Annotated in this window: 385 protein-coding genes, 2 tRNA genes, 2 rRNA genes and 1 riboswitch (2 of these 390 only partly in view); of the genes, 154 read left to right on the forward strand and 235 right to left on the reverse strand. The window is 62.0% G+C overall.

The window, feature by feature from the left end; genetic code table 11:
• Window positions 1-1,126, forward strand: partial view of a right-handed parallel beta-helix repeat-containing protein gene (locus H7688_RS08450; protein WP_183360637.1) — the 3' portion only. The gene continues 461 nt to the left of window position 1, outside the view; the window shows 1,126 of its 1,587 coding nt (coding positions 462-1,587); its start codon lies off the left edge, out of view; its stop codon occupies window positions 1,124-1,126.
• 79 nt (window positions 1,127-1,205) lie between these two features.
• Here H7688_RS08450 and H7688_RS08455 read toward each other — a convergent pair whose 3' ends face one another.
• The 6 genes from H7688_RS08455 to H7688_RS08480 form a co-directional block, all read right to left on the reverse strand.
• The gene (locus tag H7688_RS08455; protein ID WP_183360638.1) at window positions 1,206-2,405 is read right to left on the reverse strand and encodes a glycosyltransferase; all 1,200 of its coding nucleotides are present in this window, start codon (window positions 2,403-2,405) and stop codon (window positions 1,206-1,208) included.
• A gap of 54 nt (window positions 2,406-2,459) precedes the next feature.
• Complete coding sequence (locus H7688_RS08460) at window positions 2,460-3,380, reverse strand: glycosyltransferase family 2 protein (protein ID WP_183360639.1); 921 nt, start codon at window positions 3,378-3,380, stop codon at window positions 2,460-2,462.
• Window positions 3,381-3,396: 16 nt separating this feature from the next.
• Window positions 3,397-4,890: an O-antigen ligase family protein gene (locus H7688_RS08465; RefSeq protein WP_183360640.1), complete on the reverse strand. Its 1,494-nt coding sequence runs from the start codon at window positions 4,888-4,890 to the stop codon at window positions 3,397-3,399.
• 445 nt (window positions 4,891-5,335) lie between these two features.
• Window positions 5,336-5,752: a YidB family protein gene (locus H7688_RS08470; protein ID WP_246329751.1), complete on the reverse strand. Its 417-nt coding sequence runs from the start codon at window positions 5,750-5,752 to the stop codon at window positions 5,336-5,338.
• 282 nt (window positions 5,753-6,034) lie between these two features.
• Window positions 6,035-6,111: transfer RNA gene (locus tag H7688_RS08475), tRNA-Met, on the reverse strand.
• A gap of 302 nt (window positions 6,112-6,413) precedes the next feature.
• Window positions 6,414-7,211: a hypothetical protein gene (locus H7688_RS08480; RefSeq protein ID WP_183360641.1), complete on the reverse strand. Its 798-nt coding sequence runs from the start codon at window positions 7,209-7,211 to the stop codon at window positions 6,414-6,416.
• A gap of 603 nt (window positions 7,212-7,814) precedes the next feature.
• Here H7688_RS08480 and H7688_RS08485 point away from each other — a divergent pair.
• Together H7688_RS08485 and H7688_RS08490 are read left to right on the forward strand one after the other, a co-directional pair.
• A complete protein-coding gene (locus tag H7688_RS08485) occupies window positions 7,815-8,651 on the forward strand; it encodes a sulfite exporter TauE/SafE family protein (protein WP_183360642.1) in 837 nt (278 codons plus the stop codon).
• A complete protein-coding gene (locus H7688_RS08490; RefSeq protein WP_183360643.1) occupies window positions 8,642-8,956 on the forward strand; it encodes a DUF1634 domain-containing protein in 315 nt (104 codons plus the stop codon). Before H7688_RS08485 ends, H7688_RS08490 begins: the two co-directional genes overlap by 10 nt.
• Window positions 8,957-9,044: 88 nt before the next feature.
• Here the strand turns inward: H7688_RS08490 and H7688_RS22800 are convergent, their stop codons facing one another.
• The 4 genes from H7688_RS22800 to H7688_RS08510 form a co-directional block, all read right to left on the reverse strand.
• Entirely contained in the window at window positions 9,045-9,170 is a 126-nt protein-coding gene (locus H7688_RS22800; RefSeq protein WP_281379428.1) for a hypothetical protein, read from the reverse strand.
• Window positions 9,171-9,252: 82 nt separating this feature from the next.
• The gene (locus H7688_RS08500; RefSeq protein WP_183360645.1) at window positions 9,253-10,119 is read right to left on the reverse strand and encodes an HhH-GPD family protein; all 867 of its coding nucleotides are present in this window, start codon (window positions 10,117-10,119) and stop codon (window positions 9,253-9,255) included.
• A gap of 2 nt (window positions 10,120-10,121) precedes the next feature.
• Window positions 10,122-10,871 carry a sulfite exporter TauE/SafE family protein gene (locus H7688_RS08505; protein WP_183360646.1) on the reverse strand — a complete coding sequence of 250 codons (750 nt, stop codon included), beginning with the start codon at window positions 10,869-10,871 and terminating at the stop codon, window positions 10,122-10,124.
• A gap of 63 nt (window positions 10,872-10,934) precedes the next feature.
• On the reverse strand, window positions 10,935-11,372 hold the full coding sequence (locus tag H7688_RS08510) for a DMT family transporter (protein WP_183360647.1): 438 nt from the start codon (window positions 11,370-11,372) through the stop codon (window positions 10,935-10,937).
• Between the two features lie 352 nt (window positions 11,373-11,724).
• On the opposite strand from H7688_RS08510, the gene H7688_RS08515 reads away from it, so the two are divergent.
• Window positions 11,725-12,414 (forward strand): carbonic anhydrase, encoded by a 690-nt coding sequence (locus H7688_RS08515; RefSeq protein ID WP_183361023.1) that lies wholly within the window; start codon window positions 11,725-11,727, stop codon window positions 12,412-12,414.
• A 157-nt stretch (window positions 12,415-12,571) separates the two neighbouring features.
• Here H7688_RS08515 and H7688_RS08520 read toward each other — a convergent pair whose 3' ends face one another.
• The 4 genes from H7688_RS08520 to H7688_RS08535 form a co-directional block, all read right to left on the reverse strand.
• Window positions 12,572-13,114 carry a nitroreductase family protein gene (locus tag H7688_RS08520; protein ID WP_183360648.1) on the reverse strand — a complete coding sequence of 181 codons (543 nt, stop codon included), beginning with the start codon at window positions 13,112-13,114 and terminating at the stop codon, window positions 12,572-12,574.
• Window positions 13,115-13,155: 41 nt separating this feature from the next.
• Window positions 13,156-13,542: a DUF309 domain-containing protein gene (locus H7688_RS08525; protein ID WP_183360649.1), complete on the reverse strand. Its 387-nt coding sequence runs from the start codon at window positions 13,540-13,542 to the stop codon at window positions 13,156-13,158.
• Window positions 13,543-14,111: 569 nt separating this feature from the next.
• Complete coding sequence (locus H7688_RS08530) at window positions 14,112-15,257, reverse strand: pilus assembly protein TadG-related protein (protein WP_183360650.1); 1,146 nt, start codon at window positions 15,255-15,257, stop codon at window positions 14,112-14,114.
• 224 nt (window positions 15,258-15,481) lie between these two features.
• Entirely contained in the window at window positions 15,482-16,780 is a 1,299-nt protein-coding gene (locus tag H7688_RS08535) for an L-lactate MFS transporter (protein ID WP_183360651.1), read from the reverse strand.
• A gap of 479 nt (window positions 16,781-17,259) precedes the next feature.
• Here H7688_RS08535 and H7688_RS08540 point away from each other — a divergent pair, with 479 nt between their 5' ends.
• Window positions 17,260-19,812, forward strand: coding sequence for a PAS domain S-box protein (locus H7688_RS08540; RefSeq protein ID WP_183360652.1), 2,553 nt, complete (start codon window positions 17,260-17,262; stop codon window positions 19,810-19,812).
• A 20-nt stretch (window positions 19,813-19,832) separates the two neighbouring features.
• Here H7688_RS08540 and H7688_RS08545 read toward each other — a convergent pair whose 3' ends face one another.
• Window positions 19,833-20,036, reverse strand: a complete 204-nt coding sequence (locus H7688_RS08545; protein ID WP_183360653.1) for a GSU3473 family protein — start codon at window positions 20,034-20,036, stop codon at window positions 19,833-19,835.
• Between the two features lie 468 nt (window positions 20,037-20,504).
• Here H7688_RS08545 and H7688_RS08550 point away from each other — a divergent pair, with 468 nt between their 5' ends.
• The 5 genes from H7688_RS08550 (at window position 20,505) to H7688_RS08570 (ending at window position 25,864) form a co-directional block, all read left to right on the forward strand.
• Entirely contained in the window at window positions 20,505-20,888 is a 384-nt protein-coding gene (locus H7688_RS08550) for a hypothetical protein (protein ID WP_183360654.1), read from the forward strand.
• Between the two features lie 4 nt (window positions 20,889-20,892).
• Window positions 20,893-21,435: a YMGG-like glycine zipper-containing protein gene (locus tag H7688_RS08555; protein WP_183360655.1), complete on the forward strand. Its 543-nt coding sequence runs from the start codon at window positions 20,893-20,895 to the stop codon at window positions 21,433-21,435.
• A 123-nt stretch (window positions 21,436-21,558) separates the two neighbouring features.
• Window positions 21,559-22,035 (forward strand): hypothetical protein, encoded by a 477-nt coding sequence (locus tag H7688_RS08560; protein ID WP_246329752.1) that lies wholly within the window; start codon window positions 21,559-21,561, stop codon window positions 22,033-22,035.
• Window positions 22,036-22,544: 509 nt separating this feature from the next.
• Window positions 22,545-24,173 (forward strand): HD domain-containing phosphohydrolase, encoded by a 1,629-nt coding sequence (locus H7688_RS08565; RefSeq protein ID WP_183360656.1) that lies wholly within the window; start codon window positions 22,545-22,547, stop codon window positions 24,171-24,173.
• A gap of 137 nt (window positions 24,174-24,310) precedes the next feature.
• Window positions 24,311-25,864 carry a sensor histidine kinase gene (locus H7688_RS08570; RefSeq protein WP_183360657.1) on the forward strand — a complete coding sequence of 518 codons (1,554 nt, stop codon included), beginning with the start codon at window positions 24,311-24,313 and terminating at the stop codon, window positions 25,862-25,864.
• 114 nt (window positions 25,865-25,978) lie between these two features.
• Here H7688_RS08570 and H7688_RS08575 read toward each other — a convergent pair whose 3' ends face one another.
• The gene (locus H7688_RS08575; protein WP_246329753.1) at window positions 25,979-26,401 is read right to left on the reverse strand and encodes a hypothetical protein; all 423 of its coding nucleotides are present in this window, start codon (window positions 26,399-26,401) and stop codon (window positions 25,979-25,981) included.
• Between the two features lie 328 nt (window positions 26,402-26,729).
• On the opposite strand from H7688_RS08575, the gene H7688_RS08580 reads away from it, so the two are divergent.
• The 3 genes from H7688_RS08580 (at window position 26,730) to H7688_RS08590 (ending at window position 31,681) form a co-directional block, all read left to right on the forward strand.
• Window positions 26,730-27,512: a hypothetical protein gene (locus H7688_RS08580; protein WP_183360658.1), complete on the forward strand. Its 783-nt coding sequence runs from the start codon at window positions 26,730-26,732 to the stop codon at window positions 27,510-27,512.
• 24 nt (window positions 27,513-27,536) lie between these two features.
• Window positions 27,537-28,988 carry an SLC13 family permease gene (locus H7688_RS08585; protein WP_183360659.1) on the forward strand — a complete coding sequence of 484 codons (1,452 nt, stop codon included), beginning with the start codon at window positions 27,537-27,539 and terminating at the stop codon, window positions 28,986-28,988.
• A 383-nt stretch (window positions 28,989-29,371) separates the two neighbouring features.
• Window positions 29,372-31,681, forward strand: coding sequence for a HAMP domain-containing methyl-accepting chemotaxis protein (locus tag H7688_RS08590; protein WP_183360660.1), 2,310 nt, complete (start codon window positions 29,372-29,374; stop codon window positions 31,679-31,681).
• A 149-nt stretch (window positions 31,682-31,830) separates the two neighbouring features.
• Here the strand turns inward: H7688_RS08590 and H7688_RS08595 are convergent, their stop codons facing one another.
• The 13 genes from H7688_RS08595 to H7688_RS08655 form a co-directional block, all read right to left on the reverse strand.
• The gene (locus H7688_RS08595; protein WP_281379429.1) at window positions 31,831-32,433 is read right to left on the reverse strand and encodes an OmpW/AlkL family protein; all 603 of its coding nucleotides are present in this window, start codon (window positions 32,431-32,433) and stop codon (window positions 31,831-31,833) included.
• Between the two features lie 408 nt (window positions 32,434-32,841).
• Window positions 32,842-33,804 carry a carbohydrate kinase family protein gene (locus tag H7688_RS08600; RefSeq protein ID WP_183360662.1) on the reverse strand — a complete coding sequence of 321 codons (963 nt, stop codon included), beginning with the start codon at window positions 33,802-33,804 and terminating at the stop codon, window positions 32,842-32,844.
• Entirely contained in the window at window positions 33,801-34,430 is a 630-nt protein-coding gene (locus H7688_RS08605) for a LysE family translocator (protein ID WP_198424473.1), read from the reverse strand. The genes H7688_RS08600 and H7688_RS08605 overlap by 4 nt, the downstream gene beginning before the upstream one ends.
• Before the next feature lie 313 nt (window positions 34,431-34,743).
• Window positions 34,744-35,523: an NADH-quinone oxidoreductase subunit B family protein gene (locus tag H7688_RS08610; protein ID WP_183360663.1), complete on the reverse strand. Its 780-nt coding sequence runs from the start codon at window positions 35,521-35,523 to the stop codon at window positions 34,744-34,746.
• A 147-nt stretch (window positions 35,524-35,670) separates the two neighbouring features.
• Window positions 35,671-37,179, reverse strand: a complete 1,509-nt coding sequence (locus H7688_RS08615; protein WP_183360664.1) for a hydrogenase large subunit — start codon at window positions 37,177-37,179, stop codon at window positions 35,671-35,673.
• Window positions 37,176-38,609 carry a proton-conducting transporter transmembrane domain-containing protein gene (locus tag H7688_RS08620; protein WP_183361027.1) on the reverse strand — a complete coding sequence of 478 codons (1,434 nt, stop codon included), beginning with the start codon at window positions 38,607-38,609 and terminating at the stop codon, window positions 37,176-37,178. Before H7688_RS08620 ends, H7688_RS08615 begins: the two co-directional genes overlap by 4 nt.
• A 7-nt stretch (window positions 38,610-38,616) precedes the next feature.
• Window positions 38,617-39,258: a hydrogenase gene (locus H7688_RS08625; protein WP_183360665.1), complete on the reverse strand. Its 642-nt coding sequence runs from the start codon at window positions 39,256-39,258 to the stop codon at window positions 38,617-38,619.
• A gap of 4 nt (window positions 39,259-39,262) precedes the next feature.
• Entirely contained in the window at window positions 39,263-40,171 is a 909-nt protein-coding gene (locus tag H7688_RS08630) for a respiratory chain complex I subunit 1 family protein (RefSeq protein ID WP_183360667.1), read from the reverse strand.
• Window positions 40,172-40,268: 97 nt separating this feature from the next.
• Complete coding sequence (locus H7688_RS08635) at window positions 40,269-42,248, reverse strand: proton-conducting transporter transmembrane domain-containing protein (RefSeq protein ID WP_246329754.1); 1,980 nt, start codon at window positions 42,246-42,248, stop codon at window positions 40,269-40,271.
• A 128-nt stretch (window positions 42,249-42,376) separates the two neighbouring features.
• Entirely contained in the window at window positions 42,377-44,377 is a 2,001-nt protein-coding gene (locus H7688_RS08640) for a proton-conducting transporter transmembrane domain-containing protein (protein ID WP_183360669.1), read from the reverse strand.
• 1 nt (window position 44,378) lies between these two features.
• On the reverse strand, window positions 44,379-45,056 hold the full coding sequence (locus H7688_RS08645; RefSeq protein WP_183360671.1) for a PTS sugar transporter subunit IIA: 678 nt from the start codon (window positions 45,054-45,056) through the stop codon (window positions 44,379-44,381).
• A 220-nt stretch (window positions 45,057-45,276) separates the two neighbouring features.
• The gene (locus H7688_RS08650) at window positions 45,277-45,645 is read right to left on the reverse strand and encodes a PilZ domain-containing protein (RefSeq protein ID WP_281379430.1); all 369 of its coding nucleotides are present in this window, start codon (window positions 45,643-45,645) and stop codon (window positions 45,277-45,279) included.
• 240 nt (window positions 45,646-45,885) lie between these two features.
• A complete protein-coding gene (locus H7688_RS08655) occupies window positions 45,886-47,412 on the reverse strand; it encodes a NapC/NirT family cytochrome c (RefSeq protein ID WP_183360674.1) in 1,527 nt (508 codons plus the stop codon).
• 258 nt (window positions 47,413-47,670) lie between these two features.
• Between H7688_RS08655 and H7688_RS08660 the strand changes: the two genes are divergently transcribed.
• From H7688_RS08660 to H7688_RS08675, 4 genes are all read left to right on the forward strand, one after another.
• Window positions 47,671-48,231: a cytochrome c3 family protein gene (locus H7688_RS08660; RefSeq protein ID WP_183360675.1), complete on the forward strand. Its 561-nt coding sequence runs from the start codon at window positions 47,671-47,673 to the stop codon at window positions 48,229-48,231.
• Window positions 48,218-49,003, forward strand: coding sequence for a 4Fe-4S dicluster domain-containing protein (locus tag H7688_RS08665; protein ID WP_183360676.1), 786 nt, complete (start codon window positions 48,218-48,220; stop codon window positions 49,001-49,003). Before H7688_RS08660 ends, H7688_RS08665 begins: the two co-directional genes overlap by 14 nt.
• 2 nt (window positions 49,004-49,005) lie before the next feature.
• Window positions 49,006-50,253 (forward strand): NrfD/PsrC family molybdoenzyme membrane anchor subunit, encoded by a 1,248-nt coding sequence (gene nrfD, locus H7688_RS08670; protein ID WP_183360677.1) that lies wholly within the window; start codon window positions 49,006-49,008, stop codon window positions 50,251-50,253.
• A 115-nt stretch (window positions 50,254-50,368) separates the two neighbouring features.
• Entirely contained in the window at window positions 50,369-52,204 is a 1,836-nt protein-coding gene (locus H7688_RS08675; RefSeq protein ID WP_183360678.1) for a hypothetical protein, read from the forward strand.
• A gap of 267 nt (window positions 52,205-52,471) precedes the next feature.
• Here H7688_RS08675 and era read toward each other — a convergent pair whose 3' ends face one another.
• The 3 genes from era to rnc form a co-directional block, all read right to left on the reverse strand.
• Entirely contained in the window at window positions 52,472-53,368 is an 897-nt protein-coding gene (gene era / locus H7688_RS08680; RefSeq protein ID WP_183360679.1) for a GTPase Era, read from the reverse strand.
• A 76-nt stretch (window positions 53,369-53,444) separates the two neighbouring features.
• Window positions 53,445-54,560: an elongator complex protein 3 gene (locus H7688_RS08685; protein WP_183360680.1), complete on the reverse strand. Its 1,116-nt coding sequence runs from the start codon at window positions 54,558-54,560 to the stop codon at window positions 53,445-53,447.
• On the reverse strand, window positions 54,557-55,255 hold the full coding sequence (gene rnc / locus H7688_RS08690; protein WP_183360681.1) for a ribonuclease III: 699 nt from the start codon (window positions 55,253-55,255) through the stop codon (window positions 54,557-54,559). Before rnc ends, H7688_RS08685 begins: the two co-directional genes overlap by 4 nt.
• Before the next feature lie 356 nt (window positions 55,256-55,611).
• On the opposite strand from rnc, the gene H7688_RS08695 reads away from it, so the two are divergent.
• From H7688_RS08695 to H7688_RS08705, 3 genes are all read left to right on the forward strand, one after another.
• Window positions 55,612-55,830 carry a hypothetical protein gene (locus tag H7688_RS08695; RefSeq protein ID WP_183360682.1) on the forward strand — a complete coding sequence of 73 codons (219 nt, stop codon included), beginning with the start codon at window positions 55,612-55,614 and terminating at the stop codon, window positions 55,828-55,830.
• 462 nt (window positions 55,831-56,292) lie between these two features.
• On the forward strand, window positions 56,293-57,453 hold the full coding sequence (locus H7688_RS08700; protein ID WP_183360683.1) for an FIST signal transduction protein: 1,161 nt from the start codon (window positions 56,293-56,295) through the stop codon (window positions 57,451-57,453).
• Window positions 57,454-57,455: 2 nt separating this feature from the next.
• On the forward strand, window positions 57,456-59,423 hold the full coding sequence (locus tag H7688_RS08705) for a hybrid sensor histidine kinase/response regulator (RefSeq protein ID WP_183360684.1): 1,968 nt from the start codon (window positions 57,456-57,458) through the stop codon (window positions 59,421-59,423).
• A gap of 164 nt (window positions 59,424-59,587) precedes the next feature.
• On the opposite strand, the gene H7688_RS08710 is transcribed toward H7688_RS08705, so the two are convergent.
• Together H7688_RS08710 and H7688_RS08715 are read right to left on the reverse strand one after the other, a co-directional pair.
• A complete protein-coding gene (locus tag H7688_RS08710; protein WP_183360685.1) occupies window positions 59,588-60,283 on the reverse strand; it encodes a DNA-binding transcriptional response regulator in 696 nt (231 codons plus the stop codon).
• A 40-nt stretch (window positions 60,284-60,323) separates the two neighbouring features.
• The gene (locus H7688_RS08715) at window positions 60,324-60,590 is read right to left on the reverse strand and encodes a hypothetical protein (protein ID WP_183360686.1); all 267 of its coding nucleotides are present in this window, start codon (window positions 60,588-60,590) and stop codon (window positions 60,324-60,326) included.
• A gap of 654 nt (window positions 60,591-61,244) precedes the next feature.
• Here H7688_RS08715 and H7688_RS08720 point away from each other — a divergent pair.
• The 5 genes from H7688_RS08720 (at window position 61,245) to metG (ending at window position 67,041) form a co-directional block, all read left to right on the forward strand.
• Complete coding sequence (locus H7688_RS08720) at window positions 61,245-62,402, forward strand: OmpA family protein (RefSeq protein ID WP_183360687.1); 1,158 nt, start codon at window positions 61,245-61,247, stop codon at window positions 62,400-62,402.
• Between the two features lie 331 nt (window positions 62,403-62,733).
• Window positions 62,734-63,411, forward strand: coding sequence for a dTMP kinase (tmk, locus tag H7688_RS08725; RefSeq protein WP_183361029.1), 678 nt, complete (start codon window positions 62,734-62,736; stop codon window positions 63,409-63,411).
• Window positions 63,411-64,382 carry a DNA polymerase III subunit delta' gene (gene holB / locus H7688_RS08730; protein WP_183360688.1) on the forward strand — a complete coding sequence of 324 codons (972 nt, stop codon included), beginning with the start codon at window positions 63,411-63,413 and terminating at the stop codon, window positions 64,380-64,382. The genes tmk and holB overlap by 1 nt, the downstream gene beginning before the upstream one ends.
• Window positions 64,383-64,573: 191 nt before the next feature.
• Window positions 64,574-65,518 carry a PSP1 domain-containing protein gene (locus H7688_RS08735; RefSeq protein ID WP_183360689.1) on the forward strand — a complete coding sequence of 315 codons (945 nt, stop codon included), beginning with the start codon at window positions 64,574-64,576 and terminating at the stop codon, window positions 65,516-65,518.
• Complete coding sequence (metG, locus tag H7688_RS08740) at window positions 65,515-67,041, forward strand: methionine--tRNA ligase (protein ID WP_183360690.1); 1,527 nt, start codon at window positions 65,515-65,517, stop codon at window positions 67,039-67,041. Before H7688_RS08735 ends, metG begins: the two co-directional genes overlap by 4 nt.
• A 215-nt stretch (window positions 67,042-67,256) precedes the next feature.
• Here metG and H7688_RS08745 read toward each other — a convergent pair whose 3' ends face one another.
• Window positions 67,257-67,847, reverse strand: coding sequence for a YdcF family protein (locus H7688_RS08745; protein WP_183360691.1), 591 nt, complete (start codon window positions 67,845-67,847; stop codon window positions 67,257-67,259).
• A gap of 103 nt (window positions 67,848-67,950) precedes the next feature.
• Here H7688_RS08745 and rpmB point away from each other — a divergent pair, with 103 nt between their 5' ends.
• Window positions 67,951-68,142, forward strand: a complete 192-nt coding sequence (rpmB, locus tag H7688_RS08750; RefSeq protein ID WP_183354991.1) for a 50S ribosomal protein L28 — start codon at window positions 67,951-67,953, stop codon at window positions 68,140-68,142.
• 87 nt (window positions 68,143-68,229) lie between these two features.
• Here rpmB and H7688_RS08755 read toward each other — a convergent pair whose 3' ends face one another.
• The 8 genes from H7688_RS08755 to H7688_RS08790 form a co-directional block, all read right to left on the reverse strand.
• Complete coding sequence (locus tag H7688_RS08755) at window positions 68,230-68,613, reverse strand: RidA family protein (protein WP_183360692.1); 384 nt, start codon at window positions 68,611-68,613, stop codon at window positions 68,230-68,232.
• Between the two features lie 105 nt (window positions 68,614-68,718).
• Entirely contained in the window at window positions 68,719-70,869 is a 2,151-nt protein-coding gene (locus H7688_RS08760; RefSeq protein ID WP_183360693.1) for a RelA/SpoT family protein, read from the reverse strand.
• 116 nt (window positions 70,870-70,985) lie between these two features.
• Window positions 70,986-71,192: a DNA-directed RNA polymerase subunit omega gene (gene rpoZ, locus H7688_RS08765; protein WP_012531643.1), complete on the reverse strand. Its 207-nt coding sequence runs from the start codon at window positions 71,190-71,192 to the stop codon at window positions 70,986-70,988.
• Between the two features lie 37 nt (window positions 71,193-71,229).
• A complete protein-coding gene (gmk, locus tag H7688_RS08770; protein ID WP_183360694.1) occupies window positions 71,230-71,838 on the reverse strand; it encodes a guanylate kinase in 609 nt (202 codons plus the stop codon).
• Window positions 71,839-71,856: 18 nt separating this feature from the next.
• Complete coding sequence (locus H7688_RS08775) at window positions 71,857-72,735, reverse strand: YicC/YloC family endoribonuclease (protein WP_183360695.1); 879 nt, start codon at window positions 72,733-72,735, stop codon at window positions 71,857-71,859.
• 24 nt (window positions 72,736-72,759) lie between these two features.
• Window positions 72,760-73,749: a UDP-glucose 4-epimerase GalE gene (gene galE / locus H7688_RS08780; RefSeq protein ID WP_183360696.1), complete on the reverse strand. Its 990-nt coding sequence runs from the start codon at window positions 73,747-73,749 to the stop codon at window positions 72,760-72,762.
• Between the two features lie 316 nt (window positions 73,750-74,065).
• The gene (locus tag H7688_RS08785) at window positions 74,066-74,434 is read right to left on the reverse strand and encodes a hypothetical protein (RefSeq protein WP_183360697.1); all 369 of its coding nucleotides are present in this window, start codon (window positions 74,432-74,434) and stop codon (window positions 74,066-74,068) included.
• A gap of 648 nt (window positions 74,435-75,082) precedes the next feature.
• Window positions 75,083-78,193, reverse strand: a complete 3,111-nt coding sequence (locus H7688_RS08790; protein ID WP_246329755.1) for a hybrid sensor histidine kinase/response regulator — start codon at window positions 78,191-78,193, stop codon at window positions 75,083-75,085.
• A 416-nt stretch (window positions 78,194-78,609) separates the two neighbouring features.
• On the opposite strand from H7688_RS08790, the gene H7688_RS08795 reads away from it, so the two are divergent.
• A complete protein-coding gene (locus H7688_RS08795) occupies window positions 78,610-79,737 on the forward strand; it encodes a glycosyltransferase (RefSeq protein WP_183360698.1) in 1,128 nt (375 codons plus the stop codon).
• 87 nt (window positions 79,738-79,824) lie between these two features.
• On the opposite strand, the gene H7688_RS08800 is transcribed toward H7688_RS08795, so the two are convergent.
• The 6 genes from H7688_RS08800 to H7688_RS08825 form a co-directional block, all read right to left on the reverse strand.
• Window positions 79,825-82,017 carry a sugar nucleotide-binding protein gene (locus H7688_RS08800; protein WP_183360699.1) on the reverse strand — a complete coding sequence of 731 codons (2,193 nt, stop codon included), beginning with the start codon at window positions 82,015-82,017 and terminating at the stop codon, window positions 79,825-79,827.
• Between the two features lie 16 nt (window positions 82,018-82,033).
• Window positions 82,034-83,104 carry a galactokinase gene (galK, locus tag H7688_RS08805; protein ID WP_183360700.1) on the reverse strand — a complete coding sequence of 357 codons (1,071 nt, stop codon included), beginning with the start codon at window positions 83,102-83,104 and terminating at the stop codon, window positions 82,034-82,036.
• A gap of 18 nt (window positions 83,105-83,122) precedes the next feature.
• Window positions 83,123-84,214 carry a M24 family metallopeptidase gene (locus tag H7688_RS08810; RefSeq protein WP_183360701.1) on the reverse strand — a complete coding sequence of 364 codons (1,092 nt, stop codon included), beginning with the start codon at window positions 84,212-84,214 and terminating at the stop codon, window positions 83,123-83,125.
• Window positions 84,211-85,296, reverse strand: coding sequence for a galactose-1-phosphate uridylyltransferase (gene galT / locus H7688_RS08815; protein WP_183360702.1), 1,086 nt, complete (start codon window positions 85,294-85,296; stop codon window positions 84,211-84,213). The genes H7688_RS08810 and galT overlap by 4 nt, the downstream gene beginning before the upstream one ends.
• A gap of 79 nt (window positions 85,297-85,375) precedes the next feature.
• The gene (locus H7688_RS08820) at window positions 85,376-87,163 is read right to left on the reverse strand and encodes a glycoside hydrolase family 2 protein (RefSeq protein WP_183360703.1); all 1,788 of its coding nucleotides are present in this window, start codon (window positions 87,161-87,163) and stop codon (window positions 85,376-85,378) included.
• Window positions 87,164-87,423: 260 nt separating this feature from the next.
• Window positions 87,424-88,632 carry a hypothetical protein gene (locus tag H7688_RS08825; protein WP_183360704.1) on the reverse strand — a complete coding sequence of 403 codons (1,209 nt, stop codon included), beginning with the start codon at window positions 88,630-88,632 and terminating at the stop codon, window positions 87,424-87,426.
• Between the two features lie 244 nt (window positions 88,633-88,876).
• Between H7688_RS08825 and nifJ the strand changes: the two genes are divergently transcribed.
• Both nifJ and glf read left to right on the forward strand, forming a co-directional pair.
• Window positions 88,877-92,581, forward strand: coding sequence for a pyruvate:ferredoxin (flavodoxin) oxidoreductase (nifJ, locus tag H7688_RS08830; RefSeq protein WP_246329756.1), 3,705 nt, complete (start codon window positions 88,877-88,879; stop codon window positions 92,579-92,581).
• A 218-nt stretch (window positions 92,582-92,799) separates the two neighbouring features.
• Window positions 92,800-93,939, forward strand: coding sequence for a UDP-galactopyranose mutase (gene glf / locus H7688_RS08835; RefSeq protein WP_183360706.1), 1,140 nt, complete (start codon window positions 92,800-92,802; stop codon window positions 93,937-93,939).
• Between the two features lie 403 nt (window positions 93,940-94,342).
• Here the strand turns inward: glf and H7688_RS08840 are convergent, their stop codons facing one another.
• Window positions 94,343-94,537 (reverse strand): hypothetical protein, encoded by a 195-nt coding sequence (locus H7688_RS08840; RefSeq protein WP_183360707.1) that lies wholly within the window; start codon window positions 94,535-94,537, stop codon window positions 94,343-94,345.
• A gap of 217 nt (window positions 94,538-94,754) precedes the next feature.
• On the opposite strand from H7688_RS08840, the gene H7688_RS08845 reads away from it, so the two are divergent.
• Together H7688_RS08845 and H7688_RS08850 are read left to right on the forward strand one after the other, a co-directional pair.
• A complete protein-coding gene (locus H7688_RS08845) occupies window positions 94,755-95,204 on the forward strand; it encodes a putative molybdenum carrier protein (RefSeq protein ID WP_183360708.1) in 450 nt (149 codons plus the stop codon).
• Window positions 95,205-95,427: 223 nt separating this feature from the next.
• Window positions 95,428-97,140 carry a methyl-accepting chemotaxis protein gene (locus H7688_RS08850; protein WP_183360709.1) on the forward strand — a complete coding sequence of 571 codons (1,713 nt, stop codon included), beginning with the start codon at window positions 95,428-95,430 and terminating at the stop codon, window positions 97,138-97,140.
• A 139-nt stretch (window positions 97,141-97,279) separates the two neighbouring features.
• Here H7688_RS08850 and H7688_RS08855 read toward each other — a convergent pair whose 3' ends face one another.
• The 3 genes from H7688_RS08855 to H7688_RS08865 all read right to left on the reverse strand — a co-directional run bounded on the left by H7688_RS08855 (window position 97,280) and on the right by H7688_RS08865 (window position 100,658).
• A complete protein-coding gene (locus tag H7688_RS08855) occupies window positions 97,280-97,906 on the reverse strand; it encodes an HD domain-containing protein (protein ID WP_183360710.1) in 627 nt (208 codons plus the stop codon).
• Between the two features lie 85 nt (window positions 97,907-97,991).
• Window positions 97,992-99,998: a right-handed parallel beta-helix repeat-containing protein gene (locus H7688_RS08860; RefSeq protein WP_183360711.1), complete on the reverse strand. Its 2,007-nt coding sequence runs from the start codon at window positions 99,996-99,998 to the stop codon at window positions 97,992-97,994.
• Between the two features lie 156 nt (window positions 99,999-100,154).
• Window positions 100,155-100,658, reverse strand: coding sequence for a chemotaxis protein CheX (locus H7688_RS08865; RefSeq protein ID WP_183360712.1), 504 nt, complete (start codon window positions 100,656-100,658; stop codon window positions 100,155-100,157).
• Window positions 100,659-100,940: 282 nt separating this feature from the next.
• On the opposite strand from H7688_RS08865, the gene H7688_RS08870 reads away from it, so the two are divergent.
• On the forward strand, window positions 100,941-101,846 hold the full coding sequence (locus tag H7688_RS08870; protein ID WP_183360713.1) for a ketopantoate reductase family protein: 906 nt from the start codon (window positions 100,941-100,943) through the stop codon (window positions 101,844-101,846).
• An 18-nt stretch (window positions 101,847-101,864) separates the two neighbouring features.
• Here the strand turns inward: H7688_RS08870 and H7688_RS08875 are convergent, their stop codons facing one another.
• Window positions 101,865-102,329, reverse strand: coding sequence for a DUF2147 domain-containing protein (locus tag H7688_RS08875; protein WP_183360714.1), 465 nt, complete (start codon window positions 102,327-102,329; stop codon window positions 101,865-101,867).
• Window positions 102,330-102,380: 51 nt separating this feature from the next.
• A complete protein-coding gene (locus tag H7688_RS08880) occupies window positions 102,381-103,001 on the reverse strand; it encodes a YajG family lipoprotein (RefSeq protein ID WP_183360715.1) in 621 nt (206 codons plus the stop codon).
• Window positions 103,002-103,304: 303 nt separating this feature from the next.
• Here H7688_RS08880 and H7688_RS08885 point away from each other — a divergent pair, with 303 nt between their 5' ends.
• Together H7688_RS08885 and H7688_RS08890 are read left to right on the forward strand one after the other, a co-directional pair.
• On the forward strand, window positions 103,305-103,814 hold the full coding sequence (locus H7688_RS08885; RefSeq protein WP_183360716.1) for a hypothetical protein: 510 nt from the start codon (window positions 103,305-103,307) through the stop codon (window positions 103,812-103,814).
• A 22-nt stretch (window positions 103,815-103,836) separates the two neighbouring features.
• On the forward strand, window positions 103,837-104,922 hold the full coding sequence (locus H7688_RS08890; protein WP_183360717.1) for an L-dopachrome tautomerase-related protein: 1,086 nt from the start codon (window positions 103,837-103,839) through the stop codon (window positions 104,920-104,922).
• A gap of 261 nt (window positions 104,923-105,183) precedes the next feature.
• Here the strand turns inward: H7688_RS08890 and H7688_RS08895 are convergent, their stop codons facing one another.
• Complete coding sequence (locus H7688_RS08895; protein ID WP_183360718.1) at window positions 105,184-105,468, reverse strand: hypothetical protein; 285 nt, start codon at window positions 105,466-105,468, stop codon at window positions 105,184-105,186.
• A 242-nt stretch (window positions 105,469-105,710) separates the two neighbouring features.
• A riboswitch (cyclic di-GMP riboswitch) is annotated at window positions 105,711-105,787 on the reverse strand.
• A gap of 371 nt (window positions 105,788-106,158) precedes the next feature.
• Between H7688_RS08895 and H7688_RS08900 the strand changes: the two genes are divergently transcribed.
• The 3 genes from H7688_RS08900 (at window position 106,159) to H7688_RS08910 (ending at window position 110,615) form a co-directional block, all read left to right on the forward strand.
• Entirely contained in the window at window positions 106,159-109,164 is a 3,006-nt protein-coding gene (locus tag H7688_RS08900) for a hybrid sensor histidine kinase/response regulator (protein ID WP_183360719.1), read from the forward strand.
• Window positions 109,165-109,257: 93 nt separating this feature from the next.
• The gene (locus tag H7688_RS08905) at window positions 109,258-110,199 is read left to right on the forward strand and encodes a 3'-5' exonuclease (RefSeq protein ID WP_246329757.1); all 942 of its coding nucleotides are present in this window, start codon (window positions 109,258-109,260) and stop codon (window positions 110,197-110,199) included.
• A gap of 227 nt (window positions 110,200-110,426) precedes the next feature.
• Window positions 110,427-110,615, forward strand: coding sequence for a hypothetical protein (locus tag H7688_RS08910; RefSeq protein ID WP_183360720.1), 189 nt, complete (start codon window positions 110,427-110,429; stop codon window positions 110,613-110,615).
• A gap of 18 nt (window positions 110,616-110,633) precedes the next feature.
• Here H7688_RS08910 and H7688_RS08915 read toward each other — a convergent pair whose 3' ends face one another.
• Window positions 110,634-111,617, reverse strand: coding sequence for a class II fructose-bisphosphate aldolase (locus tag H7688_RS08915; protein ID WP_198424474.1), 984 nt, complete (start codon window positions 111,615-111,617; stop codon window positions 110,634-110,636).
• A gap of 382 nt (window positions 111,618-111,999) precedes the next feature.
• Here H7688_RS08915 and H7688_RS08920 point away from each other — a divergent pair, with 382 nt between their 5' ends.
• Both H7688_RS08920 and H7688_RS08925 read left to right on the forward strand, forming a co-directional pair.
• Window positions 112,000-112,431 carry an SRPBCC family protein gene (locus H7688_RS08920; RefSeq protein WP_183360721.1) on the forward strand — a complete coding sequence of 144 codons (432 nt, stop codon included), beginning with the start codon at window positions 112,000-112,002 and terminating at the stop codon, window positions 112,429-112,431.
• Between the two features lie 760 nt (window positions 112,432-113,191).
• Window positions 113,192-113,488: a DUF3658 domain-containing protein gene (locus tag H7688_RS08925; protein ID WP_183360722.1), complete on the forward strand. Its 297-nt coding sequence runs from the start codon at window positions 113,192-113,194 to the stop codon at window positions 113,486-113,488.
• Window positions 113,489-113,570: 82 nt separating this feature from the next.
• On the opposite strand, the gene H7688_RS08930 is transcribed toward H7688_RS08925, so the two are convergent.
• Complete coding sequence (locus tag H7688_RS08930) at window positions 113,571-114,035, reverse strand: CreA family protein (protein WP_198424475.1); 465 nt, start codon at window positions 114,033-114,035, stop codon at window positions 113,571-113,573.
• 283 nt (window positions 114,036-114,318) lie between these two features.
• Between H7688_RS08930 and H7688_RS08935 the strand changes: the two genes are divergently transcribed.
• The gene (locus tag H7688_RS08935) at window positions 114,319-115,236 is read left to right on the forward strand and encodes a LysR family transcriptional regulator (RefSeq protein ID WP_246329758.1); all 918 of its coding nucleotides are present in this window, start codon (window positions 114,319-114,321) and stop codon (window positions 115,234-115,236) included.
• Between the two features lie 95 nt (window positions 115,237-115,331).
• Window positions 115,332-116,249: an AEC family transporter gene (locus H7688_RS08940; protein ID WP_183360723.1), complete on the forward strand. Its 918-nt coding sequence runs from the start codon at window positions 115,332-115,334 to the stop codon at window positions 116,247-116,249.
• Between the two features lie 692 nt (window positions 116,250-116,941).
• Here the strand turns inward: H7688_RS08940 and H7688_RS08945 are convergent.
• Window positions 116,942-117,274, reverse strand: coding sequence for an ArsR/SmtB family transcription factor (locus H7688_RS08945; protein ID WP_183360724.1), 333 nt, complete (start codon window positions 117,272-117,274; stop codon window positions 116,942-116,944).
• Window positions 117,275-117,582: 308 nt separating this feature from the next.
• Here H7688_RS08945 and H7688_RS08950 point away from each other — a divergent pair, with 308 nt between their 5' ends.
• From H7688_RS08950 to H7688_RS08965, 4 genes are all read left to right on the forward strand, one after another.
• Window positions 117,583-118,233, forward strand: a complete 651-nt coding sequence (locus tag H7688_RS08950) for a flavodoxin family protein (RefSeq protein ID WP_183360725.1) — start codon at window positions 117,583-117,585, stop codon at window positions 118,231-118,233.
• 214 nt (window positions 118,234-118,447) lie between these two features.
• A complete protein-coding gene (locus tag H7688_RS08955; protein WP_183360726.1) occupies window positions 118,448-118,666 on the forward strand; it encodes a type II toxin-antitoxin system HicB family antitoxin in 219 nt (72 codons plus the stop codon).
• Window positions 118,667-118,680: 14 nt separating this feature from the next.
• Window positions 118,681-118,893, forward strand: a complete 213-nt coding sequence (locus tag H7688_RS22915) for a type II toxin-antitoxin system HicA family toxin (protein ID WP_371873171.1) — start codon at window positions 118,681-118,683, stop codon at window positions 118,891-118,893.
• 168 nt (window positions 118,894-119,061) lie between these two features.
• Window positions 119,062-119,649: a TMEM175 family protein gene (locus H7688_RS08965; RefSeq protein ID WP_183360728.1), complete on the forward strand. Its 588-nt coding sequence runs from the start codon at window positions 119,062-119,064 to the stop codon at window positions 119,647-119,649.
• Between the two features lie 226 nt (window positions 119,650-119,875).
• Here the strand turns inward: H7688_RS08965 and H7688_RS08970 are convergent, their stop codons facing one another.
• On the reverse strand, window positions 119,876-121,057 hold the full coding sequence (locus H7688_RS08970; RefSeq protein ID WP_183360729.1) for a hypothetical protein: 1,182 nt from the start codon (window positions 121,055-121,057) through the stop codon (window positions 119,876-119,878).
• A 213-nt stretch (window positions 121,058-121,270) separates the two neighbouring features.
• On the opposite strand from H7688_RS08970, the gene pdxR reads away from it, so the two are divergent.
• On the forward strand, window positions 121,271-122,662 hold the full coding sequence (gene pdxR, locus H7688_RS08975; protein ID WP_183360730.1) for a MocR-like pyridoxine biosynthesis transcription factor PdxR: 1,392 nt from the start codon (window positions 121,271-121,273) through the stop codon (window positions 122,660-122,662).
• Window positions 122,663-122,765: 103 nt separating this feature from the next.
• Here pdxR and dcd read toward each other — a convergent pair whose 3' ends face one another.
• From dcd to H7688_RS08995, 4 genes are all read right to left on the reverse strand, one after another.
• Window positions 122,766-123,284: a dCTP deaminase gene (gene dcd, locus H7688_RS08980; RefSeq protein WP_183360731.1), complete on the reverse strand. Its 519-nt coding sequence runs from the start codon at window positions 123,282-123,284 to the stop codon at window positions 122,766-122,768.
• Between the two features lie 287 nt (window positions 123,285-123,571).
• Window positions 123,572-125,185 carry a methyl-accepting chemotaxis protein gene (locus tag H7688_RS08985; protein ID WP_183360732.1) on the reverse strand — a complete coding sequence of 538 codons (1,614 nt, stop codon included), beginning with the start codon at window positions 125,183-125,185 and terminating at the stop codon, window positions 123,572-123,574.
• A gap of 605 nt (window positions 125,186-125,790) precedes the next feature.
• Complete coding sequence (locus H7688_RS08990) at window positions 125,791-126,867, reverse strand: C45 family peptidase (RefSeq protein WP_183360733.1); 1,077 nt, start codon at window positions 126,865-126,867, stop codon at window positions 125,791-125,793.
• 11 nt (window positions 126,868-126,878) lie between these two features.
• Window positions 126,879-127,799: an FtsZ/tubulin family protein gene (locus H7688_RS08995; protein ID WP_183360734.1), complete on the reverse strand. Its 921-nt coding sequence runs from the start codon at window positions 127,797-127,799 to the stop codon at window positions 126,879-126,881.
• A gap of 338 nt (window positions 127,800-128,137) precedes the next feature.
• Here H7688_RS08995 and H7688_RS09000 point away from each other — a divergent pair, with 338 nt between their 5' ends.
• The 4 genes from H7688_RS09000 (at window position 128,138) to H7688_RS09015 (ending at window position 132,826) form a co-directional block, all read left to right on the forward strand.
• Window positions 128,138-129,109: an HNH endonuclease gene (locus tag H7688_RS09000; protein ID WP_246329759.1), complete on the forward strand. Its 972-nt coding sequence runs from the start codon at window positions 128,138-128,140 to the stop codon at window positions 129,107-129,109.
• 199 nt (window positions 129,110-129,308) lie between these two features.
• Window positions 129,309-130,409: a nuclease-related domain-containing protein gene (locus H7688_RS09005; RefSeq protein ID WP_183360735.1), complete on the forward strand. Its 1,101-nt coding sequence runs from the start codon at window positions 129,309-129,311 to the stop codon at window positions 130,407-130,409.
• Window positions 130,410-131,099: 690 nt separating this feature from the next.
• The gene (locus H7688_RS09010) at window positions 131,100-132,449 is read left to right on the forward strand and encodes an HNH endonuclease (RefSeq protein ID WP_183360736.1); all 1,350 of its coding nucleotides are present in this window, start codon (window positions 131,100-131,102) and stop codon (window positions 132,447-132,449) included.
• A gap of 95 nt (window positions 132,450-132,544) precedes the next feature.
• Window positions 132,545-132,826, forward strand: coding sequence for a hypothetical protein (locus H7688_RS09015; RefSeq protein WP_183360737.1), 282 nt, complete (start codon window positions 132,545-132,547; stop codon window positions 132,824-132,826).
• Window positions 132,827-132,832: 6 nt separating this feature from the next.
• On the opposite strand, the gene H7688_RS09020 is transcribed toward H7688_RS09015, so the two are convergent.
• The 4 genes from H7688_RS09020 to H7688_RS09035 are packed head-to-tail and all read right to left on the reverse strand — an operon-like array spanning window position 132,833 to window position 139,808.
• On the reverse strand, window positions 132,833-135,946 hold the full coding sequence (locus tag H7688_RS09020) for a type I restriction endonuclease subunit R (RefSeq protein WP_183360738.1): 3,114 nt from the start codon (window positions 135,944-135,946) through the stop codon (window positions 132,833-132,835).
• 22 nt (window positions 135,947-135,968) lie between these two features.
• The gene (locus H7688_RS09025; RefSeq protein WP_183360739.1) at window positions 135,969-137,111 is read right to left on the reverse strand and encodes an AAA family ATPase; all 1,143 of its coding nucleotides are present in this window, start codon (window positions 137,109-137,111) and stop codon (window positions 135,969-135,971) included.
• Between the two features lies 1 nt (window position 137,112).
• On the reverse strand, window positions 137,113-138,255 hold the full coding sequence (locus H7688_RS09030) for a restriction endonuclease subunit S (protein WP_183360740.1): 1,143 nt from the start codon (window positions 138,253-138,255) through the stop codon (window positions 137,113-137,115).
• Window positions 138,252-139,808 (reverse strand): type I restriction-modification system subunit M, encoded by a 1,557-nt coding sequence (locus tag H7688_RS09035; RefSeq protein WP_183360741.1) that lies wholly within the window; start codon window positions 139,806-139,808, stop codon window positions 138,252-138,254. The genes H7688_RS09030 and H7688_RS09035 overlap by 4 nt, the downstream gene beginning before the upstream one ends.
• A 661-nt stretch (window positions 139,809-140,469) precedes the next feature.
• Between H7688_RS09035 and H7688_RS09040 the strand changes: the two genes are divergently transcribed.
• On the forward strand, window positions 140,470-141,414 hold the full coding sequence (locus H7688_RS09040; RefSeq protein WP_246329760.1) for a GlxA family transcriptional regulator: 945 nt from the start codon (window positions 140,470-140,472) through the stop codon (window positions 141,412-141,414).
• 128 nt (window positions 141,415-141,542) lie between these two features.
• Window positions 141,543-142,343, forward strand: a complete 801-nt coding sequence (locus tag H7688_RS09045; RefSeq protein ID WP_198424476.1) for a DJ-1/PfpI family protein — start codon at window positions 141,543-141,545, stop codon at window positions 142,341-142,343.
• A 1,196-nt stretch (window positions 142,344-143,539) separates the two neighbouring features.
• Here H7688_RS09045 and H7688_RS09050 read toward each other — a convergent pair.
• The 16 genes from H7688_RS09050 to H7688_RS09125 form a co-directional block, all read right to left on the reverse strand.
• Window positions 143,540-144,211, reverse strand: a complete 672-nt coding sequence (locus tag H7688_RS09050) for a fibronectin type III domain-containing protein (protein WP_183360743.1) — start codon at window positions 144,209-144,211, stop codon at window positions 143,540-143,542.
• Window positions 144,212-144,387: 176 nt separating this feature from the next.
• Complete coding sequence (locus H7688_RS09055) at window positions 144,388-144,540, reverse strand: hypothetical protein (protein WP_183360744.1); 153 nt, start codon at window positions 144,538-144,540, stop codon at window positions 144,388-144,390.
• Window positions 144,541-144,788: 248 nt separating this feature from the next.
• Window positions 144,789-144,875: transfer RNA gene (locus tag H7688_RS09060), tRNA-Leu, on the reverse strand.
• Between the two features lie 18 nt (window positions 144,876-144,893).
• Window positions 144,894-145,175: an integration host factor subunit beta gene (locus H7688_RS09065; RefSeq protein WP_183360745.1), complete on the reverse strand. Its 282-nt coding sequence runs from the start codon at window positions 145,173-145,175 to the stop codon at window positions 144,894-144,896.
• Window positions 145,176-145,229: 54 nt separating this feature from the next.
• Window positions 145,230-146,984 carry a 30S ribosomal protein S1 gene (locus H7688_RS09070; RefSeq protein ID WP_183360746.1) on the reverse strand — a complete coding sequence of 585 codons (1,755 nt, stop codon included), beginning with the start codon at window positions 146,982-146,984 and terminating at the stop codon, window positions 145,230-145,232.
• Between the two features lie 67 nt (window positions 146,985-147,051).
• Window positions 147,052-147,900: a 4-hydroxy-3-methylbut-2-enyl diphosphate reductase gene (locus tag H7688_RS09075; protein WP_183360747.1), complete on the reverse strand. Its 849-nt coding sequence runs from the start codon at window positions 147,898-147,900 to the stop codon at window positions 147,052-147,054.
• 242 nt (window positions 147,901-148,142) lie between these two features.
• Window positions 148,143-148,832: a (d)CMP kinase gene (gene cmk, locus H7688_RS09080; RefSeq protein WP_183360748.1), complete on the reverse strand. Its 690-nt coding sequence runs from the start codon at window positions 148,830-148,832 to the stop codon at window positions 148,143-148,145.
• Window positions 148,829-150,118 carry a 3-phosphoshikimate 1-carboxyvinyltransferase gene (gene aroA / locus H7688_RS09085; protein WP_183360749.1) on the reverse strand — a complete coding sequence of 430 codons (1,290 nt, stop codon included), beginning with the start codon at window positions 150,116-150,118 and terminating at the stop codon, window positions 148,829-148,831. The genes cmk and aroA overlap by 4 nt, the downstream gene beginning before the upstream one ends.
• Window positions 150,119-150,809: 691 nt before the next feature.
• Window positions 150,810-151,682, reverse strand: coding sequence for a prephenate dehydrogenase (locus tag H7688_RS09090; protein WP_183360750.1), 873 nt, complete (start codon window positions 151,680-151,682; stop codon window positions 150,810-150,812).
• Window positions 151,682-152,761, reverse strand: a complete 1,080-nt coding sequence (gene pheA, locus H7688_RS09095) for a prephenate dehydratase (protein WP_183360751.1) — start codon at window positions 152,759-152,761, stop codon at window positions 151,682-151,684. Before pheA ends, H7688_RS09090 begins: the two co-directional genes overlap by 1 nt.
• A gap of 541 nt (window positions 152,762-153,302) precedes the next feature.
• Entirely contained in the window at window positions 153,303-154,043 is a 741-nt protein-coding gene (locus tag H7688_RS09100) for an MJ1433 family protein (RefSeq protein ID WP_183360752.1), read from the reverse strand.
• Window positions 154,044-154,308: 265 nt separating this feature from the next.
• Window positions 154,309-155,466, reverse strand: a complete 1,158-nt coding sequence (locus H7688_RS09105) for an ABC transporter permease (protein WP_183360753.1) — start codon at window positions 155,464-155,466, stop codon at window positions 154,309-154,311.
• 19 nt (window positions 155,467-155,485) lie between these two features.
• Entirely contained in the window at window positions 155,486-156,652 is a 1,167-nt protein-coding gene (locus tag H7688_RS09110; RefSeq protein WP_183360754.1) for an ABC transporter permease, read from the reverse strand.
• A gap of 3 nt (window positions 156,653-156,655) precedes the next feature.
• Complete coding sequence (locus H7688_RS09115) at window positions 156,656-157,345, reverse strand: ABC transporter ATP-binding protein (RefSeq protein WP_183360755.1); 690 nt, start codon at window positions 157,343-157,345, stop codon at window positions 156,656-156,658.
• Entirely contained in the window at window positions 157,345-158,562 is a 1,218-nt protein-coding gene (locus H7688_RS09120) for an efflux RND transporter periplasmic adaptor subunit (RefSeq protein WP_183360756.1), read from the reverse strand. Before H7688_RS09120 ends, H7688_RS09115 begins: the two co-directional genes overlap by 1 nt.
• Before the next feature lie 429 nt (window positions 158,563-158,991).
• Window positions 158,992-159,273, reverse strand: coding sequence for a DUF503 domain-containing protein (locus H7688_RS09125; protein ID WP_183360757.1), 282 nt, complete (start codon window positions 159,271-159,273; stop codon window positions 158,992-158,994).
• A gap of 438 nt (window positions 159,274-159,711) precedes the next feature.
• On the opposite strand from H7688_RS09125, the gene H7688_RS09130 reads away from it, so the two are divergent.
• Both H7688_RS09130 and rdgC read left to right on the forward strand, forming a co-directional pair.
• A complete protein-coding gene (locus tag H7688_RS09130) occupies window positions 159,712-160,848 on the forward strand; it encodes a hypothetical protein (protein WP_183360758.1) in 1,137 nt (378 codons plus the stop codon).
• A 170-nt stretch (window positions 160,849-161,018) separates the two neighbouring features.
• Window positions 161,019-162,215 (forward strand): recombination-associated protein RdgC, encoded by a 1,197-nt coding sequence (gene rdgC / locus H7688_RS09135; protein WP_183360759.1) that lies wholly within the window; start codon window positions 161,019-161,021, stop codon window positions 162,213-162,215.
• A 387-nt stretch (window positions 162,216-162,602) separates the two neighbouring features.
• Here rdgC and mnmA read toward each other — a convergent pair whose 3' ends face one another.
• Entirely contained in the window at window positions 162,603-163,667 is a 1,065-nt protein-coding gene (gene mnmA / locus H7688_RS09140; protein WP_183360760.1) for a tRNA 2-thiouridine(34) synthase MnmA, read from the reverse strand.
• Window positions 163,668-164,025: 358 nt separating this feature from the next.
• Between mnmA and H7688_RS09145 the strand changes: the two genes are divergently transcribed.
• A complete protein-coding gene (locus tag H7688_RS09145; protein WP_183360761.1) occupies window positions 164,026-164,856 on the forward strand; it encodes an HDOD domain-containing protein in 831 nt (276 codons plus the stop codon).
• Window positions 164,857-164,860: 4 nt separating this feature from the next.
• On the opposite strand, the gene H7688_RS09150 is transcribed toward H7688_RS09145, so the two are convergent.
• From H7688_RS09150 to H7688_RS09185, 8 genes are all read right to left on the reverse strand, one after another.
• Window positions 164,861-165,292, reverse strand: a complete 432-nt coding sequence (locus H7688_RS09150; RefSeq protein WP_183360762.1) for a (deoxy)nucleoside triphosphate pyrophosphohydrolase — start codon at window positions 165,290-165,292, stop codon at window positions 164,861-164,863.
• Window positions 165,293-165,516: 224 nt separating this feature from the next.
• The gene (locus H7688_RS09155; RefSeq protein WP_183360763.1) at window positions 165,517-166,647 is read right to left on the reverse strand and encodes an ABC transporter permease; all 1,131 of its coding nucleotides are present in this window, start codon (window positions 166,645-166,647) and stop codon (window positions 165,517-165,519) included.
• A 78-nt stretch (window positions 166,648-166,725) separates the two neighbouring features.
• Window positions 166,726-167,859 carry an ABC transporter permease gene (locus H7688_RS09160; protein WP_183360764.1) on the reverse strand — a complete coding sequence of 378 codons (1,134 nt, stop codon included), beginning with the start codon at window positions 167,857-167,859 and terminating at the stop codon, window positions 166,726-166,728.
• The gene (locus H7688_RS09165) at window positions 167,856-168,980 is read right to left on the reverse strand and encodes a hybrid sensor histidine kinase/response regulator (RefSeq protein ID WP_183360765.1); all 1,125 of its coding nucleotides are present in this window, start codon (window positions 168,978-168,980) and stop codon (window positions 167,856-167,858) included. The genes H7688_RS09160 and H7688_RS09165 overlap by 4 nt, the downstream gene beginning before the upstream one ends.
• Window positions 168,977-172,135, reverse strand: coding sequence for a PAS domain S-box protein (locus H7688_RS09170; RefSeq protein WP_183360766.1), 3,159 nt, complete (start codon window positions 172,133-172,135; stop codon window positions 168,977-168,979). The genes H7688_RS09165 and H7688_RS09170 overlap by 4 nt, the downstream gene beginning before the upstream one ends.
• A gap of 102 nt (window positions 172,136-172,237) precedes the next feature.
• A complete protein-coding gene (locus H7688_RS09175; RefSeq protein ID WP_183360767.1) occupies window positions 172,238-173,197 on the reverse strand; it encodes an ABC transporter ATP-binding protein in 960 nt (319 codons plus the stop codon).
• 95 nt (window positions 173,198-173,292) lie between these two features.
• Entirely contained in the window at window positions 173,293-174,219 is a 927-nt protein-coding gene (locus tag H7688_RS09180) for an ABC transporter ATP-binding protein (protein ID WP_183360768.1), read from the reverse strand.
• A 39-nt stretch (window positions 174,220-174,258) separates the two neighbouring features.
• The gene (locus tag H7688_RS09185; protein WP_246329761.1) at window positions 174,259-175,251 is read right to left on the reverse strand and encodes an HlyD family secretion protein; all 993 of its coding nucleotides are present in this window, start codon (window positions 175,249-175,251) and stop codon (window positions 174,259-174,261) included.
• Window positions 175,252-175,372: 121 nt separating this feature from the next.
• On the opposite strand from H7688_RS09185, the gene H7688_RS09190 reads away from it, so the two are divergent.
• The 3 genes from H7688_RS09190 to H7688_RS09200 all read left to right on the forward strand — a co-directional run bounded on the left by H7688_RS09190 (window position 175,373) and on the right by H7688_RS09200 (window position 177,980).
• The gene (locus H7688_RS09190) at window positions 175,373-175,948 is read left to right on the forward strand and encodes an ANTAR domain-containing response regulator (protein WP_183360769.1); all 576 of its coding nucleotides are present in this window, start codon (window positions 175,373-175,375) and stop codon (window positions 175,946-175,948) included.
• A gap of 250 nt (window positions 175,949-176,198) precedes the next feature.
• Entirely contained in the window at window positions 176,199-177,044 is an 846-nt protein-coding gene (htpX, locus tag H7688_RS09195) for a zinc metalloprotease HtpX (RefSeq protein ID WP_183360770.1), read from the forward strand.
• Between the two features lie 24 nt (window positions 177,045-177,068).
• A complete protein-coding gene (locus tag H7688_RS09200; RefSeq protein ID WP_183360771.1) occupies window positions 177,069-177,980 on the forward strand; it encodes a TerC family protein in 912 nt (303 codons plus the stop codon).
• Window positions 177,981-178,241: 261 nt separating this feature from the next.
• Here the strand turns inward: H7688_RS09200 and H7688_RS09205 are convergent, their stop codons facing one another.
• From H7688_RS09205 to H7688_RS09240, 8 genes are all read right to left on the reverse strand, one after another.
• Entirely contained in the window at window positions 178,242-179,558 is a 1,317-nt protein-coding gene (locus tag H7688_RS09205; protein ID WP_183360772.1) for a hemolysin family protein, read from the reverse strand.
• Between the two features lie 169 nt (window positions 179,559-179,727).
• Window positions 179,728-180,228 carry a chemotaxis protein CheX gene (locus tag H7688_RS09210; protein WP_183360773.1) on the reverse strand — a complete coding sequence of 167 codons (501 nt, stop codon included), beginning with the start codon at window positions 180,226-180,228 and terminating at the stop codon, window positions 179,728-179,730.
• A gap of 170 nt (window positions 180,229-180,398) precedes the next feature.
• Window positions 180,399-181,601: a methionine adenosyltransferase gene (locus tag H7688_RS09215; RefSeq protein WP_183360774.1), complete on the reverse strand. Its 1,203-nt coding sequence runs from the start codon at window positions 181,599-181,601 to the stop codon at window positions 180,399-180,401.
• Window positions 181,602-181,778: 177 nt separating this feature from the next.
• Window positions 181,779-182,168 (reverse strand): FxsA family protein, encoded by a 390-nt coding sequence (locus H7688_RS09220; protein WP_183360775.1) that lies wholly within the window; start codon window positions 182,166-182,168, stop codon window positions 181,779-181,781.
• Window positions 182,169-182,174: 6 nt separating this feature from the next.
• Window positions 182,175-183,551: a sigma-54-dependent transcriptional regulator gene (locus tag H7688_RS09225; RefSeq protein ID WP_183360776.1), complete on the reverse strand. Its 1,377-nt coding sequence runs from the start codon at window positions 183,549-183,551 to the stop codon at window positions 182,175-182,177.
• A 26-nt stretch (window positions 183,552-183,577) separates the two neighbouring features.
• Window positions 183,578-184,771: a pyridoxal phosphate-dependent aminotransferase gene (locus H7688_RS09230; RefSeq protein ID WP_183360777.1), complete on the reverse strand. Its 1,194-nt coding sequence runs from the start codon at window positions 184,769-184,771 to the stop codon at window positions 183,578-183,580.
• Window positions 184,772-185,157: 386 nt separating this feature from the next.
• Window positions 185,158-185,643 carry a YchJ family protein gene (locus tag H7688_RS09235; RefSeq protein WP_183360778.1) on the reverse strand — a complete coding sequence of 162 codons (486 nt, stop codon included), beginning with the start codon at window positions 185,641-185,643 and terminating at the stop codon, window positions 185,158-185,160.
• A 51-nt stretch (window positions 185,644-185,694) separates the two neighbouring features.
• Entirely contained in the window at window positions 185,695-185,985 is a 291-nt protein-coding gene (locus H7688_RS09240) for a Dabb family protein (protein WP_183360779.1), read from the reverse strand.
• A gap of 437 nt (window positions 185,986-186,422) precedes the next feature.
• On the opposite strand from H7688_RS09240, the gene H7688_RS09245 reads away from it, so the two are divergent.
• The gene (locus H7688_RS09245) at window positions 186,423-187,130 is read left to right on the forward strand and encodes a DUF4350 domain-containing protein (RefSeq protein ID WP_246329762.1); all 708 of its coding nucleotides are present in this window, start codon (window positions 186,423-186,425) and stop codon (window positions 187,128-187,130) included.
• 37 nt (window positions 187,131-187,167) lie between these two features.
• Window positions 187,168-187,548 carry a desulfoferrodoxin gene (locus H7688_RS09250; RefSeq protein ID WP_183360781.1) on the forward strand — a complete coding sequence of 127 codons (381 nt, stop codon included), beginning with the start codon at window positions 187,168-187,170 and terminating at the stop codon, window positions 187,546-187,548.
• Window positions 187,549-187,789: 241 nt separating this feature from the next.
• Here the strand turns inward: H7688_RS09250 and H7688_RS09255 are convergent, their stop codons facing one another.
• Window positions 187,790-189,241: a DEAD/DEAH box helicase gene (locus H7688_RS09255; RefSeq protein WP_183360782.1), complete on the reverse strand. Its 1,452-nt coding sequence runs from the start codon at window positions 189,239-189,241 to the stop codon at window positions 187,790-187,792.
• 279 nt (window positions 189,242-189,520) lie between these two features.
• Here H7688_RS09255 and H7688_RS09260 point away from each other — a divergent pair, with 279 nt between their 5' ends.
• The 8 genes from H7688_RS09260 to H7688_RS09295 all read left to right on the forward strand — a co-directional run bounded on the left by H7688_RS09260 (window position 189,521) and on the right by H7688_RS09295 (window position 197,603).
• Window positions 189,521-189,919 carry a hypothetical protein gene (locus H7688_RS09260; RefSeq protein WP_183360783.1) on the forward strand — a complete coding sequence of 133 codons (399 nt, stop codon included), beginning with the start codon at window positions 189,521-189,523 and terminating at the stop codon, window positions 189,917-189,919.
• 166 nt (window positions 189,920-190,085) lie between these two features.
• On the forward strand, window positions 190,086-191,462 hold the full coding sequence (gene resB / locus H7688_RS09265) for a cytochrome c biogenesis protein ResB (protein WP_246329763.1): 1,377 nt from the start codon (window positions 190,086-190,088) through the stop codon (window positions 191,460-191,462).
• Window positions 191,459-192,295 (forward strand): c-type cytochrome biogenesis protein CcsB, encoded by an 837-nt coding sequence (ccsB, locus tag H7688_RS09270; protein ID WP_183360784.1) that lies wholly within the window; start codon window positions 191,459-191,461, stop codon window positions 192,293-192,295. Before resB ends, ccsB begins: the two co-directional genes overlap by 4 nt.
• A 247-nt stretch (window positions 192,296-192,542) precedes the next feature.
• On the forward strand, window positions 192,543-194,015 hold the full coding sequence (locus H7688_RS09275) for an ATP-binding protein (protein WP_183360785.1): 1,473 nt from the start codon (window positions 192,543-192,545) through the stop codon (window positions 194,013-194,015).
• On the forward strand, window positions 194,012-194,683 hold the full coding sequence (locus tag H7688_RS09280) for a response regulator (RefSeq protein ID WP_183360786.1): 672 nt from the start codon (window positions 194,012-194,014) through the stop codon (window positions 194,681-194,683). The genes H7688_RS09275 and H7688_RS09280 overlap by 4 nt, the downstream gene beginning before the upstream one ends.
• Window positions 194,684-195,008: 325 nt before the next feature.
• Complete coding sequence (locus tag H7688_RS09285; RefSeq protein WP_183360787.1) at window positions 195,009-195,188, forward strand: hypothetical protein; 180 nt, start codon at window positions 195,009-195,011, stop codon at window positions 195,186-195,188.
• Window positions 195,189-195,220: 32 nt separating this feature from the next.
• A complete protein-coding gene (locus H7688_RS09290; protein ID WP_183360788.1) occupies window positions 195,221-195,715 on the forward strand; it encodes a chemotaxis protein CheW in 495 nt (164 codons plus the stop codon).
• Between the two features lie 208 nt (window positions 195,716-195,923).
• On the forward strand, window positions 195,924-197,603 hold the full coding sequence (locus tag H7688_RS09295; protein WP_183360789.1) for a methyl-accepting chemotaxis protein: 1,680 nt from the start codon (window positions 195,924-195,926) through the stop codon (window positions 197,601-197,603).
• A gap of 269 nt (window positions 197,604-197,872) precedes the next feature.
• On the opposite strand, the gene H7688_RS09300 is transcribed toward H7688_RS09295, so the two are convergent.
• The 5 genes from H7688_RS09300 to metH all read right to left on the reverse strand — a co-directional run bounded on the left by H7688_RS09300 (window position 197,873) and on the right by metH (window position 204,185).
• A complete protein-coding gene (locus H7688_RS09300) occupies window positions 197,873-198,181 on the reverse strand; it encodes a hypothetical protein (RefSeq protein ID WP_183360790.1) in 309 nt (102 codons plus the stop codon).
• Between the two features lie 93 nt (window positions 198,182-198,274).
• Window positions 198,275-198,928, reverse strand: coding sequence for a CBS domain-containing protein (locus H7688_RS09305; RefSeq protein WP_183360791.1), 654 nt, complete (start codon window positions 198,926-198,928; stop codon window positions 198,275-198,277).
• A gap of 224 nt (window positions 198,929-199,152) precedes the next feature.
• On the reverse strand, window positions 199,153-199,566 hold the full coding sequence (locus H7688_RS09310) for a bacteriohemerythrin (protein ID WP_183360792.1): 414 nt from the start codon (window positions 199,564-199,566) through the stop codon (window positions 199,153-199,155).
• 52 nt (window positions 199,567-199,618) lie between these two features.
• The gene (locus tag H7688_RS09315) at window positions 199,619-200,566 is read right to left on the reverse strand and encodes a YbgA family protein (protein ID WP_183360793.1); all 948 of its coding nucleotides are present in this window, start codon (window positions 200,564-200,566) and stop codon (window positions 199,619-199,621) included.
• Between the two features lie 157 nt (window positions 200,567-200,723).
• A complete protein-coding gene (gene metH / locus H7688_RS09320; RefSeq protein ID WP_183360794.1) occupies window positions 200,724-204,185 on the reverse strand; it encodes a methionine synthase in 3,462 nt (1,153 codons plus the stop codon).
• A 377-nt stretch (window positions 204,186-204,562) separates the two neighbouring features.
• On the opposite strand from metH, the gene H7688_RS09325 reads away from it, so the two are divergent.
• Together H7688_RS09325 and H7688_RS09330 are read left to right on the forward strand one after the other, a co-directional pair.
• Entirely contained in the window at window positions 204,563-204,748 is a 186-nt protein-coding gene (locus H7688_RS09325; protein WP_183360795.1) for a MerR family transcriptional regulator, read from the forward strand.
• A gap of 60 nt (window positions 204,749-204,808) precedes the next feature.
• Entirely contained in the window at window positions 204,809-205,342 is a 534-nt protein-coding gene (locus tag H7688_RS09330) for a MerR family transcriptional regulator (protein WP_183360796.1), read from the forward strand.
• 195 nt (window positions 205,343-205,537) lie between these two features.
• On the opposite strand, the gene H7688_RS09335 is transcribed toward H7688_RS09330, so the two are convergent.
• The 3 genes from H7688_RS09335 to H7688_RS09345 are packed head-to-tail and all read right to left on the reverse strand — an operon-like array spanning window position 205,538 to window position 208,250.
• A complete protein-coding gene (locus H7688_RS09335; protein ID WP_183360797.1) occupies window positions 205,538-206,845 on the reverse strand; it encodes a Na+/H+ antiporter NhaC family protein in 1,308 nt (435 codons plus the stop codon).
• A gap of 29 nt (window positions 206,846-206,874) precedes the next feature.
• Complete coding sequence (locus H7688_RS09340; RefSeq protein WP_183360798.1) at window positions 206,875-207,342, reverse strand: hypothetical protein; 468 nt, start codon at window positions 207,340-207,342, stop codon at window positions 206,875-206,877.
• Between the two features lie 32 nt (window positions 207,343-207,374).
• Complete coding sequence (locus H7688_RS09345; protein ID WP_183360799.1) at window positions 207,375-208,250, reverse strand: methylenetetrahydrofolate reductase; 876 nt, start codon at window positions 208,248-208,250, stop codon at window positions 207,375-207,377.
• 477 nt (window positions 208,251-208,727) lie between these two features.
• On the opposite strand from H7688_RS09345, the gene H7688_RS09350 reads away from it, so the two are divergent.
• Window positions 208,728-210,365 carry an ABC-F family ATP-binding cassette domain-containing protein gene (locus H7688_RS09350; RefSeq protein ID WP_183360800.1) on the forward strand — a complete coding sequence of 546 codons (1,638 nt, stop codon included), beginning with the start codon at window positions 208,728-208,730 and terminating at the stop codon, window positions 210,363-210,365.
• A gap of 182 nt (window positions 210,366-210,547) precedes the next feature.
• On the opposite strand, the gene H7688_RS09355 is transcribed toward H7688_RS09350, so the two are convergent.
• The 4 genes from H7688_RS09355 to H7688_RS09370 all read right to left on the reverse strand — a co-directional run bounded on the left by H7688_RS09355 (window position 210,548) and on the right by H7688_RS09370 (window position 214,522).
• Window positions 210,548-211,984 (reverse strand): phytoene desaturase family protein, encoded by a 1,437-nt coding sequence (locus H7688_RS09355; protein ID WP_183360801.1) that lies wholly within the window; start codon window positions 211,982-211,984, stop codon window positions 210,548-210,550.
• A 76-nt stretch (window positions 211,985-212,060) separates the two neighbouring features.
• Window positions 212,061-212,669, reverse strand: coding sequence for a MarC family protein (locus H7688_RS09360; protein WP_183360802.1), 609 nt, complete (start codon window positions 212,667-212,669; stop codon window positions 212,061-212,063).
• Between the two features lie 412 nt (window positions 212,670-213,081).
• Window positions 213,082-214,068: an NAD(P)H-quinone oxidoreductase gene (locus H7688_RS09365; RefSeq protein ID WP_183360803.1), complete on the reverse strand. Its 987-nt coding sequence runs from the start codon at window positions 214,066-214,068 to the stop codon at window positions 213,082-213,084.
• Window positions 214,069-214,192: 124 nt separating this feature from the next.
• Window positions 214,193-214,522, reverse strand: a complete 330-nt coding sequence (locus H7688_RS09370) for a hypothetical protein (protein ID WP_246329764.1) — start codon at window positions 214,520-214,522, stop codon at window positions 214,193-214,195.
• Window positions 214,523-214,703: 181 nt separating this feature from the next.
• Here H7688_RS09370 and H7688_RS09375 point away from each other — a divergent pair, with 181 nt between their 5' ends.
• The 5 genes from H7688_RS09375 to H7688_RS09395 all read left to right on the forward strand — a co-directional run bounded on the left by H7688_RS09375 (window position 214,704) and on the right by H7688_RS09395 (window position 219,007).
• A complete protein-coding gene (locus H7688_RS09375; protein ID WP_183360805.1) occupies window positions 214,704-215,447 on the forward strand; it encodes a YebC/PmpR family DNA-binding transcriptional regulator in 744 nt (247 codons plus the stop codon).
• 386 nt (window positions 215,448-215,833) lie between these two features.
• Window positions 215,834-216,328 (forward strand): crossover junction endodeoxyribonuclease RuvC, encoded by a 495-nt coding sequence (gene ruvC, locus H7688_RS09380; protein WP_183360806.1) that lies wholly within the window; start codon window positions 215,834-215,836, stop codon window positions 216,326-216,328.
• A 62-nt stretch (window positions 216,329-216,390) separates the two neighbouring features.
• Window positions 216,391-216,993 carry a Holliday junction branch migration protein RuvA gene (gene ruvA, locus H7688_RS09385; protein ID WP_183360807.1) on the forward strand — a complete coding sequence of 201 codons (603 nt, stop codon included), beginning with the start codon at window positions 216,391-216,393 and terminating at the stop codon, window positions 216,991-216,993.
• A gap of 85 nt (window positions 216,994-217,078) precedes the next feature.
• On the forward strand, window positions 217,079-218,092 hold the full coding sequence (gene ruvB, locus H7688_RS09390) for a Holliday junction branch migration DNA helicase RuvB (protein WP_183360808.1): 1,014 nt from the start codon (window positions 217,079-217,081) through the stop codon (window positions 218,090-218,092).
• Between the two features lie 201 nt (window positions 218,093-218,293).
• Window positions 218,294-219,007: a DnaA/Hda family protein gene (locus H7688_RS09395; RefSeq protein ID WP_183360809.1), complete on the forward strand. Its 714-nt coding sequence runs from the start codon at window positions 218,294-218,296 to the stop codon at window positions 219,005-219,007.
• A gap of 548 nt (window positions 219,008-219,555) precedes the next feature.
• On the opposite strand, the gene ettA is transcribed toward H7688_RS09395, so the two are convergent.
• From ettA to trpB, 4 genes are all read right to left on the reverse strand, one after another.
• Window positions 219,556-221,457, reverse strand: a complete 1,902-nt coding sequence (gene ettA, locus H7688_RS09400) for an energy-dependent translational throttle protein EttA (RefSeq protein ID WP_183360810.1) — start codon at window positions 221,455-221,457, stop codon at window positions 219,556-219,558.
• 87 nt (window positions 221,458-221,544) lie between these two features.
• Window positions 221,545-222,045: an LEA/WHy family protein gene (locus tag H7688_RS09405; protein WP_183360811.1), complete on the reverse strand. Its 501-nt coding sequence runs from the start codon at window positions 222,043-222,045 to the stop codon at window positions 221,545-221,547.
• An 86-nt stretch (window positions 222,046-222,131) separates the two neighbouring features.
• On the reverse strand, window positions 222,132-222,833 hold the full coding sequence (locus H7688_RS09410) for a transglycosylase SLT domain-containing protein (RefSeq protein ID WP_183360812.1): 702 nt from the start codon (window positions 222,831-222,833) through the stop codon (window positions 222,132-222,134).
• Window positions 222,834-223,074: 241 nt separating this feature from the next.
• On the reverse strand, window positions 223,075-224,265 hold the full coding sequence (trpB, locus tag H7688_RS09415; protein ID WP_183360813.1) for a tryptophan synthase subunit beta: 1,191 nt from the start codon (window positions 224,263-224,265) through the stop codon (window positions 223,075-223,077).
• A 230-nt stretch (window positions 224,266-224,495) separates the two neighbouring features.
• On the opposite strand from trpB, the gene H7688_RS09420 reads away from it, so the two are divergent.
• On the forward strand, window positions 224,496-224,972 hold the full coding sequence (locus H7688_RS09420) for a tRNA (cytidine(34)-2'-O)-methyltransferase (RefSeq protein ID WP_183360814.1): 477 nt from the start codon (window positions 224,496-224,498) through the stop codon (window positions 224,970-224,972).
• Between the two features lie 317 nt (window positions 224,973-225,289).
• Here the strand turns inward: H7688_RS09420 and H7688_RS09425 are convergent, their stop codons facing one another.
• From H7688_RS09425 to H7688_RS09435, 3 genes are read right to left on the reverse strand one after another with little or no spacing between them, the layout of a single operon-like run.
• Window positions 225,290-226,054 carry a succinate dehydrogenase/fumarate reductase iron-sulfur subunit gene (locus H7688_RS09425; RefSeq protein WP_183360815.1) on the reverse strand — a complete coding sequence of 255 codons (765 nt, stop codon included), beginning with the start codon at window positions 226,052-226,054 and terminating at the stop codon, window positions 225,290-225,292.
• A complete protein-coding gene (locus H7688_RS09430) occupies window positions 226,054-227,967 on the reverse strand; it encodes a fumarate reductase/succinate dehydrogenase flavoprotein subunit (RefSeq protein ID WP_183360816.1) in 1,914 nt (637 codons plus the stop codon). Before H7688_RS09430 ends, H7688_RS09425 begins: the two co-directional genes overlap by 1 nt.
• Window positions 227,968-227,976: 9 nt before the next feature.
• On the reverse strand, window positions 227,977-228,633 hold the full coding sequence (locus H7688_RS09435; RefSeq protein ID WP_183360817.1) for a succinate dehydrogenase cytochrome b subunit: 657 nt from the start codon (window positions 228,631-228,633) through the stop codon (window positions 227,977-227,979).
• Window positions 228,634-229,056: 423 nt separating this feature from the next.
• Here H7688_RS09435 and tgt point away from each other — a divergent pair, with 423 nt between their 5' ends.
• The 3 genes from tgt to mazG all read left to right on the forward strand — a co-directional run bounded on the left by tgt (window position 229,057) and on the right by mazG (window position 231,441).
• Window positions 229,057-230,160: a tRNA guanosine(34) transglycosylase Tgt gene (gene tgt, locus H7688_RS09440; RefSeq protein WP_183360818.1), complete on the forward strand. Its 1,104-nt coding sequence runs from the start codon at window positions 229,057-229,059 to the stop codon at window positions 230,158-230,160.
• A 110-nt stretch (window positions 230,161-230,270) separates the two neighbouring features.
• On the forward strand, window positions 230,271-230,627 hold the full coding sequence (locus H7688_RS09445) for a c-type cytochrome (RefSeq protein WP_183360819.1): 357 nt from the start codon (window positions 230,271-230,273) through the stop codon (window positions 230,625-230,627).
• A 22-nt stretch (window positions 230,628-230,649) separates the two neighbouring features.
• On the forward strand, window positions 230,650-231,441 hold the full coding sequence (gene mazG, locus H7688_RS09450) for a nucleoside triphosphate pyrophosphohydrolase (protein WP_183360820.1): 792 nt from the start codon (window positions 230,650-230,652) through the stop codon (window positions 231,439-231,441).
• 352 nt (window positions 231,442-231,793) lie between these two features.
• Here mazG and murJ read toward each other — a convergent pair whose 3' ends face one another.
• The 17 genes from murJ to H7688_RS09535 all read right to left on the reverse strand — a co-directional run bounded on the left by murJ (window position 231,794) and on the right by H7688_RS09535 (window position 251,976).
• Window positions 231,794-233,368 carry a murein biosynthesis integral membrane protein MurJ gene (murJ, locus tag H7688_RS09455; protein ID WP_183360821.1) on the reverse strand — a complete coding sequence of 525 codons (1,575 nt, stop codon included), beginning with the start codon at window positions 233,366-233,368 and terminating at the stop codon, window positions 231,794-231,796.
• A 318-nt stretch (window positions 233,369-233,686) separates the two neighbouring features.
• On the reverse strand, window positions 233,687-234,862 hold the full coding sequence (locus tag H7688_RS09460; protein ID WP_183360822.1) for a class II aldolase/adducin family protein: 1,176 nt from the start codon (window positions 234,860-234,862) through the stop codon (window positions 233,687-233,689).
• 16 nt (window positions 234,863-234,878) lie between these two features.
• A complete protein-coding gene (locus H7688_RS09465) occupies window positions 234,879-235,103 on the reverse strand; it encodes a hypothetical protein (RefSeq protein ID WP_183360823.1) in 225 nt (74 codons plus the stop codon).
• Window positions 235,090-235,644 (reverse strand): nucleotidyltransferase family protein, encoded by a 555-nt coding sequence (locus tag H7688_RS09470; protein ID WP_183360824.1) that lies wholly within the window; start codon window positions 235,642-235,644, stop codon window positions 235,090-235,092. Before H7688_RS09470 ends, H7688_RS09465 begins: the two co-directional genes overlap by 14 nt.
• A gap of 48 nt (window positions 235,645-235,692) precedes the next feature.
• The gene (locus H7688_RS09475) at window positions 235,693-237,432 is read right to left on the reverse strand and encodes an aldehyde ferredoxin oxidoreductase family protein (protein WP_183360825.1); all 1,740 of its coding nucleotides are present in this window, start codon (window positions 237,430-237,432) and stop codon (window positions 235,693-235,695) included.
• 283 nt (window positions 237,433-237,715) lie between these two features.
• Window positions 237,716-238,789 (reverse strand): mannose-1-phosphate guanylyltransferase, encoded by a 1,074-nt coding sequence (locus H7688_RS09480; RefSeq protein WP_183360826.1) that lies wholly within the window; start codon window positions 238,787-238,789, stop codon window positions 237,716-237,718.
• A 158-nt stretch (window positions 238,790-238,947) separates the two neighbouring features.
• The gene (locus H7688_RS09485) at window positions 238,948-239,313 is read right to left on the reverse strand and encodes a cupin domain-containing protein (protein ID WP_183360827.1); all 366 of its coding nucleotides are present in this window, start codon (window positions 239,311-239,313) and stop codon (window positions 238,948-238,950) included.
• 20 nt (window positions 239,314-239,333) lie between these two features.
• A complete protein-coding gene (gene rfbD / locus H7688_RS09490) occupies window positions 239,334-240,167 on the reverse strand; it encodes a dTDP-4-dehydrorhamnose reductase (protein WP_183360828.1) in 834 nt (277 codons plus the stop codon).
• A 356-nt stretch (window positions 240,168-240,523) separates the two neighbouring features.
• A complete protein-coding gene (gene rfbB / locus H7688_RS09495) occupies window positions 240,524-241,591 on the reverse strand; it encodes a dTDP-glucose 4,6-dehydratase (protein WP_183360829.1) in 1,068 nt (355 codons plus the stop codon).
• Window positions 241,592-241,674: 83 nt separating this feature from the next.
• On the reverse strand, window positions 241,675-243,717 hold the full coding sequence (locus H7688_RS09500; protein ID WP_183360830.1) for an LPS-assembly protein LptD: 2,043 nt from the start codon (window positions 243,715-243,717) through the stop codon (window positions 241,675-241,677).
• Window positions 243,718-243,835: 118 nt separating this feature from the next.
• Window positions 243,836-245,110 (reverse strand): bifunctional folylpolyglutamate synthase/dihydrofolate synthase, encoded by a 1,275-nt coding sequence (locus tag H7688_RS09505; RefSeq protein ID WP_183360831.1) that lies wholly within the window; start codon window positions 245,108-245,110, stop codon window positions 243,836-243,838.
• A 208-nt stretch (window positions 245,111-245,318) separates the two neighbouring features.
• Window positions 245,319-245,948, reverse strand: coding sequence for a LysE family translocator (locus H7688_RS09510; protein WP_183360832.1), 630 nt, complete (start codon window positions 245,946-245,948; stop codon window positions 245,319-245,321).
• Between the two features lie 94 nt (window positions 245,949-246,042).
• Window positions 246,043-246,891, reverse strand: coding sequence for an acetyl-CoA carboxylase, carboxyltransferase subunit beta (gene accD / locus H7688_RS09515; protein ID WP_183360833.1), 849 nt, complete (start codon window positions 246,889-246,891; stop codon window positions 246,043-246,045).
• A gap of 142 nt (window positions 246,892-247,033) precedes the next feature.
• Window positions 247,034-247,831 (reverse strand): tryptophan synthase subunit alpha, encoded by a 798-nt coding sequence (gene trpA / locus H7688_RS09520; protein WP_183360834.1) that lies wholly within the window; start codon window positions 247,829-247,831, stop codon window positions 247,034-247,036.
• Window positions 247,832-247,961: 130 nt separating this feature from the next.
• Complete coding sequence (locus H7688_RS09525; RefSeq protein ID WP_183360835.1) at window positions 247,962-250,166, reverse strand: methyl-accepting chemotaxis protein; 2,205 nt, start codon at window positions 250,164-250,166, stop codon at window positions 247,962-247,964.
• Between the two features lie 5 nt (window positions 250,167-250,171).
• The gene (locus H7688_RS09530) at window positions 250,172-250,531 is read right to left on the reverse strand and encodes a cytochrome C (RefSeq protein ID WP_183360836.1); all 360 of its coding nucleotides are present in this window, start codon (window positions 250,529-250,531) and stop codon (window positions 250,172-250,174) included.
• Window positions 250,532-250,644: 113 nt separating this feature from the next.
• Window positions 250,645-251,976: a porin gene (locus tag H7688_RS09535; RefSeq protein ID WP_183360837.1), complete on the reverse strand. Its 1,332-nt coding sequence runs from the start codon at window positions 251,974-251,976 to the stop codon at window positions 250,645-250,647.
• A 274-nt stretch (window positions 251,977-252,250) separates the two neighbouring features.
• Here H7688_RS09535 and H7688_RS09540 point away from each other — a divergent pair, with 274 nt between their 5' ends.
• From H7688_RS09540 to H7688_RS09550, 3 genes are all read left to right on the forward strand, one after another.
• The gene (locus H7688_RS09540) at window positions 252,251-254,146 is read left to right on the forward strand and encodes a multiheme c-type cytochrome (RefSeq protein WP_183360838.1); all 1,896 of its coding nucleotides are present in this window, start codon (window positions 252,251-252,253) and stop codon (window positions 254,144-254,146) included.
• A gap of 114 nt (window positions 254,147-254,260) precedes the next feature.
• The gene (locus H7688_RS09545; protein WP_183360839.1) at window positions 254,261-254,803 is read left to right on the forward strand and encodes an epoxyqueuosine reductase QueH; all 543 of its coding nucleotides are present in this window, start codon (window positions 254,261-254,263) and stop codon (window positions 254,801-254,803) included.
• Between the two features lie 223 nt (window positions 254,804-255,026).
• Complete coding sequence (locus H7688_RS09550) at window positions 255,027-255,239, forward strand: DUF2905 domain-containing protein (protein WP_183360840.1); 213 nt, start codon at window positions 255,027-255,029, stop codon at window positions 255,237-255,239.
• A 198-nt stretch (window positions 255,240-255,437) separates the two neighbouring features.
• Here the strand turns inward: H7688_RS09550 and hpnI are convergent, their stop codons facing one another.
• Genes hpnI through H7688_RS09565 form a run of 3 tightly spaced genes read right to left on the reverse strand, consistent with a single transcriptional unit; the run spans window position 255,438 to window position 259,826 of the window.
• Window positions 255,438-256,580, reverse strand: a complete 1,143-nt coding sequence (hpnI, locus tag H7688_RS09555; RefSeq protein WP_183360841.1) for a bacteriohopanetetrol glucosamine biosynthesis glycosyltransferase HpnI — start codon at window positions 256,578-256,580, stop codon at window positions 255,438-255,440.
• Between the two features lie 23 nt (window positions 256,581-256,603).
• Window positions 256,604-257,179, reverse strand: a complete 576-nt coding sequence (gene mnmM / locus H7688_RS09560; protein ID WP_183360842.1) for a tRNA 5-(aminomethyl)-2-thiouridylate-methyltransferase MnmM — start codon at window positions 257,177-257,179, stop codon at window positions 256,604-256,606.
• Between the two features lies 1 nt (window position 257,180).
• On the reverse strand, window positions 257,181-259,826 hold the full coding sequence (locus H7688_RS09565) for an MMPL family transporter (RefSeq protein WP_183360843.1): 2,646 nt from the start codon (window positions 259,824-259,826) through the stop codon (window positions 257,181-257,183).
• Between the two features lie 222 nt (window positions 259,827-260,048).
• Here H7688_RS09565 and shc point away from each other — a divergent pair, with 222 nt between their 5' ends.
• The 6 genes from shc to H7688_RS09595 all read left to right on the forward strand — a co-directional run bounded on the left by shc (window position 260,049) and on the right by H7688_RS09595 (window position 269,003).
• Window positions 260,049-262,091, forward strand: coding sequence for a squalene--hopene cyclase (shc, locus tag H7688_RS09570; RefSeq protein ID WP_183360844.1), 2,043 nt, complete (start codon window positions 260,049-260,051; stop codon window positions 262,089-262,091).
• A gap of 13 nt (window positions 262,092-262,104) precedes the next feature.
• The gene (gene hpnA / locus H7688_RS09575) at window positions 262,105-263,091 is read left to right on the forward strand and encodes a hopanoid-associated sugar epimerase (protein WP_183360845.1); all 987 of its coding nucleotides are present in this window, start codon (window positions 262,105-262,107) and stop codon (window positions 263,089-263,091) included.
• 450 nt (window positions 263,092-263,541) lie between these two features.
• On the forward strand, window positions 263,542-265,446 hold the full coding sequence (dxs, locus tag H7688_RS09580) for a 1-deoxy-D-xylulose-5-phosphate synthase (protein WP_183360846.1): 1,905 nt from the start codon (window positions 263,542-263,544) through the stop codon (window positions 265,444-265,446).
• 128 nt (window positions 265,447-265,574) lie between these two features.
• A complete protein-coding gene (hpnH, locus tag H7688_RS09585) occupies window positions 265,575-266,573 on the forward strand; it encodes an adenosyl-hopene transferase HpnH (protein WP_183361039.1) in 999 nt (332 codons plus the stop codon).
• A gap of 623 nt (window positions 266,574-267,196) precedes the next feature.
• On the forward strand, window positions 267,197-268,333 hold the full coding sequence (locus H7688_RS09590) for a hypothetical protein (protein ID WP_183360847.1): 1,137 nt from the start codon (window positions 267,197-267,199) through the stop codon (window positions 268,331-268,333).
• Window positions 268,334-268,586: 253 nt separating this feature from the next.
• Window positions 268,587-269,003: a bacteriohemerythrin gene (locus tag H7688_RS09595; protein WP_183360848.1), complete on the forward strand. Its 417-nt coding sequence runs from the start codon at window positions 268,587-268,589 to the stop codon at window positions 269,001-269,003.
• 48 nt (window positions 269,004-269,051) lie between these two features.
• On the opposite strand, the gene tsaA is transcribed toward H7688_RS09595, so the two are convergent.
• The 3 genes from tsaA to H7688_RS09610 all read right to left on the reverse strand — a co-directional run bounded on the left by tsaA (window position 269,052) and on the right by H7688_RS09610 (window position 271,846).
• Window positions 269,052-269,570, reverse strand: coding sequence for a tRNA (N6-threonylcarbamoyladenosine(37)-N6)-methyltransferase TrmO (tsaA, locus tag H7688_RS09600; RefSeq protein WP_183360849.1), 519 nt, complete (start codon window positions 269,568-269,570; stop codon window positions 269,052-269,054).
• Window positions 269,571-269,696: 126 nt separating this feature from the next.
• On the reverse strand, window positions 269,697-270,767 hold the full coding sequence (locus tag H7688_RS09605) for a sensor histidine kinase (protein WP_183360850.1): 1,071 nt from the start codon (window positions 270,765-270,767) through the stop codon (window positions 269,697-269,699).
• Window positions 270,768-271,141: 374 nt separating this feature from the next.
• On the reverse strand, window positions 271,142-271,846 hold the full coding sequence (locus H7688_RS09610) for a zinc ribbon domain-containing protein (RefSeq protein WP_183360852.1): 705 nt from the start codon (window positions 271,844-271,846) through the stop codon (window positions 271,142-271,144).
• 270 nt (window positions 271,847-272,116) lie between these two features.
• Between H7688_RS09610 and H7688_RS09615 the strand changes: the two genes are divergently transcribed.
• Complete coding sequence (locus H7688_RS09615) at window positions 272,117-273,169, forward strand: hypothetical protein (protein ID WP_183360854.1); 1,053 nt, start codon at window positions 272,117-272,119, stop codon at window positions 273,167-273,169.
• A 643-nt stretch (window positions 273,170-273,812) separates the two neighbouring features.
• Window positions 273,813-274,655 (forward strand): choice-of-anchor L family PEP-CTERM protein, encoded by an 843-nt coding sequence (locus H7688_RS22635; protein ID WP_246329766.1) that lies wholly within the window; start codon window positions 273,813-273,815, stop codon window positions 274,653-274,655.
• A 519-nt stretch (window positions 274,656-275,174) separates the two neighbouring features.
• Here the strand turns inward: H7688_RS22635 and H7688_RS09625 are convergent.
• From H7688_RS09625 to H7688_RS09680, 12 genes are all read right to left on the reverse strand, one after another.
• Window positions 275,175-278,072 carry a PAS domain S-box protein gene (locus tag H7688_RS09625; protein WP_183360856.1) on the reverse strand — a complete coding sequence of 966 codons (2,898 nt, stop codon included), beginning with the start codon at window positions 278,070-278,072 and terminating at the stop codon, window positions 275,175-275,177.
• Window positions 278,073-278,366: 294 nt separating this feature from the next.
• Window positions 278,367-279,521: a YARHG domain-containing protein gene (locus tag H7688_RS09630; protein WP_183360858.1), complete on the reverse strand. Its 1,155-nt coding sequence runs from the start codon at window positions 279,519-279,521 to the stop codon at window positions 278,367-278,369.
• 235 nt (window positions 279,522-279,756) lie between these two features.
• Window positions 279,757-280,407, reverse strand: a complete 651-nt coding sequence (locus H7688_RS09635; protein ID WP_183360860.1) for an FMN-binding negative transcriptional regulator — start codon at window positions 280,405-280,407, stop codon at window positions 279,757-279,759.
• Window positions 280,408-280,526: 119 nt separating this feature from the next.
• The gene (locus H7688_RS09640; RefSeq protein WP_183360862.1) at window positions 280,527-280,865 is read right to left on the reverse strand and encodes a cupin domain-containing protein; all 339 of its coding nucleotides are present in this window, start codon (window positions 280,863-280,865) and stop codon (window positions 280,527-280,529) included.
• Between the two features lie 111 nt (window positions 280,866-280,976).
• Window positions 280,977-281,201, reverse strand: coding sequence for a hypothetical protein (locus tag H7688_RS09645; protein WP_183360864.1), 225 nt, complete (start codon window positions 281,199-281,201; stop codon window positions 280,977-280,979).
• 65 nt (window positions 281,202-281,266) lie between these two features.
• Window positions 281,267-281,752: an FKBP-type peptidyl-prolyl cis-trans isomerase gene (locus H7688_RS09650; protein WP_183360866.1), complete on the reverse strand. Its 486-nt coding sequence runs from the start codon at window positions 281,750-281,752 to the stop codon at window positions 281,267-281,269.
• Between the two features lie 129 nt (window positions 281,753-281,881).
• Window positions 281,882-282,295: a thiol-disulfide oxidoreductase DCC family protein gene (locus tag H7688_RS09655; protein ID WP_183360868.1), complete on the reverse strand. Its 414-nt coding sequence runs from the start codon at window positions 282,293-282,295 to the stop codon at window positions 281,882-281,884.
• Window positions 282,296-282,612: 317 nt separating this feature from the next.
• A complete protein-coding gene (locus H7688_RS09660; RefSeq protein WP_183360870.1) occupies window positions 282,613-283,104 on the reverse strand; it encodes a hypothetical protein in 492 nt (163 codons plus the stop codon).
• Between the two features lie 182 nt (window positions 283,105-283,286).
• Window positions 283,287-283,796, reverse strand: a complete 510-nt coding sequence (locus H7688_RS09665; RefSeq protein ID WP_183360872.1) for a hypothetical protein — start codon at window positions 283,794-283,796, stop codon at window positions 283,287-283,289.
• A 96-nt stretch (window positions 283,797-283,892) separates the two neighbouring features.
• The gene (locus tag H7688_RS09670) at window positions 283,893-284,927 is read right to left on the reverse strand and encodes a transposase (protein ID WP_183360874.1); all 1,035 of its coding nucleotides are present in this window, start codon (window positions 284,925-284,927) and stop codon (window positions 283,893-283,895) included.
• A 413-nt stretch (window positions 284,928-285,340) separates the two neighbouring features.
• Entirely contained in the window at window positions 285,341-286,153 is an 813-nt protein-coding gene (locus tag H7688_RS09675; protein WP_183360876.1) for a hypothetical protein, read from the reverse strand.
• Window positions 286,154-287,015: 862 nt separating this feature from the next.
• Window positions 287,016-288,293 carry an ankyrin repeat domain-containing protein gene (locus H7688_RS09680; protein WP_183360878.1) on the reverse strand — a complete coding sequence of 426 codons (1,278 nt, stop codon included), beginning with the start codon at window positions 288,291-288,293 and terminating at the stop codon, window positions 287,016-287,018.
• 565 nt (window positions 288,294-288,858) lie between these two features.
• Between H7688_RS09680 and H7688_RS09685 the strand changes: the two genes are divergently transcribed.
• The 5 genes from H7688_RS09685 to H7688_RS09705 all read left to right on the forward strand — a co-directional run bounded on the left by H7688_RS09685 (window position 288,859) and on the right by H7688_RS09705 (window position 294,563).
• Window positions 288,859-289,515, forward strand: coding sequence for a hypothetical protein (locus H7688_RS09685; protein WP_183360880.1), 657 nt, complete (start codon window positions 288,859-288,861; stop codon window positions 289,513-289,515).
• A gap of 656 nt (window positions 289,516-290,171) precedes the next feature.
• Complete coding sequence (locus H7688_RS09690; RefSeq protein ID WP_183360882.1) at window positions 290,172-290,840, forward strand: cobalamin B12-binding domain-containing protein; 669 nt, start codon at window positions 290,172-290,174, stop codon at window positions 290,838-290,840.
• Window positions 290,841-290,857: 17 nt separating this feature from the next.
• Complete coding sequence (locus tag H7688_RS09695) at window positions 290,858-291,862, forward strand: uroporphyrinogen decarboxylase family protein (protein WP_183360884.1); 1,005 nt, start codon at window positions 290,858-290,860, stop codon at window positions 291,860-291,862.
• Complete coding sequence (locus H7688_RS09700; RefSeq protein WP_183360886.1) at window positions 291,859-292,467, forward strand: DUF1638 domain-containing protein; 609 nt, start codon at window positions 291,859-291,861, stop codon at window positions 292,465-292,467. The genes H7688_RS09695 and H7688_RS09700 overlap by 4 nt, the downstream gene beginning before the upstream one ends.
• The gene (locus H7688_RS09705; protein WP_183360888.1) at window positions 292,464-294,563 is read left to right on the forward strand and encodes an ATP-binding protein; all 2,100 of its coding nucleotides are present in this window, start codon (window positions 292,464-292,466) and stop codon (window positions 294,561-294,563) included. Before H7688_RS09700 ends, H7688_RS09705 begins: the two co-directional genes overlap by 4 nt.
• A gap of 793 nt (window positions 294,564-295,356) precedes the next feature.
• Here H7688_RS09705 and H7688_RS09710 read toward each other — a convergent pair.
• Window positions 295,357-295,617, reverse strand: coding sequence for a hypothetical protein (locus tag H7688_RS09710; RefSeq protein ID WP_183360889.1), 261 nt, complete (start codon window positions 295,615-295,617; stop codon window positions 295,357-295,359).
• Window positions 295,618-295,884: 267 nt separating this feature from the next.
• A complete protein-coding gene (locus H7688_RS09715; protein ID WP_183360890.1) occupies window positions 295,885-298,677 on the reverse strand; it encodes a phosphoenolpyruvate carboxylase in 2,793 nt (930 codons plus the stop codon).
• Window positions 298,678-299,211: 534 nt separating this feature from the next.
• Here H7688_RS09715 and H7688_RS09720 point away from each other — a divergent pair.
• A complete protein-coding gene (locus H7688_RS09720) occupies window positions 299,212-301,839 on the forward strand; it encodes a hybrid sensor histidine kinase/response regulator (RefSeq protein ID WP_183360891.1) in 2,628 nt (875 codons plus the stop codon).
• Window positions 301,840-301,938: 99 nt separating this feature from the next.
• Here the strand turns inward: H7688_RS09720 and H7688_RS09725 are convergent, their stop codons facing one another.
• The 3 genes from H7688_RS09725 to H7688_RS09735 all read right to left on the reverse strand — a co-directional run bounded on the left by H7688_RS09725 (window position 301,939) and on the right by H7688_RS09735 (window position 305,720).
• Complete coding sequence (locus H7688_RS09725; RefSeq protein WP_183360892.1) at window positions 301,939-302,439, reverse strand: hypothetical protein; 501 nt, start codon at window positions 302,437-302,439, stop codon at window positions 301,939-301,941.
• A 23-nt stretch (window positions 302,440-302,462) separates the two neighbouring features.
• A complete protein-coding gene (locus tag H7688_RS09730; RefSeq protein ID WP_183360893.1) occupies window positions 302,463-304,880 on the reverse strand; it encodes a glycoside hydrolase family 78 protein in 2,418 nt (805 codons plus the stop codon).
• 474 nt (window positions 304,881-305,354) lie between these two features.
• Complete coding sequence (locus H7688_RS09735; RefSeq protein WP_183360894.1) at window positions 305,355-305,720, reverse strand: hypothetical protein; 366 nt, start codon at window positions 305,718-305,720, stop codon at window positions 305,355-305,357.
• Between the two features lie 316 nt (window positions 305,721-306,036).
• On the opposite strand from H7688_RS09735, the gene H7688_RS09740 reads away from it, so the two are divergent.
• Window positions 306,037-307,722: a B12-binding domain-containing radical SAM protein gene (locus H7688_RS09740; RefSeq protein WP_183360895.1), complete on the forward strand. Its 1,686-nt coding sequence runs from the start codon at window positions 306,037-306,039 to the stop codon at window positions 307,720-307,722.
• 229 nt (window positions 307,723-307,951) lie between these two features.
• Window positions 307,952-308,188 carry a hypothetical protein gene (locus H7688_RS09745; protein WP_183360896.1) on the forward strand — a complete coding sequence of 79 codons (237 nt, stop codon included), beginning with the start codon at window positions 307,952-307,954 and terminating at the stop codon, window positions 308,186-308,188.
• A gap of 4 nt (window positions 308,189-308,192) precedes the next feature.
• On the opposite strand, the gene H7688_RS09750 is transcribed toward H7688_RS09745, so the two are convergent.
• Entirely contained in the window at window positions 308,193-309,647 is a 1,455-nt protein-coding gene (locus H7688_RS09750; RefSeq protein ID WP_183360897.1) for an aminoacyl-histidine dipeptidase, read from the reverse strand.
• Window positions 309,648-309,870: 223 nt separating this feature from the next.
• Between H7688_RS09750 and H7688_RS09755 the strand changes: the two genes are divergently transcribed.
• On the forward strand, window positions 309,871-312,366 hold the full coding sequence (locus H7688_RS09755; protein ID WP_183360898.1) for a response regulator: 2,496 nt from the start codon (window positions 309,871-309,873) through the stop codon (window positions 312,364-312,366).
• A gap of 196 nt (window positions 312,367-312,562) precedes the next feature.
• Here the strand turns inward: H7688_RS09755 and H7688_RS09760 are convergent, their stop codons facing one another.
• The 3 genes from H7688_RS09760 to H7688_RS09770 all read right to left on the reverse strand — a co-directional run bounded on the left by H7688_RS09760 (window position 312,563) and on the right by H7688_RS09770 (window position 315,023).
• Window positions 312,563-313,036, reverse strand: coding sequence for a GreA/GreB family elongation factor (locus tag H7688_RS09760; protein WP_183360899.1), 474 nt, complete (start codon window positions 313,034-313,036; stop codon window positions 312,563-312,565).
• 213 nt (window positions 313,037-313,249) lie between these two features.
• Window positions 313,250-313,873 (reverse strand): surface-adhesin E family protein, encoded by a 624-nt coding sequence (locus H7688_RS09765; protein ID WP_183360900.1) that lies wholly within the window; start codon window positions 313,871-313,873, stop codon window positions 313,250-313,252.
• Window positions 313,874-314,012: 139 nt separating this feature from the next.
• Window positions 314,013-315,023, reverse strand: coding sequence for a PilZ-like domain-containing protein (locus tag H7688_RS09770; RefSeq protein ID WP_183360901.1), 1,011 nt, complete (start codon window positions 315,021-315,023; stop codon window positions 314,013-314,015).
• 188 nt (window positions 315,024-315,211) lie between these two features.
• Here H7688_RS09770 and H7688_RS09775 point away from each other — a divergent pair, with 188 nt between their 5' ends.
• Complete coding sequence (locus tag H7688_RS09775) at window positions 315,212-315,517, forward strand: c(7)-type cytochrome triheme domain-containing protein (protein ID WP_183360902.1); 306 nt, start codon at window positions 315,212-315,214, stop codon at window positions 315,515-315,517.
• Between the two features lies 1 nt (window position 315,518).
• Here H7688_RS09775 and H7688_RS09780 read toward each other — a convergent pair whose 3' ends face one another.
• Both H7688_RS09780 and H7688_RS09785 read right to left on the reverse strand, forming a co-directional pair.
• Window positions 315,519-316,040 carry a chromate transporter gene (locus H7688_RS09780; protein WP_183360903.1) on the reverse strand — a complete coding sequence of 174 codons (522 nt, stop codon included), beginning with the start codon at window positions 316,038-316,040 and terminating at the stop codon, window positions 315,519-315,521.
• The gene (locus tag H7688_RS09785; protein ID WP_183360904.1) at window positions 316,037-316,603 is read right to left on the reverse strand and encodes a chromate transporter; all 567 of its coding nucleotides are present in this window, start codon (window positions 316,601-316,603) and stop codon (window positions 316,037-316,039) included. Before H7688_RS09785 ends, H7688_RS09780 begins: the two co-directional genes overlap by 4 nt.
• Window positions 316,604-316,973: 370 nt before the next feature.
• Between H7688_RS09785 and H7688_RS09790 the strand changes: the two genes are divergently transcribed.
• The 3 genes from H7688_RS09790 (at window position 316,974) to H7688_RS09800 (ending at window position 321,061) form a co-directional block, all read left to right on the forward strand.
• A complete protein-coding gene (locus H7688_RS09790) occupies window positions 316,974-318,977 on the forward strand; it encodes a molybdopterin oxidoreductase family protein (protein WP_183360905.1) in 2,004 nt (667 codons plus the stop codon).
• 85 nt (window positions 318,978-319,062) lie between these two features.
• The gene (locus H7688_RS09795; RefSeq protein ID WP_183360906.1) at window positions 319,063-320,004 is read left to right on the forward strand and encodes a chemotaxis protein CheV; all 942 of its coding nucleotides are present in this window, start codon (window positions 319,063-319,065) and stop codon (window positions 320,002-320,004) included.
• Window positions 319,994-321,061 (forward strand): TIGR04283 family arsenosugar biosynthesis glycosyltransferase, encoded by a 1,068-nt coding sequence (locus tag H7688_RS09800; RefSeq protein WP_246329768.1) that lies wholly within the window; start codon window positions 319,994-319,996, stop codon window positions 321,059-321,061. The genes H7688_RS09795 and H7688_RS09800 overlap by 11 nt, the downstream gene beginning before the upstream one ends.
• 121 nt (window positions 321,062-321,182) lie before the next feature.
• Here H7688_RS09800 and H7688_RS09805 read toward each other — a convergent pair whose 3' ends face one another.
• The 11 genes from H7688_RS09805 to H7688_RS09855 all read right to left on the reverse strand — a co-directional run bounded on the left by H7688_RS09805 (window position 321,183) and on the right by H7688_RS09855 (window position 336,776).
• Window positions 321,183-321,905, reverse strand: a complete 723-nt coding sequence (locus H7688_RS09805; protein WP_183360907.1) for a response regulator — start codon at window positions 321,903-321,905, stop codon at window positions 321,183-321,185.
• Between the two features lie 135 nt (window positions 321,906-322,040).
• A complete protein-coding gene (locus tag H7688_RS09810; RefSeq protein ID WP_183360908.1) occupies window positions 322,041-322,910 on the reverse strand; it encodes a diacylglycerol/lipid kinase family protein in 870 nt (289 codons plus the stop codon).
• Window positions 322,911-323,087: 177 nt separating this feature from the next.
• Entirely contained in the window at window positions 323,088-325,520 is a 2,433-nt protein-coding gene (locus tag H7688_RS09815; protein WP_183360909.1) for a Lon protease family protein, read from the reverse strand.
• Between the two features lie 42 nt (window positions 325,521-325,562).
• Window positions 325,563-326,180, reverse strand: coding sequence for a lipoyl(octanoyl) transferase LipB (gene lipB, locus H7688_RS09820; RefSeq protein WP_183360910.1), 618 nt, complete (start codon window positions 326,178-326,180; stop codon window positions 325,563-325,565).
• Window positions 326,181-326,448: 268 nt separating this feature from the next.
• Window positions 326,449-327,858 (reverse strand): dihydrolipoyl dehydrogenase, encoded by a 1,410-nt coding sequence (gene lpdA / locus H7688_RS09825; protein ID WP_183360911.1) that lies wholly within the window; start codon window positions 327,856-327,858, stop codon window positions 326,449-326,451.
• Between the two features lie 129 nt (window positions 327,859-327,987).
• A complete protein-coding gene (odhB, locus tag H7688_RS09830; RefSeq protein ID WP_183360912.1) occupies window positions 327,988-329,235 on the reverse strand; it encodes a 2-oxoglutarate dehydrogenase complex dihydrolipoyllysine-residue succinyltransferase in 1,248 nt (415 codons plus the stop codon).
• A gap of 413 nt (window positions 329,236-329,648) precedes the next feature.
• Window positions 329,649-332,339 carry a 2-oxoglutarate dehydrogenase E1 component gene (locus tag H7688_RS09835; RefSeq protein WP_183360913.1) on the reverse strand — a complete coding sequence of 897 codons (2,691 nt, stop codon included), beginning with the start codon at window positions 332,337-332,339 and terminating at the stop codon, window positions 329,649-329,651.
• A gap of 54 nt (window positions 332,340-332,393) precedes the next feature.
• Window positions 332,394-332,744: a DUF190 domain-containing protein gene (locus tag H7688_RS09840; RefSeq protein WP_183360914.1), complete on the reverse strand. Its 351-nt coding sequence runs from the start codon at window positions 332,742-332,744 to the stop codon at window positions 332,394-332,396.
• A gap of 89 nt (window positions 332,745-332,833) precedes the next feature.
• A complete protein-coding gene (gene crcB / locus H7688_RS09845; protein WP_183360915.1) occupies window positions 332,834-333,208 on the reverse strand; it encodes a fluoride efflux transporter CrcB in 375 nt (124 codons plus the stop codon).
• Window positions 333,209-333,231: 23 nt separating this feature from the next.
• Window positions 333,232-334,014 (reverse strand): hypothetical protein, encoded by a 783-nt coding sequence (locus H7688_RS09850; RefSeq protein ID WP_183360916.1) that lies wholly within the window; start codon window positions 334,012-334,014, stop codon window positions 333,232-333,234.
• Window positions 334,015-334,031: 17 nt separating this feature from the next.
• Complete coding sequence (locus H7688_RS09855; protein WP_183360917.1) at window positions 334,032-336,776, reverse strand: Rne/Rng family ribonuclease; 2,745 nt, start codon at window positions 336,774-336,776, stop codon at window positions 334,032-334,034.
• 778 nt (window positions 336,777-337,554) lie between these two features.
• Here H7688_RS09855 and H7688_RS09860 point away from each other — a divergent pair.
• Genes H7688_RS09860 through H7688_RS09870 form a run of 3 tightly spaced genes read left to right on the forward strand, consistent with a single transcriptional unit; the run spans window position 337,555 to window position 339,430 of the window.
• A complete protein-coding gene (locus H7688_RS09860) occupies window positions 337,555-338,043 on the forward strand; it encodes a hypothetical protein (RefSeq protein ID WP_183360918.1) in 489 nt (162 codons plus the stop codon).
• A 45-nt stretch (window positions 338,044-338,088) separates the two neighbouring features.
• Window positions 338,089-338,619: a DUF2721 domain-containing protein gene (locus tag H7688_RS09865; RefSeq protein WP_183360919.1), complete on the forward strand. Its 531-nt coding sequence runs from the start codon at window positions 338,089-338,091 to the stop codon at window positions 338,617-338,619.
• A 28-nt stretch (window positions 338,620-338,647) separates the two neighbouring features.
• A complete protein-coding gene (locus H7688_RS09870) occupies window positions 338,648-339,430 on the forward strand; it encodes an amidohydrolase family protein (RefSeq protein WP_183360920.1) in 783 nt (260 codons plus the stop codon).
• A 112-nt stretch (window positions 339,431-339,542) separates the two neighbouring features.
• Here H7688_RS09870 and H7688_RS09875 read toward each other — a convergent pair whose 3' ends face one another.
• The gene (locus tag H7688_RS09875) at window positions 339,543-340,259 is read right to left on the reverse strand and encodes a DUF72 domain-containing protein (RefSeq protein ID WP_183360921.1); all 717 of its coding nucleotides are present in this window, start codon (window positions 340,257-340,259) and stop codon (window positions 339,543-339,545) included.
• Between the two features lie 280 nt (window positions 340,260-340,539).
• Here H7688_RS09875 and H7688_RS09880 point away from each other — a divergent pair, with 280 nt between their 5' ends.
• The gene (locus H7688_RS09880; protein ID WP_183360922.1) at window positions 340,540-344,061 is read left to right on the forward strand and encodes a hybrid sensor histidine kinase/response regulator; all 3,522 of its coding nucleotides are present in this window, start codon (window positions 340,540-340,542) and stop codon (window positions 344,059-344,061) included.
• Between the two features lie 73 nt (window positions 344,062-344,134).
• On the opposite strand, the gene H7688_RS09885 is transcribed toward H7688_RS09880, so the two are convergent.
• Together H7688_RS09885 and H7688_RS09890 are read right to left on the reverse strand one after the other, a co-directional pair.
• Window positions 344,135-344,494, reverse strand: coding sequence for a nuclear transport factor 2 family protein (locus tag H7688_RS09885; RefSeq protein ID WP_183360923.1), 360 nt, complete (start codon window positions 344,492-344,494; stop codon window positions 344,135-344,137).
• A gap of 42 nt (window positions 344,495-344,536) precedes the next feature.
• Complete coding sequence (locus H7688_RS09890; RefSeq protein ID WP_183360924.1) at window positions 344,537-345,721, reverse strand: acetylornithine transaminase; 1,185 nt, start codon at window positions 345,719-345,721, stop codon at window positions 344,537-344,539.
• A gap of 516 nt (window positions 345,722-346,237) precedes the next feature.
• Here H7688_RS09890 and H7688_RS09895 point away from each other — a divergent pair.
• The 3 genes from H7688_RS09895 (at window position 346,238) to H7688_RS09905 (ending at window position 350,094) form a co-directional block, all read left to right on the forward strand.
• Window positions 346,238-347,950 (forward strand): YncE family protein, encoded by a 1,713-nt coding sequence (locus tag H7688_RS09895; RefSeq protein ID WP_183360925.1) that lies wholly within the window; start codon window positions 346,238-346,240, stop codon window positions 347,948-347,950.
• Between the two features lie 86 nt (window positions 347,951-348,036).
• Window positions 348,037-348,618 (forward strand): c-type cytochrome, encoded by a 582-nt coding sequence (locus H7688_RS09900; protein WP_183360926.1) that lies wholly within the window; start codon window positions 348,037-348,039, stop codon window positions 348,616-348,618.
• 168 nt (window positions 348,619-348,786) lie between these two features.
• Window positions 348,787-350,094: an MptA/MptB family glycosyltransferase gene (locus tag H7688_RS09905; RefSeq protein WP_183360927.1), complete on the forward strand. Its 1,308-nt coding sequence runs from the start codon at window positions 348,787-348,789 to the stop codon at window positions 350,092-350,094.
• On the opposite strand, the gene H7688_RS09910 is transcribed toward H7688_RS09905, so the two are convergent.
• The 15 genes from H7688_RS09910 to H7688_RS09980 form a co-directional block, all read right to left on the reverse strand.
• On the reverse strand, window positions 350,065-351,564 hold the full coding sequence (locus tag H7688_RS09910) for a glycosyltransferase (protein WP_183360928.1): 1,500 nt from the start codon (window positions 351,562-351,564) through the stop codon (window positions 350,065-350,067). The genes H7688_RS09905 and H7688_RS09910 overlap by 30 nt on opposite strands.
• 69 nt (window positions 351,565-351,633) lie before the next feature.
• Complete coding sequence (locus tag H7688_RS09915; protein ID WP_183360929.1) at window positions 351,634-352,158, reverse strand: hypothetical protein; 525 nt, start codon at window positions 352,156-352,158, stop codon at window positions 351,634-351,636.
• Between the two features lie 14 nt (window positions 352,159-352,172).
• The gene (locus H7688_RS09920; protein WP_183360930.1) at window positions 352,173-353,048 is read right to left on the reverse strand and encodes a sulfurtransferase; all 876 of its coding nucleotides are present in this window, start codon (window positions 353,046-353,048) and stop codon (window positions 352,173-352,175) included.
• Window positions 353,049-353,256: 208 nt separating this feature from the next.
• The gene (locus tag H7688_RS09925; protein WP_246329769.1) at window positions 353,257-353,991 is read right to left on the reverse strand and encodes a glycosyltransferase family 2 protein; all 735 of its coding nucleotides are present in this window, start codon (window positions 353,989-353,991) and stop codon (window positions 353,257-353,259) included.
• The gene (locus H7688_RS09930) at window positions 353,991-355,814 is read right to left on the reverse strand and encodes a VTT domain-containing protein (protein WP_183360931.1); all 1,824 of its coding nucleotides are present in this window, start codon (window positions 355,812-355,814) and stop codon (window positions 353,991-353,993) included. The genes H7688_RS09925 and H7688_RS09930 overlap by 1 nt, the downstream gene beginning before the upstream one ends.
• 27 nt (window positions 355,815-355,841) lie before the next feature.
• Window positions 355,842-356,678, reverse strand: a complete 837-nt coding sequence (locus H7688_RS09935) for a hypothetical protein (protein WP_183360932.1) — start codon at window positions 356,676-356,678, stop codon at window positions 355,842-355,844.
• 91 nt (window positions 356,679-356,769) lie between these two features.
• Window positions 356,770-358,674 carry a sulfurtransferase gene (locus H7688_RS09940; RefSeq protein ID WP_183360933.1) on the reverse strand — a complete coding sequence of 635 codons (1,905 nt, stop codon included), beginning with the start codon at window positions 358,672-358,674 and terminating at the stop codon, window positions 356,770-356,772.
• A gap of 417 nt (window positions 358,675-359,091) precedes the next feature.
• On the reverse strand, window positions 359,092-359,883 hold the full coding sequence (locus H7688_RS09945) for an alpha/beta hydrolase family protein (protein WP_183360934.1): 792 nt from the start codon (window positions 359,881-359,883) through the stop codon (window positions 359,092-359,094).
• 19 nt (window positions 359,884-359,902) lie between these two features.
• The gene (locus H7688_RS09950) at window positions 359,903-360,745 is read right to left on the reverse strand and encodes a nucleotide-binding protein (RefSeq protein ID WP_183360935.1); all 843 of its coding nucleotides are present in this window, start codon (window positions 360,743-360,745) and stop codon (window positions 359,903-359,905) included.
• Window positions 360,746-360,849: 104 nt separating this feature from the next.
• A complete protein-coding gene (locus H7688_RS09955; RefSeq protein ID WP_183360936.1) occupies window positions 360,850-361,161 on the reverse strand; it encodes a DUF2325 domain-containing protein in 312 nt (103 codons plus the stop codon).
• 58 nt (window positions 361,162-361,219) lie between these two features.
• Window positions 361,220-361,408: a YezD family protein gene (locus tag H7688_RS09960; RefSeq protein ID WP_183360937.1), complete on the reverse strand. Its 189-nt coding sequence runs from the start codon at window positions 361,406-361,408 to the stop codon at window positions 361,220-361,222.
• A gap of 32 nt (window positions 361,409-361,440) precedes the next feature.
• Window positions 361,441-362,448 carry a sulfate ABC transporter substrate-binding protein gene (locus H7688_RS09965; RefSeq protein WP_183360938.1) on the reverse strand — a complete coding sequence of 336 codons (1,008 nt, stop codon included), beginning with the start codon at window positions 362,446-362,448 and terminating at the stop codon, window positions 361,441-361,443.
• Between the two features lie 72 nt (window positions 362,449-362,520).
• Entirely contained in the window at window positions 362,521-362,982 is a 462-nt protein-coding gene (locus H7688_RS09970) for an RrF2 family transcriptional regulator (RefSeq protein WP_183360939.1), read from the reverse strand.
• A gap of 315 nt (window positions 362,983-363,297) precedes the next feature.
• On the reverse strand, window positions 363,298-364,101 hold the full coding sequence (locus tag H7688_RS09975; RefSeq protein WP_183360940.1) for a LysM peptidoglycan-binding domain-containing protein: 804 nt from the start codon (window positions 364,099-364,101) through the stop codon (window positions 363,298-363,300).
• Between the two features lies 1 nt (window position 364,102).
• Window positions 364,103-366,877 carry a histone H1-like repetitive region-containing protein gene (locus H7688_RS09980; RefSeq protein WP_246329770.1) on the reverse strand — a complete coding sequence of 925 codons (2,775 nt, stop codon included), beginning with the start codon at window positions 366,875-366,877 and terminating at the stop codon, window positions 364,103-364,105.
• Window positions 366,878-367,473: 596 nt separating this feature from the next.
• On the opposite strand from H7688_RS09980, the gene H7688_RS09985 reads away from it, so the two are divergent.
• From H7688_RS09985 to H7688_RS10025, 9 genes are all read left to right on the forward strand, one after another.
• The gene (locus H7688_RS09985) at window positions 367,474-367,803 is read left to right on the forward strand and encodes a hypothetical protein (RefSeq protein WP_183360941.1); all 330 of its coding nucleotides are present in this window, start codon (window positions 367,474-367,476) and stop codon (window positions 367,801-367,803) included.
• A gap of 4 nt (window positions 367,804-367,807) precedes the next feature.
• Window positions 367,808-368,752 carry a DMT family transporter gene (locus H7688_RS09990; protein ID WP_183360942.1) on the forward strand — a complete coding sequence of 315 codons (945 nt, stop codon included), beginning with the start codon at window positions 367,808-367,810 and terminating at the stop codon, window positions 368,750-368,752.
• 95 nt (window positions 368,753-368,847) lie between these two features.
• Entirely contained in the window at window positions 368,848-369,378 is a 531-nt protein-coding gene (locus tag H7688_RS09995) for a MaoC family dehydratase (RefSeq protein ID WP_183360943.1), read from the forward strand.
• 119 nt (window positions 369,379-369,497) lie between these two features.
• Window positions 369,498-370,073, forward strand: coding sequence for an HDIG domain-containing metalloprotein (locus H7688_RS10000; protein WP_183360944.1), 576 nt, complete (start codon window positions 369,498-369,500; stop codon window positions 370,071-370,073).
• A gap of 112 nt (window positions 370,074-370,185) precedes the next feature.
• Window positions 370,186-370,518, forward strand: coding sequence for a YajD family HNH nuclease (locus H7688_RS10005; protein ID WP_183356152.1), 333 nt, complete (start codon window positions 370,186-370,188; stop codon window positions 370,516-370,518).
• 27 nt (window positions 370,519-370,545) lie between these two features.
• Window positions 370,546-371,655: a SpoIIE family protein phosphatase gene (locus H7688_RS10010; RefSeq protein WP_183360945.1), complete on the forward strand. Its 1,110-nt coding sequence runs from the start codon at window positions 370,546-370,548 to the stop codon at window positions 371,653-371,655.
• Window positions 371,656-371,794: 139 nt separating this feature from the next.
• A complete protein-coding gene (locus H7688_RS10015; protein ID WP_183360946.1) occupies window positions 371,795-373,744 on the forward strand; it encodes an ABC-F family ATP-binding cassette domain-containing protein in 1,950 nt (649 codons plus the stop codon).
• 327 nt (window positions 373,745-374,071) lie between these two features.
• A complete protein-coding gene (gene lon / locus H7688_RS10020; RefSeq protein ID WP_183360947.1) occupies window positions 374,072-376,390 on the forward strand; it encodes an endopeptidase La in 2,319 nt (772 codons plus the stop codon).
• Window positions 376,391-376,625: 235 nt separating this feature from the next.
• Entirely contained in the window at window positions 376,626-377,747 is a 1,122-nt protein-coding gene (locus H7688_RS10025) for a YbfB/YjiJ family MFS transporter (RefSeq protein WP_183360948.1), read from the forward strand.
• A 348-nt stretch (window positions 377,748-378,095) separates the two neighbouring features.
• Here H7688_RS10025 and H7688_RS10030 read toward each other — a convergent pair whose 3' ends face one another.
• Window positions 378,096-378,566, reverse strand: coding sequence for a hypothetical protein (locus tag H7688_RS10030; RefSeq protein WP_183360949.1), 471 nt, complete (start codon window positions 378,564-378,566; stop codon window positions 378,096-378,098).
• A 353-nt stretch (window positions 378,567-378,919) separates the two neighbouring features.
• Between H7688_RS10030 and H7688_RS10035 the strand changes: the two genes are divergently transcribed.
• From H7688_RS10035 to H7688_RS10045, 3 genes are all read left to right on the forward strand, one after another.
• A complete protein-coding gene (locus tag H7688_RS10035; protein WP_183360950.1) occupies window positions 378,920-380,434 on the forward strand; it encodes a M16 family metallopeptidase in 1,515 nt (504 codons plus the stop codon).
• Window positions 380,435-380,514: 80 nt separating this feature from the next.
• The gene (locus H7688_RS10040; protein WP_443093453.1) at window positions 380,515-381,939 is read left to right on the forward strand and encodes a M16 family metallopeptidase; all 1,425 of its coding nucleotides are present in this window, start codon (window positions 380,515-380,517) and stop codon (window positions 381,937-381,939) included.
• 13 nt (window positions 381,940-381,952) lie between these two features.
• Complete coding sequence (locus H7688_RS10045; RefSeq protein WP_183356159.1) at window positions 381,953-382,060, forward strand: RCKP-type rubredoxin-like domain-containing protein; 108 nt, start codon at window positions 381,953-381,955, stop codon at window positions 382,058-382,060.
• A gap of 192 nt (window positions 382,061-382,252) precedes the next feature.
• Here H7688_RS10045 and scpB read toward each other — a convergent pair whose 3' ends face one another.
• The 3 genes from scpB to H7688_RS10060 form a co-directional block, all read right to left on the reverse strand.
• Window positions 382,253-383,032, reverse strand: coding sequence for a methylmalonyl-CoA decarboxylase (gene scpB / locus H7688_RS10050; protein ID WP_183360952.1), 780 nt, complete (start codon window positions 383,030-383,032; stop codon window positions 382,253-382,255).
• Between the two features lie 229 nt (window positions 383,033-383,261).
• Window positions 383,262-384,899 (reverse strand): aspartate:alanine exchanger family transporter, encoded by a 1,638-nt coding sequence (locus H7688_RS10055; RefSeq protein ID WP_183360953.1) that lies wholly within the window; start codon window positions 384,897-384,899, stop codon window positions 383,262-383,264.
• A 361-nt stretch (window positions 384,900-385,260) separates the two neighbouring features.
• Window positions 385,261-388,662, reverse strand: coding sequence for an alpha-amylase family glycosyl hydrolase (locus H7688_RS10060; protein WP_183360954.1), 3,402 nt, complete (start codon window positions 388,660-388,662; stop codon window positions 385,261-385,263).
• Between the two features lie 309 nt (window positions 388,663-388,971).
• On the opposite strand from H7688_RS10060, the gene mltG reads away from it, so the two are divergent.
• The 9 genes from mltG (at window position 388,972) to H7688_RS10105 (ending at window position 400,426) form a co-directional block, all read left to right on the forward strand.
• Complete coding sequence (gene mltG, locus H7688_RS10065; protein WP_281379440.1) at window positions 388,972-389,952, forward strand: endolytic transglycosylase MltG; 981 nt, start codon at window positions 388,972-388,974, stop codon at window positions 389,950-389,952.
• Window positions 389,952-391,874: a response regulator gene (locus H7688_RS10070; protein WP_183360956.1), complete on the forward strand. Its 1,923-nt coding sequence runs from the start codon at window positions 389,952-389,954 to the stop codon at window positions 391,872-391,874. Before mltG ends, H7688_RS10070 begins: the two co-directional genes overlap by 1 nt.
• A 535-nt stretch (window positions 391,875-392,409) precedes the next feature.
• Complete coding sequence (locus H7688_RS10075) at window positions 392,410-393,555, forward strand: ABC transporter substrate-binding protein (protein WP_183360957.1); 1,146 nt, start codon at window positions 392,410-392,412, stop codon at window positions 393,553-393,555.
• Between the two features lie 15 nt (window positions 393,556-393,570).
• On the forward strand, window positions 393,571-396,051 hold the full coding sequence (locus H7688_RS10080; protein WP_183360958.1) for a methyl-accepting chemotaxis protein: 2,481 nt from the start codon (window positions 393,571-393,573) through the stop codon (window positions 396,049-396,051).
• A gap of 458 nt (window positions 396,052-396,509) precedes the next feature.
• The gene (locus tag H7688_RS10085; RefSeq protein WP_183360959.1) at window positions 396,510-397,502 is read left to right on the forward strand and encodes a cytochrome c3 family protein; all 993 of its coding nucleotides are present in this window, start codon (window positions 396,510-396,512) and stop codon (window positions 397,500-397,502) included.
• Between the two features lie 56 nt (window positions 397,503-397,558).
• Window positions 397,559-397,825: a hypothetical protein gene (locus tag H7688_RS10090; RefSeq protein WP_183360960.1), complete on the forward strand. Its 267-nt coding sequence runs from the start codon at window positions 397,559-397,561 to the stop codon at window positions 397,823-397,825.
• 39 nt (window positions 397,826-397,864) lie between these two features.
• Entirely contained in the window at window positions 397,865-398,545 is a 681-nt protein-coding gene (locus H7688_RS10095; RefSeq protein ID WP_183360961.1) for a response regulator, read from the forward strand.
• Between the two features lie 49 nt (window positions 398,546-398,594).
• On the forward strand, window positions 398,595-399,689 hold the full coding sequence (locus H7688_RS10100) for a cytochrome c3 family protein (RefSeq protein ID WP_246329771.1): 1,095 nt from the start codon (window positions 398,595-398,597) through the stop codon (window positions 399,687-399,689).
• Between the two features lie 2 nt (window positions 399,690-399,691).
• Entirely contained in the window at window positions 399,692-400,426 is a 735-nt protein-coding gene (locus H7688_RS10105; RefSeq protein WP_183360962.1) for a cytochrome b/b6 domain-containing protein, read from the forward strand.
• A gap of 666 nt (window positions 400,427-401,092) precedes the next feature.
• On the opposite strand, the gene H7688_RS10110 is transcribed toward H7688_RS10105, so the two are convergent.
• Window positions 401,093-402,502: a sigma-54-dependent transcriptional regulator gene (locus H7688_RS10110; RefSeq protein WP_183360963.1), complete on the reverse strand. Its 1,410-nt coding sequence runs from the start codon at window positions 402,500-402,502 to the stop codon at window positions 401,093-401,095.
• Window positions 402,503-403,045: 543 nt separating this feature from the next.
• On the opposite strand from H7688_RS10110, the gene H7688_RS10115 reads away from it, so the two are divergent.
• Window positions 403,046-403,885, forward strand: a complete 840-nt coding sequence (locus H7688_RS10115) for a cache domain-containing protein (RefSeq protein WP_183360964.1) — start codon at window positions 403,046-403,048, stop codon at window positions 403,883-403,885.
• Window positions 403,885-404,475 (forward strand): bacterioferritin-associated ferredoxin, encoded by a 591-nt coding sequence (locus tag H7688_RS10120; RefSeq protein WP_246329772.1) that lies wholly within the window; start codon window positions 403,885-403,887, stop codon window positions 404,473-404,475. The genes H7688_RS10115 and H7688_RS10120 overlap by 1 nt, the downstream gene beginning before the upstream one ends.
• 107 nt (window positions 404,476-404,582) lie before the next feature.
• On the opposite strand, the gene holA is transcribed toward H7688_RS10120, so the two are convergent.
• The 17 genes from holA to der all read right to left on the reverse strand — a co-directional run bounded on the left by holA (window position 404,583) and on the right by der (window position 423,785).
• Window positions 404,583-405,578 (reverse strand): DNA polymerase III subunit delta, encoded by a 996-nt coding sequence (gene holA / locus H7688_RS10125; protein ID WP_183360965.1) that lies wholly within the window; start codon window positions 405,576-405,578, stop codon window positions 404,583-404,585.
• Window positions 405,579-405,705: 127 nt separating this feature from the next.
• A complete protein-coding gene (gene lptE / locus H7688_RS10130) occupies window positions 405,706-406,239 on the reverse strand; it encodes an LPS assembly lipoprotein LptE (RefSeq protein WP_183360966.1) in 534 nt (177 codons plus the stop codon).
• 3 nt (window positions 406,240-406,242) lie between these two features.
• Window positions 406,243-408,720: a leucine--tRNA ligase gene (leuS, locus tag H7688_RS10135; RefSeq protein ID WP_183360967.1), complete on the reverse strand. Its 2,478-nt coding sequence runs from the start codon at window positions 408,718-408,720 to the stop codon at window positions 406,243-406,245.
• A gap of 181 nt (window positions 408,721-408,901) precedes the next feature.
• Window positions 408,902-409,279, reverse strand: a complete 378-nt coding sequence (locus tag H7688_RS10140; RefSeq protein ID WP_183360968.1) for a response regulator — start codon at window positions 409,277-409,279, stop codon at window positions 408,902-408,904.
• Between the two features lie 45 nt (window positions 409,280-409,324).
• Complete coding sequence (locus H7688_RS10145; RefSeq protein ID WP_183360969.1) at window positions 409,325-410,143, reverse strand: GAF domain-containing protein; 819 nt, start codon at window positions 410,141-410,143, stop codon at window positions 409,325-409,327.
• Window positions 410,144-410,202: 59 nt separating this feature from the next.
• A complete protein-coding gene (locus tag H7688_RS10150; RefSeq protein ID WP_183360970.1) occupies window positions 410,203-411,270 on the reverse strand; it encodes a protein-glutamate methylesterase/protein-glutamine glutaminase in 1,068 nt (355 codons plus the stop codon).
• The gene (locus H7688_RS10155; protein WP_183360971.1) at window positions 411,270-412,136 is read right to left on the reverse strand and encodes a CheR family methyltransferase; all 867 of its coding nucleotides are present in this window, start codon (window positions 412,134-412,136) and stop codon (window positions 411,270-411,272) included. The genes H7688_RS10150 and H7688_RS10155 overlap by 1 nt, the downstream gene beginning before the upstream one ends.
• Window positions 412,137-414,161 carry a HEAT repeat domain-containing protein gene (locus tag H7688_RS10160; protein WP_308470306.1) on the reverse strand — a complete coding sequence of 675 codons (2,025 nt, stop codon included), beginning with the start codon at window positions 414,159-414,161 and terminating at the stop codon, window positions 412,137-412,139. It lies immediately after the preceding gene.
• Complete coding sequence (locus H7688_RS10165) at window positions 414,161-415,198, reverse strand: response regulator (protein ID WP_198424478.1); 1,038 nt, start codon at window positions 415,196-415,198, stop codon at window positions 414,161-414,163. Before H7688_RS10165 ends, H7688_RS10160 begins: the two co-directional genes overlap by 1 nt.
• Window positions 415,192-415,743 carry a chemotaxis protein CheW gene (locus H7688_RS10175; RefSeq protein WP_281379438.1) on the reverse strand — a complete coding sequence of 184 codons (552 nt, stop codon included), beginning with the start codon at window positions 415,741-415,743 and terminating at the stop codon, window positions 415,192-415,194. The genes H7688_RS10165 and H7688_RS10175 overlap by 7 nt, the downstream gene beginning before the upstream one ends.
• Window positions 415,744-415,842: 99 nt before the next feature.
• Window positions 415,843-416,211 carry a response regulator transcription factor gene (locus H7688_RS10180; protein WP_183360972.1) on the reverse strand — a complete coding sequence of 123 codons (369 nt, stop codon included), beginning with the start codon at window positions 416,209-416,211 and terminating at the stop codon, window positions 415,843-415,845.
• 44 nt (window positions 416,212-416,255) lie between these two features.
• The gene (locus tag H7688_RS10185) at window positions 416,256-417,227 is read right to left on the reverse strand and encodes a chemotaxis protein CheW (protein ID WP_183360973.1); all 972 of its coding nucleotides are present in this window, start codon (window positions 417,225-417,227) and stop codon (window positions 416,256-416,258) included.
• A gap of 29 nt (window positions 417,228-417,256) precedes the next feature.
• A complete protein-coding gene (locus H7688_RS10190; protein ID WP_183360974.1) occupies window positions 417,257-418,057 on the reverse strand; it encodes an ExeA family protein in 801 nt (266 codons plus the stop codon).
• Entirely contained in the window at window positions 418,057-420,144 is a 2,088-nt protein-coding gene (locus H7688_RS10195; protein WP_183360975.1) for a chemotaxis protein CheA, read from the reverse strand. The genes H7688_RS10190 and H7688_RS10195 overlap by 1 nt, the downstream gene beginning before the upstream one ends.
• A 149-nt stretch (window positions 420,145-420,293) precedes the next feature.
• Window positions 420,294-420,659 carry a response regulator gene (locus H7688_RS10200; RefSeq protein ID WP_183356543.1) on the reverse strand — a complete coding sequence of 122 codons (366 nt, stop codon included), beginning with the start codon at window positions 420,657-420,659 and terminating at the stop codon, window positions 420,294-420,296.
• A 1-nt stretch (window position 420,660) separates the two neighbouring features.
• Window positions 420,661-422,382: a response regulator gene (locus H7688_RS10205; protein WP_183360976.1), complete on the reverse strand. Its 1,722-nt coding sequence runs from the start codon at window positions 422,380-422,382 to the stop codon at window positions 420,661-420,663.
• Between the two features lie 80 nt (window positions 422,383-422,462).
• The gene (gene der / locus H7688_RS10210; RefSeq protein WP_183360977.1) at window positions 422,463-423,785 is read right to left on the reverse strand and encodes a ribosome biogenesis GTPase Der; all 1,323 of its coding nucleotides are present in this window, start codon (window positions 423,783-423,785) and stop codon (window positions 422,463-422,465) included.
• A gap of 387 nt (window positions 423,786-424,172) precedes the next feature.
• Between der and H7688_RS10215 the strand changes: the two genes are divergently transcribed.
• Window positions 424,173-425,237 (forward strand): pyridoxal-phosphate-dependent aminotransferase family protein, encoded by a 1,065-nt coding sequence (locus tag H7688_RS10215; protein ID WP_183360978.1) that lies wholly within the window; start codon window positions 424,173-424,175, stop codon window positions 425,235-425,237.
• Between the two features lie 152 nt (window positions 425,238-425,389).
• Here H7688_RS10215 and rd read toward each other — a convergent pair whose 3' ends face one another.
• Window positions 425,390-425,548, reverse strand: a complete 159-nt coding sequence (gene rd, locus H7688_RS10220) for a rubredoxin (RefSeq protein ID WP_183356539.1) — start codon at window positions 425,546-425,548, stop codon at window positions 425,390-425,392.
• Window positions 425,549-426,365: 817 nt separating this feature from the next.
• Here rd and H7688_RS10225 point away from each other — a divergent pair.
• The 9 genes from H7688_RS10225 to H7688_RS10265 all read left to right on the forward strand — a co-directional run bounded on the left by H7688_RS10225 (window position 426,366) and on the right by H7688_RS10265 (window position 435,087).
• Window positions 426,366-428,231 carry a phosphoenolpyruvate carboxykinase (GTP) gene (locus H7688_RS10225; protein WP_308470303.1) on the forward strand — a complete coding sequence of 622 codons (1,866 nt, stop codon included), beginning with the start codon at window positions 426,366-426,368 and terminating at the stop codon, window positions 428,229-428,231.
• A 317-nt stretch (window positions 428,232-428,548) separates the two neighbouring features.
• Window positions 428,549-428,743, forward strand: a complete 195-nt coding sequence (locus H7688_RS10230; protein WP_183360980.1) for a hypothetical protein — start codon at window positions 428,549-428,551, stop codon at window positions 428,741-428,743.
• 324 nt (window positions 428,744-429,067) lie between these two features.
• Window positions 429,068-430,111, forward strand: coding sequence for a hydrogenase small subunit (locus tag H7688_RS10235; RefSeq protein WP_443093452.1), 1,044 nt, complete (start codon window positions 429,068-429,070; stop codon window positions 430,109-430,111).
• Window positions 430,112-431,812 carry a nickel-dependent hydrogenase large subunit gene (locus H7688_RS10240; protein ID WP_183360982.1) on the forward strand — a complete coding sequence of 567 codons (1,701 nt, stop codon included), beginning with the start codon at window positions 430,112-430,114 and terminating at the stop codon, window positions 431,810-431,812.
• Window positions 431,813-431,822: 10 nt separating this feature from the next.
• Complete coding sequence (gene cybH / locus H7688_RS10245) at window positions 431,823-432,479, forward strand: Ni/Fe-hydrogenase, b-type cytochrome subunit (protein ID WP_183360983.1); 657 nt, start codon at window positions 431,823-431,825, stop codon at window positions 432,477-432,479.
• Window positions 432,480-432,971 (forward strand): HyaD/HybD family hydrogenase maturation endopeptidase, encoded by a 492-nt coding sequence (locus H7688_RS10250; protein ID WP_183360984.1) that lies wholly within the window; start codon window positions 432,480-432,482, stop codon window positions 432,969-432,971.
• A 303-nt stretch (window positions 432,972-433,274) separates the two neighbouring features.
• Window positions 433,275-433,586 carry a hypothetical protein gene (locus H7688_RS10255; RefSeq protein ID WP_183360985.1) on the forward strand — a complete coding sequence of 104 codons (312 nt, stop codon included), beginning with the start codon at window positions 433,275-433,277 and terminating at the stop codon, window positions 433,584-433,586.
• Window positions 433,587-433,805: 219 nt separating this feature from the next.
• Window positions 433,806-434,204 carry a Fur family transcriptional regulator gene (locus tag H7688_RS10260; protein WP_183360986.1) on the forward strand — a complete coding sequence of 133 codons (399 nt, stop codon included), beginning with the start codon at window positions 433,806-433,808 and terminating at the stop codon, window positions 434,202-434,204.
• Window positions 434,205-434,586: 382 nt separating this feature from the next.
• The gene (locus tag H7688_RS10265; RefSeq protein ID WP_183360987.1) at window positions 434,587-435,087 is read left to right on the forward strand and encodes a rubrerythrin family protein; all 501 of its coding nucleotides are present in this window, start codon (window positions 434,587-434,589) and stop codon (window positions 435,085-435,087) included.
• Window positions 435,088-435,195: 108 nt separating this feature from the next.
• Here the strand turns inward: H7688_RS10265 and H7688_RS10270 are convergent, their stop codons facing one another.
• Window positions 435,196-435,684 (reverse strand): hypothetical protein, encoded by a 489-nt coding sequence (locus H7688_RS10270; RefSeq protein WP_183360988.1) that lies wholly within the window; start codon window positions 435,682-435,684, stop codon window positions 435,196-435,198.
• A gap of 488 nt (window positions 435,685-436,172) precedes the next feature.
• Between H7688_RS10270 and H7688_RS10275 the strand changes: the two genes are divergently transcribed.
• The gene (locus tag H7688_RS10275) at window positions 436,173-437,459 is read left to right on the forward strand and encodes a tyrosine-type recombinase/integrase (RefSeq protein WP_183360989.1); all 1,287 of its coding nucleotides are present in this window, start codon (window positions 436,173-436,175) and stop codon (window positions 437,457-437,459) included.
• A gap of 153 nt (window positions 437,460-437,612) precedes the next feature.
• Here the strand turns inward: H7688_RS10275 and H7688_RS10280 are convergent, their stop codons facing one another.
• The 4 genes from H7688_RS10280 to H7688_RS10295 form a co-directional block, all read right to left on the reverse strand.
• Window positions 437,613-437,855, reverse strand: coding sequence for a hypothetical protein (locus tag H7688_RS10280; protein ID WP_183360990.1), 243 nt, complete (start codon window positions 437,853-437,855; stop codon window positions 437,613-437,615).
• Between the two features lie 71 nt (window positions 437,856-437,926).
• A complete protein-coding gene (locus H7688_RS10285) occupies window positions 437,927-438,784 on the reverse strand; it encodes a DUF2806 domain-containing protein (RefSeq protein WP_183360991.1) in 858 nt (285 codons plus the stop codon).
• A gap of 173 nt (window positions 438,785-438,957) precedes the next feature.
• Window positions 438,958-439,533 carry a DUF6037 family protein gene (locus tag H7688_RS10290; protein WP_183360992.1) on the reverse strand — a complete coding sequence of 192 codons (576 nt, stop codon included), beginning with the start codon at window positions 439,531-439,533 and terminating at the stop codon, window positions 438,958-438,960.
• Window positions 439,534-439,582: 49 nt separating this feature from the next.
• Window positions 439,583-440,107, reverse strand: coding sequence for a hypothetical protein (locus H7688_RS10295; RefSeq protein ID WP_183360993.1), 525 nt, complete (start codon window positions 440,105-440,107; stop codon window positions 439,583-439,585).
• A gap of 671 nt (window positions 440,108-440,778) precedes the next feature.
• On the opposite strand from H7688_RS10295, the gene H7688_RS22980 reads away from it, so the two are divergent.
• Together H7688_RS22980 and H7688_RS22985 are read left to right on the forward strand one after the other, a co-directional pair.
• Entirely contained in the window at window positions 440,779-440,976 is a 198-nt protein-coding gene (locus H7688_RS22980) for a hypothetical protein (protein WP_198424480.1), read from the forward strand.
• On the forward strand, window positions 440,942-441,166 hold the full coding sequence (locus H7688_RS22985; protein WP_198424481.1) for an NADH-quinone oxidoreductase subunit B family protein: 225 nt from the start codon (window positions 440,942-440,944) through the stop codon (window positions 441,164-441,166). The genes H7688_RS22980 and H7688_RS22985 overlap by 35 nt, the downstream gene beginning before the upstream one ends.
• 1,043 nt (window positions 441,167-442,209) lie before the next feature.
• Here the strand turns inward: H7688_RS22985 and H7688_RS10305 are convergent.
• Together H7688_RS10305 and H7688_RS10310 are read right to left on the reverse strand one after the other, a co-directional pair.
• Window positions 442,210-443,454: a type II toxin-antitoxin system HipA family toxin gene (locus H7688_RS10305; protein WP_183360994.1), complete on the reverse strand. Its 1,245-nt coding sequence runs from the start codon at window positions 443,452-443,454 to the stop codon at window positions 442,210-442,212.
• Complete coding sequence (locus H7688_RS10310; RefSeq protein WP_246329776.1) at window positions 443,455-443,730, reverse strand: helix-turn-helix domain-containing protein; 276 nt, start codon at window positions 443,728-443,730, stop codon at window positions 443,455-443,457.
• A 310-nt stretch (window positions 443,731-444,040) separates the two neighbouring features.
• Between H7688_RS10310 and H7688_RS10315 the strand changes: the two genes are divergently transcribed.
• Entirely contained in the window at window positions 444,041-444,283 is a 243-nt protein-coding gene (locus H7688_RS10315) for a helix-turn-helix transcriptional regulator (RefSeq protein WP_183360996.1), read from the forward strand.
• A 169-nt stretch (window positions 444,284-444,452) separates the two neighbouring features.
• Here the strand turns inward: H7688_RS10315 and hisG are convergent, their stop codons facing one another.
• The 5 genes from hisG to H7688_RS10340 all read right to left on the reverse strand — a co-directional run bounded on the left by hisG (window position 444,453) and on the right by H7688_RS10340 (window position 448,950).
• Window positions 444,453-445,328 (reverse strand): ATP phosphoribosyltransferase, encoded by an 876-nt coding sequence (gene hisG, locus H7688_RS10320; RefSeq protein WP_183360997.1) that lies wholly within the window; start codon window positions 445,326-445,328, stop codon window positions 444,453-444,455.
• Window positions 445,329-445,470: 142 nt separating this feature from the next.
• Window positions 445,471-445,848: a phosphoribosyl-AMP cyclohydrolase gene (gene hisI, locus H7688_RS10325; RefSeq protein ID WP_183360998.1), complete on the reverse strand. Its 378-nt coding sequence runs from the start codon at window positions 445,846-445,848 to the stop codon at window positions 445,471-445,473.
• Between the two features lie 256 nt (window positions 445,849-446,104).
• Window positions 446,105-446,902 carry an ABC transporter ATP-binding protein gene (locus tag H7688_RS10330; protein ID WP_183360999.1) on the reverse strand — a complete coding sequence of 266 codons (798 nt, stop codon included), beginning with the start codon at window positions 446,900-446,902 and terminating at the stop codon, window positions 446,105-446,107.
• Window positions 446,899-447,807, reverse strand: a complete 909-nt coding sequence (locus H7688_RS10335; protein ID WP_183361000.1) for an ABC transporter permease — start codon at window positions 447,805-447,807, stop codon at window positions 446,899-446,901. Before H7688_RS10335 ends, H7688_RS10330 begins: the two co-directional genes overlap by 4 nt.
• Before the next feature lie 138 nt (window positions 447,808-447,945).
• The gene (locus H7688_RS10340; protein ID WP_246329777.1) at window positions 447,946-448,950 is read right to left on the reverse strand and encodes an ABC transporter substrate-binding protein; all 1,005 of its coding nucleotides are present in this window, start codon (window positions 448,948-448,950) and stop codon (window positions 447,946-447,948) included.
• Window positions 448,951-449,522: 572 nt separating this feature from the next.
• Between H7688_RS10340 and H7688_RS10345 the strand changes: the two genes are divergently transcribed.
• Window positions 449,523-450,764, forward strand: a complete 1,242-nt coding sequence (locus H7688_RS10345) for a hypothetical protein (protein ID WP_183361001.1) — start codon at window positions 449,523-449,525, stop codon at window positions 450,762-450,764.
• A 90-nt stretch (window positions 450,765-450,854) separates the two neighbouring features.
• Here H7688_RS10345 and H7688_RS10350 read toward each other — a convergent pair whose 3' ends face one another.
• Together H7688_RS10350 and H7688_RS10355 are read right to left on the reverse strand one after the other, a co-directional pair.
• The gene (locus tag H7688_RS10350) at window positions 450,855-451,613 is read right to left on the reverse strand and encodes an NRDE family protein (RefSeq protein WP_183361002.1); all 759 of its coding nucleotides are present in this window, start codon (window positions 451,611-451,613) and stop codon (window positions 450,855-450,857) included.
• A 101-nt stretch (window positions 451,614-451,714) separates the two neighbouring features.
• The gene (locus H7688_RS10355; RefSeq protein WP_183361003.1) at window positions 451,715-452,401 is read right to left on the reverse strand and encodes a PilZ domain-containing protein; all 687 of its coding nucleotides are present in this window, start codon (window positions 452,399-452,401) and stop codon (window positions 451,715-451,717) included.
• Between the two features lie 463 nt (window positions 452,402-452,864).
• On the opposite strand from H7688_RS10355, the gene H7688_RS10360 reads away from it, so the two are divergent.
• Genes H7688_RS10360 through H7688_RS10380 form a run of 5 tightly spaced genes read left to right on the forward strand, consistent with a single transcriptional unit; the run spans window position 452,865 to window position 457,600 of the window.
• Window positions 452,865-453,122: an acyl carrier protein gene (locus tag H7688_RS10360; RefSeq protein WP_183361004.1), complete on the forward strand. Its 258-nt coding sequence runs from the start codon at window positions 452,865-452,867 to the stop codon at window positions 453,120-453,122.
• 2 nt (window positions 453,123-453,124) lie between these two features.
• Window positions 453,125-454,270: an acyl-CoA dehydrogenase family protein gene (locus H7688_RS10365; protein WP_183361005.1), complete on the forward strand. Its 1,146-nt coding sequence runs from the start codon at window positions 453,125-453,127 to the stop codon at window positions 454,268-454,270.
• Window positions 454,271-455,881 carry an amino acid adenylation domain-containing protein gene (locus H7688_RS10370; protein WP_183361006.1) on the forward strand — a complete coding sequence of 537 codons (1,611 nt, stop codon included), beginning with the start codon at window positions 454,271-454,273 and terminating at the stop codon, window positions 455,879-455,881.
• A complete protein-coding gene (locus H7688_RS10375; RefSeq protein ID WP_183361007.1) occupies window positions 455,878-456,987 on the forward strand; it encodes an amidohydrolase family protein in 1,110 nt (369 codons plus the stop codon). The genes H7688_RS10370 and H7688_RS10375 overlap by 4 nt, the downstream gene beginning before the upstream one ends.
• On the forward strand, window positions 456,947-457,600 hold the full coding sequence (locus H7688_RS10380) for a GNAT family N-acetyltransferase (RefSeq protein WP_183361008.1): 654 nt from the start codon (window positions 456,947-456,949) through the stop codon (window positions 457,598-457,600). Before H7688_RS10375 ends, H7688_RS10380 begins: the two co-directional genes overlap by 41 nt.
• A gap of 87 nt (window positions 457,601-457,687) precedes the next feature.
• Here H7688_RS10380 and rrf read toward each other — a convergent pair.
• Window positions 457,688-457,804, reverse strand: a 5S ribosomal RNA gene (rrf, locus tag H7688_RS10385).
• A 143-nt stretch (window positions 457,805-457,947) separates the two neighbouring features.
• Window positions 457,948-459,567: ribosomal RNA gene (locus H7688_RS10390) — 23S ribosomal RNA — on the reverse strand (it continues 1,335 nt past the right edge of the window).

A 459,567-nucleotide genomic window follows, 5' to 3' on the forward strand; every position in this document is an offset into this window, starting at 1 on the left:
GATCAACAACAACGCCATCTGGCTCGAGGGGTACTACGACTGGTCCAACAACACCATGGTCGAGCCGCCGGCCTACGGCCTCAACGACATCATCCACGACGTGGAGACCAACGACACGACCACCTCGGCGAACAACGGTCCGGGTGAGCGCATGGGCGCCATCAACATCGGCGGCATGGGCAACGCCCAGCTCTACAACCTGACCATCAACGAGAACATCCCCGGCAGGGGTACCGGGGTGAAGTCGGTTCCCGGCTGGTTGAAGAACTTCAAGGCCTACAACTGGACCGTGAAGACCGACGTCACCGACACCAACGCCTTCGTCTTCGAGATGTACAACTTCCTGGGCGATTCCGAGATCTACGCCTCGACCTACTACCACACCCTGTCGCTTAACGGCGGACCGCAGAGCCTCTCCGCGGGGAGCACCTGGAACCTGAAGATCCACGACACGGTCACCGACCTGACCAACGTGAACCTGCCGGGGGTGGTGGGGCACGAGCTGTCGCACAACTACTTAGATTTCTACAACAACTACATGGCGGGGATTCAGGGGAGGGCCGCCGGTCTTTGGAGCACCAACTACACGACCGGTTCCGGCGTGACGCACTGGAGGTTCCGCAACAACGTGGTCTACAACTGTGGCGACGGCCTGCACATCGTCCGCGGCAGCAACTCGTACGTGGAGATCTACAACAACACCTTCGATACCATTACGGCCAAACCCTGGGGTGGCAGCGGCATTGATGCAGCGGCCTTCTCGGGTTCGCTGTCGGGTACCAAGATCCAGAACAACCTGATCATGAACACTGCGGCTGCCCCGATCAGCATCGGCGGGTCGATGAGCAACACCCTCGTGGACCACAACTGGTTCTACAACACCGGTAACGGCAACACGGTCGCCAACTCGAGCTCCAGCACCACCCAGACCAACAACACCAAGGGTGTGGCTCCCCAGCTCGCCGGTTCCGGCGTCAGGCCGGACCCCTACTACCGCAGCGCAAGCGGCACCGGCAACCTGGTCGACGCCGGCATCAACGTGGGGCTCCCCTACTCCGGCAATGCGCCGGACATCGGCAGCTTCGAAGGGAAGCGCCTGTCCGCACCGGTTCTTAGTCTCAACTAGTCCGCACGCTACTTACAAAAAAACTCCCCCAGGCGTTGTCCTGGGGGAGTTTTTTTTGTGCGCTAAAGCCGGGCACACCTCAGCGGAGCACCGCCTGATACACCTTGTGCAGGGTTCCGGTTATCTGCTCCCAGTCGTAGTTCTTTTCCACCAGTTTGCGTGCCTGCCCCGACTGCCTGAGCCAGGCCTCTTCGTTTTCCAAAAGGTGCACCACCTTCTCGGCGAACTCTTCCGGAGCGTCGGCGATCAGGATATTTTCCCCATCGGTCACCTCGAGTCCTTCGCAGCCTACGGAGGTGGAGACCACGGGCGTTCCGGTGGACATTGCCTCGATGATCTTGAGCCTGGTCCCTCCGCCGGAACGCAGGGGAATCACCGCCACCTGCGCCTGTTGGTAGTAGGTCCTCAGGTCCTCCACCCGCCCCGTCACCAGCACCTCCCCGCGACCGGAAAGTTCCCTGACCTCAGGGGGAGGATCGCAGCCGACCACCAGGAACCCCAGCTCCGGAAACCTCTTCTTGATGAGCGGGTAGATCTCGCGGTGGAAGTAGAGCACCGCGTCGGCATTGGGGCCGTAATCCATGAGCCCCACGAAGATGAGGTTAAGCTGCCGCCCGGTCCGGGGAAGGGGGGAAAACATCCGGGCGTCGACCCCGTTGGGGATCACCGAGACGTCGAGCCCCGGGCACATCAGGCGCAAAAGCACCCGGTCCAACTCGGACACCACCAACGACTTGTCGAAGCTGCGGGCGATCTTGGACTCCCACCTGAGCATCGGAACCCACTCGAAAAGGCATTCCAGCTTCTTGATCAGCCGCTGCTCCAGCTGGTAGATCCGGTAGTACTGCACGCAGGCGATGTTGTGAAAGGAGAGGACCGTCTTGCAGCTGAGTTCCTTCGACAGGTATTTCACGTTGTACGCCATGTAGGAGTGTTCGAACTGGATGATGTCGAACCTGTCGCGTTCGGAGATCTGCTTCAGTGCCTCCCGCAGTTCGGGAGCCTCGGCGTACTTGAGCATGAACGGGAGCCCCCTGAAGAAGTTGCAGAGGACGCCGGGGAGTTGGTAGAGGATGGGGCGCCTTTCGGTATGGATCAGGTTAATGGCGCTGCAGTAGCGTGCCATGGCGGGATTTGCCACGTCGTCGCTGCAGTCGGCGAGGCTGATCAGGTGGACCTCGTTATCCAGGGAGAGGTACTTGATGAGGTTGAAGATCCGTATCTTCGCGCCGCTGTCGGGCGGGTAGGGAAACGATGGGGTGACGATGAGTATCTTCATGTCGACTCCTTTGCAGAACGTGATCCGGCTCCACGCGTGGGGACAGCAGGCGCCTCATCCTTTCACCAGGTGCTCGCGGCGGCCCCGGTATCCGGTGAGCCAGTGCCAGTACCCCGCGGACATGCAGTTGACCAGGCGGAATTCCCCCTTGGCCAGCAACCGGAGTACTTCAGACAGATCGGCGGCGAACCGGCTGAACCAACGGGCCTTGCTGCCGTTTCTGCTCATGAAATACAGTCTGTTGCGGGTCATGTAGTAGATCCAGGCGCCGGCAAGTTTTCTGGTCGACACCGATTCCTTGTGCCAGACCACGGAGCCCGGCGTGTAGAGCAGCCGGTACCCTTGCCGCTTGGCCCTCAGGCACCACTCGCTCTCCTCGAAATAGAGAAAGTACCCCTCATCCATGGTTCCGATCTTCTCGATGACCTCCCGCTTGACCAAAAGGCTGCATCCGGTGACGTACCCGGTGTCGGTCACCGCGTCGAACTGCCCCAGGTCCGGTACTCCCAGGCCCACGTGACCGGTTTCCCCCCGGTCTGCCTGCACCCACCCGCCGGCGAACCAGATCAGCTTGGGATCGGCGTAGCTCAAGATCTTCGATCCGAGGATGCCGGCCTCTCGCTCCGTTTCCGCGACCCTGACCAGTTCGGACAGCGCTTCGGGGTGGACGGTGGTGTCGTTGTTCAGAAGCCAGACGTAGTCGGCACCGCGCTCCAGGGCGTAGCGGATTCCCACGTTGTTTCCCCCGGCGTACCCCAGGTTGCTGCCGGTCTGGAGCACCGGGAGGTCGGGATAGCGTTGCCGCAGGAGATCTTCGGAACCGTCACTCGAGGCGTTGTCCACCACGACGATTTGTGCGGAGCGGTAGGTGAGGGCCCGGCAGGATTCGAGGCATTCCAGGGTATCCTGGATACCGTTCCAGTTGAGCAGGATGATATAGACCGTTTTTGCTTCCGGGTTTGCCACGGCGCCCATGAGTCCCCCACCCTATTCAGGTGACCTGCTCCCCGGCCGGAGCCGGCAACGCGGCCTCCGGCGCTGCCTGCACGCCACGATGCATGAGTATCGTTTCCGACAGCCCGATCAGGATGGCAAGGACCACGATGGAGTGCCATTCCAGGAATAGCGGGATCACCAGGGCCATCGGCAGGGCCGCCACTCCCATCAGCAGGGCCCCCACTGCAATCGACCTGAGGTAGGGGTCCGGCTCGTTCCTGGCGCTTTTAAAAGCCCTGACAAGGAAGGTCAGGTAAAAAAGGAAGAACACCAGGCACCCCGGCAGCCCGAAGTCCAGCACCAGCCAGAGATAGACGTTGTGGACGTAGTAGGTGATCTCGTCATCCGGGCCGTAGAGCTTGGGGCGGTAGTCCTGGCCCAGGCCGATCCCCAGCAACGGGTGTTCCCTGATCTCCTTGAGCGCGTAACTGTTCTCTATCTGGCGGTCGTTGAGCGAGTTGGTCTGCACCAGCTCCTTTCCGGCGAAGAGGGTGAGGAAGCGTCCCGACATCGCGGTGAGGGTGCTCTGGAACTTGCCGCCGGCTCCCCAGCCCCCTGCGGCCAAAAGCGCGAAGAGGAGCATTCCCAGCATGACGAACTTCGCCAGGCGGAGACGCTGCTCGGGACGCGCCACCACGAAATAGAGCGTGATGACCAGCGCTAAGGCAAGGAGGTAGGTCCGCACGTAGGTAAGCAGCACCCCCGCCCCCAAAAGTGCCAGCAGGTACAGGTAGCGGGAGCGCAGCGACAGGGCGGAGCGCAGGTTGGTAAGTAAGGCGATGACCGTGAGGAGGCAGGCAAACAGCAGGGTCTGTCCCGGTGGCTGGAGACGCATGGCGTCCACTTCCGCCTCCATGACGTCGACCCGGTACTGCTTTCCCGGGATGAGCTGGACGGAATCCCCCATCACCAGCTGAACCAGCATGGCAACAACGACCAGGGCGGCGACCAGGAAAAGGGCGTTTACCAGGAACCTGATCTGCTGCTTGGTACACACCAGGTTGGTAATCATGAAATAGATAAGGTAGTAGCTCACCACCCGGAACAGCCGCAGCACCGTGTTCAGGTCCATCCCCAAGAGGACGATCGACAGCAGCGCCGTGCAGACGGCATAGCCTATGAAAAGGAGGAGCAGCCAGCTGACCGGGCTGGAAGCGGTGGGTTGGGAGTCCCGGGTGGAGAGGTGCCTCCAAAACGACAGCGCCAGAAGCACGAAAACCAGGATGTCCGTGACGTTGAGGCTGCCGGGCCCCAGCGGGACGAGGGGAAGCTTATAGACGTCGACGACGCTTGCGATGATGACAACAATGGCGATGATGCTCAACTCTGGTTTTTTGAGGGTCAGCCACACCGTGAACAGTGCGCCGAGGAGGGCGACGATGTAGAGCAGGGACATCTTGAGGATGACAAAACCGAAGGCAAGCCCGCCTGCCAGGCAGAGAAGGACCGCGGCGAGGGTTGTTGGACTCCTGCGCGCACCGAGGATCATCACGCACTCCCGGTTTTGTCACCGGCACCGTGACCTCGAGATACCACCATGTGCAACCCCGCGTCGCTCATTTCTCACACCCTCGAAACCTAGGACATCTGGCGTGGCAATTTCAGCACTGGTTAAGATTATATTGGTTTTTTTTAACGTCAACTAGGCCAACCTGACCATCGCCTTGCTTGTGGCTCGTTCTGGGCGGTCTTTTTTCGGGGTAATCATCCGGGGAGTGGTGTCGCTGGAACAGCAAGGTGATTGGAACCGGGTGAAGGAGACGGCGAAGAGTGCCATCTTCGCCGGGAAGAGAAACTCGTGGTGACTTCGTGATCCCGGGAACCTGACGGTAGCGCGGGAAGGCCAGGAAAGCGGTGGCAGTGCCGCCACCCCGCAAAAAAGCCCTGTGGCTAGCAGGGCTTTAGCACGACGTTCAGGGAGGCGGCGGGAGCTGCTACTGAAACCTCTCCTTGAGAAACTCCATCCCTTTTTGCAGCCAACCACCCCCTTCGGGCACCTTTCCATCGGGGGTCATCTGGTCGACGAAATCGGGAAGGTGTTGCGAGAGGTGGGTTGCCGCCTCGTCTTCGGAGATACCCGACCGGCCGGCAAGGTCTCTGACCCGGTCCTCACCCAATCCCTGTTTCACCTCTTCCGGCGAAATGGGCTGGTTCTCCCCCGGGCTCACCCACGAGGAAACCTTGTCGCCGAGTCCTCTTTGCTGAAAGAGACTGACCAATCCCTGGAGGCCGCCGGCACTCTGACCGGAAAACATCTCTATGACCCCGCTCAGCAACGACCCGCCTTTCGATTGCGTCCCCTGCCCCTGCAGCGTTCCCAGTTTTTCCTTGAACTCATCCATGATTCCCATAGCTGACTCCTTACCGGGAACCCGACCGGATTCCGAACGGATCCCGCGGTTTCCAGGTGGCGGCCTGCCGTCTCAGGTACCATACCAGAAACGGCAATCCTGCCACGTTTCCAGTATAGTAGGGCCCACGATGGAGAGTCAAATGAAGGGGGAGGAATCAGGGGCTGGGGGCTGGGGCAATCAAGGCTGGAGTACTCTGATTAAGTGGCGCTGCGTTTCGGGAAGTACGCTTGGTAAAAATGAAAAAGGCACCGCGGTCGAAACCGGGTGCCTTCTTGCTATTGGTTGCGGGGATAGGATTTGAACCTATGACCTTCGGGTTATGAGCCCGACGAGCTACCAGACTGCTCCACCCCGCGTCATTGACTCAACACTTGTAGCACAGCCTCGCCAATGAAGTCAACCTCTTGTTCCGCCTGGCGCGGTATACGCGTGGAACCCGGCTCACCGGGGGACGGATTCGGGGGAGATATCATGGAGATAGCTGATGGCGACAGAAACTATCCGAGGTCCGGTATTTTTGGCCCACGCGAAGCGATCAACTTCCCTCCCCCGCCACCTTCCGCCAAGGGGGGGCTCCTGCGCCACGAAAAAAGGCGACCGCACCCCAAACCGGTGCGGCCGCCAAACCATTTCCCGGAGATGAGAAAGGATACGCTCGTTACGGGAAGTTGATGTCGACCTGGGTGGTGAAGGTGTTGTTACCGGCCAGGGCCTTCTTGGTGTAGACGTCGTAGCCGAAGATCACGGAAACGTTCTTGGCAAAGTTCCAGGAGGCACCGAAGTTAACCGCACCATTGGCGTTGTTGCCGCCCATGTAGTCAACGGCCAACCAGAGCTTGTCGGAGATCTCGCTCATGGTGCGGTCCCAGGAGAGCAGCGCACCGTCGTTCTCCGGCTTCAAGGTGCTGAAATCGCTAACCAACGCGCGCTTGCTGCCGCGGTAGTACCCGGCGGAGAGCCTGCCGACCACCGGAAGTGTCTTGGCTACCAGGCCGTACACGATGTTCTGGCCGGAGACGACCCCGGGAGCCGTGCTGCTGTTCAGGGTGGGTCCGATGTTGTACATGCCGACCGCGAAGGCCGGGGAGAACTTGAAGAGGGACTCCTCGGGAGTGCCGATTTTGAAGTTACCACTGAGCGGATGGTTGTCGTTGGGCTCGTTGGCGGTGACCAGGTAGTCGAAACCGATCTCGGCCTGGATCTTCTCGTAGGGGAGAATGCCCACGGTCGGGCCGATATCCATAGTGTGCGCGTCCCGGGTGGCGCTGGCGGTCGGTGCCGACTTCGGCACGCCGGAGGCACGGAAATAGTTGTCGATGTTGAGGTGGAAGACTCCGAAAGGCTGGACGTCGGTGGACGGGATCCAGATCTGCGTCGAAGGGGTCGCAGAAGCGATACCGGAGGTTGCTGCAGTCAGCGCCATTGCCAGCATGAGAATCTTGGAAATTCGTTTCATCGTTTACTCCTTTGTAAGTTTGGTGAAAAACAGGGACTAGGGACTGGGGACCAGCGGCTGGGGAAATGCTCAAAGGCCCGCACTGGCCCGGTTTCCTTCGGGTGACCGCACTGTCATGACAACGACTAAAAATCCTCCCTTCGCAGGTAGTGAAAAGCAGTGGCTTGGTGGACAGGGACGTAACTCCCTCCGGGTTCCCTAACCGACCAGGCTGTCGCTCTGATAAAAAACAAAAAGGCGCCTCTCACCAGGTGGTGAAAGGCGCCTTTGCCTTGTCTCAATGCAACCAGGCACTACATTGTGCCCGGTAACCTCCATCATTAAAGCAGAAGCTGTGCCATAACTCATATTTCCCCTAACCAGTTGAAACTCTTTCACGTCAGGAATAGGCCCCGAGGTTAGGCGTTTCTGCCACGACGAAATTACAGGCAGCCAAGCTTAATTAATGTGCAGTACGGGGAGGAGATTCTGCCGGCCAGGTTCTGCACCGACGAACATTAGTTACCGCTTACCATGGTTCTTTTTGTTTGTCTCCGGGGCGCGGACAGGCTACCTTGGGCCGCACCAGTCAAGAACTGGCATCACCGGCTTGGGAGAGCTTTTGTGGTCACAACCTTCATCGAGATCTTTCTGCTCGGGATCGGCGCCGGCATCATGGGGTCGATGCTCGGGCTGGGCGGCGGCATCATCATCGTCCCGGCCCTTACCCTTTTATTCGGCATGTCGATGCGTACCGCGGTGGCGGCCTCGACAGTCTCCATCATCGCCACCTCGACGGGCGCCGCGGTTGCCTACCTGCGCGACCGGCTCACCAATACGCGCGTGGCGATCTGGCTCGAGATGGGGACCGCGATGGGTGCACTGGGCGGGGCACTCATCGCAGGGGTGATCAACCAGCGGGTGCTCTACATCCTGTTCGGGGTGCTCCTGGGCTACTCGACCTACAACATGTTCAAGGCACGCAAGCAGGAGCTGCCGACGGGAATCGTCCCGGATGCCCTGTCGCAAAAACTCCGCCTGGCGGGCTCCTACTACGACAAGGCGCTGGGCCACCGGGTGGACTACCAGGTGACCCGCACCGTGCCGGGCCTCATCATCATGATCTTCTCCGGAGCGGCGGCGGGGCTTTTGGGAATCGGGGCGGGGATCTTCAAGGTACCGGCCATGGACCAGGTGATGGGGATGCCGTTCAAGGCTTCGACGGCAACCTCGAACTTCATGATCGGCGTGACGGCGGCCTCGGGGGCGGTGGTCTATTTCGCGCGCGGCGACGTGCAACCGCTGGTGGCGGGTCCCATCGTCCTGGGCGTGCTTCTCGGGGCCATTATCGGGGCAAAGCTCATGGTACGCTTGCGGGCGAACCTGATCCGCCTCTGCTTCATCCCGCTCATAGCCTACACGGCAGTTACCATGATCTACCGGGGGGTGAAATGGTGGTGAACGAGAACTCGGTGGAAACCAGGCACGATGCGATCGAGCTGGTGCTGGCGCGGCTTTTACGGCTGGGATCCCTGGTCGCGGCGGCGCTTTTGGCGGTGGGGTTGGCAGCGATGGTCGCAGGGCTGAGCGTAATCGCGCCGAAACTGATCACCGCGGGTCTCCTGGTACTCCTGGGGACACCCATTTTAAGGGTGGTCACCGCGGCAGTCATCTTCATCAGGGAGCGCGACTGGTACTTCGCCTTTTTCTGCGCGGTGGTCTTGGTAGCCTTGGCCACGGGAATTGTGCTCGGGCGGGTGGGTTGATAACCGACTTATAAATCATACGCGGAGGGCGCGCGGATTGTGCGGGTCGGCGCGGATACCTCCGCATCCCTTGGTATAAGGCGAGAAGCTATGAGGGATGTTCCTGGTCCGCGGGGGTTTTCTTTTTGGCCTGCTCCATCCGCTCGCGGGCCTGGCGCTCGAGCTTCTTGCGCTGCGGTCCGCTCACGAAGTTGTGCTCCAACACGATGATCAAAAATAGTCCGGCGGCTAAAATTGCACCGACTCCCAAAATCTGTAACCAGAACATTCCCTTCTCCCTTCCTCTTTGAAGTACCTCAGCTGATAACGAAACCGCCCTGTTCCCGACGGATGAACCCTTCGCGCTCGAGACGCTCGAGATTGCCGGCCAGCGACTCGGCTTGATCGGGGAGCGCGTGCGCCAGTTCGTTGTGCGTGATCCCCGGCGAGGCCAGGATATTGCGCAGGATGAGGCTGCGCCGCTCCCGGTTGGAACCCCGAAACGGCGACTGGCGCACGTGGTGGGCGCTCTGCCGGCCCGGATTCACCCGGGTCCGCTTCAACATGGCGCCGTAATCCATGAGTGCGTAGTACCACTCCCGCGCCCTGTCCCTCAGCAGGGTCGCCTCGACCAGGGGGAGCAGATCGCGGTCGTGCACCGACTCGGCACCGGGGAAAAAGTGCAGGATGAACACCGAGCGGATGTTGGTCTCGATGAAGGGACTGGGGATCCCAAAGGCAAAGGCGGCCACGGCCCGGGCGGTGTAGGGGCCGATACCGGGGAGCGACTCGAGTTGGGCGATGTCGGCCGGGAGCTTCCCGTCCAGGCGCTCGACGACGGCCTGCGCGCAGTTTTTCAAGGCCAGGGCGCGACGGTTGTAGCCGAGTCCCTGCCAGACCGACAGCACCAGGGAGAGCTCAGCCGCGGCCAGGGCCTCAAGCGTGGGGAACTGGGCGAGGAACTCCCGGTACTTCTCCTTGACCCGGTCCACCTGGGTCTGTTGCAGCATGATCTCGGACACCAGGATCGCGTAGGGGTCGCGGGTCTCACGCCAGGGGAGCGTACGCCCCTGCGTGGCGAAGAAGTCGAGCACCACCTCGCGAAAGGCGGCGATTTCCGCGGCATCGGGAGCCAGGGGGGCCGCGGGATTACCGGCGCGTATCTCGCTCTTTCGGCGGCTCATCTTCAGTGGTAGGTCCGGTAGAAAACGGCGGCGGTCATCAGGAAGGTGAGTACGGTGATCCCCCGGCGCACCTTGTCCTGGGGAAGTTTCCTGGTGTAGTGGGCACCGAAGTAGCCCCCCACTACCGCTGAGGCCATCATGACGAGCGCCTGGGGCCACCAGACCTTGCCCGCGATGACGAAGCAGACCACGGCGGTGGCGTTCATCGAGCCGACCAAAAGCGTCTTCGCCGCGTTCATGGCGTTGATGTTGGCGGTGAAGAAGAGACTCCAGACGGCAAGGGTCATGATGCCGACCGCGCCGCCGAAATAGCCGCCGTAGATGGCGAGCACGAACTGCCCGAGCAACAGCGCCGCCGGCCCGATATGCACTACGCGCCGCAGGGCCGCCCCTGCCTGGCGCCCGAAGGTGAAGGCCAGGGTTCCGAAAAGTAGCAGCCAGGGGAAGATACGGTCGAAGGTGGTGACCGGTGTGAAGAGGAGCAACAGCGCCCCGGCCAGTCCGCCCAGTACGCTCGCGATCCAGAGCGCCCGGATCGAGACCCCTTCGAAGGGGACGAAATCGTGCCGGTAGGCCCAGGCACCCGCGAAACTCCCGGGGAACAGGGCGACCGTCGAGGAGGCGTTGGCGATGACCGAAGGGACCCCGGCGAACACCAGGACCGGGAGTGTGACGAAGGAGCCGCCGCCGGCAGCGGAGTTCATTACCCCGGCGAGCAGGCCCGCGAAAAAGATCAGCAAGGGATGTTCCATGCGGCCTACTGTGCCCCAAGCCGCCCCCCTTGTCAATAATGAGAAGCGCCCGGGGGCCGTTCGTTAGCGGCGGGCGATCAGGGTGGCGCCGGCAAAGAGGAGCAGGCACCCGAGGAAGCGCTTGAGGTCGAAGGGGACGTGGCGCAGGCCGAAGGCACCGTAGTGGTCGAGGAGCACCCCGGTGGTGAGTTGGGCGGCGATCACCACCGACATGGCGGCGGCGGTACCGACGCGCGGCACCACGAAGATGGTCATGGTGACGAAGAAGGCACCGAAGGCCCCGCCGGTCCACTCCCACCAGGTGGCGCCGGCGGCGGCTTTCAGGTTCCCCTTGCCGGCGCCAAGGACTACCGCCATCAAGACGAGGGTCCCCACCGCGAACGAGATGCAGGAACTCTCGAGAGCCCCGACCTTCTGTGCCAGCCGGGCGTTTATCGAGGGCTGCACGGCAATGGCAATGCCACCGCAAAACATCACTGCCAAAAGAACAAGGTTGGTCATGTAGTTACTCCTTGGGGCGCACAGGACTAAAGGGTGAACGGAAAACGTGGTACTCGACCTGGACGACAAAGATAGCAGGGACACCTAATGCTCGCAAGAGTGTGACCGGTCTGCCAAAGAGAGGTTCCCCCTTCAGATCCAGTGAACGCACTTTCCGTGCGGGTGGGAAAGGAAGTCGAGACTGTCGCACCTGCACCCGAATCCTCCCTTTGACAGTGGCAGGATCGGCAATATCCAGGTACACTAGCGAACTGCCACAATCTGACGGCGGTTTCGCGCACGGGGACACTGAGTGCCCCGGGCAGGGACGCTATTTTCGGGCCCGCCCATAAACTACAGGAGGAACCAGATGATGAAGAGCAGGAACCTGACAGGCACGTTGGCAATCGTCGTGGCACTTTTGGCAGCATCAGTTGGATTGGTCTTCGCATCCGGCAGTGCCGGCGTCGGCGCAGATGAGGCGCTGCAACAGCTCATGGACGGCAACAAGCGGTTTGTGGAGGCCAAGATGAACTCCACGTCCATGTGCGACGCCACAGCCCGCGGCAAGCTGGCCAAATCGCAACACCCCTATGCCATCATCCTTTCCTGCTCCGACTCCCGGGTTCCGCCCGAACTGATCTTCGATCAGACCCTTGGGGAAATCTTCGTGATCAGGGTCGCGGGTAACGTGGCCGATCCCGTTGTGCTGGGGAGCATCGAGTACGCCGCTGAGCACCTGGGTTCTCGCCTCATCATGGTGCTGGGCCACGAGCGCTGCGGCGCAGTCACCGCGACGGTCAACGCCAAGGGAAAACCGGAAGGGAACATCGGTGCCATCGTTAAAGCGATCGAGCCCGCGGCCAAGGAGGCCAAGAAGATCGCCAAGGGCAAACCCGCCGAAGAAGTCGTGGAGTGCGCGGTAGACGTCAACGCGAAGCTCGTGGCAGCAAGCCTGACCAAACGCTCGAAAGTGCTCGCCGAAGAGCTGAAGGCCGGCAAGGTCAAAGTGGTAGCGGCCAAGTATGACCTGGACGACGGGACCGTGGCGTTACTGAAGTAGCCGGCTAAAGGGTACCGAGGGGACACCTTGAGTCCCGCACACCGTGACCATCATGAAAAAGACCAAGAGGGCAAGGCTGTCACCCGCTTGGTCTTTTTTTGCCATTATTTAAGCTGCGCTCAGCTGAGAGCCAAAGCCCTGCCACAACAGCCAATTGTCAATTGTCCATCGTCAATTGTTCATCGAAGTTATTGTGCCGCAGCTTGCCGTAATCGAGCTGGGAGGCCGCGACCGGACTGCGCTTCTCGGCCGGGTGCCCCACCGCGATGATGCAGGCCACCTTGAGCCCCTCGGGAACGCCCAGCACCTGGCGCACCTGCTCCTCGGCGCTGGAAGCGGCGTCGTGACGACGCTCGCGGATCTGGATCCAGCAGCTCCCCAGCCCCAGGGACTGGGCCACCATCTGGACCAGGATCGCGGCGATGGAGCAGTCCTCGACCCAGACGTCGCAGCGTGCCGGGTCGGCAAGAACCACGATCCCCAGCGGTGCCCCCCTCAGGAAGGCCGAACCGTGCTCCTTGGCGCGCGAGAGCCTCTCCAACTGGTCCGGGTCGTCCACCACCACGAAGGACCAGGGCTTCAGGTTGCGGGAGGTGGGGGCCCGCAGCAGCGTCTCGGCCAAAAGGGCCACCTGCTCGGGGCTTACCGGTTCCTTGGTGAATGACCTGATACTGCGACGTGCACGCACGATTTCGATCATCGCGAATCTCCTTTGGCTAAAAATGGCACCGTGCCGCTTCCCTAAAGGTTGCGCCGCTGTGCCTTGAAAATGAGCTGTTCCGGAACCTCGTCCATGTGCTCTTCGCCCAGGGCGAGCAGTTCGCTTTCCAGACGGCCGGCGGCTACCCTGAGCCCGGTCACGTCCACACCCTCGAAGACCGAAGCGACCCGGCTCAACAGGCCGCACCCGCCACGCAACAGGATGAGCGCACCCTTGAAGTTGCCGTTACGCCAATGATACAGGGCGACGGCCAGTTGAAGAAACCCCTGGTAAAAATCACGCAGCTCTCCGCTCGCCCCCACCCAGAGTTCCTCGAGTGTTTCGTGACACAGAAACCAGTCCCGTCGGTTGAATTCCTCGATGGCACGATCCAGTTCCCGATCCGCATTTTCCGGGTTTTCTGCCATGTTCCCCCTTCCCGCTTCCCGCTCTGACCGTCTAATGACAACGCTTTATCGCGGCAACTCGCCATTTGACCAAATCAAAAAAAGGTTCACAAGTCAACTGGAATTGACAAAGAACCGCTCCTGTCAGGGTTTTGCACTGTATACGGAAAGTTGGCGAAGATTGTGCAAACTCATTGGCAACAACGGATACTGGCAAAGAGAGGCCGAAAGTTGCGCTATGAGGAGAAGAAGGAGTTCCTGCTTCTGTCTCCTGCGGATTTATGTCGTGTCACGGGTGATTACCCAGAGTTCTTTGTTTCTATGAATGCAATGCTATCTTATGCCGTACCTGTCATGCCATGTAATGTTATTTTTTAATGGAGTGTATGCAGCTGTTATGTGATCTATGATGTCATGCGATGTAATGAGGAGGGACTGTACCACAACTGAAGAGGAGTACCCGGGGAGGCTGCCTGGCACCCTTCCCCCGCATTCCCGGATCGCGAGACGGTCCTGGTTGGTGGTAAAAAAGGCTGAACGCAGCGTTGCGTGTCAGCCTTTTGTTTTGCCCGGGCCGGAACCTTCCGGGGTTACTTGACCAGCACCGGGTGCAGGGCGGGCAACAGCTGCAGGTTCTTGCTGCCACACCCCACGCAGGAGATGCGGTCGAGATAGAGGCCGCTCTCGCCCGCGGCACAGGCAACTGCCGAGGTCTCGCGCGGCGTGTCCTGCTGCTGGCACCCCACCGGTCCGCTGGTACAGATCCGGGTGATGCGCACCAGGGAGTACTGGGTCACCGGGTGGGTTTCGAAGGTGGCGCCGGAACTCGCCGTGGTGCAGTCCACCACCGGGGCGAGCACCCACCAGCCGACCAGCCGGCCGTTTTTGTCGTACTCCTTGTTGGAGCGGTCGAACTTCGCGTTGTACATCATCGCCTGGAGATCGCGCAGGATGCTGTCCGAGCCGAGGGCGGTGTAGATGGAACGCCCGCAGACCTCCTGGCCGGGCCCCTCGCCGCAGATCAAGTCGCTCATGGTGTTGGTGACCGTGACCGGGTGCAAGAGCGAGGTGAACAGGTAGCGGTTGTTCACCTGGGGTTGCCCCGGGCTCCAGGAGGCGCGCTCCATGTGGCGCTCCTTGACCGCGCAGACCTCGGGATAGACGCAGCCGGGATCGCAGTCCACGCTGCACAGGGCCAGGTTGGCGCGGGTACGCGGCGCGATCGAGGCGATGGCGACCGGGGTGGAGCCGAAGTTTTCGGTGCCGGTAATCTTGGCGAGGAAGTCGCCCAGGGAGCCCAGGCCGACCGAGCTGCTCTCGGCGGTCCGCCGGGTGCGCACCTGCATGGCGTTAACCGGTGTGCCGCCGGGGGTGTAACTCTGGCTGCTGACGTTCCAGAAACCGACCGTCACGTCGTTGTCGGCACTCAAGGCGTTGCCGTTGTTGTTGGCAAGGCCCACCAGGGCCACCGAGGTGTGCTTGCCGGAGACGGCCTCGACCGCCACGCTGCGCGCCTGCGCCTGCACCGGGTCCGCGAGCGCTGCGCCGATCTGCCGGGGATTCTGCTGCACCTGGGTCAGTATCCGGTTCTTGAGGGACTGGGTCCCGGCAAGCGCTGCAGTTTCGGCGGCACTTTGCAGATCCTCCTCGCTCACATAGAGGTAGCCGATGTCGATGGCAAGCCCCGTGAGAACCAGAAAGACGATCAGCATGATGGTGACGTAAGTAGTATCCATGGCTACTCCTGTGTGGCCGTGACTGGTGGAACATTCTTACACTAATACTAAAAAAAGGGCCATGCACAATTTGCATGACCCTTTTATTGCGTAACCACGAAGACCAGAGACAGTTGAGCGGTTCAAAAGGATCCGGAGGTTCTTTCGGAGGTGGAAAAGAATCCCTCCGACTCCTGAAGTGCCCGGCCGGCACCGCCTCCGTGGTCGAGGCTGTCAGCCAAGGCTTAGGCGGAGACCTTCTCCACTGCCAGTTCGCCGGCAGGCACGGTAGCTTCCGCAGTAACCGCCTTCTTCTCGCGGAGGAAGAAGGTGAGGATGACGCCGGAGGCCAGCAGGGTGCCCGAGAGGATGAAGGACTTGTTGAGGCCGCCCGGCTGTGCGTTCAGCATCTCGGAGACGCGACCCATCACGAAGCCGCCCACGCCCCAGGCGCTGAAGAGCACGCCGTAGTTGAGGCCGTAGTTCTTGAAGCCCCAGTAGTCCTTGGCAAACGAGGGGAACAGGGTCAGGTTGGAGCCGTAGTTGAAGCCGATCAGCGAGGCGAGCAGGACCAGGAGGGAAGCGCTCTCGGAGCCGACCACCGGGATGGCGGCGAACATCAGGATGGCCTGGAAGGCGAGCATGATGGTCAGGGTGGCGCGACGGCCGATCTTGTCGGAGAGCACGCCGGCGACGACACGTCCCGAGGCGTTGCCGACCGCCATGATGGCGACCGCGACGAAGGCCATATTGCCCATGGAGTGCTTGGCGAGGCCGGCTACCGAACCGATCACCATGAGGCCCGCACCGGCGCCGATGAAGAAGGTTACCCACAGCAGGTAGAACTTGGGCGAACGGAGCATCTCGCCTACGTTGGCGTCGTACACCGACTTCTTGGCCGGAACGGGCTTGCCGTCGTCTTTAACGGCCGGCTCGGCGGGTACGAAGCCCTTGGGCGGGTTGGCCAGCGCGAAGGAGAGGCCGCAGACGATGACCGCGAAGCCGACGGCGAGGATCAGCATGGATTTCTGGATGCCGTAGATGCCGAGCAGGTAGCTGGAGAGCGGTGCGATGTAGACCGGGGCCAGACCGAAGCCGGCTACCACGATGCCGGCGATGAGGCCGGTTTTCTTGGAGGAGAACCACTTGAGTGCCGGCGGGGTGGCAGCCGAGTAGCCGAAACCGAAACCGGAACCTGCCAAGAGGCCGAATCCGAGGACCCAGGCGGCGTAGCTGTTGGAGAAGGACATCAGGGTGAAGCCTGCCCCGACCAGGACCCCGCCGATGAGGGCGGTGCGCGCCGGGCCGATCTTGTCCTGGCACTTGCCCGCGACGATCATCGAGAAGGCGAAGGCGAGGCAGCAGAGTGCGTACGGATCGTTCACCGAGGACATGCTCCACTGGAAGGCGTCGGGACCGCCTGCCTTGATAGAGGCCTGGATAGCGCCTTTGAAAATGCTCCAGGCATACAACACCCCGAGCGCCAGGTTGATGCCGGTACCAGCGATGACTACCTGCCAGCCCTTGTTAGATGACGTAGACATGTTGTTTATACCTCCGGTGTGTGATTGTGACACGATGCCCAAGAGGTTAGCAACATGCATACCAATGTTTTAAATTTTTGTTTTCAGGATTTATTCGCGGAGTTTCGCCCAGTTAGCAGGGTGGCATTTTTTGCCTGGCGGGGAGCGGCAACCCTGGTTTTTTGCAGTTGGGCAAAAAGGTTTGAGGCGGCGGGGGGCGCAGCGTCCGAGGGATAGCGCGTAATTTCAGCGCGTTGCGCAAGATTAAACCGCCATAAGGGTCATTTTGCAAAAATGCGAAAGCTCCGAAGGCCTTTTGCAAATCTGAAAAAGCTGCCACCACCATCCATGGGGAGGATCGGCTCTAGCGATATTAGCAATTGATATATCGCGTGCCGTTTAGTATCTTACGCGGCGAAACAAGCCCCTGAGCGCCCCATTTCCCAGGGCTGGCGGGTGCTGCTGCAGCCCGCCCGGACGCTCACCCCGAGGTCGCCGCCATGCCACACTACGCCATTACCCGACACGTTGACCGCTCGACGGGGCTTTTCATCCTCATGCTGCTGGCGATCTTCGCCACCGAGCTGGCCGTCAACGAGCTGTTGAACACCCTATTGGGCGAACTGGACACCCTGCAGACCGGTTTCGTCGACGCCGGGCTCCTGGTCGTCTTCTTCGCCCCCCCCTTGTGGGTGCTCTGCCGGAAGTACTTCGCCGAGGAGTTCACCACCCAGGGCCGCAACTTCACCATCCACCTCACCCTGGTGCTCGTCGGGATCTTCCTCATCGAGATCCTGGTCACCGTGCTGCTCCCCCGGATGATGCCCACCTCGGACCACCAGGCGCTCGACCTGGCCGACGCCTGCCTCTCCACGCTCCTGAGCGCTCCGCCGCTTTGGTGGCTTTTGTTCCGCAAGTCGCAGCCGCGCCGCATGCCGCTCACCGACCTCCTGGTGATCCCGTTGCGCCTGTACGTCTTATTGCTGGTGCTGATCTTCCTGGTCGACCTGGTACAGGCCCTGGTCTTCTCGCGCAGCTTCGGTCTGTCCGACTCCTGCGCGCGCATCGTGGACTCCTTCCTGAACACCGTGGTGATCGCCCCCCTGCTCTGGCTCTTCGTGATCCGCCCGCTGCAGAAGGTGGCCCAGTCGGACCGGGTCCGGGCGAGCGCCATCCACGACCAGGTGAACGACGCGATCGTCATGCTCGACGCCAAAGGCGGCATCCTCTCCTTCAACCCTGCCGCCGAGCGGATCTTCGGCTGCGGCGCTGCGGCCCTGACCGGGACCCCGGCGGCGGCGCTCTTCACCGACGGCGCGGCGGGACTCGCCTCGCTCCTCGAGGCGGCCGACACCCAGCAAAGGGCCCCGGAATACCGGGAGATCTCCGGCAGGCGCTGCAACGGCACGCCGATCACCCTGGAGGTCTCCATCAGCAGCAGCAAGCTCTCCGGCGGCGGCTATCTCCTCATCATGCGCGACATAAGCGACCGCAAGAAGGCGCAGCAGATACTGCTCGAATCGCTCTCGCTGCAGCGCGCCACCCTGGAGTCGACCGCGGACGGCATCCTGGCGGTGGACCTCTCCTACCGGGTGCGCACCTTCAACGACAACTTCCTGAAGCTCTGGCAGCTGCCGCGCGCACTGGTGGCCGACGGCGACCGCGAGGCCCTTTTGGCCCGGCTCTTCGCCCAGCTCAAGGAACCCGTGGACTTCCAAGCGCAGTTGGAGGAGCTCTACAGCCGTCCCGAGCAGTCCGCCAACCGCGACCTCTGGCTCAAGGACGGCCGGGTCTTGGAGTGTTCCTCGCACCCGCAGATCCTGGACCAGCGCGTGGTGGGGCGGGTCTGGAGTTTCAGGGACGTGAGCGAGAAGAAAATGGCCGAGGAGGAACTCAGGAAAAGCGAGGAGCTCTTCAGGCAGGTCTTCGACCAGACCGAGGACGCCATCATCTTCTTCGCCTGCGGCAGCTGCCGGGTCCTCGATCTGAACCACAAGGCGGAGCGGGTCTTCGGCTTCAGCAAGGAGGAACTGATCACCCAGGGGCTGGAGGCGATCTGCCGCCCCGACGATTTCCCGATGTTCTGCGGCACCATCATCGGTACCAACACCGAACGGTCCTCGCTCCTTGACAACGTGGTCTGCCGGCGCAAGGGGGGCTCGGAGATCATCGTCACCATGCGCGGCAAGATCCTCACGCTCAGGGGGTCGCAGGTGGTCTACTGCACCTTCAGGGACGTGACCGAGCGCATCCGCATGGAGCGCGAGGCGCGCAACATCCAGTCCAAGCTGATCCAGGCGAACAAGATGACTTCGCTCGGGCTTTTGGTCTCCGGGGTGGCCCACGAGATCAACAACCCGAACAACTACATCATGGCCAACGCACGGGTCTTGTCGCGCGCCTGGCAGGACGCCCTCAAATTTCTACGGGAATACCATCGGGAAAACGGCGAGTTTCTCCTGGGAGGGATCCCCTTCTCGGAACTGGACGCCCATTCAGGCGAACTCTTCGAGGGGATCATCGACGGCACCTTGCGGATCGATGCCATCATCAACAACCTGAAGGGGTTCGCGCGCCAGGAGCGCAACGTCCAGGAGGTGGAGGTGGACCTGAACAAGGTGGCCACCTCGGCGGTGACCCTTTTGCACCACGAGCTGGTGAAGTTCACCAGCAACTTCCACGTGGACCTGGCGGGCCAACTCCCCAAGGTGAAGGGGAACGTGCAGCAGTTGGGACAGGTCATCATCAACCTGTTGACCAACGCCTGCCACGCCCTGCCGGAGAAGAGCCGGGGGATCTGGCTTTCTACCGGTTACGACGAGGCGCGCGGCGAGGTGACCATCACGGTACGCGACGAGGGGTGCGGCATCACCCGTGACGACGGGAGCCGGATCATGGAACCGTTCTTCACCACCAAGCTGGACACCGGCGGCACCGGGCTGGGGCTGTCGATCTGCTGCTCGATCGTGAAGGACCACCTGGGGAGGCTCGAGTACCTGTCGGAGCCGGGGAGCGGCACGACCTTCACGGTGCGGCTGCCGGCCCAGGGGTAAGGTCCCCGGCCGGCCCCGCTTCAGCAGAATAGGACGTTGCCGCGGCGTTCGGGACCGCGGTAGGTTCTCCCTCCCATGCCGCGCACCCGACCGGCGCCCAGCTGCACGATTTCCCCGTCGCTGCGCCAAAACGAGACGATCGCCGCCTTCTGAATGAGTTCCTGCAGCTCCTCCGCCCGCACAAATCCCCTGCGCTGATCGGCAAACACCACGGCAATCTTCATAGCCTCCTCCTTGGACATCGGCTTAAAAAATAATTAGAGGATTCTAGCATTCTCTCAAGAATTGGCAACGCCTCCACGAGATTTCGCGCTACAGGCACAGTGACTGTCGCTCCCACTGTCGGCGCTGCGCTACAGACAGTAAAAATCCTCGGGTTTGCCCGAGCTCTGGCACAGCTTACCCGGAGTCCGGCGCGACCCCCTAAAAGCTTCAGGGAGCGCGGTTTAGTGACAGAGAAGGTCTGGCTCGAACGCCAACGCGTAGTGGCCGCCACACTGTGAGGAAACCGGATCTTTCCTCACTTCATGCACAATTTTTTCACAATGCCGTGCTAGGATCTGGATAACGCTGGGGTGATGAGCATTTGGGCTTGACGCCGCCTCGAATTGAGCCAAAAATAGATCCGGAATGATCCTGAAAGGTTGGGGCAGGTCCTGGACCTGGCTCCCCGCACGAACGGGAGGTAGTTTATGAAGAAAACAGCCGCATTACTGTTGACCGTGGCGGTCCTTGTGCTCGGGTTCAGCGTACCGGGGGAAGCCCATGTCCGGGGCAGCATCTGGATCGGCCCGGCCTGGGGACCGGGGTGGTACGGGTCTCCCTACTACGGTTACCCCTATCCCTACTACCCGCCGTCTCCGCCCGTGGTGATCCAGCAGCAGCCGCAGGAGTACATCTACCAGCAGACCCCGGCTCCGCAGTCGGACCAGAAGTACTGGTACTACTGCAGCGAATCCAAGGCCTACTATCCCTATGTGAAGAGCTGCCCGGGCGGCTGGAAGAAGGTGGTGCCGCAGACCACTCCCCCGAAGCCTGAGGGAGCTCCCGAGGACGACAGCGACACGGAGGAATAACGTCATGAGGAAAACAACCCGAAAAGCGCTGGTTGCGGTAAGCCTGGGGGCCCTCTTCATCTCGGGGTGCGCCACCATGCCGAGCGGACCGAGTGTCATGGTGCTGCCGACTCCCGGCAAGCCGTTCGAGGTGTTCATGCAGGAAGACGCCGAGTGCCGCATGTGGGCCGAGCAGCGCCTGGGGATCAGCCCCCAGGAGCAGCACGACCAGAGCGTGGCGCAGGGTGCCGTCGTGGGGACCGTGCTGGGTGCCGGGGTCGGGGCCATGCTCGGCGCGGCCTCGGGTAACGCGGGTGCCGGTGCCGCCATCGGGGCCGGCAGCGGTCTTTTGCTGGGGAGCGTAAGCGGTGCCGACTCCGGGCAGGCCTACGGCTACCAGGCCCAGCGCCGCTACGACAACAGCTACCTGCAGTGCATGTACGCCAAGGGGAACCAGGTCCCCGGCACCGTGCGCAGGGAGTACCGGCAGCGCCGGGTGGCGACCCCGCCTCCCCCGCCGCCCGCCTACGACAGCGTGCCGCCGGACTACGTCGAGCCCGGCTACTGAAAGGTACCGGCCACACTAAACCCCTCCGTCACCTGGCGGAGGGGTTTGTCGTTGTAGGGACCGCGTTGTCCTTTGCTGCGCGGTTTACTACAATGAGGAGTGGCAACAACGAGGAGAACAACCATGCGAAGAGGCATCCTGCGACTGGGCGTCGCAATGATCATGGCAGTACTTGTGGGGGCCTGCGCCACGGCGAACTACCCGGATGTGAGCCGTCAGCGCATGGCGAGCCTTCCCGAACACTATACCCAGTTCGACCTACAGCTCGCCTGGTCCACCCGTAGCGTCGCTGACCACACCGTCGTCGAGGGGATCGTCCGCAACGTCCGCTGGGCCCACCTGTACGACCTGGAGATCTGGGTGGCGATCCTGGGTCCGGACGGCAAGGAGGCGGCGCGCTCGGTGAGCTACGTGATCCCCCGCCAACTGGACCAGGACCGGGCGGCCCCCTTCAGCGTGCAGCTCTCCAGACCCGCCCCTGCCGGGAGCAAGCTGCGCTTCACCTACCGGTACCGCGGCAGCGACGGTGGCGACGAGTTCCGCGAAAGCGGCGCCGGCGGCATGCTCTGGGTGCAGTCTTTCGAAGCAACCGTCCCCTGACGCCCTCCCCCCGGGCTGGCAGCGGCCCTTTTCCCAGGACCGCTGCCGGTTCCCCTCGCCCGCCGCACCGGGACAAGGTGCCGGGCCCGATTTGGCCTTGCCGCAACCGCCACGACGGCAACCGCACAAAACCCGACCTGCTCAACGCCAATCTTCGCTCGCAACATCCCCCTCCCCTTCAAGGGGAGGGTCGGGGTGGGGATGGGCTAACACCGGCACCTCCTGTCCCCCCCCTGGAAGGGGGTGCGACGCACGGGCGAAAGGTCAGCGCTCGATCAGGAAACCCGAAAGCCCACGACACAACGTCAAACAGCCTCAAGGCGACTCAGCGCGGGGACGAAGCTCTCAAAGCCTGCACCGGTGTGGTCGTCGGCAGTCTCTTGATGTCGGACTCAGTCTTAAAAATATCATCCTGTGACACCGGGTTCGTGGTGCCAGCTGACAGAGAGCGCCTCAATTGATGTGCTCAAAAAACTTCTTCAAGCTGGAGTTGTGATAAACTAGACGCTATGACAGGAGAATTCGGAGCATATCAGCAAGGGGTCGAGAGCCTCACCAGCATGACGGTGGAGGACGAAGTTCTCCAGGGGCTTGCCGTACTGCTGAAGAAGTCGCTGCACGCGCGCTGGGCGGCGGCGTACTTCCGGGACCAGGAGCGCACCGGCTTCGATCCCGTGCGCAGCTGCGGCCTCTCCGCGCGCCAGCTGGAACTGGTACACCAGCTCCCGGTCCCGGCCCAGAAGATCCCGGTCCTCAAGAACCTGCTCATCAAGAGAAAGCACCTGATGATCTCGGAGCACAGCGTGCTGCCGCTTTTGCCGGCCGAACTGCGCCAACTTTTGCACGGCTACGCCCTGGTGGCGGTGCCGATGCTGGTGCGCAACCAGGTGGAAGGGGTGGCCTTCGTGGCCAGGCGTGCCGCCGATCCCCCGTTTTCCGGCAACGACATCGAGCTCATCAAGCTCATGGTTTCCCACGCCGCCTTGATGGCAAGCCACATCAGCCTGTTCAACGACTCACTCGAGATGTCGGTGACCATGGCACGGCGCTCGGACGTGATCTTCGCCCTGGACGAGATCAACAAGTCGATCTCCTCGTCACTGAGTCACGACCAGATTCTGGAAACCGCGGTGGAGCGGATCGGCTGGATCATCCGCTCCAACTTCATAAGCGTCCTGGTCCAGGTGAAGGGGTCCCTGATCGTGCAGGTGAGCCGGGGGAGCGGCATGCGGATACCCGAGAGTTTCCAGCCGGGAAATCGCCTCTTGGGGCGCAGCGTGGCGGAGGCCGCCTTCCAAAGCGGAGAGAACCAGGAGGCAAGCGCGCTTGCGGACGTTTCGGGGCTGGGTCCCGCCGACCTCGCCCTAAGCCAGGCGGGCCTCAGGTCGCTCGTGGCCATCCCCCTGCTCAGCAAGGCGACCACCAAGGGGGTGCTGCTTTTGGGGCGCAGCGAGGCAGACAGGTTCAGCGCCGAGGACATCTTCGCCATCGAGAAGATCGCCGCCCAGGTGGCGGTGGCACTGGAAAACGCGAAGCTCTACGAGGAACTGCGCGAGCTCTTCATCAGCACGGTGGCGAGCCTCACCAACGCCATCGACGCCAAGAGCCCCTGGACCTGGGGGCACTCGGAGCGGGTCATGCACCTGTCGGTCGCCCTGGCCCACGAGCTGAAACTGGACGAAGCACTCACCGAGCGGGTGCGCCTGGGGGCGCTGTTGCACGACATCGGCAAGATCGGGGTGATCGACTCCCTGCTGGATATCAAGGCGCCGCTTTCCGACATGGAGTTCGTGCCGATGCGGCTGCACCCCGAGGTCGGGGTGGCGATCCTGGAGCCGATCGAGCGGCTGCGCGAGGTACTCCCCGGCATCCTGCACCACCACGAGTGGTTCGACGGCACCGGCTATCCCCGGGGGCTCAAGGGGGAAGAGATCCCGCTGGAATCCCGGGTGATCGCGGTGGCCGACGCCTTCGACGCGATGATTTCCAACCGCCCCTACCGCGGCGCCACCCAAAGCTCGGAGGCGCTCGCCGAGCTGCGCGCCCACGCCGGGACCCAGTTCGATCCGCGGGTGGTCGAGGCGCTGGAGCGCTACAACCGCAAGCTGGAGCAGGAACGCCTGACGGGCCACGAGTGAGCCTTTCCCTGTCTCCCTCCCCCAAGTCCCCCCCGCCCCTTTGTCTTGACGCTTGAGAATCTATATAATGAGAGCAGGATTTCCGACAGCTCTCCGGAGATTCCGGGACTGCCGGTTTCGAGGAAACGGTGGGCACTATGGCAAAATCGGACGACTACAAGAAGAGAGGGGTGGAGAGTGCGGCAACCCGGCTCCCAGTGACCGCCGACCAGTTCCTGCAGATGGTGGAGCAGGTCAAGGACTACGCCATCTTCATCATGGACCCCAAGGGGTACATCCTCTCCTGGAACGCAGGTGCGGAGCGGATCAAGGGGTACCACCCCTCGGAAATCATCGGCCGGCACTTCTCCATCTTCTACACCAAGGACGACGTCAAGAGCGGCCTCCCCCAGCGCGAACTGGAGATCGCGCGCTCCGTGGGGAGCATGTCCCAGGAGGGGTGGCGGCTGCGCAAGGACGGCAGTCGTTTCTGGGCGGCCGTCACCATCACCGCGCTGCACGACAAGGACGGGGTGCTGGTGGGCTTTGGCAAGCTGACCCGGGACGCTACCGAGCGGCGCAGCGCCGACGAGGCCCTGGTGAAAAGCCGCAACATGTTCGAGCGGCTCTTTGAAAGCGCACCCGACGCGGTGGTGGTGATCGACAGCCATGGCATGATCCGCAAGGTGAACCAGCAGACCGAGGCGCTTTTTGGCTACATACGCGAGGAGATGATCGGCAAGCGGGTCGAGATGCTCATGCCGGAGCGCTACCATAAGCGGCACCGGCAGCACCGGAAGAACTACTTCGCCGACCCGCGAGCCCGCAAGATGGGGATCGGGCTCGAGCTCTACGGCAAAAGCAGCGACGGGCGGGAGATCCCGGTCGACATCATGCTGAACCCGATCGACACCCCCGAGGGGATCTGGGCCTTCGCCGTGATCCGCGACATCACGGCCCAAAAACAAAGCGACGCGAAAATCGCCGAGCTGAACGAGGCGCTACGCCGGCAGGTGGATGCGCTGGCCGCCACCAACCGGGAGCTGGAGGCCTTCAGCTACTCGGTCTCCCACGACCTGCGCGCGCCCTTGCGGCACATCATCGGCTTCGTGGACCTCTTGAACTCGCGGGACATCAGCGGCCTGGACGACAAGAGCAAGCACTACCTGCAGGTGATCACCCAGGCGGCCCAGCGCATGGGGAACCTGATCGACGACCTGCTCTCCTTCTCGCGCATGGGGCGCGCCGACCTGATGAAGATACAGGTGGACTTCGACAAGCTGGTGCGCGACATTGTGAGGGAACTTACCGAGGACGCCCGGGACCGCTCGATCCAGTGGGAGATCGCCCAACTTCCCACCGTGGTCGGCGACGCCGCGATGCTGCGCCAGGTGATGGTGAACCTGCTCGCCAACGCCATGAAGTTCACCCGACCGCGGGAGCGGGCCCGCATCGAGGTGGGGTGGGAGGAGCGCCTCACGGAGGTTTTGTTCTTCGTGAAAGACAACGGGGTGGGCTTCGACATCAGGTACGTGAACAAGCTGTTCAGCCTGTTCCAGCGCCTGCACTCCAACGAGGAGTTCGAGGGGACCGGGGTGGGGCTGGCCAACGTGCAGCGCATCATCCTGCGCCACGGCGGCCGGGTCTGGGCCGAGGGGTCGCTGGAGGGGGGAGCCACCTTCTGGTTCTCGCTCCCCAAAGAGGGTCATTAACGTGGAAAAGCCGGCAGTCCCCAAGGGGCGCCGGCTTTTTACTGCCGGGGAAGTGACGGGGAGGCAGGGTCCCGATGAGCGCTGCCCCGCCCCCGGACACCCCGAAGACGACGATCAGCATCCCCCCTCCCCTTCCCGTCCTTGTGGCTCCCAGCGCAGCGTGAGGATGCTCGCCGCCTCCAGGCAGCACCAGCGATGCTGGATTCCGGCACCCCAGACGACGAAGTCTCCCTGCCGGGCAAGGAGCACGCGGCGCACCTGGTCGGGCGGGAATGCGGGCGAGCCGCAGAACTCCACCTCGAAGATCCCGTGGGAAACCAGGATCGACAGGGTGCGCCCGACGCTCTCCGGCTTGGGTCCGCTCAGCTCCCCCGAGGGGTGGTCGTACCACTTGAGGCAGAGCCCGGTCAGGCTCTGCCCGCGCGGCACGAAGAGGAGTTCGGAATTCTCGCGGCACCAGTCGCTGAACCCGAGGAACCAGCCGGTGCCGCGGGTCTCCGTGTCGTGGGTATTGCCGATGGCGATTTCCAGATCCATGGCCATGCCTCCTTCAGTGATACCCCGGCAGAACCGATACGATTGGAGCTGCGAGGCAGTTTCAAGAGCCACCCCGGCAAGTTGTACAACAAGCCGACCAACATGCAAACCCCAGGCTAAAACCGAACATTTCCAGGTCGGGGAGGCCCACCTTGGTGCCCTCGCCAACCCGTCCGGCCAAAACCCCACTATAGCGATAGACAAAAGAGAATTTTTTCTTGACTGATTTTGTGCGAATCTATATCTTATAAAAACTCAAACCGGGATAAGGTACACACGTGGCACCGGAGCGGTGCCACACGCCGAAGGACCAGGGAGCAGGAGCCAGATGAAGATCGACCAGCACAAAGTGAAGGAACTCCTCTCCCGGGAGCAACGCGGCGCGGCGGCGGACGAATTGCGACGCGAGGCGAACGTCTTCTTCGTCGGCGGCAACCTCCCCGAGCGCGAGACCCTGGAGACCCTCTTCGAGAGCCACTACCAGGAGAACGCCTCGCTGTTCCACCTCTCTTTCGGGGAACCGGACGATTTCGGCAGCGGTGCTAACCTGGCCCGCCTGATCAAGAAGAACTTCAACGCCCACCTCCTGGGACGCCTGGATTACCCGGCTACCGCAGCGGTTCTCGAGCGGGCGTACGTGGCCGGGGTGGACATCCTGGACCTCCCCCTGGGCCCCGGAGCGCTAGAACAGGTGGACGCGCGACTGAGCGCCCTGGAGCAGGCCCGCGCCATTTTCCCGCGCTGGGCAGTTGCCTCGACCCTGGTGGCCGGCGCCGAGCCCACCACGCTGACCCGCAAAAAGATCGACCTCCTGCTGGAGCGGGAGGTGATCCCGCTGCTGACCCTCGATCGGAGCGCCGCAATCACCCCCGAGGAGAGCAGCGAGCTCTTCCACTACCTCACTGTGGCCTGGCGTCGCAGCAAGGCGCTCTTGAAGCCGCTCTTGCCACTGATCTACCTCACCTCGCCGCTCGCGCCCGCCTCTGCGCGCACCGGCCTGCGTGGCTTCATCGACCTCATCGAAGGACGGCGCCTGCTGGCCACCTCGGACCTGCGCCGGGTACTGCGGGTGAAGGAAGTCGAGGAATCCTTCGCCTCCTCCGGCCTCTAACCTCCTCAACCGCAAAGGCCCCGCATGGACAAGAACCAGCTCCTCGAAAAACCGCTCAAGATCGACAACCGCCCGATGTGGCTCATCCTCCTGGACAAGACCGCCCGCTACCAGGTAATGGCCGCCGTGGTGCTGGTGACCGCGTTCTTGCTGCGCCTGGAGCCGCCGGCCGATCTCTCGGTCAGCGGGTACCGCTCGCTGGTCCTCTTCGGTGCCACCATCTTCTTCTGGATTTCCGGGATGCTCCCGATCGCGGTCACCGCGCTGCTTTCCATGGTGTTCCTGCCGCTTCTGGGGATCATGGACGCCAAGAAGACCTACTCGATGTTCGGCAACGAGGCGGTCTTCTTCATCCTGGGGGCCTTCATCCTGGCGGCGGCCTTGACCGGCACCGGGATCTCGGCGCGCCTGGCCCGTGCCATGCTGGCCAAATTCGGCAGGACCCCGACCCGGCTCGCCCTCACCGTCTTCCTGTTATCCGCGTTTCTCTCCTTCATCATGAGCGAGCACGCCGTGGCAGCCATGCTCTTTCCGGTAGTCGCCGAGATCAGCACCGCGCTCGGCCTGGAAAAGGGGAAGAGCAACTTCGGCAAGCTCCTCTTCATGTCGCTTGCCTGGGGCTGCATCATCGGCGGCATCGCCACCTTCCTGGGGGGAGCGCGTGCACCTTTGGCCGCCGGGCTCCTGAAAGAGTCGACCGGGCAGCACTTTTCCTTCATCGAGTGGACCACCGCCTCGTGCATGATCGTCCTGCCGCTGCTGGTGATCGCGTTTTTGCTGCTGGTCAGGTTTTTCCCGGCGGACCTGGAGAGCGTCGAGGTGGGGCTCAAGTTCCTGAACCGCAAGCGCCTGGAAACCGGCAAGATGAGCTACGACGAGATGCTGACCGCCCTGGTCATGGTGGCGACCATCGTCAGCTGGATCGCCTTCGGCGAGAAGGCGGGACTTGCCGCCATCGCCATCCTGGGCGCCGGGGCACTCTTCACCTTCAAGGTGGTCTCCTGGCAGAAGATCGAGGAGTACGTCAACTGGGGGGTGATCCTCATGTACGGCGGGACCATCGCGCTCGCCTCGGCACTGGAGAAGACCGGCGCGGCGGTATGGGTGGTCAAGAAAGGGCTGGGGACGCTGCACCACTCCCCGCTGGCGATCATCGCGGTCATCTCGTTAGTGGCCATCGTGCTCACCGAGTGCATCAGCCACGCCGCCGTGGTGGCGATCCTCATGCCGGTCGGCATGGGGCTTTGCCAGACCACCGGGCTCGATCCCAAGGTGATGACCCTCTCCATCGCCCTCCCCGCGGGCCTTGCCTACTGCCTCCCGATGGGGACGCCGGCGACCGCCATCGCCTATGCCTCGGGCTATTTGAAGAGCCGGGACATCATCGTCTCGGGTGTCACGGTCATGGCGGTATCCTGGCTTTTGTTCATGGCCTCGGTGCTCTTCGTCTGGCCGCTCCTCGGACTGAGCATCTAGCTGCGTGGGGGTCCGGGCCTACCAGGGACGGCCCGGGACCCTACCGTTTCAGGGGACCACTCTTTGGCTCTTGGCCCCCTGCCCTTTCCTGCCCTTTCCTGCCCTTACCCGAACAATCCGGTATCTCCCGGAAATTCCTCTCCGCCAGCACGAACGGCGCCCGCAAAAACCGCCCCCTTTTTTGCCAGCACCCTGCTAAGGCAAAAATAATGGTAGCTCGGCAACTTACCCCTCAAGTGTTCCCCTTCAGCACCGATATACTCCTACAACCAAATTCCCCATTCACCGATTCCGTATTCCGTGGCAGGAGGCACGTTCCTTCCTCGAGGTGCGGTGCGCGGGGGGGCGGGGAAGCTATTCGATTCAATGAAAAGGAGTAGGTCATGACGTGGTTCAACAACCTGAAAATCGGCGGTAAAATCGTCCTGGTCGTCGCGGGCGTCTTGGTGCTTTCCATCGTCCAGGGGGTGATCTCCCTGAACCAGCTCTCCAAGGTGAACGGCTCGACCCTGGAAATGGCCCAGCAGCGCCTCCCCAGCGTGCGCTCCATCGGCCGGATCCAGACCCTGGTAGGCGACTTCCGACGCGCCGAGTTCCAGCACCTGCTCTCCGACACCGATCAGGACATGGAAAAGTATGAAAAGCGCATGGTGAAGACCATCGAGGACATCAAGAAGCTCACCGCGGAGCACGAGAAGCGGATCGGCAATGGGGAGGAGAAGGCGCTCTTCAACGAGTTCAACGCCAACTTCGCCTCGTTTCTGACCGAGCATGAGAAGCTGGTACAGCTCTCGCGCGCCGACAAGAAAAAGGCGCTCACCGCGTTGCGCGGCGACTCCTACAAGTTCTACCTGGCAGCCTCGGCCGCCCTGGAGAAGGAGGTGGCGCTGAACGACAAGCTCGCCGACGGCTCCTTCCGGAGCTCACAGGCCACCTTCACGGCCTCGCGCAGCACCATCGTGGCAGTAATCGTAGCGGCAGTGCTGATGGGCGCACTCCTGTCGCTTTTGGTGGCGCGGGTCATCAACCGGTCGCTCAGGAAAGGGGTCGAAGTGGCGGACCGTCTGGCCCAGGGCGACCTGGAGGTGCAGATAGGGGAGACCTACCGGGACGAGACCGGGCAGTTACTCGCGTCCATGGCAAGCATGGTGCAGAGCATTCAGGCCCTGGCAGCCGACGCTACCAGCCTATCCCACGCCGCCATGGAAGGGGAACTCGCGACCCGTGCCGACGCCAGCCGCCACAAGGGGGCCTACCGCAGCATCGTGGAAGGGGTGAACGGCACCCTCGACGCGGTGATCGGCCCCTTGAACGTGGCGGCCGAATACGTCGACCGCATCGCCAAGGGAGACGTCCCGCAGAAGATCACCGACGAGTACCGCGGCGACTTCAACGAGATCAAACAGAACCTGAACAACTGCATCGACAACGTGAACGCACTGATCGCCGACGCGAACCACCTGGCCGGCGCCGCGGCACGAGGCGAGCTGGCTACCCGGGCCGACGCGACCCGGCACCAGGGCGATTTCCGCAAGATCATCGAAGGGGTGAACGGCACCCTCGATGCGGTGATCGGGCCCTTGAACGTCGCAGCCGACTACGTGGAGCGTATCTCCAAGGGGGACATGCCGGAAGAGATCAAGGACGAGTACCGGGGCGACTTCAACGCCATCAAGAACAACCTGAACACGCTGATCCAGGCCACCCGGAACATCACCAGTGCCGCCCAGGAAGTGGCGCGCGGCAACCTGACCGTGCAGCTAACCGAGCGCTCGCAGCATGACGAGTTGATGCGCTCGCTCTCCAGCATGGTCGCCAAACTCTGCGAAGTGGTGAACGACGTGAAGAGTTCGTCCGACAACGTCGCCAACGGGTCCTCCCAGATGTCGGCGAGCTCCGAAGAGCTCTCCCAGGGGGCCAGCGAGCAGGCGGCCGCCGCCGAGGAGGCCAGTGCCGCCATGGAGGAGATGTCGGCAAACATCAGGCAGAACGCTGACAATGCGCTGCAGACCGAGAAGATCGCCGTGAAGTCGGCGCAGGACGCCCAGGAGAGCGGCAAGGCAGTGCTGCAGACGGTGAACGCGATGAAAGAGATCGCGGGCAAGATCTCGATCATCGAGGAGATCGCCCGGCAGACCAACCTCCTGGCGCTCAACGCGGCCATCGAGGCGGCGCGCGCCGGCGAACACGGCAAGGGGTTCGCGGTGGTGGCAAGCGAGGTGCGCAAGCTCGCCGAGCGCTCCCAGCGGGCCGCGGCCGAGATCTCGCAGCTCTCCTGCTCGAGCGTGGAAGTCGCCGAGATGGCGGGCGCCATGCTGACCCGGATGCTTCCGGACATCCAGCGCACCGCCGAACTGGTCCAGGAGATCTCCGCAGCATCCCGCGAGCAGGACACCGGCGCAGAGCAGATCAACAAGGCGATCCAGCAGCTCGACATGGTAATCCAGCAAAACGCGGCGGCGGCCGAGGAGATGTCCTCAACCGCCGAGGAACTCGCTTCGCAGTCCGAGCAGTTGCAGGATGTGATCTCTTTCTTTGACCTGGGGGTGGAGCGCGGCGCGAACAAGCCGGCACGGCAGCCCGCCAAGCCCGAGCGGCAGGTCCAGAAAAAGGCGCCCCGGCTGACCCGCGCTGCCCACAAGGGGGCTGAGCTGCACCTGAACCAGAACGATGAGGCGTTCGAAAGCTTCTAAACGGCGTTCAGGGGAGGCTGCGAAGGTCGCCTGCCGTTCTCACCAGCACTGTTGTCAGGGTGATAAAAAGGCCCACTGCCATAATCGACAGTGGGCCTTTTTGTTTGATCAGCTCGGAGTGCCGGGCCTTGGAGTGGGACTTGACTGGCCTAGAAGCGGTAGCCAACGCCCACGGACACCAGGTTCGGGTTCACATCGAGCTTGTACTTCGTGCCGGCCACCCTGATCTTGGTGTCGATGTTGACGTACTTGTAGTCGACGTTGAAGTAGAGGTTGTCCTTGATCTTGATGTCGGCGCCTGCCTGGGCGACCCACCCTATCGTGTTGTCGATGCTGAAGTCGCCGACACCGTTGAAATTGGACTTGAACGGGAAGGTGGCATTGACACCAACGCCGGCGTAGGGGCTGACCAGTTTGCCCGCCAGCGGGTGGTACTTCACGGTGAGGGTCGGCGGGAGCAGCCAGGTGGAGCCGACGAACTGACCGGAGGCCTTGATGTCGTGCCGGGTCACCGCGGCCATCAACTCGGTCGAGATGTTCTTGGTGAAGAAGTATTCGAAGTCGATCGCCGGAACTATGTCCTCGCTCACCTTCAGGTCGAGGGCGTTGAGCCTGCTGTCAAAGGACTCAGCGGGGAGTACAAACGTGCCTCTGACGCGCACACCGAACTTGTAATCCTCGGCACTCGCCAAAGATGCTACCGCCATGATAAGAACCGCCACTAACGCAAATACTTTACCGATTTTCTGCATCTCTATTTCCTCCTGTCAAAGAATATGGGGTATTCCCCGGATAACACAACATTGTGTAAACACAGGCGGAGATGCTAGTTAGCTTATGAATACATAAAAGTCAACAACTAATGCTTTATAATCGTTAACAGCAAAGTCCGTCGCCACATACAGTTCACGTATACACTATATCAGTATTTTGTATACACTATTAGAACATTCTTTCATAATTAGTACATTACAAAGCAAATCGTCATCTCCTGAGACATTCATCGTGGTTACCGGTTGCCTGGCACGGAAAGATTATTTTTGATTTATGAGCTGGTCACCCCACTCTCACCAGCGGGGAGGGTGCAGGTCGGCTGGAAAACGTGGAGGGGGTAAGGAACGGTGAGTCCTGGCGATGTGAAGCGGGTTTGGCGGAGAAAATCAGGAATTGAGGAGGAAGTCGCGAAGTTCAGGGTACCGGGGCAGCGCCGTGCGACCGCCCAGCGCGCGCGTGTTCAGCGCGGCAACGGTGCTGGCGCACTCAAGAGATCTTTTGAAGTCAAAGCCGCGAAGTATGCCGAACAGGAAGCCGCCGTGGAAGGCGTCGCCGGCCCCGGTGCTGTCGATGGCATGCACCGAAGTAAAGGCAGGTTGGTGAAGGGAGGTTCCGGCGGCGTCCCAGCCCCAGCTCCCTTCCTTGCCGGCGGTGATAACCACGGTTTGCGCGCCCTGCTCCCGAAGCCGTGCGGCAGCTTCCGTCTGGTCCCCGGTTCCGGCAAAGGAGCAGGCAAACTCGCGGGCCACCACGCAGAGATCGCTCAGTCCCACCAGTTCCCTGAGTTCCTCGCGATAGCGGTGCGCTCCGCCGTCGAAGGAGACCAGGACGCCCTGCTCCCGGGCGAAGCGCGCAGCAGCCAGGCTCGCCTCGAGGTGCCTGCCGTTCAGGTGGAGGATCTTGGCCGCGGCGATGACCGGGAAATCGATCTCGTTGGGAGAGAGTTCGCCGGCGTCGCCGGGGGAGTAGACGATGGTGCGGGCCCCGTCGCGGCGGCGCGCCAGGATGGAAGCGATGGAGGAGGTACTTCCCGGCACCACGCGCAGCTGGTCCGTCGCCACCCCTTCCCTTGCTAACTCCTCGAGGATCAGCCTGCCGCGCCAGTCGTCCCCCAGCTTGTCGAGCAGTGCCGCACGGCAGCCCAGCCTTACCAGGGTGACCAGCGCCGTCGCCACCGGGCCGCCTCCCTGCAAGAGCGAGGTTTCTGCGCGCTGCACCATTTCGTCACCGGGGAGTTCGTCGACCAGCATGAGGAGGTCGAGGGTACTCACCCCGATGCCGACCACGTCAAGGCTCTGGCCGGTTGGGGGCGCCTCGGCGTCTGGCGTGTTGGCGACGGGGGAAGTCATGTGCGGGCGGAGAGGATCAGTTTCACGCCGAGCAGGGACATGACGGCACCGGCCGAGCGGTCGATCCAGGCCTTGAAACGCAGGTAGGCGGCGCGCGGCTGGCTGGAGGAAAGCACCAGTGCGACCAGGGTGTACCAGCCCGCCTCGATAAGAAAGATGACGAGGACCGTGCTGATCGCAAGCGATACCGTGAAGTTCGGCGGCAGGAAGGCGGCAAAGACGCTGGCGTAGATGATGGCGGCCTTGGGGTTGCTGAGCTGGGTTCCGGCGGCGAGCAGGAAGGAGCGGCGGGCATCGCTCTCGGTGGTCCCTGCAGGATCCGTCACCGAGAGGGGTACCTGAGCGCCTCGCCAGATGCGGTAGCCGAGGTAGATGAGGTAGAGGCCGCCCAGGATCTTGAGGGCGAGAAAGAGGCTCGGGACCGCGGCGAAGACCGCCTGCAGTCCGGCCAGCGCGGCGATGGCGAAGGAGACGCCGCCCAGCCCCATGCCGAGCGCAGCGGCAAGCCCCGCCGAGCGCGAGGAAGCGACCGCGGTACGGGCAACCATGAGAAAGCTCGGTCCGGGGCTCATGGCGCCCACGGCGATGGAACCGGCTATGCCTACCAAGGGAAGTAATTCGTGCACAAATGCTCCTTATGCAGTTCTGCCGGGGTAAGGCGCCGCAACACTGGCACGCTCAGCATGCTGATCAGGATCGAACTGGGAGGTTGGTCCAGCTTCGGGAAGCCAGGAGGTCCACCGAAGAGCCCTCGCCCCCCGGGAGAGGGCGGCCGAAGGCCAGGTGAGGGGGTTGCCACGGAGTTAAGACGTTGCGAATGGCGGAGGTCTCCGGAGCTGCCGGCCCCCTCCCCCCCCTCTCCCAAAGGGAGAGGGGAGCACTGGGCTCCCAGTCCCAGTCCCAGTCCCAGTCCCAGTCCCAGTCCCCAGTCCCCAGCCTCTAGCCTCTCCCCCCTGCCTCCCCCGGCAGCCTGTCCATAAGCCTCAGCAGGCCGTCCAGGATCGTGGCGGGGTGCGGGGGGCAGCCGGGGATGTAGAGATCCACCGGAAGCATCCCCTGCACGCCGTCGTGGGCGTCGGGGGAGCCGATGAAGGGGCCGCCGTTGATGGCGCAGGCGCCGCAGGCGACCACGATCTTGGGTGCGGGGATCGCCTCGTAGGTGAGCAGGAGCGCCTCGCGCATGTTTTCGGTAACCGGGCCGGTGACCCAGAGGCCGTCGGCATGGCGCGGGCTGGCCACGAACTGGATCCCGAAGCGCCCGATGTCCCAGCCGATGGTGGAAAGCACGTTGGTGTCGGCCTCGCAGCCGTTGCACCCCCCGGCGACCACCGAGCGGAACTTGAGCGAGCGCCCGAACAGCTTCAGCATCTTCGCTTCGAGGGCTTGGGCCAGGCGATACTCCTCCCCTTCCCTCGCCACCAGATCCTCGCGCCGATTGGCAGCCAGCCGGTAGTCGGTGCCGTAGGAGATACCGCCGCTCGGGCAGGCCTTCTGGCACTCGGTGCAAAAGAGGCACTTGCCGAGGTCCACCGATAGTTGCGGCGTGCAGCTGATGGCCCCGGTGGGGCAGACCTCCCGACAGAGCTGGCAATCGGCGGCGCAAGCGGAGTGTTCCAGTTGGGGAAAGCCGCGGAAGCGCTCGGGAATCGCCATCGGTTCCTGCGGATAACGCATGGTGCGATGCCCCTGCTTCATGCGGGCGAGAATGGCCTTGATCATGACTACTCCTTACACAACACCGTTCACCACAAAGGACATCGAGGGGCACAGAGGAAAAGGCAAAAAAACCGATCTTGTTTTTTCCTTGTGTTCCTCTGTGTGCCTCTGTGGTTGATGCTTTGCTTTCACCAATGGCGAAAGCACATTTTACAGATCGAACCCGCAGTACGACAGGTTGAAGCTCTTGTTGTTGAGCGGGAAGTCGGAGATCTGCCCGCCGCGCAGCGCCATGGCAAGCCCCGGCCAGTTGTGGAACGACGGGTCGCAGATCTTGTAGCGCTCGAAACGCCCGCGCCCGTCGGTCAAAGCCACGTGGCAGATCTCGCCGCGCCACCCCTCGGTAAGTGCCACCGCCAACCGGTCTGCCCCGAGATTCCCCACCGGGTTGGCAAGACCACCGCCCGGCAGCTGGCGCAGCTGCTCCTCGACGAAATCGATGGACCTCTGGATCTCCAGCCAGCGCACCAGGGTGCGCGCATAGACGTCGCCCGCGCGTGCCGTGACCACCGGGATCTGGGTCATGCTGTAGATCCCGTAGGGGTGATCGCGGCGGATGTCCCGGTTCAGTCCGCTCGCCCTTGCCGCAGGCCCCACCAGTCCCAGTTCCCGCGCGGTCTCCTTGGAGACCACCCCGGTCCCCTCCAGGCGCGCCAGCACCGACGGGGTTTCCCAAAGGAGATCCACGGCGTTACTGAGCTCGTCACGCGCCACCATAAGCCGGCGGCGCAGCTTCTCGACGAGAACCGCGTCGAGGTCGAAGTTGACGCCCCCCGGCGTCACCAGCCCACGCCCGAAGCGGCTGCCGCAGATCTCTGCGGTGAGGTTGAGGAAATCGCCGCGGATGCGCCCGCAGTAGGAGGCGGTGGGGAGATAGCCAACGTCGCCGGCGATGGCTCCCAGGTCTCCGGTGTGGTTCGCCAGGCGCTCCAGCTCGGCGCCGATGCCGCGCAGGTCGTGGGCGCGCGCCGGGACGCGGGTGCCGGCGAGCGCCTCCAGGCACATCGCGTAGGCGAGCCCGTGCCCGACCGTCGTGTCCCCCGCCACGGTCTCCATCTGGCGTAAGGTGACCGGGTAGGGGCCGCCCAGCACCAGTTTCTCGACGCCACGGTGCTGGTAGCCCAGGGAGATCTCCAGGTGCATGACCTCCTCGCCCAGGCACTGGAAGCGGAAGTGCCCCGGTTCGATGATGCCGGCATGCACGGGTCCTACCGCCACCTCGTGTACCTCGCTCCCCTCGACCCGATAGAAGTCCATGATCCCGATCTTCCCCGGCCCCGTGGGACAGAAACCCGGGAGTGTCGCCAGGGGCGGCGCGAAACGGACCGGTTTCATCCAGGGATGCCCCTCGAAGAGGACGCCGTACTGCTCGGCCATCTCGCGCTCGTAAAGGTGCAACTGCGGCGCGTAGGGGACGAGCGAGGTGAAGGCGCCGTCGCTCAGCCTGGTGTGCAGGACGCCGAGCGTGGCCTCGGCCTTCAGGGAGAGCACGCAGTAAAGGGCAAGCCCGTCTCTCTCGGGGAGCGCGAAGTAGGAGACGACGCGCCAGCCGTGATCCAGGGAGGAGAGGATCTCCTCCAGGAAGTGGTCATCGTGCAGTACCGGGATCTCGCTTCTTTCCAGCGCAGCGCCGTTTTGCAAACGTGTCAGCCTGTTCATCTGCCACCCTCCAGAAGGCCCGCCGCCTGGTGCAAGAGCTCCTGCAGCGATTCCGGCAGCCACAACCCCAGCATGAGGACCAGCGCCATGAGAACCAGCGGCGGCCAGACCGTCGGGGCGGTGTCGCGGTAGGGGGTCCGCTCCAGGTCATCGGGGACCTTGCCCAACACCACCGGGATCACCGTCGAGGCCATGCCGATGAAGATCATCGCCAGAAAGAGCAGGAAGAGCGCTCCGGTCCAGTAGTTCTGCTGCACGAAGGCGGAGCTTACGATGGTGAACTCGCTCACGAAGGGGCCAAAGGGTGGCGATCCGGTAATCGCCAGGAAGGCCGCCAGGAAGAGCGCGCCGGACCAGGGGGTGCGCCTCAGGGCGCCGCGCACGAACTGGGTGCTCTTCGAGTTGTAGGCCCGGTGGATGTTGCCGCAGGAAAGAAAGAGCACCCCCTTGGTGAAGGCGTTGTTCAGCATGTGCAAAAGCGCCCCGAAGAGCGCCCCCTTCCCAAGCCCCAACGCCACGGCGATGATCCCCACGTGCTCGACGCTCGAGTAGGCGAGCATCCTCTTGAAGTCGCTCTGCCGTGCCATGAAGACTGCCGCGAAGGCCATGGAAACCAGCCCCATGCCGAGCAGCACCTCCTGGAAGAGCACCGCCTCGGTGGAGGCGACGGCGACCTGGTAGACCCGCAAGAGCGCCAGCAGGGCGCAGTTCACCAGCCCGCCGGCCAGGAGCGCCCCGACCAGCCCCGGGGCCTCGCCATAGGCATCCGGCTTCCAGGTATGGAGCGGCGCGAGCCCCATCTTGGAGCCGAAGCCAACCAACAGGAAGATGAAGGCGGCGTGGCGCCAGCCGGCATGGAGGTCCGCCGCGGTGTCGATGAGCGTTCCTAAAAGGAGCGTCACCTCCTGCTTGGCCACGATGGTGGAGTAGGCGAGGAAGAAGAGGCCCAGGAGCGCGATGGCGATCCCCACCGAGCAGATGAGGAGGTACTTCCAGGTCGCCTCGATGGAGCGGGCGTTGCGGTTGAAGTAGATGAGCGGCGCCATGGTGATGGTGGTCATCTCCAGGGCGATCCACAAAAGGCCCAGGTGCTGGGAGACCGCCACCAGGGTCATCGCGGAGAGACAGACCAAAAGCGAGACGCAGAGCACCCGGTTGGGGCGCTTGCGCCTGAGCTTCAGGTAGCCCACCGCGTAGTTCGCGCAGATGAAGAAGAGGACGCTGTTGCAGATGAGGCTCAACTTTCCCAGCGGATCGAGGAAGATCCAGCGGTCCGGCGACGGGGGGGGCGTCTGGAGCAGGAGCGTCACGGTGAGGGCCAGGTGCAGGACGGCGATCACCGGAAGCACCAGGGGACGCCGGCGGTTGTCCGGGATGAGCCAGGCGACCAGGGCGCCCGCAAGCGGCAGGAGCACGAAGATCCAGATCAGGTACATCTCATTCCTCCCGCAGCGTACTCAGGCGCGAGGTGTCCAGTGAGGAGAACTCGCGGCTTATGTGGTTGATGACGATCCCCATGACGAAGACCCCAACCAGCAGGTCCAGGAGCGCCCCCGCCTCGACCATGACCGGCATCGCCTCCGCAAGCAAGAGCCCGAAGATGAAGATGCCGTTTTCCATGACCAGGTAGCCGATCACCTGGCTGATCGCCTTGCGCCGCCCCATGAGCACCAAAAAGCCGCACATGAGCGTTGCCAGCGAGGCGGGGACGAAGAGGAGCCCTTCGTGCTCGGGGGCCAGGGGGAGCCGCGCCGCGAAGATGAAGGCGAGCGCGGTGAAGAGTGCCCCCAATACCAGCGACGGGATGTAGCCGATGAAAGGCTCGAACTCGCGCTGGATGTCGGCCTTGTGGATGGCGCGCACGATGAGGATCGGGATCGCCGCCCCCTTCACCAGGATGATGCCGGCGACGATGGCCACCAGGTGCCAGGAGAAGGGGTGCACCAGCGCGGGGAGTACGCCGAGCACCACCCCCTGCAGCGCCACGGCACGCACCGAGAAGGCGAGCCGGCTGGTGCCGAGCACGGCGAAATTGAGCAAGAGGCAGAGGACCAGGAGTTGATCGGCCAGGGCAGTCATCGGGTCACCTCACCACCAGAACCAGGGAAAAGGCGGTCAGGATCAACGCCGCCACCAAAAGCTGCGGCACCCTGATGAGCCTCAGGCGCGCCATTACCGACTCGACCACCCCCACCGCGATGCTCAAGGCAAGCATCCCGACCACAAAGACCAGCCAGTCGGCGAGGCTCGAGCCGGTGCTGAAGGGGAGCGCCACGTTCACGAAGAGCGCCCCCAGGAGGAAGAGCTTTAAGGCGGCGCCGTAGAGGATGCAGCCGAAATAGGGACCGGAGTGGTCCAGGACCATCACCTCGTGGATCATGGTGAGCTCGAGGTGGGTGTTCGGGTCGTCAAAGGGGATGCGGCTGTTCTCGGCCAACAGCACGACGAAGAGCCCGGTCAGCATGAGGATGAGCGCCGCACCGGTGCCGAGCCAGACCGAGAGGTCCAGGTGGTTCAGCATCGGGGTGAGCGACAGGGTGCCGGAAAGCCGGGTCAGGGTGATCAGGGCGAAGAACAGGGTCGGCTCGGCGAGGCAGGCGAAGCTCACTTCGCGGGCGGCCCCCATCCCCTCGAAGCTCGAGCCGGTATCCAGGGCGGCGATGGTGGTGAAGAAGCGTCCCAGGGCGAAGAGGTAGGCGAAGAGCACCAGGTCGCCGTCGAAGGAGATCGGGGCGGCATGCCTGCCGAGCGGGATCAGGAGTCCCGCGCAGAGCGTGGCGGCCAGGGTCACCGCGGGTCCCGCGCGGAAGATCCAGCTGGTGGTGTCGCTTAAAACCACCCCCTTCCTGAAGAGCCGGGCCAGGTCGTAGTAGGGCTGCAGGAACGGGGCCCCTACCCTTCCGGCGAAGGCGGCCTTGGTCTTGCCGATCACCCCGAGCAACAAGGGGGGCAAGCCGAGCGCAAGCGCGATATGTACCAGGATGTCGATCATCTCGTTCTCCGAAGTCAACGAAGTCCTATTCAGATACTACTGCTGTAAGCGAGCCGGACCTCGGCCCCTCAGCCTCAGTCCCTAGCCCCTGCCTCCCTCACCTCACCCAGAGCATCAGCACCAGCAAGGTGACAAAGATGTAGATGATGTACAGGTGCACCTCGCCGTGCTGCACCCTTCTTAAGTACCGGAAGGCAATCCCCACCAGCCCCAGCACCGGGAGGATGATCCGCTCGAGCAGGGTCTCCTCGGGAAGGTACCCGGCCCGCGCCGCACCGGGCAGCAGACCTACAGGGGCCGGGGCGTTAACCCGGGTACGCACCAGGCCTGAGCTGAAGCTCCCGAACAGGAGGCCGAACGAGCTTCCGGTGTACTCCATGCGTGAGGTGGGCGCCAGGTAGCCACACCCCCAGGTCGGGCCGCTTGCCGTTCCCGAGGTGACCTGACGCCGACGCAACAGCCAGAAAAGCCCCAGCGCCAGGGCCAGCACGGCGCTTCCGGCACCGGCAAACCAGAGGAGGTTGAAAGGGAGCCCGGCAAAGCCCGCGGCCTGCGGCACGACCGTGGACAGGACCGGCTGTACCAGGGCGAGGAACAGGCCCGGACAGAGTCCGCCCACCAGGCAGAGCCCTCCCAGGACCGCCATGGGAACCAGCATGAAAGCCGGAGCCTCATGCCCGTGAGCCGCCGCTTCGCTACGCGGCGCACCGAGGTAGGTGATACCGAAGAGCTTTACAAAGGAGACGGCAGCGATCCCGCCGACGAGCGCGAGGGCCGGCACGCCAAGGGCCAGGTAGGGCTGCGGGGCGCGGGCCTCACCGAGGAAACCGAGGTAGAGCAGGAACTCGCTGGCAAAACCGTTGAAGGGGGGGAGACCGCAGATGGCGACAGCCCCCAAAAGGGAGAGGAGCGCGGTTACCGGCAGGCGCTTTCCCAAGCCCCCCATGAGGTCCAGTTCGCGGGTTCCGGTAGCGTGCAGCACGCTTCCGGCACAGAAAAAGAGCAGCGGCTTGAAGAGGCTGTGGTTCAACAGGTGGAACAGGGCGCCGGCAAGCCCCAGGTAGGCAAGCCGCGGGTTCCCCGTGGTCTGGCCGATCAGGGCCATGCCGATCCCCGCAGCGACCAGACCCAGGTTCTCGATGCTCGAATAAGCCAAGAGCCGCTTCAGGTCCTTCTGGACCGCAGCAATGGCGATGCCGAGGAGCGCCGAGACCAGCCCCAGCGCCAGGATGAGCGCTCCCCACCAAAGCGGCCGCTCGCCGAAGAAGGAGAGCACCCGCAAAAGGCCGTAGATCCCCATCTTGAGCATCACCCCGGAAAGCAGTGCCGAGACGTGGCTCGGCGCGTTGGCATGTGCAGCGGGGAGCCAGATGTGCAGCGGCATGAGACCCGCCTTCGAGCCGAAGCCGATAAGGGCGGCAAGAAAGACCACGGTGGCCGCGGTGCCGGTCAGGGCGAGCGACCCGGTCTCGGGAAACAGGAAGCTTCCGGTCGTCACCCTCAGTTCGGAAAAGAGCACGAAGAGACCGGCCACCCCGACATGGCTCGCCACCAGGTACACGGTGGCCGCGCCGCGCACCTCGGCGGATTCGTGTTCGGGCAACAGCAGGAAAAATCCCGAAAGGGCCATTACCTCCCAGGCCATGAGCAGCAGCGGTCCGCTGTGCGCCAGCACCACCAGCGCCATCGAGGCGCTCAAAAGACCGTAGAAGAAGGTGAGTGCCGGACCGGTCGAGGGGTGTTTAAGGTGGGGCCAGTAACCGAGGGCGTACAGGGAGCCGAGCGGGAAGACCAGGAAGATCGGGATCAGGAACAACAGGGAGAGCGGGTCGAAGGATAGTTCGGTAGGGCCGAAGGGGAGACCCCAGTTGAGGAGATAGCGGGAGGTTGTGCCGGCAAAGAGCAGTGAGATCAGGGCCGGGAGAGCCAGGGCCGAGGCGGCGACAGCGCAGAGGCTCGCCAGCTTCTGTCCCGATTCCCCCGGCCGCAAGAGCAAACCGGGGACTCCGGAGAGTGCGGCCAGGAACACCGCGCCCAGTACCGCGAGGGATGGGTCGTGCAGCAACATGTCAAACATCAAGTGGCCTTTCTTTTCGAGCAGTTCCCGCCCTGCGGGACGGGAACTGTTAGTAATAACACAATCTGCAGCCAATGAAAATAAGCAAAGCCTGCAGGAAATTCCCTACACGAGCGCGCCGGCCCGGGTCAGCGCGTAGTGAGCACGTACAGCACGACCAGCGTCAGGAAGGTGTAGACGATGTACAGGTTCAGCTTGCCGTGCTGCAGGTGGCGCACCAGGGCGCTCTTCTCGTAGAGGTACTCCAGAAGCGGCAGGAAGACGCGTTCCAGCGCGGTCTCCGGGAGGTGGCTGCGATACGCCGCCGGTCCCGGAAAACTTCCGGTCGGCTCGACCTTGTGCACCTCGGGGCGCAGCACAGTGCTGAACCATCCCACCAGGAGCGACCCGAAAGAACTGGCGCTGTACTGCATGCGCGGCGTGGGCTGCAGGTAGCCGCACCCCCAGGTGCGCGAGACGGTGGTGGGGATCCTGGCGCTGCGCCGGCGCAACCAGAGGGCGACCGCCGCGCAGAGCACCACGAGCAGCATGGCAACGAGGCTGATCCGGACAAAGGGGAGCAGCGAAACGAGCGCCTGCGGCTCGCCTCCCCCGCGGTACGAGATAAGGACATTTTCCAGCGGCCGGGCCACGCACAAGGGGAGCACCCCGATCAGCACGCAGACCAGCGCCAAGAGCGCCTGGGACGCCAGCATGCTGCCGGGAGGCTCGCCAGCGCAGAGGTGCTCGGGACTCCTCGGCTCCCCCAGGAACACCACCCCGTACACCTTGACGAAACAGGCGACCGCCAGCCCGCCGATCAGGGCGAGTACCGGCACGGCCAGCACCGGGAGCGCGCCCAAAAGACCGGGGGAGCTCTGGAGCGAGGCAAAGCCGGCGAGGTAGATCATGAGCTCGCTCACGAAGCCGTTCAACGGCGGAAGCCCGCAGATCGCGAGGGCTCCGGTCAGGAAAAACAGCCCGGTCAGCGGGAGGCGCCGCCCTGCCCCGCCCAGGACCTCGATCTCCCGGGTACCCGCAGCCTGGATCACGGCGCCGGCCCCCAAGAAAAGCAGGGCCTTGAAGGTCGCGTGGTTCAGCACGTGCAGAAGCGCGCCGGCAAGCCCCAGGGTCACCAGGACCGGAGCCGAAAGGCTCTGCCCCAGGAGCGCGCACCCCAGGCCGATCATGATGATCCCGATGTTCTCGATGCTGTGGTAGGCGAGCAGCCGCTTCAAGTCGTGCTGCCCGATCGCGAAGGCAACCCCGACCACGCCCGATACGGCGCCGAGGACGAGGACGGTGCAGCCCCACCAGGGAGGCGGCGCCACGAAGCAGGAGAAGATGCGCACCATGCCGTAGATGCCCATCTTGAGCACCACCCCAGAGAGGACGGCCGAGATGTGGCTCGGGGCGTTGGCGTGGGCCGAGGGGAGCCAGACGTGCAACGGCATGACCCCGGCCTTGAGTCCGAAGCCGATCAGGGCGCAGATGAAGATGGCCATCGCCAGCCCACCCTGCGCCGGCAGGGTTCCCGGCGCCGGGAAGAGGTAGCTGCCGGTCAGCGAGGCGATCAGCGAGACCATGGCGAAAAGGACCAGGACACCCAGGTGGGCTGTGACCAGGTACAGGATGCCGGCGTCGCGCACCTCCGGCTTCTCGTCCTCGGTGCAGAGGGCAAACCAGGCGGCAAGTGCCATGATTTCCCAGACCACCAAAAAGAGCACCAGGTGGCGCACCAGCAACAGCGTGGTGAGCGAGGCGGCCAGAAGCCCCAGGAAGAAGGTGACCCGGGGGGCGCTGTCCGGGTTCTGTGCCGCGGGCCAGTAGCCCAGCGCGAACAGGGCGCTCGCCCCGGTGACCAGGAAGACCGGGAGCAAAAACCAGGCGGAGAGTGCATCGATACCGAGGCTGCCGGGGCCGAAGGGGAGTCCGGAGACAAGGGCGAAGCTGAGCGGGACCGGCGCGGTGAGGGCCCAGAGCGCCCCGGCGCTTCCGGCGCAGGAGCCGGCGAGCATCAGGAACGCCGACAGGCGCTGTGCGGAGTTGGAACCACGGGAGAAGAGCAGCGGCAGCCCAGAGGCTCCCTGGCAGGCGACGGCAAGGCAAAACAGCACGAAGCAGTTGATCGCCAGGCCGCCCGTCGCCATGTCAGCTCCGGATCCCGCGTTCGAAGCGTCGCGCCGCTTCCAGGACCCCGTCGGGGTCGCACTGGTTCAGTACCGTCTCGTGGAACTGCGGATCGTGCAGTGCGTAGGCAAGCCGGGAGAGCAGGTGCAGATGCACCTTCACGGTGGGACTGGTGAGCAGGAACAGGATGTGTACCGGCTGGCCGTCCAGTGCCGCGAAATCGATCGGGTTGGCAAGGTAGCAGAGGGTGATGGTCGGGGCGGGACGGTTCTGTAAGAGGATCGGGTTACGCACGTGCGGGATGGCAATCCCCCCGCCGATCGCCGTGGTTCCCAGCGCTTCCCGAGCCAGGAGTACCTGGAGCAGGAAATCCGGGTCCATCTGGGGAGGCAGCTTCAGGAGGTTCACCACGCTGCGCAACACGCTCAGCTTGTCGTCTCCGGGGACCCCGCAGTGGATGCCGCCGGCCTCGAGCGCTTCGCTCAGCGTCGGATAGTGCAGGTCGTGCTCGGCCGCCTCGAAGAGCTCGGGCGGCATGGTGATGCCGTGCTCGGTGGCCCACTCCAACAGGTCGATGCGGTTGATCCGGTAGCTCCCGCGCACCAGGGTGGCAGCGAGATTCTCCTTCTTGATCCACTTAAGGACGGTGTTTTCGTCTATTTTGAGAAGTGCAGCCACTTCCGAGGCTTTCAGCAGCATCTTACAGGCTCCTGTTAGTGGGCTACCATTTGTATAACATCGTTAGAACAAAGAAACAAGCGCCTCCTCAGATAACCGGAAACTTTCTGTATCTTCCATGACCTATTCGTTTTAGTCCAGCCAGCACCCGGTGGCAGCAACCTTGCAGCGCCCACTGTTGCGGCACAAAAAAGGCGCCCCCGGTACCAGGGGCGCCGTACCTGCCGGTAGGCGGGAGAGGCTAGCCGACATGCGAGCGTCGCGGCGGCAGGTAACGCTCCCTGGGCAACTGGTGGGCGATCAGGCTGCGCAGCCTGAGCTTGGTGTCCTGGTCCAGGTGTACAAAGCGGACGCAGGCCATTCCGTAGCCCAGGTGCACCAGGCGCGTCGAAAAACGCAACGAGGTGTTGTTGCCGTCACGGTACAGGGCCAGCGAGCAGCGCTCTCCGGGGGACATGGCGGGCTCGAATCCCTCCAGGGAAACCAGGGCTCCGGCAAGGGAGATATTTTCCAGCCGGGCACGGTAGAGCTCCTCCCGATATACCAGCAGTCCCTCTGCGTCCATCGCGACGCGGGGGAATCTTCTTTTTTCCAGCACGGGTCGAGGCATGGTGAACTCCCGTCAGCTTTCCCGGCGCCAGGCAACCTGCACGAGCTCCAATGAAAGCCGACTATCCAAGGTTTTCCCATTGAAATCGGCAGCGCGCACCGGAACTTTAGGGAAAATACCGACAGGGGGAGGGTGACCAGGTAAAAGAAGCAGGTAGCGCGACCACACGTTTGGCGAGAGCACGAAAAAAGCCCCCGGAGAGATCCTCCGGGGGCTTTGCTGGTTCAGCTTGTATCTTTGCTACTTCTTGTGAGCCTCACCGCCCGGGACGTCCTGGCCGCCGGCCGAGTGGCAGTCCGAGCAGTTGGTCTTCATGATCTCGTCGCCGATGTCAACCGGGTGCACGAAGTCTCTGGGCATGGTCTTGACCCCCTCGGGGATGTTCTCCTGCTTCTGGCTCAACACGGTGTGGCACAGGTTGCAGTCCTTGGAGATGATGCGCCCTTCGGCGTTCTTGTGCTTGCCGTCGTGGCAGCGGAAGCAACCCGGGGTGTAGAAGTGGCCGATGTTGTTCGGATAGGTGTTCCAGGAGACCTTCATCTGCGGGAAGAAGTTCCTGCCGTAGATGTCCTGGATCTCGGTGACCGCCTTGGCGATCTCCTTGGCCTTGGCCTGCGCCACCTGCGGGTAGTTCTTCTGGTAGTACGCCGGGATCTCCTTGGCGATGGTGGCCTTGGCCTCCTCGGTCGTCTTGTACGGTCTGGTCAGCACCTCGACCGCCACCTTCTTCATGTAGGGGAGCGACTGGTCGATGTGACCGGAGACGAAGTTCTCGTCCATCTCGACGCCCGGGGCGCGGTAGATGTGGGTCGGACGGTTGTGGCAGTCGGTGCAGTCCATTTCACGCTTGACGGCCTTGTCGATCTCGGCCTTGGTGAGCGGCTTCTCGGTGTCCATGAACTCGGTGATCTTGCCGTCTTTCCCCTCGACGCGGATGTAGGGGATGTTCATGCGCTTCTTGTCGGTGGAGATATAGGTAACCTTCTGGCCGATGTGCCAGTGGATGCCCTTGGAGTGGGCACTCTTCGGGGTGCCGCCGATGTTGATCAGCATGTTGATCTCGCGCGGCGAGTTCTGCTCGTTGGGCGCGTAGTGGTAGAACACCTTCTGGCGGCCGGCGTAGAACTTCTCGGGCCAGTGGCAGTGCTCGCAGGTGTCGCGCGCCGGGCGCAGGTTGTCGATCGGGGTCTCGATGGTCTCCGGGTAGGTGTGGAAGGCGACCGCGTAGAGCTGGCGCATACCGGAGATCTTCGCCTTGACGTACCAGGCGGCACCGGGGCCCACGTGGCACTCGACGCACTTCACTTTCGCGTGCGGAGAGTTGGCCCAGGCGGTGTGCTCCGGAGACATGACCACGTGGCAGAGCTCACCGCAGAAGGTCGTGGACTCGGTGAACTCGAACCCTTTGAGCGAGGCGACCGAGACGAGCAGCACGAACCCGATGCTGGCAATCACGAAAAAGACGAACAGGTGTCGTTTGTGCGGGTCGTTGAAGTCGACCCGGGGGAACGGGGGAATGTTCTGCTCTGCCTCTTTCCGCTTCCTCTGGCGCACCAGATACGCCCCCAGCGGGACCAGCAACAGACCCACGATGAGCATCCCGGGGAACAGGAAGTAGGTCATCAGACCGAGGTAGGGTTTCTCCACTCCAGTGATCCCCTCATAGGACAGAAAGCCTATGATGAGACCTGCTGCTGTTACTGCCAGGACCATGCCCGCAAGGCTGATCATGTTCCAGGCGTAGCCAGCGTACTTTCTCAGTGCCATGTCTTCTCCTTCAAAACGTGTGTATGATGCTAAAAAAATCGCAGTAATTTACTATTTGTAAACACTTTTGTCAAAGGAAAGAACGTTAAAATTTCTTTCCACCTGATAAAACAGAAATTGCCGGAAAATTAGTGCAATACCTTCAGTTTGCTGTTGTAAAAAACGACCATTGTGCTATTTTTAAACCGCCGTTATATTAAAGTAGCTGGCATGACCTGCCGATAGCAGAAAAAACGCCTGAAGGCGAGGAGGCTGACTATGAAGAGTCATGTTTGGCGACCGCTCTACGTGGTACTGGCGGTCATCGCGACGGTGCTGGTGGTGCGTAAGGTCCTGGTTCCGCCGGACTTCGGCATCGGCAGTCGCGGCTACATGTACGGCTGGCACCGCCCCAGTAACGAGGCGGAGTGGCAAAAGGTCACGGTTAAATACCGGACCTCGGAGTACTGCAAGACCTGCCACGCCGATAAGTACCAGGAAATAAAAACCTCCCCCCACGCCAGCATCAGCTGCGAGAACTGTCACGGCCCCGGCCTCAGGCATCCCGACGACCCCAGGGCGCTCAACATCGACCGTTCACGCGAACTCTGCGCCCGCTGCCACTTCCGGCTGGAGTACCCCACCAGCGGACGGGGCAAGATTCGCGGCATCGATCCCAAGACCCACAACCCCGGCCTCGACTGCGTCACCTGCCACTGGCCCCACGACCCGCGCAAGCAGGGGCATACCCCTGCCAAGACGGCCGCGACACCGCCATCTCAAAACACCGTCTCAAAAACGAGCAACCCGTGCGAGAGGAGGGGCCATGATATCGCGTAGAGACTTCTGCAAAAAATCACTCCTGGTAGCGGGGGGGCTCACTATCCCCCTCTCGGCGCTGGAGCTCTTCAATCCCGCGCGGCTCGAGGCCGAGAAAACCGACGGCAAGAAGCTGCGCTGGGTATTTCTGGTGGACACCCACAAGTGCGTCGGCTGCGGCTTCTGCGTCAAGGCCTGCAAGACCGAGAACGAGGTCCCCTACGACGCCAACGTGACCCGCACCTGGATCGAGCGCTACGTGATCACCAAGGACGGCAAGACGCACATCGACTCCCCCAAGGGGGGGCGCGACGGCTTCGAGGACTCCCGGATCGACGTGGGCGAGGGGACGTTCGAAGAGATCAAGAACGAGGAGATCAACAAGGCGTTCTTCGTTCCCAAACTGTGCAACCAGTGCGACAACCCCCCCTGCGTCCAGGTCTGCCCGGTGGGTGCCACCTACCAGACCAAGGACGGCGTGGTGCTGGTGGATCGCAGCTGGTGCATCGGCTGCGGCTACTGCGTCATGGGGTGCCCCTACGGGGTGCGCTTCTTCCACCCGGTGCACCACGTGGCCGAGAAGTGCAACTTCTGCTACCACCGGATCTCCCAGGGGATGCAGACCGCCTGCGTGGACGCCTGCCCCTTCGGAGCGCGCCGCATCGGCAACATCCGTGATCCCAACGACCCGGTCACCAAGGTGATCATGACCGAGCGGGTAAACGTCCTCAAAGAGGAGTACGGCACCACGCCGCAGGTCTTCTATCTGGGACTCACCAAGGAGGTGAAATAGCCATGGTGCACGGAGAAGCCTGGACCCTCAAGGAGTTTTTCACCTACCCCAACGAGTACATCTACTGGACCATCCAGATCGTCATGTACCCCTTCATGACCGGCCTGGTGGCGGGAGCCTTCGTGCTCTCCTCGCTCTACCACGTCTTCGGCGTCACGCAGCTCAAAGGGATCGCCCGCTTCTCGCTGGTGTTCTCCTTCGCGCTCCTGCCGGTCGCCATGCTCCCCTTGATGCTGCACCTGCAGCAGCCGCAGCGCGGCATCGAGGTGATGATGACGCCGCACTTCACCAGCGCCATCGCGGCCTTCGGCATCGTCTTCTCCACCTACGGGATGATCGTCGCCTCGGAGCTTTGGTTCGTGTACCGCAAGCATTTCGTGGAAAACGCGCTCAAGCTGCGCGAGATCGACGACCGTAACCTCTCCGAGCACCTGTGGCACCTGCTCTACACGGTGCTCTCCCTGGGGACCACCGACATAAGCCACGAGGCGCTGGAGGCCGACGAGCGGGCGGTGAAAAAGCTCGCGGCGGCGGGGATCCCGGTTGCCTGCTTCCTGCACGGCTACGCCGGTTTCATCTTCGGCTCGGTGAAGGCGAACGCCCTCTGGATGACGCCGCTTATGCCGGTGATCTTCATCTGTTCGGCGGTCGTTTCGGGGATCGCCCTGTGCATCCTGACCTACATCATCACCATGGAGATCAGGAAGTTCCTGGCCCAGCGCCGGCACCGCGAGCATCCGGAGCTCCCGAGTCCGGACGAGCTCAAAAGCGCCGAGCTGCACGTGGTGACCATGACCACCAAGTACCTGGTGATGTTCCTGGTGGCGGCGATCACCCTCGAGCTTTTGGACCTGATCTTCCGGGGCTACACGGCGATGAAGTCCTGGGACATCTTGCGGAGCGTCATCTACGAGCGCGACTTCGTGAACATCTTCGTGATCCAGTACGGCCTGGGGAACCTGCTCCCCTTCATCATCTTCCTCACCCCCGGCCTCACCATCCGGCGCGCCCTGGCAGGGACTTCGCTCGTGCTCCTCGGGGTCTTCATGATGCGCTGGAACGTGGTCATCGGCGGCCAGGCCTTCTCATCCTCCCTCTCCGGGTTCATGCACTACGTGCTCCCCGTCTGGCCCGACAGCATGGAGACCTACAAGGAGGGGCTCATGGGGGCCCTGACTGTCGCGATAGTGCCGTTTTGCCTCTTCTACCTCCTCAACAAGGTGATGCCCGTTTTCAAAGACACCCACTAACACTTCCCGAAATACTCCGACCGCACCGTTGACCATCACCGAGCGGAAGAGGCAGACTGCCTCTTCCGCCTCGCACGCCATCCGGAGGGCGTACTTCCGGAACTGGAGGTGAGTCTTGGCCAGGGACCCTGAGCAGGCTGCGCGGATCGAACAGTTGGGCAGCGAGCTGAGCGCGCTGAGCGCGCGGGTGGCACAGCTTGAGCTGCTTCTATCAGCTTCAGGACAGGGTGTGCCGACGCCAGCTGCGGCAGCGGAGCCTGCACCGGCCTGGCGCAGCTACCCCGACCAGGCGGACGAGGACGTTTCGGAGGAGATCCTGGACTGGGCCGGCAAGGCACACCTGCTGACCCGGGTCTCCACCCTCTGTTTTTTGCTGGTGCTGGCGCTCGTCTTGCGTACCCTCACCGACAACCGGATGATCGACACGCTTCTGGGCTCGGTGCTCGGCATGGGTTACGCGGCGGCGCTCATGGCCATCGGGGCCTGGCGCTACCACGTGAAGAGCCCGCTTGCGCCGATCTTCGCGGCGTCGGGGGCGATCCTCATGAGCACCATCGTGGTGGAGACCCACAGCCGCTTCGCCTCGCTCCCCCTGGTCCCCGCCTACCTCACGCTCATCGCCACCGGCGGGGCGATGGCCTGGGTAAGCTACCGCTACCAGCGCTTCCTTCCCATCTCGCTGGGCACCCTCGGGATGTGCCTGGCCGGAGCTGCCATCGACTACCCGCACCCCTTCTTCCCCTACCTCTCGCTGGTCCTCTTTGCCGCCAACATCCTGGGCTACTTCGCGGCGCAGCTTAAAAGCTGCTCCTGGCTGCGCTGGATCGTGCTGGCGGTGACCCTGGCCATGCTGCAGCTCTGGACGGTGCGCCTCGGCATGCTCCAGGTGAACCACCAGACCGTGCCGGCTGACCTCGCGGCGGGCTGGATCCTCCCGACCCTGGCGGCCTTCGCCCTGCTCTTCCTGCTGCTCGCCTTGACGGGGATCCTGCTTCCCGGCCCCGGGCGGGTCTCCCGCTTCAACCTCGCCCTCCCCACCCTGAACACGGTCTGGCTCTTCGCCGCGGCAGGCTACCTGGTGCACTCCTCCGGCGGCAACACCCGGGTCTTGGGGCAGGTCGGCACGGTGCTGGCCCTCGGTCTACTGGGCCTCAGCGTCTGGCTTGCCGGCAGGCGCGAGAAGGGGGCACCCGGCAGTAGCGCCTTCGCCCTGGCCGGAGCGGCCCTGGCGGCCCTTGCCCTCCCCTTCGCCTTCGGAAAATTCACGCTTTCCCTGCCGGCCCTCTCGGTGATCGCCTTCTCCCTGGCCTTCATGTCCCGGGAGTGGCAAAACGGTGGCATCCGTGCCTGCGCGTACCTGATCCAGATCTACGCCTCGCTGGCGCTGGCCATCTACCTACAGCTGCATGGAGACGCCGCCGGCGACGTGGTCAACACTGTTCCGGCCGGGTTGATCGCACTCATCGCGCTATACCAGTACCAGTGGTGCCGGCAGTGGCCTCCGCCCTCCTCGTCAGTCTTTGAACGTTTCGATGCCGGGGATCTCAGCGCCGTCTCCCTGCTGCTCTGCGCACTCGCCAGTGCCTTTTTCATGGCCAAGGCCGGTATCTTCCAGCTGATCGCCATGGCGGTGCCCGCAGCAGAATTTTCCAATACCTTTGGCTGCAGCCAGTCGATCATCATCAACGGCTCGGCTGCCCTGCTGATGGGCTTCGCCTATCTCAAGCGCAACAAGGAGCTGCGCAACGTGGCGGTGCTGGTGACCCTGATCGGCGCCGTGAAGGTGTTTGTCTATGACCTTTTCGGAGCCCACGGCGTGCCGCTGGTAGCAAGCGTCTTCACCTTTGGCCTTGCCGCGGCCCTCGAGTCGGTGGCGCTGGGGCGCTGGCAGAAGCACCGGGAAACCCCTGCCGCACTACCCTCCGACAGCGCCGCGCGCCCGGCCGCCTGAAGCGGTAAAAGGAGTTCGGCACAAAGAGCACACACGTCCCCCCTCCCTTGACGGGAGGAGGCCGGGGGGGTGGGTGAAGCTGCCAGCTCCACCTCAGTGGCACCGTGCCCCTCAACCTGCCCCTCTCCCGCCAGGGGAGAGGGACTCACCACCTCTGCCGAAGCACAAAAAAAGGCCCCCGCCGCTAAGGCTGGGGGCCTTTTTTCTTATGTGTTCCTTGGGTGTCGTACCTACCGAGCCGCACCCGCAGACCGCGCCTCGCGGGAGTTACGAGCTGTACCCGAACTCCTTGAGCATCCGGCTGTTCTCGCTCCACTCGCCGCTTACCCGCACGAAGAGCTCCAGAAACACCTTGGTGTCCAAAAGCCGCTCGATCTCCTGGCGCGACTGCATCCCGATGCGTTTGAGCATGTCTCCGCGTTTACCGATGATGATCCCCTTCTGCGAGTCGCGCTCCACGTTCACCGTCGCCTGGATCGCCACCAGGCCGTCCGGCCGCTCCTTAAAGCTGTCCACCACCACGGCAACCGAATAGGGTACCTCGTCCCGGGTCATCCGGAAGATCTTCTCGCGGATGATCTCGGCGACGATGAAGCGCTCGGGGAGATCGGTCAGGATGTCGTCGGGGAAGTAGCAGGGCCCCTCCGGGAGCAGGCCGTGCACTAGTTGCACCACCTGCTCGACACCGTCGCCGGTCTGCGCGGAGATGGGGATGATCTCCTTGAAGGGGTAGACGTCGCCGTAGGCCAGGAGGCGCTCCAACAGGTCCGACTTGGGGAACAGGTCGATCTTGTTCAAAACCAGGATGACCGGGGCGTCGACACCCGCGAGGACCTCCTTGATCATCCCGGTTTCCTTGGTCGGATCGGCCGCGCCGTCCACCAGGTAGAGGATGACGTCGACCCCCTGTACCGCCGACAACGCTTCCTCGACCATGAACTTGTTGAGCCGGGACTTGGCGCGGTGGATGCCAGGGGTGTCGATGAAGACGATCTGGCCGCCGGGGACGTTGTGGATCCCCTGGATGCGGTTCCTGGTGGTCTGCGGTTTATCCGAGGTGATGACGATTTTCTCGCCCAGGATCTTGTTCAACATGGTCGACTTGCCGACGTTGGGGCGGCCGACGATCGCTACGAAACCTGAGCGGAATGCTGCTTCTGACATGGGTATTCTCCTGAAATCTTCTACTTGCTTGCTAGGTCTCACCATACGGGAAAAGCACGGCGAAGAAAAGTCCTCTTTATACGCCGCGCCCGACATGGCAATGCCCGACGTTCACGAAGGCCGGCGCCGCAGGGGTCTCCCCACCCGGCTCCCAATCGGCGAGGCTCCCGAGGCGCACCCCCTTGGGCCCGTCCAGGGCGATCACCTCTCGGTCCAGGGCTGCGTCTTCGGTCACCTTGAGGATCCGAACCGCGAAGAGTTCGGTCAGCCGCTCCAGGTTGCGTCGCCTTTGTCCCACCAGGTCCGAGATCCGTCCGGGAGTGCATCGGAAACTCACCTCGCTCCCCGGCGCGGTTTCTTCCAGCAAGCTGGCCATGAGGTCGCAGCAGAGCTCTGACTCGACCAATTGACCGAAGGCGGGGTGAAACGGGCCGGCGAGGATCGTGCCGGGGGTTTCCAGTTCTTCCGTGGGCTGCAGGCCGAGGCGAACCACCGGAACACCCGCCCGCCGCGCCAGTTTAAGCAGTTCCTTGCACCAGGCCACCGCCTCATCCAGGGGAAGCGGCCGGTAACTCCCCCGCCGATAGAGTTCGGCAAGCTCGGTCCCTTCGACCACCAACGTCGGGTAGATTCTCAAGAAGGAGGGTGCAAACTGCAGCACCCGCTTCAGGGAGGTAAGCGAGTTCTCCAGGGTGTCGCCGGGAAGACCCGGCATGAGCTGTACGCCGACCCGGAAACCGCGTCCCTTGAGGGTCGCCAGTGCCTGCTCGCTGTCTTGGGAGGCATGCCCGCGCCCCGACAGCTGGAGCACCTCGTCGTTCATCGACTGAACTCCAAGTTCCACGGTGCCAACGCCCATGCGCTCTAACAAGGATACTGCAGCGTGATCGACAGCGTCTGGCCTGGTGGAAATCCGGAGCGAGGAAACCGTGCCGGCAGCGAGATACGGCTGCAGCGTACCGAGGAGTTGGACTTGCTGTTCCTGTGCAAGCGCGGTGAAGCTGCCACCGTAAAAGGCGACCTCGAGTTGGCGGCCGGGTGCGCTGGCTCGAAAGGCCTCGATCTTTTCCTGGATGGCCTGGGTGTCGGGGAGAGCTGCGCGGCTGCCGGAGATCTTTTCCTGGTCGCAGAAGACACAGCGGTGCGGGCAGCCCAGGTGGGAAATGAAGAACGGTACGACAACCGGCCTCAAGGAGTCCCCTCGAGACGTTGCCAGGCGACCTTCGCTGCGGCCTGTTCCGCTTCCTTTTTGCTGCGTCCCTCACCCTCGCCCATCAGCTGGTCGCCCAGGAAGAGCTCGACGGTGAAGCGCCGGTCGTGGTCGGGGCCACTCACCAGCTTCAGCTGGTAGCGCGGCAGGACGCCGCGCTCCAGGCGGGCGCGCTCCTGCAGTGCCGTCTTGAAATCGCGTCCGGCAAGGCCGTCGCCACCCAGTAGCAGCTCGCCGAACTGCTGGCGCACCACCTGCCGCACCGCCTCGATGCCGCCGTCCAGGTACACCGCGGCCAGAAGCGCCTCGTAGGCATCGGCCAAGAGCGAGCGTTTCTCGCGTCCCCCGCCCTTCTCCTCGCCGCGCCCCAGGCGCAGTGCCGCCCCCAAGTCGAGGGTGACGGCCAGGCGGGCCAAGCTCACCTCTTCCACCAGCGAGGCCCGGATCCGGGTGAGTTCCCCCTCGCGGCTGCCGGGAAACTGCACCAGGAGCATCTCGGAGAGCAGGAAATCGAGCACCGCGTCGCCGAAGAACTCCAGGCGCTGGTTATCCCTGCCGCCCCCCGCCTCGTTGACGTAGGTCCGGTGGGTCAAGGCCTCTTCCAGGAGTTCCTGGTTCGCGAAGCTGTAGCCGAGTGCGCTCTCGACCCGCTGCAGTCTCTCGTTGTCGCTTTCCATGGCGGCATCATCCTCTTTTCAAAGTTGCCACACTATAGCCAAAGCGTCCCGGCATGGCAATAGGCACCGGTTTTATTCAGTCGTATGCCGGACCTATACACTGTCTTGACGTCCAGAAACCGAGCTACTTCAAGCATTTGGCGGCGGCCGAGACAGTGAGCCCGGCCACAGTGACAGTCCCCATGTATTGCTGCACCATACTGAAGAGTTTCCCCATCGTGGACAGTAACGGGATCGTCCTGCCAACCTGCCTGAATTGCTACCCTTTTTCACCAGCAGGAAGGCCCGCGACCACTGGCATGCATCCTGCTAATCCATGGATGAACGACTGCAATGGCGCTGCGAAGGAGGAAGTCATGAAAAACGCGTTTACCACCATCCTGACACTGGCAGCCCTGGCCACCACGGCACTTACCGTCAACGGCGGCGCCCTGTGGGCCGAGCGGGGTATCCTCCCCGCAGCCGCCCTGGTAGCCTTGGCGGCAGTCCTCGCGGGTCAGACCATACCGGCCCTCCTGTTGCTCCTGGGTGCGGGAGACAAAGAGATCAATCGCCCCAACGCTGCGGCGAGGTAATCCGGCAACCGCCACCAGCCACCTCGGACGTCGTCGATGCAACTACGAAAAAGCTCCCGCGCCTGCAGGCGGCCTGGAGCTTTTACCTGCACGCGCTGCAGGTCCTTAACGCCAACGGCGCGAGGCAGCAGGAACCGGTAAGAGGCCGAGACCTTGGGAAGGCCAGGGCGTGGCACGTGACCGGATTGCTGAACCGAAGGCCGCTACTCTCAAGAACTTCCCTTTGCTCTATCAAGAAGCCCCCTCCCAAGAAGCAGTGCCTGTTGTGCAACACTTTAACCAAGTTCACTGTGTCCAATACCGGTATCCGAAACATCACCAACTGTGTTTTTTTGCATTGCCGCTGATGACATCTGTCAGTGCCACCCATTGCATTGACAATCGCATATAATTACTTTAAATTAATTCACCAACACAAACTTTTATAAGTACGGTACACCTGCCTCAGAGGAGAGATCAGTCATGCGGTTTCGCTCGTCCAGTAGCACCCTGCCTGATTCCTATCGGGCCGGCTTTGAGATCGGGGGGGCGTTCACTCCTGATCCTCCAGAAGTCCTCCTGGTCTTTTCCTCCATCGCAACTGACGTCGACTTCGCTGACTTCTTCACCGGTCTCTACGACGCGCTGGGGACCCGGGACCTGATCGTGTTCGGGGCAACCGGGGACGGAATCTACGAAACGTCCCTGGTCGCGCACCACGGGGTCTGCGCCCTCGGGATCTGGTCCGATGCGGCGCTCTCCTGGAGCGTGGCGCTCGAGCCCGAAGTCGGCTCCGACTCGCGGGGCAGCGCCCGCCGCTGTGCCGCTGCGGCCCTGGCCCGGTTGCCCGGCGAGCCTTCCTGGTGTTTCGTGGTGGCAGACGGCGTCACGGCCGACGGGACCGAACTGGTTAACGGCCTCAGGGAGTTGCTCCGGATACCGTTTGTAGGCGGCTTGGCGGGGGACGACCGCAAGTTTGAGCACAGCTTAATCCTGGTGAACGGCGAGGTACGGCAGGACTGCGTGGCCCTGCTGCTGGCCAGCGGCCCGCTCCCGTTCCACGCCTGTACCGTGAGCGGATTCGCCCCGCTGGGGGTCCCAGGGGTGGTGCAGCAGTCCCAGGGACAGATGGTGCAGCGCATCAGCGGCAGGACCCCGCTTGCCTTCATCAAGGACCAGATCGGCAAGCCGCTGGCCGACGTGGACTACGGCATCATCGCCCTCGCCGTCAATTCCGGCGATGCCGAGGGGCACTTTTACTGCCGGACCTCGTGTCGCTTCAATACCCTTACCGAGTCGCTCACCCTGTTCGGCAGCATTCCGGAAGGGGCGACGGTAACGGTCAGCACGGCCGACAGTAAACAGCTGCTCTCTGCGGCCTCCTCCTGTCTTAAGATCACGGCCACCGCCGGGTTCACCCCGCGCGCCGCCCTGGTGATCAGTTGTGCAGGGCGCAAATGGCAGCTCAAGAGCACCGGCGAGGAAGAGGTTCGGCTGATCCGGGAGGTGCTCGGTCCAGAGGTGCCGCTCATCGGGTTCCCCTCCTTTGGAGAGATCGGTCCCTTTTTCCTGGAGTCCAACACCAGCTATTCGGGCCCCTTCTTTCACAACGCATCCCTCGTCATCTGTCTTTTGGGAGGCTGACCGTGGAGAACCGTTTCCTGTCACTCGTGCCTGAGCCCCCCAGTGGCTTCCGGTACCTGGAACGACTGAGCTCTCGGGACGTCAGACGCTTCCCGGTCGCACTCTGGGCACCGGACCGGGAGAGCGCAGAGGCGGCCTTGGCACCTTTCGGCGCCGGAGTCGCCGCCATCACGGTCAGCTCAGCCTGTCACCCCTCCTGGCAGCGGTGCGGCACCCTGCGCTTCCATCTCGAGGTAACTGCCGAGCAGTGCGCGACGCTCACCCAGCAACTGGTACCCCAGCTCGATCTTTTGCAGCAACTGCGCGACAGTGAGGACTTACGGGCGGTTCAGGAAATGGACCTGGTGCGGGCCTGGGAGGACAAGGCACGGGACCGCAAGATTTTCGAGGCCACCAAGGAGCACCTCTTTAGCGAACTCACCGAGCGTTTGCGGGTGGAAGAGGAACTGCTCGCCATCAGGAACCGGCTGGCCGCCACGCTGGACGCCCTGCCCGACATGCTGTTCGAGGTGGGGCTGGACGGCTGCATCTACGACTTCCACACACCGCAGCGGGAGCTGCTGGCCGCCCCGCCCGAGGCGTTCCTGAACCGGAAACTGACCGAGGTACTGCCCCACGATGCGGCGCAGATTTGCCTGGCCGCCCTGCAGGAGGCAGAACGCAAGGGGGCCTCCTTCGGGAAGCAGTACCAGCTGCTGCTGCAGGGTGCCAAGCTCTGGTTCGAGCTCTCAGTTGCGCGCAAGGCCGACCGGACGGCGCAGCAGTCACGCTTCATCGTGCTGGCCCGGGACATCACCGACCGTAAGCAGCACGAAGAGGAGTACCTGAAGATCCAGAAGCTGGAATCACTGGGCCTCCTGGCCGGCGGCATCGCCCACGATTTCAACAACCTGCTGACCGGCATCATCGGCAACCTCTCCTTTGCCCAGGCCCTTATCGAGGAAGAGCACCCGGCTCAGCGCCCGGTGTCCCAGGCCGAGAAGGCATCGCTGCGCGCCACCGAACTCTCGCGACAGCTGCTCACCTTCGCCCGTGGCGGCCTCCCCATGAAAAAACGCTGTTCGGCGCAGCAGCTGCTGCGGGAGACCGTCTCGCTCGCCCTCTTAGGTTCCAACGTAAAAGGGGTGGTACGCATCGCGGAGCGGCTCGACGATCTCTATGCGGACGAGGGGCAGATCAGCCAGGTCTGCAACAACCTGATCATCAACGCCAGGCAGGCCATGGCAAGCGGCGGGACACTCACCGTCGAGGCGGACAACGAGCGCCTGGGGCCGGAGAACCCCTACGGGCTCCCCCCCGGCGGCTACGTCCGGGTGAGCTTCGCGGACCAGGGGTGCGGCATCGCCGAGGGGGACCTGATCAGGATCTTCGATCCCTACTTCACCACCAAGGCCACGGGGACCGGCCTGGGCCTCGCCTCGGCGCACTCCATCGTAACCAGGCACGGAGGCCACATCGGGGTGACCTCCACCCCGGGAGATGGGGCCACCTTCGTGGTCCGTCTCCCCTCCGCCGGCGCCCCCTGCCAGGAGGCCGCCTCCGTGGCGGCGAACTACGTCGGAGAAGACTTGCCGGGAGCAGCGCTGCTCATCATGGACGACGAGGAGATGATCCGCGAACTGGCCCGGGAGATGCTGCAGTACCTGGGCTACCAGGTCACCGCCTGCGAAGACGGCGCCCAGGCCATTGCCCGCTACCGGGCCGCTTTGGAGGCGGGGACTCATTTTGCAGCGGTAATCATGGACCTGACCATACCGGGAGGCATGGGGGGGAGGGAGGCTGCCGAGCAGATCCTGGCGCTGGACCCCAACGCCCGGCTCATTGTGTCGAGCGGCTACTCGACCGACCCGGTCATGTCGGATTTTCACACCTACGGCTTCTGCGCCGCCATCAAAAAGCCGTACAGCATGCAAGCCCTGCGGGAGGAACTCAGCCGGGTATTATGCTCCGGGCAGATTACGGCGAGCTAGGCAAGTCCCTGAAACAAAGCAGGTGAGGTCTACTGCGAGGGTGAGGTGAAACTGCGCGGGAGGACCCCGTCCCCCTCCCCTCGGGGCCACCGAAACTGCCGGACGGCTCCGAGGTTGGCGAGGATACCGGGAAGTGGTAGGGGAGATTCGCTACGCCTTAAAGACTAGTTGCCGCCGCGCCCCGCCTTCTCCGGAGCACCCTGGCGCTGTGCTGCGCGCCCGGTGGCGAGCTTGATGCGGAAGATCGGCAGCAATTGCCCGATGACGATGGCGGCGCAGAAACCAAGGAACAGCCAGACAGCAAAATTGTTGCCGTCCTGGGCGGTGTTCACCGACGAGAAGGAGAGGTAGTTGGTGGCCAGCATCAAGACGACCAGACCGACCATCCAGGGAAGCAGTTGCACCAGCTGCGGGCGAACCTTCTCGTGATGCACCGCAGCGGGAAGCAGGCAGTGGCCGCGGTTGCGCCTGGCGTCGGCGGCCTGTTTCTCGAAGGCACAGGCGACCGCCTGTCCCAGCTCGGCAGCTTCACGCTCCGAAGCAGGCTTCAGCGCGTGGTAGAAGATCCCTTCCTGGCGCACCTTACGCTCCTGATCCAGGCTCACCTCGTCGCAGACCATGATGATCTGCAACTGCCGGTTGCACTTTTTAAGGAGCCGAACCAGTTCCGGCGACGGGACCTCACTGCCGAAGGCGCTTCCCAGCAGGAGAACCGGTGCCCGGCGTTCGTGAACGCTGCGCAGAACTTGATCCGCGGAGGCGGTAGCCTCGACCCGGTACCCTGCCCTTCTGAAGAACACCGCGATAGTTCCGCAGTAGTCCAAATCCCTGTCAGCGATGATGATAGTTTTCTCGTCCATAACCCACCTCGACCACTTCTCTTTCTGGCGAGCCTAAAACCTAGTGAGCCTGCCCCGCTGCATCGTTTGCACTTTTCTTGAAAACCATGCCGTAGATGCCTTTGAACATGGCGCCCAGCAACATGAGCCCGGGTACGACCTGCAGGACGATCACCGCACCAATAAAGAGGATGAAAAGTCTTGCGCCGGAACCGCCCGCCTCGGAGACCTCGGCAACACCTGAAATTGCGAGGGCGCCCGCTACGACAACTGCCACGATGAACCAGCTTGCGATTTTACCGGCTGCTTTGCTCGATTTCGCTTTCATGGTTTCCCTCCCTGACGCTCTATTTGGATGCTTTCTCGTGCTCTTGACCTTGAGTTAGCATCAACCGTGCCCATTTTCGCACCTACCGCTCAACATGCCGTTTTAACACACGTTTCAGTCCGGCAGACGTAACAGCCGCGGGGAGGATTTCCCCATAAAAGTATGTTTTCCCAATACACCTTGGTGCTGCAGCTCCTGCCGCCTTCAGCCACGCATACTCTAACATAATGGAATAACAGCATAAATTACCGAACAGGCGACTGTATAGGCCCCATGTACGCTCGGCGGAGACCTGCATATGAAATCTGAAACCGCAAATGCAAAGGGAATTATTCAAATACTGTCAGAGGCTGGGCAGTTTTTAGGACTTCGGCGCAGGGCCCTGAATAGGGACCAGTATCCGGCCAATATAAATCCCTAAGAGGGTTGTATTGCCGCCACACAAAGCTATGATTTACCAAGAGATTGCCATAGCGTTGCCAGTGTGGCTGGCCCACTATGAGTGACATGATCATTGTCAATTGATTATCTGCAGGGAGAGCACTCTGAAGGCCTTGTGCAGACCCGGGAGTGGCATCTCTCTGCCCCTGTGACACCCCCTCAAGCTGGTGTTCCAGCCTGGGTTCAAAGATCAGGGTGTAAAGGAGAAACATCATGCTTAGTACCTATCGAGTTCTCAATCTTCCGATCGCACTGGCGCTTGTCGGAGCCCTTTCCGGCTGCGCCCACTACGAAGTCAACAATGGGCACGGCAACGTTCCCGGTTACTACATTCATTCCGAGATGCAGGAGGCCGACCGCGCGGTTGCGGCGGCCCGCCAAGCCGGCAAGGATCAAAGTTGCCCCGCCGATTTCAAGGCTGCCGAGGCTGCAAAAGACAAGGCCTACGACGTCTACCGTGCCTGCCACACCGAGGAAGGGATAGCCCTGGCCAAAGAGGCAACGGCCAAGGCCAACGCGCTGTGTCCCCCGCAGCCTGCCAAGGCAACCCAGGCCCCCCCGGCGCAACCTGCGCCACCCGCCGCAGCAGTCGCAGAGGCGCCGCTTGAACCGGTCCCCGCGACGGAGCCGACTCCCGACCGATTCAAGTACTGCGTGTCGCTCAACATGGAGTTCGATATCGGTAGCGCCGAAGTCCGCCCGCAGTACCGCGATGAAATAGCCAAGGTCGGAGATTTCATGAAGAAGTACCCGACCACCACCGCAGTCATCGAAGGGTACACTGACGAGGTTGGCTCGGACGAGGTCAACATGCAGCTTTCCCAGCAGCGCGCCAAAAATGTCGTCAAGTACCTGGAGGACAACTTCGGCATAGATCCCTCCCGGCTTTCTGCCAAAGGATACGGAAAAAGCAGGCCCATCGCCGCCAACTCCAATGACACCGGGCGCCAGAAGAACCGCCGCATCGATGCCGTCATCGACTGCGCTTTCGACGTCCAGGAAGTCGCTGCTCCGCCGGACCGGCTCTGCATCGCCCTCAACGTGGAGTTCGCCACGGACAGCGCCGAGATCAGGCCCCGCTACTATGAGCGCATCGACAAGGTGGGCGAGTACCTGCGGAAGTACCCGACGACCACCGCGGTCATCGAGGGGCACACTGACAGCACGGGCGATCTCGAGCACAACATGCAACTGTCCCGTCAGCGCGCTCAGAGCGTCGTGCACTACCTGACGACGAAGTTTGGCATCGAGGGTGACCGGCTCTCCGCCAAGGGGTATGGACCGACGCGGCGCATCGCCTACGACAACAGCGCTGAAGGGCGCCAGAAAAACCGCAGGATCAACGCCATCATCGACTGCGTGCTCAAATGAGAACCGCGCCGTCATCGGTCCGCTAACGGCAGGCGCACTCTTACACAAGAGTGCGCCTGCTTTTGCTGTCACGCGACTGATGACTACCAATCGACAGGCACGCCTTCCCCCGTTTCGGGGTGCCCGCCTCGAACTCATGGGTGGGAGTGGTACCCCGCTGGTTACCCGGCGTCTGTCGCTCCTCCTCACCCCCTCAGGGCACCGCCCCGCCACCTCCCGCACACCCCCGGCAAGCTCAGTCCTGACGCGGGCTGGGGCCCATTAAAATGTTGCATATTTACCCCCCCTCCCCTATAATTCAGTGATTTTATAAAAAGGTTAGAACGAAGGCATCGGCATGTTCATTACATTTGAAGGCGTGGAAGGGTGCGGCAAGACGACCCAACTGAGACTCTTGAAGGAACGCCTTCAGGGAGCGGGACACCGGGTGACGGCGACCCGTGAACCGGGTGGCTGCCCGATTGCCGACCAGATGCGCGCCATCCTGCTGGACGCCCAGAACAGCGCCATCACCCCTCTTGCCGAGTTGCTGCTCTACGCGGCGGCGCGTGCCCAGCACGTTCAGGAGGTGATCGTTCCGGCGCTCGAGCGCGGCGAGGTCGTCTTGTGCGACCGCTTTACCGACGCTACCCTGGCCTACCAGGGGTACGGCAGGGAACTGGCCCTGGCGACCATCGAACAGCTGAACCAGCTGGCAACCGGCGGGCTGGAACCGAGGCTCACCCTGCTCATCGACTGCCCCGTGGAAACCGGGCTTTCCCGTGCCAGGGCACGCATCGAGGCCGCTACCGGTGCCCGCGAAGAACGGTTCGAACTGGAAAGCATCCTCTTTCACGAACGGGTGCGCCAGGGGTACCTGGGACGCGCCGCAGCCGCGCCGGAGCGCTTCCTCATCATCGACGGCTCGGGCGACGTCGCGGCCACCGAGCAGCGGGTGCTGACCGCCCTGGCCGGCAAGGTACCGGAGCTGGGCGCGGCGTTTTCTGCGGCACAGCAGGCGAAACCCTAATGCCCTTTGCAGAGATCATCGGCCAAGACCGCGCCATCGGCGTGCTGCGCCGCTCCATCGCCATGCAGCGGGTGGCGCATGCCTACCTTTTCTCCGGCATCGAGGGGTGCGGCAAGCGCAAGACGGCGCTCGCCTTCGTACAGGCGGTGTTCTGCGGACGGGACGAAGCCTGCGGCAGCTGTTCCTCCTGCCGGAAAATCGCCAGCGGACAGCATCCCGACCTGCACATCCTGGAGCCGGACGGCGCGTTTATCAAGATCGACCAGGTGCGTGAGCTGCAAAAGGAGCTCTCCTACCGGCCTTTCGAGGCACCCAAGAAAGCCTGCATCATCGACGGCGCCGACAAGCTGAACGCCTCGTCGGGAAATGCCCTGTTGAAAACGCTGGAGGAACCGCCGGGAAACGCGCTGATGATCCTGATCGCCCCGGAGCGCTCCGCCGTGCTGCAGACCATCCAGTCCCGCTGCCAGTCCCTGGCCTTCCAACCGCTGTCGGCCGGGCTCATCGAAGAGCGACTGGTGCGCGACGGGTTTGCCGGCGAGGCGGCGCGTGTTGCGGCGACCTTGTGCGGCGGCAGCCTGAGCCGTGGCCTGGAAATCGCCGCCGACGGGGTCCTCGCAGGGCGGGCTGCTTTTCTGACCCGGATCACCTCGCTGTCGCTCAAAGACGTGGGAGCGCTCTTCGCGGCGGCCGAGGAATTTGCCGCCGACAAGGAGGGCCTGCCGGAACTCCTGGAATTGCTGCTCTCCTTTCTGCGCGACATCCTGATCTACCGCAGCACCCCCGAGTCGCTCGTCAACAGCGACCTCACCCCGCTGGTGGCCCAGGAAGCGGCACGGCGCAGCGACAGCCAGGTCATGGAACTCATCGAACAGCTGATGGCGATGCGCCGCATGTTTGTTCGCAATGTGAACGCGAGACTGGCACTGGAAGTATTCTTCATGCGCTTTTGCACCCTGCGCCTGACCTAGGCCCTGACCAGGGCCTGATAAGCCGCCCCCTACCCGGCGTCGAGTGGGGGACGGCGCAACGCCGGAATCGGCGCCAGCAGCGCGCTAACCTCGGGGCCTTCCCGAAAGCGCGGTACACGACACTACGACCACGGATCGAGGCTCCACGAACCTCCCCCTCTTGAGATCCGTTTCAGCAATCGGAGGAATGTTTGGCAAGAATCGTACGGATACAATTCAGCACCGCCGGTAAACTCTACGACTTCACGGTCGGCAAAGTTGAACCGAAGCCCGGCGACAAGGTCATCGTCGAAACCGAGCGTGGCAAAAGCATAGGCCAGGTAGTCGCCGGCCCCATCGAGGTGGACGACTCGCTCCTGCCGGAGGGAACCAAGCCGGTACAGCGCATGGCCGAGCAGTCCGACCTGGCCATCCAGGCCGCGAACTCGCTCAAAGAGCGCGAGGCCCACAAGTTCTGCCTGAACCGCATCAAAGAGCGCGGCATGGATATGAAGCTCGTCAAGGTGGAGTACCTCTTTGACGGGAGCAAGGCAATTTTCTACTTCACCGCCGACGGCCGCGTCGACTTCCGCGAACTGGTGAAGGACCTGGCCCACGCCTTCCACACCAGGATCGAGATGCGCCAGATCGGCGTGCGCGACGAGTCCAAGATGGTGGGCGGCATCGGCATCTGCGGCAGGGAGCTTTGCTGCTCGTCCTACCTGCGCGAGTTCGAACCGGTCTCGGTCAAGATGGCCAAGGAACAGAGCCTGGCGCTCAACCCGAGCAAGATCTCGGGGCAGTGCGGACGACTCTTGTGCTGCCTCTCCTACGAATTCGAGACCTACTGCAGCCTCAGGAAGGGGCTCCCCAAGTGTGGCAAGCGGGTGCAGTGCGGTTGCGTGGACGGTGAGGTGGTCAAGGTGAACGTCTTGGCCGGTACCGTGACGCTGAAGCAGGGCGACGACAGCCTTGTGCAGTTAAACGGTGACCAGATCGCTCCGGAGAACATCAGCGACCGGATCAAAAAACCCCAGGGGCAGCCCGGCGACAAGGGGAAGGGACAGCAGGGCCAAGCCCAGGGCCAGGGGCAGAAAAAGCCGCGTCGTGACCGCCCCCAGGACGTCAAGGAAAGAAAAAAGGAGAAACCACAATGAAACCCGCGTTCTACGTCACCACCCCCATCTACTACGTAAACGACGTCCCGCACATAGGCCACGCCTACACGACGCTCGCGGCCGACGTCCTGGCCCGTTACAAGCGGCTCAAGGGGTTTGACGTCTTCTTTTTGACCGGCACCGACGAACACGGGCAGAAAGTGGAGAAGGCGGCCTACGCCGCAGGCGAGACCCCGCTCGAGCTGGCCGACCGCGTCATGAAGCGCTTCCAGGCCCTGTGGGAGAAGCTGGAGATCTCCAACAACGACTTCATCCGCACCACCCAGGAGCGCCACAAGAAAGGGGTCAGCGAGCTCTTTCAGCGGGTGATGGACAAGGGTGACATCTACCTGGGCGAGTACGAGGACTGGTACTGCACCCCGTGCGAGACCTTCTGGACCGAGACCCAGCTCATCGACTTCAAGTGCCCGGACTGCAACCGCCCCACCGAGAAGCTCAAGGAGGAGTCCTACTTCTTCAGGATGAGCAAGTACCAGGAGCAGCTCCTGGCGCACATCGAGGCGAACCCGGAGTTTATCCAGCCCAAAAGCCGCAGAAACGAGATCCTCGCCTTCGTTAAAGAGGGGTTGAGGGATCTCTCGGTCTCCCGCACCACCTTCCAGTGGGGGATCCCGGTTCCCGGCAACGACAAGCACGTGGTCTACGTCTGGTTCGACGCGCTCACCAACTACATCACCGCGCTCGGCTACCCGGACGAAGCGGGGGACTTCGGCAAGTACTGGCCCTGCGACGTGCACCTGATCGGCAAGGACATCCTGCGCTTCCACACCGTCTACTGGCCGACCTTCCTGATGGCGGCCGGCCTCCCCATCCCGAAGCGGGTCTTCGCCCACGGCTGGTGGACCGTCGAGGGGCAGAAGATGTCCAAGAGCCTGCAGAACGTGGTCGAGCCGAACATGCTGATCGACAAGTACGGAGTCGATGCGGTGCGCTACTTCCTGTTGCGCGAGGTCCCCTTCGGTCTCGACGGCGACTTCTCGCACCAGGCGCTGATCCACCGCATCAACTCGGACCTGGCGAACGACCTGGGGAACCTCCTGAACCGCTCCACGGCGATGCTCGGCAAGTACTTCGGCGGCGTGCTGCAGGCGCCGGGGGAAGAGACCGAACTGGACAAGAACTACCGCGAGAAGACCGTGGCCATGCTGACGCAGGTCGAGACCTACATCGACGACCTCGCCTTCAGCCGTGCGCTGCAGGCCATCTGGGAGGTCATCTCGGCCGGCAACAAGTACATCGACGAGACCTCCCCCTGGACGCTTGCCAAGGATCCGGCCCAGAAGGAGCGGCTGGGAACCGTCATGTACTACATGCTCGAGTCGCAGAGGGTCGTTTACCTCCTGCTCTCCGCCTTCATGCCGAAGACCGCCGAGAAGGGGCTGAGCTACCTGGGGTGGAGCCAGGTGGACGACGCGGCCCTTGCCTGGGGCGGCCTCAAACCCGGCAGCACCATCGCGAAGGCCGAGGCACTCTTCCCGCGCATCGAGGAGAAGGCCGAGTAACCTACAGTTCAAACGTGGCAACGAAAAAGGGGACGCTCGCAGGAGCGTCCCCTTTTTTTGGTAGTCCGATAGGTGGGAATAGGATGATGCTAGGCCAACAGTGTTGCGGGCGGCCTTGAGTTCCCCCCTTTTTCAAAGTGGGGGACGTGAGGTCACCAGCAAGGTAAGAAATCACCGGCAGTGTAGATAGAACCTCGGCTGTCCCTACCGCCTCCTCAGCTCCCGCCAGGAAGCGGCCTCAACTCTCCGGGCGCCAGCATGAAGAAGAAGCGGAACCCGCAGTACTTGTAGAACTCCGAGAAGAGGAGCTTGAAGCTGCCGCCGTGGATCCACCAGTCTTCCTTGAGGTTGCGGGAGTCGACCGGGTGGGGATAGATGGCGATGTCCTTGGGGAGCGCGTTTCGGAAGATGAGCGTGGCGCGCTTCATGTGGTAGCGCGAGGTGATGAGCGAGATCGAGGTCACCTGGTGCCGGGTGATCAGCCCACGGGCATAGATGGCGTTCTCCAGGGTATTGCGGGAGACGTTCTCAAGGTAGACCTGGTCGGACCGGGTGCCGCGGTAGAGTTCACCCTTCTTGACCAGCGGATCCACCCCGATGAGGAACAGCAACCGCCCCTGCCCCTCCTTGTACATCTTGATACCCTCTTCAACGCGGCCGCGCCCGCCGGCAAGCACCACGATGGCGTCGGTGTGCACGTCGCGGGGGGTAACCGAGAAGGTTTTATAGACGAAATCGACGAACAGCACGCTCAAAACGAGCAGCGCCACGATGAACAGCGAGAAGAGACCTTTTATCAAACCCATGATTGCACCGTTGAATCCATCGCCACCGGTATTTTTTGCTTGCACCTGATGGCTTCATCTGCTATAAGTGACGACTTCAGTAACCACCGGAGGGTAGAAAGAAATGTCCAGAATATGCGAAATTTGCGGTAAGGGCCCTAGCTTCGGGAATAACGTCAGCCACGCTAACAACAAAACCAGCAAAATCTGGCGCCCGAATCTGCAGAAGATCAAGGCCGTGAGGAACGGTACCGTCAGGAGCATCAAGGTCTGCACCCGCTGCATCCGCTCCGGACACGTAACCAAAGCCCTCTAGGATCCGACCCTCTGCAAAGAATCTAAAGCCGCTCGCGCCTCAAGGCGCAGCGGCTTTATTTTTGTCCAGGCCGGTTTGCCCAAGAGCCTAGCGGCAGAGGGCGGTCACCTCGATCTCTACCAGCGCGGCGCGCGGCAGCCCTTTGACCTCGACGGTGACCCGTGCCGGCGGGTTTTCCGGGAAGAAGCGCCCGTAGATCGCGTTCACGGTGGCAAAGTCCCCCATGTTGGCCAGGTAGATGACGCTTTTCACCACGTCGCCATACCCCAGCCCCGCAGCCTCCAGAAGTGCCCCGATGTTCTTCATGACCAGCTCGGTCTCCGCACTCACTCCACCGCCACACATCTCGCCGGTCGCCGGATCGAGCGCGATGGCACCGGAAAGAAACAGGAAGCCGCCCGCCTTCACCCCCTGCGAATAGGGTCCGATCGCCCTGGGGGCCTGTTCCGTGCTGATGATCTCCTTGCTCATGGTTCCTCCTCTAGGTAATGCGGGTTCCGGACCCGTGAGATTATCGATGTACGACATCTTCTTGTAGCTATTACCAGCTTCCTGCGACACTCGCACCGACCCGCCCTAGCTTTTCAGCCGTTCCACCTTCAAGACGCCGCGCACCTTGTTGATCGAGGCGAAGACCCGCTTCAGGTGGTCCAGGTCGGTCACGTCCACCTCGAAGAGGTTCTCGCCGCGCTTGTCCATGGTGCTCTGGATGGAGGCGCTGGAGATGTTCGCCTCGCTGTTGGTGATGGCCGTGGCGATGTTGGCCAGGATCCCCTTCTCGTCGTTGCAGATGACCCGGATCTTGACCGGCAGGGCACTCTTCCTGCCGCGGTTCCAGGCTACCTCGATGCGGCGCTCCGGCTCGAGGGCCGCTGCGAAGGGACAGTCGGCGGTATGTACCGTGACGCCGCGGCCGCGGGTGATGAAGCCGGTGATCTCGTCGCCGGGGAGCGGGTTGCAGCACTTGCCGAAGCGGACCAGGACATCCTCCACGCCGTCGATCTCGATCGCGCTGGAGGACTTCCCCTTCAGCTTGTCGATCACCTTGCCGATGCGCGTTTCCTTGCGTTCCTGGGCCGCCTCCAGCTTGTCGGCCGGCACCAGTTTGCCGAGGATCTGGCTCACCGAGAGCTTGCCGTAGCCCACCGAGGCCATCAGGTCGTCCTCGGCCTGGAAGCCGAACTCGACGGCGACCCGCTTCATCTCCCCCGTTTTCTGCAGCTTGGCATAGTTAAGCGAGTAGCGGCGGAACTCCTTCTCGCAGATCTCGCGTCCCAGCTGGATGCTCTTTAAACGTTCCTCGGTCTTCACCCAGGCCCGGATCTTGTTGCGCGCCCGGGAGCTCTTGACGATCTTCAGCCAGTCCTTCGAGGGGGTGTGGTGCGGCGAGGTGATCACCTCGACGATGTCGCCGGTCTTCAGCTCGTACTTCAAGGGGACCAGCTTGCCATTCACCTTGGCGCCCACGCAGCGGTGTCCCACGTCGGTGTGCACCGAGTAGGCGAAGTCGATCGGGGTCGACCCCTTCGGGAACCCCTTCACGTCCCCTTTCGGGGTGAAGATGAAGACGTCCTCGGGGAAGAGCTCGACGCGCACCGTGTCCATGAACTCCTTGGAGTCGGCAAGTTCCTGCTGCCACTCCAGAAGTTGCCTCAACCAGGTGAAGCGCTTCACTTCCTTCTCGTCGTACCCCTTCCCTTCCTTGTACTTCCAGTGTGCCGCGATCCCCGCCTCGGCAACCCGGTGCATCTCCGAGGTGCGGATCTGCACCTCCATGCGCTCGCCCAGGGGACCTATCACCGTAGTGTGCAGGGACTGGTACATGTTCCCTTTGGGCATGGCGATGTAGTCCTTGAAACGCCCGGGGATCGGCTTCCAGGTGGAGTGGATGATCCCCAGCACCTCGTAGCACTCGCGCACGTCTTCGACGGTGACCCGGATGGCGATCAGGTCGTAGATCTCGTCGATGTCCACGTTGCGGCTCTCCATCTTGCGGTAGATGGAGTACAGGTGCTTGGAACGCCCGGAGACCTCCCCCTTGATGCCGTGCTCGGAGAGCTGGTTCTTGATGATCTCCTTGACGCTCGCCACGTAGGTTTCGCGCTCCTGCTTCTTCTTGGCCACCTTGCCGGCCAGATCGTAGTAGAGCTGCGGCTCCAGGTAGCGGAAGGAGAGGTCCTCGAGTTCACCCTTCACCCAGGAGATCCCCAGCCGGTTGGCGATCGGGGCATAGATGTCCAGGGTTTCGCGGGCGATGGCGCGCTGCTTTGCCTCGGGCTGGTACTGCAGGGTGCGCATGTTGTGCAGACGGTCGGCGAGTTTCACCAGGATGACCCGGATGTCGTTCGCCATGGCCAGGAGCATCTTGCGGAAGTTCTCGGCCTGGCTCTCTTCCTTGGTCTTGAAGTGGATCTTGCCGATCTTGGTGACGCCGTCCACCAGGCGCGCCACCTCGGCGCCGAACATCTCCGCCAGTTCCTGGTGCGTGGTGAGGGTGTCCTCGACGGTATCGTGCAAAAGCCCGGTGACCACGGCCGGGATGTCCAGGCGCAGGTCTGCCAGGATACCCGCCACCTCCATCGGGTGGATCAGGTACGGCTCTCCGGAGAGCCTGGTCTGCCCCTGGTGCACCTTGGCGCAGAAGACGTAGGCCTTTCTGATCAGATCGAGATCGGCACCCGGGTTGTAGGAGGCTACCTTTTCAAGTATGTCGTTGAGTCGTATCATCGAATCTGGACTTCCTCGATATGCAAAGGGGCCAACGGCGGGACCTTTCCCCTCAAAGCCGTCAGCCCCTTAAGTCGAGCGCAACAAAAAGGGGAGACCCGCTCCCCCTTTCTCAGTTAACGACCTTTCTTGCCGATTTCACAGCCGATCTTGCCGGCGGCGATCTCCCTCAGGGAAACCACCACGTTCTTGTTGGCACCGCGGTTGTCGATGAGCGGGCGGGCGCCCTTGAACAGCTGCTTGACCCTCTTGCTGGCCAGCATGACGAGGAGAAAGCGGTTATCCACTTTTTCCAGACAATCTTCTACGGTAACCCTTGCCATAGTAACACCTCTTTGTCGTGGTATCGTGTCGTTTTTTCTAGATATTGAACTGCGCCGACAGCCCCTGGATGACCCTGAAGGACCGGCACTGTTCGGCGACCAGTACGCTTTTCAGCTGTTCCAGCGCCACGGGGAACTCGTCGTTTACGATGATGTAGTCGTACCAGCGCGATTCCTTGATCTCGCCCGCGGCATTCTGGATGCGGCGCTCGATCACCTCTTCGGTATCGGAGGAGCGACCGTTCAGGCGCCGCCTGAGCTCTGCGATGGAGGGGGGCAGGATGAAGATGTAAACGCCTCCGTCGAAGCGTCCCTTCAGCTGCTGGGCTCCCTGGCAGTCGATGTCCAGGATCAGGTCGATCCCCTGGGAGCGGCATTCCTTGAGGGTGGCGAGCGATGTGCCGTAGAGGTTGCCGTGAACTTCGGCCCACTCTGCGAATTCCCCGGCCTGAACCATCCGGGAGAACTCCTCCTTACCCACAAAAAAATAATCACGACCGTGCACCTCACCGGCTCTGGGGGCGCGCGTCGTGTAGCTGACAGAATGCCGCAACTCCGGGAATTTGTCAATAATTTCCTTGCAGAGCGTGGTCTTGCCGGCACCGGAGGGGGCCGAGATGACAAAGAGCACTCCTTCGCGTTTCATGGTTCCCTCCGTTTCGGTCTACTCGACGTTTTGCACCTGTTCGCGGATCTTCTCGAGTTCGCCCTTAAGCTCCACCACGCTGGCGGCGATCTCGGCGTCGTTGGCCTTGGAGCCGATGGTGTTCACCTCGCGGTTGATCTCCTGCAGGAGGAAGTCGAGCTTGCGCCCCACGGGCTCGCTGCGCTCGAGGGTCTCGTCGAACTGGCGCAGGTGGCTTTCCAGGCGCACCAGCTCCTCGGTGATGTCACACTTATCGGCCAACAGCGCCACTTCCAGAGCGACCCGCTCCTCGGGGAGCGCGCTCTCCTGGGTGAGCACCTGGATCCTCTCCTTAAGCTTCGCCGCGTACTCCGCCACCACCGACGGGGCGCGCTTTTCCACCCGGCCGATCAGCTCGGCGAGCGTCTCGCGGCGCTTTCTGAAGTCGGCGCGCAGGCTCTCCCCCTCGAAGCTGCGCATCTGGTCCACCCGGGCAAGACCCGCCTCGAGTGCCTCGACGAGCTCCGCCGGGATCTCCTCGAGCGACGCCTCGGCCTCGGCACTTACCGTGATGACGTCGCGCTGCGAGGCGATGAGGGCAAGATCCACCTCCTGATCGAGCCCCAGGGCCTCGCGGATGCTGGAGAGGGCGCGGTAATAGCCGCGCGCCAGCGGCAGGTTCGCGGTGGGAACGCCGGCCTGTGCGGCCGACTCCAGCTGGATGAAGACGTCGATCTTGCCGCGGTTCAGCTTCTCGGCAACCCGTTTCTTGATCTCGTTTTCAAACGGCATCAGGGCGCGCGGCAGCTTCACCGAGATCTCGCCGTAGCGGTGGTTCACGCAGCGCAACTCCACGACGAGGCGCCCCCCCGCATAGGCCGCCTCACCCTTACCGTATCCCGTCATGCTCTTGATCATCAGGTCCTCCGGGGCGAGTGCCCCCTAGCGTTTAGCCTCAAAGAGTTTCTTCTCCCAGCGCCAGGCATCTTCGACGATGGTGGTGAGATCCGCGTAACGCGGCGTCCAGTCCAAAAGGGTGCGGATACGGTCCGCGCCGGCCACCAGGTTGGGCGGGTCGCCGGGGCGGCGCGGCCCTTCCACGACCTGGAAATCCACCCCGCTCACCTTCTTCACCACCTCGATCACCTCGCGGACGCTGCTCCCCTTGCCGTACCCCACGTTGATGGTGCTGGAATCGCCCCCCCGGGACAGGTAGTCGAGCGCCCTCAGGTGCGCCGAGGCCAGGTCCTCGATATGGATGTAGTCGCGGATACCGGTGCCGTCGGGGGTGTCGTAGTCGGTACCGAAGATGGAGACCGAGTCGCGCATCCCGAGCGCCGCCTGGCAGCAGACCTTGATGAGGTGGGTGGCGTCCGGGGTGCGCTGCCCCATGCGGGCCTTGGGATCGGCGCCGGCCACGTTGAAGTAGCGCAACGCGACGTAGGAAAAGCCGTGGGCAAAGGCGGCGTCGCGCAGCATCCACTCGCTCATCAGCTTCGAGGTGCCGTAGGGGTTGATGGGCACGGTCGGCGTCGCCTCCGAGGCCTCGCCCCCTTCCGGGATGCCGTAGACTGCGGCGGTCGAGGAGAAGATGAAGCGCTTCACCTGGTGCTCGACGCAGGCCTCAAGGAGGTTCAGGGTGTTGCGGGTGTTGTTGCCGTAGTACTTAAGCGGCAGGTGCACCGATTCGGGGGCCACGATCGCCGCGGCGAAGTGAAGGACGCTTTTGCAGCCGGTCTCCTTGAGCACCCGGCCCAGCCGCTCCCGGTCCGCGAGGTCGCCGACGATCAACCGCTCCCCGTGTATCAGCGCATCGGCCGAACCGGTGGAAAGGTTGTCGTACACCACAACCTCATGCCCTGCCTCGGAAAGCTGCCGCACCACGTGACTGCCAATGTAACCGGCACCTCCGGTCACCAGTATTGCTCCCATCGGGTCCTCCTCGTTCAGTGGCATGCGCGGTAAAACGAAACAAGGGCCTAGCCTTTGGACTAAACCCTCGCGTCTGGCAGCTCCTACCGGTAGCGGTTCCCGATCCGGAAACCCAAGCCGTGCCGGCTGGCAGCTGCAAACCGCCCCGTCGTGCAGGATCAGACATCCCGCAGGACAAGTATTAGTTCGACATATATAGCACTTGGACCCGCACCATGCAACATCAAATCTGTAGTGAGACAGGGGTACGCCGGGTTGAGACGCAGCACGATGAGCGAACGAGAACCGGAGTGTGGAACACAAACCGCGTGACGATTCAGTTCCCGATGCGGCTGTCCTTGCTCCAGGCTATGCGCAACTCATAGGGGAGGCAGCGGTTGATATTGAGTACTTCTGCGGCGAGGACCTGACTGTGATAACGGACGGAGAATTCTTCCAGACGGGTTTTCAGCTTGAACAGAACGTCGAAGCTTTGGTGGCGTAGATATTCCCGATGCAGAGCCATGATCTCGTCGAAGACCCGCTGGGTCTCCGTTTCGCTGGCGAGGTCGGGTTCCCCCGTCATTTCCAGGGCTTCTGGAGCACTCCCAAAACAGCGACTGCGGGCCTCCTCGATGAACGAGTCGAGCGTCTCAGGATCGATATGGTACTTGCCGCTGCCAATCCCCAAGATATGCTTCTGCATTTCCCACCCCACGAATCATAACAATTGAAGTATTCAAAGTAAAATGCGGCACGCCAGAGTCTGGAAAAAGGCGTTACTCTCGGAAGTTCCGAAACGTCTGACGTTGGATGACTGCAGCCCAGCATGTGTACTTACCCGCGGCCCCAGTTCTGACAGTGGGTTCTCGTACTGAGACAGTCTCCGCGCCGTACACAAAGACATATCGGTGAACGGCGTTGCAGACTTTAATAATTATTGTTGTTTTTGGCGGGCCAGGTAGTTTCGGACGAGAAAGGCCGGGTCCCGGCGGGACGGCGGCCTTAAAGGAAGGTTGCAGGGCTGATGAGGGGGAGGGCCGGGAGCGGGGCGGAAAGCTTTCGGCGGGCGCAGGGGCTTGACACCTGGCCGGACAATGGTTACAATTCGTTAATCAAAATTTTCTGGAGGAATAGTGCAGTGAGCAAGGTAAATCCATTCGACTTGGCCTACGAACAATACCAACTCCTCAAAGCGAAACTCACCTCGACCGGAGATCCCAGGGAAAAAAACCAGATCTTCAAAAGACTCCTCAATCTGCTGGCAGTGATGGAGTTCCTTACCTCTCTTAACAAGGTCCCCTGAAAGACGAAGGGCAACACAGCGGTCCCCGAGACAGCCTGCACCTGCAGGCTATTTTTTTGCCGCGTCCAGGTCGAGGCTACTCAGCAACTCCCGGAGTGCAGTGAGGGTGTAGGGCTTTTGCATGAATCCCGCCAGACGCTGCCCGGGGAACTTGCCGGTAACTTCCTGCTCGGTGAAACCGCTCGAGAGTACCACCCGCACGCCGGGGTCCAGCCGGACGAGCTCCCGGAAGGCCTCCTCACCGTTCAGGTTCGGCATGGTGAGGTCCATGAGCACCAGGGAGATCTCTTCCCCGTGAGCCTGGTAGCAGCTAAGCGCTTCCTCCCCGTCGGCCGCACAGATCACGGTAAAGCCCAGTTCGTGCAGCAGTTCCCGTCCCACCTCACGCACCGTTTTCTCGTCGTCCACCAAAAGCACCGTCCCGCTGCCGCGCCAGGTCGGCGAGACCTCGGCCTTTGCCTGTTCGCAGGCGCTCTGCCGGCTGGCCGGAAGGTAGATCCGGAACAAGGTCCCCCTCCCCGGCTCGCTTTTCACCGCGATGGCACCCCGGTGGCCGCGCACGATGCCGAGGATGGCCGCCATCCCCAACCCTCGCCCGGTGAACTTGGTGGTGAAAAAGGGCTCGAAGATCCGCGCGAGCGTCTCGGGATCCATGCCGCACCCGGTGTCGTGTACCTCGAGGAAGTCGTAGAGGCCCGGCGGCAGGTCGTCGTTGAGCCAGGTACCGGCCAGGAGACTGCGGTCGCACTCGAGGCAGCCGGTTGCGATGGTGATCACCCCGTTGTGCTCTTCGATCGCTTCGGAGGCGTTGATGGCGAGATTCATCACGATCTGGCGCAACTGGGTGGCGTCCGCCACCAGGCAGGGGATCCCCTCGTCGAGCTCGAAACGCAGGGTCACCTTCTTGCTCAGGGAGACCTCGAGCATCGCGGTCATGTCCCTGATCAGCCGGTTCAGGTCGACGGCCTGCAGTACGAAGTGCCCCTTCCCCGAATAGGCGAGCATCTGGCGGGCCAGGTCGGCTGCCTCGTCGGAGGCGCGTTCGATCTGCTCCAGGTGATACTGTGCCGGGGAGTCGGGAGGGAGCCGGTGCAGGGCGAGGCTTGCATTCCCCATGATGGCCAAGAGGATGTTGTTGAAGTCGTGCGCGATCCCCCCCGCCAGCACCCCCAGGCTCTCCAGTTTCTGCACGTGCAGCATCTGCTGCTCCATCCTCAAGCGCTTTTCCTCCGCGCTTTTAAGCTCGCTCAAGTCGGTCACCGTGCCGACCATGGTGACCAGGTCTCCCCCGCCGCTCACCACGCGCCGGGCCGTCAGGTACCCCCAAAACAGCGAGCCGTCGGCGCGACGGTAGTGGCGCTCGGTGCTCAGGCATTCGGTGGCACCGGTGAAGAGCCGGTCGAGATGCTCCGCGGCAAGCTCCATCTGGTCCGCGCCGACCAGGGTGAGATAGTCGCTCCCCAGGAGCTGTTCCGGGGGAAGGCCCAGCATCTCCGCCATGCGCGGGTTGGCGAAGCGCACCACCCCCTGGTCGTCCAGTTGGATGATCCCCGCCTGGGTCACCTCGAAAAGTACCCGTAGGGTCCGCTCGCTCTCCTTGAGCGCCTCCGCCGCCTGCTGTTGCTCGAGCCTCGCGCGGTGCAGGTCTTCCTCCACCAGCTTGCGCTCGGTGACGTCGCGAATACTGCTCAGACAGGCCGGAAAGCCCCGGTACGCGATGATGCGTGCCGTCACCTCGACGAGGCGGCGCTCGCCGTTTTTCAGCCGGTGTTCCGATTCGAAGACGGCACTGCCGGCAGCGAAGATCTGTTCCAGCCTCGTGAGCACCGGGACCTCGCGGTTACTGCTCAAGTCGGCGAGGTTCAACTCGAGCAGTTCCTCACGACTCGAGCCGTACCAGCGCCAGGCAGTCTCGTTGGCGTCGAGGATCTTCCCACCGCGGTCCAGGACCAGCACCGAATCGCTCACGCTGTTCAAAAGCTCGGCCCGAATGGCAAGCTCCTGCTCGTGGAGCTTCTGCATCGTGATGTCCCGGTTGGAAATCCGGCGCCCCTGGTAGCTCCCGTTCAGAAAAACCGGCCTGCAGGCGTGATGGATCCAGCGCTGCGTACCGTCGCGCGCGACGATCCGGAACTCGTGGGCACCCGCACACCCCTCCGGTTGCAGCCGGCTTTGCCGAACATGCCGTTCATAGGCCTCCCGGTCCTCGGGGTGCACCAGCCGAACCAGGAGTTCCGGGTCCTCCAGAAAGGAACCGGGGGGATAGCCGGTATGGTCCGCACAGGAAGGGGAAACGTACCTGAGTCCACCCAAGGAGTCGGTCCAGTACTCCCAGTCCTGGGTCCAATCGCAGATGGTCCGAAACTTCTCCTCGCTGGCCCGCAGTTCCTCCTCGTAGCGGCTCCGTTTCCGGAAGCCGGCGGCGATCCCGACGCTCCCGGCGAGCCAGAGTGCCAGGTAGCCGGTTACCAGGTTGTTGCGGGTCTGGGCCTCGGAGGCGAGGTAGGGGGCGAGGGGGATGGCGATGGTGATCCCGCCGCGCACGTCGCCGGTACGGTACCCCTGGACCCCGTGGCAGGAGAGACAGGGCGGCAGGGTGGTGAAGCGTGAGATGTAACGCAGGTAGGGCTGGCCGTTGATGCGGGAGAGCTGGGTTCGCTCGGTCGCCCCCTCGTGGATGAAGGCGTCCAGTGCCACCCGCTCCCAGTCGTCGGGGGCGTTGGCCGGGTTGAGCGGCCGGTCGCTGACCAGCTTGCTGATCACCGGGGTGGCGGAAGAGTGCCGGATTGCCTCGAACACCATGCGGGTCATGTAGGCGGGGTTGACCAGGGTGAGCTGCTGGCCGTCCTCGGTGCGCAGGTCGCGGCGGGGCGTCGTCAGGTAGGGGTTGGGGGCGACCTTGTCGGCCGGCGCATACACCCCGCCCAGCCGGGCCGCCCACCCGCGGTAGAACTGGTTCAAGAGAAAGTAGTTACGCGCCTCGCTCTCGGCCTCTTTCAGGGTGTCCCGGTGGTGGTAGTAGAGTGTCGTCAGGGTGAGCGCCACCATGAAGGCGGTCCAGGCGGCGACGTAGCCGATCCCGTAGCGGGTCAGCGAAGCGGCACATTTCCTGATGCGGGATATTTTCCCGGCCCGGGAGGCCGGTGGAGAAATGGACAACTGAGCACCTCGATTCCGTGGAGAGGATCGCCTGTGACATACCACGTATCGGGCTGCAAGTGAAAATATTTTAGATTTTTGTGGTGAAGATCAGTAAAGGCTGGCGCACAGGGAGGCCCATCGCTCGGTGCCGGGGGAACCGGGCACCCGGCGAGCGCCAGCCAGGATCAGCGGGAGTGCAGCCGTTGTTGACCGCCTCCCTTATCCGGTTAATACATTAACAAATCCTTACTATAGCAATGACGCCAGGATCAGCAACTGCCCCGCCCCCGAAACTGGCGGCCTCACCCCTTTTTTTTCCGGCCAAGGCTGTTAACATTACCTGGTTGAATGAATTTAATCACATTAAATACCAGGTACTGTTACTAGTTAATGAAACTCCCACCGCGTTTTCCCCGACCAGGAGCCTCCAGACCATGCACGAATCCATCGTCGTCTTCTCGCACCTGCGCTGGGACTTCGTCTATCAGCGCCCCCAACACCTCCTGGCCCGCATGGCCAAATGCCGACCGATCATCTTCATCGAAGAGCCGATCCACCGCGAAACGAGCCACGCCGAATTCGAGCTGAGCCGGCCGGAGCCGGGAGTCCTGGTCTGCAAGCCGGTCACCCCCAGTTCGCAGGCCGGCTTTCATGACGACCAGATCCCCTGGATCGCGCAGCTGCTGCAGGAACTATTGGCAAATGAGGGGATCAGTCGCTACCTCGCCTGGTTCTACACCCCGATGGCGCTGCCGCTGTTGCGTCACTTGAAGCCGCAGCTGGTGGTCTACGACTGCATGGACGAACTCTCCGGGTTCCTCAAGGCCCCGCGGCAAATCACCCAGCGCGAGGCCGCCCTCCTGAAGACGGCCCACCTGGTGTTCACCGGCGGCCGGAGCCTCTACGAGGCGAAGAAAGGGTTGCACCCCGCCGTGCACTGTTTCCCCAGCAGTGTCGATGCCGCGCACTTCGCCCGGGCTCTGGATCCGAGCCTGGACCACCCGCTGCAGCGCCCCCTGCCCCGCCCCCGTCTGGGGTTCTATGGCGTCCTGGACGAGCGGCTCGACCTCGCGCTGGTGCACGCCCTGGCCACCACGCACCCGGCCTGGCAGATCGTCCTGGTGGGCCCGGTGGTCAAGATCGCCCCGGAGACGCTCCCCAAGGCCCCCAACATCCACTACTACGGGAAAAAGGAGTACGCCGAACTCCCCGCCTTTCTCTCCGGCTGGGACGTCTGCATCCTCCCCTTTGCGCTCAACGAGGCGACCCGTTTCATAAGCCCCACCAAGACCCTCGAATACATGGCTGCCGAAAAACCGGTGGTGAGCACCCCGATCGCCGACGTGGTACGCCCCTACAGTGATGTCGTCTTCATCGGCCGTACCATCGCCGAGTTCATCAAGGAGTGCGAGCAGGCGCTCAGGCAGGACGACGAGCAGAAGCGTCGCATGGTGGCCGGCATGCGCCGCATCCTCGCCAGTACCTCCTGGGACAGCACCGTGGAGGCGATGAACACCCTGATACGGGAAGCGCTTGACAAAAAAACCACCCGGCAGCGTTGACGATAAGTACCCACCAAAGAACCAGAAAAAGCCCCGTTCGGGGCTTTTTTCGTTGCCAGGGTTCGGCGATTTGCCCAGTCGTGGGCGCTACGGAAAACAGGGGAGCGCCGCGTCCCTGAAGTAGCGCAAGAGCGCGTCCTCCAGGTCGGGGAGCGCGGCGCCGCGTACACTGACAAGCGGGACGAACGCGGGACGCGGCGCAGGGAACTGGAAGCTTGCCGCGAGCTGGGGGAGGATCCCTTCCGGGTCGAGTCCTGCCAGGGCCGCGACCCGGCGGGCGAAGTCGGCCCAGCTCACCGTCCCCCGGTTGGACAGGTGCCAGATGCCCCGTTCCCGGTCCAGCAGCAGGTCGAGACTCGCACTCACCAGGTCGGGGACGTAGGTGGGGGAGACGTAGAGATCGCTTGCCGCAGCGACTGGCTGTCCGCGACGCAGCTCGCGCAGCGTGGCCGTGACGAAGTTGTAGTCGTCCCAGGGGCCGAAAAAGGCGCTGGTCCTTACCACCAGCGCCTTAGGGTGGAGTGCGAGCACCCGTCGTTCCGCCTCCGCCTTGCTGTGACCGTAGGTGTTAAGGGGCGCCACGGGGTCATCTTCGTGGTAGGGGGATCCCTTCTCGCCGTTGAACACCATATCCGAAGAGAAGGTGAGCAGCGCCACCCCACGCCTATCGCACTCCGCCGCCAAAAGCGCGGGGCCGGCAGTGTTCTCGCGGTAGCAGTTCTCCTGGTCCGACTCGGCCTGGTCGATACGCACGAACCCCGCGCCGTTCACCACGGCCCAGGGGCGGAAGCGGTCCAGGGCCTCGGCAACCGACTCGGGAGAGGCGATGTCCAGCTCCTGGCGGCACAGCAGCCGGTAGTGGATGCCGCGCTGCTGGCAGAGCCGGGCGAAAGCCTGTCCCAGGGTTCCGGTCTTGCCGGTGATCAGGACCCCGCAGGCTGCCGCAGCGTCGAAGTGGCGCGGCAGCCACCCGGCGGGGCGGCACTCGGGGAGAAAGCGCTCCGGGCGGCGCCACCATCCCGGCGCGGCGAGGCAGGGATCGCTGAGCCTGCCGGTCAGCACGAGCTCCCGCAAGGCGGCACCGATGGCGGTGCGGCGCGGCCGGGGCCCCCGGATGTCGAAGGCCCCCGGCTCGTAGAAGCCGGCCTGCCGGGTGAACAGCGAATTCCAGTCGAACGAGCCGAGCAGGGCCCAGCTGGTCACCGCCTCGAGCGCCACCCCCCGGCGCCGCAGGGTTATTGCGGCCTGCCATGCCTCGTTAAGCCAGCGCAGCTGTTCCTCGCGGCTCGAGCCCAGGTGCACCTCGGTGATGGCCAGCGTCCTGCCGTAGCGCGCCCATACCTCGCCCAGGTGTTCCTCGTGCCCCACGATCCCCTCGGGCCGGACCCGGACCGCCTCCACGTCGGCGTAGCGGTCCCGGCCGTTGCCCCCCCTCAGCCACTCCGGGTAGCGCTCCAGGCGGTGATCCAGGAACCGGTCGCTGGTCAGGTAGTAGTTCACCCCGATGACGTCAGGGGGACAGGGGTACTCGCAGAGTTCGTTCAGCTCCGCCGGGGTCGCGCCGTGCAGTTCCAGCCACCACCTGAGCGGGTGCTGCTGGGTCACCCTGCCGCAGAGCAGGTCATAGCTGAGCCAGCGCCGGTAGTTTTCGAATTCGGCCTGGTAACCAAGGCGCCCGGTGGCGAAGGTGCGGCCCAGGTCCTCCGTGGTGACCAGCCTGGCCTGCGGGTTCACCAGGCGGATCGCGCGCATGGCGCGGGCTATGGCGCGACACTGCACGAGCAGGGCACGCACGAAGCTCAGGTCGTCTGTGGCGTGGGGGTACCAGTGTCCGTAGAGGGCGCTGAAACGGGCGGTGGTGAGCGGTTCGTTGATGGGGGTGTAGGCGGAGATCCAGGGGTAACGGCGGGCTACCTGGGCGGCGAAGCGGGCGAGTTTTCCGGGGAAACCGGCATCGAGCAGGCTCGTGTAGCACGGGCCGCTGCCGTGGTGCAGCAGTCCCGCGATCGGTTCGATCCCCAGCTCCCTGAGCCTTGTCAGGCGTTCATCGCACCAGGACCAGTCGGTCTCGTCCGCGGCGCGCGGCGCCACCAACTCCCAGAGTACCGGGTAGCGCAGTGTCTTGATCCCGAGCCCCGCGATGAGATCGAGATCTCCCGGGCGGGAGAGATGGCCGCTTAAGGCCAGCTGGTTTTGGTAGCTGTCCCGCACGCGGTTCACGGTGCATTCTATGCCGCCCCACAATGCGGGGAATTCGGGCAAGTTGCTGCGGGCTTCCATGACCACCTCGCGGAAACTACCGGCGGGGAACCAGCAGGGTCCCCAGTTGCCCCTTCTCGCGGTACCGGGCCAGTACCAGCTCGCCCAGTTCCGCCCCCCTCCCCTCCCGGACCAGCGCGACACAGGCGCCGCCGAAGCCGGCTCCGGTGAGCCGGGCGCCGAATACCTCCTGCTCCCCCTGCAGCAGCTGCACCAGAAGGTTCAGCGGGGGAATGGAAACCTCGAAGTCGTCCCTCAGGCTTCTGTGCGAGAAGTTCATCAGCTCGCCGAAGCGCCGCGCGTCCACCCCCTGAGCCGCCTCGAGGACGCGCAGGTTCTCGGTGACCACGTGTCGGGCGCGCCTTTCGAGTTCTTCGGGGAGTGCCGCCAGTTGGGCCGGATCCTGAACGTCCCTGAGCGCCGGCACCCCGAGGAGCCGGGCGGCCTCCTCGCACTGGCGGCGCCGCTCGTTGTAGCCGCTCTCCTCGAGCCGGCGCGGCACGCCGCTGTCCAAAACCAGCAGCTCGGCCCCTTGGGGGAGCGGCAAGAGCCTGCGCTCCAGGGTCCGGGTATCGAGAAAGAGCATGTGGTGCTCGTCGGCGAGGCTTGAGGCCATCTGGTCCATGATCCCGCAGTTGACCCCCGCGTACTCGATCTCCGCTTTTTGGGCCAACTGGGCTACCCGCACGTCGTCCAACTCCAGCCGGAAGAGTTCGCGCAGTGCACGCAGTACGGCCACCTCGAGCGCCGCCGAACTGGAGAGCCCGGACCCCATGGGGACCTGGGAGTCTACCTTCATGAGCACCGGCGGGATCCCGGCACCGCCGTCGCGCAAAAGACGCAGGCAGCCGTGCAGGTAGGCGGCGAAACCGGGAGGGACCGCCCCGGCCGGCTCGCAGTCGACCCGCTGCCCCAGGTCCTCGGCGACGAAATGATCCAGGCGGTCGGGGCTCACCGCGATCTCCACCCGGGTCGTTTGCGGGATGGCACAGGGGAGTACGAAACCGTCGTTGTAGTCGGTATGCTCGCCGAGCAGGTTCACCCGTCCCGGGGCCTGGGCGACGGCCTGCGGGGTGACGCCGAAGAGTTCCAGAAAGGATCGAGGCATGGGACGCAGCTCCATGGCCTAGCGTTCCAGCACCTGGGGCCGGGGGGTGCCGGCCACCGGCGCCGTGGGCCAGGCGGGGTCGAGGGTGAGGTTTTCCAGGCCGCTCTCGGTGATGAGGAGGGTGTCCTCGACCTTGGCACCGACGAGGCTCGGGTTCCAGGCCACCGCGCTGCCGACGGCGAGGGTCGCGCAGCTGTCGGGGGTGGCGATCACCTCGCGGGAGAGGTAGCCGGTGCTCCCCCCCTGGTGGTGTTCCCGGATCGCCTCGGGGTGCCCGAGCGCCGCGTACCCCTTGGCGAGTTCCCCGTACACGGTGCGCAGCCGGGTGCCGGGGCGCGAGAGCTCGAGGGCGCGCGCCTCCACCTGCTGGACCAGGCGGTGCCGCTCCAGGCTCGCCGCCGGGAGTGCCCCGAAGCTTACGAAGCGGGTGAGGTTCGCCCAGAGCCCGAAGCCCCGGGCACAGAAGACCAGCATCGCCTGGCGTCCCAGGGGGGCGCTGGTCGGCATCGGGTGGCGGTAGAGCTCGAGGCGCCGCTCGCCGGCCGCCATGACCAGCCCCGGTTCGAGCCCCCGCCGCAAAAGCGCCTGTGCCCCCGCCCCCGCCAGATCCAGTTCGCTCCACTCGGGGCGCGCCAGGTTCAGGACCTCGGTCATGGCGAGCGCCGCCTGGCGCCCCACCTCCCGGTAACGCTCCTGCTCCACCGGCAAGAGGCTCCACCTGGCATGCAGCAGTTCCTCGGGGAGCGGGTCCTCTCCCGGCACCGGCCGGTCCGAAAAGACCCGGCACCCCTGGGTCAGCTCGCGCACCAGCGCCTCGCGCGCCTCGTGGTAGGCCCACGGTATCGGGCGGACCGGGAACCCCACCGGGAGCTCCTCGTCCATAAGGCGCGCCGCCTCGATCTCGTCGGTGACCACGCAGGCCCCCTGGGGGGTCACCAGCACCTCGGCGATTCCCGTCTCCGCGGTCAGCAGCACCGCGCTGGAGCCGCCGGCAGTGATCCAGGCAAACCAGTCGATGCCGCGCAGGCGCGCCGTCCCCCCCTCGCCGATAGCCCGCTGCACGCAGCTGACCTTGTCCTGAACCTCCTGGTGCCGCGAGGGCCCGCTCATAGGGTCACCGCCACGGCCCGCAATTCCTCGGCCTTTTGTTCGGGAAGGGCGTCGTTCGCGAACATCCCGGCGGCGAGCTCGGTCCCCGCCAGGTACTTCAGGCGGTCACTCGAGCGGTACGGGGGGAAGAACTCGGCGTGCAGGTGCGACTCGGGGTGCGGTTGACCGTCCACCGGCCCCTGGTACCAGGCCATCAGGTAGGGGAAAGGACGCTGCCAGAGCCCGTCGTACTTGAGCAGGGTGGTCTTGAGAGCCCGGGCCAGGTCGGCACGCACCGGCGGGGTGAGCGCCCGGAAATCAGGCACCGCCTTGATGGGGGCGAGCCAGACCTCGTAGGGGTAGCGGGCCCAGGCGGGGACGAAGGAGACGGCGTGCTCGCCGCGATAGATGACCCGCGTGTCGGCCGCGAGTTCCGCGGCGATCAGGGTCTCCAGGAGCGGTTTCCCCTTCTTCTCGAGATGGCTCTTCTCCTGGTGGTTCATGCGCTTGGGGACCGGGGGGATGAACGGGTAGGCGTAGATCTGGCCGTGCGGGTGGTGCAGGGTGACCCCCACCTCCACCCCCTTGTTCTCGAAGGGGAGCACGTACTTGATCCGCGGGTCCTGGGCCAGCACCGCGGTGCGGCTCCCCCAGACCTCCATGAGGAGTTCCAGGTGATCGAGCGGCAGCCCAGCCAGCGAAGCCGCGGGATCCTTGGCGAAGACCACCACCTCGCACTTCCCCAGTCCCGGCATGGTCTCGACGATGTTCTTCGGGGCGTCGTGCGCCAGGGGACTCAGCGAGGGAAACCGGTTGTCGAAGACCGCCACCTCGTAGTTCCCCTGGGGGAGCTCGGTCGGGTTCTCGGGATCAGTGGTGACCGCCAGCGGGTTGTACTCGGGCGGCGGCATGAAGGTGCGCCCCTGGCGGTAGCTTGCATAGGCGATCCACTCGCCGCGCAGGGGGTGCCAGCGCAGGTGCGGGTTTGCCTCCAGCGGTTCCCGGTTCGGGCTCGGTACCGGGCCTGCCACCTCGATGGGGCGCCGGCCGTACAGGGTCAGGCTGCGCCCGTCGGGTTTGGTCAACTCTTGCCGGTAGAGCATACGACCTCCGGGTCCCGGCCGGCAAAAGCCGGCGGGAGAAGGCTAAGCATCCGTTGTCGTGGGGATTATCCATCGTGGATCAGACACTCTCCCAGGAGAGGGCCCCCTGGGCCCGGGTACCGCGCACCGCCTCCGCGATCTTCTCCAGCGGGATCTTGGGTGTGCGGTCGGCGAAGAGCAGGCCGTTGGCCTCCTGGAAGGTGTCGGCGAACTGGGTGTAGCAGAAGCCGCTGAACATGGCGGTGGTGCGTGCCACCTCGATGAGGGTGAGCACCACCCGCTCGAACTCCTCGATGTCGTCGTGGCGCACGTAGCCCCAGGCGCTGTGGTGCAGCTCGTCCACCGGTCGCACGTAGGCCACCCCGCCGAATTCGGTGAGCATGATCGGCTGGCCGCGGTGCGGGAAACCGTCCAGGGTGAGGATGCGGCCGCCGGGGCGCCGCCGGTCGAAGAGTTCTTCCGGCTTCACCTGGGGACCGTAGCGCTCGCGCAGGGTCTGCGGGTTATGGTCGTAGTCGTGGATGCCGATGATGTCGGTTGCCGAGCTCTCCCAGCCGTCGTTGCCGATCACCGGCCGGGAGGGGTCCAGGGTCTTCGAGAGGTGGTAGAAGGCATGCACGGCGTCGCGGTGCGGCTGGCTCGCGGTCAGGTCGGGGACCCCCCAGGACTCGTTGAAGGGGACCCAGACGATGATGCAGGGGTGGCTGTAGTCGCGCTCGATGGCCTGGATCCACTCGCGCATCAGCCGCTTGATCGAGCGGGTGGTGAAGCGGTAGGCGCTCGGCATCTCGGACCAGACCACCAGCCCCAGGGTGTCGGCCCAGTAAAGGTAGCGGGGGTCCTCGAGCTTTTGGTGTTTGCGCACGCCGTTGAACCCCATGGCCTTGACCAGTTCCACGTCGCGCCTAAGAGCCTCGTCCGAGGGTGCGGTCATCAGCGAGTCGTGCCAGTACCCCTGGTCCAGGACCAGGCGCAGCGGGTAGAGCCGGCCGTTTAACAGGAAACGGTCTCGATGCACCTTCACCGAGCGCAGCGCGGTGTAGGAGAGAAATTCGTCCAGCACCTGCCCCCCCTGGGTGAGCTTCACCTGGGCATGGATCAGACGGGGATGCTCGGGGGACCAGAGCAGGTCGTTTCGGTAGTCCTCGATTCCCGGATCGGCGAGCGCCAGCCGGCGGTGCATCTGGTCCCCGATCAACCGGTAGCGGTCCTCGACCAGGAGCTGGTCCGCCGTGGTGAGCTTCACGTAGAGCTCCATGTCCTCGGCGATCTCCCCCTCGATGAGCGCCTCGAAACCGACCTCCCAGCGCTCCAGGTGCGGGGTCCAGCGCACCCTCTTCACGTAGGTCCTCGGGACCGTCTCGACCCAGACCGTCTGCCAGATGCCCGTGGTACGGTGGTACCAGATCGAGTGCGGCTCGAGGGACCAGTCCTGCTTGCCGCGCGGTTTTTCCAGGTCCTCGGGATCGTCCTCCACCTGCACCGTGATGCGCTGGTTTCCGGAGGGATCGAGGGCATGGGTGATGTCGATGAAGAAGGGGGTGAAGCCGCCGCTGTGCCGGGCCACGTGGATGTCGTTGACCCAGACCAGTGCGTGGTAATCCACCGCTCCAAAGTGCAGCAGCACCCGTCCCGCCTCGGGAATCTGGTACTGGAACTCCCTGCTGTACCAGCATTCCCGGTGAAAGGTGGTGTCTTCGATGCCGCTTAGTTTGCTCTCGGGTACGAAGGGGACCTCGATGGTCAGCGGCCACTCCTTGATGTCTGCCGGCACCCGGTAGCCCTTGCCGTCGGCAAAGGTGAACCGCCACGGACCGTTCAGGGAGAACCAGTTGGAACGCTGCAACTGTGGACGCGGGTAGTTCATGTGCGAGGCCCTCGGCGTTAATTTTTATAATTATAGGATGCTAACATGCGTCTCATAATTTTCAACCGATCCCCTGAAGCCAGACCAGCCGCCATTCAAGCAGCGCCGGGCGAGCGGGGAGTTGTCTCTTTATTAGTGAGAAGACAAAACGCGAACGTTTTTTCCGGTTGCCGCTCAGCAGGCTCCCCGAAAAAAGGGCAGCCTGCGCTGCCCTGAAGTCCTGACTATCACCGACACCTGAAAGCGCCACCCTCATCGAGTTACTTCTTCCTGCGCAGCTCGGGCACCGGGTGTTCCCCGGCAAGCTCGAAACGGTAGTCCTGGCCATTCTTTTTCCGGTTCTGCTTGATGACCTCTTCGCTGGGGGCTCCCTTGTCGTTCAACAGGTGCTGGACCTGCTGGTAACGCTCGTTCTCGGGAAGCTGGTCCGGCGGGCCGATCTCGGTCCCCACCGCGGTGTACTCGACCTGCGTCGCCAGGATGCCGCGCACGTACTCCACCTGTGAGGCGAACTTAAGCGGTGCGGGGAAGGTCTCCGGCACCACCTCCGCGACGTCTACCCCAAGCTTCTCGGCCACCTTGCCGAGCTGCTGCAGGTGGGTGAGCTCCATCCCCAGGTGCAGTTCCCAGATCGGCTTGACGTGGCGGTCCTGCTCCTCCTGCAGGAAGGACCAGTAGAGCCAGGCCTCGTTGTACTCGTGCAGCAGGGCGTTCTCGATCCAGGGGGTGTCCGGATCCATCAGGGCGCCGTACTGGGTCACGTGCTGTTCCTCGATCATCGCGATCTCCTGGTAGAGCCCGCGCCCCAGCTGGTCCTCGAGGATGTTCCCCAGGTTCATGTAGAAGTTCATGGTCTGCTGCTCGCCCGCCACCAGGGTGAGGATGTAGAGCTTGGTGAGCGGGTCCGCCATCATCCGGTCGCAGGGCTCGCGCACGTCGTCGAAGGGGTGCCGGTGCTCCTTCACGGTCGGCCGCCCCGGGGTGATCTCGGTGTACTTCCCGACCAGCTTTTCCGCCTTGATCCCCTGGGTCAGCTCCAGGAGGTTCGCGTAGCGGTACAGGTGGTCGAAGTCCTCCAAAAGGCCGAAGTCGAAGACCTGCTTCACGTAGGGATCCGGCACGTTGGCCGCAAGAAACGCCGTCAGGTCGACGGCCACCTGCTCGTAGCCGATGGTGGTCTCGATGGGGGACTGGTCCCCCGGGCAGAGCCAGTTGATGGTCTTTTGTTGCTGCTGTTCCACCCGCCGGGTGAGCGCCAGCTGCTTCTTCAGCTCGAGGTCGGCCAGGTTGCGGGAGAACTGGTGCGAGAAGAGCGCCCCCTCCACCTCGATGCCGTTCATCAGGATGATCCGGGCCTTGGTGTAGGGGTGGGTATCCCCCTTGTTGAACGGCTTCACGTTCAGCTCGGACCAGTTTCTCAGCTGCTTGTCTACCGGGACACCCCGCTCCTTGAAGGGATTAAAGCTCATGAGAACCTCCTTGCCTGGTTAAGATTCGCTAATTCTATGTCGCCATCACACCCCCGTCAATCGCTCCTACAGAAGTTTGCTCCCAGCGTTCCTCATTGACAGGCATCAACGATTAGGTATCTTTAACATTTCAAAACAACCAGGAATGTTTACCGGGGAAAAACACCAGCAAAGCCGGGTCTGTTTGGTGGTTTCCAAACAGCAGGAAAACCAAGCGACAGGGGGAAGGCTCATGAGCGGCAAAATGAAAACAATGGACGGCAACACCGCAACGGCCTACGTCGCGTACGCCATGAGCGAGACGGCAGCCATCTACCCGATCACCCCCTCTTCCACCATGGGCGAGGTGGCAGACGAGTGGGCCGCGCAGGGGCGCCAGAACATCTTCGGGCAGAACCTTCTGATCCGCGAGATGCAGTCCGAGGCAGGTGCCGCAGGGTCGGTGCACGGCTCCTTGGTGGCCGGTGCGCTCACCACGACCTTCACCGCCTCCCAGGGCCTTCTCCTCATGCTCCCCAACATGTACAAGATCGCCGGTGAACTGCTCCCCGGCGTCTTCCACGTCTCGGCCCGCGCGCTTGCCACCCACGCGCTCTCCATCTTCGGTGACCACCAGGACGTCATGGCGGCCCGCGCCACCGGGTTTGCCCTTTTATGTTCCTCGTCGGTGCAGGAGTGCATGGACCTCGCGCTGGTCGCGCACCTGGCCGCGCTGGAGGGGAGCCTCCCCTTCCTGCACTTCTTCGACGGGTTCCGGACCTCCCACGAGGTGCAGAAGATCGAGGCGATCGAGTACGAGGAGATGGCCCGTCTGTTAAACCGCGACAAGCTCGCAGCCTTCCGGAGGAAGGCGATGAACCCGGAGCACCCGGAACTGCGCGGCACCGCCCAGAACCCGGATATCTATTTTCAGGGGCGCGAGCGCTCCAACCCCTACTACCTCGCCCTGCCGGAGATCGTCACCCGCTGCATGGACCAGGTGGGCAGCCTCACCGGCCGGCGCTACCGGCTCTTCGACTACGTGGGCGACCCGCAGGCCGAAGCGGTGATCATCACCATGGGCTCCGCCTGCGAGACCATCGAGGAGGTGGTGACCCACTTCAACGCCCGCGGCGAGAAGCTCGGGCTCGTCAAGGTACGGCTCTACCGCCCCTTCGACAGCACGGCCCTCTTTGCAGCACTCCCCGCCTCGGCCAAAAAGGTCACGGTGCTGGACCGCACCAAGGAGCCCGGCTCGCTCGCCGAGCCGCTCTACCTCGACGTCTGCACCGCCTTCCTGGAGCGCGGCGGCACGCTCCCCGAGCTCTTTGCCGGGCGCTACGGGCTGGGTTCCAAGGAGTTCAGGCCGGTGCACGTGAAGAGCATCTTCGACAACATGAACGGCTCCCCGGGCCTGAAGCACTTTACGGTGGGTATCGAGGACGACGTCACCAACCTCTCCCTCCCCGCCGCAGCGACCATCTCCACCACCCCCGAGGGGACCATCCAGTGCCGCTTCTGGGGGATGGGCGCCGACGGCACCGTGGGGGCCAACAAGGCGGCCATCAAGATCATCGGCGACAACACCGACCTCTTCGTGCAGGCCTATTTCGCCTACGATTCCAAGAAATCGGGGGGGATCACCGTTTCGCACCTGCGCTTCGGCAAGAGCCCGATCAAGTCCACCTACCTCGTGGACAGCGCCGACTTCATCTCCTGCCAGCAGTCGGCCTACGTCGAGGTCTACGACGTGCTCGAGGGGATCAAGGAGGGAGGAACCTTCCTCTTGAACTCCCCCTGGAGCAGCACAGCGGCCCTCGAGGAGCATCTCCCGGCCAGCATGCGGCGCACCATTGCCGAGAAGAAAATCCGTTTCTACAACGTGGATGCCATCGCCATTGCGGCCCAGGCCGGCCTGGGCGGCCGCATCAACATGATCATGCAGACCGCCTTCTTCAAACTCTCGGGGGTACTCCCCTTCGATCAGGCGGTAGAGCTCTTGAAGGATTCCATCCGCAAGGAGTACGGCCGCAAGGGGGAGCAGGTGGTCGAGATGAACCTGAAGACGGTGGATCTCGCCGTGGAGAGCCTGGTGGCCATCGACTACCCCGACTCCTGGCGTGCGGCCGATGACCAGCGCGGGCTGAACTTCCGGCTGCACCAGCAGATGCCCGCCTACATGGCTGAGACCATCTTCCCCATCCTGCGCCAGAAGGGGGACACCCTGCCGGTCTCCTCCTTCGCCCCCGACGGCGTCTTCCCGGTTTCCACCGCACGCTGGGAGAAGCGCGGCGTCGCCATCAACGTTCCGGAGTGGATCAAGGAGAACTGCATCCAGTGCAACCAGTGCTCCTTCATCTGCCCCCACGCCACCATCCGCCCCTTCCTGGCCAGCGCTGAGGAGCTCACCGGCGCGCCGTCAAGCTTCGAGACCCTCGCCGCGACCGGCCGCGAGGTGAAGGGGCACCGTTTCCGGATCCAGGTCTATCCCCTGGACTGCATGGGGTGCGGCAACTGCGCCGACATCTGCCCGGCGAAGCAGTCGGCCCTGGTGATGAAGCCGATCGAGACCCAGGCGAAGCTCCAGGAGGAAAACCGGGCCTTTGCGGAGGCCCTCTCCCCCAAGGGGCACCTCGCCAAGCGCACCACGGTGATCGGGAGCCAGTTCCAGCAGCCGCTCCTCGAGTTCTCCGGCGCCTGCTCCGGCTGCGGCGAGACCCCCTACGCCCGGCTCGCCACCCAGCTCTTCGGCGAGCACATGATGATCGCCAACGCCACCGGCTGCTCCTCGATCTGGGGTGCCTCGGCGCCGGTCAGCCCCTACTGCACCAACCACGAGGGGCACGGCCCTGCCTGGAACAACTCGCTCTTCGAGGACGCCGCCGAGTTTGGCTACGGCTACCACATGGCCTTCGCCCAGCGCCGCGCCAAGCTCGCCGAGCAGGTACGCGAACTCCTCGCCGGGGAGGTTACCGGGGAGCTCGCCAACGCGCTTGGTGCCTGGCTTGAGGAGATGAACCATCCCGAGCAGTCCCGGCGCCTGGCGCGCGAGCTGAAGCCGCTCCTTGAGAAGGTCGCCGGGGACGGGCGCTTCCGGGAGCTGGCCGAGGCGGCCGACCTCTTCGCCAAGAAGTCGATCTGGATCTACGGCGGCGACGGCTGGGCCTACGACATCGGCTTCGGCGGCCTGGACCACGTGCTTGCCATGGGCGAGGATGTCAACATGCTGGTCATGGACACCGAACTCTACTCCAACACCGGCGGGCAGTGTTCCAAGGCGACCCAGTTGGGGGCAATGGCCCGTTTTGCCGCGGCCGGCAAAAAGACCGCCAAGAAGGACCTGGGGCGCATGGCCATGAGCTACGGCTACGTCTACGTTGCCTCGGTGGCCATCGGCGCCGACAAGAACCAGACCCTGAAGGCGCTCGCCGAGGCGGAGGCCTACCCCGGGCCGTCGCTCGTCATTGCCTATTCCACCTGCATCAACCAGGGGCTCCGGAAGGGGATGGGGAAATCGATCGAGGAGTCACTTCTGGCGGTGCGCTCCGGTTACTGGCCGCTCTACCGCTACAACCCGCTCCTGCGCAGGGAAGGGAAAAACCCGTTCATCCTGGAGTCCAAGGAGCCCGACGGCACGCTGCAAAGCTTCCTCTCCGGCGAGGTGCGCTACGCGGCACTCGCCCAGTCGCACCCGGAGGCAGCCCGAGAGTACCGGCTCAAGCTGGAGGAGGAGGTGAACGAGCGTTTCCGGATCCTCAGGGACATGGCGGACTGGCAGCCGAGCAAGGGGGACGTCCCGAAGGGGGGCGGGCGCAGCCACGAGCACGTCCCGGCCGAGGGGGGGGCCGCCGAAGAACCGGCACCGGTCTGCATCAGCGCGACCAGCGACGCCCGCTACAGCCGCCCCACCATGCCGGAGGACGTCTGCGACGACGGGCGCTCCGGCATCGACAAGAAGCTCGACGAGTAACCAAGGCGCCCCTCTAAGCGCACTCGCCGCGGCTCGGCAGACCACCCGTCACTGCCAGGTAAGGCAGTGGTTCATGTCCCGGAGAATCCCCCCTCCCCTTGCGGGAGGGGGTTAGGGGGTGGGGGAACCTGCCACAGAGAAAACCGCCAGTTACCTCCGCCACCCGCCCGCCTGGAAGACACCAACCAAACGGCAGTACCCTGCAGCTGGAGCGATCCATGAGCACTTTCGACATCGTCGTCATCGGAGCCGGCATCTCCGGAGCCACCCTGGCCGAACGCTACGCCACCCTGGGCAAGAAGGTGCTGGTACTGGAGAAACGCGATCACATCGGAGGGAACTGCTACGACTACTACAACGAGGCGGGGATCCTGGTTTCCAAGTACGGGGCGCACCTCTTCCACACCAACTACGAGGACGTCTGGCGCTACGTGAACCGCTTCTCGCACTGGTATCCCCACGTGCACCGCGTACTGGCGCGGGTGGACGGCCTCCTGGTTCCGATCCCGGTCAACATCGTCACGGTGAACCGGATCTTCAAGCTGAACATCCAGTCCCAGGAGGCGATGCAGGCCTTTTTGGACCGGGTCCAGGTGAAGAACCCGCAGCCCAGAAACGGCGAGGAGGCCGCGCTGGCCCGGGTGGGGCACGAACTTTACGAGAAGATGTTCAAGCACTACACCAAGAAGCAGTGGGACAAGTACCCCCACGAGCTGGACGCCTCGGTGCTGCAGCGCATCCCGGTACGCAGCAACTTCGACGACCGCTACTTCGAGGACACCTACCAGGCGCTCCCGCTCAACGGCTACACCCGGCTCTTCGCCGCCATGCTGGATCACCCGAACATCACGGTGAGGCTCAACACCGACTACTTCGAAGTGAAGGAGACCCCCGAGGTGCGGGAGTGTCAAAAACTCTTCTACGCCGGCCCCATCGACCGCTTCTTCGACTACCGCTACAGTCTCGACTGCAAGCTGCAGTGGCGCTCCATCCGCTTCGAGTGGCAGACCCTCGACCAGGAGTACTTCCAGGAGAACTCCGTGGTGAACTACCCCGACCCCACCGACGGCGATTTCACCCGCGTCGTCGAGTACAAGCACTTCACCAAGCGCCGCAATCCCAGGACCACCATCTCCCGCGAATACACCACCGACGAGGGGGACCCCTACTACCCGGTCCCCAACCCGCAGAACGAGGCGATCTGCCAGCGCTACCGGGAGGAGGCGGACAAGCTTAGGAACATCTACTTCGTGGGGCGGCTCGCCAACTACAAGTACTTCAACATGGACCAGGCCTTCAAAAACGCCCTCGACCTCTTCACCAGCCTCGAGGGCCCCGCCGCACCAGAGATCACCTAGCCCTCTGGGGGTACGTCTCCCAAGTAACAAAACCTCAATGACGGCAAGGCGCCGTCTCATGACAAAGCGTACCGGCCGAGACCTCACGTCCCCCTTTTCCAAAGGGGGGAGCGTAGGGGCACTGGTGCAGACTAAAGATCTCCCCCCGGAATTGCCGAACCGACAAAAGAAAAGGCCCTTGGCGATGATGCCAAAGACCTTCCCTCTTTCCAGCTAGTTTAAGGGTGTGAGACCGAACCCGTTTCACAAGTTCATGTTCGTATTCCTGATGTTCCGCAAGGTATCCGTGGCGACTGTCTTGGATTTTCCCCTGTGGTCCTCGCCTTTCCTCTGTGTGACTCTGTGGTCACGCTTCGCCGTTAAAAAACAAGCTGCGCGGATCACCTTGACCACTTGGCAACCGCTAGACCGGAGCCACCGCGAGGGCGGTCCCCTCTTCGTCCCACTGGTAACCGCAGATCGGGCAGATCCCGGTACCGGTCCCGAAGTAGTCCTCGCCGCACTTGGGGCAGGTGAGGTTTGGTTGCGGACCGCACATGCTGCAGCTGTCCCCGCCCTGCAAATCGTGTCCACACCAAAGACAGGTAGTTCGTTTCATCTCGTCCCCCCGGTAAGCGATTCCTTGTACCTTACCCCATCTCGACCGCAGCAGGAATAACTTTAAAATTCTGCGCAGCGACTCCCACCATGATTTCCCTACCTGTCCCGAATCTTTGGCACCCGCTCCAGCGTGGCCGTGCTATGATCCACCCAAGGCGCGCGCTCCGGACCGGCTCCGCCCGAGCGCCTTGAATGCGGGCACACGAGGAGAAGCCATGATCGAAAAAGTGGTGTCAGGTGGTCAGACCGGGGTGGACCGGGCGGGGCTGGATGCGGCAAAGGCGGCGGGACTCCCCATCGGCGGTTATTGCCCGAAAGGGCGCTTGGCCGAGGACGGCACGGTGCCCGAGTGCTACCCGCTCATCGAACTGGACAGCGAGCGCTACGCCAGCCGCACCGAGAAGAACGTGGTCGAGTCGGACGGCACCCTGGTGCTCAACTGGGGGGAGTTGACCGACGGCACCAAGGCAACCGTGCAGTTCGCCCGGGAACACGGAAGACCGCACCTGATCCTGCAACTGGACCAGGAGCCCGATCTCGACATCTGCCGCACCTGGATTGAGGAAAACCGGCTGAGTACCTTGAACATAGCGGGCCCCCGCGAAAGCAAATGCCCCGGCATCTATGGCAAGGCGTTTGCGCTGCTCCGGCGGCTCTTCGACTAGCGCGCGAGCCAAGAAACCATACCCCGACTAACCACCCCCTACTCCATTCCCCCCAGCACCGTCGCATAAAATCTGTTTTTCCATATCACCTCTAAAGTCCTGGATGCCTTGTCCGATGAGGCCCGAAGAGCAGGCGCACTTCGTCGCTCCCTCGTGCACCTGCCACGACTCCCCATACGCCAGCGTCGACGCCCCCTGCGTCTTACCATTTCAGGAGACCCGCATGAGAACCACCTTCAGCATCAGATTCAAAGTACTCGCTGGAACCGCCATCCTGGTGACCCTGCTCGCCGTGATCCTTACGCTGCAGGGACGCAGCGCCATCCGCAATCTCGCCCACAGTGGCGGCGACACCCTCAGGGACAAAAGCGTGGAGTCCCGCAAGCAGGAGCTCAAAAGCGAGGTGGATATCGCCCTGGGCATCATCAACGCGGTGTACCAGGAGGCACAGGCCACGGGCGGCGACATGGCCCAGGCCCAGCAAAAGGCCCTGAGCCTGTTACGCCCGGTCCGCTTCTTCAATAACAAAAGCGGCTACTTCATGGTGCACGCCCTCTCCGGGGACCATGCCACGGCCGTGATGATCCCGGTCAAGCCCGAGCTGGAAGGGAAGGACATCACCGAGCTCAAGGACAAGAAGAACAAGCTCTTCGTCCAGGAGTTCATGAAGGCCGCCCGCGCCGGCGGCGGCTGGGTCGAGTACAGCTTCCCGAAGACCCCGGACGGCCAGCCGCTTCCCAAGACCACCTACATCGGCCACTTCGCCCCCTGGGACTGGGAGGTCGGCACCGGGGTCTACACCGACGATGTGGAGTCCGAGGTGGCAGCCATGAAAGCCGTCGAGCTGGGGAAGGCCGACGGGCAATTCTTCCGGATGCTCGGGGTCTCCGTGGTGGCCCTGGTGCTCATCGTCACCTCCCTGGGGTACCTGGTCAGCAAGGCACTCAAGCCGCTTAAGAGCATCGGGGACCTGGCCAGCGAGCTGGCCGCAGGAGAAGGCGACCTGACCCGGCGTCTCCCCGAAGGGACCGAGGACGAGGTCGGCACCCTGTCGCGCGCCTTCAACCGGTTCATCGACAAGATCCAGCACATCATGCTCGAGGTGGTCGAGGAAAGCCGCCAGGTGAGCCGTTCCAGCGAGCAGCTCACCCGCACCTCGGACGGCATCGCCGTCGACTTCGATCACCTGGCAACCAAGTCCTCCTCGGTTGCCACCGCGAGTGAGCAGATGGCGGCCACCACCAACGACATCGCCGCCAACTGCATGAATGCCGCCGAAGGGGCGCAGTTGGCCAGCCGCAAGGCGAGTACCGGGCAGTCCCTCCTCGACAATACCCTCGCCTCCATGCAGCGGCTGGCCCAGCAGGTGACCGAGTCGGCCCGGACCGTCGAGGGGCTGGGGGCCCGCTCCGACCAGATCGGGGCCATTGTCAGCACCATCGAGGACATCGCCGACCAGACCAACCTGCTGGCCCTCAACGCGGCGATCGAGGCGGCCCGCGCCGGCGAGCAGGGGCGCGGCTTTGCGGTCGTGGCGGACGAGGTCCGGGCGCTTGCCGAGCGTACCGCCAAGGCGACCCGCGAGATCGGCGAGATGATCAAGGGGATCCAGACCCAGACCAAGCTGGCGGTCGGGGTGATGGAGGCGGGAGTGCGCGAGGTGGAGACCAGCTCCGGCGAGGCCGAGCGCAGCGGCACCGCGCTCAAGGAGATCCTCGAGCAGGTGGATCGGGTCACCGGCCAGGTGAACCAGATCGCGACCGCCGCCGAGGAGCAGAGTGCGGCCACCGGCGAGATCGCCGGCAACGTGCAACAGGTGAACGAGGTATTGCAGCAAAGTGCCGGGCTCTTGAGGAACTCCTCCGCGATGGCCGTATCCATGAAAGAGCGCTCCGACGCGCTGAACCGCGTCATCAGCCGGTTCAAGTTAGCCTGAGTCGGGCTTCACTGCAAAACGGGGCCAGGTGCTCCCCCCAAAAACAGACGCGGATGCCCCGGCCTACCTGAGCCGTTGCATCCGCGTTGTTTTTTTCTGCTGGTGATCGGACCATCCGTCCGGTCAACCCTGACCAGCGTCAGCGTTCCCCGGACCCGGCACCGTCCCGCGCGCCGAACCACCCCTTGCGCTCTTCTTCCGCGATCCTCTCGGCCAGGTAGTCCCACAAAGCCGGGCACCCCGCCTTGATCGGGGGGCCGATCCGGCCGATCACCCGCTCGTAGTCGATCCCGTTTTCGCGCCAGCTCTGGCCGTGGTTGGCCAGGTTCAAAAGCGGCGGCATGGCCCGGTCCACCGCGTTGGCAAAGATCGCCTCGGCCGTGGTGCCCGCCTCGAACTCCTGCCAGAGTTCCAAAAAGTGCGCCCCCGTTTCCTCGGGGAGCATCCCGAAGATGCGCCGGGCGGCGGCCAGCTCGGCGGCCTTGCGCTCCTCCCAGCCATCCTGCACGAAGACCATGGTGTCGCCGGTATCGATCTCCCCGATATCGTGCACCAGGAGCATCCCCACCACGCGGTTGATATCCACCGGGGCCTGGGCGAAACGTTCCAGGGAGAGGGCCAGCATGGCGATCTGCCAGCTGTGCTCGGCGGAGTTCTCGTAGCGCTCGAGACCCAGCGGTCGGTTCTTGCGGGTCACCCCCTTCAGTTTGTCCAACTCGAGGATGAAGGTGACGATCTGGGAAAGCGGGGTGGTATCTCGTGTCATGGCGACGGGGTCCTTTCGCGGGTTTCGATGGGGCAGAACTGCCGGCCCCGACCATAGCACAGCTTCCCCCGCAAGACAAACCCCGCTACTTTCCTGCCGCGTCGACCCGGGGGCCGATCCGCTCCAGCGGGATGCGCTTAAACCCGAGCTTGAACGCCGGCGATCCCTTCTTCAGCTGGAAATTGCCGGCCCGCCGGTCCACGAACCCGGGGTCCCGGTTCTCCAGGTTGTCCGCCAGGTGCACCATCTCGCGGGTGACCCCCTCCTTCAGCTCGACCAGCCCCCCCCCGACGCTTATGTTGCGCACGAAGCGGTTCCCCTCCGGCCGTGCCGGGTCCTTCTCGTAGAGGCGCGGCAGCTGGGGGTAGCGCGTACTGTAGGGGGGCTCCCGGTAGCGGACCGCGGCCAGCCGCGCGGTGAGCGTCGTGTCGGTGCCGTCGAAATACTTGCGGTACCAGCTGGTGCCCCGGGCGTCGAAGAAGGAGGGTTCCCGGCAGTCGATGAAGATGTTGTTCTCGATCTGGTTGTCCCGTCCCCCCCCCACCTGGAGGGCGCGGCCGGCCCGGTACACCAGGTTCCCGAACACCGTGGTGCCGCTGGCGAAGTCGTCCAGGTAGATCGCCTGCACGTCCCCCAGGTTCAGGTCGTGAAAGTAGTTGAAGCGCAGCACGTTGCCGCGCTCGGAGTAGTCGCGCCCCATGTAGAAGGCCCCGGCGTCGCTGGTCTCCAGGCAGACGTGGTGGATCTCGTTGTATTCCACCAGGTGGTCGTTGCCGTGCAGGAGGATCGCCGTGTGCGGGGCGTCGTAGATGAGGTTGTGGGCCACCCGGTTCCCTACCCCGTAGAGGTCGATCCCGGGGGTGTAGGTTCGCACCCAGCGGCCGATGTCGTGGATCCGGTTGTCGAGGGCGTAGTTCCCCCCAGCGGTCAGGGTCTGGCGGTCGCCACCGGAGAGGAAGATCCCCCCCTCCCCGCAGTGGCTGATCTCGCTCTTCTCCACGCCGTTGTGGCTCCCCCCCTCGATGCGCACCCCGGTGTTCCCGGCGTTACGCACCGTGAGCCGGGAACACCGGGTGTTGCTGCCGCCGTTTACCACCACCGCGCTGCCGCGGCAGCACTCGATGGTGAACCCTTCGAAATTCAGGTGCGAGACCCGGAACAGCGAGACCACCGTGGTAAGCAGCGAGACCGAGGCCTCCTGGTTCCCCTTGGCTGCCGGAGGCCAGAAGTAGATAAGCCCCTTTTTGCGGTCCAGGTACCACTCCCCCTGCTCGTCCAGCTCTTCCAAAAGGTTCAGGGCCCGGTAGCGCGCCTTTTTCTGGTAGCCGAAGTCGTGCGGTTCCCGCAGCACCAGTTCGTGACTCTCGGGCTTGATGTTGAGCACCCGGACGTAGCCGTCGGCCCAGTCCCAGGCCCAGTAGCCGTGCAGCCAGAGGTCCTCCGCGTCGAGCCAGCGCCGGGGACGGTCCCCCTCGTAGCCTATGCGCGTCGCTCCCAGGGCGCCGCTTGCCGCCGCCACGCGGGCCCAGTCCTGGTTCGGCCAGCGCGCGAGCTGCATCGGCCGGCCGTCGTAGAAGAGCTCAAGGCCGGCGGGGATGTTCGCCCTGCCGAAACCGCGCGGCTTCATTTCCCCGAAGTCGCGAATCCCGAGCGCCCTCAGATCGGCCTGGAGCACCTTCCCCCGGGCCTGCGCGGGGAGCCGGTCCCGCGTGGCGGGATCGACGACCGGCGTGAATCCGGGGATCTCGCGTCCCCCGGTGAGTCGGACCTTTTCGTTGTGGTAGGGGCGATAGTTGACGGGCGCTCCCGGGGAGCCGGAATCAACCTCCGAGAGCTCGAAGGTGCGGGCCAGGTGATAGGTGCCGCCGCGCACCAGCACCTGGACCGGTCCGGCCAGCGTCCCGGTGCGCCGGGCTTCCCGGATGGCATCCCGGGCCCCTTCCAGGGTCTGGAAGGGACGCTCCAGGGTCCCGGGCGCCCGGTCGTCGCCGCCGGGTGCCACGAAGAAATCGGCAGGACCCGCTGCAGCAAACTGCGGCAGCAGGGTGAACCAGATCAAGGCGAGGATGGTGATGGGTCGTACAGGGAACATCGCTGCACCTCCTTACTCAGGGTCGTAGAAAATCCAGTGTGGAATTCTACAACCAAAGAAAGATTAGGCCAGCCTCATCTCCAATTCCCACCGCTATCCCGAAAGCTGCCACGCAGAGGAGGTCTCCTCCCCACGCGCCGAGGCCGTCCCGCGCCCCTAGCCCGGCTCCACCGCGAGCGCCACCATGAACCAGTCTTCGTCGGAGTCGAAGAGGAGCGTCGTCACCTCCGGCTTGCGGGTCATGTGGATTACGTACTTGGTTCCGGAGACGACCGAAGGGGTCGCGAGCCTGACGTCCAGGCTGTTCGCGGAGAGGTACGGTTTGAAGGCCCCCGCGAGGATGTTGGCAAGTTCCCCCAGGGCGTCCTCCACCTCCTCCTCGCTCGGCTCCACGCTGACCAGGAGCTGGGCGGCGATACTCTCGGCGAGCGGCCGCGAGGCATGCAGGCTCACCACCCCGTTGTAGGTTCCGGCAAAGCCGACCAGCGCGCTCAGGCAGTCGGTGAAGTTGGAGGCGGGGTCGATGGACAAGGGGAGGTGCAGCAGGTGATCCATGCCGACAAAGGAGGTGAAGACCCGCTTCACCTCGTGGATCAGGGATTTTTCCAGGGCGGGTCCGGTAGTTTTTAGTCTGGTGAGCAGATCGGCACTGAATGTCATGATTCCCTCCTTGGTGCATTGTGCGGCTGTATCCGGCGGGAACACCTGCGCCGGTATTCCGCTGCGGGTACCAAGGAGATTACAGGATATGTGCCAAGGACCGTAACCACGGTGCGACGGGGAGTTACCCGGACCGCCTCAAAACGGGGTGTTCCCGGTGGGGACACCGTGTTTCCCCCGGGGACAGGGGAGCGTGTCCGGGGAGTGCAAAGGACTTGGGTGCGGCACGGCTTGGTGGTATAGTCACCTGCGGCAACCACACCTCACTTCCCGGAGCAGCACATGGTAGCGATCATCGGTGCCGGAGCCTTGGGCGCCATCTACGGTTCTCTTCTCTTTCAGGCCGACCCCACCTCGGTCTACTTCATTGCCGACGGCGAGCGCGGCCAGCGGCTGGCACGCGACGGCGTCCAGGTCAACGGCGACCGGTTCGTCATCCCGGTACGCACCCCGGAAGAGGCGACCCCGGTCGACCTGGTCATCGTCGCGGTGAAGTACCACCAGCTTGACGAGGCCTGCGCCGCGCTCGTCAGGGCGGTCGGCCCGGACACGGCGATCCTGTCGGTGATGAACGGCATCGACAGCGAGGAGCGGCTGGCCGCGGTGTTCGGCGCGGAAAAGCTCCTCTACGGACTCTCCCTGGGGATCGATGCGGTGCGCGTCGGCAACGCCGTCAGCTATCGAAACCAGGGACGCATCCTCTTCGGCGAAAAGCGCAACGAGGTGCCAAGCGAACGGGTGCGCCGGGTCGCGGCCCTCTTCGATAAGGCCGGCATCGCCCACGTCACCCCCGTCGACATGATCCGCAGTCTCTGGTTCAAGTACATGATCAACGTCGGGGTGAACCAGGTCTCGGCTCTTCTGGGGCTGAGCTACGGCAGGATGCGCGAGGACCGGGCGGCGCGCGACCTCATGGAGGGAGCCATGCGCGAGGTGATCGACCTGGCCAAGTCCCTTCAGGTTGACCTGGCGCCGGCGGACATCCAGGAGTTCTACCGGGTGCTCGACACCCTCGACCCGGACGGCAAGACCTCCCTGCTGCAGGACGTCGAGGCGGGGCGCAAGACCGAGGTGGAGATGCTGGCGGGGACCGTGCTGGCCTTAGGAGAGCGCCACGGCGTGGCCACGCCGGTAAACCGCCGGCTCTTCGACGAGATCAGGCGGCTCGAGGCAGGCTTCACGCCGTGACGGGATGGCTGTGCGAACTCAGGGGCGGGTCCAGGTCGTGGTCCGGCCGAAGAGGGTAAGCCCCAGGTAGCCGCGGATCTTCAGCTTCACCGGCGTCGCCAGGGTCATCCTGCAGGAGTAGGTCTTTCCCGAGTCGGGATCGTAGATCTCCCCGTGTTCCCAGCTGGTCCCCCCGCTGTAGCTGAACCCCTGCATGATCTTCAGACCGAGCAAGGGGCGCCCCTTCAGCTTCGGGTCCGGGTTCTCCCGGTCCACCCGGGGCTGTCCCGCCATCCCCTGGGGATCGTCCGGCGGGTACACCGGGCGCCCGAGCCAGGAGAGCTTGCCGCAGTACTTCCCGTCGCAGTGGTAGATCTCGATCTGGGCCCGGCCGTCCTCGTTCTTCCAGGCCCCCAGGATGTCGTCCCCCGCGCCGTATGCCGAGGCGGCAAGGCCCAGCACCAGCGGCCACAGCACCAGTACCCGCACCAAAAACCTTTTCATGACTCCCTCCCGTTGCGACGTCCGTCCCTCCCCGCGCCGCGGTGTTCCGTGTTATTTCGATAACAGCGTGACGAGTTCCGGAACCGCCTGCCGGGCCACGACGGTCACCAGGCCACGCAGCGTCTCGTCGAAGACCTTCGAGTCGCCGCGCATCGATTCTGCTGACGAGTTTCCTTGATAGGTGAGCGTCTTAACCAGCGTTCCTCCCTTGAAGACCGCGATCTTCACCTGGAGCGAGCCGTTCACCTGCCGTTTCACCAGGTGGTCCTCCCCTTCCAGCTTCACCTCGATGCGGGTGAAATCGATCCCGCGGGGGGCGCCGGCGGGGAGCCTGGTTGCCAGGTTCACCCGGTAGCCTGCCTGCTCGAGCTCCCTGATGAGTGCCTCCGCCACCATTTCCTTGGGGTTGCGGTCGGTGAGCAGCTTCCCCTGCACCTCGCCGTCCGCGTCGCGCAACTGCCCCAGGATCCAGGCGACCTGCCCTTCCTGGGGAGCCGAGTCGGCGGAGACCACCGCGTAGACCTCGCCACTTCCTCCCAACGCCCCCACCACCGGCTGGTAGTCGAGCCGCACCGTACGGTCCTGCCCGGCGCATCCCGACAAGAGCGACACCACGACCAGCGCCGCCAGGGCCAGCCGAGTCCATGTACCCCCGTTTACCTGCTTTTTCATATCCACCTCCCGTCCCAAGTTCCCCTAAGTGTTCCCTCGAACAGCATCTTCCCCGGATCCCCGCCACCACGCATGAGTGGTGGTGTGCCGTTCCCTTCCAGCCGTTACTCCATGATCTCCCTGCCTCCGTGGCAGAAATGTTTCTGTGCGACGCCCAAAAGGGTGCCACAGGATTGCGGACTGGCAACCGCCCCCAAAGGGAGCATTCGCATCCTGTTGATGCTGTGGTATAAGAAGCAGGAATTGCCAGGGTGTGAACTGAGAGCTCTCGTCGCACCCGAAGTCCAGTAGTTCTAGGAGAACATGATGAAGACGTTGCTTGCCCTGCTCCTTTTCGTCGTCTGCAGCCTTGACGGTACTGCCAGTGCCCAGGATGTCGGCAACTGGTCGATCGATACCAAGTCCACCGAATATCTCTACGCCGCTACCGTCAATGACAGCGGCGGGCTCCTGGGGGAGTTCTGCTTTCTCAAGGACAACAGCTGTGCCTGGCTTCTCGGCATGGCCACCGCCTGCAACCAGGGTGCCTCCTACCCGGTCCTCGCCAACTCGGACGCCGGGGCGATCCAGTTGCAGGTCTACTGCGACGGCCAGCTGGAAAACGGCTTGTTCCGCTACGTCTTCACTGAGTTCGCCGCCATCGACGACCTCGTCAAGAAGAGCAGCAAGATCGGCTTCGCCGTCCCGCTGCAGTCGGACCAGTTCAGGGTGGTGCGCTTTCTGACCAAGGGAGCGGTGCCGGCGCTCACCATCATGCGGGGGGCGGCGGAGCGCAAGTCCGGCAGCGATGCGACAAGCGACCAGGAACTCTGACACGCCGACCAGGAGGCCGACCATGAAAGCTACCCTACCAAGACTCACGGCACTCGTCGCCCTTGCCGTCACCCTTTCCGGCTGCGCCAGCACCCCCGCGAGAACGCCGGTTTTCTCCCCCCTGACCGAGGTGGCCCGCAGCGAGCGCCAGTGGACCGGCATCGCCATGACCCGCGACGGACGCCTCTTCGTGAACTACCCGCGCTGGTCCGACCAGGTTCCCTTCTCGGTCGGCGAGCTGCAGCCCGACGGCAGCGTGCTCCCCTACCCCGACCCCGAAATGAACCGCTGGGAGCCGGGGCTCGACCCGGCGACCCACCTGGTCTGCGTGCAGAGCGTGGTGGTCGACGAGTGGGGTTTTCTCTGGATCCTCGACCCGGCAAACCCGAAGTTCCAAGGGGTGGTCCCCGGCGGCCCGAAGCTCCTCAAGGTAGATCCGGGGAGCGGGCGGGTGCTCCAGACCATCCGTTACGCGGCGCCGGTCATCGATGGCAACAGCTACCTCAACGACGTGCGGATCGATCCGGTGCGCCGGGTCGCCTACCTCACCGATTCCGGCAGCGGCGCCCTGGTGGTCACCGACCTCGTCAGCGGCGTGAGCCGGCGCCTACTGGCCAGCGATCCTTCCACCCATTCGGAGCGGGTGACGCTGGTTATCGAGGGGCGCCCCTGGCGCAGGCCGGACGGCTCGCTCCCCAGCGTGCATGCCGACGGCATCGCGCTCGACTCCAAGGGCGAGTACCTCTACTACCAGGCGCTCACCGGACGCACCCTGTACCGGATCCCGACCAGCAGCCTGCGCGACCCGCAGCTCAGTGCAGCCGAGCTCTCCGCCAAGGTCGAGCGGGTCGGCGATACCGGTGCCGCCGACGGGCTCTGGTTCGGCAGCGACGGCAGGCTCTACCTCTCCGCCATCGAGGAGAACGCGGTGAAGGTGTTCGTGCCCGGTCAAAAGCCCGAGATCGTGGTGCAGAGTCCCGAGCTCGACTGGCCGGACAGCTTCGCCCAGGGCCCCGACGGGAGCATCTTCGTCACCGCCTCCCAGATCAACCGCGGCCCCAACCCCGGCACCCCCTACCGGATCTTCCGGTTCCGCCCAAACCGTTAAAAGCCGGATGAGCGGGTAGCACACTTCGAGACATTGATGTAGGTACTCCCGTTAACGATCGCCAGGGGTCCCCTCTCCCCTTGCGGGAGAGGGACAGGGTGAGGGGGAAGGAGCCACTGCACTACAGATGGCATCTCCCTCGAGGATCCCCCCAGTTTTTTCGGAGGTGCCGCTGCCCCCGAAGCCCCAAGCCACCCGCAAAAAAAGGAGTTCGCCGGACGACCGGCGAACTCCTTTTCTTTTTCACAGCCAGGCAGTGTCTTAATCGTGCTTGCCGTGGTGCTTGCCGCGCCCTTCTCCTTCATGCTTGCCGTGGTGCTTCGGCCCGTGCCCCTTTCCTTTGTGGTAGCCGCGGTCCCGCTCCAGGTAGACGATCCTCCCCCCTTCACGGTAGCAGGGACGCCCTCCGACGTAGACCACCTGGACCCCGGCGGGGGCCGGCAGGTAGCCGTTGATGTTGACACTGACCGCGGTGCTGGCAAAGGCGCTGCCGGCGCTTAACAGCAAAGCTGCGACCGCCACCAGGCGGCCTGCTCGATGGTTCATACAACCTCCTTGAGAACCGGGAAAACCCCGGCCCAGTTGCCGGTCCAGGCGCACGCTGCCGCCTCCCGGGAAAACGATATGGATGTTCCTGCCCCGCCACCACCCTGCCGGTGGACCCGGCGACTACCTCGGGTCTCCCTGCCGCGCAGGGACTCCACGACCGGCGGCGCTCGGTGACGCTACGACCTCCTTGCCTCCTTTCTGGCCACAAAAAAGCCGGGGCCAAGATATCGGTTAGATATTTCGGCGACCCGGCTGTCTCGGTGAGACCCTGTAGGCTTTCCGTCCCATCCTCGCGGATGGTTTAGTAGTATCGTTTATCCCACGCGTGTTGTACTGGCGTCTAGATACCGTCCCCACGCCCCTCCTGTCAAGCAAAAAGCCTCCCGTTACCCCAATCTCCGCTGCTGCGTCAACCTGAGTCCCCTCGTCGTCACCGGTTGTCTCCCTTCCTGCAACGGCCTCCCCCTCCCCCACCGGACACCCTGTACCCCTGCAACACAGCCGATGTACCGGAAAGGAACAGTCTCCCGATACTGCTCCGCCGAACCCTCCGATTTTACGCCATTTCCCGATGGCACGGAGTTCGCTATGCCTGGAGTGGGGATCCTCACCCTCCGGCCACGCCTGGTGCACTTCCAGCGCCGGCCGCCCCCGACCGGAGCCCCGCGCCAACCAGGAGAGCATTCCATGAACTGGCACCACCATAAATTTCACCTCCTGACCTGCCTTGTGAGCGTCATGGTACTGTGGTCCTCGATCCTGTTCCAGTACGACTACGACCGGCGCCAGGCGGTCGGCACCGCCGAGCGGACCGTCTCCAACCTCTCCAAGGCCTTCGAGGAGAACATCCTCGGTACGGTGCGCCACCTGGACGAGCTCTTGATCACCCTGCGCTCGGACTACCCGCAGCACAAGGAACAGATCCCGGCGCTGCTCACCTCCTACAACCGGCACTCCTCGAACCAGCTCATCATCCAGCTCACCATCGTCGATGCCCGGGGGATGGTGGTCTACAGCAACCTCGAGGTACCGCGCACGCCGATCGACCTGAGCGACCGGGAACACATCAGGGTCCAGCTCGACAACCCCGCCGACTTCCTGTTCATCAGCAAGCCGGTCAAGGGGCGCGTCTCCGGCAAGTGGAGCATCCAGTTCACCCGCAAGCTTCAGGGTGCGGACGGGACCCTGCTCGGCGTGGCGGTCCTGTCGGTGGATCCCGGCTATTTCACCCGGTTCTACCGGTCCATCGACGTGGGGCGTAACGGGGTGATCACCCTGGTGGGTCTGGACGGGGTGATCCGGGCCCGCTCCGACAGCGGCGCCACGGCGGGAAGCCGGCTCGGCAAGAGCATCGACCCGCACAGCACCATCCTCGACCTCAGCGCCCCGCCCACCGGTATCTTCCACGCAGCCAGCTTCCAGGACGGCGTTGAGCGCATCGTCTCGTACCGGCGCCTCCAGGGGTATCCCCTGGCCGTGGCAGTCGCCACCTCCGAGCAGGAGGCGCTTCAGGTCTTCTACTCGCACCGCAGCGTGCTTCTTCTCTTCGGGCTTATGGTGACCGTGGCCCTGGTCCTCATCCTGCGCCTGGTCGTCGCCCTGGATACCCGCCAGCAGGGGCACGCCCTGGGACTCGAGGCACTCAACCGGGAACTCACCACGAGGACCCGGGAAGCCGAGGCCGCCAGCCGGGCGAAGAGCGAGTTTCTGGCCAACATGAGCCACGAGATCCGTACCCCGATGAACGGCGTCCTGGGGATGACCGACCTGATGCTGGATACCGAGCTCAACGAGGAGCAGCGCTACTTCGGGCGCTCCATCAAGGAGTCGGCCCAGAACCTTTTGGCGATCATCAACGACATCCTCGACTTCTCCAAGGTCGAGGCGGGCAAAATGGAGCTGGAGCAGGTTCCCTGCGCGCTGCGCGACCTGGTGGGGCACGCGCTGCAGTCCCTGGCGCTCCGGGCCACCGAGAAGCACCTCGAACTGGTCTACCAGGTGGCACCCGATGTGCCGGGCTCCGTGCTCGCCGACCCCACGCGCCTGAGGCAGCTCCTCATCAACCTGGTGGGGAACGCCATAAAGTTCAGCGAGGAGGGGGAGGTCGTGGTCCGGGTCGGGCTGGTCCGCCGGGAAGACGGCCGCGAGCAGGTACTGGTCGAGGTGCAGGACCGGGGAATAGGGATCGCGCCGGAAAAGCTTGACAAGATCTTCGGCGCCTTCGAGCAGGCCGACGCCTCCACCACCAAACAGTTCGGCGGCACCGGACTCGGGCTCGCCATCTGCAGCCGGCTGGTTCAGCTCATGGGGGGTGAGATCGGGGTCGACAGCGCACCCGGCACAGGGAGCCGCTTCTTCTTCAGCTTCCCGCTCTTGGGAGGTTCCGCCCCCCTCGATGCGGCGCACCCCACCGAACTGGCAGGGTATCGCCACGCACTGGTGGTCGACGACCGCGCCGCGAACCGGGAACTGGTCAAAAGCATCGTCGAGGGGTGGGGGGTGCCGGCAGTCTGTGTCGAGAGCGCCGCAGAGGCACTGCTCTACCTGGAGCAGCACGCTAGCGGCGCGAACCCGGTCGACCTCATGCTCTGCGACGAGAGCCTCCCCGACATGGGGGGGGCCGCGCTGGTCGAGATGCTGCGCAAGCGGGAGAGCTACCGGGAATTGCCGGTACTCCTGCTGATTCCCCCAGGGCAGCGTGCCACGACCGGACGTTACCGGAAGCTGCGCGTCGGGGTAACCAACAAGCCGGTACTGGCCGACGACCTTTTGGAGGCGCTGCGCACCCTCCAGGCGCCCTTCCGGGGGGCCCGGCGCTCCCTTGTCCTGGCCGACCGGCCGGTGTCCGGTTCCCAGCGGTTCGACATTTTGCTGGTCGACGACGTCGAGATCAACCGGGAGCTTGCCGGGACCATCCTGCGCAAACTCGGCCACCAGGTCACCCTGGCCGGCTGCGGCGAGGAGGCCATCCAACAACTGGCCGCGCGGCCTTTCGACATCGTTTTCATGGACGTGCAGATGCCGGGGATCGACGGGCTGGAGGCGACCCGGCGCATCCGCCAGAGCGCCGGCATCGGACGGGTCCCCATCGTCGCCATGACCGCCTACGCGATGCAGGGGGATCGCGAGAGGTGCCTGGAGGCGGGGATGGACGATTACGTGAGTAAGCCCGTGTGTCGCGACGATATCCAGGCAGTCCTGGGCCGCCTGTTCCCCGCGAACCGGGGCCAGGTTACGGCTGAAACGACCCTGCCCGACGCAGCGGGGACCGTCTACGACGTGCAGGGGTTCCTGGAGCGCTTGGGAGAGGACGCCAGCATGGTCGAGCGTTTTCTCGAGATGTTCTTCCGGTCGGCCGAGAGCAACCTTGTGCACCTGAAGGACGCGGTGGCGCAGGGGGATCAGGACGGCGTCCGCATCTACGCCCACACCATCAAGGGAAGCGCCCTCAACATCGGTGCCGTGCGGCTTGCCTCCCTCTCCGGCTCCCTGGAGACCGCGGCCGAGGAGGGGAACCTCAAGGGAGCACGCGCCCAGCTTGCCGGGATCCTGGAGAGCTACCGCGAGTTCGCCGCGCTGCACGACCGGGTCGCCGGCCAACCGGGCGAGGGTCCCCATCGCGAAGTGACCCTTGCCTCGGGGCTCGCAGCCGCTCCCGGAAAGCAGGTGAACCTTGGAGCTTTGCGGGGCTAGAGTCCCCGCCGGCGGAGGTTATCAACAAGGCTGTTGCCCAATTGCCCGTCCCTGGGGTATAACCATCTGCAAAATTTCTGAAGGCGGGACGACATGGGGAAAGCAACAAAGGGTTCCGGCGGCGGGGCGATGAACCCGCTGGAAATAGAGATCGCCATCGCGGCACTCCACTCCACCGGGGACTTCCAGGTATTGCGCAGGCTCGACCTGGAGCGCGAGTCCCGTTTCACCCGTGCCTCCCGGCAGGGGAAGGTGGCCATCTGCCTCGACACCGAGACTACCGGCATCAACCACTGCCAGGACAAGGTGATCGAACTCGGCATGGTGGCCTTCGAGTACCTCCCCGAGACCGGCGAGATCACCCGGGTCCTTGGCCGCTACAACGGCTTCGAGGATCCCGGCTTCCCGCTCCCCGACGAGATCAAGGAGATCACCGGGATCACCGACGATATGGTTGCCGGCCAGCGTTTCGACGACCTCGAGGTTCAGAACCTTGTCGCCTCCGCCAGCCTGGTCATCGCCCACAACGCCGCCTTCGACCGCAAGTTCGTCGAGACCCGTTTCCCGGTATTCCGCGACACCCCCTGGGCCTGCACCGTCTCCCAGATCGACTGGAAATCCGAGCGGATCTCCTCGCGTACCCTCGACTACCTCCTCTTCAAGATCTGCGGTCTCACCATCCACGCCCACCGGGCCCTCGACGACGCCGAGGGGGTCCTGGGACTCCTGCTCGGCCGCCTGCCGGTGACCGACGCCCCCATCTTCAAGGCCCTGCTCGACAGCGCCCAGCAGACCACCTCCCGGTTGAGCGCCGTCGGTGCCCCCTTCGACAAGAAGGACCTCCTGAAGGACCGCGGCTACCGTTGGAGCGACGGCACCCAGGGTACCGCCAAGGCGTGGTGGCGCGACGTCCCTTTCCACGAGGAGCGCCAGGAGCTCGAGTACCTGGCCCGCGAGATCTATCCTCGCGGCAACGCCGACGCCGTGCAAATAAAGCGCATCGACGCCTTAACCCGTTTTTCGGTAAGGGAGTAAGGCAGGGGTGGCTGGGGACTGGGGGCTGGGGACTAGGAGCTAGGGACCAAGGACCAAAGTCTCGCGGGCGCGCCACAGCCCATCGGTTTCCCTTTCGTCCTTTCCGTCCCTTGTGTACTTCGGCAGCTCGGCACAGGCACTCTAAGGAATAACGAAATCCCGCCAGCTCTTGCTTAATGAGCGCTAGGCGGTAAGCTCTCTTCCAAATCCTTTTCCAGGGGTACCGGATGAAGAAAAAAGCCTACTGCCCTGCCTGCGGAAACCGCGAGCTGACCAAACTGTTCATCACCACCAACCGGGGCAAGGCGCTTTCGCTGCTGCTCACCTCCCAGTCCGACCTTCGCAAGTCGTCCGGCGACGTTTGCTGCATCCAGTGCCAGCACGTCTGGAGGATCACCCACCTTCACAAGGAGTAGCGCCGCTCGCCAGCTCCGCTACACCCTCCCCGCAGAGCCCAGCACCGCCTCGTTCTTGTGCCGGACCAGCCTGGCGAACTCGGCCCGTGCCTCGCCCAGGTACTTCCTCGGGTCGAACTCCTGGGGGTTTTTGGCCAGGTGTTCGCGAATCTTCGCGGTGAAGGCGAGTCGGCCGTCCGAGTCGATATTGATCTTGCAGACCGCACTCGCCGCGGCCCGGCGCAGCTGCTCCTCGGGTATCCCCACCGCGTTGTCCATCTTGCCGCCAAAGCTGTTGATCATCTCCACGTACTCCTGCACCACGCTCGAGGCGCCGTGCAAGACGATCGGGAAGCCCGGGATACGCCGCTCGCACTCTTCCAGGATGTCGAAGCGCAGCGGCGGGACTTCCTCGCCGGGAGCCAGGTGAAACTTGTAGGCGCCATGACTGGTGCCGATCGAGATGGCCAGCGAGTCGACGCCGGTCTTCTTGATGAAATCCTCCACCTGATCCGGGTTAGTGTAGGTGGAGTGTTCCGCCGAGACCTCGTCCTCGATCCCCGCCAGCACCCCGAGTTCCCCCTCCACCGTGACCTCGAAGCGGTGCGCGAACTCCACCACCTTCCTGGTGAGCGCGACGTTCTCCTCGTAGGGGAGGTGCGAGCCGTCCACCATCACCGACGAGAAGCCGCTCTCGATGCAGGCGACGCAGAGCTCGTACGAGTCGCCATGGTCCAGGTGCAAAGCGACCGGGATCTGGGATCCTTTTTCCCGGATCATCTGCACCGCGCCCTTAACCATGTGGCGCAGCAGCGTTTCGTGTGCGTAGCTGCGGGCCCCCTTCGAGACCTGCAGGATAACCGGCGACCCCGTATCGGCGCAGGCACCGAGGATCGCCTGGAGCTGTTCCATATCGCTGAAGTTATAGGCGGGAATTGCGTACTTGCCGGCCATCGCCTTGGCGAACATCTCCCGGGTGTTGACCAGCCCGAGTTCCTTGTAGTGCACCATCTCACCAGCCATGCTACCCTCCCCTTGTATCTTTCGATGTGCGGAAAAGCATAAGGATAGATCACAATTAACAATTGACAATGGACAATTGACGATGAGCGATTCGCACTAAGAAACGTCGGTAGACATTGGACAATTGACCGTGGACGATTGCCAATGAGGAACGGAACAGGACGGGGCAGAACCGTGATGGTAACCTAGCAGAATTCCCCAGCATCTCGTAGGGCCTCACCAATAACATCAGGATGCTCGGTATGCTCCAGCTCCAAAGGCAGTTCTTTCAGGTATGCTTTCTCCGTGGCAGATTTGGGAGAGTGACCGCAGCGTGGTAAAATCAGGTGGTGCCGTTTTGAGGAATGGAACGAGCAGAAACAGAAGAGCGAGGGAGTGAGTCGTGCGCAAGATCAGTTACAGCACCAACATCCGGGCGCGTTTGGAGACGGTGTGGAACCTCATGGTGGACCGGATCGAGCATACTCCCCTGCCCGGGATAAAAGAGGTGCGTGTCACCGAGCGGGGTGACGGCTACCTGGTCCGCGAGGTGCGGGCGCGCTGGTTGATGATCCAGGAGCGGGTGTTCGTCGACCAGGGGAAGCACGAGATCACCTTCAAGATGGAGGAGCACCCGCTTTTCAGCGGCAGTGCCGTCATGCGCGCGGTAGCCCTCGCCCGGCAGAGTCCCGTCGCCCCGGTCCAGCTCACCATGGAAGTGAACTGGGTACCGAAGAACGAGGAAGCCGAGCGTACCATTCTGACGACCATGCCCTCAGAGATTCAGCAGGAAGTGCTGGGAATCAAGGAAGAGGCGGAGGCAATGGACAATTGACAATGGACAATTGACAATGAAAACCACAGAGGCAATTGACAGTTGACAATGGACGATTGACAATGAAGCCGCAGAGGCAATTGACCGTTGACAATGGACAATTGACGATGAGAATCACTGAGGCAATCGTATAGAAGCTGAAACGTAATTGGTTTCCTGATAAACTCAATCTTCCGCTCGCAAAACTCCCCCTCCCCTTCAAGGGGAGGGTCGGGGTGGGGATGGGTAAAGACTGGCGCGGATTCAAAACAAATGGACGCACTGGCTGAAGATAGTGCTCATCAGGATGGGTTTTAACCGTCAATCATCAATCGTCAATTGTCCATTGTTCTTGATCGTCAATTGTCTCATTCTTAACGCCAATCTTCCGCTCGCAAAACTCTCCCTCCCCTTCAAGGGGAGGGTCGGGGTGGGGATGGGTAAACACTGGCACGGATTCAAACAAAGGGACGCACTGGCTGAAGATAGTGCTCATCAGGATGGGTTTTAACCGTCAACCGTCAATCGTCAATTGTCCATTGTTCTTGATCGTCAATCGTCAATTGTCTCATTCTTAACGCCAATCTTCCGCTCGCAAAGCTCTCCCTCCCCTTCAAGGGGAGGGTCGGGGTGGGGATGGGTAAACACTGGCACGGATTCAAAACAAATGGACGCACTGGCTGAAGATAGTGCTCATCAGGATGGGTTTTAACCGTCAATCGTCAATCGTCAATTGTAAATTGTTCCAATTGTCCATTGATTTCGTCCACTGGAGAATAACATGACCAAGCAAAGACATGCCGAGAAAGAGGTACCGAGGACACCGGAGCAGCTGACCGAGGCCGACCTGAAAGAGATCGATGCCGCACTCTTGGAGAATGCCTCCGTGAACTGGAGCAAGGTCTCCCGGATCGTCCTTGCCACCATGATCGAGCGGGGCGACGGCGTGACCGGTCTCCCCACCACCTTCTACACCGAAAGGGTCGTGGGCCTGGTACAGGCAGGCTCTCTCGAGGCCCGTGGCGACCTCACCGACATGCACCTGAGCGAGGTCCGCAGGACAGCGAGCACGAAGTAACCAGGCACTATCGCGTCCCTCGCCTTTTCCCTGTGAACCTCGCGTTCCCTCCGTGTCCTTCGTGGTGAGGCTCTTCGAGGCCTTAGCGCCACTGCATGATCGGGACGCTGGAGATGCTGTGTTTGGGTGAGCCGTTCACCAGCTTGTCGGTGAACGCGAGGTAGACCAGGACGTTTCGCTTGCGATCCAGGAAGCGCACCACGTGCAGTTTCTTGAAGAGCACGGAGCGCGATTTCGAGAAGACCTCCTCCCCCTCCTTCAGGTTTCCGGGCAGCGTGATCGGTCCGATCTGCCGGCAGGCGATAGAGGCTTCCGAGCGTTCCTCGACCAGCCCCAGCGCCCCCTTGATCCCCCCCTTGGTCGGATAGCTCACGTGGCAGGTGACGCCCGGCACCTGCGGGTCGTCGAAGGCCTCGATGACGATCTTCGAGTTCGGCCCCGTCATGATGAACTCCGTGCTCACCTCACCGACCTTTTCCGCAAAAGCCGGTGCCGCACCCAAAAGAAGAGCCAGCCCCGCCAGCACAACCTGCATCGAAAATTTCATACAACCTCCCAAGTGGAATAAGCGATACTCCGAGGACGCCCTCACGCAGTCGGACCAGCAGTGAGCCCTGTGCGGAATAAAAAGATACCCGAACAAAGCCTCCCCGTCATCATCAGATTGCTCCGCGGCTGTCTCCGACGGTTCGATCCTTTACTGCGCCCAGAGAATGCATTAAGCAGTTTAGCCTTTCCCGGTTTGCCTTTCCTCTTCGTTCCTCTCTGTCCTCCGTGGTGAAGCTTTTTGTTTTTGAGGTTGTTTCTACTTTGCGGTGCACCTCCCATTCATGGTATCTGTTAGCGAAATCCCGATGCCCAAGGAGAGCACCGTGTCCCTGCGCAGCCTTCGCGTCCTCAGCGCCGTCGCCAGCAAAGGCACCTTCGCCGCCGCGGCAGACCAGCTGGGCCTCACCCAGTCCGCCATCAGCCTGCAGATCAAGAACCTGGAAGACGAACTAGGCGTGCAGCTCTTCGAAAGGACCGGCCGCAGCCCCCGGCTCAACATGAACGGGCGCTACGCGGTGGAACGCGTACAGGAGATCCTCCGGATCTACGACGAGATGAAGGCGAGGCTCTCACCGTCCGACGGAGTCCGCGGCGTACTCACCCTGGGGGTCGTCCCCACCGTCATCACCGGCTCCCTTCCCCCCGCCCTGGGGCGACTGCGCGCCCGTTACCAGGAGATGCACGTCAAACTTGTCTCCGGTCTCTCCATCGAACTGGTCCGCCAGGTCGAGGAGGGAGATCTCGATGCGGCCCTGACGACCGAGCCCCCCTACCTGGTCCCCGCGCACTACGAGTGGATCCCCTACGACGAGGAACCCTTCTACGTCGTTGCTCCCAAGGGAGTCGGCACCCACAACGTCACCGAACTCTTCGAACGCTTCCCCTTCGTGCGCTTCGACAAGCTGGCCTGGGCGGGCGCCATCGTGGACCGCGAGTTGCTCGCCCGGCAGATCGAGCCCCGCGAGGTGATGGAATTCGACTCCCTCGAAGCGGCCCTCGCCCTCGTCGCGGAAGGGCTCGGCATCGCCGTGGTGCCGCTCAGCACAGCGCGCTACACCCGGGTGGCGGACCACTTCACCCTCACCCCGTTCGGGTCCCCCCAGTTGACCCGCCGCATGGGGATGTACCAGAAGCGGCAGCACCCGCGCCTGGCCCTCACCGGAGCGATCCTGGACGAGCTGCGCCAGCCCCACCCTTGAGCAAAACTCACGCTTAGTAAAAGTATTATCAACTTTTTCTCAAAGCGATCTCGTGGTAACCTCGGCGCATTCCTGAAATGTGGAGAGGTGTACCCATGATGGTCATCGTAAATGCCCTCACGCCGGTCCTGGCGTTGATACTCCTAGGTTTCCTCATCAAGCGCAGCGAGTTCGTCCCGAGCAGCTTCTGGCCTTCCGCCGAAAAGCTGACCTACTATCTGCTGATGCCGGCGACCCTCATCCACAGCCTGGCCGGCAAAGAGATCGGTGCGTCCCCCTGGTTCAACATTCTGCTCACGGTGTGGGGCGCGGCACTGGCGAGCGTGGTGTTTGTCGGGCTTGGTTGGCTTACCCACCGGCGCATGGGGGGCCCCGTCTTCACCTCGCTCTTTCAGGGCGGAGTCCGCTTCAACACCTTCGTCGCCCTGGCACTTGCCGAGAACCTGTTCGGCAAGGAAGGGCTCTTCCTCGCCTCGCTGGGAGCCGGGTTCATGATCATGATCGTGAACGTGCTCACCGTTACCGCCTTCTCCGTTGCCGTCGGCAGCGGTGGGCTCGATGTCAGGCGCGTGGCGCGCGACCTGTTCCGGAACCCGCTGATCTGGGGGTGTGTGCTGGGGATCGGGCTGAACGTTTCCGGGCTGAAACTGCCGGCCCCGCTCGATGGGTCGCTGGTTCTTTTGGGAAAGGCAGCCTTCCCCGTTGGGTTGTTGGCGGTGGGGGCTGCGTACCAGGCGGGAAACATCGCGCGGCATTGGCAGCCGATTGCGGCGAGTTGTGGGATCCAGTTCGTGTGCAAGCCCGTGGTGGCCTGGTGGTTGGCAACGGCGACCGGGTTATCCGGGATTGCCGCCGGAGTGGCCGTACTCATCTTCAGCGTGCCGACCGCGCCGACCGCCTACATCCTGTCCCGGCAGATGGGAGGTGACCACGACAGCATGGCCGTCATCATCACCGTGCAGACCTGTCTATCCTTCCTGACCCTCCCCCTCACCCTCTGGCTCCTGAGCTGAGGCGAGCCCGATCAGCCACGGAGCCACCAAGAGCAAGGAGATCCTCAGTCCCCCGGATAAAGAAGGAAGCTTCGGTGCCTGGACCTGTAACAAGAATTGGTCTTTCCCCGCAGTTGCCTTTCCTCTGTGCTCCTCAGTGTCCTCTATGGTGAAAAAGGTTTGGGTTCGCGAATTGAATTGTGCAGGAAATGTGAAAATAATAGTTGTAAGATTTAATCTAACGACGTTATAATGTAAACAATATCCGTCCCCCGTATCGTCGTAATACCGACTACACCTCTCGATACCTGGGCGAGCGGGTAAAAAAAAACAGCCACCTTCATCTACCCCATTTACAACGAGGTAATCATGCTGACTGTCTTCATCGCTCTGATCGTAGTAGCTGTCATCGTAGCTGCAATTCAGTTTGCTTGCATGCCGTCCAGCAAGGGTAAAAACAAAGAGCACTGAGATACGAAAAATGCCGCTTCTGGACGCGAAGCGGCATTATTTTTCAGCACGTTGCCAAGGACCCTCCCCGGAAAATCCTCAAGGTAGAGCCCCTCAAACCTAACGATCGATGTTCCCCGATTCGGCGTGCTCCGTTTCCTCCGACTCTTCGCGGCCAGCCGCCGCATCCAAGCCGCGTGGGCGGAGTAGAGCCCGAGCCCCTTCGCCCAGCAGTCCCGCCTCCGGGGCAGACACCAAACGCTCTAACCCCGTTCTATTGAAGATGTCTTTCCAGCTGCGATGATCGCCTCAAGGACCCCCGGGAACCGGGCTTCCAGGTCCTCCGAGCGCAGGTAGTTCATCAGTTCGTTCCCCTCACGCCTGCTGGCGACCACCCCCGATTCCCGCAGTACCCTGAAGTGGTGCGACAGCGTGGACTTCGGCATCGGAATGTCGAAGGCCCCGCAGGCCACCTCCCCTGCCCTGGCGATTTTCAGGACGATCTCCATCCGGACCGGGTCGCTCAGCGCGTGGAGCACCTTGGGCAACGAGATCTCCTCCGCTACCGGCTGTTGAATCTCCGTTTTACAGACCATCTACCGCCCCTCACTCAGGATTCCGGGTATTTGGGGAGCATGGGACCACCTCCAAGCGCGCCGCAGGAGCCAGGACGTCCCCTCCTTTGCGAAGGGGGGACAGGGGGGATTCGCCTTGTTCAGCTCAGCTGCCACCCCGTCATTCCCACGCCATCCTCATTTTTGCCCATCATATAGAAACACTCTTGACAGCGCAAGACGGTTCGATTATTTTCGAACAACTTGTTCGAGATTTATCGAACAACATAGCCGCCCTTCAAGGGCAGATCGGCATGGGGAAACCAAGTGTCGCAGGAGGAGAACAAGAGATGAACGTCATAGGAATCAACGGCAGTCCGCGTCAGCAGTGGAACACGGGAACCCTGGTGGCCAAGGCCCTCGAAGGGGCCGCAGCACAGGGGGCAACCACCGAGTTGGTGCACCTGTACGAGCAGGATTTCAAGGGGTGCAAGAGTTGCTTCGCCTGCAAGGCCCGCGGCGGGAAGAGTTATGGCAAGTGCGTGCTGAACGACGATCTGGCGCCGGTGCTGGAGAAGATAGCCGCGGCCGATGCCCTCGTCATCGGTTCCCCCATCTACTTCGGTTCCGTGACCGGTGAGACCCGCAGCTTTCTGGAGCGCCTGTTGTTTCCCTACCTCACCTACACCGTCCCCTACGGCACCCTTTTCGACCGCAAGATGAAGGTCGGCTTCATCTACACCATGAATGTACCCGAAGAAATAAGTGTCCAGTACGGCTACGAGAACCTCTTCGCGGCCAACGAGCGTTACGCGAAGCTGCTGCTTGGCGATGCCGAATCCATGTACGCCTTCGACACCTGCCAGGTAGACGATTACTCCAAGGTAGTGATCGAGAGCTTCGATCCGGTGCACAAGGGTAAGCGTCGCACCGAGCAGCTCCCCCTCGAGTGCCAGAAAGCCTTCGACCTGGGCCGCCGGCTCGCAGGAGCCGAAGCCTAGTAGTGTAGCTGAAAAAGAGACATAGCCACCTTAGGTATCTTTCGTTGATCTACCTAAGGTGGCTTGTGATATCGTGCCATTGCCCCGCCTGGAAATTCCTCATACGCTCCATCTGGCTCCAGTTCTCCGCCCCCCCTTCTTTGTGTATAATGGTTTCGGTACAGGACATGATCGTCCCAAGGAAGAAGGCGACGGGAATTATGGAGGATTACAGGTGAAGATTACTGCATACATAGAACGAGACGTGGAAACCGGTCTCTACGTCGGCACCGTCCCAGGGATTCCCGGGGCCCATACCCAAGCGGAGACCCTGGAGGAATTGCAGCGTAACCTGAGAGAAGTGGTTGAGCTCTGCCTCGAGGAGATGGACGAGGAAAGCAGGGCACTGATTCCAGAATTTATCGGCGTTCAGCAACTTCAGGTCCGTACGTGACGAAGCTCCCACTTGTGGACGCGCTTGAACTGGAGCGGGTATTGCTCATCCTCGGGTTCAAGAAGGTCCGTCAAAAGGGCAGTCATGTTTTTTACCGCCATCCCGATGGAAGGACCACCACCATCCCACATCATCGGGGAAGGGTAATCTCCAGGCCGCTGCTGAGAGAGATACTTCGGGAAGTAGAACTTACCATAGAAGAATACCTCGAAACCCTCAAAGGCTAACTCACAGCAATCACCGTTAACGTCGCCCCCCTAAGGTCCCCGAAAAGACGATCCCACCTCCCAAGTCCTGCAGAGATCATCCCCCACTCCTCATTTACCACTTTACCCCTCTATCGATTACTGGGTATAGTTTCCTCATCTCCAATAGGGGCAGCTGAGGGGGGAGTTATGGGCAAGAGCAGACTGGAAGCCTTCAGTGACGGGGTGCTGGCGATCATCATCACCATCATGGTGCTGGAAATGAAGGTCCCCATCGGGACCGACCTTGCGGCCCTGAAGCCGATCCTCCCCGTGTTTTTGAGCTACCTGCTCAGCTTCGTGTACATCGGCATCTACTGGAACAACCACCATCACATGTTGCACACGGTGCGTCAGGTGACCGGCACCATCCTGTGGGCCAACCTGCATCTTTTGTTCTGGCTATCGCTTTTCCCCTTTGTCACCGGCTGGGTCGGCCACAACCACCTGGCGCCCGCCCCGATGGCCCTCTACGGCGTGGTGCTGCTCCTGGCGGCCCTTGCCTACTTCCAGTTGCAGCGGGCGATCATCAGGAGCCAGGGTACCGATTCGTTGCTAGCCAAAGCCGTGGGGCGCGACGTCAAGGGGAAGCTATCGTCGATCCTCTACGCCTCGGCGGTACTGCTTGCCTACCTGAGCCCGTGGTGCTCCGCAGCCCTCTACATCATCGTGGCCCTCATGTGGCTCATCCCCGACCGGCGCATAGAAAAGGTGCTGATGACCGGCGAACGGGCCTGATCTCAAAGTTGTCGCCTGACAGGTCAATCGGCTTAAAGGTTCAGGCTTTATCCCCTCCCCCCTCAATCTTTCATCCCTGTTAGTGTTTAAAGCCTTATCCCCTCAATCCCCTTCATCCCTGTTGTCCAGGTTTTATCCCCTCAATCCCCTTCATCCCTGTTCAGATTAGGTTTTCAGACTAGAACAGGCCTGGAGGTCTCCCCCCAAGCCTGTTCCCTGTCCGTCATTACTTGCTCGTTATGAGCAGAGCGGCACTTCCCATCTCCTTCTCGTCGCCAGCTACCGGTGCTCCGAAGCGGTCCGTCGTGTATCTCAGTTTGGCCTTGACCGTGTACAAGCCCGGTGCCACTGCCGGGTCCCAGTTCAGCAGGCGTTCTTCGCCGGCCCGAACCGGCGGTTCATGGCTCCCCTGGGCGTCGGCGCGCGTCTGCGCATACCCCTCGTACCCCGAGAGCTTCTTGTCCGCTTCCAGGAACGCCTTGTCATCGGGACGGGCACTGAAGTTCGGCGCAAAGAGCCACTCTTTACGCGCCCGGCTCACCCCCTGCCGGTCCAGCACCTCGACCGAGAGGTACACGCCGCGGGCATTGGGACCGGTCGGGACCGAGTGACCGGCTCCGATGTTGGTCACGCTGAAGGATAGCTGCGCTTTATCCGTATCACGCTGGATGATGGAGAGGCCCAGCGAGCCGGTCAGCCGCTGGCTGGAGTGGCCGCCGGTCCAGAGATGCCGCGCGACAGCGACGGGAGCACCATCCGTGTCTTCGGCGACCTTGCGCAGGGTGCGCGGCATGTGGCAATCCTGGCACTGCTGCGCACCGAGCCCCGGCTTGTTGAAGTCCTCGCGCCACTCCAGGAAGGTCTGGTACTGCCCCCCCACGATCCTCTTGTCCGTGGTGTCGACGTGACAGTGGGCGCAGACGGCAGAGCTCTGCAGGGCGGGCTCCACGACAGATGCGTGAGGCGCGTTCTTCGAGCTGCGGACGCCCCGCACCTTCCCCTCGGGCGTCAGGTGACAGGTGGCGCAGGTAATCGAGATTTCGCCCGCATTGCTCACGTTGGGGAGCTGCTTCCCCAGGTCGTCCTTCCCGGGGATGTTGAAGGTGCCGGCGAAATGGCAGGCGCGGCACCACTCGACATCCCCCCCGGAGGCAAGCGGCGTGAACTTGGAGGTGGCATGGGCTGTCGCTGCAGAAGAGACCGTCGCGGGTATGGCGTGGTTGGCGGAGTGGGTATCGCTCCCAACGCCGAAGGCGTATTCGCGATAGAGCGTCTGGTGACACTCGCCGCAGGTCTCCGAAGGGGTTGCAGCACCCTTGGGAAAGCTGACCGATTCAGCAAAAGCGATGGATGCCATTGTCGTAAGGATGGTGAACACCGTGCCCAGGAGCGTGATACGTCTTTTCATTGTTACCCTCTCGATGTTTGTGTGATTTCCCGGCTGCGCGTTTGCCGGACTGACATCAGTGAGGGGAGCATAAGCTGACTGTGCAACCATTCACAGTCGCAGTTTTCGTTTTTTTTATGGTGGCAGATTTGATTGTGTGCGAGTATGCAGAAACGGCTGGCGAGTTTCGTTGGCAGGCGGAGCGATCTTCACCAAGAGACGACCGGGGGCACCATGTTCATCCTGAATAGCAGCGATCCTGTGCCGTTGTACAAACAGCTCTACCACCAGATCAGGGAGCACATCCTGACCGGCAAGCTCCCTGCCGAGAGCCGGCTCCCGTCCGTGAGGCAGCTGGCCAGCGAGCTTTCCGCCAGTGCCAACACCGTTGACGGCGCCTACCAGGAGCTTTACGCGGAGGGGTACATCTACAGCAGGCCGCGCAGCGGCTACTTCGTTTCGTCACTGGACCAGGAGGTGGCGCCGCGCCCCGCACCCCGCAAGCTGGGTAAAAGCGACTTTCTGCCGGCTCCCCCCGCCCGCTTTACCTACGACTTCCACCCTGCCCGCCTCGATCCGGAAAGTTTCCCCGCCGAACTCTGGCGCAAGTGCCTGACCGAGGGGCTGCGTTATAACGGCCGCGAGTTTACCCACTACGGCGAGCTCCAGGGGGACTGGGGGCTGCGCTGCTCCATTCAAAGCTACCTGGAGAAATCGCGCGGCGTGGTGTGCGACCCCGAGCAGGTCGTGGTCTGTTGCGGGCTGCACCAATCCCTGGAAATTGCCGCGCAACTTCTGAAAGACGACCATCGCGTGGTGGCAGTCGAGAACCCCGGCTACCACCTGCCACGTGACGTCTTTGCCAACCATGGCTTTAGCATCCTACCGGTCCCCGTCGGGCAGAGCGGGATAGACCTGAACCAGCTCAAGGCCGGCAACGCCGACATCGTCTACGTGACCCCCTCGCACCAGTTGCCGCTGGGGTACGTGATGCCGGTGGCGAACCGGCTGGGCTTGATCGAGTGGGCGGAATCCGGGGGGAGGTACCTCATCGAGGACGACTACGACAGCGAGCTCCGCTACCAGGGGAACCCGATACCGTCCCTGCAGGGGCTGCGTCCGACCGGCAACATCATCTACTCGGGGACCTTCTCCAAGATCCTCTCTCCGGCCCTGCGCCTGAGTTACCTGGTACTCCCCTACTCGCTTCTGGGCGCCTACCGCCAGCGCTACAGCAGCTACAACTGTTCCGTGTCGCTGGTCGAGCAACGAGCCATGGCAAGTTTCATGGAGCAGGGGCACTGGGAGCGGCATATCCGGCGCATGCGCACCGTCTACAAGAAAAAGCACGACACCCTGTTGCGTGCTGTGGAGGCGAGTTTCGGCAAACGGGCCGTGGTAATCGGCCAGGGTGCCGGGCTCCACGTGGTCATCCAGTTGCCCGAGACCACTAAAAGCGAAGCGGAGATCCTGGACAAGGGGCGGCAAAAGGGGATCGGGCTGATTCCCTTTTCCGACTTCCACGTCACCGGGAAAGCCGGGAGAGTCACCCTGGTATTAGGTTTTGGTGGGTTTAAAGGTAGTGAGATCGAGCAAGGCATCGCCCTGCTCTCCCAGATCTGCTAAAGGCAATTGACGATTGACGGTTGACGATACACCCGTTCAGTTTTGTCTTTCCCCTGCGTTCCTCTGTGCACCTCTGTGGTGAGGCTCTTGTTCTTGCCTTGAACTAAGGTTTCACCTGGTTCACAAATCTCCCCTGGTATTTGGCCGAGCCGATGCAACGCTCGAAAACGAACTGGCAGATCCGCGTTCCCGGATAGAGCGCCAGCGGTCCGCGTCCCAGGTTCACGATTTCCAGCACCTGCTGGTTCGAGATACCCGGTTGCATGAACCCCGCCGTCACGTGGATGGCCAGGCCGAACCGGGCGAAGCGGCTGCGCCCCTCCAGCCATCCCGCAACCCCCTCCGAAAGCGTGATGCGTTCCCTGGTGATTCCCAGGATCATCTCGCACGGGGCGATGGTAATGAACTCCCCCTCGGCCAGCGAAACCAGTTCCGTGACATCGGCAAAATCCGAGTCGTTGTGCACGTGGTAGATCCCGGCCTCTTTTTTGAAGACCCGGAAGTCGCTCCCCAGCGTAAGATCCACCGATCCCGGGCCGATCTGGGACTCCTCCAGCGGATCGATGCTGATTTCCCCGCGGCTGATTGCCGCCCGTATTTCCTCGCCGACCAAAATCGACATAGCTCCCCCTTCCTTCCGACACCTGCAGGACGACGTCTTGATCCCTTTCCTGGTCTTATCGGCAAGGCTCAGGTGAACGGAAGTGCTGAAAGCCTATCCTAGCATTTTTCCGTGTCGACTTATTATCTGCAGTGCGTCCCGGGAACAGGTGCCCACCGCGAAGGTGTTCCGGAGCTTCCCGGACGCATGAAAAGGTTGTTCCCCGCCAGCAAAGGCCGCCCAGCGTCCCCCCTTTGCGAAGGGGGGACAGGGGGATTTGCCTCTCCAGCCTGCGCCGGATGGCCCAGCTACAGCTTGAACTGGCCCACCATCTGTTCCAGTTCTTCGGCGTTTCGTCTCAGCTGTGCGGCGACGGTCGCCGACTCGTGGGCGCCGGATGCCGTGTCCTGGACCACGCGTGAGATCTGCTGCATGTTGCTGGAGATCTCCCCGGTGGTGGCGTTTTGCTCTTCGGCCGCCGTGGCCACCTGCTGGATCAGGCCGGCCACCTCGCTGATCTGGCTCAGGATCTCCTCGAGGGCCGCCCCCGACCTGGCCGCCTCCTGCGTCCCAATCTCAACCTGCTGCACCCCCTCTTCCATGGCCGTCACCGCTTCCCGGGTTTCCCGCTGGATCGCCTTGATCATCTCGCCGATTTCGCGGGTCGCCCTGGTGGTGCGCTCCGCGAGCGCCCTCACTTCGTCTGCCACAACGGCGAAGCCGCGCCCCTGCTCGCCTGCCCGGGCCGCCTCGATGGCGGCGTTGAGCGCAAGGAGGTTGGTCTGGTCGGCGATGTCCTCGATCGTCTCCACGATGGCTCCGATCTGGTCCGAGCGCGCGCCGAGATTGGTCACGGTCTGGGCCGATCCCTTGACCCGTTCGGCGATCTGCCCCATGACGACAACCGTCCGCTCCACGACACCCGCCCCCTGCTGCGCCGACCGGCTCGAGCGCTGGGCGCCGTCCGCGGCGTTGTGACAGTTGATGGCGATGTCGTTGGAGGTGGCCGACATCTCTTCCCCGGCGGTTGCCACGGTGCCGGCCTGCCCCGCCACCTCCTCTGCGCCGGCCGCTATCTGTTCCGCGGCGCTGGCCAGTTGCTGCGATGCGGAGGAAACCTGTCCCGAGGTCTGGGCCATCCGCATGACGATGCCGCGCAGCTTCTCCAGGAAGACGTTGAAGTACCTGCAGATCTCTGCGAACTCGTCCTTGCGGGATTCGTCGAGCCGCTTGGTGAGGTCCCCTTCCCCTTCGGCTATGTCCATGATCATCAGGCGCAGGGCATCCACCGGTTTCATGATTGCCTTGAAAAGCCAGCCCGCCAACCCGGCTTGCAGCAGGAGCCCGACCACCCCGATGATCAGCCCCCGGACCATGACACTCTGGATGGTTTGGTCAAAGAGTTCGTCGGATTCCTTCATCTCCTTTTGCATGGACACGACCACCTTGTCCATGGCCGACTCGACCTTGGAGACCTCGCTATCGATGAGGCCGTGCAGCTGGTGAATTTCCGGCGTGAGATCATTGGTGGTTTTGAGGGCCGGCAGCAGTTTGTTCTCGAAGAGGTTGACCATCTCCTTGCTGGCGCCGACCGCGATCGCTACCTGTTTCTTTTCTTCCGGGGTATCCGCTACCTTGACCGCGAGGTCGAAGATTTTGAAGACCTCCGTTTTCCGCTCACTCCACTCCTTCTGAGTTTCAGCCAGTTTGCGCTCCATAATCGCGTCCGCGATGATGTGGTACAGCGCCATCCCGCCCATGGAGGCTTCCTTCATGTCCACGCACTCCTGGGAGCGCTTGGCCCCGAGGTCCTGCATAGCGGCGAGATTTTTCAGGCTGGTGTAGTTGACGGTGACGATAGCCGCCAGGGTAAAAAAGGTGATGAGGACGTTGACGATGACTTTCGATTTGATGGTTGCCATGGGTTCTCCATTTGCCTCGGTGCTCTGCTGGTGATTGTAGGGTTAGCAAGCAGTGTGACGTATCACAGACAAAGTTTCCTGCCTTTACGTAAACGTTAGTCCTACAGGTCATTTCGGCAGAGTTGGTAGAGAACTTGATAAAAATCACCATACATTTGCTAAAATCACTGAGCTTAATATCAAGAAGAACCTTCTGCCGGCGTAAGAAATTTCTTTCACTCGCTCACGAAACCTTTCCAAAAGGCCTTGCGCATCAAGATGGCACAAATGGGTCTTAACTTGTTACCTTGCAGGTTCTTGAATAAGCAGGATGAATGAGGGGGGCAAGCGACTGCAAATGCGAAGCAAAACTGGGTTCAGGCCCCAGTGTCCTCCGGAGATAAAACTAAAAGCCCGTGCGTTCTCGGCACGGGCTTTTGCATTCATGTCCAGGAGCTACACCAGTAATCCCGGGAATATTGGATCGTTCCACGAGAGGCAGCGGGATAATTGAAGACGTGCGGGCAAACGATTCTCGAAATTAGTCAAAGTTGCAATATTGCAAGGTAGGAGATTGCTCAAAATGTAAAAAGTGGAGTTTTGCCACCTCGGAGGCCGCCTTTCACTCAACAAGCTCCGAACGAGAAACTTATGGTCTTTAGCGAGGGCTGCCCCTTTGCCTTTACTACAAAGGTAAAGATTCCAGACATGGTGTGATGCAACCGTTTTCTTGGCGTGGGCCGGTAATTATGGGCAAAGGAATTAAAGGCTGTTTCAAGTGCCGAAACCTCAGTTGCATCTTTGACATACGTCTCCAGTGCCTGCAACCGTCTTGGGCTTTCTGTCTGATCTCTATAACACCACTTAGGAGTCGTCTCGTCACTTTTGAAGTGATTGGTATGGTTAAATGCTTCTCCGGGTTGCAGCTCGATCTTCGTCAGGTCAACCCTATTTTTTCCGTTCTGCACCTCACATGGTCGGACTTCGAGTGAATACACCCCCTTGGAGGTAATAAAAGCGTGGTGGTTTGGCAAACTACATGGGTGCTTCCTATACAGGTCGGCAACAGCTTTCGGCGTACTTTGTTCCAACAAAAGTCGCGAAAAAACAGTTTTGGGTACTCGCTGATGTCCACTATCAAAAATTTCTCTATCACAGCCAATAGAGTTACCTTGAATTGCGAATCCCTTGTTACATCCAGCAGCGCTGCCGAGGAGTTGGAAAGGGTGGGAAATGGAGAAAAATTTTAATATTGAATTGTCCTTCTCTAAACTCACATTCGCCGCCAGCAGTGGCACCGGTGAAAGATATTCATCCGAGTGGACCATGATATACCCAGCGTGATCTCGTAAGACAGTCGTGGAACAAGCATAATTCGACCAAGTTTCATCGCTTTCGCCCAGACAACATGCGAACAACCCGCCAAGGGTAGCCTTAAATCCTATTTCAGTGTCGTTCACTCCTTCCAACATCCCCGCGATTTCATCCCAAATACCGGGAAATTCATCTTTAAGAAGGTGCTGTTTCGCCGAGTCTTTTCGGTCGTTCCTTTCATCGGTCAGCCAGCTTTTGTAATCACGGTACAGAGCCGCATGACGTTTGTCATTGCTATCACGCAGATGTGTGAAGTAATTTCCCCAGAAATGCCCAACCTCTTTTCCAACACCGTAGCTATCACCCTCAATGCTGATCACTCCAGACATATTCCCCCCTGCTATAGAAGATAATCACTATAAGTAGTGCTGAGAGCCATGATTGTCACCGTTACACTTGGCCTTGATGTCTCCACCAGCTGAATACCAACAATAACCCCTATTTCTTCACCGACTTTGTCATAGAGAATTTGCGAAGTGGTATCGAATTTATCCATTGTCAGCAGAGTGTCAGCCCCGGCAAGATATGCAATTACCCCACTGGCGCTCGAAATATCGCTCCCTTGATCCGCAAGAAGACCTTGCACGATTAATGTTGCACCTGCGATGCTGACTTGTTCCGATGCTACTCCAACGGCCAGCCTGCCGATTGCTCCAGACTTCAAAGTGTCTACGACATTGTCGTAATCAATGCCGATGAGACCTTTATGGGTAAGAATATTTGTCAAAGTAGCAACCAGGTGCGTTAAAGCATATTCTGTCCCCTCATCCCGACTCTCGAGTGACGGGGTTACACTTGCCAAGTCACCACCAAGTGACCTGTAGGAAACTGGCCACAACGAGGTGACGAAGGGCAACAGACTGGCTTTTCCCTGATTATCAGGAACCACTCCGAGGATCGGGACTTCAGTGTCTCGTACTGATCCAGCTACCTGCCTGAAAACTACCTCACACAGCGGGTCGTCAAATCCAGAGACAATGAACAAAAAGTCGCAGGTTCGCACCGCAGCAAGGACAGTTTCCATCTCCGCAAGTCGACCTGATCGCTTATTGAACCAGATCTCGTGACAAGAAAGGTCGCATTGGGTCTTGGAGAGCTTCTGCACCGTCCGCGCCCCCAATGGGCCGATTCCGACCACAGCCAGCCTCGCTACCTCTTCATCAGCAATATTCTGTTTCCAGACTCTTCCGTAACTGCGCGTATAAAGCTCCCCGAGAAGTTCCGTCTCCAACTGAGAATTTTGTGCGGTCACCATTCCCATTGCTGAATTCCTCCCCAAAGAGGCGGTGTGAGGGTGAAGTCCTGTCGCGCAGGGACACCGACAGACATATAAGGACCTACTACTTGGGAGTCTCAAAGAATAGCAACATTCGCCAAAGCTCCAGATATTTTAATTCATATCGGACCGAGACAGTTTATCTTTAAGAACACGCACCAAGAACTTGCGCCGAATGTGTAGGAAATTAACCTATCGGTTCTGACATATTTCCGGTGGGGCTCCCTGTATTTCCTTAAACACTTTGACTTTTAATTGTGCCTATCCTAATCTATCCACTTCTTCATGAGGATTGATTCCCAAAGGAAAGGTGGAACCAGGACGTGGAGAGCTACTACACCTACTTCTCCAAGCTCAACCGCGCACCAGGCCCTATGTGGGGCGAGGCGACCAGGCGGCGGGCACCGCATAAGCCTATCCTGCTACTTGCCGTCCTCGACCTGGTGCACCGCGGCGTCATCACCTCCCCTTTCATCTCCATTTCCGGCGACCTGGTCGAGCTTAACGAGCTCTTCAACCTTTACTGGCAGCGCGTGGTGCCGATCGGCCAAACCAGCAGCATCGCCTTCCCCTTCTCACGCCTCGATCGGGAACCATTCTGGGAACTTGTTCCCGTACCCGGCAAATCAATCACTCCTGCCGTCATCAACAACACCTCAGCCGTTTCCTACCTGCGGAAATATGCACTTGGCGCCAAGCTCGATGACGATCTCTTTGCTGTGATGAGTACCGAGACCGGCCGCGAGTCGCTGCGCGAAGCATTGCTGCAATCTTGCTTCAGCCCTCTCGCCCAGGTGCTGCTGCGCGAGCAGTCATGCATCAACCGGGAGGCCTTCGACTACGGGAACCTTCTCGAGAGGCAGGCTCATCAACAAGTAGTCGAGGATCCGCCATCGGAAGACGCATTTCGCCCTGCAGCGAGGAGCCAGGGGTTCCGGCGCTCGATCATCAGGGCCTACGATCATCGCTGTGCACTCTGCGGCGTTCGTATCATCACACCAGACCAACAGACCGCGGTCGATGCCGCACACATCGTGCCATGGAGCCAAACCAAGAACGACGACATTCGAAACGGCATGGCCCTTTGCAAGCTCTGCCATTGGGCCTTCGACAGGGGAATGATCGGCGTGAGCAGCGATTACAGCGTTATTACCTCCCGTCACATTGCGGCCAATTCAAACGTCCCCGGACTTCTAACAACACTAGCGGGTCGCGGTATCATCCCGCCAGCAGATAATGACCTGTGGCCAGCACAGAACTATCTTGTCGAGCATCGGAAGGCATGGAGACTGTAAACCATTCGAGGACCAGAGTTTGATCATATTGCCTCTCGACGTTCGCTGATGGAAACCTCAGTCCCCCCCAGCAATCTACTATTTGTGACTCGCGAAGAAATAGCACGTAAAGTTTCAAAGTGTACCGTTACGAGCCGAATGTGACAAAGAGCGTGAAGCGCCATGCCGGTTCGGCTATAAATTACTCTCAGGAGAAGAGATGATTATTAAAAAAGCCGACAACCGCGATACCGATGTCCTGGAGTTGAAGCGGCTTCTGGAATGTCAATTATCGGCGAAACAGCGGTTCCTCATAGAACGAGAGATTAAGTGTATTGGTTCCGGTATCCGAGGAGAGGAAAGTTCTGCCTATTACATTAACTTCCGCTATCATGACAGCCAGAACTGGGCAATAATCCACGACTTGCGTCTGGAGCATAATGGCTTTGCAGCTCAAATTGATCACGTACTTATCAATCGATGCCTTGATATCTATGTTCTGGAGTCGAAAAACTATTACTACGGCATCAAAATTTCTCCAGAAGGTGAATTTAGTGTTTGGAACGGCAAGGCGTACGTCGGGATTGAATCTCCAATCGAACAAAATAAACGGCACATTAGTCTGTTAGATAAAGCCATCGTTCAACGGGGACTTCTGCCAACTAGGCTCGGACTGACCATGCCTGCGGCCTACCATAACTACGTCCTGGTTGCACCGAATTCCCGGATTGATCGTCCCTCTGCTGCCAAAACGGATTTCAGCAGTGTCATCAAAGCCGATGCACTGGTGGATGCCATAGGGAAGCGAGTCGATGCAATGGGGGTCGTGGGTACCCTTGCAACTGCAGCTAAGATGGTGTCTTCAGAAACCCTGGAGTCCTTTGCTCGATCCCTCATTAGGTTACATCGCCCTTCCAAATATAAATATGCCGAAAAGTTTGGAGTGACGCTCCCCGAGGCTAAAACCGAAGTCACCAAAGAGCCGGCACCTTCTCGGGGCGGTAACGATGTCAATATAGTAACCTGTGAAACATGCGGGACCGAAGTGGAAAGTAAGGTTGTCAACTTCTGCAAAATGAATAAGGCAAAATTTGCCGGAAAAACACTTTGTCAGATCTGCCAACGAAAGCCCTTACCAGTCGAGCAGTCGGAGATTATTGAACTGACCGATTCATTGGCGTCCGAAGAAGCGGGGACTAGAACTTGTAATAATTGTGGAGCTCCGGTGGACAGAAAGGTTGCGTACTTTTGTCGAATTAACAACAAACGCTTCAAAGGGGAAATCCTTTGCCGGTCGTGCCAAACTACCCAGATCAGGTAAAGGAGAGATATTGGAAGGCTATGGAAATATGAGGACTTAGGATCTGATCCTATCATTTCTAAGAGAAGCCAGCTGGCTGCTCCAGCGGCCGGTTTCCGGAGCGGGTTTAGATGGATATAGGCCACCAGTTCGAGCAGATAGCTATCTTGATCCACCAGAAATGCTTTGTAATATCCTCGGAACAGATACCCAACTCTGTTTTCGACAGTTGATCCAACGGTATAAAGCCGGGCACAGATGGTGCCAGCTCCCTAATTTCCCTGGCGGATATTACTCCGTTTTCTGGTGAGGTAGGTCGTTAAGATGTAAAAAATGGAGCTTTGACCCCTTCCCAAAACAGGCAAACTACCTAATTAGGCGGATTTTTAAATACTGCAAGCGTCCTCTTACACCGAACAAGATTTTTCCCGAGAATTCATATCCTATTGATTGCCTCCACCTCCCAGCTTCATTTTGCTTTAACCGCCCGCCCAATACTCTCAACAACCTTTGTCATAAGAAGTATCTCGCTGGTGAACTTGCAGTTGATGTCTCTCCCGCAGAAGACCATTTTGCTGAATTCAAAGCACCAATGTTCATGTAAGAATTTATCTGTCAGCACCTTGCCAGCTTGTTAATATTTACTATTGAACATTTTCTTGTTATTACTGGCGCGTTGCAATCATTTGAGTGCAAGAGTGGGGGGATGTCGTGGACGTGACGTTTGACCTTCTTAAAGCCGCAATGGATGAGTTTGACGCAAGCCAGAGGAAGCTAAAAGAGTGGGACGGATGGACAGAGAATAAGAATTTCAAGTTTGCCATCCTACATGCCGGCCGGATCTACCCGGTCAAGCAAATAGTTTCAATGGCCACAGGCCAGCCAAAATCTGACTTCTCCGGTGGTCTCCAGGCTAACACAGCTGTTACCAAATCAGGTCTGAAGGTAGTTTCCTTAAGAGAGTCCTCTTGGACCATAAAATCGGCCGACGATGCCGTAAAAGTCCTCGACAAATCAGCTTTTACACAGGGTACGGGTATTCCGATTGAGATAAGGCCATTCTTTATGGCACATGACCCTCAGCCAGGTGAACACCTACCTGTTGAAATGGTTTTCAATGGCGCGAAATACGAAGCATATATCGCCATAGAGAGCAGCCCTACCCATAGGACCCGCCTATTCTGGCAAAAAGACTTTGTAAAAGCCCTAGCCTCCGCGTTCCCTTCCCATTTCGCAATGGCTCAAAATAGTTCGGACCTCAGCAACCTTCCATCTGCAGAAATGCAACTCACACGGTTGGATGGTTTTCAGCGATACATGGTGACCCTTCGAGAAGGAGGACCTCTTGGTGCAGAATGGACAGATGAGGAAATGACTGCTGCAGTGCGGGCATACCTTGCCATGAGGGAGCAAGAATACATGGGTGCACCCTACCGCAAAGCTGACTTCAACCGGAAGCTACGTGAGGGTGCTCTTGCGCGAAGGTCAAAAGCCTCGGTCGAATACCGCATGCAAAACATCTCAGCAGTGCTCAAGGAGATCTGCGAACCCACGATAAAAGGATATCTTCCTGCCAAGAACATCGGCATCCAGGCTAAGGAAAAGGTATTGGCTATCCTAGAGCAACTGGGGCACTACTCGCCAGAAGACTACAAGCCCGACTTCGATGAAAAAACTGTCGACGAACGAGTTAAAAAGCTACTCAAAAAGGGGATAAGTGGAGTACCAAAGGGGCAGGAAAAGCCTCAGCAATCGGTTAAATCAAGCACAACGTACGCTCGAGATCCTTCCGTAAAAGCGTGGATCCTTAAGAATTCAGGGGGGATTTGCGAAGGCTGTTTAAGTCCAGCGCCGTTTAAAGGTGATAACGGGCCCTACCTTGAAGTTCATCACATGGTGAACCTTGCCCAAGGTGGTCCAGACACAATTAAGAACACCGTCGCACTGTGCCCCAATTGTCACCGCAGATGCCACATTTCAATAGAGAAGGAAGCATTCGTTTTTGAGATTTATAGTAAGGTTCCTCGTTTGTCTAAGGCACCTCTTGATCAAAGTAAATAGGGTAGGATGAACAAAGGCACTGGTATAAGGGCAAAGGGCTGTGAAGGCAATAACCTTACCATCGGAGGCTTTCATGTGTCAGGCTATTATTAGTATTGTGTCCCCAGAAAAGCACCCAGATCAAAGAGGAAATCAGGAAAGCGGACGAGAAACGCCGGAAACTTCTGGCCCAGCAACGCGAGTTGGAGGCCGAAGCGTTTTCGGCCATCGGCAAGCTGATCGTGGAGCGCCCGGAGTTGCTGACGGCCGCTGGCATCGAGGCCGTTAAGGAGCTTTACCCGGATCTTGCCGAACCGGCAGCACCCGCCACCCCGGAAATCCGGGAACCGGAAAATCCGATCTTCAAAGATGGCGCCGAATCGGCGTTTGTAAGCTAATCCATACTACGGGACTAGGCCGGAAATCTGCCCCCCCACGCCCTTAAACTTCTCCACAAAAGCAACGATTTTCTGGAACACGCTCTGCTTTTTAGTCAGGTAGTGCGGATTAAGCGGGCTCATTTTGGGTAGAATGGCATTGAGCTCGGTGCCATTTTCACTGGCAAATTCCCGTTTGAGTGACGTTGTGATAAATCTTCTGGCCGCCTCTGCATTGAGACTTTCGCTACTGATTAGCTCTTGCGCCTCTCGCTGTTGTTCCGCTTGGGCAAAGGTGAAGAAGGCTTCGATCACATTGGCCTTGTCTCCAAGCCGATCAAGGTCGGTTTGATTAATAAAATCAACCACCAAGCTTTCTTTAGCACGGTTGCCAAGGCTGGCGCGAATCACCCGGCGCACGTCTTCAACAAGTGCCGCTTTATCCTTGACCTTTTTGTTTTTTTCAAAAATCAGTTCAAGAATGTAGTCCAGGTTGATCTCTTGTGACTTAAGCAGGTCAACCTCAAAGACCACATCATCCCAGTCAATGGTCGATTTTTCTTTAACATCGGCAGAATTTTCCCGACGCAGCCAATCGCGAATATCGTTATAGGTTGAACGGTAATCCTGAATTTGGCGTTCTGCAGGCATCTGAATCGCCTGTAAAGCTTTCAGGTCATCATCGCTTACATAATGCCTGGCCTTGAATGCGTCAATCGCTTGCGGGTCACTGGTATCAATGCTTTGCAAGGCTTTAAGGCTGGCAAATTCATCGTAGTTTTGCAGCACGTTTTCAATGCGCAAATACTCGCCGAATAATTTTGCGAAGGCCTTTTTATCGGATTCTTTAACAATCTCTTCAGGGTTGGGGAAACGCTGCTGTAATTCCTTTACCACCTCCTGATAACCGCGTCGGGCTTCTCCGGTGACCAGATCGGTAAAGCCTTCCATATATTCCTTGTAACTCTTCTCCAGCACCACGTTTTTGGTGTTTTTATCGCCAAACAGGGAAATGGCATCAACCGTGGCCTGTTCCAAATCCCGGAAAGTGACGATATTGCCAAAGGTTTTGGTGGCATTGTAAATTCGGTTGGTGCGCGAATAGGCCTGCATCAAGCCGTGGTAACGCAGGTTTTTGTCGACAAACAGGGTGTTCAGCATGGGGGCGTCAAAGCCTGTGAGAAACATACCCACTACGATCAACAGATCAACTTCCTGATTCTTAACGCGCAACGCAAGATCGCGGTAGTAGTTCTGGAAACCATTGCCATCCACACCGAAATTTGTTTTAAACAGCCCGTTATAGTCAGCAATTGCTGCGCTTAAAAACTCTTTGGCGCTGCTCTCCATTGCGGAGAGTTCAAAGCTCTCGTCCACAATTTCCCCAGCCGCCCCTTGTTCTTCATTGGCCGCAAACGAGAAGATGGTAGCGGCTTTTAAAGGTTTGTCGCTTTCTTTATGCAAGAGCTTGAACGACTCGTAATACAGCTTGGCCGCATCCACACTGCTTACGGCAAACATGGCATTAAAGCCTTTGGCGCCAGCCTGCAGGCGATGGGTTTTCTGCCGGAAGTTATGCAGAATGTACTGGGAAATTTCCCGAATTCGTTCGGGATGCAGCAGGGCTTCCTTGTTTTCTGCCGCGCTGAGCTTTTTCTCATCCTGCTCGGTTTCAATGGCCTTAAACTGTGGGCGCACATCATTGTAGTCAACCTTGAACTTGAGCACCTTTTCATCGCGAATGGCATCGGTAATGACATAGGAATGCAGTTCACGGCCAAACACGCTGGCGGTGGTCTCTGCGCCAAGAGCGTTCTGCGGAAATATCGGGGTGCCGGTAAATCCGAACTGACAGAATTTCTTGAATTTCTTCTTCAGGTTCTTTTGGGCTTCACCAAACTGCGAGCGGTGGCACTCATCAAAGATAAAAACTACCTGCTTGCCGTAGATAGGCAGGTCGGTTTCGCCTTTCATCAGGTTGTTCAGCTTCTGGATGGTGGTGACAATGATCTTGTTGTCATCTTTATCCAGGTTGCGCTTAAGGCCCGCGGTACTTTCCGAGCCATTCACGCTATCAGGCGAAAAGCGCTGGTATTCCTTCATGGTCTGGTAATCCAGATCCTTGCGATCCACCACAAAAAACACTTTATCGATAAAGTCCAGCTCAGTGGCCAACCGTGCCGCTTTAAAACTGGTCAACGTCTTACCGGAACCCGTGGTGTGCCAGACATACCCGCCACTTTCGGTGTTGCTCCAGTTTTTGGCTTGCCATGTGCTTTTTATTTTCCACAAAATGCGCTCAGTGGCGGCAATCTGGTACGGCCGCATCACCAGCAGCGTATTGTTCACATCAAATACCGAATAATGCAGCAGCACGTTGAGCAGGGTATTCTTCTGGAAGAACGTGGCGGTAAAATCCTTCAAATCCTTGATCAGGCTGTTGTCGGCCTTCGCCCAGTTCATGGTGAAATCAAAGCTGTTCTTGTTGCGCTGGGTGGTGTTAGCAAAATAACGGCTGTCAGTGCCGTTGGAAATCACAAACACCTGCAAATATTTATACAGCGATTGCTCACTGTTGAAGCTCTCCTTGCTGTAACGATGCACCTGATTAAACGCCTCACGGATCGCCACGCCGCGCTTTTTCAGTTCAACCTGCACGAGGGGTAAACCATTCACCAAGATTGTGACGTCGTAGCGGTTGCTGTGCGAGCCCGCTTGCTCAAATTGCTTGATAACCTGCACCTTGTTGCGGGCAATATTTTTCTTGTCCAGCAGGTAGATGTTCTGAATATGCCCGTCATCAAAGACAAAATCGTGGATATAGTCATCATGGATCTTGCGGGTCTTATCGATGATGCTATCGCTGGGTCTATCCAGCCAGGTCTCAACAAATCGCAACCATTCACCGCCTGAAAACTGAACATTATTCAGGGCTTGCAACTGCTCGCGCACATTGGCAAGCAGCTTGTCCGGTGCGTTTAAGTTGGGTACAAATTCATACCCCTGGTTTTGCAGATCCTGGATAAATTCCCGCTCCAGATCGTACTCACTCTGGTAGGAATCGCAGACCTGCCAAGCTTTGGTGTATTTATCGAGGACTATAAAGTTATTGGATTCAGCAATGGGCGTATATTCTGTCATGCGTTACCCTTACGTTCTGTTTCTAGCTTTGGGTCTGCTGAAAGCGATACATTGTGTTAATTTCATTGACCAGGTAGCGCAAGACACGCTTGTCATCTTCCGTGAGATCGGCCACCTCTTCGCCTGCATGTTTCGAATGGCTGGAGATATTAATAATCCGGGCCTCATACGGATTGGGTTTGCCATCATCGGTTTTTGGCAACAAATCGCCCCACTTCTTATAGCCCAGAAAAGTTGAAGTTTTTTCTAGAATATTTCTCAAAAAGTTGAAGTGATATTTACTCAGGTGACCACTTTCAATGGCCTTTTCGAGCTCTGACTTCAAATAAAGATGATATGAGAATGGTGAGTCGTTTGGTTGGCTAATTAGCTGATATGTGCCGTCATCGAGCCTTGTCATCCGATGCCTATCAAAAAATTTCTTTTTGTAGATACCGTCGTCACTATTAAGTTCATTGTATAGAACATTATAGAAAAGCGGATTGTGGGTAGTGATTATGAACTTGACCTCTGATTCATTCAACTTGATAAGTTGAGCCAAATCAACAGCGAGCTCAATCAAATGGTTATCATCTAATGAGCTTACTGGATCGTCTATAAAAACATATTCCAAATTATTAAAGACATTGGTTGATCTGTCATTGATTTCTGGAATATTTAACTCTTCGATCATTTGATCAATCAATGAATGGAATACACTCCAAATAAAATTGCTTTCTTCCCCTTTTGAAATCTTAACATTAGGTTCTTGTTGGTCGTTTCCACGCTCGAATGAAAAGCTGACTTCCGAATAATCCGTGCTAAAATGTGGCGTTAATTTTTCATTGGTGTAGTGTTGAAAAGTGGTAGTAATGTTCTGATCCTGGCCTTGTTCATCAAACACCCATTTGGTGAACGAGTTGGGTTGAATTATTAATTTCGGCTCGGAGTCCAGCTTCAAGTCGTTGTTCCAATAAAACAAATCTTCTGTAAACGCACTGTAATACAGGATTTTCTTTTGTGCCAATTCTGAATGTGTCTCTTCAGTGTCAGTTTTAGGGGCAATCAATTCTTTGAATTCCCGCGAAAGTCGTGTTTTACCCACACCATTAAAGGCATAGATCAGTTGCACCTTTTTGTTGGCATCTTTTAGCTGCTGGGCTATTTCCGTAAGCGTTTTGCTCATGTTATGCCGTCACTTCTTCTGGCCTGGGAAAGCTCAACAGCAAATCACGGTAATACTCATATTGCTTCTCGCGTAATGCAATCTCGCGGGGCAAGCCTTCGCTGATGGAGTTGGTCAAGGCGTCGAATTTGTCGAGGATAGCTGCCATTTGCTCTTGCTCTTTCAAAGGCGGGAATGGGACTTTCAAGCTTTTTAAAAGGCCGCCCGTCACCAACGGCTGACCACCGCCTACCGCGTACTGATTCAAATTCATGTGCGTCAGCTGATGAAATGCGAAACGCATATTCCACGAATTAATCGGACGAATTACGAGCGTGTTATCAGATACGTCAAAGTCACCAGACACAGCGTTAACTAGCCCGGCATTAGCACCGACGCGAGCAACAAGAAGTACATCACCGGTGTACGCTGCTTCGTTAGTAAAGCCAATTAATCCCGTTGAACCGTAAACCGGAATAGCACCATCGGCAGATCGAGCCTTATTACGCCCAGATGCGATGCTCGTTGTAATTTCCCCCAACGTCTTCCACTCCACTCCTCCTTCTGCAAAACTCAACAACTGATCGCGATAGTAGTTGTATTGTTTTTTGCGAGTGGTCAGCTCGGTGGTCAGCTCGGTGGTCAGCTCGGTAGTCAGCTCTGTAAAGGCATCCAGAATGCGGACGATTTCAGCTTGGATGGCCAGCGATTTTTTAGGGTTTTCTGGGGATGGGATGGGGAGGGGAATCTTTAGCATTTCCCCTTTTGTCAATTTCGCCCTATCCTTGTTTGGTAGGTATGGAATGAAATCAACAATACGCAAATAATGATACAGGAACCTACTGTTCAGCCCCTGCTTTCCACGCACAACATGCACGTGATTATTTGCCCAGAATTTCCCCGTTGCATATTGAATAGAATAATGTTCCAGGCTTGATGAGCCATCCTCTGCGATTAGTACATATTCGCCGTCATGGGTATAGCCATCCACATAATCCTGGATATTGTTTGCGCCGTAATATGGCGTTTTCCCGGAAACTCGTAGCGAAGCTTTTACTGGCCTCCTTGCGGTATTCGCTACTTCGATAAAGCTTTCATCGCCCAGTACCGTCCACTCCACCGCAGCACCAGCCAGCAACTTCTTCATAAAACTCATGCTGCTCATGCCTCAAGCCCCTCGCCTTCAATCTCCGCCACGATGGTTTCAATCTCGGTCCGCAGCTTGTCAATCCTGGCAACAGTGGTTTTCAGCTCGGCATTGAGCTTGGCAATATCCACCACTTCGCGGTTGTCTTTGGCTTCGACGTAGCTGCTGACCGACAGGTTGTAATCATTCGCGGCAATATCTTCAAAAGCCACCGATTTGGCAAAGTGTTCAATATTCGCCTTGCTGTCGAACACCCGCATGATTTGTTCGATGTGCGTGTCGGTGAGGACGTTGTTATTAGTCTCTTTTTTAAACAAGCCGCTAGCATCGATAAACTGGGTGGTGGTGTCGGTTTTATGCTTGGAGAGCACCAGGATATTGACGGCAATGGTGGTGCCAAAAAATAGGTTGGGCGCGAGAGAGATGACCGTTTCGACGTAGTTGATATCAACCAGATACTGGCGTATTTTCTGCTCTGCGCCGCCACGGTAAAAAATGCCGGGGAAACAGACAATGGCTGCCCGTCCTTTGCCGGAGAGATAGCTGAGAGCATGCAGCACAAAGGCAAAGTCGGCTTTGGATTTGGGCGCCAGTACGCCAGCCGGGGCAAAGCGTTCATCGTTAATCAGGGTCGGGTCGTCTGAGCCGATCCACTTCACCGAATAGGGCGGGTTGGAGACAATGGCATCAAAGGGTTTTTCGCCACCAAAATGCGGGTCGATCAGTGTATTGCCCAGCTGGATGTTGAACTTATCGTAATTGATGTTGTGCAAGAACATGTTCATCCGCGCCAGGTTGTAGGTGGTGTGGTTAATCTCCTGGCCGAAAAAACCGTCTTCTATTATGTGGGTGTCAAAATGCTTTCTTGCTTGCAACAGCAGCGAACCGGAACCACAGGCGGGGTCATAAATTTTATTGACGCTGGTCTGCTTATGCATGGCGAGCTGGGCAATCAGCCTGGACACGTGTTGCGGGGTGAAGAACTCGCCACCGGATTTACCGGCATTGGCGGCATAGTTTGAGATGAGGAATTCGTAGGCATCGCCAAACAGGTCGATGTGGCTGCTGTCAAAATCACCAAAGTCCAGCCCTTCCACCCCTTTGAGCACGGCTGCCAGGCGGCTGTTTTTGTCTGCCACGGTGTTGCCAAGGCGGTTGCTGGTGGTGTCAAAATCGGCAAACAACCCTTTAATATCGCGCTCTGACGGGTAGCCGTTGGCGGATGCTTCGATGGCGGCAAAGATGGCGGCGAGGTCGGTATTCAGGCTGTCGTTGGTGTTGGCACCTTTGGCGATGGTGGCAAACAGCTGGCTGGGGTAGATAAAATAGCCTTTGGTTTTGATGGCGTCGTCTTTGATTTCGGGAGTGATGACACCATCGGGGAGCTCCGCATAGTTGATGCTGTCGTCACCGCCTTCGATGTAGCTGGCAAAGTTTTCGCTGATAAAGCGATAAAACAGGGTGCCGAGTACGTATTGCTTGAAATCCCAGCCATCAACTGCGCCACGCACATCGTTGGCAATTTGCCATATCTGGCGCTGCAGTGCGGCGCGTTGTTGGGTACTTGTCATAGGGTTGTTCCTTTATTTTAAATACGCGAAACTCTGAAGTGCGGCGTTTGCAAGTGAATCTACGGGAAGCCATATTACTGCCCGCGTCACTTCAACGACCAATTGTTTATCACAATAGACAAGCAAGTTCAATGAAAGGTGACTTCCAGTCCTTCGGCCAGAGAATTCCCGTCGAGCCCCGAGATAAATCACCACCAGAGGATGAGTTGGAACTTTGAGAATGCCGAACACAAAAGTGGTAAACAAAGTGGTAGGCGAACAAAAAAAGCACTTACGACATCTCGTAAGTGCTTGAAGTTCTTGGAGCGGGATACGGGATTCGAACCCGCGACCTTCAGCTTGGGAAGCTGAGGTTTAATAAAACCAACATGTGTCGTTGTAACAGTCCTGCCTCGGGGGTGCACCAGGTCAGTCCGGTAATAACGGAGCCTTGAATTGAAAAGGGACCCTTTCCGTTGGCCGCAAGCACCTATTTAGTAAAGACCAGTAAATCTTTGCCACCGCCATAGAAATTCTTCTTGCCACTCAACGCAAATCCTTGTCATCTGGCTTAATAATCGGTTTTTTTGTCATTGCGCCATCTTCACCTTTGCAGTAGTTTTGCCGCATGAGTAGACGCACTCTCCTTCAAACGTCCCAACGCCCTCCCAGACTCATAGTCATGGCTGCCTATGATAATGCAGAGGTCCTGGATATTACCGGCCCATTGGATGTGTTTGCCCTTGCCAACGCCGTCCATCGCGAACACGGCGGACATGGTGCTCTGTATCGTGTGGAGATAGCCGCCAGAGGCAAGGACACCATCGTCGTCACCTCTTCGGGTATGCGACTGGTGGCGGATGCGGGTTGGGGGGAGAGTGCCGATATCGATACGCTGCTGGTTCCTGGTGGGCCGGCGGCGGACGATGCTCCGGCTGAACTGGTGGAGTATCTGCGCCTTGCTGCACCTCTCGTGCGACGCATCGGTTCGGTTTGTACGGGGGCTTTCGTGCTGGCGCGGGCTGGTCTTCTCGATGACCGACGCGCCACGACGCACTGGCGAGAAGCGGAACTGCTGCGGCAACGCTATCCGCAGATTGAGGTGAACGAGGACGCTATCTACACGAAAGACGGCTCGGTGTACACCTCGGCCGGCGTCAGCGCCGGGATCGATCTTGCCCTGGCGATGGTGGAGGAGGACCACGGACGAAAACTGGCGCTTGAGGTTGCTCGACTCATGGTGCTCTACGCCAAGCGGCCGGGGGGACAGTCGCAGTTCAGCACCTCGCTGCTCTCGCAGTTCCGCGAAGGGGGACCGCTCTCCCCTACCCTGCAGTGGATCCAGGAGAATTACCGGGAGCGCCTCGACAACGAGACGCTCGCGGCACACGCGGCCATGAGCCTGCGCAACTTCTCGCGGGTCTTCAAACGCGAGGTGGGCGTGACACCCGCACAGTTTATCGAACGAGTACGGCTTGATGCGGCGGCTACGCTGCTTGAAGATACCAGCCTGTCCATGGAATCCATCGCCCGGGAGTGCGGCTTCCAATCAGGAGAACACTTCAGGCTTAGCTTTACTCGGCGATTCTCAATTTCTCCTAGTCATTACCGACAGAGGTTCTGCTGACTGTCGTGGCCTTGGTTGAATTGACAATTGACGATTGACAACGCGGAGTCAATTGATGATGGACGGTTGACAATTGACAATGGAACCTAAAAACGGATGTTAATAGTTAAGTCTAAAAGGAGATTCTAGTGAAACAACTTGTATATAGAGGCGTGTTTGTTTGCTCTATCGCCATGGCGCTGCTTGTTGCTGCCCTGCCGGCTTTTGCTGGGGGGAACAAGTCTAATGCTAACTTGGTGCTGCCGGTTGAGGAGCAAACTACTCAGCCCCACTCACAGAAGACGATCGGGGTGCTGCTCTTTCCGGGGTTCGAGATGCTGGACGCTTATGGGCCTATGGAGATGTGGGGTAATCTGAAACATGCTCCGGCGGCTACCTGGGGCGGCGAAGACAAGAAGGTCGGCATCCGGCTCGTCACCATCGCCGATCAACGCGGCGAGGTGGCATCGAACCAGGGGCCGAAGACTATGGCGGATTACGGCTTCGAGGACGCTCCGCAGCTCGATTACTTGCTGGTACCGGGCGGATTGGGTGTCATTCCCCTTCTGCAGGACAAGGCGACGGTGAACTGGATCCGGACGCGGGCCGCCAAGGCGGAACTGGTCATGTCGGTCTGCAACGGTGCGTCGCTTCTGGCCGCGGCTGGTGTGCTGGATGAGCGGCCGGCGACGACGAACAAGATGTTCTGGAAACACTCGACGGACCCGGGACCGAAGGTCAAGTGGGTGAAGAAGGCGCGCTGGGTCGATGATGGTAACGTCGTCACTTCCTCGGGGATCTCGGCAGGGATGGACATGACGCTCGCGGTGATCGGAAAACTGTACGGGAAGGACATGGCGGCGTGGTTGGAGCTCTTGACGGAGTACGATGCTCACAGGGACCCGAGCTGGGATCCGTTCGCGGTCAAGGCTGGATTGGTCAGGGATTGATGGGATAAAGGCCTTTATTTAGAACAGGGATAAATGGGATAAACGGGATAAAGGCTAAACCCCAACTCTCAACACTCGAGTTCGACCGATAAAGGCTTTTTTCAACAGGGATACATGGGATGAACGCGGATAAAGGCTAGACCCAACTATTATCACTAAAGATGTTCGGCCTCTTGTACTTGTGCACCACGACCAATCCGCTAGTAAAGGAGCCTGGGCCGGAAACGGACAGGCTCCTTTTTTTGCCTTACTTGAAACCCGGGTGATCAGGAACTGGAAAAAGGAGAACCCATCCGTGATTACGCTAATCGCTCTGCCCATTTCGTAATTGCACGGATGATCAACTTAATCTCCTCACCGATTTCGTTATTGGCACCTTGAATACCGAAATTTCGACCGCAATTAAGATAATCGCCCGCCTCATTTCGTCAATTGCACTGACGACAACTTTAATCACCTCACCGAATTCGATATTGGTACCTGGAATATCGAAATTGCGGCAGGGATTAAGCTAGTTGCTCCGCCCATTTCGTTAATTGCACTGACGATTACCGTAATCATCTCACCGATTTCGTTGTTGGTACCTGAAATAATGAAATCGCGGCCGCAATTAAGCGAATTGCCTGACCCATTTCTTTAATTGCACTGATGATTAGCCTAATCACCTCAACTATTTCGTTATCGGTACCTGGAATAATGGAATTGCCGCCGTGATTAAGCTAATCCGTCAGCCCACTTCTTTAATCTCAATTACGATCACCTTAATCACCTCATCGATTTCGTTATTTGCACCTGCAACATCGAAATCGCGGCAGCGATTGAGCAAATCGCCCAGCCCATTTCGTTAATGGCACTGACGATTACCGTAATCAACCCGCCGATTCCACTATCGGCAAAGGGTAGATAGAAATTCCAACCGCGAGGTCGCCAGTTGCCGCTCCCATTATCGCTCCGACGACAACGAAAGCCGGCTGGGTGTATCTCTAACTCACCTGTTCATCTTCGTTCTCAAGCGGAAGATGCTTCTCATCTCACGATCATGTTGTTTTTGTTTTGGTAACTTGAGTTGTTCAGAAGGGGAAACTGCCACTTCGTGGAGCACAAATGCGATGGCAAGGAGGGGAGACGAGAAAAGAAAGTGGCGACACCGCTGGATGCCGCCACTTCTGTCGTTTAGGTCTTTGCAAGATGAGAAACTAGATCACCATGATCTTGATGATGTTCGACCAAGGACCAAAACCGCCGGGCCCAAGGCAACGAATCCTGAAATAGTAGACCTTCCCGGGCTCCAGCCCGTCGAGCCTGATGTTACGGGTGGTGACGAAGGTTCCGGTTGCATGCCAGTCGGCATCGTTGTTCGGATCTCCCATGCACATCTCCAGATCATAGTGCGCCGCGGCAACTACCCTCGCAACCATAAAGAGGAGCGATCCGCTTACCGGACCATGCTTGACCGAGAACCGCTCGGGTGCCCCCGTGGGACCGAAGGAGGAGCGGGCATTCCGTTTCTTCTGCTCCTTCTTCTTGAGACCGAGCCCCTCGAGGTAGCGCTGGTCCTTGTGCCGCGCCGCCCGGATCTCGGCGAAGTTCACGAAGATCCTGATGTTGACGATGCACTCCTGGATGAACTGCTCCAGGTAGGCGCGCTTGGCCGTATCCTTGGTGGCCGCCTCGACCTGAGCCTGCTGCAACAGCTGACTTAGTTCGGTGAAGCGCGGGCCATTGGGTACGCCATCCATGAACGGGTCCTGGTACCTCTCGTGCTGGGAAATATGGCTACCCATCGTCGCGAGAAGCACGATCAGGTCGTTGACGGGCATCCCCTTTAGGCTCGTTACGTCAACCTGTCCGAAGTAGGTGTCTTGCATACGCCCTCTCTGTAAATTAGTAGTTTCAAATCTTGAAACAGAGATTAACAGAGGAGATTTCGGGCGTCAAGCGGGAGACACAAAAATAATCAGGGTAAACCCGTAGGGATAAACGGGGATAAAGGCTTAGAACCAACAGGGATGAACGGGATGAAGGGGATAACCCACCTGCTACCTTACAGAGGCTTGGCGGATTTTTTGGTTATCTCTTGAAAGGAGTGCTGGGTGCTTGCCCAGTCAACGACGTCCACCTTGAAAGGGAGTACCGATTCGTCGAAATCCTGCTCCAACAAGGCACGCTGGCGCAGGGTGAGTGGCACCTCCCCCATGTCACCTCGAAGAAACAGATGGCCACAAAAGCACAAAGATCACCTAAAAACCCTACCCACTGGTTCGGCCTGAAGCGTTAAACGCCCAAGGCCGAACCAGTTTTATATATGTTGATTTCTTCGCGTCTTGGCGTCTTCTCGGTGAGTGCCTGTGATTTTTCTGTGCCGTTTCGTCGCAGAGAACTCTGCATGCAAAAAAGGGCCATGCTTAACGCATGGCCCTTTTTCTTTTAGTTGCTGCGGTTCCGTGGTGCCCGGAGCCGGGGTCGAACCGGCACGGCCTTGCGACCGAGGGATTTTAAGTCCCTTGCGTCTACCAATTCCGCCATCCGGGCCCTGGCCGGTACCCGACTCTAGAGGTTGTTCACCCGCTCGCGCAGATCCTTCCCGGTCTTGAAGAACGGGGTCTTCTTGCTCGGGATGCTGACGATCTCACCGCTCTTCGGATTGCGCGCCTCACGGGGCTCGCGATCACGGATGGTGAAGCTGCCGAAGCCGCGAATCTCGACCTTGTCACCGGCGGTGAGCGCCTCGCTCATCGCATCGAAGACCAGCGAGACAACTGCCTCGGAATCCTTGCGGGTCAGGGAATTGCGCACTTCCACCAGCTTGTCAATCAGTTCGCTTTTAGTCATTGTTACACCTCAGTTGTTGGCTATTAAATTACACCTGTCGCGAAGTGACGGGTCCTACTCTTCGTTCTTCTTGCTGAGCTTCTCCTTCAGCAGGTCGCCGAACGAGGAGGTTGCCTCACCGGTGGAACCCATGTAGGAAGCGAACTCGGCCTTGTCGATCGCGGTCTGCAGACTCTTGATGGACAGGGCGATCTTCTTGTCGACCACGTCGACGGAAAGCACCACGGCCTCGAGCTCGTCACCCACGTTGGCGAAGTCTTTCGGGCTTGCCACCTTCTCCTGGGACAGCTCGGAGACGTGTACCAGACCCTCGATCCCTTCCTCGATCTCGAGGAACACGCCGAAGTCGGTCACACTGGTGACGCGGCCGTTGACGCGGGAACCCGGACGGTACTTCCTGGGGATCTCTTCCCAGGGATCGGCAGCCAGCTGCTTGATGCCCAGGGAGAGGCGCTCGTTCTCGACGTCGATGTTGAGAACCACAGCCTGTACGGTCTGACCCTTGCTGAACATCTCGCCCGGGTGCTTGACGCGACGGGTCCAGGAGATGTCGGAGACGTGGACCAGGCCGTCGATGCCGTCCTCGATGCCGATGAAGACGCCGAAGTCGGTGATGTTCTTGATCTGCCCTTCGATCTTGGTGCCGACCGGGTAACGGTCGCCGATCACGGTCCAGGGGTTCACCTCGGTCTGCTTGAGGCCCAGGGAGATCCTGCGGTTGCCCGGATCGACACCCAGGATGACTGCCTCGACGTCCTCGCCGGTCTTCAGGATCTCGGACGGGTGACGCACGCGACGGGTCCAGGACATCTCGGAGACGTGCACCAGGCCTTCGATGCCGTCCTCAAGCGAGATGAATGCGCCGTAGTCGGTGAGGCTCACTACCTTGCCGCTGACGCGCTCACCCTCGTGGTAACGGTCGTTCACGTTGAGCCAGGGATCGGGCACGGTCTGCTTGAGGCCCAGGGAGATCTTCCCTTTCTCGCGGTCGAACTTGAGCACCATCACCTTCAGGGTGTCACCCACCTTGACCATCTCGGAGGGGTGCCCCAGACGGCCCCAGCTCATGTCGGTCACGTGCAGGAGGCCGTCAACGCCGCCCAGGTCGACGAACGCGCCGTACTCGGCGATGTTCTTCACCTGGCCGGAGACGATATCACCCTCTTTCAGGGTGGCCAGGGTCTCGGTGCGGGCCTTGTCGCGCTCTGCCTCGAGCAGCACGCGGCGGGAAAGTACCAGGTTGCCCCGCTTGCGGTTCATCTTGAGGATCTGGAACTGGAAGGTCTGGCCCACGAAACGGTCCATGTTGCCGCCGGGACGCAGGTCCACCTGGGATGCCGGGAGGAACGCCTCGACGCCGACGTCGACGGTCATGCCGCCCTTCACCTTGCCGGTGATCTTCCCTTCGATGATGCCACCCTCGCCGGCTGCGGCGATGGTTTCCCAGGCAACCTGGGAATCGGCCTTCTTCTTGGAGAGGACCATGTGGCCGCGGATGTTCTCGCCGCGCTCGAAGTACACGTTCACTTCGTCGCCCACTTTCACGGTCAGATCGCCACTCTCGTCGAGGAACTCACCGATGCGGATGCACCCCTCGGACTTGTAGCCGACGTCAACCAGCACCACATCCTGCTCGATCTGGACCACCACACCCTTGACGACTTCGCCGCTCTGCGGCTGCCTCAGGCTGTCCTGGAAAAGGTCAGCAAACTCGCCGCCCATTTCGGACTGATCCATCTCCTCGTCATTATCGTGTAACCGCCTGATCGGCATATCTTTTTTCTTGAACGTCTTTTTTTCGTCTTCCATCGAAGCCTGTACCCCCTGGGAAAATTCTCTATAAAATCGAGCTAATTTAGCACATCCGTGGAAAATATCAACCTATTTTCTCTCTGTCAATCTCCGCGATGCGGTCCAACACCTCGTCGATGAGCCACTTGGGGGTGGATGCGCCGGCGGTGACGCCGACCTTTTCCACCCCGACAAACCAGCTGGAATCGAGCTGGCTGGCGGTCTCGATGTGGTGGGTGCGCGGCAGGAGTTCGCTGCAGACCTCGGCGAGCCGTTTGGTGTTGGCGGAGTTGAAGCCGCCGATCACGATCATGCAGTCGACCTTGCTGGCGAGCGCCTTCGCCTCTTCCTGGCGCACCGCGGTGGCGTCGCAGATGGTGTGGTAGACCCGGATCTCGCCACCCTTGGCGAGGCAGGCGTACACCACGTCTTTCAGGTTCTCGAAGGACTGGGTGGTCTGGGCGACCACGCCGATCTTCGCCATGCGCGGCAGCTTGGCGGCCTCTTCGCCGCTCCCCACCACGTAGACCCTGCCGGTTGCGTAGGAGACGATCCCCTGAACCTCCGGGTGGTCGGCGTCGCCTACCACGACCACGTCGTAGCCGGCCAGGGAGAGGCTCTCCACGTGTTCCTGGGCCTTCTTGACGAAGGGGCAGGTAGCGTCGACGATCTCGAGGTTCTTCGAGACCGCCGCTTCGAGTTCTTCGGCGGCAACGCCGTGCGAGCGGATGATGATGGTGCCGGAGTCCGCGTCGTTGACGTCCCCCAGGACCTTCACCCCCATCTCCTCGAGGCGCTGTACCACCTGCGGGGAGTGGATGATGGGGCCCAAGGTGTAGGTTTCACCCTTCTTGTCGGCCGCCTCGAAGGCGAGGTGCGTGGCGCGCTTGACGCCGAAGCAGAACCCCGCCTGTTTAGCCAAAATGACTTCCATGTTGCTCCTTTTGAAACTAAAAATCTGTAAAACCAACAGCTAGAAGCTTTAAAACCAAAACGGCTAAAAGCTTTCACCGCAAAGACGCGAAGACGCTAAGAAACCAGAAGACAAAATCAAAAAACGAACCTTCGGAAACCGGTTCGGCCTTTATCGTTTGCGCTGTAGGCCGGACAGATTGAAAAGGGTTGTACGCTTCCTTTGCGTTCTTTGCGTCTTTGCGGTGAAAAGGTTCTTGGTTCTTACGCCGCGACACGCTCCTTCACGGTCTTTTCCATGAAGGCGAGTACCTCGTCGATGGTCATCGCGGTGGAGTCCACGGGCACGGCATCCTCGGCCCTTTTCAAGGGGGCGTGCTCGCGGCTTTCGTCCTGCCGATCGCGACAGACCACCTTCTCGATGGTCTCCTCGAGGCTCACCGCTTCGCCGCGCGCCACGAGCTCGAGATAGCGGCGCCGGCCGCGCTCCTCGGCGCTCGCCGTGAGGAAGAACTTCACCTCGGCGTCGGGAAAGACCACGGTGCCGATGTCGCGCCCCTCGAGGATCACGCCACCCTTCACCCCCATCTTCCTCTGCATCTGCAGGAGCGCCTCGCGCACGGGCTTGCGCGCCGAGATGCAGGAGGTCAAAAGCCCCACCTCTTCGGTGCGGATCTCCCGGGAGACGTCCTCGCCGTTCACCAGGACCCGGTAGGCCTCCCCTTCCCGCTCGAACTCGATCTCGATACCGCGGCAAAGCTCCGCCAGGCGCGCATCGTCGTCGCAGGCGATCCCCGCCCGCTGCGACATGAGGGCGACGGCCCGGAACATGGCGCCGGTGTCGATGTGCAGGTAGCCGAGACGCTTGGCCAACAACTTGGTTATGCTGCTCTTTCCGGCCCCCGACGGTCCGTCGATGGCCACGATCACTCCGTTTGTTCTCTGCGCGCTCAACGTACCGCCACCTCCGTGAGGAGGTTAAGGAAACCGGGGAACGAGGTGGCGATGCACTCGGTATCGTCCACGGTGGTGCTGCCGCTGGCGGCAAGCCCGGCCACCAGCATGCTCATGGCGATACGGTGGTCGCCGAAGCTCTCGGCCTCGCAGCCGGCGAGTTTCCCGGCACCGGTGATCTCCATGCCGTCCGGGGTCTCGACGATCCCGACCCCTGCCTTGCGCAGGTTCTTCGCCATGGCGGCGATGCGGTCGGTCTCCTTGACGCGCAGCTCGGCCGCGTCTTTCACGCGCGTGGTCCCCTCGGCAAGTGCCGCGGCCACGCAGATGACCGGGAACTCGTCGATGGCGCGCGGCACCACCTCACCCGAGATCTCGATCGCCTTCAGCTTCGAGTGGCGCACCCTCAGGTCCGCCACCGGCTCGCCGGACTGCTCGCGCTCGTTCTCCAGCGTGATGTCGCCCCCCATCCCCTTCAGGATGTCGAGGATGCCGGTACGGGTCGGGTTGACGCCCACATTACGGATAACCAGTTCCGAGCCCGGGACGATGAGTGCCGCCACCATGAAGAAGGCGGCCGAGGAGATGTCCGCGGGGACCGCGATGTCGGCAGCCGTGAGTTCCACGCCGCCGGTCAGGCGCACCCCACCTTCGAAGCTCTCGATGTGGGCGCCGAAGTGGCGCAGCATCCGCTCCGAGTGGTCACGCGAGAGGTGCGGCTCGTAGATGGTGGTGGTCCCCTCGGCGTAGAGGCCGGCCAGCATGAGGGCCGACTTCACCTGGGCGGAGGAGACCGGCGAGGTGTACTCGATCCCGGTGAGTTTCCCCCCCTGGATGGCGAGCGGTGCCTTCTCGCCGCCGTCGCGGCCGAGGATGCGGGCCCCCATCCGGGTGAGCGGACCGACCACGCGCTTCATGGGGCGGGCGCGCAGGTACTTGTCGCCGGTCAAGACCGAGAAGAAGCCCTGTCCTGCCAAGAGGCCGGTCAGAAGGCGCATCGAGGTCCCCGAGTTGCCGCAGTCGAGGACGTCAGAGGGCTCCGAGAGGCCGTTGATCCCCTTGCCGTGGATGGTGATGGTCGAGCCGTCATCGTCGATCTGGATCCCCATGGCGCGGAAGGCCTCGAGCGTTGCGAGGGCGTCCTCGCCGCGCAGGAAGCCGGTCACCTTGGTGGTGCCGGTGGCCAGGGAGCCGAACATGATGGAGCGGTGCGATATGGATTTGTCGCCCGGTACGGTGATGTCGCCCTGTACCGTCTTGGCGCATTGCACGGTGAAACTTTGCATGAGGCCTCCGACAAACCTTCAATAATTTACTGCAACACCCGGATACCAGGCGAAGATCAAAACCTTTTGGACGCGGATTTTACGGATTTGGCAAAATCACGCGAATACGACGGATAAACCTAAAGACTTGAAGGGTAAGACCAAAAGGCTGATTTACTCGTGAAAATCCGCAGCTACTTCCGTACCATCCGCGTCTAAGCCTTTTCCGATCAAAACCTTTGGACGCGGATTTTACGGATTGGCAAGAATCACGCGAATTCGACGGATAAACCTAAAGGCTTGAGGGTAAACCAAAAGGCTGATTTACTCGTGTAAATCCGCAGCTACTTCCGTACCATCCGCGTCTAAAGCCTTTTCCGATCAAAACCTTTGGACGCGGATTTTACGGATTTTGCAAAATCACGCGAATACCACGGATAAACCTAAAGACTTGGGGGTAAAACCAAAAGTCTGATTTACCCGTGAAAATCCGCAGCTACTTCCGTACCATCCGCGTCTAAGCCTTTTCCGATCAAAACCTTTTGGACGCGGATTTTACGGATTGGCAAAATCACGCGAATACGACGGATAAACCTAAGACTTGAGGGTAAAACCAAAAGGCTGATTTACTCAGTAAGGCTGATTTACTCGTGTAAATCCGCAGCTACTTCCGTACCATCCGCGTCTAAAGCCTTTTCGCTTGTTTTCGCTGCTAAAGAATCGCGTCCCGTTTCTGCTTGGAGTTCAGGAAGAACGCCTCGAGCGCCTGCGCGTCGCCGGCCTCCACCAGACTTCTCAGCTTCGCCAGGTACCCCGCGAAGAAATCCATGGTCTCCAGGATCGCCTCACGGTTGGTAAGGGCGATGTCCCGCCACATGACGGGGTCGGAACTCGCGATCCGCGTGAAGTCCCGGAACCCCCCGGCAGTGAAGGCCAAAAGGTCCCCGCCGAAACGGTCGTAGCCGTCGACGGCGTTCACCAGGGAGTAGGCGACCATGTGCGGCAGGTGGCTGATCGCCGCGAGCATCCGATCGTGCTGCACGGGATCCATGAGCGGCACGCGGCACCCCGCCCGGCGCCACATCTCGACGACCTTCTCAAGTGCCGCAGGATCGGTCTTCTCGGTGGGGGTCACGATGCTGCGCTTCCCCTGGTACAGGGTCGCGAAGGAGGCCTGCACGCCGGAGTGCTCGGTACCGGAGATGGGATGCCCCCCCACGAAGTGCACCCCCTCGGGCATGAGGTTCTCACAGGCGGCGACCACGAACTCCTTCACGCTCCCGCCATCGGTGACGATGGTGCCGGGCTTTAAAACCGGTGCGATCTCGGCAACCACGGTCGGGATGGAGCAGACCGGGGTGGAGACGAAGACGACGTCGGCACCCTGCACCCCCTCGCGAGGGTCGACCACGTAGCGGTCCAGGACTCCGAGCTCGACGCCGCGCCTGAGGTTCTCCTCGTCGCGGTCGATGCCGACGATCTCGCCGACGGCGTGCGCCTCGCGCAGGGCGCGCGCCAGCGAACCGCCGATGAGGCCGACACCGATGACGGCGAGCCTCTCTATCAACACGCCCCCTTTCGGCATCAGGAACGGGCCCTGGGGTAGGATCCGAGCACCTTGACGAACTGGCAGCAGTCGCCCAATTCCCTGACCGCTTCGGCAACCGACGGGTCGCCGATGTGTCCGGAGAGGTCGAGGAAGAAGATGTACTCCCAGGCCTTCTTCTTCAAGGGGCGCGACTCGATCTTGGAGAGGTTGATGTTGCGCTTGGCGAAGGGCTCCAGCATGCGGTGCAGGATCCCCGGTTCGTCGCGCACCAGGAACATGAGCGAGGTCTTGTCGTCGCCGGAGGGGTCGGCCATCTTGCGCCCGATCACCAGGAACCGGGTGAAGTTGTTCACCTGGTCCTCGATGCGCGCCTTCACCACCTTCAGGTTGTAGATGGAGGCGGCGTACTCGCTGGCGATGGCGGCGGCGTTGTAGTCCTCGGCCACGATCTGGGCGGCGAGCGTCGTGGAGGCGACGTCGACCAGGGGGACGTTGGGGAGGTTTTCGGCGAGCCACTTGCGGCACTGGGCCAGGGGCTGCGGGTGCGAGTAGACCTTCTTGATGTCCTCGAAACGCCCGGTGCGCGACAAAAGGAAGTGCGAGACCTCGAGGAGCACCTCGGCGTCGACCTTGAGCTCGCTCTCCATGAACATGTCGAGGGTGTGGGTCACCATCCCCTCGGTGGTGTTCTCAACCGGAACCACGCCGTAGTAGGCCTCCCCCTTCTCCACTGCCTCGAAGACGGCGGGAATCGAGCGCTCCGGCGAGAGCTCGGCGGAAAGGCCGAACTGCTGCATGGCTGCCAGGTGACTGAAGGTGGCCTTGGGGCCCAGGAAGGCGACCCGCATCGGGTGTTCGAGGGAGAGCGAAGCCGAGATGATCTCGCGGAACACGCCGCGCACCGCATCCGAGGGGAAGGGACCCGGGTTCGCCGCGGTGAGGCGCTCGTAGATCTCCCGTTCGCGACTCGGGACGTGAAAGTCGCTCTTGGCTACAGTCTTCAGGGCCCCCACCTGCATCACCAGCGCGGCACGCTGGTTGAGGAGCTCGAGGATGCGGTCGTCGACCGCGTCTATTTCCTGGCGGAGATGTGCGAGCGTCTGCTTTTTCTGCAAGGTTCGGTTACCTTCTAGGCGGGGGTAGTGAGAGCTAGCGAAGCGTCCATGTATAAGACACTACGGCGAAAGTTGCAACGTTTTTTTGGTTAAGAGGCGGCTAAACCGGGTCTGTCACGGAGCCACGGAGGATGTGAAAAGCAGGGACTGGGGGCTAGGGACTAGGGACTGGATTCATCCTGATCGGCCCTCCACGTTACCGCCTCAGGCCGAACCAGGTTCAAAGGTTTTTTCACGCCGTTGCTTTTCCTCTGTGTTCCCCTGTGTCCTCTGTGGTGAAAGCTCGTTTTCTCCGTCCGAATCCTCCTTTCCCCCCCTTTTCAAAAGTGGGGAACGCGTGGCCAGCCGCAACGCCTCTGGCAAGGACCTCAAAGCCTCGAAAAGTTCCGGCGATTTGTCTCTAGCCCCTAGCCCCTGATCCCTAGCCCCTGCCTCTTAGCCCCCAGTCCCCAGTTCCCAGTCCCTGCCTTTCAAGTCCCTAGTCCCCAGTTCCCAGTCCCTGCCTTTCAAGTCCCTAGTCCCCAGTCCCCAGTCCCTGCCGTTAGTACACTTCCGCGTGTGCCTCGGGATTCATGGGATTGGTGCGCACGGCGAGCGAGTAGAGGTAGGGATAGTCCCTCTTCAGGTGCCACATGTAGGAGACCCACTGCACCAAGAGGTGGGTGTGGGCCCTTTTCATATCGCCGGAGAGGTGATCGAGGTCGCTTTCGGGAAGCCCTACCAGACTGCGCCGGGCCTGGAGCTCCTCGATCAAGTGGAAGACGGCCCACAAGAGGTCGGTGAAGGCGTCGTGCTCCAAAAGGTTCGGGTTCTCCATGAGGGCGAGCATGGTCCCCTTCTTCTCGAGCAGGAAGTCCTTGAGCCGGGCCAGGTCGCCGCGCCGCGAGTCGAGCCGGATGTCCTGCGCCTTGAGAAACTGGAGGGCCTCCTGGAAGTTCTGGTCCTTCCACTGCGGGGTGGGACGCAGGTGCAGGGAGATCTGGTGGCCGTCGGGGAAGAAGTCGAGGAAGTCGCGCAAAAGCTGGGTCCCGACCTCGGAGAAGAAGATGCCGATCACCATGTTGAGCTTCTTCATCATCGCCTCGCGTTCGCGGTTTTTGATGACCCGCTCGAGCATCAGCGTAACGAAGAGGACGTAGACCGGGAGGAAGGCGACGTTGGACATGAAGCCGAAGCCGATCTCGCCCAGGCGGCCGAAGGCGTAGTAGTCGGCGAGGTAGAGTACCAGGGAGACCAGGAGCAGGGACCAGACGATCTTGTCTTTGGGGATGCGAAACTTCAAAGGGCCCTCCGGGATTAAAGTACAGGGGCGACAGGGTAGCACAAAACGCCGCAAAACGAAAAGCACTCACCGAAAAAGCAAGAGCAAAGCCTTCACCGCAAAGACGCAAAGAACGCAAAGGAACCTTTAAAAGCCTTAGTAACCTGTCCGGCCGGTATCATGAGCGGGAAAGGCCGAACCAGCTGGCTTTGAAATGTTTTCAGCCTTCTTTGCGTTCTTTGCGTCTTCGCGGTGAGAGGGGTTCGAGGTTTCCGGGTTTTCGGGGTTACCCGATGTGGCGCAGGCCGGCCGCTACCTTGATGGTCGCTCCGCGCCAGGTGGGGAAGATGCCGGAGACTACCCCGACGAGCAGCGCCGCCAGGATCTCCAGGGTGATGGTCTCCCGGGAGACACTGAAGTACGGGAAGTACTGGGCCAACTGGGTCTCGATCCAGAGGGCGGCCGGGAAGGTGCAAACGGCACCCAACACGCCGCCGAACAGCGAAATCGCCACGGACTCGCCGAAGATCAAAAACCCCAGGTGCCCCGCCTTGAACCCCAGGGTCTTCAGGGTCGCGTACTCGGCGGTCCGCTCGCGCGCGGTCATCGCCATGGTGTTGGCCGCCACCACCATGATGATGGCGATCACCATGTAGGAGACGATCTGGATCGCCACCATGATCGCCTCGGTCATGGAGACGAAGCTCATGTGGAAGGCCTTCTCGGTCTCGGTCAGGGTCTCCGCGAGGGAGTTCTTGAAGATCCCGTCGATGGTGAGGGCGACGTCGGGGGCAAGCTCGGGCTTTTTCACCCCGACCATGTAGAACCCGACCTGGTCGGCCCGCCGCGCCACGGTCTTTTTCAGGGTCTCGTTCAGGTAGTCCCAGTGAAAGAGCAGGATGCGCTCCTCGGTGGTCTTCTCGGCGCCGCGGTAGATGCCGCGCACCACCATCTCCCAGTTGCCGGGGTAGATGGTCCCCTTCAGGGTGATGATATCCCCCACCTTCCAGCCGTAGGTCTTGGCGAGCTTGTTCCCGACGATGCACCCCTTGCGGTCCATCAGGAAGTCGTTGCGCTCCTTCGCCGAGAGCCGGAACTCGGGGTAGAGTTCGAGGTAGCTCGCGGGCTGCACGGCGTAGTTGGCGAAGAAGTGCTTCTCGTCGATGTAGATGCCGCCGAACCAGTTGCCGTAGGAGACCGAGGTTACCCCCGGGACGCCGCGGATGCGGTCGAGGTAGGAGACCGGGAGCGGGAAGATGAGCGAGATGGAGTTACGGGTGACCAGGCGGGTGGCCGAGGCGTGCTCGGCGCCGGAGTACCAAAGCCCAACGAGGGTGCGCAAGAGTCCGAAGGCAAGGACCGCAACCGCAACACCGACCACGGTGAGGATCGAGCGGAGCTTGTGCCGGAACATGTTGCGCACTATGAACTTGAGCATGAACATGAAAAATCCTGTTGAGCCGTCAGCTTTCCCGCAGGGCCGTGACGATGCTCAGCCTGGCGGCCCTGACTGCGGGGAGCATGCCGCCTATGAAACCCATCACCAGGGAGAAGGCCAGCGACTTCCAGAAGATCCCGAAGGTGAGGGTGAAGGAGAAGGCAAGCTCGGAGAAGGACGCCCAGTTCATGGTGGAGATGGTGATCAACTGCAAAAAGGACGCGGCCACCACTCCCAACACCCCGCCACAGAGCCCCAACAACAAGGCCTCGATCAGAAACGCCCCCAGGATGCTCGCCCGCTGGAACCCCAAGGCCCGCAAGGTCCCAATCTCCCCTACCCGGTTCGCCACCGCCGCGTACATGGTGATGGTCGCCCCGATCACGGCCCCTATGGAAAAGACGACGGTCAAAACCATCCCGAGGATGCGCAGGAAGTTCGCCATCGCCTCGGACTGGTCCAGGTAGTAGCGGGTCTCGCGCTTCGCCTCGACGGTGAGCCGGGGATCGCTCTCGATGCGGGCCTTGAAGGGGTCGAACCGGCCGGGGTCCTTCATCCGGAACAACACGGACGAGTAGACCTGGCGCCTAAAGGCCTGCATCATCTGGTCGCAGTCGCCCCAGATCTCGGAGGAGAACCCGGTACTCCCCGCATCGAAGATCCCCACCACCCGCCAGTCGCGCATCCCGAAACGCAGGGTCTCGCCCAGCCCGCACCCCTTAAAGCGCCGCGCGATGCTCTCGCCGGCAATTACCTCGGCGGAACCGGGACGCGGCAGCCGCCCTACCTTGAGATGCACCGCGGGCCTAAGCGCGAGCGACGCGGCGGCGATGCCGCGGATCACCACGTTGGCCGGCTTGTCGGTGCCGCGCTTTTTCAGGTTGATGAGTACCACGAGCTCCTTCGCCAAAAGCTCGTTGCCGTCGGCACCGATCGCCACCTCGGGCTGGCTCTCGATGAGCGCCGCCTGGTCGCGCTCCACCCCGCTTTGCACCTCGGAGTTGGAGGCCTTCCTGATGATCACCACGTTGTCGGCGGAACCGGTCTGCACCAGGGTCTGCTGCAGCCCTTCGGCGAGCATCAGGGTGGCCGCAAAGACGAAGACCACGAGCCCCATGCCGCTTGCGGTGAGGACGGTGGTGAGCCGCCGGGTCCAGAGGTTACGCAGGCTGTAGGAGTAGGGGATCCCCATGGGTCAGCTCTCGCTCAGTTCGCCCTTCTCGAGGTGGCGGATCAGGTGGGCCTTCTCGGCGGCGCGCGGGTCGTGGGTCACCATGATGATGGTCTTGCCGAGCTCGTGCACCAGGCGGTCCATGAGCCTCAGGATCTCCTCCGCGGAGGCGCGGTCCAGGTCGCCGGTCGGCTCGTCGGCCACCAGGATCTCGGGATCGGTCACCACGGCGCGCGCGATGGCGACGCGCTGCTGCTGCCCGCCGGAGAGCTGGGAGGGGTAGTGGTCCATCCGGTCGGCGAGACCTACCACGGAGAGAACCGCCTCCACGTGCTCGCGGCGCTCGCGCCGGGAGAGCGAGGTCAATAACAGGGGGAGCTCAACGTTCTCGAAGGCGGTCAGGACGGGAATGAGGTTGTAGAACTGGAAGATGAAGCCGACGGAGTGGGCCCGCCAGCGGGCGAGCTCGTTTTCGGAGAGGCCGGTGATCTCGACCCCGGCTACCTTGATGGAGCCGGAGTCGGCGGAGTCAATGCCGGCGATCAGGTTCAGGAGGGTGCTCTTGCCCGATCCCGACGGCCCCATAAGCGCCACGAACTCGCCGCGGGCGATGTCGAAGCTGATGCCGGTCAAAACCGGCAGGACCTGGTTGCCGCGCCGGTAGCTCTTGGAGAGGTTGCGTATGGAGACGATGGCGTCGGGGCGCTCGCTCATCACTTCTCCTGGGTCTTGATGCGGGAGCGGTCCTTGAGCTTTTCGAGCGGCTTCAGCACGATGCGCTCGCCCCCCTTGAGCCCTTGGGTCACCTGCACGAGATCCCCCACCTTCCCCCCCAGGGTGACCGGGGTCTCCGCGACCTCATCCCCCTTCACCAGGAAGACCACCTTTTTCCCGCCGCGCTCTACGACGGCGGAGGGCTGGATGGCCAGGAGGGGCTTGTTCTCGCCGGGGGCCACCGGGCGCTCCAGGAAGGCGACCTTCGCGCTCATCTCGGGAAGGATCCGGGGATCCCGGTCCAGAAAGCGCACCTTGACGAGCACGCTCCCCTTGCTGCGGTCGGCGGTGGGGACGATGGTGTGCAGCTCCCCCCTGAAGCGGGTATCGGAAAGGGCGTCCAGGAGGATCTCGCAGGGCTGCCCCATCTTCACCCGCGCGATGTTCGCCTCGGAGACGTCGGCCTCGACCTCGAGGGAGCCCATGTCGGCAAGGGTTACCACGGCGGCCTTGGCGTTGGCCGCGGCGGCCAGGGGCGAGACGATGTCGCCCACGTCGGCGTTCTTGGTGAGCACCACGCCGTCGAAGGGGGCGCGGATCAGGGTGTAGTCGAGCGAGGCCTCGGCGCCGGCGAGGGCGGCCTGGGCGGCACGGATGTTGTCGCGGGCCCCGGCGCTGGCGGCGACGGCACGGTCGTAGCGTGCCATGGCGGAGTCGTAGTCGGATTGGGAGATGATCCCCTGGTTGATGAGTTCCTTGTTGCGGGAGAGGTTGCGGGCGGCGTCCTTCTCCTCGACCCGGGCCTGCTCGAGGAGGGTGCGGGCGTTGGCGAGCGAGGCCTGGGCCTGGTCCTTGGTGGCCGTGACGTCACGGTTCTCCAGGCGGGCCAGGGGCTGGCCGGCGCGCACCACGCTCCCCTCCTCGACACCGAGCCACTCGAGCCGGCCGGTCGCCTTCGAGGAGACCGCCGCCTTGCGCTGGGCCACCACGTACCCGCTGGCGTTTAAAAGGGAGAAGGTCTGGGACGGGTAGACCAGCGAAACGGTGGCGATCTCGACCTGCACCGGGCGGTTCACCAGCACCCGCCATCCCACGAGCACTACCAGGAGGAGGGCTCCGGCAATCAGGAGCCAAAAGCGCCGTCCCTTGCCGCGGCCGGCGGGGGAGGTGTAGCGCTCCTTGTCGATGGTGAGCTTGTTCAGGTCATCTTGAGCCATAGGTCGCACTCCGCGTGAAATTCTAGATTTCTTATCATAAAACAGCACACCCGAAAACCTGAAACACGTTCAGCCACGGAGTCACCAAGAACACGGAGAATAACCCTGCAGTTCGGAGCAAGCTACCACATCGGCGACCAACAAAGGTAAAACCTTTCCTGATGCTCGCTGGTCTGCCGCAAGTGCGTCCCTTCCCCCTTCAGGCCCATCCCCACCCCGACCCTCCCCTTGAAGGGGAGGGGGAGTTTTTGCGAGCGGAAGATTGACGTAATCTGGAAATCTATCCCAACTGGTACGGCCTTCCACGCGAACGCCCGAGGCCGAACCCCAAAATGATTATGCTCGGCCTTCAGCTAAAAGGAACCGCAGCTCAGGGAAACCGCCTTTCTCCGTGTCCTTCGTGGCTCCGTGGCTAGTAACGGTTCTACGTTACAGCTCCTCTACCAGCAGTTCGGTTACCTCAACGTCGGGACGCTCGACGAGGAGCCAGCGTTCGAGTTCCTGCAACTGGCTCCGGGCGTGGCTCGCACTCTGGGAGAGGGTCACGAAGGCGAGTTCGGCATCCTCGGGCTGGTCGTTCAGCCCCGCCTCGCTGCAGGCGACGTTGAACCGGTTGCGCGCCCGGGACAGGACGCTCTTCACGATGGAACGCTTCTCCTTCAAGGTCCGGCTGGTCAAACGCAAACGCAACATGAGCATGACGACGTGCATAGGTAACCCCTGATCAAGGTTAAGGCTAAGGCTAAGAAAAACCGTTCACCGCAAAGACGCAAAGTACGCGAAGGAACCCAAAAGGTGTCTTTCACAAAAAGGCACATAGGACACAACAATAAAACCAAGTTCTCAGGCTGGTACGGCCTTTCCCGTTTACGGAAGTGACCGAACCAGTTTATTAAATATCGCCTTGGAAGGGGCTCCCCATCCGGACTGACCGGTACTTCGGGATGTTTCTTCGCGTCCTTTGCGTCTTTGCGGTAAGATGCTTTTGGCTTTTTGTGCCTTTGTGCCTTTTCGTGGCAAAAGGCCTTTCGGGTTCTACCTTACTCCCGCGGTCCACCTTTTCTCAACCCCTCACTATGTACCGCATTCTCACGTTGTCAGCCAGACGCAATTTCGCTACACTGCGGGCTTCTCGAAAAGGAGCCTGCCGTGACGATCCCACGCCTGTCCCTGTTCTGTCTTCTCCTTGCCCTTGCTACGCTTACCGGCTGTGCCGCGACGCTACACACCTCGCAGCTCCCCGCGGGTTTCTCGGTGCGGCCGCTTGCCAAGATCGATGCCGGCAGCAACTGGGCGGTTGCCCCCAACGGCACCATCGCCGCGGTGCAGGAGAAGGCACTCGTCCTGGTGGTGGGGTCCGACCCGAAGTCGAACATCCCGGTGGCGACCACGCCCCCCCTGGCACTCGCCTTCTCGCCGAAGGGAGACCGGCTGGCCGCTGGCTTCGCCGAGGGCACCCAGAGCTCGCTGCGCAGCTACGACCTGGGTGGAAGACTCCTCGCTGAGACCAAGGTTCCCGGCCGGGTGACGGCCATTGCCTGGCGCAACGAGACGGAACTCGTGGCGACCTCGCTCTTCGTGAAACGCCTGAGTTCCGGCGCGGAACTCTCCTCCTTTCTGTGCCGCTGGGACCTGAAGGAGGCACCGGCCTCGACGCTCATCTTCAATGTGGTGCTGGAGTCCAAACTCGGCCAGCAGCCCGAGGCGGACCTGGCACGCACGCTCAACTTCGCCCTCTCCCCCTACGGTGACGAGATCGCCTACACCACGCTCAAGGACTCGCCGTTGTTACCCCCCTACCAGCGGGTCGCGCTGCGCCACCTGGAAAGTAGCGCCGAGCGGGTGGTCGCGGAAGTGCCGCTCTTTTCGGGTGGCCCCGCCTACCTGCCGGACGGCAACTACCTCCTGGTCGGGACCACGGGGATCATGACCCGCAAGCTGAAGCTTCCCGAGGGGGGCGAGGTCGACGCCTGGACCAGCCCCGGCGACCGGATCGCGGTCTCCCCTTCCGGTAACTACCTCCTTTTGGACCACCGGATCTACCAGGGGAACCAGGAACTCTTCACCCTGCCGCGCAAGGCGTGGGGGAGCTTCCTCCCGGACGGTAGCGGGATCGTGGTGGCGGACGGGGGAAATCTCTTCCTGGTCTCGGGGCTGAACGACCAACCGCGCCCCGCGCCCCCCAGGGAGCTCGAGCGCATCCTGCAGCTGCGCAGGCAGCTCATGCAGGGGACGATCGGCGACGCGGAGTACAAGGCCCGGCTCAAGAAGCTGCGCCAACCCTGAAGGCTTTCGCTAGGGGGAAGCAAAGGACACCAAGGACCACAGAGGAAACCAACCGTCCCTAGTCCCCAGTCCCTCGCCTTTACCTCTCCCTTTTTGCTTGCCCGCACCTTGTAAAAGGTGTATCCATGCTGTCCCGCAATTTCACACGTACTACCGAAGGAGAAACACCGATGGGCATTCTTGCCAACACCGTCAGCGTCTGCCATTTCCAGGTCCAGGGGGAACTCCCCAAGCGCGAAGAACTCTACGCCTGGGCCTGTACCCAACTCGCCGGTCACCGCTTCACCCCGATCGACCAGGGAACCGAAGAGTTCTCGATCGGCTGGGTCCACCTGGACGACCCGAGGCTTGCCGAATTCGACTCCCCCACCGCCTGCTGGCGTGAAAACTTCCTGACCTTCACCCTGCGCCGCGACCGCCGCGCCGTACCGTCCGCGGTCCTGAAGGCGCACCTGGAACGCGCCAAGGAACAGTTCCTGGCCGAGAACCCGAGCTTCACCAAGGTCCCCAAGCAAAAACGCGAGGACCTGAAGGAAGCGGTACGTGCCATGCTCCTATCCCAGACGCTCCCGACTCCCTCGACCTACGACGTGGTCTGGGACACCACCACCGGGATGGTCACCTTCAGCTCGCTGTCGCCCAAGGTAATCGAGATGTTCGAGGACCTGTTCAAGAAGACCTTCGAGGGGCTGCGCCTGTCGGCCTTCCACCCCTACGCCCGCGCCGAAAAGGTGCTGGACGAGGGGAACCGCGTGCTCTTGAAGCAGGCCAACAAGGCAAGCGGCGACAGCTACCTGGAACTCATCAAGGAGAACCAGTGGCTGGGGACCGACTTCCTGCTCTGGCTCATGTACCAGACCATGAACGAGGCCTCGGAATACCGGGTGAACCAGCCGGGGATCCTCGTGGAGAACGAGCAGTTCGTGGGATACCTGGATGACCGGGTCATCCTCTTGGGGGCGGGCGACAACGGCGCGCAGAAGATCACCGTGGCCGGGCCGCAGGACCGCTTCAACGAGGTGCGCAGCGCGCTTTTGAACAACAAGCAGATCACCGAGGCGACGCTGCACCTGGAGACGGGGGACGACCACTGGAAGATGACCCTGAAAGGGGAGCTGTTCCACTTCGCCTCGCTCAAGTCGCCGGCAGTGAAGATCGAGAAGGACAACACCACCGATCCGGACCTGGAGCGCGAAGCGGTGTTCTTCGAGCGGATGGTTGTTCTGGAGAAGGGGACCCAGCTCTTCGACTCGCTGTTCGCGGAGTTCCTGAAGCTGAGGCTCGGTGCGGGCTGGGGCGAGCAGGAGGCGGCGATCACCGGCTGGCTCAACATCTGCCCGAGCTGCCACGCCGCACTGGCCAAGTAAATCCTAGCCACAAAACGGCTCAAAAGCACAAAAAAGACCTTCCGGTAACCAGCACAAACAGTGCGGCACCCGGAAGGTCTTTTTTTTTAACCAAAAAACTTATGCGCCACGGAGCCACCAAGCACACGGAGCAAGGCTCGACGCGGTTGAGCTACCCGCCTATCGCCGACGGGCAACAAGAACCGTCATGACCGGTTCGGCCTGGCACGTTCACGGTAAAGGCCGAACCCGTTTAAAAGGTTTACCTGCCGTTGTTTTTCCTCTGCGTACCCCTGTGTCCTCTGTGGTTACAAGCTTTTAGCCTTCGATTTTTTACTGGATGTTGTGACCATTGATCCTGAAGTTTTTCTCCGTGTCCTTGGTGGCTCCGTGGCGAAACCCGGTTTTTTATAAAGCCCCGGTGATCAGGCCGCCGCCCAAGACTTCGTCGTCGCGGTAAAAGACCACGGACTGTCCCGGGGTCACGGACTTCTGGGGCTCGGCGAAACGCACCTCGCCCTCGCCCCCCGGCAGCAGGGTCACCACGCAGTCGAAGGGGTGCTGACGGTAGCGGATCTTGCACGCAGCGCGCACCTCGTCCCCCTCGGGCGGCACGATCCAGTTGAGCTCCGCGACCCTGAGCCCGGGGGCGAAGAGCCCCTCGACCTCGCCGACGGTGACCCGGTTTTTTTGAGGGTCGATCCCCACCACGTAGAGCGGCTCTTTCCAGGCGATGCCCAGGCCGCGCCGCTGCCCGATGGTGTAGCGGTGGGTCCCGCTGTGCCGACCCAGGACCGCGCCGCTTAGGTGCACGATCTCGCCGGGGCCACTCAGGCGCTCGGGCTCCTTTTCCAGGAAGGCGACGTAGTCGTCGTTGGGGATGAAGCAGATCTCCTGGCTGTCGCTCTTCTGGGCTACCGGCAACCCGTAAGCCGCGGCGCGCCGGCGCACCTCGTCCTTGGACTCGACCTCGCCCAGGGGAAACACCACGCGGCTTAGCTGCTCCTGGGTCAGGGTGTAGAGGAAGTAGGACTGGTCCTTGGCCAGGAAGGCCGCCTTCTTCAGGTGCCACAAGCCGTCCTCACCCGCCACGTTGCGCACGTAGTGTCCGGTCGCGAGATAATCGGCCCCGAGCTCCCGTGCCTTTTCCAGCAGCAGCCCGAACTTCACGTACTTGTTGCAGCGCACGCAGGGGTTGGGGGTCTCCCCGCCGAAGTAGCGGGACCTGAACTCCTCCATGATGAGCCGGGCGAACTCCTCCTCGAAGTGCACCTGGTGGAAGGGGATCCCCAGGTAGTCGGCGACGAGCTCCGCGTCCCCCTTGGTCCCCGGCACCTCGCCGGGGCGCTCGAAAAGCTTCATGTTGATCCCGACCACCTCGGCCCCCTGCTCCTTCAAGAGGGCAGCCACCGTGGAGGAATCGACACCGCCGCTCATGGCGACGGCTATTTTCTTGCCGTGATAATTGTGCATGCCTTGCAGCTCCTGCCGTTTGTGATGAAGCACCATAGTTGACCGATTCTACCGGTAAGTGCAACTGTTAATTTCGGGCAAATCCCCCCTGTCCCCCCTTCGCAAAGGGAAGACCGCGAGGGCGACAGTTTGCAGAGGTTCAGCCCGGGGTGCTCCCAGGACAGCGGAAACGGTAGCGACGCAGCACTGCCGTCTGCCACACGTCCTCCCCTTTGCGAAGGGGGGAACGCGAGGTCGGCCTTTCGCCAAGGTGGAGGCGGATGCGGCGCGGCGGTTTCCAAACGGCGGCTTATGCTGTATTCTCATGGGAACCTGCGGCCGTTCACGCTGCGCACCCTGGTTTCCCTGGAGGCCCCCCATGGCGCTCTCGCTTACCATACGACGGCTTTTGACCACGCAGCCCACCGACCTGCCGGTGTTCCACCCGATCGCGGTGAAGCTGCAGCAGCTGCTCGCCTCGCCCGACTACAAGATCGACGAGGTGATCGGACTCGCCAACGAGGACCAGTCGCTGGCCGGGCAGATCCTGAAGCTCGCCAACTCGACGGTGTACATCGGCCGGGTGCGCACCGAGACCATCAAGGATGCCGTGATCCGCCTGGGCGCGCACCAGGTCTCCAACCTCGCGATGGCCGCCTCGCAGGCGAGCCTGCACACCTCGGAGAACGCGGTCCTGAACAGGTTCATGCAGTCCCTGTGGCTGCACAGCCACTCCTGCGCGGTCGGTTCGCGCTTCCTGGCACGTACCGCGGGGTACCCGCAACTGGCGGACCAGGCCTACATGGCGGGACTGCTGCACGACGTGGGAAAGCTCTACCTTTTGAAGGCGCTGGAGCGGCTGAACAAGGTGGGGGTGGCGCAGGCGGCGCTGGAGCCGGAACTGCTGCTGGAGATCTTCCACGAGCTGCACGTGGAGCAGGGGTGCCGGCTCATGGAGCACTGGAACATGCCGAAGATCTACTACAACGCGGTGGCGAACCACCACGACATGAACTTCGACACCACCGACGTGGTGCTCACCGTGGTGCGCCTGGTGAACGCAAGCTGCAAGGCGAAGGGGATCGGGCTGGAGCACCAGCCGGAGCTGGACGTGCAGGCGCTGCCGGAGGCGGCGCTATTGCAGTTGCACCAGGACGAGCTGGACGATCTTTTCGAACTCCTGGAGGAGACCCAGGAGCTGGTGGTGTAGGTTTTCAGGCCGCGGGCTGGGCCAGGACGCTTTGCTGATACTCCGCGATGATGGGGAAATCGGCTTCGGCCCAGTCGAGCTCGTGCAGGGTCGCCGGGGGGAGCCAGGTGATGGCGGTGTGTTCGTAGAGGACGATCTCGCCGGCGGTGATGCTGCAGACGAACGGATAGAGCGTAACGGTCAGGTTCTCATAGCTGTGGGTGGCCGGGGTGAGCGGGCGCCCCACGGCGATCTCCACCCCCATCTCCTCGATCAACTCCCGCCTCAGGCACTCCTCGAGTTCTTCCCCAGGTTCCAGTTTCCCCCCCGGAAATTCCCACTTAAGCGGCAGGTTGGCTGAGGCCTTGCGCAGGGCGGAAAGCACCAGTCCGTCACGCTCGATGATGGCACAGGCTACGTGGACGTGTCGTTTTGCGGATGCGGTTTCGTTGGACATGGCGACAACTATAGCATCTGCCGAGGGAAGGACAAAAATCTTTTCTCACCACAGAGGACACAGAGGGGCACAGAGGAAAAACAACAGCGAGGAAAACACTCCAAAGAGTCAGCCACTTCGGCTAAGGCGAAGGCACCAGGAAGTTCCCCTTCTAAGGCTTTTGGTCTTACCCTGTGTGCCTCGCTTTTCCCTCTGTGCGCCTCTGTGTTAGTGCTTCGTTTTTTTCAGGAGAGGTTCTTCTTGAAACGGGCTATGGCGAGGGTGAGGATGACGACGCCGATGATGCTCAAGGCCAACAGCTGGGGCCAGAGGATCTCCAGCCCCACTCCCTTCTGGAAGATGGACCGGATGATCACCAGGAAAAAGCGCATCGGGTTCAGGTAGGTGAGCCACTGCACCGGCTCGGGCATGCTCTCGATGGGAAAGGCAAACCCGGAAAGGAGCATCGCCGGGAAAATCACGAAGAAGGCGCTCATCATCGCCTGCTGCTGGGTCCGACTGATGGTGGAGATGAGCAGACCGATCCCCAGGGAACTCATCAGGAAGACGGCGGTGGAACCGAAGAGGAGCATAAGGCTCCCGCGCAACGGCACCTCGAACCAGAAAACGGCCACCAGGGAGACCAGCGCCACGTTGATGAAGCCGATCAACACGAAGGGGACGGTCTTCCCCAGGATGAACTCTCCCTTGCCGATGGGGGTCACGATCACCTGCTCGATGGTCCCGATCTCCTTCTCGCGCACCACGGCCATGCTGGAGAGGAGCATGGTGATGATGAAGACGATGTTGGTGATGACGGCGGGAACGAAGTAGTTGCGGCTCTCCAGGTTCTCGTTGTACCAGGCGCGGCTCGCCAGCTCGACGCCGTGCACCGGTAGCGACCGCCCGGCGGCACGCTGCACGGCGGCCAGCTGGAGCTGGCTTCCGTACCCGTTCGCGATGCGCACCGCATAGTTGAGGACGATCCCCGCGGTGTTCGAGTCGGTGCCGTCCAGGATGAGCTGGACGGTGGCGCCGCGGCCACCGATAAGCCCTGCCCCGAAGCCGTGGTTCATGCGCAAAAGGGCCTTCACCTCGCCGCGGTCGATGAGCTCGCGCGCCCGCGCCTCGTCGCTTACCCGTTCGGTAAGCTCGAAGTAGCCGGATTGAAGGAAGCGGTCGGCGAGCTCGCGGCTCTGGCTGGAGTTGTCCAGGTCGTAGATGGCGGTGGCCACGTGGCGCACGTCGGTGTTGACCGCATAGCCGAAGATGATGGTCTGCACCGCCGGGATGATGAACACCACAAAGCGCATGCGCGGGTCGCGCAACACCTGGATGAACTCCTTGATCAGCATGGCCTTGAGACGCTCGTACAAAAGGTACCTCGGTGCTAGCTGGGACGGTTGAGGACTTCATGGATCAAAGGGACGCAAAGGGACCCAAGCCCCCCTCCCCTAGACGATCTTCTTTTTGAACTTCAGGTGCGACAGGGCCAGGATCAGGACGGCGAAACCGGCCAGGAACAGGGTCTCGCCGTACAGGTGCCCAAGCCCCAACCCCTTGAGGTAGATCCCCCGCAATAACACCACGAAGTAGCGCGCCGTGACGATGTGGGTGAAGACCTGGATCGGATAGGGCATGTTCGCTATGGGGAAAACGAAGCCGGACAGCAGGAAGGCCGGGAGCATGGTGGCCACCAGGGCGATCTGGCTCGCCAGGAACTGGCTCTTGGTGACGATGCTGATCAGCATCCCAAGCGATAGCGCACCGACCATGAAGATGGAGGAACTCGCGAAGACGAGCCAGAGCTCGCCGCGCATCGGGATGTGGAAGACGAACTCGGCCACCAACACCGAGAGGACCAGGTCGAACATCCCGATGGCGAAGTAGGGGATCAGCTTCCCCAGGATCAGCTCGCCGCCGGTCACCGGGGTGGCGATCAGCTGCTCCATGGTCCCCACCTCCCACTCGCGGGCGAAGGTGAGCGAGGTCAAAAGGGCCGCAATCACCATCATCACGATGGCAATGAGCCCGGGGAAGATGTAGTTGCGCGACTCCATGTCGGTGTTGAACCAGACCCGCGGCTCGACCTTGAGCAGGGCGCCGCTGACCGGAAGCCCCAGGCGGCTCGCGGCTGCCACGGTCACCTGCTGGCTGTACCCACCCACCACCGCCTCGGCGTACCCCAGGGCGAAGGAGGCGACGTTGGAGTCGGAGCCGTCCAGAATCGCCTGCACCGCGACGGCACGCCCGGCGGCCACCTTGCCCGCGAAATCGACGGGGATCACCAGGGCGATCTCGGCCCGGCGCGAGGCGATGGAACGCTCCACCTCGCGGTAGTCGGACACCGCCGGGAGCATGGTGAAGTAGCGCGAAGCCTTGAAGGCGTCCACCAGGGTGCGGCTTTGCGGCGTGGCGCTCTGGTCCCAGACCACCAAGGGCACCCGGTCCACGTCGAGGGTGAGCGCGTAGCCGAAGAGAAAGAGCATGAGCACCGGGATGGCGATGCCGATCCCCAGGCTCCTCCAGTCGCGCAGCACGTGGAGGAACTCCTTGTGCGCTATGGCGCGGACGCGCTTGAGCTTCACGGGGCCACCTTGAGGCCGGCCGGGACCCTCAGGGGGAACTCGACCCGGAAGATGGAACCGCCGCCCGGGCGGGGTTCGGCCCAGATCTTACCCCCCAGGAGCTCGGTGATGCGCCGGGCGATCCCGAGGCCGAGCCCCAACCCCGGGAAGGGGCGGGTCACCGAACCGTCGGACTGGGTGAAGTCGAGGAAGATGCGCTCGAGGTCCTCGGGGGCGATGCCGACACCGGTGTCGAGGACCGAGAAGCAGAGCTGCTGCTCGGGATTTCCCTCCCGGCACGCCACCTCGAGGGCCACCTCCCCCTTTTGGGTGAACTTGAGGGCGTTGCCGAGCACCATGGTAAGGAGCCGGCGCAAAAGCCCCTGGTCCGATTCGATGGCCGCGGGGAGTCCCGGTTCCAGGGTGAGCCGCAGGTCGAGCCCCTTCCCCGCCGCCACCGGCTCCAGCTCCCCCAGCACCGCGTCAAGAAACGGCTTCAGGGTGAAGGGGACGCTCTCCACGTTGGTCCCCTCCCCTTCCAGGCGGCTCGTCTCGATCAGGTCCTCGATGATCCCCAAAAGCTTGAGTGCCGCCTTCTGCACCAGGGAGAGGTACTTGCGCTTGTCGTCGTCCTCCTCGGAGGTGAGCACCAGGTCGGTCATCCCCAGGATCGGGGTGAGCGGGGTGCGCAGCTCGTGGCTGATGGCGCGCAGGAACTCCTTCTTGGCCCGGTCGGCGGCGCTGGAGAGGGACTCCAGGAGGTCGCGGTAGCGTTTGAGCTCGAGGTGGTTTCTGACCCGGGCCCTCACGATGTGCGGCGAGATCGGCTTGGTGACGTAGTCGATGGCGCCGAGCTCCAGGCCGCGGATCTCGTCCTCCTCCTGGCACATGGCGGTCACGAAGATGATCGGGATGTCCCGGGTCGCGGGGTCCCCCTTCAGGACGGCACAGAGCTGGTAGCCGTCCATCCCGGGCATCATGACGTCCAAAAGGATCAGGTCCGGCTTGTCGGCACGGATCAGCTCGAGCGCCTCGGCGCCGCTGGTGGCGAAGACCATCTCGTAGTCGTCCCCAAGGCTCTCGCTCAAGAGCTCGATGTTGGTGGGGTTGTCGTCGACGATCATCACGGTCTGGCGCTTCATAGCCGCTCCCTCCCCGGCAGTGCCAGGGATGTGATCCTGCTGGTGAGGCGTGCCAGGAGGGTGCGCGCCTTCTTGAAATCAAGCTTGTCCATGCAGCTCTCCATCTCCCGTAGCTCGTCCTTGAACTCTCCCGGCAGCCCGTCGCGCAGCTTGGCGAACTGGCGCTTGGCGTTGAGGCTGTTCTTGGACAAAAGCCGCTCCAGCTCGGCGAGTTCGGCAGCCAGGCGTTCCTGCGCGAGGCTCGAGCCGGTAGCCGGCGCCGGGACCGGTTCCGCGGGGAGCGTCCGAAGCGCCGCGAGAAACGGCTCGAGCACCCCGGCCAGGGCTTCGAGGGGCGCCGCCGTCTCCTCCTGGCCCGCGATGGCGCGCTCCAGTTCGAGGGCTGCCGCGTGCACCGCGGTGGCCGAGAGGTTCCCCGCCACCCCCTTGAGGGTGTGGCTCAGGCGCCGGGCCGACTCCGCTTCGCCGCGCGCCAGGGCCCCCTTCAGCGCCTCGAGTACCCCGGAAAAGTCCCTCTCGAACTCCTTGAGGAGCTTCACCAGGAGGGAGCGGTTGCCGCCGAGCCGCTTGAGCGCCTGGGCCGGATCGAAACCGGGGAGCTGGGCCAGCGGCTCGGTGCCGTGGGGGGGTGCCGCCGGGGCACTGGGGACCTCCGGTTCCTCGGCGTCCTCTTCCTGGGCCAGCGCCCTCACGATGGCGTCCAGAAGGAGGGAGTTGCGGGCCGGCAGCGGGAGCACCACGGCGATCCCCAGTTCCGCCGCGCGCTCGCGCACCTCTTCGGCGTTCTCGAGCGCCACGGTGACCAGGATGGGGGGACGCCGGGACTGCCAGGCCGCCACCTCGCGGCAGAGGAGCTCGATCCCCTCCATCCCGGCCGTGGCGTGGCTCAGTACCACGAGGTCGACCGGCTGAGCCCCGGGAAGTGCTGCCCGCTCCAGCGCGGTGCGCGCCTGGGCGGTGGTTCCGGCAAGCTCGACCGCGAAGGGGAGCCCGTTGACCACCTGGGTCAGCCGCTCGCGCGGGAACGGCTCGGACTCGAGGGCCAGGATCTTCAGGTTGCGCAGCTTGGGATCCTCGCCGGCCGCCGGGGACTCGGCCGCCTCGAGGAGTCCCAGGTTGACGGTGAAGGAGAAGCAGCTCCCGGTCCCTGGGACGCTCTCCACGCCAAGCCCCCCTCCCATGAGCTCCACCAGGTGGCTCGAGATGGAGAGGCCGAGGCCGGTGCCGCCGTAGCGGCGGGTGGTGGAGGAGTCCGCCTGGGTGAAGGGGGTGAAGATCTTCTCCAGCTGCTCGGGGGTGAGCCCCACCCCGGTGTCCTGGACCGAGAAGCGCACCGCCACCGATGCGTCCTGCCACCCGGTGGCACGGACCTCCACCAGCACCTCCCCCTTCTCGGTGAACTTCACCGCGTTGGCGATCAGGTTGTTGAGCACCTGGGCGAGGCGCAGGGGGTCGCCGGTCAGGCGCGCGGGGAGTTCCGGGGCGACCCGGACCCGGAACTTGATCCCCTTCTCCTGGGCCTTGGGGCCCATCATGTCCGAGACCGTCTTCAGCACCTGGTGCAGGTTGAACTCGGTCCACTCGAGCTCCACGCGCCCCGCCTCGATCTTGGAGAAGTCGAGGATGTCGTTGATGATCTCCAAAAGGTTCCGGCTCGAGGAGCAGATCTTCTCGAGGTAGTCGCGCTGCTTGGGGGTGAGCTCGGTCTTGAGCGCCAGGTGCCCAAGCCCCAGGACCGCGTTCATCGGGGTGCGGATCTCGTGGCTCATGTTGGCCAGGAGCTGGCTCATGGCGCGGCTGGAGGCCTGCACCAGGTCGCGCTCCTGCCTGAGAGCCTCGGCCTCGCGCTTGGCGGTCATGTCCTCGATCATGGCCGCGAAGTAGCGCGGCTCGCCGGCCCGGTTGCGCACGAGGGACATGGAGAAGTTGACCCAGACCGGGGTGCCGTCCTTCTTCAGGTGCCGAAGCTCCATGGAGTAGCTGTCGATCTCGCGGTTTAAGAGGCGCTCGACGTTGTCGTGCTCGGGGGCTACGTCCTCGGGGTGGATGATCTCGTCGAGCACCCGGCCCAGAAGTTCCTCCTGGGGGTACCCGAGGATCTCGCAGAAGCGGCGGTTGATCCGGATCAGCCCACCCTTGAGGGAGAGGTGGCAGATGCCGACCGCGGCCTGCTCGAAGGTGTTGCGGAAGCGCTCCTCGCTCTCCTTCAACTGCTCCTCGGCCCTCTTGCGCGAGGTGATGTCGGTGAGGATCCCCAGGAGGCCGTAGCTGCGCCCCGCCTCGTCCTTGAGCGGGATGAGCGCCTTGCTGACCCAGGAGCTGTCCCGCTCGCGCTGTTCGTCGCGCTCCTCGGGGATCCCGGCGGCCAGCACCCGGGCGTCGTCCTCGAGCCTTTTACGGGCCAGTTGGGGGGGGAAGAGGTCGTAGTCGGTCCTGCCGAAGACCTGGGCCGGCTCCAGCCCCAGGTCGCGGGCGAAGCTCGAGTTGCAGGAGAGGTAGACCGAGTTCAGGTCCTTCAGGAAGATGCGCTGGGGGAGGTTCTCGATGAGCCCCCGGTAGCGCTTCTCGAAGAAGAGGGCGTCTTCGGCCTCCTCGCGCCCGGTGACGTCCTGCACCACGCCGATCAGGCGCTGCGGGTCGCCGCCGGCGTCGCGCAAAAGCGCCCCTGAGTGGGCGACCAGGCGCCGCGCGCCGTCGGAAGGGATGAGCGCATGCTGCACCGCGAAACGGTCGGTGCCGGAGAGGGCGCGGGTGACGGCGCTGGAGAGGATCTCGCGCTCCTTTTCCGGCAAGAGCTCGAGGAGGGCCGGGAAGCTCTCCGGGAGCGTAGTACCACCCCCCAGGATGCGGCTCGCCTGGGGGGAGATGCGCAGCCGGCCGCCGGGGAGCTCCCACTCCCAGCTCCCCACCCCGCAGAGCTCCTCGATGCTCTTGAGGCGCCGCCCCCCACTTTGGGCGAGCGCTTCACGCAGGCTAAGCTCGCGGGAAAACCACCAGGAGGCCGCCGCACCGGCCGCGAGAATCCAGAGCGAGACCGCCAGCGGCTGGTGCGGGAAGAGCCACGGTGCCAGTGCCGCCGTGCCGGCAAGGGCAAGCGAGCGGGCGACGGACCAGCGCCAGGGGCGGTAGGTTGTGGTTGTTGCCGTTTCGGGCATCGGGTCACCAGCGCAAGAGCGTAAGGGTAAGAAGCCGTAAGGGCGCGCTCGGCGCCCCCTCAAACGTATCGGTCTCACAGCGGAAAACTGAACCGGCACCTTTCAGCCGGTGCGGGCCTCCATGAAGGAGACGAAGAGGTCCTCGAGCGACGGGGCGATCCTCTCCAGGTGGACCTCCAGGTCGGGAAGCGCCTCCCTGAGGGCCGGGATGAGCGTCTCGGCCCGGTCCACGGTGAGGTGCAGGCCGGCACCGAAGAGGGTCGCCTGGCGCACCCCGGGGAGCGCCTCCACCCGCTTGAGCACCTCGAAGGGGCGCTCGCACTCAAGTGCCACGATCTCCCCCGGAAAGCCCTTTTTCAGCTCCGCCGGGCTCCCCAGGGCGATCAGTTCGCCGCCGAAGATGAAGCCGAGCCGGTCGCAGCACTCGGCCTCCTCGAGGTAGTGGGTGGTGACGAAGATGGTGACCCCGGCGCCGGCCAGGCGGTAGATGAGCTCCCAGAAGCTGCGCCGGGAGACCGGGTCCACCCCGGAGGTCGGTTCGTCGAGAAAGACGATGGGGGGCTCGTGCAGGATGGCGCACCCCAGGGCAAGGCGCTGCTTCCAGCCGCCGGAGAGGGTAGCGGTGCGGGCGCCGCGCCTGTCGGCGAGCCCGGCCATCTCGATGACCCACTCCTTGCGTTCGCGCTTCTTCGCCCCGGGAATCCTATAGATGCCGCTGTAGAAGTCGATGTTCTCCTCGACGGTCAGGTCCTCGTAGAGGGAGAACTTCTGGCTCATGTACCCGATCTGTTTCTTGATCTGCTCGGACTGGCTCGCGATGTCGAAGCCGGCCACGCTTCCGGATCCCGAAGTGGGGGGGAGGATGCCGCAGAGCATGCGGATGGTGGTGGACTTCCCGGCGCCGTTGGGGCCCAGGAAGCCGAAGATCTCGCCCCGGGTCACCTCGAGGCTCACCCGGTTTACCGCGGTGAAGTCGCCGAAGCGGCGGGTGAGTTCGCGCAGCACGACGGCCGGGGGGAGGGGCGGTGCGGTTGCGGCGGCCTGGGGTTGTGGTTCGGGCATGGGTGGGCTCTTTCGAGAAGAATTGACGATTGATGATTGACGATTGACGATTGACGGTTATACCCGCCGGTACTCGGCTGATAGAGGGCGGCGCTTCAGCCCTGCTCGCGCAACAGGGAGACCAGGAGGTCTTCCAGGGTCGGCTGCACGGGGCGCACGGCGACCTCGAGTCCCTGGGCCTCGAGCACCGAGCGGGCCCTGGCTTCGGCCTCCTGCGGGTCCGGGGCGAAGAGGTGCAGGCGCTCCCCGAAGAGGACCACCGAGCCGCCGGGGAAGGCGCCGCTCAAGGCACGCACGGCGTGGCGGGGATCCGCGGTGGCGAGTTCCAGCACCCCCCCCTTCAGTATGCCGCGCAGGTTTTTAGGCGTGTCGCAGGCCAAGAGCCTGCCGCGGTGCATGAGACCCACCCGCCCGCAGCGCTCGGCCTCGTCGAGGTAGGCGGTGGCCACGAAGACGGTGACCCCTTCGGCCAAAAGCCCGTAGAGGATGCGCCAGAAATCGCGCCGGGAGACCGGATCCACCCCGTTGGTCGGCTCGTCCAGGAAGAGGACCCGGGGGCGGTGCACCAGGGCGCAGGCCAGGCCCAGCTTCTGCTTCATGCCGCCGGAGAGCTTGCCGGCGGGGCGGTCTTTAAAGGGGGTGAGCTTTCCGAACTCGAGGAGCTCCGCGATGCGCGCCTCGCGCCCCCGGCGCGGGATCATCTGGATGTCCGCGTAGAAGCGGAGGTTCTCCTGGACGGTGAGGTCCGGGTAGAGCCCGAAGCGCTGGCTCATGTAGCCGAGCTGCGAGCGCACCCCTTCGCCGGCCCGGCGCATGTCCTCCCCCAGCACGAAGACCTCGCCGGCCGTGGGGTCCATGATCCCGGTGAGCATGCGCAGCGTGGTGCTCTTCCCCGCGCCGTCGGAGCCGACCAGACCGAAGAGCTCGCCCGCGGGGATGGCAAGGCTCAGCTCGTCGACGGCGGCGAGCTCGCCGAAGCGCTTGGAAAGCTTCTCGGTGCGGATCGCGGGGGTCTCAGGCACGAGAGTCCCCCGCCGGTCGCGCTGCGCAGTGCTGCCGGGTCACCGGGGCGCCCCCGTCTGGATCTCGGCATCGGCGGGCATCCCGGGCTTCAGCTCGAGCCCGGGGTTTGCCAGGGTGACCTTTATCCGGTAGACGAGCTTCACCCGCTCCTTCTCGGTCTGCACGCTCTTCGGGGTGAACTCCGCTTCGCTGGAGATGAAGCTCACCTTGCCGGGGTAGAACTTCCCGGGATGGCTGTCGGTTGAGACCCGCACCGCCTGGCCGAGCTTCACCCGGCCCAGCTGGTTTTCCGGGATGTACCCCTTGAGCCAGCACTGGGAGGTGTCCCCCAGGGTGACGACCGGGGTCCCCGCCGCCACCTGCTCGCCCGGCTCGATGGACTTGGAGAGGACCACCCCGGCAATCGGTGCGCGCAGGGTCGCCCAGTCCACGCGCTCCTGGGCACTCGCCACCCGGGCGCGGGCTGCCGCGACCCGGGCCTGGGCCTGGTCGATCTGCTCGCGGCGCGCCCCCTTGCGCACCAGGGCGAGCGCCTCGCGTCGTTCCCGGACGCTGGCCGCCGCCGCAGCGCTGGCCGCCTGGGCCGCGTCGAGCTCGCGCTTGGGGATCACTTCCTTGGTAAAGAGCGCCTGGTCGCGCTGGTAGTCGGTGGCAAGCCGGTGCGCCTCGGCCTCGGCACGCGCCAAGAGCGCCTCGCCCTGCGCCACCTCCTCGCGCCGGGAACCCGCCTTCAATTCGGCAAGCGCCGCGGCAGCCGCGCCCTCTTCCCCCCGGGCCGCCTCGAGGGCCTGGGAGAGTTCCGCGGCGTCGAGCCTCGCGACCAGGTCACCCTGGCGCACCAGGGCCCCCTCGTCCACCAGGCGCTGGGTCACCCGCCCCGGGACCTGGAAACTCACCTGCACCTCGGTCAGTTCGATGTTGCCGGAGATGCGCAGCACCCCCTCAGGCGTGCGTGCTCCCCCCTGACGCAGATAGACGATTGCGGCGACTGCGACCGCGACCAGGACTCCCCCAACCACTGCTTTTTTCACGGCGACCTCCATTTTCCTCACTCTTATAGCACCAGTTCGGCATTTTTGGAACGCTCTATGCTCTTTAATATGGGCATGCGCCACCAGGCAGCATCATGCCGCAGCGTAAGGGAGGGAACTTATGAGGAAAACGGTCCTGTGCATACACGACGAAGGGCTCCTCGGGAGCCTAAAAAAGAGGCTGACGGAGCAGGGATGTGCTGAAATAATAGTCCCCGCCAGCCTCGAGGAGCTCTCCGTCCAGGCCTTGGCGAGTCATCCCGAGGCGATCGTGCTGGAGTACCCGGCAAGCGAGCCGGCGACCGGGACCACCGTGAAGAGGCTTTGGGACCAGCTGGGGGTCCCGATCGTGCTCCTGGCCGAGAGCAGCGAGATCGAGGCGGTGGAGCGCTGGGGCGAGGGGGTGCTCTCCACCATCCTCACCAAGCCGGTGCGCGAGGACGAACTGATGGCGGCTCTCAGGCTCTCGGTCGCCGCGGCGCGCCGCGTCGAAGAGCTCAAGGGGGAGATCAGCTCCCTCAAGGAGAGCATCGAGACCCGCAAGGTGGTCGAGAAGGCCAAGGGGCGCCTCATGGAGCGCGACCGGCTCAGCGAGGCGGAGGCCTTCCGCCGGATGCAGCGGCTCGCCATGGACCGCCGGATCTCCATGCGCCAGCTGGCCGAGGCGATCCTCCTGACCGACCGGATCGGCGGTTGAAGCGGGGTGACCGGAAAATAAGCAGTTGACAGAAGGGAGACGAGTCCTTATATTTCCAAGCATGTAGAGGGGAGTAGCTATCGGCTTTCAGGAGCCGACCCGCAGTTCGTCAGGACGGCCGATGAGGCCCGGACCGCGGGGCATGACGAGAGTCAACGCAAGCAAGACCTTTACCCAGCGCGAAAAGCGCCCGGGTGAAGGTCTTTTTTATTTGCCGCGGGCGATCTAGAATCACCTTAGGAGGTATCACATGAACCGCTTCAAGACCACCTTGCTTCTTACCTCGCTCACCCTGCTCATGGTTGCCATGGGGAGTGCCCTGGGCGGCCGCGGGGGGATGTACCTCGCCTTCGTGATGGCCCTCGGGATGAACGTCTTTTCCTACTGGTTCTCGGACAAGATCGTCCTGAACATGTACGGGGCGCAGGAGATCGGGGAACAGGACCACCCTGCGTTTTACGGGATGATCCGGCGCCTGGCGATCCAGGCCCAGCTCCCGATGCCCAAGGTCTACATCATCCCCTCCGAGAGCCCCAACGCCTTCGCCACCGGCCGTAACCCGGAACATGCCGCGGTGGCAGCCACCGAGGGGATCCTGCGCATCCTGACCCCGGAAGAGCTCGAGGGGGTCATGGCGCACGAACTGGGGCACGTCATGAACCGGGACATCCTCATCTCCACCATCGCCGCGACCATCGCGGGGGCGATCTCGATGCTCGGCAACATGCTGCAGTGGGCCGCCATCTTCGGCAACCGCAGCTCGGACGACGAGGAAGGGGGCGGGCTTTTGGGCGGGCTCGCCATGGCCATCATCGCACCGATCGCCGCGATGCTGATCCAGCTTGCGGTCTCCCGTTCCCGCGAGTTCCTGGCCGACGAGACCGGGGCCCGGATCTGCGGCCGCCCGCTCGCCCTGGCGAACGCCCTGAGAAAGCTGCACAGCGCCTCGCAGCTGCTCCCGATGCAGGAGGCACGGCCGGCCACGGCGCACCTTTTCATCGTGAACCCGCTCACGGCAGGGGGGCTCATGCAGCTCTTCTCGACCCATCCCCCGATGGAGGAGCGTATCGCGCGCCTCGAGCAGATGGCCCGCTGACCCGGGACCGAAGGGAGCACGCCGGTGTCTGCACAAGAGACGATGTGGCTGGTCTTCGCCCTGGTGATCGGGGTGATGTTCCTGGCCGACCTCTGGCTTTTCAGCCGTAACAGCCACGAGATCCGCTTTCGGGAGGCGCTTCTCTGGACGCTGGTCTGGGTGGGGCTCGCGCTCGCCTTCAACGGCGGCATCTGGTACGTACTGGGGCACGACAAGGCCCTGGAGTTCCTGGCAGGCTACCTGATCGAGGAGTCGCTCTCGGTCGACAACCTGTTCGTCTTCATCATGATCTTCGCCTTTTTCAAGGTCTCGCGGACGCAGCAGCCCAAGATCCTCAAGTGGGGGATCATCGGGGCGCTGGTATTGCGGGGGATCTTCATCGTGGTGGGGATCGGCCTCATGGAGCGCTTCCACTGGATGATCTACCTCTTCGGGGTGGTGCTGCTCTACACCGGGGTGAAGATGGCAGTGAAGCCCGACGAGCAGGTGGAACCGGAGCACAGCCTCCCGGTGCGGCTGCTGCGCCGGGTGATGCCGATCACCCGCAGGCAGCACGGCGACCGGTTCTTCGTGAAGCGGCGCGGCGTGTGGGCGGCGACGCCGCTCTTGCTCACCCTGGTCGTGGTGGAAACAAGCGACCTGATCTTCGCCATCGACTCGATCCCCGCGGTGCTTGCGGTGACCCGCGACCCGTTCATCGTGTACAGCTCGAACGTCTTCGCCATCATGGGGCTGCGCTCCTTGTACTACCTGCTGGCCCACGTCATGGAGATGTTCCGGTACCTGAAGTTCGGGGTCTCGCTGATCCTCGCCTTCGTGGGTGCCAAGATGCTCTTGACCGACCTGGTGGAGATCCCGCTGGCCGCCTCGCTGGGGGTGATCGTCGGGACGCTGGCGCTGACCATCGCGGTCTCAGTGTGGAAAGGCAGGGAGTGAGGGGCAGGGGCTAGGGACGGGAGAGGCAGGGACTGGGGACTGGGGACTGGGGACTGGGGACTGCAGAGGCAAAGGCGGGGGTTGGGGGCTGGCGGATAGCACTTTGGCCTTATTTCGAAGAGCCAGGCGGGTCTTAATAGGAGAAAGAAGCACGGGTTTGAACGGGAAACCGTTTATTCATCAGTTTCTACGTGAAACGGGCAGCTGACCTGGGGGTCGGCTGCCCGTTTTTGCGTCTTCTCACGCCGCACGCCTGGAACCTTACTCGACCAGGGGGTCGGGTTCCTTCTTGGCGATCTTTACCTGGGAGATGGCGGTACGGGTCACCTCGACGCAGGTAAGGGTGAAACCGGCGAGCTCGATGCTCTCGCCCTGCTCGGGGAAGCGCCCCAGACGGTCCAGGATGAGCCCGGCCAGGGTGTCGAAGGGGAGGTCGTCGCCCAACTCGATCTCCAGGAGGTCTTCCAGGTCGGATACGGAGATGAGCGCATCGACCAGGTAACTCCCGTCCGCCAGCACCTGCACGGTGCTCGGCTCACCCACGTCGTGCTCGTCCTCGATCTCGCCGACCAGCTCCTCGAGGAGGTCCTCGGTGGTGACGATCCCGGAGATCCCGCCGTACTCGTCGACCACGAACGCCATGTGCACCCGGGTCTTCTGCATCTCCTTCAGGAGCTCGCTCACCTTCTTCCCCTCGGGGACGAAGAAGGGGGGACGCACGATGGAACGGATGTCGAAGTCGGGCTCGCGCACCATGCGCCCCAAGAGGTCCTTGCCGTGGATGAACCCGACGGTCTCCTCGATGCTCCCGAGGTAGACCGGGTAGCGCGAGTACATGTTGTCGAGCACCCCGTTCAGGATCTCCTCCTTGGGGAGGCTGAGGTCGAAGGCGACTATCCGGGTCCTCGGGACCATCACCTCGCGCACGGCGGTGTGGGTGAAATCGAAGATGTTGTCGATGAAGGTGTGCTCGGTCTCGGAGAAGATGCCGCTTTCATGCCCTTCGGCCACGATGTGCTGCACTTCCTCGCGGGTCATGAAGGCCCGCCCCTCCCCCTTGATGCGCAGGAGGGTGAGTACCGCCTTGCTGGAGTAGGTAAGGAGTGCCACCAGGACGGCGGCAACCCGCGCCAGGAAGTTCAGCACCGGGGCGACCCTGAGCGACAGGGTGTCGGCGTACTGCAGCCCCAGGGTCTTGGGGACCAGTTCCCCCACGATGAGCAAAAGGTAGGAGATGGTGGCGACCACGGCGGAGAGCGAGAGCGGTTCGGCGACGTTGCGGATCACGGCGAACCGGGATTGCTGCAAAAGCGGCCGCAGGTAATCGACGGCGATGACGCCACCCACCGCGGAAGCGGTGGAGCCGACCACGGTCATGCCGATCTGCACGATGGCGAGCAGGCGATGGGGGTCCTTCTGCAGCCCGTCGACGAGGAGGGCGCGGTAATCCCCCTGGTTCACCAACTGGGCGATCCTGCTTTTTCTGACAGAGATGATGGCGAATTCGGAACAGGCGAAGAAGCCGTTGACGATGATGAGGATGCAGACCAGCAGCAGCTCGAGGAAAACGGTATCCAACTCTCCTCCCGGGAAGGGTGTCATGACAGTTGCGGCGCCGGGGCTCCGGCGTCCACGCCGGCTGGAAACCGGGTGATTTTACGGCTTTTCATTTTCACCGGTAAATTATTTTCTGTCAAACCTTTTATGGGCTCGACAGCCCGCCGGGGCGGCGGGGTGCCACCGGCGCTCACCTGCCGATCTTGAAGGAGAGCAGGAAGCGCTCGCCGTCGCACTCGAAGGGGAGCACCAGGGTCCCGGCCTCGGAGATGCTCTCCAGGTGGTAGTCGCCACCGTAGATCACCGTGGGGGTGGAGAGGTTGAGGTCGCTCCCCTTGGGGGAGAAGATGTGTTTCACGTCCCCCCCGACCATGTTGGCCATCTCGCCCAGGGCGTCGTTGACGTCGTCGTCGATCTCGGCGACCTCCATGCCGAGCATGTTCGAGGCGACCTTCAGGGCGAGCGCCTTGGGACAGTGCAGCGCCAGGAGACCGGTGTAACTCCCGGCGAGCCCGACCATGCTGGTGAGGGTCTCATGAAAGCTGGTGACCGGCTCGGTCAGGGGGAACTGGTCGACCACCTCGAGCATCACCATGGTGGAGAAGACCCCCTTAGTGATCTCCGCAATTTTCAAGCGAACCTCGTCTTCGCTCAGGTTCACCGCGCCCAAGACTTCCGCATCCAACCCCATCTGCAAGCCTCCTCGAAGTTAATGAACTGTAGTCTACCCAGTTTTCCGGGAAAAAAAAGGCGGCGGGGAAAAAAAGCGCGCGGCGCTTGGGAGGGAATCCTGAAAACGAATCCCCCCTGTCCCCCCTTTTGCAAAGGGGGGGACGCGTCATCCGTCGGCGGCGCTCGGGCTCAGCTTACCGGGTACTCGCCGCGGGCGAGGGAGAGGCAGAAGGAGCCGATGTGGGAGAGCTCGCGCTGCAAGAGATCCTCGACCCGATCGACCACCTCGGCGAGCTGACGCCCCCGGGCCAGCATGAGCTGGGCGTTGGCCATGAGCGGCCGGTCCACCGGATCACCGATCTGGCTCAGCAGAAGCACGTAGGCCCCGGTTACCCCCTCCACCTTGTGACAGATCTCCCGGGCCAGCCGGTGCGCCAGGATGTTGTAGATCTTCCCGACGTGGCTCATCGGGTTTTTCCCCGCGGCAGCCTCGGTGCCGATGGGGCGCCCGATCGGGATGAGCCCGTTCACCCGGTTGCCACGACCGACCTGACCCGAGTCGCCGTCCTCTGCGGAGGTCCCCAGAAGCGAGAGGTAGACGCCGCCCAGTCCCCTCCCCTGCTGGTCCAGGGTGTTGAAGTGCAGGGTGACCCGGCCGAAGCCGCCGCGCTCGGCCATGAAGCGGTACATCTCGGCGCGGATCAGCTCCTTGCGGGCGAAGTATGCGGCCTCCGAACCGATGCGCCCGGCCAGGAGCGGCATGGCCACGGTGAGGTCGAGTTCGTCGCGAAAGCGCAGCCCCATCACCTTGACGTCCTCTCCGGTCTCGGGGAAGCGCTCCTTGAAGGCGCCGGAGTTGAGTTCCCGTTCGAGGGCGAGCACGGCCTGCTCGGTGGGGCTCAAGGGAAAGTAGCCGACTGCCGCGGAGGTGTCGTTGGCGCCGCGCACCGCACCGGGACGCGCGAAGATGTCGGTGAGCTCCTGGGACCCCGGCGCGAGCTTGAAACGAAGCCTCAGGTGCCGCTCCGGGTCGACGCCGCGCAGGTGCTGGCGAAACCAGTCCCGTGCCGCCTTTTGCGCGATCTGCTCCACCGGGATGTTCTTCCCCTGGTAGGAAAAGGTGGCCCGGTCCCCGATGGTGAGCTCCATCGGCTCGAGCACCTCGCCGCCGCCAAACCCCTTCTGGACCCGGCCCGCCGCCAGGAGCCCCTTGTCGATGTTGTGGTGCAGGATGGTGCCGAACTCCTTGAGGTAGGCCTGGGAGAGCGCGACGGAGATGGCCTCCATGACGCTGTCGCAGATCTGGTCCGGGTGCCCCGCCCCCTTGCGCTCCACCATCTCCACGCTCTGCTCGGTCACCTTGCTGCCGGTGTGCTGTTCCACGAGAATCATGGACGCCTCCTTGTGCCGCAGCTCGACTCCCTCGCCTACTCGGAGGAGCCCTTGAACAGTGTAACCGTCTCTAAGCGGAGATCAATGAAAAGCGCGGTCTGGCCGCGACCATGAGGAGAGCTGCGGGACAGCGGAGAGGGGGCGGGAGGAGGCTCGTGGCAGCGGTTACCGGAAGGATCAGTAGCGGCGCACCAGGAAGCCGCCGCGCGCCAGGCGGGACTGCAGCCAGAGGCCGAGCCAGAGCTTTATGAGCCTGCGGGTCGCCGGGATGAGGAAGAAGATGCCGATGAAGTCGGTGAAGAAACCGGGGGTGGTAAGGAGGAGCCCCCCCACCAGGATGAGGGCGCCGTCCAGCAGCTGAGCGGCGGGGAGCCGCCCCTGGGCCAGTTCGCCGCGCACCTGGCTCAGGATGCGAAAGCCCTGGCTGCGCACCAGGAAGGCGCCTGAAAGGCTGACGGCCAGGAGGATCGCGACGGTGGGGAGCCCGCCGAGGACGGAGCCTACCTTGATGATGAGGTAGATCTCGAGGACCGGGACGATGAGAAAGAGAAGGAAGAGTTTGAACACGGGTGCCTACTTCTTGATGTCGATGCCGTAGGACTTGATCTTGCGGTGCAGGTTGCTCCGCTCGAGCTCGATCGCCTCGGCGGTCCGGGAAACGTTCCAGTCGTGCTCCTCGAGCTTCTGGATGATGAACTCCTTCTCGAACTCCTCGCGCGCCTCCCGAAGCGAAGAGAGTTCCAGCACCGAGTCGAGGCGCCCGCCGCCCGCCTCGCGCCCACCCGGTTCGCCGCGGAAGTAGTCGGGGAGGTGGTTCACGGTGATGGTGCCGCCGGAGGTCATGATCACCAGGCGCTCCACGATGTTCTTGAGCTCGCGCACGTTCCCCGGCCAGTCGTAGCGCCTCAGGGCCTCCATGGCGTCCGGGACGATGCGCTTTAATTCGCGCCCCTCGCGGTTGCAGTAGGCGTTCAGGAAGTACTCCGCCAAAAGCGGGATGTCGTCGCGGCGCTCCCGGAGCGCCGGGACCTTGAAGGGGACCACGTTGAGCCGGTAGTAGAGGTCCTCGCGGAAGGCGCCGTTTCTGATCTCCTCCTCGAGGTGCTTGTTGGTGGCGGCCACCACCCGGACGTCGACCTCGAGGGTCCTGGTACCGCCGACCCGCTCGAACTTCTTCTCCTGCAGGATGCGCAGCACCTTGGCCTGGGTCTTCAGCGACATGTCGCCGATCTCGTCCAGAAAGAGCGTCCCGCCGTCGGCCAGGTCGAACTTACCCTTCTTCTGGGAGACCGCGCCGGTGAAGGCGCCGCGCTCGTGGCCGAAGAGCTCGCTCTCGATGAGCTCCTCGGGGATCGCCGCGCAGTTGATCTCGATGAAGGGCTTGTCCCGGCGCTGGCTTAAGTAGTGCACCGAGCGGGCCACCAGCTCCTTCCCCGTGCCGTTCTCGCCGGTGATGAGGACCGAGGCGTTGGTGGGGGCGACCATCTCGATCTGCTCCTTGAGCCGCTGCATCGCCGCCGAGCTGCCGATCATCTCGTGGCTTTTCAGCACCATGCCGCGCAGGGAGGCGTTCTCCTCCTTGAGCCGGGTCATGGCGAGCGCGTTCTCGACGGTGACCACCACCTTCTCCAGGGAGAGCGGTTTCTCGATGAAGTCGTAGGCCCCGAGCTTGGTGGACTTGACCGCGGTCTCGATGGTGCCGTGGCCGCTCATCATGATGACGTTCAGTTCGGGGTGCTGCTCCTTCAACTGCTTCAGGGTCTCCAGGCCGTCCATGCGCGGCATCCAGATGTCCAGGAGCACGAGCCCCGGGAGCTCCCGCTTGCACAGGGCGAGCGCCTCGAAGCCGTCGGCCGCGCAGACGGTGCGGTACCCCTCGTCCTCCAGGATCCCCGCGAGCGAGGAGCGGATCCCTTCTTCGTCGTCAACGATGAGTATGGTGTCGGTCATGGTGGTCGGTCCCTGCAATCCCGGATCTAGGCGCAAAGGCCGACTTCCCGCGCCAGTTCGCGCCAGGCCGGGAAGGAGCGCTCGATCATCCCCTGGTCCACGCAGTAGGCGATGCGGAAGTAGCCGGGGGCACCGAAGCCGGCGCCGGGCACCAAAAGGATGCGGTGTTTCTGGGCGAGTTTCACGAACTCGACGTCATCGGCAAGGGGGGACTTCGGGAAGAAGTAGAAGGCGCCGTCGGGTTTCACCATCTCGAAGCCCAACCCGGTCAAGGCATCGTAGAGCAGGTCGCGTTTTTTCTGGTAGAGCGCGATGTCCACCGAGACATGCTGCAGGTCGGCCACCAGGCGCTGCATGAGCGCCGGCGCGTTGACGAAGCCGAGCACCCGGTTGGAGAAGACCGTCCCCTCCATGAACTGCTCCACGTTGTTCATGCGCGGGTTGGCCGCCAGGTAGCCGATGCGCTCGCCGGGGAGCGCCAGGTCCTTGGAGTGCGAGGTGACGATGACCGAGTTCTTCACGTAGCGGAAGATGTTGGGGACGCTGCGGCCGTCGTAGGTGATGCGGGCGTAGGGCTCGTCGGAGATCACGCAGATCTGGCGCCCGAACTCGGCCTCCTTGGCGCTCACCAGTTCGCCCAGGCGGGCCAGGGCCTCGGCCGGGTAGATGACGCCGGTCGGGTTGTTGGGGGAGCAGATGATGATGGCGCGGGTCTTCTCGGTGATGGCGGCGCCGATGGCGTCCACGTCGAGCTGGAAGGTGTCGCGGTTGGTCCAGACCACCACCGGCTGGCCGCCGTGGTTGTCGATGTAGAAGCGGTACTCGACGAAGTAGGGGGCGAGCAGGATCACCTCGTCGTCCGGGTTCAGGATGGTCTTCAAGACCACGTTGAGGGCGCCGCCGGCGCCGCAGGTCATCACCACGTGGTCCCCCTTCACCGGGAGGTCGGAGGCGCTCGACAAAAGGCGCGCCACGGCGTTGCGGGTCTCGAGGTAGCCGGCGTTGTTCATGTAGCGGTGCATCCCCGGCAAGGGGGCCTGGGCGAGTTTCAGGAACTCGCCGTGGAACTGCTGGGGCGGCTCGACATCGGGGTTACCCAGGGTGAAGTCGTAGACCTGGTCGGCACCGAACTGCTGGCGCAGCCGCTCCCCTTCCTCGAACATCTTCCTGATCCACGATGAATTGGCGATGAAACCGGCTATCTTACGGGCAACGGCCATGTCGGGCGCACTCCTTGGCTTGGTTTTTCAAGTTTTTTAGCACACTTTGGGGCGGCGGGGCAAGGCGTAAAGGGACCGGGGAAAGGAAAGGCGAGCGAGGCGCTACGTGGTTACCTCGTTTGAGTGGTGAGGTGGCAAGGGGGTGGCTGACTGCTGGAGAAGGCGTTGGAAGACGAATCCCCCCTGTCCCCCCTTTTGCAAAGGGGGGGACGTCCGGGCTCTTTTAACGGCTCAAGAATCACCTTTTCCCGATTCAGCGCAGAACCGTTCCTCCTGCTCTGGTCCGGATCACGCAAAAAAGGGATCGACAGCTGTGCCGATCCCTTTTCTTCCAGGCTTTCCTGCAACGACTCAGCGGCAGTACCGCCGTGCGCCGCCGTGTCGCACTACTTGCCGCAGCACTTCTTGTACTTCTGGCCGCTGCCGCAGCTGCAGGGGTCGTTGCGACCGATCTTCGGGCCGCGCGCTACCGGCTGCTGCCCTACCGACTTGCCGTCGGTGAAGTACCAGCGGCCGGCGTCCTTCTTGAACGCTGCCAGTTCGTGGTGAACCTTCTCTTCACCCTGCTCGGTGTAGCGGGCCACGAACTCGACTTCGCCCTTGAGGTCCTCGGGGCCGCCATTTTTGGTTGCCACGATCTCCAGCCCATGCCACTGGGCGCTTTCGGCCCACTCCTTGGTACCGTCGTGATCGTACCCCTCGCGGTGCTGGGGGTGGGTGGTCTTGAATATGTAGTCGGTCTCGACCTTCACGTAGGCCGAATAGCGCGACCGCATCAGCGCCTCGGCCGTCTCGACCGGGCGCACCCCCTTGATGGCGGGCTCACAGCACTCGGCATAGGCCCGGCCGGTTCCACAGGGACACAACTCCATCTCTACTTCCTCCTTCGTCTCAAACGTTGAATCGCGTGCCTCGCGGCAGCATCAGCTCTCGTAGTCGGCAGCGGTGACCTGGGAGCAGACGCTCCGCATGTAGGCCGCCACCTCGTTGGCGTGGTAAGGGTGTACCTGGTAGGCCTGCAGGTCCTCCAGGGAATCGAACTTGGTGACCAGGGCGATGTCGGCGGAGCGCTCGCTGTGGATGAGATCGAGCCCCACCTCCAGGTGGCGCAGCATCTCGACCTTCCCCTGCATGCTCAAAAGCCGGGTCTGGGCTGCCTGGACCGCCTCGGGGGTACGCTCCTTGAGTTTGAAAAGTACGATGTGTGTAATCATCTGCCCGCTCCTCGCTTGGGTGGTGTCAAATCGTCAGCCACCTTAATACATCGGCGCCCGCCATCCTGTCAACGACGGCGGACGGGCCGATAGAGAAAAAACCTCGAATAAAACCTTGCATGCCACCGGCAATGCTGCTATAAGGCCAACAGGATCATTATTGTCCTGTTTACTCTTTTAGGTGAGCGCTGCCTGGAACACGAGTCATTCCCCTTCGGTGTACCTGACCACCGGTCAAGCTCCAGCTCTTAAGGGAAGTTTCACCACGTCACCCGTCCGGTCGACCGAGCCCCCCCGATTCACGAGGTGTCTCCCGGCAACGCTACGGAGGGGTACGGCACATAAAAATTGAGGAGGTCACTTTGCAATTGAGATTAATGTGTATAATGGTATGGGCTTGTTTAATGTGTGCCGGACCTGTACAGGCAGCGCCGACGGTGTTGTTCGATGCCGGGCACGGCGAGCGTTTCGTCCCGGGGCAAAACGGCCCGCTGCAGCTCTCCGGGTTGGCCGAGATCCTCACCGCTTCCGGATGCAAGGTGGGGACCCTGAGCGAGCCGATCAGCGACGCGAGCCTTGCCGGGGCCGACGCACTGATCATCTCGGGGGCCTTCCAGCCCCTTGCCCAAAACGAGATCCCGGCCCTGATCCGCTTCATGCAGCGCGGCGGGCGGGTCTCCATCATGCTGCACATCGCCCCTCCTTTGGGGCAACTTCTGGAGAACTTCGGCATTACCTTCACCAACGGGGTGATCGAGGAGCAGGAAAACCTCATCGAGAACCAGCCCCACGACTTCCGGGTCACCCGGATGCAGGAGCACCCGGTGTTCCAGGGGATCAAGAGTTTCAACCTGTACGGGGTCTGGGGGCTGAAGAGCCTGGACCCGCGTTCCCGGGACGTCGCGTCGACCAGCCCGCGCGCCTGGATCGACCTGCGCCGCAACAAGGTACGTACCGACGACGAGACCATGGCGTTTGCGGTGGCCTGCGCCGGGGAGGTCGGCACCGGGGGCTTCCTGGTCTTCGGCGACGACGCGATCTTCCAGAACAAGTTTCTCAACCAGGACAACCGGGCGCTGGCCCAGAACCTTGCGTCCTGGCTCAAAAACGGGAAGCCCCCTCAGGGCCCCGGCATTTCCATCTAAATTTAGGCAGCACGACAATTTCAAGGAGGTAGTAAAGATGGCTCAGGCTTTGGAAATCTACAAGTGCGAGAGTTGCGGCAACATCGTCGAGGTGTTTCATGCGGGTCCGGGCGAACTGGTCTGCTGCGGCAGCGCGATGAAACTGATGGTCGCCAACACGGTCGACGCGGCAAAAGAGAAGCACGTGCCGGTGATCGAGAAGGGCAACGGCACCATCACCGTGAAGGTCGGTTCGGTGGCGCACCCCATGGAGAGCGCCCACTTCATCGAGTGGATCGAACTGATCGCCGACGGCAAGGTCTACCGCGCCCAGCTCGCTCCGGGACAGGCCCCGGAAGCCACCTTCGCGATCACCGCGGACAAGGTGACTGCCCGCGAGTACTGCAACCTGCACGGTCAGTGGTCCGCCGAAGCCTAGGCCGGACGTTCAAACGAGAAAAGGGGGATGGCAAATTATTGCCATCCCCCTTTTTTTTGGTTCATCACACTCCCCCCTTCCTTGACGGGAGGGGCCCGGGGGTGGGTAAAGCTGCCATCCACGATGCAGTGGCACCTTCCCCCTCACCCTGTCCCTCTCCCGCAGGGGGAGAGGGGACCCTAGGACAACGACAGCCTGCGCTGAACGTTCTGTCGTGTTCTGCGCTCGCAGCCGGTGCGGGCTAGCGGGTACCGCCGCGACGGGCCGGGTGGCTCGGCGGACGCTGCGAGGTGCGGGTGCCGGCGCCGACCGCGTGCTTGCCGGCGGGCGGCTGGTTGGCCGGACGTGAGCCGCTGCGCTCGCCAGTGGCTGCCGGCTGCCCTGCGGGACGGGTGCCCGGGGTAGCGGTAGCGCCGCGTTTTTCCTGGCCCCGCGGCGGGGATCCGGCCGGACGTGCGCCGTGTGCCGCGCCCCCCTGGCCGCCGGCAGCGGCCGGCGAGGCCGGTTTCTCACGACGGCGCTGCGGCTCGCGCGGCGGACGGGCGAACTCGGCATCCTTCTTGGGAGCCGGCACGGTGTAGTCGAAACCTTCCATGCGGCGCCGCTCGATCGGGGAGCCGAGGACGCGCTCGATGCTGCGCACCATGACGGCATCCTCGGTGGTCACCATGGTGAAGGCGTCGCCGGTCCGGGCGGCCCGGCCGGTGCGGCCGATGCGGTGCGTGTACGCCTCGGCGGTGTCGGGGATGTCGTAGTTGATGACGTGCGAGACCTGGGAGACGTCGATGCCGCGCGCGGCGATGTCGGTGGCGACCAGGATCTGGAAGGTGCCGTCGCGGAAACCATCGAGGGCTGCCTGGCGCCGGTTCTGGGAGAGGTTCCCCTGCAAGGAGGCGGCGCGGTAGCCGCTTTTCTCCAGCTGCTCCCCTACCCTCTTGGCGCGGTGCTTGGTCTTGGTGAAGACCAGCACGCTCTCGGTGTCGCTGTGGCGCAACAGCTCGAGCAGAAGCGGCGTCTTCAGGTGCTGGGGAACCGGGTAGAGCGCATGTGAGACGGTGGCGGCCGGGGCGGTCCGGCTTACCTGCACGGTCACCGGCTGGTGCAGGATCTCCTGGGCCAGCTTGCGGATGTCGTCCGGCATGGTCGCCGAGAACATCAGGGTCTGGCGCTTGGCGGGAAGCGCCCTGAGGATGCGCCGCACGTCGGGGAGAAAGCCCATGTCGAACATCTGGTCCGCCTCGTCGAGGACCAGCGCCTCGACCCCGGTGAGGTCCACGGTCCCCTGGGAGATATGATCCAGGAGGCGGCCCGGGCAGGCGACCACGATCTCCACCCCTTCCTTTAGTTTCTTGATCTGCGGGTTGATGTTGACCCCGCCGTAGACGGTGATGCTCCTCAAGCGGGTGAAGCGCCCCATGGCGTTGAGGGCGTCGTTGATCTGCTCGGCGAGTTCCCGGGTCGGGGCGAGCACCAGGGCGCGCAGCTTGCCGCGCGGACCGGGCACCAGCCGGGTTAACAGCGGCAGCCCGAACGCGGCGGTCTTGCCGGTGCCGGTCTGGGCGAGACCCATGACGTCGCGCCCCTCGAGGACCGGGGGAATGGCGTCCCGCTGGATGGGGGTCGGGTTACGGTAGCCGAGCGCCTCGACGCCGGCCTGAATCTGGGGATGCAAGTTAAACTGTTGGAAATCCACATGTACTCCTGTTTTTTACGTTTCCGACCACAAAAAAACCCCAAGAGGCCTCCAAGGCCCGAGGGGTCTGTTTGACGGTCAGCAGGCCAAACCTTACCACAACGGGACATTCGAGGCGAGCAATTTGTCGGCAGTTAGCGAATTTACCCGACAGGTGCTGCCGGCAGGGAAAGACGGCGTATACCCGAACGCTCCCCCGGGTGGGCGATTCCCGTTGACACGGGACAAGCTACTCCATTACTATTTCGCGAACCTTTCTGACAGGGAGAGTAGGCCGCGATGCACCTGAGAAGACTGACTGCGTTACTCATGATCTGCGTCTACCTGATCCTCCCCCTGGAGAGCTTCGCCGGCCACGGTGCCCCCGGCAGCCTGGCCGCCCCGGACGCCACCGGGGTCACCATTGCCTCCAACTACCACCCCTTCCAGGACCAGGTGGTAAGCTCCCCCTTCGAGGGGGCCGGCGACAGCCACTGCCCCTGCTCCGACCGGCACGATACCGAGGGGTGCGATTCCAGCTGTTCCTGCTGCTCCTGCTGCAGCTATCACGCACCACTCCCCCTTCCTCTTGCCTGGCCCGCCGGCAACGCCGAGCGCAGCTGCCGGCTGAGTGACCCCTTCCAGTTCCTCCCCGAGGTCTACCTCCCGATTTTCGTTCCCCCGCAAAACTGCGCCTAAGGGGCGCCTGCGCCTTGGCGCCCCGCGATTCACTCCCTTAAAACCTCCGCCCCTCGTGCGCCGACAGGCACTCGACGTACGTTTTTTCCACCCGTGCGACGTCAACGGGACCGCTCGCCAGTTGCGGGCCCCGCTTGCCCTCGCCGGCAGAACCAAGGAGTAGAACGTGAACAACGAACGCACCCTCTCCCAGGCCACCTGGGACTTTTTCTGCTCGCTTAAGCTCGCGATGGCACTTTTGCTGTCGCTGGCCGTCACCTCGATCATCGGCACGGTGATCCCCCAGGGGAACCTGGCACCCCAGTACCTGGAGAGCATCGGCCAGACCAAGTTCCGGCTCTACCAGGCCCTGGGTTTTTTCGACATGTACCACTCCTGGTGGTTCGTCCTGCTCTTGGCGGCACTCTCGGTGAACCTCTTTGCCTGCTCGCTCAAGAGGCTGCCGCAGATCTGGAAGGTGATGAGCAACCCGACGCTCACCCTCGACGAGGGGCTCAAGAAAAGCCTTAGCACCCTGGCTACCCTAAAGGTGCCAGGTTCCGCCGCTGCGCTCAAGGAGCAGGTCGCCGCGCTCCTCTCCGCCCAGTTCGCCGCCCCGCGCATCACCGAGAAGGACGGCAGCTTCCACCTCTACGCCGAAAAGACCCCCTGGTGCCGGCTGGCGGTCTACGTGGTGCACCTAAGCATCCTGGTGATCTTCGCCGGCGCCATGGTCGGCTCGCTCTTCGGCTTCAAGGGGTACGTCACCATCCCCGAAGGGGAGAGCGCGACGAGTATCGTCCTGCGCAACAACAAGCCCCACGACCTGGGCTTCGCGGTGAGCTGCGACAAGTTCTCGGTCTCCTTCTACGACACCGGGGCCCCCAAGGAGTTCAAGAGCATCCTCAGCGTGAGCGAGAACGGCCGGCCGGTACCGGGCTTCCAGAAGGTGCCGATCATCGTCAACGACCCGCTCACCTATAACGGGATCACCTTCTACCAGTCGAGCTACGGCAAGGTGGGGCAGCACAGCTTCACGGTGAGCAGCCCCGACGGGGGGAATGCGGTCCGCCTGGAGATCCCCAGCGACGGCGCGGCGCAACTCCCCGACGGGAGCGAGGTGCACGTCCTCGAGTCGACCCAGGAGGTGGGGCAGTTCAAGCCGGGGCTGAGCGGGCCGGCGGCACTCCTGGAGATGCACACCCCCTCGGGGCAGTCCCTGCGCACCCTGGTCTACGCGAACTACCCCGAGCTGAACCGGCAGGCCGCCCGAAGCGCCGGGCACCCCCTCTTCGGCTACCTGGGGGGCAACGAGAAGATGTACACCGGGTTGCAGGTGAACCACGACCCGGGGGTGGGGATCGTCTGGCTGGGGTGCCTGCTCATGATCGTCGGGGTCTACGTCGCCTTCTTCATGTCGCACCGCAGGGTCTGGGTGGAGGTCAAAGACGGCGAGATCGTGGTTGCCGGAAGCGCCAACAAAAACCCGGCCGGGTTCGAACTTCGCTTCAACCGGCTGGTTAAGCAGATCGAGGGTGAACTCGCACCCGGGGAGGGCAAATGACCAGCTCACTGTTATTCAACGTCACCACCATCGCCTACCTCGCTTCCATGCTGGCCTTCTTCGCCTATCTCGCGAGCCGGGTGGAGAAGCTCGGGCTCCTGGGAAGCCTCACCGCGCTGACCGGTCTCATCCTGCAGACCGGGGCCATCGGCCTGCGCTGGCGCGAATCCTACCAGATGGGGGTGGGACACGCCCCCCTCTCCAACCTGTACGAGTCGGTGGTCTTTTTTTCCTGGACCATCGTGCTCATCTACCTGCTTTTGGACCTGCGCTACCGCTACCGGGTGATCGGGGCCTTCGTGATGCCCTTCGCCCTTTTGGGGATGACCTGGGCCCAGCTCGCCCTGCAAAGCGGCATCGAGCCGCTGGTGCCGGCCCTGCAGAGCAACTGGCTCTTGTACCACGTGGTCACCTGCTTTTTGGGGTACGCGGCGTTCGCGGTGGCCTGCGGCATCTCGATCATGTACCTGGTGCGCGATGCGGCCGGGGCGGCACCGGCCGGCGGCGTATTGGCGAGCTTCCCGCCGGTGAAGGTGCTCGACGACCTCAACTACCGCGCCATCATGGTGGGCTTTCCGCTCCTCACCCTGGGGATCGTGACCGGGGCGGCCTGGGCCAACTACGCCTGGGGAACCTACTGGAGCTGGGATCCCAAGGAGACCTGGTCCCTCATCGTCTGGTTCGTCTACGCCGCGTTCCTGCACGCCCGCATCACCCGCGGCTGGGTGGGGCGGCGCGCCGCCTGGCTCTCGGTGATCGGCTTCGCCGCCACCATCTTCTGCTACCTCGGGGTGAACCTCTTCCTCTCCGGCCTGCACAGCTACGGGCGCTGACCCTGAAGGTTCCAGCCTCGACGGCAGCGGCCCCTAAGCCGCTGCCGTTTTTTTGTCCGCGGCAGGCCGTGCGCTACCCGCCAGGCACCCGGAAACTAGCAGCGAAATAAGGATGAATTATGAAAAATCGGGTAAATATTCAGTAAATCCGCACCATGCCGTAGCGATCTCGACGTGGCTGTGCTACAAAAGGGGCAGATTAATGTGAGGGTGCCCCAACAACGCACCGGCTACTTACGGGTGAGCCATGAAACTGATGATCAAATACCGGCTCTTTCTGGCCATGCTGGCCGCCACCGGCGCGGTGGTGCTCTGCATGTTCCTCATCATGCAGTGGAGCATCGGCCGCGGCTTCCTGGCCTACGTGAACACCATCGAGAAGGAGCGGGTCGACAGGCTCGCCCAGGTGCTGGAGCAGTCCTACGCGACCAAGGGGAGCTGGGACTTCCTGCGCGACGACCCGGGGCAGTGGTTCAGCCTCATCGATTCCACCCTGCCGCGCGAGCTGATCGGTGCGGAGCCCCCGGAGCGCCGGGAACGCCGGATGGCCCGCCGGGCCCAGATCCTCAAGGAGCGGGGGTTCACGAGCCTCACCAGCCAGCAGCCCCCACCGCATGCGCCGCACCGCTTCGAGTCGCGGGTGGTCCTTCTGGACGCTTCCTACCGCAGGGTGGCCGGCCCCGCCAGTATCCCGGAGCGGGTGACCCTGAAGAAGCTGAGTAACGACGACACGGTGGTGGGCTACCTGGGGCTGTTGCCGCGGCTGAGGCTCACCGAGCGCCACCAGCTGGTCTTCGTGCAGCAACAGCAGCTCGCCATGGCGCTCATCGCCGGGGTGATGCTGCTCGTCTCGGCGGCCATTTCGCTGCCGCTGGCCAACCGCCTGGTGCACCCGATCAAGAAACTCGCCGCCTCGCTGCACCGCCTCGCCTCGGGGGCCTTCGAGACCCGGGTGACCGTGGGGCCCTTGGACGAGCTGGGGCAACTGGCCCGCGACTTCAACACCCTGGCGCTCTCCCTGGAGAAGAACGAGCAGGCGCGCCGGCTCTGGGTGGCCGACATCTCGCACGAACTGCGTACCCCGCTCTCGATCCTGCGCGGCGAGATCGAGGCGATCCAGGACGGGGTGCGCGAGGCGGGGCCCGAGTCCATGCGCTCGCTGCACAGCGAGGTGCTCAGGCTCTCCCGCCTGGTGGACGACCTCTACCAGCTCTCCCTGTGCGACATCGGCGCCCTAAGCTACCGCAAGAGCGACCAGGACCTGGTCCCGCTTCTGGACGACTCGGTCGGCTCCTTCGTCAGCGAGTTCGAGCAGAAGGGGATCACCCTCACGGCCGAGCTCCCGAGCGCGCGCCCCTGCCGCATCTTCGCCGACCCGATCCGGTTGCAGCAGCTCTTCGACAACCTTTTGGACAACTCCCTCAAGTACACCGACCCCGGCGGGAAGCTGGTGGTCCGGCTGGAGTGCCACACCGACCGGGCGCTCGTCACCCTGTCCGACTCCGCACCCGGAGTCACCCCCCAGGAGCTCGAGCGCCTCTTCGACCGGCTCTACCGGGTGGAGAGTTCGCGCAACCGTGCCCTGGGGGGCGCCGGCCTCGGGCTCGCCATCTGCAAGAGCATCGTCGAGGCTCACGAGGGGACCATCGACGCACTCCCCTCCCCTCTCGGGGGGATCCTGATCCGCATCGAACTACCGATTACCGGGAGCAGACCATGAACCAGCACATTCTGATCGTCGAGGATGAAGAGAAACTCGCCTCCCTCCTGGGGGACTACCTGAAGCAGGCTGGGTTCGAGTCGAGCCGGCTCGAGGACGGGCTCGCGGTGCTCCCCTTCGTGCGCCAGCGCATGCCCGACCTGATCCTGCTCGACCTGATGCTCCCCGGGCGCGACGGCCTGGAGATCTGCAAGGAGATCCGCGGCTTCTCCGAGGTCCCCATCATCATGATCACCGCGCGCGTCGAGGAGATCGACCGCCTTTTGGGGCTGGAACTGGGGGCCGACGACTACATCTGCAAGCCGTTCAGCCCGCGCGAGGTGGTGGCCCGGGTCAAGTCGGTCCTGCGCCGCACCGGCGAGCACCAGGCTCCGGTCACGGGGGGGCTCTCCCTCGACCCGGAGCGCTACCAGGCGCTCTTGCACGGCCAGGACCTGGAACTCACCGCGGTGGAGTTCAAGCTTTTGCACTTTCTTTTTCAAAACCCCGGGCGCATCTACTCGCGCACCCAGCTCATGGATCGCATCTACTCGGACCAGCGCATCGTAAGCGACCGGACCATCGACAGCCACATCAAGAAGCTGCGCAAGAAACTCTCCGCAGTGGCACCGGACCAGGAGCTGATCCACTCGATCTACGGGGTGGGCTACAAGTTCGAGGCCCCCTAGAGCACCCGACGGCACGGGTTCGACACCCTCTCGGCCCGGTGCACCCGATCCCTTTAACGCAGCACACACGGTCACAGCGGCGCCCCCCAACGCCCCGGTGACCGTCTTTTTTTCTCCTGCGCTCGGGGTCTCCCCGCCGTACTCGCAAAATTCTCCCCGCATCCGTATATCTCCTAAAGTCTTCGGACAATCAACCGATTGTGGTAGGAAAGGTACCTACAAATGGCTCAGCCATCGGCACCCTTTTGGTTCAGCATTTACGGCCGGCACCCGGGATGACCAGAGAGTTGCCCTGCCGAGTCCCAGATCAGGCAAGGAGTTCGAGATGCTGAAGCAGCAGAAACCGGCCCCGGACCGTAAGGGTCCCCCGCAGGCGACCCGGCAGTTGATCCGGGCCAAAGCGGCACCGACCCCGGGCGAGATAGCCCTCCTGCACCGCCAGGCGGTGCACTGCGAGTTGCAGGCAGAGGAGACGGTTGAGGACCAGGAACTGGAACGATTCTAGGCGACGGGGCGGGCCCCGAAAGGAGAGCAGAGATGGCAGAGCAAAGTGGCGTGGAAGCCGGGCAGTACCTTACCTTCACCCTGGACAGCGAGACCTTTGCCTTGGACATCCACAAGGTCCGCGAGGTGCTGGACCTGACCGAGGTCACCAAGGTACCCCAGACCCCGGCGTTCATGCGCGGGGTGATCAACCTGCGCGGCAACGTGGTGCCGGTACTGGACCTGAGGCTCAAGTTCGGGTTGCCGGTGACCCCGCAGACCGTGCATACCTGCATCATCATCGTCGAGGTGACCCTTGCGGGGGAGACCCTGGTATTGGGGGCGATGGCCGACTCGGTCCAGGAGGTGCTCAATCTCGAACCGGATCAGATCCAGCCCCCGCCCCGTATCGGCACCGGTCTCAACCTCGACTTCATTCGCGGCATGGGGAGGCGCGGGGACGACTTCGTCATGATCCTCGATGTGGACGCGGTGTTCTCTTCCGGGGAACTGGAATGTACGTACGGTGAGATGACAGAAGCAGCCTGAACGGCTGACAGAGGCACGGCACGGAAAGAACCTGCCAAACCGGGAACCGTGGTGGAAAGTTGAACCGTCGTGGTGGTCTTCCCCATTTGAGTTGTCTGTGAGAGTTTGCGCCTTTTTTTGTCTTAAGTTTCCCACACGGGCTGTCGATGAATGACAAAGAAGTTGCTGTTCATTCAACACGGTTCAACCATCGACAGGAGGGTGTACCATGCTCAAGAACATGAAGATCGCCACCAGGCTCGCGCTGGCCAACGGCGTCCTGCTGCTCATCATGGCGGGACTCATCTGGGTCAGCATCGCCAACATGGCCCAGATCGAGGCGAACCTCGACCGGATCGTCACCGTCAACAACGTCCGGATCGAGTTGAGTAACGACATGGCCGACTGCATCCGCGAGGTCTCCATCAACCTGCGCAACATCCTCCTGGACCGTAATGTGGAGAAGCGCCAGGAGTACCAGAAGCGGATCGGGGAGTGGCGCGAGAAATACAGCGAAGCGGCCAAAAAGGTGACCGAGCTCACCGGCAAGGACGACACCAAGGGGCACGAGCTGCTGGCCAAGGTGGGCGCGGCCGGGGAGAAGGCACGGCCGCTCAACACCAAGGTGATGGACCTCGCACTTGCCGGCAAGGATGTCGAAGGGATCGACCTGATGAACAAGGAGGCGCGCCCGGCGGTTCGCGCCTGGCTCACCAACATCGACGAGCTGGGAGAGCACTGCAGGGCACGCAACAAGCTGCGCTACGAACAGGCCCAGGAGGCCTACCACAGCGCACGTAACCTGATGTTCGCACTCGGCGCCCTGGCCTTCGTGCTCGCCGGCACCATCACCTTCCTCCTGGCACGTTCCATCACCCGCCCGCTTGCCCAGGCGGTCGAGGTTGCGGACAGGCTCTCGCAGGGGGACCTCACCATGGAGGTCAAGGCGCAGAGCACCGACGAGACCGGCCAGCTCCTCGCGTCGATGGGCTCCATGCTGGAGCGTCTGAGGGAGATCGTCGCCGAGGTGAGCTCCGCGGCGGACAACGTGGCCTCCGGGGCGAGCGAGCTCTCGGCGAGCGCGGAAACCATGTCGCAGGGGGCCAGCGAGCAGGCGGCCGCCGCCGAGGAGGCCTCCTCCTCCATGGAGGAGATGTCCTCCAACATCAGGCAGAACGCGGACAACGCCCTGCAGACCGAGAAGATCGCGGTGAAGTCCTCGACCGACGCCCAGGAGGGGGGACAGGCGGTAGCGCATACCGTGGACGCCATGAAGGAGATCGCCACCAAGATCAACATCATCGAGGAGATCGCCCGGCAGACCAACCTCCTCGCGCTGAACGCGGCCATCGAGGCGGCCCGGGCCGGTGAGCACGGCAAGGGGTTCGCGGTGGTGGCAAGCGAAGTGAGAAAGCTGGCCGAGCGGAGCCAGCAGGCGGCGGCAGGCATCCTGGAGCTCTCCTCGAACTCGGTGCAGATCGCCGAAAAGGCCGGGACCATGCTCTCCACCATGGTGCCGGACATCCAGAAGACCGCCGAGCTGGTGCAGGAGATCAGCGCCTCGAGCCGCGAGCAGGACACCGGCGCCGAGCAGATCAACAAGGCCATGCAGCAGCTCGACCAGGTAATCCAGCAAAACGCCTCGGCAGCCGAGGAGATGTCCTCGACCGCGGAAGAGCTCTCGAGCCAGGCGGAGCAGCTCCAGGCGAGTATCGGCTTCTTCAACACGGGTGACGGCAACCGCCGCCAGGCCACCCGCCGCCCCGCCAAGAGCGCCGCGCCGGTGAAGCGGAGCGCCTCCTTGACGAAACCGGCGCACGCGACCAAGGTCACCCGCTCCGCGGGGTTCGATGTCGAGCTGGATGAGACGGCGCACGACCTGCAGGACGATGCCTTCATGAAGTACTAGCGGTAACCGTTTCCCTCAACAACAAAGCCGGGGTGGCGCTTTAAAGCGCCACCCCGGCTTTGTTATTCTTCAGAGATTTCGGTTACTGTCCTGCCCGGGTTCCCCCCTTTTCCAAGGGGGAACGTTGGGCTGCCAGCAGTGGTTGAGAGCAACCATATGCGCGCTTTCTGGAATTACCGGATGAACCTTTGAGAGGGGAACAGGGGGGGATTTGTTTAGGGGTGTTGATGGCCAAAGGGGCCGCCCCTCGGGCATCGCTCCCTATCCTTCTAGAGGAGCTGCACCTCGCTCACCCGCACGATGAGGAGCGCCTGGCGGAAGATCACGGTGAGCTGCTGGCGGTAGCCCTGCCACCAGTCGCGGTCCAGGGTGTCGGTCATCACCTCGTAGATCACGATGTCGTCATGCACCGTGGTCTCCCGGGTCTCCTTCCAGAGGCCGCGCGCCGGGGAGCGCATGTAGGTGGTGATGCCGCCGAAACGCTCCGAGAGTTCGTCGCGCACCCGCAAAAAGAGTTCCTGCCCGAACGGCTTTCCCTCGTTGTCGTAGAGCGGCAACAGGATCTGGATCAGGTGCATGGTGTGGGCTCCCTTAAGGTATGAGGTCCGCTGCGGACCGCAAAAAGGGGCGCACCTGAACGGCACGCCCCGCGTTTTCTCCAGCACCCCCGGTTACGGGGCCTCGCGCACGTCCAGGATCTCGCGCACGTGCAGGCGCATCACCTCGACGAGCTTGTCTTTCGCGACCCCCTGCACCTTGAAGGTGTTCACCCAGGTACCGTCCGCCGCTCCCTGCACCTCGGAAAAGCCCAGGCCGACGATGTCGCCCCCAACCTCGTAGATGGCGCTGGTGATCTCGGCCAGGGTCCCCTTGGCACCGGAGGTGGCCACGGTGATGCGCACCCCGGGACGGCGCCCCCCGAGAAGCTGCAGGAGGGTCTTGAAGAGGTCCGACTCGGAGATGATCCCCACCAGCTCGCTGCCGCGCAACACCGGGAGACCGCCGATCCGGCTGTCGGCCATGACGCGGGCCGCCTCCTCGAGGGGGGTGTCCTCCTGGACCATGATCACCTCACGGGTCATGATCTTTTCCACGGTGAGCTTGGCCAAAAGTTCGTGGATCTCCCAGATGGCGAGCGTGGTGGCGGGAGACGGCGAGGCCAGAAGCAGGTCGCGATCGGACACGATCCCGATCACCCCCCCCTGGGCGTCCACCACCGGCAGGCGCCGGATCTTCCGTTCACTCATCAGGCGCAGCGCATCGGTTACCGACACCTCCGGCGTGATGGTAACGGGGTTCAACGTCATTCTGTCTCGGACAAGCATAGCAACCTCCTTTGGTTTGCTTACGTAACTGGATCGGGTGCTTGGCACCGGTACCGTTCATGCCACATCAAAAAGTCGCGAGATAAAGGTCTGTTGTTGGAACTATGCCATCCGATTCTGACACTGTCCACACCAAATACAGTATAACAGATGTCGGAAAAGGAACAACGGTGAACTAGAAGCATTCACGTATACAGCTAGTGTTGGTGCACCGCTGTCTTTGTTCAGGGAGCATAGCTGCCGACACCGTGCAGGTAGTCCACCAGTTCCTGGTCCATCTGCCTGAAATGGCGGTGCAGCCATTCGCACATAAGGTTCAGCGACTCCACGATGAGGGTGGTGCTGGTCCCGTCTTTGAGGTAGCGCGCTTCCAGTTCCGTCACCTGGGCGTAGAAGGCCTGGTGCTCCGCCCGGTGCGCGGCATAGCCGGGGTAGCCGCTGTCGAGCTGCAGCTTTTCCTCGTCGCGGAAGTGCCGGCGCACGTAGCGCTTGAGAAACCAGAAGAGCTTGCTGATCTCTTCGGCCATGCGCTGTTCGCGGCAGGCCAGCAGGAGATCCGCCACCTTGTTCAGGAGGTCGCGGTGCTGGTTGTCCACCTCCTCGTTGCCGGTGGCCATCCAGTCGTGCCACGCGGTCATACGCGGGGGGGACTTAAGCTCCGTGGCATCGTGGGGTCGGGGGATACTGGAGTCAGACATGGTTTCTCAGGGCAAGCTCGGTGGGATGGGGACTCAGGTAGAGTTGGCCTCTCAGGTACTGGTCGTTGAACTTGAGGCAGTAGTGCTTGAGCATGGTGACCGGGACGACCTGGGGGACCAGGTGGTCGTGGTACTGGCGGATCAAATCGAGGAGTTCTTCCTTCTCCTCGCGGCTCAACCCGGCCTTGAAGTACCCCATGATGTGCATGAGCACGTTGGTGTGTTTCTTCACGGTGGCGATGAGCGCCAGGGCCATCATGAGGAGCTCCTCGTAGCGCTGGAAGAGTTCCACCTTCTTGAGCTGCTTGCCGTTTCCGACCAGGGCCCCCAGTTCGCGGTAGATGGTCGGGCTGTGCGCCATGACCAAGAGCTTGTGCGCGGTGTGGAACTTGACCAGGTCCCCCAGGTCCGGTTCCCCGGCCAGGAAGGCCTTCCAGCGCGCGTAGGTGAAGACCCGCTCGATGAAGTTCTCGCGCAGCACCGGGTCGCACAGGCGCCCCTCCTCCTCGACCGGCAGGAAGGGGAACTGGCGCACCACCTCGGCGGCGAACAGGCCGCGGCCGTTTTTGGCCGGCATGCCGTTGTTGTAGACCTTGACCCGGTGCAGCCCGGAGCTCGGGGAGTTCTTCTTGAAGATGAAGCCGCAGAGTCCTGCGTCCTTGAGCGCCGCCACCCGCTCGCGGCAGAAGGCGTGCATCTGCCCGGTCTTGTCCTGGCGGCTCTTCACGGTGACCAGGCGGGGGTTCGCCGGGTCACCCTCCAGACGCATCGCCTCGCGGGGGACCGGCATGCCGCATTCCACCTCGGGACAGACCGGCACGAACTGGAAGAACCTTCCCAGGGTCCCGGTTATGTAGTGATCGTGGCGGTGCCCGCCGTCGTAGCGAACCTTCTCTCCCAAAAGACAGGAACTGATCCCCACGGTAATCGGGTCATTCATGCTGTAATTGCTCCGGGTTAGCTGAAAAATAAACCTCACTCCTGCGAGGTTTTCATTATGCCAGAATGCGCCAGCCGCGCAATGGCTAATTAGAGAAAATGACGTCGGCAGATCAACTATCGGGAAGCGGCCGGCCGGCTGTCGGAAGTCCCCGTGGTCAGCGCACCACGCTGAAGTAGCGCCCCTCCGGGTGGTGGAAGACCAGGGCCGAGACACTCGCCTCGGGGTCCATCATGTACCCTTCGGTGAGTGCCACCCCGATCCGGGAGGGGTCGAGGAGCGCGAAGAGCTTCTCCTGGTCGGCGAGTTCCGGACAGGCCGGGTAGCCGAAGGAGACCCGGATCCCCTGGTAGTCGGCGTTGAGGATCCCCTTCATGGTGAGCGACGGGTCGTCGACGATCCCCCAGGCGTCGCGCAGCCGCCGGTGCAGCCACTCGGCGGTCGCCTCGGCAAGCTCCAGAGCCAGGGCCTGCAACAGGTGGCACTCGAGGTACTCGCCGGCCTGTTTGAGCCGTTCGGACTCCTGGCGCACGCCCAGCCCGCAGGTAACCGTGAAGAGCGCCACGTTGTCGAGCTCTCCCGAGCTTTTGGGACGGGCGAAGTCGGCCAGGCAGAGCCGCTCGCCGCCGGCCTGGCGCGGGAAGCTGAAGCGCATGATCTCGGCGCCGGACCCCTCCGGGTCGTAGAGGATCAGGTCGTCCCCCTCGCCCGAGGCGGGGTAGAACCGGTAGAGCGCCTGGGGGCGGACCAGCCCGTTCTGTTCTATCTTCTCGAGCATCCGGTTTACCTGGCCGTGCAGCTTGACTGCCTTCTCGTCCCCCGCGGCCAGGAGCTTGTCCGGCACGCCGATGAGCCCCAGGTGCTTGCTGTAGAGCATCTGGCGGTTCAGGTAGGGGAGGATGCGCCCGAGCGGGATGTCCCGCAGGATGTGGGTCTCGAAGTCCGGCGGGGACAGGATGGGGGCGTCGGCGCGTACCGCGGAGCGGGCCGGCACCTCCCCCGCAGCCTCCTGGGTGGCACGCTGCGGGGCAGGTCCCCCCGCTTCCTGCTGGCGCCGGGAGAGTTCGGCAAGCAGCTCGCCGCGCCGGGAGGGGTCGCTCAGCTGGTTCACGAGATCGAGCCCGTTCATGGCGTCCTTCGCGTAGAGCACCGGCCCCCCGTACTCGGCGGCGATCCGGGTGTCGGCGAACTTCTTGGAGAGTGCGGCCCCCCCCACGAGCAGCGGGATGTCGATCCCCGCGGCCTTCAGGTCGGCGGCGCTGACCGCCATCTGCTGGGCGCTCTTCACCAGGAGCCCGGAGAGCCCCAGGTAGTCGGGCTTCTCGCGCCGGCAGGCCTCGATGAGCACCTCGGGGGGGACCTTGATCCCCAGGTTCACCACCTCGAACCCGTTGTTGGAGAGGATGATCTCCACCAGGTTCTTGCCGATGTCGTGCACGTCCCCCTTCACCGTGGCGAGCAAGAGCTTCGCCTTCGCGTGGCTCTCGCTCTTCTCCATGAAGGATTCCAGGTAGGCGACCGCCGCCTTCATCGCCTCGGCGCTCTGCAGCACCTCGGCCACGATGAGCTGGTTGTCGTTGAAGAGCCTTCCCACTTCGGCCATGCCGGCCATGAGCGGCCCGTTGATGATGTCGAGCGGCCGGTCGCCGCGCTCGAGCGCCGCCTTCAGGTCGTCGGTGAGCCCTGCCTTGGTGCCGTCGACGATGTAGCGCGGCAGCCGCTCGTCCAGGGGGAGTTCGGCGGCCGGCGCCCGCTCCACCGGCGCCCGGTCCCGAAAGGCTGCGGCGAAGGCGGCCACCGGGTCCGCGCCGCGCCAGAAGATGAGGTCCTCGGCGAGGCGGCGCTCCTCCTCGGGGATCGCGGCGTAGCGCTCGAGCTTCTCGGTGTTGACTATCGCGTAGGTGAGCCCGGCCTTGACGCAGTGGTAGAGAAAGACCGCGTTCAGGACCTCGCGGCCGGCGGCGGGGAGGCCGAAGGAGACGTTGGAGATCCCGAGGATGGTGGCGCACTGCGGGAAGGCCTCGGCTATCAGGCGCACCCCCTCGATGGTCTGCTCGGCGGAGCCGATGTAGTTCTCGTCGCCGGTCCCCACGGGAAAGACCAGCGGGTCGAAGATGAGGTCCTCGGGGCGCAGCCCGTACTCGCCGGTCAAAAGGTCGAAGGAGCGGCGCGCCACCTCGAGCTTGCGCTCGGCCGTGAGCGCCATGCCGTGCTGCGGGTCGTCGTCGATGCAGCCGACCACCACGGCGCCCCCGAAACGCCGCAAGAGCGGGGTCACCTGCTGGAAGCGGACCTCGCCGTCCTCCAGGTTGATGGAGTTCACCAGGCATTTCCCCTGCAGCCTCTTCAGGGCGAGCTCGAGGACCGCCGCGTCGGTCGAGTCGATCATGATGGGGACCCGCACCTTGTTGGGGAGGTAGTCGAGGATGCGGCTTAGGTCGGCGGCCTCGTCGCGGTCCGGGTTGGCCACGCAGACGTCGATCACCTGGGCCCCCCCCTTCACCTGGGCCCGGGCTATCTCGCTCCCCTCCTCGAAGCTCTCGGCGATGACCAGGTTCTTGAAGCGCCGCGAGCCGATCACGTTGGTGCGCTCCCCGACCAGGACCGGGCGCAGCTCGTCCTCGACGAAGAGCGCCTCGGTGCCGGAGACCACCCGGCGCCGGGAGGAGACCGGGATGCGCGGCGCTTTCCCCTGGACCATCTCGGCGATCGCCCTGATGTGCGCGGGAGTGGTGCCGCAGCACCCCCCGACCAGGTTGAGCCAGCCGGCGTCGACGAAGCGGGCGAGCTTGCCGGCAAGTGAAGCGGGGGTTTCGGCGTAGTGGCCGTTCTCGTCGGGAAGTCCGGCGTTGGGGTAGACCGAGACCGCGCAGCTGGCAAGTGCCGCGAGGCTTCTCAGGTGGTCGGTCATGAACTCGGGGCCGGTGGCGCAGTTAAGTCCCACGCTTAAAAGTCCCAGGTGGTCCTCCAGGTGGGAGATGCTCGCGTAGAGCGCCTCGATGCTCTGGCCGGCCAGCATGCTGCCGGTCGGCTCGATGGTGCCCGAGATCATGAGCGGCACCCGGCACCCCGCCTTCTCGAAGGCGCGCGCGATGCCGTCGGCGGCGGCTTTCAGGTTCGAGGTGTCCTGGGCGGTCTCCAGCAACAGGAGGTCGACCCCGCCGGCCAAAAGCCCCAGCGCCTGTCCCTCGAAGGCGTGGGAGAGTTCCTCGAAGGTAACCCCGCCGGTCACCGAGATGCTGCGGGTGGTGGGCCCCATGGAGCCGGCCACGAAGCGCGGGCGCTCGGCGCTGGTGAAGGCGGCACAGGCCTTGCGGGCGAGTTCCGCGGCAGTGCGGTTCAGTTCGAAGGCCTTGTCGGCGATGCCGTACTCGGCCAGCACGATGCTGGTGCCGCCGAAGCTGTTGGTCTCGATGATGTCGGCGCCGGCCTCCAGGTAGGAGCGGTGGATCTCCTCGATGACGTCGGGGCGGGTCAGCACCAGCATTTCGTTGCACCCTTCGTAGGCGGCGCCGCCGAAGTCCTCGGCGGTCAGGTGGCGCTCCTGCAGTTGGGTGCCCATGGCACCGTCGATGACCAGAATACGGCGGGCGAGTTCGGCGCTGATGGGGTGGGTCATGGGTTACTCCGTTAGCGGCACCGGTTCGGTGCTCGGTTCAGGCGAACTTCGTTCATTAGTTTGGCTTCCCAAGGGGAAGCTGCTCGGGGGGCCGGCGGCGCCACCTCAGGCGGCGCCAACCTCAGGCAGGTACTAAAAAGTATCGGCAGGAATTTCGGCCTCATGAATTTTGCCACTTGGCAAGGCGCCTGGCAATCTGCCGCAAACATTTATTTTCACGTGCGGTTGGTGCGGAGAGTCGACGGTGGCACAAGGGCGCGAGTTGTGGCACTATGTGGCTCCACATTTTTTCTTGACCCGACTACAGCTTCACACTGTAGGCTCGGTTTCAGTCACGGCCATGACGACACAGAAAACGACCCAAAGGAGATTTGACGATGGAAAAGAAAGTGACGGTCGAGGAGTGGGTAGCACGGTTTCGGGCCATCGGGCTTGACGACGCGGCAATGGAGAAGTGGCACCGCCTCTTCGAGCAGCAAAACCCGGAAGGGCACCAGAGCTTCCTTGCCTGGCTGGGACTGCCGGAGGCGCGCATCGCCGAGGTACGCACCAAGTTCAAGTAACCGGTAAGACCACGGGGTCTCCGGTTTCCGGACCGGAGGCCCCTTCCCCAGGGAGACCCCATGTACCAGATCACGCAGCTGGCGCGGCAGTTCGGCCTGTCGCGCAGCACGCTCCTCTACTACGACCGGATCGGGCTCTTGTCCCCTTCCCTGCGCTCCTGCGCCAACTACCGCAGCTATTCGGAGGCGGACCGGGAGCGCCTGGAGACCATCTGTTCGCTTAAGCAGGCCGGCCTGGACATCGCCGGCATCCGGGCGCTCCTCGAACAGGCCCCCACCGGCACGGCGACCGTTTTGCAGCGCCGCCTGCACCAGATCGCGGCCGAGATCCACGCACTGCAGACCAAGCAGCGCCTCCTGGCGGGGATGCTGCGGCTCTCGGGAGAGGGGGGGCCGAAATCGGCGGTGGACAAGGAGATGTTCGTGGAGATGCTGAGGGCCTCCGGGATGGACGACGAGGCGATGCACCAGCTGCACATCGAGTTCGAGCGCCGCGCGCCCCAGGCGCACCACAACTTCCTGCTCTCGTTGGGGATCGCCGAGCCGGAGGTGCAGAGGATCCGCGCCTGGTCGCAGGGGAAGATCGGGGACTAGGGACTGGGGACTGGGGACTGGGGACTGGGGACTGGGGACTGGGGACTGGGGACTGGGGACTGGGGACTGGGGACTGGGGACTGGGGACTGGGGGCTGGGGACTAGGGACTGGGGACTGGGGACTAAGGGCTGGGAATCTGGCACCACTCTGGAACGCTCGAGGGGACAGGCAGTTGGGGAAGCAGTCCCCTTGTTTCAGGCGAAGAAGAGGGCGTAACAGGTGAGGTAGCTGAGCTGGCAGGCGGCCACCACCCAGCCGTTTTTCAGCATGGAGCGCATGTCCTCGGAACCGGCGAAGCCGAGAGAGCTCACCATGTTGGCGCCGGGGAAGACGAAGTTGTTCACCCGGGTCGCCACCACGAGCGCCACCGACCAGGCGAGCATCGAAACGCCGTAGCGCGACAAAAGCGGCATGAACATCTCGTTCAACAGCTTCAGGGTCGCCACGGTCGCCCCCGAAATGCCGAAGGCACCCAGGAACCCGCCGGTCACCACGATGGCCGAGCGCCCCCCGATCTCCATGCCGGGCTTCAAAAGCGTTCCCAGGGCGGCGAAGCCCCCGGCCTTCTCCACGAAGCCGATGAAGGGGTCGAGCAGCAAAAAAAGCAGGAAGAGCCCGACGTTGCCGGCCATCCCCTGAACGATGAGGCGCAGGACCTCGTCCAGGCTCAAGCCCCCGGTAAGTCCGGTGACGAAGGAGAGCCCCAGCATGATGACGATGACGAAGGAGGTCGGGGCGTGGAAGACGATCCCCCAGATGGCGGCTGCGAGGAAACAGAGGGTGAAGACCGTGGTGGCGCGCCGTGAGGCGGGGGTCGGTTCGAAGCGCTCCAGGTCCTCGGGGAGCCGGTAGGCCTCGGTGGCCTGGGTGCGCCGCTGGATGCGCTGCACCATGAACCAGGTGGCGCTGAAGGTGATGAGGGCGACCGGACCGGAGACGTAGAGGAGCATCTCGCCGTAGCCCAGCTTGGTGAGCCCCAAAAGGGTGATGACCGGCGGGGTGAAGGGGCCCAGGATGAGCGCCTCCTCCCCTACCGCCTGGAAGATGACGGCGACCGTGGAGCGGGAGAGTCCCACCGCGGCCGCAATGGGGACGACGATCGGGGCGATGATGGCGTTGCCGCCGGCCATGGTCCCGAGAAGCCCCACCATGACGAGGCAGGCGGTCATGATGCCGAGGAGCGCCTTTTTCTGGCTGTCGATCCCGATGCCGTGGATGATCCGGTGCACGATGGTGTGCGAGACGCCGGTCGCCGCCAGAACCTCACCCAGCCCCCGCCCCAGCATGATGATGAGCCCCACCATGGCGAGGAACGACCCCATCGCCGAGGCGAGCGCCTGCCCGAAGGAGAGCAGGGTCTGGTGGCTTAAAAGCGCCCCCAGCACCACGCCGAGCACCGTTGCGGTCAAGACCTCCACGCCGCGAAACACCAGCACCACGTAGACCAACAGCGGCAAAAGCCCCGCCAGCCCCCAGATAAGCGAGCTCGATTCAACATGCATGGGGAGCACTCCTCGACACCAGTACCCGGTCAGTTGGCCGGCACAAGCTTCAGCGCCGCCAGCTGCTGCTCCAGGCGCGCGATCTCTTCCTCGTCCCGGGTCACTTCCTCGAGTTTCTTGTAGTAGGCTGCCCGGTAGGGCGCCGGGTTGCTCAACGGGGTTTTGGTGACGTAGGGGTTGTCCTCGACGGTCACCTTCCCCTTGGCCCGTTTCTTTTCGTACTCCTTGATCTCGGCCGCAGTCGGGGTGCGCCCCTTGGCTACCAGCCAGCGATGGCGCAGCTTGGCGAGCTCGGCCTGCTTGGCGGGGAGCGCATCCTTGAGCGTCTTAAGCTCGAGGGCGAGCGCTTCGGAGCGGCTGGAGGAACGTGCCGCGGTCCCCTTAGCGGCCGGTTCGGCGGCGGTCTTGCCACCCTCGGTCGCGCAGTGCGCGGCGGAAGCTGCGGCTGCCACCCAGATGAGGGCGGCCAGGATTGCGCTGGCGAATTTCTTGTTCATGGTCCTCCTCCCGCGCGTGGTGCTCCCCCGGGTCAGGCCGGGAGCAGTCCGTCGACGAGTTCCAGGATGGCTTGGTCGCGGTTCAGGGTGTAGAGGTGCACGCCGGGCGCACCGGCAGCCAACAGTCCCTCGGCCTGGTGCCGGGCGTGGGCGATCCCCAGTTTCTGCACGGCAGCCGCCCCCCCTGCCCGATCCGCCTCCTCGAGCCTGGCCAGGAACTCGGGGGGGATGCTCGCGCCGCACAAGGAGACGATGCGCCGGATCACCTTGAGGCTCACCACCGGAAGGATCCCCGGGATGATCGGCTTTTCCACCCCAAGGGCGCGGGCGCGGGCCACGAAATCGAAGTAACTCTGGTTGTCGAAGAAGAGCTGGGTGATCACGAAGTCCCCCCCGAGTTCCAGCTTCTTCTGCAGGCAGGCGAGGTCATGCTCGGGGCTCAGCGCCTCGGGATGGGTCTCGGGATAGCCGGCGACACCGATCCCCATCTCGGGATGGGCCTCGCGGATGAAGGAAGCCAGGTCCGAGGCGTGCGACAGCGTGCGGCAGACCGAGACCTCCGGGCCGGCATCCTGGGGGAGGTCACCCCGCAGCGCCAGGACGTTGTAGACCTCCGCGCTCGCCAGCTCGTCCAGGAACTGCCGCAGCGCGGCGTGGTTCGCCCCGATGCAGGTCAGGTGCGCCATGCTCTCCAGGCCGTGTTCGCGCTTCAGGCGGGTCACGATCTCCAGGGTGTCCCCCTGGCTGCTCCCCCCCGCGCCGTAGGTCACCGAGGCGAAGAGCGGGTTCAGCCGGGTCAGGCGCTCGGCGACCTTGAAAAAGTTGGGCCACTCGTTTTTCTCTTTGGGGGGAAAGAACTCCAGGGAGAGAAACTGCTTCCCCTGGTTCATCTGGTCGACGATTTTCATGGATGCTCCGGATCCCACTCCGGTTCTTGCCGAAAAGCGGGTGATGATTGGCGAGTGGCAGATTGCCACATTGCTCGAGATAAATACAAGGTTTTTTAACGCATTCCCGGCAGGAAAAGGCGGTTTGGAAGCACCAGGTTGCCACGGAGGTAACAGGCTGTTTTCTCCATGGCAGCTTCGCCACCCCCTACCCCCCTCCCGCAAGGGGCGGGGGACTCGCGGGCTTGAACTGTTCCAGCCGGGTGGCGCGGGATCCGTACACGCATCGGCTCCGGGGGGAATTTCTTGACTGCGGGAGCCTGAGAGAACTAACGCGGCCGGTGGGCGGGGCGTACCGAGGACCCCAGGCGGGGCTAACTGCGTATGACGCCGAAAAAAACGTTGCCGCACCGGCTTTATTAATGCTATACATACTTGCTTACGCGACCACGGGTCCACCCTGTGGTCGTTTCATTTTGCCCAAAGAGAGAAACCACCATGATTACTGCAACAAACGTCACCCTGTCCTACGGAAAGAGGGTCCTCTTCAAGGACGTCAACATAAAGTTCACCCCCGGCAACTGCTACGGCCTGATCGGGGCCAACGGCGCCGGGAAATCCACCTTCCTGAAGATCCTCTCCGGCGAGATCGAAGCGGACAAGGGTGAGATCAGCGTCGGCAAGGGGCGCATCGCGGTCCTCAAGCAGGACCAGTTCGCCTACGACGAGCACACCGTACTGAACACCGTGATCATGGGGCACAAGAAACTCTACGAGGTGATGGCCGAGCGCGAGGCGATCTACTCGAAGCCCGAGTTCTCCGAGGAGGACGGCATCCGCTCCGCAGAGCTCGAATCTGACTTCGCCGAGATGAACGGTTATGAAGCAGAGAGCGAGGCGGCGGTACTGTTGAACGGCCTGGGGATCCCCGAGGAGCTGCGCGGCAAGCTCATGAAGGAACTGGAAGGTGGCGAGAAGGTGCGCGTGCTTTTGGCCCAGGCGCTTTTCGGCAACCCGGACGTACTCCTCTTGGACGAGCCGACCAACCACCTGGATCTCAAATCCATCTCCTGGCTCGAGGAATTCCTGTTCCGCTTCCAGAACACCGTGATCGTGGTTTCCCACGACCGTCACTTCCTGAACCAGGTCTGCACCCATATCGCAGACATCGACTTCAGCCGGATCCAGGTCTACGTCGGCAACTACGACTTCTGGTACCAGGCGAGCCAGCTGAACCTGAAGCAGCGCCAGGACGACGCCAAGAAGACCTCGGACAAGGCCGAGGAGCTGAAGGCGTTCATCCAGCGCTTCAGCTCGAACGCCTCGAAGGCCAAGCAGGCCACCTCCAGGAAGAAGCTCCTCGAGAAACTCACCGTGGAGGACATGCCGGTTTCCTCGCGCAAGTACCCCTGGGTGGTGTTCAAGCCCGAGCGCCCCTGCGGTGACATCATCCTCGAGGTGAAGGGGCTCTCGAAGAGCGTGGACGGCGTCGAGATGTTCAAGGACTTCGACCTCATGGTGAGAAAGGGGGACAAGATCGCCTTCGTGGGGGCCAACTCCCTCGCCAAATCCATCTTCTTCCAAATCCTGGCCGGCGAGATCGAGCCGGACGCCGGTACCTTCCGCTGGGGCCAGACCATCACCAACGCCTACTTCCCGAAGGAGAACGGCGAGTACTTCAAGGGGGACTACAACCTCATCGAGTGGCTGTTGCAGTACTCCCCCCCCACCGAAGGGGAGAGCTTCGCGCGCGGCTTTTTGGGACGCATGCTCTTCTCCGGCGAGGAAGCCACCAAGAAGACCAGCGTGCTCTCCGGGGGCGAGCGGGTGCGCTGCATGCTGTCGCGCATGATGCTGACCGGCGCGAACGCCATCATCCTGGACGAGCCGACCAACCACCTCGACCTCGAGTCGATCACCGCCTTGAACAACGGACTCATCTCCTACACCGAGGTGGTGCTCTTCGCCTCCCACGACCACGAGTTCGTCTCCACCGTGGCGAACCGGATCGTCGAGTTCACCCCGGGCGGCGGTTACCTCGACCGGACCATGCAGTTCGACGACTACCTGGAGAGCGCCGAGGTCAATGCGGCCCGCGACCAGCTCTGTAACGGTCACGCGGAGCTCAGCCTGTAAGAGACACCGCAATATCGAAGACACGAAAAAAGGGTTCCTCACGGGGAACCCTTTTTTCGTCTTCCGGCTGGGTCATTGAAGGTCTGCCACGGAGACACGGAGCACGCGGAGAAAAGCAATCCTTTTTACGGCAAGACCTCGTATTCTGGACGTTCTCCGTGACTCCGTGGCAGATTCCTCGTTTACCTGCCAAGCCTTTCCAAGGCCAGTTGTGCGGCGTGGTAGCCGCACATGCCGTGCACGCCGCCGCCGGGAGGGGTCGAGGAAGAACAGAGGAAGATGCGGCTGTCCGAGGTGGCATACGGGTGCGGTCCGATAATGGGACGCGCCAGGATCTGGTTCAGGTCCTGGACACCGCCGTTGATATCGCCACCGATGCAGTTCGCGTTGTAACGCTCGAAGCCGGCACAGTCGCGCACCGAGCGCGCCAGGATCAGCTCCCGGAACCCCGGGGCGAAACGCTCGACCTGGCGTTCGATCCGCTCGGTCATGTCCACGGTCGAGCCGTTGGGGACATGGCAGTAGGCCCAGCCGGTCTGTTTTCCCTCGGGAGCCCGTGACGGATCGAACAGGCTCTGCTGGGCAAGCAGCACGAAGGGGCGCTCGGGATGGCTCCCCTGCCAGACCTCCTTCTCGCCCGCCGCGATCTCCTCCAGAGTCCCGCCCAGGTGCACGGTCGCCGCCCGGCGACACTCTTCCGCACGCCAGGGAATCGGTCCGGAGAGCGCCCAATCCATCTTGAAGACACCCGGACCGTAACGGTAGGACTCGAGCTGCTGTCGGTAGCCCGGCGTGAAGCGGGACCCGGCTATCGTGAGAGCCTGACGCGGTGTTACATTGAGGAACATCAGCTCTTTACCGGAAGTAGCGTTCAGTGATCGAACAGCCTCACCGGTGACGATCTTCCCTCCCAACGACTCCAGGTACCCGGCCAAGGCCATGGTAATCTGCTGCGCTCCCCCTTTGGGAAACGGCCAGCCGTTGAGATGCCCGAGCACCCCGAGGATGAGACCGAAGGCTGCCGAACCGGCACGGTCCAGGGAGAGAATGGAGTGTGCGGCGAGCCCGGCAAAGAGCGCCTTGGCCCGACTCTTTTGGAACCGGTTTTCGGCAAGTCCTGTGGCAGATCTCAGTCCGTGGATACCGAAGCCGGCCATGAGCAGCGGATGGGTGGGGAAATGCATGGGTGCCAGGAGCTCGGGGGCCAAAAGCTCCCACTCTTCCAGGAGCGGCCCGAAAAGCTGTTGGTAGGCGCCGCGATCTCCGGCATCGAGGGTCTCGACGGTTTTCAGGATCTCCTTGTGCAGGAGGACGGCCGTTCCGTCATCGAAGGGGTGGGCGAGCGCGGCGTCGGGGTAGATCCAGCTAAGCCCGAACCGGGACAGCGGGAGTTCTCTGAAGCAGGGGGAGGCTTCGGCAAGGGGGTGGATGGCGGAACAGGCGTCGTGCCGGAAACCGGGGAGCGTGAGTTCGAGGGTCCGGGTGGCTCCGCCGACAGTTTCGCCGGCTTCCCGCACCGTCACCGGGAAACCGTGTCGCGCCATGGTGACAGCGGCAGCAAGCCCGTTTGGTCCCGATCCGATCACCAGTACTTCCGGTTTCCCAGCGCTGGCAGCCATCCTGTCCTCCGGTTCAGCAGGCGGTAGTAGCGACGGCAGCCGGTTCGAGGCAGCTCCCTCGGCCGGTCGCCGTCTCTTATTTTACCGTCAAGAAGTTCCGGACGCCGGTGAAAACTATCTGGGCGGCGAGTGCTGCAACGAAGAGGCCCGTCAGCTTGCTGAGGATGGTGATCCCCTTCTTCCCCACCAGGTGCTCGATGAAGGAGGCGCACACCAGCAGTGCCCCGACACAAAGGACAGCAGCTGCCAGCGCGGCACAGCCAACAAAGATCTGCCAGTTCTGCTGCACCTCTGCCCCCATGACCAGCAGGGCACCGGTAGTTCCCGGACCGACCGTCACGGGGATCGCCAAGGGGACCACCGAGATGGCCTCCCGTTTCTCGCTGGGGGGAGCGCTGTCGTCGCCGTGCACCATGTGCACCGCCGAGAGGAAGAGGAGGCTGCCCGCGCCGATGCGGAAGGAGTCCAGCGTGATCCCGAACAGGGAGAACAAGGTATTGCCGAAGGAGTAAAGCACGAAGCAGGTTACGAGCACCGCGAGAGTCACCCGGATCGCAGTACTGCGGCGCTGTGCGGCGGTGAGTTCCGGCGTCATGGCCAGGAAGGTGGACAGGACGAAAAACGGCGTAAGCAGGAAGAAGAACCTGACCATGATGGTGAAGAAGTAGTTCGTGTAATCGTTCATCGTGAAGCGCTCTCTCCTTTGAGACGGGGAACCTTATACGCAGAAGAGCACAGAGTAGCACAGAGGAAAAGCTTTGACTACCGGCGTCGGCGCTGTGTCAGGTGCGTTCATACCATGATCACCTAGCCGACCCCTGGAGTCTTTCCTCTGACTGCCTCTGTGCCCCTTGTGTGGTTACTGTTAACTGCGTAAAGCAAAAGGCCGGAACAGAGATTCTTCGATTCTGGAGAGACCTACTCCCCTCTCCCTTGACGGAGGGGGCTAGGGGATGGGTGAAGCTGCCAGCAGCAATGAAGTGGCACCTTCCCCCTCACCCTGCCCCTCTCCCGCAAGGAGAGAGGGGACCCGACGTTTGCCTTTCCCTGTGTTCCTCGCCTTTTCCTCTGTGGACCTCTGTGTTGAGGCTTTTGTCTTACGCGGTCTTCAAGACGATCTTCCCGAAGTGCTTGTCCGCTTCCATCATGCCGTGAGCGGCGGCCACCTCTTCTATCGGGAACACCTTCTCGATGATCGGCACGATGCTGCGGTCGGCGAACTTCGGGATGGCGCGCCGCACGAACTCGGCGACGATCTCCCCCTTCTCGGAGACCGGACGGGAGCGCAGCACGCTGCCGATGATCGACTGGCGCTTGACCATCATAAGCGCAAGGTTAAGCTCCGCCTTGATGCCGGAGATGACGCCGATGCTGACGAGCTTCCCTTTATACCCCAGCGAGTTCATGTTGGGAGCGAGGTACTTGGCGCCCACGTGATCCAGGATCACGTCGACACCCTTCTTGTTGGTGAACTCCTTCACCACTTCCGAGAAATCCGGGGTCTCTTTGAAGTTGATCACCAGGTCGGCACCCAGCGCTTTCACCCGGTCCATTTTCTCGGGCGAGGCGGTGACGATCAGTTTTGCGTTGGGGGTGAGGGCTTTGCAGAGTTGGATGGCGGCGGTGTTCACCCCGCCTCCCCCGCCGTGCAGAATGGCCGTCTGGCCGTCCTGGAGCCCGCCGATCATGAAGACGTTGAGAAACGCGGTGATGTACGACTCGCAGACGCAGGCAGCTTCCTCGAAGCTCATCGACTCGGGGATGCGCATCAGGTGGTTCGCGTAGGCAACGGCGTACTCGGCATAACCGCCACCGCCGACCAGGGACATGACGCGGTCGCCCACCTGCCAGCCGGTGACACCAGGGCCAAGCGCTTCAACGGTGCCCGCCACCTCGAGACCGAGGATCTCGGAGTCGCCCGGCGGGGGGGGATACTTCCCTTCGCGCTGCACCAGGTCGGGGCGGTTGATGGAAGTGGCGTGCACCCGCACCAAAACCTCGTTCTCCTTGGGCACCGGTTTCTCCGCCTCACCGCACTTCAGCACCTCGATACCGCCAAACCCTTCCATCAGCACAGCTTTCATTGATATCGCCTCCTGGGATTAAATGGTCACATCAGCCGGTTCGCGCGCACACGATACCGTATACGGCGAACACTATCTCAAAATGGCCGATCAAGGGCAACGAAATTCTGCAGTTGGGTCAGGCTCAGCGGAATTTAATGGCGACGCCGCGGGCGGTCATCTCGCTGGACGGGAACAGGATGTAACTCTCGCGTTCACCCTTGATCTCGGGGTAGATCACGGCATCGGCTCCCATCTTGGCAGCCTCCTGGCGCAGGGCCTGGTAGCCCCACTCGTAGTCGGATGCCTTCAGATCGTTGGGGGCGCCATAGCGCTCACGCTGGACCGTGATCACCCCCATTTTGTCATAGGGACGCTGTACTTCCTCCTGGGACAGGACGGGCGGCAGGTTGTCGGCGGCCTTGCGGCCGGTAGTGGCGCAACCGTTGCTGAATGAGAGAACACTCAACAGCATCAACAAAAATCCAACACATTGTAACAGCTTGCAACACTGAGTCATAAATTCTCCCGTTCGGCTAAAAGCCTGTAGCTCCTGAATCCGTAACAGTTTAACCGTCATTTTCTCACTTTACAACTGTCTTTTGGCCATGTTATTATTCGACGTTTTCAATTTAACTGATGGAAAGGAAGTTCTCATGTCAGGTCATAATAAATGGAGTACCATCAAGCACAAAAAAGGTGCCGCTGACGCCAAGCGCGGCAAGGTTTTCACCAAGATCATCAAAGAGATCACCGTTGCCGCCAAGCTGGGCGGCGGGGACCCGGACGGCAACCCGCGCCTCAGGACGGCCATCGATAAAGCCAAGGCCGAGAACATGCCGAAGGACAACGTCGAGCGCGCCATCAAGAAGGGCGTCGGCGGCATGGAAGGCGTCAACTACGAGGAGACCACCTACGAAGGGTACGGTCCGGGCGGCACCGCCGTGCTCGTGGAGGTGATGACCGACAACCGTAACCGCACCGTTTCCGATGTGCGCAGCATCTTCTCCAAGTGCAACGGCAACATGGGCGAGTCCGGCTGCGTCTCCTGGCTCTTCGACAAGAAAGGGCTCCTGGTGTTCCCGAAATCGACCGACTTCGACAAACTGTTCGAGGCCGCCATCGAGGCGGGCGCCGACGACGTGGCCGACGAAGATGAGCAGTACGAGGTGCTCACCGACCCGACCGCTTTCCACGAGGTGAAGACCGCCCTCGAGGCCGCCGGGTTCAAGCCGGAGAACTCCGAAATCACCATGATCCCGCAGACCATGGTGAAGCTCGACGGCAAGAACGCCGAGAACATGCTGAAGCTCATGGACCGTCTGGAAGACAATGACGATGTCCAGAACGTCTATGCAAACTTCGACATCTCCGCTGAGGATATGGAGAAGATGATGTAACCCTTCCCTACCGGGACGGCTACTTCCACGAGACGCGGCAGAGCGGAATACACCGTCTGCCGCGTTTTTTATTTCTTCGGCTGGGGGAAGCAGAAACATAAACCCCTCTCACCGCAACGACGCAAAGACCGCAAAGAACTTCAATGGCAAGCCTATTAAACTACTCGGCCCTGCTACGTTAACGAAAAGGGCCGGACGAGGAACGTTCTAGTTCGATCTTGTGGTTTCTCTGCTTTTTGAGTTACCGGTTTTCTTCGCGTTCTTTGCGTCTTTGCGGTGCAAGGTTTTCGAGGACCTGCTACTTCTGCTACAACCGCTCTGTCATATCTGTTATACTCCGCGCGCAGATTCACCCTTGTCGACTGTTGCGTAAAGGAAGGCCTCGCATGATCATCCTGGGCATAGATCCTGGCTCCCGCAAAACCGGCTACGGCCTCATTTCCAAAGAAGGCAACCGCCTGATCCACATCGACAACGGCGCCATCTTCACCTCAAGCGCGAAGGACTTCCCCCAGCGCCTGCAGCAGATCTATTTCGGCCTCTGCGGGATCATCGAGGAGTACCAACCGACCGCCGTGGCGGTGGAGAACGTTTTCGTCGCCAAGAACGTGCAGAGTGCCCTGAAGCTTGGGCAGGCGCGCGGCGCAGCCATTGTTGCTGCAGTCTGCGGCGGCCTCTCGGTATTCGAGTACAGCGCCTCCCAGGTAAAGCAGGCAGTGGTCGGCACCGGACGCGCGGAAAAACTGCAGGTCCAGCAGATGATCAAGGTCCTGTTGAACCTGCCGGAGATCGCCCAGGAAGACGCCTCGGACGCCCTCGCCGTCGCCGTGTGTCATGCGAACTCAGCAGGAATGAACAACCTGGTGCGACTGGCGAGGTAACAAGCGCTGCCACCACCCCGGCATTTTAAGATTTCAACCTTCCCCTTGGGACGAGGCACCACATGATTGCACTGCTCACCGGCAAGATCGCTCTCAAAGCACCGGATTACATCATCCTCGACGTGAACGGCGTCGGGTACCGGGTACAGATCCCCTTCTCCACCTACTACGCGCTCCCCGCCGAGGGAAGTGCCATCTCGCTGCAGATCTACACCTCGGTGAAAGAGGACGCCATCAACCTGTACGGCTTCCGCACCCAGCAGGAGAAGGAACTCTTCCAGCTCCTGATCGGCGTCTCCGGCGTAGGTCCCAAGCTCGCCAATGCGATTCTCTCCAACAGCGAGCCGGGCGAACTGGCCGAGTCGCTGCTGCGCGGCGACCTGGTACGGCTCTCGTCGATCCCCGGGATCGGCAAGAAGACCGCCGAGCGGCTCATCCTGGAGTTGAAGGAGAAGGTGAAGAAGCTGGGGATGGCACAGGGGACGGCTCACGAAGCGGCGCCGGTGGCGGCCAGGCAGGAGATCAAGGACGACGTGCTCTCCGCACTCATCAACCTGGGCTACAAGGAAGCGGTGGTGCAGAAGGCGCTCAACGAGCTGCGCCTCGCGGAAGACGCCACGGTTGAGTCGGTGCTCAAACAGGCGCTTAAGGTGCTCATGAAGTAAAGGCCCCTTCTCTTGACCTTTGAGGGTATCTGTTATACCTTGGCTCGTCTGCCCGGTCAGGCAAGTCGCTGCAGTTTGGAGAGTTATGACCCGCGCCATCAGTGCTGAGAAAACCGAAGACGATTACCTCGAATCGACGCTGCGCCCGCGCGCGCTCGACGAGTACGTGGGGCAGGAAAAGGCCAAGGGGAATCTGGCGCTGTTCATCGATGCCGCCCGCGGCCGGGGCGAATCCCTGGATCACGTGCTGCTCTACGGTCCTCCGGGTCTCGGCAAGACGACGCTCGCCAACATCATCGCCTGCGAGATGGGAGTGAACATCAAGTCGACCTCGGGTCCGGTCATCGAGCGCCCCGGAGACCTCGCTGCCATCCTCACCAACCTGGAACCGCACGACGTCCTGTTCATCGACGAGATCCACCGGCTCTCCCATGTCGTCGAAGAGATCCTCTATCCCGCGATGGAGGACTTCCAGCTCGACATCATCATCGGCCAGGGGCCGAGCGCCCGCACCATCAAGATCGATCTCCCCAAGTTCACCCTGGTGGGAGCCACCACCCGCGCGGGGCTACTCTCCTCGCCGCTCAGGGACCGCTTCGGGGTCATCTCGCGTCTCGAGTTCTATACCCACGAAGAGCTCGCCTTTATCGTCACCCGCTCGGCCCGCATCTTTAACATGAGCATCGAGCCCGAGGGTGCCATGGAGCTCGCCCGCAGAAGCCGGGGAACACCCAGGATCGCAAACCGCCTGCTGCGCCGGGTGCGCGACTTCGCCCAGGTGCGCGCCACTGGCGTCATCACCAAGGAGGTGGCGGACCAGGCGCTCGAGCTCCTGGAAATCGACCAGATGGGGTTCGACACCATGGACCGGATGATCCTTTTGACCATCATCGACAAGTTTGGTGGCGGCCCGGTAGGTTTGGAGACCATCGCCGCAGCGATCAGCGAAGAGAGCGACACCATCGAGGACGTCTACGAGCCCTTCCTGATCCAGAACGGCTTCCTGAACCGCACCCCACGCGGCCGCGTAGCCACCCCAGCCGCGTACCAGCACTTCGGCCGGGTAGCTCCGACGCCACCGCAAGGCAAACTGTTTTAAAGGCAATTGATAATTGACAATGTCTATCCTCGCAGGGCTTAGGCTTCTTCGGTAGCCACCATCGGGGTCAAAGCTTAAACACAATAGACAGTTTTCCAACGCACAGTGCTGTGCGAACTGCAAGTAATCGTTGTCCATTGTCCATTGTTTCTCCTGCTTTTCATCGTCAATTGTCCATTGTCAATCGTCCATCGGGTTCCTATGCAGCTTATCTTCGATTTCCCCGTCACACCCCGATTCAGTTTTGACAACTTCGTGATGTGCGGCGGCAACAAGACGGCCTACCAATTCGCGCGCAAACTTGCGTCCGAAGACGGCACCGAGAACCTGCTCTACGTCTACGGCCCGGAGGGGTCAGGCAAAACCCATCTATTGACAGCTCTTGCCAACGCGATAGGTGGCAAATACCTTTCCCTGCGGGATGCCGAGGCGCTCAAACTCGGTGGTCTCTCCCCGGAGACGCCGAGGCGACTTACCGCCTTCTTCGCCGACGCCCCTGCCCTCATTCTCGATGACCTGCACCTGTTGCCCAACGACCAGGATCTGCGGGTCGAGCTCTGGGAACTGTTCAACACCTTTTATACTTCGGGGAAAAAGATAGCGATGGCCGGGCTCGTGGCGCCCAAGGAGTTGCCGCACCTGGACGGACACCTGACCAGCCGGCTCTTGTGGGGATTGGTTGCGCGCATGGACGTCTCGGACGACGACTCGCGCCGCATGATTTTGAAGAAGTTGGCGGGAGACCGGCAGATGGCGCTACCCGACGAGGTGATCGACCAGATTCTGTTACGGGTACGCCGGGATATCCCTTCCCTGGTCTACGCACTGGAGACGATCAACCGTTATTCGATCTCGACAAAGAGGAAGGTCGGGGTGAAACTAGCCAAGGAGAGTATCGACTCGCTTGAGGGGTAAGGAGTGCAGACATACCCCCTCCCCCCACAGCGGATGCGGAGTACAGGAGAGATGGCCATCACGGTATTCGTGGTGGCCATCTTATTTTGGGGGGATCCGCGGCCTTTTAAGGGCCTGGAACTCGCAAGAAAGAGGTTACTGGCGGCACCAAGTAACGTACTTTCCCGCTGAAACAATTTACCTTCCGCAGCTTATAGGCTATCGGTCGCTGGTGATAGGCTATAAGTCGCTGGTGATAGGCTATCAGGTCCTGGTGATAGGCTATCATCTACAGGTTATAGCCTATCTGTCGCAGGCAATAGGCTATCATTTACGGGTTATAGCCTATCTGTCGCAAGCAATAGGCTATAACTTACAGGTTATAGCCTATCCGTCACAAGCAATAGGCTATCTGGCAAGGCTTATAGCCTAAATATTGCTGATCACAGGGTTTATGGTGCGGCTCATAGGTTATCTAACGCTGACGGCAGCCCTGGTATCCGGCACAAACAGCCGTCTACCTCACCTGCCACGTTACCTTTTGCCGCTGGATTTGGATCCGTTGCCCATTACGCACCCTTCTTAAGCTCCAGTTCCTCCCACCGGGCGTAGCTCGTGGCAAGCTCGCCCTCGAGGCGACTGTAGTTCGCCGATATGGCCGCTATCCCGCCGTCAACCGCCGCATAACAGCTCGGATCCGCCAGTTGCTGCTCTACCTCGGCAAACTCCTGCTCCAGCACACCGATGCTAACCTCGAGCTTCTCAAGCTCGATCCGCTCCGCGTAGGTGAGACCCTTCTTCGCCTTCTCCGGCCGCGCCGCCGGGGCGTCCTTCTTCTCCACGCGCTGGGCAGCAACCGCTGCTACCCGGTTTTCTTCCTTGCGCTCGCGGTAGTTGGTGTAGTTCCCCTCGTAGAAGATGACACCCCCCTCCCCTTCGAAGGCGAGCACCCCCGTCGCCACCTTGTCCAGGAAGAAGCGGTCGTGGGTCACCATGAGCACGCAACCCGGGAAGTTGGCCAGGGAGGCGTCCAACAGCTGCAGGGTCGGAATATCGAGATCGTTGGTGGGCTCGTCGAGAACCAGCAGGTTGGCATCCTGCAGCATGAGGCGCGCCAGGATGAGTCGGCTCTTCTCTCCCCCGGAGAGGCTGCCTATCGGGCGCCGCCGATCCTCGGGTGCGAAGAGGAATTCCTCAAGGTAGCCGATCTTGTGCCGCTTCTCGCCGTTACTGGTAGTGACGTAATCGCCCTCACCGAAGAAGTCATAGACGGTCTGGTCCGGGTCGATCACCTCGCGCAGCTGGTCGAAGTAGGAGATCTTGGTCTTCTTGCCAACCACCACCTTCCCCGAGTCAGGCTCCTCCTGCCCCATGATCATCCGGATCAGGGTGGTCTTGCCGCAGCCGTTGGGTCCGATCACGCCGACCCGGTCGCCGCGCTTCATCCCGAAGCTCACCCCTTTGAGGAGTGTGCGGTCGCCGTACCCTTTGGTCACCTTGTCCAGCTCAAGGATAGTGCCGCCCAGCCCCTCCTCGGTGTTGAAACCGATCCTGAGTTCCTTGCGCACCGGGCCGGAAACGGCCTCCTCCAGGTCGTAAAAGCGGTCGATACGCGCCTTCTGCTTGGTGGTGCGCGCCGCCGGGCCGCGCCGCATCCAGTCGGTCTCGGTGCGCAAAAGGTTGAGCAGGCGCGAGCGGGTGGTCGCCTCGCTCATCAGGCGTTCCTCGCGCTGTACGAGGTACTGCGAGTAGCCGCCCTGGTAGGAAATGATGGCACCGCGCTCCAGCTCGAGCATTCTCGTCACCACCTGGTCCAGGAAGTAACGGTCATGGGTGATCAGCATGACGGCACCAGGATACCCTTTCAGGTGTTCCTGCAGCCACTGGGTGGTGTCCGCGTCCAGGTGGTTGGTCGGCTCGTCGAGGAGCAGCAGGTCCGGCGCCTGCAAAAGGAGCCGCGCCAGCGCCACGCGGCGCTTGGTACCGCCGGAAAGGGTACCGATCTTCTGGTGCGGGTCCGGGAGTTGCAGGTGGGTCATCATCTCGGCCACCCGGTGATCGGTGTTCCAGCCGCCGTGGTGCTCGATCCAGACCGAGAGCTCACCCTGGCGCACCAGCAGTCGGTCCAGGTCCGCCGGGTTCCGCGCCATCTTGTCCGAGATCTCGTTGAACTCGGCCATGGCGTTTCTGATCTTCACGAGACCGCTCTCTATCTCCGCGGCAACCGTCGAGGACTCGTCGAGGATAGGGTCCTGGCTCAGGTAACCGACCTGCGCGCCGCGCTTCATGGCGATCGAGCCGCCGTCCGAGTCCTCCACGCCGGCGAGAATGGTAAGGAGCGTCGATTTGCCGGCACCGTTGGCGCCGATCAATCCCACCCTCTCGTCGTCGCCCACGGCGAAGATCACCTTGTCGAGGATCACCTTGGATCCGAAGCTCTTGCTCAGCCCGACTACATCAACAACATTCATTGCAACTCCTATAATGAGCAGGCAAGACCCGAGCCCGGAAGAACAAAGGCGCTGACGTCCCTAGTCCCCAGTCCCTAGCCCCAGCCTTTACTCCCTGCCTCTAAAAAGATTCCCCAGACCCTTGAGAAGATTCCCGGGGCGGTACTGTGGCGGGACGGCGTAGGTACCGGTGCGGTTCACCGGGATGTTGCGCTGTCCGACCGGCGTCTCAAGTTCGAGCCCGGCGGAAAGGGCGTAGGGGATATGGTCGGGATCGGGGATTCGCTTGAGGATCTCGATGAGCTCGTTGTAGCCGATCTTCACCGGTATGCGCAGGCCGGTCTCGCTGTTGGCGGCGAAACGGACCTCGTCGCGCGCCCCCCCTTTGGCCAGCGGGAGCGCCATGACCTTGAGATCGTAGCTGTAGCCGAGCAACCGCACATCGAAAGAGTTGGGATTGTTGACCGTGAGGTAGAGCTCCATGCCGAGCCCGGCAGGATCCAACGACACTACGTTGAGGTCACGCACCGCGACCTGGGGTTCCTTCACAAACAAGGTGCACCCGGAAAGCAGGAGCACCAGGACAACCAGCCGTACCGCTTTTTTCACACCATATCTCCTTGCACAAAAAAAAGGGGGCGGATTCCGCCCCCGGAACCCGCCCACTATACCACAACCCATCGATGCGAAAAAGACTATCCGTGGCTTGCCGCCTGGACCAGGAGCCCGCGCTCCTGGAAGCCTTTTTCCAGTTCGCGCAGGATCTCGGCCCTGAAACGCTTGCGGAGCTTGTCGTAGGCTGCCGCAGCCGGGCCGGTACCGCAGTAGTAACGCTTGGCTTTGGACAGGTTGCCGCCCGCCATGGTGAGCTTCTCTTTGAGCTCCCGCACCGCGGCATCGGCGCATTTCTCGTCGTCCCTCATCTCCGAGGGGTGGAACCCGTGGCTCCTGGCCCGCTCGGGCATCAGCTGCCACACCCCCAAGGCCCCCCTGGGGGACACCGCGCGGGAGGAGAGCCGGTGGCCACCGGTCTCCGCAAGTGCAATCTCCGCCAGGTCGAGCGGCGTCAAGGTGGTCCCGATGGTCTTCTTGAAGCAGAGTTCTGCGAGCCACTGGGCCCGCTCCGGCGTGGTGCGCCGGGCAAAGGTGGCCGAAATGGCCGGGATCTGTTTTCTCCTTACTTCGACAGCGTCGTCATCCTGGAAAGGTTGTACCTGCACCGGTTGCCGTGCAGGTCCTGTTGCGTTCGATTTCTCTTCCGATTCCCGGGCTATAAGATCCCGGTCCCACGGCGACAGTCCAGGCTGAAGCGGGGCCTGGGTCTGCTGCATGTGGGACTGGTCGCACGATGTGCTTAAAAACAGCACCGCGACCAGCGATACGATTGTTCTTTTCATAGATGGTTAGTTTGAATGGCTTTGCCGGCTTTCAGGGGGTCAGCTCCTTACTGTCGGTACAAGCCCGCGCCAATCATCTCCTTCTTTTAATTAAATCCCCTCATATGTAAATGGCCAGAGGCCTATAGTGTAGTCAATACCGACAACATTGCAAGCGTCAAATTAAATTTGTATAACTTTTCGGACAAAAAAAGAGGACCGACGCTGGGCCCCCTTCCCTTGAGCACAGAATTTTAACAGGTTACAGCTGCACCCCCATGACGTCAGCGACGGTGTGGATGTCCTTGTCTCCTCTGCCGGAAAGGCAGACCACGATGCTCTTGTCGCGGGAGAGCGTGGGGGCAAGCCGCATGGCGTGCGCCACGGCGTGGGAGGACTCGAGGGCCGGGATGATCCCTTCTTCGCGGGTCAGCGCCTGGAAGGCATCCAGGGCCTCGGCGTCGGTTACCGACACGTAGCTGGCGCGGCCGCTCTCTTTCAGGTAGGCGTGCTCGGGTCCCACGCCGGGATAGTCGAGTCCGGCGGAGATGGAGTGGGCATGCGCTATCTGGCCGAAGGCGTCCTGCAGGAGGAAGGTCTTGTTGCCGTGCAGTACGCCGACGCTGCCGGCGCACAAGGGGGCTGCGTGCTTGCCGGACTCGATGCCGTAGCCGGCCGCTTCGACTCCGATCATTTGCACCGAGGCGTCATCCCGGAACGCGTGAAAGAGGCCGATGGCGTTGCTGCCGCCGCCGACCGCGGCGACCAGGTAGTCCGGCAGGCGCCCTTCGGCAGCGAGGTGCTGTTCCCGGGCCTCGTCGCCGATGATCGCCTGGAAGTCGCGTACCATCACCGGGTAGGGGTGCGGACCCGCCACGGTGCCGATGATGTAGAAGGTATCGGCGACGTTGGTGACCCACTGGCGCATCGCCTCGTTCATGGCGTCCTTCAAGGTCGCGGTGCCGGAGCTGACCGGGACGACCGTGGCACCCAGGAGTTTCATGCGGAACACGTTGAGGGACTGGCGGCGGATATCCTCCTCCCCCATGTACACCTCGCACTGCATCCCGAAGAGGGCCGCTACCGTGGCCGTCGCTACGCCGTGCTGGCCGGCGCCGGTCTCGGCGATTACCTTGTGCTTACCCATCCGCTTGGCCAAGAGCGCCTGGCCGATGGTGTTGTTCACCTTGTGCGCGCCGGTATGGTTCAGGTCCTCGCGCTTGAGATAGATCTTTGCGCCCCCCAGCTTTTCGCTGAGCTTGGCCGCCAGGTACAGGGGGTTCGGCCGCCCCACGTACTGACGCAGGTAGTAGGCGAACTCCTCCTGGAATTCCTTATCGTTACGGTAGTGCTGGTAGGCCTGCTCGAGTTCGAGCAAGGCCGGCATCAACGTTTCCGAGACGTATCTGCCGCCAAATCTACCGAAATGTCCATGACTGTCAGGCAGGTCCAAAATTGCCTCCGAGTGTTAAAGAAGTGCGTACCATAGCACTAATTATTTAAAATTGCAAGCTTACACAACCAAACCCGCTTTTAAACCAGCATAATCACAGGGGTTTACAGGATTTTATTTTGCGTTACTTGAAGCTTTGAGCTAATAATATGGGACAGATTGAGTAGCATTTTTTCTATAATGAGAAACACCGTCTACAAATAGATTAACGCCGTAAGGAGTGTTAAGAAATGTCCTGTACTGTCCCATTTAACATAGTCCTGGTTGAGCCGGAAATCCCGCCTAACACCGGCAACATAGCCCGCCTGTGCGGCGCCACCGGTACCGTGTTGCACCTGGTCGGCAAACTTGGTTTTTCCACCGATGACCGCTACCTGAAGCGGGCCGGCCTGGACTACTGGAGCGAGGTGGACATCCGCTACTGGCCCGACCTCCCTGCCCTGGAGAAATCCTTTCCCGGTGGGCGCTTCGTCTACACCAGCAAGAAGGCGCCGTTAAGCTACGTCGAGTTCGGTTTCCGGCCCGGGGATTTCATCGTGTTCGGCAAGGAGACCAAGGGGTTGCCGGAGGAGCTCATCGAGGCGAGCCCGGAGCGTTCGGTGCGCATCCCGATCTTTGGCAAGGTGCGCAGCCTGAACCTGTCGACCGCGGCAGGGATCGTCCTGTACGAGGCCTTGCGGCAGACCGGGGCGTTGGAGGGGGAATAGCGGGCAGAAGGACGGTTTCTATGAGACGGCCAGGATTTCAGCGTAAGTGCGGGATTCTGGGATCGGCTGTTTATCTTCCATGAGCCCCTGGATGTGGAATGTCAGGGTCTCTCGCATATACTGCTTCGGCCTTCGGCCGCCTCTCCCATCGGGAGGGGATGGATGAATGATTATTCGCCCCTACCACGTCAAAACGCCTAGACCGATGGTGGCGTCTACAGCCGGTTCTGCTTCCCGGAGTTCCCGAGTTAACAAAACAAAATGGGCGAGAGGTTTCCCTCTCGCCCATTCATTGTTCTTGCTTGCTGCTTCGTCTGTTACTTGAAGAGCGCCTTCTGGTACTCGCGGTTCAGTTTCGCGATGAACTTGACCGAGATCCCTTTCGGGCAGGCGGCCTGGCACTCGTAATGGTTCGAGCAGTTGCCGAAGCCGTTCTCCTGCATGGCGTCGACCATGGCGCAGACGCGCTCGGCAGCCTCTGCTTTCCCCTGGGGGAGCACGGCCAACTGGGCCACCTTGGCCGAGGTGTAGAGCATGGCACTGCCGTTGGGGCAGGCCGCCACGCAGGCGCCGCAGCCGATGCACTCGGCGGCGTCCATGGCGTAATCCGCATCCGGCTTGGGCACCAGGATCGCGTTGCCGTCGGGCACGCCACCGGTGTGGCAGGAGGTGTAGCCGCCGGCCTGGGTGATGCGCTCGAGGGCGTTACGGTCCACGATCAGGTCCTTGATGATCGGGAACGCCTTGGCCCTCCAGGGCTCGATGTAGATGGCGTCGCCGTCCTTGAAGGTCCTCATGTGCAGCTGGCAGGCGGTGGTGCGCACCTGGCCGCCGTGCGGCACGCCGTTGATGACCGAGGAGCACATGCCGCAGATACCTTCGCGGCAGTCGTGGTCGAAGGCGATCGGGTCTTTGCCCGCCTTGATCAGGTCCTCGTTTACTTCGTCCAGCATCTCCAGGAAGGACTGGTCGGGGCTTACGTTCTTAGCCTCGTACTGCTCCAGCTTGCCCGGTGCATTCGGGCCGGCCTGGCGCCAGACGTGCAGGGTGATGGTCATGGTATTGGAGGTATGTGCACTCATTATTTGTAGCTCCTTACCGCCAGATGAACGTTCTCGAACGTCAACGGCTCCTTGTGCAGTTCAGGTTCGTTGCCGACCCCTTTGAACTCCCAGGCGGCGGCATAGCAGTAATCCTCGTCGTTACGCCTCGCCTCGCCGTCCGGCATCTGGTGCTCGACGCGGAAGTGGCCGCCGCAGGACTCGTTGCGGTGCAGGGCGTCCTTGCTCATCAGCTCGGCGAACTCGAGGAAGTCGGCGACGCGGCCGGCGTTCTCCAGCTGCTGGTTCAGCTCCTCGCCCTTGCCGGTGACCTTGACGTTCTTCCAGAATTCTTCCCTGAGGACCGGGATCTTCTTGAGGGCGTCCTTCAGGCTCTCTTCGCTTCTGGCCATACCGACGTTTTCCCACATGATCTTGCCCAGCTCGCGGTGGAACTCGGAGACGGTCTTCTTGCCGTTGATGGAGAGGAACTTGTTGGTCTGCGCCTTGATGTCCTCGATGGACTTCTTGCACTCGGGGTTGTCGGCCTTGACCGCGCCCGGCTTGGTCTTCGCGAGGTAGTTCGCGATGGTGTAGGGGATCACGAAGTAGCCGTCGGCCAGGCCCTGCATGAGGGCGGAAGCACCCAGGCGGTTCGCGCCGTGCACCGAGAAGTTCGCCTCGCCCAGGACGAAGAGGCCCGGGACGTTGCTCTCGCAGTTGTAGTCGACCCACAGACCACCCATGGAGTAGTGCGGAGCCGGGTACATGCGCATCGGCACCTTGTAGGCGTTCTCGTCGGTGATCTTCTCGTACATCTCGAAGAGGTTGCCGTAGCGCGCGCGGATGGTGTCCTCGCCCAGACGCTTGATGGAGTCGGCGAAGTCGAGGTTGACACCGCGACCGCCCGGTCCCACGCCGCGCCCTTCGTCGCACTGCTCCTTGGCGGCACGCGAGGCGATGTCACGCGGGGCCAGGTTGCCGAAGGAGGGGTACTTCCTTTCCAAGTAGTAGTCGCGGTCCTCTTCCGGGATCTCGTTGGGGGGACGGTTGTCGCCCTTCTTCTTGGGCGCCCAGCAGCGGCCGTCGTTACGAAGCGACTCGGACATGAGGGTCAGTTTGGACTGGTGCTCGCCGGACTGCGGGATGCAGGTCGGGTGGATCTGGGTGTAGCAGGGGTTCGCGAAGAAGGCACCCTTTTTGTGGGCGCGCCAGGTCGCGGTGACCGAGCACCCCATGGCGTTGGTGGAGAGGTAGAACACGTTCACGTAGCCGCCGGTGGCCAGGACCACCGCGTCACCCACGTGGGTGCGGATCTCGCCGGTGACCAGGTCGCGCACGGTGATCCCCTTGGCCTCGCCGTCCACCACCACGAGATCAAGCATCTCGGTGCGCTGGAAGAGCTTCACGCTGCCGGCTTTCACCTGGCGGGAGAGCGCGGAGTAGGCGCCCAAGAGGAGCTGCTGCCCCGTCTGGCCGCGGGCGTAGAAGGTACGGGAGACCTGGGCGCCGCCGAAGGAGCGGTTGTCCAGGTAACCTGCGTAGTCGCGGGCGAAGGGAACGCCCTGGGCCACGCACTGGTCGATGATGTTGTTGGACACCTGGGCCAGACGCCACACGTCGGCCTCACGGGCGCGGAAGTCGCCACCCTTGATGGTGTCGTAGAAGAGACGGTAGATGCTGTCGCCGTCGTTGGGGTAGTTCTTCGCCGCGTTGATGCCGCCCTGCGCCGCGATGGAGTGGGCGCGGCGGGCGCTGTCCTGGTAGCAGAAAGCCTCCACGTTGTAGCCGAGCTCGCCCAAGGAAGCTGCGGCGGCGCCACCGGCCAGGCCGGTACCGACGACGAGGATCTTGTACTTACGCTTGTTTGCGGGGTTAACCAGCTTCAGGTCGAAGCGGTGCCGGTCCCACGAGGTCTGAATCGGTCCTTTCGGACATTTTCCGTCGAGTATCACTTGAACCCCCTAAAGTTTCAATAAGCCAACCAGGATCGTGGCAGGAATGGAGATGTAGGCAAGCATCAGGAAAGCGGAGATCACTTTGCCGGCGGTGCCGTAAACGGGAATGGTCTTATCGTTGTTCCAGCCCATGGTCTGCAGGAAGCTCGGGATGCCGTGGGAGAGGTGCAGGAACAGCATGACCATGGCCAGGGCGTAGACCACGACGATCCCGGCGTTGGAGAAGCTGGTCACCACCATCTTGAACACGTCGACCACGGCCTGGTTGGAGGTCCAAGCCACATCGGGGGTCATCTTCGCGGTGAACTGCAGCAGGTGGTACACGATGAAAGCTGCCAGAAGAAGGCCGGTCCAGATCATGTTCTCGGAGGCGAAGCTCGCCTTCAGCTGGCGCTTCACGGCGTAGTTGGTCGGGTTGGCGGCCTTGTTCTCCAGGGTCAGCAGGACGCCGTAGCAGATGTGCGTCCCCACGATGGCCAGCATGATGGCGCGGAAGACCCAGACGACCGGCGGCATGCTGTGCAGGTGCTCGGCGTAGGCGTTGATCCACCCGAAGTAGATGGTGGAGTTACCGGCCAGGTGAATGAGGACGAAGATGATCAGGAGCTGGCCTGAAATCGACATCAGGAGCTTTCTTCCCACGGTGCTGTTGAATATTCGCATGTTTGTTTTCCCTTTGCCTTTATCGAGAATCTGTTGGTGAGAATCTGTCTTCGGTGGAACCGTGTTTTTGCTCATAGAGGCCAGGTATCTGGCTCACGGTGTCCGTTTCATAGGGATGGGGGTGCCCGCCATGGGCTCAATGCCTGCATTTCGTCTCTCCTTCTCTGTAAGTGATATAAATCCCTGCAAGCTGGATTGAGAAAAAATGAGGTATTTCAGCGCGCATATTAAATGCCGCTAGGACAAAATGCAACAATTTTTTGTATACGGTATACAATTAATATAATCGCCCGGATAAACCGCCCGCCGCTCCACGAACGCCGTTATGGAAATCCGCCGGCTGGTTCATGTTGCATTTTGGGCCCCGCTCTGCTAAGTAAGTTACTGTTTGACTCCCAAAATACGCGTAACAACGGAAGGTTCATGATTTTCAAACTGCTGCACAAGGATAGCACCAGCCAGGCACGCCGCGGCACGGTCACCACCGCGCACGGCGTCATCCAGACCCCCATCTTCATGCCGGTGGGAACCCATGCCGCCATGAAGGCGATGACCCCGGCACAGGTCAAGGAGACCGGCGCCCAGATCATCCTCTCCAACACCTACCACCTGCACCTGCACCCCGGCGAGGCCCTGGTGCAAAAGGCCGGCGGCCTGCACAAGTTCATGGGGTGGGACGGCCCGATCCTCACCGATTCCGGCGGTTTCCAGGTCTTTTCGCTCCCCAACAAGCGGATCACCGAGGAAGGCGCCTTCTTCCGCCACGAGGACACCGGCGAAGAGGTCTTCCTGGACCCTGCCAAGGCGATCGCCATCCAGGAGGCCCTGGGCGCCGACATCATCATGAACTTCGACGAGTGCATTCCGTATCCCTGCGACAAGGGGTACGCCCAGCGCTCCACCGAGAAGACCATCCGCTGGGCCAAGCAGTGCAAGGAGGCCCATTCGAAAAAGGACCAGTACCTGTTCGGCATCGTGCAGGGGAGCGTCTTCGAGGACCTGCGCAAGCACTGCGCCCAGGAACTGGTGAAGATGGACTTCCCGGGCTACGCGGTGGGCGGGGTCTCGGTGGGCGAGGGGCTCGAGCTCCTGAAGCAGGTGGTGGGGTACACGACCCCCTACCTCCCCGAGGACAAGCCGCGCTACCTCATGGGGGTGGGGCTTCCCGAGGACATCCTGGAGAGCGTGGAGCGCGGCATCGACATGTTCGACTGCGTGATCCCGACCCGCTACGCCCGAAGCGCCACGCTCTTCACCAACCGCGGCCGCATCCGCCTCACCAACAAGAACTACCGGCGCGACTTCTACCCGGTGGAGCCCAACTGCAGCTGCTACACCTGCAGAAACTTCACCCGCGCCTACCTGCACCACCTGTTCTCGGCAAACGAGGTGCTCTCGGCGATCCTCGCCAGCATCCACAACGTGCAGTTCTACCTCGACCTGATGGCCAAGGTGCGCCAGGCGATCGAGGAAGACCGCTACGCGAGCTTCAAGACCGAGTTCCTGGCCGGGTACCTGAAACAGTAGCGACGGCGTTGCCGCCCCCGCCCGCGCGGGGCGCGGCGACTCCTCTATCGACCCGCCCTACGGCCCGCTTCGGCGCGGCAACCAGATCATCCAGGCAACCGGAGGATCCCATGCGAGACAAACTAACAGTCGCAGTGTTCATCGTGATGCTCGCCCTTGCGGGCGGCTGCAGCAAGGGAAAGAGCGATCCGGTTAGCGCCGAGCCGCACACCCTGAAGCCCGGCACCAAGTGGACCGGCGAGGCGATCTTCATCGAGCGCTGCCGCGACTGCCACCGGGTGCACGACAAGGGGGGGGTGGTGGGCCCCGACCTCTCCAGTGTGGGGAGTACGCGCAGCCGCGACTTCCTCGAGCGGGTCGTCAAGGACCCTTCCAAGGCCTACCCCGGCACCGTGATGCCCCCCTACGATTCGCTCCCCGCCGACCAGCTGAAGCTTCTGGCGGACTACCTGGAGGCCCTCAAGTAACCCACGCAAGAAAGGAAGCACCATGACTGCGAGCGAACAGGGCCGTTTCGACCGGCTGATGGATATCATGCGCAAGCTGCGCGCGCCGGGGGGATGCCCCTGGGACGCCGAGCAGACCCACGGGTCACTCAAGCGCTACCTCCTCGAGGAGGCCTACGAGGTGATCGAGACCATCGATGCCGCCGACGACGCGCACCTCAAGGAGGAACTTGGGGACCTCTTGCTGCAGCCGGTGTTCCACGCGGCGATTGCCGAGGAACGCGGCGCCTTCACCATGGACGAGGTGCTCGACGCCATCAACGACAAGCTGGTGCGCCGCCACCCCCATGTCTTCGGCGAAGAGGTCATCGAGTCGAGCGAGGCGCAGGTGGCCAACTGGGAAAAGATCAAGAAAGGGGAGAAGGGAGGCGAGAGGAAGACGGCGCTCTCCGGGATCCCGCCGGCACTCCCCGCGCTCATGCAGGCGCAGAAGATCACCGAGAAGGCGGCACGGGTGGGTTTCGACTGGGAACACACCGACCAGGTGTTCGCCAAGGTCATGGAAGAGTTGCACGAGTTCGAGGAGGCGATGCTCTCCGGCAACCAGGAGGAGATGGAGTCCGAGCTTGGGGACCTGCTCTTCGCCATCGTGAACCTGGGGCGTTTCCTCTCCATCGATCCGGAAGAGGCGCTCAGGAAGACCATCCGGCGCTTCACCAGCCGCTTCGGGTACGTGGAAAAGACCCTGCACGAACGGGGGACCACCCTGCAGGCCTCTACGCTGGCCGAGATGGACGCACTCTGGGACGAGGCCAAGAAGCTGGAAAAGCCCTGATGCTGCTAATGTTCGGGACGCCCCCCAAGTTATCCACAGCATCTGTGGGAAACTTGTGGGAAACTGTGTTAACAACGAGAGAAAACCGCGCGTTTTAAACTGTTTCTACATTCTGCCCACTTTTTACCCACGCCAGATAACCTCGCAATTCAGGCTACTTAGCAAAGATCAGGGTGTGATGCGGTTTGAGCAGCGCGCAAAATTTGACAACTTTAATTTATCTGTGAAAAACAGTGGAAAAACTGTTCATAAGCCACGGTTGAGGGTATGCGCCGGAGAGCTTGAAGATTAGAAAACCAGCCCGCCTCAGTTCAAGTTCTCCTTGAAGGTTTCCCTCCTCCCCCCTCTCCTCTCACCCCTTTGTTTTCAGCAGCTTTCTTTTCAGCATGCCGGTCACGTCGCGTGCCTCGTCGCAGGCCAAGAGATGCGAGACGACCAGGAAGATGACGATGCCGACCGTCACCGCGCTCCCCAGCACCGCCCCCTTCATCAGCTTACCGCCGACCCGCGACCAGTCGCCGAACTTGAGGATCAGGTAGACCACCGCGGCCATCGGGACCGAGGCGACCAGCCCCTTAAGCCCGGAGACGGCGATGGCGCGGCCGCCGAAGGGGCCGATCTTCTTGCGCAAGAGGCACAATAACAGCGCCATGTTCCCGAGCGCCGAGAGCGAGGAGGCGAGAGCCAGCCCGCCGTGTTTGAGCGGTCCCATCAGGGCGAGGCTGAAGGCGAGGTTCAGGAGGAAGGCGACGAAGGCCACGACAACCGGGGTCTTGGTGTCCTTGAGCGCGTAGAAGGCAGGCACCAGGACGCGGACCAGGGCCACGAAGGTAAGCCCCAGCGAGTAGTAGAGGAGCGCCACCCCGCAGTTGACCGCCTTGGCGTAGTCGAAGGCCCCCCCCATGAAGAGGAGCGAGAAGATCGGTGTGGCGCAGAACATGAGCCCTGCCATGGCGGGGACGGTGATGAACAGGGTGAGCCGCACCCCGTAGTTGAGTGACTCCTTGAGCGCGTCCAGGTCGCCGCTGGCAGCCTGGCGGCTCATCGAGGGGAGTACGGCCTGGGCCACCGCGACGGTGAAGATCCCCTGGGGGAACTCGAAGAGCCGCTGGGCGTAGTAGAGGTAGGAAACGCTCCCTTCGGGGAGTTTCGAGGCGAGGATGGCGCCGACCGCGATGTTCAGGTAGTAGACCCCGACGCCGAAGATGGAGGGGCCCATGAGGAGCGCGATCCGTTTCAGGGCCGGGTGGTCGAAGGAGAAGTTCGGGCGCAGCGGGAACCCCTTCCGGTAGAGTACCGGCAGTTGCAGGACGAGCTGCAGAAAACCGCCGATCAGCACACCAACCGCGAGCGACACGATGGGGACCTCGAAGCGGCTGTGCAGAAAGAGCGCGCTGAGGATCATGGAGAGGTTGAGGAACACGGTCGAGATGGCCGGGGTGAAGAAGTGGCGCACCGTGTTCAGGATCCCCATGCACAGGGCAACCAGGCTCACGAAGAAGATGTAGGGGAACATGAGCCGGTTCAAAAAGATGGTGATGGAGGTCTTTTCGGGGTTGCCGGCGAACCCCGGGAACATGAGGTGCACCAGCTGCGGCGACAGCACGATGCCGATGGCGGTGATGGCGGCCATCACGATGGTGAGCACCGTGAAGCAGACGTTGGCTAGAGCGCGCGTCTCCTCCTCTCCCTTGTTGGTGTACCACTCCGAGAAGGTCGGAACGAAGGCGGCGGTGAGCGCCCCTTCGGCGAAGAAGCGGCGCAGCATGTTGGGGATCTGGAACGCGGCGAAGAAGGCGTCGGTGGCGAGGCCGGCGCCGAACAGGCGTGAGACCACCATGTCGCGCAGCATCCCCATGATGCGCGAGAGCATGGTGGCAGCGCCCAGGACGCTGGCGGCGCGGGCTATGTTTCTCTTTTCAGACATCGGTACCTCTCGTCAGGTTTCAACAAGTGGAGGAATTTAGCACAAAGAATGGGAAATGGATAATTTTTTCCGGGTGCCGCTCCGTGGTCGCCCTTCATGCTCTACGTGACGGAATTCGCCAACTCCACCATCTAAAAGATCCGTTGCCCCCCGGGATGACGGGGTCCAGCGCTGCCGGGGCCTTGGTCCTGCAGAAGCCTCTGGCGGACAAAAAGGCCCCCGGCATCAGCCGGGGGCCTTTTTGTGTTGTTTCAAAGCGCAGGCAAAACCGTCCGGCGCGATAGGGGGGGGAGGAGAAAGCGCGGCAACCCGGAGCGTTTACCGGCTGCCTGCCTGCTCGTCGAAGCGCCTGAAGTACTCCCGCCGGCAGAAGTTTTCCACCTCCACCAGGGCGGCGAAGGCCTCAGCGAAACCGTCCCTGCCGATGGAGAAGACCCCGTGGCCGTAGACGATGGCGCTGCCGGTCGTGCCGATCACCGGCGGCACCCGTTTCGCGAGCCCGCCGGCGCCAATCTCCCCGGCCACTACCGGGGTGCCGCCCAAGAGGCGCACGTGGGGACAATCCTTCCAGCAGTCCTTGATGACACACTCCCCCTTGGTCTCGCAGAGCATGCTCATCACCACGGAAAACTTGGGGTGCCCGTGCAGGATCACCCGTGCGCCGGTCTCCTCGAACACCTTGCGGTGCGCCAGAAGTTCGCTGGAGGCGGTGATGCCGGTGGTGGACGAGTTGTCGGTGGGGACCGGGTCGATGCAGCCGGCCAGTTCGTCGAGGCTTGCAGCAGTCTGGGAGATGTAGATGAGCTCCCCGGCGCGTGCCGAGATGTTGCCGAAGAAGCTGTCCACCAACCCGCGCTCGACCGTGTAGCGCCCCACCCTCTCTATTTCGGCGAGGATCGCCTCTTTCTCCCCGGCAAGCGGAGTCCTGAATTCGAGCCCCTCTGCGGAAACCGGGCGCAGCCACTCGGTGCGGAAGGCGTGAAACGCCTCGGCCTCCCCCGGCAGCAGGAAGCCCTGCGCCAGGACATCCTGCAGGTACTTCACGAAGGTGGAGTGGAAGACGGAAGAGTAGTTGATGAAGGCCTGTTCGACGGTAATGGCCCCCACCGCCACGATCCCCATCCCTTCGACGATCACCCCCTTGCGGTTTCCCAGAAGTCGGGCGATCTCGGGGGCCGGATCGTCCCCCAGGTCCTTTTTGCGCAGGAACGGGATGTCGTGCAGGAAGGTGCGCGTCTCGGTGTCCTGCGGGACGATGGCGTCCTCGTCGGCCGCAGCGCGCGCCACCAGGAAGTCGGCGAAGGGGAGTGCCGGGCGGGCAGCCACCAGCGCCAGGGCGTTCAGGCGCGTGAGGGTGGCGCCGGCCAGGGCGGCCAGCTCCGGTGCTCCGGAGCTTAACAGAACGTCGTCCTGCGCGGCAAAGGCGATGGCGTCGGGACGCGCGGAACGGTCGGCGACGAGTTTGGCGGTGTACTTTTCGATCTGGTCTTTCATGTGCTGGGCGGCCCGTTTACAGCTTCATGTTGGTTTCTAAAAATGGGGTGGCAGGTTCCACGGGATGGTTCATGAAGGCGTTGTACTGGTCCAGGAACTCGAGCACGCGGTCGCCGTCCACCTCGCCGTCCACCAGAAACGGGTTGTGCCGGTTGGCGGTGATATGCCGCGCGTCCTCCCGCAGCTCCGCCGAGGCGGCGAGCGCCTTGAGTTCAGCGCGATCGACATCATTTATGGCCATGGTGATACTTCCTCTCCAACTCGTTGAAAAGCTCCAGCATCTCGAAGATCTCGAAGTACTCCCGGACGATCTCCCAGTTCATGCTCCGGTCACGCACGGCCATGAGCATCTCGATGTCGTTGCGGTCCACCGGCTCGCGGCGCGGGTCGTTTACCAGCGCCTGCAACTTGAGCCCGATCAGGTCCTCGGGCTGCAGGACCGCAAGGGTGATGCCGTTGCCGAAGAGCACCTTGTGCTCCACCCGCTCGAGCATCTTCAGCGAGGCCTTGCGGAAGGCGTGCAGGAAAGCGAGTTTTCCAAACACCAAGTGCGGCGAGAGAAACTGCGAGACGTTCTCCGAGCGATGGCGCAGCTCGTAGCCCAGCTCCGACATGACCGCATCGATTGTGTGGAGATCCTCCCGCCTCACCAGGAAATCCAGGTCGACGCTGCCACGATGCACCCCCCACAGCCCCAGCGCGAAACCGCCGATCAGGCCGTAGTCGATCCCTTCCCGTTCGAAGGCTGCCACCAGCTTCCTGACTGTCGCCTTGAAGTCCACTGACACCTCGCCTTTCAGAAAAAGGGCGCAGGGCCGGTTCCCCGTATCCTAGGGAAGCCGCTGCAAGAAATCCTCATCGTCGAAGCACCCTCGCTCGTTGAGGCCGCGGATGCGGTAGTACTTCCCGAGTTCCTCGTCGAAGCGCGTACGGTCCAGGGGCGGGATGTCGATCCCCTCCCCCGCCGACCCCGGCTCGCTGAAGAAGCGCTCCGGAAGCGTATCCTCGTCCAGGTCGAAGCCGTTCGCGCAGTTGTAGAAACGCTCGGTGAGGTAGATGCGCTCGCCGATGGCCTTGAGCGACTCCGGCCCGTACTCGACGCCGGTCACCGCCGAGAGGAGCTCGCCGTACTCCTCGAGCGTCGCCCCGAAGAAGGCGAACTTGCAGGCGACCAGCGAGTCCACCGCGGCGTTCACGTCCTCGGCGATCTTGATGATGCGGGCCTTGCCCGAGAAGGAGAAGCGGTCGGTGGGGACCGGCTTTCTCAGGATCTCGTGGGAGATCGGGTAGGCGCGCAGGTGGCAGCCACCCCGGTTCGAGGTGACGTAGGCGAGCGCCATGCCGTAGGCTCCGCGCGGGTCGTAGGCGGGAAGCTCCAGGGATTTGACACTCATGGAGAGCCCGGGCTTCCCCAACTCTTCGGCGGCACGCCGGGAACCGAGGCTCAAAAGTGCCCCCGTGCCGCGCCGGTAGGAGATATGGGCCAACAGCTCGGCGACTTCCCCCGTACTCGGGAAGTGCCCCCTCGCCTCGCCAAACGCCGAAAGCGTGGCGGCGGCCGAGATGGTGTCCAGTCCGAACTCGTTACACAGGGTGTTGGCGCGCACGATGGCGTGCAGGTCGGAGATCCCGTTCAGCGCGCCGAAGTGGTTCACCGTCTCGTACTCGGGGAGCGCCACGCCGTCGCGGCTTGCCTTCTTGCACTGGATAGGGCAGCCGTAGCAGCCGTCCTTCTTGGCACCGCACTCCCGGCGGATGGCCGGCCCGGAATAGTTTTCCGAGTCGTCGAAGTAGGTGGCGCTGAAGTTCTCGGTGGGGGCCATGCGGCGTTGCGCCATCAGGTCCACGAGCGCCGGCGTGCCGTACTCGGAAATCCCCAGCTCCCCGAAGATCACCGGCGAGGCGCGGAACAGGCGCATCACGTCGCCGCGGGCGGCTTCGAAGCGCTCGCGGTCGGCAACCTGCGTGGTGCCGGTCCCCTGCACCACGACCGCCTTCACGAGCTTCGCGCCCATTACCGCACCCAGGCCGCCGCGCCCGATCGAATTCCCCTCCCCCATCATGATGTTGGCGAAGAGGACTCCGTTCTCCCCGGCGGGACCGATGGCCGCGACCGAGCCGCGCTCCTTGAGGGCAGCCACGGTCTCCCCGATTTTCTTTCCCCACAACTCCCGCGCCGGCAACAGTTCGGCGTGGTCGTCGTTAATGGCGAGGACGACCGGCTCGGCACTTTTCCCGGTGATGAAAATCGCATCGAGCCCCGCGGCCTTCATGCGCCAGGGGAAACGCCCGCCGGCGGAGCAGTCGTAGATGGTGCCGGTAAGAGGCGAGCGGGAGACGGCGGCCAGACGGGCCGCGGTGGGGGAAGCGGTGCCGCAGAGCGGGCCGACCGCGAAAATGAGCGGCATTTCGGGATCGAAGGGATCGAGCTTGAAGTAGTCCCGCATCAGCCGGACCCCGAGCCCGCGCCCGCCCAGGTACGCCTCGAGCAACTCGGTGGGGATCTCCCGCCGTTCCAGGACCCCGCGGGTCAGATCCACATGCAGTAATTTTCCGGTCCAGCCGTACATAGGAGCTATCCTTCCGAGACGCGTGGTCTCGAGACGGTTCGGTTCAGGTGAGGTGCCACGCCGGGGCGACCGACGGGCACGGCACGCCGGCCAGTGTAGCAATTTTTGTCAAAGATTGCGAGGCTCGCGTCGGGGGAACCTCACGAACCTTGAAGAAGCGAAGACAGGGGAGATTCGCTCCTCTCCTCAACCCTGAGGCCGGATGCAAAGCGGCCTCGCCTGGTGACCGCGGGGTCCCAAAGGCGAGGCCGTCTTTCTTTTTGGGCAGTTGAAAACTTTGGGGTTACAGGTACTCAGTCTTCCCCCGCCGCTCCAGTTCCTCGACAACCTTCTTCACGTCCTGGGCGGCCTCCTTGGCGCAGACCAGGAGCGCATCCGGAGTGTCCACCACCACGAGGTCCTTGACCCCGACCAGCGCCACCAGCTTTCCGCCGGCATAGGCCAGGCACCCCTCGGAATTGACGGAGACCGATCCCGGAGCCTCGATGACCACGTGGTTCTCCTGGTCCGCCTCCATCACCTCGGGGAGTGCGCTCCAGGAACCCACGTCGCTCCAGCCGAAGGAAGCAGGGATCACCTGCACGTTGGTCGCCTTCTCCATCACGCCGAAGTCGATCGATTCCCCCTTGATGCCGGCATAGATCTCGGTGATCTGTGGTTTCAGGTCGGAGATCTCCCAGAGGTCCTGGTGGAAGGTGAGCTTGGCAAGCGCCTGGGAGAGTTCCGGCATGAGGGCGGCGACCTGGTCCAGGATGGTGCAGGCGCCCCAGACGAACATGCCGCTGTTCCAGTAGAAGCGGCCGGTCGCCAGGAACTCCAGGGCCCGCTCCAGGGGGGGTTTTTCCACGAAGCGCGCCACCTTGGCCGGCTCTTCCCCCCTGTTCTCGGTCGCCTCGATGTAACCGTAACCGGTCTCGGGACGGGTGGGGGCGATCCCCAGGGTCACCAGCGCGCACTCTTGCGCCACCGCCTTCGCCTTCACCAGGGTGGCCCGGAAGCGTTCCTCGTCGACGATGTAGTGGTCGGCCGGAAGTACCGCCATGATGCCGTCCGGATCGAAGCGCGCGATGATGGAGGCCGCAAGCCCGATGGCGGGGGCGGTGTTTCTTCCCACCGGTTCCTCGATCACGTCCACCGGTACGCCGGCGATGTAGTCGAGCTGGCGCCGGGTCTCGGCCGCCTGCAGGGCGTTGGTGACCACCATGACCCGTTTGGGCTTCAGCGGGAGGACCCGCTCGACGGTACGCTGCAGCATCGACTTGCCGCCGAACACCGACATGAGCTGCTTCGGGGTGCTCTTCCGGGAAAGGGGCCAGAACCTGGTGCCGGATCCTCCGGCGAGAATGACGATGTACATGGTGCCTCCTGCAACAGGGATCACAGAATCGATAGCTGTACCGGGGGTGGCATGGAAAAGGCGGATTCAGGCGGATAGTGGTATCCGCGGAAAATCCGCCCGGTCCGTGCGGTGTTCCGGCGCCCAGAGCGCGTCAGCCGCACCCTGGTACCTCTTGGTTAGACGATCTTGTCGACGTCGATCTCGACGCGGTGGTAGTCGTCCTGGAAACGCACGATATCGTCCTCGCCCAGGTACTCGCCGCTTTGCACCTCGATGATCACCAGCGGGATCACGCCGGGGTTTTCCAGGCGGTGGTTGGTGCCGATCGGGATGAAGGTCGATTCGTTCACGTTGACGATCTTCACCTGCTCGCCGCAGGTCACCTTGGCGGTCCCGGACACCACGATCCAGTGTTCGCTCCTGTGGTGGTGCATCTGCAGCGACAGGCGCTGGCCGGGCATCACCTCGATGCGCTTGATCTTGTAGCCGTTATGTTCATCGAGTACCGTGTAGGTCCCCCAGGGACGCTCTCCGCGTTCCATGTCTCCTCCCAGGTGTTCGCTTAGTGTGGTTGTCTCAGCTCGAGGTAGCGCTTCAGTGCGTCCTGCCAGGGCTGCGGGGTGAAGCCGGTGTCGGCTGCCAGCTTGCCGCAGTCCAGCGTGGAGTAGAGCGGCCGGGTAGCCGGGCGCCCCAGCTGTTCGGTGGTCATCGGCGCCACCTCGACCTTGAGGCCGGCCAGCCGGAAGATCTCCAGGGCGAAGCCGTTCCAGGAGGTGAAGCCCGCGTTGGCGGCGTGGTAGGTGCCGCGGCAGTCCTTGTCGATGAGCGCCTTGATGGCCAGGGCGAGGTCGCGGGTCCAGGTGGGAGAGCCGACCTGGTCGTCCACCACGGTAAGTTCGCTGCGCTCGGTGGCCAGCTTCAGCATGGTCTCCACGAAGTTCTTGCCGGCGTGCCCGTAGAGCCACTGGGTGCGCACGATCAGGTGGTTCGGGTTGAAGCAGGTGTTCATCTCGCCGGCATATTTCGATTCCCCGTAGATGCTCAAGGGAGCCGGGGCGTCGTCCTCCTGGTACGGGGAGCCCTTCCTGCCGTCGAAGACGTAGTCGGTGCTGACCTGCACGAGCTTCGCGTCGATCTCCTTCGAGATCATCGCCAGGTGCGCCACCCCCTCGCCGTTTACCTGCATGGCGAGTTCCGTGTTGCCCTCGCAGCCGTCCACGTCGGTATAGGCGGCGGCGTTCACCACCACGCGGGGTTTCAGGGTCGTGAGCACCCGCTGCACGGAGACCAGGTCGGTGATGTCGATCTCGTCCAGGTCCACGCCGCGTGCCGCGCTCCCCAAAAGGGTCATCAGTTCCTGTCCGAGCATCCCCTTGTTGCCAACAACCAGTATCATGTATCCCCCCGGGGCCGGCGGTGCCGGTCAAGGCCGTGCCGCACCCGAATAAATGTAACGTCTAATTTTCTTTTTGCCACAGAGTGGGGACCGGCTGCGCAACTGCCTGTCCACGTGGACCTTCCTCTCCCCTCAAACCAGCCTTCGGGATCCGTAACAACCGTATATCAGCTTGCCACGAAGCACGACAGGTACATCACGGTCCCCCCCTTTGCGAAGGGGGGACAGGGGGATTTTATCCATGTTGCCACCGAATCCAGGTTTGCCGCGGCGGTCAAATCCCCCTAAATCCCCCTTCGCACAGGGGGACTTACCGCGCGTGCCTGCCTACGGAAAGCGCTCTTTTGCTCTTGTTGCTACCGGTTACCGTACTGGGCCTGGTAGTACTCGCGGTAGGCGCCGGAGGCGACCTCGGCGACCCATCCCTGGTTGGCCAGGTACCAGTCGATGGTCTCGGCGATGCCGCGCTCGAAGGTGTAGCTCGGTTCCCACCCCAGCTCGCGCTTGAGCTTCGCGGCGTCGATGGCGTAGCGCCGGTCGTGCCCCGGGCGGTCCTTCACGAATTTGATCAGCTGACGGCTCTCGCCGGGAAAGCGCCCCAGCCGCTCGTCCATCAGGTCGCAGACCAGCTTCACGATGTCGATGTTCTTCCACTCGTTGTTGCCGCCGATGTTGAAGACCTCACCCGGGGTGCCGTGCTTCAGTACCCGCTCGATGGCGGCGGAGTGGTCCTTGACGTGCAGCCAGTCGCGCACGTTGAGGCCGTCGCCGTAGACCGGCAGCGGCTGGCGCTGCAGGATGTTGTGGATCATGAGCGGGATGAGCTTCTCCGGGAAGTGGTACGGCCCGTAGTTGTTGGAGCAGCGGGTATTGAGCGTCGCAAGCCGGAAGGTCTCGAAGTAGGCGCGCACCAACAGGTCGGCGCCGGCCTTCGATGCCGAGTAGGGGGAGTTGGGCGCCAGCGGGGTCTCCTCGGTGAAGTAGCCCACCGGACCGAGGCTCCCGTAGACCTCGTCCGTGGAGACCTGCAGGAAGCGGAAGTCCGGGAGCTTTTCGGCGTGCTTGCGGCTTGCCTCGAGGAGCGTCTGGGTCCCCAGGACGTTGGTTCTCACGAAGATCTCGGGGCCCGTGATGGAGCGGTCCACGTGCGACTCGGCGGCGAAGTGCACCACCGCGTCGATGCGTTCTTCCTCGAGCAGGGTAGCGACCAGCGGAGCGTCGCAGATGTCCCCCCGTACGAACCGGTAGTCCGGGTTGTCCTGGACCGCGGTGAGGTTCTTCAGGTTTCCAGCGTAGGTGAGGATGTCGAGGTTCACCACCCGGCAGCCCGGGTTGCCGGCCAGGAAGTGGTGGATGAAGTTGGAACCGATGAACCCGGCCCCTCCGGTGACCAGCACCGAGGCGGGAGTAAAGGTAACAGACATGGAACCTCCGTAGTAGGAAAACCGCGGTGAGCCTATCTTTGATACACCGCGGAGCGCAGCACTGTCAACTTGTTATCCCGGCGCTAAAAGGCCCGGATCGGCACCAGTCCGCCCACACCCGACAGGGTGAAATTGACGGTAAAGGCCTTGTTGTCGGGGCGGTTGGTATAGGTGCCGACGATCCCCCAGCACTGGCGCTTGTACTCGAGCGAGTAGCGCGACTCCAGGAAATCCCCCTTGTCGAAGGAGTAGCGACCGAGCACGCTCGCCGAAACCTGGCTGGTCAGCGGGAGCGTGAAGCGCCCCTCCAGGTAGCTCAGCTCGCTGCGCGAGTAGCGGTAGCCGAAGGCCGCCAGCCTGGGGTTGCTCCCCTCCCCGTCCCGCAGCTCAACAGCGAGGTTAGCAGTGGAGATATCGTTGTCAACGGCATTGTAGCGGCCGTCACCCGAGACGGTAAGCTGGCGGGTCGGCAGGTACTTCCCCTCGATCATCAGGTCGTTCAGGCGGTGTCCCAGGTCGGCCTGGTCCAGGTTGAGCAGGTTCAAACGCTGCCCGGTGAACCAGTACCCCTGGGAGAGTTTCAGGTAGAGGATATCGCGGTACTCGCTCCCCCCCCCTTCCTTCACGGTCTTCTCGGTCAGAAGGTTACTCACCGACCAGACGAGCGAGCTGTGTCCGGGGATCTGGTCCAGCCGGTCGAAGGGGGTGAAGCCCAGGCCGTGCGGCTCCTGGAGGTAGCTGTACTCGAGCCCCGGGATCACCAGGTGCCGGTAACGCCCGTCGTAGACCCGTGCCAGGGGGAGCGAGAGCGTGGAGCCCGCCTCGGCCTGGCCCGCCTGCTGCAGCGCGCCCGGGGCATCGGCGCCGTAGAGGTTGTAGAACTGCTGCCGGTAGCCACCATACACGGAGAGGTCGAAAAGCTGCGCCGGCTTCTGGTAGAGCGTGAGCCGCGGCGACAGGGTAAGCCGCTGCCCGGTGATCCCCTCGATGCGCTGGAAGTTGATCAGGCTGGAATCCATGGCGAAGTAGAGCGGGCCGGCAAGCCGGTTCCCCGCAGCGGTGAAGTTTAGCGCCGGGAGATTCTGCAGCGTCGCGTTGTTGTTGGCGGAGACCAGGTCCTCGACGTAGCGGAACTCGCCGCTTAAGGCGTAGCGCTCCCAGCGCTTGTCGAAGGAGATGTTGGACTGCAGGAGCTGGCGGTTGTAGTCGCCGGTATCCTCGCTGAAATCGCGGTAGTAGGAGCGGTCGGTGATCAGGTGGATGTCCGAGACGAGGGTGATGCTCGGGGTGAGCAGCTCCAGGTGGCGCTGGTTCAACTCGCCGCGGAAACGCTCGGCGTCGGTGTCGTAGAGGCCGAACCCCTGCAGGGATCCCTCGCTGCCGCCGCGACGCAGGTAGCGGTAATCCCACCCGACCCCGACGCCGCGCGAGCTCTCGACGTCGAAGTCGAAGGTCACTTCCTGGCTCGGAGTAGGCGCCCAGTAGTAGGGCTGGACGTAGTAGAACCCCTTCTTGGTGGAGTGGCCGATGCGCGGGATCAGGAGGCCGGACTGGCGTTCCTTGTTGACCGGGAAGAGCAGGTAGGGGGTGTAGAGCACCGGGACCTTGCCGACGTAGAAGACCGCGTCGCGGGCGGTTGCGAAGTCGTCCAGGGTGACCTTCAGGTCGCGGGCCTCGAAGTGCCAGCTGGGGAGGTCGCCGTCGCAGGTGGTGAAACTGCCGCGCTCGACGCGGTAGTCCTCCTCGCCGGTCTTCTGCACGCGCTCACCGCGCATCCGGAAGTTGGAGCTCTTCACGAAGAGTTCGCCGTTTAAGAGCTCCCCGGTCTCTGTCTTCAGGTTGAGCGAGATCCGGTCCCCCTTCAGGGTATCGGAGGCCTTCTGCAGAAAGATATTCCCCTCGGCCAGGGCATCGCCGGTCAGCCGGTGGTAGATGACGCTGTCGGCCAGGAGCGAAACGCCGGCGCGCTCCATGCGCACCCGCCCCGACGCCTGGTAGCTGTCGGTGGGGACATCGATCTTCAGGGTGTCCGCCTCGAGGCTCACCCCGGTGTCCAAGGCCGCCTGCGCCAGTTGGGGGGCGGCCACCAGGTATGCGAGAAGCCCGAGGGCTCGTGCAGCTTTCAAAGATGCTCCGTGGGACGCGTAAATAATTACCTGCAGCAGCCACCGGCAGAACCGGCAGACCAAAGAGTATCAGCAAAACAACCGGCACTCAAAAAAAGTCGCGGCCAGGAAGCGAGGTTCAGCCCCTGAACAGCTGGAAGTCCCGGGAGAGCAGGATGCCGCGCGCCTCCCCGACGGTGAAGAGCGAGCCGCAGACCAGGACCAGGTCCTCGGGCCCGGCGGCTCCCCGTGCCAGCTCGATGCCGCGCCGGACCGAGCCGGCCGACTCGACCGGTACCCCGAACGTGGCGCAGCAGGCGGCCAGCGCCTCGGCGGAAAGCGCCCGTTCCAGGTCGGGAGCCACGGTGAAGACCCGCTCCGCGAGCGGCACCAGGGGTCCCAGGATCCCCGAGAGTTCCTTGTCCCCCATCACCCCGATGACCAGGAAGAGCCGTTCATGCGCGATCCCCGCCAGCGCCTCGGCGAGGGCGCGGGCACCCGCCGGGTTGTGCGCGCCGTCCAGGATGAGCCGCGGCGGACCGGCGAAGAGCTCCAGGCGCCCCGGCCAGCGAGCCTCGCCCACCGCAGCGGGATAGAGCTCCGGCGCGACCGGGAAACCGGCCTGCGCCAAAACCTCGACCGCGGCGAGCGCGCAGGCGATGTTCCCCTGCTGGTAGGCGCCGAAGAGCCCGGGACGCAGGCCGTCCAGGTTCGTCCCGAGGCCGCGGTAGCTCAGGGTCTCCCCCTGCCACGAGGCGTCGAACTGTTCGCCCAGCCGGTAGAGCGGGGCACCCAGGAGGGTCGCCTGTGCCTCGATCACCCGCGCCGCCTCGGGCGGCTGCTGCGCGCAGACGATGGGGCGCCCCGGCTTGCAGATCCCCACCTTTTCCCGGGCGATCTCGGCGCAGGTCGGCCCGAGGTAATCGGTGTGGTCCAGGGAGATCGGGGTGACGATGGTCAGGAGGCCGTCGAAGGCGTTGGTGGCGTCGAGCCGCCCCCCCATCCCCGCCTCGAATACCGCGAGTTCCACGCCGGCCTCGGCAAAGTGCAGGGCCGCCAGCGCGGTCACGATCTCGAAGAAGGTGGTTTCCGGAGGGGCCGCCGCCAGCACCCGTTCGGCAAGGCTCACCACGTCCTCCTCGGCGATCTCCACGCCATCGACCCGGATACGCTCGGTGAAGGAGATGAGATGGGGGGAGGTGAAGAGCCCGGCACGGTACCCTCCCGCGCTCACGAGGGTGCTCAGTTGGGATGCGGTGGAACCCTTGCCGTTGGTCCCCACCACGTGGAGCGCCGCGAAGGCGTGCTGCGGGTTGCCCAGAGCCTCAAGCAGGAGTGAGATGCGTTCCAACCCCGGTTTGATGCCGAAGCGGCCCAGGGCGAAGATGTGCGTGAGGGTTTCTGCGTAGGTCATGACTGGCCGGGATTATAGGGAAAGCGCAGGCAAAAGTCCACCGATTACCCAGCTGCGTCGCGTCGACGCCCGTTACGAGTCCCCCCTCCCTCGACGGGAGGGGGCTAGGGGGTGGGTGAAGCTGCCAGCTGCGCTGAGGTGCCCCTTTCCCCCTCCCCCTGACCCTCTCCCGCAAGGGGAGAGGGGACCCACCGCAAAACCTACTCCCCTACCAGTGCTCCGGCCAGGCGAGCTTCAGCCCCAGCCCCATGAGGACGCACCCCGCCAGCTGCCCCACCCGTGCGCCTCCCCTGGCGCTGCGGTTCAAAAAGCGGCCGATCTCCCCGGCGCACAGGGCCACCACGCCGAACCCGAACAGGGTGAGGACGACGAAGCTGGTGCCCAGGATGAGCATCTGCAGCGCCGCCTGTCCACGGTTGAAGTCGATGAACTGCGGGAAGAAGGCCAGGAAGAAGAGCGCCACCTTGGGGTTCATGATGTTGGCGAGGATGCTCTGCCTGAAGATGATCCGGCAGGCGAGGCTCCCGGCGCTCCCCTCGGGGACGAAGGCGGCACCGGAGCGCACAAGCTTGATGCCGATGTAGAAGAGGTAGGCCGCGCCGGCGTATCTCACGCAGGCAAAGGCGGTAGCCGAGGATTTGATGAGGGCGGAGAGCCCCACCACGGCAAAGAAGGTGTGGGCGAAGTTACCCAGGGCGAACCCCGCCGCCGCGGCAAGCGCCGCACGTCGCCCCTGCGCGATGCCGCGGGTCATCACGTAGATGATGTCCGGGCCGGGGGTGAAGATGAGCAGCAGGGATGCCGCCGAAAATAGAGCGAGCTGGCTTAGGGAGACCATGACGAACCCTCCTGAAAAGAAAAGGCGCCCTCCAGCCGTGCTGCTGGACGGGCGCCTGGTGGCTTTCCGTTTACTGTCGTTACATCCTTGGATGCTAGTTGCGGTAGAGCATCTTCAGGATGCTGGAGAGCTGCGCCTTCATCTTGCTGCGCTCCACGATGACGTCCACCATGCCGTGATCCAGGAGGTACTCGGCGCGCTGGAACCCCTCGGGGAGTTTCTGGCGGATGGTCTGCTCGATGACGCGCGGACCGGCAAAGCCGATGAGCGCCTTGGGCTCGGACATGTTGATGTCACCCAGCATCGCGAAGCTCGCGGTGACGCCGCCGGTAGTCGGGTCGGTAAGGATCGAGACGAAGGGAAGCCCCTCCTCGGCAAGCTTGGCAAGCGCCGCGGAGGTCTTGGCCATCTGCATGAGCGACAGGATGCTCTCCTGCATGCGCGCGCCGCCCGAGGCGGAGACGATGATCACCGGGGTGCGCTTCTCGAGCGCCCGCTCGATGGAACGGGTGATCTTCTCGCCGACCACGCTCCCCATGGAGCCCCCCATGAAGGAGAAGTCGAAGACGCTGATCTCGACGGGAGTCCCGTCGATCTGGCCGGAGCCGCAGATTATGGCGTCCTTGGAGCCCCCCTTGGCGACCGCGGCGTCGATGCGGCTTTGGTAGCTCTTGGTGTCCTTGAAGTCGAGGCAATCCACCGAAACCAGCCCGGCGTCGAACTCGGTGAAGGTCCCGGCGTCCAGGAGGAGCTCGATGCGCTTTCTCGCCGAGATCCGGTAGTGGTGGTTGCACTTGGGGCAGACGTTGAGGTTGCTCTCGATGTCCTTGGTGAGGATGGTCTCGTTGCAGCTCACGCACTTCGACCAGAGCCCTTCCGGCACCTTTACCTTGGGGTTGGCCCCCTTCCCGATCGGCGGATTGTCCCTCTTAAACCAAGCCATAGCATACCTCGTCAGGGGGCCCTCCCCCCGTATAGTTCGTTAGTGTAAACTGCGGCAGATACTTAACAGATCACCACAGCGATGTCAATCAAAACGGTAGGCAACCCAACGTAAAGTCACGGGATTACAGCGAGCTACCCGATCAGGCCCCGAGCACCCCTTTTTTGAGGGAGGCGACGAAACCGGAGAGTTCGCTCAAAAGCTGCGCCCCCTGGAAGCGCTCGAAGTACTTCACCAGCGCGCTCCCCACCACGACCCCGTCCGCCACGCTCGCCACCTGGGCCGCCTGCTCGGGGGTGGAGATGCCGAAGCCGACCACCATGGGGAGCTCGAGTTCGCTGCGCACGCTCGCCACCCGCTCCGCAAGGCTGTCGGCCACCTGGCTGCGGGCACCGGTCACGCCGGCCACCGAGACGTAGTAGATGAAGCCGCGCCCCAGTCGCGAGACGGTTTCCACGCGCGAGGGGTCCGAGGTCGGGGTCAAGAGGAAGATGACGTCGAGCCCGCATTGATCGGTCGCCACCTGCAGTTCGGCAGCCTCCTCGGGGGGGAGGTCCACCACCAGGAGGCCGTCCACGCCGGCCTTGGCCGCGTCGGCCGCGAAGCGCTCGGCGCCGTAGGCGAAGATCGGGTTGAAGTACCCCATGAGCACGATGGGGATCTGGGTGCGGGTCCTCAGGCGCGCCACCATCTCGAGGATGGCCGGGAGCGTGGTCCCCGCGGCGAGCGCGCGCTCCGAGGAGAGCTGGATGGTCGGGCCGTCCGCCATCGGGTCCGAGAACGGGACGCCTAACTCGATCAGGTCGCAGCCGGCGCGCTCCAGCTCCAGCACCACCTCTTCCGTGGTGGCGAGGTCCGGGTCACCGGCGGTGACGAAGGTGACCAGCGCCTTCTCGCCGCGCCCTTTAAGTTCGGCAAACTTTGTCTCGATCCTGCTCATGGTTCCACTCCTTTAACGCCGGCTCATGCTGCTGCGAAGTGACGATTAGTAGCACAGCCGGCCGATAAAAACAACAAGGGGCGAACATCATTCGCCCCCGCTGGTTCCTGCAGATTGGCGGAAGCCGCCCCTAGATCTTGAAGGCTTCCATCTCTTTTTTCAGCATGTCGGTCTGGCGGAACAGCTTGTAGACCGCCTCGTCCATGACCCGGGTCGCCTCGAGGTTCGCGTCGGTTGCCGACTGGATGTCCTCGACCGAGGAGACGATCTGCTCGGAGCCGCGGCTCTGCTCGTCGCAGGCGCGCTTTATGTGGCGGATCATCTCGGTAATGCTCTCGGTGGACTGGGCGATCAGGTTCCCCACCTTGTTCTGCTCGCGGGTCGAGGAGAGCACCTGCGAGGTGAGCCCCTTCATGTTCTCGACCGCCGCCATGATGAGCTCGCTCCCCTGCCCCTGCTCGCGGGTCGCTTTGGCGATCTGGGCCACCATCTCGGAGACCTGCTCCATCGCCTCGCGGATCATCTGGCTCCCCTTGGCCTGCTCCACGGTGGTGCGGGCGATCTCGGTCACCTGGGCGGTCGCCTCGGTAACCCCGATCACGATCTTGGTGAGCGCCTCGCCGGACTTCTGGGAGAGCAACTCGCCGTCGGCGATGGAACGCTCGGCCTGGTTGATGGCGTCCACGGCGCGGCGGGTCTCCTCCTGGACGCCGCGGATCACCTGGGAGATCTCGCGGGTCGAGCTGGAGGTGCGCTCGGAGAGTTCCTTGATCTCGTCGGCCACCACGGCGAAACCCTTGCCGTGCTCGCCGGCCTGGGCCGCGATGATGGCCGCGTTCAGTGCCAAGAGGTTCGTCTGCTCGGCCACCTCGTCGATGACCGAGAGGATCTCGCCGATGTCGCCGGCGCGCTCGGAGAGGGTGGTGACCACCTCGGAGGTGATCCGGGAGGCGCGTTTGATCTCCTGCATGCCGCCGATCACCGCCTCTACCGCCTCGCGGCCGGTCTCGGCATCGACGCGCACCGCCTTGGAAATCGAGGCGGTTTCGTTGGCGTTTCTTTCCACCTGCTTGATGGAGCTGTCCATCTCCATGACCGAGGAGGCGGTCGCCGTGGCCACTTCCATGAGGCTCACCACGCCGTTACCCACCTGCTTGATGGAGCTTCCCATCTCGACGATCGAGGAACTCACCTCGCCCACCGAGAGGGCCAGGTTTTCCATGTTCTGCACCACCTCCTCCACGCTCGAGGCCATCTCGAGGATCGAGGAGGAGCTTTCCGAGGCGGAGACGGAGAGGGAGTCGACCCCCTGGGCCACCCCCTTCACCGAGGTGTTGATCTGCACGATAGCGGCCGAGGTCTTGGAGACGCTGTCGGCCTGGGTCTTCGCGGAGCCCACCACCGAGTGGGAGGCCTTGGCCATGGTATCCGAGATACCGGCCAACTCGCTCGAGGAACGCGACACCTTGCCGATCATCCCCGAGAGCTTGCTGACCATCTCGTTGAAGTCGCGCGCCAGCTGCCCCAGCTCGTCGTCGGTGTCGAGCACGATGGTGGCGGTCAGGTCACCTTCGGCGCCGCGGTTCACCGCCTGGGCCATGACCCGGATGCGGCTTACGATGTTGCGGGTGATGAGAAGGCCAAGGGTGATGGCGACCGCGATGGAGATCAGGATGACCACCACGAAGGTGATGCCGGCGGAACGCTGGATCTGGGTCACCTGGGCGTTGGCCGCGTTCATCTGGTTCCCCACCTCGACCAGGATGTCGTCGAGATCCGCCTTGGCCTTGTCGTTGGCCTCGGTGATGGCGTCGTTGGCGATCTTGTGCAGCTGCTCGTCGGCCAGCGCGTCTTTGGCGGCCTGCCCCAGCGAGTTGGGCGGCACCCCCTTCATCAGCTGCTCCTTGCGGGCGATCAGCTGGTCGGCCACCTTCTCGAACTCGTTCCAGCTCACCAGGAACTGCCGGGTGCGCTTCTCGATGACGCTCCCCTTCACCGCGGGGCGCACGCCGAGCTTCTTGTTGCCGTCCAGGATAGTCTGGGCCTGGGAGAGCAGCAGGTCGCGCTTCATCCGGTAGTCTTCCACGTACTCTTCCATCTTGTCCGGTTCGGAGCGGACCAGGGCGGCCTGCATGAGGCTTACGTGGCAGTACTTCTGGGTCACCCCCATGAGCAGCACGAGTTTCTGCTGCTTGGAGAGCTGTTCCAGGATGCTTTGGATCTCGCCGCCCACCCGCTTCATGTTCAGCGCGCCGAAGAAGCCGGTGAAGGCAACCAACAGCGCCATGATCAGGAAGGAGACCAGAAGTCGGGTACGCAGCTTGATGTTCTTCATCACAATCAGCGCTCCGCTTCAGACAGCAGGTAGTTGAGCAGGTCGACGGAGGCCTTCACCTCGGGCTTCGACATGTTGGAATCGGGCTTTCTCAGCATCTTCACGCCGTAGGCCTTGGTGGCGTTGCGGTCGAAGGGCTGGCCGGAGATCGGGGCGACGCCGGTCTGCACCGCGACGATGGTCCGCTCCAGGGTGTGGCACTTCACGCATTTCACGCGCACGATCTCGTAGTTCGCCTTCATCTGCGGCGGGAAGCTGGCAGGATCGAGGCGCATGTTGTCCCCTTTCCCGATGACCTTCAGCCCGGCGTGGGCCGCAGTTGCCGACAGGGAAACCAGGAACAGGGTAAACAGGAGCTTTTTCATCTGGGTGAATCCTCCTTGATAAGGCGGGTGCTGCTGTTGGTTGTGTATAACCTCCGGAACGCCGAAGCGGTCCGGTTGTCGTCGGAAACTCTTCCCGGGGCCTGGGGTGCGCCCTAGAAGCTGATGGCCAGCGAGGCGAGCGTCAGGCGCTGAATGCCGCTGGGGCCGTCGGTGAAGGTGTACTGCAGGGACACCTTGGTGTTCTGCAACGGTGCGTAGGCCAGCGCCGGGATGTAGCGGCGGGTGTTGCCGTTTAGGTCCTTCTGGTACTCGTAGCGGAACAGGGTGATCAGGTTCACCGGAGCGCCGAACATGTACTCTCCCTCGACCGCGTAGGCTTTCGAGTCTATCGGCGTGGGCGCGCTGGAGCTGAAGGTGGGATTGTCGTCGTGCCCGAAGGCGCCGCTCCCCTTGAGGTGGAAGCGCTTGTAGAGCAGGTCTGCCTCGGCGCCGGCGCGGTAGAAATCGTTCTTGAACTGCGCGATGCCACGGTCGTTGTACTTGCCGTTGCTCCCGGCGTAGCCGAAGCCGCCCAGGGTAAGCGTGAGGTAGTCCCAGACGCTGTCGTTTTCCAGGTCGAGTTCGGGCTCGTGCCCCAGGAGGTCGGTACCCCCCAGCTTCACCGAGATGTGGCCGTAGCCGTCCTTGTTCTTCTGGCCGTTGCGGTCCACCACCCCGCCCGCCACGAAGACCCGGTTCCCCAGTACCGCGTTCACCTCGAGGGCGTCCTCGGGAGCGTCCAGCGAGAACGGTGTGGAACCCTGCGAGAAGGAGGAACCCACCGTGTAGGCGGTCGAGGCGTACGAGGGGGTCAGGATAACGCGGTTGCTCTTTTTCCACAAGGAGAGTTTCGGCTCCATGCGGCCGATGCGGAAGTTGACCGGGGAGCCGAAGGCGTGGCGCCAGATCGCGTACATCTCGTAGATATCGGGGCTGTTGTTGGGAGGGGTGTTGGCGTTACTTGCCGGACCGGTGCTGGCGGAGGCGCTGGTCTGGGCCCCCTGGGAGTAGAGGTTGTAGGTAAGGAAAAACCCGGCGACGTCCCGGAAGGCCCCGCCGGCCTGCAGCCTGAGCGAGCGGGTGGAGAGGTCAACCTTGTTGCCGTCGAAGGCGTCGTTGTTATAGGCGACATCCAGGGTGCCGGTGAAGGAGACCGGCAACAGCTCCGGAAGCCCGGAAAGCCAGAGCCCCTCGACCTTCCCCTCTTTTTGCTCCGCCGGTGTCGCGGCCGCACCAGGTTTGCCCGGGTAGACGTAGCCGTTTTTCAGGAAGGCGTCGCCAAACTCGTTCAATTCGGGGTAGATGGTGTGGCAGGTGGAGCACTCGGTTTTGTACTGCCGGCTGAACGCCGGGATGGCGTGAGCCCCTTCGGGAACCACGAACTGAATGAGGGTAAGGGCCAACAGCGGCAAAGCGAGAACGACGGAGCTTTTCCTCGAGGACATTAAGATCTCCTGGCAGCGCAGAAATCACAAAAGAACATTATGTCACGCTCATAAACAAATCATTATCAAAGACAGAGGCACAGGCAATGATGACAGAGATCCAAAAGCGGATACGGTTTAATACAATATTGACGATGTGAAGTCAACTTAACAAAACAATGAGAGATAGGAATCTGGTATACGGAGTGAATCAACGCTCATTTTTTCTACATTTTTTCTCACGGAAATGCTATAAAGAGCCGCAAAATATCCGGAGGGCCGTGTCATGCGACTTGTGAGTCTTGTTTTTGGTGCAATTTCCCTTGCCCTGTTGGCCGGTTGCGGTGCTGGCGGCAACTCCGGTTCTGCGGAAACCGTGAGCAAGGCCGCCGCCTCTGCGACCTGCATGGACATCAAGTGCCACGGCGGAGCGGTCTCGCCGGGTACCGGCGCCCTGATCGCCGACGAGTGGCGCGCCTCCGCCCACAACCTCAACAACGGCGCCGGGTGTGCCGACTGTCACGAGCCCCCCTCCAACCATCCCAAGGATTCCTGCAGCGTCTGCCACGGCGGCGGCACCGGAGAGGTCACCAAGAATCCGGACAGTTCCGGAAAGTGCCTCAAGTGCCACGGCACGGCCCACCCCACCGACATCATGATGGTGAAAGCGCCCCAGCATTTCGGCTACTCGAGCGCCACCGTGAAGGGACAGGCGGTGCGGGCCTCGTTTGTGAACGGGCGCTACGCGGGCAACTGCCGGGCCTGCCACAACCCGCACCTGAACACCGTCACCCCGCAGCACCAGGCCTGGGCAGCTTCCCAGCACGGCAACCCCCGGGGCGTCGCCTGGACCAACTACGATTTCACCATCGCCAGCCGGGCCCTCTGCAGCCGCTGCCACACCTCCACCGGCTACGTAGCCTTTGTGACCAGCAACTTCACCGTCCCCACGACCGCCGCGGGTACCGGCGACGGCTCGCGCCAGCTTCTGGCCTGCGACGCCTGTCACGCAAGCTACGACTTCAAGAACAGCACCCGCAAGGTGCCCGCCTTCACCGCCCCGTACAAGGGGTATGACGGCAGCGCCTTGGCCGGGTTCCCCAACGTCGGCGAGACCAACCTCTGCATCCCCTGTCACTCCGGGCGCGAGAGCGGCCATTCGCTCGACGCGATCGCCGATTTCAGCAATGCCGGCTTCGTGAACCCGCACTACCTCGCTGCGGCAGGGCTCATGTACATGCAGGGGGGCTTCACCGGCTTCACTTCCGCCAGCGCGGTGATCGGTTCCTCGACCTACGGCAAGTCGCTCTCCCCGGACAGCGTCTCGACGCCGGGCGGGATGGTCGGCGGCACCACGAGCACCCACCGTAACCTCGGCACCACCCGGATCAACAACGACTCCCACAAACCGTCCTTCTTCGTGCCGGGTGTCGCGGACAGTAACGGCCCCTGCGTCACCTGCCACCTCAACGTCAGCGGTGTCACGGTTCGTGCGGCAAACGGCCACAGCCTGAAGATCGACGACAATGCCTACAACCAGCTCTGCACCAACTGCCACCCGTCCGAGAACACCGTCCCCCTTAGCGCGGCGAACTTCCGGAGCGTGTTCCTCGAGCCGCAGGCCGAGGCCTTCGACTCGACCCTGGCCCTGGCCGTCTACCTGCTGAAAACAAACTACAACATCGAGTACGACCCGGCCCTCTACCCGTACTTCTTCGTCGGGGGGCAGGCACACAGCTCGACCAGCGCCGTGAAGGACTGGACCATCGCCGGCACCCGTAACGGCAAGAAACTGATGGGTGCCTGCTTCAACATCCAGCTGTTGAGCAAGGATCCGGCAGCCTTCGCCCACGCCCGCAGCTACTCGCGGCGCCTGCTCTACGACTCCATCGACTTCATCGACGACGGCATCATGAACCGCTCCTCCGGCGACACCGCCCAGACCGTGAGCGGTGCGGGGAGCGCGCTGACCAACCCGGTCTACGGAAAATTCACCAAGGGAGCCAAGGCCTACGACAGCGTGTTCGACTCCACCACCAACGGCATCAGCAAGTACGTCATCAGCACCATCGCGAGCGGCACCAGCGAGGCGATGCTCTACCTGGTGGGGTGGAGCCGTAGCGCCACCGACGCCGACCCGGCAATAGCGGCTGCCAAGTGCGGCGCCTGGAACACCCCCGAGCGCCCCTAGGCTGGCGGCAAACCGCAAAACCTGGTACACTCGGCACGTCTTCGAGTAATCCGACCACAGAGCCCCGCCCGCCCTGGCGCGGGGCTCCCTTTTTCAACCACCAGAGAACCGTCCATGAAACTACTCTTGCACATCTGTTGTGGGCCGTGCGCCGTTTACCCGGTGAAGGAACTGCGTTCCGGCGGGATCGAGGTGACCGGTTTTTTCTTCAACCACAACATCCACCCCTACACCGAGTACAAGCTGCGCCGCGACGCGGTGAAGAGCTATGCCGAGATGGTGGAGCTCAAGGTGATCTACCGTGACGAGTATCGGCTCGAGGAGTTCCTGGAAAACGTGGCGGGTCAGCCGGCGGCGCGCTGCGGTTACTGCTACCGCTCCCGGCTCGAGGAGACCGCGAAGAGTGCTGCGGAACTCGGCTTCCCGCACTTTTCCTCAACGCTACTCTACAGCAGGTATCAGAACCAGGAGCTGATCCGGGCCTACGGTGAGGAATTGGGTGAGCGCTACGGCGTGAAGTTCTACCACGACGATTTCCGGCGCGGCTGGCAGGAAGGGATCGACCTCTCCAAGGATATGGGTCTCTACCGTCAGAAGTACTGCGGTTGCATCTACAGCGAGAAGGACCGCTACGCCAAGAAGAAAAAGGGATCGTAGCGAAGCGCCCGGTCAACGACAAACGGCAAAAACATTTCACCGCAAAGACGCAAAAAACGCAAAGGAACACCTGGAACGACAACCGCACAACTGGTTCGGCCTCACACGTTAACGCCAGAGGCCGGCAAGAGAAAAGAAGTTGCCTTCTTAGCGTCCTTTGCGTCTTTGCGGCGATCAGTAGTTTTTGCTCTTTTTTTTGCGCCTTTTGGCGAGGTACCCTTAGATGCCCTCCCTGGGGAAGTCCCTCATAGTCATAGGGCTGGTGATCGCCGCCGTTGGCGTCCTGTTCAATTTCGCCGGAAAGCTCCCCTGGCTTGGCCGGTTGCCCGGCGACATCTACATCAAGCGGGAGAACTTCACCTTCTACTTCCCACTCGCCACCAGCATCATCGTCTCCGTAGTCCTCTCCTTCATCCTCTGGCTGTTCCGCAAATAGATCCTGCAGAGAAATAAAAAAGGGGACAGACCTCCCAAAGGTGCCCGTCCCCTTTCTGTGTATTGCTACTAGGTTTAACCTGATCCGCCTCCCTCGAGATGCGTATACCACGAAGCACCGCAATTGACCTCACGTCCCCCCTTTGCGAAGGGGGGACAGGGGGGATTTGCCTTCCCCTGCCTCAAGATCCGCCCTTCCCTACGACTCCACCTCCACGATCTTCCCCCCCTTGGAAAGCTGGAAGAGGTGCCCGCGCCAGATAACCCGGCTCCCGAAGAGCGACAGGAACCAGACCCCGAAAGAGAGCGCGTCGCGCAGCGGCAAAAGCCACAGCCAGCGCGGCAAAAGGAGATCCTTCAGAAAGCCCCGACTGTAGGTGAGGCAGACCGCCGAGCGCACCAGGTAGAGGAGCGCCGCAGCCCCCCACCCCGCCGCCGAGCAGCCGGAAACCACGAGTGCCAGGAGCGCTCCCGGAAAGGGGAGGGTTATTCCCGAGGCGAGGTAGCCGCCGGGGCGCGAGACCCGCATGGTGCGTCCCCAGCGCAGCTGGCGCACCAGCACCTCCTTGACACTCTCGCTCCCCTTCATGATGCTCTCGACACAGTAGCGGGTAAGCTCCAGACGGTAGCCGGCACGGAACGTCATGTTGCCCAGCTGGTAGTCGTCGGCAAGGTAGTCGACCAGCGCCTCGAAGCCGCCGATCTTCTCCAGTGCCTCGCGGCGCACCGCCATCGACGCCCCCAGCGCGAAGCTGAGCCCCTCCAGCTTGAGCGCCGCCATTACGTTCGGGACCATCTCGCAGGAAAAGCCGAGCGCCTCGATGGCGCAGCCGACGCCGCGCGCGCCCGAGGTGCGGTAGAGCGAGGTGACCAGCCCGACCCCGGGATCGGCAAAGGGAGCCAGCACCTCGCGCAGGTAACTCGGTGTGACCCGGATGTCGCTGTCGCAGACGATGAGGAACGGGTGTTTCGCCCGGGTATGAGCGTGCATCAGGTTACAGACCTTGTAGTTCGCTCCGTGAACGCGGGGATCGATGACCAGCTCGATGTCGCGCTCCGGGAAAGTCTCCTGGACCCGCTTGAGCACCGGGATTACCGGGTCGCTATCCGAGGCGACCGCGAAGACGATCTGGTAGTTTGGGTAGTCCTGTCGGCAGAACGAGGCGAAGTTTTCGAAGCTCTCCCCGTCCATCCCCTTCACCGGTTTGAGGATACTGACCGGCGGGGTGAAGTCGGGAAGCTTCGTGCGCTCGGTGAAGAAACTGCGCCCGCAAAAAAGCGTGATAGCCGAATACGCCAGCGCCGGTGCGGTTATGAGAAATGGCAGAATATGCTTGAACATCGGATCCTTTGTACAGACTGCAATCAGCGCACCTTTTCCACGAAAACCAGATACGGTGCTACCGGGGGGCGGTTCAGTTGGCGGCAGGTCCAGACGTTGAACTCTCTCGGCGACAAACCCGCCGCCCAGGATTCCACCGCACCCGCCTCTTCGGGACCACCTTCATGCCCGGTATAGAGCGCCACGGTCAGAATGCCGCCCGGCTTCAGGAGCCCGGCCGCCTGCTCCAGTGCCGCCACGCTCTTCTCGGCAACGGTGACCAGCGCCGCATCCCCACCGGGAAGATACCCCAGGTTGAACACCGCCGCGGCAAGCTCCCCGCAAACCAGCTCACCCAGGCGCTCGTGCCCGGTCTCAACCAACCGGACCCGCCCGGACAGCCCGTGGCGCTCAAGCAACTCAGCGGTCGCCGCAATCGCCCGCGGCTGCACGTCCAAGGCCCAGACCTCGCCCCCCTCCCCTACCAGCTCCGCCAGGAAAAGCGTGTCCTGGCCGTTGCCGCAGGTGGCGTCCAGCACCCGGTCACCCTCGCGCACCCGCTCCCGCAGGTAGAAATGCGCCAGCGGCACGGCGCCGCGCAGGCTCTCGGGCCTTCCCATGCTACTTCTTTCCGGCCAGGGTGAGGACCGCCGGCAAGGTCACCATGAAGGCGATCTGGCAGGCGACCATCCCGAGCGACATCACCGCGCCGATGCTGAAGACCCCCTGGTGGTGCGCCACCATGAGCGCGCCGAAACTCGCCATGATGGTGAGGGTGTTCAAAAGTACGCCCACACCGGTACTGCTCATCACCACCGAGGCGGCACTCCCCTCCTCGCGGCGGAAGCGGTTGATGATGTAGATCCCCGAATCGACCGCGATCCCCAAAACCAGCGGCATCACGATGATGTTCGCCGAGTTGAAGCTGATCCCGAAGAGGTACATCCCGGAAACCATGAAGAGTACACCCACCACCAGCGGCACCAGCCCGATCAGGGTGAACTTGATGCTGCGGAAGGTGACCAGGAGGATCCCGACGATCGCCGCAAAGGCGTAGATGAAGGCCATCCGGTAGGCGTCGCGCATGATGGTCATCGACTCGTAGACCATGACGGGCTCGCCGGTCGCATGCGGGTCCACGCTGCGCACCTGGTCCAGGTAGTTTTTCAGCGGCTTCAGGTCGAAGATCTCGCCCTTGGGCGCCACCTGCAGCATGAACTTCCCGGTCTTCCCCACGAAGCGCGCCCGCAGCTCGGGCGGGATGTCGGCGTCGGAGATCGGGGAGGCGTTCAGGCTCTCCTTCAAGAGCCCGATCTTGTCCGGGAGGTCGCGGAACATCCCCCCCTGGAAGTCGGAGAGCATCCCCACCGCGTTTTTGTCCTTCTCCTTCTCGAGCCCCGCGAAGAACTTGTCCAGGATGGCGAGGAAGTTCCCCACCGGCTTCGCCTCGGGACGCTTTTCCGCCTCGAGCTTCTCCTTCAACTTCAGGGTCGAGTTGCGGAAGTTCTCGAACACGGTGGGAAGCTCCATGAGCGAGAGTTCTTCCTCGTATTTTCCCGGGTTGATGCCGGAGAGTTCCTGCCGGATCGCCGCCAGCTCGGCGAGCTTCTCTTTCTGGTGGTCCGGCACGAAGCTGTCGATGCTCACCACGTGATCCACCGCGGGAAGGGCCTCCAGCGCCTTGGTCTTCGCCGCCACCTCCTCGCGGGTGTTGGCCGTGACCGCCGCGAAGTAGCCCGCGTTTTCCTTGCTGCGCATGAGCTTGTAGGCGTAGGTGACCGACTCGAGCCCCTTCGCCTGCAGGTTCATCAGGTTGTAATCGAAGGCGATGTGCGAAAGGGGATAGAGTGAGGCCAGGCAGCCAAGCGCGGTGAGCACGATGACCGCCTTCGGGTGCCCGAAGATCGGGTTCAAGATCCCGCCGTCGGCCGGTTTGAGCGGCTTTAGCTGCTTCGGCTTCCGGAAGCGCGCCAGGAGGACCAGCATGGCGGGGAGCACGGTGAAGGTGATCGCGACGCAGATGGCGACGCCCCCCGCGGCGATGATCCCCAGTTCCGCAATGCCGCGGAAATCGGTGAAGACGAAGGTGAGAAACGCCGCGGCAACGGTGGCCGCCGCCATGACGATCGCCCAGACGTTGCGGTTCACGCCGGTGCCGATCGCCTCCAGCTCGGGGGCTCCCAGGCGCAGTTCCTCCTGGTAGCGCAAGACCACCTGGATTCCGTACTCGATGCCGATGCCGATCAGCATGATGGCGAAGACCATGGAGAGGATGTTCAGGTGGCCGACCGCCAAGGTCGCAAAACCGAACGAGAGCGAGATCGCCACGAGCAGGGACACCATGGCCGCGATCACGTTGAGGACACCCCTGAAGGCCAACAGCAGCAGCACCACGGTGAGCGCCAGCGAGACGGCCGTCGCGAGCGAGATGTCCTTCTGGCTGGTTGCCATCTCCTCGTTTTCCAGAACCGGCGAACCGGTGAGTCCCGCCTTCACCCCCTTGAACTCGGGGAGCGCTTTCAGCTTGGTGATCTCGGCGCGCACCTTGGCGATCGCCGCGACCGCCGGTACGAAACCGGTACTGTTTCTGACCGGCAGCACGGTGAGGATCTGCTGCTGCCCCGCCTTGGCGAAGGAAGAATTGGAGTTCATGAACACGCTTTCCAGCGAGGGGGGCGCCCCCTTGCCGCCGCCGAACGTCGTGAAACCGGCACCCAGCTTGTCCAGCATGAACACCAGCCCCGGCAACTCGTCCTGTTTCCCGGCCACGTAGCCGTCCATCCGCTTGGTGAGATGGGTGAACAGGGTGGAGACCTTGGGTTCGGCGGAGAGCTCCTTCAGTACCGGTGCGGCGAGACTCAGGTTACGGTGCAGCTCCTTCAGTTCGTCGAGCGACATGAACATGAGGCCGTTTTTCTGGAAGAAGGGGAGCGCAAACGGGTAGAAGACGTCGGCGAAGACCTTCTTGTCCTGGGCCAGTTCCTGGTAGAGCCGGCTCCCGAAGGCACCGGCGCGCTCGGCGTCCTGACTCTCGATGACCACCACGATGTCTTCCATGTCGCCGAACTCGGCGCGCCAGGTCTTGAAATCGCGGTTGAACTGGGTGTTCTTGGGCATCAGGTCGTCGCGCCCGGTGAGAAACTCCATGCGCTCGGCGGTGAACCAAAGGGAAAGCCCGGAGAGGATCAGGGCGATGACGAGGACGAGCCAGGGGTGGCCGGAGGCGAGCGAAAACAAAAGGCCGCGCTTTTGCGGAGTCGTATTCATAGGAGGTCTCATGGTCGGTTTCATTTTTGTCAGGCGAACCTATCACACCGGGTCCCGAGAAATCAAGGAAAGTGCAGCAAACCTTGATTTTAATTAGCAAAATTCCGAATTATCGACAAAAAGGGGTGTACCTTTCTCTTAAAATATGGTATGTCTCACAGCTTGTAACAAACAGCATAATGGTTACACTCAGCTAATCTGCAATGATCAAAGGAGTTTGTGGTGACCTCCCCCTATAAGTACCCCATATCGCACGCACTGACTTCATTTAACGGTAACACTGCCGAAACGGAGCAGCCGGCCAGCCAGCAGCAGGGTGGCAAAGTGCATCACCTGCCGGCGTCCATCTGGAAGAGCAAACAGGGAAAATCCAAAAGCCCCCTCGACGTTGCCATTGAGGCGAGCCGCGACTTCTTCTTCAGAGAGCAGCTCCCCAAGGGGTACTGGTGGGCTGAGCTAGAATCGAACGTCACTATTACTGCCGAGTACGTGATGCTGTTCCACTTCCTGGGAATGGTGGATCACGAAAAGCAGCGCAAGATGGCAAACTACCTCCTCTCCAAGCAGACCGAGGACGGTTCCTGGACCATCTACTTCGGCGGCCCCGGTGACATCTCCACCACCGTCGAGGCCTATTTCGCCCTGAAACTCGCCGGTTACCCGGCGGAGCACCCGGCCATGGAGAAGGCGCGCGCCTTCATCCTCGAGCAGGGCGGCATCATCAAGACCCGCGTATTCACCAAGATCTTCCTGGCGCTCTTCGGCGAGTTCGCCTGGTTCGGCGTGCCCTCCATGCCGGTGGAGCTCACCCTGCTCCCCAACTGGGCCTACCTGAACATGTACGAGTTCTCCAGCTGGGCCCGCGCCACCATCATCCCGCTCTCCATCGTCATGGAAAAGCGCCCGGTGAAGAAGCTCCCGCCGGCCTCCCGGATCCAGGAACTCTACTTGCGGCCGCCGCGCCCCATCGACCACACCTTCACCAAGGAAGACGGCATCCTCACCTGGAAGAACTTCTTCATCGGCGTGGACCACATGCTCAAGGTGTACGAGTCGAGCCCTATCCGTCCCTTCAAGAACAAGGCGCTGGCCGCCGCGGAACAGTGGGTCCTCGAGCACCAGGAGCACACCGGTGACTGGGGCGGCATCCAGCCCGCCATGCTGAACGCCATCCTGGCGCTCAACGTCCGTGGCTACGCGAACGACCACCCGGTCATGGTGAAAGGGATGGAGGCACTCGCCAACTTCTGCATCGAGACCGAGGACGAGTTGGTGCTGCAGTCCTGCATCTCGCCGGTCTGGGATACCGCGCTGGCGTTGAAGGCGCTGGTCGACTCCGGCGTTCCTGCCGACCACCCGGCCCTCGTGAAAGGCGCCCAGTGGCTCCTGGACAAGGAAGTGCGCAAGCCCGGCGACTGGAAGATCAAGGCGCCGAACCTGGAGCCCGGCGGCTGGGCCTTCGAGTTTTTAAACGACTGGTACCCCGACGTGGACGACTCCGGGTTCGTGATGATCGCGCTCAAGGGGATCCAGGTCAAAGACAGAAAGTCGATGAACGGCGCCATCAAGCGCGGCATCGACTGGTGCCTGGGGATGCAGAGCAAAAACGGCGGCTGGGGCGCCTTCGACAAGGACAACACCAAGTACCTGTTGAACAAGATCCCCTTTGCCGACCTCGAGGCGAACATCGATCCGCCGACCGCCGACCTCACCGGGCGCATGCTCGAACTGATGGGGACCTTCGGCTACCCGCTCGAATTCCCGGCGGCCACCCGCGCCATCGAGTTCCTGAAGAAGAACCAGGAGCCCGAGGGTCCCTGGTGGGGACGCTGGGGGGTCAACTACCTCTACGGTACCTGGAGCGTTCTGTGCGGCCTCTCCGCCATCGGCGAGGACCTGGAGCAGCCCTACATCAAGAAGGCGGTGAACTGGATCAAGTCGCGCCAGAACATCGACGGCGGCTGGGGCGAGACCTGCGAGTCCTACCACGACCGCACCCTCATGGGGATGGGCGAGAGCACCCCGTCGCAGACCGGTTGGGCCCTTTTGGCCCTGATGGCTGCCGGCGAAGCCAATTCGTCCACCGTGGCGCGCGGCATTCAGTACCTGCTCAGCACCCAGAAACTGGACGGCACCTGGGACGAGACCCAGTACACCGGCACCGGTTTCCCGAAGTACTTCATGATCAAGTACCACATCTACCGCAACTGCTTCCCGCTCATGGCCCTGGGGACCTACCGCGCGCAGACCGGCGTTGCGAACTGACGCGGGAACGGGGATGAAGGCTTTTGTTACCGGCGCCACCGGTTTTCTGGGGGCGAGCATCGCCCGCGAGCTTTTAAAGGACGGCTGCGAGGTGCGCGTGTTGGCCCGGCCGGGTTCGGACCGCCGCAACCTGGAAGGGCTCGACGTCGAGCTATGGGAAGGGGACTTAAGCGACCGGGGCGCCCTGGGTCGCGGCCTGGCCGGCTGCCAGACCCTGTTCCACGCCGCCGCCGACTACCGGCTCTGGACCAGGAACCCCGCCTCGATGTACGAGGCGAACGTGGGGGGGACCCGCAACATCCTCGGTGCGGCACTCGATGCCGGGGTGGAGAAGGTGGTCTACACGAGCAGCGTCGGCACCCTGGGAAATCCCGGTGACGGCCGTCCCGGCGACGAGACCACCCCCGTCAGCTTCGCCGACATGGTGGGGGACTACAAGAAGAGCAAATTTCTGGCCGAGCGTGCCGCCGAGGAGTTCCTGTCCAAGGGGCTTCCCCTGGTGATCGTGAACCCCTCGACCCCCGTGGGTCCCCGGGACATCAAGCCGACGCCGACCGGAAAGATCATCGTCGACTTTTTAAACCGCAAGATGCCCGCCTATCTTGATAGCGGCCTGAACATCCTCGATGTCGAGGACTGCGCCCGCGGTCATATCCTGGCGGCGCAAAAAGGGAAAGTCGGCGAGAAGTACATCCTGGGGAACCAGAACCTGACCCTTGCCGAGATTTTCCAGCTCCTCTCCGAGGTGACCGGGCTCAAGGCGCCCAGGGTCAAGCTCCCCTACCGCCCCATCCTCTGGGCGGCGTATCTGAACCAGGGGATCTCGGCGTTAACCGGCAAGGAGCCGCTCATTCCGCTTGCCGGGGTGCAGATGGCGGCCAAGTTCATGTTCTTTGATTCCGCAAAGGCCGTGCGCGACCTGGGGCTCCCCCAGCGCCCGGTAAAGGAGTCGCTGGAGCGCGCCGTAGCCTGGTTTCGCAGCCACGGCTACGCGAAGTAAGCCAACAGCGAGGCGACGTAGCACCTGTGTTTCCATTGGCGCCAATCTCCGTTCTCAAAAGCTCCCCCTCCCCTTGAAGGGGGAGGGACGCAGCGGCGGAAGATCCGCACAATCAGGTTCAGTCTTAACCTGGAACATAATAAGTGGCATGTAGAACCTGTTTTTTGTTAACGCCAATCTCCGCTCGCAAAAGCTCCCCCTCCCCTGCAAGGGGAGGGGCGGGGTGGGGATGGGGCACACTGTCTCTCGACTACCCAACCGAAGCATCCTTCGTCTTCGGTTTTCAACCTAAAGTCAGTTTTGGTAGTACGTCCCGGCTGCCCTCTACAATGGTGTAGAACGCATGCCGGGCGGAAACAACACCAAGAGCGGTTTTAGTTTTTTACGTAGACCTGTAACGTAGAACCTAGAACTGCTTCCCGGTGTTGCGGGGTTCTCGAAAGGAGATCCATGTACAAATATCTCAGCAAAATCAACCAACCAGGCGACCTGAAGAAGCTGACCGAAGAGGAGCTCTCCACACTGGCCGACGAGGTCCGCGCCTTTTTGCTGGAGACCGTCACCAAGACCGGCGGGCACCTCGCCTCCAACCTGGGGTGCGTCGAGCTGACCATCGCGCTGCACTACTGCTTTGATTCCCCCAAGGACAAGATCATCTGGGACGTCGGCCACCAGGCCTACACCCACAAGATCCTCACCGGGCGGCGTGACAAGTTCCACACGCAGCGCTGCTACAAAGGGATCAGCGGCTTCCCGAAACGCTCGGAAAGCCAGCACGACGCCTTCGGCGCCGGCCACTCCTCCACCTCCATCTCGGCCGGCCTCGGCATGGCCGTGGCGCACAGCCTCGCCAAGGACTCCGCCCGCGCCATCGCGGTGATCGGGGACGGCTCGCTCACCGGCGGCATGGCCTTCGAGGCGCTGAACCAGGCGGGGCACCTGAGAAAGAACCTGATCGTCGTCCTGAACGACAACGAGATGTCCATCTCGAAGAACGTGGGCGCCCTCTCCTCCTTCATCTCCCGCAAGATGACCGGCGGCTACTACCGCAGCCTGAAAAAGGAGATGGAAGGGGTCCTGGCGGGCATCCCGGCCATCGGCAGCAACATCCTGAGCTTCGCGAAAAAGGCCGAGAACTCCCTCAAGGGGTTCCTCACCCCCGGCACCCTGTTCGAGGCCCTGGGCTTCGAGTACGTCGGTCCCATCCCGGGGCACGACATCCCCAACCTGCTGAGCGTTCTGGAGAACGTGAAGAACATGGAGGGGCCGATCCTCTTGCACGTGATGACCAAGAAGGGGAAAGGGTACGAACCGGCCGAGCTGACACCGGACAAGTTCCACGGGATCGCACCGGTGAAGCCCGCGGGCGCACCGTCCAAGCCGGCACCGCCGTCCTACACCGCCGTTTTCGGCGACACCCTGGTGAAACTGGGGGCGGAAGATCCCAAGGTCGTGGCGATCACCGCGGCGATGCCCGACGGTACCGGCCTCACCCCGTTCGCCAAGCGTTTCCCGGAGCGGTTCTTCGACGTGGGGATTGCCGAGCAGCATGGCCTCACCTTCGCAGCCGGCCTGGCCGCCGAGGGGTTCCGTCCCGTGGCCGCCATCTACTCCACCTTCACCCAGCGCGCCTACGACCAGGTGTTTCACGACATCTGCCTGCAGAAGCTGCCGGTTGTCCTGGCGCTCGACCGTGCCGGCCTCGTGGGTGACGACGGCCCGACGCACCACGGCGCCTTCGACATCTCGTACCTGCGCCATCTTCCCGAGCTGACCGTGATGGCACCCAAGGACGAGAACGAGCTGCAGCACATGGTGAAGACCGCGGTTTACCACGACCGCCCCATCGCCCTGCGCTACCCGCGCGGCGCCGGCTACGGCGTGACCCTCGATCAGGAGCTGAAGGCGATCGAGATCGGCAAGGGCGAACTTTTGGAAAACGGCAGCGACGTCTCCATCGTGGCGCTCGGTTCCACCGTCTACCCGGCCCTCGAGGCCGCCGACCTGCTGCGCGAGCGCGGCATCTCGGCATCGGTGGTCAACGCCCGCTTCGTCAAGCCCCTGGACCGCGAGTTGATCCTCGCCGAGGCGGCCAAGACCGGCGTCCTGGTCACCGTCGAGGAAAACGCCCTGATGGGCGGCTTCGGCTCCGCGGTGCTCGAGCTCCTCTCCGACGAGGGGCTCACCGAAGTGCGTGTGAAGCGGATCGGCATCCCCGATGCGTTCATCGAGCAGGGGAGCCAGGCGCAGCTGCGCGCCGATCTCGGGCTTGACGGCGCCGGAATCGCCGCCACCTGCGAGGCGTTTTTGAGCGCCGGCAAGGTTGCCCAGCCGCAGCTTTCGCGGGTGAAGTAGCCGAGGAGTTTAGCAACAACCACCACGGGACAGGCAAAGGGAGGGGCCGTACCCTTTGACTTGTCCCGTTTTTCTGTGTCACAATGCCGAGCAAATTTCTGCAGTAACTCAAGGGGATGGATCTTAACATGCGTTTTCCCATGCGACTCAACTACGATTTGACCAAGTACATCGTCTCAAACAAGCTGAACAAGGTGGAGAAGTACCCGCTGGTGCTTATGCTGGAGCCTACCCACCTGTGCAACCTCGCCTGTTCGGGGTGCGGCAGGATCCGGGAGTATGCCGACACCATCCAGGACATGCTGACCCTGCAGCAGTGCCTCGACTCCGTCGACGAGTGTCCGGCACCGGTCGTCACCATCACCGGTGGCGAGCCGTTTCTCTATCCGCACATCTATGAGCTGATCGATGCAGTCCTGGAGCGCGGCAAGCACATCTACCTGTGCACCAACGCCCTGCTGCTTGAGAAAGCGCTCGACCACATGAAGCCGCATCCCAACTTCATCCTCAACATTCACATGGACGGCATGGAGGAGACCCACGACCGGATTCTCGAGCGCAAGGGAACCTTCAAGATCGCCATCGAGGCCATCAAGAAGGCAAAGCGTCTCGGTTTCAGGATCTGCACCAACACCACCATCTTCAAGGAGACCGACCTGGTCGAGATCGAGATGCTCTTCTCGCACCTGCGTGATCTGGGTGTGGATGGTTTCCTGGTGGCGCCCGGTTTCGGTTACGAGGCCGTCGGCGAGAAGCTCTTCCTCGAGCGTCGCGAGATCCAGAAGAAGTTCGAGCAGGTCTACGAGATGAGCAAGCGTTTCTGCTTCTACTCGACCCCCATGTACCTGAGGTTCCTGAAGGGCGAGAAGCAGCTCGAGTGCACCCCGTGGGGCAACCCGACCCGCAACACCCGTGGTTGGAAGGCCCCCTGCTACCTGATCACCGACGCCCATTATCCGACCTTCAAGGAGATGATGGAGAAGACCGAGTGGGAGAAGTACGGAGTCGGCAAAGACTCGCGTTGCGCCCAGTGCATGATGCACTGCGGATTCGAGCCCTCCGTCGTCGCCGAAATCGGCAAGAGCTGGAAAGACATGTGGGAAATGTTCCTCTGGAACATGACCTAGGCTGTAGCAGCCACCTTTTGCACGCAGAAAAGCCCGCTGGTCTTCGGACCAGCGGGCTTTGTTTTTGCGGGCGGGAAAAGGGACAAAAAGGACGCCCGCGCCCCCTGCCACCCCATTGTCCCTTCCATCCTCCGCAGCTTTTCCTTTCGCGACTCCCGTTCACCGCTTTTCCTTCAGCGACTCATCCATACCAGTAGCTGTACCGTCACAATAATCATTCTCAAAAAGCCAACGGTTTTTGTAGACTTTTGTCCTACGGAAAATATTCATTGTTCATTAGCGACATTGGATTTATAAAGCGTCAATAACTAGTAGCATCGTGTTTTGCACAACTGCAATCATAGCTCAACAACTACTTACTATCTTTTGTTTTATAATTTTAGCCATGTTGACAGTCAGTATAACAATGACAATCCTCAAAGCCTGAAAACTCATGAAGTGAGAGGCAGATAAGACAGGACTCGGCACCTATTGCTCATGCCAATTTCACAAAATCCTTAGGCCACCTCAGGCTGTTGCGTATCAGGGACAAAAATAGAAGCCCCGGAAGTTACGCTGCCAGGTCGCTGGAGCTGCAGGGAAACACGAGCCCCTTCGACCTTACTTTCACCCAGGAGGTAGTTATGAAAAGGATGCTTTGGGGAGTGTTGGCATTGTGTCTCGGATTCATGTTTACCGGCTGCGGCGGTTCAGGCGGGGGTGTGACCACCCAAGGCCCGCAAACGGGGGTCTTCCAAGACAGCGCGACGCAGGGATTGCAGTACTACGGTTCCGACGGTGTCAGGAAAACAACCGGAACCGGGGGAACCTTCCAGTACATCCCGGGAAGCCCCGTCACCTTTGCGATCGGCCCCATCGTGCTCGGCTCCCTCAGCGGCAAGGCTATCGTGACGCCTCTTGATCTCATACCGGGCTCCAATGATCCGACCAACGCAAACTATGCGAGCCTAAGACAAAAGGCCCTCAACATCACGCGCTTCCTGATGACCCTCGACAACGACGGCAACCCATCAAACGGCATCATCATCTCCCCCACCATCTTGACCAATGCTGCGAACCTTACGCAGGTCGATTTCGGGTCGGCAACCTTCGACGCTGACATCGCCACCGTCATGAGCACGCTCATCCCCACCGGTACTCCGGCATTTGTTCCCAGCGTCGTAGCAGCAAGCCACATGGACCAGTCGCTTTTCGCACTGTATAGCGGAACCTACAAGGGAAGCTACGTTACCAGCTTCGGGGACAAAGGGACCTTCACCCTGACCATCGGATCCGACGGCGTGTTCACCGACTGCTCCTATCAAAACATCAGCAACAGCGACAGCGGCACCTTCTCCGGCTCGATAACCGCAAACGGGCTGATAACCCTTCAGGCGGACATCGACAGCGGCACGGGCAATCTGAACCTGGGAACCGGGACATTTGCAGCGACCATCAATCAGACCGGGGGAAGCGGGTGGGTGAAATTCTCGGGCACCATGGTTACCCCAACGGTTAGCGTGATCGTCTTCCCAAGCAGTGGCACCCTGGCGGTAAGCACCACACAGCAGTTCAGCGCCCAGGTGACCGGTTCGGCCAATACGGGTATCATCTGGAGTGTTTCGGAAGGCGCCGCAGGCGGCACCATCACCAATAGCGGGCTTTACAGCGCCCCGGCTGCCGTCGGTACCTATCATGTCGTCGCCACCAGTGTGGCCAATCCCGCGAAAAGCACCACCATCACGGTGACAGTGGTAACCTTAGCCAACCTACAGACCTAGTTTTCCAAAGCTGAAAGGGAGGGACTCTCAGGCAAGCGACCTTTGATTCCCTGACGCACCTACTGTTTCACCCAAAGGGCCCACGCAAACAAATTGCGCGGGCCCTTTTCCTTGGGTGGCAACCAAGGTTTGCCTCCGGGGGATAAGCAATTCGCTAGCCAGGGATAGGTGCAAAAGGTCAATCCTTTCATATTCTTACAGCCCTCAATTTTTATAACGGCCTGCCGATGAGGGGTCTGCGAGGGGGGAAGAAATGGAAAAGATTGTCTGGAGTGATCGTTTTTCGCTGGGGTTGTCGGAGATCGACAAGCACCACCGGTTCCTGATCGAGCTTCTGGGTAAGACCCACGATGGATTTATGAAACGGGAGTCGGATCTTGGAGGGACGCTGAAGGAACTCACCGATTATGCTGAGTACCATTTCAAACAGGAAGAGATGTGGATGCTCGAAGGGCTCTATCCGGATATCGAGACCCACAAGAATGAGCACAAACGGTTTGCTGCCATGCTGTCAGAGTTGCAGCAACCGAGCGAGGCGGTTAACTACCTCACCATGAAAACCATCCACTTTCTCGAGCAGTGGATCGCCAACCACATCCTCAACGCGGATGCGGCTTTGGGACGCTACCTTTCGGAAAGCTGGCAGAAGATGGGTACCAGAACACACTGAGGAAAGCTCCCCGGCGAGCGGGGACCGGGGGCGGTGCGCCCTGCCCCGCTACCTCGGCTTGCGCGGCCCCGGCGCCGAGTAGCGACCGAGCTTCGCATCCAGCTCGTCGATCCACCCCGCCCGCGACTCAGGAAAGGCATCGGCATACGGCACGTACGGTTTGATGTCGAGTACCGGGGTGCCGTCCAGAAGGTCCACGCCACGCAGCGTGAGCGTCCTCCCCTCCACCTGCACCAGTTCGACGGCAGAGAGCCCGATGGAGTTCGGGCGATGCGGCGAGCGGGTCGCGAGCACGCCGCGCTGCGGCCCGCCCCGCGGCGGCTTCACGGTGCTCTTCCACCCTTCGCTCAGGTGAAAGGCGAAGATGAGCCAGAGCCTTTGAAACCCCTCCAGATCCTTCAGCACCTTCTCGTCGAGCCACTCCTCCAGTTCCAGGGTTGCCACGGCCTGTTCGCCGCGTTCGGTGCCTTCGACGACGGTCGCTTGATGCGGCGCATCGATGCGGCGCGCGTACGGTGAGCGCAGGATGCCGATGGGGCGATAGGTAAGTGTAAGATCTTCAGTCATATCGGGTGCTGGAGTTTTGCCGGGAGAGGGAGTATCAGGTCTGGCCATTGATACCATGGCGCACACCCAAGGGACAAGTCCAATTACCGGCAGCGGCCTTCCGGGAAGGTTTGGTTACGGTCCCTGTCAGGGGGCCTGCATCTCGACCATGATGGTGGTGCCGGCCCCCGGTTCGGTCTGGACCCGCAAACTGCCGCCAGCCAACGCGGCGCGCTGCCTCATGATGGTGATCCCCCACCCGGTACCGGCGGGTTGCCGGCTGGCACGCTCGGCGTGGAAACCGTGGCCGTCGTCCTTTATGGAGAGCTGCAGCAGAGCGCCCGTGCGCCCCAGGGAAATGGTAACGCTGGTGGCTGCGGCATGCTTGAGGACGTTGGTGAGCGCCTCCTGGGTGATCCGGAACAGGGCAAGCTCCGCCTGTGCTGCAAGCCGGGGCAGCACCGGACTCAACTCCAGGCTGAGGGCGAGGCCCGTTCGTTTCGCGAAGCGGTTCGCATAGTCGGAAATCGCCCCCACCAGGCCGAACTCTTCCAGGGGCAACGGGTGCAACTCTACCATCAGGTTCCTGACCGAACGGTTTATCTGCTTGGTCAGGCGCCGGGAATCCTCGAGAGCCGACAGGACTTTTTCGCTGGTCCGCTTGGGGAGGTTTTTGCTGAGGTGCCCCAGGTTGAACCCCAGAGCCGAAAGTTCCTGGGCGATGTCGTCGTGCAGTTCGATGGACACCTTTTTCCGCAACTCTTCTTCGAGCACTATCAGGCGCTGCGCGTACCCTTTCAGGACCTGCTCGCTTTGCTTACGCTCCGTCACATCCTGCACCGTGCCGGAAAGCCGCACCGGTTCCCCGTTGTCATCCAGCGTGGGACGTCCCAGGTTGCAGAGCCAGCGTTCCTGTCCGTCGGGACGGAAGATGCGGAACTCGTCGCTATACTCGCTCCTCTCGCTCAGGGCCCTGTCCACCTGAGCAATGACGCGGGGAAGATCTTCGGGATGGACCAGTTTTGCGAAGGAGTCGAAGCGGCCGTCGAACTCCTGGAAGCCGACCAGGGCAAAGGTTTCCGGAGACCAGGTGACGGCACCGGTTTGCAGGTCCCAATCCCACAGTCCCATTTTCGAGGCGGAAAGGGCTACCCGAAGCCGCCAGTCCGAGATCGGCGAGAGTGCCCTGTTCAACCTGGGTTCATTGTTACGGTTCAAACCAAACACCTCCGCGTGCGGTACGCAGCCAGGCCCACCTCCACGCTACCCGCGGTACGATTCTTGTCCAGCAAACCCGTCACGGGAAGTGGATGAGTCAAATAGGGCTCTGCAGATTGACCATGGTGTCGCCCAAAAAAGAGGGCATGAGAAACTGACCCGTTATGCCCACAACCGAGCCTCCGGCGGCATAATCCAACTTTCTCATTAGCTTGTCAAATCAATACGTAAGGGAAGGGAGAAATGTGGGGCAATGGTGTGGGGACCCTGCGTTTTCTACGTCTGGGAAGTGGGGAAGATTTCTCTGGATTGAGCCCACCCTCCTGGTGCGAGAAATGACGCGTGAGTGAATAGTTCGCTTCGTGCCGGGAGGATCACCCTTTTCGCGCCGTGCGCCAGACAGTCGCAGCAGCTACGCACAAAGCCGCAACCATGGCGAGACCTCCCGCCACGAAGCAGATGCGGCCCAGGGTGTGATCCCAGGAGAGCATGCCGAGGCGGCCGAGCATGACCTCCCAGTCGTGGTAATCCTCCACCTCGCTCCCCGTGACACCTCCCAAGAGCATCAGTTGTCCGGCACGGGCATCGTCCACGTACGGGGCGACATCCGCAAGGCTTTCTCCGAACCACCAGAGACCGATGGCCGCAGCGAAAGGGTCCCGGCGCCTGAGAAACGATACGGCCACCGCCGCGGGGACCACTAGCTGCATCAAGGTGCCGCCGGCGACCTGCAGGAACCTGCCGAAAGGCGAGAACAGGACGTGTCCGGCCTCGTGGAAGGGGAGGATTACCAGGTGGAGGAAACTTTCTCCCAGGTAGTTGGAGGCGATGGGATGAGAGAGGAGGCGAAACGTGTAGTAGGCCAGCAGCGCCAGGAACGCTCCCCGGACGTAGCCGACCAGGGAACCGGGAGGGTCTTGGGCAATCGAGACGGGGGCGGACGGGTCGGCCGGAGCAGGTTCAGACCGGCGCGGCCGCATTTTGGCGAAAACCACTCCGCACCCGGGGCAACTTTCCTCACCCTCCCGACGTGCCGCGCCACACTTGGGGCAGACCTGCTGAACCTTTGCTCCTGACATGCACCACCTCGGCATCCTGTCCCGGCTTTTCTTTCCGAACCGCCATCCGCCTGCTACCCCGGCGGCCTGCAGTCCCTGGACACCAATACCACATTTTAAGACTCACCTGGCAGCAACTTTCCACACGCGAACATCCACCTTGGCTCGACGGGGCTTCCGGGCGTCTTTGGAAAAGCGTTGCAGAGAAACCTGGCGGCGTGCTTGAATTATCAGTAGTAACAGGTGGAACTACGTTTGCTTGAGTGAGGAGGGAACCAACGGAGGTGCCGCATGGCCGACTTCAATCCCTCAGAATTCAAGCGTGCGCTGGCAGAAGCACGGGAACAGCAGCACGATCAGTCGAAACAGGTACATACCCTCTCGTCACAGCGCAAACCGAGCCCGCCCAACCGCGAGATCGCACAACTGCTGCGCCGCTTCGCCAAACAGGCGGACCTGGACCTGGAGAGCGTCGACAGGATGCTGGCGCAGCAGCAGGACGAGATGCGGCGCAGCTTTCAAGCCGAGAAAGTCGAAGCCGCGGCCGGTGCAACCGCGCGCCGGGCTGCTTTCAACCGGGCAATTGCCGAGCGGGAACAGGCCATAGCCTACCTGGCAAACCATCCGCAGGAGGCCGCGGTCGGTCTCTCCTCCCTGCTCTCCCTCACCAAACCGTTCCTGATCTGGGAATGGCCGCTGGACATCTCGCTGGTCAGTTCGCATATCGAGCCCCTGAACAGTTCTGCCCGGATCAAGCTCGATGTGCCGGTCTACTCCTTCGACAACGATTCGGGGGTCGATCAGCGCGAGTTCAGTTTCTACTTCCTGTGGCAGAACCCCAGCGACTTCATAGCAGTGGTGAACTGCTTCTCGGTACTCTCGCTCAACGGCGCGTGCGAGCTGTACGCCAACTCCGGCATCACCTCCGGAGACACCACCTCGCTCTCCATCGATGCCTATCTCTTTCCGATCGCCTATTGGCTGCCGCTCGCGCCCGGCGGCAACATACGGCAGTTGCGCATGGGCGGCGATCCGCAGCAGCACCAGTCAGTGCTCTCCGAGCTCACCGCAACAGGAGGGGCCATATTCGGCGACGCGGGTACCGCGAGCAAGCTGTTCCCGTCCATCTCGGTCGGCATGAGTTATGGGACCTACGGTGGTCTCAGTATTCCGGCCCGAGCCACGGCTCTTTTCGAGGTGAACCTGACCATGAGCTACAGCTGGAGCGGCAACACCTTGCCCGACGAGATCATCGCCGATTTCGCAGACGAAGGGCACCACTACAACGTCGAATGCCCGATAGTAGTTCTGCAGTTCCTGACGGCACCGCCCATGGCGGCCTAGCGGTCACCTGCCGGACCTTCAGTCTCCAGCGGGTCACACTACGTTGTGGAGAGTGCAGCCCTTGAACTTTTGTGTAGCAGAGAGGGTGGTCAAGGAAGTCATATCTTCTTGCTGCGCTGACCGCGCTTCTGATGATGGTGAGCTGACTCTAGGTCCTTGCCAAGAGGAGTTGGGGACCTCCATCCCCTTGTATGCCATTGTCAGAAGCGCATCATCGCGCAGACGTCCCCACCTGTTTTTCTGGGAGCTGACAGTCCCAATCTCCCCTTAAAGATGGTGCCACGGTAATCCGGTGGTGCCTTCGAGACTTCACCCCCTCTCATACAGATTCTCACCACCATTGCAACAGAACGCAAAATTCGTTTCGGCGTGTCTCGGCATATCCTCCCCATGACAGAGTGAAATCATCTGATCTTAGGTATGCCCCCCTGCGTTCATCTGACAAGCTTTAAAACGCGTTTATGAGCTCCTGCGCTTGTTAGAACCTGTAAGATTTTCCGTCAGCGGCTGTCGGAGACCTTTACGTTTTTCGTTATGAGATACGTGCCGCGAACAGCCCCAACCCACACATTTCAACCGTATACAGAGGTGGCATCGCTTTTGCTGACACTAAGCCAATTAATCCTTTTTAGGGGAGGTTACTATGGAGTCACACAAGAAATTGATGTCAGCTTTGGCGCTTGCCGTTATGGTTGGTGCCACACAGGTTCCTAGCGCAGAGGCACTGACGGTGAGTACCACAAACGATGCCAACGTCTTGGCCTCAAACATCCTCGGTTCGGGCATCACTCTGGTTGGCAGCGCCAGCTACTCTGGGGGGTCGACCGCCTCAGGGACCTTCACCAATGGCGGAAACATCGGAATGGCCAGCGGCATCCTGCTTACCTCCGGGAGCGCTGCGCTCGCTCAAGGGCCTAACAACGTTGGCAACGCCGGACTCTCCAACGGAGCCCCCGGTTACACGCCGCTCAACGCGTTGATCCCCGGGTATTCCACCTACAATGCCTCCGTGCTCTCATTCAACTTCACCACTAAAGGAGGGGACCTCTTCTTCAACTACGTCTTCGGTTCTGAAGAGTACAACGAGTGGGTCGGCTCACCTTATAACGACGTCTTTGCCTTCTTCTTGGACGGAAAGAACATAGCCCTGATACCCGGCACGTCCACTCCCGTCAGCATCAATAACGTCAACAATGGCAAGAACTCGGCCTACTTCAGGGACAACACCAACGGTGCTTTCAATACCCAGTATGACGGCTTGACCACTGTGCTCACTGCAACCGCTCTGGCCCTCGCCGAGGGACAGCATCATATCGACATCGCCATCGCTGATACCAGCGACACCTACTGGGATTCCGGCGTTTTCATCCAGGCGGGCACCTTCTCCGACACCCCAACTCCGACGGTTCCTGAACCTTCCACCTTCGTCTTGCTGGGCTTGGGTCTGGCCGGCGTTGGCCTGGCCCGGCGGAGAAGCAAAAAGTAAAAAATCACGGAGAGAGAATCAGTCCGTCATCGTGGCAGCTTCAATGGGTCATGCCCGAGAACGGATCGACTCCCTGTAGGGCCTAGCACAAGGCCTCCTCCCAGGATACCCGGGAAGAAAAAGGCCCCCACGCCGAAAGGTGTGGGGGCCTTTATTTTCAGGGCATGAGGGGAAGTAGCGGTCCGGTTGCCAGGTCTTGAAAAAATATGTTTCTCTGATGTCACAACCTTATAATTCAAGACCGGGCACCCGCCTGTGCAGCCCATGTCCTGGTGTGAAGCAGAGGGTGGTCGAGGAGGTGTTCAGGTCCGGGCCTTTGATCTCATTGTGCCTGCGGCGAGCAGGCCAAGTCCCGGGGCGAGCATGGCGAGCGTACCGGGCTCCAGGGCCGGGTACCAGTTGGGGATCGTAGCTGAAATTATCGATGAACGTCGGAGAGTAAGAGAAATTTCTTGGTGACGCGCAGGGGGATGCTGCGATAGGTAACCTAGCACCCCTCACCCCATCAGCGCTCCTGAATCAGACCTCCTGGGTCAACTCGGCAATGGCCTGCCTGAGCACGCTCACCGTGTACGGCTTTTGGATGAACCCAACCGGGCCTCCACCCACGAGCTTTTGGGTCACCTCCTGCTCGTTGAAGCCGCTGGACATGAGGATCTTCGCCTCAGGGGCCATTTTTTTCAGCTCACGGAAGCACTCTACGCCATCCATACGTGGCATGGTCAGGTCGAGGATGACGCAGGCGATGTCAGCCGTGTTCCGGAACACCTCGAGCGCTTCCCCGCCGTCATGGGCGGTGAGTACGGAAAAACCCAGCTCCTTAAGTATCTCCGTGCCGACAGTCAGCACCGCTTCCTCGTCGTCCACCAGCAGGACAGTCCCCTCCCCCTGCCACTCCTCCTGCCCCGGCCTCGCGTCGACGCTTCGATCCGGCCGCCTCGATGCGGGGAACAGGATCCTGAAGGTGGTGCCGCGGCCCGGCTCGCTGGAGACCTTGATGCTCCCCTTGTGCCCTCTCACGATACCGAGTACGGCGGCCATCCCCAATCCGCGACCGGTGAACTTGGTGGTGAAGAAGGGATCGAAGACCCGGCTCAGGGTTTCCTGGTCCATGCCGCACCCGTTATCGGTGACCTCGAGATATACGTACAGCCCCGCGGGTGCCGGATCGCTCGGCCAGGCGCCGGCCAGGTAGCCCTCGGCGCACTCCAGGGAGCCGGTCGACACGGAGATGATCCCGTCCCCCTCGCCGAGGGCCTCGGAGGCGTTGATGACCAGGTTCATAATGACCTGGCGAACCTGCGTGACGTCGGCCTCGATGGGGGGCAGGTGCTCCTGCCGGTTGAAGCGGAGCGCCGCCTTCTTCGAGATGGAGACCTTCAGCATATGCAGCATCTCCTCGAGCACCCGGCCCAGGTCGATGCTTTCCACGAGAAATTTCCCCTTGCCCGAATAGGCCAGCATCTGCCGAGCCAGGTCGGCGGCCCGCAGCGCCGACTGTTCGATGCGCCGCAGGTTCTCCGCAACCGGCGACTCCTTGGCGATGCGCATGAGGGCGAGGTCGGCGTTGCCGAGGATGGCCATCAGGATGTTGTTAAAATCGTGGGCGATCCCCCCGGCCAGCACGCCGAGGCTCTCCAGCTTCTGGGCGTGGAGCAGTTGCCGCCCCAGCTCCTGCTGTTTTGCCTCCAGGGCTTTGCGGTCCGAGATGTCCTCGTGGGTGCCGCACATGCGCAGCGGCGCACCATCCGGCCCGTATTCCACGATCATGGCCCTGTCGCGGATCCAGATCCACTGGCCATCCTTGCAGCGCATGCGGTATTCGGCGGCGTGCAGCGGGGTCTTGCCGGCCAGGTGGTCGTTGATGGAACGCCACACCTCCGCGCGGTCCTCGGGGTGGATCAGGGTGTCCCAGTTTTCCACGGTGAACCGGATCTCTTCCATGGTGTAGCCGAGCATTGCCGCCCAGCGCTCGTTGCGCTTGACTTCCCCCGTCGCGATGTTCCAGTCCCACAGGCCGAGCTGGCTGCCGCGCAGCACCATGGCCAGCTGGTTTTCGCTCTGCCTGAGCGCATCTTCGGCCTGCTTGCGCTGCGAGACATCGGAGATGACGCCGATGAGCCCCTGTTCCTGGCCATGGAGATCGTAAAAGCGCCTGCCGACCAGGTGCCCCCAGAACACGCTGCCGTCCTTGCGCCAGTAGAACCGTTCCAGATCCACCGACGGGATCGCGCTCCTGAGCAGTGCCACCATCTTTTGCCGTCCGATTTCCCGTTCGGAAGGGTGGATCAGCTCGACGTAGGTACTCCCCGTCAATTCCCCGCTGCTGCAGCCGAACATGTCCGCCATCTGCCGGTTGGCGTGCAGGATCCGCCCCTGGAGGTCCACCTGGAAGATGGCCACGCTCGCCGTGTCCATGATCTGTTGCAGCATCGCCTTGTGTTCGGCGATCTCCTGGTTGGCCTTTTGGTTGGAGCGCCACTGGCGCAGCATCAGCCAGGCCCCGGCCAGGGTCATGGCGAGAAAAACCGCCATGCCCAGGGACAGCGCCAGGACTTCGGTATGCCATACTGCGAGGTAGTCCTGCGTCGCCAGCCCGACAAAGACCTTGAGTGGACGCGGCAAGGCCAGCGTGCGGAAGGAGAAGGTCCGTTCCAGACCGTCGGAGGTGCTCTTGGCGGTATAGGTCCCGACGCCTTTCCCCGCCTCCACCAGGGCCTTTAGGCGCGGCGACAGGATTTTCATCCCTACCCCGTGCTCCTTGCCGGGAAGCTCCGGGTAGCGGGCGATGAGGCTCAGGTCGTCGTCGTGCAACGCGATGATGCCGTGGGGGCCTACGTTGATGTTGGAGAACGACTTGGTGAGGTAGTCGAGACCGACGCCGGCATACACCAGCCCGGCAAAGGAGCCATCGGGGTGGCTGATGCGACGGGCCAGCACCACCATCCATTTCCCCGAGATCCCCCCCACCAGCGGCTTGGAGATTACCAGTCCGGCGCCGGGATGGTCCCGCAGGTAGCGGAAGTAATCTCGCTGGGCCAGGCTTGAGGTGGTGACCGGGGTTACCGGCGCCCCGTAGACGGCTCGCCCGGAGGCGTCGGTGGCCCTCAACGCCGTCAGTCCGGAAATGCGGGAGTGTTCCTGCATCAGCAGGTTGTCGAAATACCCCTTGTCGATAGCCCCCCTGGAGAGCTCACGTTGTGCGGCATTGACCATTGCCTGCAGCACCGTGTCGATACGGGCGACGGTACCGGAAAGGTTCTCGTCGAGCACCTGGGCCAGGTTCTGCGCGGTCACCGCCGCCCGCTCCTCGTAGCGCGCCCTGCTCTGCTGCAGGGAGAACCAGATTATGGCGGCTACCACCAGGTTGAGCAGCAAGACCCCGCCAAAAAGCTGCCTGACGAATGGGCTCTTCATGGGACCACCTCCCGGTCGCCTGGGTGACTACTCCGTTGCGTGGAGGCTTCATTCATGGCAGCATTCCTTGAAGCCCTCATATGCGATCTCCGCCCAACCGTTCAAAACGGTTTCACTTTCCAGGCATCCCACTATTTTGGATTCTTGGAGCGTCCCCCTCCTTCTCCCCCCGGGGCGTCCAATCGCGGCTGTCTCGGCTCCGTTACCCCTAATCCGTGGTCTTCACTCACCTCCAGACAACTTATACAACGTACTGACCTCCCATTGCATCCCTCTTTTTCTTCCTCTGTTCGATCACTTCTTTTGGGGCAGCGGTTTGCCGAGGTAGATGAGCACCTCGAGTCCCTCGCCCGAAGCGCTGCCATTGGACAACATGGCGTAGACCACCTCCGGGGTGAGCTGAACGAGTTGGCGGGGCTCCAGGCTCCAGCCGAAAACTTCATCCAGCGTATGCGAGGGCAACCGGAAATCGATTATCGGTTTACCGCCCTTCCCGATGACCGCGATCCGGTCCGATAAGCCGGTAACTGAACCGTTGGAAAGCTCAAGCTCGTTCCTGATCCAGGCAAAGATGTGGTCACCCCAGTACGGCTTGATGTAGTCCAGGTAGCCATTCTCCTCACCCTCTCGTCCGAAATTTGAGCTGAAGTTTATGGCTCCATCCCGGTCCATGATCGCGGTGACTCCCTCGGAGACACCGCAACAGCCGCCCTGCCAGTAGGAAATCACGGCTCCAATGTCCTTGTTGTAGAAGAGGTTGCCAGCAACCGAGGTGAAGTTCTTGAGCTCCTTGCCATCGGTATCGAACACTTTCATTCCGACGGCATCCGTGACACCTGACACCTGATGTTCAGTGCGCCAGGCCTGCACGAAAACCAGGGGGAGGTCGTCGAACATCCCTGCCCGCTCGAAATCGGTGAAGAGCTTCACGTTGTCCTTGTCCTTCATCACCTTGTGGGACAGCTTCACACTTTTACCCGTGCTCAAAAAGGTGAGCCCTCCCTTGGCAACGGAGACAGGTCCCCTTTCCCCGCTGATTTCTTTTAGCGCCACCCCAGGATTGGAGAGCATCGTCAAAAGGGTGCGCGTCTTGCTCGACTTTACGAATTCCAGCCTGTTGAGCAGGAAGGCGTTCTCCTTTTCGACCTTGGTGAGCCGTGATTCGGAATAACCGGGGTCTTCTTGGTACCAGGGAAAACTCCGGAACCAGGAGTCGAGGTTGGCAGACTTGAATTTCATGCCATGGCGGGCATAGATCTCGTTTTTCAAAAGCCCTATTTGCCGGTGGTCGAGCAAGGCGGCCTCCCACAGGAACAGGGGCTTATCGAGCCGTTCTCGCAGATTTGAAAAAAGGGCCTCCTTTTCGGCAGCGGTCGCGACTGGCAGGGGGACAAATGAGGGTTGTGTCGTTTGGTTCGCCACATAACTCTCGCGAGCGTAGTTGGCCATTTCGGCACGAGCCTCGTAGACGGTGGCTGCAGTGCACTCGGCATAGCTGAAGAGGAGCAGAAAGCATAAAAACGAGCGTATTCCGTACCGAGTCCCCAACTGGATTCCTCCTTTTTCTAAGGGCGTAGAGGGTTCACCCCGGGTTCCGGTGACAGGCCCCGTGGGGGATGTCAGCACCTGGTGGTATCCCCAGACGATTACAGAATGACAGGGGCGCCCCTTGATGGTCCCTTATTTACGACCGACTGTCTCTCAGTCTTTCATCCACGAGGTCGGCAAGCCTCAGATTTTGGTGGGGGTCGGTTTCGTCACGCAGGCCCTCGACAACTCCCAGCCTGTCCACCTCAGACTTGTTCTGGCTCATTTTCCATTTGCCTTCAATATGCCGAATCGGAATTTCGATGCCGACGATAGCTTTCAACTGGGCGTCGAGGTAGTCTGTTGCGGCATCACCAAGTGACCAGGGGTGTGGCCTTTTTCCTTCGTGGCTGGCAACAAGGTGCTCAAGCATCCCATGCAGCCATGCAGGGTCCTGGATGACGGTCGGGGTGCCCCGGACTTCGACGGCACAATAATTCCAGGTCGGAACCTGCCGATGCGTTTGTGCCTTGCTGGGATACCAGGACGGCGTAACGTAGCCGTTTTCACCCTGAAACATCACCAGGCAATCACTCTCCCCATCCACCTCCTGCCAGTGTGGATTTGCCCTGGACAGGTGGGCACGCAAGACACCAAACTCACCTTCGTCCGGAAAGAGCGCAAACGGCAAGGGGCTCGCCTGAAGGCCGCTAGCACCGTGGGTAACCAGGAGGCCAAACGGGTTATCTCGAATGAGCGCATGTAGCCGTTCAATACGCTCTTCACTAAAATGATTCGGTATAAACAAGGTAGCTCCCCCTCAGCGGTTCATGGAATTAAATCCGGTATTTCACCTTGGGCACGCCACCATTCTTGAATTCTTGGGGGGCCCCTTGTCCAACCCCAGAGGGCGACGCTCCACCAGGATTACGACTCTCTAGCCGAATACCGATGCGGTTCGTCAAAGAAGGTGATATCGGCGTACCCGGCATAGATTTTCCCCGAGTGCTTCATCCCAGCCGGAATGTAGTAGCGGTCGCCCTTGGTATAGGAGTGGGTAGTGCCCCCGATATTCAGCTCGATGCGCCCTTCCAGCACAAACCCGACCTGCGCGGCATGCGAGTGTTCCGGCAGATCCACGTCGTGTTCGAACTGCATGAAAAGAGTCTGGTGCGAGTTGGCTTGAGAGAGGTAAGCCGTCACCCCCTCCAGGGGAATGTCGGCCTCAGGCAGTTGGGTGATGGGAGGCGGAAAAATTGTCTTCATCTTGAGGTTCCTGTACCTTGTGCGGAGAAAGGTGGAACTGCATTCCTAGGGGACTCAACAGTTATCTCATGGAGCATAGCATCTACAGGGGCGTCCCCTTAACACCTCTTCTCAGCGCTGCCTCAGCAGTGACTTTATCAAGGCATCGATCTCTTCGAGGACCTCGTCCGGCAACTGGTCGACATGCACGATCCTGCTCACCAAGTCAGCCTGAACGAAGTCGGGCAGCATCTTCATAATCTCGCTTGAGTGCTCTTTTTGCAGCCTGGCCAGCACAACAGCAATGGTCTGCGGCTGTTCTCGCAGCAGATTCTTGGCAACGGCACGATAGTCCATTTCGATAGTTCCCCTTACGTCTCTCTGATGCTCCGGCAACTGGTGGCTGGCCCCCACTAACCGTCCTACTCCTCGTCGGCGTCGAGGATGTGGCCTTGCTTGATTTCTTCGGGACCGGCCTCCCGGATGGCGGTGACGGTGCAACTGAAAACGATGGATAAACCCGCCAGAGGGTGATTGCCGTCCAGCACCACCTTTTCATCATCGATATCGGTGACCCGGTAGAGAATGAACTCCTCGTCGTCAGCACCTTCCGCGGCGCCTTCAACTTGGCTGCCGACTTCGAGGTCCTCGGGAAATTCCTCGCGAGGCTCCACTTGGACCAGGCTGGCGTCGTATTCTCCGAATGCTTCGGCAGGCAGCAGCTTGACCTGGACGGAATCGTTCACTTTCTTACCCTGCAGGGCTTCCTCAATCTTGGGGAAGATATCTTCATAACCGCCATGCAGATAGCAGAGGGGCTCCAGCCCTTCATCGACCAAGACACCATCGGAATCGGTGACAGTGTAATCAAGAGTTACCACCGTATTCTTTTTTACCTCTGAGACCATATACTCTTCTCCTTCAGTTTGGATCAAGATATAAAGTTTTCCGCAGCTTTTACGGGGACACAATACCTATTATTTCACAACACATTATCTATTATTGTTACGGCAGTCCCCACGGATGCATCTGGTCATTCACTTTCTTTGGTGGATGCTACACGTCCCACTGTCGCATTGATGTCGTTTGGGCAGATAAGGCCTAACCTGGGCAAACAACCAGTAGCCAATGCGGGCCAACCAGTTTACCAGCGGCAACTGGATGACGCGCCCCATGACACCATACAAGGTCGAGGCTGGAAATGCCTGCCAGATTGCCCAGAACGAATCGACCCCTTGAAAAACCTGTCCATCACGATCGATGGCATGCATGCTACGCATGAAATCACCGAACGAGATGTGATAGGGAGCCGGGTCGAAGTCAGGGCTACTGATGTCAATCGCCACCAGCTTTTCACCGTGATCCTTCCGCAGGTAGTGTCCGATTTCGGTGGCGCAGACGATACACGCGCCATCGTAGAAGACCTTCAGGGGGAAACATGGCGCTCTCATGCGGCCACGATCCACAGGCCTTGCTGCAGAGACAGATCGTTCAGGTCCATGATGGTCAACTCCTGGTAACGGGTATCAGTACAAGTATGCAAAGCCCAAGCAGGAAAAGAAGAGTTGCCGAAGCTAGGGTGCGGCTCAGAGGGACACCCCTGTAATACTGTAATTCCTAGCCAACGACGGCCCTAGGGTCCTATCGCTTCAAACTGCAGACATCTCGAAAACAATTACAGGATTACAGGGGCGTCCCCTTATTCTTTCCAACAGAGTCTGATGGAAGTTGATAGTGTCCTCGTCCTTTGCCCATACCTTCAGTGATGTTATTCAGGCTCAAAGGGGGACTTATGATTTAGCTCGGCAAAAGACAACAGGATTGTGATGTTTCTGATAGCATCATTACGTTCGCTTAGATGGTCTGCGTAGGTAGCAGGATTAAAATATTTCCTGAGATGCACATAAATCTTGCCATCGTCACTTTTATGGTGGCAATACTCACTCCATGCAAGGTCAAAGGCAAGTTTCTTTTCTTTAGGAAGAAACTGTCGATATTTTTGATAAGCCAATACGTGCCGAGGAAAGTCCTCCTCAAGAATTTTTACCAGTGTATCGCCAGGGAAGGAATAATCGTTAATTCCGAGTCCAAGATGTGGGTCGATTTTTGCCAGAGTAGGTTGAAAAGAGAGTTGAAACTCGATGACCGCCTGGTTTTTTTCTTTTCTTACTGCAGCACCTATTGCAGAAGCGTATCCCACTAGCCCGGCAATCGCAGCGCCCAAAAGCGCAAATAGTCCGTTTACTAAATTGTCTGGCACGGTCATCTCCACATACTTCTATTGGATTATCCGGTGGCTTCTCGGGGAAATAAAACCTATTATTCACAACACATTATCTATTTTGCCTCCGCCGCACATATGTCACAAATTAATTGGTATTGTGTCCCACGAAATCACCTCCGGAATTCTCCCTCACCATTGTGATAGCCTGACAATCACATCTAGCAGGTGGCCTCAAAAGGCTCGCTTAGATACATGGTACCTATCTTGTCACGATACGCCCCTCTTATTTTTATGCGTCCCGAGTAACCAGCTTTATTAAGGCCAGAGGTTAATTCTGCCACAGTAATTAAAACGCTGCACCCTTCCCCTGGTTCTAGGCGGCATGGAAATATTGAGTCAGAATGAAAATATCCTCCTGGAAAAACCATGGTACGTCGGTCAGGAAGTTGTATGAAAGGGCTATCGACTGTCACAGAAAGCAAGCCTTTGTTCGCAGCCGACACGGAGAAGACATCAACTATCTGACCATCCCCCATCGGCACCAACGCTCCACAAAAAGATACTCCTATATCGGGTGCTTGCGATTTACGGAGCAACTTCAACTGTTCATTGGTGAGAGATGTGAGTTGATGGGCTCTAAGGGCATACCAAGATGTAACCAGAACCAAGACCACTGTCGATATAGCTTGTATTGCAGCAGAATTGGTATTTAGCCATTGCATCGCCATCCGATTCTCCTTTCGCTCAAGGGCATGAGTATACCGTCGATGAGGCGCTTGGGGCTTTTCAGGGGGATGTCCTATAAGGGCCCAAGGGGGACGCTCTTAAGAATATAAGTTTCTCTGTAACAGATCTTTCAGCTGCAGCCCTCTTTCAGCAGCAAGCCGCTCACCTCGCTCGAGAGCTTGCGTAACTGCTGGCTGGCTGATACCTAAAAACTTCGCCATCGATACCCCCGTTAGTCCAATCTCTCGAATCGCCCAGTAACATAACAGGCTCCGGGCCTGAACTTGTTTTGGATGTTTGCCGACTGCACAGACCTCACCTTCAGCAATTGCCAGTACGCTGGCAACAATAGATATAAGCTTTTCAAGAGTTACGTCTTCCCGGTGATACCAGGTTTTTCTTTCCAAATCCTCTTCCGAGGCCTGCAGCGCCGAATCCACGAAATCGGCATCACCGAGGATTCGCTCATCGCTATTGAGGAATATCCCAGCTTCTCTGGCAGCGTGTAACTCACGCCAGCCTCCTGCACTCCTTAGCAACCCACCTCCAGTTAGATCTGGTCGATGACCCTTTGATATACCATCAAGCACGAAAGCCTCATACGCAGCCATGCTTTCCCTCAAACTGCCTCCGAACCTATTAAGAACCTGATCTCTTGCCATCCAGGAGTCTAAATCCTTATGACGGCCAAGGAGGCAACTGTGTCCACAATAGCGATAGTCCCGCAGATCTTCGAATGAGGCGACGATACCAGCCCGAAGAGGATTCAGATGGATGTATCGCACTAATTCCAGTAGGTACGTCTCTTCCTGGCAAAGGATCGACTTGTAGCGATTTTGAAACAAGTGGCCATGGCGCCTATGGCGCAAGTTGAATGCCGTCGCGTAGCCCGTGAGAAGCTTTTGCATCAGCTGCGAAATAGGTATGAGTCCCGTTTCAAGCAGCAGATGGAAATGATTAGGAATCAAAGCCCACGCAAAACAGCGAGTGGACGTGATGGTCGTGATCTCCACCAACCGCGAAAGAAAGTTATTCCTGTCTTGGTCATCATGAAAAATGTCGCCACGTTCAATGCCACGGCAAATAATGTGGTGCAACGCCCCAGGGATGTCGATCCGTGCCTGCCTTGGCATATCCCCTCCATCAGTGAGAGAAACTTATAATCTTAAGTGCGTCCCCCTGCCTCCCCCCGGCCGCCGCCAGGTAAGTGCACTATCCTCAATACATTGTGCCATTCGTTTTTCATTCGTGGTCCTTCAGCCAACGCCGGCGTGACCGGCGGAGCGCTCGGCTCCCTTCAGCTACTCCCCGCTCTCACCGTCCGCGGAGTCCGGTCCTCGCCGTTGTTGGCGTCTGCCGTTCCTCAACTTCCTTGGTTGGTCTCGGCCTTCCATCAACTTCCATCATCTGGATCGTCCCTCACCGGCTTTCATGTACTTCCTTAAGCCCAATGCACTAAATCAGTCGAGCCTTTCTGCCAATAAATGCCCCTCTCTCTACATTGCCAGCCAAATCACCAATACGGCCTCTTTACTTTCCTTAAAAGTCATTTGTTTAGTGTCACACGCCATACCAAGAAACCTGCCACTACACTGACTATCAACCCTACTATAACCACCCAAAATACATTTTGTATCAACTTCCGACGTTTCTCATAGTTCTGCCTCATTTTCCCAAAAATAAATTCATTAGATGGAAAGATTATTGATAATGTTTTTTCTGGAATTTTGCCAATAGAAATCATGGCAAGTGCAAATGGAATAATGATAGGCCAGAATTGAGACCATCTATTAAATGTTCTGGACTGACTGTCACTTATTAGGAAATTTAGCTTAGCATGAATGTCAGATGATTTTAATATGTTGGTCACAACTGTAGGATTGCTAGCTGGCATATCTTGCCCTAAATTAAAAGCAAACCACACTAAAGACCCAGACATCGCTATAAAGAAGATAAACTGGTCTAACCATTCCGGTGGCCGCCATCCAACTGATAATTCATTAACAACGTATTCTCGAATGTCGCTGTATAGCAAAAAAACAGTGTCTCTATCTTCACCTGTTATATTAAGCCTTGTGCCATTTTTTGAGAACTCTAGTTCAAAATCGATTACACCTTTTTCTTTGACAACAATGTCAAGCATCGAAATCTTACGCCAATCATTGTTATCCTCAGAGATAACGTCGTCAATAAGGCTGGTTGTGTATGAATAGGAATCTCCCCTGTAAACATTAAAAGCACACGTTAGCGGTGGCTCAAGTTTGGCGAGACGGGCCGTTATGATTTCATAGATTTTCCGCAGCCGTCCTTCGTCTAAAATAAATCCTTTTTTAAACTCATGTTCAACGAAAGCTCCCATACCCCCCCCATAATTGAAAATATAAATCCTGTTTATGGCACTAAAACTGGCAATCGCCTCTTGCCCACAAGTTATTATGCATAAGAAAAAGCATCTACTATTATATGTCTGCATCTAATATTAGATGTTTGTTTATAATATTAGATGCTTTTCTGGCATCTAATATTGGATGCTTTTTCGAAGTGCGGCTACCGGATTTTGCCGGAGAGCCGCTACGCATTTGTTTGGGAGGCATTTACTTGCACACCGAGGTCCCCCCCAACCAGCCAAGGCACCCAAAGGGAACGTGATACGAAACTCAATTCCGTTCTCCTTCTGACACTGTCAACTGATCCCGCTCTATGTCAGGGCGGGCCCAGGGGGACGCTCTTAAGAATATAAGTTTCTCTCTAACAGGTCTTTCAGCTGCAGCCCTCTTTCGACAGCAAGCCGCTCACCTCGCTGGGGAGCTTGCGTAACTGCTGGCTGGCAGATACCCAACCGCGAAAGAAAGTTATTCCGGCCTTGGTCATCATTGAAAATGTCGCCACGTTCAATGCCACGGCAAATAATGTGGTGCAACGCCCCAGGGATGTCGATTCATGCCTGCCTTGGCATATCCCCCCCATCAGTGAGAGAAACTTATAATTTTAAGTGCGCCCCCTGCCTGGATTATCGCAGCCATTTTTTTGGTTTTTAAGCAAAGACCACTCATCCGCTTTACATGGATTAGCAAAAAATATGCAATTACCTATACAAAGAAGCAGGACAGCGAAATTTGGTAAATTTCTTGTCTAACGGCGTGTCTCTATGCATTTAACTCCTCGATGTCGCACATCTGTCACAAAGTAATGGGCATTGTGTCCCCGGAATTCCGGCACAATTACGGGGAAGATGCATTACCACCCGTTTTTTCTTTTGTATTGTCGATGGCACCTTTTGACAAGAGCAGTTTTATAACTTCAGAGTTACCTGCTTGAGATGCGAACGTTAGCGCTGAAAATCCTTTCTCATCTTTTGCGTTTACATCGGCTCCATTTTCCAATAAAAGCTTTACAACTTCAACATTCCCCTCACTGATATTTAGCCCCGCCATCATCAATGCATTACCACCCGCTTTTTCTTTAGCATTGACCATGGCACCTTTTTGCAAGAGTAGTTTCACAACTTCAGAGTTACCTGCTTGAGACGCGAACATTAACGCTGACCACCCATTATTATCTTTTGCGTTTACATCAGCTCCTTTTTCCAATAGAAGCTTCGTTACTGCAACATTCCCTTCACTAATATTTAGGCCAGCCAGCATCAATGCAGTATCACCTGATTTTTCTTTAGCATTGACCATGGCGCCTTTTGCCAAGAGTAGCTTTACAACTTCAGTGTTCCCTTTTCGAGATGCTTGCATTAGTGCTGACCATCGATTTTTATCTTTTGCGTTTACATCGGCTCCTTTTTCCAATAAAAGTTTTACAACTTCAATATTCCCCTCACTACTGTGGAGTGCAGCTCCCATCAATGAATCCATCCCATCTTTATCTTTAGCATTGACGATGGCCCCTTTTGATATAAGAAATTTAGCTGTTTCGACTTGACCTGTATAGGCTGCACCCATTAAAGGCGTAGCCCCTCCTTTATCCTTCCAGTTGACACTTAAATTCTTCTTCAAAAACTTCTTCACGGCTTCTAAATCGCCCCGCGCAGAGGCTTCATTCGACTTATTTTTAACTTTGAATGAGTTTGTGCCGCCATTCATTTTCACGAGAGTAGCTTTACTTTTCTCTGGCTTGATAGATGTAGAAATCCGTTGCAACATCAACGTATCTTTTTTTATCTTAAATCTATATTCGAAAGACTCTTTGTCTGAAATTGTGAAATTAACCCTATCCCCTGAAATCGAATACTTATTGAAAACCGTAATTTTGTCATTATTGTAAATTACGACAAGCTGGTAGCTTCCGTTATTTTGTAATTTCAAGAAAGCACCTGGATTAAATAAGGCTTCTTTTGAAGCAGATTTGACCTCCCAATCACCCAATAGTATTGGCGGGGTTTCGCTCATTTCCTCTTGCTCATCATGTTTCGGTTTTTCCTCCGCATACCCCATGGTGCTAAAGGCAAAAATCAAAACGGCGATCAGATAAATGGCTAGCTTGAAATTCATGCTCTGATTCCTTTTTTGTGTACAACTCATTATTGATCAGATCACGCCAAAAAGTAATTATGCAGAACAAACTGCATCTAATATTGCATGCTTTTCAAATGCGATCTACCCGGTCTCGCCGGAGATTTCGCCACACATTTGCCTGGGGATCATTACCCGCGGCCTTTCTGCAAGTTTACCAGCTAGCCTAGAACACCTAAGGAGGGCTTTGATACGCAAACTTAACTTCCTGCTCCTTTTGACACTGTCAACTCATCCCGCTCTATGTCAGACGACTTCCGCACTAATCCTCCGGAACACTCCCATATCCAGTGGCGAATATATGTCAACACTTATGTTATGTAAATTAAAAATATTGTAGATTTTATACATGTCTGTTCCTAAGATTGCTTCTTCATCTGTCTGTCACCATGGAGGTGTCGTCCCCCACGATTTGCGCTCCACCCCTTCTTCTCCGGCGCTTGCCGGGCTGATCAAAAAAAATTTGCAGCACCCACTTGCCAACCATTTTCGGCGTGTCATACTTCGCTACCATTAAGTTTTGCTAATTTCAAAGGAGGTAGGTATGACACCTAAACTGATGGGGTTCTCGGGGTTGAGCCACGTCGAGTTTTTGGCGAAAGGCGAATATATCCTGATGAACATTGAAACGCACCGTCTCGCCCAAGGTGATGCGCACCCACCCTTTGTCAACAAGGGAGAAGTGACCGAGGCATTCTGCCTCTTCCGCGACCTGCAACACGCCTCGAACAACAAGGATGTAGTGACCATGGCGAAGCGGGATCAGGCCCGCAAGGTCGCAGAGGAGAAGCTCGAAAACTTCGGGAACTATATGCTCATGAAGGCAAACGGGGATGTGACACAGATGCTGGGGAGCGGCTATGATGTAGTTCCGCCGCGGGCACCCAAGAAACCCATCTCGGTGAACGAGATCCTCCTTGCCCCCATCACTCTGTCCGCCAGACACCTCATCGTCAACGGCCAGCCGGCACCCAGGAAAATTGTCCTAAAATGGACCTCGATCCACGGAGCTAGCGCCTACCAGGTGCAAATGACCGAAGATCCCTCCGCCGAGGCGAACTGGACGACGATCATGCACACCAGCCATTGCCGGGAAGAAGTGGAAGGAGAGTCCGCCAAGCGTTGTTACTTCAGGGTTCGGGTGCTCTCCGGCCAAAGCTTCGGTCCGTGGTCCGAACCGGTAAATATCCTCTTCCTCTAAATCACCGACAGTTCCACGCCGGCTTCCCCTTCGAAAGGGAAGCCGGCTTTTTTTATCCATCCTCCCTGGAGCGTCTCTGCTCAGCACAAGATAAATAAACCTCCGCCCCCGTTCCCACAGAAACGGCAACGCCCCCGCCTCTCTGATTCCTCACCACGTTCCCCAAGGTACGCGCGGTAACAGCAAAATCCTTGCGTGGCGAAGCCCCCCCCTCCCCCGACCAGGGCACAAACCTATCGCACTCGAGGTTAAAAAGTAACACTTCCGGCACTGTTTTCTGAAACAGCAATGGGTTGGTCTCTTTCTCAGGAATAATCATTTATAAAAGATAGTTGAGGGAAGCTCCACATGGTGATATCGTAAACGCCATTCACTCAGAGCGGGTTGCGGTCTCACTGTTTGCGCTTTTTTGCCGAAACTCTATCTATAACTAAGCAATCTGCCTCAACCTTCCTTGATACCCAGAAAAGATTTACAAAGCTCTAATCTCTTTAAAACAAGACTTGCCAGGATTATACATACCTTCCAAATGCGCTGTATCGTAGTTTCACTGTCAAAGTCAGGCAGCAGCTTTATGCAGATACCAGGTTCCTATCCCATTACAGAGGGTTCTGCCCCCTGAAATTCTCTGAAGATTGTTACAGAAAGGGACGACCATGAATCTAACAGAGCTAAGCGACCGGCTGTTTTCGGCAATGATCGAGGCGGACCGCCCCGGTGCCTCAAACATCGTGGAAGAGGCGCTGTCGGGGGGTATCTCCCCGCGCGCCGTCATAGCCGACGTCCTCGACCCCGCCATCGTCAGGTTGGGCAAGCTGTGGGAAGAACAAGCGATGTCGCTGGCCCAGAATTTCGTGGCCTCAAAAATTGCCGAGGATACCCTCTTGCGCTGCGTCCCGGTGAGAAAGGACCGGGAATCCGGAAAGGGTTCGGTGGTGATCGGGAACATAGAGGATGATTTTCACAGCCTCGGCAGACGGGCCGTGAGCCTTTTTCTGGAGGCCGCAGGATGGGACGTCCATGACCTGGGCAACGACGTCCCGGCTGAGCAGTTCGTCGAAAAGGCTCTTGAGGTAGATGCCTGCGTCATCGCGGTCTCCGCCATGATGCAGACCACCGCCCTGAACATCCGCAAGGTCCGGGAGCTCCTCGACGCAAACGACCTGAAGGGCTCCATCAAGCTCGCGGTCGGTGGGGCCGTTTTCAACTGGCGCCCGGAACTGGTGGCCGAGGTGGGTGGCGACGGCACCGCGTCCAACGCAATCGGTGCGGACGAATTGTGTCAAAGGCTCCGGACCGAGACAGGCAGGGCGGTGCAGCCATGAATGCCTACCAGAGAGTGATGGGTACCCTGCTCGGCCAGCCGGTCGATCGCGTGCCGGCTTTTGCGGTATTGGGGGCCTATGGCGCCCGCCTTACCGGACTCGACCTGCGCACCTTGTACACCGACGCAACGGCGTACGTCTCGGGCCAACAGGCGGTGTACAACCAGTTCGGTTTCGACCTGGTCATCACCCCGTTCGTCTACACCGCCATAAGCGAGGCATTCGGCGGTGAGACTGCCTGGAGCATCAACCAGCCCCCCAACATGAAACGGCCCGGGTGGCCGTCGGCGGCCCGGGCGCTCCACGCGGAACTCCCCGTCCCCCAGACGACCGCATGCCTGGCAACCGTCCTGGAGGCGACCGGCAGGCTCGCGGACCTCTACAAGCAGCAGGTCCCGATCGTCGCGGTGCTGCCCGGTCCGGGGATCCTCCCCTCGCTGGTGATCGGCCTGGAACAGTGGATGGAGACCGTGCTCTTCGAACCGGAGTTGGCCCGCAGGCTCTCCGACCACCTGACCCCGTTCTTCGTCACCTGGGCAAATGCCCTACTGGCTGCAGGGGCCGACTGCCTGGTAATCACCGAGGGCATGGCATCTGCCGAGATAGCGCCTCGCGATCTCTTCGCAGAGCGTTTCCTTCCCCTGCTCACCACGACCTTTGCCCAGATCGATGGGCCTAAGGTGCTGCACCACACGGGGGGAAGGATCAATCACGTGCTCGACCTGGTGACCGGGCTGCCGGGGCTCGTCGCGCTGGCGATCGGCTCGAAAGACTCACTGGCCGAGGCAAGATCGATCGTGGGCCCCGACCTGAACCTCATCGGGAACCTGGACAACCTCTCTTTCCCCTCGGCTAGCGTGGAACATATCTACCGTGCCTCCCGTGACTGCCTCCGCGAGGCTGCGGGAGGGGGGCACTTCATACTGGCTAATTCCGGTGCAGATATCCCGCTGTCCACCTCGCCAGAAAACCTGCACGCCATGCACCGGGCCGTAGCAGACGCCGTCAGGGAAGCGTCGTGAAGGCCGGCACGCTCTGGCTCAGTTGCGGGGTCCTGCGCCCCGAGTTGGAGGAGCTGCTGCGCACCTCCAGGATCGACGGCACCTTGCTCTGTTTGGACTCGATGCTGCACATGGAGCCGACCAAGCTGGAGCAGGCGCTCACGACGACCCTGGAACGCCTGTCAAAGAGAGCGGCGACCGTCGTGCTCGTCTACGGGGATTGCGCGGCCCACCTGCTCGACATCGTCAAGAGATTCAAGGTCGTCAGAATACCTTTCATCAACTGTGCGCAACTGCTGGTCGGACGAGAACGGTACCGCCAACTGATGCGCGAGGGGGCCTTCCTGGTGCTCCCCGAATGGGCCCCCAAGTGGGAGCAGATCATTAAAAACGAGCTGGGGTTGGACAGGGGGGTGGCCCACGACCTGATGAGCGAACACCGGGGGGTGCTGGTCTACCTCGACACCGGCATCGTCGAGGTACCCTTAGAGCTGCTCCGCGAGTTTTCGGCATACACCGGACTGACGTGGCGGGTCGAGCCGATATCTTTGGACCTCATGCTGGAGAGCCTGCTCGCGGCACAGTCCGAACCTCTCCAGGCGCATCCCGCAAAGGAGCGGGCATGAACGATATCCCGAGCAGACTCTCCGCACAGTTGATGGCCGTCGACATCATATCCGAGCTGCTGGTGTCCTCCGCGCCCCACACCCTCGGAGAACAGTTCACCGCCCAGTTGCGCGAACTTACCGGGGCGAGAACTGCGATCCTCGTCGTCCACGATGCGTCGACGGGCCGTAACGAGATCCTTTCGGTAAGCCCGGAACGCCGTTCGGGCATCATCGCGGCCGACGAGGTGACCGCGCTGTGTGCCGCGGCAACGCAGCGCAGCCACCCTCTGGTCGTAGCAGAGCTTCCCGACGATCACCCGTCCAAGTCAGCCCTGTTGCACAACGGCGTCACCGACGTCGCCCCCTACCCACTTATCGTCGGCTGCGAAGCGGTCGGCACCTTGCTCCTGTTGAACCTCCCCGGCCTCGATCGCATCGAGGAAACCGACGATATCATCCACCTGCTTGCCCCCCCCATCGCCCTGGCCCTCAAGAATTCCCTCGCATTTCGTCAGATCGAGCGGCAGGCAAACGAGTTGGAGCACCAGGTCGAAGTCAGGACCGCACAGCTGATGCAGAAAAACGCCGAGTTGCAGCGGCTGGAAAACCTGCACAGGGCCATCGTCCTGTCGGCGATGGAGGGATTCTGCCTCGTCGACGCCACGTTGAAGATCGTCGATGTGAACGAGGCCTACTGTACGATGAGCGGTTATCTGCGTGGGGAGCTGATCGGAACCCAGATAGCCCAGCTCGACGCCATCGATTCCCCGGACGATGTGGCAGCTCGTGCGCGCAGGCTGATGGAGACCGGCTCGGACAGGTTCGAGTCACAGCACCGCCGCAAAGACGGCAGCCTTTTCCCCGTCGAGGTGAGCGTAAGCTGTGTGCCCGTCGAGGATCTGCTGCTCTCGGTGTTCATAAGGGATATATCCGACCGAAAGCTGGCGGAAGAGGCGCTGCGCCGCAGCGAGGAACAACTCCGGCAATCCCAGAAAATGGAGGCCATCGGTCAGCTTGCCGGAGGTGTGGCACATGATTTCAACAATATCCTCCAGGTGATCGAGGGATACTGTTCCCTTCTCCAGGTCGACCGTTTGCTGACCCAGGAGCAGCGGCAAAAGATCGACCAGATCGCCACCTCGGCCGATAAGGCCGCCCAGCTCACGCGCGGCCTGCTGACCTTCAGCCGGAAGCAGGCCCTGCTGATGAAACATGAGGATCTCAACGACATCGTAAAGCATGTCCACCAACTCCTGGTGCGGGTCATCGGCGAGGACATCAACCTTACCGTGTCCTGCTGCGCTGCGAAACTCCCCATCGTGGCCGATCGGGGGCAGATGGAGCAGGTACTCATCAACCTTGCCACCAACGCCCGTGATGCGATGTCGGGCGGCGGTGTTTTCACCGTCCAAAGCGAGCGGATCATCCTGGAGGACTCATTTTCCGGCACCCACGGGTACGACATTCCCCCCGGCGCATATGCCCGACTGACGGTATCCGATACCGGATGCGGCATCAAGAAGGAGCATCTGGAGCGTGTTTTCGAACCCTTTTTCACCACCAAGCAGGTGGGTAAAGGGACCGGGCTCGGGATGGCAATAACCTACGGCATCATCAAGCAGCACAACGGCCTCATTACCGTGTACAGCGAGCAAGGGCAAGGGACCATCTTCCGGATCTATCTCCCGATTGACGAAATGGCCGTGCAGCCTGTCGTCAAGAAGGAAGTGGCGCAGCCGGTGGGTGGCCAAGAAACCATACTGGTCGCCGAGGATGATCCTTTTGTCCGGTCTCTGGTGTCGAGTGTTCTGACGAGCTACGGGTACCAGACCATCCTTGCGGCAGACGGTCAGGAGGCCATTGAGAGATACCAGGAGAACCAGGGGGAGATCTCGCTGATTCTTATGGACGTGATCATGCCCAACAAGAACGGCCGGGAGGCCTTCGAGGAAATCCAACGGATCAGGCCGGGCGCGAAGGCACTTTTCACCAGTGGTTACACCGCGGACTTCATTCAGAAGAGAGGAGTCTCCGAGGAGGGGATCGAATTGATCATGAAGCCGGTGCAGCCGATGGATCTGCTGAGGAAGGTACGAGAGATGCTGGACGGATAACCGAGTCCTGCTTGCATCTGCCTATTTGGTTCCTTCATTCACTTCACGCCCACCGCGTTTATCGGTGCAGCCCCTCATTGGCCCGGCAGCCTGCCGGGTTCCTGGTCCCTGCCAACATCTGCCGAAACGGCGGAGCGTTCTATTACCTTAGGCTCTTATCAACTCCCAGTAGAAGCCGATAGCAGTTCTCCCGAGCAGATAGCGGTTTCCTAAAGCGGATAGCTATTTCAGCGAGCCCATAGCAATTTCCGTGAGTTGATAACTATTCCGGCTAGCCGTTACTATTTCCGAAAGCCGATAACCCCATTTCTGCAAGCCGACAACTATTCCTGCTAGCCGATAACTATTCCCGAGAACCGGCAGCTATTTCCGCGAGTCGATAACTATTCCCGAGAGCCAATAGCTATACCTTCGGGCCGATAACTATTTCTGTTCGCCAGCAACTATTTCTGTTCGCCAGCAACTATTTCTGTTCGCCAGCAACTATTTCTGGGAGCCGATAACCATTTCTGCAGGCCGATGACTATTTTTGAGAGCCGATAACTGTTTCCGCGAGCCGACACCTTTTTCTACAGGCGGATAACTATTTCCGCACGCGGGGTAGCTACTTCCTCAAGCCGATGACTTTTTTTACCAACGGAGAACTATTTCCACGAGCGACAAGACAGATTCCCGTGGTGAACATCAGATTCCTCCTCCCAATCCCCTATTCCCTGCTTCAGCACATAGAAAAGCCCGCGGAGTCGAAGCTGCGCGGGCTCTGTTGTTCATGATTGCCTACCGCTTGGTCGGATTAGGTCCGCGTCAGCGGGTCTACCGTAAGGCCTGCCTCCTGGTGGTGTGTCGGGATCTGCTGTACCAAGTCGGCACCACGCACCACTCTCAGTAGCGCGATGACCAAGACGATTGCCATGACCACGATGATGAAGATGAAAGTTGCACGATTCTCGGTCGGAGCATTAACCCCGCGTGGTCCGCTGCCCGGTTGATCTTTGTGGCCGATATCGTCAGTTGCGTCCCTCTCTCCTTTCCTGTGCTCGAACAAGTGTGCCATACCGCCTCCTCCCGCCAGCCGGTCAATCGTCCTGCGGCCGACGGATTCGGGTCCTCCGGTTTGTATGAAGCTCCTACCTAAATTGTGGGACGCCTATTGTTCAGGTGCAAGAGAAAAGGCAGGGACTGGGGGCTGGTCGGGAGAATGGTGGCGGGCTGGTGCCGGCTTTTTGTTGGTTAATTCTGCAGTGGTGGAGATGGCAGCCCCCTCACCCCCTCCCCTCTCCCAGGGGGCGAGGGGGGCTCATTGTCCATCGTCAATTGGGCCTCACCCGGTATTTCTTAAACCCGAGGCAATGCCGTTGATAGTTGCCGCCAGCACGAAGTCGATGTCGCCGTCACCCTGGCCGGCTCGTCTGCGCCGCAGGAGCTCGATCTGGATCAGGCTGAGCGGGTCGACGTAGGGGTTTCTGAGCTTGATGGACCGGGCCAACGCCGGGGTCTGCTCTAACAGGGCCTGCTGGCCGGTGATCTGCAGGATGTGACGCCGGGAGCGCTGGAACTCCTCGACGACCATCCCGAAAACGCGCTCCCTCAAGGCCTGGTCGCTCACCAGCTCGGCATAGAGACTCGCCAGGGGGAGATCGACCTTGGTGAGCGCCAACTCCACGTTGCGGATCAGGTCGTTGAAGATGGGGACCTTCACGAGCATCTCCTGTAAAATCCGCAGGCCGTCGGGCTCCTCTGCCAGGAATCGCTCGACGGCCCAGCCAACACCGAACCAGGCCGGAATCACGTGCCGGCTCTGCATCCAGCCAAAACCCCAGGGAATCGCCCGCAACTCGCTCAGCTCGCGGCTCCCCCCACGCTTGGCGGGCCGGGAACCGATCTTCGCAAGATCGAACTCCAAAAGCGGGGTCGCCTGCTCCAGGTAGGGCATGATGTCGGGGTTCTCGGCGATGTGCTCGCGGTAATAGCCGTAGGAAGCCTCGGAAAGCCGCTCGAGGGTCGCCTCCCAGGGGAGTTCGGCGGGCGGCTGCAGCTGCGGGGCGAGTACCCGCGAGGTGAGGCTTGCCGCCACCATGAGCTCAAGGTTGCGCTCGGCGAGGATGGCGTCGGAATACTTCCAGTTGATGACCTCACCCTGCTCGGTGAGCCGCACGGCGCCGCTGAACCCTTCGGGGGGCTGCGCGGTTATGGCGCGGTAGGTCGGTCCGCCGCCGCGCCCCACGGTGCCGCCGCGCCCGTGGAAAAGCCGCAGGGTGACGCCACACTCGACTGCCACCTGCTGCAGGGCGCGGTGCGCCTTGTAGATCTCCCAGGTGCTGGTCAGCATGCCGCCGTCCTTGTTGGAATCGGAGTAGCCGAGCATCACCTCCTGGCGCCGTCCCCAGGAGTCGAGGTAGCGCGCGTAGTCGGGGCTCTGCCAGAGTTCCCGGCAGATCTGAGGCGCGTTGTGCAAATCGTTGATCGATTCGAAAAGCGGTACCGGCATAACACCCGGATCGCGCCCGTCGGCGCTCGCCGCGACCTGAACACCACAGAGTTCCATGAGCCAGATAAGCGAGGCTACGTCGTTTCCGGACTCGGAGCCGCTGATCACGTAGCTCGTGATCGCCTCGGGGGGATAGCTCCGTTTGAGCTCGGCCAGGGTGCGCAGGGTGTCGAGCAACGTGATGGTCTCGGGCGCCGCCCCGGCACCCTCCCCTGCCCCAGCTAAACCGAGGTCCTTACCGTGCGCGAGATCCTCGACTGCCCGGGTGTGTACCTTGGCGTGCTGCCGGATGTCCAGGGTATGCAGGTGGAACCCGAAGGTGTCGACCTGGCGCAACAGCGGATCGAGGTAGTGATAGGCCATCCGGTCGCCGCCGCGCTCGGCGAGACTTTGACGCACCAGCTTCAGATCGGCGGCGAAGGCGGCCGCGTCGGGATACCCCTCGGGATCGTGCGGGCCCAGCCGGGTAGCCTGCAGCCGGTGCAGCACCAGGGCCAGGAAACGCCGGTACTGCTCGCACTCCGGGTAGCCCGCAATTTTGGGGGCGAGCGCCGGATACTCGCGACAGTAGCGCTCGGTCGCTTCGGAAACTTCGGGTGCGAAGGCGACCCGGCAGCTGGACATGGTGAGCAGTTCGCGCAATTCATCGATCTGGGCGAGGTAGTAGGAGAGGATGGTTTCGCGCGCCAGGCGCAGCGCCTCGCCGGTGGTCTGGGTGGTGACAAAGGGGTTGCCGTCCCGGTCGCCGCCGGTCCAGGAGCCGAAGCGGATCACGGTGGGGAGCTCGGTGGCGCTCAGGTCCAGGTCGTACACCTCCCGGAAGGCGTCGGCCAGGTCCTGGTAGAAATGCGGCAGGGGCTGGATCAGCGAACCCGGGTAGTGGTTCAGGCTCATCCGGATCTCGTCGTGCACGGTGGGCTTGGTGCGGCGCACCTCGTCGGTCTGCCAGAGGGCGGTGATCTCGGTGAGGATCTCCCCCTGCCCGTGGGCCGCGGCGTGCGGGGTAAGCGGGAGCCGGTCCAGCTCCTCGAGAATCCGGGCAATGCGCCGGCGCTTGTAGAGTACCACCCGGCGCGCGACCTCGGTCGGATGCGCGGTAAAGACGGGAACCACCTCGACGTGCCCGAGCTGCTGCAGCGCCTCTTCCCCGGTAAGTCCCGCCTCGCGCAGGCGGCGCAGCGTGCCGCGCAGGGAGCCGGGCTTGTCGTGGTCTTCGGTACTGAGGCGCGCGGCGGTGAGCCGACGCTTGCGGTGGTTCGTCTCCGCCAGGTTGGTCAGTTCGAAGTAGGTCCCAAAGGCCTTGACGATGTGGTAGGCGTCGGCCACGGACATGCCGCGCACCAGCGCGACCATGCGCTCGATGATCCGGCGCCCTTCTTCGCTGGCGCCGGCCTCGACATCGCCGTCGTAGAGCTGGCGCAGCCGGATCGCCAGGTGGCGCAGCTCTTCTTCCGCTTCGTAGACCGCGACACCCGCCTGTTCGCGGATCACGGTGCCAAGGAGCATCCCCAGCGAGCGCACGTCGTGCTTGAGCGGGCGATCCTTGAGCGTGGGATCGCTGCCGGTCAGCTCATCGAGCCGCGCGCGCTGGTCCCGGACTACCCAGTACAGTTCCCGATCGCTCATACTCCCCTCCTTGATCCTCGGTGTTCGAAGCTGCCAGCACCCGGCTTCTCCGCATGTGCGAGGAGGACCGGGGGCTTCCCATTAAAAGGGACGATCCAAGGATAACTGGTCCTGGCGGATAGGCAATGAGGGTGGTGATGGAGACAGGTCGGTAGATCTGGAGCGATTAAGGCAAATCCCCCCTGTCCCCCCTTTTTCAAAGGGGGAGGAACGTGAGGCCGCCTGCAAGCGCTGGGAACGGACCCTCTTGAGGCTTCCCCAGAACCTCTATAAAAGGAGAGGACGCGGGGCCGACAGCGATCGCGGGACAGGGACCTTATCCTCGAGCCGGTACTTATCAGCACATTGCACTGGACAAGAAACCAATTTGAACGTATGTTCTGACGTCTAACTATCAATAATTACTGGATGGAATCGGGCCTGACGTTCCCGGAACGTCTCGGGCCCGTCACGCGCCGGCTTTAACCTCTAAAGGGAGTTTTGCTTTCAGCCGAAACGGATAGTGGAGCAAATCACCCTTATGAGACAGGTGACATGGAACAGGTTCCCGAACTCCGACAGAAAAAAGACGCCCTGGCTTCGCGCCGCTTCCTGATGCGGCTCATGACCGGGGTGCTGGTCGTCCTGGTCTCCGTGACCGGGCTGGCCGTGCTGTCCCTGTACCGCAGCAAACAGCAGTACGACAGCCGGATCGCGGTACAGACCCAGAACCTGGCCCAGTCGCTCAACTTAAGCCTCACCGGGATCCTGGACAAGGCGAGCGTCGCCATCTTCGCCGTCAAAAAGGAACTGGAGCAGCAGGCCCAGACCGGCGGCGTCAACCCGGAACGGATCCACAACTACCTCGCCGAGCACAAGGCACGCCTCCCCGAGGTGGACGGGCTCAGGGTCGCCGATGCCCAAGGCTTCATCCGCTACGCCGACCACAGCACCGACCTCCCCCGCATCAACCTGAGCCACCGCGACTACTTCAAGGAACTGCGCGACAATCCGCAACGCAGGGTCGTCATCGGCAAGCCGGTCCTTGGCATGCTCTCCAAGAAGTGGCAGGTCTTGATCGCCACCCGGGTGGACAACCCGGACGGCAGCTTCGCCGGCATCGCCTACGCGGCAATCTCCCTCGATTACCTCTCCCGCCTCTTCGCCACGCTGGACCTGGGACACGACGGGGTGATCAACCTGCGCGACCGGGACCTCCACGTGGTGGTGCGCTACCCGGACATTTCCGGCAACCCGACGGTTGGGAGCAAGCTGGTATCGCGCGAGCTGAAGGCCCTGGTCGGCGCGGGTCGCAACAAGGGGACCTACCAAAGCAAGGGGAGTGTCGACCCGATAGAGCGCGTGATCTCCTTCCAGAAGCTCCCCGACTACCCTCTGTACATCGCCGCCGGCCTCTCGATCAGCGAGAACCTGGCCCCCTGGTACCAGGAGGTCAAGGGGACCCTGGCGCTGTGCCTTCTCTTGAGCGCCATCCTCTCCTTGAGCGCCCTTTTGCGCTACCGCAAATACCAGCAGGAGAAGCTGGGGGAGCGCCGGCTGAGCGAGTACCAGGAACAGCTCGAGGAGACGGTACAGCTGAGAACGAGCGAGCTGGAGCTGCGCAACCGGCAGCTTGCCGACGAGATCGGGCTGCGCAAACAGGCCGAGGCGGAACTGGAAAAGGCGGCGGTCATCATGCAGAAGATGTCGGACGTGGTGCTCTGGGTGTCGGCGGACGGAAAGATCCTCTACGCCAACGACGCGGCCTCCAAGCTGCACGGCTACAGCGGCGAGAACCTGCGCCGCATGACGGTGCTCGACCTCAACCCGAATTTCGATGCAGCCTCGTGGCAAAGCCACTGGGAGGATCTCAAGCGCGAGGGGACCCTGACCATCGAGACGCTGAACCGCAGCCTCAGCGGCCGGGAGTTCCCCGTGGAGGTGACCGCGAACTACCTGTGCCTGGACGGCGCCGAGTTCAACTGTGCCATCATCCGGGACATCACCGAGCGCCGGGAGGCCGAGGGTGAGAAGCAGCTCCTCATGCAGCAGCTCTTCCAGGCCCAGAAGATCGAATCGGTGGGGCGGCTGGCCGGCGGGATCGCCCACGACTTCAACAACCTGCTCACCCCGATCCTGGGGTATGCCGAACTCCTCAAGATGGACCTGCCACCCGAGGGGAACCACTACCGCCGGGTCGACCTGATCACCCAGGCCGGCGACAAGGCGAAGGTGCTCATCAAGCAGCTCCTCGGGTTCGGACGCCAGCAGGTCCTGGACATGAAGCTGGTGGACGTAAACGAGGTGGTGCGCGACTTCTACGAGATTCTGCGCCGGACCATCAGGGAGAGCATCGACATCCGGCTCTCCCTGTGCCAGGAGTCCCTCGGGGTGCGCGCCGATGTGAACCAGCTGGAGCAGATCGTCATGAACCTCGCGGTGAACGCCCAGGACGCCATCGGGGACAGGGGGGCGATCCGTATCGAGACGGCCCGGATTGTGGTGGACCAGGAGTACGCCCGCCAGCACGCCGAGGCAAGTCCGGGGGAATACCTGATGCTCGCGGTGATCGACAACGGCAGCGGCATGAGCGAGGAGATCCGCTCGCACATCTTCGAGCCGTTTTTCACCACCAAGGGGATCGGCAAGGGGACCGGGCTGGGACTGGCCACCATCTACGGGCTGGTCAAGCAGCACAACGGCCACATCTCGGTCGAGAGCGAGCCGGGGCGCGGCACCGTCTTCAAGGTCTTTTTACCGGTGACCGGCGAGGCCCGGGAGGCGGCAGTACCGGTACCGGAGCGCCTGCCGCGGCAACGGGCGCGCGAGGCGCGGCTTTTACTGGTGGAGGACAGCGAGGTGGTGCGGGACATGGTGGCGGATCTCATGGTGAGTTCCGGCTACCGGCCGCTGGTCGCTGCAACGCCGATGCAGGCCTTGCGGCTCGCGCACCAGCACGACATCGACCTGATGGTGACCGACGTGGTGATGCCCGACATGAGCGGGCCGGAACTGTACCGGGAGCTCGTGAAGATCCGACCCGAGGCGAAGGTGCTCTACATGTCCGGGTACACCTTCGACGTGGAGGTGGAGGGGCGCGACCTGGACGAGGGGATCCACTTCCTGCAGAAGCCCTTCGCGGTGAACGACCTCACCGACAAGATCGATACCATCCTGGGGTAGGTGCCGGCTGCGGCCCAATCCAACAAAAAGGGGGACTGCCATGCGGCAGCCCCCTTTTTGTTGGAGCCCTGCACCCGGAAGACCCGGGCCGCGCCCCCCTTAGGGGAGGACGACCTGCAGCGACGCGGTGACGCCGGATACCGGCTGCAGGAACAGGTCGGAGGCGTTCAGTTCGGTCAGCAAGAAGTCGTCGGCAACGGGACGGGCTCCCGTGGCCAGATTGCAGGTCACCGTCGCGAACTCCCCGTTGCCAAAGCCCGCTGCAAGATTGCTGCTCACCACGATGGCGATGGTGGCCCTGGCAGCGCCGGACGCGGGGACGTAGACGGACGGTCCCACCGTCCCCGGTACCGCTATTCCGGATACCGCCACCACCCCGTTGGCGACCCCGGTCTCGCTGGCCGTCACGCTTACCCCGGCGGGGAGCGTCACCTTGACGGCTGCCCCCGCCAACGGGACCGCAGCCCCCGCGAGGCTTATCCGCAGTACCGCCTTGGCAGAAGGGGTGCTATCCGTCGCGACGCCACCAGAATCGCCGCAACCGGCCATGCTTAAAACAAGCGGAATCAACGCGAGTACACCAAAGAACAGACGTTTCATGGGTAGTCTCCTTGCCACGCGTGTCAAAGGCTGAACATCCTGCGCAGGATGCCGATCACGTCGAAGATATCGATCTTGCCGTCACCCTTGGAAAGCCCGGTTGCGGGGTCCAGCGGGGCGATGTCCCCGGTGTCCAGGTCGGCGTCGGTCGCCGTGAGGGCACCGGTCACGATGCGCACGGCCTTGAGGGCGTCGACAAGCGTCGGAATGCTCCCTTCCGTGGCAAGTATGCCGTTACGCAGCGGTGCCCGGAAAGGGACCTCGGTCCAAGCGCCCCAGGCCTTGCCGTCGAAGAGCCGGACGCGCAGGTAATAGACGGTGCCGGGGACCAGGAGCTCCCCGTTGTAGCGCACCACGCTACTCGCACCGGTGAAGGTGATTGGGCTCCACATGATGTTGCCGGTGGCAGCGGCGCCGGTCCAGACCTGGACGTCGAAGGCGGTCTGGGCGTCCTGGGTCGGGCTGTAGTAGCTCCAGCGGATGTTCCCCCCCAGCGAGGAGAGCCCGCCGGCGGGGATGCTGGGTGGCACGTGATCGGGGAGGCCGGACCACTTGAATTCGGTCCAGCGGTTGCGCTCGCCGGAGCCGAAGTAGAGGGCCTGGCTGTCGACGGCTGCGACCAGATCTTTGATGTCGCTACCGCCTCTCATGTCGATGGCCGTGGCGAGCACACCGGTGATGCTATCGACCGTCATGCCGACGTAGTCGATATAGGCCGACTCGTAGCGGTAGTCCTGCCAGATGCGCACCTTGAACTCGCCGCTGGGGTCGGGGAGATAGGAGGAGAGGTCGAAGACCTTGGTTTCCATATTGGACGAGCTGGTGGAAGTAAAGGAAACCGCGTCACGCTGGACCCAGGTGGTGCCGTTCCAGGTATAGATGAAGAAGGTGTCGCCATGGGGGATGTAGTACCCTTCGCTCACCAGGAGGAAATCCCGCGCCTGGCCATCGGCAAGCGGAGGGGCCGTGAAGGAGGCGCCGAAGGCGTTGCCGCTCCCCATCTGCACGGACTGGCCGTCGGCGGCGTTGAGGACCTCCCGTACGTCCCGGCCGCCGTAGCTCGCCGCAGCGAGGTTCAGCTCGGTCACGCCAAAGGGAGGCTGTGCCCCCGGCGACAGGGCCACCAGGTCGACCTCGTGGAACTTTACGTCGTGGGAGATGGAACTCAGACGCATCTTGAAGGGCTGCGGCGGGTCGGGGAGGTACCGGGTGACATCGAAGGCCCCCACGGACCAGTCGAAGCGCGGGTTGAGCCGGCCGATCTCCTGCCAGGAACCGGCGGGACCGGCAACCTGGAGCAGCACGGCGGGGGGCTCGGTGTAGGGGACGGCATCCCCCTCGCCCCGGATGAACCCCTTGATGCGCAGGACCACCCGGGCTCCACCGGCAGGATCGACGGCCGGGAAGCTCACATCGAGGTAGTCCCCGCCATAGGCTTGGTATCCGGCATTGTTCGCAGTCGCCACCAATCCCCGGACCTCGCCGCCCACCTTGTTCAATGCCGAAAGGGGTGCGAGGAGAGCCGCCGGCTTGTAGGCGGCAAGGGTGCCGTGGCTGTCCGGGGCCACCGCCACGTCCGGGGCATGATCGATGGTCTTGAGGGCGAGGTAGTCGGTCCAGGAGTCCTCCGCCTCAAGCTCGCGCACCTCGATCCGGTACTGCCCATCTTGCGGGACGAGCGGTTTCTGGAGCAGGTAGAAGTCGCGCTGCTTCCCTGCCACGCCGCGGGCCACCGAGTAGATGTCGTTGTCCTGAACGAAACGGGTGCCGTCCCAGGTGAAGGCCCAGGGGCAAGAGGCATAGTCGGCAGGGTCCTCCCAAGCCCGCAGGGTGAGGGTCTTGGAGGGGGTCGGGAGGTCGACGATGGTAATAGCCACGTCGTCGAGATAGAACCCCACGTCCGCGGCGTCGCTCGCCATGAAGCAGTAAAAGCGCAGGTTGACGGTCTGCCCCGCGAACTCCGAGATGTCCAGGTCGTAGCGCTGCCAGCCTCCGGCCATCTTCTCCAGGAGATGTGCCAGTTTTTTCCAGGTCTGCTTGTTGTCGCTGGAAATGTAGATGTCGCCGTAGCCTGCGTTGCTGGCCATGACGGCGACTTCGATGTAGGCGTGGAAGCTCAGCCTGGCGACCTGTCCGGCGGCCAGAGTGGGGATGGTGATGGCGGGAGAAACGACGTTGCCGGTACCCGAGGTGATGGCACTCAGGCTGGTGCCCCAGCACTTCTGACCGCCGTTACAGGCCGCGGGCCCTTCCGGTTTTGCCGCGGTGTTGGGGGCTCCGTACTGCCAGAACCCCTCGTCGGCCTGGTATTGGCCGTTGTCCTGTTCGAACCCGGTCGCGTAGATGACCCGCTCGGCGGCGAGGCCCTGGGTGGGCAAGATGGCGAAACACGTAAGGAGAGTCAAAAGTATCCGGTAGAGAAGAGGTCGTTTTGCGAACATAACTCAGCTCCTTTCTGCGGTTTTGAAAGCATCCTCGATGGTGTGCCGACCTGTTGTCGTGCGAAGCTACTCGATCCACCTCCTTTTTCTTCAGAAAAGACGTGCTGGCCCTTTCCCGTATCGCTATCGTTTCTGCTGCGGAAATCTTCGGGCGTGCAAAAATGCGCCTTTCCCGGCACCGAACGGGCGCGCCTTTTTTAAGGCGGGGAGAGCGGTACGGGTAACCTCAAAGACAACGCAGGGTAGCGGGATATAAGGAGATGTGACGCAAGTTACATGCCTTAGGGGATGTTGTTGATTGCAGGGAGATTAGCGGTGGGCGCATGCCAGAAACTGTAAGATCTTCCGACATCACCTGTAAGATTAATCGACACTACTTGTAGTGCCAGGGACGAGTGTAGGGGAAGGGGGCTGCCGGGAAGGGCCCGAGCCGGAGCCCACTGTCAGCAAAAGGGAGCTAAGGGACGAGCCTACTTACAGGAGGTATTCGCAGTAGACCTGGTCGAGCTCGCGGCGCCAGGCGGCGGCCGGGTTGGCTAGGTCGCGGCCGTGCTTTTCGGCGAGCAGTACGAACTCGAGCCTGGGCTCGATCTCTCCGAGCACGTCGACCACCAGCGCCGGGAGCAGCGGGCGACCTTCCTGGGCCTCTTCGGTACCTAGTTCGAACAAAAGCCTGGTGAGCCGGGGATCGTCCGGCGTAAGTTCGATGGTCCTGATGCGCTCGACCAGGGCGGCGCAGGTGATGAGCTCCTTGGCCCGGGCAGTTTCCACCAGCACCCTTCTCGCCTCGGACTTTGCCGCGTCCCAGACCCCGAGTTTGAACCCGTAGTTTCCCAGCATGACGTGTCTCCGTGTTCTTGGTTGAAAGCCGGGGCTTAGGGTATGATGTTCTTGGTGTTTTTGCAAGAGGGCATGAAGGACCAAAGCGACGAACAGGACAATGAAGACAACAATTGACGATGGACAATTGACAATTGACGATGGGCACGGCCCCAGCCCAGCCCAGCCCAGCCCCCAGTCCCCAGTCCCCAGTCCCCAGTCCCCAGTCCCCAGTCCCCAGTCCCCAGTCCCTAGTCCCTAGTCCCTGCCTTTAGCCCCTGCCTCATCCCCCGATTTTCCTTTCCCGTTTCCTGCCCGATGGGCTACAATCCGCGCCATGAAAATCGTCTTCGCCACCCTGCACGCCAAGTACGTGCACGCCTCGCTCGCCCTCCCCTATCTCGCCGCCACGGTGGCCGACCTCGAGGGGATCGAGTCGCAGATCCTGGAACTTACCGTGAACGAGCAACCGGACCAGCTCCTGGCCCGACTCTTCGCCACCAACGCCGACGCACTCTTCTTCTCGTGCTACATCTGGAACACCGAACTCACCCTGAAGCTCGCCAGCGACCTGAAACAGCTCGCCCCCCACTCCCGCATCGTCCTGGGGGGACCTGAGGTCTCTTTCGGCTCCTTCGAACTGATGGTCCGCAACCCCTCAATCGACTGCATCGTGCGCGGCGAAGGGGAACTCACCTGCCGGGAGCTGGTGAGCGCCTGGCGCGCTGGCACCCCGCTCGAGGAGCTGGCCGGCATCTGCTACCGCGAGGGGGACGAGGTGATCGCCAACCCGGAACGCTCGCCTATTTCCGACCTGGACAGCATCCCCTCGCCCTTCGCCGCCGGGCTCGTCGACCTCGAAAAGCCGCTGACCTACTACGAGACCTCGCGCGGCTGCCCCTTTTCCTGCGCCTTCTGCCTCTCCTCGGTGGAGCGCGGGGTGCGCTCCTTCTCCGCCCAACGGATCGAGCGGGACCTCGAGACGCTGATCGCCGCGGGGGCCCGCACCGTGAAGCTGGTAGACCGCACCTTCAACTACGACGCCCGGCGCGCCGACCGGATCTGGCGCTTCATCCTCGACAAGAACTGCCAGGCGACCTTCCACTTCGAGATCGCCGCGGAGCTCTTGACCGACGAGAACCTGGCGCTTTTGGCCCAGGTGCCGCCGGGACAGTTCCGCTTCGAGATCGGGGTGCAGTCGGCAGGAGAGGCGACGCTCGCCCAGGTGGAGCGGCAGATGAGCCTCGAGAAGCTGAACGAGCGGGTGTCCCGGCTGATCCGGGAGACCGAGGTCACCGTGCACCTCGACCTGGTGGCCGGACTTCCCGGGGAAGGGTTTCCCGGTTTTCTCGATTCGCTGCAGGGGCTCTTCGACCTTGCCCCGAACCACATCCAGGTGGAGCCGCTCAAGGTCCTCAAAGGAACCGCCATGCGCGGCATCGCCCGCCGCGAGGGGTACGCCTACGCGGAGGCGGCGCCCTACAAGATACTCACCACCCCGTGGCTCGACTTCTGGGAGGTCCGGCGCATCGAGACGGTGAGCCGGCTGGTGGAGCTCTTCTACAACTCCGGCCGCTTTGTCGCGAGCCTCGCGGTCCTGACGGAAAAGGCCCCCCTGTCGCGGGTGTTCGCCGAGGTGGCCGTCTGGTTCGAGGAGCGGGGACTGGTGGGGCAGCTCTCCCTGGCGCTCCTTTTCGAAAAGCTCTGGGAGTTTGCCGGGGAACGGCTGGCGGGGGAGGAGCGGGAACGCCTGCAGGACGCGCTCTGCTTCGATTACTGCCTGGTGGGGTATCCGGGAGGGGCGCGCCCTGCATTTTTCACGGCGCAGGAGGAAGCGGTCCAGGCGGGGGCGCCGGCAAAGCTCCCGAAGGGTGGGAAGGACGAGCGGGTACGCTACTATCGGCGCCGCTTTGCCCGGGACTACCGGCAGACGCCCTGGCAGGAGGGGGAGCTGGTGATCAGCTTCCTGTACCGCTCGGCACCGGGGGCGGGGCTCAGGGTGGAAGTGGGCGGGGACGCGTAAAACCGGCACGCGGATGACGCGGAAACCCGGGCAAAAAGGCAGGATTCAAACTGGGGGGAGAATCCCTTAAGCCGTTAGTTTTATCCGGTTTGTTTGCTTTGGTTTCCGCGTCATCCGTGTCCAGACGTTTTTTTAGGGTACCGAGGAGCTGCCACGCTTGCCAACGGGCCAAGGCCCTGAATACTTTATTGGCGATTTCCAACCTGTAAAAAAACAGGGACGGGTGGCCATGGAGTACTTCACGGCGACAAGCCTGCGCCGGGGCAGGATCTACCTGGACGGGAACTACCTCGGGGAAAACCGGGAGGGGGAGCTGCCACGCGTCTTTTGCTGCCCTCCCGGCCTGCACGACATCTGCTTCGAATTCCTGAACCACGGCGCCTGGCACCGCCACACCAGACGCCTGAGAATCGCCGGAACTACCCGGATCCTCCCGCTGGACATCCCCTTCATCTGCGCACTCTAGCCCGCTACCTCGCCTCCAGGATCGCTACCAGGAACGCCCAAAAGGTGCCGACGCTGTCGATGTAGATCTTCTCGTCGGGCGAATGCACCGCCTCGAGGGTGGGACCGAAGGAGATCATGTCCAGCCCTGGGACGCGCTCACCCAGGATGCCGCACTCAAGCCCCGCATGCACCGCCTTCACCTTGAGCTCGCGGTTGAAAACCTCTCGATAGCAGCGCTGGGCCGTCTTGAGGATCGGCGAGTCGAGGTTCGGCTTCCAACCGGGATAACCGTCGCTTTGCAGCACCTGGGCCCCACCCAGGGTGAGGAGCGCCGCGACGCCCTGGGCCACCTCCTCCAACCGCGAACCGACGGAACTGCGCTGGCTGGTCACCAGGGTGATCTCGCTGGCCGCGGTCTGCACCACGGAGACGTTACTCGAGGTCTCCACCAGCCCCGGGATGTCGGCACTCATGCGGATGACGCCGCTGGGAAGCGCCGCGATGCTCCGGCAGATGCGCTCCTGGTCCTCGATGCTCAAAACGCTGCCGGCCTGCGAAGGATCGGCGAGGATCAGCGTTACGGCGAGTTCGGGATCGACCGGCTGCAGCTCGGCCCTCAACTCCGCCTCGAAACCCGCCACCAGTGCCTGGGCCTCTTCGACGCGCGCCTTGGGGAGGTAGACAAGCCCCCGGCACTCGCGCGGGATGGCGTTACGCATCTTCCCGCCGTCCAGCGCCGAGAGGCGGGCACCCAACCCAGCCAGGCGCAGCACCACCCGGTTCAGGGTCTTGATGGCGTTACCCAGCCCCTTGTCGATGTCGAGCCCCGAATGCCCCCCCTTGAGCCCTTTCACCGCGAGCACCGCGGCCACGCTCTGCTCCGGCGCCTCCTCGAGCCTGGGGTGCCAGCTGCCGACCGTGTCCCTGCCGCCGGCACACCCGACGTAGACGGCCCCCTCCTCCTCGGAATCGAGGTTCAAAAGGATCCGGCTCTTGACCATGCCCGGGGTGAGGTTGAGCGCCCCGGTGAGCCCGATCTCCTCCTCCACCGTGAAGAGAAACTCGAGCGGGCCGTGCTTCAGGTTACCATCTGCCAGGACCGCGAGACTCGCGGCCACCCCGACGCCGTTGTCGGCACCCAGCGTGGTGCCGTTCGCCATGAGGACCGGACCGGAGCGAACCAGCTCGATGGGGTCCTGGAAGAAGTCGTGCACCTTGTCCTGGTTCTTCTCGCAGACCATGTCGAGGTGGGACTGCAGGCAGATGCCGGGCACCGCCTCCCGTCCGGGGGTCGCCGGCTTTCTCACCAGCACGTTGCCGCAGGCATCCATCTCCGCCTCGAGACCGAACTCTTCGGCTACCTGAAGGACGAAGCGCGCGGCCTGCTGTTCGTGCCGGGAGGGGCGCGGAATCCGCGACAGGGCGGCAAAGTAGTGCCAAAAAAGCTCGGGCTGCAATCCTTCGATGGCGTGGGACATGGGACTCTCCTGTAGATTTCGGGTACACGGCAACCGCCCCGTCTCGCGGTGCAGCAAGGGGTGAAGAGCTGCGGGGCGGCGGATGTGGCTCTAAAAGATACACTAAGAGCCGCACGAAGAAAAGCCCGCTCAGCTCCCTGTGGCACGTCAAACTAAACACTTGTCATCCGTGTGCCGAAGAGGTATGAAGATGCATCTTTTCCGACACCCGCGAGACGTTACGTTGAATTCAACCTCTGACAACCACGATGCCCGTCCATCCCGGCACTCCCGGCCGTTACGCAGCGTCCGCTCCGCGACTTTCGCTGCGCTGCTGGTCGCCCTTTTGTTCAGCGGCACGTCGATGTGGCTCTTTGAGAGCAAGCGCATCCAGAACCAGCGCCAGTCGGTCGCCGAGCTCACCCGCCAAGTCTCCTACGAAATCCAGGAACAGCTGAACCGCTCCCTTTCGGCAACCTACGCCCTTGCCGCCGTGATCCGCCAGGAAAACGGCGATCTCATAAACTTCCAGCAGCTCGCCCGGGAGATGCTGCAGCTCTACCCCGGGGTGAGCACGCTCATGATCGCACCGGGCGGGGTGATCTCGCAGGCGGTGCCGCTTAAAGGAAACGAGCGGGCGATCGGCCACAACATCCTCACCGACCCGCGGCGCAACAAGGAGGCGCTGCTCGCCCTGCATACCCGCCGGCTCACCCTGGCCGGACCGTTCCTGCTGGTCCAGGGGGGCGAGGCGGTGGTGGGGAGGCTGCCGGTCTACCTGACCGACCCGCGCGGCGAGCAGGTGTTCTGGGGGTTCAGCATCGCGCTGATCCGGATCCCGGTCTTTTTGAAGGAGGTCGGCGTCAAGCGGATCGCCGGCAACGACTGCAACTTCGAGATCTCGCGCCTGGACCCCGACCGGGGGCACCGGGTCGCCTTCTTCACGGCGGGAGCGCCGCTGTCCAACCCCATCAACCAGAAGATCGAGATCCCCAACGGGGAGTGGACCCTGTCGGTGGAGCCGGTCGGGGGGTGGTACCAGCCCCGGGTGATCGCGGTGGAGGTCGCGCTGGTGCTGTTGTTCAGCGCCCTGGTGGCGCTCGCGGTACACCGGCTGGCCCAGCAGCCGCTGCTCATGCAGCAGATGGTGGATGAGCGGACCCGCGAACTCTCCGAAGCGAACCTGGCCCTGAAGGCGGAGGTCAAGGATCGCGAACTGGCCCAGGAGGCCCTGGTCGCCTCGGAGCACAAGCTGCGCGCGATCTGCGCCGCGCTCACCGATGCCATCCTGATCGTCAACGCGGAGGGGCGCTACCTGGAGATCGCCAGCACCAGCTCCGGACGGCTCTACCGCCCCGCCTCCATGGTCGGCAAGACCGTCCACGACATCTTCCCCCGGGAAAAGGCCGATTTTTTCCTCAGCACCATCGGCGAGGCGCTCGGCACCGGCAGGACCGTTTCGGTTGACTACTCGCTGGTGCTCGACGGGGAAGAGGTCTGGTTCGCGGCCAACGTGTCGCCGTTTGCCGCGGACACCGTGGTCTGGGCGGCCCAGGACATAACCGAACGCAAGGTGGCCGAGGCCGAGCAACAAAGGCTGGAACAGCAGCTGTTGCACGCCCAGAAGCTGGAGAGCCTGGGAGTCCTGGCCGGCGGGATCGCCCACGACTTCAACAACATCCTGATGGCCATCATCGGCAACGCGGACCTCGCCCTGATGCGGCTGGGTGAAAACTCGCCGGTGGTGAAGAACCTGCAGCAGATCGAGCAGGCGGCGGCGCGTGCCGCGGACCTGACCCGGCAGATGCTGGCCTATTCGGGACGCGGCAAGTTCGTGGTCGAGGCGGTGGATCTGAACCGCCTGCTGACCGAGATGCTGCACCTGCTGGAAGTCTCCATCTCGAAGAAGGCACGACTGCGCCTGGAACTGGCCACGAACCTCCCCCCGATAGAGGTGGACGTGACCCAACTGCACCAGGTGGTGATGAACCTGGTGATCAACGCCTCGGAGGCAATCGGTGACCAAAGCGGCGAGATCGCCGTGAAGACCGGCATACTCCCTGCCGAGCACCCCTCCTTCAAGGAAGGGTGGTTTGCCGAGAACCTGGTACCCGGCCCCTACGTGCTGCTCGAGGTGAGCGACACCGGCTGCGGCATGGACGCGGAGACCTTGTCCCGGATCTTCGACCCCTTCTTCACCACCAAGTTCACCGGGCGCGGCCTGGGGATGGCGGCGGTGTTGGGGATCGTGCGCGGGCACCACGGCGCCATCAAGGTGCTGAGCGAGCCCGGCCAGGGGAGCGTCTTCAGGGTAGTGCTGCCGGCCAGCGTAAAGCTGGTCTCGGGAGACGGCCTGGAGCTGGGGGACCAGGCCTGGTGCGGCGAGGGAAGGGTGCTCCTGGTGGACGACGAGCAGACGGTGCGCGAGGTGGCGAGCGAGATGCTGGAAGAGTTGGGATTTTGCCCGATATTGGCCACGGATGGCCGGGAGGCCCTGGAGCGCTTCGGCTCGGAACCGGGGCTGCGCTGCGTGATTTTGGATCTGACCATGCCCCAGATGAGCGGGGAGGAGTGTTTCCAGGAGTTGCGCCGGCTCGACCCGGCGGTGCCGGTCTTTCTCTCCAGCGGCTACAGCGAACAGGAGATCGCCCCCCGGTTCTCGGGGTGCGGCCTGGCGGGTTTCATCCAGAAGCCCTACTCCCTGACGGCACTCAGGGAGCAGCTTAAGAAGCTGGGGTAACGGGGCAGGCGGGTAACGTTCGAGAGAAGATTTTTGCCACGGCGACACGGAGAGAGCAAATCCCCCCTGTCCCCCTTCGCAAAGGGGGGGACCTGAGGTGGGCTGCAACTCTTCGTGGCAACAGGTTGGCGGTTTAGGACGTGGCCAACCTGGAACCGAAAACTGGAACGTAGCGCTTAGAACTGGATCCCGTGGTTCACTTTGGCCTCGAGGAGGTGATGGACAGGATGGTCACCACGAGGTCGCCCGCCGGGCGGCGGATGGTTACCTCGTCGTCCACTTTTTTACCCATGAGTGCCTTCCCCACCGGGGAATCCACGCTGATCCGGCCGGCGTTCACGTCGAACTCGTCCGGCCCCACCAACTGGTAGCAACGCTCCTCCCCTTCCTCGTCTTCATAGCTCACCCAGCAGCCAAAGCTCACCGTGGTCGGGTTGAGCGGCGGATAGACCACCTTGAGCACCTTCAGCCGGTCCCCGAGATGCTTCAACTCCCGATCGATCTCCCTCAAACGTTTCTTGGAATAGATGTACTCAGCGTTCTCGGATCGGTCCCCTTCGGCGGCCGCATCGGCCATATTCTTCACCATATGCGGGCGCTCCTTCTCCCACAGATGGTCGTAGCGCTCCTGGAGGCGTCTGCGCCCCTCGGCGCTGATCATGTTGGTCATGGTTCCATCCCTTTCTAGGTGCTGCGTTTTTCGTTCCTGGTTCTACGTTTGAGGCTGCGGGTTCGGGCCGTCTCTCTCTAAAGGCCGGGCCCCTGGCGTCGCGGCAAAACGCTTGAAACGAAAGACGCGCGAGCACCGGCGTTACACCGACTCACGCGTCTTTTGATGAGGCCCAGGTTACGGCAACGATGCGGGGCTACGCCCCAGATTGCGTTACTGCAGTGAGGGGGGTTCCTCCGGTTGGAGCGGAACGGCCGGCACTTGGGGAGCGGCAGGCGCGGCCGGGACCGCAGGGGCCGCGGGAGAAGCTGGTTCCTCGGGAGCGGCAGGAGCTGCAGGAGCACCGGTGACGAGCGGAGCCATCGACGGCTCGGCCGGTGTCGCCTCCGAGGGGAGCGCAGCGTGCTCCGGCTCCTCTTCCTGCTCGCCCCGGTCCTGGCAGATCTCATCCTGGGCCAGTTCAAGCACCGATTCGGGGGGCACCGGTTCGAAGGCCGGCTCGCGCTCGGGAACGACCTTGCTGACTTCCCGGCGGTTCTTGTCGAACAGGATGGTTCCCCGGACCCGGTAGCTGGAGACAGCGCAGTCCAGCTCGTAGCTGGTGAACATGTAGGAGACGTTATTCTGGTTGTACTCCCTGCGGAAGTAGTCACGGTCCTTGGCGACCGACTTGACCCAGAAGATATAGACGTTGTCCGGCAAGGCGATGATGGACTTCTCATCGAGGTAGTACTTGAGTTCCTGATCCTCGGCGAAGTTGCTCCAGCGCTCGGCGCCCTGACTGACGCCGCACCAGAAAACAAGCAGCAGCGCTGCGAGTGCTATCCTGGCTGCCATGGTTCCCTCCGAACCTACGGGATTGACGACTGACTCACACCGGCACGACGCCGCCATATTAGACCAGTTTCTCCGACGATGCAACGGTTGGCAGGTGGAAACGAACCTTCGGGTTGCCGTGGCACTCATTCAGAGGACGTTACTGGTCCTCGTGCCGGTACTGCTTGATGGAGCGCTCGTAGGTTTTCTTGATTTCGTTGGGGTTGCCCGCCTCGTGGAAATTGATCAGGTAGCGGACCAGGTAGAAGGTGACGATGAGCACCAGCAGCGACCAGAGGACCCGGTTCAGGATCTGCTGCCGGGTAAGCGGCTCGGGGGCCGGCTGTTCGTCGGAGATCTCGTGAACCCGCATCTCGGCAAGCCTGCGCAGGTGGGCTATCTGGGTCACCGAGATGTGCCGGAAAATGAGGTCGCGGTCCCGCTCGTCCAGCAACAGGAAGCGCACCCCGGTGGGATAGTAGGCGACGCCGTCTTTTTGGCAGGGGGGCATCACGTGCACCACCTCGACCACCGCCTGCACCCGGCGCAGCGGTCGCAGGGGGAGCTGCAATTCCAGACAGACCAGGCGCTCAGGTGCGAGCGGCCGGGGGAGCCGCAGCAGCACCCCGCCGCCGCCCAGGTTGATCTCGGACCAGGGGAGATTCTGCCACTCGAGTTCCAGGTGGGGGCGGTAACGTGCCTGGTGGGCGGCGATCACCACCTGATCGTACCCCTGGAACTTCATGTGCTCCAGGTCCCGGCGCTGCTTCCAGTCGTTCTCGATCTCTTCGCGGTCCACCACCGGCAGCAGCGCGTACTTGATGCGCAGGTTGAGTTCGAGGCGGAAGAACTGGCGCCGCTCCCGCAGGGTGAACGTTCCGAAGAGCTGGACCTTGAGGATCCGCCCCCCCTGGCGCTCGACCACGATACCCGAACAGGTGTAGACCTCCTTCTTCACCCAGACGCTGACGTCCAGGATGAAGCCGAGGTCGATGCGCACGTTGGCGGGCAGGACGTCGCGCGAGATCTGCACCCAGAGGTCGTCTTCGTGCCCCTCCTGGACGATCGCCCAGTCCCGGAACACGCCGCCGCCGGAGAGCGGGATGCCGATCTCGATACGCATGCCGCTGCGCAAATACTCTCGGTATGCGGAGTAGTGGTCTTCTTGCATCGTCCCCTTTTTTAGCTCCCTGGCCCTCTAATTTGCTAACACATTAAACTGCAAACGGCACGTTTTGCAAGGCTTGCGGAAAAATTCCCGGTGTTAACTGCAGGTTACCGGCCCCTGCTTGCTTGACAACGGCGCCTGCCATGTTATGAAAGAGACGTTTATTAACGTCAGCAGCAGAAGGGAGAGGTATGAAAAAAGTAGCGTTGGCAGCAGTTCTGGCCGTGGCATGCGCAGCAGCCCAGGCCTATGCCGTTCCGGCAAGCAAGAGCGTGGAGTGGAACACCTCGATGGGGAAGGTGGTCTTCAAGGGTAAGGACCATGCCGGCGAGGGGATCAAGTGCTCCGAGTGCCACCCGAAGATCTTCCCGATGAAACACCCGGGTGCGGCGATGAAGATGGCAGACATCAACGCCGGCAAGTACTGCGGTGAGTGCCACAACGGCAAGCGGGCCTTCAAACCGGCCGGCAACTGCGCCAAGTGCCACAAGAAGTAACCTAGAAGTTGAAGATCAAGCCGATCGCGGCTGCTCCAAGTATCACGGCCATGGGTGCCAGGGTCGTGAACTGGAGCACCGCGAACCCGGCGACAAGCAGGATGAAGTCCCGCGGCTGGGAGAGCGAGGTTTTCCCGAGGTTGAAGGCCGCCGCGAAGACGAGCCCCACCACCGCCGGGAGCACCCCGTCCAAAAGGTCCTTCATGGTGTCGATGCTCCGAAACCTCTCGTAGCGGCTGGAGAGAAAGAGCATGAGCGCGGTGCAGGGGAGAAAGATGCAGACCGTGGCGACGAGTGCGCCCGCAAAGCCGGCGCACTTGAACCCCGCGAAGGTGGCCAGCATGGCAAGCGGTCCCGGGGTAAGCTGGGAAAGCGCCACCCCGTCCAGGAATTCCCTCAGGGTCAGCCAGTGAAGTTCATCCACCATGATCCGGTGCAGCAGCGGGATCAGTACGTAGCCTCCCCCCACGAAGACCACCCCTATCTTGAGAAAGAGCCAGGCCAGTTTTAAAAGCGCCGTCACGAGCGCCTCCTTCCCGAGCGCCACCCCTTGAAGAGTCCCCAGCACCCCGCCGCCAAAAGCACACTCAAGGCCCCCAGGTGAAAAAACGCCGCGGCTGCGAAGGCCCCGAGCATCAGCAGCGCGTTTTCCAGGGTGCGTCCCCGGTGGCGCATCATGCCGATCCCGGCGACCAGGATGAGCGCGATGACCACGGGGTTGGAGCCCGCCAGGGCGGCGTTGAGCTGCGGCAGGTGGTGGAAGCGGAAGTACAAAAACCCGAGCAGGCTCACCAGCAGAAATGAAGGAGCGATGAAACAGGTGGCGGCGACGATCCCGCCCGGGACGCCGCGCAGGTAGTAGCCGACGAAGGTGGTGATGTTGAGGGAGAAGGGACCGAGGATCTGTCCGAAGGCGATGCCGTGCAGGAACTCGTCGTGCTCGATCCAGCGTTTTTCCTGTACGCAGCGACGCTCCACGAGGGCGACGATGGCCATGCCGCCGCCGAAACCGGTGGCCCCGATCAGGAAGAAGGTGGCGGCGAGTTCCGCGAGGGAAACCTTGGGCGTGACGGGTTCGGTGCTCATGCCGGCTTTATACAGGAGGCGGGGGCCGGGAGCAAGGAGAAACGGCAAAGATTTCTGTTGCCCAAAGGGGGCAAAACCACTAAATATGAGGGGGCCTTGGAGCGCTGCGGGAAGCAGGGGCACCGGCTCATGACCTCGGCCAAATCCCCTCTGGTTCGCGCTTAGCATTAGGCTCATCGGGGGGATTGCCGGAAAGCTCGCCTCACCTGCCAGGTCGCTTGCCACATAAGCCGCTTCGTGAGGCCGCTACCTTGGCTGTTGAGTCTTTGGCTTAGCAGTTGCGCCTCTGGCTGGGCTGTTTTCAGCGTGGAAAGAACTTAGAACGTGGAACTTGGTATCTAGCCTTAAACCTGTTTTTCAGGAGAACGATATGAGCGTCACCAAACGAAGCGTCTGCCCGTTCGACTGCCCCGACACCTGCGGCCTCCTGGTCGAGGTAGATAACGGCAAGGCCGTGAAGGTCGCCGGCGACCCGGAACACCCCTTCACACGCGGCACGCTCTGCCCCAAGATGCTGCACTACGAAAAAAGCGTGCACTCGCCTTCGAGGCTCACCCGCCCGCTCAAGCGCAGCGGCGCCAAGGGGAGCGGGGAGTTCACCCCGATCTCCTGGGACGAGGCTATCGCGGAGATCGCGGAGCGCTGGCGCGGCATCGCCGCGCGCTACGGTGCACAGGCCATCCTCCCCTACTCCTACGCCGGGACCATGGGGGTGGTGCAGCGCAACGCCGGGCACCCCTTCTTCCACCGGCTAGGCGCCTCCCGGCTGGACCGGACCATCTGCTCGCCCGCCAAGGGGGCCGGCTGGCAGGCGGTGATGGGTCGCACCCCGACGCCGCACCCGGACACGGCCGGCGCAAGCGACCTCCTCATCCTGTGGGGGATCAACGCCGCCGCCACCAGCATCCACTTCCTGCACGCGGTGAAACAGGTGAAGAAAAACGGCGGCCGGGTGCTGCTCATCGACACCTACCGGACCCCTACCGCCTCGAGCGCCGATCAGACCTACCTGGTGCGCCCGGGGAGCGACGGCGCTCTGGCCCTCGGGATCATGCACATCCTCTCCCGCGAGAACCTGGTGGACCGCGCCTTCCTGGAACGGGAAGTCCAGGGGTATCCGGAACTCGAGCGCGAGGTGCTGCCGCGCCATACTCCCGAGGAGACGGCGCGGCTCACCGGCCTGGAGATCGCCCAGATCGAGGAACTGGCGCTCAGCTTCGGCCGGGCCCGCGCCCCGTTCATCCGGCTGGGAAGCGGCCTGTCCCGCTACGGCAACGGCGCCATGACGGTGCGCACCATCTCCTGCCTGCCGGCAGTGGTGGGGGCCTGGGGGAAGCAAGGGGGGGGGATGTTCCCGGATACCTCGACCGGCGCCGCCTTCGCCCTGGCGGAGTTGACCCACGAGGATTTCCAGCGCGAGCCGACCCGGCTTATCAACATGAACCGGCTGGGACACGCCCTGACCGAGCTTGACGACCCGCCGGTCATGAGCCTCTACGTCTACCACTCCAATCCGGCGGCGGTGACCCCGGACCAGAACGCGGTTCTCAGGGGGCTCTCCCGCGAAGACCTCTTCACCGTGGTGCACGAGCGCTTCCTGACCGACACGGCGCGCTACGCGGACCTGGTGCTGCCGGCCACCTCGTCCCTGGAGCACAGCGACATCTACCGCGCCTACGGCACCTACTGCATCCAGCGCGCCCAGGCAGCGGTCCCCCCGGTGGGGGAGAGCCGCTCCAACTGGGAGGTGTTCTCCCAACTCGCCGCAGCGCTCGGCTTTAAGGAGCCGATCTTCAAGGAGACGGCAGACCAGGTGATCGACCGGCTCCTGGCACTCCCTTCACCGCTGCGCCAGGGGATCGACGCGGCGGCGCTTGCCGAGGGGCGCGCGGTAGAGCTTACCGTGGACCGCAGCGGCGGCTGGCTCACCGACTCGGGGAAGATCGAGATACTTTCCCCGCAGCTCACCCACCCGCTCCCCGTCTACCTGCCAAGCCATGAAGAAGCGGGAAGGCTCCCCTTCCGGCTCATGACGGCGCCCAACCCCTATGCGCTGAACGCCACCTTCTACGAGCAGGAGGAACTGCGCCGCAAGCAGGGGGGGATGCAGCTCAAGATGAACCCGGCGGACGCCCGGGCCCGCGCCCTTTCCCACGGCGACGCCGTGGTCGCCTGTAACGAACTGGGCGAGGTCGAGTTCCACCTCGAGGTTACCGACCAGGTCCCGTCGGGGGTGGTGGTCGCCGAGGGGGTCTGGTGGATCGAGTACGCGCCGGGGAAACGCTCGGTGAACGCGCTCACCTCCCAGCGCCTGACCGACGACGGCGGTGGGAGCACCTTTTACGACAACCGGGTCGAGGTGCGGCCCGCCTGACGCTGCCAGATTTAGCTCATGTTTTTGCTTGACAGGCCGAAGAGAGAGGAACCGATCGGTAATTTAAGCAAAGGCGAGGGCACTTATGGAAGCCAATAACAAGATCCTTCTGGAAAGCGGCACCAACGAGCTTGAGATCGTGGAGTTCCGGATCGACGAGCGCGACAGCAAAGGGAACGTGATTCCTTGCTTCTTCGGCGTCAACGTGGCGAAGGTGCGGGAAATCATCCGGCTGCCGAACCTGCGCAAGGTGGTGAACGCCAACTCCGCCATCAGCGGCATGATCAAGCTGCGCGACCAGGTCATCACGCTCATCGACCTCTCGCAGGCTCTCAACAAGGATACCGACGGCATCGCCGCGGACCGGGTGATCGTCCTCGAGTTCAACCGGATCATCGTCGGGATCCTGGTGCACTCGGTTTCCCGGATCTACCGGATCTCCTGGGAGAACGTGGAGCCGCCGGTACGCGCCATCCACGACGCCAACATAACCGGCGTGGTGAAGATGGAAGACCGGATCATCCTGATCCTCGACTTCGAGAAGATCATAGGCGAGCTCTCCTCCGCGGAGGCGCTGCACGCCCCGACCCAGGAGCTCATGCTGGCCCACTCCCCGGTGAACCGCGGCGAGAAGACCATCCTGGTCGCCGACGATTCGAATTTCATCCGCCACACCATCTGCGGCTCGCTGCGCGAGGCGGGTTACCAGGTGCTGGAAGCGGAAAACGGCGAGGAGGCCTGGGACAAGGTGAGCGCGCTGCTGACCCAGTGCCGGGACCAGGGAACCGGGATCCAGAGCCTGCTCAACCTGATCATCACCGACATCGAGATGCCGCGCATGGACGGGCTGCACCTGACCTCCCTGGTGCGCAAGGAGTCGATGCTGGACCAGATCCCGGTGGTGATCTTCTCATCGCTGGCGAGCGAGGACAACAAGATGAAGTGGAAAAACCTCGGCGCGAGCGACATTCTGACGAAACCCGACCTCCCCAACCTGGTCGAGAAGGCGGATAACCTTGTCCTTTGAGCAGCACCCTGAGCTTTCGGTGATCGTGCCGGTTCTCAACGAATCGGCCGCACTCCTCCCCTTCCTTACCGGCCTGGCCCGCCAGGAGCAGATCCGCTTCGAGGTGATCCTCTCGGACGGCGGGTCCCGGGACGGCAGCGTGGAGCTCGCCGAAAGCTTCAAGGAGCAGCTCCCTTTCCCGCTCAGCGTGCTTGCCGGCCCACGGGGCCGCGCCGGCCAGTTGAACCGCGGGGCCGCGCTGGCCCGGGCCCCGCAGCTACTCTTTCTGCACTGCGACTGCGAGCTCCCCGACCCCCTCGCGCTGCGTAACGCCCTGGACGCCCTCGCCAGGGAAGCAGCGCGCGGGGACCGGGTGGCCGGTCGTTTCCGACTCGAGTTCGACTTTCCCGGCCCCATCCCCCTCCCCTACCGCTACTATGGAGCCAAGGCAACCCTGGACCGCCCCGGATGCACCCACGGCGACCAGGGTTTTCTCATGTCTGCGGCACTGTTTCGGGAGTGCGGCCCTTTCGACGAGACCCTCCCCATCATGGAGGACACCTTCCTGGCCGAGCGGCTGCGCCGTACCGGGCGCTGGCTGCTCTTCCCCGCCACCCTGAAAACCTCCCCGCGCCGCTTCCTGAGCGAGGGGCTGTTGCCCCGCCAGACCCTGAACGCCATGATCAGCAACCTGGCGGCCATCGGGCGGCTGGATCTCATCGAGGAGCTCAAGGGGTGCTACCGGAGCCAGCACGCCGCGACCCGGCTGGAACTCGCCCCCTTTTACCACACCATACGGCTGTGGATCGACCGGCTCCCCCAGGAGGAGCGCCGGGAGTTCTGGCTGGCGACCGGGAATTTCGTGCGGCAAAGCGCCTGGCAGATCCCGTTTTTCTGCGACGTGCTGCTCGCAAGCGCCCTGCCGGGAACCGGGGGGAGCTTCCTTAGGCTGCACGACCGCTTCCTGGCGCGCCTTCTGGACTGCCGGCTCGCCGACCGCCTGGCGGCCCGACTGGTGCGGATCTGGTTCTGGGCGGTCTGCCGAAACCTGGCGCGGCAGACGCAAAACGGCCGGTGAAACCGAACGGGAACTCGGCGGCACCGGCCGTGACAATTTTAAGGATTTAAAGGACTAAGGACTTAAAGGACCTGAAGGGACGCCAGGGACCTAAAAAGGGCCGGGCGACTGGGCGATAACTTCAGTGACGCTCCCCGGTTTCTCTCATGATCTCGTCCACCACCACTTTCAGGGTCTCGCGCAACTCCTCGTCGAGATCCAGGAACTCGAGGCCCACCCCCGGCGGCAACCCCGGGTTGACCCGGTTACCCTCCTCGTTGACCCAGGCGATGCGGGCGCGCAACTCGCGCAACACCAGCTTCGACTCGGGGAGGTAGAACGCCACCTTGATGAGCTGCTCGGCACGCAGCGGCTCGTGGCTCGCCAAAAAGACCCCGCCGTCGCTGATGTCCATCACGTTCCCCCCCACGGCACTCCCCCCCACCACGAACAGGGCCGGCAACTGGCAGGGAACCCGCACCTCCCGCCGGTCCACCGCATCGGTGTAGCGGCGCGCCTTCTCCAGGAACTCACGGCGGTCGATCGGCTTGGTGATGAAGTCGTCGCAACCGACCTGGGCCGCCCGCTCGCGGTCCCCCTCCCGCCCCGCAGTGGTCACCATGATGACCGGAATGGTGCTCAAAAAGGGATCCGCCTTGAGCTGGCTACAGCACTCGCAACCATCCATGACCGGCATGTTCATGTCCATAAAGATCAGGTCAGGGGGATCCTTGCGGACCATCTCCAGCGCCTGGGCACCGTTGAGCGCAATCAGCACCTCGACGTGCGAGAGCTTCAGGAAGCTCTTCTCCAACTCCAGCACCAGCTTCGTGTCGTCCACCAGCAGTATCTTAGGTTTGGCCACGCTCCGCTCCCTTTGCACAAAGTTGTTGCTGCATTAAATATCAATCGCCGCAGAGGTCATTAATCTCTCAGGACGCAGGGTTTGTCAAGCCTGCAGGTGAACTCCGCTATCGGACCTGGACGGGGCGGGCCGCGATCAGCAGATCACCCGCACGAATGCGCCGAGGGAGCGCAGGGTAAGCGGCGCAGCGCCGAAGTAGTCGCCGTCCAGCTGGACCGGCTTGTCCCCGGTGACCGCCAGCTCGTCGGCCGCAAAGCAGGTGACCGCGCGCCCCAGGATCGGGCGTTTGCAACCGAGCTTCAGGGCGAGCTTCAGGTAATTGAGCGGGCCACCCTGGATGCAGAGGACCTGGAAACCGGGGCTGAAGAGGTCCGCCTCGGGGGCGAGCAGGAAGTCCCCACCGTAGCGCGCCGCGTTGCAGACGATGACCGAGTGGCAGATCACGCTGCGCCCCGCGCCGCTCACCTGCAGGGTGCCGCGCTCCCAGCCCGCCACGACGCGCAGTGCCGAGAGGAGGTAAGCCCCCTTCCCGAGAAGCCGCTTCTCGGCAAGGCGCACTCCGCGCACCACCTGGCCGTCCACCCCCACTCCGGCCATCAAGAGAAAGCGGCGTTTCACCCCGGCGCACTCAAGTTCCCCCACCGAGATCGGCCGCGCCACGCCGCGCCCGATCCGTTCCAGGGCGTCCTCAAGCGAGCGGATCTCAAGTTCCCGCGCCAGCACGTTTGCGGTCCCCAGCGGAAGCACCCCGAGGGTCGCCACCCCGGGGACCAGGCCGTTCAAGACCCCGTTCAGGGTGCCGTCACCCCCCATCACCAGGATAAGCGGCGCAGCCTCCTCGGCGCAGATCCGCGCGGCGAAACGGGCGGGGTCGTCGGCAGAGCCGGTTTCCAGCAATTCGGGGGCGAAACCACGTGCGCGCAGCGCGGCAAGGGCCTGATCGAGGGAGGCTTTGGAGAAGCTCCCGGAGGTGGGGTTCACGACGACATGGCAGCGTTGCGGCATCTGGGCATCCGGTCGGAAAGGGGCGCGCGAGGCGCCCCGGGCTGTGGTTCGGCAGGTTTCGAGGAGTGGAGTTTAAAACAGATGAGGAGTTTGGGAAAGCTCTTTTTGGCGGCCCGCGCTCCTGCGCGAGGCGCGGGTGGCGCGGGCCCCGGCGAGGGTGGTCGGCGGGGGTGGAGGTTACCCCTCCCCGCCCCTCCTGGCAGGTTCCTTCTCGTCTGGTTTGGCGAAGCTGCGCAGCCGCTCCACCATGCTCTTCAGCCGCTCGTTCACCAGGAAGTTCACGCTCCCCTCGGGATAGCTGCCGTCGGGGCCGGGTGCGCCGGCCGGCACCCCGGTCAGCACCTCGATCCCCTGGTCCACGGTCTCCGCGCTCCAGACGTGGAACTCGCCGGCCTGGATCGCCTGCACCACCTCGTCGCTCAGCATGAGGTTGCGCTCGTTCAATTTCGGGATCAGCACCCCCTGGTCGCCGGTGAGCCCCTTCGCCTTGCAGACCGCGAAGAACCCCTCGACCTTGTAGTTCACCCCGCCGATGGGCTGGATCTGGCCGTGCTGGTTCACGCTGCCGGTGACGGCGATCCCCTGGCGCACCGGGAGCCCGGAGAGCGCCGAGAGGAGCCCGTAGAGCTCGGCCGAGGAGGCGCTGTCCCCCTCGATCCCCTCGTAGGACTGCTCGAAGCAGAGCGAGGCCGAGAAGGAGAGCGGCTTATCCTGGGCGAACTTCCCCCCCAGGTAGCCGGTTAAAATCAGCACCCCCTTGTCGTGGATCGGCCCGGAGAGCTTCACCTCGCGCTCGATGTTCACCATCCCGGCGCGCCCCAGGGTGACCCGCACGGTGAGCCGCGAGGGGCGGCCAAAGGTGTAGTCGGCAAGCGTCATCACCGACAGGCCGTTGATCTGCCCGACCACGCTCCCCTCGGTGTCGCAGAGGATGGTGCCGTCGGTCAGGAACTCCTGCAGGCGCTGCTCGAGCCGGTTCGAGCGGTGCGCCTTCTCTTCGAGCGCCTTTTTCACCCAGGTGCGGTCCACCAGCTGGGCGCCGCCGTTGGTCGCCCAGTAGCTCGCCTCGCGCAACAGGTCCGAGAGCTCCATGAACTGCGCGGAGAGCCGCTCCTGGTCCTCGACCAGCCGCGCCGCGTGCTCGAGGACCGCCGCCACGCCGCTGGGGTCGAAGTGCAAGAGCCCCTCCTTGCGACAGTGGCTCGCCACGAACAGGGCGTAGTCCTGCATGAGCTGCGGGGTCCTCTTGATGTTGGCGTCGAAATCGGCCTTCACCTTGAAGAACTTGCGGTAATCCGGCTCGAGGTAGAAGAGCAGGTAGTAGATCATGTACGAGCCGATCATGATGATCTTGGCGTGCAGCGGGATCGGTTCGGGCTTGAGCGACACCACGGTCATGAAGCGGTACTGCTCAAGGACGTCCTCGATGCGGATCTCGGAGTTGCGGATGGCGCGTTTCAGGGACTCCCAGGCAAAGGGGTTGATGAGCACCTCGCGGGCGTCCACGATGAGGTAGCCGCCATTGGCGCGATGCAGCGCCCCCGGCTTGATCAGGGTGAAGTTGGTGGTGGCCACGCCACCTACCTGCATGATGTTCTCGATGCGGCCGAACAGGTTGTTGTAGGTGGGATTGGTCTCGGAGACGATGGGGGCGCCGCGGTCGGGATCGTTCTCGACCAGGACGTTCACCTGGTAGCGCTCGAAGGTCGGCTCCTGCCTGGGGAGCTTGAGCCCCGGGATCTGCGGGGGAGGTGCCTGGGGCTTGAAGTCCTCGAGGTTCTCGAGGAGGTCCTCCTGCACACTCTCCAGGTAGGCGAGCACCTTCTGGAAACCGGCGTACTTCTCCTTGAGCGGGTTTAGGTGGTGCCCCACCGCGGAGAGCCCGAGCTCGCGGTCCAACTGGGCCAGGGCATCCCGGAGCGCCTTCTCGTTCTCGCGCACCTGGCGCAGCACGTCGTTCAGTTTCTCGGTAAGCTCGCGCCCCAGGTTGTCGATCCGCTCGCGCTCCTCGGGCTCCAGGGAATCGTACTCCTCCTGGGTGAAGTTGCGTCCCTCGCGCTGCGGGACGATGACCAGCCCCGAGACGGTGCGCTGCAGGGCGAACCCCTGCTCCACGGCCTCCTTCTCGAGATCGGCGAACATCTCGCCGTTTTTTTCCTGGAAGGTCTCGACGATGGCAACCCGGTTGGTCTCGTACTCCTTGCTCTCCAGGGCGGTCGGGATGTTCACCCTGACGTAGTCCAAGAGCTCGCGCAGGTCGGCGGCGAGCTCCGCCCCCTTTCCGGCCGGCAGAGAGAGGGCAAGCGGAGAGTCGGGGTTGATGAAGTTGTGCACGTAGCACCAGTCGCTGGGGGGAGACTCCTCCCTCGCCTTGCGCTTGAGCAGGTTGCAGATGGTGGAGCTGCGGCCGGTGCCGGATTCGCCAGCCAGGAAGAGGTTGAACCCGTTGTTGGTCATCCCCAGGCCGAACTCGATGGCGGCCAGCGCGCGCTCCTGGCCGATGCTCCCTTCGAGGTTGGTGAACTCTTCGGTGGAGGTGAAGCTGAACTGCCCGGGATCGCATACCCAGCGCAGTCTCTCGACAGGAACCAGACGATCTGATGCAGACATGCGGGCCTCCTTAGTGCAATCGGGGTGAGGTCGTGGCAAAGCTCAGCAGCGCGGCAGCCGCCGCTCCAGGTGGCGCGGGAAGAGCTCCCCCACCAGGTCCTGCACCTGGTCGAGGCGGAGCGTCGTGCCCCGCTCGCGGGAGAGCGAGGTGATACTGCAGCCGGGCATGCCGCAGGGATTGATCCGGTCGAAGGCCGAGGTGTCGGCGTCGACGTTGAGACAAAAGCCGTGCATGGAGACCCAGCGCCTGACCCCAACCCCGATGGAAGCGATCTTGCCGCGTTCGGTCCAGACGCCGGTCCTGCCGGGGACCGGGAAGCTTTCGACGCCGAATTCGGCGCAGAGCTCGACCAGGAACTCCTCCAGAAAGCGCAGGTAGCGGTGCAGGTCCCTGCCGCGGCAGGCGAGATCGAGCATGGGATAGCCGACCAGTTGCCCCGGACCGTGATAGGTGACGTCGCCGCCGCGGTTCACCCGGAGCGCCTCGACGCCCGGGTCGAGCACGTTGCCGAGATCGCCGCCGGTCCCCACCGTGTAGACCGGTGCGTGTTCCAGGAGAAGCAGGGTTTCCGCCCCCGCATCCCGGACCTGGGCGACACACTGCTCTTGGATGTCCAGGGCCTCGGCGTAGCCGATCAGCCCGAGATTTCTCATGATCATGCTTGGGTCCTGCCTTTGATGGGAAAAAGTGTCGCACCGCACGGGAAATAAACGGGGGGACACGGAGTTTCGCGGGAGCGCCCGGCAACCGGCGGGCGAGCGGCACAACAGGTAAGGTAATTCTAACACATCGACATGAAAAGGGGATTCGGGACGGCAAAAAAATGGTGCGTTGCCTGCCCCGGATCCCCTTTAGTGGATCCTGCGTCACCCGTGTGGACGCCTACATGTTCATCTTTGTCTCTTCATTCATGAAGAGGTGTCAGAGCTAGCCGTGGATCGCCCGTTTTTCCACATCGAGGGCCGCCTCCTTGAGCGCCTCCGAGAGGGTGGGATGGGCGTGCACGGTGAGCATGATGTCCTCGGCGCTGCCGCCGAAACTCATCACGGTGACCGCTTCGGCTATCATGTCCGAGGCGCGCGGGCCGAAGATGTGGATGCCGAGCACCCGGCCCCCTTCAGCTTCGGCGATCACCTTCACGAACCCTTCGGTCTCGTCCATGCACTTGGCGCGGCCGTTCCCCATGAAGTTGAACTTGCCGACCCGGTAGGCGATCCCTTCTTCCTTCAAGGCCTCTTCGGTCTTCCCCACCGAGGCGGCCTCGGGCCAGGTGTAGCAGACCCCGGGGATGCAACCGTAGTCGACGAGGCTCGGTTCGCCGTGCATCCGCTCCAGGCAGACCGCCCCCTCCTCCATCGCCTTGTGGGCCAGCATCGGCCCGAAGATCAGGTCGCCGATGGCGTAGATGCCGGGGACGTTGGTCTGGTAGTTCTCGTCCACCAGGATCTTGCCCCGCTCCAGCTTGACGCCGAGCTCCTCGAGGCCGAGCCCTGCCGAGAGCGGCCGGCGCCCGACCGCCACCAGCACCCGGTCGCAGACCACCTCCTGGGTGCCTCCCTCGACCTCGACCCGCGCCGCCAGCCGCCCGTCGCGCTCCTCCACGCCGGCCACCTTGGCCCCCAGCAGGAAACTCATCCCCTGCTTCTTGAGGGAGCGCAAAAGGGCATCGGCCACCTGGCCGTCGCTTCCCGGGACCAGGCGCGGCAGCATCTCGGCCACGGTCACCTTGGCCCCGAGGCGAAGCCAGACCGAGCCGAGCTCCAGCCCGATGTAGCCGCCCCCCACCACCAGGAGGTGCTCCGGCACCTCGGGGAAACTCAAGGCCTCACGGGCGCTCCCTACCCGGTTGCCGTCGAACTTGAGGGTGGGAAGTTCGACCGCCTCGCTGCCGGTGGCCACCAGTACCTTGGCGGCCTTGAGCAGCGCCGGCTTGTCCCCCTGGACCTCGACCTGGTGCAGGCCGTCGGCTCCGGGTTTGAGCAGCTTCGCGACGCCCGAGTAGCTCGCGATCTTGTTCTTCTTGAACAGATAGGCGATGCCGTCGGTCAGTTTCTTTACCACATCGTCCTTGCGGGCCATGAGCGTCGCCAGGTTGAGTTTCGGCTCGGGGATCTCGATGCCGTGGGCGGCAAAGCGGTGTCCGGCCAGGTGGAACAGCTCGCTCGAGTCGAGGAGCGCCTTCGAGGGGATGCACCCCTCGTTGAGGCAGACCCCGCCCATGGTGGCGCGTTTTTCGACCACGGCCACCTTCATGCCCAGCTGGGCGCCTCGTATCGCTGCCACGTAACCGCCGGGCCCCGCCCCGATTACGATGATGTCAAAGGTCTCTTCTGCCATGCCGTTCTCCTTATCTTGTGCTCGGGGAGCAGCCCCCCCTCCCGTCAAGGGAGGGGGACCGTCGTTGTCTTTCAAATTGCTGCCCCAGGTGAGAATCGGGAAGAATCCCCGCCTGCCTCGCGCTTACCCCTAAAGCAGCATCTCCTCGGGTTGCTCGATGAACTCCTTGACCTTTTTCAGGAAGCCGACCGCCCCCTTGCCGTCCACGATGCGGTGGTCGTAGGAAAGCGCCAGGTTCATCATGGGACGGATCACGATCTGTCCGTCACGCACCACGGCGCGCTCCTGGATGGAGTGCATGCCGAGCACCCCGCTTTGCGGCGGGTTGAGGATGGGCGTGGAAAGGAGCGAGCCGTAGATGCCGCCGTTGGAGATGGTGAAGGTCCCCCCCTCCAGGTCGGCAAGGGCCAGGGTGTTGTTGCGCACCTTCTCGGCGAACCCTGCGATGGCGCGCTCGACCTCGGCAAGGCCCATGGTCTCGGCGCCGCGCAGGACCGGCACGACCAGCCCCTTCTCGCCCCCTACCGCCACACCGATGTCGCAGAAGTTGTGGTAGACGATGTCCTCACCCTCGATGCTCGCGTTCACCTCGGGGAACTCGGCGAGCGCCAGGCAGCAGGCCCGTACGAAGATCGACATGAACCCCAACTTCACCTGGTAGCGTTTCTGGAAGTACTCGCCGAACTTCTGGCGCAGCGCGAGCACCTCGCTCATGTCCGCCTCGTTGAAGGTGGTGAGCATGGCGGTATTCTGGCGCACCGACACCAGGCGCTGGGCAATCTTCTTGCGGATCGGGCTCATCGGCTTGCGCACGATGCGTTCCCCGACCTCCGCACTCTTTTGGGGCGGCGCCGGGGCAGGCTGCACTGGCGCCGCAGCGGGAGCCGCCGGCGGGGCCGGCTGGGCAGGCTGCGCCGCTGCAGCGGGCTGGGCCGCCTGGACCGGCGCCGGGCGCGCTGCCAGGAGGTCCTCATTGGTAAGCCGGCCACCGCGACCGGTCCCTTTCACCTCCTTGGGCTCGACTCCCATCTCGCGGGCGAGCTTGCGTCCCGAGGGTGACATGGGGGGCTCCTGGCCCGGAGCCGCCGGCGCTTCGGGTTCTGCCGGCGTTTTCTCGGCCGATGCCGACAGGGCGGGCTTTTCCGCACCCGCCGCTTCCAGGGTGCCGATGACCGTGCCGATCTTGACCGTCTCCCCCTCCGGGACCGTGATCTTCAGGATCCCCTCCCCTTCGGCTACCACCTCGAGGGTCACCTTGTCGGTCTCGATCTCGAAGAGCGGCTCATCACGCGAAACGCGCTCGCCAGACTTTTTCAGCCACTTGGCGATGAGCGCCTCGAACACGGACTCGCCTACTGCCGGCACCTTTATTTCCATATGCTCCCCCTACCCTCTGATGTGATCGTAGCTGCTGCGCAATATACCTGTTCCTGAGTAACCCCAAGCTTCCGCTCGTAAAATGCTCCCTCCCCTTCAAGGGGAGGGGCGGGGATGGGTCAAACAGTGGCACGGAGTTGATCCCCATCCCCCTCCCGTCCTCCCCCTTGAAGGGGGAGGGACGCACTGGCGGAAAGATCGACGCTTATCAGGTAATTTTTTTTGGTTCTGCTCTCGACGGGAGCCGCTGGTCCGGTCTGGTGTTTTGAAAGTGCTCCGGAGGCGGGTGCCGATTTCCGTAGAAACGGGAGTCCCCTCTCCCGCCAGGGGAGAAGGGACTCTGGTTCCTCGTCTCCTATGCTCCCTGCCCGACAACCACGTAAGGCAAGTTCCCCAGGCGGTTCGGCGTCCTGCTAGGGAAGCTGCAGCGCCTCGGTCACGATGCGGTGCTGCTCCACCCGGTCCAGGCGGTGCGAACCCGAGGCGGGTGCGGCGGCGTCGGGACGCCCCACGTACTCCGGTTCCTGCCCCAAGAACTCGGCCAACTGGTTGCGCAACGAGCGCCAGGCCCCCATGTTGCGCGGTTCCTCCTGGACCCACCGGAAGCGGGTGCCGGAGGGATAGCGGCCCAGGGCTTCCTTCAACTGGTCCGCGGCCAGCGGGTAGAGCTGCTCCACCCGGATGAGCGCGATCCCCTTGGTCTGCTCTTTCTGGATCCGCTCCAAAAGGTCGTAGTAGATCTTGCCGGTGCAGATCAGCACCTGGCGCACCTCCTCGCCGGCGGAATCGGCGATCACCTCCCGGAAGCCGCCGGAAGCGAGATCGCTTAAGCTGGAGACGCAGAGCGGGTGGCGCAAGAGGCTCTTCGGGGTGAAGAGCACCAGGGGCTTGCGGAACTTCTGCAGCATCTGGCGCCGGAGGACGTGGAAGAGCTGGGCCGGGGTGCTCGGGTAGACGATCTGCAGGTTGTCGCCGGCCGCCTGGGCCAGGAAGCGCTCGATGCGGGCGCTGGAATGCTCGGCCCCCTGCCCCTCGTAGCCGTGCGGCAGCATGAGCACGAGCCCGCTGCAGCGCTCCCACTTGGCCTCACCGCCGGAGACAAACTGGTCCAGGATCACCTGGGCGCCGTTCACGAAGTCGCCGTACTGGGCCTCCCAGATGGTGAGCGCCTCCGGGGCCTCCAGCGAATAGCCGTACTCGAAGCCGAGCACCGAGAATTCGGCGAGCATGCTGTCGTAGGCACGAAACCATGCGCCGTTTTTGGCGACGGTCTCAAGCGGCAGGTACTCCTTGCCGTCCAACTGGTCGCGCAAGACTGCGTGACGGTGGCTGAAGGTGCCGCGGCGGACGTCCTGCCCCGAGATGCGCACCGGAAAACCCTGGTCGAGAATCGTTGCGAAGGCGAGCGTCTCCACGTTGCCCCAGTCCAGCGCCCCGCTGTTCAACACCGCCTCGCGGCGCTTGCCCAAAAGTGCCGCCACCTTCGGGTGCGGCGTGAATCCGTCCGGGAGCAGGCTCAGCTTGCCGGAGAGCTCCTGCAGGGTGGCCGGGGCCACCGCGGTCGCCACCGGCTCCTTGACCGGACCCGGTTTGCGCCCGGTCCAGCGGGCCAGAAACGCAGACTCCATCGGTACCGGGCCGCGCTCGCTCGCCCCCTGGATTTCGGAGAGCACCTGATCCTCGAGCGCCTTCAGCTCTTCGACATTGAACCCCTCGTCCTCGAGCTCGGCCTGGTAGATGGCGTGCAGCTGCGGGCGCAGCTTGATCCGCTCGTACATGAGCGGCTGGGTGAAGTAGGGCTCGTCCCCCTCGTTGTGGCCGTGCCGGCGGTAGCAGATGATCTCGACCACCACGTCCTTGCGGTAGGCGTCGCGGTAGGCAAGGGCGAGTTCGGTCGCGTGCAGGACTGCCTCGGGGTCGTCGCCGTAGACGTGGAACACCGGTACCCGCACCATCTTGGCCACGTCGGTGGCGTAGAGGCTGGAACGTGCGTCTTTGGGGGCCGTGGTGAAGCCGATCTGGTTGTTGACCACGATGTGCAGCGTGCCGCCGGTGCGGTACCCCTCGAGCTGCGAGAGGTTGAGCGTCTCGGCCACCACCCCCTGCCCGGCGAAGGCGGCGTCGCCGTGGATCAGGACCGGAAGTACCCGCGCCTCCCCCTCGCTCCCCATCCGGTCCTGCTTGGCCCGGACTTTCCCCTCTACGACGGGGTCGATCGCCTCGAGGTGGCTCGGGTTCGCCGCCATCGAGAGGTGGATGGCGCGCCCGTCGATGCTGAGGTCCGAGGAGAACCCCTTGTGGTACTTGACGTCCCCCTCGCCCACCACACCGTACTCGGCGTTGTCGGCGAACTCGGCAAACATGTTTTCCATCGGCATCCCGAAGATGTTCACCAGGACGTTCAGGCGCCCGCGGTGCGGCATGCCGAGCACGATGTCGGTCATCCCGAGCTTCGCTGCCGTACGCACGGCAAGGTCGAGCATCGGGATCAGCACGTCGCCCCCCTCCAGGGAAAACCTGGTTTGGCCGGGGAACTTCTTCTGCAGCTGCCGCTCGAAAAGTGCCGCTTCCTTCAGCTTTCTCAGGGTGCGCAGCCGATCCGCGGCCTGATAGGTGCCGCGATTACTGGTGGGTTCCATCCGGTCGATCAACCACTGCCGTTCTACCGGATCCTGGATGTGCATGAATTCGACCCCGATGGAACCGCAATAGGTCGAGCGCAGCACCTGCAGGATCTCCTTCAGGGTGGCCGTTTGTTTCATGAAGCGCCGGGTGTGGAAGGTCTTATCGAGATCGGAGATTTCGAGGTCGAAGGCCGACAGGGCCAAGAGTGGGTGATCGATCTGACAGGGAGAGAGGGGATCGGTGCAGGCGAGCAGGTGCCCGATGTCCCGGTAGCGGTAGATGAGCGACTGTACCGCGGAGTGTTTCAGGGCGTCGCCGGTGACTAACTCCGCGTGAACAGGAGCCTCGGTTCCAGCGCCACCCAAATCGAATCCGGTGAAGAACGCGCGCCACTCCTCGGAGAGGTTTTCCGGTTGCTGTTTCCAAAGCTTGTACTGATTCTCAATCCAGAGGGGGCTCACATTGTCCAGCAGACCCATTCGCACGCTCCTTTTTTCATGAATGTGGGAAGTGTAGCAGACGGGTAGAAGCTTTCAACTCCTTGAGCTTTTCGGATAACGCCGTACTAAAACGCGCTCCAGGGTGATCATCCCGCCGTCCATCATCTCTTCGGCACGGGGGAGCACCTGCTCAAGGCGTTCTTTCGTGTCGACGACCTCGAGCACCATGGGGAGCTCGCTGGAGAGGCGCAAGAGGCGGTCGGTGTGGTAGGTGTGGTGGGCGCCGAAGCCGGCAACACCGCGCAAAACGGTGGCTCCGGCGAACCCTTCGCTACGGAAGAGCTCCACGAGCGCCTCGTAGAGCGGGAGGTGACCGTGACGGTCGTTCTCGCCGATGTAGATCCTGAGCAGCGCCTGTTCTTCGAGGGTGTCGTTCTGATCCATGCCGCGTTCGCTCCCGGCGCGCCGGCTTAAAAGCCGCCTGCCGCGCCACAATTATTTTTGGTCCATGGGTTTTTCGGGAAAAGCGCCATTCACAGGGCCCGGGCCACGACGATGCCGAGCCAGGTACAGGCCAGGCAGGCGACGACGCTGGACAGGATATTGCCAAAGGCGTTGAGCACAGCCCCTTCCTCGATGAGCCGGAAGGTTTCGAAACTGAAGGTGGAAAAGGTGGTGAGCCCGCCCAGGAAACCGATGGTGAGCGCGGTGCGCAGGGTCGGCGAGATCAGCACGCTGCGGATCGAGAACTCCATGATGAGTCCAATGAGGAAGGCGCCGATCACGTTGACGACGAAGGTGCCGTAGGGGAAGGCCCGGCCGCAGAGGTCGTAGACCCAGCCGGAGAGGAAATAGCGGGCGAGGCAGCCGAGTGCGCCGAAGAAGGCTATGGAAAGGATCTGCTCCATATTGAGCGCGTGCTCCGCGGGGTCTAGAAGGTCCAGCCGAGGTTGAGGCCGATCAGGTCGGAGGTGGATTCGGGCTGCAAAAAGCCCTTCTTGAGCGGGGAGGCGCCGAAGCGGAACCCCTCGTAGCTGACCGTTACCCTGAGGCCTCCGTAGCGCAGGCCAGCTTGGGCGAAGGGACTCCAGAGCCCTTCGGGGCTGAAGGTGGTGGGACCGACACTCTTCAGCTTGACGTAGTTACTGGCGTAAAACGGGTAGGTGGCGCCCGCCTCGCCGGTGACCTGGAACTTCGGGCCGACCTGGCAGCTCCCGCGCCCCCCCAGTTTCAGGTAGCCGGTCTGCCAGTACTCTGTGTAGCCCTGGGAAGGCTGGCCATTGGCCGAGGTGGCGTCCTGCAACCCCCTGAACCACCAGCGGTAGCCGAGCGAGGTGAACGGCTCCAGCGTCCAGCCCCCTGCGTCGTGACGCCACCCCGCCCCGATTTCGTGCCGGGTACCGACGTAGCTCACCTCGGTCTTGACCGGGATCTGTTCCTGAGTCTCCCCGTCGTAGTCGACGTACCCCCCGAACACCTCGTGCCGCGACTCGATCATCAGGGAGTTCGGCGCCTGCCGGTACACCGGCAGGGCGAGGTCGAGCCCACCGGCGAAGAGCGGGCCGGTCTCCTTGAGAAGCCGCCGCGCCGCGTGGTACTCGCGCCAGGTGAAGTACTGCGCGGAGAGGTACGGAGTGATTTCCGGACCCGCCGCGCAGGCGGTCTCGAGCGTGCCGGCCAACAAGAGGAATGCGATGCCGATTCTAAGAAACAAGCCGGTCTGACCCCTCACTACGGGTTTTCTTCTTTCTTCTTGCGCGGTGCCCGCGGCTTCTTCGCCTTGGGCTCCCCGGCGCTACTCTCGGCTGCCGGCTCCTGGGGAGCCGCTGCGGCAGCCTTGGTCCTGGCGGGGCGCTTCTTGGCTGCGGGAGCCTCGGCAGGCGCCGGGGCCGCTTCGGCAGCCGGAGCAGCCGGCGCCGCTACGCCCTGGGGTGCGTCCTGGGACTTTTGAGTTTTGGGTGCCTTGGCCGCCTTGGGAGCCTTCGCCTTTTTGGCGGGCTCCGCTTTGGGCTCTTCGGAGCCGGCAGCCGCACCAGCGGTGGGAGCCGGAGCCTCGGAGGCCGCCGCATCCTGTGCCGCCTTTTGGGCCTTGCCCTTCTGCGCGCCGCCACGCTTCTTCGCGGCGGGGGCCGCAGCTGCCGGTTCGCCGGCTTCGACTGCCGGTGCCGGCTGGGAAGCAGCCGGAGCAGCCTCGGCAGCGGGTTCCGCTGCACCTTTTGCCGTGCGGCGCGGGCGTGCAGGCTTGGCGGGAGCTGCCTCGGCCGGGGCCAGTGCAGGCTGCACCGTTTCCGGCTGGGCGGGAGCCTCGGCCGGCGCAGCAGCGGCGCTGCCGGAAGCCTCGCCGACCGCTTTCTTCTTGCGGCGCGGGCGCTTCTTGGCCTTCCCTTCTCCAGAGTCGTGGGCGGCTTCCTCACCAGCGGCGGGTACCGTCTCGGCCGGTGCGGCGGATTCCGCTAGAGCTCCGTGCTCCGGGAGGGCCGCGCCATCGTGGGCCGCATCGTGCCCTTTGCCCCGCCGTCTCTTGCGGCGCCGCTTCTTCTTCGCTTCGGGGTGTGCCTCGCCGAGAGCGCTCTCGTGCAGTTCCGTCTCGGAGCCCTCGCCGGCAGGCTCGGCGGGCTCGGCAGCCGAAACGGCTTCAGCGGCTGCCAGCGCGAGTTCGCTTTCGACGGTCACCTCGCCGGTCGACGGAGTGGACTCTGCCGCCCCCCCTTTGCGCTTGCGCTTGCGACGACGCTTCTTCTTGTGCTCTTCGTGCTCGCCTTCGAGCGAGGTCAGCACCTCGAGCTCCTCTGCGGCCCCTTCGGGAGCAGCCAGGGTCTCCTCAAGAGCCGGCGGTGTCTCCAGCGAGCTTTCGAGGACGGCCTCGGGCTCGGCCGGTGCCTTCCCTTTTTTCTTCTTCTTTTTGCGGCCGTCGCCGGCCTCGGCCTGGACGGCCTCTTCCTTGGCGGCACGCGGCATGGCCCTCTCGGGAAGCTCCTCCTGCGGGAGCTTCTCGCGCTTGACGAGCTCGAGCTCCATCTGGTTCAGGAGGTAGGACGGCTTCCCTTTCACCGTCACCTCGATGTCGTAATCGCTCTCGATCTGGGAGAGCTCATGGCGTTTGCGGTTCAAGAGGTAGTAGGCGACCTCCAGCGGCAGGCTGCCGATCACCTCGCCGATGGTCCCCTTGGCGGCGGCCGCGTGCACCTTGCGCAGGAAGGAGAGCGCCATCGCCTCGACCGACTTCACCTTGCCGCGCCCGTCGCAGTGCGGACACTCGAGGGTACTGGCCTGGTTCAGGGTCTGGCGGATGCGCTGGCGGGACATCTCCAGAAGGCCGAACTCGGAGATCCGGGAGACGTTCACCCTGGCCTTGTCGGCCTTGAGGGCGCTCTTGAGGGTTTTCTCGACCTCGGCGTTGTGCTTTCTATCCCGCATGTCGATGAAGTCGATGACGATGAGACCGCCCAGGTCGCGCAGCCTGAGCTGGCGCGCGGCCTCTTCGGCGGCTTCCAGGTTGGTCTTGAAGGCGGTGTCCTCGACCCCTTTCTCGCCGGTGGACTTCCCGGAGTTGACGTCGATGGAAACGAGGGCTTCGGTGGGCTCGATGAAGATGGAGCCGCCGGACTTGAGCGGCACCTTTTTTTCGTAGATCAGGTCGATCTGCTCCTCGAGCTGGTAGCGGGAGAAGATCGGGCGTTTCTCCTGGTGCATCTTGACCAGTTTCTCGAATTTCGGGTCGATCTCCTTCAGGCAGTCACGGACGTCCTTGAAGACCTCCTTGCTGTCCACCAGGACCTCGTCGATGTCGGCGGAGAAGTAGTCGCGGATGGTGCGGATGATGAGCGCGGACTCCTGGTAGATCATCCCGGCCCCCTTCATGGCGGCCCCCTTCTCGCGGACCCCTTCGTAGAGGGCGATCAGGTTATCCAGGTCCTTTTGCAGTTCGTCGCGGGTGCGCCCCATCGCCTCGGTACGGATGATGTAGCCATACCCCTCGGGGATGGTCATCTCGGCGATGATCTCCTTGAGCTTCTTGCGCTCCCCCTCCCCCTCCACCTTGCGGGAGATGCCGGCCGAGTCGCTTCCCGGCATGAGCACCATGTAGCGCCCCGGCAGCGAGATGTAGGTGGTCAGAGCCGAACCCTTGTTGTCGCGCTCCCCTTTCTCGACCTGCAGCACCAGTTCCTGGCCGCGGCGCAGCACTTCCTGGATGCGCGGGCGGCGGTGCTGGTCCTCGGGGATGTCCTCGCGCCACTTCCAGTTCTCCGGGTGCAGCTCGCCCATCTGCAAAAAGCCGAGCTTCTTGAGCCCGACATCCACGAAGGCCGCTTGCAGCCCCGGTTCCACGCGAACCACGACACCTTTGTAGATGTTGCCGCGGATCTGTTCATTGCCGGCGATCTCGATATCCAGATCGACCAGGCGTCCGTCCTCCACGATCGCTACCCTGGCCTCTTCGGCGTGCAGCGCGTTGATGAGCATCTTTCTCGACATATGTCTCTTCTTCCTTTCCTTTGGCGGCCGCCCGCGCCGCGAAGAGGTACTCATTCGCGCGCCCCGGCCCCGAGATGGTATTTCCTGACCAGCTTCGGTTTGCTGCACGGGATCTCGTCCTCATGAAGAGGCCGGACTCCCCGCCCCGGCCCCGGCTCTCGTTTTCGAGAGGGTGCCTGGGAGCAAAACCTGCGAGCCAGTCAGTCAATTCGTGGTGCCGGCGGTCCCGATGAACCGCCGGGTGCTTCTATATGCAGCCCCTACCCAGGGGTTGTCATAGCTAATGAAAACCGAGTGATTATAACAGAGTTTATCTCGGTAGCACATAAAAAAGAACAGGTTACGCAGAGCAGCGTACCATTTGGACCGAAAGGTTGCCACTTTCATTGGTGCACCCCCAGGAAGGGACGCAGAGTTATCTCGTCATTTCAGCATCTTAGCAGGCGACACTGGAAAGGCGTTTCGAGGCGGCGGTACGACGCCACAAAGACACGGAGGGTACGGAGAGAGGATAAAAAAACGGTTCCGACTCCATAGAAGCGATAGGCTCTCGAGGCTTAGAATCATCCTACCCACAAGGCAAATCCCCCCAGTCCCCTCCTTTTTCAACGTGGGGAACCAAGTAGCACGTTTGCTGACTGAAGATACCCCTTCCCGGATAAAGGGTCCAGGGCCCGACACGTTTTCCCGTGCAACCGACCGGCTGTTCTAATTATGATTTTGTACCGTGGGGCTTTTATGGTATTTTGCCGGCGTTCGGCTGCTACGAGGAAAGCCCATGCACGACATAAGGATCGATACCACGCCGCTTAACCCGATCTACCTGGAGATGGGTGCCGCAGTGCAGGACGCACAGCGGCTCGAGCTCTCCATCTCCTGCATCGTTACCCTGCTCATCGAACTGGGGGGCGGGACCCTGAGCGAGCGCGAGTTTAACGGCTACATGGAGAACCTGGGGGCCCAGACGCTGGGGCGGCTCATCGAGGAGATCAAGCTGAAGGTGGGCTTCACCGACGAGGCGGTCGACACCCTGCGCAGGGCCCTCAAGGCGCGCAACTTCCTGGTGCACCGGTTCTACAACGACCGTTCCGACCTGCTCTTCAACCAGCCGGGCCGGGAGCGGGCACTCGGGGAGATCCGTCAGAAACGCCGGCAGATCAACGACGCGAAGACCATGCTCGACCCGGTGCTGAACGACCTGGTCCGCCTGAAGGGGATCGACGTCGACCAGTTCCGCTTCCACGCGATGAGCCGGTTCGAACACTAAAGGAGCACCATGACAGCAGCCCCCCAGTGTCACCCGCGCCGGAAAATGGCAGCACTCCTCAGCGCCGCACTCCTGGCCCTCCCCCAGAGTTCCTGGGCCATCCAGGTGCGCGAGTTCCAGAACGTCGGCGCCGTGGCACACGTGATCCAGCTCTCGGTCGCGCCGGTCTTCCTGCTTACCGCCATCGGCACCATGCTGAGCGTGATGACCAGCCGCCTGGGGCGGATCATCGACAGGGCCCGGGTACTGGAGGGGAAACTGGAGAACGCACCCGACCACTCGGTGCCGCACCTGCACGCCTACCTCGCCACCCTCTCCCGGCGCGCCGACCTGATCGGGCGAGCCATCACCCTGTGCACCAGCACCGCCGTGGTGGTCTGCACGGTGATCGCGCTCTTGTTCGTCGGCGACTTCCTGCGCTACGACATGTCGCTTCCCGTGGCGCTCATGTTTATCCTGGGGATGATCCTGTTTGTCCTGGGTCTCTTGAATTTCCTGCGCGAGATCTTCATCGCCAAGGCGAGCCTCAAGATCGGCCCGGGGACCCTGCGCCACGGCGCCAACGGAGGCGCCTAACGCCCCTGCCACCCCGAGGAGGTGTTTTATGCAGCACCCCGCAGCCGGCAGTCTCCCCGTCTTCGACAGCCACTTCCACATCGTCGACCGCCGTTTCCCCCTGGTAGCCAACCAGGGGTACCTCCCCGACGACTTCACCTGCAACGACTACCGTGCGCGCACAACCGGCCTCAACCTCGTGGGTGGCGCCATCGTCTCCGGCTCCTTCCAGGCGCTGGACCAGAGCTACCTGCTGGACGCCCTGGCCACCTTGGGTCCCGCCTTTGTCGGCGTCACCCAGCTGCCGGCTTCGGTGAGCGACGAGGAGCTTTTGCACCTGGACCGGGCGGGAGTGCGGGCGGTACGTTTCAACGTGAAGCGCGGCGGGTCGGAGGGGGTGGAGCACCTGGAGCGGATGGCCTTCAGGGTCCACGAACTGGTCGGGTGGCACGTGGAACTCTACATCGATTCCCGCGAACTGGACGACCTGGCGACGACCCTCACCGGGCTGCCGTCGGTAAGCATCGACCACCTGGGGCTCTCCCGGGAGGGGTTCCCTACCCTGCTGAAGCTCGCAGAACTGGGGGTGCGGGTCAAGGCGACCGGGTTCGGCCGGGTGGATTTCGAGGTAAAAACGGCCCTGCGAGAACTTGCCGCGGCGAACCCGGCGGCGCTCATGTTCGGCACCGACCTCCCCTCGACCCGGGCACCGCGCCCCTACCAGGACCGGAATCTCGACACCGTGATCGAGGCGCTGGGAGAGGATCTGGCCCAAAAGGCCCTGGCGCTCAACGCGCTCGACTTTTACCGTCCGCGACTGCGCCGCGGCTGAGTCTTTTCCCGCTGCACCGGCACCGGTCCAGGCCCATGCCGGTGTCGCGCAGGCGCTACCCAAGGCCAGGCAGGGTCGGCAGCGAGGCGCCACCCCGCCGCTCGCACCCCCGTTACCCATCCCCCGAGCCGGCCGCCAGTTCCAGGAGCTCATCGGCGAGCTGAGGCCCCTTCGCCTCCTCCTCGTGCTTGAAGAAGACAAAGACCTCACTCCAGCCGACCGACCGGATCCTCTCCAGCCACCCCTTCAACTGCACCGCGTCGTAGTCGGCTCGCCTGAGCCTCAGGTAACCCCAGGGGGCGCTCGCCAAGAGCGGCACCTCGAAATCGGTCTCGCCGTCTGCGACGCAGAGCGCAATCCCCTTGTCCCGCAACAGCGCGTAGACCTCCTCGTCGAGCCAGGAGCGGTGCCTGAACTCGAAGGCGACCCGGAAGTAGTTGAGGGGGACACTGCGCAGGAAGCCGCGCAGCAAGGGGAGATCCCTGGCGAAGTCGGGGGGGAGCTGGAAGAGCACCGGCCCCAGGCGCTCCCGGAGCACGCCGGCCACACCGAGGAAATAGGAGACCGCCTCCTCGGTTTCGCGCAGTCGCTGCCAGTGGGTGATGCGCTGCGGCGCCTTCAGTGCGAAACGAAAGGAGGCGGGGACCTGGGCCGCCCACCCCTCCAGGAGCTCCGGCTTGGGCATCCGGTGGAAGGTGTTGTTGATTTCAACCGTGGCGAAGCGCTCCCCGTAGTACTTCAGCATCTGCTTTTCCGGCAGGTCCTGCGGGTAGAAGGCCCCTTTCCACTGGGTATAGGAAAAACCGCTGGTGCCGACGTAGAGGTTCATGGCGTACCTCCGGCTGTTTCCCGGCGACCTCGCAGCCTGCTCTCTGTGGTGAGCAGCCGGCATTCCGCAATGGCCTACCGGGAAAGAGATTGTAAGAAAAACCACCACATTTACTAAAGTATATGCTCAATCAACCGATACGGTAATGGCAATTATCTGCAGCGCTGGTGTCACGACGCCGGGATCCACCAGCGAGGGAAGCACTCAGAGCCCTCGGGATCCTGAATCAGCCGGCAAGAACACCGCTTCATCCAGATTTCCGCAAAGCGAGAAACAGACCATGGGTACACGACACACATTCTGGTCCCTGGTTGCGGCCCTCATCCTGGCGGCGCTACTGGCGATCGCCCCGGGGGACGCCGCAGCCGCCTCTCCGGCAGGGCGCAAGCCGGTCGTACTGATTCTCAACTCGTACAACATCGGCTACGACTGGTCCGACGACGAGTTCGCCGGGGTCCAGAAGGTCCTGGGAAACTCCCCCCTGCACCCTACCATCCTCATCGAGTACCTCGATTCCAAGCGCTTCCCCGGCAAGACCCACTTCTCCCGCGAGGCCGATCTCCTGGCGGCCAAGTTCCGCAACGACCTGAAGCCGGACGTCATCCTGGCCATGGACAACGCGGCGCTCGAGTTCGCCACCAGGTACCGTCCGGCCATCTTCCCCGGCAAGAGCATCGTGTTCTGCGGGGTGAACGACTACGCCCCTGCCATGATCGCCGGGGAGAAAGGGATCACCGGCATCGCCGAAAACCACGACGTCACGGGGACGCTGGAGCTTGCCCTGCGCCAGTTCCCGGGGACCCGCGAGGTCCTGGCGGTGCACGACTATACCGACACCGGTCTCGCCATGCGCAACGAGATCCTCAAGGCTGCCCAGCGTTTTCCGAGCCTCAAGGTGATTTCGGCCCCGGAGCAGACCATTGAGCAGCTGCAGGAGCAACTCGGGAAACTGCGCGAGGGGCAACTCGTGGTGCTGCTCTCCTACGGCGCGGAGAAGTCAGGACGGATCTTCACCCTGGGCGAGGCGGCGGAGCTGGTGACCAAGGCGGCACGGGTCCCGGTCTTCGCAACGCACGCACCGCACCTGGGACACGGGGTGGTCGGCGGCATGATGATGGAGGGGCGGGCCCAGGGCGAGGTTGCGGCGCGGCTTGCCGAAGCGGTGCTGAAGGGAAAGCGGCCCGAACAGTACCCGGTCTTCACCGGGAAGATGTCGGCCCCCATGTTCGACTACCTCCAGCTGGAGCGGTTCGGACTCAACACCAAGAAGCAGGAGCTGCCGCCGGGGAGCAAGGTGATCAACACCCCCAGGTCGTTCTACCGGGTCAACAAGGCGCTGGTCTGGTCGAGCCTCGCCCTGATCGGGCTCCTGACCCTCGCCCTGGTCGCGGTGACCATCAACGCCCGGCGCCAGCTGGCGATCCGGGCCCTCGAGGAGGCGAACCACGCCTACCGGCACCTGCTGGACAGCGTGGCGGACGGCATCTACATCTTCGACTTCGAGGGGACGGTCATCGAGGCCAACAGCGCGGCGCTGCACTACAGCGGCTTCTCGCGGCAGCAGCTCATCGGCCGAAGTATCGCCGATGTGGTGTCTCCCGAGTTGACCCGCCTGGTGCCCGAACGCCTGGAGCAGATCGTCACCCGCGGCTATGCCCTGTACGAATCGTGCCACGTAAGCCAGGACGGCCAGGAGATCCCGGTCGAGATCAATGCCCAGGTCGCCAAGTTCAGGGGCGAGCCGTGCATCATCAGCATCACCCGCGACATCACGATGCGCAAGCAGACCGAGCAGGAACTGCGCGTCCAGGCGGTCACCCTGGAGGGGGAGATCGCCGAGCGCCAGCAGGTCGAGGAGCAGCTGCGCCAGGAGCGCGACAACGTACGCTCCCTCTTCGACGCCGCCCCGGTCGGCATGATGCTGGTCGATCCGGAGTTCCAGGTGGTCGATACGAACTCGGCACTCACCCGCCTGATCGGCACCCCGGTGGAGCAGATCCTGGGACTGCAACCGGGGGTGGCCCTGGATTGCCGCCGGGTGGAGAGCGGCGGAAACTGCGGCCGCGCCGCGGACTGCTCGGCCTGCCGGCTGCGCAACTGCATCTCCGCCGCGCTGACCCGGGGGTCCGGCACCCAGGGAATCGAGGTGCAGCACATGCTCCTCAAGGGACACCCCTTCGAGCAGCTCTGGCTGCGCTTCAGCGTGGAGCCGGTCTCCTTCGACGGCAAGCGGCACGCGCTCGTCGCCATCGACGACGTAAGCCGCCAGCGCATCATGGAGGAGCAGATCCTCTCGGAAAAGGAGCGACTGGCGGTGACCCTGGCCTCGCTCGGCGAGGGGGTGATCACCACCGACCCCGAGGGAGCCATTACCCTCATGAACCGGGCGGCACAGCAGCTGACCGGCTGGGACAGCGCGCAGGCACTCGGCAAGCCGCTCGTCACGGTGGTCCGGTTGCTGCGCAAGGCAAGCCGGGTCCCGATCGAGGGGCTGGAGCGGGTTGCCGAGCAGGAACTGGTGCTCGAGGCCGGCGGGCACGTGCTCCTGGTAACCGGCAACGGGCGCGAGTTGCACGTCACCGGGAGCATCGCGCCGATGCGCGACCTGGAGCAGCGCACCATCGGCCAGGTCCTGGTGCTGCGCGACATGACCGAGAAGCACGAGCTGGAAAACGAGCTGTTCCAGGCGAGGAAGCTGGAGTCCCTGGGGGTGCTGGCGGGGGGATTGGCCCACGACCTCAACAACCTTTTGACCGCCATCATCGGCAACATCTCCATCGCCGAGGTGAAGGCGCGCGGCAACACCGAGCTGCAGCCCTTTTTGTCCCGCGCCCTCAAGGCTTCCGAGCGCACCGGCGACCTCACCCACCAGCTTTTGACCTTCGCCAAGGGGGGCGCCCCGGTCAAGAAGGTCACCTCGCTGCAGCACATCGTGAAAGATTCCGCCGAGTTCGCCCTGCGCGGCTCCAACATCCGCTGCGAGTACGAGATCCCCGAGCAGCTCTACCCGGTGGCGGTCGACGTGGGGCAGATGAGCCAGGTGATCAACAACCTGGTGATCAACGCCAAGCAGGCCATGCCGGAGGGGGGGATTCTGACCATCAGCATGGAGAACCTGTCGCTCTACAGCATGGGGGGGGGGCGCCCGGGGCGCTACGTCCGGGTGCAGGTGCGGGACCAGGGGGTCGGGATCCCGGCCGAGCACCTGGAGCGCATCTTCGACCCCTACTTCACCACCAAGAAGACCGGCAACGGCCTGGGGCTCGCCTCGGTGCACGCCATCATCGCCAAGCACGACGGTGCGCTGAAGGTGGAGTCGACCGTGGGTGTCGGCACGGCCTTCTCCTTTGTCCTTCCCGCGAACCTCGGCGGGACCGAGGTCGCCGAACCAGTCGATGAGGGGGCCTTCCGGGACAGCGGGCGGGTGCTGGTGATGGACGACGACCCGACCATCATCGAGACCCTCGGAGAGATGCTGCGACTCATCGGCTACGAGGTGGTGACCTGTGAAGACGGGCGCAGCGCGATCCGGTTGTTCCGGGAGGCGGCGGCCCAGGGGGATCCCTTCAAGCTGGCCCTGATGGATCTGACCATTCCGGGGGGACTGGGAGGAGAACAGGCGACCCGCGAGCTGATCCGGGATTTCCCGGAGGCGAAGATCGTGGTGGCAAGCGGCTACAGCGATTCGGCGGTGATGGCGGACTACGCAGCACACGGCTTCTGCGCCGCCATTGCCAAACCCTACACGATTAGCGTGGTGTCGGAGGTGCTGCGTAACCTGAACCTGCCGGCGGCGGCGTGACGACTACTGCTCAGTAGCGATAGTCTCGCTGCTGTTGGCGTTCCGGCGGGAACCCGGCGGTTCCCGCGGCGTTTCAGGGGGCGTAGTGGGCGAAGGCACGGCGCACCTTGCCGTCCGGGCCGAAGTGGAAGACCTCGGCACTCAGGCGCCCGCGCGCGCCGCGGTAGTAGAGGGTGATCGAGTCGATGCCGATCAAGAGCTCGAGCAGCTCGAAGCTCAGGTCCGGGATGAGCTCGAGCGCGCGGCCCCAGTAGGCCCCCACCGCATCCTTGCCGGTCAGCCGCCCGCTGGGCTCCCCGGCGATCTGGCAGATGACCGGAGAGTTCATCTCGAAGTCGTCGCTGTAATGGCTGAGTATCCGGGCCAGATCATGGCTGTTCCAGGCCGCCAGCCACTCCTCGGCGAAACGTCGGGCAAATGCTGCGTCGATCATTCTCCCCCCTCAGAAGCCTCCCCGACAGCTGAAAGCGTCATCTCACTCCTTCGCCAGCACCTCATCCAGGATCTGATCCAGTATCCCCAGACAGACCGCGATCTCGTCGATGGTCACGTTCAGGGCTGGCATGAAGCGGAGCACCTCGGGACGTGCGGCGTTCACGATCAGGCCCCGTTCCCGGGCCAGCTCGGCGATGGCCTCGGCCTTGGGCTGCGGCAGGACCAGGGCGAGCAACAGCCCGGCGCCACGCACCTCGCCCAGGTGGTGCTTGCGGGAGAGCTGCATGAGTCCGTAACGCAAGGTCTCGCCCAGCTCACCGACCCGTTCCAGAAACCCCGGCCGCAAGAGTTCCTCGAGGACCGCGCAGCCGACCGCCGCCATGAGCGGGTTGCCGTTGTAGGTCCCCCCCTGGTCGCCCGGCTCGAAGCAGCAGACCTCCTCCTTGGCAAGGAGCGCCGCGAGCGGCACGCCGGCGCCGATCCCTTTCCCCAAGGTCATGATGTCGGGCTCGATCCCGGCCTGCTGGTAGGCAAAGAGCGTCCCGGTACGCCCCATGCCGGTCTGCACCTCGTCGCAGATCAGGAGGATCCCCTTGTCCCGGGTGAGGCGCCTGAGGGCCTGGAGGTACTCGCGGCTCGCCGGGATCACCCCCGCCTCACCCTGGACCGGCTCCAGCATGACCGCCACGGTCTCGGAGCCGATGCTCCCCACCACCGCGTCCAGGTCGTTCAGCGGGACCTTGATGAAGCCCGGCACCTTCGGCTCGAAGAGCGCTTCCCAGTGCGGTTTCCCGGAGGCCGACATGGTGGCCAGGGTGCGACCGTGGAAGCCGTTGACCATGGTGATGATCTGGTAGGCGCCGTTTCGGTGCACGGTGCCCCACTTGCGGGCCAGCTTGATAGCCCCCTCGTTGGCCTCGGCACCGCTGCTGGCGAAGAAGACACGCTGAAAGCAGCTGTGCGCCACCAGCTGGTTGGCAAGGCGCAGCGCCTGGTCGTTGTAGAAGGCAGGGCTCGGGCTGATGAGCCGGCTCGCCTGGTTACTGAGCGCCTCCACCACGATGCGGGGGCTGTGCCCCAGGCAGTTCACGGCCCACCCCTGGATGAAGTCCAAGTAGCGCTTCCCTTCGTGGTCGGTGAGCCAGGAACCGCTGCCGTGCACCATGACACTGGCAGGACGCTTGGTGATGTTCATCAACGCCTGGTAGGCAGATTCTTCGAGCACGGTGGCCTCCTCCAACTAGCCGGGATCAGTATGAGTCAGCGCTAAATCTGCCCTCCCCGCCGGGAAATGTCAAGACACCAGAGGGTGACACTTCCTTGCACGCCTCTGCGGCCCGCCGGGTAGCTACCCCCGGCGCGTGGTACACGGGACCCGGCACGGGGAGGTTCGGAGGCCGACGCGAGCCTGCAATGGGGCCACGGGAGAAAACCGGGCCGAGACACTGTCTAGTAAATTGGTAGAGTTAATATTTTTATCTTGACAGTTCCAGCGACTCAGGTTATAAACGCGACACACTTAGCACCATCCAAGACGGCTGACCAGAAAACTGGAGGCCAGGCAGAGAGCGAACCGGCTCCGCCTGGCCTCTTTTTTTTCGCGCAGCATTGCCACAACCAGACCAGACACGCTGACCAGACACCTGGAGGCCAAGAGCGGCGACCCGCCCACTTGGCCTTTTTTGTTGGCAGATCAGGAACCGGCTTTGACCCGGAACCCAAACCACCCAAGGAGGTAGCAATGAAGAAACTGTCCCGTCTCCTGTGGGCGGCGACCACCGTCGTCTCCCTCGCCCTGTCCGGTTGCGGCAGTACCAGCGCCGGGCCCACCAACTCACCGGCCGCCAGCAGCAAGGTCACCATCAACGGCTCGCTCGAGCCCGGCGCCGCCAAATCGACCGCGAAGGCCGCCGCAGGCGCCGCCGGGAGCATCGGCACGGTCACCGCCATCGACGCGGCCACCGGCGCGGTACTGAGCGCCACCCCCGCGAGCATCGTCCCGGACTTAAGCGGCACGGGCGGCAGTTTCAGCGGGCTGAGCTTCACCCCCCCCAGCAGCCAGGCCGGGGTGATCCTCAAGGCGACGCTCAGCAACGGCAAGGTCTACCGGGCCCTGATCGCCAGCCAGCTCGCCGCGGCGAGCACGGTGAACGCCAGCGTCGGCCCCAACTCGGACGCCATCGTCACCGCGGTCTCCGGTGCCTTGAACGTCACCGGGGTGCTGGGTGACAATGGGGTCAAGGTACCGAGCGGCACCAAGCTTGCCGACGTGGCGAGCGCGGTGACCAGCGTCTCGAGCGCGCTGTTGCCCAAGCTCGAGACCGGCTACGTGATCGACACCGGCGGTAACGGCTCGGCAGTCCCCGGCGTGACGCTCCTCGACCGGGTGGCGCAGGCGATCGTCAAGACGGTCCGCTTCACCAACCAGGTCGGCACCAGGATCGGCCACTTCGCCAACGTGACCGCCGACGGCTCGGAGCTCTGGCTTTGCAGCGGCCAGGGGGGTGCCAGCGGCTCGATGAACGTCTACGACACCGCGGCCTTCAAAAACTACAGCACGCTCAACGACAGCAACCAGGCGAGTTTCATCAAGCACTCCTTTCCCAAGGGTTGCGGGGTGCAGAACGTGCAGTCGCCGGACGGCCGCTACCTTTTCGCCTCGGTGGACCAGGCACCCAAAGGGGTGAACGTCTTCGACGTGAAGAACCACGCCTATCTCGGCACCATCACCAACGGCAACACGGCACCGCACGTAGGGGCCATCTCCGCCGACGGCACCAAGTACTACACGACCACGGCCGGCTCCTCCCACGCGGTGGGCTACGACATCTCCGGGCTCCCCGCCAAGGTCCCCGGCGACGCCGACAAGGTCCTGGACGTCAACCTGGGCTACGGCAGTCTGCACGCGGTGCGACTGCACCCCAACGGCAAGTACCTCTTCGTGGGGAACAACACCTGGCCGGTCCCCTCGCCGCTCCCCTCCACCATCACGGCGGCCACCTCCGGCACCAACGTGATCGACATCGCCACCCAGAAGATCATCGCCACCATACCGGGGCGTCCGCACAACTACGCGATCTCCCCGGACGGCAAGTACCTCCTGGTCACCGAGCTCTCCTCGCCGGATTGCGAAGTCTCGCTGCCGGGCGACCCGGGGAACCGGCTGCAGTTCATCGACATCTCGACCCTGGCGAGCGCGACACCCGACGCGTCCAAGATCAAGGATATCTACCACTTCGACACCCCAGGTTACGGCGGCAGCCACGCCAGCTGGGATCCGACCACCGGCGTTTTGTACTACTCGGTGTACGACACCAATAACCAGGGGTGGCTCTTCCTGCTCGACACCGCCAACCTGGCAGCTGCCACCCCGAGCGTGACCCAGCTGGGGAGCAAGCAGAAGATCGGCTGGGCGCCGCACGGCGTGCTGTTCCCGGGCATAAATGGCGACTGATGAACACCGCCGCCTCCGGGACGGAGAAACCAGGTCCCGGAGGCGGCAACCAAGATGAACGGACGTACGACGAGGAGGACGAGACTATGAGAACGACTCTGGAAAAGGTATGGGGCGCCCTGCTCCTGGCGACGGTGCTGGCAATTGCCGGGTGTGGCAGTGGGGGAACCGGGGGAGCGGCCGCCTCGGCGCCGGCCGCGACGCAGCTGGCGGCGCCCTCCGCCCTGGCCGCCACCGGCGGGATCAACAAGGTAACCCTCAGCTGGGACCAGGTAGTGGGCGCCGACTACTACAACATCTACTGGTCGACCAACCCGGGGGTCACCAAAACCAGCGGGCAGAAGATTACCACGGCAACGAGCCCCTACCTGCAGACCGGCATCACCGTGAGCCAGACCTACTACTACATCGTCACGGCGGTGAACGACGCCGGGGAGAGCGCGCCCTCCAGCCAGGCCGCGACGGTTGTCGCCACCGACGGTGCCGGGCTCTACCAGAACTATTGTGCCAATTGCCACGGTCCGATCGCCACCACGAGCATCAAGGAAGGGACGCCGGACAACATACGGGCCGCCATCGCGGCCGACCGCGGTGGCATGGGGTGGCTCTCCTCGTTTCTCTCCTCCCAGCAGATCGACCTGATCGCGCAACAGTTGCCGTGTCATTAGGCGCCAGAGTGTGGTAAAACGGTGCGGCTGGGGAGTGGCCTGCCTCCCGCGGCGCACCTGACACCACCAGCCAGAAAAACCAAAGACACCGTGGCCTTGAGAGATCTGACAACCTGCAGCTCCCCACCGCTCGACACGAAACTGGTGCGGTGGGGAGTGCCGAGCCTTATGCTTCTTGCCGCGGGGTCGCTCGCACTCAGGCCCGAACTGCGTCTCGCCATCCCGGAACTGGTCGGCGTAACGGCGGCCATGGTGCTTCTGCTCTGTTTTGCCCTGTACCGGGGCGACCACGGCGGTATCGGGTGGTCGCCCCGCTTCATCATCGGCGTCGCGCTCCTGCTGCGGCTCATGTTCCTCGCCGCTCCGCCCCAGCTCTCCGACGACCTCTACCGCTACCTTTGGGACGGCAACAACACCCTGAGGGGGATCAACCCGTACCTGGCAGCTCCGGCCCACGTGACGCCGCCCGCCTCGCTCCAGCCCCTGCACGCGCTCATCAACCATCCCGAGTACGTCACCATCTACCCCCCCACGGCGCAGCTCATCTTCGCCGGCGGTGCCGCACTGGGCGGGCTCACGGGTCTCAAGGCGCTCCTGGTCCTCTTCGACCTCGCGCTCTGCGGCCTGCTCGTCCTCCTCATGCGCCAGCTCGCCCTCCCCGCCTGGCCGGTGGTGCTCTACGCCTGGAACCCGCTGCCGGTCCTGGAAATAGCCGGATCGGGTCACGTCGACGGCGCGGGGCTCACCCTCCTGGCCGGGGCGCTGCTCCTTACCCTGCGGGGGGTGCAGCGTGACGGTGAGGCGCCACGGCGCTGGCTACCATTTTGCGCGGGACTCCTCTGCGCCGTGGCCTGCCTGGTGAAGCTCTTCCCGCTCCCCCTCACCCCGGTTTTGTTCCTCGTCACTCCGCGACCGCGCCGCCTGCAGTTTTCGCTGGGGTGGGTGGTCGGCCTGGCGGCGCTCGTGCTCCCCTTCTGGCCCGAACTGTCGCACATCACGCAGAGCCTCGACGCCTACGCCCGCAGCTGGGAGTTCGCCGGGTTCGCCTTCAACACGCTGCGCGCCGCGACCGGCTCGGGGAACACGGCACGCCTCATCCTCTCCTTAAGCTTTGCGTGCTGCGTGATCTTCTTTCTGGTGAAGCTGGCCCGGGAGCTGGAGAAGGCCGGCCCCGTCGAGCGGGGACGGGCCGCGCTCCGGGCCTGTTACCGGATCTCCCTGGCACTCCTGCTGCTCACCCCGACGCTGCAACCCTGGTACGCGCTGAACCTCGCGGCCCTGCTTCCAATGGCCGGGGGACCGGCGGGGCTGGTCTTCTGCTGGACGGTGCTGCTCACCTACCGGGTGCAGATTCCGTACTTCTTGTTGGGGAAATGGCTCGAGAGCGGGCCGGTAACCGCGGCGGTCTTCCTGGCACCGGCACTGGCCTGGCTGCTGGCAAGGATGCTAGGAGGCAGGGCGACCCGCCCCAGCTGAGAAAAGGGACTCCGCCAGGTCCTTCATAAGCACCAGGGCAAAGCCAAAGGGGAAGAGCAGGAAGAGCGGAACGGCGAGCCAGGTCTCGCGCTCCCAGGCAAAGGCAAGCGGGAGCAGGGAGTATCCCAGGAGCACGAAGTTCATGAGAATGTAGGGGAGATTTTTCTGGCGGTAGAGAAAGGCGAGACCCGGCAGGTGCTCGCGCCCCTGCACGCCGAACTTGGGGGTGCGCTCGAAGGTGCCCCCCTTTTGGAACGCCCCCTTGAGGACCGAGAGCGCGATGCTCGGGGCAAGCCCGATGGTGAGCGCCGGCAGGAGCAGCACGTCGCGCAACCGGTTGGAGCCGGTTTTCAGGCTATAGCAAAGGAAGTAGCCCATGATGGCACCGCTGGTGGCGAGGAACAGGGGGAGATCCAGGCGCAGCATCTGGTGCAGCCCGATCCCCACCCGCCAGGTGATCGCCGGGTACAGGGTCAGCATGACCACCAGCCCCATAAGCCAGTAGATGTTGGCCATGAGGTGCGCGAGCGCCTCCAGCTTCACGGCAAGCGGCAGGCGCTCGCGCAACAGCCGCGGCAGGATCTTCCGGGCGGTCTGAATCGACCCCTTGGCCCAGCGCTGCTGCTGGCTGCGCAACGCCGCCATGGTGACGGGGAGTTCGGAGGGGACCTGGCACTCCTCACGGTACACGAAGCGCCAGCCGGCCAGTTGCGCGCGGTAGCTCAGGTCGAGGTCCTCGGTCACCGTGTCGGCATGCCAGCCACCGGCCGACGCGATGGCGCCACGGCGCCAGACCCCGGCGGTACCGTTGAAGTTGAAGAAGAGTCCGCGCAGGTAGCGCACCCGGTGCTCGATGCTGAAGTGCGGACCGAGCAAAAGCGCCTGGATCCCGGTGAACCAGGAGTACTCCGCGTTGCAGAAGCCCCAGCGGGTCTGCACCATGCCGACCTTGGGGTCGCCAAACCAGGGGACGGTCTTTTCCAGGAAATCTGCCGGCGGAATGAAATCGGCATCGAAGACCGCGACCAGCTCCCCCTTGGCCAGGGTCAGCCCGTGCGCCAGCGCCCCCGCCTTGAACCCCTCACGTCCCTCCCGCCGCACCACCGTCAGATCCACACCCTGCGCCCGCCACCAGGCCGCCCGCTCGTCAACCAGTTCGCGGGTGTCGTCATCGGAATCGTCCAGCACCTGGATCTCCAGGCGCCCGGCCGGCCAGCCAAGCTGCGCCGCGGCATCGAGCAGCCGAGCCGCCACGAAGCGCTCGTTGTAGAGCGGCAGCTGCACGGTGACCAGCGGGAAGTTCTCCGGCGCCGAGCCCGAGCTCCCCTCACCCGAGGGCGGCGGGAGCTCGGGCTCGGAGTCGCCAGCATACAGGCAGCGCAGCAGCCAGAGCCGGTGCAGTCCGTAGAGGGAAAGCCCGGCGAGGGCGGCGAAGTGGAGCGCGGTGAGGATGGGGAGCAGGATGGACATGAGAACCAATGGATAATTGACGATTGACGATTGACAATGACGGCTGAAAGCCTTGGGACGGTGGGGCGGCTACGGTTCTTCGGGCTCGGGGCAGTCACAGGGGACACCCAGGGGCTTTTCCTCGAAGAGGTAGCGGCCCGGATGCCAGGCGCGCAGCGCCGCGGGGCCGCCGACGGTGCCGGAGACATCCTCGCCAGACACCAGCCAGAATTTCCTGGTCCAGTCGCGCCAGGTCCCGGTTAATTCGATCCGCCCCTGGCTGTCGCTCACCCCTCGCGCCACGACCTGCCCGGCGGGCGGCTCCTCTTCGATGCGCACCAGCGCATAGGCCGCGCGCGGCTGCAACCCGGCCGCACTGAGGGTGAAGGTGCCACGGGACTCGCGGTAGACCAGCTTCCCGCTGGCCCCTCCCCTGACGACCTGCCAGGTGGCCGGATCCTTGGCGAAGAGGAGCAGCTTCTTCTTGCCCGTTCCGGTTGCCCCCCTCCCCGCTCCCTCGCCGGGCGCCGCGGCGTTTCCCGGCGTCCCCATTCCCAGGACAAGCAGGAGCACTAAAAGGCTCCAGAGCGGCCGCATCTCGAGAGATTTCAGCATCGCCACGGCTTTTGCTACTGGGCCCGTTTTTCCCAGGCCGCCCAGCTCCCCTTGTAGTTGCGCGCCTCCGGCAGACCCGAGAGCTGGTGCACGGTCCAGGCGTAGGCCGAACGGACACCCCCCAGGCAGTAGTAGGCGACCGGCTTGGTGGGATCGACGCCGTGCTTCGCCAGGAGCTTCTTCAGTTCGGCCGGCGGCAGCGGGTGGCGGTCCTTGCCGGTGTAGAAATCCTCCCAGGGGATGTGCACGGCACCGGGAATGCGCCCCTTGAACCATTCGAAGGTGGAACGGACGTCCACCAGTTGCACGCCGGTTTTACGCTGCACCTCCTCGGTGGCGATCAGGTACTGGGGCTTGGGATCGGCCTGGTAGTGGGCCTTGCGGGCCGGCTGCCTCTCGCTTCCCTTCACCAGTGCAAAGCCGCTGGCGCTCCAGGCCTGGATGCCGCCGCTCAAAAGCCGGATCGGCCCCTTGTGCCCCAGCCAGGAGAAGAGCCAGGCGTCGTACCCTTCGCTCCCCCAGCTCTTGTCAGCGTCACCGTAGATGACCAGCGGGGTTTTCTCGTCGATCCCCAGCCCGGAGAGCGCCTGGGCAAGTTCCTGGGGCGGGAAGCTGCTGTACTTCACCCCTTTGGCGTCGGTGCGGGTGTAGCTCTCCCAGTAGAACGGGATCGCCCCCGGGAGGTGCCCGGCCTCCCATTCCGCCTTCGGGCGGGCATCGAGCACCAGCCACTTGCCGGCACTTCCCTTAAGTGTTACGGGGTCGATGAGCCCCAGGTCGGCTGCAGCGCAGCTGAGCGAGGTGACCAGGATGAGCGCGGCGGCTCCCAGAAGCCGGCGGGCAGAGGTGCGGACGGAGTGCGGCATCAGGCGTGATAGGAATTTCTGCATGGCAGGTCGCTCCTGTTGATTGTTGTCTCTCGTGTCATTAGCTTTCCTGATGAGTGCTGCTCTTCCGCCAGTGCGTCCCCTCCCCTTTTAGAACGGAGACCAGGAGGTGGTGGATAGGGATCAGCTCCGCGCCGGGTTTGCCCATCCCCATCCCGACCCTCCCCTTGAAGGTGAGGGGGAATTTTTGCAAACGGAAGATTGTCGCTAATCAGGTTACCTTTTGCATTTCTGCTTCGATGGCAGCGCCCGGCAGACCGGACAGCAGTTCCCGGCCGATCACCCAGAGGATGGTGCTTCCCGCCTTCACGGTCCCGGAGAGGGTCCGGCTGATCTTGGAGACGCCGGCCGCCCGCCGGAAGTAGGGAACCCGCAACTCCTGGACGCGCAGCCCGACCTTGAGCGCCCGGACCTGCATCTCGACGGTCCACCCGAAGGCCTGGTCGCTCATGTCGAGCCGCTTCAGGGCCGGCCAGCTGAGGACCCGCATCGGCCCGAGGTCGTGGAAGCGATGCCTCCAAAATAGACGGATTAGCCCGGTCGCCAGCCAGTGGCCGAAACGCTGCTGGAAACTGAGCGCCGCCGCCGTCACCGGGATGCGCCATCCTAATACCATGTCCTGTTCCCCCGCTGCAACCGGAGCGATCAGCTCGGCCAGACGCGGCACGTCATCGGAACCGTCGCCGTCCACGAATGCGACCAGGTCCGGCGGCTCTTCCTCGAGTGCGGCAAGACCTGCCAGGCACGCCCTCCCATAGCCCGGGATCGGCTCCCGGATCACCCGGGCACCGAACCGTGCGGCAACCGCGGCCGTCCCGTCGCTGGAGCCGTTATCCACCACCAGGACCCGGGTGATCTCCCTGGGTACCTTGGCGAGCACGAGCGGCAGGCTCAACTCCTCGTTGCGCGCCGGGATGATAAGGGCGATGTCGAGGGGGGCGGGCATCAGTCGGTCACCGGCTCCGGCTCGCGGCGTGCCTTCACCCGGCGGTAGAGGACCGGAGCGAGCGAGACGATGGCCACAAGGAGGATCCCCAGCAAGGTCGTGGGAGAGACGTTCCCCCCGATCAGCCCCAGAAGCGAACTGGAGAAGACGATGAAGGCGATGCAAGCCGGCAGCATGCAGACAAAACTCACCACCAGGTAGTGGAGAAAAGGAACCTTGGTGAGCCCGAAGGCGTAGTTCAGGAGGTTGAAGGGGAAGGCCGGGACCAGTCGCGTGAAGGCGACCACCTTCCAGCCGTGCCGCTCGACCTCCCGGTCCAGGCGCTGCCAGCGCGACCCGGTCAGCTTGGCGGCGACCCAGTCGCGCGCGACGTAGCGGGCCACCAGGAAGGCGAGCGAAGCGCCGATGGTCGCGCCGCTGATGGCGTAGACCACCCCCCAGACCGGACCGAAGAGGACCCCTCCGGCGATCGTTATGGGAAGCCCCGGGAGAAACAGCACCGGCGCGAGGGCGTAGAGGAGCACGTACGCGGCGGGAGCCAGCGCACCGTAGGAGCCGATCACCGCCCGCAACTGGTCCTGCTGCAGGTACCGGCCCGCCCCCGAAAGCTGCACGGCCACCACCAGGGCGACTAAGGCTACCGCCAGGACGAGCGGTTTGCGGCGCGTGTTATTTTTCACGGCAGCCGGCGTTACGGCGTCCCTTTCTCGTGTCACGGCAAAACCCTCCTTGGCAAGATAGCTCCTTTTCAGGCGCAAGCGGTTCAGGTAGGTGAAGGGCGCCTTGGCTCCCAGCCGTTTCCCTGCCAGCGCCTGCTCCGGGGTGAAGATGACGTCGACCAGGTGGCTCGTCGGGGTGTGGTTCCCCAGCGCCTGGGTGCAGCCGGCACAGTAGGTGACGATGCGCCTGCCGCCGGCCTCCTCTTTGCGCAGCTCCCCCCAGGAATTGGCGAGTTCGGGATCGAGGAGGTTGACCGCGCCCCCCTGGCCGCAGCAGAGCGTGCGCCGGCCCGAATGCCGCATCTCTGCGACGTTCACCCCCTGGCGTGCGAGCAGGGTACGTACCGCCTGGTGCACCGGCGTCGAGGAACGGAGTACGCACGGGTCGTGGACGGTCACCGTTGCCGCAGCCGGACGCGGTGTGAGATCCGACTCCGCCAGGGCCTCCCATACCGTGCGCACTTTTAACCCGCTGCCGAACTTCTCGAACATCGCCTGGCAATTGGGGCAGGCAACCAGCACCTCCCGTACGCCGAGATCCACCAGCCACTGGTTCATCTCCGCGAAACGGGTAGCGACGTACTCGGCCCGCCCCAGGCTGTGGGAAGGTTTGAGGCAGCAGTCGAAGACGATGCCGACGGCGGGATCGCTCTTCTGGAGTTCGTCGAACACCCGCTGTACACCCGCGGGCCGGGTGCCGGAGAGCGAGCAGCCCGGGAAAAAGACGCTGCGGCATCCGTCCGGGAGCCGGTACAGCGTGAAGCGGCGCGAGGTGCCGAGCCGCTCGTAGTTCAAAAGCGGTTTATGTTGCGGGAAGTTCCCCTCGCCCCGCTGCACCGCGCCCCGGCGCAGTTCCAGGAAGAACCCCTCGAGGTCCAGCCCCTTCGGGCAGACCGCGGAGCAGAGCCCGCACAGGCTGCACTGGAACCCCTTGGCCAGAGCCTCGGAGGTCACCGGGGTGCAGGCGCGGGCAATGGCGCCGGGGGTGCCGTGCCGTTTCAGGAAGGCGCACCCTTTGACGCAGGCGCCACAGTCGTTGCAGCCGGAGAGGATGTCGTTCACGCGCCGTTCAAGATCCCGGGTGATGTTGGTAGATGTTGCCATTGTTAATTCGCTTCCTTGAACTGGTTCTTACGGCGCCTTGAAGTACAGCGCAGCGGTGTAGGTAGCGCCGGCGGCGGTGTTCTGGCCGTAGAGCGCCGGGACGTAGGCGAGCTCGATCCCCCAGTTGGAGGCAACCTTGTACCCTACCGCCAGGTCCAGCTTGCCCAGGTCGAAGTTGTTGGTGGCGGTCGGGTTGCCGTTCGCGTCGAGCCTCTTGCCGTTGTTGAGGCTGGTGATCCCGTCCAGCTTGGCGCGGGTGTAGAACTTGGCACCGAGGTCAGCCCCCACCTCGACGAGGTAGCGCAGCTCGTCGGAGGGATCCTGGTCCCGCCAGCGGTAGCCAAACTCCACGTTGGCATAGCCGGGGAGCACCGGGTAGAGCGACAGGCCGTAGAGGAACCTCAATTCGACGTCCGCCTGGTCGTTACCCAAGGGGAGCGGATCGTTCTTGCTGTAGGCACCGGGAATCTTCACCAGAAGCTGGCTCGAGAAGATCCCCTTGTCGGAGTCGAGGATCTTGTAGCGCGCCCCCAGGTCCACGTCGCCCAGGCCGTTCCCCTTGGAGAGGGTCGAGTTGTCCTCGTTTCTCAGCCACTTGTAGGTGAGCGAGTTGATCGCCGTGAGGCGGTCGGTGATGCCGTACTCCAGGTAGTTGGTGATGTTGTTGTCCGAGAAGCGCCCGTCGTTGGCCATCTCGTTGCGGCCGCCGAACCGGTTGAACTCCTGGTGCGCGTAGTAGTAGTTGTAGGAGATCTTTTCGTAGTAGCCGTTTTTCGGTGCGGTCCAGGCCCCCGCCAGAGCGGTCGCAGCAGTTGCAGCACTCAGCAGAAGCGTTACCAAGAAGCGAAGCAGAATGTGGTTCATAGAGGTCCCTTCCTCACATTGAAAATGGCAGGGCGCCATGCGCGGCGCCCTGCGGTACATCATGACGATTCCCTGCGGCCGGACCTGCCGGCTAGAGACCGCCGGTCAGGAAGGGCCGCCCGGAGGGGACCTGGCGCCAGCCGTCGGTGCTCCCCGGGATGAGCGGATCCTTCAGATAGCTCGGATCCTCGATGTAGGTGGTACTCCAACCGGACCAGCCGTCGGAGTAGTTGCGGATGTTGCTGTAGCCCATCAGGTAGGCATAGAAGAAGGCCAGGCTCGAGCGGTAACCGCCACCGCAGTAGAAGATGGCCTCCTTGTCCAGCTTGGTCGGGTCCACGGTGGAGGCGATCCCCAGCGAGCTCCAGAGGGACTTCACCTCCTCATAGCTGCGCAGGGTGCCGTCGGCATCGCGGTAGATGAGCGAGCTGTCGTCAGCGTTGTAAGCCCAGAGCGCGTTCGGGATGCGCCCCTTGTTCACCAGGTAGCCGTAGCCGCTCATGATCCCCGCGTACTCGCCGCCGGAGCGCACGTCAACCAGCTGGGTCGTGCCGGTGGCGGCGTAGTTCGCCTCCGCGTACGGCGTGGTCGCGATGAAGGACGGATCGGTACTGCCGGTGTAGCTGGTCGCTACCGGGAGGTTGACCGTGGTCTCGACCGGGTAGCCGGCAGCCTTCCACTGGGTCATGTCACCGTTCATGAAGCGAACATCGGTTACCCCCGCGTACTTCAGGATCCACCAGAGCCGGGCGGCGAAGATGCTGCTGTCCGAGTAGACCACGACGGTGGTATCCGGGGTGATCCCCATGCTCCCCACGGCGGCCTTCAGATCGCTGTCCGGCAAAAGGAACCAGCGCGGGAAGCCGTTCTCGTAGACATCCGAGTTGGAGTGGATGGCTCCCGGGATGTGCCCCACCAGGTAAGCGTTGTCCGCCCACCCCTGCGCCATGTCGTTGAAGCTCCCCCACTGGGTCTCGAAGATCAGGTACTTGTGGTTACGGTCGTAGCCGTACTGCGGCGGTGCCGCGCTGGTGCTCCCCGGCTTGTGGTAGTCGATGAGGGCCTTGACCCACCCCGGGTAGACCGCCGTCGCGTAGTTGGGTGCCTTCTCCATCGGGTACGAGGTGTTGTCGGCCCAGTCCCAGATCGAGGCATCGTAGTTGGAACAGCGGGTATAGCCCATCAGGCGCAACAGGAAGTAGGCATACCCGGAGCGGATCCCCGCGGTGCAGTGTGCGGTGACTTCCTTGTCCGGCGTGATGCCACGCGATTCCAGGAGGCTCTTGAGCGCCGAGTAGCCAAGCGTGGTCTTGTCGGAGTTGTAGAACCAGCCATAGGGGATGTTCACCGCTTTCGGGATATGGCCGCCGCGGGTCTCGCCGTAGAGCTGCCAGCCCAGGTACTCCTCGTCGGTACGGGTATCGATGACGGCGAAGTCGCGGTCAAAGAGCCGGGTGGCGATGTGGGCCGAATCGCTCTTGGCGGCTGCGTTCACTTGCGGGGTGAAGGTGGCCGCCGGCAAGGTCACGGCAGTGGTCTGCACGCTGCGGTTCTCGGCGCTCCAGCGGTTCCAGCCACCGTTCAGGATATGGGCGTCCTGGCACCCCAGGTACTCCAGCATCCAGAACACGCGCCCGGCAGATCCCCACGACGCGGTGGTGTCGTCGTAGACCACGATTTTCCTGTCGCGGGAGATGCCGGCCGCTCCCAAGAGCCCCGCCACCACCGAGCTGTCTTTGAGCCCGCTCCCCTTGGTCCAGAAGGCGCTGTGCTGCAGATTGATGGCACCCGGAATGTGGCCCGCGGCATAGGCCGCTGCCGACCGGGCGTCTATGATCACCAGGTTCGTGCCCAGACTTTGCTGCAGCGATTCCCCGGTCACCAGCAGGCCGGCATTGGGGAACTCGGCAGATGCCGCTACCAGGCGCGCCTCCTGTGACTGTCCTGTCTTGTCGGTAACCGTACTGCCACATCCCGCCAGCACTGTAATACTCATAGCGAGCACCAGCATCACACATCGAAACATTACACTTCTCATCGAACCGCTCCTCTCACTCAGATAATCCCCATGGGGAAGGTGCTCAAGCACTCTGCAGATCCAGTAATGGGCAGAAGGCCGCGGCAATGTAGCAAGAGTTGCCAAGAGAAGTCCAATGGATTAAATCGATATTACCGATGCAACTGATTCATTTTTTAAATATTCCATTTTCAAAGAGCTGCTCCCGCGCCAGCTTTCCCACCGGAGGAACACGTCATGAGACGAAAAAAGGCCAGATGCAACCGTTGCGTCGGTTGCATCTGGCCTCCAGTTTTTCTGGTCAGCCTGCGGGGTAAATCAACACTACTCTATCTAATCGATAGGTAAATCTATACCAGACAGTGGTCGGTTGGGTCAAGGCATTTTTTCTACCTGTCACCCGGTAAGCCGGATACTCTCAGCTGCCTCTTTAGTCAGTTGCTTGCCGAACCAGTCGAAGGCCGTGCCGTAGTGGATGTCATGAGCGCCGTCGAAGATCTCGAAGAAGAAGTGATCTGCTCCCCGCTCCTCCAGCGCCTGTGCCAGTTTCCAGCTGTGGCGGTACGAGACGACGTCGTCGTGGCGGCCGTGGTGCACCGAAAGGTTCACCCGCGCCAGGGCATCCAGGTAGCTCAGTGGCGAGCGCTCGCGGTACCTGCCGGCGAGGTCTTCCGAGTCGCCCGGGATTCCGCCACAGCAGGCCGCAACGTGTTCCGCGTACTCGGGGTTCTCCTCGCGCCAGGCGGCCAGATCGGTGATCGGGACCCAGGCACTCACCCCCCTCCAGAAGGTGGGGCTCGTCGCAGCGGTCAAGAGCGCCATATGCCCGCCGCCACTGCCGCCCAGGAGAAACCGTGCGTTCTCCTGCAGCGCAAAGCGGCTGGAAACCTGTTGGATCGCGTCGTAGATGTCGGTGATGGCAAGCGCAGAGCCGGCAGCCTCGGTGGCACGCGGGTTGGAACTCAAGTTCGGGCCGCGGAACTCGGGGAGCAGCAGGGCCCAGCCTCGTTCCCGACAGCGCGGCAGCATCCCCTCCACCTGGTTGAACCGGTCGTAGCTCCAGGTGTGCAGCCCCACGACGAGGGGGACCGGATCCGAACCGACGGGATGGAACCACAGCGCCGGCTCCTTCGCACCGTCCACCGACGAGCGCACCAGGATCTCTTCCATTACGGCACCTGCTGTCATGCTTCGCTCCTGCCTCTTTTCAAATTGCGGCGCCGTCGCGTACCAGACCGCACTCCAGTTCTTCGGTAATCTCGCTCCACTTCTGCAGCCAACCGGCGAACGCCGCCGGAGGAAACGGTAACGGTGCCGCCGGTGCGAGTCCCTGTGACACCAGCCGGGCCAGCTTTCGGTAGACGCTACTTAAATGGGACTCCGGTGCCGATTCGATGACCGACTGTTTTAGATACTCCCCGGCCGACACCATGAGCGAGCGCGGAATGGAGGCAAAGGCGCGGGTGCCGGTCTGGCGCAGGAAGTCATCAACGATCGACTCGAAGAAGGGCCCCGAGATGTTGTTGGCGACGATCCCGCCGTAACGCAGCCCCCCCTCTGCTTCCGCAGTGAAGAACTCCAGAAAGTTGTTCAGTGTGGTGAGTGCTCCGAAGTCGGCCGAGACCACCACGATGACCCGCGCCGCCTCCCCCTCGGTACGCAGGAAAGGGAGTACCTCCGCGGGTTCGCCGGCAATGTCGTGCACCACGAACTCCGGATTGTGGCGGGCCAGCAGCTCCAACCGGCAGAGGGCACCGAAATCGGGAGTGGCATCGTTGTCCGCTGCGCTACCGCACTCGATGCAGAGGATGTCCCGGTAGCCCTGAGCGCACTCAAGTCGTGCGGCGTGGCAGGCCGCCTCTGCCGGGTAGCCGCACCCGGTCTCGAGCACGCCGTCGCCGCGCAGCAGCACCGACGAGATGCGGCGGCGGTCGTAACCCAGGTGTGCCACCCGGTACCCCTGCTCGGCAAGGGCCGCGCTCAGATTCACGGCCGTGGTGGAGACGCCGGCCCCGCTTTTACCGGTGATGATGAGATGTTCTGCTGCCATAGCTGATCCCTGCCCGTTTCAGCCGTAATTGTTGGCATGTTGCTCGAGTGGTCAGAGCACCGGCGGCGTGCGGGAAAACGATGCATCCCTTGGTCAGCCGGCGCTCAGGCCACACCTTTACCTTCCTCCATCATAGCGACCTTCACGCAGGCAAGGCAATTCCTGAGCGCGCAAACTCCGCAGTTGTGGCACTGCAGGACCGGGATGTTCCGCGAATGGGCCGCGTCCATCACCTGCAGGCGGGCGCGGTGCGAGACCTTTCCGGTGGAGAGCACCACCGCCTCGCTGTGCCCCAGCTTCGCCTGCAGGTCGGTCTCGGACCGGTTGAAGATGCGCAGCTCCACGCCCAGTTTCGCTGCCTCCTCGCGATAGTGCGTCTGCAGCCTGTCGATGCCGCCTACCAGTGCGATGCGCATGACCAGTCCTCCTTTGCAACTTAACAGCGGCCACTGAGCCGCACCGCAACCGATGTCTCTATATTCCGCTTCCGTCGCGGTGCTCGCTTTTGAACCTGAACTTCTCGTTACGTTCGATCTGGATGACCCGGCCGTCCTGGACCACCAGGGTCACGGTGCCGAAGCGGATGCTGCGCAGCGCATCGCGCAGAGCGCGCTCCACCTCGGCTGTCAGTCTCCCCGCGGGTATGGTTGGCGAATCGGCCATGCTCCACCTCGTTTACGAATTACCGGCTCGGTCTAGCGCGCGCTGTAGATCTGGTCGAACACGCCGCCGTCGGAGAAGTGGGTCTTCTGCGCCTTGCGCCAGCCGCCAAAGGTATCGTCGATGGTCACCAGTTTCACCTTGGGGAACTGCTTGGCGTACTTGGCAGCCACCTTCTTGTCGCGGGGCCGGTAGTAGTTCTTGGCGGCAATTTCCTGTCCCTCCGGGGAGTAGAGGTACTTCAGGTACTCCTCGGCGACCTTGCGGGTCCCCTTCTTGTCGACCACCTTGTCCACCACGGAGACCGGTGGCTCGGCCAGGATGCTGAGCGAAGGGACCACGATCTCGAACTTGTCACGTCCCAGTTCGTTCACCGCCAGGAAGGCCTCGTTTTCCCAGGCCAGCAGGACATCCCCCTGACCGCGCTGCACGAAGGTGGTGGTGGCGCCGCGGGCTCCCGAGTCGAGTACCGGCACGTTCTTGAACAGCTTGGCGATGAAGGCCTTGGCGCTCGCGTCACTGCCCCCTTTCTGCTTCAGCGCGTAGGCCCAGGCGGCCAGGTAGTTCCAGCGGGCCCCGCCGGAGGTCTTCGGGTTCGGGGTGATCACCGCAACACCCGGCTTCACCAGATCGTTCCAATCCTTGATGTGCTTGGGATTTCCCTTGCGGACCAAAAAGACGATGGTCGAGGTATAGGGCGAGCTGTTGTGCGGCAGCCGCTTCTGCCAGTTTTCGGGGATCAGCTTCGCCTTGTCGTGGATCTCGTCGATGTCGTAGGCGAGTGCCAGGGTAACCACATCGGCGTCAAGGCCGTCGATGACCGAACGGGCCTGTTTTCCGGAACCGCCGTGCGACTGCTTGAACGTAACATCCTGGCCGGACTGCTGCTTCCATTTCTTGGCAAAGGCCTTGTTGTACTCCTGGTAGAGCTCACGGGTCGGGTCATAGGAGACGTTGAGGAACTCCTGTCCGAATGCCGAGAGCGGCAGCAGGGAACCGATCAGGAACAGGGCGGCGGGTACCAGGCGACGATTGATGATCATGTGCGACCTCCAGATTTAGATATTTAGCCTATGGATTTAATAGACTATTAAGGCAAAAAAAGATGCCAGCAATCAGATGCAGAAATTAAGAACGCCCTTCTGTGTTTCCTCGGCCTTGTCGATCTCCTCAAGGACGTCGGCGAGGGTGGTGCCGTCGAGGATCTTCGCCATGGCCTCGCGTACGTCCTTCATGACGATGCGGATGCCACAGGTCTCCTCGCTGCCGCACTCGGTACATTTGGCGTAGGAGGTTTCGCTGACGCAGGGAACCGGCGCCAGGGGGCCTTCCATGATCCGGATGGCCTGTCCGAAGGTGATCAGCTTGGGGCTGCGCGCCAGGTAGTAGCCGCCCCCTTTACCCTTCTTGCTCTGCAGGATGCCGTTATTCTTCAGGGCGAGCAAGATCGCCTCGAGAAACTTCTTGGGGATGTTCTCTTCCTGCGCAAGATCGGCGATCAGGATCGGTCCCTGGTCGTACCTCCGCGCGAGGTAGATGAGGGCTTTCAGCCCGTATTTGGTCTTTTTGGATAACATATATTTATCCCATCAAGTAGGTAGATTGTCTTTTATCCCACTCTGGAAGAACTGTCAATATTTTTTTATCGCCCGGGAAGATCGAGGGGACCGGGGACAGCTCCGCCAGGTGCCTGTTCCCCTCCAACCTGGGCTCCTGCCAGCCTTTTCTGAGATCACCGGAACCGCCCACTCCAGGGAACTATCCCGCTTCACGCGCCCCTGCGAGAAGGTGCCGCCGGCTGCCGAACGTGCAGCTCCCTGTTGTCGAGAGCGCAACAAAAAACCCGGCTGGTGGGCCGGGTCTGTTGGGTTTCTGGTTATTTCTAACTCGGCCTACTGGCCGGAGAGGTGCATCATACTGTCGGCACGGTAGAGGGCCGCATCGGCGGAGGAGGTGGAGTTCGGGTACTTCTGGAGGAAATCGGAGAAGAGCTCCATGGCTTTCTGGTACTCGCCGGTCAGGTAGGCCTGTTTCGCCTGCCGATAGCTTTCCAGTTCCTCCGGTGCGCTGCGCGACACCTGCTTTTCGGCAGCCGCGGCCTGTTTCTTCGCGGCAGACTTGGTAGGAGTCGGCTTTGCCGGTACCTTCGGCTGTACCTTCCCCGCCTGTTTTGCCTTGGCTTTGGCAATCGGCTTGGGCTGCGCAGCTTCCGGCACGGCTTCGGGTGCCTTTACCTCCGGAGCGGGTTGTTCAGGCTGGGCCGCCTTCTCGGGTTGTGCCTTTTCTACCGGGGCAGCCTGCTTCTTTGCTCCCCTTTTGCCGTGCTTAGTCTTGACCGCCTTAGCCGGTTTCTCTTCGGTGGCTTCCTTTGCGGCCTCGGCACCCTTCTCCGGCGGGACCGGAATACGGATGGTGTGCCCGGAATAGATCAGGTCGGGATTCTTGATGCTGTTGAAGACCAGCAGTTCGGGATACCAGGTCCCTTTGCCCAAGTACTTCTTGGAGAGGCCGGAAAGCGTATCGCCACGCTTGATGATGATACTCCTGACCAGCACCCCCTCGTCCGGGCCGGCCGGCAACTGCTCGGAACCGGCGGGTTTCGGCGTGTAGAGAAGGAACTCTTCGGCGCCGCAGACGACCGGCGTCGCAAGCGTCGCGATCAGGCAGGGGAGTGTCAGGAGAGTCGCCTTGTTCATGCTAGTACCTGTTTCCGAGTTGATCCTGGTAGTTTAGCAGGTTCTTCATCTGCATGTTGGTGCCCACCGCAATGCCCGGTTTGACACGGTATGAGACCTTGATGCTGCGTTTCTCGCCGGCGCCCAGCTCCTCAAAACGCCAGGAGTACACGCCGTTGTCGGACTTGGTGAAGGCGGGATCCGCTGCGACCAGTTCCAACTGCGACGGGATGATGCTCTGCAGGGTGACCTGCTTGGCCATGTTGGAACCGCGGTTCACGCAGTTGAGCTCGAGGGAGGATACCTCACCGGGCTTGAGCCTGCCACCCTTGCCGGCCATGGCAAGTTCGAGGATCGGTCGCGAGTAGGTGAGCTGCAGGTGCACGCCCGCGGTCTTCTCGGCCACGTTCTCGGATTCAAAGGTAACCGAGACCGGAGCGATGGCGCCGTCGTTAGCGCTTGCCGGGGTGCTGATCTCGAGCACCACGTAGGCTTCTTCCTTGGGAGAGAGCGGACCTACGTGGTTGATGATCGGCTCGTTGAACTGGCGCTTGCCGTCGCGGTTCAGGTCGTCGAAGAAGCTGTAGCTGGCGCTGCTCGGGATGTTGGCCTTGATGGTAAACAGCTCGCGCAGGTTGCCGGTATTGGTCACGATGAGCGGAATGGAGACCACCTGGCCGGGGATAACTACCAGCTTGTCGGCGGTGGTGCGGGCGGCAACGCCGCTTACCCGCTGAACCACGCTGGTGCTGGAGACGAAGGATTCCTTCTTGTCCAGGTCGTTGTTGATGACGTCGGCACGCAGGAACAGCTCCTGCTCGGCCAGCGCCTCGTCCTTCAGCTGGAAGGTGACGTTGAAATCGTTGCTCTCGCCGGAACGCAGCCGGAGGCCGTCCAGCACCAGCGAGGCCTTGGTCTCCTGTTTGAAGCCCTGGGGCAGCTCGCCGACCGGCTCGTACTGCGGCGGGTAGTTCAGCCGCACGGTCACGCCGCGCGCGGCAGCGGTACCGACGTTGAGCAGCGAGATCCGGTAGGCGATCCGCTCACCCGGCAGCAGCTTGGCCTTGTCGGTCTTGACCACTGCACGCAGCAGCGGAGCCGAGGAGACCAGCGCGATTTCCTTGGACTGCGAGGTGTCGTTGGAGTAGTTGGAGATCACCTTGATCGGGTAGACATTGCGCTGCCCGTCGATGTTGCCACGCGGGATGGAGCCGACGGCAAGCACGCGGTACTTGGAACCGACGCCCAGGACGGGGGTGTTGGCGATCGCGGTCTCCGGGTTCTTGGCCGGAGCGAAGTGGAAGTCGAACTCGGGCGGGAAGCCCGACTCCAGCGTGAAGCTGTCGTTGCCGTTGCCGGTGTTGACGATGTCGAAGGGGATCACGAAACGCTTGCCAGCTTCCTCGGTTTCCGCCGCGGCGCCCAGCTGAAGATCGACGTCGGCGTACTGTGCCACTTCCAGGTTGTACACCTGGGCGATCTCACCCTGCGGAGCGATGTTAACCGGTTTCTGCAGGGCCGGGTACTCGATCCCCATCTGGTGCAGCTTCGCGGTGGCGCTGGAAGCGGCTGCGGTACCGGGGTAACGGTCGATGACATCCTTGTAGGCAGCAATCGCCTTGTCACGTAGATCGGCAGGAACGGAAGCTCTTTCTGCCTTGGCGGCAGCAGCCTTTTCAGCAGCAGCCTTTTCAGCGGCAGCCTTCTGCTCAGCAGCCTTCTTAGCCGCGGCAGCCCTTTCTGCAGCAGCCCTCTCGGCAGCCGCTCTTTCTTCAGCAGCTTTCTTCTCGGCAGCAGCCTTTTCAGCGGCGGCTTTCTCAGCGGCAGCTTTCTCAGCGGCGGCTTTCTCAGCGGCAGCTTTCTCAGCGGCGGCTTTCTCAGCGGCAGCTTTCTCAGCGGCGGCTTTCTCAGCGGCAGCTTTCTCAGCAGCGACCTTCTCAGCAGCGGCTTTCTCAGCAGCGGCTTTCTCAGCGGCAGCTTTCTCAGCGGCAGCCTTCTCGGCAGCTACTTTCTCTGCCGCTACTTTTTCCGCAGCAGCGCGTTCGGCGGCAGCACGTTCGACTGCAGCCTTCTCAGCGGCGGCTTTTTCGGCGGCGGCTTTCAGTGCAGCGGCCTTCTCCGCAGCAGCACGCTCGGCAGCGGCACGCTCAGCAGCAGCACGTTCAGCGGCGATGCGATCTGCTTCCGCTTTCAAGGCAGCTGCCTTTTCCGCAGCGGCGCGCTCGGCAGCCGCTTTCTCGCCAGCAATACGGTCGGCTTCAGCCTTGGCGGCTGCAGCCCTTTCAGCTGCGGCCTTCTCTGCCGCGGCTTTTTCGGCGGCGGCCATTTCGGCTGCAGCCTTGTCGGCCCGGGCTTTCTCGGCAGCAGCACGCTCTTCGGCAGCGCGCTCGGCAGCAATCTTTTCAGACGCAATCTTCTCTGCGGCAGTGCGTTCCGCCGCGGCCTGCTCAGCAGCGACCTTCTCGGCAGCGGCACGTCGGGCAGCAACCCTTTCGGCGGCAGTCATCCCTGCGGCTGTCGTTTCGGCAGCGGCTTTCTCTGCAGCCGCCTTATCGGTAACAGGGGCCTTGGCAGCGGGCTCATCGGTCAGCTCGTTTTTCTGATAGCGCTCGGCCAGCGTCATCAGCCCTTCTTCAACCGTCGCCTTCAGCGGGCTCTCGGGGTACTCGCGCAGGAACTGGGCCATGTACTTGCCCGCCTCACGCTGGTTGCCGGCCTTGAAGTTGGCGCGAGCCAGCCAGAAGATCGCCATGTCCTTGAGCGGCGTATCCGGGTACTTCTTGAGCAGGGTCGACATGTTGTCGATCGCCGCATTGAAGTCTTTGCGCTGGTAGGCGTTGAAACCGGAAATGAAGATCTGCGAATCCTCTGAATCCAGAGAAAACGCAGGCGCAGGCAGGAGAACCGCAATAAGGAGAAAAACAGCTAGGATTCTCAGGACCGAGGCACGGAAAACTTTATAAAAATGCACGTGTTGAACCTTTCGGAGCTGATTTAGATGAAAAATGGCCGAACGTGTCGGAAAGTAACATCTTAGACAACTCTTGTCAACGCAGAATGGCACCGGTTTAATAGGCGCGAGTACCGGAATCACGGCAGGTTGCGCCGATTTGAAACAGCCCCGCGCATTGTTTGAGTATCGCGTAAACAAAGCCAGTTACAGTGCGGCTTGCCACACTCTGTAGTCATCCCCCGTCTGCTGAATCAGGTTTTGCAGCCTTGCCGCAGCAAAGATTTTAGACTATTATTCCAGCTTTATCGGTCCCACCATGACTTCTCCGTTTCTCATCCAATTGAACGGATCTTTGAACTAGAGAGTGAAGGGGAAATTGCCCGTTCATTGTGTTACGGTACTTGCCGATCTACTGCCAGATAGCGCACGGGGTGCCAAAGATGAAACCAACAGAGCGCCGCACCCGCCTTTATACTGCGTCTGTCGTTATCCTGGTCCTTGGTCTTACCTGCTCTGTGCTGATCGCCCTTTCCGCATCCGACGTGGCACCTGACGCCACGTTGGGGAATCCACTCGAGGAGTCGAAGGGTTATCGACGCAGCCTCGAGATGTACGGCGGCCGAGCGAACCTGCTGGCGGCCCAGTTCATGGAGTGGTTCGCCGCCCTTTGGCAGGGCAAGGCGCTCGGCATTACCCTGGGCTGGCTCACCTTGGCTGTGGCCCTCATCGTGGCCCTCATTGCTTATCATCTCCCCGACGATTCCGAGTGAACCTGTGACCCGACTGATACTTCTTGGTGTACTTTCCGCATTTTTCTTCAGCAGCACCTTCGTCCTGAACCGGGCCATGAGCCTGCAGGGCGGCAGTTGGGTCTGGACCGCGAGCCTGCGCTACTTCTACATGCTGATCCTGCTTGCCGGGTGGTTGGTGCTGGCCGGCCGCACCCGGGTCTTGAGGGGGGTCATCGCGGCCTTCTGCAGGAACTGGTGCTTCTGGACCGTAGCCGGCGGCATCGGCTTCGGCGCCTTCTACGCGCTCCTGAGCTTCAGCGCCTCATTTGCCCCGGGCTGGGTGGTCGCCACCACCTGGCAGTCCACCATCCTGGCAACACCGGTGGTGCTTCTTCTGTTCGGCAAAAAGGTCCCCCGGCGCGGGATCTTCTTCACCTTGCTGATATTCCTGGGCATCGTGCTGGTGACCGTCGAGCAGGCGACCTCGGCATCGCTCAAAGAGGTACTGCTCGGAGTTCTTCCGGTACTGGGGGCCGCCTTCGCCTACCCTATCGGGAACCAGTTGCTCTGGGAGGCGCGTCACGGCAGCAACCCTTGGTTGCCGCGCATCCAGGATCCGGTCCTCGACGACAGCCTGGGGCGGGTGCTCATCATGGTGCTGGGGTCGCTCCCCTGGTGGGTTTTGCTGATCCTGGTCACCCAGCCGGTACCGCCCAGCGCCGGGCAGTTGGTGAACACGGCAATCGTGGCGGTCTTCTCCGGCGTCATCGCCACCTCGCTGTTTTTCAAGGCCCGCCACCTGGCGAAGACCCCCTTCGAGCTGTCGGCGGTGGATGCCACCCAGTCGACCGAGGTGCTCTTTTCACTGCTGGGAGAGATCGTCTTCCTGCACGGCTCTCTCCCCGGGGTGGCCGGTTCGGCGGGAATCCTGCTATCGGTGGTCGGCCTCGCGCTGTACGTCCGTTCTCAGGCGGTTGGGGAAGGCTAGGGGCTAGGGGCTAGGGGCTAGGGGCTAGGGAATGGTAACTTGGAAACGTAGAACGTAGAACGTAGAACATAGGACTTATATCTCTGGAGGCAACCATGACTATCAAGGAAGGTTGGCGCGGCAGGTTTTTCGAGGATTTCCAGGAAGGCGACGTCTACCCGCACCCGCTGGGGCGCACCATCACCACCACCGACAACATCTGGTTCACCCTGCTCACCCAGAACACCGCCCCCATCCACTTCGACCACCACTACTCGGCACAGACGGAGTTCGGCAAACCGCTGGTCGATTCCACCCTCACCCTGGCCCTGGTTACCGGCCAGAGCGTCACCGACATTTCCCAAAACGTCTTCGCCAACCTGGGCTGGGACGAAGTGACTCTCCCCAACCCGCTCTTCGAAGGCGACACGCTCTACTCTCAGTCCGAGGTGCTTTCCAAGCGCGAGTCGAAGTCGCGCCCCAACATCGGCATTGTGACGGTCAAGACTTCCGGCTTCAAACAGGATGGCACCGTGGTGATCACCTTCAAGCGCACCCTCATGGTTTACAAGAAAGGCCACGAACCGAAGATCGCGCGTCTGCAGCCCAAGGTGCCGGAAGCGATCGTGCCGCCGGAGGCAGGGTAACCGGCTGCATTGACAGCGCCGGGACCGTTCGGGTACCATCGGCGACGCGGTTCAGCTTTGGATGTTGATCACCCTGGGTGACCGATCTACCTTACGATGAGAGAAGTGGAGGGCTGAGAATGAGCAGCAAGCCGAGCAGAGCAGCAACCTGGGAGTTGGTGCAGGAATACCTTCCCAGCGAACAGATGAGAAAACACTCCCTGGCCGTCGAGGCCGTGATGCGCTACTTTGCCCGCAAGGCTGGCGAGGATGAGGAGATGTGGGGCGTCGTGGGACTGGCGCACGACATCGACTACGAGCGCTACCCCGAGGAGCACTGCCACCGCGCCCCGGAAATCCTCAAGCAGGCCGGGTGGCCCGAGGAGTACATCCGCGCCGTAGTCTCCCACGGTTGGGGGATCTGCACCGACGTGGAACCGCTGAGCCGCCTGGAGAAGACCCTCTACACCATCGACGAGTTGACCGGTTTGGTGGCAGCTGCGGCGCTGGTACGCCCTTCGAAGAGCATCCTCGACATCCCGGTGAAGAGCGTCACCAAGAAGTGGAAGGACAAGGCGTTTGCCGCGGGTGCGGACCGCTCGGTCATCGAAAAAGGGGCCACCATGCTGGGGATCGAACTGAACGAACTGATCGGCGACACTATCGAGGGGATGCGTAGCGAGGCCGAAGCGATTGGCCTCAAGGGAAACCTGTAACAGACCGATGAGCGGAGTGACGGAACATCCTGGAACTCCGCTCTTTCCCTACAGCACAAGGGGACAGGCACCTGGCGGAGCCAGTCCCCGGTGGGGCACCAGGAGGTTTACCATGTCGTTTCGCTCGCGGGGACCGCGCACCGTCCCCCTGAAAAGCGCTGAAGAAGTCGATGCCATCGTTCGCAAGATACGGGACGATCAGACCCGCCCGGAAAACTACCGGGAACGTTCGCTCAAACTGCACGGCTGGATCTGCGCCAAGTGCGGCCGGGAGTTCGAACTGTCCAACCTGCACCTTTTGACCGTGCACCACAAAGACGGCAACCACAACTACAATCCACCCGACGGCAGTAACTGGGAAAACCTCTGCGTCTACTGTCACGACGACGAACACAGCCGCACCATCCTGGCTGACTACCTGGCCGGGAAAGACAAGAAAAGCTAGCCGCACCAGCGGCGCACGAAGGTGGTTATGTCAGAAGCAGACCTGCTCCTCCCCAAGGTGATCCTCGACTCTCTCAATGACGGACTCTACGTCTGCGACACCGACCGCAAGATCGTCTACTGGAGCAAGTCGGCGGAGCGGCTCACCGGTTGGAGCGCGGCCGACGTGGTGGGCCGGCGCTGCATGGACAACATCCTGAACCACATCGACATCGACGGGCGCCACCTGTGCGGCGAGGAACTCTGCCCCTTGCGGCGCTGCATGGTCACCGACCGCCCCAGCGCCTCCCCCGCCATCATCTTCGGGCAGATGAAGTCTGGCGACCGGCTCCCCATGGCAGTCACCGTCGCCCCGCTGCACGACGAAAACGGCACCGTGATCGGCGGCGTCGAGACTTTCCGCGATTTCTCCGAATCCTATGCGAACCTGGAGCGTGCCAAGCAGATCCAGACCCTCTCGCTCGAGCACGACCTCCCCGCGGATGCCCGCATCGCCTTCTCGTCCTTCTACCTGCCGCACGACCTGATCGGCGGCGATTTCTTCGCCATCCGCCAACTCGACTGCGACCACTACGGCTTTATACTGGCCGACGTCATGGGGCATGGTGTCGCCGCAGCGCTGCACACCATGGAGCTGAGCTCCCTGTGGAACCGGCACTGCCGCACCCTCGTGCGTCCCGCCCAGTTCGCCCAACTGCTGAACCGGGACCTCTGCAAGTTCGTGCGCGACGAATCCTTTGCCACCGCGCTGTGCGGCGTGATCGACGCCTCCCGGCGCACGGTGCGCATCGCCTCGGCGGGCGGTCCGACGCTGGTGGTGGTTCACCCGGACGGCAGCGCCGACCAGTTGAGCGCCGACGGGCTCCCCTTCGGGCTGATCGCCCAGGCATCCTACGAGGAGCGCGAGATTTGCTGCTCGGCGGAAGACGCCCTGCTCATGTTCACCGATGGCGCCGTCGAGGTCGCCGATCCCCGAGGCAACCTGCTGGGGATCGAGGGGCTCCTGGGACAGCTCGGCAATCTCGGTTACCCGCAGGCCGACATCCGGATCGAGGCGCTGCAGGAGGCGCTGCTCACCTACTCCAACGGCATCCGCCTGGAAGACGACCTGACCCTCCTCGAAGTGCGCTTCCGGTAGCTCCTGCGTTGCAAAAATTGACAACGCAGCACCTCTCCACCTACAATGCCCCGTTGGACCCGATCACTAACATAGCGCCCGGCCTTTCGCTCCACGCGACCACGCCGCGCGACTCCCCATAGCAAGGAATCTCCTCCGCATGCTGCACCTGAAGAAACTCTCCAAGGATTTCGCGGGAAAACCGCTCTTCACCGACCTCAACTGGCACCTCAAGAAGGGCGAACGCGTCGGTCTGGTCGGCGAAAACGGCGCCGGCAAGTCGACGCTCATGCGCATCATCGCCGGTGAGGTGGAAAGCTCCAGCGGCGAGATCCAGCTCACCCGCGGCGGCACCGTGGGCTACCTGCCGCAGGACGGCATCGTCGCCAAGGGGTTGCCGCTTTTTGCCGAGGTGATGACGGCGCTCAGCGAACTGCAGGCGATCGAGCGCGAGATTGCCGAACTCACGGCGCGCCTGGAGCGCGAGCCGCACGACGCCCCGGGACACGAGCAGCTTCTGGACCGTTTCGGCGCGCTACAGGAAGAGTTCCGCCTCAAAGGTGGCTACGCCATGGAGAGCGAGGTGGGGAACGTGCTCACCGGTCTCGGCTTCTCCCCCGCGGATTGGGAAAAGGAGTGCGGCGAATTCTCCGGCGGCTGGCAGATGCGCATCGCGCTCGCCAAGCTGCTTCTGAAAAAACCCAACGTCCTTTTGCTGGACGAGCCGACCAACCACCTGGATATCGAGGCCCGCAACTGGCTGGAAGGGTACCTGCAGGGCTACCCCTTCTCGGTCATGCTGGTCTCCCACGACCGCTTCTTCCTGGACCAGGTCTGCTCCCGCATCGCCGAGGTCTGGAACCACGACATCAGCGACTACCACTGCAACTACAGCCGCTATCTGGTATTGCGTGAGGAGCGGGTCTCGGCCCTGCGCGAGGCCAAGAAACGCCAGGACGAGGAGATCGAGAAGATCGAGGACTTCATCTCGCGCTTCCGCTACAAGACCGACAAGGCGGCCCTGGTGCAGTCGCGCATCAAGCAGCTGGAGAAGATCGAACGGATCATCCTGCCGCCGGAGCGCAAGCGGATCCGCTTCAGTTTCCCGACGCCCCCCAAAAGCGGGAAGACGGTGATGGAGCTTGCCGGGGTGCACAAGGCCTACGGCAGCAACGTGGTGTTAAACGGCATCGACCTCACCATCGAAAACGGCGAGCGGGTGGCCCTGGTGGGGCACAACGGCGCCGGCAAGTCTACCCTCATGCGCATCCTGGCCGGCGGCTCGGTGAATGCGGGGAAGGTCACCCTGGGGCACAACGTCATCTTCGACTACTTCGCCCAGGACCAGGCCCAGGAACTGGACGGCAGCCGCAGCGCGTACGAGGAGCTCTACGCCGACGCCCCCTTCGAGATGGTGCCGCAACTGCGCGACATCCTGGGCGCCTTCCTCTTCTCGGGGGACGACATCAACAAAAAGGTCGCGGTGCTCTCGGGTGGGGAGCGCAACCGGCTGGCACTGGCGAAGATCCTTTTGCGCCGCTCGAACCTTTTGCTCATGGACGAACCGACCAACCACCTCGACCTCTTCAGCAAGGAAGTACTCCTGGAGGCGCTGCGCAACTTCCCGGGAACCGTGGTCTTCGTCTCGCACGACCGTCACTTCATCGACGGCCTGGCCACCCGGGTGGTCGAGGTGGGGGGCGGCAAGCTGGAGAGCTTCCACGGCGACTACGAGTACTACCTGGAGAAGAGCGCCCAGCGCGATGCCGGGCTCGGCAGCCAGGGATCGGCTCCGGCCAGGGAGCAGGTGCTGGCCAAGGAAGCGGCGGCCGGTCGCCAGCTGAACCAGGAGCCGGTTTCCAAGGAAGAGCGCCAGCGGCTGCGCGAGGAGGAAAAGCAGCGCCAAAAGGAGGAGCGCGCCCGCGAGCGCGTGATGGCCGACCTGGAGAGCCGTATCGCGCAGCGCGAGGCTGAGCTGGCTACCCTGGAAGATGAGATGGCCGCTCCGGATTTCTTCAAGGACGTGGAAGCCTCGCGTCTGGCGGGAGAACGCCATGCAGCGCTCAGCGCCGAGATAGCCAAGCTCTACGAGGACTGGGAAACCACCTAGCCGGTCGCGGCCGTGCCGCTTGCGGCCCGGCCTTCCCCTACGCAGACCCTCGTTGGAGTCCTCGTACCGGAGGAACCCACTTACCGGAGCGGGTTCTCCCCCGCTCCACCAGTTGCCGGTCCATTGTCACCTCGTGCCAATGAGACTGTCCGGCACCTTCCGACTCACCCTTTCCTCCCCTCCGGGCGTTCCCAAAAAACCCAACATTTCCTAGCCCCTTCGCGGCTTCCAGCCAGCAATTCCAGCGGTTTCATCGTGTTGACAGCTTGCGGGTCTAATGTACTCTATAGGTGGCAATTCAGCCCCCCTCCCGAGGTATGACGCCCCATGACTGAAAACATCACGATCAACATGCCAGAAATCGTCCCTCTCTATCCGCTGCGTGAGATCATTGCTTTCCCCTACATGGTGTTCACCATCTTCCTGAAGCCCGAGGAAATGGCCCCTTTCGAAGAGGCCGTTTTGTTCAATAACCTGGTTGCCCTGGTGAAACTGAAACAGGAGCCGCAGGGTGAGTTGTTCTCGGCGCTGCACGAGATAGGTACCCTCTGTAAGGTGATGCAGATCAGCAAACTTCCGCAGGGGGGGATCAAGGTAACGCTCGAAGGTGTGGTCCGGGTACGGGTGCTCGCCATCGTGCAGCAGACCCCGGTGGCGCTCTCCCGCCTGGAGCCGGTGCGCGAGTTCGCCGAGAAGTCGATGGTTTCGGAGGCGCTGGTCGGCTCGCTGAACGCCCTTCTGAAGATCGCCCTCTCCTACGGCCGGCCGCTTCCCGACGACGTCATGAAGATGATCGACTTCATCGACAACCCGGCGCGCCTCTCCGACCTGGTCGCTCTCTACCTGAACCTTCCCATCGACGAACTGCAGAAACTCCTGGAGACCACCGATCCCCTGGAGCGGCTCAAGAAGGTCTACATGCATCTCACCAACGAGGTGCAGCGGCTGCAGATCAAGGGCGAGGTGCAGGCCGAGGTCACCAAGAAGGTCGGCAAGAGCCAGAAGGAATTCCTGCTGCGCGAGCAGATGAAGCAGATCCAGGAGGAACTCGGCGAGGACGACAGCCGCCAGGGCGAGGCCAACGACCTCAGGAGCAAGGTGGAAAACGCCAAGATGCCCGAGGAGGTCTACAAGATCGCGCTGAAGGAGCTGAAGCGCCTGGAGCGGATCAACCCGGCCTCTCCCGAGTACACCGTCTCACGCACCTACCTCGACTACCTGACCGCCATCCCCTGGCAGGTGAGCACCCCGGACAACAAGGACATCAACCAGGCGGAGAAGGTCCTGAACGAGGACCACTACGACCTGAAGAAGGTGAAAGAGCGCATCCTCGAGTACCTGGCGGTGCGCACCCTGAAAGAGAAGATGAAGGGCCCGATCCTCTGCTTCGTCGGTCCTCCGGGGGTCGGCAAGACCAGTCTCGGCAAGTCGATCGCCCGCACCCTGGGGCGCAAGTTCATTCGCGTCTCCCTGGGCGGCATGCGCGACGAGGCCGAGATCCGCGGGCACCGGCGCACCTACATCGGGGCGCTGCCCGGCCGGATCATCCAGGAGATCAACCGCGCCGGTTCCAACAACCCGGTGTTCATGCTGGACGAAGTCGACAAGATCGGCGCGGACTTCCGCGGCGACCCGGCCAGCGCACTTTTAGAGGTGCTCGACCCGGAGCAGAACTTCTCCTTCACCGACCACTACCTGGATGTGCCGTTCGATCTCACCAACGTGATGTTCATCACCACGGCTAACCAGCTCGATCCGATCCCCGCCCCCTTGAGGGACCGCATGGAGGTCATCTCGCTCTCGGGTTACACCGACGAGGAGAAACTGAACATCGCCCAGACCTACCTGGTGGCGCGCGAGATCGAGGAAAACGGCCTTGCCACCATGCCCCCCACCTTCACCGACGATGCCATCTTCCGGGTCACTCACGACTACACCCGCGAGGCCGGTGTCCGCAACCTGCAGCGCAACATCGCCTCGATCTGCCGCAAGATCGCCAAGGAAGTGGCGCAGGGGAAAAAGGCACGCAAGGTGGTAAACCCGGAGGACGTTGCGGAACTCTTGGGACCGCCCAAGTTCTTCGACGAGGTGGCTTCCGAAAAAGACCGCGTCGGCGTCGCCACCGGGCTCGCCTGGACCGAGAGCGGCGGCGACATCATCTTCGTCGAGGCGACCAAGATGAGCGGCAAGGGGGACCTGATCCTCACCGGTTCGCTGGGCGACGTCATGAAGGAATCGGCACGCGCCGCGGTCTCCTTCGTGCAGGCGAACTGCGAGGAGCTGGGGATCGAGCGCAAGGAGTTCGACAACACGACCATCCACATCCACGTCCCCGCGGGGAGCATTCCCAAGGACGGCCCGTCGGCCGGGATCACCATGGCCACCACCATCGTCTCGCTCTTCTCGGGACGCGCCGCCCGCCGCGACGTCGCCATGACCGGGGAGATGAGCCTCACCGGCCGCGTGCTCGCCATCGGCGGCCTGAAGGAGAAGGTACTGGCCGCCCGGCGCGCCGGGGTCACCAAGGTGCTCGCGCCGGCCAAGAACCAGAAGGACCTGGATGACATCCCGGAGAACGTGAAGCAGGAACTGCAATTTATTTTCGTCGACGACGTCCGCGAGGTGTTGGAGCACGCCCTCAAGTAGACCCAAGGGCTCCGCGCCCGGAAAGGCTTTCCCCCGATATGTCGGCCAGCGTTGCACAAGACCAGCTAAGGCAGTTCTTCCCGTTTCCGGGAGAGCTGCCTCGGCTGTGCCGGTACGCCTGGCACCCTTCCGAAAGTAGCAATCCATGACAGTCTCACCCACTTCTTCAGCCAGAGATAGCAGGATCCCGTTAGCTGAACCGCGCTCGCCGTTGCGCGTCCTCGTTGGAGGTATCATGGGGATGATGCTTGCCATGGGGATCAGCCGCTTCGCCTTCACCCCTATCCTTCCCCTCATGCAGCGCGACCTCGGCATGAGCCACAGCCAGGCCGGCGCGCTCGCCTCGCTCAACTTCGTCGGCTATCTCGCAGGGGCGCTCATCTGTGCCATCTGGCCCAAACTGCTGCGCAACACCGCGGTCAACCTCACCGCGCTGATCTCCAGCATCGGCACCACACTGCTCATGGCCTACACGACCTCGCCGGTTTTTTGGGGAGCGCTGAGACTGTGGGCGGGACTTGCCAGCGCGATACTCTTCGTGGTCATCGCGGTCGAGGTCACCGAGACGCTCTTGCGCAGCCAGCACGGCCGCTGGAGCAGCGCACTTTACGGCGGCGTCGGCCTGGGAATCGCCTTGAGCGGTCTCACCGTGCCGCTCTTCGACCACCTGGGGGGCTGGCGTGGCGCCTGGCTCGGCATGGGGGCGCTTTCGGTGGCACTCGCCGGAATGGGTGTGACGATTGCCGGCAAGCGTGAGGCCTTCGTCGATACCCCCGACGCCCTCCCCTCGCAGGGAGCCGGTTTCAGGCTCCTGGCACGTCTCATCTTCGTCTACTTCCTGGAAGGGCTCGGCTACATCGTAAGCGCCACCTTCCTCGTTACCATGATCGCCAACACTCCAGGCCTGACTGCATTTGCCCCCTGGAGCTGGGTCGCCGTTGGCCTGGCCGCCGCTCCCTCGACCATCGTCTGGCAGCGCGTTGCGGGGCGCATCGGGGTCCGCCCGGCACTCACCCTCGCCTACCTGATACAGGCAGGGGGAATCATGTTGAGTGTCGGGGCAAGCGAGACCTGGCGCGCCTGCCTTGCCGCGGTCATCTTCGGCGGAACCTTCCTCGGCATCGTTGCTTTGGTCATGGCCGAAGGAGGGCGCCGCGCAGGCCCCCAGGGGCGCCGGGCCGCAGCCCTGCTCACTGCCGCCTTCGGGTCCGGCCAGGTCATCGGCCCCTCGATCGCCGGGTTCCTGGCGGATCGCCTGGGCGGCTTCGCCCTCCCTCTGTTCCTGGCTGCCGGAGCCGTTGTCTGCGCCGGGCTGCTGGTCGCCACTGACCGACGCTTTAAAAGCCCCGCGCCTTGAACAACCGGTGCAACTGCGGTCCCAGCCCATACGGCGACAGCAGAAGCCCGTCGCAAAGCGAACCCGCGGAGCAGGCAGGCGAGATTCTGAGATCGGTGTCGGGGAGAGGTGTTCGGGGGCGAAGTCGGCGAGATTAATGAATGCGGAGTTAAGATCCTGGGCAGTGCGTTTTTTGTTCTTCCGGAATTCCGTGACACGATCTCCCCCTCCCTTGACGGGAGGGGGCCGGGGGGTAGGTGAAGCTGCCAGCTGCGCTGAGGTGGCACATTCCCCCTCACCCTGACCCTCTCCCGCCAGGGGAGAGGGGACCATGCCCACTACGTTTCCGAAAATTTCAGGATGGACTTGTTACGGAAGCGGGTTTTTACCGGCGGAGCAGAGGCGCGCCAGGCGCAGGAAGGCTTCGAAGAGTTGGCCGGCTCGCTCGTCGTCCGAGACGTTCACCACCACGGTCCTGATCTTGAGCTCCTCGCCACCTTGCTGGTAGCGCACCGGCTTGTCGAAATAGAGCATGACGAACGAGGTGTAATCGTGCCCGAAGCGGGACTCTGCGGGATCGAGGGAGGAAAAGTCCAGATCGCGGTAGGTTATGTCGTACAAGCCACCTGAGGGATAGGTGCCGAGCACGTTGTAGGTCAGGGTACAACCGTCGGCTCTCACGTACCGGTAGCTCTCCTTGCGCGGCTCAGAGGTGCCACCGGCCATGGCACGCTCGAGATAGCGCGCCGTTTCCTCCAGAGTCGGAGCCGGTTGCGCAAAGGCAACCGAGGAGCCGAAGAGCTGCACCATCAACACCACCAGAAATATCTTTCTCAACATCGTCCCCCTCACCATGAGACCACGCACCGACCTTCCTGCCGAAAATAGGCGTTAGTCAATCGCGCCCTCCGATCCCCCAAGCCAGAACCTGACCACCATCAGGCGTAGCACTGACTGGATCTTATAAAACAGATTCTGGAAAAAAACAGCCATGCCGGCAGCATTTTTGTCATAGTCCCGGCGCCGGACTACCTGCAAAGCCATTAGCCAGGGCCAATATTCTCAATTTGCCACGCTTTGACAGAAGGCCTGAATGGTAATTAATCCACGAGTTTCCACATTGCAATGGCTACGTCTTGGTGCTATCTTTTTTTGCGCGTTATCTATTTTTTATACCAGACTCAGAGGCCGTCATGAAAATACTTCACCGCATAGTTGTCGTGCTCGCACTTTCCTTGAGTGCCGCCACCGCGTTTGCCCAGGGGCTCGAAGACAAGGTGCACGAGTACACCCTGAAAAACGGCATGAAGCTCCTCATGGTGCCGCGTCACACCTCCCCTACCGTGGCCGCCTGGATTCGCTTCAAGGTGGGGAGCGTGGATGAGCGTAGCGACGAGCGCGGCTTGGCGCACCTTCTGGAGCACATGCTCTTCAAGGGGACCAAGACGCTCGGCACCACCAACTACCAGGCAGAAAAGCCGCTGTTGGACCAGATCGAGGCGACCGCCCAGAAGCTGATGGCGGAAAACCTGAAACGCGACAAGGCTCACCCGAAAGAAGTGGCAAGGCTCACCGCGGAGTTGAACCGTCTCGAGAAAGAGGCTGAGAAGTACGTGGTCAAAGAGGAGTTCGCCGACCTGTACGCCAAAAACGGCGGTTCGGGCTACAACGCCTTCACCAGCAAGGACGGCACCACCTACATCATCAACCTGCCCGCCAACAAGATGGAGCTCTGGGCGTCCATCGAGTCGGACCGCATGCAGAACGCGGTGCTGCGGGAGTTCTACACCGAGATGAAGGTGGTGAAGGAAGAGAGGCGCCGCTCCTACGACGCGGAACCCGAAGGAAAACTCTGGGAGACCTTCCTCGCCGACGCCTTCAACGCGCACCCCAACGGGCAGCCGACCATCGGCTGGATGTCGGACATCGACAACCTGACCCGCACCAAGGCAGAGCGCTTCCTGCACAAGTACTACGCCCCGAACAACGCCATCATGGCTATCGTGGGGGACATCGATCCCCAGAAGACCATCGCGCTCGTCGAGAAGTACTTCGGCAAGATCGGGCCGGGCGAACCGGTGCCTCCGGTCGCCGTGGAAGAACCGGTACAGCAGGGTGAAAAGCGGACCGAGGTTGTAGGCGACGCCGAGCCGGAACTGATGATCGGCTACCACAAGCCGACCCTCCCCGCACCGGACGACTACGTCTTCGACGTCATCGACATGCTGCTCACCAACGGCCGCACCTCCAGGCTCTACAAGACGCTCGTGCAGGAGAAGAAGCTCGCCACGTCGGTCTCCTCGTTCTCCGCCCCGGGGAGCCGCTACCCCAATCTCTTCATCATCAACGCGACGCCGCGCGCGCCGCACACGGTTGCCGAGGTGGAGAACGCCATCTACCAGGAGCTGGAGCGCCTGAAGACCGAGCCGATGACCGAGCGTGAGCTGCAGCAGATCCTGAACCACCTGGAGTTCGAGGAGTCGCGCCAGATGGCCTCCAACGGCGGCCTGGCCCGCAACCTCACCGAGTACGAAGCGGTGGCCGGGACCTGGCGCTACCTCATCGAACACCGCCAGAAGGTCGCCAAGATTACGGCAGCAGACGTGATGCGGGTTGCCAAGCAGTACTTCACCCGCGAAAACCGCAACGTCGGGTTCATCACCAAGAAGGAAGCGGCAGCGGCGCCTGTCTCCGCCTCCGCACATTAGCACCGACTTCACTCTTCGAGAGGTTACGCCGTATGAAACGAATCAAAAGGCTCTTAGTGATAAGCTGGTCGCTGCTCCTCATGGCCGGCGTGGTCTCGGCGCAGGGTGCCCAGGCCAAGAAGGCCGCACCCGCCGCGACCAAGCCCGCTGCCGCGCAGCAGCTTGCCGACCCGCGCACCCTGACCTTCCCGCCGCTTAACTTCCAGATCCCCAAGACCGAGCGGGTCCAGCTGAAAAACGGCATGGTGGTCTACCTTTTGGAAGACCACGAACTCCCCATCGTCAACCTGACTGCCTACGTCAACGCCGGGAGCATCTACGAGCCGGCCGACAGGGTGGGACTCGCCGCGATGACCGGAGCGGTGATGCGCAGCGGCGGCACCCTCTCCACCCCGCCTGACCGGCTGGACAGCGAGCTCGAGTTCATGGCCTCGTCCATCGAGTCGAGCATCAACACCGACCACGCCAGCGTCTCGCTCTCGACGCTGACCCGGAACCTGGAGCGCACCCTGGAACTCTTCGGGCAGGTGATCACCCAGCCGGCCTTCGACCCGTCCCGCGTCGAGCTGGCCCGCCTGCAAAGCGTCGAAGGGGTGCGGCGTATGAACGACGACCCGAAATCGATCGCCAACCGGGAGCTGGGCCGCGCCATCTATCCGAACAGCCCCTTGAGCAGCATCCCGACCATCGCGTCGGTAAGTTCGGTGACCCGGCAGGAGATGCTTGACTTCCACAAGCGCTACTTCTACCCGGCCAACACGATGATCGCGGTCTCCGGCGATTTCGACCGCGCGAAGCTCCTGGCCAGCCTGGAGCGGCTCTTCGCCGGCTGGCAGAACCAGCCCAAGATCTTCCCCGAGGTGCCGGCACCCAAGGACGATCCCACCCCGGCCGTGTTGTTCGTGCAGAAGGACGTGAACCAGTCGGTAATCCGCATGGGGCACCTGGGGATCGACAAGAACAACCCGGACCTCTACGCCCTCAAGGTGATGGATTTCATCCTGGGCGGCGGCTTCACCTCGCGGCTCACCCAGGAGATCCGCTCCAACCAGGGGCTCGCCTACAACGTGGACAGCTACTTCGAGACCGGGCGCCGCTTCCGCGCCCCCTTCGTCGCCGAGACGGAGACCAAATCGGAGACCACGGTCAAGGCGACCACCCTGATGCGCTCGATCATTGCCGGGATGACCCAGTCCGAGGTCTCGGACCGCGAGCTCAAGCTCGCCAAGGACGCCATCATCAACTCGTTCATCTTCGGTTTTGCCCGCTCCGACGCGGTGGTGAACCAGCGGACCCGCCTCGAGTTCTACGGCTACCCGGAAGGGTACCTGGAGAACTACCGGGACAACATCGCCAAGGTGACCAAGGCAGACGTACTGCGGGTCGCCAAAAAGTACCTGCACCCCGACGCCATGAAGCTCGTGGTGGTCGGCGACGCCAAGAAATTCGACCAGCCGCTCTCGGTCTTCGGGACCGTGCAGAACATCACGCTGAACAACAACTAACAGGAGGGATACGATGGCAACCTGGAAATGCAGCAGCTGCGGTTTCACCAAGGAAGGAAGATGCAAACCCCAGAAGTGCCCCCAGTGCCAGGAGAAGGGGAACTTCGAGAAAACCGAGTAGGCCTTCTCTGGTCCCACGTTCGGGACCTGTGCTGGACACGAAAAAGACCTCTCACCGACGGTGGGAGGTCTTTTTTTGTTGGAGCTCCGCGTAATCCTCAAGTCCCCTCTCCCGCAAGGGGAGAGGGGACCGTCTAGTATAGTTCATCGTGCGTTGGAGTTGTTCCAGGCTTAGCTGCGAGGACGGATCGTACTATTCCCCGGAGAAGACCGGCGGGCGCTTTTCCAGGAAGGCCGTGATCCCCTCGCCATAATCCTTGCTGTCGTACACGGTGCGGCGCAACCCCTGGATGCGCTCGAAGGTGAGCGGGCTCAACGGATGGGCGCTCGCCAGGAGCCGGATCTGCTCCTTGATGACGCCGATACTGAGCGGGCTGTTGCGGGTGATCTTGGCGGCCATCTCGTAGGTGAAGTCCTCGAGGCTCTCCACGTCCACCAGGTGGTTCAAAAGCCCCGCCTTGGCAGCCTGTTCGGCCGAGAGCGGTTCGGCGGTGAAGAACATCTCCTTGGCGATGTTCACCCCCATGATGTTGATGAAGTGCAGGATCCCCGAAACGTTGTAGGGGACGCCGATCTTCGCCGGGGTCATGCAGAACGAGGAGCTCTGGCAGCCGATCAGGATATCGCAGGAGAGCGCCAGGTCGCAGGCGCCGCCCCAGACGCTCCCCTCGAGCATGGCGATGACCGGGATGGGGAGGCTCTGGATCGAACGCAAGATGGTGACCAGGGGATCGTTGTAGGCGAGCGGGTCGCGGCCGGGCATGGGGAGTTCGTGGACGTCGTGGCCGGCGGACCAGACCTTGGACCCCTTCAGGGCCCTGAGGATCAGCACCCGCATCTTTCCCTTCTGCAGGGCGGCGATGGCCTGGATCATCTCGGAGATGGCGGCGCTGCTCAATACGTTGCGGTGCGTGGGATTGTTGAAGGTGATGGTGCCGATGTTGTCCTGCAACTGGGTGGTGATGAGTGCCATCTGGAAGGTTCTCCTTGGTTGACGAAGTGAAGCTCGGGAACAACGCTCCGGTGTCAACGTATCGGCGGGAATCGCCTCAAGTGTAGTTGTATTTCCGACGGCACAGGCAACCCATCCGGGCCGTTGAGCGGACGGCCTCTTTCTTGGGCCGCCACAAAGTGTACCAGATATTCTCCGACAGGCTCTTCCGGGCCGCTTCAACCTGAAACTGCGGCGCCGATCAGGGCCGTTACCAGGGGGAGCTTACGATGATGTGCACCAGGATGATCTTCCCGATGGTGGCGACCGGGTAGACCGAGGCGTACCCCTGGTCCGGGAAGTCGTTGCCGGTCTGATCCTTGGCGTAGCCCAGGACCGCTATCTGGGTGTGCATGCCGGCGATCATCCCCGAGAGGTAGCTCATCGGGATCTTCATGAACCGGTAGCCGATGAAGAGCACGGTAAGAGAGGCGAAGAAGGTGATGGCGGCACCGGCCAGGAAGATGGAGAGCCCGCCGCCGCGGCTCAAGGTCTGGAAGAAGGTGTAACCGGCCCGGGTGCCGATGCTCGCCAGAAAGAGGGTGAGCCCGATCTGGCGTACCGTCATGTTGACGCTGTAGGGGAGCGTCCAGACCATCCCCCCCATGCGGCCGTAGGTACCAAGGATCAGTGCCACGATGAGCGGACCGCCGGCAAAACCGAGCTTCAGGGTGCCGCCGCCCGGGAAGGGGAACGGGATGAGCCCCACGCAAAGCCCCAGCACCAGGCCGAAGCTGAAGGTCATGATGTCGACCTCGCTCACCTTGCGGTAGGAGTTGCCGAAGAAGGCGCAGACCTCCTCCATGTGGTCCCGGTGGGCCAGGACGCGCACCAGGTCGCCCAGCTCCAGCACCATCTCGGCACGCGGCTGGTAGGCGTCGTCGCCGCGCCTTACCTCGGTCACCACCTCGCCGAAGCGCTCCCTCAGGTTCAATTGCCCGATGGTCCGCCCCACCACGGTCGGGTTCGAGACGAAGATGCGCCGGTACTCGTACTCGGTGCGGTCGATGCGGATATCGCGGCGCCGCTCGCCGAACGCCTTGGCCACCAGGGCCAGATCCTCCGGGTCCCCCACCGCCATAACCAGGTCGCCGTCGGCGAGCTTGGTGTGCGGGGTCGCCATGAAGAACTCGTCGCCGCGCTTGATGCGGCCAAAGAGCACCTTCCAGTTGTGCAGCGCGCCCAACTCCGCCACCGTGGAGCCCGGAGGGTCGAGCTGGTGGATCTTGAAGGTGCAGGTGACGTTCTTGCTGGTGTCGTCTTCGTGGCCGCGCAGGCTGGCGGCCTCGGCCTGGTAATCCACCTTCCAGATCCTTTGGGCCAGCATGATGGCGAGCACCACGCCGATCACCCCGATCGGGTAGGTGACCGAGAAGCCTACCACCGGTTCGGCCAGAAGCCGGTCCAGTTGCTCGGTCAGAGCGGTCTGCTTGATGGTGTCGAGGACCGCCGCCAGGGCCGGCGAGGTGGTGAGGCTGCCGGCAAACATCCCGGCCGCCACTCCCGCACTGAGCCCCAGGCTCTTCTTGAGCACCAGGCAGAGGATCCCGGCGCAGAGCAGCGCGCAGGCGATGAGCATGTTGTTGCGCATCCCGTCGCGCCTAAGCGAGGCCACGAAGGCCGGCCCTGCCGCCAGGCCGACCGTGTAGACGAACAGGGCCTGGCCCAGCACGTAGACGATCTCCGGCGACTTGAGGTCCGGATGCAGCGAGCCGACCGCGATACCCACGAAGAGCACCGCTCCCACACCGAGGCTCATGCCGAAGACCTTCACGCGACCCAAGGGATACCCAACCGCGGCGACCAGAAACAGGAGCAGCAGAGGATTCTCTATGAGCGTCTGTACCATGGCTTCTCCACTTTGCTCTTACTGCAGGGAATGGGGGGCTGAACCTCCGCACCGGCAGCTTGAGACAAACAAGATAAGCCGGGTTGAGACATTAGCCAAAATTAATCCACGGCCAAGTATAGCAAGGCGACTTGAACAAGCAACGAAAACGGTGGGATTGATTAGCGGATCTCTTAAACGGAGACACTAAGACGGCCAGGCCTCAGCGCAGGCGCGGTACCACAAAAAAGGAGCGCTGTGCAGGAGTGGACTTGTCGAAACAGTGGCGGGCGGCGACGGGGGGCTACCAGGTAGTACCGGGGGATGGAAAAAAAAGACGGGGTGGAATGGTCCACCCCGTCGGGGTTTGTGATACTGCCTGCTACTCGGGCTGGGAGGTGTCGAAGCTTCTCAGCAGGTGCTCCAGACGGTAGCCGGCCTGCTCGGCGCTCCTGAGCACCTGCGCGCAGTTACGCTGCACTGCGGCCAGGGGTTGCGGTACCCCACCCGCACCGTACGGGGCGAGGCGCGACAACCAGGTGAACACCAGTTCCAGGCGCTCCTTGTTGAGCCACTCGACACCGCCGCTTTCGTGCAGTTGCAGGAAGTCGGCCGCCGCCTGGTCGGCGAAGAATCCGGTCAGGCTCACCAGCGCCCCCTTCTCCTCGAAGTCGTTCAGGAGGGATGCGTGGCGCAACAGCACCCGCAGGAGATCTCCCCAGGCCCAAGGCTGCAGGGTTTCCCCGGCTTCCTCCGCGTCGGGCAGCAGCGCGAAGGCCTCCACCACGGGACGTGCCAGACCGAAGTGATCGTAAAGCGGTGCCGACTCGACCTCGGTCAGTTCGCCGATGCGGTGCAGGGCCAGGAAGGCGCAGAGCAGCAGGTGGTTTCGCGGATCGACGGTCAACTCGGGGGCCGGCGCCTTGAGGGCCTGGTTCATCTCGGCGCCGAAGGTGACCAAAAGCGAGCGCAGTGAGCTCTCCTTGGCCTGGGGCGCGAGTGTCTTGTAGAAGGCCGCCACCAGCGGCTCCAAAAGTGGCACCATCATGAGCGCCTCGGCGTCAGGTTCGTCGGCCGCTGCGATGATCTTGGCAAGCAGCGCCCGCAGGGCGTCGTTGGCCGCGGCCCAGCGCACCTGCTTCACCTCTTCCTCCAGGCTCTCCACGGGGGCTCCGTTCAACTTGTAGCAGAGGCTCCCCCAGGTGCCGAAGTCGTCGTCCCAGATCTCCTTGAAATCGAGGAAAGCGTGGTACTCGTAGCCGGACAGTTCGACGAAGAGCCCCTGTTCGCAGAGCTCGCGGCCGTTTCTCAGGTAGCAAAGCCCGGTGGCGTAGTCCCGGAAAGAGTAGTAGTGCCGCCCGTCACCGTTGAATTCGAGCGCCTCGCCCAGGCTGCGCTGCACCAGCGCCGCACTGCCGTCGCCGCTTTTCCGGGTGGCCGCACAGGAATAGCGGATCCACCCCGCCGTGTTGGCGTAGCGGTTGTGGAACAGGATGAGGCCGCGCTCGTTGCCGTAGCGGTTCGAGTAGGCGAAGACGTTCTCGTCGACGGCAGATCCGGCGTAGAAGTCGTAGAGCACGAAGTTCTCGCTCCCCGAGAAGATGTGGCGCCGGCGCATGAGCGGGAAGATGTTCGCCTCGTGGCGGGCCACCAGCGCCTGGTCCACCGGCTCGTCCCACAGGGCGCGCTTGTACTCCATGCCGTACTTCTCGTGGAAACCCTCGACCTGGCCGTGGCCGATCATGGGGAGCCCGGGCATGGTCACCAGGAGCACCGTGGCGCCGAAGTACTTCCCTTCCTTGCCGAACTGCTCGACGGCGGTCCGCTCGTCGGGGTTGTTCATGAAGTTGACGAAGCGCTTCAGGATCTCGGGCTCGAATTCCAGGACGTTTTTCAGGGTCTGGCGGTACTTGGCGTTCTCCTCCATCTTCAGCATGTTCATGAAGGCGGAGTTGTAGACCCGGTGCATCCCGAGGGTGCGCACAAAGTACCCTTCCATGAGCCAGAAGGCCTCGGCGAGCAAAAGGGTGTCCGGCGCCTCCACCGCCACCCTATCCACCACCTCGCGCCAGAACTCGTTGGGGAAGACGGCGTCGAAGGAGGGGCGGTCCATGCCGTGTTCGGCGCGCGAGGGGACCCCGGAGCCGTGCCCCGGCAGCGGGTACCAGAGGCGCTGGTAGTGCTTTTTCGCGAGGGTCATGGCGGCGTCGAAGCGGATGATGGGGAACTGGCGCGCCACGTGGAGGATGGTCTGGATCACCGCCTCACGCACCTCGGGGATCAGGTAGTTGAGCTGGGCGGTGTCGTTCCAGGGGGTCGAGGTGCCGTCATTGCCGTGGTAGATGTAGCGCACCCGGCCGGAGTGCCTGTCGACGTGCTTGAAGACCACGGCGGCGTCCCGGCGGTCCCAGTAACCGTCCTCGATGAAGAGCCCGATACGGCCGTCGAAGGAGAGGTCCGGGCCGTTGAACTGGTAGTTGGGGTACGGCGGGTAGTCGAGCTGGACGAACCAGTCCGGGTGTTCCAGGGTCCACTTGGAAAAGAGGCCGGTGTGGTTGGGGACCATGTCGCTCGCCAGCCGGATGCCGCGCGCGGCGCAGCGCTGCCGCAGGTTGTCGAGCGCCCATTCGCCCCCGAGGTCCTGCGCGATCACGTAGTCGAAGAGCGAGTAGGCCGAGGAGATCGCCTCGTGGTTACCCATGATGTGCTTGACGCGCTGCGAGGAGGGGGAGCGTTCCCAGATGCCGATCAGCCAGAGCCCGGTGAACCCCCAGCGCGCCAGCTTGTCCAGCTCGGCGTCCGGGATCTGGTCCAGGGTGCGGATGTCGCGGCCGTAGCTGCGGGAGAGCTGCCCGAGCCAGACGTAGACCATCTTGGCGATCATCACCACGTTGGCCATCCAGTCGGCGTCCTGGGAGAAGCGTTCGTACTCCGGGTACTCGTCTCCACCGGCGCGCTTGAGCCACCCCTTGCCGAAGAGGACCTTCGCCTCGCCGGCGCCGTGCCCCTGGGCAAAGGAGCGCTCCTCCTGGGCCACGATGTCCATGGCGGTAATGAGTTCGGTGAGGAGTTCACCGGGGAGGATGCCGGCCCAGTGTTCCTTGATGTAGGCGATCTGCCCGGCAAGCGAGGTGGGTGCGGCCCTCAAGGGGGCGCGCAGCAGCTCGGGGAGCGGCACGTTGAGCGGCTGGAACCCGGGGCCCTGCGCCAGGCGCGCGTCGAGTTTCCCGGAAACCGCCGGGTACGGCGAGGTGGCGGCCAGTTCCACGGTGTCGAAGATTTGGCGCAGCCCGTCCAGGGCGCGGTTCTCGTCGCCCAGGCGCAACAGGAAGAGCTCGGCGGCAAGCCCCGAGCGGCGGGAAAGCGCGGCATCGTCTCCGGAGAGGTACCCCTGCGGGGTCTGCCTCCCCTTAACCATCTCCTGGGAGGGGAACAGTTCGGTGAGACGGCCCAGCGCCTGGGCGGCCTCGCCGCGGTACTCGGGGTAGCCCGCCTGGGCCATGGCCGAGTTGAACACCCCGGGCTGCTGCCGGCAGTACTCGGCCACCAGGAACCGGTACACCTTGTTGAACACCGAGTAGAGATGCAAGAGCCCCGGCGGGACGGCGGGCTCCCCGGCGACGAGCTGCCGGTTCAGTTGGGCCGCCAGGCGCCGGGCGTAGATGATGCCCGGAGCGCTCCCCAGCTGCTCCAGCAGGGTGCGCAGCTCGACGCGCTCGCCACACCGGGCGGAAATGGGGATATCGAAAGGGAAATAATCGGAATTAATCAGCCGTTGCTTCATGAAGACACCTCTCGGGAGTTGGCGCTGGCTTAGGCGCACTGCTTGATGGCGGGCACCAGTCGGCAATAATACATGGTATTTTTCCGGCTGTCTCTAAAAAAATTGTTATTAACATGTTAGAATTTTCCCCGCTTTTAGCCTCCCTGCTTCGGCATTTACCCTTGACATCATTTGAGATTTGACCTAAAGCTAGCGAAAGCGTCTTGCTAAAGCACCGTTTTTAAACAGGGTACTCCCATCGCACTCTCTGCCTTCACACGTCTTTACCGTAAGCTCCGCCGGCGGCGCCGCGCCACCCTCCTCGTCCTTATCATCCTCATTATGATCCCCCTGGGGCGCTTCTACCTGTTCATCCAGGCCCCCGCCGGAAACGGCAAGAAGGTGGAGATCGTCGAGCTTGCCAAGGGGAGTTCGCTGCGCAGCTTCGCCGGCGTTCTCGAGTCCCGGGGCATCGTCTCCAGCGCCCGGCTGTTCGCGCTCTACGCCCGGGTCAGGGGGGGAGACGCGCGCATCAAGGCGGGTTACTACCAGTTCAGCGACGGCATGCGCCCCTCCCAGATCCTGGACAAGATGCTGGCCGGCGACGTCTACCAGCGCGTCTTCGCCCTCCCCCCGGGCTACTCGATGTACCAGGTGGCCGAGATCCTGGAGAAGCACGCCATCTTCCGCAAGGAGGCGTTTCTGGAGGCCTGCCGCGACCGGGCCCTGCTGGACCAGTTGGGTATCGCCGCGCCGAGCGTCGAGGGATACCTCTTCCCGGGAAGCTACAACATCCTCCCCGGGCGCACCGAGCGCGAGGTGGTGCGCGAGATGGTGGAGCGCCAGCTCAAGGTGCTGAAAGGCTACCAGGCACGGGCCGAGAAGGCCGGTCTGCCTCTGGCAAAGCTGCTCACCCTGGCCTCCATGGTCGAAAAAGAGGCGATCCGCGCCGAGGAGAAGCCGACGATTGCCGCCGTGTTCCAAAACCGCCTCAGGCTGAGGATGCGCCTGCAGAGCGACCCCACGGCCCTGTACGGGATCCGTGCCTTCGCCGGCAAGGTCTCGCGCCAGGACATCCTCAAGCCGACCCCCTACAATACCTACCTCATCCCCGGGCTGCCGCCGGGCCCCATCGGCAATCCCGCGAGCGACACCCTCGAGGCGGTGCTGAACCACCCCACGGTCCCCTACCTCTACTTCGTGGCGCGCGGCGACGGCAGCCACCAGTTCAGCAGCGACCTTACCGCCCACAACGCGGCGGTGCGCAAGTTTCTCAGGTCCAGCAGCACCGTCAGCGCAGAGGCGCCCTGATGACAGCCCGGATCCTGCTCGCAGAGGATAACCAGCGGCTCAGGGAGATGCTGCAGACCTTCCTCGCGTCCCAGGGGCACCAGGTGGTGGCGGCACCGGACGGGCACAGCGCCCTGGCGGCCCTGGAGCGCGGCGGGATCGACCTGGTCCTCCTGGACCTCAAGCTCCCCGGGATAGGCGGCGTGGAGATCCTGAAAAAGCTGCGTACCACCCCCGGCTTGAGCGCGCTCCCCGTCGTGGTGATGACCGGCGTCTACCGTGGAGCGGGTTACGCCGCCGCGGCCGAGAAGCTCGGCGTGAAGGCCTACCTGGAGAAGCCCTTTTCCCGCGAGGCCTTCCTGGAAGCGGTCCGCTCGTGCCTTCCGGAGCAGCCCGCCGAACCTGAACTGGCCGACCTCCTGGTGGAGTTGCACAACAGCCGCGCTACCGGCACCCTGGAACTTGCCGACGCCACCCGGATCACCCTGGTCCAGGGCGAGCCGCTCTCCTTCGTCTCCCGCGAGTTCTTCAACTACCTGGTAGCCACCGGTCATCTGGGTGCCGCGGACCGGGAGAAGTTCCTCCCCGACGGGGCGCCCCGTCTGACGCTCATCGAGGCCGGACTGATAAGCTACGAGGAGTTGGCGGAGCAGTCCCGCCTCTTCCTCAGCAAGCGGCTCAGCGATGCGCTCGAGGCGGGACAGAAGGCGCGCTTCACCAAGGGGTTCAAGCCCCCCGAGCTGCCGCTTTGCCCCGTTTCCCTCCCCCGGCTGCTCTACCAGGCCTCCCGTTCCAGCGCGTCACGTTTTTCGAGCGCTGACTACCTGGCACGCCTCGGCCAGCTGTTCCCGGCGAAGACGTCACACTACTTCCGGCGCAGCAACCTGCTCACCCTGGGGCGCGACGACATCGACCTCCTGGAGCTGCTCTCCTCAGGGCGCCGGGTCGAGGAGATCGTCGCGGCCTGCGCCGACCGCAACGCCGCCGCCTCGTTTCTCAACTTCCTGGTGCGCCTCGGGATGCTCGACCTGCACACCGTCCCTGTCGCCGACCAGGGACCCGACTTCCCACAGAAGCGGCTCTTCAACCGCCCGATCGAAGAGGTGCGCGAGGCCGATGCGGCACCGTTGAGCTTCGAGGACCTGGTAGATGAGGTCTCCGGCTCGGTGGAACTGGTGGTGGGCGAGGAAGGGATGGCCGCGCCGCTCTCCTCGCACGAGATCGACTTCGAGCAGGAAGTACAACGCGACTTCGCCGCAATCCAGGACAAGAACTACTACGAGATCTTCGGGCTCACCCAGGGGGCTTTCAGCTTCAACGCCCTCAAGGAGGCCTACTTCTCGAAGACCCGGCAGTACTCGGCCGAGAAGTTCATGGAACTCTCGGGAGCCACCCTGTCGCGGGCCCAGGACGTCCTGTCGCACTACGCCAACGCCTACAACACCCTCTCAAACGTGGTGGCCAAGGAGCGCTACGACGAGATCCTGAACGCGAACAGCGTGGGGGTCGGCGGGCAGCGCGACGACGAGCTGCAGGCACGGATCCAGTTCCAGTCGGGCAAGGTGTTCATCGACATGGAGGACTACCCCAACGCCGAGCGCGCCCTGCAGGACGCCTACACCCTCGATCCCCAGGACGCCCCGACCTGCGCGTTTTTGGCCTGGGCCATCTACAAGAACCCCGCGAACGCCGGCTCCCGCGCGAGCCTGGACAAGTGCCGCATGCTCCTTTCCAAGAGCCTGCAGATGGGGCGCTGCGCCGAGGCCTTCTCGTTCCGCGGCTGGATGCTCCTGGACGAGGGGCGCGACGGGCTCGCCGAGTCCGAGTTCCAGAAGGCCCTCAGGTTGAGCAACCGCGAGCGCCTGGCCCAGGCGGGAATGCGGCTCATCAACGAGCGTCGCGAAGCCGAGAAGAAAGGGCTCTTCAAGCGGATCTTCGGCTAGCCCCTCCTCAGTTCATCTTCCTCTCATCTTCCTCTCGACTTATCTTCTAATCTCCCTCATTCCTCTCATTCCTCTCATTCCTCTCATTCCCTCGCGCTCCCTCGTGTCCTCATCCCCCACCGATCCTCCAAACATTTCCCCTCACCTTTCCGAGGTCTTGCTTGCTCCCCAACGTCTCACATGATCTAGCCAAGTAGCCATTTGAGTCCGTTATGCGTCGATCGGCCAAACTCTCGTCCCCCCTTTGTGGAGGGGAGGACGTAAGGCCACAGTAGTGGCGTGGAGCTACCATCTCTACGCTTCCCGAAATTTCCCAAAGAGCCTTTACCAAGGGAGGATGTGAAGTCATCATCCCTGCCCTGCGATTCGATTATTTTGTTTTATTTAAAATCTATTAAAGTTTCTCCCGATGAGTCCCGATACCTAGAACTATGGCAAGCGGCGGCTCGCCGTCTCGGTAATATCAGCCACTTGGAAACCATCAGCCGGTGCGACTCCCGTGTCGCCCCAGCCAACACATTAATAGGAGGCACCTATGAAGACGATCATCGCGCTCGTTACCCTGCTGGCCATGGGAGCCGGCACCGGACTCGCGGCGGAGCCCACTGGGGAGGTCATCAGGATCGGCATGGTGAACGACCAGAGCGGCCCGAACAAGGGAGCCGGCAAATCCATGAAGGTCGGCGTGCATGCCTACTTCAAAGCGGTCAACGAGAAAGGTGGCGTGAACGGCAGGAAGATCGAACTGGTTAATGCCAACGACCAGTACGTGCCGGACAAGACGGTGGACGGCCTATTGAAGCTGATCGACGAGCAGAAGATCTTCGCCGTGGTCGGAACCATCGGCACCTCCAACGGTGTCTCCATCCTCCCCATCGTCAAGGAGTACAAACTCCCCTTCGTGGCACCGCGCTCCGGCGCCGCCAACTTCCGCGCCCCGGTAATCCGCGAGGTGATCAACATCCGCGCCAGCCACCAGGAAGAGTTGGACAAACTGGTCGATCTCCTGGTGAAGGATGGGGGAGCCAAGCGTTTCGCCATCTTCTACCAGAACGACACCTTCGGCACCGACGTCCTCAACTGCACCGAGAATGCGCTGAAGCGGCATAACCTGACCCTGGTGGCCAAGGGGGCCTTCGAGCGCGGGACGCAAGCGGTCACCGCGGCCTTGGCCTCCATCATCGCGGCAAAGCCGGACGCCATCATCCTGGGCTCGATCTACGGACCCGGGGCCGAGTTCGCCAAGGCGGCCCGCAAGGAGGGGCTCAAGAGCTACCTCGCCACGGGCTCTTTCGCCGGCGGGTCGAACCTGGTCCAGGCTGCCGGGGAGGCCGCCGAAGGGCTCCTCATGTCCCAGGTGGTGCCCCACCTCGAGGACCTGAGTCTCCCGGTCACCAAGGAGTGCAAGGAGGCGATCGAGAAGAACCCGGAAGACGTCAGTTTCAACGCGGTGACCCTGGAGGGGTGCCTGACCGCCAAGTCGATGGTGCTCGCGCTGGAAAAAGCCGGGACTCCGCCCACCCGCGAAGGGTTCCTCAAGGCCTACGAGGCGATGAAGGACGTCGACCTGGGTGGCATCAAGCTGAACTTCTCGCCCGATAACCACCAGGGGCAGAGTAACGTCTACCTGGAGATCGTCCAGGGTGGCAAGCTGGTCCCCTTCAAGTCCTTCAAGAACTAACTGCAGGAGAGGCACATGACCGTCAAAAGCAAGCTGCTCAGCAACGTCGCCTTGACCATCATCGGCATCGCCATCATCGCCGGCATCGGATTGTTCTCCATCGGCAAGGTGCGCTCGAGCATCGAGATCCTGACCGGGAAATCGACACCGCTGCACCTGAAGATGCTGGAGCTGCAGCAGACCGTCGAGAAGGTCTCGGCCGATTTCATGCGCCTGGAGATGACGACCGAACCGGCCGAGGTGGCGAAGCTCTCCGAGGCCATCACCGGCCGCATCCGGCGCATGGAGGCCCTGAACGAGGAGATCCGCGAGAGTGGTGCGGAGTCCTCGGGGGTGGACACCGCGGTACTGCGGGGGATCGAGAAGACGGTGGTCCAGGTCGCCTCGCAGCGGTTGAAGGACATGGCGCTCTTTCGCGGCGAGATCGCCACGGTGAACAGCGAGCTGACGCGGGCCGAGGCCGGGGTAAGCGAGATGCGCAAGAGCATAAGCCAGTTGGGGACCTCCGCCCTGGGTGCCATCAACTCCTCCCAGGCGGCCAACCTGCAGGTGAACTCGAGCATCAAGAAGCTGCTCACCCTGCAAAGCCGGCTCAAGGACATCAGCATCATCCTGAGCGACCTGGAACTCATCAAGAACAAGTTCAAGATCGGCCCCTTGCGGGAGCGCCTGAAGAACGCCATCGAACTCACCCGCAGCATCGAGGTGGAAAACGGCGACAACCCGGCCATCAAGGAAGTGAAGGGGGTGGCACTCGACCTCTTGAACAGGATCGGCGCCGACGACGGGGGACTCATCGCCCTCAGGCTGGAGATCCTGAGCACCCCGGAGAAGGCCGAGACGGAGCAGTACGCCGCCAAGATCCAGGAGATCGTACGCCCCCTCGAGGAGAACAGCCGCAAGATCTTCAACACCATCGACACCCTGGAGCTGCAGATCGTCAAGGACCGCAACAACGTGGTGGCCTCGCTCGGCTTCCAGAACGCCGCCTCCGCGGTCATGGAGGCGGGGTCGGCAATCAGCGTCGACGTGAAGGAGCTCAACTCGGGGGTGCGCCAGATCATGTTGAGCGCGGGCGAGGCGGAGGTCGGTAAGATCACGGGGACTCTCACCCAGACCAAGAAGCGCATCGACGGCAACATCGCCCTGGCGCGCAAGCTGTTGCAGCAGTCCGGGCAGACCGCGCTCGCCAACAACATCGGCCAGGTCTCGGGCATCATCACGCACGCCGCCGCCTCCATCGGGCGGATCGAGGCGACCAAGCTGAGCGTCATCAAGAGTAACCTCGCCATGCAGAAGGCGCTCGACTCGGCGCGGGGGATCTCGCGCGAACAGGCCCTGAAGAGCGAGGAGCAGGTGAAGAACATCGGCGAGAACCAGCAGCAGATCCTCGCCGGGGTGCGCCAGGCCGTGCGGAGCGCCACCACCCTCTCATTCGTGATGATCGGCATGTCGCTGCTGGTCGCCCTGGTCTCGCTGGTGATCAGCCTGCGCATCATCGCCTCGATCACGAAGCCCTTGGCCCACGCGATGGTGGCGACCCGGGAGATCGCCCAGGGGGACCTCACCAGGCGGATCGCGTCCGCGGGCAACGACGAGATCGGTGCCATCTGCACCAGCATCAACAACATCGTGGTGCACTTCCACGAAGTCATCTCGCGGGTGGTGGAGAATACCCGCCAGGTCGCCTCCGCCTCGACTCAGCTCTCGCTCGCCGCGGAGCAGATGGCCACGGGGGCCGCCCGGGTGGCCGGCCAGGCGGACACGGTGGCGACCGCCAGCGAAGAGATGGCAGCCACTTCCAACGAAATCGCCCAGAACTGTACCTCGGCGGCGGCAAGTTCGCAGCAGGCAAACCAGGCGGCGGCCTCCGGGGCCGAGGTGGTCAAGGGGACGGTACGCGGCATGAACCAGATTGCGGAGAACGTCCGGGAATCGGCAGCCAGCATCGGCAGCCTGGGTGCCAAGTCCGAGCAGATCGGCGGGATCGTGCGCACCATCAACGACATCGCCGACCAGACCAACCTCCTTGCCCTGAACGCCGCCATCGAGGCGGCCCGGGCCGGCGAGCACGGGCGCGGCTTCGCCGTGGTGGCCGACGAGGTGCGCGCCCTGGCGCAGCGCACCGCCAGCGCCACCAAGGAGATCGGCGAGCTGATCAAGGCTGTCCAGTCGGAGACCCGGGAGGCGATCAAGGTCATGGAGGCGGGGGTGCGCGAGGTGGAGCTGGGAAGTGCCGAAGCGGAGAAGTCGGGAGGTGCCCTCGAGGAAATCCTGCAGCAGATCGGGAGCCTCACCATGCAGGTGAACCAGATCGCCACGGCGGCCGAGGAGCAGACCGCCACCACCGGGGAGATCACCGGCAACATCCAGACCATAAGCGAGGTAGTCCAGGATGCCGCGGCAAGCGCCCAGGAATCGGCGTCCTCGGCGCTCAAGCTCGCGCAACTCGCCGACGAGCAAGAAAAGCTGGTCGGACAGTTCAGGCTCTCCTAGCTCCGCGCCCCCTGCCGGCAACCGGAGCACAACCAGTGCCGCACCCTCATCGGTGCGGCATTTTCTTTCGTAAGTTTCTTTTAAACACCTGCCGCCTACCGTATAGCATTGCCATACACCCCCCCTCCCCTGCCGTATACCTTTAAAGCCGCACCCAGAGCGGATCTAGCTGGTTTTCTTCCCACATGAAAAAACTTTCCGGCGAAATGGCTGTATAGAGCTTCTATACATGAACCCGGAAAACGACCGCTATTCATGGTCACACGGCCATCAAAATAACGCCGATAGGACAGCGGGTTATGAGAAATCACTCAAGAAGACGCGAATCGGGCACGGCTGATGCTACTACCAGGTTGACCGGCCGTTTTATGCACAATAACCCCAAGAGAATCAGCTGGATCGGTTTCACAGACGACGCTTTAGCGATTCCAAAATCATAGGCCTGGGAGGGAGACATCATGAGATTCGGATCAGCCATCATCGTCCTGACAGCACTGGCAGCAAGCGTCACGGTAGCAGCCGCACTGGAACTCAAGGAAGTGACCTACAACACCCCCGGCGCGGGGAAGGTACTCTTCAGCCACAAGCAGCACATGAACATGAAGTCGGACAAGCTCGGCAAGGTGAGCTGCAAATCGTGCCACGACAACGGCAAAACGAGCAGTAACGTGCGCTACTCGATGGCGGACATGGAGAAGGGGAAATCCTGCGGCAAGTGCCACGACGGGAATGTCGCCTTCAGCATCAACAAGTGCACCGCCTGCCACAAGGTGAAGGAGATCACCTACCAGGTGAAGCAGACCGGCACCGTCCGCTTCAGCCACGCCAAGCACCTCAAGGACCAGCAGTGCGAGGCCTGCCACCCGAAACTCTTCGTCACCGGCCCGAACCGGACCTTCACCATGGCCGAGATGGAGAAAGGGAAATCCTGCGGTGCCTGCCACAACGGCAGCAAGGCGTTTGCCCTCGCTAACTGCGGCGGCTGCCACCCCACCAAGGAGATCGTCTTCAACGTGAAACAGACCGGCCCGACCCGCTTCAGCCACAAGACGCACCAGCAGCAGTACGACTGCAGCGCCTGCCACTCGAAGCTCTACCCGATCGGCCCGCGCAAAACGGTCACCATGGCTGCCATGAAGAAGGGAAAATCCTGCGGTGCCTGCCACAACGGCAAGGAGGCCTTTGCGGTCACCAGTTGCGGCAAGTGCCACCCCGTGAAAGACATCAACTTCAAGCTGGCCGGGATCGCCAACGTGAAGTTCAGCCACACCGCACACCTGGAGAAGTACAGCTGCACCTCCTGCCACACCCGGACCTTCCCGCTGAAATCTGGCAACAAGCCGGTCAGCATGGCAGAGATGCGCAAGGCAAAATCCTGCGGAGCCTGCCATGACGGCAGCACCGCCTTCACGGTGCGCGGCAACTGCGACAGCTGCCACGTCCACGGCTGAGCCGGAACCGGAACGGGCAGGACGTGAGCATCCCCGAAGGGGGAAAGGAGAGCGCCATGAAAGCCGAAACGGAAACCAAGAAATCCAAAACAGGAAAGATCGCCACGCTGGGAATCGTCGCGGTAGTGCTGGCCGGAGCGGTTGCCATATCAGGAATCGCAGACGTCTCGGGAGGCCTCACCTCCAAGCTGTTCATCTTCTTCCTGGGTGCGGTGATCGTTTTGCAGATCGTCCCCTGCATGATGCTCTTCGGGGCAATGGCGAAGGGGGTGGCGAGCCTGTTCCACAAGAAGGAAAAGGTGGCGGCATCGGGCAAGAAGTAACCGGAGAACCTTAAAGGGGCGTTGGATTCGAGGTGAGGCATGGGCGAGCGAGAGATCATCATAGCCGACACGGACGCCAAATTCCGCAGGCGCATGGCCGACTTCTTCAAGGAAGAAGGTTTCAAGGTCGGCACCGCCGCCAGCGCGGACGAGGTACTGGCACGGGTCATGGAAAACCGGGTGGCGGTCCTTTTGCTGGGAAGCAACTTCGGCGACCGGATCTCCACATCGGAACTCATCCACCTGTTGAAGAAATGCAACCGTCACCTGCACATCATCATGGTATCGGAGGAACTCAGCCTGAGCCAGGCCCGCCAGGTGCGCCAGGAGGGGATCTTCTACCACGCCCTGAAACCGTCCAGCTCCGCCGACACGGGCGAATTGTGGCAGGCCGTCGCCTGCGCTTTCGAAAAACACCGCGTGAGCGTGCTCGCCGACCCGCACAGCTCGCAGCGCAACCAGGCAGGCCCGGGAGCGGGGCGGAGCCTGCCAGTGAAGCTTATGAGCTGCCTGCTGCTTGCGACTCTCATGGGAGCAAGCTATTATTTCCTTGCTGCTCCGAGTGTCGCCTCTTCGGGGAACTGGACCACGCTCCTGTTTCTCGGTTTCTGCGCCCTGATTATCGTCGGGCAATTGCTGCCGATCTTTCGCATTAAGCTGCCGGCCCGGCTCTTTGCCGGGCGGAAAGCATCGCAAAGTTCGCCTCGAGGCGGAAAGTGATCCCCGCCTTGCGGCCCAAGTTTGGAATTCATTTCAAAGGAGGCAACCAGTGAAAGCAGCGACGAAACACACCATGTACCGGTTTCTCATGACCGTGGCGCTCGCCGGGGCCCTGTGCACTCCCGCACTCGCCGAACCGGACGGCCCGGGGTACTCGTTCGGTGACACCACGGGCAAGAACGAGGCCTGCCTGACCTGCCATGCCGATGGTCAAAAGGTGAAGGGACCCTCCCTCATCAACCCCGCCCAGTTCGGCCACACCACCCACGCCAAGATCGGCTGCCCGTCCTGCCACGAGGGTGTCGCCCCGACCCACCCCACTGACGGTGTCCGGACGCCACGGGCCAACTGCCAGCAGTGCCACGGCGAGGTGAACAGCGAGTACGCCTCGAGCATCCATGCCGGCAAGACCTCCTGCTCCGGCTGCCATAACCCGCACAAGGTCGAGTCGCCGCGCGAGATCTCCGGGATGGAGATCAACCAGATGTGCGGCGGTTGCCACGACAAGTTCAAGATGTCGGCGAAGCACGGCGAGTGGCTCCCCCAGGCGGACCTGCACCTCTACATGCTCCCCTGCATCACCTGCCACACCGGCTCGAAGAACTACTTCATCAGCATGTACGTGGTGAGCACCAAGAACCAGGGGAATCTGGGCAAACCGGAAGTGGCGAGCTACCAGGAACTCAAGGAGCTGACGGGGGGACGTGACATCCTGACCCTGATCGACAGCAACCATGACAACTACATCTCGATCTCGGAGCTGAGAAACTTCAACCTGGATCGCGACCACAAATCCCTGAGGCTCCAGGGGATGCTCACCCCTGAGACGGTTTCGCACCGTTTCGAGATCCTCGACGACCGGCGCAACTGCACCTTCTGCCACGGCTCCGGGCCTACGGTGATGCAGACCAGCTACCTGTCCATCCCCGAGGTCAACGGTACCTACCGCAGGGTCCAGGTCGAGAAAGGGGCGGTCCTTGATGCCCTGTACGGCACCCCCGACTTCTACCTGATGGGCTCCAACAAGAACAACATGCTCAGTTGGATCGGTCTCGCCGTCGTCTGCGGCGGCCTGATCATGCCGGTTTGTCACGGATTCCTGCGCTTTCTGACGCGCAAAAACAGAACGAGAAAGGAGCACTAGTCATGAGCGCCAAGAAAATGGTCTACCTCCAGCCGATCCCGATCCGCATCTGGCACTGGGTTAACGCCCTGGGTATCGTCACCCTGATCATCAGTGGCGCGCAGATCCGCTTCCCGGAAGCCATCACCATCCTGGGCAGCTACAAGACCGCGATCCAGGTGCACAACGTGGCAGGGCTGATCGTCGCCGTCTTCCTCGCCTGGTGGCTCGTCTACTACAAGATGGTGCGCAACAGCCTGGACGACATCTACATCCCGAACGAGGAAGACATCAAGCACGGCATCGTGCGGCAACTGCTCTACTACTGCTTCTGGTACTTCGTGGGTCGCCCGAGCCCCTTCCACGCCATGCCGGACTCCAAGTTCAACCCGATGCAGAAAGCTGCCTACCTGGTGGTGATGTTCATGCTGGTGCCGCTCGTGGTCCTCACCGGGATCCTGCTCATGAACGTGACCCCGTTGCGCGTGCTCATCCTTATGTCGGGTGGCATCAAGATCATCGACACCCTGCACTTCCTGGTGGCCTGCTCGCTGTTCGCCTTCCTGTTCACCCACGTCTACCTGGCAACCCTGGGCGCCACTCCGCTTGCCTACTTCAAGCCGATGATCTTCGGATGGGAGGAAGTTGAGGACCACGACGAGGAGCACCACGAGGAACAGCACAAGGAAGCGCAGCCGCAGACAGCGTTCCGCCCGGTGCGCCACTACCCGGAACATCCGGTACACCCGCAGAACTGACGCAGCGAAACGTTTCGTCGCACCGGCCGCACCCGGTTCCGCAGAGGACCGAGTGCGGTCGCCTCCTGCCTTACATCCGCCGGCCACTGATTTCAGTGGCCGTTTTTTTGTTTCAACACGGCCGGGCGAAAGCCGGGAAATACGCGACGCGGGTTCCGTAAAGCAGAACTGGTGCCCCCCTGTCTCCTCTTTATGAAGGTTCATCCAGGCATGCCGGGTGAGGGATGCGTAGGGGCGAATAACCATTCGCCCGGCGCGCCAGCAGGCGTACCACCTGACACAACTTCGGCCCTCGGCCGCCTCTCCCACCGGAGAGGTTGGGCGAATGATTATGCGCCCCTACAGGTCAGAGACACACATGCCGTAGCTGGCAATTCAAATTGCCGGCTGCACCTCCGGAAATCCCGGAAGACCTTTGCAATGGGGGGGCGAGAGTTCGGCTGCCACGTTTTGCCGAAAAGACCTCAGGGCTTCACGATGTAGTAGGAACACTTCGCAAAGGGGGTATGTTTAGGGGAATGTGGGACGTTCGGGGAGCGGCGAGATGTTCAGTTAGGCGAGATGTGCGGATAGGCGGAAAATCACTGCGGCCGAGGCTCGCTGCAACAGAGAGGTTCCTGCGCGCGGGGTCGCCTTGGAGGTGGTTACCTGAAAGGGGGAGAAGGGTTATCTCTCGAAGTAGTCCTTGACGGAAATCCCGAGTTTTTTCAGCATGGTCTGGAAGTTGGGGCGCAGCATGCCGGTGTCCTCGGCGGCCCGGGAGATGTTCCAGTTGTTACGCTTGAGGGCGCTCATCACGAAGGCCTTCTCGACGTTTTCCACCGAGCGGTCCCGGATCTGGCGCTTCATCTCCTTCAAGGCCTCGGCATTCTGCGGGACATACCCCTCGAACTCCTGTGCCGACGCCTCGGCGGCTTCGCCAAGTTCCAGGTTCTCCTTCTGGATGATATCGGCCTCGGCGAGCACGACGGCGCGCTCGATGATATTGACCAGTTCGCGCACGTTACCGGGGAAGGAGTAGTTCTCCAAAAACTGCATGGCGTCGGGCGCGACACCGCGCAGGTTCTCCTTGCCGGTTTCCGCGATGAACTTGGCGATGAAGTGGTGGATGAGCTGCGGGATGTCCCCCTTGCGCTCCCTCAAAGGTGGGAGGTCCAGCGGGATGATGTTGAGGCGGAAGAAGAGGTCCTCGCGGAATTTCCCCTCGGACACCATGGTCTTCAGGTTCCGGTTCGAGGCCGCCACCAGGCGGATGTTGAAGGAGACCGGCTGGGTGCCGCCGATCGGGGTGACATGGCGCTCCTGCAGGACCCGCAAAAGCTTCGCCTGGGTGCCGAGGCTTATGTTGGAGACCTCGTCGAGGAAGAGCGTTCCGCCGTCGGCGACCATGAGCAGGCCCATCTTGGTCTGCATGGCACCGGTGAAAGAACCTTTGACGTGGCCGAACAGCTCGCTCTCGAGGAGGTTCTCGGCAAGTGCGGTGCAGTCGACCGCCACGAAGGGCTGGTCGCGACGCGAGGAGTGCTTGTGGATGGCACGGGCGGCGACTTCCTTACCGGTGCCGCTTTCGCCGGTGATGAGAACGGTGCTGTCGGTGGCTGCCACCTGGATGATGCGACGGTAAACCTTCTGCATCTCCCGGCTTTCACCGATGAACTGGTCGAAGCCGTGGTGGCAGTCAAGCTCCTTTTTTACGAGGATTTCCTCCGTGGTAACCGGGCGCTGTTCCAGGGCGCGCTGCACCTTTTCCAGGATCTGGCTCGGTTCGAAGGGCTTGACGATGTAGTCTGCTGCACCGTTTTTCATGGCCTCCACCGCGGTTTCCACGGTGGCAAAGCCGGTGATCATGATCACCGGGGCCTCGGGTTGCAGCGCCTTTACCGCGCTCAGTACCTCGAAGCCGCTCATGCCGGGCATCTTCAGGTCGGTTATGATGAGGTCGTAGTTCTTCTGCTGGAGCATCTCGATGGCAAGATGACCGTTACTGGCAGTGTCGACCGTAAAGGAAGCCCCTTCAAGAGTGCGGGTTAGACCAATTCTGATCACCGGTTCATCATCCACCACAAGAACGTTCATAACCCCACCTTTTTTCACAGGTTATTCCACTCTATCCGGTTCCTGATCAGGCCTATGACAGCGCTGAAAAGCTGCCGACCTGTACTGCTATTTGTTGATTATCAATAACACCACTGTCAATAAGATGTCAACAAAAAGACATGAAGATCTATTTATACCAAGCCCCAGTAAAAGATTACGTAGTGTAAACAAAATACTTAATACAGAAGATGTTGTGACAGTGCGGCACGCAATTCGAAGTTTCCAGGTGTATGGGGTGCCGATACACCATGTGACACCAGGAGAACCCCTGATTTGACAGGCGAAATTCTACCATGCCCGGTCCAGTTATGCACGCCTGCATGTCAGAAATGTATGTAATCGATATACAGCTGACGATCTTTCCTGACAGAAAAGGGTGCTTGTCCCGCGTAAAACCGCGAATTTGGGCACCTGTCGAGCTTGGCACCCAAAATGCAATTAATGGGTACGCACCAAACCCGACACCGGCCCCGCACCAGCCGAGCCAAGGGAACCGAATCCGCCACGATGGGAGAGTGTGCCATGTTCGACAAGATTGCAGGAAGAGCCCTGATACCTGTGGGAATCGTCGTCACCGGTTTTTTGGTGGTCTGCTTCGTGTTGCTGTACGCGGCGATCAAGAACGTGGTGATCCGCGACTCGATCGGACACGCCAACAACCTGGCCGGCATCGTCCTCAAGTCCACCCGGTACGCCATGCTCAAGTCAGACCGGGAGTTGAGCGCGAACATCGTGCAGAACATCAGCCAGCAAAAGGGTGTCGAGCACGTACGCATCTTCAGCAAGTCCGGCAGGGTGGCCTTTTCCTCGAACCCCTCCGAGGTGAACCGCCTGGTCAACAAGCAGGCTGAAGGCTGCATCCTGTGCCATGCCAAGAAAGAGCCGATCACCTCGCTGGGACCGATGGAGAAGGCGCGTACCTTCAAGAACAGCGCGGGCGAGCAGGTACTCGCCATCACCACCCCTATCTACAACGACCCCGAGTGCTCCAACGCCGCCTGCCACTTCCACCCTGCAACCCAGCGGGTGCTGGGTACCCTCGACATCGGGCTCTCCCAGGAGGCCACCTTCGCCTCGCTTTCATCCATCCGCGGACAGATGGTGGTGTTCTCTTTGCTCACCTTGATCCTGACGACCACCGGAGTCATTGCTCTTTTGAAGATGATCGTTCTGGATCCGATGCGAAAGCTGCAGGAATATACCGAGCGTTGTGTCAGTAACTCAGCAATTTCGCATCCTCGGAACCTTCCCTATGAGCTTGACAGGATTGCCAAATCTTACTACTTTATCAAAAATAAGCTGGACCAGGCTCAGCAGGAAGCTCTTAAGAAAGGCTCCGATCTGCAGCAGCCAGGCCACTAATGGCGCGTCCCAACGTAGAAAACATCGAGTGCCCCATGGAGCAGTACGCTCATCAAGAACCGCCCAGCGCGGACGATACGGCCGGCGAGATCCGGGCCACCTTGCGTCAGGGACTCCTCGACGACATCAAGGGGCTCAGACGGTTCTCCAACAGGGGGCTGTGGGCACTCTCGCTGTTCCTCATGGTGAGCACCCTCGCCTGGCGGAACTTCCCGTTCTTGCCACGTCCCCAGCAGTTCGTGCAGGCGATGGGACCTGCTCCGGGCTCGCAGCTCATCAGTATGGTGCTGATCATCTACACCTTTTCCGCCATCGTCTTGAGCCTGTGCCGGATGATGGCCAACCTGCGCCACCGCAGCAGTTTCTGCCACGTCGGCTACCTGAGCGTCTTCTACTTCTTCTACTACCTGAGTGAAGGTCTCGCGGACAACTACTGGGCAGTTTTCGGTGCCGGCTTCACCATCCTCTGCATGGAGAGCTACCGCATCTGGACCTGGTGCAACGACAACATCCAGAAAAAGAACGAGCAACTCGCCTACCTGGAGCGTAACGGCCGACTACCGCTGGACGATTCCTACCTGGAGACCTGAACCGGTCTCGGCACCCTCACCGCGTGACAAAAAAAGGGGAACCCTCCAGCAGGGTTCCCCTTTTTGATTGTTGTAGCGAACGTCCCCTCCCGCAGGGGAAGAGTGACCTATCGCTTCGTCCTGCAGGCTTCCAGGACGAAGCGTTCGAACAGGGCGTCTTCCAACCCACCGGACTTGAAGGCCAGGTCCAGCTCCAGCATCCCTTCGAAAATCTTCAGAAGCTCACCCACCCGGTAGTTGCGCGCCTGCTGCAGCACCTTGTTCAGGAAGTACGGGTTGATGCCGGCGGCCTTGCCGATTTCCGAGTTGGGCATCTTGCGGTCCAACAGTTCGCGCACCTGCCAGAGCTGCCGGTAGTGGCGCGCCACCCCACCCAGGATGCGCAGCGGCGCCTCCCCGTCGTCCAGAAGCGTGGTCAAAAGGCGCAGCGCCCGGGCGGTGTCCCGGGAACCGAGAGCGTCGGTGAACTCGAAGACGCTCTCCACCTTGGTATCGGAGACGATCGCCTTCACGTCCTCGACGCCGATCTGCTCCTTCTTCCCGCAGAAAAGGCAGAGCTTCTCGATCTGGGAAACCAGCTCCTGCAGGTTGTTTCCTACCAGGTAGGCCAGGAGTTCCGCCGCCTGGGAGTCGATCTTCTTCCCCGCGGCGCGCACCTCGTCGCGCACGTAGGGCCCCAGCTGGTTCTCGTAGGGCTTCTTGAACTCCACGAACTCGCCGCGCTTCTTGAACTCGGCGAAGAACTTCTTGCGGCCATCCACCTTGTCCGCCTGCAGGATGAGACAGGTGGAGGGGGAGGCGTCCTGCAGGTAGGGGAGCAGGATCTCCTGGGCGGCGGCGGGGAGCTCGCCCCCCTTTTTCACCAGCACCACGCGGCGGTCGGCGAACATGGGGAGCGTCTGGGCGGCGGAGAAGATCTCCTCCCCCTTGCACTCGTTGCCGTAGAAGAGGTTCAGGTTGAAATCGCGAAAGCCCGGGTCCACGGTGCGGTCCAGGAGTTTCTTCACGGCGCGCTCCACGAGGCAGGGCTCGTCCCCGCACAAAAGGTACAGGGGAGCGATCATTCCCTTCTCCAGCGCTCTGTCAAACTCTTCCGGTTTCATTGATGAGGTTCTCGTTCGGTTCGCATGGCACAGGCACCACGCCGACCGGCACCCAGCGCCGGCCAAAATGAAAAGGCCGCCCAGCTCTTAGGTGAATTGGGCGGCGCAGGACGTTTCATTATCTGTTTCAAAACCGGTCGCCGGCCTTTTGCCAGATGTCCTCGGCGAGCCGGCGGCAGACCTTGGCGGCGGCCGCCTCCTCGGAGTTGCGCTGCAGGGCGAGGTTCAGGTTGACGGGATAGGTCTGCGACTCGACGAGTTCCCCTTTCCAGACCACCTTCTGGGTCACGCGGTCGCGCAGCACCGCCTCCACGGAGATGTCGAGCCGGTACTCGCGGATCTGGTCCTGGGCGTTGTAGGAAACCGCACTGCTCCCGTAGCTCAGCACCGTCCCGGTCAGCTCGAGCGTGGCGCTCGGCCCGGTGACCACGCGCCCCCCGGTGCGCAGCGCCAGCTCGTCCACCAGGCTGCGCGCCAGCACCCCCTCGACCCCGGCCTGGTAGCTCCGGTTGGCGAAGACCACCACGTCGACGCCCTGGTTCGCGAAGAGCGGCTCGTCGTGCAGCACCGCACGGTAGCCGCAGCCGCCCATAAGGGCGGCAAGCAGCAGGATCCCGACGAGCAACGGGAGGGTCAGGCGTGTGCGGGAGACAAGGCGCATCGGCTAGGCGACCACGATGTTGACCAGCTTGCCGGGGACGTAGATCACCTTCTTCACGCTCTTCCCTTCCAGGAAGACCTGGATCTTGTCGTCGGCGAGCGCCGCCTGTTTCACGGTCTCCTCCTGGACGTCCGGGGCGACCAGGAGCTTGCTCCTCAGCTTCCCGTTCACCTGGATAACCACGGTGATCTCGTCGTCCACGACCGCCTCGGCATCGTAGCTCGGCCAGCCGGCCTTTTCCACCGACCCGGTGTAGCCGAGTTCAGCCCAGAGCTCCTCGGTAAAGTGCGGCACGAACGGGGCCAGGAGGCGCACTACCGACTCCACCCCCTCGCGCACCACGCCGACGCTTTCCGGGGCGCTCTTCCCTTCGAAGCCCTGCAGGGTGTTGACCAGCTCCATGACCGCGGCGATGGCGGTGTTGAAGTGGAAGCGGCCGTCGATGTCCTCGGTCACCTTCTTGATGGTCTTGTGCACTGCGCGGCGCAGGTTCTTGGCCTCCGCGGAGAGGGTCGCCAGGTCGGCCGGCGCGGCGCTCTTCACGGCCGGCAGCACGTCGAACACCAGGCGCCAGACGCGGTTCAAGAAGCGGTAGCTGCCGTCGACACCCTGGTCGCTCCAGTCGAGGTCCTTTTCCGGGGGAGCGGCGAAGAGCGAGAAGAGGCGCGCGGTGTCGGCTCCGTAGCGCTCAATGAGGGCGTTCGGGTCGACCACGTTCCCCTTGGACTTGCTCATCTTGGCGCCGTCCTTGATCACCATCCCCTGGGTCAAGAGGTTGGAGAACGGCTCGTCCACGTTGCAGTAGCCCAGGTCGCGGAGCACCTTGGTGAAGAAGCGGGCGTACAAAAGGTGCAACACGGCGTGCTCGATGCCGCCGATGTACTGGTCCACCGGCATCCAGTACTCCACCTTCTCGCGGTTCAGGGGACCACCCTGGTACTTGGGCGAGCAGTAGCGCAGGAAATACCAGGAGGACTGCACGAAGGTGTCCATGGTGTCGGTTTCGCGCCGGGCCGCCTCGCCGCACTGCGGGCAGGTGCAGTTCACGAAGGACGGCACCTGGGCGAGCGGGTTCCCCCCTTCGCCGGTGAAGGCCGCGTCCATCGGGAGCACCACCGGGAGGTCCTTTTCCGGAACCTGGACCACGCCGCACAGCTCGCAGTTGATCACCGGAATCGGGTTCCCCCAGTAACGCTGGCGCGAGATGCCCCAGTCGCGCAGGCGGAAGTTCACGGTCTTCTTGCCGATCCCCTCCCCTTCCAGGTAGTCGGCGATTCTTTCTTTGGCCTCGGTGTTCGAGATGCCGTCGAAGCTCCCCGAGTTGACCATGATCCCCTCGCCGGTGAAGGCCTCGGTCATGGTTGCCGGATCCAGGGTCTCCCCTTCGGGGTTGATCACCACCTTAAGCGGCAGGCCGTACTTGCTGGCGAACTCGAAGTCGCGCTGGTCGTGGGTCGGCACCGCCATGACCGCGCCGGTACCGTAGTCCATCAGGACGAAGTTGGCGAGGTAGATGGGCATCTTCTCTTTGGTGACCGGATTGATGCAGTAGGAGCCGGTGAAGACCCCCTCCTTCTCCAGGTCGTCGGAGCCGCGCTTGATGCGGTCGGTCTTCTTCACCTTGTCGATGAAGGCCTCGACCTGGGCGCGCTGCGCCTCGGTGGTGAGCTCCGCCGCCATGGGGTGCTCGGCGGCGAGCGACATGAAGGTGGCGCCGAACAGGGTGTCCTGGCGGGTGGTGAAAACCTTCACCTTGGAGCGGCCGTTCTCCAGCGGGAACTCGATCTCGCACCCCACCGAGCGCCCGATCCAGTTGCGCTGCATGGTGAGGACGCGCTCGGGCCAGCCGCCGGCGAGCCTGTAGGTGTCGTCGAGCAGTTCCTGGGCATAGGCGGTGATCCGGAAGGACCACTGCTCCAGCTCCTTTTGCTGCACGATGCTGTCGCAGCGCCAGCAGGCGCCGTCCTCGACCTGCTCGTTGGCGAGCACGGTCTCGCACTTGGGGCACCAGTTGACCGGGGAGACCTTCTTGTAGGCGAGCCCCTTTTTGTACATCTCCAGGAAGATCTGCTGCTCCCACTTGTAGTAGTCGAGGTCGCAGGTGGCAAGCTCGCGCTCCCAGTCGTAGGAGAGCCCCAGGCGCTTCAACTGCCCGCGCATGTAGGCGATGTTGTCGTAGGTCCAGTGGGCCGGATGGCTCTTGTTCTGGATGGCGGCGTTCTCGGCGGGCATCCCGAAGGCGTCCCACCCCATCGGGTGCAGCACGTTGAAGCCCTGCATCCTCTTGAAGCGGGCGATCACGTCACCGATGGAGTAGTTGCGCACGTGCCCCATGTGGATCTTCCCCGAGGGATAGGGGAACATCTCCAGGAGGTAGTACTTCTTCTGCGCGGGATCCTCGGTGGCGCGGAAACTCTCATTTTCCGCCCAGAACGACTGCCACTTATCCTCAACAACCTTGGGGCTGTACTTCTCTTCCATGAAAACACCTCCGTGATATGAAAAACAGGTTGAGGTCGAGGTTGAGGTTGAGAAAGCTCTCCCCCCACACCGCGGCCCCAACCGCTGTGCTAGAAACAGGTCAAGGTTAAGCCGGGAAGACAGCATACCCCAAGCTTAACCTCAACCGCAATCCCTACCTGTGCCGCCCGGGTCCGTCGTGCTAGACGATCCGCAAAAGCCCCTTGGCCACCTCGAGAATCTTGGTGGGCTGGATCGGCTTGGTGATGTAATCGTTGGCCCCCAGGGTCAGCGCCCGCTCGCGGTCTTCCTGAGCCCCTTCCGTGGTGATCACCACGATCGGGATGTTCTTGTAGTTGGCGTCGTTGCGCACCAGACTCACCAGCTTCAAGCCGTCCATGATCGGCATGTTGATGTCGGTGAGGATGAGGTCAAAACGCTCCGCGGAGAGTTTTTTCAATCCGTCGACACCGTCGTTCGCCTCCACGATCCTGACACCCCTGATCCTTTTCAGGGCAAAGGCGATGAGCTGCCTCATGGTCGGCGAGTCCTCGACTATCAATACATTGTATTCAGACATCTGTCCGCTATCCCCCCTGGCGTTACTGCATATGGCAGTGCCCGCTTATTTCGTCAAAAGGTCGATGAAACCCTGGATGGTTGAGAGCTTGCGCTCGGAGTCGCTGTAGAGCCGGGAACTGAAGATGGCGGTGGCGGCGTGGCCGGCCAACAGCGTGAAGAGCTCGTAGTCCACCGGAGCGAATTCCTTTTTCTGCACCAGGAGCTTGTAGATGGCGAGGACGCCGATCACGTGCTCCTTGATCTTCAAGGGGATGCAGACCATCGGGCTTAAGAAGTCGCGCTGATAGTCGTCCACGTCGGAGACGAAGTGGTTCTCGCCGGACTGGGCGACCTGCCCGATCACCCCCTTACCGAGCCGCACCACCGGGATCTGCTCGCGCTCCACCCCTTCGGTCGCCACCGCCTGCAGCTCGTCGCTCTTCTCGTCCAGAAGCAGGATGGCGAACTCCTCGGCACCGATCAGGTTGATGATGATCTCGGTGATGATCTGGAGCACCTCGCAGAAGTCCAGCGTCGAGTGCAGCTGGTAACTCGCGATGTAGAGGTTGGCGAGGTTGTTGTTCTCGTCCTCGATCTCCAGGTAGCGCGCGGCGAAGTCATGGTTCTCCTCCTCGACCTGGCGGATCCGGTCCAGGATCTCCTGTTTCTCCGCCTCCAGGTCCGCGATGCGCTCGGAGAGCCGCCGCACCTCCTGGGCGGGAGGGTCGCCCCCACCCGGGCTCGGGGTCTTTTCCAGCTCCAGGAGCCGGTAGCGCAGCCGCTCGTTCTCCCGCATGAGGTCCTGGGTGAACTCGGCCCCCTTCTTGAAGACCTGCAGAAACTCCTCGCCCCTGCTCGTCAACCGATCATCGTCCTTTTGCATATGCTCTCCCAAAAATCAGGTTTAAGACCAAACTCTTGTACCTTCTTAGTTGACGGCCGTTACCCGAACCGCGGCATGAGGCCGCAGCGGTACACGATCTCCCGCACCATGGCGTCGATGGGGACCACCCGGTCCACCTGCCCCGTGGCGACCGCCTCGCGCGGCATGCCGTAGACCACGGCGGTCTCCTCGCTCTCGGCGATCACCTGCGCCCCCAGGCGCTTGGCCTGACGCACGCCCTGGGCGCCGTCGTTGCCCATCCCGGTCAGCACCACGGCCAGCATCCGTTTCCGGTAGATCTCGGAGAGGCTCGCGAACATGGCGTCCACCGAGGGGACGTAGCGGTACTTCGGCTCCGGTTCGACCACCCGGGCCACGACCTTGCCGCCGCTCTCCACGAAGAGGAGGTTCTTGCCACCCGGCGCCAGGAGGGCGCGCCCCGGCAAAACCTCGTCGCCGTCTTTCGCCTCGCGCACCTCGAACCCGGTCAGGCGGTTCAGCCTTTCGGCAAAGGTGGTGGTAAACCCGGGGGGCATGTGCTGCGCGATGGCGACCGCGAAGGGGAGCGGCTCGGGAAAGGCGGAGAAGATGCGCTGCAGCGCCGGAGGACCGCCGGTGGAGGAGCCGATGGCGACCAGGTCGAGCGTCGCCGGGCTCTGCGCCGCGGGGGTAGTGGGTAGTTCCACCACCGCCTGCGCTACCGGCTCGGAGCGCCGCTGCACGCGGGCCATGTTCAGCTTGAAGACACCCTGGACCTTCTCGTGCAGGTCCTTCTGGATCTTCAGGAGCTCGTCGGAGATCACCGTGGTCGGCTTGGCGATGAAGTCCACCGCCCCCAGTTCCAGCGCCTTGAAGACCTTCTCGTCGCCGGAGGTGGAGCTGATCACGATGGTGGGGACCGGCGTCGAGGCCATCAGGATGCGCAGCATGGTGAAGCCGTCCATGCGCGGCATCTCGAGGTCCAGGGTGACCAGGTCCGGGGTGAGATCGATCACCCGGCGGATCCCCTCCTCGCCGTTGGTGGCGTACCCCACCACCTGCACCCCGGGAAGCTCCTCGAGCATCTTCGTTATGGCGCGCCGGTTGTAGGCCGAATCGTCGACCACCACTACCCGTATCGTTTTCATTATGCAGCCCTCCCGAAGCTGGGGGCCGGCTTTTGATAGACCATGTCGTTTTTCAGGTGTCTCAGGGCAAACGCCGTGGAGAGGTTCATGAGCGACTCGGAGTGTCCCAGGAGCAGGAACCCGCCGTCTCTGAGCGTGTTGTAGAAAGAGTCGATGACCCGCTTCTTGGAAGCCTGGTCGAAATAGATGATCACGTTACGGCAGAAGATCAGGTCCATCTTCCCCAAAAGCGCCAGCCGGTTCGCGTCGAACAGGTTCATGTGGCTGATGGAGACCAGTTCACGCACCTCGTCGCAGATCCGGTACCCCTCCTGGGTCTCGGTGAAGAAGCGTTTCTGGTACTTCTCGTCGGTGCAGCGGAACGAGGACTTGCCGTAGACCCCCTTGCGGGCGTGCTGCACCACCCGCTGGCTGATGTCGGACCCGACGATCTCCACGCGCCAGCCGGGAAAAAGCCCCTGTTCCAGGATCAGCATGGCGATGGTGTAGGGTTCCTCACCGGTGGAGCAGCCGGCGCTCCAGATGCGCAGGGTCCGCTCGCGCTCCTTCAGGGTCTTCAGCTCGGGGAGGATCTCGTCGGTGAACGCCTTCAACTGGAACGACTCCCGGAAGAAGTAGGTCTCGTTGGTGGTGAGGATGTCCATGATGTCGGACAGCTCCTCGTCCTTGCTGCGATCGTACTTCAGGAACTGGTAGTAGTCCCGGAAACCGGCCAGGTTGTGCAAGGTGAGCCTTCTCGCCAGGCGCTTGTCCAACAGGTACTTGCTGTCCTGGTCGAAAAACAGCCCGCAATGGCTGTAGATCAGGTCCCGGATCAGGCGGAACTCCTCCTCGGAGAGCTGCAGGTCTGGATCGATACTGAACATTTAGCCCAACCTGCCCAGGAGACCGGAGATCTCCCCCCTGACCAGCGGGTCCGTTTCCTGCGAAAGTGCCGTTTCGAGCCGCGAAAGTGCCGCCGTCCCGAGCGCCTCGGCGAGGGCGCGCGCGAAGCAGCGCCGGACCCCCCAGTGCGGGTGCCCGAGCAGGGGGTCGCAGTGCCGCTCGATCCAGCCGTTGCCGGTGCCGCAGAGGATGCCGATGGCGGCCTGCACCACCTCCTCGTCGCTGTTCGCGAGGGCCGCCTCGACGGGAGCCAGGTCCGCGCCCTCCCCCAGCGCCGCCACGGTACCCAGGCCGGCGATGAGGACCGGGCCGCGGGCGTCGGCGATGAGCGCCACCACGCCGGGAAGCGCCCGGGGGTCGCCCAGCGCGGCCAGCCCCTTGAGCGCCGCCGTCTGCACCCAGGGGTCGGCGTCGTTCAGCGCGAGTAAGAGCGGCTCCACGGCATCAGTCCCGCCCACCTCGCCCAGCGCCTGGGCGGCGGCGACCCGCACCTGCGGGGATTCGTCCACCAGCGCCATCACCAGGCTTCCGACAGACTGCGGCTGGCCGCAACGCGCCAGGGAGGTGACCGCCGCGGTCCGCACGCCGGCGTCCTCGTCCTTCACCATAAGCCCCAGCCGCTCACTGTCCGACAGGCTCGCCAGCAACAGCGCCGCGTCGCGCCGGCGCTCGGGGCGCCCGGACTGGGAGAGATCGCTGCACAGGCGGGTCAGTTCCTCAGGCTCGCGGCTGCTCAGGCGCCTGAGCGCCTCGAGGGCCGCCTCGGCCACCTCGTGGGCGGGGTCACCGAGCAGCGAAGCGATGCGCCGTGCCGCCCCCTTCGGGGCGAGTTTGGCGAGAGCCAGGGCACAGGCGCTTCTCAACTGGGGGGCATCGTCCTCGAGGCCCTCCCGTACCAGGTCGACTGCCTCGACAAGACCCAGCTCGCCGGCCACCTGTGCGATGAAGGCCTGTTCCTGGGCGTGCGCCTCGGGGTAACGCTCCAGGAGCGTGGCGAGAGCCGACTCCCCCACGCCGCGGAAGGCCTGCAGGCAGGCGGCACGATGCCGTTCCTGGCGGGCCACCGCAAGAAGCCCCGGGACGGCGCGCTCCTCGCCCATGATGCCGACCACCCTGACCACCGCATCGAGCACGACGGGGTCGGTGCCGTCGAGCGAGGCGAGCAGTCCCGCCACCTGGGTCGAGCCCTTGAGTTCCTTCAAGGGGCGGTCGATGAGCTCTTGCGCCTCTGCACCACCCAGCCTCACCCTGAGTCGCATCAGGGCGACCACGGCGGCCTCGCGGGCATTTTTCACCGGTTCGCCGAGCCCCTTCAGGAGCAGCGGTGCACAGGCCGGCTCGCCCAAAAGGCCCAGACAGTCATAGACGGCCCGCCGCAACAGGCTCTCCCCGAGAAGCGGGGTAAGCACCTCGAGCGGTACCGGTACCCCGATCTTCCCCAGGGCATCCAGCACGGTGAACTTGAGCCAGAGGTCCCCCCCTTCCAGGACCTTCAAAAGCGGGGGGTGCGCCTGCGCGTCGCCGATCTTCCCCAGGTTCTCGGCCGCGGCCACCCGTACGTTGGGGTCCGGGTCGTCCAGCGCGGAAACCAAGAGCGGCAGGCAACTGCTCGAGCCGATGCTCCCCAGGATGTCGATCACGAACTTCCTCAGGTCGTGGTCCGGGTCGCTCAGGTGGCCGCACAACGGCGCCACCGCCCGGGTCCCCAGGCGCTCCAGGAGCTCGACCGCCGAGGCGCGCAGGCCGGCGTTGTCGGCCGAGCGCAGGAGGTCGATGATCCCCTCGACGGTCTCGGCCTTCAGGGGCTGCGCCGCCAGGAGCGTGGCCACGGCGTCCTTGCGGACCCGCCAGCTGCCGTCCCCCATGGCGCAGAACAACAGCGGCATGGCCGCCTCGAGCGGCTGGTGCGCCAGGCCGATCACGGCACGGCGCCGGGCCTCCTCGTCGGGTTCGCGGAGTTGCTTTGAGATTTCTTCCAGGCTCGTCAGCAGGGGCGCTCTCCTTATTACAGGTTCAGTTCCGCACGTTTCTTGGCTATGAGCTCTTCGAAGGCTTCCTTGAGGTACGCGCTCTTCTCGCGCACCGACTCCGCCACCCGCTGCCGGTAGAGCTGTTCACCCTCGCGGATGTCCTCTGCCAAAAGCTCGTAGAAGTTCCCTTCCCGCACCCCCTGCTCGACCTTGGCCTGGCTGTACAGCGCGATGTCGGAAACGATGATGCGGGCCAGGCGCCGCGCCTTGAGCTGGGCCTCGGAGAGTTCGGCCGTGGCCGCCGGCTCGACCGCGCTGCCGGTCCCTTCCGCCTCGGCCTGGCGGATCTCGCCGCGGCTTTCTTCCTGCCGGGCCAGTTCGCTCGCCGACGGGGCGCTCGGCTGCGCGCTGCTGCCGGAGACCAGCCGGTAGATCATGGGAACCAGCGAGTCCGGGATGTGGTGCTTCTCGAGGTAGTCGTCGGCGCCGTAGAGCGAGTTGGGGGAGCGCTTGTAGCGGGTCTTGTCGTAGATGGAGGCGATCAGGACCACCTTCATGCCGGAGAGCTCCGGGTTCTGCCGGACCCGCTCCACCACCTCGAAACCGAACATGGTCGGGAGCGCCACGTCGAGCAACAGCACCTGGGGTTTCTCGCGCTCCACGGTCTCCAGCGCCACCTTGCCGTCGGTGCAGACGAAGAGTTCGAAGGGCTCGTTCACCAGGATCTTGCGGACCGCCTCGCAGAAGGCGGCACTTTCATTGGCGAGAACCACCCTGATGGCGCCGGAAACCGGCGTCGCGGGTGCGGGGGAGGCAACCGGCGGGCGCGGTACGATCGGCGCCTGCACCGGTGCGGCCGGTACCACCGGGACTGCCGGGGCGGCGGGTGCTACCGGGGCTGCCGCCGGCCGGGGTGCTGCAACGGGCGGCACGGTCGGGGCCGCGGCGGGCGCCTGGCGGGATACCAGGCGGAATACGGCACGGCAGTTGGAACAGCGCAGCTTCTGGTCGCTGACGGCGTGGGCCTCGTCGATCTGGAATTGTTTCTTGCAGTTGGGACAGGCTATCAGCATGCGGCGCTCTTTTTGTTGGGTGTGGTTGGGCCGGCGTCGGGGTCAAGGATGCCCAGTTCCGCCTTTTCCTGGAAGCTGAGCAGCGAATCGATGTTGAGCAAGAGGACCGGGACCTCCTCGACCAGGGCGAGGCCGATCAGGTACTCGCTCCCGACGGCACGCACGCCGCGTGGCGGCGGCTTCAGGTCGCGCAGCTGGATGGTGATCATCTCGGTCACCTCGTCCACCACGAGCCCCAGCTGCTGCCCGGAGATGGAGAGGATCAAAAGGCGCGCGGTCTCGGGGTGCTCGCAGGGGGGGAGCCCGAAGCGCTTTCTCAGGTCCACCACCGGGATCACGCTGCCGCGCAGGTTGATGACCCCCTCCACGAAGGGGAGCGCGCGCGGCAAGGGGGCCAGCTTCGGGAGCCGGATGATCTCCTTGATGCGCATGATGTCGACGGCGTAGAGCCCGTCGGCCATCCTGAGGCAGGCCACCTGGATCTCCTGGAGCTGCTCCTTGTTGACTTCCCCGACGACGTCGGTCCCGATGGTTTTCCTTCGCACGATCCCTCACCCCGCAGCTGCTCATCCCCGCGCCCCCGACCGGAATCCCGGCCAGGCACGCGGAACCTTGTAAATCTTCCGAAGACCCCGCCTGGCGCCCTAGCCGACGAGCCCTTCGATCACCTCGAGGACCTTCACCGACTTGAAGGGCTTGGTGATGTAGGCGTCGGCGCCCGCCACCTTGCCGCGCTCCAGGTCGACGCTGCTCTTCTTGGCGGTCAGCATGATCACCGGCAGCGACCGGGTCGCCGGGTTTTCTTTGATGGCCCGGCAGATTTCGAACCCGTCGCTGTCCGGCAGCATCACGTCAAGGACCACCACGTCCGGACGGTCCTTCTCGATCGCCTCCAGCGCGCTCTTGCCGTCGCGCACCCCGGTCACCGTGTACCCCTTCGAGGTGAACAGGATGCTTTCCAGCTTGAGGAGGCTCTCCTCGTCCTCGACCACCAGGATCTTGTTCTTTTTCATACGCCCCCCGGCTCGTTCTAGTTAGGTCCAGATCTCGTTACGTCTCAAAGGAGGCCTACGTCCAACACCTTCTCCATGTCGAGCAGGATCAGCATCCGCCCCGACACCCGGCCGATCCCCTGCACAAAGTCGCGGTCGATCCCCTCGAGCACCACCGGCGCGGCCTCCACCGACTCCTCGGCGATGCGCACCACCTGCACCACCTGGTCCACCAGGATGCCGCAGAAGCCTCCCAGCCGCTTCACCACGATGATCCGCTCGCGCTCGGAATGCTCCCCGGCGGGGAGCCCCAGTCTCAGGCGCATGTCGAAGATCGGGATGATGATGCCGCGCAGCGAGAGGATCCCCCGCACGAACTCCGGCACCCGGGGCACCTCGGTCACCTCGCGCGGCTTGATGATCTCCTTGATGTCCATGATGCTGATGGCGTACTCCTCGCTCGCCACCTTGAAGCAGAGGAGTTCCAGGGTCTCCTCGGCCACCTCGTTCTCGAGGAACTCGTCCTCCTCCTGGGCGGTCTCGCGCCCCTTGAGGATCAGGGCCGCCGGGTCGAAGCCCACCGGTTCCGGCGCCTCCTCAGCGGGGGAGAGCTGCTGCGGCAGCTCGGGATAGGAGAGGCCGGGGTAGCTGAGCGTCACCGGCTCCTGCCACTCCTCGGGCGCCCCCAGGTCGTCCAGAAGCTCCGCCTCCTCTGCCACCGGCGCCAGGGCGGGGCGTACCGGCTCCAACTCCGGTGCAGGGGGGGAGAGCAAGGGCTCGGCGACAGGTTCCTGCTCCGGCTCGGCGCGGTGTAGTTCCCACTCGGGGGGAGCCTGCCAGACCGGCGGCTCGGGGAAGTCCTCCTCGAAGGCCGGGGGCTGGACCGGGGCCGCCGGGATGCTCTCCAGGGCCGGATCCAGCGGCGAGCCTGCCACCGCCTGCCAGAGCGCCTCGAGCCCCACCGCGCCTTCGCGGGGTGCGGGCTGGGACTGTGCCGCGGCAGCCTGGGCTTTTCTTCTGATGTCGGCGAGATTCATGCCTATTCCACCTTTTAAGCCGCGAACGGCTAGTTCACAAGTTCCGCCGCGCACTCCGCGACGATGGTCGCGTCGATGAGGGCTGCGTCACGGCCGAAGCCGACCAGAAGCGCGTTGGTGGCCACCGCGTTGATACGCCGGGGGACCCCGCCGGAAAGCTGGAAGATGCACTGCACCGCGTCCGGCGTGAAGAGCCCCGCCTCGCCTCCCGCGGCGATCACCCGGAAGTCGAGGTACTCGAGGGTCTCCTCGAGCGACAGGGGGCTTAGGTGGAAGCTGAGCGAGATGCGCTGGCGAAACGGCTCGTAGACTGGGGAGGCCAGCATGGCGCGCAGTTCCGGCTGCCCCATGATGACGATGCTCAAAAGGTTCCGGTCGTCCAGCTGGAAGTTGGTCAAAAGCCTCAGCTCGTCGAAGAGTTCGCGGTCCGGAATGAGCTGCGCCTCGTCGATCACCACCACCGGGATGCGCCCCTCGCCGTGCATCCGGTAGAGGGCGCCGGTGATCTCGTTCAGGAGCTCGTCCTTGCGCAGCGACGGCGTGCCGACCTCGAGCCCCGAGGCGATCACCCGCAGCAACTCGTCGGCGCTCAGGCGCGGGTTGAAGACGAACAGGAAGTGATAGCGCGAGCCGGCCCGGTCCATCAGCGCCCGGGAGAGCGTGGTCTTGCCGCAGCCGATGTCGCCGGTCAAAAGGGCGATCTCGCTCTCCTCGATGGCGTACTCGAGCCGGGCCAGTGCCTCGCGGTGCCCGGAACTCATGAAGAGAAAACGCGGGTCCGGCGTCTTGCTGAACGGCTTTTCCTTGAGGCCGTAGAACGCCTTGTACATCAGGCCGCACTCCCCCGGGTTGCCTCGCTGATCAGGCTCCCCACGTCGAGCACCAGGATGGTGCGCTGGTCCCCCAGGTCGGCCGCGCCCGAGATGCCCCGGAAGGTCTCGAAGGTCTCGCCGATCGACTTGATCACGATGTCCTGCTGGCCCAGAAGGTCGTCCACCACGATCCCCAGGCGTTTTTCGGCGACACCTACCACCACGACGTAGAAGTTGTCGGGGGTCACCCTCTCGCCGGAGAGCTGGAACAGGTCGGCCAGGCGCAACAAGGGGAGCGTGGTCTCGCGCAGCTGGATCACTTCCTTGCGCTCCACGGTCCTGATCTCGCTCTTGTCCACCAGGATGCTCTCCAGGACCGAGGTGATGGGGAGCGCGTAGGTGCGCCCGGCGGTGGAGATGATGAGCGCCTTGATGATGGCGAGCGTAATGGGGAGGGTGATGGTGACCGTGGTGCCGTTACCCGGGCGGCTCTCCAGGTCGATGAGGCCGGAGAGCGCCGCGATGTTGGTGCGCACCACGTCCATGCCGACGCCGCGCCCCGAGATCTCGCTCACCTCCTGGGTGGTGGAGAAGCCGGGGAGGAAGATGAACTCGAGTGCCTCGCGGTCCGAGACCTCCTCGCCCGCCCCCAGGACGCCGAGCTCGCGCGCCTTCTGCTTGACCCGGGCCACGTTGATGCCGCCGCCGTCGTCCTGCACCTGGATCACCACGTGGTTCCCCTTCTGGAAGGAGGAGAGGATGATGGTCCCCTTCTCGTCCTTGCCGGCGGCCAGGCGCCGCTCGGGGGACTCGATGCCGTGGTCGATGGAGTTTCTCACGATGTGCATGACCGGGTCGGAGATGTCCTCGATGATCAGCTTGTCGAGTTCGGTGTCGCTGCCGAAGAGCTTCAGGTCGACCTTCTTCCCCTGCTCGCGGGAGATCTTGCGGACGATGCGGGACATCTTCTCGAAGAGCTGCCCCACCGGGATCATGCGGATCTCCATGACCCCTTTCTGCAGCTCGGCGAGCTTCTTCTCGAGCCCCTTGGCCGCCTTGGCGAGTTCGATGGAAGGGGCCAAAAGGCCGTCGCGGCGCATGCGGATGGCGACGTCGGAGATCATCGAGTGGGAGAGCACCAGTTCGCCCACGATGTTCATCAGCTGGTCGAGCTTGCCGATGTCGACGCGGACCGTGCGGCTCATGCTCTTCGCGGTGACGGTCCCGGCGTCGCTGCCGAGCGTGGGGTGGATCTCCTCCTCTGCGCTGGCCGGCAGCGAGGGTTCGGCAGCGGAGGCCGGGGCGCGGCGGGCCGGATCGTGCTGCGTACTGGCCGGGGCCGGGCGCTTGGTCTCGCCCCCCAGCCGGGTCACCGTCAGGTGCTCGCGCTCGATGAGCGCGCTCAGTTCCGCGGTCGCCATGTCGGTGCCGAAGAGGATCTCGAAGTCGATGCCGGCCTCGAGGCCGCCCGAGGCGGAGGGGAGCGTGGAGATCACCTCGCCCACCTGTTTGAGCTGTTCGGTCAGTTCCATGAGCTCGGAGTCGAAGCTCACCAACAGGAGCGAGACCTGGATCGAGTAGACCTTGCGCCCCTTCTTGACGTTCTCCAGCAAGCGGTGTTCCTCGTACTCGGTCATCGAGTTCAGGACCCGCTCCGGGAGGTTCAGCTGGGCGAGCGGCGAGGCCTTCTGGGCGTCGGGCTTTTTGGTCAGGCAGTCGCTGATCCGCTGTTTCAAGACGGAGAGGTCGACCGGTTCGCGGCTGCTCTCGCCGGCGTTGCGCACCAGGACCCCGAGGAGGTCGAGCGCCTCGAAGAGCGCGCTTACCACCGTCTGGCTCAGTTCCACCTTGCCGAGCCTGAGGGCGTCCAGAAGGTTTTCCAGGTGGTGTCCCAGGTCGGCGATCTCGGTGAAGCCGAACATGCCGGCGAGCCCTTTCAGGGAGTGCGCCGCGCGGAACACCGAGTTTACCAGGTCGGGGTTGCAGTCGCCGCCGTCCGCGCAGTCGGAAAGAGCCACCAGGTCCAGGCTCAGCTGGTCCAGGATCTCCTCGGCCTCGGCCAGGAAGTCCTTAACCGCCTTGCCTATGTTCTCTTCAACGCTCATAGTCTCTCTTTAGAAGATCTTCTATGTCCTACGCTCCAGGCTAAACCCTGGTCTTCACTCGGGTCTCGTTATACTCTTCCGGCCGGTCCAGGCCGGAGCCCACCTCTCCCCTCACCCCGCCGGGAGCGAGGCAGGGAGGCCTTGGTCCGTTACGCCAGGTACTGGCAGATGAGCTGCTGCAGCTTCTGCGGGTCGAAGGGTTTCACCAGGTACTCGTTGGCCCCCAGGGCAAGCCCCTTCTCCAGGTCCTTGTCGCCGCTTTCGGTGGACACGATGAACAGCGGGATCTGCTGGTAGTTGGGGTTGTTGCGCACGTAGCTGATCAACTCGAGACCGTTTATGTCGGGCATGTTGATGTCGGTGATGATCAGGTCCACCTGCTCGCGCGGCAAAAGGCGCAGCGCCTCAAAGCCGCTGGCCGCCTCCACGATGGTGAAGCGTTCCAGTGCGTCGATGGTGGAGACCAGCATCGAGCGCATGGTATTGGAATCTTCCGCTATCAGTATCCTCTTCACGTTACCTGCCCTCCCGCCCCTGTTCTTGCAGCCTGCGCTGCAACAGGGCCTTTTCCATGGCTATGCCGGCCTGGCTCAGGAAGATCTCCAGTGAGTCGGTGTCGCCGATCGGTTTTTCTTCGGGGAGGTTGTCGCCGTACAACAGCGCCACCACCTTCCCCTCGCTGACAATCGGCCCCACGAAGACTTCCGCGGGACGGGTGTCGCCCAACTGGCCGAGAAACATCTGGCTCCAGCGGGAGGCATCGGGCTCTCCCTTCAAGGGGAACCGGGTCTCCAGGACCGGAGAGAAGAGCGAGACATCCTCGCGGGGAATCCGGATGCTCCGGATCCTCATGTCGGCACTGCCGTCCTGGTCTTCGATGCCGAACTGCCCCAGCCCCTCGATGACGTCCTTTTTCACCAAGAGCACCACCGCCCGGTTCATGAACTCGGCGGCAAAGCGCAGTACCAACAGGATGATCTCGCCCCCCAGCGCCGGGTTGTTGAGCTCCTCGAGCATGCCGCGCAGCTGCGAGATGCCGGTACTCTGCTGCAACGGGGGGGCGGCGAGCGCCGGCTCCTCCCCCAGTTCCAGGCGCAACTCGTCGCCGATGTTCACCCGGTTCAAGGTGATGCCGCCGCCGTCCGCCTCGACCCGGGACAGGCCGGACAACAGCGTCGGGGCGAAGGCGGGGATGCCGTCCTCCAGGTCCCCCTTGAGCGGTTTCATGAGCACCGGGATCCCCAGGGAACGCGACTTTCTCTGGGCGTCCTCGTTGCGGAAGTCGCTCAAGGCCAGAAGCGGCAGGTCGGGGAAGTTGTTGCGCAACAGCTCCAAGAGCTCGAGCCCCCCCAGGATGCCGGTGCCGTCCATGCGCGGCATGACCAGGTCCACCACCACGCTCGGGCGCACCCCGTCGCGGAACAGGCAGTCCACCCGGATCAGGGCGTCCTCGGAGCGCTCGATCGCCTCCACGCGGTAGCCGTGCTTCTCGAGCAACTCGGCAAGGGCCGCGAGGGTCGCCGGGTCGTCGTCCACCAGGACCAGCGGGCGCCCCGGGCGGTCGGCAGCGGGGGGCGGCTCGGGTGCGGCGGCGGGTTGGGGAACGGGGGTGATCGTCTCAAAAGCGGGGACGGCAGGCGCGCCATCCTGCAGCAGGTCGAAGGCGAGGTCCAGGGAGGGTTCGACCTCGGGGGAGGGGGCGGGTTCGTCGATGAGCTCGCCCCGGTGCCGCTTCTCGTCGATGATGCGCGACCCTTCCATGGCGAGGTACTGCGGGTTGAGGCCCTGGTGCAGCATGAACTGCACCGGGTCGAGCTTGGTGGCGTCGCCGGAGGCGATCTCCTGCAGCTCGAACTCGAAGGTCCCCTCGGCCCAGGCAAAAAGGGAGTAGACCACGCTCTCGATCTGCTCCCGGACCACCGTCTCGATCGCCTCGGCGCTTACCCCGAAACGCTCGATCATGATGGTGCCCAAAAGCTGGCGGTACCCCTCGTCGGCCTGGATGCTCAGCGCGCGTTTCAGGATGGTGAGGTCGATGACCCCTTTCTGGATCAGGACCTCCCCCAGGTTCTGCTGGAAGGATGAGGAACTCGCCCGCACCACCTGCCCGTTTTGAAAAACGATGCGTGCTTCCCGCCCACGGCTCTCCAGCGAGAGCACGCCGGACCGTCTGCTCAGACTGACGATCTGCAGGATCTCACCCAAGCCGAGGTCTTCAAGATTTCCAACGAGACTCATGGTTGCGGTTCTCTCATGTGGGAAATGGGCGCAGAATTCCGGCCATACTAAACCATCGTATGAGCCAAGTAAAGAATGATTTAGCCTTGTTTCTTGTCGCGTCCGCGGAAGATCAACTTCATCGGAGTACCGTTAAAACCAAAAGCTTCTCTGAATCTGTTCATAAGGTACCGCTCATAGGAAAAGTAAATTCCCTCGGGACGATTGGTAAAGATGACAAAGGAAGGGGGCTTGGTGCCCACCTGAGTTGCGAAATAGAATTTAACTCTTTTCCCCTGATCGAGCGGTGCGTGGTTTTCTTCGGTCGCTTGCGAGAAGACCCGGTTCAGATCGGCCGTGGAAACGCGCTTGGAGAACTGCTCCATGACCAGGTCCACTTCCTGGATGATCTTGCCGGTACGCTGCCCGGAGAGTGCGGAGACGAACAGGATGGGGGCGAAGGGGAGGTACTTGAAGTTGCGCCGGATCTCCTCGACGAACTTCCCCATGGAGCTGTTGTCCTTGGCGAGGGTGTCCCACTTGTTCACCACGAAGATGCAGCCGCGACCCGCCTCGTAGGCGTAGCCGGCGATCTTCGAGTCCTGCTCGGTGACCCCGTCCTCAGCGGAAAGGACGATGAGTACCACGTCGGCGCGCTCGATGCTCCTGAGCGCATCCATGACGCTGTACTTCTCCACCTTCTCGACGGTCTTCCCCTTGCGCCGGATGCCGGCGGTGTCGATGAGCAGGTAGGGCTTTTGGTTGCACATGAAGCGGGTGTCCACCGCGTCGCGGGTGGTCCCGGCGGTGGGGTTCGCCACCACGCGCTCGTAGCCCAGGAGCCGGTTCACCAGGGTCGATTTCCCCACGTTGGGGCGCCCGACCACCGCGATGCGGGTGATCTCCTCCTCGACCTGGTGGCCGCTCTCCTTGGGGAGGGCCTCGACGACATCGTCCATCAGGTCGCCCACGCCGCGGTTGTGCTCGGCGGAGATGGTGTAGATATGGTCGATCCCCAGGGCGTAGAAGTCGCCGGCCGCAGCCTCCTGGCGGTCGCCGTCCACCTTGTTGATGATGAAGAAGATCGGCTTTTCGACGCGGCGCAGCATCTGCACCACGTCCTGGTCGGCGGGGGTCAGGCCGTCGCGGGCATCCATCACGAAGAGGATCAGGTCCGCCTCGTCCATGGCGAAACGGGACTGCTCGCGCATCTGCTGCAAGAGGCGGTCGTTGGTCTCGGGCTCGAACCCGCCGGTGTCGACCAGGATGAAGGGGACATCGAACCGGTTTACTTCCGCGTAGTTGCGGTCGCGGGTCACACCGGGCATATCGTCGACCATCGCCTTGCGGCGCCCGACCAGCCTGTTGAAGAGGGTGGACTTCCCGACGTTGGGACGCCCGACGATGGCAATAATTGGTTTCATGTAGTTCCAGCGGGAAAATGCAAATTCAAGTTTCTTGGATAAGACAGCATTTTCTTCTTTCTAAGGTATTTGACTGCCGACCGGTATGTGTAACATTTTGCGAGATATTACGCAAGTAATCCCCGCTTTTGCCGGGACCTTACCTCCCCGGGGGAAATGCCCGGGGAGCGCAACGCGGCGCAGCGCTCCGCCTTGCCCCAGGCACACCCCCACAGCGCGTGCCGCGTGCCGGGGATACGATAATTGACATCTCCCATCCCATCTGCTAGGTTTAGCGCTCGCCCAAGCGAGCCCAAAGCCCGCCCAGAGCGCTTCGGCCCACAGCTCCCCACCCCGTTCCGCCCTAAGCTGCCCCGGACCAATCTCACCGAAAACGGAGCCAGTAGAATGCACAAGAAGCTCTATATCCCCGGACCCATCGAAGTGAGCCCCGAAATCCTCAAAGCCATGGCGGCGCCCATGATCGGACACCGCATGCCGGAATACGCGCGCCTGCACCAGGGGGTCACCGACAAGCTCAAGAAGCTCATGAGCACCCAGGACCGGGTCTTTCTCTCCACCTCCAGCGCCTTCGGTGCCATGGAGGGTGCCGTCAGGAACCTGGTCGGCAAGCGCTGCGCCAACTTCTGCAACGGCGCCTTCTCGGACAAGTGGCACGGCGTGACCACCTCCTGCGGCAAGGAAGCCGACGCCATCAAGGTTCCCTGGGGCCAGCCGATCACCGCGGAACTGGTGGACCAGACCCTGGCGACCGGCAAGTACGATGCGATCACCCTGATCCACAACGAGACCTCGACCGGCGTCATGTCCCCGCTTACCGAGATCGCCCAGGTACTCAAGAAGTACCCCGACGTGGTCTCCATCGTGGACACCGTCTCCTCGATGAGCGCGCTCGACATCCCGCTTGCCGAGCTGGGGATCGACTGCTGCGTCTTCGGGGTCCAGAAGGCCTTCGCACTGCCGCCGGGACTCGCGGTCTTCACCGCCTCCGAACGCGCCCTGGCACGCGCCAAGAGCGTCCCCAACCGCGGTTACTATTTCGACTTCCTGGAGTTCGCCGCGGCCGACGAGAAGCACAACACCCCCTCCACCCCGTGCATCTCGCTCATCTACGCCATGGACGCGCAGCTGGACCGCATCTTCGTCGAGGGGCTCGAGGCGCGATTCGCCCGACACCGGGAGATGGCGCAGTACCTGCGCGGCTGGGTGAAGGAACAGGGCTTCGGCTTCTTCGCCGAGGAACCCTACCGCTCGCTCACCCTCACCTGCGCCACCAACGACCGCAACGTCGACCTGGCGGCGCTCAAGAAGGGACTCGGCGAGCGCGGCTACGCCTTCGACGACGGCTACGGCAAACTGAAAGGGCAGACCTTCCGCATCGCGCACATGGGCGACATGCAGATCGGGGATCTCAAGGAGATCACCGCACAGATCGAGGAACTGCTGAAATAAACCAGGTCACGGTGAGGTTGAGGTCGAGAGGCCTCAACCTCTTCGCATTTATATGGGGGTGGCTGCGGCCGCCCGCAGCGGGCAAAAGAAAAGGGACGGAAGTGATAACCTCCGTCCCTTTTCAACCGCAACCTCAACCTGCTTCACCTGCCCTACTCCGGCTCGAAGGCGTCCTTGCCCGCGCCGCAGACCGGGCAGACCCAGTCGTCCGGCAGGTCGGCGAAGGCCGTCCCCGGCGGGATCCCGTTGTCGGGGTCGCCGACGCTCGGATCATAGACGTATTGGCAGATGGTGCAGATATAAGGCTCCATTTCGGTATCCTCCTTGCGCTGTCCAGCAGCAGGTGCGTTGGCCGAGCGGCGCTGCCGGCTCGGGTGGAATAAAAAATCATCCCCGTTTTCCGTATACTGACAGTTTGAAACCCGGGTTCACTGACAAAGCTAAACGGTCCCTGACACTCTGTTTTTTCGGCAATTCGGGCACAAGTCTAGCAGACAGAGACGACGTGTCAATGAGCGCAGCCCCCGTAATTTAGACTTGATTTTAAAACCTGTTGTGTTACTTTGTCATAATTAAAATTTTTGGCTCAGGAGGGGAACGGCAGACGCTCAATGACAGAAACCGGTGTACGAGTTCTGAGATAACGTGGCGTAGTAGCAGAAAAACCACCTCGCCATGCCAGCACCCTGCACAGGCACATCCGAGCATATCGTCAAAGCGGCCGAGAGCTCCGGCCATCACTCCCGCCAATGACGATCCATCCAATCCCACATCCAGTGTCACAACGTTCACAGCTTCACCTAAGAGTACCGCACACGAAAACCATGTAGCCGGAGACAGCGTTTCCGGTTGAGACACAGCGCGCCCAACGACGGCTGAAGCCTTAGCCCGCCAGTAGCACCTGCCGATCTTCCGGACAACCTCCTTCTCCCTACCGACTGCACCTGCCGACAGCCACACCCCGGTCGCCCCTCGCGGCCGCCGGGGCGGAATCCGTCCGGCAGCTGTTTTTTTGCCGCCCAACGACGGCCGCGGCACCCGGACATCGCGACACCTGTGAGCTTCCTGAAGCACTTCGAAGTTACAGCTTGTAATAGATACTTTGAGTCCTAACAACACAAGGAGGGAATGAGCATGAGTTACGAGGTGAAGAACCAACAGCTGCTGGACTGGGTCAAGGAAGTGGCCGAGCTTTGCCAGCCCAAAGACATCTACTGGTGCGACGGCTCCGAAGAGGAGTACGACAGGCTGTGCGGCGAGCTGGTTGCAGCCGGCACCTTCCGGAAGCTTAACCCCGAGAAGCGCCCGAACAGCTACCTGGCCTGGTCCGATCCCGGCGACGTGGCCCGTGTCGAGGACCGTACCTTCATCTGCAGCCTGGCCAAGCAGGACGCCGGCCCGACCAACAACTGGGTGAACCCCAAGGAGATGAAGAAGACCCTGACCGGCCTGTTCAAAGGGTGCATGAAGGGGCGCACCATGTACGTGATCCCCTTCTCCATGGGTCCCTTGGGTTCCAACATCGCCAAGATCGGCGTTGAAATCTCCGACTCCGCCTACGTTGCGGTCAACATGAAAATCATGACCCGCATGGGCAAGAAGGTGATCGACGTCCTGGGTGATTCCGGCGAGTTCGTTCCCTGCCTGCACTCGGTGGGCGCGCCGCTCGAGCCGGGCCAGAAGGACGTCTCCTGGCCCTGCAACAAAGAGAAGTACATCGTGCACTTCCCCGAGGAACGCTCCATCTGGTCCTTCGGCTCGGGCTACGGCGGCAACGCCCTTCTGGGCAAGAAGTGCCTCGCGCTCAGGATCGCCTCCAAACTCGCCAAGGACGAGGGGTGGCTCGCCGAGCACATGCTGATCCTCGGGATCGAGAACCCCGAAGGCGAGAAGACCTACATCGGCGCCGCCTTCCCGAGCGCCTGCGGCAAGACCAACCTCGCCATGCTGGTACCCCCCAAGCACTTCCAGGAGAGCGGTTGGAAAGTCTCCACCGTAGGTGACGACATCGCCTGGATCAAGCCGGGTCCGGACGGCCAGCTCTACGCCATCAACCCGGAAGCGGGCTTCTTCGGCGTGGCGCCGGGCACCTCCTTCAAATCCAACCCCAACGCCATGCACTCCTGCGCCAAGAACTCCATCTTCACCAACGTGGCGCTCACCGAAGACGGCGACGTCTGGTGGGAAGGGATGGACTGGACCCCGGAGAAGTGCACCGACTGGCAGGGCAACGCGTGGACCAAGGGTTGCGGCCGTAACGCCGCCCACCCGAACTCCCGCTTCACCTCGCCGGCCAGCCAGTGCCCCTCTATCGACCCCGAGTGGGAGAACCCCAAAGGGGTGCCGATGCGCGCCTTCGTGTTCGGCGGCCGCCGCAACAACGTGATCCCGCTGGTCTACCAGGCCTTTAACTGGAGCTACGGCGTCTACCTCGCTGCCACCATGGGCTCGGAGACCACCGCGGCAGCCGTGGGCGCCGTGGGCAACGTGCGCCGCGACCCGTTCGCGATGCTGCCGTTCACCGGCTACCACATGGCCGACTACTTCAACCACTGGCTGCAGATCGGGCGCACCACCCCCAACCCGCCGCGCCTCTTCTCCGTCAACTGGTTCCGCAAGGACGCGGACGGCAAGTTCCTCTGGCCGGGCTTCGGCGAGAACATGCGCATCCTGAAGTGGATCGTGGAAAGGGCCCAGGGCAAGAGCGCGGGAGCAGCGGTCGAGAGCCCGCTGGGCTGGATGCCGCGCTACGAGGCGCTGGACTGGGAAGGCCTGGACGGCGTGGGCCGCGATCAGTTCAAGGAGCTCATGTCCATCGACCGCGACACCTGGAAGGAGGAGATCCTCTCCCACGAGGAGCTCTTCGTGAAGATGTACGACAGGCTCCCCAAGGAGTTCCTGCACATCCGCGAGCTGATCCTCTCCGGCCTGTGGCGCTCCCCGGAGCACTGGGAGCAGTTCACCCCGGAAGACGAGGAAGGCTACAACGACTAGTCGCAACAAGCTAGCAGCAAAAAAGGGCCCCGGTGTTCGCACCGGGGCCCTTTTGCGTTCCTAGGGGGCATCCCGCGGATGAGGGTGGGCAGGGGCGCTTAGCCATTCGCCCGGTGCGCCGGCAGGCGCGTAGGAAACCCAGATCCTGCCGGACGCCTGCTTCGGCCTCGGCCGCCCCGGCTGGGGACTGGGGGGATTTTGGGCCAGCACAGAAAAGGGAAGGTGAAATAAACACTCCCGTCTCCCCGGGCCGGTTGCGACACTGCGGGGCAACTGCTATCATTTGAATCAATGAAACTCTTACGTGAGGTGTGATCATGAAAGCTCTACACTCAGAGATCTGCGACACCACGGAACGCAAAGAGCAAAGGGTGAAGGTGAGAAACCGCAACTCCGGCGAGACCGGGCTTTCCTACGGCTGCACCATCGAAGGAGACACGGTGCAGGTGGAACTGCCGGACGGTTCGCTGGACAGCTGGCCCGAAGACGACTGTGAAATAATCGAGCAATAACGCCACACACCTGAAAACCGACTGACTGAGTCATAAAGGGGGCCCGATCGAGAGATCGGCCCTCTTTTTTTGTGCCAGCGCGCGAACCTCTCACACTTCCCGCTTGACAATAATTCATTTTTAGTAAAACAATGTTCTCAACTTCCCAACCGAGCATCCCCCACCCTGCCCTACCGCGCCAACCACCATCTTTGCCGACTCGGCAGAGATTTAGCACACTGCACGCCAAAGGAGGAGTCACCGATGGGAGACTCGACAAGGGAGACATCAACCGGTGCGGTAGAACATGTTTTTAGCGTATCAGAACTACTCGAAGAGAAGGGGGTGTCACGGCGGGACTTCATGAAGTTCTGCACCACGCTCTCGGCAGCCCTGGCGCTGCCGGCGGGTTTCGCACCACGCATCGCCCAGGCGCTCGACGAGGTGAAGCGCCCCACCCTGGTCTGGCTGGAGTTCCAGGACTGCGCCGGCGACACCGAGGCGCTTTTGCGCGCGGCCAACCCGACTGTCGCCGAGCTGATCCTGGACATCCTCTCGGTCGACTACCACGAGACGGTGATGGCGGCCGCCGGGTTTCAGGCCGAGGAGGCGCTCGCCAAGGTGGTGCGCGAGCAGAAAGGGAAGTACATAGCCATCGTGGAGGGTTCCATCCCCATGAAGGATGCCGGGGTCTACTGTTGCATCGCCGGGCGCAGCGCAGTGGACATCGCCCGCGAGGTCTGCGGCAACGCGCTCGCCACCGTGGCGGTCGGCACCTGCGCCTCCTACGGCGGGCTTCCTGCCGCCCGCCCGAACCCAACCGGCGCGGTCGGGGTAAGCCAGGCAGTCCCCGGGGCCAAGGTGGTGAACCTCCCGGGGTGCCCCTTGAACGCCGACAACCTGACCGCCACCGTGGTGCACTACCTGGTCTTCAACAAGCTGCCGGCAACCGATGCGCTCGGGCGCCCGCTCTTCGCCTACGGCAAGAGGATCCACGACAACTGCGAACGGCGCGCCCACTTCGACGCCGGCCAGTACGTGGAGAGCTGGGGGGACCCCGCCCACGCCAAGGGGCACTGCCTGTACAAGATGGGGTGCAAGGGGCCCGAGACCTACCACAACTGCCCGACGCAAAAGTTCAACGAGAAGACCTCCTGGCCGGTCGCCTCCGGGCACGGCTGCTGCGGCTGTTCCCAACCCCAGTTCTGGGACACCATGACACCCATCTACCACCGGCTCCCCAACGTTCCCGGCTTCGGCATTGAATCGAGCGCCGACAAGATCGGCATGGGGATAGCGGCGGGGACTGCCGTGGCCTTCGGGGCGCACGGCGTGGTGAGCGCGTTCAGAAAGGGCGACAGCGGCGAAGGCGCCAAGGAGGACCGCTAGATGAGCAAAATCGTCATTGACCCGATCACCAGGATCGAAGGGCACCTGCGCATCGAGGCAGCCCTGGACGGCAACACGGTTTCCGACGCCTGGAGCAGTTCCACCATGTTCCGCGGCGTGGAGACCATCCTCAAGGGGCGCGATCCGCGTGACGCCTGGTACTTCACCCAGCGTTTCTGCGGCGTCTGCACCACCGTGCACTCGATCGCCTCGGTACGCGCGGTGGAGAACGCCCTCAACATCAAGGTCCCGCCCAACGCCGAGTTGATCCGCAACATCATCATCGGCATCCAGAACGTGCAGGACCACGTGATCCATTTCTACCATCTGCACGCCCTGGACTGGGTCGATATCACCTCGGGGCTCAAGGCCGATCCGGTGAAGACCGCGGCACTGGCCGCCAGCATCTCCGAGTGGCCCCTGAACAGCCCGACCTACTTCAAGGAGGTGCAGGACAAGGTGAAAGCCTTCGTCGCCAAGGGGAGGCTCGGCCCCTTCGCCAACGCCTACTGGGGGCACCCCGCCTACAAGCTCCCCCCCGAGGCGAACCTGCTCGCCACCGCGCACTACCTCGAGGCCCTCGAGTGGCAAAAGGACATCATCCGGATCCACGCCATCCTGGGGAGCAAGAACCCGCACCCGCAGACCTTCCTGGTGGGCGGCATGTCGATCCCCATCGACCCGGATTCCCAGAACGCGCTCAACGCCGACAAGCTCATCGAGATCCGCCGGCTCTTGGCCCGCTCCAAGGAGTTCGTCGAGAAGGTCTACATCCCGGACCTGTTGGCGGTCGCCTCCTTCTATAAGGAGTGGGCGGCGATCGGCGCCGGGGTCGGCAACTACCTGAGCTACGGGGAGTACCCGGATCCGGTGAGCGGCAAGCAGTGGCTCCCCGCCGGGACGATCATCGGCAAGGAGCTCGGGCAGGTGCACCCGGTGAGCCACGAAAAAATCGCCGAGTATGTGGACCACTCCTGGTACCAGTACCAAGGGGGAGCCGGCCGGGGCCTGCACCCCTGGGAGGGGGAGACCGATCAGCGCTATACCGGGCCGATGCCCCCTTACCAGCACCTGGACACCGACCACAAGTACTCCTGGGTGAAGGCGCCGCGCTACCAGGAGCTCCCGATGGAGGTGGGCCCGCTGGCCCGGCTGCTGGTCGCGTATGCCTCCGGACAGAAGCAGGTGCAGGATGCGGTGAACGGGACCCTGAAGAAGCTGGGGGTAGGACCGGAGGCGCTCTTCTCGACCCTCGGCCGGACCGCCGCACGCGGCATCGACTGCCTGCTGGTCGCCGAGGCGCTCCCCACCTGGCTCGACCAGTTGGTGGACAACATCGGCAAGGGGGACCTGCGGGCGCATGCCGGAGAGAAGTGGGATCCGGCCAACTGGCCGGCACAAGCGGCCGGCTACGGCTGGCACGAGGCGCCACGCGGCGCGCTGGGGCACTGGATCAAGATCAAGGACGGCAAGATCGAGAACTACCAGGCGGTGGTCCCCTCGACCTGGAACGCGTCGCCGCGTGACGCCAAGGGACAGCGCGGGCCCTACGAGGCGGCCCTGATCGGCACCCCGCTCGCCGATCCCGCCAAGCCGCTGGAGATCCTGAGGACCATCCACTCCTTCGACCCCTGCCTCGCCTGTGCGGTCCACGTGCTCGACCACACCGGCAACGAGCTGGTTCGGGTCAAGGTGCTCTAGGAGGTGCGCCATGGCAAACCTGTACGAGAAATACGTCTGGGAAGTGCCGGTCCGGGTGACCCACTGGGTGAACGTGATCTGCATCGCCCTCTTGAGCTGCACCGGGCTCCTGATCGGCAATCCGAAACTTTTCACCCTGTCCACCTCGGACTACCTGATGGGCTGGATCCGCTTCGTCCACTTCGTGGCGGCCTACACCTTTACCGTCAGCGTGGTAAGCCGCCTTTACTGGTCGCTGATCGGCAACCGTTACGCCTCGTGGCGCGAGTTTCTCCCCTTTTCAAGCGCCGAAGGGCGCCGCGGGATGCTCGACACCTTGCGCTACTACACCTTCATTAGCCGCAAGGCGCCGCACGTGGTGGGGCACAATTCCCTCGCCGGCACCGCCTACTTCGTGGTATTTCTGCTCTACCTGACCATGATCGTCACCGGGTTCACCCTGTACTCGGAGCACGCCCCCCTGGGGGCAACGCACAAGCTGTTTGGCTGGCTCATGGTGATCTTCACCAACCAGGGGCTGCGCCTCACCCACCACCTGACCATGTGGTTTCTGATTGCGTTTGCCATCCACCACGTCTACAGCGCCTGGCTCATGGACGTGAAGGAGAAAGGGGGCGTCATGTCCAGCATCTTCAGCGGCTACAAGGCCGTGCGCAAAGAGGGGTAGATGGAAATTCTGGTGCTGGGGATCGGCAACCTGGTGATGAGCGACGACGGCATCGGCGTCCGGGTGGTGCAGTCGCTTGCCGAGCGCTACCGGTTTCCCGAGCAGGTTACCGTCTTGGACGGCGGGACGCTGGGGCTCGACCTGTTGCCCCAGATCGGCCAAGCCCGGCGGCTTGTTATCGTGGATGCGGTGGACACCGCTCAAGCCCCCGGGACGCTAGTTCGGCTCACCGGAGAAGATATCCCGCTGGCGCTCGAGACCAAGCTTTCGCCGCACCAGATGGGGCTCAAGGACCTGCTGACGGTCGCCTCGCTGGTGGGAGAGGTGCCGCAGGAGACCGTCCTTCTGGGTGTCCAGCCGCAATCGGTGGAGATGGCACTCGAGTTGACACCGCCAGTCCGGGCACAGCTCGAACCTCTGGTGGGCCGGGTGCTGGACGAACTGGCCTCCTGGGGGGTACATCCCGAACCGGCGTCCGAGTCCACGAAGTAGGCAAGCCCTGCAGATACGTTTCCCCCTCCTGCCGCTCCAGGCCGTCCCGATCCGGACGGCCTTTTTTTTGCCCGGCTCCCCTCTTGCCCCAAAAAGAGCAGACTATTCTACGCTGCCTGTGGAGTATCTTACGCCAGCAGGTTCCCCCAGCTCCGCACGTTTTATCAAAACCACCGAAATGACAACACATCTTGGCTTGGCACGGGACGTGATAAGTATCACATCATACGACGAGGCGGTTGCCACCACGCGATGGATTCAATCGCCGCCCAGACAAAACGACTCCCAAGGAGGCACCAAGACATGAAAAAAGCACTCACCGCACTTATGGCCATCGCCCTTTTCTCCGCAGTACCCGCGCTGGCAATGGAGCACACCGGCGAGCACGCCGCCCAGCACGATATGAGCAACATGGACTGCGCCAAGGAGTGCGACATGCTGCTCAAGAACTGCGCGCAGGACGTCGACACTCTGCAGTACAAGATCAAGAAGCTCCAGGCCGCCCTGAAACAGGAAGGTGCCGACCAGGCGCAACTCGACCGGGTAAAGGCGCTCAAGTTGAAACTGGAGGAGGCCCAGGCAACCTTGAGGGCGCTGGAAAAACCGGGCCACTGACCGTAGCCTCTCCCGCCCACAGCACAGGCCACCTAACGGGTGGCCTGTGCTGGCTCCCCCCTCCCCGAGTTTCCGTTCTGCCAATCCTCCCCCCCGGCACATCACCGCACCAGACAAAATGCCTTGACAACCTGACTGGCTGGCTGTATTTATCAATCCAATCAGGAACCATTCCTGATTAGGGAGGCCGCCATTAACGGTCCAGCCATCAAACAATCCATGCTCGAAGGGCTCAGGAAAAGCGGTTGCAAGCTGACACCCCAGCGACGCAGCATCATCGAGATCATCACCAGGGATCGCAGCCACCCCTCCGCGCTCGACATCTACCAAGCCTGCCGTGAGGAACATCCGAACATCAGCCTCTCCACCGTCTATGCAACGCTCGCAGTCCTTAAACGGTTGCGGCTGGTGAAGGAACTCGAGTTCGAAGGGGTGGACAACCGCTATGACCGCGACACCGACGACCACCTGAACCTCATCTGCACCCGCTGCGGCAAGATAGAGGACTTCTCGGACAGCTCGCTGGTCCCGCCGAACGTGGTAGAGCAGCACACCGGCTTCAAGGTGCACGACATACGCTTCGAGTACTACGGTCTCTGCAGCAACTGCAGCAGTTAACGCCCCACCGTTTCCGCCAGATCACTTTTTCGCGGTCGTAATCGTTTACCTTCGGCAGAGGGGACGGGCTCCACGAGGTGCCTGCCCCCTTAGCGTACGCGCTTACTACCTTAAAGCCCCAAGGGGAAAGGCATTTGGCGGAGGAAGTCCCCCTGTTCGGACGAACGGCGACAACGTATGTAATAGCCTGTTGAGTTGCACACCCGAGCCCCTGGTCCAAAAGGGATGGAAAGTTCTGCGTGCTATGAACTCACTCGGCAAAATTGGGGATTCAGTTGTCGGGAAGGGATGTCGATAAGAGGGCGAGGTTTCAGCTGCTGCAGTCATGACACTGTTAACACCAGGTGGATCACCCACCCATTTCCAAGGAGGTAGTAACTAGATGGCAACCAAAGAAAATCTCGCAGGTGCCTTTGCCGGCGAAAGCCAGGCCAACCGCAAGTATCTCGCATTCGCCAAGCAGGCAGAAAAAGACGGCTACCCCCAGGTCGCCAAACTTTTCCGCGCCGCGGCCCACGCCGAGACCGTTCATGCCCACGCCCACCTGCGCGCCATGGGCGGCATCAACAGCACCCTTGAAAACCTCAAGACTGCCGTTGCCGGCGAAGGGTTCGAATTCGAGACCATGTACCCGCCCTACCTCGCAGAGGCCCAGCAGGAAGGGAACAAACCGGCCGAAATCTCCTTCCGCAACGCGCTTGCCGTCGAGAAGGTGCACTACGACCTCTACAACGCGGCCCTTGAAGCAGTTCAGGGTGGCGGAGACCTGGCCAACCGTCCGGTCTACGTCTGCGAGATCTGCGGTCACACCGTGTACGACCAGGCGCAGGACAAGTGCGAGGTCTGCGGCGCGGTGAAGGATCGTTTCACCCTGATCGACTAGTCCGACTCTCTCGACTGCGCGGCCTGCGCCGCGGAATCCTCTCGAGTTACCACAAACAAAAACGGCGCCTGTAAAAGGGCGCCGTTCTTGTTTGCAACCGTCGCTGACTCAGCTGAGGTCGCCATTGCCTATGAGCAAGCTATGCAGTTCATTGATCCGGGAAACCGCAAGATCTCCTCGAGCTACATCAGTGAGATAGATTTCGCTCGTCTTGGCGAAGCGGTGACGGATGCGGACGGTATAGGACTTGAAAATCCAGCTGGAAAAATTGGCGTAGTAGACGGCCCCTTCGAGGTCGCGCCACTTCACCCCATAGCCTCCCCGGTTCCAGGGGAGGAAGCCGTAACTGACCCAGACTCCCGCACTGTCGTAGTACAGGTAGATGCTTTGCAAGGCCCGTACGCTGGACATCATGTGCACGGTGATGCCCAGGATAAACAAAGCCGCCAGATGTTGGGAAATAAGGGTGAGCACCGGCGCGACAAACAGGATGACCAGCAACGAAACAACAAACAGGGGCAGGTAGGCGGTCCAGGACTTTTTACCGATGATCTCGTAATCGGGTGAGGCAACGGTCGCTTGGATTTCCTGTGCCATGGCATCCCTCCTTTGAAGAACTGGCGTTTAAAAACATTAACAGCAGCACATCAAAATCCATGCCAGGCGCAACCGATCTGAATTAGAGCAATCCAAGAAATAGGGCGCCACTGCTTTGTTCACGAGCTGCGCACCAGGTGGTAAGTCGAAAGACCCCGCGAGGTAGCCTCTCTCATTGGGCGGGGACAAAAAAAGGCCGACACCCATGCGAGTGTCGGCCTTTTTCGATCTCCGGGAAGAGGAGAACTCTCCCGCATTTTTCTAGATGATCTTGTTGAGCGAGTACAAATTCCCCACCTTTTTACCCATTAGTACCCTTTAGCACACCTGTATATTTCTATTTAAATTTCGGGCACTTAAAGTTGACACCCCCCACCCCGACCTGCTACGATCTCATCAGGCTTAAGCAGGTTTTTTGGTTTTCTTCTTACTTATATCCTGCTTTTTGCGGCTTGAACAAAATGGTCCTGCTTAGCCGCGGAGGCGTTATGAATCACAGGATATCGTTCACCAAGAGGAACCTCGATCAGATCCCCTTTACCACCAAGGGGCAGGTCAGCTACTGGGACATCACCAACCCGGGTTTCGGCCTGGTGGTCGGGATCAGAACCAAGACGTTCGTGGTACAGGTAGACGTCAAGGATCCCAGCAGGCCCACGGGCTACCGAACGGTCAGGCACACCTTGGGGCGCTACGGAGAGATAACCCTGGAGGAGGCCCGCAAGCAGCTCCTCGGGCGCCAGGAAGAAGTCCACGGCAAGGTGGTGTTCATCCCCGGGAAGCGATTGGAACTCAAGACCAACGTGTTCCTCGTTGGCTCCGACATCACCCTCCACGACATGCTCCTGGCCTACTACACCGAGAAGCGCACCAAGACCGGCCACGACTACAAGCGCTCCACCGTCGATGGGGCCAACGCGATCATATTGAGGCTTTTCCCGACCTGGCTTCCCCTCACCCTACCGGAGATCGCCAACCTGAAGCCGGACACCATCATAAACCGCTACAAGCAGGTGGAGAACTCCTCTGGAGCCTTCGCGGCCCGCAACGCCTTCACCATCCTGAAGTCCATCGTCGGGTACGCCACCGTCAAGTATCCGGCAGTGTTCGACCGGAATCCCTTTGCTGTCCTCACCATGCCAGGCATGAACATCATGAAGCGGATCAACGCCCGCTCCGAGTGCCTGCAAGGAGGCGACTTCCAGCAGTTCTACCAGAGGATCCAGAGCTTCCACCCGGCAATCTTCGACTGCCTGCTCATCTGTCTGTACCACGGTTTGCGGCGCGCGGAGGCCGAAGGCCTGCGCTGGCAATACGTGAACCTGGAGAAACGAGAGATGCGGATCCCCGACACCAAGAACCGCCAGGCGCTCCACGTCCCCCTCTCCCAGCAGACCTGGGAGATCCTGAACCGCCGCAAGGAGCTCGCCGACGGCTGGAATCCTTACGTATTCCCCACGGTCCGGGACGACATTGGCAAGACCGGTCATGTGCAGTTATCACCCGCAACCCTCAGGGATCGCACCGGCCTGGAGATCACCGTGCACGCCCTGCGCCGCACCTTCATCACCATCGGTCGGCGGCTCAAGCTCCATGCCGACACCGATAAACTCACCAATCACATCGACTCGACAGTAGCAGGTAAATATTACGATGCCACCGGGGTGGACGACCTGAGGGAAGCCCTGCAGATGATAGACAACGAAATCGAGCGGATGATGCTGGAGGGGGTGGGGGCGAAGGTGGTACCACTGCCAAGCAGGAGAAACACATAGATTGGATGCGGTCTACGCCCGAAGGGGATTTTCCATGGTTTCCCCCGCCGCTTGGTTGGCTCTCGATCCTTTGTCTGATCTTGTCCTTCCGCTATCTTTGCCATCGGCTTAAGCCTCTACTTTTACTTACATCCGAACCCTTAGAACGTTTGATTAACCAACCCCGTCAGCTCCTTCGAGGAGGCGAAGGGACCATTTCCCGTCTGGAGCAACCTCTATCTCGTCACCATCATCAGTAACCACAAGCCAAGGGTGACCGACCTCTGTTGAAGACAAAGCAACAACAGAATTTCCTTCACCTTTGACTAAGCCTCTTATGCAAATCTGATCATTCTGGAGTTCGATCCGTTTTCCAGTGTAAACCTCAAGGTCACCATTCTTGGGATAAATCTTCATTGAAGTTCCTCGTGTTGCTGTCTTCCCCTCCCCCCCACCTGCTAGCGATGGCAAAATCGCCAACGGGTGCCTTAACCAAATGCAGAAGTCACGCCATAGCCTCTCTTTTTGTACTCGTCCATCATATACTTTAAAAAAGCCAAGTTGATTTCAGCCCCACAGATAGGAGCTAGCTGTTGTCCAGTTTTTGTAAGCACGACCCTACCGATTTCAAAACTATTATTTGATTCTGACAAAAGTTTAAAGACAATTGGTATACCAAAATACGATAGATTAATATTCTGTGGAAGATTATTAAGTGAAAAGGTTTGGATATTGTCAAACTTTATCAGTCCGAGTGAATCCAAATGATTTAAGCTAGAAAATGTAATACCCTGTTCTGTATAGATTGTAGAATTAGTATCAAGAATAATTGGAAAAGTGTCTCCACCAGCAATGGCAAAAGAACATAATTTTGAAAATAAGTGTGCATCAGTTTTTTCAAGTATTGAGACAAGTTCCAATGTTCTTTTGGAGTAACTCCCTGGTCTATTAGCCTCTCCAGCCAATAGCCGGGACCATAAACTTTGCATCTCAGAGCCAGAGACGTCTTTACACTTATCAAAAAAGTGAGCAATCCAGTCGTCATCTATATCTTGTGGATTCGCATCTTCTTTTAAATCTGCAGTCGCATTTCCTGTTATATTTTCTATGTTTTCTTGTCGTTTCCCCTCTTGGGTGAGGACCCTTACAAGAGCACGTCGCTGAATGTCAGACACCTCAACCTCAGCAAGTGCTTTAATTTTTCCTGCTTCAGCTTCAGCTTGAGCGATTCGCTTAATTTGGGTTGGCTGATATAAACATCCAATCGCGTTTGATATTTTTTCAATCAAAACTGTAGCTGGCTTAGAAATATCTCCCAAATTGATCAGCGAATTAGCATCGCTCATGCGTTGACCTCCTTTTTCTCGGTGCCGGCGTAACCACCCAGCATTTAACGATTTAGTTTCCTAGCTTTCAATGGTCACGGAAATTGCGCCCATTGGCGTCAAAAGTTTATCTACTCTATTGACAGATCTTCATCACCCAGTGCCCCCCTCGATCCCTCGTGGGCCATCAGGCCTTAATTATCCCAGGTCCTGCCTAAGTCGACGGTACTCCATTTTGATGAGGCATTATTTCTAAGACTGTGCTCAAGTGCGTTTAGCCCAAGCACTACACGAGTTTTTTGCTGGTTTTCTGGTGATGGCCCACGACCACTTTCATTGGACCAAGAAATCCAAGTATCAAAATATGGCCGATCTCGGTCCTCAGTAATATCGGGCCTCAACCGGATTATTTCAGCAGTAGACGGATTTCGCGTTATGGATGCTTGGATCGGAATTTTTCTATTAATTCCTTCAAGAAATTCCTTGGGAGCTAGAGTGTTTCCAGAGTTCGCACCGGTATTGAGAACTTCCGCTAATTCAGAATAAAACCCTGCAAAATATGGTTTTATCCAATAGCCTCGCTCAACTTGAAAAATGAAAAACTTTGGATTACTCCCGCGTGAGGTTAAAGAGAGTGTGTAGTTGGGTCTATCCCGTGTAGAGAACAGGCAGTCAAAACTAACACCGCCAGATGAGAGCTGGAATTGTTGAATCTCGCAGTTAATCCGCCTCATGCTTTGGTGCAACTGTTCAAGAGATGTCATTTTCATTTTGTCTGAACTCTCATTTTTGTGGTTTTAATATAGTCCCTCTTTATCGTCAGGTCGAGAAACCTGACCAAGCCCCATCCAGGTTAAACATGTTGAACCCTTGTTCGGTAGAAACCCATAGCTGAGTCCAGACGCCGTCAAAATCATATTCGAGCAAAACGTCATCAGTAGCCTTAACAGTAAAGTATTTAGGATTTCCTTCGAGATCATAAACTAGAGACACTATTTCATCCGCTGGAACAGTAAAGCTGGTGACATTGCCTTCTAAATCAAAAATGTACATACCGGGAATATTTGTCACCTTAAAAGGATTCACAGTAGAATTTCTAAAAGGATTCACGGTGCTATTTTTGAACGGGTTGAGTGTACAGTTCTTGTGAGGGTTAATGGTACTGTTCTTGAATGGATTTATCTGAGAGTTTTTGTGCGGATTTATCATACTGTTTTTGGCTGGGTTTAATATTGAGTTCTTCAATGGGTTAATGACGGAGTTCTTGGCAGGATTTATCATGGAGTTTTTAAAGGGATTGACCAGCGAATTACTGTATGGATTTCGCAATGCCGAAATCTTCATGATTGCTCCTCCTGCCAAAAAAAGTTAGCCGCAAACACCTCAAGGAAAAGCAGATGGAGTTCTGGTACTAGATGGCTATTCCGCTTCTGAATCTATATCGTTTTGCATCGTTGCCTTGGGTTACCGGCTCGCTCCCTTATAGCACATTAACGCTTAGCCCCCTATAATTTTAATGTAATTTCCAGCATCCTTTAGGATGATCACTCCACGGATTCTTGCGAAGCTCCGAAAACACAATTGTCCCACCGGCTTCCATATTTGCCCTACAGCAGGCGATCTCGCGGGAACCCATAGGACAACCTTATCCTAAAGTATCCCAATTTAAATGTGATACCGGTCAGCCGAGATCCGCGGGTGAACTACCTACGCCATGCACCACCACGGCGTCCATCTCTGTTTTCTCCTGGACCTTCTCCATTCCTCCGGAGCGACCTTCAGATCGTCACTGCCCCCGGTTAATATCCCCTCTGCAGCAAGCTCAACTCTTGTACCCCCTCGCGACACCCACTATGCAGCATTATCATTCTCCAACCAACCAAATACACAGCCGAGTGGCCCCGGCCTGCGGCGGGCACTACAGCGAAATGCCAAAGGGATCAACAGCTGCCCGACCTAGCGCGCTTCCCTATGAAGCCCGCTACCGGAACCTGCAACCGGTAAAGGAGGTAATCATGACACGGCAGACCAAAAGCAGCATCGACGAGGTTCATATCCTGTGGATCTCGGAGGGGATGAGCTGCGACGGCGATTCGGTCTCGGTCACCACAGTGGCGCTTCCCTCCATCGAGCAGACTGTACTCGGGCTGGTCCTGGGTCTTCCCAAGGTTCGCCTAGGTGCTCTCCAAGGACTACGGTGGACGACTTCGTGACCCCGTTTCACTAGGCGGCACACGGCGAGCTGTTACCGTAGCCCCCATCAAGCTCAATGACTGGATCGGCCGCCTCAGGCCCGGCGCGCTCGCCGTGGTGACCGCCGGCACCTGCTCCACCTACGGCGGCATTCACGCCATGGAAGGTAATGCGACGGGCTGCATGGGACTTGCCGATTACCTGGGGTGAGACTTCAGCAGCGGCTCAGAGATTCAGATCATCAACGTGCCAGGGTGCCTGCAAATCATCTCCTCCCTGATCGCTCATCGGACTGGGCCGGAGTCCTCCCAGCTCTGGCTTCGATGGGAGCGAGAGCCACTTCCGCCCCTGAGGAAAGGAGGGCGGTACTTTTGTGGGGGCACCGTTCCCAAACGTAAGGCCGCCGACGACAGTGCCTTAGTTGAGATGCATCACCTGACCGGTTTGGAACGAGGTACCTTCCGAACCGAAGAATATTTAGCAGCGGGCGATCTCCTCCGGTGTGTGTGCCCTGGGAACTGTATTGGTTTATGCGAGTTAGCCGAGTGAGGTCTGGTAGGCTAGAGCAGTCAAAGGCGGACTTCGCTACGCTACGTTCCAATTTCATCCACACCAGACGCAGCCTCGCGGGCTACCCACATGGTTCAAGTGGTTGGAATCACAGAAAAGCATGTAGTACAAATGTATAACACCAGAGCCGCTGCTCCTGTAGCAACTATCCGATTTTACACCGAAAAAGTAGTGAACATTTGTTATACACCTTGACGCGTCCGGCCCGGGAGGCTCGCGTATGAAAAAGATGCTCTTCAACTTTCGACTACCCCCGAAATTGCAGGCCGTGTACTGGCCTTTGCAAGGGGACGCAAGAGCACCTGCAACGAGGTAAATAGCCGAGGCAACTCGATGCACTGGACCGTGAAAATAAGGCCCGCACCCTACAGGAACGGGTGACATTTCTGAAAAAAATCTTGCGGGAACTTCACCTTGGTGATGACCTTGGGCGAAAAAATGGAGGAGCAATTCAACGAGCCGAGCACCAACGAGATCGAACGGATCAGGAGCCTTTTCAACTCTTGGAGAACAAATTAGACGGGCACGACGATGCCGAAGCTCCATGGCACCCCACAATTAGAAACGGAATACGCGAAAGTCACGGTGGCAGGTGAAACACCCGCCGTTTTTATTTTCGATGCGTAAGGACGGTCAACGCCAAGGGATGCGGGGAAGAAATTGGCTCTGTTTCTGCCAGGGAATCAGGTAACGAGGACGCGCGCCTGCCGCATCCTCTGCTCGGCTACCTTGGCGATCTTGGCCACGATGCCGGTATCCGGACCGGCGCTTTCAAAGGCGTCAGCCAGGGGACTGATCTCCGTGGAGACCCGGTCGCACAGTTCAAGAAGCTGCGCCCGAACGACGCGTTTTCCGATGCCCGCCTCGGAGGCAAAGCTCTGGAAGTGAGTGGGCGCCAAGTAGCGAGGATCCTTCTGCCCCCCCAGCTTCATCGCGAACCTGTTGTTGAGTCCCGGGTAGACGGCGGTGCTCAAGAGGTCGTAGAACGGGGCCAGCCTGACGGTCCCCGCACCGTAGAGGAGGGAGAGGTTCTTGGCATGGGCGTCGGCATTTCCGATCAGGAAATTGAACAGCGCCCACTTAAGAAGGTTGAGCGCATCGAGAGTCGGCTCGGCGCTCCACACCTCAATCAGGCGGAAGCAATCCGCGAAGCCGGGGCCGCCTTCCTGCTCGTATTTCATCTCGGGGAGCACCCCCAACGCCTGGCAAAAGTCCTCCTGGTGCAGCCGCTCGATGCCGCCGGAGGAAAGCCGGATACGGTCATAGCGCTCAACCAGGTAGACCGGCTGGCCGGCAACCTCCAGCGCCTGAGCCTTCGGAACCGGAAGGCCGACCCGCTCGGCGAGGTTCATACAGAACGCCTCATTCACCACCGTATTTTCTAGCCGCTCGATGGGGGTTTTCAGGATGTGGGAGGACGGGGCGCCCCCCTCGGGCACGAAGAAATTGCCTCCCTCCACGTAGAGCGGGAGCTTGTTCTGGGCACCGGCCAGAGAGAGCCGGACCCCCTCTTCGCCGGCCAGAAGTGGATGGCTCGGCAGGTCCGCGAGATCTCGGGAAAGCTCCTCGGGAGAGATGGGCCGGTAGTGCCCCAAGGTCTCCGGAAGCTCCCCCGGTTTCAGCAGGGAGACGGCACCGGCGCAGTCCCCGCCGATCGCTTCCAGGAGGCCGAACACGTTCTCCATGGAGAGGCCGAGCTGTCGCGCCACCTGGCGGCGCACCTCCCCTTCCGGCAGCAGGTTGGCGAAAAAGGCCCGCGCTGCGGTATCGTCGAAGGGCTCCTCGCGCAGGGGCAAAAGGCGCGAAAGCGGCAGGGCCCCTGCGAGGTTCCGGTACGCCTCGGCGTACCGGAAGCCGAGCCGGGCGCCCTCACGATTCAGTTCGCCCACCAGCCGTCCGTTCCAATGGACCTGGAGAATTTCCGGCATCTAGTGCTCCTTCAATGGATCAGCGGATCTCGGGAAGACGTAGAGTTCCAGCCCCAGTTTTTTCAGGACCTGCAGGGCCTTGCCCAGCTCGGCGGTCTCCTTCCCGTTCTCCAGCTGGGAGAGGAACTTGGTGCCGACGCCGGTCATTCCCGCTGCCACCTCCTGCCTGAGCCCGATCTCCTTCCGCTTCAGCCGGATCACGCGGCCTAGCTGCTCCACGCTGGCGATCCTGCCGTAACCGCCATCCTTCCCCGTATCGTCGTTAGTCGCTCCCACCACACCCTCCATTTATCCGTACGAACAAACTATGCAGATTCAACCCAAACTGTCAACCATTATTACCGTACGAACATATTTCAACCCGATGGAGACACCTTAGCAAGAATATTTCCGTACGCACATAAACCGTGGGCACGAAGGTACCATTTCTGGACAGGCAGTGTCCTTTTCCTGACCTGCCGGCCAAGGTCTACGGGAAAACCATTAACAATTTCAAACACAGAACTTTGGCACATCCCCCGCAAGGGCGCGGGTAGCGGGTAGCGTTGCCAGGCAGCGCGATACAACGTGGTAAAGGGAGGCTCTTATGCCGAGACTCATGACGGAAAAGGAAACGGCGGTCATGGTGGGGATGTCGGTACACTGGCTGCGCAGGAAGCGCTGGGAGGGGGGCGGGATCCCCTTTGTCAAGATGAGCACAAAGGGGGCGGTGCGGTATTCCGAAGAGACGGTGCAGCAGTACATCGAGACGCATTTTCGGATCAGCACGAGCGACACCGGAGGGAGACGCCTTCTACAACCTGGTGCTGGAGAACCCGAACGGCACTAATTGGGTCCGCATAAAAACGGCTACAGTACAAAAAAAAAGTCCGGCACATCACCACGCGATGGCCGGACTTTTAGAATGATTTTATTCTTTTATCGTCGAAAATCTCTGCTTTTATATCCTGCTTTGACCTTTTCCTAATATTAAAAACCTATATTTTCGAATAGTTAGATCAGATAATCTTGTTGAGCGAGTACTCCACAATCCCCTCGGCACCGAGCTTCAGCAGTTCCGGGACGATGCGGCGCACTTCCTTTTCGGGCATGATGCTTTCGATGGAGACCCAGTCCGAGTTGTGCAGGTGTGCCACGGTCGGGTGGTTCAGACTGGGGATGATCTCCGTGATGGCGGCAACGCGATCACCGGGGGCGTTCATCTTGAGGCCTACCATCCCCTCGGCACGCAGCGCCGACTGCAGCAGGGTGGCAATCTGCTCGATCTTCGTACGTCTCCAGGGATCGGCCCAGGCCGCCTTGTTGACGATCATCACCGGCACCGACTCCATCAGCTCGCACACGATGCGCAGCCCGTTGGCCTTGATGGTTGATCCGGTCTCAGTCACCTCGACGATTGCGTCGCAAAGCCCCTCCACCACCTTCGCCTCGGTGGCACCCCAGGAGAACTCGACGTTGACCGGGATGTTGCGCTCGGCGAAGTAGCGCTTGGTAAATCCGACCAGCTCGGTGGAGATTGTCGCGCCACTCAGGTCTTCGGGCCCCTGCACCTTGGAGTCGCCGTTTACCACCAGCACCCAGCGGGCCGGACGGCGCGAAACCTTCGAGTACACCATCTCGCACAACTCGAAGACATCCGACTCGTTCTCCCGCACCCAGTCGCGACCGGCGATGCCGACGTCGATGGTGCCGCGCTCCACGTACTTCGCCATCTCCTGAGGGCGCATTAGGGAGCACTTGATCTCGTCATCGTCGATGGTCGGAAAGTAGCTGCGTGACGAGATGCCAATCTGCCACCCCGCCTTCTTGAAAAGCTCTACGGTTGCTGTTTCCAGACTTCCTTTCGGGATACCCAGTTTCAGTACGTTTTCCATAGAAACTCCTAAAATCGAATGCCACAGAGACACGGAGCACCCGGAAAAAACCGTCGAGAGAGGAAAACCGCAAGGCGGCATCAGCTCGCGGTTGCCCGCTTTGTTCTCTCCGTGACCTCCGTGCCTCCGTGGCTAATCGGGATTATTTTTTGTAGACCTGCGCGGGATCGAAGAGCGGGTTGGAGTGCTCGACCCAGGTGCCGTTTTCGTACTTCACGTAGAAGCAGCTCCGGTTGCCGGTGTGGCAGGCGGCGGGGCCGTTCTGCTTCACCTTGATGACCACGGTGTCCGCGTCGCAGTCGGTGAGCACCTCGACCACGTCCTGGGTGTTGCCGGACTCTTCGCCCTTCATCCAGTACTTGTTTCTGGTACGGCTGAAGAACCAGGTCTTGCCGGACTCCAGGGTGAGGTTCAGGGTCTTCTCGTCCATGAATGCCACCATCAGTACTTCGCCACTCTCGGCGTCCTGGATAACCGCCGGGATCAATCCGCCCATCTTTTCAAAGTCGATCTTGATCATGTTTCCCCAGTCCTTGCACTGCCGTATTCACAAAAAAGTTATTCCTCATACAACGCCCCTGCCCCAACTGTCAACTGTTTATGGAGTTCGGCCACCGGCATTTGAACTGCCGGAAATTACATATGGGGCCATCGAACCGGAGCGCAACGTCGTGCCGGAAGAGTCGGCAAAAGAAAAGGGCGAACCTAAGGCTCGCCCTTTTCCACGTCTTATGCTCGTTCAGGTCGGCTCGCGAAGCGTCGGCCGACACGAGACCCTACTCCTCCGACAACAGGGTACGGTCGTTCTCGAAACTCTTGTGGCGCAGTTCGTGGAACTTCTGGATCAGCTTCTCCACGGTAAGCGCCTTTTTGGCCTCGCCCTCGATATCGAAGATGATCTCGCCCTTGTCCATCATGAGCAGGCGGTTGCCGAACTCGATGGCGTGACTCATGTTGTGGGTGATCATCATGGAGGTCAGCTTCTGCTCCTTGATGAACTTGTTGGTGAGCTCCAGGATGATCTCGGCGTTCTTCGGGTCGAGCGCGGCCGTGTGCTCGTCCAAAAGGATCAGGGCCGGCTTCGAGAGCACCATCATCAAAAGGGTGATCGCCTGGCGCTGCCCTCCGGAGAACATCACCAGGTTCTCCTTCATCCGGTCCTCGAGCCCCATGCGCAGCTGCACCAGTTCGGTCTTGAAGTACTCACGCATCCTGTTGTTCAGGCTGCGCTTGAGCCACTTGAAGCCCTTTTTGTAGGTGATCATCATGTTGTCTTCCAGACTCATGTTGCTCGCCGTGCCGAGCGTGGGGTTCTGGAAGATGCGGCCGATGTACTGGGCGCGCTTGTACTCCGGGTCGCGGGTCACGTTGCGGTCATTCACCAGGATCTCGCCGCGGCTGGGGAGGTAGGTGCCGGCGATGGTGTTGAACAGCGTCGACTTGCCCGCGCCGTTGCTGCCGATGATGGTGATGAAGTCGCCTTCCTTAACCTTCAGGTTGATATTGGAAAGCGCCTGGTTCTCGTTGACCGTCCCCTGGTTGAAGACGATGGAAACGTTCTTGAGTTCTATCATTTTGCAGCCACCGCCTTAATTCCGATTTTCTTGAGCTTGGTGAACTGGGTCAGGATCAACAGGCAGATGATCAGGATCCCCTTGATCAGGTTCAGGTCGCTCGGGGTCATGTGGATCACGTAGCCGTAGTAGCGGCCAAGGTACATGACGGCGTAGAACAGGATGGAGCCGGCCAGGGCGCAGAAGGTAAGCACCCCGATGCGGTTGCTCTTCATCACCAGGAACTCGCCGATCATCACCGAGGCCAGGCCCGAGACGATGATCCCCTGCCCGAGACCGACATCGGCGAAGCCCAGGTACTGGGCGGCGAAGGCGCCGGAGAGGGCCACCAGACCGTTGGAGAGGCCGACGCCGACGGTCTTCAGGGTGCGGGGATCGACCCCCTGCGAGATCACCATCTGCTCGTTGTTCCCCATCGCCCCCATGGTAAGTCCCAGGTCGGTCCTGAAGAAGAGGTCCAGCAGCACCTTGACGGCCAGGGCCACCACGAGGAAGAACACCAGCAGGATGTAGTCGTCCGGCACGATGCCGGTGAGCTTGTCGGTGACCTGGGTGAGCAGGGTCTCGTGCTTCAGGATCGGCACGTTGGCCCGGTTGCCCAGGATGCGGATATTGACCGAGTAGAGCATGGTCATGGTGAGAATACCGGCCAGCAGGTTGGGCACCTTCAGGTGGTTGTGAATCACGGCGGTGATCATCCCGGCGACCACGCCGCCGGTAAAGGCGACCAGAAGCGCGAGCCAGCCGTTCATCCCCATGAGCAGGCACTGCACCATGAGGGCCGCACCCAGGGGGAAAGAGCCATCAACCGTCAGATCGGGGAAATCAAGGATACGGAAGGAGATGAAGACGCCGAGGACCATAATGCCGTAGATAAGACCTTCTACGAAAATTCCTTCTATCATAGCGAAACCGTTTACCCTTTTGTCTTAAAATAACTACGGCCCGGCAACCCAAGAGGGCTGCCGGGCGTTAACGTACGTCCGGGGTGATACCTGGAAGCGACTGGATACCCAGGGTACCCGATGCGCCAGTGGCAGGAGTTACTTCGCCTGCTTCTTGGTCAGCTTGCCGTTTTCCTTCACGGTGTTGGCGTCCTTCACCAAGCCGGCGGGAACCTTGATCCCCAGCTTCTTGGCGACGTCCAGGTTGACCATCAGGTCCACGTCGGAAGCCTTGGTCATGAAGCGGGTCGGGATCTGCTCGGGTTTCTTCCCTTTGAGGATCTCGATGACCAGCTTTCCGGTAGCGCGGCCCATCTTGTAGTAGTCGAAGCCCCAGGCGGCGAGGACGTCGTAGGTTTCCGAGGAGCTCGGATCGGCGGACATCACGGGGACCTTGTGCTTCGTGGCAACATCGGTCACGGCGCTCAGGGCGGAGACCACGGTGTTGTCAGTGGAGATGTAGATCGCATCGACGCGGCGGATGATCGACTCGGTTGCCTGTTTCACTTCGGCCGACTTGGTGACGGTGGCCTCGACGAACTCGATGTTCATCTCCTTGCAGACCTGCTTCACGATATTCGCCAGCACCACCGCATTCTCTTCGGAGCTGGTGTAGATATGGCCCAGACGCTTGATCTTCTTCATCTTCATCAACAGCTCGATCTGCTGCTTGACCGGGGTCATGTCGGAAACACCGGTGACGTTCTTGTCACCTTTTTTCAGGGAGGTCACCAGGCCGGCCTTGACCGGGTCGGTTACCGCAGAGAAGACGATGGGGGTGTTCTTCAGGGTATTGACCAGCGCCTGGGCGGTCGGAGTGGCAACACCAACGGCCAGGGTCACCTTCTCGGACTGGAACTTGTTGGCGATGGAGGCGGCGGCGTTCATATCGCCGTTGGCGTTCTGGACGTCGAAGGTCGCGTTGACCTTGGCGGCTGCCAGCTCATCCTGCACACCTTTCACCACCGCGTCCAGAGCCGGGTGCGAAACGATCTTGGAAATACCGATCACCACCTTGCCCTGGGGAGCGGCCGCAAAAACAGTTGCAGCACACATCAGGGAAACCGCGAGGAAGCTCAACACCATGCTCAATCTCTTACTCACCAGACACCTCCTGAATTCAATTAAATTTTTCCTGCCAGCGCTACTATACAGCATTCCATAGAGTCAGCCGAGGCGTGAGCATACCATCCGAAACAAGATCCAGTCAATGGTCATTATTGTGCAAGTAGGAACAATGCTTTGATAATTTCCAAAGGTTCGCACCCCTCGTCAGAGAACCACCACAACGAGAGCCGGAAACATAACCCCAGCTAATTACACTGACCCAATATTCAGCTTTTGCGGTGAGGCGCACCGCTGGCGCACCGTGAGCCCTCGGACGGGTAAAAAAGATCCCCCTCTTTTGTTGACAGCACACCGGCAAAAAGGTTAAAGTACCGAAAGCCTGAACCTTTAGCGGGTGAACCGGTGCAAAAATGGCAGCCCGCACCTCATCGGCGGCGCTCACGGGCGCTCCTCCCTGGCTGACCCGGTTGTTCGCAACAAACCTTACCAGTCGTCAAACATCAGAAGATGGCCAAGGTCATAAACCAGACAGCCCCGCGGCAGTTCTGCAGTCAAGCGGCGCGTGCTGCGCTGACGTCCTTGGTCATCCCTTTACTTAAGGAGTCTACGTGAAGTATCTGCACACTACCCCCAGGGCCCTGGCCCTCCTGCTCTGCTCACTGCTTGCCATGCCGCTCGCCCTCTCCGGGTGTAAAGACGCCAAGCCGACAGCCAAACCCGCTTCGGCAGAGACCCTGAAACAGCCCATTTCCAGCAGCGCCCAACAGGCTCCCCAGTCACTGGCAGGGCAGGCTCCCGCGGGCTCCGTGCCGGCTCCGGCTCCCGGGCAGCAGGCAGCGCCCCCCGCAACCGCACCGAACGTTCCCGCAACAGCGACCGCTCCTGCAGCCCCTGCTGCTGCAGCAACCTTCAACCAGGCAAGTAGCGCCGGGAAAAAATCCAAGAAGAATGGGGCCAAGGGTGGCGCAGCGCAGGCGGCCCCCGCCAGGAAGTACCTCGCGGGCGAGGACCCGGACTTCGCAGCGCGCAAGGGGTGGCCGGTGAAGGCTCCTGCCACGCTGCCTGGCTCCATCCTCCCCCAGAAAAGGATCGTGGCCTACTACGGGAACCCCCTCTCCAAGCGGATGGGCGCCCTGGGTGAGTTCCCCAAGGACGAGATGCTGCAAAAACTCAAACGTGAAGTGGCCAATTGGCAGAAGGCCGATCCGTCCCACCCGGTACAACCGGCGTTGCACCTTATCGCCGTGGTCGCCCAGGGCGAACCGGGGAAGGCAGGCCTCTACCGGATGGTGATGCCCGACGAGGTCATCAACAAGGTTTACGGCTGGGCCAAGGAGTCCGGTGCCATCCTGTTCATCGACATCCAGACCGGCCACGACAACATCCGGGCGCTGCTGCCGCGCTTCGAGTGGCTCCTGAAAAACCCCGATGTGCATCTCGGCATCGACCCCGAGTTCAACCTGATCTCGAGCAAGAAACGCCCCGGGACCAAGATCGGCACCTATGACGCCACCGACATCAACTACGCCTCGGGATATCTCCGGGACCTGGTGAAGAAGTACAACCTCCCGCCGAAGGTCTTCATCGTGCACCGCTTCACCCGTAACGGCGTGACCAACTCCAAAAACATCGTGCTGCGCCCCGAGGTGCAGATCGTCATGAACATGGACGGCTGGGGCGCCCCCTGGCTCAAGCGCGATTCGTACAAAGACTACGTCGTGTCCGAGCCGGTCGAATACACCGGGTTCAAGCTGTTCTACCACAACGACACCAAGAAGGGGGATCCGCTGCTCACCCCTGCGGACGTGCTGAAGCTCAACCCGAAACCGCTCTACATCCAGTACCAGTAACAGGCGAAGTCTCTCAGGAGGCCACCAATAAAGACGCCCGTCGGAACCTCCGGCGGGCGTCTTTGTCTTTGCGTACCTTGAGACCAAGGGTCAGCTCAGTTCGAAGGTGAACTCCACCTCGTCGGCGTCACCCCCCTCGTAACGCCGCTCCGCAAAGGTAAGCGTCCCCTTGTAATCGACGAGGATTGCGGTCGAGGAGCGTGTACCGTAACGCTCGCTGGCAATGAACATCGGCGCCAGCAGGCGTTCCCATTCCAGGCCGACACCGGTCTCGGGCAGGTCCTCGTCCGGAGCCGGCGTCCGGTCGTGCAGCAGGTCCAGAAGTGCCTCTGGAGCCACGTTCTCCTGCTGCAACAGGCCCCGCAGTGCGCTCTTGCCCCGCACGACCTTGGGCCACGGCGTGTCCCAGAGCCGGTTACTCAGGCCGTGGAATCCCGGCTCGACCCGGACCACCTCTCCGCTTCGGTTCGAGTAGCAGCTCAGGGCATCGGGGGTGCCGAAGATCAGGTTGAACCCGTGGTAGCTCCCCCCCTCCCTTCTGAGCCGCTCCAGGTATGCCTGGGGATCCGGTGTGCCGTTGAGGAAGTCGCTGACCAGATCGCCCCGGGAGGGGGCCGTCGGGTCCGGCTGGTGCGGTTCCCGGTAGTTGGTGAGGGCAGCAATGCGCCCGTCACGGTTCACACCGAGCCAGGTCCCACCACGCAAGAGGTCGCGCCCGGCCAGCAAGTCGGGGGATTCCTCCCAAAACCCTGCCTGCCGGGTGGGACGCTCGTAGAACTCGTCGCGATTTGCCGCAATGATCAAGGGGTAACGAGGGTGCTGCCGGTAGGCCATCAAAATGAGACACATAGTTTCCCCACAAAAAAAGCCGGCCCCCGCGGGCCGACCTTGTCGTTGTAGCTGCTGTCAATTCTGCTGCACCGCTTCAAAAACGAATGTGCAACGAAACGCTAGCCGTTTGCAATGAGTTTCACCAGGTGCTCCTGCGCTTCGCTGAGCCCCTCGAACCTCACTCCCAAACCAGGAATCGAACGCGACTGCCCCCACTCCAAGTACCAGCGCACCGAGGCTCGGATCGGCTCATGATCCGGGTATTCGACAAAGCGCAGCCAGACTGTCTCACCTTGGGCGAAATCGTGGGTGCTGTGCAGAAATGCGCCCCCCAGGGAAATGTTCAGGGTGAAGGTCTTGAGGGTGTTCTCGTCGGCGAAGCGGCCGTCCGGGGAAAGCAGCACGTTAAGATTGTAGTTCTTTCGGTTGTACCGCCGCAAGGGCCTGGCGGGGAACGGAATGCACCGGCTCTGGACGAAGAACTTCAGTGCCGAGGCGGTGTCAGGTGAGAAGGCCTGCTCCAGGGGGCTCAGGTTGATCTTCTTTTTCTTGTTCTCCCACTTCACCCTGAGGACCGGGTACAAGTTGAAACACTCGTAGGCGACGACCTTTTCCTCTTTAGAGCTGCGTACCAGGGTCAGTATGTCGACCAGCAGACCGTTATAGGAGTTATCGGTGGCGAGTTCCGCCATTTCAGTGAACGAACCGGCGATATCATAGTCGACATGTATCTCACGCAGCGCTTCTGCGTAGGCGTGCCCTGCTTCGGGATCTTTCGCGATAATCAGTATTCTGGCTTGGGTCATGTGGGCCGGAATTCCTTGGATGGATCAATCGGGGGATGCTGCTGACGCAGGGGCTGTTAACTGGCTTAAGGCTAACAACCTGGTAACGCTGTGAAGGTACACTATAGCGCCTTCCCCTGAAAGATCAATTTTTTTCTCTACTAAACAGAAGCGGCGTGAGCCGCTCCTGACTGTTCCAAACTCAGCCGATGCCTCAGCCCCCCAACCCCGCTCAATCTCGCCCTTCGATACTCCGTCAACGGTCCGCTATGCCTTTGGCACCCGGCCCTTTGACTTCTCCTCTTTTCACGCTACAATCGGTCCTGGTTATAATTTCTTAATCTTTCACGTCACAGACAGCCGCGCTTAACGGCCGCCTCCCTCTGGCTTCACCAATACGACGTAGCACCACGAACGAGTGGTTCGAGGCAGGCTGGTTCTATCGTTATCGGCAGATCACCACGCTCAGTACAGGAGAATCATCATGCAAGATGACGCCAAGCTCATCGAGTTCATCAAAACCGACCTGGCGAGGGGGAAGTTCACTGGAAAGCTCGGAGCAACCGACGACCTTATTGAGACAGAGATCCTCGACTCGCTGGGGATTATGAAACTGATTCTTTTCCTGGAGAACAACTACGCCGTGAAGATCTCCGACGAGGACCTCACTTTGGAGAACTTCACCTCCATCATGTCCATAAATTCGCTCATCGAGAGAAAGCGAGCCACACAAGGGGCCTGAACATGGACTTCTCTTTTACCGACACCCAACTACTCCAGCGCGAGAGCATCGTTGACTTTGCACGGCGTGAACTGAACGACCAGGTACGCGAAAACGACCAGGCAGGGGTCTTCCCCCTGGAAAACTGGCGCAAGTGTGCCGAGATGGGCATGATCTCCCTGCTGACTCCCGAGGCGTACGGCGGTCTGGGCGAGGACCTGGTAACCACGGTACATTCGCTCGAGGCCCTTAGCTACGGATGCGAGGACAGCGGCCTGGTCCACGCCATTGTCACCCAGTTGTGCTGCATCGTGCTGCTCAACCTGTATGGCTCGGCGCCCCAAAAGGACAAGTACCTCGCCAGACTCTCTTCCGGGGAACTGATCGCCGCCCAGTCCATCACCGAGCCGGATGCCGGCTCCGATGTTCTCTCCATGCGCACACGCCTCGAGGGGAACGGGGTTGGCTGGCTTTTGTCCGGCGGGAAGGTCTTCATATCCAACGGTCCGCTCGCGGATCTCATCATCGTCTTCGCCAGGTGCGGTTCAGGTAAATCCGCCTTCGGTGAAATCTCCTGTTTCTTGGTGGAAAAATCTGCACCGGGTTACAGCATGGGAAAGCCGCTGCAGAAGATGGGGCTGCGTACCCTGCAGAACTGCGAGATGTTCTTCGACTCGGTCTGCGTAACCGAGGAGTTGCAGCTCGGCAAAAGCGGGCACGGCATGTTCATCTTCAATGAGGGGATCGAGTGGGAGCGTGCTCTCATGACCGCAGCGCACCTGGGAACGTTGGAGCGCATCCTCGAAAAGAGCATCGCTTACGTGAAGACACGCAAGCAGTTCGGCAAAGAGATCGGCAAGAACCAGTCCGTCTCTAACAAGATCGGCACCATGAAGCTTAACCTCGAACTCGGCAGGCTGATACTCTACAAGATGGCCTGGCTCAAGGATCAGGGGAAGCGGGCGACTCTCGAGGCATCGCTGGGCAAGCTGTTTGTCAGCGAGAGCCTGAAGAGCGCCTGCCTCGATGCCATCCAGGTGCATGGCGGTTACGGCTATATGCAAGAGTGCGACCTGGAACGGGATTTAAGAGACAGTGTGGCGGCCACCATCTACTCGGGCACCTCCGAGATGCAGCGCAACATCATAGCACGTATGCTGGGGATCTAAATGGGCAGGTATCTCGTACAGACCTACTTGGATGAGGCGTGGCGGGCCAACCCGGACCAGGTTGCCGTCGTCGATGATCAGCGTTCCATGACCTACGGGCAGTTGTACCGCGATGCCAACAGGATCGCCCACTGCCTGGTATCGCACGGGGTGCGCAGGCAGGACCGGGTGGCAATCTGCATGAAACGCTCGGCACAGGTCGTAATGGCGATCCTCGGCATCCTCAAGGCGGACGCCATCTACGTGCCGCTGGACTCGAAAGCCCCCATCGAGCGCATTCTAAAGGTCATCCGCGACTGCCGTCCCAGCGCCATAATCTGCGACGACGCAGCCCTGCCGGTACTGGACGGGGTTAAGGCGCACATGGGTTCGGTCCGACATCTGGTGGTCTGCGGGGTCTCCAGCCAGAGCTCCGGCGACCTACCGCGCACCCTCCTCGAGGACATGCCACTCGATGCGGTCCCCGCGCCGGCATACCGGAACATCGATGCCGACGCCGCCTACATCCTCTACACCTCAGGATCCACGGGAAGTCCCAAGGGCGTCGCCATCTCCCACCTCAACATCCTCAACTACATCGACTGGGCGGTCGAATATTTTGCCATCACCAGCACAGATCGTGTTCTAGGGACTGCACCCTTCCACTTCGACATGTCGACGTTCGACATCTTTGCGACACTCAAAGCGGGAGCAACCCTCTGCATCGCACCAGAGCGGTTATTGCTGTTCCCCCACAAACTGTTCGATCTGATCGAGGAGGAAAGGGTAACCGTCTGGAAAGGTGTCTCGTCGCTACTCATGTACCTGTCCAGTACCAACTCGTTGCGCAAGGACCGCATACCGTCCCTGCAGAAGGTACTCTTTGGCGGCGAGGTTCTGGCCACCAAGCACCTGATCAACTGGATGCAGCACTACCCGAACAAGCGCTTCTACAACGTCTACGGCCCAACCGAAGCAACCGGAATTTCCTCCTGCTACTCTGTCGAGCAACTACCGGGTTCTCCCAGCGAACCGATCCCTATCGGGAAGCCCTGCGCCAATACCGAGATTTTCATTCTGACCGAGGATAACTCACTGGCAGACATCGGGGAAGCCGGAGAACTCTGCATACGCGGTTCAGGCCTCAGCATGGGGTATTGGGGCGACGAGGAGAAAACCGCACGCGCATTCGTCAGAAATCCCCTCGGTTGTACCCAGAACGACCGGATCTACCGCACGGGGGACTTGGCAAGGCTGAGGCACGACGGCTGGCTCGAGTACCTGGGGAGGAAGGACTTCCAGGTCAAATTCATGGGGTACCGGATCGAGCTGTACGAGATCGAACAGGCCATGCTGACCCAGGACAGCATCCACCAGGCCGCAGTGGTCCTCTGCGACACGACCCAAAGCGAGGTCCCCGAACTGGTGGCCTTCATGGCCGGTCCCAACCTCCTTGACCCGGACTCCGTTATGGAGGAGTTGGGCCGGGCAGTCCCCTCGTACATGCTCCCCAAACGGATCATCCCGCTGGCCGAAATGCCACTCAATGATCGCGGCAAAACGGACCGCGGTGCGTTGCGCCAGCTCTATCAAAATGCCGTACAGGTTGCCGGCAAGGGTGAAATCCTGTGAAAACGCTGCCCCCGGAAACCTGCGCGGCCTATCTCGGGATTCTCGCGGGCATAAAGCAGCACCACCGCCTCTACGATGTCCACGTGCACCCGTATGAAGTCCTCTTCGATCGGTTTACCTACCAGGATTCGGCGTCTGCGCCAGGAGTGCTGAGCCTCGATGGAAAAGGTTACAGCACCCCCTCGATCTATCATTTTCGATTTCCGGAGCTTACGGACCTCGGCAACGACAGCAAATCAATCCGGCTGCAAGATATCTCAGTCATGCTGTTAAAAAAGGTCTATTCATTTGTAGGGGAGAAAGTATTTTCAGACCAGATGGAGCTTGGCGGGATCGACAAGGTACTCCTATTGCCGGTAGCCTCAGAGTCGAGCAGCGCGACTCAGTTTGAAAACCGCCTACGCTGGGTGACCGAGTACTATTCAGATCAGAGACGTTTTGCCATTGCGGGCAGCGTCCCAGGTTCGGTTCCGACCGACGGGCTGCGAGATTACATTCTGAGCCAACAGGTAAGATTTAACATCAAGGCGATTAAGTGCCATCCCGTGGTCACGGGAATCGACTTAAGCAGGATGGCCCGGAAACAATGGCTGGCCGAACTGGTCAGGGCCTGCGGCCAATGCCGTCTCCCCCTCATTATCCACAGCGGCCGGAACAATCCCTATTGGGGAGGAAAGCGAACCAACTGCGCCGCGCTGGAGAACTTGAAAAGGATTAATTTCTCCTGTTCTGGAACGCCAGTGATCATAGCCCATGCCGGATTTCACCGTTGTACGATGAGCGATATCCTCACCGAGGGGTTGCCCCTGCTGAAAAACATGCTCAGTACCCATGACAACCTTTTTGTCGACATTTCTGGGCTCACCTTTGAACCGCTGAAAGTGGTGATCGAGCACCTACCGGCCAACCGAATCCTCTTTGGCTCTGATGCGCTCTATGCACCGCAGTGGGAATCGGTGATCCTTACCCTGCATGCGCTAAGGGTCAAAGGCAGGCGGATCGAAGATGACTTCATCAAATACGCAAGTATCAATCCAAGATCTCTGATTTTTGAGGAGAAGACCAATGTTCAGTATGCTGCGGATCAGATTCCATCAGTTCCTTGAAGAGGCCAGGCAAAAATCGCTGACTGAGGCAGTCAAAAAAACCGTTGGGAAATGCCTCTTCAACGACAACATTGTGATACCTGTCTACAATGATCTGTCAGACATCAAAAAGATAAAGTCCGAAGAGACGAACGGCCTCGAATTTCTGGTGGTCGATCAAAGAAACCTGGGACTTGCTGAAAGGATGATGAAGACTCCAAGCCGGCGCCTAAAGTTGAGTGTCAACAACAAGGCGGGGTATTATGCCTATGCAGTAGCTTGCGATGGCGAAATAATAGGGGACATCTGGTGCGCGACCCCGAAACAGACTAAAAAGAACCCGTTACATCCAGACCTTCCGTGGCTCGGCATCAATTGCCAGGACGATCGGGAAGCATACATGTTCGACATGTATGTGATTCCAGATTCGCGTGGCAAAGTAACCACAAACTATTTACTGGCCAACGCGTTAAACCACCTGAGAAAAAGCGGGCATGACCGAGTCTACGGTTTCTACGAGAAGGACAACCTTCCGGCACTCTGGACCCATCGCCTTTTTGGCTATTCAGAACTGGGTAAACGAAGATCCTACCGTTTTCTCTTCTACAAGAAAACCGAACCGGTCACGGTGTAACATGCGGTTCGAGACCTGCCCGGCTCTTCCTTGGATCTGAAATACGAAAAGCCCCGCTGATTTCTCAGCGGGGCTTTTCAATTAAATTCCCTGCGGCGACCTACTCTCCCACATAGCTTCCCATGCAGTACCATCGGCCCAGAGAGGCTTAACTTCTGTGTTCGGGATGGGAACAGGTGTGACCCTCTCGGCATTGCCACAGAGAAACTCTTGGCTTGGAAGCTGTGACGCTTCCTCGCGTATCGTTTCTCACAATCGCATAGTTTTCGTTTCACTGTAGGGTTTTTGTATGCTGACAGCTTCGATAATCGGGGGGTGGAGGTCCACCCCCCTCTAAAATAATTTTTATGGTCAAGCCTCACGGCCGATTAGTACTGGTAAGCTGAACGCATTGCTGCGCTTACACACCCAGCCTATCAACGTTGTGGTCTACAACGGGCCTTTAGGGGATTGCTCCCGGGGATACCTAATCTTGAAGGAGGCTTCCCGCTTAGATGCTTTCAGCGGTTATCCTTTCCGTACATAGCTACCCAGCGACTGCTCCTGGCGGAACAACTGGAACACCAGAGGTACGTTCAACCCGGTCCTCTCGTACTAAGGTCAACTCTTCTCAAGTATCCTACGCCCACGGTAGATAGGGACCAAACTGTCTCACGACGTTTTAAACCCAGCTCGCGTACCGCTTTAATTGGCGAACAGCCAAACCCTTGGGACCTACTTCAGCCCCAGGATGCGATGAGCCGACATCGAGGTGCCAAACCTCCCCGTCGATGTGAACTCTTGGGGGAGATCAGCCTGTTATCCCCGGCGTACCTTTTATCCGTTGAGCGACGGCCCTTCCATACAGAACCGCCGGATCACTAAGACCTACTTTCGTACCTGCTCGACTTGTTGGTCTCGCAGTCAAGCTCCCTTATGCCTTTACACTCTACGGCTGGTTTCCAATCAGCCTGAGGGAACCTTCGCGCGCCTCCGTTACTCTTTGGGAGGCGACCGCCCCAGTCAAACTACCCACCAGACAGTGTCCCCGATCCGGATGACGGACCTGGGTTAGACATCCAAACAAACCAGGGTGGTATTTCAAGGTTGGCTCCACCGAGACTGGCGTCCCAGCTTCAAAGCCTCCCACCTATCCTACACAAACTTATTCGAATGTCACTGTCAAGCTGTAGTAAAGGTGCACGGGGTCTTTCCGTCTTACCGCGGGTACTCGGCATCTTCACCGAGAATTCAATTTCGCTGAGCCACTGGTTGAGACAGCGCGGAAATCGTTACGCCATTCGTGCAGGTCGGAACTTACCCGACAAGGAATTTCGCTACCTTAGGACCGTTATAGTTACGGCCGCCGTTTACCGGGGCTTCGGTTCAAAGCTTCACCTTGCGGCTAACAAATCCCCTTAACCTTCCGGCACCGGGCAGGCGTCAGACCCTATACGTCGTCTTGCGACTTTGCAGAGTCCTATGTTTTTAGTAAACAGTCGCTACCGCCATTTCTCTGCGACCCTTTTTAGCTCAGAGAGCAAGTCTCATCACCTAAAAGGGCATACCTTCTCCCGAAGTTACGGTATCATTTTGCCGAGTTCCTTAACCAGTGTTCTCTCAAGCACCTTAGGACATTTATCCTCACCCACCTGAGTCGGTTTACGGTACGGTCACCTGCTGTCTGAAGCTTAGAGGCTTTTCTTGGAAGCATAGGATCAACGACTTTACGGGGATACCCCCTCGTCATCAGCTCTCAGCGTTAAAGGGAAAGGGATTTGCCTCCTTCCCACGCCTACGGCCTTAAACCAGGACAACCAGCGCCTGGATCGTCTACCTTTCTCCGTCCCCCCATCGCAACAACAGGTGGTACAGGAATATTAACCTGTTTCCCATCAACTACGCCTTTCGGCCTCGCCTTAGGGACCGACTAACCCTACGCAGATTACCTTTACGTAGGAAACCTTGGGTTTTCGGTGACAAGGTTT

Origin of the sequence: Geomonas limicola (genome assembly GCF_014193675.1) — a bacterium.
Classification (GTDB): Bacteria; Desulfobacterota; Desulfuromonadia; order Geobacterales; family Geobacteraceae; genus Geomonas; species Geomonas limicola.

Excerpts from the sequence above, each read along its gene's own strand:
- hisG (WP_183360997.1), bottom strand. The coding sequence starts at position 445,328 with ATGGAAAACGTACTGAAACTGGGTATCCCGAAAGGAAGTCTGGAAACA.
- H7688_RS09445 (WP_183360819.1), top strand. The coding sequence starts at position 230,271 with ATGCGAGACAAACTAACAGTCGCAGTGTTCATCGTGATGCTCGCCCTT.
- H7688_RS10000 (WP_183360944.1), top strand. The coding sequence starts at position 369,498 with ATGAGCAGCAAGCCGAGCAGAGCAGCAACCTGGGAGTTGGTGCAGGAA.
- H7688_RS09250 (WP_183360781.1), top strand. The coding sequence starts at position 187,168 with ATGGCTCAGGCTTTGGAAATCTACAAGTGCGAGAGTTGCGGCAACATC.
- H7688_RS09980 (WP_246329770.1), bottom strand. The coding sequence starts at position 366,877 with ATGTCGACCCTGCTCAAGAAGTACCCGGATACGCCGCTCAAGGACATG.
- H7688_RS09310 (WP_183360792.1), bottom strand. The coding sequence starts at position 199,566 with ATGACCGCGTGGCACGACTGGATGGCCACCGGCAACGAGGAGGTGGAC.
- H7688_RS10260 (WP_183360986.1), top strand. The coding sequence starts at position 433,806 with ATGCTCGAAGGGCTCAGGAAAAGCGGTTGCAAGCTGACACCCCAGCGA.
- H7688_RS09530 (WP_183360836.1), bottom strand. The coding sequence starts at position 250,531 with ATGAAAAAGCTCCTGTTTACCCTGTTCCTGGTTTCCCTGTCGGCAACT.
- dcd (WP_183360731.1), bottom strand. The coding sequence starts at position 123,284 with ATGTCGATTTTGGTCGGCGAGGAAATACGGGCGGCAATCAGCCGCGGG.
- H7688_RS09655 (WP_183360868.1), bottom strand. The coding sequence starts at position 282,295 with ATGAGAGCGCCATGTTTCCCCCTGAAGGTCTTCTACGATGGCGCGTGT.
- H7688_RS08540 (WP_183360652.1), top strand. The coding sequence starts at position 17,260 with ATGCCACACTACGCCATTACCCGACACGTTGACCGCTCGACGGGGCTT.
- era (WP_183360679.1), bottom strand. The coding sequence starts at position 53,368 with ATGTCAGAAGCAGCATTCCGCTCAGGTTTCGTAGCGATCGTCGGCCGC.
- galK (WP_183360700.1), bottom strand. The coding sequence starts at position 83,104 with ATGCCTCGATCCTTTCTGGAACTCTTCGGCGTCACCCCGCAGGCCGTC.
- H7688_RS09190 (WP_183360769.1), top strand. The coding sequence starts at position 175,373 with ATGAGGAAAACGGTCCTGTGCATACACGACGAAGGGCTCCTCGGGAGC.
- mnmA (WP_183360760.1), bottom strand. The coding sequence starts at position 163,667 with ATGCACAATTATCACGGCAAGAAAATAGCCGTCGCCATGAGCGGCGGT.
- H7688_RS10335 (WP_183361000.1), bottom strand. The coding sequence starts at position 447,807 with ATGATAGAAGGAATTTTCGTAGAAGGTCTTATCTACGGCATTATGGTC.
- H7688_RS08465 (WP_183360640.1), bottom strand. The coding sequence starts at position 4,890 with ATGATCCTCGGTGCGCGCAGGAGTCCAACAACCCTCGCCGCGGTCCTT.
- H7688_RS08490 (WP_183360643.1), top strand. The coding sequence starts at position 8,642 with ATGGTGGTGAACGAGAACTCGGTGGAAACCAGGCACGATGCGATCGAG.
- H7688_RS09485 (WP_183360827.1), bottom strand. The coding sequence starts at position 239,313 with ATGGAACGCGGAGAGCGTCCCTGGGGGACCTACACGGTACTCGATGAA.
- H7688_RS09355 (WP_183360801.1), bottom strand. The coding sequence starts at position 211,984 with ATGGCTGCCAGCGCTGGGAAACCGGAAGTACTGGTGATCGGATCGGGA.
- cybH (WP_183360983.1), top strand. The coding sequence starts at position 431,823 with ATGGCAAACCTGTACGAGAAATACGTCTGGGAAGTGCCGGTCCGGGTG.
- H7688_RS09935 (WP_183360932.1), bottom strand. The coding sequence starts at position 356,678 with ATGAACCACATTCTGCTTCGCTTCTTGGTAACGCTTCTGCTGAGTGCT.
- H7688_RS09590 (WP_183360847.1), top strand. The coding sequence starts at position 267,197 with ATGAAAAGGATGCTTTGGGGAGTGTTGGCATTGTGTCTCGGATTCATG.
- galE (WP_183360696.1), bottom strand. The coding sequence starts at position 73,749 with ATGGGAGCAATACTGGTGACCGGAGGTGCCGGTTACATTGGCAGTCAC.
- H7688_RS09855 (WP_183360917.1), bottom strand. The coding sequence starts at position 336,776 with ATGTCGAGAAAGATGCTCATCAACGCGCTGCACGCCGAAGAGGCCAGG.
- H7688_RS09750 (WP_183360897.1), bottom strand. The coding sequence starts at position 309,647 with ATGTCCCACGCCATCGAAGGATTGCAGCCCGAGCTTTTTTGGCACTAC.
- H7688_RS09895 (WP_183360925.1), top strand. The coding sequence starts at position 346,238 with ATGAAGAAACTGTCCCGTCTCCTGTGGGCGGCGACCACCGTCGTCTCC.
- H7688_RS09375 (WP_183360805.1), top strand. The coding sequence starts at position 214,704 with ATGTCAGGTCATAATAAATGGAGTACCATCAAGCACAAAAAAGGTGCC.
- H7688_RS09020 (WP_183360738.1), bottom strand. The coding sequence starts at position 135,946 with ATGACAGAATATACGCCCATTGCTGAATCCAATAACTTTATAGTCCTC.
- H7688_RS09210 (WP_183360773.1), bottom strand. The coding sequence starts at position 180,228 with ATGGGGTTGGATGCGGAAGTCTTGGGCGCGGTGAACCTGAGCGAAGAC.
- H7688_RS08595 (WP_281379429.1), bottom strand. The coding sequence starts at position 32,433 with ATGCAGAAAATCGGTAAAGTATTTGCGTTAGTGGCGGTTCTTATCATG.
- H7688_RS08995 (WP_183360734.1), bottom strand. The coding sequence starts at position 127,799 with ATGGGAATGGTGACCGCACAAAATTCTCAGTTGGAGACGGAACTTCTC.
- H7688_RS09425 (WP_183360815.1), bottom strand. The coding sequence starts at position 226,054 with ATGAGTGCACATACCTCCAATACCATGACCATCACCCTGCACGTCTGG.
- H7688_RS09595 (WP_183360848.1), top strand. The coding sequence starts at position 268,587 with ATGGAAAAGATTGTCTGGAGTGATCGTTTTTCGCTGGGGTTGTCGGAG.
- H7688_RS09330 (WP_183360796.1), top strand. The coding sequence starts at position 204,809 with ATGTACCAGATCACGCAGCTGGCGCGGCAGTTCGGCCTGTCGCGCAGC.
- mazG (WP_183360820.1), top strand. The coding sequence starts at position 230,650 with ATGACTGCGAGCGAACAGGGCCGTTTCGACCGGCTGATGGATATCATG.
- H7688_RS08855 (WP_183360710.1), bottom strand. The coding sequence starts at position 97,906 with ATGACACGAGATACCACCCCGCTTTCCCAGATCGTCACCTTCATCCTC.
- H7688_RS10370 (WP_183361006.1), top strand. The coding sequence starts at position 454,271 with ATGGGCAGGTATCTCGTACAGACCTACTTGGATGAGGCGTGGCGGGCC.
- H7688_RS10350 (WP_183361002.1), bottom strand. The coding sequence starts at position 451,613 with ATGTGTCTCATTTTGATGGCCTACCGGCAGCACCCTCGTTACCCCTTG.
- H7688_RS08555 (WP_183360655.1), top strand. The coding sequence starts at position 20,893 with ATGAGGAAAACAACCCGAAAAGCGCTGGTTGCGGTAAGCCTGGGGGCC.
- H7688_RS08990 (WP_183360733.1), bottom strand. The coding sequence starts at position 126,867 with ATGTCTGGAGTGATCAGCATTGAGGGTGATAGCTACGGTGTTGGAAAA.
- H7688_RS08535 (WP_183360651.1), bottom strand. The coding sequence starts at position 16,780 with ATGTCTACGTCATCTAACAAGGGCTGGCAGGTAGTCATCGCTGGTACC.
- H7688_RS09350 (WP_183360800.1), top strand. The coding sequence starts at position 208,728 with ATGATTACTGCAACAAACGTCACCCTGTCCTACGGAAAGAGGGTCCTC.
- H7688_RS09325 (WP_183360795.1), top strand. The coding sequence starts at position 204,563 with ATGGAAAAGAAAGTGACGGTCGAGGAGTGGGTAGCACGGTTTCGGGCC.
- H7688_RS09040 (WP_246329760.1), top strand. The coding sequence starts at position 140,470 with ATGGCTGCCTATGATAATGCAGAGGTCCTGGATATTACCGGCCCATTG.
- H7688_RS09410 (WP_183360812.1), bottom strand. The coding sequence starts at position 222,833 with ATGAAAAGAACAATCGTATCGCTGGTCGCGGTGCTGTTTTTAAGCACA.
- H7688_RS09070 (WP_183360746.1), bottom strand. The coding sequence starts at position 146,984 with ATGGAAGACGAAAAAAAGACGTTCAAGAAAAAAGATATGCCGATCAGG.
- H7688_RS09610 (WP_183360852.1), bottom strand. The coding sequence starts at position 271,846 with ATGTCAGGAGCAAAGGTTCAGCAGGTCTGCCCCAAGTGTGGCGCGGCA.
- H7688_RS08650 (WP_281379430.1), bottom strand. The coding sequence starts at position 45,645 with ATGCCTCGACCCGTGCTGGAAAAAAGAAGATTCCCCCGCGTCGCGATG.
- H7688_RS09260 (WP_183360783.1), top strand. The coding sequence starts at position 189,521 with ATGCACCTGAGAAGACTGACTGCGTTACTCATGATCTGCGTCTACCTG.
- H7688_RS10030 (WP_183360949.1), bottom strand. The coding sequence starts at position 378,566 with ATGTTGAGAAAGATATTTCTGGTGGTGTTGATGGTGCAGCTCTTCGGC.
- H7688_RS10145 (WP_183360969.1), bottom strand. The coding sequence starts at position 410,143 with ATGCAAAAGGACGATGATCGGTTGACGAGCAGGGGCGAGGAGTTTCTG.
- H7688_RS09465 (WP_183360823.1), bottom strand. The coding sequence starts at position 235,103 with ATGGCCATAAATGATGTCGATCGCGCTGAACTCAAGGCGCTCGCCGCC.
- H7688_RS10095 (WP_183360961.1), top strand. The coding sequence starts at position 397,865 with ATGGGCGAGCGAGAGATCATCATAGCCGACACGGACGCCAAATTCCGC.
- H7688_RS08900 (WP_183360719.1), top strand. The coding sequence starts at position 106,159 with ATGAACTGGCACCACCATAAATTTCACCTCCTGACCTGCCTTGTGAGC.
- H7688_RS10240 (WP_183360982.1), top strand. The coding sequence starts at position 430,112 with ATGAGCAAAATCGTCATTGACCCGATCACCAGGATCGAAGGGCACCTG.
- H7688_RS08950 (WP_183360725.1), top strand. The coding sequence starts at position 117,583 with ATGAACGTCATAGGAATCAACGGCAGTCCGCGTCAGCAGTGGAACACG.
- H7688_RS08825 (WP_183360704.1), bottom strand. The coding sequence starts at position 88,632 with ATGAGCTTTAATCCCTTCAAGGAGCGGGGTGTCCCGGTAGACAAGCAG.
- H7688_RS09395 (WP_183360809.1), top strand. The coding sequence starts at position 218,294 with ATGCAGCTTATCTTCGATTTCCCCGTCACACCCCGATTCAGTTTTGAC.
- H7688_RS09865 (WP_183360919.1), top strand. The coding sequence starts at position 338,089 with ATGGCAGCACTCCTCAGCGCCGCACTCCTGGCCCTCCCCCAGAGTTCC.
- H7688_RS09735 (WP_183360894.1), bottom strand. The coding sequence starts at position 305,720 with ATGCTGGGAAACTACGGGTTCAAACTCGGGGTCTGGGACGCGGCAAAG.
- H7688_RS10265 (WP_183360987.1), top strand. The coding sequence starts at position 434,587 with ATGGCAACCAAAGAAAATCTCGCAGGTGCCTTTGCCGGCGAAAGCCAG.
- H7688_RS08525 (WP_183360649.1), bottom strand. The coding sequence starts at position 13,542 with ATGGCAGAAAACCCGGAAAATGCGGATCGGGAACTGGATCGTGCCATC.
- H7688_RS09525 (WP_183360835.1), bottom strand. The coding sequence starts at position 250,166 with ATGAAGAACATCAAGCTGCGTACCCGACTTCTGGTCTCCTTCCTGATC.
- aroA (WP_183360749.1), bottom strand. The coding sequence starts at position 150,118 with ATGCAAAGTTTCACCGTGCAATGCGCCAAGACGGTACAGGGCGACATC.
- nrfD (WP_183360677.1), top strand. The coding sequence starts at position 49,006 with ATGGTGCACGGAGAAGCCTGGACCCTCAAGGAGTTTTTCACCTACCCC.
- H7688_RS09510 (WP_183360832.1), bottom strand. The coding sequence starts at position 245,948 with ATGGTCTCCCTAAGCCAGCTCGCTCTATTTTCGGCGGCATCCCTGCTG.
- H7688_RS09910 (WP_183360928.1), bottom strand. The coding sequence starts at position 351,564 with ATGTCCATCCTGCTCCCCATCCTCACCGCGCTCCACTTCGCCGCCCTC.
- H7688_RS10155 (WP_183360971.1), bottom strand. The coding sequence starts at position 412,136 with ATGTTCAGTATCGATCCAGACCTGCAGCTCTCCGAGGAGGAGTTCCGC.
- H7688_RS08635 (WP_246329754.1), bottom strand. The coding sequence starts at position 42,248 with ATGTTTGACATGTTGCTGCACGACCCATCCCTCGCGGTACTGGGCGCG.
- H7688_RS09880 (WP_183360922.1), top strand. The coding sequence starts at position 340,540 with ATGGGTACACGACACACATTCTGGTCCCTGGTTGCGGCCCTCATCCTG.
- H7688_RS10365 (WP_183361005.1), top strand. The coding sequence starts at position 453,125 with ATGGACTTCTCTTTTACCGACACCCAACTACTCCAGCGCGAGAGCATC.
- H7688_RS09565 (WP_183360843.1), bottom strand. The coding sequence starts at position 259,826 with ATGAATACGACTCCGCAAAAGCGCGGCCTTTTGTTTTCGCTCGCCTCC.
- H7688_RS09835 (WP_183360913.1), bottom strand. The coding sequence starts at position 332,339 with ATGGGTCTGCTGGACAATGTGAGCCCCCTCTGGATTGAGAATCAGTAC.
- H7688_RS09950 (WP_183360935.1), bottom strand. The coding sequence starts at position 360,745 with ATGGCAGCAGAACATCTCATCATCACCGGTAAAAGCGGGGCCGGCGTC.
- H7688_RS09795 (WP_183360906.1), top strand. The coding sequence starts at position 319,063 with ATGGAAGCCAATAACAAGATCCTTCTGGAAAGCGGCACCAACGAGCTT.
- H7688_RS08640 (WP_183360669.1), bottom strand. The coding sequence starts at position 44,377 with ATGGCGACGGGCGGCCTGGCGATCAACTGCTTCGTGCTGTTTTGCCTT.
- H7688_RS10205 (WP_183360976.1), bottom strand. The coding sequence starts at position 422,382 with ATGAGTCTCGTTGGAAATCTTGAAGACCTCGGCTTGGGTGAGATCCTG.
- H7688_RS09370 (WP_246329764.1), bottom strand. The coding sequence starts at position 214,522 with ATGCTGTTGAGTGTTCTCTCATTCAGCAACGGTTGCGCCACTACCGGC.
- ruvC (WP_183360806.1), top strand. The coding sequence starts at position 215,834 with ATGATCATCCTGGGCATAGATCCTGGCTCCCGCAAAACCGGCTACGGC.
- H7688_RS10060 (WP_183360954.1), bottom strand. The coding sequence starts at position 388,662 with ATGAAGCAACGGCTGATTAATTCCGATTATTTCCCTTTCGATATCCCC.
- H7688_RS10185 (WP_183360973.1), bottom strand. The coding sequence starts at position 417,227 with ATGAATCTCGCCGACATCAGAAGAAAAGCCCAGGCTGCCGCGGCACAG.
- H7688_RS10070 (WP_183360956.1), top strand. The coding sequence starts at position 389,952 with ATGACAGCCCGGATCCTGCTCGCAGAGGATAACCAGCGGCTCAGGGAG.
- H7688_RS10215 (WP_183360978.1), top strand. The coding sequence starts at position 424,173 with ATGCACAAGAAGCTCTATATCCCCGGACCCATCGAAGTGAGCCCCGAA.
- H7688_RS09665 (WP_183360872.1), bottom strand. The coding sequence starts at position 283,796 with ATGGCGATGCAATGGCTAAATACCAATTCTGCTGCAATACAAGCTATA.
- H7688_RS08585 (WP_183360659.1), top strand. The coding sequence starts at position 27,537 with ATGGACAAGAACCAGCTCCTCGAAAAACCGCTCAAGATCGACAACCGC.
- H7688_RS10330 (WP_183360999.1), bottom strand. The coding sequence starts at position 446,902 with ATGATAGAACTCAAGAACGTTTCCATCGTCTTCAACCAGGGGACGGTC.
- H7688_RS09925 (WP_246329769.1), bottom strand. The coding sequence starts at position 353,991 with ATGCCCGCCCCCCTCGACATCGCCCTTATCATCCCGGCGCGCAACGAG.
- H7688_RS09275 (WP_183360785.1), top strand. The coding sequence starts at position 192,543 with ATGAAACTGATGATCAAATACCGGCTCTTTCTGGCCATGCTGGCCGCC.
- H7688_RS10280 (WP_183360990.1), bottom strand. The coding sequence starts at position 437,855 with ATGAAGATTTATCCCAAGAATGGTGACCTTGAGGTTTACACTGGAAAA.
- H7688_RS10285 (WP_183360991.1), bottom strand. The coding sequence starts at position 438,784 with ATGAGCGATGCTAATTCGCTGATCAATTTGGGAGATATTTCTAAGCCA.
- H7688_RS08715 (WP_183360686.1), bottom strand. The coding sequence starts at position 60,590 with ATGAAAGCGAAATCGAGCAAAGCAGCCGGTAAAATCGCAAGCTGGTTC.
- H7688_RS08865 (WP_183360712.1), bottom strand. The coding sequence starts at position 100,658 with ATGACATTCAGTGCCGATCTGCTCACCAGACTAAAAACTACCGGACCC.
- H7688_RS08625 (WP_183360665.1), bottom strand. The coding sequence starts at position 39,258 with ATGACTGCCCTGGCCGATCAACTCCTGGTCCTCTGCCTCTTGCTCAAT.
- H7688_RS09365 (WP_183360803.1), bottom strand. The coding sequence starts at position 214,068 with ATGAAAGCTGTGCTGATGGAAGGGTTTGGCGGTATCGAGGTGCTGAAG.
- H7688_RS08550 (WP_183360654.1), top strand. The coding sequence starts at position 20,505 with ATGAAGAAAACAGCCGCATTACTGTTGACCGTGGCGGTCCTTGTGCTC.
- H7688_RS09875 (WP_183360921.1), bottom strand. The coding sequence starts at position 340,259 with ATGAACCTCTACGTCGGCACCAGCGGTTTTTCCTATACCCAGTGGAAA.
- H7688_RS09810 (WP_183360908.1), bottom strand. The coding sequence starts at position 322,910 with ATGCCGCAACGCTGCCATGTCGTCGTGAACCCCACCTCCGGGAGCTTC.
- holB (WP_183360688.1), top strand. The coding sequence starts at position 63,411 with ATGCCCTTTGCAGAGATCATCGGCCAAGACCGCGCCATCGGCGTGCTG.
- H7688_RS09285 (WP_183360787.1), top strand. The coding sequence starts at position 195,009 with ATGCTGAAGCAGCAGAAACCGGCCCCGGACCGTAAGGGTCCCCCGCAG.
- H7688_RS09670 (WP_183360874.1), bottom strand. The coding sequence starts at position 284,927 with ATGCCAAGGCAGGCACGGATCGACATCCCTGGGGCGTTGCACCACATT.
- H7688_RS08985 (WP_183360732.1), bottom strand. The coding sequence starts at position 125,185 with ATGGCAACCATCAAATCGAAAGTCATCGTCAACGTCCTCATCACCTTT.
- pdxR (WP_183360730.1), top strand. The coding sequence starts at position 121,271 with ATGTTCATCCTGAATAGCAGCGATCCTGTGCCGTTGTACAAACAGCTC.
- H7688_RS09725 (WP_183360892.1), bottom strand. The coding sequence starts at position 302,439 with ATGAAACGTCTGTTCTTTGGTGTACTCGCGTTGATTCCGCTTGTTTTA.
- H7688_RS09505 (WP_183360831.1), bottom strand. The coding sequence starts at position 245,110 with ATGACCTACGCAGAAACCCTCACGCACATCTTCGCCCTGGGCCGCTTC.
- H7688_RS08845 (WP_183360708.1), top strand. The coding sequence starts at position 94,755 with ATGATCGAAAAAGTGGTGTCAGGTGGTCAGACCGGGGTGGACCGGGCG.
- H7688_RS09885 (WP_183360923.1), bottom strand. The coding sequence starts at position 344,494 with ATGATCGACGCAGCATTTGCCCGACGTTTCGCCGAGGAGTGGCTGGCG.
- H7688_RS08600 (WP_183360662.1), bottom strand. The coding sequence starts at position 33,804 with ATGACTTCCCCCGTCGCCAACACGCCAGACGCCGAGGCGCCCCCAACC.
- H7688_RS08970 (WP_183360729.1), bottom strand. The coding sequence starts at position 121,057 with ATGAAAAGACGTATCACGCTCCTGGGCACGGTGTTCACCATCCTTACG.
- H7688_RS09995 (WP_183360943.1), top strand. The coding sequence starts at position 368,848 with ATGACTATCAAGGAAGGTTGGCGCGGCAGGTTTTTCGAGGATTTCCAG.
- ruvB (WP_183360808.1), top strand. The coding sequence starts at position 217,079 with ATGACCCGCGCCATCAGTGCTGAGAAAACCGAAGACGATTACCTCGAA.
- nifJ (WP_246329756.1), top strand. The coding sequence starts at position 88,877 with ATGAAAACAATGGACGGCAACACCGCAACGGCCTACGTCGCGTACGCC.
- crcB (WP_183360915.1), bottom strand. The coding sequence starts at position 333,208 with ATGGAGCAGATCCTTTCCATAGCCTTCTTCGGCGCACTCGGCTGCCTC.
- htpX (WP_183360770.1), top strand. The coding sequence starts at position 176,199 with ATGAACCGCTTCAAGACCACCTTGCTTCTTACCTCGCTCACCCTGCTC.
- H7688_RS09940 (WP_183360933.1), bottom strand. The coding sequence starts at position 358,674 with ATGAGTATTACAGTGCTGGCGGGATGTGGCAGTACGGTTACCGACAAG.
- rd (WP_183356539.1), bottom strand. The coding sequence starts at position 425,548 with ATGGAGCCTTATATCTGCACCATCTGCCAATACGTCTATGATCCGAGC.
- H7688_RS09055 (WP_183360744.1), bottom strand. The coding sequence starts at position 144,540 with ATGGGGGAGGTGCCACTCACCCTGCGCCAGCGTGCCTTGTTGGAGCAG.
- H7688_RS08480 (WP_183360641.1), bottom strand. The coding sequence starts at position 7,211 with ATGAAACGAATTTCCAAGATTCTCATGCTGGCAATGGCGCTGACTGCA.
- H7688_RS09065 (WP_183360745.1), bottom strand. The coding sequence starts at position 145,175 with ATGACTAAAAGCGAACTGATTGACAAGCTGGTGGAAGTGCGCAATTCC.
- H7688_RS09295 (WP_183360789.1), top strand. The coding sequence starts at position 195,924 with ATGCTCAAGAACATGAAGATCGCCACCAGGCTCGCGCTGGCCAACGGC.
- H7688_RS09535 (WP_183360837.1), bottom strand. The coding sequence starts at position 251,976 with ATGTCCTCGAGGAAAAGCTCCGTCGTTCTCGCTTTGCCGCTGTTGGCC.
- leuS (WP_183360967.1), bottom strand. The coding sequence starts at position 408,720 with ATGGAAGAGAAGTACAGCCCCAAGGTTGTTGAGGATAAGTGGCAGTCG.
- H7688_RS08885 (WP_183360716.1), top strand. The coding sequence starts at position 103,305 with ATGATGAAGACGTTGCTTGCCCTGCTCCTTTTCGTCGTCTGCAGCCTT.
- H7688_RS09230 (WP_183360777.1), bottom strand. The coding sequence starts at position 184,771 with ATGGCCGTTGCCCGTAAGATAGCCGGTTTCATCGCCAATTCATCGTGG.
- H7688_RS10025 (WP_183360948.1), top strand. The coding sequence starts at position 376,626 with ATGGGGATGATGCTTGCCATGGGGATCAGCCGCTTCGCCTTCACCCCT.
- H7688_RS08510 (WP_183360647.1), bottom strand. The coding sequence starts at position 11,372 with ATGACCAACCTTGTTCTTTTGGCAGTGATGTTTTGCGGTGGCATTGCC.
- lptE (WP_183360966.1), bottom strand. The coding sequence starts at position 406,239 with ATGCGCCTTGTCTCCCGCACACGCCTGACCCTCCCGTTGCTCGTCGGG.
- lipB (WP_183360910.1), bottom strand. The coding sequence starts at position 326,180 with ATGATCATGAGAAATCTCGGGCTGATCGGCTACGCCGAGGCCCTGGAC.
- H7688_RS09955 (WP_183360936.1), bottom strand. The coding sequence starts at position 361,161 with ATGCGCATCGCACTGGTAGGCGGCATCGACAGGCTGCAGACGCACTAT.
- H7688_RS09035 (WP_183360741.1), bottom strand. The coding sequence starts at position 139,808 with ATGACAAGTACCCAACAACGCGCCGCACTGCAGCGCCAGATATGGCAA.
- H7688_RS09050 (WP_183360743.1), bottom strand. The coding sequence starts at position 144,211 with ATGCAAGACACCTACTTCGGACAGGTTGACGTAACGAGCCTAAAGGGG.
- H7688_RS09110 (WP_183360754.1), bottom strand. The coding sequence starts at position 156,652 with ATGGGGATCCCCTACTCCTACAGCCTGCGTAACCTCTGGACCCGGCGG.
- H7688_RS08910 (WP_183360720.1), top strand. The coding sequence starts at position 110,427 with ATGAAGAAAAAAGCCTACTGCCCTGCCTGCGGAAACCGCGAGCTGACC.
- H7688_RS09435 (WP_183360817.1), bottom strand. The coding sequence starts at position 228,633 with ATGCGAATATTCAACAGCACCGTGGGAAGAAAGCTCCTGATGTCGATT.
- H7688_RS08800 (WP_183360699.1), bottom strand. The coding sequence starts at position 82,017 with ATGGAAGCCCGCAGCAACTTGCCCGAATTCCCCGCATTGTGGGGCGGC.
- rdgC (WP_183360759.1), top strand. The coding sequence starts at position 161,019 with ATGGGCATTCTTGCCAACACCGTCAGCGTCTGCCATTTCCAGGTCCAG.
- H7688_RS10295 (WP_183360993.1), bottom strand. The coding sequence starts at position 440,107 with ATGAAGATTTCGGCATTGCGAAATCCATACAGTAATTCGCTGGTCAAT.
- H7688_RS08795 (WP_183360698.1), top strand. The coding sequence starts at position 78,610 with ATGCACGAATCCATCGTCGTCTTCTCGCACCTGCGCTGGGACTTCGTC.
- H7688_RS09840 (WP_183360914.1), bottom strand. The coding sequence starts at position 332,744 with ATGGATCAGAACGACACCCTCGAAGAACAGGCGCTGCTCAGGATCTAC.
- H7688_RS09870 (WP_183360920.1), top strand. The coding sequence starts at position 338,648 with ATGCAGCACCCCGCAGCCGGCAGTCTCCCCGTCTTCGACAGCCACTTC.
- H7688_RS08615 (WP_183360664.1), bottom strand. The coding sequence starts at position 37,179 with ATGAACAGGCTGACACGTTTGCAAAACGGCGCTGCGCTGGAAAGAAGC.
- H7688_RS08870 (WP_183360713.1), top strand. The coding sequence starts at position 100,941 with ATGGTAGCGATCATCGGTGCCGGAGCCTTGGGCGCCATCTACGGTTCT.
- dxs (WP_183360846.1), top strand. The coding sequence starts at position 263,542 with ATGTACAAATATCTCAGCAAAATCAACCAACCAGGCGACCTGAAGAAG.
- lon (WP_183360947.1), top strand. The coding sequence starts at position 374,072 with ATGACTGAAAACATCACGATCAACATGCCAGAAATCGTCCCTCTCTAT.
- H7688_RS09705 (WP_183360888.1), top strand. The coding sequence starts at position 292,464 with ATGAACGATATCCCGAGCAGACTCTCCGCACAGTTGATGGCCGTCGAC.
- H7688_RS08860 (WP_183360711.1), bottom strand. The coding sequence starts at position 99,998 with ATGTTCCCTGTACGACCCATCACCATCCTCGCCTTGATCTGGTTCACC.
- H7688_RS08575 (WP_246329753.1), bottom strand. The coding sequence starts at position 26,401 with ATGGATCTGGAAATCGCCATCGGCAATACCCACGACACGGAGACCCGC.
- H7688_RS09720 (WP_183360891.1), top strand. The coding sequence starts at position 299,212 with ATGGAACAGGTTCCCGAACTCCGACAGAAAAAAGACGCCCTGGCTTCG.
- hisI (WP_183360998.1), bottom strand. The coding sequence starts at position 445,848 with ATGATCAAGATCGACTTTGAAAAGATGGGCGGATTGATCCCGGCGGTT.
- H7688_RS09775 (WP_183360902.1), top strand. The coding sequence starts at position 315,212 with ATGAAAAAAGTAGCGTTGGCAGCAGTTCTGGCCGTGGCATGCGCAGCA.
- H7688_RS09975 (WP_183360940.1), bottom strand. The coding sequence starts at position 364,101 with ATGAACAAGGCGACTCTCCTGACACTCCCCTGCCTGATCGCGACGCTT.
- H7688_RS09695 (WP_183360884.1), top strand. The coding sequence starts at position 290,858 with ATGGGTACCCTGCTCGGCCAGCCGGTCGATCGCGTGCCGGCTTTTGCG.
- H7688_RS08655 (WP_183360674.1), bottom strand. The coding sequence starts at position 47,412 with ATGGCACTGAGAAAGTACGCTGGCTACGCCTGGAACATGATCAGCCTT.
- H7688_RS09690 (WP_183360882.1), top strand. The coding sequence starts at position 290,172 with ATGAATCTAACAGAGCTAAGCGACCGGCTGTTTTCGGCAATGATCGAG.
- H7688_RS10105 (WP_183360962.1), top strand. The coding sequence starts at position 399,692 with ATGAGCGCCAAGAAAATGGTCTACCTCCAGCCGATCCCGATCCGCATC.
- H7688_RS09770 (WP_183360901.1), bottom strand. The coding sequence starts at position 315,023 with ATGCAAGAAGACCACTACTCCGCATACCGAGAGTATTTGCGCAGCGGC.
- scpB (WP_183360952.1), bottom strand. The coding sequence starts at position 383,032 with ATGGCACTCATCACCACCCAGTTGCAGGACAACATCGGCACCATCACC.
- H7688_RS08810 (WP_183360701.1), bottom strand. The coding sequence starts at position 84,214 with ATGAGCGGGCCCTCGCGGCACCAGGAGGTTCAGGACAAGGTCAGCTGC.
- H7688_RS08820 (WP_183360703.1), bottom strand. The coding sequence starts at position 87,163 with ATGAACTACCCGCGTCCACAGTTGCAGCGTTCCAACTGGTTCTCCCTG.
- H7688_RS09475 (WP_183360825.1), bottom strand. The coding sequence starts at position 237,432 with ATGTACGGCTGGACCGGAAAATTACTGCATGTGGATCTGACCCGCGGG.
- H7688_RS10040 (WP_443093453.1), top strand. The coding sequence starts at position 380,515 with ATGGCCGGCGTGGTCTCGGCGCAGGGTGCCCAGGCCAAGAAGGCCGCA.
- H7688_RS10035 (WP_183360950.1), top strand. The coding sequence starts at position 378,920 with ATGAAAATACTTCACCGCATAGTTGTCGTGCTCGCACTTTCCTTGAGT.
- H7688_RS10075 (WP_183360957.1), top strand. The coding sequence starts at position 392,410 with ATGAAGACGATCATCGCGCTCGTTACCCTGCTGGCCATGGGAGCCGGC.
- H7688_RS09765 (WP_183360900.1), bottom strand. The coding sequence starts at position 313,873 with ATGGCAGCCAGGATAGCACTCGCAGCGCTGCTGCTTGTTTTCTGGTGC.
- H7688_RS10165 (WP_198424478.1), bottom strand. The coding sequence starts at position 415,198 with ATGCTGATAGCCTGTCCCAACTGCAAGAAACAATTCCAGATCGACGAG.
- hpnA (WP_183360845.1), top strand. The coding sequence starts at position 262,105 with ATGAAGGCTTTTGTTACCGGCGCCACCGGTTTTCTGGGGGCGAGCATC.
- H7688_RS09360 (WP_183360802.1), bottom strand. The coding sequence starts at position 212,669 with ATGAACGATTACACGAACTACTTCTTCACCATCATGGTCAGGTTCTTC.
- ccsB (WP_183360784.1), top strand. The coding sequence starts at position 191,459 with ATGACCAGCTCACTGTTATTCAACGTCACCACCATCGCCTACCTCGCT.
- H7688_RS09315 (WP_183360793.1), bottom strand. The coding sequence starts at position 200,566 with ATGAATGACCCGATTACCGTGGGGATCAGTTCCTGTCTTTTGGGAGAG.
- H7688_RS08965 (WP_183360728.1), top strand. The coding sequence starts at position 119,062 with ATGGGCAAGAGCAGACTGGAAGCCTTCAGTGACGGGGTGCTGGCGATC.
- H7688_RS09550 (WP_183360840.1), top strand. The coding sequence starts at position 255,027 with ATGCCCTCCCTGGGGAAGTCCCTCATAGTCATAGGGCTGGTGATCGCC.
- H7688_RS08695 (WP_183360682.1), top strand. The coding sequence starts at position 55,612 with ATGAAAAACGCGTTTACCACCATCCTGACACTGGCAGCCCTGGCCACC.
- H7688_RS08875 (WP_183360714.1), bottom strand. The coding sequence starts at position 102,329 with ATGAAAAGGTTTTTGGTGCGGGTACTGGTGCTGTGGCCGCTGGTGCTG.
- H7688_RS08700 (WP_183360683.1), top strand. The coding sequence starts at position 56,293 with ATGCGGTTTCGCTCGTCCAGTAGCACCCTGCCTGATTCCTATCGGGCC.
- H7688_RS08545 (WP_183360653.1), bottom strand. The coding sequence starts at position 20,036 with ATGAAGATTGCCGTGGTGTTTGCCGATCAGCGCAGGGGATTTGTGCGG.
- H7688_RS09630 (WP_183360858.1), bottom strand. The coding sequence starts at position 279,521 with ATGGCCAACTACGCTCGCGAGAGTTATGTGGCGAACCAAACGACACAA.
- H7688_RS10015 (WP_183360946.1), top strand. The coding sequence starts at position 371,795 with ATGCTGCACCTGAAGAAACTCTCCAAGGATTTCGCGGGAAAACCGCTC.
- H7688_RS09640 (WP_183360862.1), bottom strand. The coding sequence starts at position 280,865 with ATGAAGACAATTTTTCCGCCTCCCATCACCCAACTGCCTGAGGCCGAC.
- H7688_RS08630 (WP_183360667.1), bottom strand. The coding sequence starts at position 40,171 with ATGATCGACATCCTGGTACATATCGCGCTTGCGCTCGGCTTGCCCCCC.
- tsaA (WP_183360849.1), bottom strand. The coding sequence starts at position 269,570 with ATGACTGAAGATCTTACACTTACCTATCGCCCCATCGGCATCCTGCGC.
- H7688_RS08945 (WP_183360724.1), bottom strand. The coding sequence starts at position 117,274 with ATGGTCTGTAAAACGGAGATTCAACAGCCGGTAGCGGAGGAGATCTCG.
- H7688_RS09420 (WP_183360814.1), top strand. The coding sequence starts at position 224,496 with ATGTCCTGTACTGTCCCATTTAACATAGTCCTGGTTGAGCCGGAAATC.
- H7688_RS08610 (WP_183360663.1), bottom strand. The coding sequence starts at position 35,523 with ATGATCAAGGCCATTCTCGCCCGCATGAAGCAGGGGCATCGCACCATG.
- H7688_RS09685 (WP_183360880.1), top strand. The coding sequence starts at position 288,859 with ATGACACCTAAACTGATGGGGTTCTCGGGGTTGAGCCACGTCGAGTTT.
- H7688_RS08570 (WP_183360657.1), top strand. The coding sequence starts at position 24,311 with ATGGCAAAATCGGACGACTACAAGAAGAGAGGGGTGGAGAGTGCGGCA.
- metG (WP_183360690.1), top strand. The coding sequence starts at position 65,515 with ATGAAACCCGCGTTCTACGTCACCACCCCCATCTACTACGTAAACGAC.
- H7688_RS09305 (WP_183360791.1), bottom strand. The coding sequence starts at position 198,928 with ATGCTTGTCCGAGACAGAATGACGTTGAACCCCGTTACCATCACGCCG.
- H7688_RS08895 (WP_183360718.1), bottom strand. The coding sequence starts at position 105,468 with ATGAACCATCGAGCAGGCCGCCTGGTGGCGGTCGCAGCTTTGCTGTTA.
- H7688_RS10140 (WP_183360968.1), bottom strand. The coding sequence starts at position 409,279 with ATGTCTGAATACAATGTATTGATAGTCGAGGACTCGCCGACCATGAGG.
- ruvA (WP_183360807.1), top strand. The coding sequence starts at position 216,391 with ATGATTGCACTGCTCACCGGCAAGATCGCTCTCAAAGCACCGGATTAC.
- H7688_RS09280 (WP_183360786.1), top strand. The coding sequence starts at position 194,012 with ATGAACCAGCACATTCTGATCGTCGAGGATGAAGAGAAACTCGCCTCC.
- H7688_RS09545 (WP_183360839.1), top strand. The coding sequence starts at position 254,261 with ATGAAACTACTCTTGCACATCTGTTGTGGGCCGTGCGCCGTTTACCCG.
- H7688_RS08905 (WP_246329757.1), top strand. The coding sequence starts at position 109,258 with ATGGGGAAAGCAACAAAGGGTTCCGGCGGCGGGGCGATGAACCCGCTG.
- H7688_RS09860 (WP_183360918.1), top strand. The coding sequence starts at position 337,555 with ATGCACGACATAAGGATCGATACCACGCCGCTTAACCCGATCTACCTG.
- H7688_RS09215 (WP_183360774.1), bottom strand. The coding sequence starts at position 181,601 with ATGATTCTCGTGGAACAGCACACCGGCAGCAAGGTGACCGAGCAGAGC.
- H7688_RS10090 (WP_183360960.1), top strand. The coding sequence starts at position 397,559 with ATGAAAGCCGAAACGGAAACCAAGAAATCCAAAACAGGAAAGATCGCC.
- H7688_RS09115 (WP_183360755.1), bottom strand. The coding sequence starts at position 157,345 with ATGAGCGAGCGCCCCGACGCCATCGTCTCCATACGCAACCTCTCCAAG.
- H7688_RS09985 (WP_183360941.1), top strand. The coding sequence starts at position 367,474 with ATGAAACCAACAGAGCGCCGCACCCGCCTTTATACTGCGTCTGTCGTT.
- accD (WP_183360833.1), bottom strand. The coding sequence starts at position 246,891 with ATGGCTTGGTTTAAGAGGGACAATCCGCCGATCGGGAAGGGGGCCAAC.
- H7688_RS10055 (WP_183360953.1), bottom strand. The coding sequence starts at position 384,899 with ATGGTACAGACGCTCATAGAGAATCCTCTGCTGCTCCTGTTTCTGGTC.
- H7688_RS08505 (WP_183360646.1), bottom strand. The coding sequence starts at position 10,871 with ATGGAACATCCCTTGCTGATCTTTTTCGCGGGCCTGCTCGCCGGGGTA.
- H7688_RS22980 (WP_198424480.1), top strand. The coding sequence starts at position 440,779 with ATGACACGGCAGACCAAAAGCAGCATCGACGAGGTTCATATCCTGTGG.
- H7688_RS08590 (WP_183360660.1), top strand. The coding sequence starts at position 29,372 with ATGACGTGGTTCAACAACCTGAAAATCGGCGGTAAAATCGTCCTGGTC.
- H7688_RS09960 (WP_183360937.1), bottom strand. The coding sequence starts at position 361,408 with ATGGCCGATTCGCCAACCATACCCGCGGGGAGACTGACAGCCGAGGTG.
- H7688_RS09225 (WP_183360776.1), bottom strand. The coding sequence starts at position 183,551 with ATGACCGACACCATACTCATCGTTGACGACGAAGAAGGGATCCGCTCC.
- H7688_RS09900 (WP_183360926.1), top strand. The coding sequence starts at position 348,037 with ATGAGAACGACTCTGGAAAAGGTATGGGGCGCCCTGCTCCTGGCGACG.
- H7688_RS09790 (WP_183360905.1), top strand. The coding sequence starts at position 316,974 with ATGAGCGTCACCAAACGAAGCGTCTGCCCGTTCGACTGCCCCGACACC.
- rfbD (WP_183360828.1), bottom strand. The coding sequence starts at position 240,167 with ATGATACTGGTTGTTGGCAACAAGGGGATGCTCGGACAGGAACTGATG.
- H7688_RS09680 (WP_183360878.1), bottom strand. The coding sequence starts at position 288,293 with ATGAATTTCAAGCTAGCCATTTATCTGATCGCCGTTTTGATTTTTGCC.
- H7688_RS08560 (WP_246329752.1), top strand. The coding sequence starts at position 21,559 with ATGCGAAGAGGCATCCTGCGACTGGGCGTCGCAATGATCATGGCAGTA.
- H7688_RS10305 (WP_183360994.1), bottom strand. The coding sequence starts at position 443,454 with ATGCCGGAAATTCTCCAGGTCCATTGGAACGGACGGCTGGTGGGCGAA.
- H7688_RS22635 (WP_246329766.1), top strand. The coding sequence starts at position 273,813 with ATGGAGTCACACAAGAAATTGATGTCAGCTTTGGCGCTTGCCGTTATG.
- H7688_RS09075 (WP_183360747.1), bottom strand. The coding sequence starts at position 147,900 with ATGGAAGTCATTTTGGCTAAACAGGCGGGGTTCTGCTTCGGCGTCAAG.
- rpmB (WP_183354991.1), top strand. The coding sequence starts at position 67,951 with ATGTCCAGAATATGCGAAATTTGCGGTAAGGGCCCTAGCTTCGGGAAT.
- H7688_RS08470 (WP_246329751.1), bottom strand. The coding sequence starts at position 5,752 with ATGGGAATCATGGATGAGTTCAAGGAAAAACTGGGAACGCTGCAGGGG.
- H7688_RS08755 (WP_183360692.1), bottom strand. The coding sequence starts at position 68,613 with ATGAGCAAGGAGATCATCAGCACGGAACAGGCCCCCAGGGCGATCGGA.
- H7688_RS10190 (WP_183360974.1), bottom strand. The coding sequence starts at position 418,057 with ATGTACAAGGCGTTCTACGGCCTCAAGGAAAAGCCGTTCAGCAAGACG.
- H7688_RS08710 (WP_183360685.1), bottom strand. The coding sequence starts at position 60,283 with ATGGACGAGAAAACTATCATCATCGCTGACAGGGATTTGGACTACTGC.
- H7688_RS09675 (WP_183360876.1), bottom strand. The coding sequence starts at position 286,153 with ATGGGAGCTTTCGTTGAACATGAGTTTAAAAAAGGATTTATTTTAGAC.
- H7688_RS09915 (WP_183360929.1), bottom strand. The coding sequence starts at position 352,158 with ATGCTGAAATCTCTCGAGATGCGGCCGCTCTGGAGCCTTTTAGTGCTC.
- hpnH (WP_183361039.1), top strand. The coding sequence starts at position 265,575 with ATGCGTTTTCCCATGCGACTCAACTACGATTTGACCAAGTACATCGTC.
- H7688_RS08935 (WP_246329758.1), top strand. The coding sequence starts at position 114,319 with ATGGTATCTGTTAGCGAAATCCCGATGCCCAAGGAGAGCACCGTGTCC.
- H7688_RS09300 (WP_183360790.1), bottom strand. The coding sequence starts at position 198,181 with ATGCACCTGATCCAGATCCTGTTGCCGCTCTACGACAACGAGGGAAAG.
- H7688_RS09930 (WP_183360931.1), bottom strand. The coding sequence starts at position 355,814 with ATGGCAACATCTACCAACATCACCCGGGATCTTGAACGGCGCGTGAAC.
- der (WP_183360977.1), bottom strand. The coding sequence starts at position 423,785 with ATGAAACCAATTATTGCCATCGTCGGGCGTCCCAACGTCGGGAAGTCC.
- mnmM (WP_183360842.1), bottom strand. The coding sequence starts at position 257,179 with ATGGGAAGGCCCGAGAGCCTGCGCGGCGCCGTGCCGCTGGCGCATTTC.
- hpnI (WP_183360841.1), bottom strand. The coding sequence starts at position 256,580 with ATGTTCAAGCATATTCTGCCATTTCTCATAACCGCACCGGCGCTGGCG.
- H7688_RS10225 (WP_308470303.1), top strand. The coding sequence starts at position 426,366 with ATGAGCATGAGTTACGAGGTGAAGAACCAACAGCTGCTGGACTGGGTC.
- H7688_RS10085 (WP_183360959.1), top strand. The coding sequence starts at position 396,510 with ATGAGATTCGGATCAGCCATCATCGTCCTGACAGCACTGGCAGCAAGC.
- H7688_RS09005 (WP_183360735.1), top strand. The coding sequence starts at position 129,309 with ATGATTATTAAAAAAGCCGACAACCGCGATACCGATGTCCTGGAGTTG.
- H7688_RS08660 (WP_183360675.1), top strand. The coding sequence starts at position 47,671 with ATGAAGAGTCATGTTTGGCGACCGCTCTACGTGGTACTGGCGGTCATC.
- H7688_RS10005 (WP_183356152.1), top strand. The coding sequence starts at position 370,186 with ATGTCGTTTCGCTCGCGGGGACCGCGCACCGTCCCCCTGAAAAGCGCT.
- H7688_RS08915 (WP_198424474.1), bottom strand. The coding sequence starts at position 111,617 with ATGGCTGGTGAGATGGTGCACTACAAGGAACTCGGGCTGGTCAACACC.
- H7688_RS09120 (WP_183360756.1), bottom strand. The coding sequence starts at position 158,562 with ATGGCTCAAGATGACCTGAACAAGCTCACCATCGACAAGGAGCGCTAC.
- H7688_RS10275 (WP_183360989.1), top strand. The coding sequence starts at position 436,173 with ATGAATCACAGGATATCGTTCACCAAGAGGAACCTCGATCAGATCCCC.
- H7688_RS08930 (WP_198424475.1), bottom strand. The coding sequence starts at position 114,035 with ATGAAATTTTCGATGCAGGTTGTGCTGGCGGGGCTGGCTCTTCTTTTG.
- tgt (WP_183360818.1), top strand. The coding sequence starts at position 229,057 with ATGATTTTCAAACTGCTGCACAAGGATAGCACCAGCCAGGCACGCCGC.
- H7688_RS08745 (WP_183360691.1), bottom strand. The coding sequence starts at position 67,847 with ATGGGTTTGATAAAAGGTCTCTTCTCGCTGTTCATCGTGGCGCTGCTC.
- H7688_RS08720 (WP_183360687.1), top strand. The coding sequence starts at position 61,245 with ATGCTTAGTACCTATCGAGTTCTCAATCTTCCGATCGCACTGGCGCTT.
- H7688_RS09760 (WP_183360899.1), bottom strand. The coding sequence starts at position 313,036 with ATGACCAACATGATCAGCGCCGAGGGGCGCAGACGCCTCCAGGAGCGC.
- H7688_RS10270 (WP_183360988.1), bottom strand. The coding sequence starts at position 435,684 with ATGGCACAGGAAATCCAAGCGACCGTTGCCTCACCCGATTACGAGATC.
- H7688_RS09460 (WP_183360822.1), bottom strand. The coding sequence starts at position 234,862 with ATGAAAGACCAGATCGAAAAGTACACCGCCAAACTCGTCGCCGACCGT.
- H7688_RS10115 (WP_183360964.1), top strand. The coding sequence starts at position 403,046 with ATGTTCGACAAGATTGCAGGAAGAGCCCTGATACCTGTGGGAATCGTC.
- H7688_RS10355 (WP_183361003.1), bottom strand. The coding sequence starts at position 452,401 with ATGACCCAAGCCAGAATACTGATTATCGCGAAAGATCCCGAAGCAGGG.
- H7688_RS08785 (WP_183360697.1), bottom strand. The coding sequence starts at position 74,434 with ATGCAGAAGCATATCTTGGGGATTGGCAGCGGCAAGTACCATATCGAT.
- H7688_RS09715 (WP_183360890.1), bottom strand. The coding sequence starts at position 298,677 with ATGAGCGATCGGGAACTGTACTGGGTAGTCCGGGACCAGCGCGCGCGG.
- H7688_RS09125 (WP_183360757.1), bottom strand. The coding sequence starts at position 159,273 with ATGCACGTCGTCATGCTCATGTTGCGTTTGCGTTTGACCAGCCGGACC.
- H7688_RS09145 (WP_183360761.1), top strand. The coding sequence starts at position 164,026 with ATGGCGCTCTCGCTTACCATACGACGGCTTTTGACCACGCAGCCCACC.
- H7688_RS10120 (WP_246329772.1), top strand. The coding sequence starts at position 403,885 with ATGGCGCGTCCCAACGTAGAAAACATCGAGTGCCCCATGGAGCAGTAC.
- H7688_RS09905 (WP_183360927.1), top strand. The coding sequence starts at position 348,787 with ATGCTTCTTGCCGCGGGGTCGCTCGCACTCAGGCCCGAACTGCGTCTC.
- H7688_RS08580 (WP_183360658.1), top strand. The coding sequence starts at position 26,730 with ATGAAGATCGACCAGCACAAAGTGAAGGAACTCCTCTCCCGGGAGCAA.
- H7688_RS08665 (WP_183360676.1), top strand. The coding sequence starts at position 48,218 with ATGATATCGCGTAGAGACTTCTGCAAAAAATCACTCCTGGTAGCGGGG.
- H7688_RS09340 (WP_183360798.1), bottom strand. The coding sequence starts at position 207,342 with ATGAACAAGAAATTCGCCAGCGCAATCCTGGCCGCCCTCATCTGGGTG.
- H7688_RS08880 (WP_183360715.1), bottom strand. The coding sequence starts at position 103,001 with ATGAAAAAGCAGGTAAACGGGGGTACATGGACTCGGCTGGCCCTGGCG.
- H7688_RS10080 (WP_183360958.1), top strand. The coding sequence starts at position 393,571 with ATGACCGTCAAAAGCAAGCTGCTCAGCAACGTCGCCTTGACCATCATC.
- H7688_RS10010 (WP_183360945.1), top strand. The coding sequence starts at position 370,546 with ATGTCAGAAGCAGACCTGCTCCTCCCCAAGGTGATCCTCGACTCTCTC.
- H7688_RS09030 (WP_183360740.1), bottom strand. The coding sequence starts at position 138,255 with ATGAGCAGCATGAGTTTTATGAAGAAGTTGCTGGCTGGTGCTGCGGTG.
- H7688_RS09105 (WP_183360753.1), bottom strand. The coding sequence starts at position 155,466 with ATGTTCATGCTCAAGTTCATAGTGCGCAACATGTTCCGGCACAAGCTC.
- H7688_RS10250 (WP_183360984.1), top strand. The coding sequence starts at position 432,480 with ATGGAAATTCTGGTGCTGGGGATCGGCAACCTGGTGATGAGCGACGAC.
- lpdA (WP_183360911.1), bottom strand. The coding sequence starts at position 327,858 with ATGGCAGAAGAGACCTTTGACATCATCGTAATCGGGGCGGGGCCCGGC.
- H7688_RS09645 (WP_183360864.1), bottom strand. The coding sequence starts at position 281,201 with ATGGACTATCGTGCCGTTGCCAAGAATCTGCTGCGAGAACAGCCGCAG.
- H7688_RS09175 (WP_183360767.1), bottom strand. The coding sequence starts at position 173,197 with ATGCCCGAACCACAACCCCAGGCCGCCGCAACCGCACCGCCCCTCCCC.
- H7688_RS08520 (WP_183360648.1), bottom strand. The coding sequence starts at position 13,114 with ATGATCGAAATCGTGCGTGCACGTCGCAGTATCAGGTCATTCACCAAG.
- H7688_RS09290 (WP_183360788.1), top strand. The coding sequence starts at position 195,221 with ATGGCAGAGCAAAGTGGCGTGGAAGCCGGGCAGTACCTTACCTTCACC.
- H7688_RS09170 (WP_183360766.1), bottom strand. The coding sequence starts at position 172,135 with ATGCCCGAAACGGCAACAACCACAACCTACCGCCCCTGGCGCTGGTCC.
- H7688_RS09345 (WP_183360799.1), bottom strand. The coding sequence starts at position 208,250 with ATGAAAATCGTCGACCAGATGAACCAGGGGAAGCAGTTTCTCTCCCTG.
- H7688_RS10150 (WP_183360970.1), bottom strand. The coding sequence starts at position 411,270 with ATGAAAACGATACGGGTAGTGGTGGTCGACGATTCGGCCTACAACCGG.
- ettA (WP_183360810.1), bottom strand. The coding sequence starts at position 221,457 with ATGAATGTTGTTGATGTAGTCGGGCTGAGCAAGAGCTTCGGATCCAAG.
- H7688_RS09730 (WP_183360893.1), bottom strand. The coding sequence starts at position 304,880 with ATGTTCGCAAAACGACCTCTTCTCTACCGGATACTTTTGACTCTCCTT.
- H7688_RS08840 (WP_183360707.1), bottom strand. The coding sequence starts at position 94,537 with ATGAAACGAACTACCTGTCTTTGGTGTGGACACGATTTGCAGGGCGGG.
- H7688_RS09650 (WP_183360866.1), bottom strand. The coding sequence starts at position 281,752 with ATGGTCTCAGAGGTAAAAAAGAATACGGTGGTAACTCTTGATTACACT.
- H7688_RS10380 (WP_183361008.1), top strand. The coding sequence starts at position 456,947 with ATGTTCAGTATGCTGCGGATCAGATTCCATCAGTTCCTTGAAGAGGCC.
- H7688_RS09740 (WP_183360895.1), top strand. The coding sequence starts at position 306,037 with ATGAAAATCGTCTTCGCCACCCTGCACGCCAAGTACGTGCACGCCTCG.
- H7688_RS10230 (WP_183360980.1), top strand. The coding sequence starts at position 428,549 with ATGAAAGCTCTACACTCAGAGATCTGCGACACCACGGAACGCAAAGAG.
- H7688_RS09235 (WP_183360778.1), bottom strand. The coding sequence starts at position 185,643 with ATGGAGTTGTGTCCCTGTGGAACCGGCCGGGCCTATGCCGAGTGCTGT.
- H7688_RS10045 (WP_183356159.1), top strand. The coding sequence starts at position 381,953 with ATGGCAACCTGGAAATGCAGCAGCTGCGGTTTCACCAAGGAAGGAAGA.
- H7688_RS10255 (WP_183360985.1), top strand. The coding sequence starts at position 433,275 with ATGAAAAAAGCACTCACCGCACTTATGGCCATCGCCCTTTTCTCCGCA.
- H7688_RS09785 (WP_183360904.1), bottom strand. The coding sequence starts at position 316,603 with ATGAGCACCGAACCCGTCACGCCCAAGGTTTCCCTCGCGGAACTCGCC.
- H7688_RS08565 (WP_183360656.1), top strand. The coding sequence starts at position 22,545 with ATGACAGGAGAATTCGGAGCATATCAGCAAGGGGTCGAGAGCCTCACC.
- H7688_RS10290 (WP_183360992.1), bottom strand. The coding sequence starts at position 439,533 with ATGAAAATGACATCTCTTGAACAGTTGCACCAAAGCATGAGGCGGATT.
- H7688_RS09625 (WP_183360856.1), bottom strand. The coding sequence starts at position 278,072 with ATGAAGAGCCCATTCGTCAGGCAGCTTTTTGGCGGGGTCTTGCTGCTC.
- H7688_RS09710 (WP_183360889.1), bottom strand. The coding sequence starts at position 295,617 with ATGGCACACTTGTTCGAGCACAGGAAAGGAGAGAGGGACGCAACTGAC.
- H7688_RS10360 (WP_183361004.1), top strand. The coding sequence starts at position 452,865 with ATGCAAGATGACGCCAAGCTCATCGAGTTCATCAAAACCGACCTGGCG.
- H7688_RS09090 (WP_183360750.1), bottom strand. The coding sequence starts at position 151,682 with ATGCCGAAAGGGGGCGTGTTGATAGAGAGGCTCGCCGTCATCGGTGTC.
- H7688_RS09150 (WP_183360762.1), bottom strand. The coding sequence starts at position 165,292 with ATGTCCAACGAAACCGCATCCGCAAAACGACACGTCCACGTAGCCTGT.
- rpoZ (WP_012531643.1), bottom strand. The coding sequence starts at position 71,192 with ATGGCAAGGGTTACCGTAGAAGATTGTCTGGAAAAAGTGGATAACCGC.
- H7688_RS08775 (WP_183360695.1), bottom strand. The coding sequence starts at position 72,735 with ATGATCAAGAGCATGACGGGATACGGTAAGGGTGAGGCGGCCTATGCG.
- H7688_RS08760 (WP_183360693.1), bottom strand. The coding sequence starts at position 70,869 with ATGATACGACTCAACGACATACTTGAAAAGGTAGCCTCCTACAACCCG.
- H7688_RS08530 (WP_183360650.1), bottom strand. The coding sequence starts at position 15,257 with ATGGATACTACTTACGTCACCATCATGCTGATCGTCTTTCTGGTTCTC.
- odhB (WP_183360912.1), bottom strand. The coding sequence starts at position 329,235 with ATGGAAATAAAGGTGCCGGCAGTAGGCGAGTCCGTGTTCGAGGCGCTC.
- H7688_RS09920 (WP_183360930.1), bottom strand. The coding sequence starts at position 353,048 with ATGCAGAAATTCCTATCACGCCTGATGCCGCACTCCGTCCGCACCTCT.
- holA (WP_183360965.1), bottom strand. The coding sequence starts at position 405,578 with ATGAAACCGGAAGAGTTTGACAGAGCGCTGGAGAAGGGAATGATCGCT.
- trpA (WP_183360834.1), bottom strand. The coding sequence starts at position 247,831 with ATGAGCAGGATCGAGACAAAGTTTGCCGAACTTAAAGGGCGCGGCGAG.
- galT (WP_183360702.1), bottom strand. The coding sequence starts at position 85,296 with ATGCTCTACCGGCAAGAGTTGACCAAACCCGACGGGCGCAGCCTGACC.
- H7688_RS09025 (WP_183360739.1), bottom strand. The coding sequence starts at position 137,111 with ATGAGCAAAACGCTTACGGAAATAGCCCAGCAGCTAAAAGATGCCAAC.
- H7688_RS08925 (WP_183360722.1), top strand. The coding sequence starts at position 113,192 with ATGACCAAGCAAAGACATGCCGAGAAAGAGGTACCGAGGACACCGGAG.
- H7688_RS10195 (WP_183360975.1), bottom strand. The coding sequence starts at position 420,144 with ATGAGCGTTGAAGAGAACATAGGCAAGGCGGTTAAGGACTTCCTGGCC.
- rnc (WP_183360681.1), bottom strand. The coding sequence starts at position 55,255 with ATGGAAAGCGACAACGAGAGACTGCAGCGGGTCGAGAGCGCACTCGGC.
- H7688_RS08645 (WP_183360671.1), bottom strand. The coding sequence starts at position 45,056 with ATGCTGCTGAAAGCCTCGGAAGTGGCTGCACTTCTCAAAATAGACGAA.
- rfbB (WP_183360829.1), bottom strand. The coding sequence starts at position 241,591 with ATGTCTGTTACCTTTACTCCCGCCTCGGTGCTGGTCACCGGAGGGGCC.
- H7688_RS09335 (WP_183360797.1), bottom strand. The coding sequence starts at position 206,845 with ATGCATGTTGAATCGAGCTCGCTTATCTGGGGGCTGGCGGGGCTTTTG.
- H7688_RS08500 (WP_183360645.1), bottom strand. The coding sequence starts at position 10,119 with ATGAGCCGCCGAAAGAGCGAGATACGCGCCGGTAATCCCGCGGCCCCC.
- H7688_RS08850 (WP_183360709.1), top strand. The coding sequence starts at position 95,428 with ATGAGAACCACCTTCAGCATCAGATTCAAAGTACTCGCTGGAACCGCC.
- H7688_RS08940 (WP_183360723.1), top strand. The coding sequence starts at position 115,332 with ATGATGGTCATCGTAAATGCCCTCACGCCGGTCCTGGCGTTGATACTC.
- H7688_RS09165 (WP_183360765.1), bottom strand. The coding sequence starts at position 168,980 with ATGAAGCGCCAGACCGTGATGATCGTCGACGACAACCCCACCAACATC.
- H7688_RS09970 (WP_183360939.1), bottom strand. The coding sequence starts at position 362,982 with ATGTTATCCAAAAAGACCAAATACGGGCTGAAAGCCCTCATCTACCTC.
- H7688_RS10315 (WP_183360996.1), top strand. The coding sequence starts at position 444,041 with ATGCCGAGACTCATGACGGAAAAGGAAACGGCGGTCATGGTGGGGATG.
- H7688_RS09815 (WP_183360909.1), bottom strand. The coding sequence starts at position 325,520 with ATGTCTGCATCAGATCGTCTGGTTCCTGTCGAGAGACTGCGCTGGGTA.
- murJ (WP_183360821.1), bottom strand. The coding sequence starts at position 233,368 with ATGTCTGAAAAGAGAAACATAGCCCGCGCCGCCAGCGTCCTGGGCGCT.
- H7688_RS09745 (WP_183360896.1), top strand. The coding sequence starts at position 307,952 with ATGGAGTACTTCACGGCGACAAGCCTGCGCCGGGGCAGGATCTACCTG.
- H7688_RS09240 (WP_183360779.1), bottom strand. The coding sequence starts at position 185,985 with ATGATTACACACATCGTACTTTTCAAACTCAAGGAGCGTACCCCCGAG.
- metH (WP_183360794.1), bottom strand. The coding sequence starts at position 204,185 with ATGACCCACCCCATCAGCGCCGAACTCGCCCGCCGTATTCTGGTCATC.
- H7688_RS10110 (WP_183360963.1), bottom strand. The coding sequence starts at position 402,502 with ATGAACGTTCTTGTGGTGGATGATGAACCGGTGATCAGAATTGGTCTA.
- H7688_RS08890 (WP_183360717.1), top strand. The coding sequence starts at position 103,837 with ATGAAAGCTACCCTACCAAGACTCACGGCACTCGTCGCCCTTGCCGTC.
- H7688_RS09480 (WP_183360826.1), bottom strand. The coding sequence starts at position 238,789 with ATGTACATCGTCATTCTCGCCGGAGGATCCGGCACCAGGTTCTGGCCC.
- H7688_RS10180 (WP_183360972.1), bottom strand. The coding sequence starts at position 416,211 with ATGAAAAAGAACAAGATCCTGGTGGTCGAGGACGAGGAGAGCCTCCTC.
- H7688_RS09965 (WP_183360938.1), bottom strand. The coding sequence starts at position 362,448 with ATGATCATCAATCGTCGCCTGGTACCCGCCGCCCTGTTCCTGATCGGT.
- gmk (WP_183360694.1), bottom strand. The coding sequence starts at position 71,838 with ATGAAACGCGAAGGAGTGCTCTTTGTCATCTCGGCCCCCTCCGGTGCC.
- H7688_RS09945 (WP_183360934.1), bottom strand. The coding sequence starts at position 359,883 with ATGACAGCAGGTGCCGTAATGGAAGAGATCCTGGTGCGCTCGTCGGTG.
- H7688_RS09615 (WP_183360854.1), top strand. The coding sequence starts at position 272,117 with ATGGCCGACTTCAATCCCTCAGAATTCAAGCGTGCGCTGGCAGAAGCA.
- H7688_RS08515 (WP_183361023.1), top strand. The coding sequence starts at position 11,725 with ATGAAGAGCAGGAACCTGACAGGCACGTTGGCAATCGTCGTGGCACTT.
- H7688_RS08460 (WP_183360639.1), bottom strand. The coding sequence starts at position 3,380 with ATGGGCGCCGTGGCAAACCCGGAAGCAAAAACGGTCTATATCATCCTG.
- glf (WP_183360706.1), top strand. The coding sequence starts at position 92,800 with ATGAGCACTTTCGACATCGTCGTCATCGGAGCCGGCATCTCCGGAGCC.
- H7688_RS08455 (WP_183360638.1), bottom strand. The coding sequence starts at position 2,405 with ATGAAGATACTCATCGTCACCCCATCGTTTCCCTACCCGCCCGACAGC.